Genomic DNA, 426,397 nt, shown 5'->3' with positions numbered 1-426,397 from the left:
GATGTGTATAAGAGACAGGTTGGACCCGTTGCTCCTGTTGCTCCGGTTGGACCTGTGGCACCCGTTGCTCCTGTTGCTCCGGTTGCTCCAGTAGCTCCTGTTGCTCCTGTTGCTCCTGTTGCTCCTGTTTCTCCTGTGGCTCCTGTAGCACCTGTACCTCCTGTTTCTCCTGTGGCTCCTGTAGCACCTGTACCTCCTGTAGCCCCAGTTGGCCCCGTTGGCCCTCCAGCTGGTCCAGTTGGTCCAGTCGGTCCAGGGGGTCCTGTAATATTTTGGGCAGACAATACATTCTCCAACTTGTTTTGCAGTAGTAATTCATTTTGGGCTACTGCCTTTAACGTGCTTTGTACACTTGTGTTCACATTTAAAATATCGGTGATAGTCGCTATTGGTGCAGTAACTCCAGGCAGTGTACCGAGTACAAATTGAAGCTTTTCGCCTTCTGCATTTAGTATATGGCTAAGCCCTAGTTCTTCCAGTGCAATCGAGGACAGTAATAGGGAAATAGCATCATCACGAGTCAAAGTAATACTCGGTGTAATATTAGGTAAATTCGGTTGTGACACTAACATGTCTCCTTTCATTTTATTTGTTCTATATTCTCTTTGTTTGAACAAGAGAGAAGTATCAAACAATATAATGTATGAAATCGGCTAGACAATGGTATAAACGGGAGTCTACATTTTTGAAAATTATGCTTTTGACTATAAAAGCGTCAAGACTAAAAAATTATATTTGTTCTGAACCTTTACCAATAAAAACACCTATTAAACTAAAAAAGCGATTTAAAGGGAAGCCAATCAAATGCTCTGACACATAATCAGGTATATAAACCTCTGTACCAACTCAATAACATCCTTCATGCCTATAGGGGTTTGTATCAGGATACTCAAGGTTATTAAAAGGTTTTTTAGTGCCGATTACGATAAGTATTTTCCTTTCCTGAGGTAACCACATATTTGCATTGACTGGACACTCTACTTTTACATAATAATTTGGCGGTTTCTCCATACACTCCATTACTACCTGAAACTTTTTCATCCGTGGAACATTTTCAATTACATAAACCTTGGTTGTGCAAGAACTACATGTCAGAAAAACTGCAAAAATAAACCATCACCTGTACGAGTACCATATATGTCTGCAATGTTGCTATTGCGTGTACAAGGGAAAGTTCCGATATAAATATCTGCATCCTGTTGATCTAAAACTGTAATTTTAGTTATATTTGTTTCATTTAAAGTGTGTTTAAAATTTATAAGGGTTACGCATGCTTTCTTGTCAATTTCAAACGATTCTAATGCCAGTATCGAGCATGCCTAAATCCATACTTCCGCAACTACTAAAGCAGCTTTTAGCTGTAATCAAATAGGTTCCCACCTTGAATATTTTCCTGATTGTTCAGAAAGGGATATCTAATATTTGGATGTTTAATATAACCATGGTCTTTTGTTAAATAAATTCCTATACTAGTAACATCTTATATATTGAGGTGGATAATATTGAATATATTCAAAACATCGGAAACATCGAAAACAAAGAAAACTGCTTTATCAAATGACTGGACTCTAATAACACATGAAAACTGTTCTGTATACATCAACATTGATAATCCCAATAAATTTTCTATTCATGATTGGGATGACGACGAAATGTTAATCTTAATTACAGAAGATAGTTCAGTTGAAATTCAAACTAATAGATATGATTTGAGACATAAGGTAAATCTACTAAATCGTTCAATCACTGTATTTGCTGAACCGAACGAAGAAGAATAAAATGTTGCTGAGCATCAAATTGATGCTCTTTTTGATGCCTGTAACAACGGGCATTTTGTAGAATGATAATAAAATTGTTATATTGACAATAGGGTCGTTAGAAACAAATAGAGTTATTTATAAAGGTGGGGTGAAATTGAATTTTCATTTCATCTTTCTCACTATTTTCGTAAAATAAAATCAAGAATATTTTAGGTATTCAATCATTCATTTTTGTTGAAATAAGATGAAGGAGAATATTTGAAAACATTATCATTTATCAACTAGACCTAGAATTAGTAGAAATAGCAACAGAGAAGATTACAATGCTTTACGAGGATATCGGATAACAGGAGAAATCATTTCTGAAGTACATACTGAAGCGTTATAGGACGGTATCTGTTTGTGCAGAAGCCATTGCGATTTTTCGAATGGACAAAAGAATTTCGACACAATTGTAGCGTTTAGGTATCATTATTCTGACGAAGTAAATAGAAATATTCGAGTGGTAAGTCGCGTATTACGATGAAAGAATTGGGTGAGAAGGTTTATTTGACTGGGCAAGCGGCTTCATCGAGGGTAGCAAGGCTTGATAAGATACTGTAAATCATGATAGCAATGTCCATGCATCTATGAATATTTATACTAAAAGTCCGTACCTAGAAACTTATCTGTCATTTATTAAAACACAGCAGCAATTTATTGTTAATAATTTTATAATTAATGGAGATAGTTGTTATCTTCTTAATGTAGGTTCCCGTCAAACGAAGTATAGATCAATTTTAAGTCATTTAAATCAGCATGCAAACTAAAAATAATAGTGCGATACCAGGCTCTCTCCATGGATAGCCTGGTATTTTTCAATTCCTTTCAATTTTCAACTTTTACATAAACGCTACTAAATAACTTCTCATCAATTAAGGCGTCCAGCTTCCACATACCACCATTTGGGAAAGTCATATTAGTTGGAGCATGGTTGTCTGCGCCACTGTTCGGTCCAAGTAATTTAGCATTTGAAACCAATTCCACTTCTCTACCTGTCAATTGGTGAGTTCCCTTGATGCGAAGGAAGTCTCCTGATTTAACGCTCTCTCCCCAAAAATGCCAGCCATATTTTCCTGTTTTGCTAGCGACTATTTTTTCTTCGTTACTATGAGTAAATCCTAATAACTGCGGTTTACCAATGAAGCTTAAATTTTCAGATGTAAAATACCCACTTTCTTGCCATTCATTTTCTTTTGCTTCTCCAACAAGTCTCGAACTATTACTTTGTAGAATGAGGTCGTTGGATTCTTTATGAGAGCAACCTACTAATACCAAGCCACAAATTGTAACGAAACCTATAATTCTTTTCACGTTTATTTCCCCTTTTTATTGTGGAACGATTATTTATCATTTTTTGTTACAAAATTTATCATTGTCATTTCCGTTATATTCTAAGTGTAATTGCACAATCTAAATTGTAACTAACAATAATGGAGGTTATAGCAATGAAAAAAATATTTTATATCGGAGCACTGACAGCATTCCTATTAAGTGCTTGTTCTTCTCATGATGAAGCTCCAGCTAGTGAACAAGCGGAAGCAAAAGAAAAAACTGTGAATGCAGAAACAAAAGAAAATCTTGAAAAAAGTTTTCTTTATGAATCGGAAGATCCGTTTACAAAGTGATTGAAGAAGGCAGATAACTAATTAAGGTTATCTGTTCTTTATTGTGTACTCTCCGAATACATTACATCACTGAAATTGTTCGTTTAAAAAACATTTTGAAGCCTACTAATATCAGTCCTTATCATGTGGAATTTGATCAATCATATGCGTTCTTAAGCTCATGTTTCATGACTGTTGTTAACTTTATAACTTAAAAATGCTTCATTTAAAAACAAGATTTTAATCAAACTTTATTTTCTTTAATTTAAAAACTGCACCCCCATTATTAATGGAGGTGCAGCTCAATATTTTTACTATGAATTCACGTCTAATTTACTTTGATTTTTCTTTCTTTTTAGAACAACAAACGAAATTGATGTCCCTTGGTTGAGTTTACTTTTAATTTGAAGTCCCTTACCATAATGTTGTTTTAAACGAAGATCTGTATTTAGCAATCCAATGCCAGTTGAAGTCTCCGATTTTCTTTCAAGTAAATGTTCCATTGTAACCTCATCCATTCCAATACCATCATCTGACACAGTGATCTCAATGTACGTGTCGCAATCTACAATGCGAATATGAATATTACCGCCATTTTCACGAGGTAAAATACCATGTTTCAGAGCATTTTCAATTAATGGTTGGATGGTCAGTGATGGGATCATGACATCTGTAGTAACTTCCAAATCCCACGTTGTATTGATCCGCTCCCCAAAACGTTCTTTATGAATATATAAATAGGATCGAACAAGATTTAACTCATCCTCAATTGGAACAAGCTTATCAATATTTTGGAATTTAAAAGATTCCCTTAAAAAATCACTCAGTGCTTCAAGTAGCTTACTCGTACGTTCGATGTCTATTTCACTTAATGTGATAATGGCATTTAATGTATTGAACAGAAAATGGGGCTGTATTTGTGCCTGAAGCCAGGCTGCCTCCATTCGAAGCCTTTCTTGTGCTGACTGTTTAACATCAGTTAGTGCCTTTACTCTTGACCTTAACTCTAAAGCGTCCACTGGCTTTGTGACATAATCATTGGCACCGGCTAAAAATCCATTTTTAATGTCTTGAGACTGGCTTCTTGCCGTAAGAAGTAACACAGGAAGTTCCGTTATTGAAAATTGTTGACGAACCGTTCGTACTAGTTCGTAACCAGACATTGTTGGCATCATGACGTCTGAAATGATCAAATCCCACTCTTGAGACATTATTATTTCGAGAGCTCTACTACCACTTGTAACCGTCACTATGTCGTATTTCTCTATTGAAAGGATTGTTTCGATCACTCTTAAATTAACTGGATCATCATCGACAACCAAAACTCTTGGGCGTTGTTTTACAAAAAATGAATGATCTTCAATTGTATCATTACATGTATTTGTTGAAGTAACGACCGCAGATTCTACCTTCGTACTTGAAAGCAACTCCAAATCTTCTGTGACCTCTTGTCTATCAGATATAGGTAAGGTAAAAGTAAAAACTGACCCCTGACCAACAACTGAAGTTGCCTGTAATGTTCCCCCATGCAGTTCAACCAAACGATTACTAATACTTAATCCTAGCCCAAATCCACCTTCAATCATCGCCTTACTAAGAGTACCTTGCTCATATGGTTCAAAAATACGCAAGATGGTTTCCTCATCCATACCAATACCTGTATCCGCTATCACAATTTCCGCCATACCATTTTTCACATGGCCAGAAATTTTCACTTCACCTTCGTTCGTGTATTTCACTGCATTATGAAGTAAATTGAAAACAATTTGAATAACTTTATTTTCGTCTGCCATTACTTTGGGAAAATCTTCAGGAATTTGATTCATTAGCTGAATCTGCTTACCTTCCCTCATCACGTAGAGCATATCTAATACACCTGATACAATAGTGTGAATTGAAAAAGTTTTAAGCTGTAACTTTGGAGTATTGTCTTTTAAACTCATAACATCCAGTAAATCATCTAACATAAGTGACATTCGATTACCTACAGACAGTACTGTTTTTAAATCCTTAACACTCTTGTCACTGAGTACATGTTCTTCTCTTTCCAAAACAGCTTCCGAAATGTTAAGGATCCCATGAAGTGGATTTCGCAATTCATGAGACGTATTCGCAAGGAATTCATCCTTTAACTTATCATTCTTTTGTAGCTTAATAGCTAGTTCTTTCGTATCCGAATAGACTTTAGCATATCCTTTAAACCATAAAATAGCCAAACAAGCCACTGTTATAATAAGATCAAATGGATACATGACCACTTTAATTCCTAAAATGAGAAGGAGGCCATCCCAAATAAGATTATTAACAAATGCTAAAATGGCAAGAAGTAAAAAAATATTACTTTTTATCTCTTTAATAGATTTTCGCGTTACTGTTAGGATCGTTATAACTGCTGAAATCCCAAAAATCATAATATATATGCCTTGATTAGTTACTATATAGCGAGTAGGTAGGACGATTGCCAACAATGAAGCTATACCACAGAAAATACTAAACCAATGCATATATTTTATTACATGTTGAGGCAGCCAATGTTTTATACATTGAAGCAGTGAAAAGCCTATACCGACCATTGAAAGATGAACTAATTTAAAGCCCCAGTCATAATTAATCGGAAACCAATAAGATAATAATTTGTCATCGCTCGCTAATAGGTAATAAACCATCGTGCTAAACGATAAGAGAGAAAAGTAAAGTAATCTTCTTTCTTCCCTGTTTCCTACAAAAAATAAAATGATAGAATAGATCGCGTGTATTAAAAAAACCACCGCCACCAGTTGTTGCATAGTGATCGACAATTGAGTTTCCCAAGCTAGTATATCTTCTTTTCCTAATTTAATGGAGCGCACAATTCCACCATTACGAGGATCTTTAAAGTTAGCAGCCTGAACAACGATTTCGATCTCGGTGTGGCCATTAGCTTCAAATGAGACAGTATACGGTACGTTTTTGGCAACTGTTTTTTCTGCATTTTCTCCTATCTCACCTGATTTAGCTAATTGTCTACCATTTACATATATTTCTGAGGAGCTTCGAACACTCGGAACTCGAATACTGTAGGTTATCTTGTCATCCGGATTGACGAGTAATGTTAAGCGATAAGAACCGTAGCCATAAGGCGTTATCTCTTCTTCTTGAAAGGAAGTATTCCACCCTTCTGGAACCTGTATGTATTTAGCATGATCCTTTTTAGATTCTAATTGTTTTTCTTCGCTAATCATCCATTTATAAGGATAAAACTCCCACTCACCATCAAGTGTAATAGCATGACTATCATTAAAATTCCAATTCCTTAAATCCATTTGCCCTTTAACAGCATAGGGTTGCTCCGTACCATTAAATATCTCTAGCCATAAAATTCGTGAGCCTGTCAGAAATATAAGAAACAAGCTAATGATGAGAGCAATTTTTCTTCTTTTCATTCATCATAATTGTCAAAAGGTATAGTGTGTTTTTCAAATATAAACACAGCTCCTTAGGCCAAATCACACCTCCTACGATATTTTATGCTAACAGAGTTACCGTAACATTTAAATCTAATTTTCATTTAAATCCAAAATTTCCAATTACGTAATCTAATAATTAACAAAAAAAGTACTTATTTAGATTGAAGTACATTTTTACAACCATTAAAAAAATCACCACAACCGAACTTGGTGATTTTAAATAGTAGTCAAACGCACTTTGTTTGTAGTCATTGCAAATGGCAAAAAACGTTATTAGAATGTTTAAGAGATCTTGAAAGCAACCGAATTATCCTTGTGGTAAGCTAGTTTCGATGAATAACTAATATATCTTCGGGCTTTTGTAATAAAGCTGTAGGAAACGCCCCTTCTAATTTATCTTTAGTGCCTTCTCCCCATAATGCACCAAAGCTCATGATACCAGCCGCATTAGCCGCTAAAATATCAGTGGGCTGATCGCCAATATAAAGACAATCCTTTGGTTCAATCTGTAATTCATTTACAGCTTTTAATAAAGGCTCGGGGTTGGGCTTAGGCTTTTTACAATCATCTAGCCCTACAATCACATTGAAAAATGGATAGAGTTCTGTATGTAATAATTCTTGGACAATATATTTTTTATATTTGGACGATACAATGCCCATTGTCACCTGTCTATTCTTTAATTCCGTTAATATATCATAAATGCCGTTATATTTTTTTACATGATTGTTACACATTTCATAGTGTTTAAAAAAGGTCGCCAACACTTCATCTTTTTGATCATTAAACCATTCATCAATTATTCTAGTAATTGGTTTTCCAATCAAATAACTTTTTTCTTCTTCAGTAAGTTTTCTTTTTTTAAATAGTTCTAGGCTGCCACAGCATGCTTGAATGTAACAGCTTTCACTGTCATGCAGTGTTCCATCTAGATCAAACAAAATAGTTTGCATAATTCCCTCCTAAAACTCCAATAGCTTTAACTGTTTAAGAGCATATTCTGTAGTCATTGTAATGTTTTCTGGGATCTCATTTATTGAAAACCACTGCACATCCTCCAAAGCATGGGGCTCTCTATTTTGTACTTCCCCATTCGTAATACGAGCTGTGAAAGTAGGTGCAACATAATGTACATCTTCTGATTGAATAATATGATTGGTCACACATACCAATTGTGTAATTTCAATTTCCACACCAAGCTCTTCCTTAATCTCACGCATGATCGCATTTTCTATTGTTTCCATGTAGTCCACCTTGCCACCAGGTAAGCTCCAGCAGCCAGCTTCTGGTGCTTTTTTACGTAAAACAAGTAACACTTTGTTCGCCTCATCTAGGATAACTGCCCCCACGCCAACTTTTGGCAATTTTTGTTTTTCCATATACATGTCCTCCACTTATTTGATTCCCCCTTATCAAAGCCTATTATTAGTAAAATATTTGTAAGAGTAGCTATAAGATAAGATTACTTTCTAATTTCGAGATTATTTTTTATTATAAAGGGTAAAATATTTTATTTCTCTAAGTTAGATGATTACCTTCTCTCCTTTCTACTGCTTTACGTATTATAGAATATAGAAAGGAGGGATGTAAAAATGGGCTGTTCAGGTACAGGTTACGGCACGGGGTCCGCTTTTGCCCTAATTGTAGTATTATTTATTCTTTTGATTATCGTTGGCGCTACTTTCATGAGGTACTAAAAAAATGACACCGCCAATATCTCAATTGCTCATACTTTTCCTAGGGTAATAATAAAGTATCCCTTACCTTCTAAATGAATTACGAAGGGTCGCTTTCCTCCGGCGACCCTTTTTTACTTTGAACATAAGCTGTTCACTTTCGAGGGGAAAAATAGTGCTACTCGATACAAGTTCTTCGGGTTATAATGGATTCTATCATTCGTTCCCTAAATCCATTTCCTTTATAAATTTATAAAGATACATACAAAAACATGAAAGTCCAACCGATAGAATAATTCCGCCAGCTATGAAATTCGATAAAATGTATCCTTTCATCATTACTAGGAAACTATCTGTACCCATGCTTCCATCCATTTTTATAGTTAAATAGTCATTTGCTGAATCTAGCCCATTTTCAACACCGTTTATTATTAGTAAAAATCCGATTGCGGTTAGGACAATTGTAAACACTCCAAATCCATACTTTTTAAAATACTTCATCCTGTCATCCTTTCTCCCCTTCTTAAATTACCCTATTAGAGATGGATCCAACCAATAATATTTTATGAGGTTTGACCTTTTATGAGAGAAAAAATATTCGTATCATACGGAACACCGTTTTGATGCATATAGTTTTTTAATATTCCTTCTTTTTCAAAGCCTAATTTCGTTAATAACTTGTTTGAAGCTTCATTTTCAGTAAAAACAATAGCTCCAATACGCATTAAACCCATTTCTTGAAAGCCAAAAGATATGACTCTATTTACAGCTTCCTTTGCATACCCTTTCCCCCAGCTCTCAGGAAATAGTGCATAGCTGATGTCAGCTCTTTTATGCTCAGTAGACCATTCCTGAAAACCAATCGTACCAATAATTCCTTCTTGTTCTTTTAAAGCAATTCCCCATTTAATACCGCGTTTTTCATGATAATTATTTGAAAAATTATGAATGATTTCTTTAACCTGCTCTAAACTTGTTAATGGATTCTGCCCATAATGGCGTAATACATCAGCATTAGAAAAGCAATTTAAAACATCTTGGGCGTCCAGTTCAGTAAGTTCTCTTAACACTAACCGTTCAGTTTCTAAAATAGGAAACATTTACTCCACTCCATTTCCAAATAAGGTATTATTTAATTCTATCTAATAAAAAGAGAAATGCATAACTAATTTTTTATTACTATGTTTTTCCAACAAATTCTGTAAAAATAATAACTTGCCGTGGACAATCCTACACTTAATAGCTCTTACTAGATGAATTATGAAATGGTCTCTCACAAATCAGTTTCTTATAATGCTATCTTCAACTCGTAGCGCTGAAATAATTTATTATACTTCGGCATTCATCCCACCATACATAAGGTAATTGGCCCTGAGTTTATTACTCTTTACAACATAGTATAAAGAAAAAAAGGAAGTATCATTTGTTTGTAGCTGTAATTTTAATCGCACAGCATTGTCCCTATTTGATTGCACCGTATTCTCTATTTCAGCAATAATGCAGATCGCCGCTGTAGCTTATCAGCCCTTAATTGTGGCGCTTGCTTATATGGGCCTAGAGGAAGTGGGTAATCCCATTCAAGCGTAAGTCATAATTTCAAAATAATCTAAAAGACAAACTATGTAGAAATGGACGCCGTTTTATGGGAACCAATATTTTAAAATAACAGCAGAAAGTTGCCATTAGTCCCTTCTTTCCCAGTGCCCAAAGCTGTATATTTCTTTTCTTCAAATAATCCTGCTATAAATTTTTATAAGGAGGGGATTGTTTTGAGTTATCCATCTTATGGAGTAAATTCACCAGGTTCAAATTTTGCCTTTGCTATTGTTTTATTCATTCTATTGATTATTGCTGGTCTTGGCTTGTTTTATTTATTAAGAACTTTAGTATGGACCAGTGCGTAGTGTTACCAATTATCACTAATACTCAAAATAAAGTGTGTTGGATACTACTTAAACATTTTTAAAGGCTTCTTAAAATTATGAATGGGCTAACGAACTATTGTTTGGCTCTATTCTAGGGCTTGCGTGTATGAACGGAAGTCCTTTTTCAATGCCTTTTCTTTTAAACCAAAATCATGATTGTCTTTTTTTAAATATTGAAAAATCACATAATTGGTATAGTGATATCTTAGGGTACCAGCAAATGGTGAGATATTTTTGGGTCATTTATATAGTGTCTATGAATGGAACCAGAATTGTGTTGGATAGTTGGATTTTATCAACTGTTTCATTTCAAAGACCCTGATGGGACCTTAATAGTTTGCAAATGTTAAACTTGTTACATTGAATTAGGCGTTTTGTACACTTCTTTTATCTTTTCAATTATTATTTTCCTATACATCCCTTTTAGCATGATTGGACTATCTTCTTTTACTACTATATTTTCAGGTGATATTTCTTCAAAGCTTCGGCCAATGTCAGTTCCTAATATGCTTATAATGGGTCTTAGTAGCATTTTGGGCATGGACAGTTTTTTGTATTTAGGGACAAATTTATCAAAAACAATTATTTTCCCTTCTTGTTTTAAAACCCTTGTCATCTCTTGAAAACATTTAGTTGCATCAGGTACTACCGAAAGGATTAAACTAGCTATGATATAGTCAAACGATTCATTTTCAAATTCAAGATTTTGAGCATCCATTTCTAAGAATGTTATTGTTGAATTTTCGAACTTCTTTTTTGCTATTCCGAGCATATCAGGTGAATAATCAATTGCCGTTATATTTAGGTTAGCGTGATTTATTAGCTCTAAATCAGCTCCTGTTCCTACACCGACAAACAGGATCTTTTGTTGATTATTGAATGGTATGGATTGAAATATTTGTTTTCGAGCATTTAAAAATTTCCCTGAATTAAAGAACTTATCGTAAATCGGAGAACCAATCTTATAGATAAATTTATTCCAAGAATTATTCAAACGTCTTCACTCCTACTACAATAGTTATTCCTCTAAATCCTATAATACATCCAATCATTTTCCTTTTGTAAAAAAATCACCTATTCAATAAACCTTTGACGATGAGTTAAAAAACCGATTACAATGAGTACGAGACTTTTCTTTATTTCTTGAAAACTCCTCCATTGTAGGATTAAACTTTTTCAGGACACCACTTCATGATAAGCCCAGCATGTGTTAGGCCACCACCAAACCCATAGATTAATAAAGTATCCCCACTAAAAATACATCAATTTTCATCATCTAGTTCCAGTACCTGGTACTAATCACAAGAAAAATTAAAAATTTATTACTTTAATTTCAAACTCAATCAAGTCGCTTCTTGGTAAATAAAAAAGGCATCAAGAAACCCTTGATACCTTTTTTAGTCTGTTTTTTTATCCACGACCAGCTTGGAATTCAGGATATAAGGTCATCCCGCCATCCGCAAATAGCGTAATGCCAGTTACATAACTTGCCTGTGAGGAAGCAAGCCAAACTGCGACTGCAGCAATTTCTTCTGGCTTTCCGATATATCCCATCGGAACCATGCTTTCCACATCTGCACGTTTTGCTGGATCTGCAAATTTTTCTGCATTTATAGGTGTATTGATCGCTCCAGGTCCGATGTTATTGACACGAATTCCCTTTGGAGCATATTCTAACGCTAACGTTTCAGTCATCAATTTAATGCCGCCTTTACTAGCGGCGTAATGCACGAATAATGGCCAAGGAATTTTCTCATGAACACTGGACATATTAATAACAGTACCTTTAATATCGTTCTCCACGAAGTATTTAATCGCTTCTCGACTTCCTAAAAATGCACCCGTTAAATTTGTATTGATGACTCTATTCCAGTCGCTTAACGGCATTTCATGGGATGCTACCGGATTTTCTATACCCGCATTATTAATCATTACATCGAGGGTTCCAAACTCTTTTATAGCGGTTTGAACAAGATTTATGACATCCGCTTCAACTGTAACATCACCTTTTACAGCAATGGCCTCTCCACCGGCTTTTTTAACCTCTTCAACGATAGCATTTACATCCGCTTCATTTGAACGGTAGTTAATAACTACTTTCGCTTTTTCTGCTGCAAAGCGAATGCCCATTGCTTTACCTAGTCCCGTTGCAGCACCTGTAATCACAACAACTTTTCCTTCTAAATCTGGATACATACAAGGCCCTCCCTTTTATCTTTTTGCTATTCCTAACATAATTCCAGCAGCGACTATAAAAACAATCCCTATAATAATGGCGATAAGTTGCCGCTTTGTTTTTTTCTCACCTAATATAAAAATTCCGCCTAGTGTAGCAATAACAATCCCCATTTGGGAAAGAGAAAAACTTGTTGCGACTCCTACACGTGGCTGAGAGATAAATAAAAACATATTTCCGGCTGCCCAGATTAAACCTGGGATTATATTACGAAAAGCATATTTGTTAAATGGTTTATGTTTAAATGTTAATAAAACTCCACCAATTACCATCCCGATAGCTTGCGGTAATAAAGCAGACCATCCACTTACATTAAATAAGCGTATTATGACCACATATACTAAATATCCGAAAGTTGAAACAAGTAAAATTAAAATTCCTTTTTTCAAATTGCTACCGTGTTCTTCTTTTTTCTCTTCTGGATTTGGAAGAGATGTAAGAACGATACCAACAATAATACTTATAAGTGCAAGAACTCCTAATATAACCGACATGGTTGTCGACCATTCATGGAACACAATTACACCAAATAAAGTGGTTGATACTAATTGTAGCCCTGTTGAAATAGGCATTGTTTTAGAAACACCAATTAAATCAATACTTTTCAATTGGTTTACTTGTCCTAAAGCCCAAAAGAGTCCTGATACAATGCCGACACCAAACACTATAAGAGATAACTCAGGCTTTACAAAAAAGTAAATACCTATAGAGAAAATAAGTGCACCAAACGTCGTCCCAAGTACTTGACTATAAGGTCCGCCACCTAGCTTGACGTTAAATAATACAATACTTCCCCAAAAGAGAGCTGGTAATATTGCTAAGATAATGTCCATTCTTTAAATTATTCACCTCTCTAATTGCTTTATTTGATTTAACAAAACATCTATAATACTCTTCTATGATGCGCGAAGAGGAATTTTTTATACTGTAAATTAGAACATCTTTTAAGTGGTTTAATTTGTTATGTAAAACTCTCACTTTTGTCACACAAAATAGACCAAGACGGCAATTAAGCTTCTTGGTCATAAAAAATCCCCTGTTTGCATGGTGGATTTTATAAAAATGTTTTCGTAAGGCTATCCACTATACAAAAAGTAGTTATCATCATAATAATATAATAAGCTAAATTTTAGCTTACACCGCCTTGAATTGTTACTGAGGGTCACTTTCAGACAGTGGCCCTTTATTCATTTCAATGATTTCCTAAAATTTCTAATAGCAAGGTTCTTTTTTGTTGGATAAATACCTCCTCAACTTTCTAAAATGATACATATTATAGGGATAGAAAGGAGGAATGCTTCATGGGATGGTTCAGTGGCAATTATAACAACAATTGTTGCTACGGAGGTTATAGCTATGGAGGTGGCAATAACGGTTCAGCATTTGTTCTAATTGTTGTTCTGTTCATTCTTTTAATAATTGTCGGCGCTACTTTCATAAGCTATTAAAGTCCTAAGTTTTTAAAGCTTTTCAATTCATTCAAGGTCACTTATACAGAGTGACCTTTTTTTACTCCCAAGCCTCTCTATATTCCCCAACTTTGATGGAAATTATTAATACAACAAGTATCCACTTAAATATTGTCGGCATTAGCTTCATTATGAATAAATAATACCCTTTAATAGAATCATTTCTTAAAACATTCATGAACAGTCATCACATTAGCATAACGGAAAGCACTTCATTGACTCTTATAAAGAAATTGTTCATGTATTTTTTATATTAGTAATAGCGTGGGTTCGGATTGTGCTGATGGTGGTGATGGTGGTGGTGCGGATGGCGATGATGTGTTGGATATGTTGTATGGGTTGGGTAGTAATGCATTGGGTAATAAGGATGGGTCGGGTAGTGATGGATTGGATGTGTTGTATGAGTCGGATAATAATGTGTTGGAGAAACCGGATAATATGGATGCCTTCCCCCATGTTGTCCTCCAAAAGTATCATGCCCGTAATCGTATCGCATAATTTTTCCTCCTTTCGATTTCGATATAGGTTATGCTATTTAAGGGTTAACAGTCTACGCAAATGCCTATAGGCTAGTTGAATCTCCTCCTCTTTACACCTACAAACAAAAGAACAATTACCACTCCAACTAATTTTTCTATGTACTTCCCCTTAAGCGCTGTCCACTTTTATGCGTAAAAAACTACTCATATTAGAGTAGTCTACTATTTATAGTTGTATCTTCACATTTTCCTGCATCGTATTGATTTTACGTTGAATAATCCATTCTGCAACGAATAAATTGGGTACCCAACATAACCAAGCAATTATAGCGTAACTAAGATTAAAACGTTCAAATCCAAATAGGACTGTAAACAAAGGTAGCCAAATTCTTAAAGTTACAGCTGCAAAAGTTAAAGAATAATTTCTGATCATCCACTTTTGATGATCACGAATTTTTTTATGTTTAATGTTAGCAAGAGCTTGGATTGCTGTTATCATCCATAATAGAGCTAAGAAACCAAACCCCAACTGAGACACCAATCCCCCTGTGGCGTAATAGGCTAAATAAAGCCCTGAAACACTACCTAAAAAAATACCTAGCATATAAATTTTCCCCATCATCCGATGACGATTTATATTTTTTTCCCTAAACCTTGAAAACAGTGTAAAGGGACCAATTACTAAAGCTACTATTCCAAATACGATATGCAAATAAAGCATTATGTACCAAAACGAATTCAATGTTGAATCTAACATAAGCTTCAATTGAACAAACCCCGCTTGATGTGCATCCATAAAAAAGTATTGAACTACGGAATATCCAGATATTAAAATTGCTAAACAAATAAATATAAGCCAAGTTTTTTTATGCATCATTCTATCTCCTAAAATTTTATTTGATTTTTACAATTCCCCTTCTTTTAACATGTTTAATTTACGAAAAGTTTTTCTTTCCTGTTCATACTGTAACATTTATTTTCAACACCTCCCCCTTTCACCAAATAAGTGGTAAAAATCAGTGTGTAAGAGGTATTATCTTTTAAATGAAATGTATTCACCCAAAGTAACATAGCTTTACTCAACTAATTCAACAGTAAGTGTAGTAACTGTCATTGGCGCTGTAGGTTGGACTGTCCCATCATAGCCAACCTTTACCTTATCACCAACCTTAAATGTTTCTTCTGGATTTTTCGCTATATTTACATATACAATTCCAGAAATCGCATCATTTTCAGCTTCAGTTACATACACAAAAGCCCCTCGATCGTCTATCACCTCTTCAATCACCCCAACAAAAGTTGCTTTAACTTCACTTTTACACATATACAATAAACTACAGCATATAAGAACTATAAATAGCAAAATAAATGCCTTTTTCAAAATGTTATCCCCCTAAATCTTAGAAGTGTCTTTTAGATTAATAATATCTTATTACAGGAGGATATTTCCATTCACTATTCAAATCCCATGTTTTTTCCTAGAAAAAGCCTGAGTTTTGTTAATCTTTAGCTGTCGCGGCACTAGAGGTTAACCCCGAACTTTGTCCTCACAGATAATGAAATTCCATATACAAAAAACCACCCAATTTAAACTGAGTGGCATACTGTAATAAATTTAAGTTTGTGTAATTCTGCGCGGTATTCTAAATCCTAAAGCTATAGCTGCACCTATACAGCTAGATAGACATCCTATGATCAAATAGATTGAAAGCGGTGATTCTCCAATTAGAACAGAGGCTATCCCACCAATTACCGGAAATAAAGCTACCATATATCCGCTTTTTGCAGCACCTATTCGTTCAACAAGCTTTAAATAAAATAGCCACGCTAGGAAAGATGCGATCAATGTTAAGTACAATAAAGCTGATATGTATGTTATTGATGTAGGAATGATGATCTTTTGCCCTTGTACCAAGACAATGATTGCCATTAAAATACTTCCTACAGTAAAACCAATAGCATTCGAATAAATAGGGTCAATCTTTACTCTGGCGTTTCTCGCAGAACTTACATCACCAATTGCTGTAAGTACTGTACCTAAAAGAGCTATTAAAATACCTTTTACAACAGCTAAGCTAGAAAAACTACTTAACGAAGGATAAATGAGTACACAAACACCAAATACCCCTAAAACTCCTCCAAATAACACACGAGGATGTAGTTGCTCTTTTAAGAAAATACGAAGAGCTAGCGGTGTCAAAATCACTTTTAATGAAAAGATTAATGTAACAATTGCTGCTGAGCTTAATATTGTTGCATAATATAAGCATAAATAACTTAAAGCAAAGTTACAGACACCAAACACAATGATGAAAGGCATATCTTTACGTGTTGGTATCCCTTTTGGCTTAAGAAACAATACAAGTGCAATAAATAAGATTGCAGTCATAACTAGTCGATACGTTAAGGATAATTCTAAGCTTACTGGGGTTCCTTGAATTTTCACTGCAATAAAATTCAATCCCCATACAATTAAACAAAATACATACATTAGATTTGTCACGATATTAATATACCTTCTGTCGTTCCTAAATTAACGAAACATCTAAAACAAGGAAATGATTCTCTCCTTTTGAAATTATCGCCTAATATATAGTATCATCGCATATCAACTTTGTAAAAAGGTTTTCTAATGTTATAGGTTTCAATTTTAATTCCTCTACTCCCTAACAACGCTAACAGGTCCGTTAAAAGCTTGGTAGAAAATTGAAAAATCTACTCAATACGCATCACCCTTTCCCTACCAACTAAAACTTTACTATGTTATGATTTTTTAAGATAAAATTTTCCATTTAAAAGAACAGAGATAAAGTTACATATAGGAGGGAACATGAATTATATAAAATCTTTACGCCGATATATTGGAACAAGTCCTATTACGTTCAGATACAGATGATTGGGGGCTTCCAGGCGGTGGAATGGAAATAGGAGATAGTTTTGAAGAAACTGCTCACAAAGAGTTGTATGAGGAAACAGGATTAATTGCCCAAGAATTGAAATTGGTTGGATTAGCTTCAGGGAAAAAGTTATATTACAAATTTCCACATGGAGATGAAATTTATAACGCGACGGCAATTTTTAAAGCAACAGCTGTAAAAGGCATTATTAAGCAAAATAAGGAAAGTAAAGATTTAAAATATTTCTCATTAGATCAGCTTCCAGATTTAAATTATACAACATTGAAATTACTAGAAAAGGTTGGCTATATTTCAACTGATTAGATTACGAAAAAGATTGTTAAGTTAGTCAAGTAAATTGAATAAATGCTACTACTTTAAGAATTGGAGGATCCTCTTATGAATAAAACAGTCACCTTTGCGGGTGATACTAAATATGAAGATAGAATACAAGAAACATTTACTTTTGAAGAATTAGGTATTGATGAGAATATGCACACTGAAGAAGTTAAAAAGAAAATAGATAAAATTTTTGAGGCTTGGGTTACTTCTAGACTCAATATTTCCTACAGTATCATCATACAAGGATTAAATGATACCTAATAACCTTGACCGAAATGAGTAGACAAAGGGCTGATATTGGTTCACGGCTTACGTCACATTTATGCTTCATACATATCAGAAGACCAAAAAGCTCAATCAAGTTTCCTTTTCGATGAATTATAGTAAATAAAAATGCCCATTAGGCTCTGAGGTACTCAGTCACCTAACAGGCAATTAATATAAAAATTTAAGAGTTAATCCCTTTGAAGTTTATTCCAAACTATATACTTTTGATCAGACTACTCTTGGATAGCCGCCTCTAAAGCAACAACGATCATATCGTTAAATGTAGTTTGGCGTTCTTCTGCTGATGTTACTTCACCAGTTAGAATGTGGTCACTTACTGTTAGGATAGAAAGTGCTTTACGGCCGTGTTTTGCTGCTAATGTGTAAAGTGCTGCTGATTCCATTTCTACAGCAAGTACGCCGTATTGAGCTAGTTTTTCATTTTGGTGCTCATCAGAATAGAACATATCTGCTGTGAAGATATTACCCACTTGTAAGTTTAAACCAGCTTCTTTACCTGCATTGTATGCTTTTAATAATAAATCAAAGTCAGAGATTGGCGCGAAGTCGATAGCGCTGCCCCAAATAATTTGGTTCATACGTGTATCAGATGTTGCTGCTTGCGCTAAAATTACGTCACGAACTTTTACATCTTTTTGAATTGCACCACAAGTACCTACGCGGATTAATTTTTGAACATCATATTCTTGCATTAATTCTGTAGCGTAAATCGAGATTGAAGGTACACCCATACCAGTACCTTGTACAGAAATACGTTTACCTTTATACGTACCTGTATAACCAAACATATTACGAACTTCGTTATAGCAAGTAACATCTTCTAAAAAAGTTTCAGCGATGTACTTAGCACGTAATGGATCTCCTGGAAGTAAAATTGTATCAGCGATTTCGCCTTTTTTTGCATTAATATGAATACTCATACTGCAATCCCTCTTTTCTGTCAGTTATCACTTTAAATAATACTGTGTTTCTCACATTTTCGCAATGCTAGACGTCTAGCAACTTGAAATAAATTATATTGTTTTCACTTATATCATACATGATCTACATATAATGCCCACAACTCATCAAATACGTCCGTTTTTAAGTTGTCTGTGGCATATGATTCAACATATGAAGAAAGCTCATCAAAGTCTGAGCTTTGCTTCGGAAAATTATGCTCATGGAACATTTCCTCCGCAAACCGTACCTTTGGATCTGACCAATCCCCACCTCTAAATGATAGTACATACAAATAAAAGCTCTTTTTCATACTAGGAATCCCCTCTTTACTTATCTGCTTTCCGCTAGTTTATCAAAAAATAACCTCACCGTCATAAAATTCATCTATTAATTATTCCCGTCTACTTTAAACCGAGGAACAATTTTCAAACGATGCTTGGTCCTTTATCACAAAAGAATACTATGAAATTTTTATCTAAGAAATGAAACAAATCAATTTTTATGTATACTTAAGAAACGACGACCACCATTATCTCAACTATGGTATGGAGAATTGCATTAACATTTGAATATAGTAATGCTGAAGCAAATGATTTTGTCCATGTGAATGGCATTATGCTGAACAATCCATAGTTTACGTAATCTTATTCTAGTATTTTATTATAATTCATCACTGGAGATCATAATATCTAAAGGAGAGGACAATGTACATTAATTTAAATCATTACTTTAAAAAATTAATGGTGTATATCCCTTAAGAAGAAATTCGCCCTCGAGATTTTCAGAGCGAGAAAAAATGGATTAGTTCAAACTATAAATTTGGAATGCCGGGTAAAAGGAAAAATTTAAAGGAAGTTTTTTGGCATGTTGAGATAAAGCCATTGTAAGAATATGCCTAATTTTTTATCTGTAGCTTCGTTGGACCTTCCCGTCACTTTGTTTAAATAAATACTTTAAACCGAATCATTACTCCTATACTTTGGTGATTTAAGTTTTCTTAATGAGGTGGATTACATGTTTAAATCGTTAAAAATGCAATTTATTTTGTTATCAATTGCTTCAATTCTTTTTACGATCTATACTTACCTGAATATAAATAATCCTGATTTGCAGATTAGCAAACTAAGGGTAAATCTTTATTATTTTATAACAATTTATAGTGCATTTGTCGCCGGACTTCATACACAAAAATATATTCAATCAAAAAGAGAAAAATAAAGTAAATAAAATATGAGCGTTTACGATTTTATCATATTAGTAAGAAAAACGTCCTCAAGTGATGATATTTTTGGGATTTTATACCATACCGTATAAAAACTCCTAGCAAGGTACATTCTGCTAGGAGTTTTTATTATTTAAATAATGAAAGATATTTTTCATAGCCTTCTTTTTCTAAATCCTCTTTCGGTACAAAGCGAAGGGCAGCGGAGTTAATACAATAGCGTAAGCCTCCAAGTTCACGTGGTCCATCAGGAAAGACATGTCCTAGATGAGAATCAGCTTCGTTGCTTCGAACCTCTACGCGGCGCATTCCGTGAGAAGTATCGAAATGCTCTGTTACTTCTTCCTTTTCAATCGGCTTTGCGAACGCTGGCCAGCCACAGCCGGAATCGAATTTATCGAGTGAACTAAATAACGGCTTCCCTGACACGATATCTACATAAATACCCTCTTCAAAGTGCTTATCAAATTCATTACGGAACGGTGGCTCTGTGCCATTTTCCTGTGTCACGTAATATTGCATGTCCGTTAACTCTTTTAAACGTTGTTCTTTATTCATTTTTCAGCCCCCCAGTGTTTCTCCTGAAACGCTTTGCGACCAGATCCTATAGCATAGCGCTCGTAGTGCATTGGATTTTTCTTATAATAATATTGGTGATACGTTTCTGCTGGGTAAAACAAACTTGCCGGTACAATTTTCACCGCGATAGGTTTATCAAATTTACCTGATGCTTGTAAATCTGCTTTGGAACGCTCAGCCAAACCACGTTGCTCCTCATTGTGGTAAAAAATTGCGGTTGTGTAGGACTCGCCACGATCATAAAATTGTCCTCCAGTGTCTGTTGGATCAATTAATGTCCAATATACCGCGAGTAATTGCTCATAAGAATAGTACTCGTCGTCATACACAATTTGAACCGCTTCAACATGCCCTGTTGTTTCCGAACAAACTTGTTCATATGTTGGATTGACAACATGTCCACCCGTATAACCAGAAATTACTGATTCAATGCCAGGTGTTTCGTCAAAAGGCTTCACCATACACCAAAAACAACCACCTGCAAATGTTGCAAATTGCTTTGCCATTCATCCCACTCCTTATTCTCCAGGAACAATAACTTCCAGTAAAATCTTATCCTTAGGCAAGTCTAATTCTTTTGCTTTAATCCGGGATCCTGAAGCAATGTTAATGCGGGATAAGTCAATATAAATTTCCGCCTTACTTGGATTTACTGAAATCCAAGATGGGAAATCCACTGTGTCCCGCATAATTTTCATAGTTGTCTCAGGCGGAATATTTAACAGTCCAACATTCATTCCCGTCTGTTTTAAAATAATATTCCCTTTGTCATCCACTATCGGATCGAAGTTCATTGAAATATCAATTTCAGTATAGAAAACTTTTAATGTACTTTTTAATTGAATATCATCACCAATTGTAAAATCCAACGGTAAGGGTGATCCGGCATCTTTCAAATATTTCTTCGTTATAGATTCTAATTCCTTCGTTGTTGTTTGCACAACGAGTACATTTCCTTTTACTTCACTTTCACCTTTTGAACTCTCCGCTACATTTACACCTTCTATTGGTCTAGTTACTAAAAAGACGACGAGGAGGATTGCAAAAAGCACTGTGCCCGCAAAGGCAAAAAAAGCAAATTTCCATTTATTCATTTCGTCACTCCTCGAAGCCTATTTCCTTGTTGATCTTTTGTTCCATGTTACACTTCTCCATTGCTTTTAAAATTCGATCATTCATTTTTTCATAACCTTTTGCATTTGGATGGAAGAAATCCGTATGATAAACGAGCTCTTTATTTGAATCAAACAGGTCCTCCACTGAGACATAGCACGCATTTTGGTCTTTTTTTGCTATGTCTTCAATGACTTTATTCCATTCCGTAATAATCGTATCAAATTCATTCGCTTCATTTGTCACAATTGAGAATGGATTATAAAAACCGATAAGTAATAATGGCACTGTTGGATTTTTCTCTCGTATGCCTTCAATAATTTTACTATAACGCTTTTTATATGCTTTTAATTCTTTATCAAAAGCATCCTTTTTCAAATTAAACAGATCGTGTTTGACAATCTTCATGACATCATTTCCACCCATTGTAATTGAAATGAGCTGTGCTTTTTGCAACTCTTCATCATAATGCCCTTTTTCCACTAATTTTAATAGCTGATCACTACGTCTTCCTCTTTTTCCTCGATTATCGACTTCAACATCGGAAATCGAGGGCCAAGCTATTAATGAATCTGCTAATCTTCCAACATAACCGTCTTTACTATACTCATCACCTACACCGGCTGTTAAAGAATCTCCGAGTGCTAAGTAATGTAGTTGCTTTGCGTTATTATCATCAATTTTCCGTAAATCCTCTGGTGATGGCTCAAAAAAATGTTCAAAAATTTGCGTCAATACATTCTTTGAGGTTTTTTCCTCATTTTCTGTTTGTTGCTCATCCTGTTTCATATCTTGCTCCGTCCCTGCGTGCTCCCCTTCTGGTTCTGCTTGCGGATTCGGTTCATCTATTGATATTGTACAACCACTAAGTACTAAGACGGTCAAACATGACAAAACTATCATTCGCCAAATGTTCATTTGACCACCTTCCATCATTTACTTACTTCTATTATAGAATAGTTCATGCTGCAATGAAAAGTGACTATACCTAAGTATTGAGTAAAAATATGGTTTAACATGCACTTTTCAACAATTACATGAAAAAAGCCACTACAATTATTTATGTAGTAGCTCTTATATATTATTCTGCAAAATAAATAAAACCAATTGCGCCTGGGCCAGTATGTGTCGAGATGATTGGTGAAGTAAAGGCAATTTCTACATCATTAAAACCTGTTCCTTCAATTAATTCTTTTAATGGTCCACCCATCGTTGTTAGACCCTCTGCGTGAGAAATCCCAACTGATTTTACTGTTTTTCCAGCAGTGTCTGCTTGGAATTGTTTAAATAAGTAGTTCACCACTTGTTTATGGCTGCGTACTTTAGACACAGGATTGTAAGCGCCACCTTCTAAGTTTGCAATTACTTTTATGTTTAGCAAAGATCCGATAAAACCTGTACCTTTCCCAATTCGTCCACCTTTAATAAGATTTTCAAGTGTATCAACAATCACATACAAATACGTATTTTCGCGCACTTTCTCAAGACGTTCAACAATTGCTTCAACTGTAGCACCTGCATCGCGCATTTTAATCGCTTCACGTATTTGAATAGCTAAACCGATGGCAATGAAACGTGAATCAATTACCGTAACATCAGAGTCCGTCATTTGCGCTGCCTGACGAGCTGACTCCACTGTTCCACTCATACCACCAGTCATATGAATAGAAATAATTCGATCTCCATCTTTACCTAGCTCGTCGTATAATTCTTTAAATTTCCCCGGGGCTGGCTGTGAGCTTTTTGGTAAATTATTAGCATTTTTCATTAAACCTAAAAAAGGTTGTGGTTCTAAATCAACACCATCTATATAAGTTTTATCGTCAATTTGAATCGTTAAAGGCACAATATGTATACCATGCTGCGCTACTTCTTCTTTTGTTAAATCACAAGTTGAGTCCGTTACTATATGAATTCGTCCCACTTCGACACATCCTTTTACTTCATTAAAATTTATTATATAGACTAATGAATCATTATGTAAACATGACATTTGTCATCAGATTTCGCACGTATCAGTCCATTTTGTGCGTGCTACCTTGGATACTATAGCGTTTTGTCGAATCCTTGTCTAACAATGTCCCTCAGGCATTTCAACATTTATATGACAGTTTTGATACTAAAAACATGACAAATGTAAATACCAGGATGAAAATTATTGGGGTATAGTAAAAGTATGCACGAAAGGAGTGTTCAATATGTTAGATTCTTTTGACTACAAAACATGGAAGGAAGAATTGTGGAATGCCATTACACACGGCATTGGATTTATCGCAAGTATTCCAGCATTAGTTGTTCTTATTTTAGCAGCTGTACAAACCGGAAGTGCGCTCCAAATTACAACGTTTACTATTTTTGGTGCCTCAGTGATTATCTTATTTTTAATGTCAACGCTGCTACATAGTATGCCAGAAAAATACAAGAACTTTTTCGCCATTCTTGACCATTCTTCCATTTACATTTTAATTGCAGGAACGTATACACCTTTTCTTTTAATAGCGGTAGGTGGCACACTAGGTATTACTTTATTATGTATTATTTGGTCACTTGCAATACTAGGCGTTATTTTTAAATGCTTTTTTATTAATCGATTCGAGAAGCTTTCATTAATTTTTTACATCGGTATGGGCTGGCTCATTATTTTTGCCATTAAGCCTGTCTATCTGTTCTTAGGTTTTAACGGTTTCTCCTTACTGTTAGCAGGTGGCCTTCTCTATACGATTGGAGCTATCTTTTACGCTTGGCGTTCACTTCCCTACAATCATACGATTTGGCATCTATTTGTGTTAGCTGGATGCGGTGCGATGTATGCTTGTGTTTATTTTTACTTATAAAAACTCAACAAAAAATCGCCCTACACATGCATAGGAGCGATTTTTTTGTTATAGGGTGTTACCTTTTAATTCCTCCGCTAATGCCTTTATTGCCCACATCATTTTTTGCTTATTTTCTTCATTATTCATGTTATTCCTTGCATGAAGGAGAACGGGTCTAATCGATTCTACTGAACGTCCAAATTCGTACATCCATTCATAGCGTGGCACCATCCAAGTATGAAAATGATGGGTCGTATCTTCATTATAAAAATAATAAACATACTCTATCCCCAAAACGTTCCTTTGAGCCTTTCTGATTTTTGATATAAGGTTTATATAATCCATTTTTTCCTCAGCGTTTAGCTCATCAAAACATGTAATATGGCGCTTAGAAGCCAAAATAATTAATCCTTTTATCGGATAAGCAACATCTTGATGGGCATGAAAATAATCAGTCTCAATGATTACTCCTCCATCCGCTTCAATGCGTCCACTTGTTATTGCACAGCTTAAACATTCAACTTCAACCGTTTCTCCGTTTGATAAGGTTATTTTCTCACAGATGTTCCCCTTTTTTGATTAATCTTGGAATATTGATCGCTTAATTAACGCCAAATTACTTTTGATTTTCCCGTAGCTTATTCATTCGATTGCTCCACTCATTAACTCGTTCGATAATTTGCTGACGATTAGTTTCGTTTTCATCCATCTTCTGTTTATCTAATTTATTTCGAACATTTAAAACAAGATTTGCTTTATTTTCAATGAGTTCTGTTAATTTCTTAGATGTCTCTGGCGTAATCATTTTTTCTGCACTCATAATATTGAGCGCAGAGTAGAAACGGCTTTTTTCATTTATGCTGGCATAATAAATCTTATCGGCTAATCTTGTTCGGTCTTTCATCTCATCAAAGCTTTGCTCCCACTGTTTCAACAAGGAATTAGATTTACTTGCTACCTCCATAAACGAAGGGACCCATGTTTTTTTAATGGAGTTATTTAGATCGTCGATGGTTTTGGCTGATATATATTCACCATTTCCAGCAGCAGCTATTTCTTTCAATGAATTCTCCCCAGCTTGATCAACATTAAATCCGATAATGTTCACAGATCGATTCGCGTCTTCTTTGGCAAATGCCTTTGCTTCTGCAACTGGGTTACCACCACATGTCTCAGCTCCATCGCTAATAATATAGAGTGTGACATTATCTTTAGAATCTGTCATTTTCTCACGGGCAGCTTTAATTGCATTTGCGATTGGCGTCCATCCCCTAGCCTGAACCCCCTCAATTGCTTGAGTAAATTTTTCTGGATCAAATGACTGAAGGGGGTAGACTTCATCAATAGTAGTACAAGATAATTGTTTATCTTCATTGTTTTGAGTCCCTGCATGACCATAAACAATCAAAGAAACATCATGTGTGTTGCCTATCGTATTAGCGAATCGAGTCGCAGCAATTTTGGCAACGCTCATCTTTTGTTTGCCTTCCACATTTAACAGCATGCTTGAGCTTGCATCCAGAAGGATCAAGGCTTTGCCAGGGTCAACCAAATTTTGTTTTTCCTCCATTTCGCTTGGTTCAGGCAAATAAGGCTCATACCAATCTACCGTAAATCCTTTTAGTTCGGTAATGGTACGTTCATATGCATGACTGCCAATATAATACTGAAGAGCTTGGAAAATCACAGTAGAATCTTGAGTGATCTTAGTAACCTGTCTTAATTTTTCCGTCAATTCACCTTCATAAGCCCCAAGACCAAAATTACCCCAACGTTGTTTTGTCTCCTCTTCGTAAGGAACGTCTTTTGTGAAAATTCCGCCAATTTGCTGGAGAAGTTCTTTCTCGGTCGTTGGAATAGTAAGATTTTCAATTATTTTGGATTCCTCATCAAACTCTAATTTTGCATCTACTACAGGTTCCTTTTCTACGTTGTCTTCAACCCTATTCGTTTCATTTGTTGTAATATCTTTGTTCGCATCTATTTGTTTTTCCTTTTTTTCATTGCTAGAGCAACCCCCTAGTAAAAGCAAAACAAACAGCCAGAAGAATATCCATTTCCTCATCATTTATCTACCTACCAATCTATTAGCTTTTTTTAAGTGTATCTAAAAAAAGTTGGGAAAGACGAGTTACTTAGGAAGCATTTTTAAGTGGCATTCTTGACCATCTTTCCTTTAGAAATAAACATGTTGTAAAGCCAATTTTTCCTATAAATATTCAGTCCTCAATATGTCTCTTTTACTGATTTTTGATAAAGAGTTATTTGAATCCATTAATGAACATCCTCAAAAATAAATTCTAAGATGATTGGAATATTGCCTGGCTATTCACGCTGGAGCTATCCGTTGTTTTAAATTAAACAAATATGTTTACATAATGCTTTATTAACACCAAAAAGCACGGTCCATTCATAACCGTGCTTCGTAGTACCTATTTTCTTTAGTCCTTACGTTCAAAAATCTGATATTGGAATGTGTAACCCTCTGGTGCAGTTTCTGGCTCCTCTGAGGTTACTTCTACAAAATTCTGCTCATACTCCGGGAAGTATGTATCCCCATTGAATGCATGATTGATTTTTGTAATATACAAGCGATCTGCAATATCCATGGATAAACGGAAAATTTGCTCGCCGCCAATAATCATAATTTCTGGGACATCCCCAGCAAGGGCGAGGGCTCCCTCCAAGCTTGTCACTACTTCAATCCCATCCGCATAGTAGCTTTCGTCACGAGTAATGACAATATTGCGTCGACCCGGAAGCGGTCTACCGATCGATTCGAACGTTTTACGTCCCATAATCATTGGCTTCCCCATCGTTTTATCCTTAAAATATTTTAAATCCCCAGGCAAATGCCATGGCATGCCATTTTCATAACCAATCACATTATTATTATCATGTGCCACAATTAAAGAAATCATCTTGTCCCTCCAAATACTATCGTCCATTATATTATAAACATAATTTTACTTTACAATCAGATTATTTCTGCATAGAAAATAAATTATTTTGTTTTCCGATATTAAATCCTAGTAATTTTATATGAATAGTTTATAATAGTGTGTACAAAGAAATTTAAAAGGATTGATGAACATGACAAAATTAAAAGAAGAAGCGGTCCAATATATTAAAGTTAGTCATTCTTCTAAACAATATTACGATGTAACCCCTCAAGAGGCGAGAGCTCTACGCATGGTACCGAAATGGACTTCACCAAATTGTCCACAACTTGCGGCCATTGACAATAAAATAATAACAGTTCGAGATGGAGCACAAATTAATGTGCGCATTTATAGACCTATTTTAGATAAAACGCTTCCCGTCATTGTTTATTATCATGGCGGTGGTTGGGTATTCGGTAATTTAGACTCTACGGATGCAGGCTGTCAGCTATTAGCAGAAAAATCTCAAGCCATCGTTGTATCGGTCGATTATCGCCTGGCGCCAGAATTCCCATTCCCTACTCCACTCCATGATGCCTATGACGCCTTAACGTGGGTTTCCGAAAACATCGAAAATTTTGGTGGAGATGCAGCAAACCTCACAATAGCCGGTGATAGCGCAGGCGGAAACTTAGCAACAGTTGTCGCCTACTTGGCTGCTACATTAAATGGACCAGCTATTAAAACGCAGGTACTTATTTATCCAGTAGTCAATGTTGATTTTACAACGCCTTCTTATAATGCGTACGGCGAGCACTACGGCTTAGACAAACAAGGAATGCAGTGGTTTGCAGGTCATTATACGAATAAAGAAAACTATATGAATCCACTTGTGTCTCCTCTTCAGATTGAGGATCTAAGTGTTTTACCGAAAACGATTATTATTGCTGCAGAGGCAGATGTCCTTTACGATGAAGGACTTGCATACGCACAAAAACTTACGGATGCTGGAGTGATGGTTGAACATGTAAATATGACGGGATTAATCCATAGCTATTTCAGTAAAATGACTTTTTTCGAAGAAGCAACTATTGAAACGGCTGAAAAAATTGCTAATTTCGTGAAATAAGTTTGTCTAACCACATAAAATAATGCGATAATAGAGCAAAACGTTTTTTAAAGGATGACAACATGATACAAACGATTGCTTTACAAATTAACAAGCCCTATTCAGATCAATTAAAGAAAGGCTATCCTCTTATTTCAAAAGAGGCAGTTGATGCACGCCATCTTCCCAAAGAGGAAGGCGCTCTACTAAAACTTACTGATAATCATAACCGTTATATTGGCACTGGATACTATGGCTTACAAAACAAAGGTATTGGTTGGGTGCTAACAACCGATGCTAACGAAAATATAGATAAAGCCTTTTTTATGAAGAAATTTAAGAAGGCAATTCAAAATCGTGAAGCGTTTTTCAACGATCCTCACACAACAGCCTTCCGAATCTTTAATGGTGAAGGCGATGGCATTGGCGGTTTAACAATTGACTTTTTCGATTCTTACTATATGGTGAGCTGGTATAGCGCCGGCATTTATTCATTTAAAGAAGCGGTTTATGAAGCACTTGCAGAAGTAGTTAGCTACAAAGCCATTTATGAGAAAAAACGTTTCGATACGAAAGGCCAGTATATGGAACAGGACGATTTCGTCATGGGAACACCTGGCGAATTTCCGATTATCGTAACGGAAAATAATATGAATTATGCTGTCAATTTAAACGATGGGGCCATGACAGGTATTTTCCTCGATCAACGAGAAGTGAGGCTTGCCATTCGTGAACGTTATGCAGACGGTAAAAATATGTTAAATACGTTCTCCTATACGGGGGCATTTTCTGTCGCAGCGGCACTTGGAGGAGCAGTGAAAACAACAAGTGTAGATGTAGCAAAGCGTAGTTTAGCCAAAACAATTGAGCAATTTAGCGTCAATAGCATTGACTACGAATCACAGGATATTAAAGTCATGGATGTCTTTAACTATTTTAAATATGCGCAGCGCCACAATTTAAAATTTGACCTGGTCGTTTTAGATCCACCAAGCTTTGCACGTACGAAGGAAAGAACGTTCTCAACTGCAAAAGACTACCCTAAATTACTCGTAGATACAATCGCCATTACAGAGAAAAACGGTATCATCGTTGCTTCTACGAACAATGCAAGCTTTGGGATGAAAAAGTTTAAAAGCTTTATTGACCAAGCATTTAAAGAGACTAAAACAGCCTATAAAATTGTTGAAGAATACAGTTTACCAAAGGATTTCCGTGCCCCACGTGAATATCCAGAATTCAATTACTTAAAGGTTGTTTTTATAAAAAAACTTAACTAAATCAAACCAGACAGAATCCAACTTCCAGTGATTCTGTCTTTTTGTTTTGACACACTCTTTTATGTTATTGTTCAATATTTCCATTTAATATACAATGGTATCACATTATCTCTAAAATATGGGATGATATTATTATAATATTTCTTGAATATTAGTTGATTGGAGCGGAGATTGGCGCCCTCTTGGGGATTAGCGTCACAGACCGAGCTCCTCGGACGCCCCCAGGAAGATTTGCCCTGTGCGAAAGCGAAGCGGCAGCTACTAAGCGCCAGTCGGAACGGAAGTCAACCAGACGTTTTGGCGACAAAATATTGATAAACGGAGATGATTATATGGGTTATGTTCGTGAAAAGTTTATGATTACTACTGAAAGACTCACTCTTAGATTATTTCAAACATCGGATGCTGCCACAGTTGTGAAACTTTGCAATAATTATAATATTTATAAAAGCACCCTGTACCTCCCTTATCCATATAGTTTACAAGATGCATTATCGTGGATAGAAAATCATCACGTTAATTTTATGAGAGATTTTTCGTACGAGTTTGCCATCACAAATAAGGAAAATGGCGAATTATACGGAGCAATTGCGTTATCGAACAATACAGATTTTAATCAAGGTGAAATAGCCTATTGGATTGGCGAGGAGTATTGGGGAAAAGGCTATGCCACGGAGGCAGCGCAGTCGATTGTACAATTTGCTTTTGAAGAAAAGAAAATGCATAAAGTATTTGCCCGATATTTTTCATCAAACCCCGCTTCAGGAAAAGTAATGGAGAAGATTGGCATGAAACAGGAAGGAATTTTAAAGGATCATCTCATTAAAGACGGTAAATATGAGGATTTGGTATATTATGGAATAATAAATGAATAGCTCAGTCTCAACAGACTTCATCCAGGCTGTCATTATTGACAGCTTTTTTCTTATGGAGCAAACGGTGCACAATAGCTAAATCTGTAGTCTAGAAAACATTGTGGAGAAACTACCGTTAGGAAAATACAGATTTACAACGTTAAGCCTATTTTCCTGACGGTACCCCTATTTAATTTATTCCCGTTCATCATATTTTTGAAATCTTATTCTATCCTTATTTGTTGGAATCCCATTAGTCACCTTTTCCCAAATGCCATTTTTAAATATCTCATATTGTTCAAAAGCACAAGGCAATCCTTTTGCAGTAGCTATGTCACTACTATCCATAAGTTGAAAATGCAAATGCGGAGCAAAGGAGTTTCCTGAATGACCAACTCTACCAATAATTTCACCTTTTCTTACACGCTGACCAACTGACACCTGAATGGATCCTGTTTGAAGATGGACTAATGCAGCATATACATCGTCGGCACATTCTATAATGATGTAGTTGCCAGCAACTGATTGTATGTCATCTTTCTTCGGGTCAAAATAATGGGCATTTTTATAAGCGTTCGACATATCTGAAAGCAACTTTGTTCGTGTTCGTTCTTCATAGCCATCCTCCGCTTTGACAATGACCCCCTCGCAAGGAGCATATACGTCTTGCCCCCAACCATAATATTCTTCTATCGGAACCCCAAAAAGTAGGTATTGCGCAAGACTAACACGATAGGCGGGCCAGCCCTTTCTATCCCAATCCACTTGTACAAAGTCATAAGCATATCTTGCAGCTAATTTGTTTGTGCCGTGACTCGGAATTTTTGTCCCCGGAGTGTTTGGAGAAAGCCATTCTCCTCTCAAAGGAAACTCTACAATAATCGGCTCACGCGCATCAATCATTTCATATCCCTCCTCCGTCGATACTTTTCCTTCATTATTGAAATTGACTAGTGCTTATTTGTACTTTCTTCATAATTGATCGAATTAACAAGACCAACTTTTGTATTTATTTCCAAACTGACTACTTCTCCATTATAGTGTTTTAAACACAGTTTTAAAATTATTTCCCTTGATTTTACTTGTTTCGATTTATTGTTGTTCCTTTGATTTGAACACTTTTCTCAATAACATTCCACCAACTTCAGACATTAAAATTCCACAAATGAAAGCGGAAACAAATAAATATATTTATCTGCCCCACGGCTAATAATAAAAAAACTAATAGGACCATGAAAATCTTCCAACCAATAACTAGGTAATTTTTGATTTTTATGCACCCCTATTTCTCAATAGATTTCGCCCATATGTAAAATATCGCTATATAGATGATAAATTCGTAACTACTATGATTTAACTAAAATAATAGGTGGAGGAAAGTTAAAACCCTTTATATTGGTTACAATATCGAAAAAAGAGCCATAACAATGGCTCAGAAGAGAAAAAGAATTCAACATAAAGATCATAAGAAATCAAAAAGTAGTAACACAAGATATAAGAAATTAAATACTTCTTTTTACATTAATAAATTGAATAATTGGATTGGTTAGACTAGCTATACATAGAGCGATAAACAGGGTGTAGTTGTTTCCGTTTGCAATAAAGAAGAAGTCAATTACCCATAATAGTAATAAGGTATAAAATATTATTTGGTAGCTTAAAGAATAACTCTTTTGAATAATTTGTTTACCCATTTCATCCTTCTTTACGTCTTGACGAGTACGCCAGATGAAAAATTGCCCCCAACTTCAGCCACCAGTATTTCCCTTATAGATATTTCACAAACCAATCCCTAATATATTCTAATCTATTGATTCTTAACGTTGGTTTTCCGCTCCTTGATAGTTCGTGATTGGATTCTGGGAAGCGAACAAATTTTGTTTCTTTTTTACGATGTTTTAAGGCGATAAATAATTGCTCTGCCTGTTCAATCGGACAACGATAGTCTTTTTCGCTGTGTAAAATTAACAGCGGCGTCTCCACATTGTCCACATATTTCAGTGGTGAATGATGCCATAACTTCTCTATATTGTCTAGTCCTGCTTGAATTTGCCAGTCATTGAAATAATAGCCGATGTCACTTACGCCGTAAAAGCTAATCCAGTTAGAAATGGAACGTTGCGTAACTGCTGCTTTAAAGCGATTTGTATGTCCGACAATCCAGTTTGTCATAAAGCCCCCATAGCTCCCACCAGTAACACCGAGACGCTCTTGGTCGATAAAATCATACTGCTCACATGCATAGTCAACCGCGGCCATTAGATCATTAAAATCATTACCGCCATAATCACCACGAACTGCATCCACAAATTTTTGACCATATCCATGACTTCCACGTGGATTCGTATAGAGAACCGCAAAACCTTGTGCAGCAAGGATTTGGAATTCGTTAAAATAGGAGTTTGCATACATGGCATGCGGACCACCGTGGATTTCAAGAATAAGTGGATATTTTTCCCCTTCTTCATAGCCAATCGGCTTCATCATCCAGCCGCTAACTTTCCAGCCATCTGCTCCTTCATATTCAATTGCTTCTGGAACAGATAATGCTCTCGTCTTTAAAAATTCTTCATTAACTCTAGTCAACTGTTCCTTTTCACCTGTCGTTAAATTTACGTAAAAAAGATCGCCAGGATTTGTCGTATTGCTGATGGCAGCTACCGCTTTATCATTTTTAGAATCAAGCGAAAAACCATAAACATACTGATCATCATGAATAGCTGGATATAATTCGCCAGATAAATTGCCAAAATACATTACTGTATTTCCACGATCGGTCACTTGGAAATAAAAGCTTTTATTATCCTCCAACCATTGAACAGACGGAGCAACAATCCCCTGAAGGAAATCCCCCACAACAAAATCACCAACCGGCGCGTCAAACTCACTCGTTACACATGTCTTATTGTTATTTTCCAAATCATAAATCCATAGCTTTGCATGTGTTGCATTTTCAAACTCTCTTTCACTTCCAACATAAGCTATAAAGCGGCTATTCGGAGACCATGAAGTTTGGTAGAACACCCCTGTCCCTTCTGTTAGCTTACGACCATGTTTCGTTTCTAAATCCAATAAGTAAATATCGTTTATGAATGAAAAGTCGAGATCCTCTGTTAAGTCAGCCATGTAAGAAAGATATTTACCGTTCGGTGACCAAGTACCAAGCTGCAAATTATGTTTTCCTTCCGTCACTAGCTCTAACTCACCTGTTTTAAGATGAACTATTGCAATTTGAGCAAATTGCTCCATATCCATAAAACCAGCTGCATCTGATTTATGTTTCATCTTATCTATTTCAAGTGGTTTTAGTTCTTTGTCTTCTTTTTGATCCTTTTCAGGTTGATCATTAATATTTTCACCTTTACCAAGCTTGACAGAGAAGGCTATTTTCTCTCCACAAGGAGACCAAGTAGGCGATGTCGCACCATTTTTACAATTTGTAACTTGTTTCGCTTCCCCACCTGCTTTTGAAAGAACGAAAATTTGTGGCTTGCCATTTCTCGTTGACACAAACGCGATTTTACTGCCATCAGGAGACCAAACAGGTGAATTCGTTTTATGATCTCCAAATGTCCATTGTTGTGGCTTTTTGTCATGTAAGTTTATGTAGAATAAATTAGACACGTAATCCTTTTTCTTCTCGTCAATATGCGTCTCAACATACACAACTTCTGTTCCGTCAGGTGATACTTGTGGATCTGCCACTGATTTTAATTGATATAGATCTTCTGGTTGAATCCCTTGTTTCGATGTCATATTTAAAATCCCCTTTGTGTTGAAATTTCATTACATACTAAACTATTTCGATACCCTAAGTATTATTCCTTCTTTTAAAGAGAAATTGTTTTTTTATCTAAAGTAGGGATTTAAACATCTAAAAATACCTTTGCTACTCTGCAATAATTACAAAGAGCTATGGATATATACGCAACATGCAATGCTCAACGCTTGCACCCATCCACTTTCCTAAGTATTTTCCAGTCCAATTCTGTTACAATATTGTTAAATGAATTCATAGAAACGAGGATTTTTTATGCATGTAACAATTGGAGTACTCGCTCACGTGGATGCAGGAAAAACAACATTTTCTGAGCAGTTACTATTTCATACAAACAGTATTCAAGCTCGTGGACGAGTAGATCACCAGGACACATTTCTAGATAATCATGAGCTGGAGCGTCAGCGAGGTATTACGATTTTTGCGGAGCAAGGTCGCATGACGCTTGGGGATGATACATATACGTTAATCGATACACCCGGGCACGTCGATTTCTCTCCAGAGATGGAGCGGGCCATTCGGGTTATGGATTATGCCATTATTATTGTTAGTGCGGTTGAAGGACTACAAGGTCAGACAGAAACAGTGTGGCAACTTTTACGCCAATATCACGTCCCAACCTTCTTCTTTATCAACAAAATTGACCGTGAAGGGGCAGACGTTGAAGCCGTTCTAACACAGCTTCAACAGTATTGCTCTACGGACGTACTATTCGTAGATGAACCGCTCCGTTCTGATTATGTATCAAATGCCATGATGGAGTGGCTTGCTGAACGTGATGAGCAGCTTCTCGATGCATTTCTTAATGATACATTGGAAAGCTCTAGCTGCATGGCTCATATTCAAACGTTAATTAAACAGGAAAAGGCATTTTTGTGCTTTTCTGGCTCAGCCTTAAAAGATATTGGGATAAAGGAATTTATTTCACAGCTCCCCCTACTTACAGAGACACATTTTAATAACGAGGTGCCGTTTCAAGGCGAGGTGTTTAAAATTCGCCATGATGGGCATCAACGCTTAACGTTTATCAAGGCTTTACAAGGTACGTTGCATGTGCGTGATGAGTTTTCTTTTGGTGATGTGACTGAAAAAGTGACGGAGATTCGACTATACAATGGCAGTCGTTATGAAACAGCCCAAGAGGTCAAAGCTGGAGAAATTTTTGCAGTAAAAGGGATTAGCGAAGCAAACATCGGCGATATCATTGGTCATTCAAGGAACCCACAACCCTATGAGTTAGTACCGACTTTACAGGCAAAAGTACAGTATGAAGGCGATCAGCATATAAAGGAAGTTTTAAAAATTTTCCGCACACTTGAAGCAGAAGAACCCTCGTTACGTGTGCTTTGGCATGAAAAATTCCAAGAAATTCATGTGCATATTATGGGTGTTATTCAACTCGAAGTGCTTATCGAAGTGCTTCGTGAGCGCTTCTCGCTAGACATTTCATTTAGCGAACCACAGATTTTATATTTGGAAACGATTGCTACAACCGTGACAGGCTATGGTCATTTTGAGCCATTAAAGCATTATGCGGAAGTACATTTATTAATGGAGCCAAATACACGAGGTACCGGCAACACATTTGTCAATGCCTGTCACGCGGATGATTTATCGGTTGGGCATCAACGACTCATTGAAAAACATCTATTCGAGCGCGAACATCATGGGCTGTTAACCGGATTCCCCGTGACAGATATTCGCTTTACGCTCTTAACAGGTCGCGCACATATAAAACATACTGAAGGCGGCGATTTCCGCGAGGCAACAGTTCGTGCATTACGGCAAGGTCTAGAGCAAGCAGAAAATGTATTACTAGAGCCGTATTACCGCTTCAAGCTTAAAGCCCCTAGCGATTTTATCGGTCGCATGATGACCGATATACAGCAAGCTGCCGGTAAATTTGACGCCCCAAACTTAACAGAAAATGAAGCAATTTTAACCGGTCGCGCGCCTGTCGCAACATTTATGAGCTACAGTACAACCTTTGCCGCCTACACCAATGGTAAAGGCGTCCTTTCTCTACAATTTGATGGCTATGATGTGTGCCACAATACAGAAGCCATTATTGCAAAAATTGGCTACGATAAGAATGCCGATCCTGAGTACACATCATCGAGTATTTTTTGCGCAAAAGGCAAGGGCTACGCCGTTCCATGGGATCAAGCTGAGGCCGCTATGCATTGTATTGACTAAACTCATAAAAACAGGACTTGATTCGTTAGATCAATGTCCTGTTTTCCGGGGTATCTCTTGCTTCGCGGGTATTCTCTTCCTTTTCGCGGGTATTTGCCCTGCTTCCGCGGGTATTCTACTCCCTTTCGCGGGTATTCACTTTGATTCCGCGGATATCTCTTGCTTCGCGGATATTTGCTCTGCTTCCGCGGGTATTCTACTCCCTTTCGCGGGTATTCACTCTGACTCCGCGGGTATTTCTTCCTTCGCGGATGTTCACTCTGATTCCGCGGATATCTCTTGCTTCGCGGGTATTTGCCCTGCTTTCGCGGGTATCCACTCTTATCCCGTGGGTATCTCTCCTTCGCGGATGTTCACTCTGATTCCGCGGATATCTCTTGCTTCGCGGGTATTCGCTCTGATTCCGCGGGTATTCATATTCAACCCACGAAATTATAGGAAGGCTCCACGACAGCGTAGCTATGAGGATTTGAGAAATCCATTAAAACCTTGCCAGGTCGACTTTTTAAAAGCTGTAAATTATCAATTAACTCTAGTAATTGTTGATGTCCATTACCGCGTGGGTGCCAGTTTAAATGATATTCATTTAGTTCCTTCACTGCTTCTAAGAACTGTTGATATTCGCGCTCTACAAAATGAATCAGTTGTTTGTCTTTATGAGCTACCTGTGATAAATCCCCTAAATATATTTCATAGAAGCGCATCACTATTGAGCACAATAAATCATTGACACGAGCAGCACTTAATATTGGCTTAGGGGCTTGTGAGAGTCGCTCTAAATTTGGTTTTGCACGAGTTGAATCAATGCGTGTAATTAGATGATAATGTTCACCATTTACCTCATACACAATGGGATTGGTCGGCATGTACATCATAAAACCGTTAGTTTTTGTTTTCAGCTGATCTGTATTATTCGCCTTTGCCAAAAGGTGCCCGTTAAAACTGTCATTTTGGATCCAAATAATATCTTTATTATATAAAATTTGCTCAAATAATCGTTCATTGCTTATAAGATTGCTAGCTATCAATTGATCGACAAGTGATTCTACTACCTTTCTTGTTGCCGCTTTTTTAGTAAATTCGGTGCGTGGCTGCTTACAAATTTTCATATCTAAAGATTGTGATTCCTGTGCTGTGCATACATGAATATTCGTCATCTTGGCATCCTCTTTTCGTACATATTTTCAAAACGGAATTCATCAGTAAAAAAAGGATTTCCTATTGTACGAGGAAATCCTTCATTCTATCTTTTTCGTTCATCATATACTGTCAAACAATGCCCAAATCCGGAAGAACTAGCTTGATAGCAAATCCATTTTTTGATTTGGGACGTTCGACGTACAGTGACGAACAGAGTATTCTGTTTTGTCAACATGCCACCTCCTATTCCTCGTAGGGTTATGGTGTGTACTCATAATAGGCAGGTATCCTGACTTATGGTCATCGCTACTTTTCTCCTTCCCGTCGTTAAACAGTGGTCTATGAAAAGTCGCTCACATTTACAGTTGCGGGACAGTGTCGGATTTGCACCGACTTCCCTTTTAAGTAAATTGCACGCAATTTACACCTATTACTCCACGCTATTCAGTTGTAAAAGGAATCTAGTAAATTCTACATTCCTTATTGAATATTAAATTAATTGTAAATGAGTGTATTTCCAAAGTCAAATAACACAATAAATTCCAGTTTCTTAATCTTTTTCTTCTATTTTCTGCTTTCCCATAATGCGTTTTATAAAATTGTTATTTATAGTTTTCAAGGTAATCCCCTTTTTCAAAAATTTCTTTTGAACTTAGGGCAGTCCATTCCTCTGGTGTTAAAGTTGGGTTCAAATCAAGAAAGGATTTAACCAATTTATAGCCCACACCGTAACCATATTGACTAGGAAGGCCATTACCTCCCGAAATAATTTCGTAAGATCGATTCACGTCAGACTTTTCGAGATCTAATGCAATTTTCGACCAATCATCTTTGGTGTATGTTGTATATATTGGAGCAAAATAAATGTCAGGATAAACTAACTTATCAAACATAATCGCCTTTCCTTCAAATATTAGGTTATCCAAAACTGTAACAGGTACATCTTTACGTGCGTACTTCTCAGTCCAAACACTATGATGATATTCGTGAGCTATACTAGACCTTAAATCATTTTCGGTATAATATTTATTGTAAAAGACTATTATTTTTCCTGCCCCCACAGTAACCATATTTGCATTTGCATCTGCAACAGGAAAAACACATACTGTTGTTTCATTTCCGGATGCAATAAGGTCAGAAGATTTCAAAAGAGCTTCTTTAAGAATATTTTCTGTTTTTTCCCTATCAATGTTTTCACTTAAATTTTGATTTTCTGTTAAGCTATCAGGATCTATATTTAGAACTGGATCAGCCATATGAAGATATTCACCATTCTCAAAACAATCACTATATATTGGTTTAATTACTTCTTCATTATAAATTTCCAATCGTGATTGTTTGGGATTACTTTCAACCTTATCTTCATAATTATTGTAAAGTTTATAGGCATTTACTATTTTAAACTTTTGCTTCGTTTGAGGGTGCTCGAATGATGTAACTATACTTTCAATATCTTGTTTTCATCGGGAACGATACGTTTATTTTTCGAGTTTTCTGTTTGTGTACAAGAAGCAAGTGTTAGAGATGAAATCATTAGAAAAAATACTGCAACTATTTTCAGATAATTTTTCAAGGAAAATCCACCCTTCTCAAAATGGAATTTTTTACTTTTTTACTATTAAATATATTTTATCATATTATTTTCTTATTATTTCGAAGTTCCTCGCTTGTTTTTTCCAAAAAAAAAAGTTTTGTAAGTTCCATGAAATCTTCTAAAAAATCTAGCAAACTTTAATAACACAAAAAAGATACTTTCGTTTAGATTTTAATATCCTAAGAAAGTATCAGATTGCCCAGAAAATCTTATGACAATTTCGGCGCTTTTCGTAATTTAGTTGCTTGCTCAAATGAAAATGCGAGTTTTATGAGTACATCCTCACTAAATGCAGTGCCTGCGAAAGTTATACCAAACGGTCTCCCATTTTCCATATACCCTGCTGGTACGGCAATTGACGGATATCCAGCTTTCGCGCTAATTGTCGAGCCAATATATGATGGAAAGACAATCGCATCTAAATCATATTTTTTTAATGTATAGTCGATTCCTTGTTCTTGAGAAAAATACAAATCCTCTAGCTTTGCATTTAGATAGTCAGGATCTCTTAACGTGTTCGCTAAATTCTCTTTCGATTCCAATTTATCCTGCCCATACTTTAATGACTTTTCTTCCGAGAGTTTATTAAATTGAATTAATTCAGAAATAGAATGTACAGGCATATGGGAAGGTAGATTTATAAGGAAATTATTTAAACTATGCTTGAATTCATATTGAGGTACTCCCCACTTCCAGTCCCTATGGAAAGAAGGAATATCGATGTCTTCAATAATGACGGCTCCTTGCTCTTTTAACGTTTGAATGGCCTTCTTAAAAAGGGTTTCGTCATATTCCTTTGAATCATAATAAGTTTTGGAGGCATTCGTATAAACACCGATTCTAGCACCCTTTAATCCTATATCATCTAAAAAGATTGAGTAGTCTTGATGTATCTTACTTTCACATTTATATGTAGCTACGTCGGCTTTATCTACTCCTGTTAATACGCCCAATAAAATAGCAGCATCGGTAACCGTTCTTGCCATTGGTCCTGCTGTGTCTTGAGAGTATGTAAAAGGTATAATTCCTCGTCGGCTAATTAACCCAACAGTCGGTTTTATGCCGACTACTGAATTTGTAATAGCAGGACTTAAAATCGAGGCATCTGTCTCCGTTCCAATTGATAGAACAGCAAAATTCGATGCCACTGCTACCGCCGACCCCGAGCTGGATCCTCCAACAAAAAGTTCTGAATCTCCATAAGGATTAAGCGTTTGTCCACCTCGAGAACTATAACCTGCCCACATTGTACTCGACATACCGTTTGCTAATTCAGTCATATTTGCTTTCCCTAAAATAACAGCCCCCGCTTCACGGAGCTTTTTTACTAGAAATGCATCCTGCCCAGCTACATAGTTTTCTAAAGCTATTGCTCCTGCACTAGTATGCATAAAATCTTTCGTTTCGATATTGTCTTTTAAAACAACCGGAATTCCGTGTAGAGGCCCCCTAGCCCCTTTTGACACTCTTTCCTCATCTAAAGCTTCAGCAATAAATATCGCTTCAGGATTAATTTCAAGCATTGAATTAATTTTCCGTCCACTTTGGTCATGCTTAGCAATTCTGTGTAAATAATACATCGTTAATTCCTTTGATGTGATCTCACCATGTTCCATAGCTACTTGAATATCAATTACTGACAATTCTTCTCTAAAAAAGCTATTAAACTTTATCCCCATTTAGATCTGCCCCCTCTTTCAAGATTATACCAATAAAATTAATTAATACCTAAAGCTATTTTCAGCTTTTAGTGTTTTCAAATTTCTCTGCCCCTTACATATAAATCTAAAGGCTTTATTTCCTGCATTTAACCTGGTAATTAAAATTGTCACACACCCTCCAATTAATTACCAAATAATTATCTACTGTGCTACACTCTCTTTACAGATAAAATTTTTAGTTAGTTTTGAAAGGCTGGGATAGAGATCAAATGAAGATTCTTAGGGGCATTTGGGGTGTCTTATTGTGCATATATGGCGTGTCTTTATATATCAAATATTTTCAAAAAGTCAGTGAAGGATGGAATATAACCCTTCATGTTTTATCAGGGAGTTTATGCATTATAGGAATAATATTAATTGTTCAAGCAATAAGAATACATAAATAACTTGGAGCTACTAAACCGATTTTTTCGGCTTATTATAAAGCATAGCAGCTTTAAAAAAGCTATGTTGCAGATAATCTATCCTCTGCAACATAGCTTTTTTATATTTATAACACCTTATTACCCACTAAACCTTTGTGTAAGCTTTTGTAAATTTTCAGCTTGTTGGCATAAGTCTTGTGACACCACCATGTTGACCGCTTGCATGGAAGCACTTTGCTCATCGACCGACTGAAGGACGACCTCTGTGTGATTAGACAAATTATCCATTCCATGTGCGATTGTCGATACTAATTTTGTCACCTCATTCGCGCTACTAGAAAGCTCTTCAGCTGTTGCGGAAATATCCTCGAGCTGGTTCGTCATTTTGCTAACATGCTGAGAGATCGTACCAAATGACTTTGTGGCCTCATCAATGACATAGACGCCCTGTTGAACGTTTTTCAAGTCCTCTTCGACAGAAGTAGCTACTTGTTTTGTATCGCTTTCAATACCAACTACAAGCTCGACAATTTGAATAGCCGAATGCTTGGATTGCTCTGCCAATTGTCGAACTTCTTCTGCTACTACCGCAAAGCCTTTCCCATGCTCTCCCGCACGCGCTGCTTCTATTGCTGCATTTAATGCTAGCAAATTTGTTTGATCTGTAATCGCCGTAATCATGTCTGTCATAGATTTGATATCTGTCATTTTGCCAGATAATTGCTGCATTAATTCACTAGTTTTTTCAGTAGATGTTGAAATAAACTCCATTTGATTTTTAGCTACGTGTAATATTTCCGCGCCGTTGCCTGCGATGTCATTTGCCTCTTTTGCATGATCAAATACATCTTGCGTTGCCACGGTAATACGTTCAATGCCATCAGCAGTTTCTTGCATAGCCATGGCACTATCATTTGCAGACTGCGCTGCTTTCTTAAGACCCTCCGTCGTTTTCTCCATCTGTGCATCAACTTCGTTTACTGCATCTGTAATTTCATTTGTACTTGCTGATAACTCCTCTATGCTCGCAGATAGATCTGTTGAACTACTTGCAATTTTTTGTGTCATCATATGTAATTGTTCCTTCATTTCTATAAACGCTTTAGCTAGCTCCGAAATTTCATCATTGGAATTTATCTCAATAGAAGAAGTTTGCATATCCCCCTCAGCTATAGCTTGAGCAGATGAAGCTAATTGTTTAATGGGCTTAATAATTTTATATTTTATGTAGAAAATACACGATAATGTCATTGTGATTCCTATTACTGTTAATAAAGTAGATAGCCATTCTAATGACGTTACATTTGCTAGGTCAATGATTAAAATGACACCCATGAGAACATTTAAAGTAGAAAAGCAAATGATACTTTTTTTTCGTAAACTCATACTAAATTCCCCCAACTATAATATTATTCCGACGTAGTTATTATAGTTTAAAAATCCTAAAATTCATAGAAAAAAGACCAACTTTTGTAATGATAAAGAAATGCGAAAGAACTTTTCTTTACAGAAAGTGCTTCTGTATAATTGACTTCAGTTCCAACTAGCTACTTTCTTCAAGGTGTTTGGAAAAATCGGCACTACATATTTTCAAACAAATATAAAAGCACCTTGCCTTAGACAAAGTGCTTTCATGATAAATTATTTTAATTTCATAATACTTGATCCTGCGATACCAGGATGCGTCATTTCATATGGATCTAAAATTAAATCTAATTGCTCCTTCGTAAGTACACCCTCTTCAAGGCAAAGCTCACGAATTGAACGACCAGATAGGATTGCTTCACGTGCAATTCTGGCAGCGATTTCATAACCGATATGTGGGTTTACTGCAGTTAGTACACCAACGCTTTTTTCCACATATTCTTTCATGCGGTCTTCATTTGCTTCAATATCCTTCAAGCAGTTTTGTGTAAATGCTCGGAACACGTTGTTCATAATACTAATAGATTGAATTAAGTTAAAGACAAGCACAGGCTCCATTACGTTTAATTCTAATTGTCCTGCTTCAGATGCTAAAGAAATCGTATGGTCATTACCGATTACTTGGAAGGCAACTTGGTTCAGAACCTCTGGCATAACAGGATTCACTTTCCCTGGCATAATAGAAGATCCAGGTTGGCGAGCTGGTAAAATGATTTCCCCTAATCCAGCACGTGGACCAGATGCCATTAAACGAAGGTCGTTAGCGATTTTCGACATATTAATCATACAGATTTTTAATGCACCTGAAACTTCTGTGTAGGCATCCGTATTTTGTGTTGCATCCACTAAATGTGTAGCGCCTTTAAGCGGTAACCCTGAGATTTCAGCAAGATGTATATCAACTGATTGAATATAGTCAGGGAATGCATTTAAGCCTGTACCGACAGCTGTCGCTCCCATGTTTACATCATATAAATTTGGGCGAGTTTGGCGAATGCGCGCAATATCACGAGTGATTACACGGCAATATGCTTCAAATTCTTGCCCTAATCGAATCGGCACAGCATCTTGTAAATGCGTACGACCCATTTTAATGACATGGGCAAATTGCTCCGCTTTTTGGTGGAACACTGCTTGCATGTTTTCCATTGTAAGAAGAAGTTCATCTATCAAATTCAAAACAGCAATATGAATAGCTGTTGGGAAAGCATCATTTGTTGATTGTGACATATTCACATGGCTGTTAGGGCTAATTGTTTTATAGTCCCCTTTTTCTTTGCCTAAAATCTCTAAGGCACGGTTCGCGATCACTTCGTTGGCATTCATATTAATAGATGTGCCAGCACCGCCTTGAATTGGGTCGACGATAAATTCAGCATCCCACTCGCCATCAATAACTTCTTGTGCAGCCTCGACAATTGCATCTCCGATTTCTTTTGAAAGTAGGTGTACTTCTATATTACTCATCGCAGCTGCTTTTTTAACAATCCCCATTGCTTTAATAAGAGCAGAGTGAATTGTGTACCCTGTAATCGGGAAGTTTTCAGTCGCACGAAGCGTTTGAATCCCATAATAAGCATTGCTTGGTAATGAACGTTCACCTAAAAAGTCTTTTTCTATACGTTGTGTGGACATAATTGTCGTCTCCTTTTATGTAATCCTCACACTTGATAGTAGCTAATTAATGTCGTATTGTAAACAGTCAATTGTCTGTAAAAAGAAAAATAATCAATTTTCGTCTTTGTGGAGTTGCGTTTAAGGCTTTATCTTTAAAACCGAGCGCAGTGATTACGCTCGGTTTCTTATTATTTATTAGAAGTCACTGTAAAACGGCTATTAACATGCTTTGGTTTTTCAATTTCATCTAACACTGCAATTGAATAATCCGCATAACTAACATAACTTTCGCCAGCAGCATTTACTAATAGATGATCTTCTCCAGTAGTATAGCTACCTGTACGCGGACCTTCCGGATCAAAGAAAGCAGATGGGCTTAAAAATGTCCAAGTAATGCTAGATTGTTGTAAGTCACGTAGATTCTCACCTTGGTTTTTAGCTGTCGCATAAAACATTTCTGGAAAATCTGGTGTATCCATTACACGTACAGTTTTTTCTGGGTCTACAAACAGACTTCCTGCACCACCGACAACGAATAATTTTGTGTCAATACCCGTGAAAATATCTATTAAATGACGGCCAGCTTTCACATGTAATTCCTCTTGACCAAAAGGAGCAGCAAAAGCATTCACTACTACTTCAAATCCTTTTACATCTTCTTGTGATAATGCAAAAACATCTTTTTCAATTACATCAATATTTGCTGTTACTTTTGAAGCTGAACGTACAATCGCTGTCACATCATGACCGCGCTGTAGTGCCTCCTCCACAATTTTTTGTCCCGCTTTCCCTGTTGCACCTATTACTGCGATTTTCATCCTAATATTCCTCCTATTTTTCATTTGTAACCATTTTAGTTACAGGTTAGATACAAAAGACCTACTTCGTTTATTTAACGAAGTTGATCTAACACATCCTGTAAAGTTTGTGCTTGTAGTTGTTCTTTCATTGCATACCAGACAGATGTATAAACACCCTCCAATGTATGTTGGATTTTTCGACCAACCGAACATGCTGGATTTGGCTCATCATGAATGGCAAATAGCTGCTCTGGCCCATCAATCGCATGGTAAATAGCTAATAGTGTTAAATCTTTTGGCTCCACTAAAAGGTCATAACCTGCAATACCTGATTGCGATGTAAGCAAGCCCGCTTTTTTGAGCACCCCAATCATTCGTCGCACGACTACAGGATTTGTATTAACACTCCCTGCGATGAAATCAGATGTCAGCTGGCTTTTATCAGATGTTGTTGCAATGAGCGAAAGTATATGGATCGCTACCGAAAAACGACTGTTCACCATATGTATCACCACCTGTTGTAACTATTATAGTTACAGGAATAAATAAAAGCAAACAAATTGCTCAATTTGCACCTGTATTTATTTTTTCCATTAAACAAAACATTATACTCTCTTCACGTAAATGACCAATTCTTGTCGTATTTCCCCATCTTGCTCATAAAAGTCTAAGTTATGGAATTCATACTTAAAATGACCAATTGGAAACGTCACACTTTCCCCTTGTGCCGCAGCTAATATGCCTGCCACATCATGTGACACCATTTGTAAAAGCTCCGTACCTAAAACCGAATCTACAAATATCACGTTCATTATCAAACACCTCCTCAGCTATTATAGCTTAGAAGGCGCTTACATTTACAGTCTTTCTTTATAACGTTTCAGCCGAATGTTCTCAATAACCTGCATCATTTCATTTATTTGCGCCTGTGTTAATTTTGTAGAGGTGTGTGATAGCTCATGTGATTGAATAGTTTCCTCTTTAAGTTGAGTAGTATTCGAAAGCAATTTCGTCCTCAAACGCTGCCCACTCTCTCTTCCGTCTATTTGAAACGCCCACGATCTCCTCACATCATTCACCTCTAAAATTTATTATTAGGACTTCTAAATTAATACTTATATCGGAAAAATTTTCATAAATTTAAACATTCTTCATATAAAGTGATAGAGAATTTAGCTCTATCTAAAATAAGGATCTCTTTTTTGGCGGTAGTATCCGGCGGCACTTTGACGGTTCTATCCGTCGCTTTGGACGTTCTATCCACGGGGATGGACGTTCTATCCACGATTTTGCTGGCTCTATCCACGATTTGGACGGTTCTATCCACGATTTTAGCCTTTCTATCCAGCACTCTGACTTTTTCCGTCACTTTGCCAGGTCTTCCGTCACTTCGACCCTTCTTTCCGTCGCTTTGTCGCTTCTATCCGTCACTTTGCCGGCTCTTTCCGTCACTTCGACTCTTCTTTCCATCGCTTTGACGCTTCTATCCATCATTTTGAACTTTCTATCCACGATTTGGACGGTTCTATCCACGATTTTAGCCTTTCTATCCAGCACTCTGACTTTTCCCTTCACTTTGCCAGGTCTTCCGTCACTTCGACCCTTCTTTCCGTCGCTTTGTCGCTTCTATCCGTCGCTCTGACTTTTTCCGTCACTTTGCCTCTTTCATCCGACTCTTCTATCCGTCGATCTGCCAGTTCTTTCCGTCGCTTTGCCTCTTCTATCCGTCACTTTGCCGGCTCTTTCCGTCACTCCGACTCTTCTTTCCGTCGCTCTGACTTTTTTCCGTCACTTTGCCTCTTTAATCCGTCACTTTGTCAGCCCTTTCCGTCGCTCTACCCTTCTTTCCACCGCTCCGCCTTATCCTTTGCTATAAAAAACAGCAACCAAAAATGGCTGCTGCTTTAGTTTATACCGCTATTGGTGCTTTAATTGTTGGGTGTGGATCATAGCCCTCAATTGAAATATCTTCGAGTTCAATGTCGAAAATTGACGATTTATTTGGATTTATTTTCAAGGTTGGTAGGGCCTTTGGTTCGCGTGAAAGCTGTTCTTTTACTTGCTCCACGTGATTTAAATATATATGAGCATCCCCAATACTGTGTATAAATTCGCCAACTTCTAAACCACACTCATGTGCAATTAAATGTGTCAGTAGTGCGTAAGAGGCAATATTAAATGGACAGCCTAATAATGTATCTAGACTGCGTTGCATAAGCTGGCAGCTTAATTTTCCATTTGCGACATAAAATTGGAACATTACGTGACACGGAGGTAATGCTGCTTTACTACCCTTTGCTCCGGCATTGATCACATCCTCTGGGTTCCATGCATTGACAATAATGCGTCGAGAATCTGGATTGTGCTTGATTTGCTGGATGACATCTTGCAATTGATCGATGCTTTCCCCTGTTGATGTTGTCCAATTACGCCACTGCTTACCATAAACATTTCCAAGTTCCCCGTATTTACGTGCAAACTCATCGTCTGTTATAACACGCTCACAAAATGATGCTAATTCTTTTTTATAGACTGCATTGAAAGACTCGTCTACTAAGCAACGACGACCAAAATCTGTCATGTCCGGGCCTGAATATTCATCAGATTCGACCCATTTTTTAAAAGCCCATTCATCCCAAATATGATTGTTATTTTGCAGTAGATAGCGAATATTTGTATCCCCTTTAATGAACCAAAGTAGCTCACTTGCTACAAGTTTGAATGGTACGCGTTTCGTCGTTAAAAGAGGGAAGCCTTTGCTTAAATCGAATCGCATTTGATAGCCAAATACACTGTATGTACCTGTGCCTGTACGATCTTCCCTCTTAACGCCATTCTCTAATATATGTTGTAGTAAATTTAAGTACGCGATTTCTGGATGCGCCATGTTCATCAACAGCTCCTTCAAGTATGCTGTTGACCATTATAACATCTAATATCTACATTTGGACTCCCAAAAATAAAAACAATATTTACATATACGCGCCAAAGGAATTGTCTTCCAACTCCTTTGAAATTTCCCTCTCAATCGTGACAAAAAACGTTGGTATTAGAATTACATTCACTAATATAGGAACAATAATCAGTAAAAGATCTATCCCTGGGGAAAAATAGAGACTAAAAGCAGTCAGCAACTCTGACATAACTAGAAAAACAATTTGCACGCCGATCATCAGTATCGGAATGATTTGATACATATAGTAAAGTTTTCGATACTGATGTATTTTTTCTGGATCTTCTATAACTCTGTTTTTTAAGCGTCTTGATAAAATGATACATGCGATAAGTTGGATAAAAATAAAACTTAAATAAATAGCACTATGTAAAACCAATTGCCCTTTCATAACTGTACCATTAAAATGTCCTACCCGCTGCTGCAGTAGCTCGTTGACCGCTCCTTCATAAACATATTCCTGCTCACTAAAATAAGTGAGCGGTGCCGCAAAACCGAGCCGAGCCCAGTCCTTCGAATTCGCTTCCCAGTCGATTAATTTGCTAGCCAAAATACGTAATTGGATGGGATCATTTTCACCAAACATTCCTACTAAAAAAGAATAGGGTATCGCTACCTTCATTTGCCCATCTTGCTTTTCATTAATTAAATCTTTAATGAAAAAAGTATACGCAACATTTGTCTGCTGATCTTCAAAACGAGCATCCTCAATCTTCCAATGACTTGCTAAGGAAGACTCAATGTTATTCTTCATTTCCACATACGGTGTATCATTATGTAAATTTTTAGGGATTTTGTAAACAAAACGATTGTCCTCCCCAATAATGCAAATATCGACTTCCACCGCGTCATTCACAATGTTAGTAGCGATCGTAGTCATCGGGTACGACATTATGAGAAAAAAAAGGACTAGTAGCAATCTTTTCTTTGTCATGCAACGTTCCCCCTTTTCGTCACATATGTTAGCTTTACATTATCATAGGCAACACCGAAAAAACTATTTCGTTATTCCGAAAAAGCAATAGTGGTTTTCCGAAACAACTTTTTTCGGTATTCCAAAATTACCAAAAATTATGGATAATATAATAGTACTTACGATTGAAATGGGGCAGTATTATCATGCAGTTAATGGAGAGAAAACGATGAGTAAATGGACATATAGTATTTTAATAACCTACCTACTCCTTGGTATTTATGTGCTAGTAGTGGCAATACGAATACCTTATATTGGTATTGGACTAGACACAACTAGCGAACAACCAGTCATGTCCGAGTTTTATTATCCAAAATGGGCACAGCAATCTAATATAGAAATTGGAGATGTTCTGCTGACTATTGATGGCAAGCCTACAAAAGATATTCGATCTATCCAAGTCGATTCTTATGTTTGTTGTGCAAAAGAACTAACGTTTAGGAAGCCTAATGGGGATGTTCATTCTGTCTTAGTGAAGCATAAAGATATTCCGGAAGAATTATATTTGCAAATTATTTTCCCTTTGTTTTATTTTGTCTTATCGTTTAGCGTTGCCATCTATTTATGGAAAAGAAATAAAGATAATCAACTAACTAGCCTACTTACATTATTTTTATTAACCTGTTCATTGACTTATATAAGTACAGGATCTTCAGTTCGAGGCAATCAAATTGGAGCATTAGTAATAGGTATTGGCATAATTTTATGCATCGTACTGTTTATTCACTTTTTACAATTTTATTTCCGCTACCTACGTATTGAATGGCCCTACATTAATACTAAATGGCTCTATTTAACACTACTACTGATCCCTTGCTTTGAGGTCATTGAAAATGTCAATTCCGACTTCAGTACGAAAGCATCATTAATTACCTTAGGAATGTTTGCTGTACTAGTGCTTTATGCCATCTATATTTTATTCATAAGTTATATACGAACTAAACTTGAAAAAATCCGTTTAATCACTTTTGCGTTTATTACGCCTTTCTTGCCGTTTTTATTGTGTTTCGTTATACCTATAATAGTAGGTCTGAGGCCTATTTTATATTCTGAGGTAGCCGCATTATTTTTGTTGTTTATTCCTTTTTCTTTTATTTTCATTCAAGTAAATGAGCGATTGTTCGATATTGAATATCAATTATCTCGTTTGCGTTATTATTCAACACTTGCTTTTTTTAGTGCTTTACTAGTAACTACGGTCATTTCCATATTGTTACTAGATAAATTATCGATTATTGAAATTACGAGTGTCTTAATACTTGTATTCCTCATCATCATTACAAGCTTCTATATTAAAGAACAGCTTGATTATAAGTATCGAAAGATTATTTTTTCATCCACCGGGGATTATGTACATAATTTATATGCTGCCGTTAATCGTATGGGGAAAGCAAATAATCAGCAAGAATTACTGGATCAATTAACGTATGAAATAACAGAAAAGCTTGGTACTACAGCCTTTTCGATTACAACCATAACGGAAGATGCACCCTTTACTCGCGAAGAAGACAACTTCGGGAATCACCTACTCTTACATGATACTGGTGAAGAAAAAATCATGTTAAACATTAGACATGTCCTACAGAAAGAAGAGCTACTTTGGCTTGAGTTACTTGCCCTCTATGTCTCGATGTTTATTGATAATTTGAAGCTCATTGAAGATTTAGTATATGAAATAAAGCTTATGAAGGATAACAATGATACACATCTCCCTTGGCTCGACAAATTACTATGGAATATCATTGAAAAGGAGAAAAGTATTTTAGCGCAGGAATTACATGATACGATTTTGCAAGAGCAGCTCCATTTAGCAAGAGAGCTAGATGTCATTGCCAGTTCGCCTATTATAAAAAAAGAAAAGGTCTTAGATATTCGTGAGCAATTGCTAAATGCATCGAAGGATTTACGTGAGTATTGTGAGAATCTAAGCCCTCCTTTGCTAGACACATTTGGGCTACAAATCGCCTTAAAAAAACTAATTCAAAAGGTGAAAATACGTGCAGACTTTTTGGTAAATGCTCAAATAGAACGTGTCCATTTTCAAGATGTCACTTTACATTTAGTCGTCTATCGGCTAGTACAGGAACTCTTCAATAATGCCATTAAGCACGCAGAGGCAACCGAAGTTTCACTAAGACTACAAGCGATAAATCGTGGCTTCATCCTCCAATACGATGATAATGGAATTGGCTGTGATATTGAAGACTTAATGCAATCTTCCGCTTCTATGGGTATTAACGGTATTCGAGAACGAGTCCGGGCTTTTAATGGAGACATCACGATAACCTCCAGTCTAAATGAAGGAATGCATATATTTATTCAAATACAAGAGGACGTGAATTCAGATGATTAATATTCTTATTATAGATGACCATCCTGTCGTTTTAGATGGTACAAAAACATTATTACAAGATTTACCAAACACCCATATTGATACGGAACAGGATAGTGCCGCTGTTCTGTCAAGAATGGACGTTCAATCTTTTCAATTATTTTTGATTGATATTAATATGAAGCCCATCAATGGCATCCAACTTGCTGAAATGATTAAGAAAAAGCAACCTGAAGCACTGATTTTACTGTATACAGGCTATGAGCTTTCCGATTATTACGAACTACTTATTGAGAAAAAGGTCGATGGACTTTTATCGAAGCTTGCTACGAAACAACAAGTAATTCAAACCATTGAAGCCGCGCTACGAGGCGAGATTCTACTCGCAGCTGATTTTTTAGATTTTGTACATCAGCGCACGAACCTACCGAATGTACAACAAGAGATTTTACTGAGCGACAAGGAGCAAGAGATTTTACAGCTTGTAGCGCAAGGCTGTACTAATAAAGCAATTGCTTCAGCTATTGGGGTCACACAGCGCACCGTTGAAAACTATTTATCCAAACTGTTCGTCAAACTCAACGTAGAATCACGTGCAGAGGCCGTAATTGTCGCAAAAGAAAAGGCATGGATCAACTAATTATACAGAAAAGAGATTTAATGTAAATTTTCTCTTACTAAAAGCGGAATATACTGGATAAATATCTAGGACTGTTATATAATAAGAACAATAATTACATTACTTCATCTTAGCCGTTAAAATCACGTATTCAAAAGTAATACGAGCTTTTGAATATGTGATTTATTTGCAAGCGATCGAAGCAATATGATTGTTTAATTTTTTTGGGAGGTTGTTCACATGACACAAGGTACAGTAAAATGGTTTAACGCAGAAAAAGGTTTTGGTTTTATCGAGGTAGAAGGTGGAAATGATGTATTCGTACACTTCTCTGCGATTCAATCAGATGGCTTTAAAACTCTAGAAGAAGGCCAAAAAGTAGAGTTCGGCGTTGAAGAAGGTAACCGTGGACCACAAGCAACTAATGTTGTAAAGCTTTAATTTATAGCTTTAGCATATAGAGTGCAAAATTCAAGAGACATCCAAATTGCGGATGTCTCTTTTTCGTTATGCGTAAGAATGTAACCCTGCAATGACTAAATTAACAAATACTTGATTAAACACGATAATGCCAAATCCAATTATCGCTAACCAAGCTGTCTTTTCTCCTTCCCAGCCTTTAGAAAGTCGGAAATGAAGGAAAGCGGCATAAAATAAAAATGTGATAAGTGCCCACACTTCTTTAGGGTCCCAACCCCAATACCTACTCCAAGCAATCTGCGCCCAAATCATGGCAAACAATAAGCCTCCTAGAGCAAACAATGGGAAACCTATAACAACTGCTCGATATGTAATTTCATCCATTAATGCTGGTTGTACACGGTTTGTTAATGGCTTTAATAAAACAATTAGTCGTCTTCTCGTAATGAGTACAATTACCCCATATAAAATTGTTCCAACGATAAATGACCATACAATAGTATTTAATTTCTTCGCATCTAACTTATTGGTAATCTGCAACTTACCAACTTGATCCCCACTAGATGTTACTGCACCTTTATTGACAACGATCGGCGTCATCGTATAAACCGCTGTTTCTACCTTCTCTAGCTTATTTTCAAATTGAACCTCGATTTGATCTCCAGCTACGTTAAAATAAGTACCCACACCGATAAAACCAACCACGACAATTAAACAATACATGACAAATTCCAAGGCAACTGTACTTTTCGAAAATTTAGAAACATCTAATGTTCTTAACAAATAAATAATACCTGTTGCAAATGAGATCGATAAAACAGCACTTGAAAATGCCACTGTCATAACATGAATCGTTAACCAATTACTTTGTAGTGACGGAACAAGTGGTGAAACTGTTTTTGTAAAAACGCTTCCATAACCGAGAATAATTAATGACACAGGGATCGCAAACAAGCCAACAACAATTTGTTTATATAAAAAATGAATGATCAAATAGCTACCAGTAAGCATGATGCCAAAGAACGTCATAAACTCATACATATTACTTACAGGTGCATGATCAACAGCCATCCATCTTAAAACGAAATAAACTAGCTGTAAAGCAAAAGCAATATATGTAAGTAGAAGCCCAATTTTTCCAAACATCTTGCCTTTTGATTTCACGGCAAGTCCAATCGGTATAATAGCGATCAGTAATAAAATAAATGCTACGAACAATGAATTACTACTTATACTTAATAATGTTTCTTTACTCAATGTAAAATCCTCCAAACTTTTTTCTCATACCCATAACGCGAGGCTGAGTTCTATTCCGACCGGCGCTTTGTAGCTGCCGCTTCGCTTTCGCTACAGAAAAACATTTTGTTGCTGCCGCTTCGCTTTCGCACAGAAAAACATTTTGTTGCTGTCGCTTCGCTTTCGCACAGAAAAACATTTTGTTGCTGCCGCTTCGCTTTCGCACAGAAAAACATTTTGTTGCTGCCGCTTCGCTTTCGCACAGAAAAACATTTTGTTGCTGCCGCTTCGCTTTCGCACAGAAAACATTTTGTTGTTGCCGCTTCACTTTCGCTACAGAAAACATTTTGTTGCTGCCGCTTCGCTTTCGCACAGAAAAACATTTGTAGTTGTCGCTTCGCTTTCACTACAGAAGAAATTGTTGCTGCCGCTAGCCTTCGTTCCTCTATCGCTGTAAGGAGTTGCCCCGTCTCCACTTCAATCAACTTTTATGTATCAGTATTCGTTTTAGAAAATGCCATCCCCGCCCTTTAATGATGATCTATTTTTTAGAGACTATATAGTAGCTTCCAATAAAAATAACGTTATTCGTCAAAAGAAGTGCCATCATTCTCCTATTAAATATTTATTTTCCTATAATTGTTACAATATTACGACACATAAAAACATAAAGTATAGAATAAATCTCTAAAGGAACCCCCTCATGTCAAAAAAATAAACCATCTATACAAGCAAATAGATGGCGAATTAGAAAAGTTGGCATGTCTCTACCTACATCTTACTAAAAATTGAAATAAAAGTCTATTTCTTTTCGAGTAGCTATGTGACAATAAATATGCGCAAATGTAACATAACGTTATGTAAGACAAGTGGAGGGTAACAAATGAAACAAAATATTTATGACCACCCTGAATTTTTCCATCAATATCAAAAGCTTCGTCAAGCGTCTTACAATTTCAATAATTTGCTTGAACAACCTGCATTAAAATCTTTACTTCCTAATTTAACTGATTTACAGATACTTGATATTGGCTGCGGAATGGGAGAATTCGCATATTATTGTATAGAAAATAACGCAAGGCATGTAACCGCTATTGATGTTTCAAAAAATATGTTGGCAATCGCTCAACGTGAACATGCTCATCAGAATATAGACTACTATTTGCAAGCAATAGAGGATTTTCATGTAGCTCCTAATAGCTTTGACTGTATAACAAGCTCACTTTCCTTGCATTATATACAGGATTTTCGTGCCGTCATTCGTAACATTGCGAGCATGCTTCGACCAGGTAGCTTGTTTATTTTTTCTGTAGAGCATCCAATTGTTACAGCTCGTAAAACAATGGAGGATAATTGGATTTATGATAGCAGCGGCCGTAGGAGCCATTATGCGATGGACCATTACCACGATGAGGGCATACGTGAGCGAACATGGTTTGTAGATGGTGTAGTTAAATATCATCGGAGCATGTCTACAATTATAAATACGTTAATCGCATATGACCTTACAATAGAAAAAATGCTAGAGCCGCTTCCTGATTCAGAAGCCATTCCAAAACTGCCTTCCTTAGAAAAAGAGCATCGACGCCCGTCCTTTTTATTAATAAGAGCAAGAAAATAATCTCATCATTGCAAGGCCTCCCAGTAGTACTCTACAGAGAGGCCTTTAATTTTATCTTTGGTATCTTCATCTAAGTTTTCAATTAATTTCACTGAAGTAATAACTCATCACTTTAATCTCATCCCTAAACCCTTTTACCATTCTTCCTTCATCAACAAATCCGCATTTTTTATAAAGGGACTGTGCGGCAGTATTCGGTAGATTTACCCCTAGCACAAGCTCATTGATCGTTGGAAAATGCGCCAAAACAAAGTCCGGCAAAAGCTGTAATGCCGCTTTCGCATAGCCTTTACCTTGTTCATAAAAGTCGGTCGAAAAGGCGCGGATTAAAATAGCTTGTTCATTAGAGGAATATGGCGTAACGCCCTCTTTTTCATGCAACACAAAGAATGTCACGAGCTTATCTTCATTTAATACGAGAACGGCATGGCGATTTTTATCCTGCTTCACTAGTTTAATGCTCTCTTTCGGAGACATCGTATAACGAAGCTGCTCCTCTGTAATCGTATATCGTTTAATTAAGTGATCATCTTTTTCTTCATAAAATTTTAACCTCATCAAAGCTCTCCCCATTCATCTTAAGTTGTCACTTCTCCTAGGCATAATAGTAACTTCACTATCGTTCAGATCAACAATGCTTCCGGATTTTTATATTCATTCTGCTTTATTTGATTCGTTAACGATTATAATATATTAAATAAACGGAAAATATAATATATTCTAACACGATGTAGAAATTTATTTAAGAGAGGTGTTCATATTGGAACTATTAGAGAGAGCTCAGAAGCGGAAAGAAACTGCCATTCTTATTTTGGAAGAATTGGAATTGCTAGAAAAGTGGAATACAATTGGACAAGCTTATGTTGTCGGCGCTACAGCGTATGATTTACTAGTAGATCCAGATATTGATATCGAAACATTTTGTAGTCGCCCTAATGCAGCGGAAGCTATGATGATATTATCGGATTTAACTAACAATCCGAAAGTACTAGAATTAAAGTTTCGAAATTACTTGGAAACACCATTTAAAGGGTACTATTTTAAAATACAATATGAGCATGCGCCGTCAGAAATTTGGAATATTGATATGTGGCTGTTTTCCGAAACACGGAAAGGTCCCCTATCAAGAGATTTAGTATCATTAATGAACGATTCCTTAACAATTGAAAGTCGGAGGTATATTTTAACTATTAAAGAACAATTGCTTAAAAAATCCCTAGTACTCCCCTCGATTTATGTATATGAAGCTGTGTTAGACTACGATATTACATGCACAGAGGATTTTCTATATTGGATGGAGCAACAAGATGTAGACATTCAGACAAATTGGCGCCCTTTAAAAAACAGTAAATAGATACATCACTAGAAATCAGGGATATTTTACGTTATGAAAATTTTTATTTCCACTAATCACCAAAAATGCTACGATAATGTTATCTAAACGTAAGGAGTTGTGGATATGAGTGCGAAAAGTGCAGTAGATGTTTTGTTTAAACAATAAATAATCCAAGGGGTGTAAACTCTTACTGCAGCCCTTGAACAAGGGAGAAAACAATGGAAAACTATTTTAAAGAATTTCTTACAGGTCAATCTATTACTTTACAGCAAATGACTTCCTCCGACTTAGAAGCATTTGTTTCCATCGAAAGCGAAATGAAAACGTTGCTACTTGCCAATGACGAGATTCCCTTTCCAAATACCTACGAGGATCATGCTTCATTCTTTAAAAATATTAGTGCTAAAAAAGAGGAGTTTTTCTTCGGTATATTTGAAAAGTCGACGAATGAGCTTGTCGGCTCTTGTGGTGTCTATTCAATCAACTGGCAAAATAGCACTTGCTGTGTAGGCATTTCGATTGGCGAACAATGGCAAGGTAAAGGACTTGGAACGGATGCAATGAAAACTCTTATTCATTTTATTTTTAATTATATGACGGTTAATAAAGTAAAGCTTCAGGTTTTTAGCTTTAATAAAGGAGCTATTCGTTCCTATGAAAAATGTGGCTTTACAAAGGAAGGTATTTTACGCAATGAGCTTTTCCGTTTTGGTCAATTTCATGATATCGTCTTATTTGGCCTTTTACGAGAAGAATGGAATCAAATTGGGTAAGTAATTTTTCATAAGGTTGAAATACTTCAAACGAACCAATGGGCTGCCAGTAGACAGCCCCTTCTGTTATTCTTCCCAAACTCTTCGAATGTCACATAACACGGATTGTTCGAATGTAAGTTGATAGACATCAGGCATTGAAAGTTTTTTCCAAAACGTGTAGTCATACTCCGCATCAAAATATTGCATCATTAAGACCATTATATTGCCATGTGTACCAATCACTATATTGTCATTTGGATGGCCAATTATAATTTTTTGCAAGGCCGTAATAGCCCTCGCTTTTGCGGTTTCATTTGATTCTCCACCCTCAAATACAAAAGTCGGTTGACTCCATACTTGATGCATGGCAGCGTCAAAATCAAGAATATTTTCAGTAGATAATATTCTTTCTTTCATAGAATCAATCGTCGTTATCTGTAATTTATGTTCTTGAGCGATGCCTTCCACCGTCTGCACAGCTCTTTTATATGGACTTGAATAGATAGTATGAATTTCTTTATTTGTAAATATAGACGTTACACGATCCCTATCATTGAATCCTTTATCCGAAAGTGGTCGATGATACTCGTCAGCTGTATAATAAGAATGAGCGTGTCTTACAAAATATATTACTGTCATGATAATCCCCTCTATTTTTCTTCAGATTTTGCTTTCTTTTCTTTCATATAATTGTATAAATCAACCTTCCACATACCATCCTCTTTTAGTAAAGAAAATAGCTTACGATAATGAGAGCTACCAAAAATTATATCCAACTGAACAATTGCTATACTTTCTGTACTAGTCTCTTTATCCAATGAAATATGATCGTAATATCGATACATTAAATAATCCTGTATTTGCTCATCAAATAAATAGTTTATATACTCACTAATAAAGGTTTGTTTATCGGGAAGTTCATCGTTATTGTAAGTAATTGCATATAGTTTATCGAAATTGTTCTCAAAAATTAAATTCATCATAATTAACACCATTTCCTCTGGTGTAAAAGTTTTTAAACTATTCATTTTCCCATTGCTTAAGAATTCATCATATAAATTTCTTTTTTCCTCTGCCAATTCCTCTAAATATGTAAAATCATAATCTCTATCAATGACCGGGGGTGTCGATTTAGAATCTTCCACTTGTCGAACAGTATGGTTCGTAACTGCAGTTGATCCTGAAGATTCTCCTGATTTTGTTTTCACTTCTGAACATGCGATTAACATTAAACTAGAAACGACAATAACGCTTACTATCGACAACCTTTTCTTCAACACTGGTACCTCCCCCTATCATTTAATAGATTAAAACCATTTCACCTATCATTCTATATTTTTCGAAAATTCTCAACATTTTTAACCTGAAAGAAATCTCCTCAATAACAAACAACAAAAAAGTATATTTGATAAATTGTGACAAGAAAATAAAGTCCATTAAAACTTCAGTCGATTACAGAATAAATTTTTATAGTAAAAAAGATGCGAATCTATTAAATAACACTCTATTCATTTTCTAAAATTTAGTCAAAAAAAAACACTAATATTCTATTGTATAGAGCATTGAAACATATTAATAATACAAAAAAAGTAATTTAAATAATGTAAAATACCCAATGATGATCATCTATATTTTTTTCCAACCTATAAGAATATATATTTTTTTCTATGACTAAATTACGAATTTCTCAACCGATACACAATATGACATATTTTTCATTTTAGGTGAGATACAATGAAAAAGTTGAATCGAGGTCAATGTATTTCAAGAATATGGAGAAAAAATTTTAGGGGGAAAAGATTTTGCTTAATATATCGTTTAAACATTTCTTGAAGATGGAGATTGAAATTAAAAGGAAAATTATGTATAAAAAAGCGATGGATTTAGGTTTCACCCATCCTAGCGTGGTAGATTGTAGTCAAGAATTAGATGTCCTACTAAATAAATATTCAAAAGCGATCAATAAAGCAAGCTAAAACTATTATCATAAACCTGTATTAGGTTCCGTGCTGTTGTAAAGATACGTATAAATAACATAAAAATGGGCTACCTTCTTTATGACAGGAAAAAGGAGGCCTAATTATGCAGGTATTTTTTTTATCATTGGTCGTTACAAGCTTTATATTCCAGCAACCTCAAGATTCAGTAGAAAATACAGCACCGATTCTTTGCATACCTTCTAGAACTACATCTTATAAATATCCTAATAATCAATATCAGTCATTTCTTACTGAGAATTATTTTTATCATCAATTAGATAGGGCAATCTATGAGGAGTATAACGAAGCTACCTTAAACATTCGTCAGAAAATAGCCTTTAAGGAAGTTCAAAAGGCTGAGGAAACATTTCATCTAAAAACAAATTTTATACGTGAAAAAATAGACCTCTCTCAACATACTTTTATTCATCCCAATCGACAAGTATATTTTTTAGCATCCTTTAAGCAAAATAATCAGGACACTTATTATAAATACCTGGTCATTGACGCTGAGACACAAACTATCCTTTTAGGAAGTAGTAATTATCAAAGGAATAACGACAATTAAATCTATTTCGTTAGTTGTTTAATTTATTGTATGCTTAAAAATTCAATAATAGTAGCAAAACCGAAGAAAAAACTAACATTTTTTAGAAAATTTTCAAAAAAAACATTTTCAAAACATTTATTTTAGCTTATTTTGCTCGCTACTAGGGGTAGTAACTTCCCCCTAGCAGCGAGCTAACAGATTGGTGTTACGTCTTCAGCCACTTCTTACTTCTAAAGTCTCATTGTGAGACTGCCACTGAATGCGAATATTTGGGGTAGCATCCTTTTTAAAGATTTTTGCGCTTTCTTTTTTCTTTAAGACAAACTGCTTATCCGTATTTACTCGTACATCATTAAAAGCATTTAATTCTTTAGACCCTTCAATCGTAATTTGTAAATCCCCTAATTCTTGCTCATCTCCAAGATAGAAAATTCGTAAACCATCGTCAGTATTACTATGATATACAGCCTTCCAATTTTCACTTTTCGCTATGTAATGTACCTCCTCTTGTTGATTCGTACTACAAGCAACTAACACAAACATCAATAAAATTACGAAGCATATTTTTTTCATTAGATATCGATTTTCCTTTCCTTGAAAGTGATCAACTTCAATCTATCCTTCCTAATTCCTAGAAAAGCTGTTACTCCGCTTGAATAGTTATCTTCAATCCAGTGGGCTTATCGCCAAAGGCATCGCTATGTTCTTTAAAAACAAAATCTAAACCTTTTAATTGATCAGGTAATGGGGGTGAAACGATAAAAGTGCAGCTGTCATGGCCATTAGTCCCTCCTCCGCTATCGATCCAACAGTCATATGCATCTCCTACATACAACTCAAAACTAGTATAATTTTCTCTAACATGAACAGTAGATTCTTGTCGAGGATCCCAATCCGTTAATAGCTGTACAACACTGGCATTTTCATACTGACGAACATACGTTACCGTATAGTATCGTTCATCAACTTCAACTGACTTTAAGACTGGGATATGCTTTCTAAACCCCGTCGGCTCTACACGAGGTTTATAATATTCTTCTGTTCTCATCACCCCAAATAATGATGCAAGAAAGGCTTCATAAAAACCATATTTTTTTGCCCATCGAGCAAGGGCTTCATCCGGTGGAAAACCAGGATTTTTATTTGATAGATGGTTACGCTGATTGATAAGTGCACAAATTTGCTCATCAATTGTAAACAGCTGATGATCATAATACTCTGTTGGACGGTCATACGATTCTTGATTCATGTAAATCCTCCTAAGTCATTATTGTGTAAACCAAGCAATATACTTTGCTTCAGGAAAAAATAAGAGCTGTGCCAAGAAAGTTCCTTGTAGCCTAGATCCCATCATCGATAAAAATGGAAATGTCAGGGTCAATAAATATAATTAGTCACATCGTCGCTATACCATTAATAAGCCCTGGCGACATTACAGCAGCATTCCTTTCCTCAGACTGATAGCTACAAATGTCGGTAATTGGAGAGTGCCTACTAATGTACGTCTTTCCACCTTATAAATTATACTTTATTTTCCATTCCACAACGAACTGGGATCATCCTTCCTTTTAATATTCTACGAAATTTACTGGATTAGGTTCCGTTATTTTCCTAACAAATAAAAAGCTATTCATTCGGTACTTCCCTCCTAATGAATAGCTTTTCTCAGTATTCAATGACTCACTACAAAGTCATTATTCCAACTAATTGAATCAGAAAGTTGATAGGTCACCATATTAACCGTTACAGCAAGAATCACACCTGCTCTAGATTTATTTGTAGGAACAGGGTCCTCTAATACTAATACAACATACCCCTCACCACGTCCCATATTATCTATAGCCTTTGCAGCATTTATTTCGAATGTTGAATATGTTGTTTCTTTTATAGGAAAGAGCAATCGTTCCTCCTGATAAGCTCCGTTTTCCTTTAAATTATAGCATACGGGCATCCATCCTTTTGACCAATCAATACTGCCTATTATTTCGTTTTTATGAGAGGTAAGTTTGCCAATTGAAAATGTAAAGTTAATCTTCATAATAGCTTGGTCTAATTTATTTTTCCCTTCACATACAGCTGTAACTTCTAGCTGTATATCACCCTTCGAATGCTTCCGAATAACCACTAAAGCAACAGTTGAAATGAGGATAACAAGTACTATGCTGATAGAAATCAAACCCATTTAGTCCCTCCTAACATCAGTATGATCATTACTTTTAGATTACCACGTTTTAGGTGTAATGGTATTTATACACCAAACAATCTTATAAAATGACACGGGCATAAATGATCAGACAAAAAGCGAGAACAGCTTGCTTCGTTATTTGGGATGTAAACTGGCCATAAGGTTTTCTTATTTACACTTTCTCCTTGGATTTCCCAACTTTTTAACACCAATATTTTCTACTTACTTTTGAAATAAAATTCACCTATACTTAAGTGAATTTTATTTTTAGGAGATTTATTATGAGAACATTTATACCTTGTCCAAATTGTCAAGAAGCGATAACCCTTGATGACTTTGAGGATTTTTCATCACCATTTACGATGAAATGTCCATACTGCTACGCTAAATTAAAAGAAACAAAGGTAACCCCTCTTCTTTTAATTGGTTTGATTGTAGCAATTCCGTTACTTATTTTCTTAACAAAAACATTGATATCTTATCTATCAGGCATACTCCCCGTTATTGAAAAAATACCTCCTTATCTCGTAACGCTTGTCGTGTTATATCCGTTATATGTTATTTATGAGCGTTTTAATGGACTTGTTATGTTTAATAAAGGCAATTTACAACTAAAAAACAAAAGTGATAAAACAGATTAAAACCTAAAAAGTGCGAGAAATCCATATACATTGATTTCTCGCACTTTTATAGGAAGTCTCGCTAATTATAGTTTCACTTTAGTACTAGCTTGTAACTCAGCTGTTAAAGTAAATGGCATTTTTAAATATTCGTACTTAATCGTTATTTTTTTAATAGTAGGTGCTTCAACCTTGACTGCATAATGCTGAGGTTGCTTTCCGATAGCCTGGCGATCTATGTATGGACTAGGCAAAATGTTTATTTGCCTTAACTTATGATACGTAATATTCGGATTACCAACTAGCTTCGTTTCTGCCTCAAACGGTTCAGCCTTACTCACAACCAGCTCGACTTTTTCAGGCACTTTATCATTGACGAGTATTTGCTGAAGCTTTATGTCACGCAGGCCCTTATTCTCTATTTCCACGATTCTTATAGTTGAATCATCTGTAGGATTTGTATAGCTATTCATGACAAGTGGTGGATTGCTTTTTAAATAAATGATAAAGGCCGCTCCCACTACTAGAACACTAAATAATAAAACAAATAGTAATTTTTTCATTTCTTTCCTCACTTTCTTGCTACCTATCAAGTATAGCGAGAAATCGTAAGTGATGAAACCTCGAAAATAAACAGTGGTTCTTTCCGTAGCTCGTGAGGGTCTATTCATCAATTCAGAGACTCTAACCACGTTTTGGTACGTTCATCGATCATTCTAGAAAGTCTATCCACGATTTTTGGTGTTCTATCCATCATTTCAGAGAGGCTATCCATGATTTTGGACGTTCTATCCATCTTTCCAGAGGATCTATCCACGATTTTTGGCGTTCTATCCATCATTCCGTGGTCTACCCACGATTTTGGACGTTCTATCCATCATTCCAGAGGGTCTATCCACGATTTGGGACGTTTTATCCATCATTCCGTGGTCTATCCACGATTTGGGACGTTCTATCCATCATTCCAGAGGGTCTATCCACGATTTTGGACGTTTTATCCATCTTTCCGTGGTCTATCCACGATTTGGGACGTTCTATCCATCATTCCAGAGGGTCTATCCACGATTTGGGACGTTTTATCCATCATTCCGTGGTCTATCCACGATTTTGGATGTTCTATCCATCATTCAGAAGGGTCTATCCACGATTTTTGGTGTTCTATCCATCATTTCAAAGGGTCTATCCACACTTAAGGTGTTCTATCCATCTTTCCGGAGGTTAATCCACGACTTTGGACGTTCTATCCATCTTTCCGAAGGGGCTATCCACCGCTTCAAGTTCTACTGAGGCTTTTTCTTCGCTTTGCGCTTCTCTTTAATGCAAAAAAACAACCTGACTCATGATAAGCCAGATTGCTTTGCTAATCTTATTTCATCACGTATTGGAATCCCGTCATTGCCGATTAAAGGAATTTCAGGTTTATATGTTCTTGCTTGATCGACTGCGTTTTGTATGATTTCGACTAAATGGTAACCTCGTTTTTGATAAAATTTTAACGCGTGTAAATTATCATTTGTCGTAATGAGGGAAATCATCTTACAGCTTTGTTCCAATGCATGTCGTTCAACTGCTTGTACAAGTAATGAACCAATCCCTATTCCTTCTACAATACTGTCGAGGGAAATAATTTCACATTCTTCAGGACGAATGATATACGTAACGAGACCTAATATTTTGTTCTGTTCATCCATATATGCGAAGCCATCTAATTGACTACAGTCATAAATCCCACTGGAAATAACCATTTCTGTACTTCCCCAATGCTCCTTAAAAAACTGCAACATCTCATTTTGTGGTAATTGTTGAATAGGAATTACTGTCATCTATTTTCCTCCTAAACTGAGATATGAAAAATACTAGTAATAGCTTTTTGAACACCTAGAAATACTGCCCACGAAGCAATGCCTAGTCCAATGGCAAACACGATATGGATCGATGATTTCATCGCCATATAAATAACAAATAGCATAAACATTGTAGCTGGTAGTCCAACAATTACACCAACCGTAAAGCGCTGAATATGCTCACTAGGTTCACTTTGCACAGTAAGCCAAATGATGCTTAAAATACTGACAAGTGGTAATGCTGCAATAATACCACCGTATGTAGGAAACCTTCTAGCAACCTCTGTCACGATACCAATAACGGCTGCCGAGCAAAGAATTTTTACAAATGTATACATTATTTAGCCACCTCGCTTAAAAGACGAAATGCTTGTAAAATCGATTCTTGCTCTTCTCCTGAAAGCTTGTTTAGTGCATGCTGTAGTTTTTCATCATCTAACTCTGTGTTTTTCTTTAAGATATGAAACCCTTCAGCTGTCAGATAAAGATGTACTTTGCGCTGATCTTCGATGGCCCGCTCCTTTTTCACCCAACCACTTCGCTCTAGCTTTTTTATATGTTCAGACGCCGTATTTTGAGAAATATTTAGTAACTCTGCAATATCGCGTACAGTTACATCGTCTTCCTTTTGAATCATCTGTAATATACGCACACTTTGATGCGAAATTGCCACTTCGTGCGTTGGATGTAGTTGGTAATAAATCGATGTAAAATAGTTATTTAAATCTTTTATCATAAAAATTACCCCTTTGTATATATCGTCTTTTACGATTATATCGTAATCACAGATATATTAAAAGAAATATTTTAAATTTCATACTTTCAGTAGAAAGATGAAAAGGCTGACAATTGTCAGCCCCTTTCATCGTTTTATCGAGAAATTTAAAGAATTTTCACAAACGCTCCTTGTTGAAATTTTCCTTCAGCAACTGCATTCATTTTTCTAACATCTTCAGATAATTCGCTTGCCCTTATTAATCGATTCTCAAAGTAAAGCAAAGGATCGATAAGTCTAGTTTTACCCTTTTGATGAATATCAAATTCTGTTTGGTCCACCCTCACGTTAATATGAGGATGAAGCTGTTTTAAAAGACTTTGCACTTGCCTATCATTTGAAGATTTCATCAGCGCAATTAGTTCTTCATCTTCCTTAAGAAAATCTGCAAGTGTAATAATCTTTTTATCTAATGCTACCTTTAGCGTTTGTGATAGTTTATGATAGGCATAAATATTTAATGGATCCATAAAGAAATCAAGTACTTCTTGATAATATGTTTTCACAAACCATTCTGCACTTTCGATGCTTTTAAGACACATCTTCCCTTGATGAACAATGATATCATTTAAAAAAATTTGTATTTCTTCTAGGGATGCTCGCCCATATGTGTACATATCTCTTAAAGTATAATCTACTCGATCTGCACATAAATGAGGAGCTGGTTGTTCAAGTAAATCCCAAGTCGTAGTATTAGAAAGTAAATGTTCATAATCAAAATTATACTTTTTAAGAATAAGAGGAATTTCAGAATTCATAATGACATTCATTAATATTTCTTCATGATAGTCTTCAGCTTTATTCTCAAGAACAAAATCAATGACATGTGAAAAAGCTGTATGCGAAACATCATGCAATAATCCAGCAATTTGCTCCTCTAAAGAGCCACCTAGTTGTTTAATGACCAGCATGACACCTACCGAATGCTCATAACGTGTTACATTCCACTTGCTATTTACAAGATAACTTGCCCCACCTTGATGAATACCCTTTAACCTTTGCATCGGTTTACTCAAAATAAGTTCCGTTAACACTTCATCTATCTCGTATTCACCGTATAATACATCAGAAATAATCATGTAATCATCTTCCTAAACAAGATTCGAAAGTACAAAAACTCCACCACAATGTGAGATCGGGTAAAATTCTAATTGGCATACTCCTTGTAATAAGGTGCTAATTTCCTCATGGACAAAGTAAAATTCATCATCATCCCAATAATCAATACTGTCTTGACGACATTTTTCAAGCTGCGCTCTTGTTTCAAAGGCGATGTCGCCAATAAAAATTTTGCCTGCAGGTGTGAGTTGCTGCAATAATTCCGTAATGTATTGTACTTTCATTTCATCAGTAAAATGATGCAGCGCATAGGTGCTTATAATCGCGTCATATTTTTGATGAAGGAACTCTGTTGGCAGCCCCTTTGATAAATCCCACTCTATTAAGTTTGCATCAGGCATTTTTTCTTGAGCGATTTCGATCATTTTCGAGGAGAAATCGAGGCCATTGATAAAATGGCCATTGTCATAAAGCTTTGACGTTAACACCCCTGTGCCAAATCCAATGTCTAATACAGTGGATTTCGGAATGGCCATAACCTCATTAAAAATTGTATTTAATATTGCTTTATATCCTGCAAATGGATATTGATTGCTTTCTTCACTTAGCTGAACCGTTTTATCATAACCATCAGCCCATAAATTAAATCCTTGTTGATTTAGTGACATAAAATCCTCCTATATTTTCAAACGTTTAAGCTTTTGGAATTTCTAGTTGATTAATATGTGTAGTAAAGAATTCAAGTATTTTCTCATACACGTAAATTTCATTGGCCTTTTTCGTGAATCCATGTCCCTCATCTTCTAGCACAATATATTCCACTTCTCGCCCCTTGTCCTTTAAAGCAGCAACGATTTGGTCAGATTCCTTTTGCACAACACGTGGATCGTTCGCCCCTTGAATGACTAACATAGGTTTCGTCATACCATCTAAATACGTAATTGGCGAATCCGCCGTTAATCTTTCCTTATCCTTTACAGGGTCTCCCACCCACTGCTTCATAAATGGCACCCAAAAATCCGGAACAGACTCGATAAATGAAAATAAATTACTTGGTCCAAAAATATCGACAACCGCTTTAAAATAATTTGCATGGCGACCATGTAATAGCAGTGCCATATAACCGCCATAACTGCCGCCTAAAAGCAGCATTTTATCACGATCGGCATAGCCATTCTCAATAAGCCAATCAACCCCAGTAATATTATCAAGGCGTGGACCATAACCCCAATCGCCCTCAACCATTTTCATAAAGTCTAGACCGTAGTTCGATGAGCCTCTAAAGTTTGGTGCAAAAATAGAGTATCCCTGGGTAACTAGCAATTGGAACATCGGTCGAAATGATTTGCGTTCAAGGGCTTGTGGACCACCATGGGGCCATAAAATAACATGGCCATTCGAATTTTCTTCCTTCGCCTTAAATAAGAGTGCCTCAATTTCTAAACCATCAAACGATGGATAACGTAGCACTTCGGGTTCCACCAAATCCTCGTCTCGAACACCCGGTACTCTATAGTGAGTTAACTCCAACCAAGAACTTCCCATTTCCTTTGAAACAAAAATATTATTTGGCTTCGTAGCAGATTTCCCAAGCAAATATAAATGTCCGCTTGGCATAATCATCATTTTCTCAATAATATCAACAGGTGTTTCGAGTTTTTCATTTTTTCCATCGGCAATTGTATAACGATAAAGCCGATCCTCTACTCCATAGGAACCAACAATATATAGTGCATGCTCTTCTTTCGAATAATAAATACTTGAAAAGTTTTCTTTTTCAATTTGAAGCAACTTTGTAAATTGCTTTGTTTGAATATCGAATTTTGCCAAGTAGCTAAAATCGTCATCGTAATCTGTTAAAAAATAAATTTCCGTTTCAGAAGTATACACGATATCTGAAACTGTATGCTGCTTATCCGTTAATGGTGTAAGTAATACTTCCTCACCATCAATTTGTACATACGCTAAGGAATGCGTATTCCCAAACTGTTTAATATAGACAAACGTTTTTTCCTCTAGGCTCACTGCATCGATAAAAGTTGGTGCAATACTCCCCTCTATCAGTAGCTGTTCCTCTTCACTCTCAATGTCATAAACAAAACTATTTAAATACGTGGAATTTCCAGCTGTAGTTGAGTAATAAAGATGTCTACCATCCTCAGTCAAATATGAGTAAAAATGACGTTCTCCCTCTTTATAGCGAATTGGTACTAGACTTCCTCCCTCAGGTGAAATTGCGTAAATTTGACTATTTTCATCACCGTCTTTATCAAATCCAGCTAAAATAAATTCACCTGTTTTCGAATATTTTATAAAATTTGAAGTTTGATTATTAAACGTCATTTGATATGGGAATTTTTTCTCTAAATCCATTCCCCATAAATTAAAATATCCATTAAAATTCGTACTTAATACCATCTGCTTTTCATCAGGACTAATCGCAAAATCACTCACTGTTAAACTTTGTAAAAAATGCTTTGTGTTCATCTTTTCAAACTGAATCATAGACCTTCCTCTTTTCTAAAAAATTTTCTTTGAAAAATACTTTTAATTGTATTAAAGGTGTTAATCACTTATGAAAAATTTTTTGAGGCATAATGATATCTAAATTCCAATTTCACGTCATTCGAATAACACCTAAAAAACGGTGATTCCGAATAACACTATATTTCGCACTAAATACTTCTTGTTAGTACAATCCCTTTCCAACGGAGGCTTAACAAATGATCCAGGATCGCACAGTCAAAATGGAAATCAAGCCGACGCTATAGCGAATATCCTAATATAAACAAGTATACCATTTATTTATTGTAAATATCTGAATCTTTCTAACTTTATTTAATTCCTAAAAAATGCTATAATAAGGATAGTTTTCTTTTCAAGGAGGAATCGAAATGGACGCATTCTTTTGTAATGCTTGCTCTAGACCCAACACTTTACAGGTCAAAGAGGTCTAGAAAAGTTAACGAAATAACAACATTGAAGGATCTCTATAGGCCATAAATCTTAATAAAAGCCTACTATACTGGAGTGAATTCAAATGGAAAAACAAACAATTCAGCCGTTTCTAACGGTCGCAAACTATCATTTACTTGAGCAGCAAATGAATAAAATCATACAAACACTCGCAACAACAAAAGATAAAAACGTTATCCTAGCCGTACGCGGTATTGTTGAAAGCGAAATTATGGCAAAGTTAGCGCTGTCCACTGCGGAAGCTCAGTTAATTGAACAACTTTTTAAAGTCACGGATCGCGCACAGGGTGAAGCATATTTAGAGCAATTAAAACCATATGTCATCCCGTTCAAAACAGTCACTGCAAGCACACTAAAGAGCCTGTTTAAAAAGGAAAAAAAACTCAAGCTACCAAAGCTTGAAGAAATAGATTTTCAACAGATCTGTTATTTAGCTTGGGATGACCCTGGGACACATCGAAAATATGTCGTACTGGAACAAGATGAACAGCTAAAAGCCATTAAAGGAACTTTCTCAAATAATATAATTAAAGGAATATGTGCAATTTGTAACAGGCATTCCGATGTTGGCTTTTATACAACTTCCATAAAAGGGCAAGTCGTTGGAACGTATACCAGTCATAGTAATTACATTTGCGCAGATAGCCAAACATGCAATAAGCATGTAACAGATATCGAAAAGACAAAACAGTTTTTCAATAGCATCACTCAATAAAATAAAAATCAGTGGGGTATTCTTCATTCCCACTGATTTTTATTTTTCACCAATCGTTCTTTTGTACAATTATTGAGGGATAGGAAAAGCTCTCTCTCATTTTTCATTTCATTTACAATTTCCTTCAAAATTTCATTGCGCTCTCTTTGCAGCTTCACCATTGAAAACGTAAACCAAATGACAAAAGCTATCGGCAAAATGTAAAAAAGTAATATTGGTAAAATAGCAAAACCATACATACTTGAATATTCTTTTCTTTAAATTCGAATTTGTCCACGATCCCTTTTCATAATCGACGATGCAATGATGACAAAGCCAAGCATTAAAATAAAGATTAAATCGAGGAAACCAGTATGCATAGACACTGTAAATAGTGTAATGGTAAATGCATAGGCGACAGAATGGAAACTACGAATGCCCGCCTGTTTCACTTTATTATAAATAAGCGAAATTAAAACACCGTATAAAAAGAAGCCAATTGCGACTAATAAATAGCCACCATCTAAAAATAATTGACCGATAAAGGTTGGTGTGGTTGTGCGATTTCCACGTGTAATCACTTTTCCCTTCTCCACACTCACGGAATTGACAACTTCCGTTACCCTCATACGAGGTGAAATTTGCTCACCAGGTAATATCGTACTAAAGACACCTTTATGGATTTCACCGTTTAAATAACCGTTCTCCTGTGTATATTCCATAATTGTACTTAACACAATATGTCCTGTTACACTTTCTTCATTTAGTGCACGAATCCATAACGGCGTTTGGTTTACTTTTTGTTCAGCCGTTAACAGCTTGTCTCTCGCATCTTCCGTTAGCTCTACATCAGGCTGATCTCGGTTATTGAATTCTAATGACCTATCCTCCGTTAACACACGAATAAAACTAAACATAGAGAAAGCTACACCAATAACTAACAGCGTAGTTAAAAACCATGTTAATTTCACTCGCTTTACGACGTAGTGGATAATGATAATTGCCGTAAATAGCATAATTATTAACGGCGTGCGATAGGCTACTAGCACAAATAAAGACATAACTACTGCATAAATAGCACCGTAGATGAATGCTTTTTTCCATGTCAAACGTTCTTCCAAAATCATTTTATATGATAATAGCAATAATGCGCCAAACCATAGTAATTGACTAAAGAAGTTCAACTTTGGATTTAGATTTCGACGATTGGACTCATCCGAAATGCCAAGGCCGCTTCCAAAAACCATTAGTATGTAGGCACTTAAACCAAGTAATGTGAGAAACACAATAAAATGAATCACATATTTACCTAAAAAAGAAAGGCCAAATGAAGGGATTGTCCATTTCATCTTATCTATAACGTAAACCCCTATGTAATAGCAAATAATCGCTAAAATCACTGCTGGCCAAATAGAAACACGTATATTGAACATTTCAAACCTATGCCAATCAAACATGCTCGTAAAGAAATATAGCAGTAAAATAAATGGTAAAAAGAAATACGGCGAAAACGTATCGATTTTATTTAGTTTTCTAAAAAATTGTTTCATAGCTTTTTACACCCCAAAATACTTACTCCTCCAAACTTTTAATAAATTTCCAATTTTGTAAAGCAAAAATAGTATAACATATTAATAGATTATTTAAAATATACACTTAAATTCTCTTTCAACCATAAAATTAGAAAATATCTCTGAGCTTTGCTTAATTCTTCTCCAACCACTAATATTTAGCTATTTTTGCTAGTAATACTCGTTTTTATTTTGGAAAGTTAGCTAGCGAAAATAAAGTGACAGGTGAATTAGAAAATCAGGCTCTTTTTGAAAATTAAGGCGGATTATTCAATGTATCTTGAAGATCCATCAGGGAATATTGTAAGGTTTATTTCCCGCAATGGTATAAATAAAGAACATTCAACGCCATTTCACAACCTGTATTCAGCATATTCATATTTTCAAGCTCTTAACTTGTCCTGTAGTGTTTTTTGATAAAAGATAAAATGATCATTAGGGTACCAAATGTGTAGCTGATCAGCACAGTATCCACGAAGCCACAAAACACCGTTAATTGTCTTAGGTAGAATCCTCTTGGAAACTCATCATCTTCAGTTAGTATCTCCGATGTTATTGTGATGGAGCTTGATGGAGCTTGTTGTTGCTGTAAAGAATTGCATGAATAACCCTCAAGCTGACCCAGGTACTCTAGTCTTAGGCGAGGTCCCAACTCTAGTGGGCACAATGCCAAACCAAGTTCCCTAGCTCTTTCAAAGATTCGAGCCATATTAGCTCCTTCAGGAAAGCCCAGGTCTGCAACAGTTAGTTCAACGGTCTGTAGGCTTCCTCAACCCACTATGATCATTCCAAAATGTTGTATAGACTCTAATTAGCGAATTGCTCTCGCCTCTCCTTTTTACGTAATAATCAAATTATTAATCATAGAGTATTTACAAAAACCCTATAGCATCAAACACCATAATATTTTTTATCTGCCTTACCAACAGCTTTTTCAGGTTAGGAAATAAGAAATAATTTCCCGGGTAAGCGCATGAACCGACAATTTTAGCTTTATCAGTACTGTTCAATTTCGGGAGCACTCGTTTTTCTTCTCCCTCCATTTCCGAGACAACTCTATACGTTATAAACATTGATAGTTCAATATTGTCGAACAAAAAAACACTCGTAGTTAAACGAGTGTTTTTTGACTTTTATGACAACCACTTAGGTGGCGTATTTTTTTCCCAGAGTTCAAATGATTTTATATTGTGTATTCTCCTATAGATAGATTGCTATAATATCAACGATTCATAGAGTATCTCATTTTTTACTATTTATATTATCGTATATTTTCGTATACTCTTTTGGGGTACTTCTGGGGTACTGAACAATTTTATGTACTTTCTATATAGCAATATCCATGCCCTATGCGTTTAGCTCTTTATAATTCGTTTGGCTATAATGTGAAATATCCCGATGTCCATACTTTAGTATTTGTGTTTTTAGCGAAATCTAATCTTTTTTGTACTAAACCATTACTGACAACGTTTGCCATAATTGATACAATTTGAAGTGAACATATAAAGGAGAATATTTACAAATGAAGAAAAAATTGATTTTTAGTGCAGCATTAGTATTGAGTTTAGGGTTGGCTGGTTGTGGAAGTGATTCTGCAAAGAATGAAAAGCCAAAAGAAAATGGTACTGAAGAACATCAAAAAGTTTTGGCTAAAACAATAGATGATGTACTTAAACATTTTAAAGATGATGGTCTAGAACTAGGTGATTTTTCAGATTTACCAAAAGATGAATTCGGAAACATCCGAAAAGAAGGTAAACGAATTTTAATCCCTTCTCTTGGTGATGATTCAGGCGGTCGATTATTTTTATTTGATAATGAAGAAGGTCTAAAAAAAGCAAAAGCTTATTATGATGAATTAGGAAATTCAAGCCCTATGTTTTATTCTCACACTCATCAAAGTGGCCTATTCTTAATTCAAATGAATGGTGATATGGAAGATGATGAATTTGCTAAGTATGCAGCTTCACTAGAAAAAGCAGTAACAGGTTCTACTGACATTGAAATAAAAGAAGGAAACAAAGCTAATAAAGCAGACAATTTAACAGTCGCGAATGTTGGTGATGTAGTGAAAGATGATTTTGCTGGTACATATACAATCACCGATTTATATGAAGCGCCAACTGAAAAATATAAAAGTGCTGATGTTGAGTTTTCAATTGATGGAATGAAAACAGCTAAACTGGTTGCACGTGATCCAGGAATGATTGAAACAGAAGCTGAAACAAACGTCCTTATATTGTCAATCACAGGAGAAAATTTATCTGACGATACTTTAAGTTTCCATCCAAATACAGCTAAAATGACTACAGATACAAAACGTCAAATCAATTCAATTGTTGAAATTTCTCATTTCGAATCTGAATTTATTGGCAAAGTAATTCAAAAAGGTGAAGTTATTTTTGATTTAGGAAAAGAAGGTTTAGAAGGCGTTAAAGAATTGAAATTTGTATTTGATAGCACTTCAAAAGATAACAGATTTATTGGCGATAAAGTAACAGTAGTTGTACCAGTAAATAAAAAATAGGTCACTCAAATGAGTGGCTTTTTTCATTGCATAAAAAATAGGCACCATATTAATCAGTGCCTACATTTATATGGCTAAAAAGTAGTTTCTCTACCTGTGTTTTAAGGGCTTGATTTGCATATGTCAGAACTATGTCTTCTCCGGCTGTAGTAACAATGAGATCACTAAAGTAGTCGTCTTTCTTTTCCCACTTTACCACTCTAATTTTATCTTTGGCCAACAGCCTTTAGAGTTGTAATAATCATTAGTGATTATCTTTAGTAAATTATTAAGGATTGGCAAATATACTTTACTCATTTTAATGTTTCTATCTCTTTATAATCACGTTGCAAGGATTGTATAGCCATATCATAAACCACAAATTTATGGAGTTTTCTTTGCTCCGCATTTATCATACAACCTCTCGCTCCTTGTGAAGGACTGGAACAACTACTAGTACGCTATCAATAATAAATGTACGTTTTGCCTGTTTATTAAAACAATAAGCCTGAAACGAATCACTACCAATTTTAATGATTTTGATACGTCTTTTTGACACTTGACCGTCTTTAGCCATGTACATCATATTTAGAAATTGGTTACGTTGCATCGCTTTTATTAGTTGTTCTTTCATCATTCCACTCCCCAAATAAGAACATTTGTTTGTAACCATTTTAGAACAAACGTTTGCATATTGGCAAGAAAAAATTTTGGAAATAAAAAAAGTCAGGTACTCAACTATAATGAGCTCTAACCTTTTGGTTTACTCTACTCACTTTTTAAATAAAAATAGTTCGTTGAAATTGATGATGGAATACTGTATTTCCTTCTTGAGGTACTCCGGTGTTATTAACCCCCCATGTATTAAAGATAACGGGGTCTCCAGGAGAAAAAGATGGAATGATAGGATCAGGTGGATACATCACAATTACTTCATAAATAGAGTCATTTGGTAACCAAGCATTTTGCGGAGTTGCATGAACGGTGAGAAGTTTTTTTGCTGGTATGTTAAATGTAAGAGGCTTAGGTGTTCCATTAAAAAGTGAAGGTTGGGATTCTCCACATAAAAAAGCGTCCTTCGGCATCTCAGCTTGGTCACAGCTTTGCCAATCTAATACAGATACTGTTACTGTTTGAGCTGTATCTGTTTTATTTAGAAGAGTGACAACAATCGTCTCTGTTGCTGGATTCCTCCATATTCCTCCTGTTGTAAAATTATTAGGAACTAGAAGTTGATCAGAACTAACGGTACAAACGGGACATGAAGATACTTTATTCAATCGGATTATTTTCTTATCGCAACCACAATTACAAGAAGGTTTTATCATTGCACCACTCCTTTTAAATAGACTAATAATAATAGGATATGGTAATTTATCAATAAAGTTTGGGAAATTTACTAAAGAAGAAGTTACAAAGTGGATAAACAAGAAAAGCCCAGTCTCAAAATTAATTGAGTACCTGGGCATTAGTATTACTTAATAAATTTATCGTAAAAACGTTTAAACATTGTTGCCATTTGCTGACGTGTTAGAACACCGGCCGGATTAGTGCCAGCTCCATCACCTTTGATTATTTTCTCTTTAATAGCCCAATCCCATGCGTCTTTATGCGTTGCTGCTACAGCTGATTCAGATTTTAGATTTGCTTTCTCACCTAATATTTTTTTGATTTCAGCAAGTTCTTTTTTTAGTTGATTATTTTCCTTTTTCAATTCATTATATTGGTTCACTGTTAGGCCCTCCTTTTTATTGTTGCTGTTGGTAAACCACGATAATGGTTTTGTACCATTCAATACGTTTAAATCCACGTTGCCTTTGATACCTGCAACAGAGCCACTTTCTGTATACTGCCCATAGATCACAAGCGTAGTCGGGTTTCTTTCCCATAGCACTTGTGCCACTGTAACGTGGAATCCACAAGAAATCATAATTTTTGACAGTATCCATTTTGTAAGGCTTGTAAAAATGATGCCCAGTGTATAGCCCAACTTTGACACCTTTATCTTTTAAATAATCGATAAATGCCTGTGTACCTTCCTGGATATTCTTTGAATTTGCTCCAAAAGATTCTTCAACGTCCACAACGTAAAACAATGGATTATGTCCTTTTGCTCGCTCATAGAAGTCTTTTGCTTGCGCTAGTGCTGTTGCTTTGTTGGTGAATGTCACATAGATATACACACCATATGGCACTTTGTATTTTTTACATTCAGCAATATTTCGGACGTACTTACGGTCAATAGTGCTTGTACCGTATTGCGTGCGGATGATAGCGAGATCAACTTCTTTACTAGCTTTCGACCAATCAATATCTCCTTGGTGATGTGATATATCAATGATTTTACCGATTTTGTTCACCTTCTTTACTAGAGTATTGTTTGTATAATTGATTAGTGAATACAGCTGCTCCACTTACTAGTACGCCTTGTACAATAGCTTGTATATTGATACCCATAATTCCAATTGTAAATATCACGCCAAATAGTAATAAAATATATGGAACCAACCAGTCTTGCACTTTAGGTGTGTTCTTTAAAACTTGTCCGATAACTAATAAAACAGGCACTACAATAAGCGCCTGTTCGATGATGTAATCATATAAAAATTCCATAATAAAATCCTCCTATTTTGTTTTAATAATTTAAGCTAATAAAGCTAAAATTACGGATCCAATGATGGTTGTTGAAACCCACCAAATTACTTTGTCGATTTTATCTAATCGCTTATGAGCGCTTTTCGTACTTGCTAAAGCTTCCTCTGCAATATCTTTAGCATTTTCAGCAGTTTGACGAATGTCTCTTATATCATCAATCTTTGCCTCAATCCCACCCAAACGTTCATATATATTTCTAACCAATTCATCACCCATGCCATCACCAATCCTTTGCCCTAAAATAAAAAGCCATGAGAAGCATCGAGATTCAGTAACATGTACCGTTGCCCATCTCGATTTCTCTCACAGCGCATAATAAAAGCCCTCCACACTGTGGAAGGCATAAAACAAAATGTATTATTACTAATTTTGTAGTAAATCAAAGTTATATTTTTTATTTATCTTATTTGCAATTGTTTCTAAAAACAATTCAACAGTCATGTTTTCAACTTCTCTTGTATACCATGCAAGTTTTGCACCATAATCTTTTTTATTATAATTTACTTTTAATGGCCAAAAGTTTTTGGTTGCATAAGTATAATCAAATTTCACAAATAGCTCCTTCCCATCTGGGCATTCCATAATAACGTTATACATCGGATTTTTTCTTTCTGGCTCAAACTTAACTTTTCTAATTTTGGTTAGCAATAAATCACTCCTCTATTTACTAAATTCGACAAAAGGAAAGGAATCCCTCCTAAATTAAATAAATAATAAAAATAATGCTAAGCCTTAGCTTGCGTTTTATCGCCTTACTTCACCACTAATCTGACTCAGTTCTTGTTTAATCTTTTGAATCAAGGTAGGTCTGTTATTACCAAATGTAGCTTCAACACTAAATCCACCTGTCTCATAAATCTCCTTAATATCAGTAATACGAGCATCCATTGTTATTCCCCAACTGTTATTTTGAATAGTGGTAACATCATCAAGGTTATAATCCTTTTGATACTTAAAAGGGCTATTGGTTAATATCTGACCTTCGAAGTATTCCTCTTGCATAAGTTCACCGAGCTTTTGTTGCCCACGATCAGTTAAAGCTTGAATGACTTGTTGCTCTGGTAATGGATTATCGTCATCATCCGTTTCTGAAATATCACGTGCGTCGATAAATTCCTCATGTCGATTGATACCAGTTCCAATTCCAATGCCAGCAACTTCGATTACTGTTCTTTCTACACCTTCACCCTGTCCAGCAACTATTGCTACATTTTTATAATTGAGCTCGCTTTGTACATATTGTAATGATTTAAGTGATTCAAATTGTGGACTGAAAATTACAGGTGGATTAACAGATTGACTAGCAACTAAGTTACGGCCTTCCACAATATCGAATACCCACTGTTTATTTCGTATATCAAGAGTGACTTCCCAACCTAATCCGCTAGCTAATGATATAGTTGACATTTCTTCTGCAACATTTTTAAAACGTGAAGAATAATGATCTATATGAATGCCACGCTGTTCGTCAGCTGCAATTACTAACTGTGGTATTTTACGTCTTTTGTCTACAGGATTTACTATATTTTTATTTACATAATGCTTCATAACCGTTTCGGAGCTACCTGATTTATTGTCATAAGCCGTATGCTCTGGTGGCATTGTAATACGCTGTGCAACTACAGATTTTAGGGCATAACCTTTAATGAGCCAGTTTTCTGTTATCTTGCCGTTTTCATCAAGTTCGATTTCTCGGTGCTAAAAACCTTATTCAAGTCTGTTCCGACCAAAATAAGGTTACCTTTTAACAATGTATCTGCGTATTTTTTGTAACGGTTGATTCGTAGTTCAATGCCTCCTATACCATGCCAGGAACGATTAAAAAACATGGACTGGTAGTTGTCAATTTCGCCTAGTATGTCCATGCTTAGTGATAAAATGCGAATGGCGCGGGTCGGTCGTCGGTCTGTCTTTTCCTAATATTTAGTATTTTATAAATACCAAGTGAAGAAACATTTACCTGTCCGACCTCCCCTTTAGTTTACATCGCAGCTTACCCACAATGATACGTTTGGAACATCTGGAACATTTGTAACACTTGTCACATTTGAAACATTTGAAACATTTGTCACTATTATATTTATATAACTAAAATCAATCATTCCGAATATTTTAGGTAATATATAACACATATGTTTTATGAAAGAAAAATAAGACTTCATTCACAAATATATCTATATATATATTAATTTTGTAATTGTTCACAATAATTACTAAAGTAGAGACTTTCTATGTCACAAACAAAAAAGTTATTTATGTGTTTAATCAGTTTAATTTTTTTAGTTGTTTTAGCAATACCTAGTTTAACCTCAGCAGCAATTTTAGACACTAATGAACTTTCTAAAGATGAAGTTGATGCATTGCTTTCTGATAGTGCATTTTACCAATCTGAAAAAAATGTACGTCCTGCAACAGATGCAGAATTCCGTCAAATTGCCGATAAAGTAATGGAAAAAAGAATCGAAAATCCAAATGCAAAAGTAGATGTAAAAGAAATTTTATCTGAATTAAATTTAGAGGATATTGGTTACATAGAAGAAGATAATTTTAATAATAGTGCGATAATAAGTCCAAGATTTTTGGCTGTTGGTTCAGTTGGTTTTAGTAATTATAAACGGACAACATCTAGTTTCGAAGCTCGTGCTCACGTAAATAATTCAATCCCTTTTACGACTATTGATCAAATTTGGTTATTTCAAAGGATACTCAATCCTACCAGGTGCTACAGGAAATGTACTTCAATTCAATCAATATTTAAGGTTCCTTATGGAATAACTAAAGTTACAAGTTTGAAAAGTGTACCTCATTTCGGATATCATGCAAGGATGGAAATTTCTGCAGTAGTATATGATGGGGGGAAATCAACAACTGTATCTAATCGAGCAATAAGTAACCCCGATGGTACCTTCTCTCAGTAAAACATAGTAAAATAAAAAAACATCCATATAGGATGTTTTTTTATAATTGCTCTTTAATAAATTAATATTTTGGAGGTATTATTGTGTTTTATAAAACGGATTCTAAACTAAAAGATAGCTATTTTGTTATCATTCACCCAGCAACCTATTTATTTATTACAACTTTGGGATTGATAGGTATTATTACTTTATTAAAAAATAGAAAGAATAGATCTTATAATGATCAACATGTTACATCATCAAAAATTCTTTCCCAGTCCGAAGTAGAGGCATTACTTATGGAATCTGAATAACAATAATTAATCAATTTAATAATGATTATTAATTGCTTTTCGATCTTTTCCTAAATAAATAAATGAAAGGGTGATCTATCACCCTTTCATTTATTTATCATCATATCTAAAACTCGTTCTCGCACCCTCTGTACGCTTGTATGGCTCATATTTAGCTTAGCACCAATCCAACGGAAAGGCATGCCTTCTAACAACCAGAAAAGTACTTCTTGCTCTATGTCGCCAGTTACCTTGTCAGTTAAATTTTGTATCATTAGCAATTCGTCTTTGATTTTGTTAATGCGAACCTCTCGCGAAGCTCTGATTTGGACATGTGCATGTACTGGATCACTTGTTCCTCCAACAGCTTTTGGCATTGTTGCTTCAATTCCGTATTGTGCTGTAGATGCAGCAGCCGTTAAAGAATCAAGCTCATCCTTCATTCTCATGTATTTACACATGTTGTCATGATACTTCTTGATTGCCTTATCCAACTGATAACGATTTAATTTTATTTGCTCTTGTTTGCCCATTAGGTTTGCCCTCCTAAGTTGTGGTATAATGTCTTATCTGACCAACCGTAAAAGGGCATGAACCAATTCTGAGCTGTAGCGTGTGACGACGCTGTGGCTTCTTTTATGTTACAATTTACATAAAATACATAATGAGGTAATTGTATGGAGTTATTAAAAGCTTTTGCATTTGGTGGATTAAGCGTGCTATCTATCATATTGCCAGTATTAATGTTAATGGTTGTTGTAATTGGTTGTATCGTTGTTTTCTCGTCAATTTTTGAAAAACTACTCCCAAAAATAATTTATAAACCTCTTTTAGTTTGTGTGGTTCTAGTTGGTTTTTATATCTGGGCTGTGCCCATGGATATGGGATTTCGTGAATTTTTTAGAGCGATGTTTTAATCGCTCTATTTTCGTTTAATCCTCATATTGTTCACTTACCTAATATTGCTCTCACCTTATTAGGTGTTTCTACTACAATATTATGTCTTGATATATAGGATCACATTTGTTTATAGATTTTCTTTTGATATTTTTCCCACTTAACAATCCACATTTTTCTTTTATTTGTAGATATTGATCAATTAGACTAGAGAGTGTAACCGAATACTACATACTATGAAAATATAATCTGCAGATTATTCATCTTTAGTTATGAGGAGGTGAATATTACATGCCTTTAACAACTGGCCCAATTGAAAACACAGGAAATCAACCCGCTAATGCCGCTAGCGTTCGTATCAAAGTTCTCAATCTCACTGGAGGTTTACTAACTGGAGTAGTAAGAGTATTTAGACTTAACGGTACAAGACAATTATTATCAACAACTCCTTTTGCCGCTAATGCCAATGCTTCTACTTTTGTAACTCCAAGTGTAGCTAGCTCAGCTCAGTACGAAGTTGAAATTGTTCCTAATCAAACAGGCGGATTATACAGCGTTTACGGGCGAACAGCTTCAGGTGTAATCATCGCTGCCCAACGATTTGTGAACTCAGAATTAACTCCGATTCTATAATTTTATAAACAGATTTTAACTGTTAAAATCGCGGAAGCCTTATACTCAGTTATAAGGCTTTTCGTATTTTATCAATTCCCTTTCTGCACAATATCTTTCAACTAACCACTTTCTGTTCACCTAGTAATCCACCAATCCTTTGCTTAATCCGCCCAGACATTTCTAGGACCATAGCAATCAATGCCGCGCTTACTTGGCTAGTACAAAGCCTTTGAACTATCTTATTTATTGGACAGCCAAGATTCCAAAGAGTGATGAATATTTCAATCTGTTTTGTTGTAAATTCAAACTTAACCTTGTCGTGAGCTTCTCCAGTAAACAAAATGTATTTTTTCGGCTTTCTGTTCATCATTACACCTCCAACGCTTCCAGATAATGCAGTGTATAACCATCCTTTGACTTAACCTCTATACACTCATTCTCGAATGTTTCCCAGGCAATAGATTTTCTACCGCCGTTTTAAGCACTCCGAAAGGTAAGAGATATGTTCCGCCAAACTTCTTCATACTCACCAACAGAAAGACTTATAGCGCCTTTTTTGTGCCATGATTCTAGTAGCCTGTATTGGTGATGTGATAAATTTTGCAATGGGAAACTAGTTCCTGAAGTCTCTTTAGCATCAAAAGCAATGGCTCGCCCTTTACTTTTAGTGATTTGTACTGGCGTAGGTACTTTACGAATATCTGCTACACCAGTATTTCGGTATTTAGTGTTAACCATATCGATTATACGCTCGAATGTTACTCCTCGATTGGCGTATGATCTGTTTTTAACTGCCATTTTTCCTCCTGTTATCTCTCTAAGAAGTCTGCTGATAAAACAACCTAATGCCGTTCTATCAGCAGCGTGTATTTGGTTAAATTAAGCTTCCATCAATCAACAGCAATTCTGGTTGATCACTCTGTAATTGCTCCAGGATTTCATTCAAAGGAACCAACTCACCATCCTCGCCTTTTGCTTGGCTAAACTTAACGATTGCATAATCTCTTTCGATTTCATCAAACTCTAAATCACCTTCGTCATCAGCTACCCACTCAACATACTTTTCTTTCGCTTGTTCCTCATTTTCAGCCAAAATTAATGCGATATACGGGTTGTAAAAATCAAAGAATTTCATATTATTTTTCCTCCTCTAATCTTCCAGTTTAAATAGGCTGTAATCTATTATTTACTTCACTTTTCGAACGTCTTTGATAAACACCTGACATATAGAATCGAATCGTTTCAGGCTTCACACCATGTTCTTCTGCAATATCATTCACCGTTACTATTTTCTCGCTCGCATATTAAATCAATGATGCGTTTCTATAAAGTTTATGCACACTCATTTGAAAAAGATGAAGTACACTCATCTAATCTTATGGATGAGATTATCAATCTGAGTTCATTTGAAGAATCTGAGGAAATTAGAAAATGATGAATTTGGGGTACACGTTTTTCTCTCCACTCCCCCATTAAACTAACTTCTTTAACTAACAACTAAGCTGATTACTTTAAACGTTGATATATCAATGTTTTCGAACAAAAAAACACTCGCATTATAAGCGAGTGTTTCATAATTTTTAGGATAACCATTTCGGAGGTGTGTTTTTTTCCCAATAGATATCCCCTAAATTATTGTGTGCCATAAAGTCGTCCTCAGCACTGTGGTAGTGGAAGTTGTAAAAATAACCGTCTTGTGGTCTTTTTTCTGTGCGGACATGGAAGCGAATTAAATCCATGCCTGTTTCATTGTTGGTAATATTAAAAATTTTCTCACCATAGTTACCACTTGGCTTTTCTGAAATTGTTAATGATGCTAAAGACGTATCGTCTAAACCTTCAACTGTCATTGCAATAGCTTCCTCCATTTTCGGGAAAATAATGGAGTCAAACTCATTGCTAATTTTTGGACCGATTTTTGTGCCGAATTTAATATAGGATTGCTCTTTTGCTGCATCAACAAGCAACGCACTATAGTCAACCGGTTGTATTTCAGTTTGTTCTATCGGAAGAGCATTCGCTTCTGCAGAGCTTGTCCCTGATGGCCCGATAGAAGCACGATTTGATGGATTTTGATCAAACGCTTCCCATATTTCATGTGTTGGCGTAATTAATCCAAATGTTAAAAACGCAACCATTATGACGATACTTTTTTGAACCCATTTCTTCATTAATTAACACCTTCTCTTTATGTACAAATTGGTAATTCTATTACTTATATATACGTACAAGCCTATAAAAGGTTCCATATTTCTATATTTCATTGTACAATATTTATGTATAAAGTAAAAACTTCACATCCTGTGAAAACGCTTGTATGACCATCGTCCTGTTGCCCAAGATTAATTGGGCATTTACTGGCAGTATGCGGGATAAATGTGTCGTTTTGGTAAAAGGAGGTACAAAACATGGAAATCGCAATGGGTATTGGACTTTTATTAATGTTAGGTTATTTATCATCTTTATGCTTCACGAACTAATTTTATTATTTTGCATATGTACCCTATTAAGCCCTCAAAAGCCTGTGAAATTTCAGTCTTTTGAGGTTTTTCATTTTTCTTTACAATGCATATTAACGCAAAATAATGCACAGAGTTGAGGCTGTGTTGGGGCAAATCGGGGCTAATAAAATACTAATTGGCGGTGAGATTGTGAAGAATTGTACTTATACTAACTAAACATAATAATCTAATTCAAGGAAATAAGTTAAATTCAAAATGATACCTACAGTAAAATTGCTTACTACTAATTAAGGAAAATAAACTAATATGATAAATAATCAACTCCATTTAAGGGTGGATTTATATGCCTAAAATTGACAATATACTAGCAATTCTATGGATGCTTAATTCAAATGAAAAAATTACTGCAAAACAAATTTCGGAAAAGTTAGAAATAAACATAAGGACTGTGTATCGTTATATTGATACACTTTCAACAAGTGGTGTACCTATAATTTCAGAAACAGGCCATAATGGTGGATACACTTTATTGAACAATTTTATTGAGGCTCCTCTTTTTTTTGATTTTGAGGAGCAAACTTCACTAGTTCACGCTGCTATTTTTGCAGAAGAAGCTGGATATTATGGAGGTGAAGCACTAAATAGGGCTATTTCAAAGCTAAGTAAATATTCAAATCAAGAACAGGAAACAAAGATAAACCAACGTTTAACCAATCTTGAAGTAATAAATCGATTAAGTTCCTTCTCTACAGAGCCTTACTTGAAAGACTTGGAGCAGGCAGTAGCTGACGAAAACTCTGTAAAAATTCTATATCTTAAAAATGGGGAAAAACAATCAACATATAGATTAGTTGATCCGTACAGAATTATTTATTGGAATAATAATTGGTATGTGATTGGATTTTGTCATCTTAGGAATGATATCCGTAGCTTTAGAGTAGATCGAATTAAAAGCTTAATGCTAACTGAAAATAAGTTTAACCGACCAGAAAATTTTTCAGCACATGACTTTTTTATGGACAATCTCCTTCCAACTATAGAAGATAAAGAAGAGATTATCCCTTTGGTTATTAATGGGAATACAAGGGCATTGGAGGATATTTGCCAACATTGGTTTTTTGGACATTATTTACAAGAACGGACTTCAACTCAAGCAGTATTTCTTCTTAATAATGATATGATACATACATATGTACCTCATTTACTTTTGCCGTACGGTAAATCTATTCAAATTATTGGGCCAATAAGTCTTAAGCAAAGACTTACTGAAGTTCTGTCGGAATTAATAACATTTCATCAAGTATGATAACTTCACTGACGTTAACTGTCAGGGAAGTTATCTTATAATAGGCTATATTAATTGTGATTGGAGTGTTATTGAATGCAACCAAAAAAAGTTTATCTGTATGTATTTAATACAATGTCAGACTGGGAATATGGATATTTAATTGCTGAACTAAATTCCGGAAGATATTTCAAAAAAGATTTAGAACCTTTAAAAGTAGTTACAGTAGGAGCTAATAAAGAAATGATTACTACGATGGGAGGACTGAGCATACAACCAGATATTTCCCTTGATGAATGTACACTTGAGAGTAAAGATCTCTTAATCTTACCTGGAGGGACTACTTGGAGAGAAGATATTCATCAACCTATCTTAAAAAAAATTGGCGAAGCTTTAAAGCTTGGTACTATTGTTGCTGCAATTTGCGGTGCAACCGAGGCTCTTGCGAATATGGGATACTTAGATTCTAGAAAACACACAAGCAATGACTTAGAGTATATTAAAATGGTCTGTCCTAATTATAAAGGAGAAAAATTTTATGAGATGAGATCTGCAGTATCTGGTGAGAACTTGGTTACTGCATCAGGGGTGGCACCTCTGGAATTTACGATGGAAGTACTGAAAAAATTAGATGTATTTGCACCTGATACATTACACGCATGGTATAACCTAAATAAGACTCATAACGCTGAATACTTTTTCCAGTTAATAAATTCAATAAATAGATGAGCAAAAAAAATCAACTTAGCAGTTTTATATTATAAATAATTAATTTATATTATTTTGCATATGTACCCTATTAAGCCCTCAAAAGTCTGTGAAATTTCAGTCTTTTGGGGTCTTTACAATGCATATTAACGCAAAATAATGCACAAAGCCCGATTATTGAATAAGAAAAAAATCCTGCATATCAACACAGGATTTTTAATCACTCTTTATTTAAATAATAGCTTAAATGGATCTTTTATAAGCACTCATTGTTGAAGTGTATTGGAATATTTTAGGATTAACTAGTCCCTCACGTAAATCCATCATCCCTAATCGTCCCATTCTATTCAATAAAGGAATCAACCAACTACCACTTGGAGCACCTTGTAACACTTTAATTTGATCGGATGATAATTTTGAAACTTTACTAGTATCAATCGGTTCTTTTGCATTTTCTATTGCTTCTATAAAACCTTTCAAATCAGTTTTATACATATTCTCGCCAATTTGTTCAGTAAAACCTTTATATCCATAAGCTCCTTGAAGAATAGTTAACCTTATACTCCAATCTTCCATTGAAACCATTTTTAAATACACCTCTCTTCATAGTATTCCTAAATTATAAATGTGGAATATTTATAGTTCTTTCAATGGTGTTCCAAGGGTAATTTTGTGAAGTAGATCTAAACTTATATAATGCAGATGTTCCACTTGAGATTTTTAAGTCTGAATTAAAAGTTACTGTATGATAAAACGCATCTATAATTTTGTCATTATTAAAATCAATAGCAGCTTCATTAAGTTTGTAATCTCGATTTTGATATGTAATACGCTCATCATCTAACCATTGATTTTCAGTTCCATAGCCAACTTCCATAACTGCTACAGTAACAGTGCCTGAAACTGCATGAGAAGTTTGCTGCAAGCCAATATCCTCAATTTTTTGATTGCTTGTTCCAACTTGAGATATTACTTTGTCAATATAAACATTTGTTAAAGGTGGTGCTGGACCTCTTAGAACGGAACTATTTTGACTATTTTTTAATTCTTCTTTAATTTTGGCAACCTCATCTGAAGTTACTAATGTAATAGTCCAATCAGAATGGTTTGTTTTTAAATCTTTAATTAATGGATCTACTTCAACCTTACCCATTTCTATCTCTGAAGCTTCAGCTGTATTTAGCCCCAATCCAATTGTAAAATTCCAACAGCTAGTAAATATTTCCCTATATAACAACCTCTCCTTTCACATTATTTGTAACACATTATATTCATCGGACAACGAATAGTATTTTTAACATTATTTTACAAAAAAATGATTATTTATTAAATAACTTCATAACTTTATTATATCACTTCAGAAAATGTTCATTTTAAGTAGCCGCCAGATGAACAAATCTTAATGTATTATCAATATATTAGATTATTCATTTTAAGTTATTCAGTAAATGGGATTGGAAAGTAATGATTTTTGGTTATGCGAGGGTTAGTTCTGTAGATCAAAATTTAGATCGTCAATTGAAGGAGCTTGAAGCTTTTGGTTGCGAAAGAATATATACATAGAAGAAGTCAGGGAAAGATTTTTCTAGGCGGTTTATCGTGAAATGCAATCCAAAATGCGCTTTTAGCTGAAATGCCATCAGTTTTCACGATAAATTGGACAAGGGGCAGCCTCGCTTTTGCGAAGCCACCCCTTTAGTATTTAATAGGTAACATTTTTCGTAAATTGTAAAGTCTCAACCCAATCATCTGGGGAATATTATATTGAAACATGTAGTTTCATCACCGCGGTAAAATTCCACTGTGTGCTTTCTAACTTAAGCAACGCAAACCCAACCTTCTTTTGCGTCCTTGCAGCCCCAAAGCATGCGCCAGTGTGAATAAGTATCCTTAAAAACAAAAAGCAGAATTCCAGATTACGTAAATATGCCACCTAAAATAGCACGGTTCATATTATAGCATAGAGTTTTTAAAAAGTAAACATTTCATTTCATGTTACCAAGGTATAGCAGTTGAACATTCAATTTGATACCCATGTAAAGAAGACCATTTTAGTAACGAATCCCAATAATTTTCGCAAATCGCAATAATATGTTGTGGATCAGAGAGCTTCCCAGACATCACCAATTCGCATAGATCGTCAAACCCTTCAGGTTGATCGGTTAACGACAATGCTTCAGATAATACTTGTGCAGAAGTTGAGAATAATTGTTTATTGTGTAATCCCAAAATCATTGCACCTGCAGTGGCAATTTCCATCGCCAAAATCGGTAAAAATGTTTGAGGACCTCGAACTTCGATATTCTTCATTTTACCAATATACTCGTACATTTCTTCTACTAAAGTCCGACAAATCGCTTCTTTAAATATCGAGCTATCCACTGAGCTAGCTTTTGCTCTCAATTCAGTGAAAAAATTCTTCGGGTCATAAATAGGTAGAACGTTGAAAAATTGTCCATGGGTCAGCGGCCATTCTTCGTCAACTGTAGTCGCTTCTTCGATAATATGTTCCGCACTATCAAAGTTCACTTCTGCCTTCCAATCTCCTGCTGTCCATTCATAGCTAAAGTCTTCATCTAAAGCGTTTAAAATACACTTTATTTCTATATCTGAAAATGGTCCATCTGTTTTTCTGGCTAATGAACCGTAAATTCCTATAGCTTGGACCTTTGAACCATATCTTTCTAACACTTGGTTAGCAATTGAATAAGCAATTTTCATTCTTTCTTCTCTCGTTACTTTTTTCGGACCAATCATATTTATCTCTCCTTGTGAATTATTTAAATGAGATAATAATTCGCCAGGGAGGACCACGAGCTTAACGAGGAATTTTGTCTGCTGTCATGTATATAATCCCCTTTCCTTAATTAACTTTCTGCTTTCTTTTTTCCAGCAAATCCGACATTTCGTCTATATCCATTTCAAACATAACCGAGTCATGTGATAGAGGTGCAAAATAATAGGCCACTTTTTCTTCCCCATATTCTTTCTCTAACCTCAACCATTTTTCAGTTGGTAGCAAACAAAAAGCCAACGTATCTCCGCCAAGCGAATCCATGTACCAACGGATTTGATATTTTGGAGCAATAAAATCCTGAACAGCTTTCAAAGTTGTGTCCCTATCCGTTTTTTCTTCATCATAAGGGATTGCTTTCTTTACTTCATCTTTTATCAAGAAAATATCAACACACCTTGGCTTATCATTTTCAACTAGTTCAACATTTATTTTATCTTCTTCAAGTAAAAAATCGTTAAAATATTCAACAATTGAATCGTCAAAATCTTTCCAATCCACCCAGACCAATGCTTCACTATCCCAAAAGCTTTCTTCTTCCGCAAGTGGATTTTTCAAAAACAGCTCGATTTCTTCAATTACTTGCTTCATATACATCCCCCTCAAAATTCTTTCCTCTCTGCATAAATGATATTTCTAGCCCCTCTTTTCATACTAATATTACCATATTTTAAATTTTAGATAAAAAATAGAGACCCGTTCAAATGAACAAGCCTCTAAAAAACACATAATATTTATTTCATTCAACAGTCAAAACACCATAATGAAATTTCGCAGTTGCTCTTTCAAATTGTTTAAAATGATGTTTGGCAAACCATTCTGAGCGAAAATGAGCCTTTAACACTACCCGTTTTCTTGCCACTCGTTTCGCCTCACTAACCCATTCATCTGTTAATGTCACATGTTCCCCTGCTAAGCGTAATGCTTCAAAATTATTGGCTTCTTCAATAATCTCTTCGAACATTGGATCCATATAGACGACATCAAATGAATTGTCAGGCAAAGTTTTTAAATAACTAACTGCCTCTGCTTGCACCACTTCAATTTGGCGCATACATACAGTCAAAGGAAGCTCTGTCGTATCGTAGGTTTTCATCCCCTGCTCAACAATAAATGCCACATTCGGATTTGCTTCGAGCCCAACGACTCGCCCCGCTTCACCAACTGTAAAAGCCGCCAGCATAGCATCCGCAGCAAGCCCCAATGTACAATCAAGCACCGAATCTCCTTTTTTAAGCTGTGCCGCTTCTAAAAACGGCTCCGCTTCCCCACGAGCAACACGCTTTAAACGAAACGCTGCTGAATTCGGATGAAAGAAAAACGGCTCATTGGCACCAAATGCATAATACTCAAAACGATTCTTCCCAGCAACGATCACATGCGCATGCAATTCCTGAGAAATCTTCCGAACAGAGCGCTTTTTTCTTGGCTCAAACGAAGCCCCTAATTGTTCACACGCAAAAGCAGCGAGCGCCAACGATAAATCGTCTGGTCTGCCCGCTGTCGTGATAATGGTTTTTATTTCTCGCATGTTTGCTCTAAAACACCTGTTAAATGTGTAACGATTTGCTCCACAGGGAATCCTTCAATTTGCTCACGTGGAATAAAGTATGCCAATTGCCCATCCTTTAAAATCGCCATTGATGGTGAACTTGGTGGCACATCCTCAAAAAAGCTACGCATGGCTGCAGTCGCTTCAGGATCTTGACCTGCAAAAACAGTCACAAGATGATCAGGCTTAACCGCCTCCACTGCCTCACGAGCAGCCGGACGTGCCAACCCAGCCGCACAACCACAAACCGAGTTAATCACAACTAACGAAGTCCCTTTCGTCTCCGCCATAAATTCATTCACCGCGTCAGCAGTCGTAAGCTCCGTAAAACCAGCCACCACTAACTCCTCACGCATCGGCTTCACAACCTGTTTCATATATTCATCATAAGCGTTCATGCTTTTACCCTCTTTCATATGTATTCGCAAAGGTTATTATAGCAAGGATTTTCGCGAATGTACAAAGACTTGCTTTTTACCCGATTTCATGGGTTTTATTAAAAGATAATCTATAATTCTTCTAAATAAATTGTAACTTTAATGTTTCTCGGACTGTAAGTGAAAGCTCTTTCACTCACGGTCCTGTAATTATCCTTAATATTAACTACATCACCAATGTTCGGAATCAAAGCTGATAGAGAATCATTGATCTCGTAGCTCATCATTTCATCCCCGTTTTGTTCACAAAAACTTATATGAATATTTTCTAATTTACCTCTCATCTTTTACCACCACCTTCTACACTAATCATAGACTGGACATGATAAATTTCGTGATAGGATTTTGATACATTATTAAAAGCCATACTCGTTTACATGTGACTTTTTGCGCATTTGCTAATTGTTAATATAAAACAATTATGGATAATTTGATTTTCTACAAATATATTAGTAATATTTACTTAAGGTCATTAAACCCATTTTTCGCATTCATTAACAACTACATCAATACCCTAAAACAATAAAACTATTCTAGGAGGAACATTATGAAAAAATTAGCTACTACCATAATCGCAAGTTCATTATTAATCGGTGTAACAATGAGCAACCCTACACCAATAGAGGCAGCAGCGAAATCATACAAAAATTGCGCAGAATTAAATAAGGACTACAAAGGTGGGGTTGCGAAGGATGCCAATGTGAAAAATAAAGGTGGAAAAACTAAATACAAACCTTTTGTATCAGCTGAACTATATAAAGCAAATATTACGAAAGATCGCGACAAAGATGGCATTGCCTGCGAGAGATAAAGTTTGTAATACCGTAATTAATTTACCTTAGCTGAAGATACCTTGTGCTGCGGGGAACGTTTTAAAAAAATTATTGACTTTTTCCAGTTTTTTGTTCTATATTTACATTATCCATGTGCTGTTTAACAGTTAACTGTTAGGCAGCCTCTTTATTGCCAGCATGCAATACTTACTGGTACACCCTAGCTACAATAATTTGCCCACATTTCACAAAAAACCCTTATTTTCTCGATCTTGCCATCTAATATATAGATTCACTAACATTTGTAACGATAACTATTCCTATTTTCCGCTACATATTGATTCGTCATAATCAAATTCTCTTCCAATGAATCACTAGCTATATAGCCTTACATAGCGCTTGATTACTTTCCTAACATCCATCAAAAAAAACAGCCCAATTGGTTTAACAAAGCCTCCATTCCATACATCATGGTAGCCACTGCCTGCCTTATCAGGGTTTTTGGATTTAGCATACATCCATAAACCATTTTCAAAATGGCATTTTTTAAACTTTCAATTGAGTAGTAGTTTGTTATTGATTCAGATAAAACTACCAATAAAGGAGTTGTTTTGGTGTCTTCAAAAAAAGTATCTATCGGTCTTACACAATTTACAGATTTTACTTTCAAAGGCGTTACTGGTAAAACTTCAATGGTTCGACAAATAAAATATCAGGATGAATACAATCCTGCTTTTGATTACTGGAAACCTTTACGAAATGGTATCCGAAAATTTCATGAGAACAAATTTAATAACGATTTTCTGCTTTCTCTTGCTAACAATGTTTCTCAAGCTAAACAGAAAAATTATCTTGAAGCCGTAAAAGCACATTTAAAATTCATTAAAAATAAAGAAATTGAGTGGTTTGAGCCAGGTAAATCCAATTGGTTTAGCGATTATTTAACGGTTCGTTCATCACCAGAACTCGGATTAAAAATTGACGGCGTTCCATACTTAATCAAGTTATATTTCAAAGGGAAGGACGAACGTATTGATAAAAACAAATGCCGCTCATCATTAACACTATTAAATCAATCTCATTTTACCATTGAGCATTCTCCTGATATAAAACCTGCTATTTTAAACGTTCAAAAAGGACGATTAATTTCAGATGAACCCTCTACTGAAGATCATTTAATTGCACTTGAATCTGAAGCAGCACAATTTATGGTCATCTATAATAGAATTTAATCATCAAATACTTCACCTATATTGCCTTAGTCAGTTTTCAGTCATAGAAAAAGCATTCGATTTTGGCGAATGCTATGTAGACATAAGAAAAGTTTCGAAAAAGCAAGGGATTACCATTAATTAGCTGTAATAAAACACCTTACGTTGATAGATAAGGTTCAATGCCCATTCTCCAACGAAAGGTGTTTATTTGTTTCGTTTTTGGGGTTAGCTGCAACATTGCTACACTAGGCTTCTTTCAGTTTTCTTCTATTTAACTACTTCTACGGATAAAACACTAAACATAAATCTATTTATCGACAGTTAACGATTATCTGAGTGAAGCAATTATTGCCGATTTCCTATTTGCATGATTACATACACTAACTGGCTTTGTCGCATGACCTTGGTCATCTGTACACCAAGACTGCGATTGGAAGGCTAGGAATATACCTATCCATCTATTCTCTTCTTCAAAATGAATGAGTACCCCACCATCTTGCCATATCCCGTCGTCTTGTCTAAATTCCTTACTATTTCCTTGATTCATATGAATATCGTGTACACCTCTGCCTGGAGAAAAACCGAAATATTTATCTTTTTCCTCTTCTACTTTAAATTTTTCTCCGTAAGCATAAACAGTAGCTTTTTTAGTCATAGCCTCTTGCATATATTTATTAACTTTTTCATTTAGGTCATTGTCTGGTCCATTCTTTGTGGCTGGGAGAGGAATCATTTTTGAGGAATCAAATAAGCCTCCCCGAATATAATCTAATGCAATTTCACGATTTTCATTCGTAACTTCGGTAAATCCTTCTTCGTAGTTTGGAATAATTGTTAGTTGATTCGAGTTAAAATCTTCACTAACAAAATAGAGCACTTCTGAAGGCTTTACCTTAGAGGCAACATTAATGGCAATCCTATAATTCTCCTCCCGTTTATCCTTCTTTGTTGCTCGAATATGCACTTCGTAATGAGGAGTTTTGTCATATGAATCCACAGGTCTCACGTCAACAACTTTACCTTTTAGTACTCCGTATTTGTATAATGGCATAGTCAATTACCTCCAATAAAGTTTTATAGGCAAACTCTTTTGTTCAGGATTCATTGTCTAAAATTGCAAAATCAAACTTTCTCCATTTTGTTTGTCTAGCATTTATCTCCTCCCTTTTCTTTCGATCACTCCGAATTTATAATTGAATACCACTCTAAACACTTAATACCTTCTATAAAATTCCAATAACTCCTTCTAATTCAAATCAATTAGACTAAAAATTCAAGAAAGGTATGCCAATTTTAAAGTGAAAAATGGGACGTCGCTAGGGCTCTTTATTTTTATATCTATTTCTCAGGCTATGAACTATACAAACAAAGCTATCACGACATATTAATAGTAATGTAAAGCTAATTTAGCCTTACACCTCCGAATCTTGTTACAAAGGGTCACTCCTATCCCAAGTGGCCCTTTTTATAGTTTTATCACTCATAATGTTTCAGTAAAATACTTTTCATAAACTAGTGATATAACTAATATCATGCTATAATTTATTGACAATTTTTATCGAGGTGCTTTAATTGACATTGACATCCTTCAGAAAATACATATCTTTTGCTATCTTTGTAACATTGTTTTTATCAACAACCGTTTGGGATTATTTCAGAAATGGAGATTGGCATTTACTAAAAAACTTTCTCTATTCTTTATGGGCCGGGATTTCTTTTGCCCTGGGAACACTTTTAATTAAAAATAAAAAAGATGAAACTTATTAAAACTAAAACAGAAGCTGTTAAGACTAAATTAGCTTTTTTACTGCTCATAAATCTTCTAATTAAACAACTTCCATATTATGTTATACTCAATAATAATGATCCGTATTTCAGGAGGTCATTCATTGAAAACGCATACTACAATTGGAAAATTCATTTTTGGGATAGGCTTGTTATTATCTTTAAGTGGACTTGGAACATCATTTGGTCCATTTCATTTCAATTCATTTATTCAGAATAAATCTGTGGCACTTATATTCATTTTAGTTGGAGTTACTTTTTTGATCACATCAAGTTTCTTTAAAAAACATTAAAGGCTATTCACAATGCCATCCACCACTTCAACTCAACTACTCCGTTCGTAGAATAGCAACAATCTTTTCGAAAACCAAAGAAGCATATTCAAATTTAACGAATATGCTTCTTTTTATTAATGGCGAATAATGAAAATCGTCCTCACTATTTAATTAACCTTTACTACATCAAAGAATTAGTGAACAGCTTTTTTATCGATCAGTTTAGAACTTCCAAAAGCCATTACCAGCGCAACGAAAGATATAACAAATGTCGGCATAAAGCTTGTCTTTCCAAATACCACTTGCGATTGTAAAGATGAAACCTCTTCCCATTGAATGCTAGGCGTATAAAACATCGTTAATAACATCCCTGATAGCACATGCAACACGACAAATACTAACGTAAAACTTCCTGCAAACACTAAGAATTTTTTCAAGTTATCCCTCCTCCCTATTAACTATTACGATTGGAGTTTAAATAAGTTTCGCAATATTCTATTTTTAGTACGTAGTGGTTGTCTAGAAATTATTGTGTACCCACTATTATAGTACATTTTGGTATTTTGCGGTTTCCTCAAAATAACAACTTCGCAATTCCCTCTTACATTGTACTATCCTTCAAAAATGAAATAGCAAAATCACGAAAACTGTTTACGACAAACGAATTTTTTCTCTTTTTATTCCAAGCAATCCCTACGGTTTGGAAGCAATCCGGATTTGAAATTTTTACTATCTTTACATTGTCTAAATACTGATCTAAAAATGAGTATTTGAAAATAAAAGAGATACCCTTTCCTTCATTCACCAATTGTAAAATAATCGATAAATCTTCACCTTCAAAGGCAATATTCGGCGTAAAGCCTGCTCTTTCAAATAATTGATTTTCGGTAGTTCGGAAGTTTTGCCCTGTTTCTGACAAAATAAACAGTTCATCCTTTGTCTCCATCAATGAAATACTGTCCTTAGCCGCTAATGGATGACTTTTCGGGACTACTAAAAAGACTTCTTCTGTAAATAACGGAACCCACTCTATTCGTTCATCTTCTATAGGATTGATGACAATCATTAAATCAATTTCACCGTAAATTAATTTTTGTAGCGCTAATTTATCTGGTAATAAATACTGTCGGATTTTAACATTCGGGCGTTTTTTATAAAAATCATAAAATAACTTTGGCAGAAGTTTTGAATTCATCACATTTATCGCTACACTATCTTCCCGAATATTAGCTAGTTCTTGAACCTCTGTTTTCGCCTCTTGTAAATCATCTAAAACCTTTCCGACCTTTTCATAAAAAATACGTCCATATTCATTTAAACGAATAGATTTCCCTTTTCGATCAAAAAGTGGTACGCCAATATCATCCTCTAAACGCGCTATCGTTTTGCTTAATGAAGATTGCGAAACCTCTAATTCCAATGCGGCCTGCGACATATGCTCCAAGCGGGCTACTACTATGAAATATTCTAATTGTGTTAATTGCATGATTATTCACCTTCTTATCCTTATTACTATAAAGGAATAAGCTCATGCATTCAAAAATATTGAATACGTTTTTTACTGAAAGCTATACTACACATGTAAAGAAGACTTACAACTATGGGGAGGCAATACTATGAATGTTAAAGATTTTGAAGGTCGAGTTGTTTTAATCACTGGAGCTGCTACTGGTATTGGTCGTGCTACAGCACTAGCGTTTGCACGCCGTGGGGCGAAAGTAGCAATTGGTGATGTGGATGATCGTGCACAAGAAACTGTAGCGCTAATTCAACAAGAAGGTGGAGAAGCAGTTTTCTTTAAAACTGACGTAACAAGTCCAGAACAATTGAAATTACTTGTGAAACAGACTGTAGAAAAATTTGGTGGATTACATCACGCATTCAACAATGCAGGTGTTTTAAATAAACCAGCAAAATTTGTAGATATTGAAGAAGACACATTTGATAAAGTGATGGCAGTGGACGTTAAAGGTGTATTCTTTGCAGTGAAACATGAGCTCGAATACATGATTGCCAATGGTGGCGGTACGATTGTAAACACAGCATCAGTAGCCGGTGTCATTGCCGACCCAAATATGGCACCATACGTAACAGCAAAACACGCAGTGACTGGTTTAACAAAAGCAGCTGCCATTGACCACGCTCGTGACGGTATCCGAGTGAATGCTGTAGCGCCAGGTTTAACAGAAACACCAATGACGCAAATGTGGAAAGATAATCCTGAAGTTTGGCATGAAGTGGTGTCAAACGTTCCACTAGGTCGCGCTGCTAAACCGGAAGAAATTGCTGAAGTCGTTGTATTCCTTTCTTCAGACGCAGCAAGCTTCTGTAATGGCTATGTTTATGTAGCAGATGGCGGACAAGTTGCGCACTAATTTTTATTAAAAGAAGAACGAAAATAGACCGAGACAGATTTCGGTCTATTTTTATAAACAAGTTCGTGTCCATTTAGATGGCATAACTGACCAACAACAAAAACTTATCAAGGCATAAAATAGCATGAACGGAATACATTTTCAGTAAACGTTCACGCTTCTCCCTCTTCATATGTATTTGTAAATCTTAGATGAAACTTCTTAGCTACTCCTGAACTTTCTCTATAGCATGAATGAGTTTTTATACAGTATTAAAAAATATCGTAGTAACCTAATGGGAATCTTCGTCACATTATTTTTTACTTACGTATTTTAAAATATAAACAATAATCATAAATAATGTTATATAAATACTGCCTATTGAAATAGTTAGATAAAGAGTGTCTTTAATAGTATTAATATCAAAATTAACTAAACTAAAAATTAGTGCAAAAATGAATGCACAAATTAAATGCTTAAAATACATGAATACAACATTTTATTCTTACTGTTTTTTTTCAGTTACAACTGATACTACTAGAGCTACAAGCATGACGGGTGCAGTAAATGCAGTACCATAGATTCCGTATGCAATACTGTATGTTATCCAATAAATAATGGAACGATAAATATTCCCAGATTTATTGTAATGACAAATGAGATAATTTTATTTTTCAACATAGTATTTCACAACCTCTTCTTTACTTTAAAGCTGTCCTAGCAACGACATTCAGCAATATGAATTTTCTTTGACATTAGCCTATGCCCTATAGATATTTATATTCTTCTAAATACATTCGGATAGTCTATAACCAAACCATGTTCGTCTATACATATAATTGTTTCATAATCATAAGAACGGTATCTAAAATATCTCAATTTACCATTGTTTTTTAAATATTTATAGGATTGGGGAACTTTTTTTACTTCGAGGGATGGAATGGATATGTACACCATTTCAAAATGTTCCTCTTGATTAAGGACCCAATTCATTCTATTAATAGGAAGTGAATTCGAAAATGGTGTTGCAGATATATCAATATCAATTGCCCCTTTTAGCTTATCAATTACCTGTCCATCATTTCCGAACCAGTTTCCCTTTCCATCAGACTTTAATTTTAAACTGTTGTGTTCATCAACTATTATGGTCAATTTTTTAGTAAACCATTTGGAGTCTAAATCAACTTTGTATTCTACAATATGAGCATTAGATTGATCCCCTTCTACATATATAATTGTCCCTTTCGCTGAGAAGTTTTTTTCTTCTTTAAAAATGCTTAAATGCTCACAACCAAACTGTTCTTCATTCTGCCATACTACCTTTTGATTCAAAACTTTCTCCCCTATCTTTAATAAACTCTTCATCGAAGGCTAATTCTTCCCTGAATAAAACACCTATTTTCCTTAATAGCGGAATCTAGAATAAATAAATTTAATCGAGTACCTAGTCAATATTACCGTTTCACTTTTAAACCAATCAATTCAGCAAAGCCAATTGCTTGTTCAGTGGAAATCACACAGCCGTTTAAATTTTTTAAAGTTACATTTAAACGTTCAAAAGTGCATGTACTGATATCCACATCATGTAAAGGAGTGTCGTTAAAATCAACTTCATCAATATTGCATTGTTCAAATTTCACTTTTTTAAATTGGCAGTCATAATAGCTTGCACTACGTAATGAGGATTGCTCAAAACAAATCTGTTTTAATCTCGCTACTCCAAAGTTGCACAAATTCATCATACAGCCGTCAAACGTAACATTCCCTAAATGAGCCTCTGAAAAATCAACACCTACTAGTTTACAGTTTTTAAATGTAACCCGATGTATAATTCCTTCGTTAAATTTGGAGTTGGATAAGTCACAGTTTTCAAAAATAACATCAGTCATATCAATTTTATTGAAATTTGAGTTGATCAAAGATGCTTTTTGAAACAGTACTTTAGAAACAATTAAACGTTCAATATGATCATTCTCTCTACTTATATTCGTAATCAATTGATTCGTTAGATAAGGTTCTTCATCGTAAAAAATATCTTCAAAAGTTCCTTCAGCCAAATAGTTTGGAATAAGTGGAAGTTCAATTTTAAATTTAGTAGTCATTCTGTTCCCCTCTCTTGCTTTTATGTCGCTACTTAATTTTACCTCTAAATGCTTCCTCTACAAAAGAGAAAATCAAAATACCACAACCCAAAGATTGTGGTAAGAATTTTATTTATGGTCTTCCTTTTTATTTGTTGCGTTTGGAGGAAGTGTTTTCGTTGTGTTGTTTTTCATGCTTTGCATTGTTCATTTGCTCTTTCGTTAGATCATTTTCTTCACGCACATCTAGATCGTCGGGGCTTAAATCTGCTCCAAATTCTACTTGCTCTTCTTCACTTTTATTGCGCTTGTCGTTTGTCAAAATTATCACCTCCGCTATATAAATTATCCATTTTAGCGTAAATTATACTTGTAGGAATTTAAGATAAATGTTATTTTAATTTCTTCAGTTATTAACTATTCTGGTGTCATTTAGGGAGAAGCTGTTTGTTTTGAAATAAAAGGAGAGAGATTTTATGACTAAAAAGTATGTGCATCACATTTGCATACAAACAAATACATATGCTGAATCGTTACATTTTTACACGGAAGTACTAGGGTTTGAACTAGTACAGGAATCACCGAATTTCCACAATCGACATTTTAATACTTGGTTAAAACTTGGAGATTTTTATATTGAACTCCAAACTGGAAAATATAATGAAGACCTTGATCATTACAATCCGAATGCTCATGGCATTGTACATTTCTGTTTATGGGTGGACAATCTAAGACAAGAAGTTGAACGTTTGAAGGCTATGAATGTCAATTTTATTTGTAAAAATGATGAAATTATTTATAAGGTTGAAAATGGTCAACTTTGTAAGCTAACAGCACCTGAAGGAACCATTATAGAATTTCGCGATAATAAAGGAGTTTAAAAGAGGTTTTCTTCATACCTTTTCGCTTTTTATACCAGGTCTCATAGTAATGATGAGTCCTGGTATATTTGTTTGGGATGGCTAAATGTAGCTACTCTTCGTTTTTCACCACTTATAATCCTCTAATTTTTTGTCCAAGCTATATAAAGAACCTCAACATTTCACAAGAATTTCTAAAAGTAGGGATCAAAAAATGAAAAAGTTAATGACATTAATGGTAAGTTTGACAGCTGTACTATTACTTTCCGGATGTTGGGATATTACTGAACCACAAAGAATGTACTATGTTGATGGAATTGGTATCGATTTTAAAGATGGTCAATATGAAATATATATGCAAATTATCAATTTTGCGAATGTAGCTAAATCTGAAGGGCCGACTCCTCAAGCAGCACCTTCAGAGATTGGATTTGCAAAAGGGAAAACTATGGAAGAAGCCTTTTTTAAGTTATATCGCTCCATTGACCAAAAAGTGTTCTGGGGACATATGACTTTTCTTATTTTCTCCGAAGATGCTTTAAAAAACGAGAATGCCATTCCTGTTATTGACAGTTTTTTGCGTCATCGAGAAACTAGATACCAAATATTGACATTTTGTACAAAGGACCCTATTAAAGATCTTCTATTAGTGACACCGATATTAAATAAATCACTAACCGATTCGAAGCTAAGCAATCCTATGCATACAAAAGAGCTACAAACATATGTAGAGCCCATTGATTTAAGAAAACTAATTCTCAACTTAAATGAGCCGAGTCATGAAGCAAATATTCCGTTAATGACAATCAACAAAAACTGGGAGACTACCGATGAACCAACAAAGGAAACTGCTTTAACAGGTTTTGGAGTAGTTTCAAAGGATGGATTTAAAGGCTATTTAAATGATGGAGCAGCGAGAGGCGTACAATGGATGTATACTAAAAAAACTCGTGGAGATGTAACCTTTAAATTAAACAATAAAGAAAAAGAATTCTTAACAGTAGACTTAGAAAAATTAAGTACAGAATTGAAACCAATTGTAAAAAACAACGAAGTAACATTTGAAGTGGATGTAAAACTAAATGCCACCATCAATGGTTTCAAAGGAAAAGTATCCACCGACGAAATAAGAAAAGGTATTATTCGTGCAGTTAAAAAAGATATAAAAAATTCATATGCAGAAGGCTTAAAATTAGATGTTGATGTTTTCCGTCTATCTGAGACACTTTATCGTAAAAACGTAAAGGCATGGAAAAAACTTCAGAAAGATGGCAAAATACCGTTAACAGAAGATACACTTAGTAAAATAAATATTACCGTAATCAAAGTGAATCCTGGTCGAATAACATTTGCCGAAACGATTAAAGAATAACTATTTATAACACCTTTGTATCCACCCAGCGCTATATTCGATTCACTGAAATAAATTTTCTTTCATTAGCACTATGATTTTTCATTCTATGTGGTATAATGCTGTAGATGGCTAAGCCATTTATAAGGGCAAGACCAATTCTGAGCTGTAGCGTTGTCATACGCTACAGCTTTTTTATATTGTTATGGTAAAAACATACTTGGGTGACTTCATGCGGATCAGCACTAGGGTCAGTGGCACAAAAGTTCATTTCCCTTCTTAGGAAGAAATACAACTAGTCAAATCAAATTGCTTTTTTAGTAATCCTAATAAAGATACAGTGTTTGATTAATTCGTAAGTTTGGTTTTAAATTCAAGCATTATTTGAAAAAAGGCCAATTTCTTACTGTTAATGTTAAGAAATTGGCCTTTTCTATAGAGTAAATAGAATCTAATTCAGATTAAATTTCCCCTTAATATTTTTTGGTATCTCATCTGCTTTAATGACTTCCGGCTCCCCAGTATATCCTTGTAAACTTCTAGGGACACGGAGTAGCGTTCCTTTATCATAAGCTTTTTCTGCAAAAAAACTTACAACCTGCTCATTTCCATCCTCATCAAACCCCTCTAGTGCGTATACGTAATGACCATTACTATTTGGAGTTTGTAATTCCTCGTTGATTTGAATAAAGTAATCTTTTTCTATCAATGCACCTTTTTCACCACAACCAACTAATAAAGTAGCGAATAAAATGGTCATTGCTATAAATTTCATCATCTTCATTTTGCATGTCCTCCTCTTTTCTAACGAATTCGTATCGTTACCGAAGAGTATAGATCATCTCTTCACAACCTTAATTTTCGGGACATGACAGTTAGCTTACGAAATTGTCACCTTTAAAGCAAGAACATTTGTGTCATTAGAACCTTGCTACTGTTTCCAAATTTTTTTACGTTCAGCTTCAAAATAAATAGCTTGTCCGGCTTCTGTATTACTGCATGTTTATGGCGTTGATGGAACCATTGATTTTTGGGATACAAATCGGGAACATGTCCGAACACTTCACCCCTGAAACATTTGTAATAAAACTGTAATTTAAGGCACTGAAGCCTTTTATACCAGGTGTTTACAGCGAATCGCCATTCAGCGTGGTAACAATTACCTCGAAGAAGCCCTACTTTCTCATGCTACGATTAATGCCAATGGCAAGCCAACCTAACAATTGCATCAGGAGGACATGAACAACATGAATAAACGATTTTTAACAACAACATTAGCATTTACGATAGGTTTTAGTACATTGGGAACTATACAACCAACCATTCAGCCCATCAAAGTTGAAGCAGCAACTACAAATGTTCTAAATAACGATCAGGCCGTTACAGCGAAAGCAGAACAATTAATTCAAACTGGCAAAAGCTTAATTGGTAAGGCGACATATAGTAATACTGAATACAAGACTACATATCCTTATAAATTTTCTTGCGCTTCATTTTTGATGTACATTTTCGAGAAAAATGGTGTTGACCTTGCAACTTATAATGAAGATTATATGATACAGCAAGGAACATCTGTTAACAGAGGTCAATTACAAAAAGGTGATTTACTATTCTTTAAGAGTAAAAAAACCGGGACAGACCCAGACCACGTTGGTATGTATATAGGAGACAATAAAATGATTCACATGGCTGATTCTCAGCAAAATATTGTTATTTCTGATTTAAATAGCAAGCCCTATTATACAGAAAATTATGTAGGGGCCCGTAGAGTTTTACCTACATTACTCTCCGCTAATCCTGCAACTACAGGCGATAAAATCGTTGAAAATGCTTATAACTATAAAGATAAAGTAACTATGGGCACAACGAATAGTGAACAGAGTCTTCGTTTTACAGCGCCAGGATTTATAGACTTTATCTATCGTAAGAGTGGCATTAAACTTGGGACAACCGATTTAAAGGAACAAATGAATGTTGGGACAACGGTTTCACGTACCAATTTAAAAAAAGGTGATTTGGTGTTCTTCAATAGTGTTAAAGGTTCTAAAAATCCTTCACTAGTAGCTATCTATGCAGGAGATCATCGTCTGATTATTCCAAGTTCAAATGATATTACGACAAGAGTACTATTCGTTGACTATTATAATGAACATTATATTACTGCAAAACGTGTTGTTTCAGATAACTCAAATCCAACCCCTAGCACACCTTCTACTGCTGCTGACAAAATTATTTCTACTGCCACAAATTTGAGTAGTAAAGTGAAGTTTGGCTATTCGTATGACGAAAGCTCACTTACGTTTACGAGCGCAGGATTTACGTATTATGTTTTTAAACAGCATGGGATTGATTTAAAAGATAAATTAGCAAGCAGACAAGCATTAGTTGGGACTAAGGTGGAAAAAGCTCAGTTACAAAAAGGAGATCTTATTTTCTTCTCTACTAACAATGGCGGGATAGATATTAAACAAACAGGCATCTATCTAGGTAATAATCAATTTATTAGTATGACAACAAATCATGTTGTTACACAAAGCTTGACTTCAACATGGGCAAATCAAAACTATGTAACAGCCCGTCGTGTTTTAAAATAAACATAGAAAAGGCTGGATAGAAAAAATAACGAAAAGAAAAAATAACTTTTCTATTTCACAATATGAATTTCCTTATTTAAAATCAAAAAATGTCAGACCGATTTTATCTTGGTCTGACATTTTTCTTTTTGTCCCATCTCTTTCTTTTCAAAACCTCGCTTTATAAACCAAGCGCTCTATACATAAGCGCTGTAAATTGGGCGCGTGTTAAGTTTTCATTTGGTCTAAAATTACCGTTTTCATCACCTAGCGCAATATTGTGGTCCGCAAGAGCAGCAATATAGCCACTTGCCCAGTGTGATGAATCGACATCCTTGAACTTACTCTTACCTTCTGGCGTTAAGCCAAATGCAAGGACCATTACTTTCGCCATTTGCGCACGTGTAATATAGGCATTTGGACGAAATGCTCCGTTTGCACCATCCACGATACCTGCTCCGACCTTCTAAAACACGCCCCCTCCCCTGCCCTATTTTCATCCGTCCATGGACCAACGAAATATATCAACTGTTTACGTCATAAAAAGACATATAAACAGTGTTCATAACAAAAGCCACGAAACGTTGATTTAACAACATTTGTGGCTTTTAAAGTCATTTCGAAGCTTTCATTTGTGAACGTTAATTAAGTTTGTTTTGTATATTTTATAAATCATTTTTTTATTATTAACATTGAATTAGCATTTATTTGAAATTCATATGGCACGTTTACTTCTTCAACTGTACAGCCACTGTTATTCAGATAACTTATTAATTGCTCTAAATGTTTATATCTTTTTCCTTCTAAATCAACTAAAGGGAATATACGAATTTCTTCTTTCGTAATCCTCAATAATTCATTTAGCGTATCAAGATGGAATTGATAATCTAATCTATCTGAATACATAAATAAAAAATGTGCTGAAAGAAGCATATCAAATTCTTCATTTTCAAATGGTAATGAAGGTAAAGTAACGGGGATATATCTTTCATTAAATTCCTTCATATCATTGGTACAATCATATAATGCCCTTAAACGATTGTGTTTAAGACCTTCTATATCCTTGAAATAAGCCCATTTATAATTGCTTTGAACTTTTTGCAAATGCTCCGCCGTGTGTTCAATATCTTGAAGACCTTTATTTTTTAAGTCTTCACCCGAATGGTAATAAGCAATATCACAAGCTGTTACATCAAAACCTGATTTGTTACCTATTGCAGTAAATGAACAAGCACCTGCTGGACAATCAAGTATTTTCTTTCCATGAAGTTCTTTCTCTGATAGTGAGAACATATTCAAATACTCTTCAAACGTTCTCCCAATAAAAACAATCCGTTCTAAATCTAACTTTGTACTCTGCTCGACTTCACTCATCTAAACTCACCTCATTAAAAAATTATATTTACAATATAACACAAATATTAAGTTATCCTTTTAAATACATTTAATCCAATATGTTAATTGAACAAAAAAATACACCCAAAGCGTTGTGGATCTCAAGATTCCGGACACACAAAAGTTAAGTTTTTATTGTGAGGCGCCTTCAATGGATTTCTCGCTCAAAATACAAAAAAATAGAACATGCTACACTGCATGTCCTATTACCCTTCTTATGATCCATTAATGTTTTATTTATATAATTCTTTATAAACGATTACTTTTAGTGCCATCATTTCTTCGTCTGTTAATTTACCTTCCATTTCTTGAATGACCTGTTCTTTTGTCATAGTACCATTTTGTACTTTTACTCTTATATTATTAAGCTCCGAAATACCCACTTTTTTAATGATTACTTTTGTCGCCTCTTCTTTTGTTGTAAACGGCAACTTGCTGCTATCTGCAGTTTTAGCCTCTTCCATAAAGGATTTTAATTGAGGGTCGCTTTCAATCGTATTTTTAATTTCATCCATTTGTCCACTTTCCTCTAACTCTGACGAAATTGTATCAGCGACTTTTTCAGACGCAAACTTGAAACCAAAATGATACACTCCATAACCAATAATACCGAGGACAATTACTATGATTAGAAGGAATTTAATGAATCTCATATTCTCACACTCCTTAATTCTAAACTAATAATACTATATAGTGTGGAGAGATGAGAAATGATAACCTTGCGAACAGGACATTTTACAATATCATTCCTCTTTTGACAAATCCAAAAAACGAATAAAGAAAATAATGAAAAGGATTAAGTTCGACACAACATTGAACCTAATCCTAACAAGCAGTTTAAATCTTTGTGGTTCACAAAGGTTTTTCGTATTTAATCCTCAACTATTTCTTTAAACTCTTTCCCCTTTTGAACATATGTGTCGATTGATAACTGGATTAACTCGATGTCTTTGTCTTGCAGCTGGCGCACGACTTTCCCTGGTGAGCCAACGACTAATGAACGCGGTGGGATTTTTGAGCCTTGTGTAATAAGTGTGTTTGCACCGATAATGCATTCTTCTCCAATTTCAGCATGATCTAAAATAACAGAACCCATACCAACAATCGAGCGGCGACCAATTTTGCAACCATGTAAAACTACTTGATGACCTACTGTTACTTCATCCTCTACAACAACTGGAGCTCCTTCATATAAATGAATGGTTGAATTATCTTGAATACTACAACGTTTACCAATGGTAATACTATCTTCATCACCACGTAGTACAGCGTTAAACCAAATAGACGATTGTTCACCAACCGTAACATCTCCAATAATATACGTGCCTGGGGCCTGAAATACTGATTCATGAACATTTGGCTTCTTTAAAGCGTATGTAATCTCCATAAAAATCATCCTTTCAATCATCGGAATATTTTGCTAGAATTTAGTATAACACATTTTCAACGGAGGTGCTATTTTTGAATGAATTATGTTCTGTATTAGAAATAAAATACCCTATTATCCAAGGGGGAATGGGTAATATCAGTAGTCCTAAACTTGTGGCAGCTGTATCGAATGCAGGTGGCTTAGGGACAATCGGCTGTGGGACAATGACGCCAGCAGAAGTTGAAGAACGCATTATAGCAACGAAGCAATTAACGCAAAAACCTTTTGCCCTCAATGTGCCAATCAATGTCAATCCTTATACAAAGGAATTATTGCAATTAGCTATTACACATAAAGTACCGGTCGTTTCTTTATCTGCAGGTAATCCAACTTTATATATAGAAAAATTACATGCTCACCATATTCGAGTGATTGCTGTTGTAGCCTCTGTTAAGCATGCTATTAAGGCCGAGCAAGGCGGAGCAGATGTGATTGTTGCTGAGGGTTATGAAGCTGCAGGAATTAACTCCAATTTAGAATTGACTACCTTTACGTTAATTCCTCAAGTAGCCGATGCGGTTTCTATACCTGTTGTAGCAGCAGGTGGTGTTGGCGATGGTCGCGGATTAGCCGCTGCGTTAATGCTTGGAGCAGCCGGTGTTCAGATGGGAACTCGCTTTATTGCTACACAGGAAATGCCAGTACATCAGACCTATAAACAAAGACTAATTGATGCAACTGATGTGGAAACGGTCATACTAGGACGTTCGATTGGTCAGGTTCGCCGTGTGTTATGTTCACCTTTCACCTCTTCGTTTCTTGCTGATGAAGCAAAAGGTATAACACTTGCTGAATATCAAGAACGCACATCCGAAACCTATCATATAAAAGGTGCTATGGAAGGAAATGAGCAAGGCGGTTTTATGAATAGCGGTCAAATCGCAGGGATTATTCAAGACTTACCGACCGTTACAACTCTTATCGAGACTATGATGGATGATGCTCAGCAATGCCTAAATCGGACATTACTGAATACTTTCCAAGACTCAGTTAGGGGTGTTCAATTATGACGACTATGATCGACTTAAAGCGAGTGATTGCTGGAGAAATTGAACCACCAGCATGTGATAAAACTTTAGGTATTCATGTAAAATCGGCTATTGCCGGTAAAGCCATTTGCATTTGGAACATCGATGAACGCTTTTTAAATGGGCATCAAGTCGTCATGGGAGGATTCATCACTTCTGCAGCAGATATTACGATGGCCTATTCGATGGCTTCAATATTAGAAAGTAATCAAGGATTTGCTTCGATTAATTTGCAAACAACATTTTTACGACCTCTTCACACCGGAATGGCTACGGTTGAATCATCAATTGTCAAGCAAGGCCGAAAAACATGCTATGTGGAAGCAACTGTTTCTCAAAATGGCCAGTATGCTGCCAAAATAACATCTTCTATCATGGTCCTCTAAACGCAAAAGAGCTTATCCATAATAAGTATGGACAAGCTCTTTTTTCGTATTTTAATTATCTGCATGGAATATTTCTTCAAAGAAACGGCATGATGGGCCTTCCAATAGATTGTAATATTCTTGGAATAATAGCGCAGCATGATTTCCACTCCACATAGGCGGTAATAATTCTTGTGGCAGTCCTGGATCGATAAATAAAAATTTACGATATTCATGAACAAGATTTGTACGCTCTACAAAACACTCGGCATCTGACATTTCTTGTCTTGAGATTGCACTTTGATGAATAATATATTGCTTACTATATTGATCCATAAACTTCTCATAACGTGCCTCAATCTCAGCCAACGACCAGCTTTTTTCGATTAGCGCTTCATGATCATGAGGGCCAATGTATTCAGCCGTAAAAAAGTCTACATGATTAGCAATATCATATTTTTGAATGAGGAGTTTAACCTCTTCTTCTAAATTATTAGGGGATATCCAACAGCCATTCGAAAAGGAGCCAAATCCACTCCATAACAGCTCTTTACGTAATTCATCTCGAATTTGTCGCTTATCTTCTGGAATAGAGTACATTAAAAGTCTCCATTTCCCATCCCACTGTGTTGGTTTTAATTTGAAAATACGATTTGCTGCCTCCTGCATCCGTATTTCACCGCGTTTAGTTAAAAAATAATAACTACGGTTCCCTCTCTTTTCTGATTGCAGCCATCCTTGTTTAACCATTCTAGATACAGAAACACGTACATTTTGCTCTGTGTGACCGAATTCTTTTAATAAACGAATCAAACTACCGATCCAAATTTTTGAACCGTAATGCATAATATAATCGCCATAGAGCGTAAAAATCATAGACTGTGTATTTGCGCCCATTCTCTCCCTCTACTTTCTAACTCATTTTCCTTGAAATGCAGGTTGCCGTTTCTCGCTGAACGCCTGTAAAGCTTCTAGGCGATCTTCTGTCGGAATAACTAACTCATAGGCCTTCGATTCGATCGCAAGACCCGTTTGAAGATCGGTATTCATTCCTTGTGTAATGGCATATTTTGCTTGACAAACAGCGACAGGGCCATTTTGCATAATGCGCATTGCGAGTGATTCACACTCGTCCAACAACGTCTCCCGTGGCACTGATTTTAAAATGATTCCTAGAGCTTCTGCCTCTGTAGCTGTAATTTTCGCTGCTGTTAAAATCATTTCTTTTGCTTTCATTTCGCCGATTAATCGTGGTAACCGCTGCGTACCACCTGCACCAGGAATGATTGCCCAACTTGTTTCCGTTAGGCCGAGTAATGCCTCGTTAACTGCAATCGCAAAATCACATGCTAATAACCATTCAAATCCACCGCCTAGTGCATGCCCATTCACTGCTGCAATTGTTGGTTGTGGTAAATTTGCTATACTATTAAACACGTCTCGAATTGCTCGTACGTTTCGACGTACTTCTTGCGTTGTTAATGTTTTTCGTTCTTTTAAATCTGCACCCGCACTAAATGCCTTTTCACCCGCACCTGTAAAAATGATTGCGCGGACATTCTCAGCTATATGTAATTCGTCTACTACTTGTTGCAGTTGAAATAATGTATTATAGTTGAAACAATTTAACACCTCTGGACGATTTATTGTTACATAAGCAATATAATTTTCTATTCTAAATGAAATACTTTTCATTTGCAAACTCTCCTTTTCTATTCGATTGTTTCAAAAAAACGGCACATCGATTGTGCCGTTTCATGTTGTTGAAAACTTTTATGTTAATGAGATTAAAGTGTCCTATTAAAAGAAAGTATGACTTTTTTGCAACACGAAGTGGGTGATTTCCGTTCCAGCTGGGCGCTTTGTTGCTGTCGCTTCGCTTTCGCTACAGAAAACATTTGCCGCTGACGCTTCGCTTTCGCGCAGAGCAGAGCTTCCTGGGGGCGTCCGATGAGCCGCTTGGGCCAATATGATGTTGGTCACGAAGGCGTTATCACAGGACGTGATGGTTTTAGCCTTCGTTCCCCTATTTGCTCGCTCCAGGGTCTCGGGCCAACACGAGGTTGGTCACGAAGGCGTTATCACAGGATGTGATGATTTTAGCCTTCGTTCCTATATTGCTGATCCCCAAGGAGTCGCCCAGCCTTCACTCCAATCACCCATATCACCTAACATGTATATTCTGGCATGTCATTTTAAAATTAAAACAAATATGCAGCGACAAGTGTTTTCTGAGCTAAAGTGAAGCGCCAGCAACTACAGATTTACAATCGCATCACCTTTATAATTCTATTACGCTCGATTAAGATGAGTAGCCTGGCTCGGAAATCACCTCATTTAAAGCGCCACAACAAAATTCCCTTGACCATTTAATTATTAAGCGGGTTGATTAGGAAAAAATAGTTTCATCATTGATCGATAAGATTTTTCCATTTTTCATAATATATTACTATTTTAACTGATTGTAGCGTAGGGCTACTCGACTCCCGCGGGAAAGCGAGACAGACGAGACCCTGAGGCCAACACGATGTTGGTCACGAAGGCATTGTCACAGGACGTGACGCACTTAGCCTTCGTTCCGTTAGCGGAGGAAGCGGCTCGACGCTCGCCCGCAGGAAGCTTTGCTCTGTGCGAAAGCGAAGCGACAGCAACAAAGCGAGTAGCCCGTAGCGGAAATCAGCCTCTCCGAATTAATCCGAATGTATAAAAATGGTTAATCAATACACCTGTTTAATTATGATTCAATATTTTCAATAATCGTTGCAATCCCTTGCCCTACACCAATACACATGGAAGCAAGGCCATATTGTACGTTTTGTTTTTTCATTTCGTAAAGTAATGTGGTCACTATTCGTGCACCGCTTGCACCTAGCGGATGACCGAATGCAATAGCGCCTCCGTTAACATTGACTTGTGCTGGATTTAGTTCAAGCTGCTTCATGGATTCTATTGCTTGGGAAGCAAACGCTTCATTTATTTCATATAAACCAATATCATTTGTTGTTAGTCCAGCACGTTGTAATGCCTTTTTCGAAGAATAGATAGGGCCTAAACCCATAACGGCAGGCTCTAATCCTGCAACAGCACCTGTTATATATCGTGCTAATGGTGTTATACCTAAATCTTTTGCTTTATCCGCACTCATTAATAATAATGCTGATGCACCATCATTCACACCAGAAGCATTACCCGCTGTCACAGTACCATTTTCAAAAATAGGTCGTAGTTTGGCAAGTGCCTCTAATGTTGTGTCAGGGCGTGGATGTTCATCTGTATCTACGATGATTTCATTTCCTTTCTTATCTTTCACGTATACAGGTACGATTTCTTCTGCGAAACGGTTTGTAGCAAGCGCTTTTTTCGCACGTTGTTGGCTTTCAAATGCAAATGCATCTTGTTCCTCACGACTAATATTAAAACGTTTGGCTACGTTCTCAGCAGTTTGGGGCATTGTATCCGCTCCATACATGCTTTGCAATTTTGGGTTCGTAAAACGCCAGCCGATTGTTGTATCAAACATCTTTTGATCGCCTCTCGGATAATCCACTTCAGGTTTCCCCATCACAAAAGGTGCACGCGTCATACTTTCCGTACCACCTGCGATAAAAATATCGCCTTCACCACTCTTTATAGCACGTGCTGCATAATGTATAGCATCCATGCCTGAACCACAAAGGCGATTAATAGTAGTTCCCCCGACCTCTATTGGTAGCTCAGCAAGTAATGCAGCCATACGGGCGACGTTTCGATTATCTTCTCCCGCTTGGTTGGCATTTCCGAAAATAACATCCTCAATTTGTTGGACTGGCACTTTTGGGTTACGCTCTATTAGCGCCTTTATGACCGTCGCAGCTAAATCATCTGGCCGAACGGTTTTTAATGCACCTTTATAACGACCAATTGGTGTACGAACAGCATCTACAATTACGACTTCTGTCATTTTTTCACCACCTCTTTTTGCTCGCTATAGTCATAAACCCCTTTTCCACTCTTTCGACCCAAACGCCCAGCTTGTACATATTGTTCGAGAAGTGGTGCTGGGCGATATTTTTCACCGAGCTTTTCATGTAAATATCTCAAATTATTCAGACGTACATCAAGACCTACTAAATCGACCAATTCGAACGGTCCCATTGGATAATTTAAGCCAAGTTTAATGGCTTTATCGATGTCTTCAGGACTACCTAAGCCTTCCTGTAACATATAAAACGCTTCATTTCCTACGAGTGCACTAATACGACTTGTAACAAAACCCGGGAATTCATTGATGACGACAGTTTCTTTGCCCATTTGTTTAGCAATTTCACAAATAGTTTGGACTGTTTCATCACTAGTCTCTAAACCTCTAATAATCTCCACGAGCGCCATTTTATGCACAGGATTAAAAAAGTGCATCGCAATAGTTTGTTCAGGTCGTTTTGCATAAGACGCAATTTCTGTTGGACTCATCGTTGAAGTATTTGTGGCAAATAAACAGTGCGGTGAAGCAAACCGTTCCATCTGCTCGAAGACAGCCCGTTTAATGTCCCTTTTTTCGGGTACGGCTTCAATGATTAAGTCTGCTTTATTTGCGACAGTAGCTAAATCTGTTACATAAGTCAGACGTAGCGTTGCTTCTTGTACTTGCTGCGCTGTTAATTTTCCGCGTACAACCGCTTTTTCAAAAATGGATGTAATTTCATTTTGGGCATTTTGTAACGCCTGTTCGTTAATGTCTATAATAGCTGTTTCAAAGCCACTGATTGCGCTAACGTAGGCAATGCCACGCCCCATAACCCCTGACCCGATGACAATAATTTTTTTCATGAAAACAACCTCCTTATTGTGAAAACCACATACGACGAGTAAAGATATCTCATCGCATATGGTTTTTGTGGGGTTAGACGCCAAGTGGATTTAGTGGGCGACTACCATAATATGAAATGATACTTTTCGTCTCTGTATATAAATCTAATGTTTCGATACATAGCTCACGTCCGAAACCAGATTGTTTATACCCGCCAAATGGGGTACCTGGCATTGCGGAGAATGGGCAATTGACCATTACGATTCCTGCTTGGATTTGATTTGCAACACGAGTAGCACGTGCCCCATCTTTAGACCAAACTGCTGAGCCTAAACCAAACTCTGAATCATTTGCTAGTCGAATCGCTTCTTTTTCATCGCTAAATGGCATAACAACTACTACTGGACCAAATATTTCTTCACGCACAACTTTCATGGATTGCGTTACGTCTGTAATAATAGTTGGTTCATACCAGAAACCATTTTCAAAGCCCTCTACAGCCGCCACTTTGCCACCTGTTAAAATGGTTGCTCCCTCTTCAACGGCAGATTTCACATAGCCATCGATTGTATTTAATTGGTCTTGGTCGATAATTGCCCCCATGTGAGTACCTTTATCGAATGGATCACCTAGTTTAATTGCTTTTGTTTTGGCAACAAATTTTTCTAAAAACTCATCATAAATGTCTTTGTGTACGTATAAGCGTGAACGTGCCTCGCAAGATTGCCCTGAGTTATAGAAAATGCCGTACAACGAACCATCTACCGCCGCATCAATATCAGCATCTTCAAACACTAGATTTGGTGATTTCCCACCTAGCTCTAATGTAACGCGTTTTAATGTTTGAGAAGCTTTTTCCATAATTCCTTTTCCGACTGGTGTGGAACCTGTGAAGGCCACTTTATCGACTTGCTGATGCTCCACTAAGTAATTCCCTACATCTTTACCTGAACCAGGAATGATATTCACAACCCCTGCTGGTACACCTGCTTCTAGACAAATTTCACCTAACACGATTGCTGTTAGAGGCGTTAAAGAAGCTGGTTTAACAATAACGGAACAGCCAACAGCAATGGCTGGGGCAATTTTCCAAGCAGCCATCATAAGTGGGTAATTCCAAGGAACAATTTGGGCACATACTCCGACAGGCTCTTTTTCAGTGTAATTATGAAATTGACCTGGCATATTATTTACGGCTCCACGATGGCCAACAATCGCGCCTGCGTAAAATTCGAAATCTTCTATTGCTTGGTTTACTTGGCCCTGCGCAGTGCCAAGGGATTTCCCGGTATCTAGCATCTCAAGCTCTACGATTTCATTAAAGCGAGAGCGCATAATAGTAGCAATCTTATGGAGCACCTGTGCACGACGATTAACTGGATATTGCTTCCACTTTCCGAAATCAAATGCTTGGCGAGCTGCTTGCACCGCACGCTCAGCGTCTTCCTGGGAAGCTTTTGCGACAGTCGCTACGACTTCACCTGTCGCAGGATTTATCGTTTGGAATGTCTCACCATTACTGCTCTCTACCTTTTCGCCATTAATAATTAAATGATAAAAATCGCGTTTCACTAATACTTTCTCTTGTACTTGTTGTGTCATTATCATTCACTCCTTTTTATTGTCCATTAAATTGAGGCTGTCTTTTTTCTGCAAATGCTTTCATACCTTCTTGATGATCATCTGTCGCTCCGGCAATACTTTGGCTTTGTGCTTCATAAACAAGGAAATCTTCGAACTTTAAGTGTTCTGCTGCCTTGATATTACGTTTAATAAGGCCGATTGCTTTTGTCGGTAACTGGACAATCTGTTGCGCGAATGAATGAACGTCATCTTCAAATGTTTCATTGCTATAGACAGCAGTTGTTAAACCTAATTGTTTGGCTTCCTGTGCTTTAATACGTTGACCAAGTATGGAAATTTCAAGTGCTTTAGCATCGCCAACTAATCGTTTTAAGTAGTATAGATTCCCAGAATCAGGAATCAACCCTACGTGGATAAAGGCATTCATAAAGAATGATTTTTCCGACATTACACGGAAGTCTGCAGCAAGCGCTAAACTAAAGCCAGCACCTGCAGCTGCACCATTCACAGCTGCGATAATCGGTTTTTCACAGCTATGTAACTGTTGAACCATCGGACCATAGTTATCTGTTAAAATATCACCAAGTTTCATATCTTCGCCAATAGCTGAAAGATCTTGTCCTGAACAAAATGCGCGTCCTTCACCACGAAGTACAATACAACGTACTTCATCATTTAATGATGCTTGTTTGACGGCAGTACGTATTTCATGATTCATCTGTGCAGTGAATGCATTTAATGTGTCGGGACGATTTAATGAAATATAAGCTACGGATTCTTTTAGTTCGTATTGTATAGTTTCAAACATAATTATCTCCCCTTAAAGTTCGGTTGACGTTTTTCAACAAATGCTTGCATGCCTTCTTTTTGATCTTCTGAAGAGAATAATAAATAGAAATTTTTTCGTTCAAACTGCATACCTTCATAAAGCGAGTAGTCGACAGCTTTGTTAACAGCTTCTTTAATAAGACGTAAAGCGAGAGCTGGCTTTTGTGCGAGCAGTGTCGCTGTTTTATGTGTTTCTTCTATTAATATCTCTGGTTGTACTACCTTGTTGATAATGCCATATGCGAGCGCTTCATCAGCAGTAATCCTTGCTGCGCTCCAAATCCACTCTAATGCTTTCGTTCGCCCTACTAATTTTGTTAAACGCTGTGTACCACCCGCACCCGGCATAACGCCAAGGTTTATTTCAGGGAAGCTAAATTCTGTACCCTCTGCTGCGATTAATACATCACAACAAAGGGCTAATTCAAAGCCACCTCCGAAAACGAATCCTTTCACACTACCGATAATAGGCTTTTTAATTTGCCCTATACGATCCCAATCAGCGAATTGATTTAAAAGTTCTAAACGCACCGTGTTGTCTGCGACCATTTCATCAATATCTGCACCGGATGAAAACGCTTTTCCATTTCCGGCTAAAACGATGACCTGTACGCCTTCGTCACGGTCAAACAATTCCATCGCCTGCATAATTTCCCGTACCATGGCACGATTTAATGAATTGTATTGGCGAGGACGGTTTAAGTTAATAAACCCTATCCCACTGTCAATCGTTACTTCAATAAATGTGAATGCTGTCATTATGCATCTTCACCGATGATTAATGTGACGATATCACTTGCAAAGCTCATTAAATCTTTGCCCGACGCTTTCCCTTCTGGTGACCTTAGTCCATTCTTTAAATCTTCTGGGCTATCATAGGTCATTTCACACATTAAGTAATACGGTGTTTCTGTTCCCATCGGAGTTGAATTAAATTTCGTTACTTTCATTTCACGCAAACCTGGTATTTTCGCAGTAATTGGCGTATGAACTTTTTCGTAATGCTCATCAAATGCCTCTTTATCAACAGGGTGTTTATATAACGCGATTAATTTAGCCATCTTAAAATACGCTCCTTTGTCTACATGGAAGTAGAAATTATTTTCATTGCTTCAAATGGATTTTTACAGCTTTTGCAATATAAAATACTACGACAAGCTGTTGGACCAAAAATATTTTCTAGCGTGACATAGGTAGAGCCACAGTAAGGGCAATCTACATGCCAAGAGCCGTCTTCTTTTAAAAAACGAGGTGGTGGTGCAATACCGAATTTCTTTAGTCCTTCTCGTCCCTTTTCTGTTACACGATCAGAAGTCCAAGTAGGATGATTGATAAACACGACACTCACTTCCCGAACGCCATCTAGTTGTTCGACTGCTTTTTTTATATTTTGTTGAATAATTGTCAATGCAGGACATCCTGAAAATGTTGGTAGCACTTCAATACGGATATGACCATCATTCACTTGCACACGCTCAATCATGCCAAGGTCAATAATACTCACCGTATCAATTTCAGGGTCCTTCACTGCATCGAGTACTTCATAGATGTGTGCTTCGTGCAGACCCGTAGTTGCCATCGTTATCCTCCTTTTTTGCAATAGATCGTTACCAGCTTGCCGCCAAATCTGATCGATACACCTCTGACATTGTCTCAATAGCCGAAGTTAAATCATCAGTATGTTGCCCGTCTCGACCATTAATGATCGGATCAGGTAATACAGGTATAGCGATTTCCACCGCTTCAAAAGTTGGTGTTACAATGGCTAGCCAACGCTCTTTTATAGCCACTTCTGATTCTATTAATTCACATGCTGTAATATGCTTAACTGATTTGCCAAATGACAATAAATCACCGGCATCTTTTATTACTTCTTGTAATGCTTTCATCATACGGGAACGTGATGTTTCTGTTGCTGTACATAGTTGCGTAAACCACGTTGTCCAGTGCATTTGATGATAATAAAGTTCGGTACTTATTTTCACAGCCACTTCTCTGATGGGTGCATAGCTGCTTGCTTTGAGTGCATCAATCTTCGCTTTTTTCGCCGTTGTATAGATATAATTACGCGCAACTGCGTATCCCCAATCATAATTCGGTGCTTCTTTGTAGTAACCTTCTCCATTCGGGCGTTCTACAAGTAGACTGTTACAACGCTCCTCTTTCGGTCGTAGCTGGGCTAATGAATCTGCAGAACCTTCGCCAAGCTCTTCTAAAAGCGTATAATATAATTTTGCGTGTCCCATTGTGTCTTGTGTTATGGAGGAGAATGCTACATCTTCCTCAATATGCGGCGCCAGCCCAAGCCACTCAGAGCCACGATAGGAAAATAAGTAATCGTCATCCGCTAATTGATAAAGTACTGTAAGGACTGCCTTTTTATATTCAGGCGTTATTTCATTTGTCATCTTTTTTCCCTCCCCCGCCCCAAGATAGAATTTCTTTTTCGTCTAGCATGACTTGTTCATAGTGACGCCATTTTTTCTTTAAATAGCCGTAGCCTTTTGTTGTACGGTAATCTTTATTGTCTAGTCGCTGCAGCGCTTGTTTATTGACTTGGGTTAGACCGTGTAAATGTTTACGATTGACTACCCAAATGTCTACCACAGGCTCACGACGCATAAAGTTTTCCTGTGCCATAACTAACGCCATTTCTCCATTCGGTGCTAAAAGGCTAAACTGATGTTGAAAATTTGATGTTGGTGTTCGTTTGCTAAATACTTCAAATTCTTGATAGAAAGATTGCTTTTCCACGATGATCCTCCTCTCTAAAGAGTTAATTTACTAGTGCGGTTAATGCTTCCCGTACCCAAGCGTTATTTTCATAGGATGAACGGCGAAGAGCTAAGCGTTCTTGTGAACATGGACCTTCGTTGCGTTGGATTTTTTTGAAAATTTCCCAGTTTGGCTCTTGGTATATCCATTTATTTTGTGCTTCATCAAAGTGCAAAGTTGGATCTGGCACTGTCAAGCCTATCGATTGAATACGAGGAATGTATTTAGATAAAAAGCTTTGGCGTAGCTCTTCATTCGTTTGGACACGAATTTTATATTTAATGGTTATATCTTGTTTGCTTGTACCTGTTGTGTCCTTTGAAGCTGGACCAAAGAAAAATAATAGTGATTCCCACCAGCGATTTAACGCATCTTGTACAAGTGCACGCTGCTCAGGTGTCCCCTCTACCAGAGCCATAATAATGGCTTCACCGTGTTGTGCATGGAATACTTCTTCTGCACATATACGTTGTAATGCACGCGCATAAGGTCCGTATGAAGAACCTAACATGTTGGTTTGTGAAATAATGGCCGAACCGTCAACAAGCCAGCCAATCAACCCCGCATCCCCCCATGATTTTGTTTCCATATGGAATACGTTGTGGAACTTTAGACGTCCTTCGAATAAATCAATCATTAAATCGCCGCGATTTTTACCATATGGTTTAAGCAAATCCTCTGCTACGCGTAATAATAATTGACCATGCCCCATCTCATCTTGAACCTTTGCCATAATGCCTAGCTTTCGATATAAAGTCGGTGCTTTCGGAACCCACTCTTTCTCAGGAAGAGCACCCATAATTTCACTAATACCATGCATCGAAATTAATTTGATTAGTGCCAAGCGATATTCTTCTGGCATCCAATCGTCTACTTCAATCTTTTCACCCGCAGCAATCCGCGCCTCGAATTGCTCTTGTAATTCTTGTTCAGACAATTGTGTAACGACACTCATAATAAAAGCCTCCTTATATAACCTTTTCCCGATAACCGTTACCATTATGTTATGTTGGAGGGCAAAAAAAATCACACTTCCAACAAGATTTTATTATCGTTTGCTACTTTAATTGATTCTGTTGGACAGCCTTCCATTGCATCCTCTAAATCATCATATAAATCTATCGGAACTTCTTTAGAACCTTTGTTATTGTCTAAAATAACAAAGGCTATTCCTTCGTCATTATAGTCAAAAATATCCGGAGCCGATGCGCCACATGCCCCACAAGCAATACATGTATCTTGATCTACTCTAGTGAATTTCGGCATATACTCATTCCTTTCACAAACCTATAGCGTTAAGTAATTTGTTTCTTTTTTTCCTCCATTAGACTCGTACTATGCAACGGCTGCACTTTAGATGTTGGATCAATGTATACTTTTGCGTTACTAATAGCAGTAGGCGCCTCTCCAAACCCACTAACAATTAACTTTACTTTCCCTTCATATGTGCAAATATCACCTGCCGCATAAATACCCGGAATGTTAGTTTCCATGCGTGAATTAACGACGATGGAGTTTTTGTTAATTTCTAAGCCCCAATCTTTAATGGCACCTAAAGAGGAAACAAAACCAAAATTCACGATTATATCATCGACTCCATAGATTGGTTGTTGTGTTTCATCTTTTGCATGTTTTAATTTAACTTGTGTAATGCAATCTTCCCCTATAAGTTCTTCAGGTACATAAGGTGTGATCACCTCAACCGATGATTGCATTAACTTTTCTACGCTATGCTCATGTGCACGGAATTTATCTCGTCTATGGACAATAGAGACCTTTTTAGCAATTGGTTCTAGCATCATTGCCCAATCTACTGCTGAATCACCGCCACCAAAAACCATCACGTTTCGGTCTTTAAAAGCATTGAGATCATTAATGAAGTAATGCAAATTACATTCTGCATACTTTTCTTCCCCTTCAAATTCAAGCGTACGAACTTTAAACGCACCGTTTCCGGCAGTAATCAGTATTGTACGTGAATAATGAGTACCCGTAGTCGTTTTAAGCTTAAAAATACCGTTTGCATCTTTTTCGATTGTTTGTACAGATTCATTCGTACAGACATCCACTGGGAAAATATTCATTTGTTCTTTTAAATTATTGATAAGATCTTGTGCACGAATTTTCGGAAAGCCCGCAATATCATAAATATATTTTTCTGGATAAAGAGCAGCTAACTGGCCACCCAGTTGAGGAAGGCTTTCGAGAATTTTGACGCTCATGCCTCGCATACCACCATAGAAGGCAGCAAACATACCAACGGGTCCCCCACCTATAATGGTCACATCTTTTATTAGCTCAGTATCAATCATTGAAGAACCTCCTTATGTTCCATTCTTCTATCAATGACACGAATTGCTTTTCCTTCAGAGCGTGGAATAGAACCAATATTTTCAATGACAAGACTAACAGAAATTAAACATGCATTTTTTAAATCGTGCTTGATTTCCTTCATTAACAATTGTATTAGAGGATGGCTTAGGTCACCTCCTACTTTTTCGTATAACTTCGGTGTTAACTCAACATGAAGTTCGATCGCATCCATATTTCCTTTTTTCAATAAATGGATTTGATAATGAGGTGCTAACCCTTCAATTTGCAATAACTCACGCTCAATTTCAGATGGGAAAATATTGACTCCTCGAATAATCAGCATGTCATCTGTACGTCCCTTAACACGTGCCATACGCATTGTTGTACGTCCACATTTACATTTTTCACGTGTAATCGATGTAATATCACCTGTACGATATCGAATAATTGGTAGCGCTTCCTTCGTTAAACTTGTGATAACCAATTCTCCGTCTTCTCCATCGGTTACAGGCTCTAATGTATCAGGATCGATAACTTCTACTAAAAAATGATCCTCTGCTATATGTAAACCATTTTGAGCTTCGTAGCATTCAATTGATACGCCTGGACCTAGCACTTCACTTAAACCATAAATATCCATTGCGCGAATTTTAAATTTATCCTCAATGGCACGGCGCATTTCCTCTGACCAAGGCTCTGCCCCAAAAATTCCATATTCAATCCCGTTCGCTGCTGGATCAATTCCCATTTCCTCCATCTTTTCAGCGATGGTTAAAATATAAGAAGGTGTACCCGCGATGCCTCGTGGTTTAAAATCTTCAATTAATGTAATTTGACGTTCTGTATTACCACCTGAAACCGGTACAACTGCTGCTCCTAAAGTTTCCGCTCCGTAGTGTAAACCCATCCCACCAGTAAATAGACCATAGCCATAAGCATTATGAAAAATATCTGATTTACGTCCCCCTGCGGTAACAATAGCGCGAGCTAAAAGTCCCGACCACATCTCAATATCATTTTTTGTATAACCAACAATTGTTGGTTTTCCACTAGTTCCCGAAGAACCGTGAATGCGGACTACATCATCCATCGGTACTGCAAAAAGTTTAAATGGATATTGCTCACGTAGATTTACTTTATTAGTAAATGGCAATTTGCGAATATCTTCTAAACTTTCAATATCAGCCGGTTTAACGCCAAGGTGATCAAACTGTTCCTTGTAGAATGGTGTATTGTTATAAACTTTTTCAACTGTTGCTTTTAATCGCTCTAGCTGAATTCTTGCCATTTCTCCCCTTGAAGCTGTTTCTATTTCTAGATGATACATTTTCCTAGCCCCCTTTATGCTATTACAATACATCAAATATAACAAATTAATTACGAGAGTTTTAATTTCGTCATTAATATTAAGATAAAACAAATTTGTCCGAATTGTCAATATATTTTATTTTTTCTGGTTATAGTTGATTAATTAGTCGTCTATAAACGTTTTATCTTGAATACTATTTATTCATAAACACAAAAAGCAACCTGTAAAGTTCCCCTTCTAGTCCACTATTAATAAGAGATATTTAAATAAAAATACAAAATAGACAGAAAACTCAAAATAATTAAGCAAAACTATAATAATACGTTTACTTTCCCCAAAATAGGTGTTAAATTGATTTTGCATATCACTTTTATTTCATTCGTTTTTATTTTGTATGCAGAATTTTACTTATTCATGAATGATGAACACATTTTTATTTACAAAGGGGGATTTACATTGACATTAACTGAGTCACAACAACACGAAAAATATTATGATGAAATTTTTCAAGCTTTATCAAAGGAGCCATACGCGAATTATTTAGGGATAGAATTAGTTGAATTAAAAGCTGGCTTTGCAAAAGTGACACTTTTTCCAAAACCTCATATGCTCAATACACATGGTACTGTACATGGAGGCATTATTTTTTCTTTAGCTGACTACGCATTTGCAGCGGCTAGTAATTCTTACGGTAAGACGGCTGTCGGTGTTACGAATACCATACATTACATGAGCGCAGGTTTGGCAGGACAGCAACTAACCGCTGTCGCAGAAGAGGTAAAAAAAACGCACCGTTTAGCCTGGTATCGGATTCATGTTTGGAGCAACGATGAATTATGTGCCACAATGGAAGCTATGGTTTATCGTAAAAACGAAAGTTTCATCGAATAACTGGAAGAGATGTGAGTGACCTCTAATCAAGAGGTTTCTCACATTTTTTTGACATAGTAAAATCCCTCACTTGTTACAACAAGGAGGAATCTCGATGAAGCTATTTTATACCTGCATAATATTTTTCGACGTTGTATGGGGTTTACCGAAGTACGCTTCTTGGATTTTCGGATCATTCAACAGCTCTTGTGCTGTACCTGAAATGGCCATCTTCCCATGAGCTAACACGCAGGCACGATCAGCCACCTTCAAAGCAGCTTTTACATTTTGCTCTACCAAAATAATCGTGACACCTCGTTCATCACATAATCTACGTAAAATATTCATAATGTCTTTGACGATTAAAGGAGCGAGTCCTAATGATGGCTCATCAAGCATCAAAACTTTGGGGTTGGCCATTAAACCTCGCCCAATTGCCACCATTTGCTGTTCTCCACCCGAAAGTAAACCTCCTGGGCGATTAAGCATTTGCTTTAAGCGCGGAAATAACTCCACGATTCCCTCGTAGTCTCGATGAACCGTTTTTTTATCTCTCCTATAGCGATGATAAGCACCAAGCATCAAATTGTCCTTAACAGATAATGCAGAAAAAATCTGTCTTCGCTCTGGCACTAAACATATCCCATTGACAACTGTCTTTTGTACACCGTCTTTCGTAATATCTATCCCTTTGTATTCAATTTTTCCTTCTCTCGGTGAATACACACCCGCTAATGTGCCGAGAAGTGTACTTTTCCCCGCACCATTTGATCCAACAATCGATAATAACTCTCCTTCTACTAGTTCAAAGTCAATACCATCAAGAACATGTAAATGCCCGTGATAAGTATGTAAATTTTCGACTTTAAGCATAAACCGCACCTTCTTCCGCTTCATCATCGCCTAAGTACGCTGCCACAACCTTTGGATTTTTGTAAATCTCTTCTGGCGTACCTTCTCCAATTTTGACCCCGTTATCTACAACAACTAAACGATCTGAAATAGACATAACGGTTTCCATATCATGCTCGACGAATAAAAAAGTCATTCCTTCAGCGCGCATTCTTAATATGACTTCTACTAATTGCCTTGATTCCTCAGCATTTAGGCCCGCCATTGGTTCATCTAATAAAATCAATTGAGGTTTAGAGATTGCCGCACGTGCAATTTCAAGAAGTCGTTGGCTGCCATAAGGTAATTTATCTGCCATTTCATAGGCAAACTCAGCAATACCTACATCTTTTAAACATTGTAATGCTCTTTCCATCGTATCAACTTCTTCTTTCACGACAGTTGGTAAACGTAACCCAGCCGTTAAAATATTTGTTTTCATCGCAATATGGGCACCGGTCATGACATTCTCGATAACGGTCATATTATCGAAAACTTCTAGGTTCTGAAATGTTCTTGTAACACCTGCTTGTGCTATTTGATAAGGCTTTTTGCTTGTTAACCGCTTGCCTTGGAAATAGACATTTCCTGATGAACTTGGCAAGACCCCTGTTATCATATTGAAAAGTGTTGTTTTCCCTGCACCGTTAGGACCAATAACTGCGAATATTTCACCTTTATTAATCGTGAAGGACACATTATCTACCGCAACAACTCCTCCAAATACTTTCGTTAAGTTTTCGACACTTAAGATAAGTTCTTTGTTAGTCATTTGCTTTCCCCCCTGTAGCTTGCGTATCAATTGTGAACGCAATCGATGCATGGCGTTCTTTCTTGTTAAGCTTTCTGGCAATTTTCATAAATTGAGGAACTAAGCCATTAGGCATATATATTAATGTTAAGACTAGTAATAAACCGAAGAATACGATTTCGAATTCCCCACCAATGTTAGGAAAGAAAACTGGCACAAAGTGTTTTAATAATTCTCCAAGTAAAACGTACGCAGCTGAACCGACAATGGCACCCCAAATATTACTTAACCCACCGATAATAACCATTATTAATAAATAAATGGAGGTATTGGCTGTGAATAAATTTGGGTTAATAAATGATACATAGTGTGCTAATAATGAACCTGAAATAGATGTGAAAATAGCACTTGTCACAAAAATTTGTAATTTATATTTCATTAAATTTACACCAACGGCATCTGCAGCAATCTCACTTCCCTCAATCGAACGTAGGCCACGCCCGATTCTTGAATGTATAATATTCCGTGAAAAAACAAGTGCCATAAAAACAAATAGCCAAATAAGATAAAAATAACTTTGATCTGTAACGAATTCAAAGCCGAATAAATGAATAGACGGTATCCCAAAGAAGCCATTCGAGCCACCTGTAATGGATGTTAATTCTTTAAATGCTGTGTAAACAATAATTCCAAATCCTAGAGTTGCTAATGCTAAATAATAGCCTTTCAACTTAAAGGTAGGAATTCCGATTAATAATGCAACAAGCGCAGAAATGAGCGCTCCTACCAATATTGCTAGCCAGGGAGAAAACCCTAATGTAGCTGTCATATAAGCAGACGTGTAGGCACCAATTCCATAGAAGGCCGCATGCCCTAGTGAAATTTGTCCCGCATAGCCTGTTAGCATCGTTAAACCAATACATATTAATGCATAAAAACCAATCATCGTAAAAATAGCGAGTGTATAATTTGATCCAACTAGTGGGATACAAAATAATAGTGCGAAAAAAATACTTGGTCCAACTAAGCTGTTATTATAGATAAGCTTTAAGCCTTTTTTGTTCATAGTTGTAACCTCCCTATACACGTTTTCCAGAAGCTTTCGCAAATAGGCCTTCTGGTTTTATAAACAAAATTAAAAGCAATAAAGAGAAACTCACTACATCTTTTAATCCAGATGACCATAACCCCTCTGTAAATGCTTCAATAATTCCAATTAGAAAGGCACCAGCAATTGCAGCAGGGGCATTTGTTAAACCACCAACAACTGCTGCTACAAACGCTTTTATGCCAAGCATCATCCCCATATCGTAGGAAGCACCGGAAATCGGCGCGATAACTGTACCCGCTAAAGCCCCCACACCAGCACTTACTACAACAGCAATCAATGACATTTTATTTGGGTTGATCCCCATTAGGCGTGCAGCAAATGGATTTACAACACAAGCCGTTAATGATTTCCCTGTAAATGTAAAGTTAAAGAAGTACATCATTACGATTAGAATAACGATTGATAGACCAATTGCCCATAAATTTTGCGGAAGCAATACAGCTTCTAAAAATTTTATAGGTGTATTATCCGTAAACGGCGGTAATGTTTGGGCCTGTGTTCCCCAAATTAAAATCGCAATACCTCGAAATGCAATGGATACACCAATTGTAATGATTATGAGTGTTGTCATGGATGATTTACGTGCTGTATGAATTGCTGTTCGTTCAAATACAGCGCCAATTGCCGCCACAATGACGATACTTAAAATAATAGCTAACCATAATGGTAGATTAGCTTTCACCAGTGAAATACTAATTAAAGCACCAAACATGGCAAATTCACCTTGTGCAAAATTAAGGATGCCTGTCACGTTATAAATAATGACAAATCCAACCGCAATCAATGCATAAATGGCTCCTATAGTTAAGCCTGAAAATAATAATTGCAACATTTGAGAAAATGTTTCCATATGTCGTTCACTCCATTCATTTCGGGATTACTAAGCTAATAATTTAATGAACAGTGATGGAGAGACACCACTGTTCACTAAATTTGTATTTTATTGAGGTGTGTTGATTAACCATTTATTTGTCTTCTAAAGTCCACTTTCCATCAACAATTCGTACCATAGCAAAACTATCCGGACTCAATCCCATATGATTATCCGCAGTAATGTTAAATGTACCTGTCAAGCCTATATATTCACCTAGTTCTTGCTCAATGTAATCTCGAAGTGCAGCGCTATCACTGCCTTTTGCTTCAATTGCTTTCGTAGCTATCGAGAAAGCATCTGCTGCATACGCACCAAATGTACTTGCTGGTTTATTGTATTTTGCTGTGAAAGCTTCGTTATACGCTGATAATAATTCTTTTTGTGGATTTGAATCTTCTAATTTGTCCGCAATTAATAATTTACCAGTTGGCAACACCACATCGTTTGCTGCCTCACCAGCTACTTCGATAAATTGACCCGTTGCAACACCATGACTTGCAAGAACTGGTAAATCAAGTGATAATTCACGAATATTTTTAATGACAACCGCTGACTCTTGTACGGTTCCCCATACAATTATTGCATCAGGATTTGCTTTTTTCACACGAGTTAACAGTGGTTTTGCATCTGTGACTGTCGCTTCAAATTCATCTTCAATTACTGATTTCACACCGTAATTTGCCATGTGTTTAACAAATTCTTCGTGACCACCAGTTCCAAAAGAATTCGCAACGTTTAACCAGGCAACTTTCGTTAAGTTATTATCTTTTAAATATTGTAAAATTCGCTCCACAGCTTGTTGATCATCTTGTGGCATTTTGAATACCCATTTGCGTGCTTGTCCATTTTCATTCATGTAAATTTGTTTACTGGCAGCAACAGAAATGTAAGGTACTTGATTTTGCTCTGCCAAAGGTAACATCGCTAATGAGTTACCACTTGTTGTCCCTCCGATAACAATCGATACTTTTTCTTGCGTTAATGCTTTTTTCATCGAAAGAATGGCTTCATTTTGGTCAGATTTGTCATCATATGTGACTAAATCAATTTTTCGACCGTTAATACCTCCATCCTCATTTTTTTGATCGACTAACATCTTCAACGTTTGCATTTCTGGTTCCCCTAGAGCAGCTGCCCCACCAGATGCTGAGAAGATTCCAGCAATTTTGATTGAATTAGCTGATGCTTCAGAACCTGTACTGGCGGAAGATGCATCACCTTTCCCCGAAGATGAACTACAGGCCACAAGCAATAGTGCCCCCATCAATAGGAATAGAGACAATAAAGTCTTTTTCATAAATCCTACACCCCTTAAAAATTTTTTATTCCTATAAAACCGCATCCCCTTTTAAAATGACGGTATGTATAGCCTCTCTAACGAAAATAAAAACCTTTGATGATATCTGCAATATATTATTTTGCTTAAATAATAAGATAAAATTAGATTATTGAAGCTTATCAGCTACATTAGGCAGAATTTTCAGATTTCGATTATTCAAAAGAATAACATGTATTTTAATAAATGATAAATACTAAAAATATATATAAAAAATTCATATATATACGTTTTAGGTATACTCGTACTTTTATTGTTATATAAATTACATAAAAAACACACTATTTAAAAATCCGCAAAACCCTTATTAATTCTGTGTTTTTGTGGATTATTTATCCAAAAAGTCAGAAATGTCTAACAAATATTACGAAAATACTCGAAAAAGTGTTACTATACAGATGAAGTATACAAATTGCATAAACTATTTAATTTTAAGTATAGGGGTGAGAGAGTAATGGATTTAAGACAATTAAATTATTTCATTACAATTGTTGAAGAAAAACAAATTACGAAAGCCGCCAAAAGATTGCATATGGCACAACCACCACTTAGCAATCAATTGAAATTTATGGAGAAAGAATTAAATTGTAAACTACTGGATCGAAATGGTAGAACATTAGAGCTTACTGAACCAGGAAAAATTTTATATGAAAAAGGAAAAGCATTATTAGCTAATTTTGAAGATACGATTTTGGAAATAAAAGAAGTTGGTGAAGGGCTAAAGGGGGTATTATCGATTGGCGCAGATCAAACTTGTTTATCTTACCTACCTGAAAAAATTAAGCTGATGCGCGAAAGATACCCTAATTTATGCTTCAAGATTATTGAAGGAGATACATTTTTCTTAACGAAAAGTCTTTTAAGTAAAGAAATCGATTTAGCTGTACTGCAGCAACCAATTGAAGATGAAAATTTCTCTTCGATAGATTTAGAATTTAAGGAGTTTGTACTTGCCACTCCTGCAAAATGGAATTTACCGAACCCAATTCGTATGGAAGATTTAAAAAACTTACCGTTTCTTTCTTTTTATCGTCATCGTAGTTGTAATACGTTTCGCATTATTATCGATGAATTTAAAAGTCATGGTTTTGAGCCTAATATTATTTGTGAATGTATTGATATTGCAATGGTCATTTCCTTAATAAGTGAAGGATTGGGGGTAACGATTTTACCAAAAGCAAGTCTCGAAAAATTTTCAATTAGAGATATTAGAATTATTAATTTTGCTAATTGTAATATCCAATCCAATGCGAATATTGTTTGGCCAAAAGATCGCTATTTAGCAAAGTATGCGATGAACTTTTTAGAATTATTTATGGAAGAAACTCATTTGCTATCCCGTGAAACAATCCCTCAAAGTCAATGAACTACATGAAAAATTAATCTGGCACTTAAGTGATGAACTGCCTGTTTAAATAAAATGATACGCTCCCGGTTAAAATGATTGACCGGGAGTTTTTTGATTTATTTCACATACTTCAAATACTTTTTCACAAAATCTACAATGTATAGCACTTCTTCTTCTGAAATCGTAAATAGGGTGCTCACTTTTCGTAGTTTAGCGGGTGATTTTAATTGTTCACGTACTTGATCAATTCTCATGTATTTACATTTACGAGGATTTACACAATCCCGAATCTGCTTGTAACGAAGGTAAGCATACCGAGCAAAAGCATTTAGCATTTCCCGCTCCTGCTCATCTCGTTGTAATTTCTTTGCGGCTTCATCGATCTCTTCAGAATCAAATGTCCATGTACCATCTGTTAATTGCATAGTACCACCTCTTTCGTTGCGTAAACTGGATGTCAAATATAGCAGCACCTTAATCGACTAATATTAAGAAAGCTTCCACTACTAGTTAGTAAATGCATAAAAAAAAGCCACACTTAGTTAAATGTGACTCTTTTTGTATTTTTGTTTAGTTGTAAACTAGTTTATTCGAATCACCATTCATTAAAACAGGTTTGTAATCGCCTCAACGCATTTTTCGAAACGCTTATTTCTGTCCTCCTCATCGACAATTACTAATTCGATTTCGTAATAGTCGTAAATCGTTTTAAGTAAATTATTTCGCGAATGACGTTCTTCTTTCGTTAAATGTCTACGAGTACCGTCTAACTCATGAAAGTTATGCGGTTCGATATAAATATATTTTGCAATTCCTTCAGCTTTTGCTCTAATTAATTCATCAATCACCTTGTTGTAACGCTCGTTCTCTAAGAAATGAAAGAATTGAGTGTAAGAAAGGTCTGTATCTATCAATAACAGTTTGTTAGATTTTTTACTAGCATCATTGATTAAATGACAATGCCCTACTGCAATATCTATATAATCGTTAGGGTGTGAAATGTCTTGAAAACCGTTTATTTCATCATAATAAGATCGTCCATACTCCCCAACATAATTCGTATGAAAATGCTTCGCTAGCATTTTTGTTAAATGCGACTTTCCAACGGATTCAATACCACAAATCGCTACCCGTTTTGTGTAATATTCTTGTACTGACTTCGGCAAAAAGTTCCACTTGGCATACACTCCTTCATGCCGAATTTGCGTAGCTGAAATAGGACGGTCAGTTCTACCTTCATCTAAACCTACGTGTTGAATGCCAGGAAGGTATCTCTCAAAGTAATCGTCATATTCTTTCTCACTACTAAATACAATGTCAATCTTTCCGCCGATTTTATTTAGAAGTTCCGTATACGATTGCTCAATAGAAGTGTCATTCATGTATTCATCTGATCGTCTTTCATATTGTGACAATACCCTAATATTTTTGAATTCCTTTAACTCCTTCGTAATCCAACGCTCTCGTACTCGGTGATTTACATGTTCAAATTTAGTACCTTCACAGATTTTACCGTCGTGAAGGACATCATACCCTACAACTACAAATAGAATATCTACCATAGACTGTGCTTTTAATATGCAATCTAAATGGCCGTAATGGAAAGGCAGAAACTTCCCTCCATAATAGCCTATTGTCTTTCCCTCATACTCGTTTACTTGTACGCCGTAATTCATTGCGCCTCATTCCTCTCGACTTTACTAATACGTAGCCAGTTAACATATCCGTAAATAGAATTAATTAAGAAGGCTACCCACATTGCTAATAAAGTCCAATCGTTTCCTCCGCTGCGCACTAAAATAACAATCCAAAGAGTGATGGTAATCACGTTAATGATAATCCACATTAACCATTGCTCTGCAAAACGTAACACTAGCAATAACTGTGCTACTACTGAAAGAACTACTGCTAACCCATCTAAACCAGCTAAATTTGCGCCTACTTTTGCAAGGAATGCCGAATAACCAATATATGAAACAACTACAAAAACTAAAACGTACATCCATTGTTTACGATTTAAGCGTTTTGCATAAACATCTTCCCCGTTTATTTGATTAGCATTTTTACGGTTTTTCCACCATAAATAAAAACCTATAAACTGAGATGGTAAGAAAAATAAGAGGTTTAACATCGACTCTCCATAAAGTCCATATGTATATGAAATATAGCCATAAGTTGAACATTGAATGATGCCGAACAAATAACTCGAAATCTTCCCTTTAGCTACCAATACCACACAGATGATTCCGGCAATAGATGAAATCATTCCTAGTAAAGTGTCGTTCCACAAAAATCCTAAAAATGTGATAATTGCTACTGAAATTATTAACCATGTTTTCTCAAATAACGTCCAATCTTTTAACATATTAATCCTCCCTACCCTTTATTTTTACACAATCATATGTATCCTCTCGAACTCCTTCCACCGAGAAAGAAACGGCATCGTTAAATTATACCATCTCTATTCAATCGATGTGATTACTGTTTCAGCAAAATGATTGAGGATTACAACAAAGTAACAAGTGTACATGGGATTTGTTTTTATCAAGGGAATGTTTTGTTAGTTCATTTTGACGGGAGAGGATTTAACTTTCCTGGAGGTCATATAGAAAAAGTAGAAACACCTGAAGAAGCATTTCATAGAGAGGCATTTGAGGAATGCTATGTCAAGGGTCCTATCAATTATATAGGAGACATCGAAGTCAGCCACGAAGAGAACCCTTTATACAACGCTGAAAGTAAGTACCCTTTTATCGGAAAAATGTTTTATCGCATGGACATTCAAGAGAGTCTCACATTTCTTCGAGAATATGAAACGCTTTCCCGCATTTGGGTTGAGCCGGAGCAAATTCCTTATGTAGTTAATGACCATGAGCTTATACACATAGTATTACAAGCAGCTTTAAGTATTAAGCCTTCTTATATGTAAGCTGTACTTCAGCGGAAAATTATGTTTTAGTAAATAAATATGGAAAAATAGGCTATTATGGTCTGTGATCATTGTGGATGCATTACTTTTATTTACCTGTATATTTTATTTTTTAATCTCATTCACAGGCATTTCACTATACAAACATAGCTACCAAATCATATTAATAATAGTATAAAGCTAACTTAGCTTTGTACCTCCTAGTTTGTGGTTTAGGGTCACTTTGGTTCGAGTGACCCTTATCTATGCTAAATTTTACTTTTTTCTGTTGATTTTTAAAATTATTAAGCTAACAACACTTATAAGCGCAACTCCATACATAATTGTTTTATTCGTTTCACCCCAAGTGTCCACCATTGCTATAAAAATTATGATTAATAATAAAAAATAAAGTAAGTAATTCCGCATTTGGTAAAACTCCTGTTTCTTAAGAAAAAAGAAGAAGATTCCACTTTTTGGTGATTATTAAGCGAATTTTTTTAAAGTATTTTCATTTTCCTGTTTATTATTTTCGTATAAAACTAGCTTTGGGATATTCTCTTTCATAGTTTTCAAATGGTGTCACTGTTTCACCAATCGATTTGTTAGTCATTCTATCTAGGTTAATTTATCTAAACGATACCTTCCTTTTATCTTTCCGAACAATTAAAAACATGTATAGGCTAAACATTAAAATGATAATGACTATTACTGCTAAGAAATATGTATCTTGAATCTTAAACAAGAATAAATTCAAAGAATTTAATAATCCAGCTAACATTAAGAATAACCAATAGTTATTTTTTCTTTTTGATTGATCACCGTACCTTAAATAACTAGCAGAAAGCCAGATAAAGAAAGGTAAGAAACATACAATGGAAAAAGTTAGCACAATCCATCCAATAACCGACATAGCAAAACACCTCCTAGAGCCTTCCTTATTTTTTACGATTGACATGAGTAATAGTTTCATTTTTATTATTCTATAAAAATTTCGAAGAAGCATTTTGACTTTTAAACCATGAAAGAGTAGAATTTTGGAAAAAATGCAACCTTATTTCATCCACACCTAAAGCAATGGGTTTTCTCACTCGGTAAATCTGTATTATCTAGTTGAATACCTCCCCTCCTTTCAACACCCAAGCATACTATGATTGTAGAAGGGGGGGATATTTCATGGGATACTACGGTGGAAATTATGGTAACTGCTGTTACGGAGGCTACGGTGGTGGCTATGACGGCGGTTACGGCGGCGGTTGTGGCTATGGCGGTGGTTATGGCTATGGCGGCAGAGGTACTGGTTCAGCATTCGCCTTAATTGTAGTTCTTTTCATCCTTTTAATTATTGTTGGTGCAACATTCATGTATTAAATTTTTTAATACTTTAATTTCTATTCAGGTCTTTAATGAAAAAGTTAAGGCTATTTATCATTGTCACAATTAATCTTTTCCAAAACCGCTTTTGCTAAATATCACATACCTAGTAATAGTAGGATAAAAAACCAGCCTAACATACTACAGTGAAAACAAAAAAAGGTCACTATTGTCCGAGTGACCTTTTATTTCAGATTGTTCAGCTTTTATCATGCTCTTTGTTCCATAAAATGCTTTACTTCTCCTACGGCGGCCAATTAAATATCATTTATTTAAATAATAAAATAAAACCGCCACAACAATATTTGGTATAGCAATATATAAGGAATTTAAAGTAAATTTATTGCGTTCGTCTCGATGGTCTGTTGTTTCGGTAGCAAAGTTAGCCCTCATCCTGTCCCCACTAACCATGGCTCCTGAAAAAATCATTGAAATGACAATAAAGATACAGCCAACCGTGCCTGACACTAAATAACTCTTTTCCATCCCCCACAAAATGATCGATATTAAAACACCGCAAAGTGATAAGAAAAGACCAATTAATAAATATTTCACCCAGCATCCCCCTATCCTTATTATATGTTTGATACCATATTTTGTTTCGTCTTAGCTACTGAATTTTTCGCCTCAGGAATACTATAGAAGCCATTTATGGAGAGCATTAACTTCTCTTAAAAAATCATGAGGTAGCTTTTTGTTTGAAGTTATTAAATACTTCCTAAATAGTCAACAGGTAACGCTTGCTCATTAATTTCTTGATTCAAGGAGACCTTATATGCTTTACCATTAGGTTTTGAACTGATGATTTTATGGATTTCTTGATCGATAAAATGAACGGCTACCCCGTCATCTGCGGCAATTCCAGATGAGAGTTTTTTAGCTTTCATCAAATCGTGATATGCTGGTCTGCGATGGATTTCTCCATCATAATGAGGACAGTTACTACCCGGAAGAAAACCTAAGCATTTTATCGGCTCTAAATCTTCCCCGAATGAATCTGTTATTCCTTCTTCAAACCAACAAATTGAGCCAGCACTAATGCCCGTTAACACGATTCCCTCATGCCAAGCAGTTTTAAAAATGGCATCTAAAGACCATTCTTTCCATAAAGCTAAAAGGTTTTTTGTATTGCCTCCCCCTACATAAATAATATCCTTGTCCAACACAAAACTTTCCAAATCCCGAGTAGGTGGAGAAAAAAGTGATAAGTGGGACGGAGTACATGGCTGTGAGTGAAAAAAGGAATAAAATCTTGATATATAATTTTCTGAATCTCCACTTGCCGTAGGAACAAAGCAAATTTTAGGATTCGCTTTGTTAGATTGTTGTAAAATATATGTATCTAATAACGGATTATGAGGCTCCATAGAAAAGCCTCCTCCTCCTAATGCAATAATTTGTTTCATCTTTTCCCCTCCTTTTTAGAAAATACTGTATTTTCTAATTATATTAAATTTCTAAAGGGAACGCATCCATTAGATGAAAAACTTTTCATTAGGCATACTATTTTTCGATAAAAAGTACAGCAAAGAATTTTTGCCAAATTGTCCTGCACATATTGGGTTCGCCGCAAAAAGTGTGAGTTGCGCCGCTAACTGAAGGAAGAACGCCGCTAAACCATAAAATTGCGCCGCTAACCTAGCAAGGATCGCCGCTAAACCATAAAATTGCGCCACTAGGTTTGCCAAGAGCCAACATGTTTTGGAGAACGCCGTCAAACTATAAAATTGCGCCGCTAACCTAGCAAGGATCGAATACACCAGGTTCAAATAAAAAAGCAAAGCCCAGGTTATATAAAAAAATGAGCCCTGCCTATATATTATTTATTATTTCCATCCTTTTTACTTAATTTTTGAATCTCCAGCAACTCTGAAATCGTTACAAATTTATATCCCTGGTCTTCTAGCTCTGGTAAGATTTTTTCTAATGCTTTCACTGTTTGTTCACGATTTCCACCGCCGTCATGAAATAACACAACACTTCCAGGCTTTGCACCTTTTAAAACCGTATTGATAATTTTCTTTTCTCCAGGACTTTTCCAATCAAAAGTATCTAAATGCCATGACCACATAACCACTTTATACCCTTCCTTTGCTATTGCATCAATCATCGAATCTGTGTATTGACCTTCAACTGGTCTAAATAACACAGGGGCATAACCAGTAATACCAAAAATTGTTGCATGCGTTTGTTTTATTTCTTTTATCAAATTGGAGACATTTGTTCTAAAAGGGTGCGTATATGTGTGAATGGCTAGTTCATGTCCTTCTTCGTGTATACGGTAAGCCAGCTCAGGATTTTTCTCTGCGTTTTCACCTACAATAAAGAATGTAGCCTTTGCATTATACTTGTCTAAAATATCTAAAATGTCAGGTGTGTACTTTTTATGAGGACCATCATCAAAGGTTAAGGCGATCACTTTTTCATCTGTATTAATATCCCACAAAATCTGCCCTGCTTTTTCGTAATATTTCCTACCCTTGTCTGCAAAAGATTTTTCATTTACAAAAAATAAGAGTAGCCCAAATGTGCATAATGCAATTAACAGATAAAATTTCCTCAAGTTTTCACCTCCTGCATTTCATTATTTCTACTCTTTATTATTTGAGGTTTACAGTAAAAAATGCTTTAAATTTTGCACTTTTAACTGGTATAAAACCACTAACAATCCAAAATGTAAGTAAATAACGCTGCACATTCCAATTCCATAATGTTATATTATTGGCAAGGAGTGTGATTATTTTGATAATAAATGTAAAAGAAAAGGATTTTGAGTTTAACAGCTCTAGTCTAAGTCAAAGGTGTTTCGAACCACTCATTAAGATTTATAAGGTAAGAATGTCTGAAGAAACTACTATCGGTGTGAAAGAACATTTTTATGAGGAACTTACGGAAGGCCAAAGAGCATTATTTATGTTTAATGTTTATTCTAATCATATTAGTAAATCTCTAATCGAATTTTATTGGTGGAGTGCTTATTTCTTGGCTCAGCCTAAAATTTGGGCATCGATTAAATCATGTTTTACGTATTTTCATGATGAACCTTTTCTTTTACTCCTTGAGAAAATTGAACAAGAACTAAAACGACATAATCACCCTACTACATTAGAGAATTTTGCAATCACTCGAGATGAATTAAATGATAACAATGAGCTCCATGCATCATTTGAATCGCTATATGCAATATTCGAAAATATTTATCCAACTACTATAGAAAAAATAAATACTTTCATCGAAAAGAATTTACAAGAGTTTATACAAATTGAAAAGTAAGGAGTATTTTTTATGGCAACTATAGAAGACTTTGTGAATCTTGATATTAGAATTGGTACTGTTATCCAAGCAGAAGAACTTACAAAAGCAAGAGTTCCTGCTATTAAAATGAAAATTGATTTTGGAGAAGATCTTGGCATCAAGCAATCCTCTGCACAAATTACTAAACGCTATACGCCAGAAGGAATTATAAATAAACAAGTAGTGGCGATCGTTAATTTCCCTCCTCGTCGTGTAGCAGGCTTTAAATCTGAAGTTTTAGTGATTGGCGGCGTTCCTGAAGAAGGAGATGTGATTTTATTAGCTCCTGATCAGCCTGTACCAAACGGAACGAAAATTAGTTAATGCTAGAATTTTGGGATAGTGATTGCCCAAAACTAGTTTTAATTTCTTCATAATGAAAGCCTAATTTAGCCATAATAAGGGTCACTAATGTGGCCCTTATATTTTTTGCATGGTTTCATTTAAACTTGTAGGTTAAAAAAATATAGCAAGCAAAAAAGCACTAACATGCAGTCCGTCAGTGCCTCCTAATAACAAAATGGTGCTTACTTCTTCACTTTTGAAAGTGTCATACCATCACCGATTGGAATAATAATCGACTCTAATTGGGGATGGTTTGCTACCGCTAGATTAAACTTCTTCATTAATTCCGTATAACGTTTTGGTTGGATATTTGGGTCTGCCACACTCCCATTCGCAAGAACATTATCGGAAACGATCATAGCATCGGGATTTGCAAGCTGTACACAATAATTTAAATAGTTTTCATAATTCTCTTTATCAGCATCAATAAAGAAAAAATCGAATCGTTCATTACTTTGCACCAGTTTTTCAAGGCTTTGCAATGCAGGTCCCGTTATATATGTCACTTGTTCACCAAAACCTGCCTTCGCTAAATTATTATAAGCCAGCTGCGCGTATTTTTCCTCTAATTCTAGAGAAGTTAATGTTCCATCATTGCCGAACCCTCTAGCCAGACAAATGCCACTATATCCACCGAGAGCCCCTACTTCAAGAATGTTTTTAGCGCCACTCATCGAGACAAGCATTGTTAAAAGCTTTCCAGAGGAAGCCGATACAGAAATGGCGGGCATTCCGTTTTCTTCGATAGATGTAATAACCTCCTCTAACATAGCGTCTTGCTTATAAAACACTGAATCAATGTAATGATTAATTATTTTCATTCTGATTATTCCCTTCTTCATCATGATTTAAAGATTTTTCGTCTTCTTGACTGTCGGGGGTATCCACTGTTTCACTTTCATGTATTTCAAATAATTGAATGAACTCGTTGATGACCATATCAATGGCTTTTAATTCACCGACTAATATTGGCTGAATCGATTGAAACTCTGGTTGTTCTAGTTGTTGCTTAATCGTTGCACGCTTTAAATTCATCATCTCTAAAAAAGCAATAGCTCTTCCACGTCGGAAAGTTTTAGGTCCACGTTGTGAGCCGTCTCTTCCTCTATGGCGTCCCCCACGATGATGTCCCTCTTCTCTAAATTCCTTCATTTTTTCACTTCTCATATTACCCTCCTCTATATGTATACATTTGTATACGCTTAATTACATTTTTATTGTATACAAATGTATACACTTTGTCGATATTCCTATTTTATTCATTCTACATTTACTTCTTCCATTAAACTGTAAATGCGAGATCATAACTGGTAATATTAGTAATACCAAATAAATTCTTAATATTTTTTTCGCATAAATCAAACCCATTAATTTTGATCGATTTTCCAAATTGAAAAGGTGGTATATTGATGAAAAAAACCTCTTTATTATTTGTTGCATTGTTTAGTTTATTTTTAGTCGGTTGTAATGAAACAGTCACGTACTAGTATTTTTTAAATTTAATTTGATTTGAAGACACGAAGTGAAGGATACAGCAGCTTGAACGACGGAATGTTGTGGCTATGCGACGGATATATCTGTCGATGTGACGGATAGATTGGCCGGAGCGACGGTACCGACAGGAAGGGACGGATACAATTGCCTGGACGACGGAAAGAAGTGGCATTGCGACGGATAAAGCAGTCGAAGTGACGGAAAGTTTGACCTGAGCGACGGTACCGACAGGAAGGGACGGATACAATTGCCTGAACGACGGAATGTTGTGGCTATGCGACGGATATATCTGTCGAAGGGACGGATAGATTAGCGAGAGCGACGGTACCGACAGGAAGGGACGGATACTACAGCCTGAACGACGGAAAGATTTGGCTATTCGACGGATATATCTGTCGAAGGGACGGATAAATTGTCCAGAGTGACGGTATACCCAATGTTCATTCCCTTCACACCCGGGCAAAAAGAAAAAGACATCATTTGACGCCTTTATCAGAAGAAAGCAAGTAGATTTTTTTATAGCCATCTTTCGTAAATTTCATTCATTTGCTTGATTATTTATCTCATTAATTAATTGCACAGCTTCATCGATTTTTGACACATCCAAAATTTTTACGTTGATATTATGCTCCTTTTGAATTTGTGCTGCCTCTTCTGCATTTTTAGTAGGAATAATCATGAAAGGTACACTGGATTTTTCTGCGATTAGTATTTTTTCCTTTAGTAACCCTATCGGTAATACCTCACCTGTTTCGCTTATTGCCCCAGTCACTGCAATGGGTACGTCGTTTTGTACATCGCCTCGCATAATGAGTCCTGTTAATGCAAGCCCTAAGCCAGCACTATTGCCATCCATATGATCCTGCTTAAAAAATTCGTTTATTCGTTCATCTTCTTTACCTAGATAATGATTTACGTTGTCTTTCATTTGAACTACTTCATTTTCTTGGAGATGAAGCCATTTTAATATTTGCTGATTTTTGCTCTCATAACGCACTGAATTCGTAATTTCATCTACATTTAAAAAAGGAACTTGCTGTTTATTTAATAGATTTTCCACGGATTGTGTATTCTCCATAAATTGAAACTCTATTTTATTTACCCCTATTAAATAGATGTCAGTACCTTTGGCATGTAATGGCTCTATGTATATGTATGCGACATGCGAAGTTCCTTCATAAAATATAAGAGGTATTTCGAAACTAAACACCAAGAACATGATAAAAGTAGCGAGTGTGATTTTTCTTTTATATAGCTTTTTTCTAAGCAAAATGCGAGCAATTAATAAGACGATGAACTGAACGAATAGTATTGCAACATAAGAAATTCCACCAATTATATCTTGAAGATACAACCATAGAAATACACCATAATCGAGACATACTAAAATGATAGTACCGAAATAAAGGAAACTTCTTTTACGATTTGAAATATTCTTCACTCCTTAATTTCTTTCAAACATTGCTTTTCTCCGTGTACATATTCCATAAATATCCTGAAAACCCTTCTTAATCAATCACCTTAATAAAAAGCGTTAATCATTTCGATTAACGCACTTCCACCCTTATCGGCTTTTTCAAAATTATCCGCTTCTGAAATCAGTACGCAATGCCTACACGCGATTTCACAAATTCTTTACTATGAATTTGTTTATAGACAAACTCCGCGGTATCTGCTACAGATATCTCTGTCCCACCTTCAGGTAAAAAGTCTCGTTCGATACGATAGGTACCCGTATATTCACCATCAGGTAAGTATGTAGGACAGACGATTGTCCAATCAGTGACTGATTCCTTCAATAAATGATAGACTTTATGATGCTCTTCTGCTGCGAAAGTTGATTTTCTTTTGGATTCGCTCGATTGATAACGTAAAATACTTGGTGTCAGTCGACTTTGTAGAATCCCAGCTGTTCCAACAGTTATAATTCTGTTCACACGCTCTTTTTCCATGGAGTCAAGAATTAACGGCATACTTTCAGTTAATGTACTTGTGCCATCTGTGTTTAACGCACTAATGACAACATCAACATTTGTCATAATATTTTCTATATCTTGTTTTTCTAAGACATTCCCTTGTACAATATGTAAATTTTCATCATTTATTTTTAACTTATTTGGGTGACGAACGAGAGCAGTAACGCTATGTTCATCTTGTAACGCTAAGGAAACAATGTGGCTACCCACTCGCCCCGTAGCACCTAAAACTAAAATCCTCAACATGATCACCTCTTCATTTGATTATAGCACACAAATTTTCTATCAATATTGAGGATGTTAGTGAACATCAATAAGTCTGATAGTAACGATAAACAATTGAAGATCATTCGTTTCCGCAATACTGTTGACGATATGTTGGATTTCGCTTTCCGTACTCTTTTCAATTTTATCTAAGTTATGTAATTGTATAGTAATTGCTTGATTGTTTGGAGATTCAATTAAATAGCCAATCGTACTATCTGGAAAATAGCCAGCAGCTCGTAACGCTACGATAATTTTTTTTGTAAAATTTGTATTTTGTAATTTTTCACTAATTTCTTCATTATAATTTGTATCGGGATTTTTTTGAATGGGTTTTTCAAATGAAGGTTGATTATATTTAATCAAAGCTGCAGTTATGACTATTACGGAAAATAAAATAAAAAGACCTTTTATTAGCCCTCTCATACATTCTCTCCATTTCATCTTTTTAATAGACTACGCTTATCATATTAAATAATGAATCCCACTTTCCCGGTCTCACATTGAAAACCTCAATTTCATATTTGCCAGACTTCCTGATCGACCGCCTGGCAAATTTATGGAAGTTAATGGTAAAATACACCTTAATCGTTTACGATGACTTTCACCACAGGCTCTAATTTTCCTACATAAGCATCCCCAACATACTCAACATCTATGACGATAGCTCGCGGCACGAAACGTTGAATGCTTTCTAAAATACGTGCGGTATTACGTCTTTTGACAAGCTGAAAAGGTGGAAGAGTGTCTAGTTTTAAACCAAAGTCTCTGTAAAAAGGGCAAGATATTACGAAAGTAGATAATATAAACGCTACATTTTGCAATATTTCATCAACGCCTGTAGCATTCAAATCAATATTGCTTGTGGCGGTCACTTGATGTGTCATCCTATCAACCTTTCTTCTACGATACATGGAAAGATGTCTGTAATCTTTCTTAATATGAGCTTTTCATTGAAAAAAGAGCACTTAGTTATTTATGCGAATTGCTCAAAAGTTATGAACGTAGCACACATTCATTATTGTATGTATACAATGCAATGTTTCGTTACTTTGATAGGATTTCACATATTTGTTATTTTTTATCTTATTATTGCGTAATAAATGACATACAACCAACTTAAACAACCATGTATGATTGCCCAGATGATCGAATGATTGGCACTCCAAGAAATAGTAATGGCTAATACCGAGCCAAAACTAATACCGTTCTTAATAACTGTTTTATTTTCCATTTTCTTCACCCTCTTAACTTTTCTTATGTCGGAAGTATGCCTTCTCATCTTCATTCCTCCTAATCATGTCATCCATAGATGTCCCTTTTACGGCTAATAAAAATCACAATGAACGCGCCACTCATTTAACGTTGAATTAAAAAAGAAATAGAAATTTCCGTTATCGATGATATTGAAATACGCTTTCTCATCAGAGGCAATCTGTAATACAAACGGAAAATCATCTCCATAATCATGACCACTTTGGCAAAAAGCTGGATAGCCACCTATTTTATGAATTGCGTATATTTCCTCTACGATATCATCGAAGTACTCAACATCCTCCTCGTGCTCTAACCTCAAAATTTCATCCTCCACTTCAGATGGAATCCCTCCTCCATCCCATGTCGGATAATCATTTTCAATAAGTTTTGGAATCAGAGGGAAAGCACGAATGCGATCATGCTGCCAGTCTTTCTGGATCAACCCTTCTAAGGAAGTATATGCTCTTATTTCGAAAAAACGGCTAAGATCATCTTCTATTAAATGATCAAATATTTCTTCATGAATACATAATGTTAGCAGTTCAATATGCTGCAGGGATTTGGGCACAAAAGGAAGGTCCGTTAAAAACAATGTTGCAAGTGGCTGAAATCCCTGAGTCAAATGTTCCCCTGGTAATGACCATCTTACACTGCCAATCCAGCTTTCGAGTAGATCATATGTAGGTCTAACTCCACCTGTTTCAAAGATCGTTGCTTGCCTTACTATTTGAGCTTTAATTTCATCAATTTTCATTGGCTATCCCCCCACCACGACAAAAACAATCGACAACATGATCATTCACCATCCCTGTTGCCTGCATAAATGAATAGCAAATCGTACTACCAACAAATTTAAAGCCATCTTTTTTTAATTGCTTGCTCATCCGTTCACTAATTTCTGTTGTAGCAGGTACATCTGCTATGGACGACCATTCATTAATGATCGGCTGATGATCTACAAAGCTCCAAATATATTCAGAGAAAGAACCATATTTCTTTTGTATCTCTAGAAAGGCCCTAGCATTCGTCACAACACTAGCAATTTTAAGCTTATTACGAACGATGCGTCGATCCTGACGAAGCTCCTGTAATTTGTCCTCAGAATAGAGAATAATTTTCGAAGCATCAAATTGGTCAAAAGCTGCCCGGTAGCCCTCTCTTTTTTGTAGAATTGTCCACCAGCTAAGTCCAGCCTGCGCCCCTTCTAGACAGAGCATCTCAAATAAATGCTGATCATCATAGACGGGAATCCCCCACTCCTTATCATGATAGTCAACATATAAAGGTTCATCTAGCTTGACCCATTCACATCTTGTCATTTAAACATCCTCCTTTTTCTATGTATTATTTAATGCCTGTTATGCAAAGCCAACCTTTTTGCGTGTTTTCTTTAATCGTAACGGTTTTAAACCCAGCACGTTCAAACAGCTGCTTGATTTCAGGTTTTGTTTTATATGCTTTCATATGATAATTAATTTTATAAAGTTCTGAAATGATGATAAACTTCCCATCCTCCTTCAACACCCTAAAAACTTCCTTCACATCATTTGCTAAGTCTGGCCAAAAATAATGCGTTTGGAACGCTGTAATCGTATCGAAAAACTGATCTGCATATGGAATATTTGAAACACTAGCTTGTGTCACGATTACTTTTCCATTTTCTACATCCATTTGATTTGTTTTGATGGAGTCTTTAACAGATTGCTCAGAAAAGTCTATACCATATATTTTACCACCTGGATTAATTTTCGATAAGGAATGTAGTGTTTTTCCACCCCCACATCCAATATCTAATACAATATCGCCATCATTTATTACTTCTTGTCTAATTAGCCAAGTATTCATACCACTATGTGCCTTATTCATAATTCTTAACATCAAAGATCCCACGAATCCTCTTGGCTTCTTAGCTTGCTCAATTAATCGTTGTAAAAGCGTCATATCAAAACCGCCTCTTTGTTATTTTCACTTTCAAAAATTTCCTGCTTATTTACAGTGAATTATTGCTTTCGCTCAAATTCATTCCTAATATAAAGGATAGGGACATTTGATTTTCAGCTCTTTTTATCAGGTCATTAATGTTTGCTGAAAAATATAAACCTCCCTGTATTTTTATATCTAATATTTTTACGTTTAAAAAATTCAAAAGTTTCAATTTTTACCATTTTAAAAAAGGAGACTCAATATGATTAAACAAGCCAATATAGAAGATGTTCAAACAGCAGCCTTTTTAGCACTACAACTCTGGCCAAATCATACGCTAGATGAATTTAAAGAGGAGTTGGGGCAACTCATAAATGCTGAAAACGCTACGATTTTCCTTGCCTATGTGGATGATGAAGCAGTCGGTTTTGCGCAATGTCAACTTCGAACAGATTATGTTGAAGGTACACACTCAAGCCCAGTCGGCTATTTAGAAGGACTCTTCGTAAAAGAACAATATCGACAGAAAGGCTTTGCAAAGTTTCTGATTGAGAGTTGTGAACATTGGGCTAAACATAAGGGATGTACAGAATTCGCGAGTGATTGTGAAATACAAAATCTCGAAAGTTTAGCAGTCCATCTTAAATTAGGTTTCTCCGAGGCAAATCGAATTATTTGTTTTACGAAGGAATTATAAAAAGAATTCGATTGATGATACTATAATAAATTAAGATTTTATAAGCTTGCGAGTGTATAGATATAGTTAGTATTTAAAAAAAGAAAAAAATCACAAGTGCTTTTTTACACACTTGTGATTTTTATTTTTTCGATAAATAAAGGATCTATAACAGGAACACAAATCATAAAAGTCCTTTTATTTTAGATATTAAAAGATATGTAATATTTATTAATTTAAATATGTATTGGCTGAAATGTTTCTTTCGCGCTCGTCCATTACTAGGTGGATAATAAATGCAAGTTGTTGTTCAATTCGCTCATTATTAAGATACATGATGTTCGCAATTGCTTTTTTTTGCTTTTCTTCTAATCCTACCTTCTCAAGCAATAACATAATTTCTTCTTTCGAAAGCCCAAACATATTTATTCACCTCCAATTATTATTTCATAATCATTATTCACTTTTCTCAAACAGCAAACTCATCCAACCATTCTATGGCCTATTTCCACTGATTATAGGATAACACATAGAATTTAATCAATCCAAAATCTGTTGAAATGTAATAAAATTTTAACCACTGTAAAAAATGATTGTTATTTAATAATACTTTTCAATGGGGTACCTATATTGATTTCTTGGTATTCATTAACTCTATTATAAAAACAATAAACACTTTTGTCGAATTTTAGCATTCTGTGCTACCTCCTAAAAATCACTATAAGAAACCGTTTACAAAACTGCTATGAGCAATGACAGTAAATGTCTTTATTTGTAGTCATCTTCATTATACACCCTTTCGTATGACAGCGCTTATCCCATTAAAAAAGTAATTTCAAAATAAAATTGAAACTACTTATCCTAGTCTTTTATTCGGTTCCAACACTGTTTTTATTAATATGATTCCTCGTAATACTTTGTTAAGTTTTTGTAAATTCCATACTGATAATTCATTCGAATTTTGGATTTAAGCATCTAATTCTTTTAAAATGACGCCTTTTGTCTTGTCACTAGTATTGACTGACAAATGAACTATTCTCGACGTTGCATCCTTCTTCCATTTTGTCTTGTTAGTATAGCCCACGATGAATAACTGACTCTTCCCCTGAACAATCGCCGGTGTTTTTACAACCGTTAAATCTGTGTGCACCATCTCAAGTAACGATTGATTGGACATTGCTAAAAATGGACGTTCTGCTTGATCAATTGTACAATGCTCAATGCGCCCCATTGACTTATCAGACCAGACTATTGCATAAGGGCCTTCATAACAATTGTTAAATTTACTATTCGCTACTTCAAAAATAGCATCAATACAAGTAATCGCATTCCCGCTAATATGTTCAAAATCACAATTGTCAGTAAAGAGTCGCGCCTTATTGATATAAATATGATGACTTTTGAGCTCTCGAATGGTTGTATTGTGAATTGTAATCTTGGCGTGATCATTGCCATAAATACCACCCGCCTGCCCAAACTGAATGATACACTGATTGAGCTTTAGTCCACTTGAGTCGACAATAAAGTGAAATTGAGGGTGTTCTTGAAGATTACATTCTGTCATCGATACATCGGCTTCGTTGACAATTGTAAGTCCTGTCGCCTTCCCATCATCTATCCTACAAGTACGAAATTCCGCTTTACTATTATCAATTAAAAATTGCGACTTCGCATGTCGATGAATTTGACAATCGTACAACATCGCCTTAGAGCTCTCTCCAAGATAAAGGCCGTTCCCTGCTCCTTCAGAAAAGATAGCATCCGTCACCCACAACTCACTTTGATGAACAACCAATTGCGTATCTTGATGTTGCTTGATTTCACAGCCATCTATCGTTAGTTTCGAGCGATCGAAAACTTGTATCCCTACATCTTGCCCTTGATGAATAAGTGTATTAGTCATAGCAATCGTGCTGGAGGCTGCAACAATTTGTGCTTGTTGATGCCCATGAATTTCACAATCCACAAGTTCCATTTTGACATCCTGTCGTGCATAAATTCCATTCTTGCGCCCTTCCAACAACATACAATTAGTCAATGCAATTTCACTATTTCTAACATTAATTTGGGCCTTTACATGATGCTGGATCGTCGTATCCACTAATATAACGCTTGAACCATTATCAATATTTATGCCAAAGTGATTAACAGGGCTCGCCAAAATATCAACATTTTTCATCATGAGACTTCCGAAGCTAACGGTCACTTGTGTTTGCACCATTTGCTGCTCAATAACACAGTTTTCTAGCTGTAAATCTCCCTTTACATAAATACCCTGTCCTTGTGTAAAACGTAGATTTCGCATACTCGCAAGTGTCTGATAGCGAATAAATACGCCACCTTTAATCGTCACATTCCCCACTCCATAAAGCGTCAGCCTTTTGGCAATTTCAAAGCTTTCTTCATAAATCCCATCCCGAATTTCAATAAAATCTCCCGGCTCTGCCTCTTCAATCGCCTGCCCGATACTTTGGTAACGGTGCATAATACTTCTCTTTACAACAAGTGTCGCCATCTCCACACTCCTTAACAAAGCTATTTCATAAAATTCATGAAATCATTTGTCGGTTTTATTTTATTTATATCCCCATTGAACTTCCTGTTATTCAATTTTGTATAAATTATTTATACCGCAAAACGTTTTGCTAAGAAGTTAAAGCTGTTTTTTTCTAAACTCCAAAATAAAACCAGCAATCACGATTTCCTCGTCAATTGCTGGTTTAACCGTTTTTATTCTCTTGTAACTACTACAAACAGTACTAGTTAATAATTTTAATTACAATTTAAACTTTCCAACAAGGTCGTTTAGATTTTCTGCCATGCTAGCTAAATTGGCTGAACTATGTTTGATTTCGTCCATAGAGCTTGCTGCTTGTTCGATCGTTGCTGAAGTTTCTTGTATGCCTGCAGCGGATTGTTCTGATACAGCAGCAATTTCGTCCACAGACTTATTAATCGTAACCGTATTTTGTACTACCTCTTCTAGCTTTGCCGTCATGCTATCAATATTCGTTGACATGGAGTAAACAGCCTCTGCAATCTGGTTGAACGTTTCATTTGTAGATGCGATTTGAGCCGTACCTTTTTCAACCTCTTGATAGCCAGTTTCTAGTGAGGTTGTCACCGTGTCAGAATCATGATGAATTTTATGGACAATTCCTGTTATATCGTCTACTGAGACAGCTACTTGTTCGGCGAGTTTACGTACTTCATCTGCGACGACCGCAAATCCTTTACCCTGCTCCCCTGCGCGAGCCGCTTCAATGGCTGCATTCAGTGCTAGTAAATTCGTTTGTGCAGCAATGTCCTGAATCACAGCTACGATTTTTGAAATTTCTTGTGTTTGTTTACTTAGTTCATCTACCTTATCAACAGCATCCTTCACAATATGATGAATGGATGTCATTTGTGCAGTAGATGCGTCCATTAAACCTTGGCCCTCTTTCGTTAAAGCCATGACATTTTGGGAATATTGCTGAACATCCGTACTACTATTACTAACATCCGTCATTTTAGTGGTAAATTCTGTCATCGTTGTAGCTACATCTGATGCATTACTTGCCTGTACTTCTGTACCACTCGCGATTTCAGTAACTGTGTCGACAATTTGTTCCGTACCAGTTTTCACCTCTGTCGCTGATTGCATAAGTTCTTCACTATGCGCAGCTACGTCATTGGATACTGTTTGAATTTGCTTTAATAAACGATTTAAAATATCGGACATCGTATTAGTCGCTTCTGTCAGTTGTCCTACCTCATCTTTTGATTTCACAACAAGTGCAGGTTCACTTAAATCACCTTCAGTAATTCGTTGCATACGATTTGTCACAGCGATAATTGGTCTTGAGATTAATCTAGCACTTAACAATGCAATGATAATGGCAACAATAACAATTACAACACCGACGATGATGCCTGTTAGCTGCTTCGTCTCGCCTGCACTAATAATGTCTGCACCAGTTGCATTAATCGATTGCTTACGATGCTCTGCTAACCCCTCAAAGCCTTCACGTATTTCCGTCGCCTCATCACTCATAGTTGCTAAATTTTTTGTTGCTTGGTCAATCTGGCCTTGATCATAAACAGTAAATACTTCTTTTTCTACAAAACTACTCCATTCTTTAGCCATTTCCGCAAATTTGCTGAAATCACCCGACTCTGATACCGCTGAACGTAGTTTCTCATTCTCTTCAGCAAGCTTAACATTATCTTCAAAAATTTTCTTATACTTTTCATCACCAGAAAGTATATATCCTCTAGCTGCCGCAATTCTTAGCCCTATCGTCTGGGCTTCCTCATAATCTGAAATGAGTAATTGCAATTCTTCATCAATTATTTGTTCCGTTGCGCTGTTACTTTGCTTGACTGCATAAAAATTATAACCAATGTATAAAACCACTACTGCTACAACAATACTGAAGGAAAAAACAATTCTTTTACTAATGGACTTAAAATTCATTTCAAATTCTCCTTATTTTCCAATACAAACCTAAATTTGCTTTGTCATAATTTGAATACCATTAGTAATCTACCATTTTGATGAAGAACTTGGATGTATCAGGAATTTTTTCTACATTAAATGAAATAACTAGCTAATTTTTATGTAATTTATAGCAGATTATACACTACGGAAAATAAAACAGATGAACTACCCAAAAAATCAACATAGTGCTTTTATCACACATAAAAAAGGAACAGTCATAAAAAATATGCTGTTCCTTCTATTTAAATATTAATCCCAATAATTAAACATAACCTCTCCGATTGTTTTACTGTTAAAGCGTGAAATATATTTCCACTCCACCTCGGATAAACTGTGTAGCTCCTTATCCTGCGTCAACAATGTGTTTAGGGTATCGGCTGTAAGGCATTTACGCATCGGAAAATATTTGTGTAAGTGAGCTTTCGTAATAAATTGAAAGCTTAGCTCTTCATCGAACTTAGCAAACGCAATATAAGGCATTAGCCTATGATGAATAATCGTCAAACGTTCATCCCCCAGTTGAATCACTGCTTGCATATAAACAACATGAGGCTGGTCAATAAATTGTATAGCTTTTGCTCGTTGTTCACTTGTCACTAAATGATAAACCATCGACTGGAAAGATCGCATATCCTGTTCAATGAGATGGTCTGCATCAAAACCTGAAATCCCTTTCGTTAATCGCAACGAATCCCCCCTTTATTTTTGTGTCTATATGACCTTCTATTAAAGGTAGGTGGATTCCTTCACTATTTTTTTATTTTTTTCTAAAAGGAGACCTAAAATACGAACCTTATGTACAGCAGTTTGTTTCATCTTGTACTTTATTCTAAAAGGCGTCTAGTATTTTTAGTTATTCCTTCTAAACCTAATCACTTCCACCAATCAATGGTATTATAGCAACAAATCATTTTTAAGCAGAAATTGTATTTCACCTGTTAAATTGTAACAACAGCATAAAGTAGGGTTGATTTCCCTCACGACAGAGCGCTTCCTGTAGGCGTCTGATGAGTCGCTCAATTGGAATGAAGATCAACTTTCAATGTTTAGCTTTAGCAAATGTAATCTCCTGTTTTTGGTGATGCCCCACTAATTTTCCATAAAATAAAAAAAGTTGAATCGAAATGATAGTTTGCCAAGTCTAATAGTCGGAAGGAGGCGATTTTCATTACTACAAAGCAAGAATCATTCATACGGTTAGCACAAAACGGAGATGAGCAAGCCTTTTACCAGCTTATTGAGCAGGAGCAAGATAAGTTATATCGAATGGCTTATGTTTATGTCCAAAATGAAAATGACGCCGTAGAAGTTTTTCAACAAACCATTATCCGTGCTTATGAGGGCTTACCTAAATTAAACGAGCCTCAATATTTTTCTACTTGGTTAACACGCATTATGATAAATTGCTGTAAAACCTATCTTGCCAAGAAAAACTCGGTACAGCTTGTAGAGCCACATACATTAGAGGATCTCAATAGTACATCACCTACATATATCGAAGAAGAACTTGATTTATGGCATTCTCTCTGCGAGCTAGAGGAAAAATACAAAACGGTTTTACTATTACGTTTTTATCAAGACTACTCGGTAAAAGATATTGCAATGATTTTACAATGTCCTGAGGGTACTGTGAAAACGCATATTCGCAGAGGCTTACAAGCTTTACGACAACAATTAAAGGGGGCATATATAGATGAATGGGTTCAATCCGTTGAAAGGAGTTATTAATGCGATTCCAATTCCCGGAGGACGATTAACAGAAGTGTTACGCATCGAAGGGATGTCAAAAATCTTTCAACAAAAGCATCATACGGTCAATGCATTGAAAAATATCCATTGTACAATTTATCAAGGTGAAATGGTGGCCATTATGGGGACGAGCGGTTCTGGTAAAAGCACACTACTCAATATGATTAGCGCCATCGATGAACCGACTGAAGGGGCGTTATTCTTATTTGGAAAGGAAGCGCATGATATTTATCAAGAGCCAAAAGCATCGAAATTCCGCAAAGAGAATATCGGCTTTATCTTTCAATCCTTCCATTTGTTAAAGGATTTATCAGTTGAAGATAATATTGCGCTCCCCCTTATCCTCAATGATGTGCCAAGTAAAGAGATCAAAGAGCGTGTGCAGCAAATGATGGAAAAGCTAAATATTGCCGCCTGGGCAAAACATCGACCAAATGAACTTTCTGGTGGTCAAAAGCAACGAGTGGCTATAGCTCGCGCCATCATTGCAAATCCACCAATATTGCTGGCTGATGAGCCGACGGGTGCATTAGATGTGAATACGACAGATGAAATTTTAGAGCTGTTAGTAGTGTTGCAAAAAAATATGAATCAAACCATGTTACTCGTGACACATGATCCTTATGTGGCTACTTATGCAAATCGCGTATTATTCTTCCACGATGGTGCCATTGTGGATTCCTATCAAAATACGCAAACAGCTGAGGATCTAGATTGTATTTTAGCGAAGTTCAAGCTGATTACTAGAGGTGATGTGTAATGTTTAAGATGCGTACCATTGCGCTGAAGCTATTTCGTGCAGCATGGGCCAATGTCTTAACGAGTATTAGTATTATCACCATTTCCATTTGTCTTGTCATGACAATGAGTGTTTACATATGGAATGCCCATAGTCAAATGAAAGAAGAAATACAAGCATTATATGGCGATATGGATTTAATGGTCGGCTATAATCCCGAGCAACATAGGCTATTAACTACGGAGCAAATCAAAAATTTCGAGGAAATGCCTGGTGTTACAAACGTTTCGAGTGTGTCACTAGCTCAAACAACTGTTGAAAATGAGAAAAATACATCATTTTATACTGTTGGTGTTGAAAACGATGACTTAGTGAAAAGCCGCTATCATTTTAATATCGATCTTGGCCCGAACGAAGTTGTGATTGCTGAAAATGTGGCACGTCTTTTCCACAAAGAGGTCGGCGATACGCTAAACGTTACTTTCAATAAAACGGTTGGAGACTCTGTTGAAGCAAATACAGGTAGCTTTACAATACAAGAAATCCTTCCACCCCTTAAAGGTACAGATAGTCCTAATTTTATCCTTATGCAAAATAATGAGTTGAAAACTTGGATGGATAATAGTGATGCACAAACAGCCGGTATGTTTGCACTCATTAAAACAGAAGATAATCTGGCTTCAGCTGTTGGTTCAGATTTGAAACAACTTGATGAAACATTACGTGTAGATGTTATGAGTGACTATGATGAAATTAAGAGAAATTTACAAGCATTAATAATTTTTATAATTGTATTGTCATTCTTTATCTTACTTATTTCTAGTGTCTTACTTCTATCAACGTTCCAGCTATTATTTTACAAAATTAAAGAACAGCTTATGGTATTACGTGCACTTGGCGCATCCACTAAGCAAGTAAAACGCATAGTACAATTGCAATTATCTTTAATCATCAGCTTCGGTGTATTGCTAGGGACAGCAGTCAGTTTATTGGTGATAAAAAGTTGGCTACCTCAACTCATTAGCCTGATGAAAATGCCCGATGCAAAAACTGATTTACCGATGATCTTTGTATTGGTGATTGCTATTGGAAGCTTTTTATTGCTCCAGCTAATCACGCAGTGGCAAGTCCATAAAAGCTCTAGTCTATTACCTTTACAAATCGCAACTGAGAATGAAAATTTAAGTTTACGATGGGCAAAATGGAAAACGATTGTTGTGAGTGGGGTTGCAGTTATATCCCTATTTTTGTTTTTGAATGCTTATAAAGTCGGAAAGAATAGTGGGGAAGGTGCACTCATGATTTTAATCGGCACATTGCTTGTCAGTGGAATTTTCCTTTATATAATGCCATACCTCTTTACGGCACTATTCAAAATTTCATTGAAGCCCATTCGTACTGTACTCGGCAAAGAAGCATACTTAGCCTGTCAGCAGCTCATGCCACAGGTACGAAGAAATATGCCGATTATACTAAGCATTATCGGGTTAATGGTCATTTTAATATTCGGTAGCTCTTTATTTAAATCAGTTCAGGAAGGCACAAATAAGTATATTAATTTTCAATATGAAGCATCGATTAAAATTGAAAATGAATTAAATGATCCAACTATTACACCTGCTCTAGTTAAAGAAATTGAGACATTGCCGAGTGTGGACTATGCCTATGCACGAAGTAATGCACCTTGGATAACGCTTGCAGGCGAAAATGACTGGGACGGTAGTAACTTTGAGGCCATTGATGTCGAAAAATACGTCCAGTTAAAAAAGCTTGATGCTGTTAAAGGAGATTTAAAAAATGGAGTAATCATTACAGAAAGATTTGCTAAAAAACATCAATTAGCAGTTGGTGATCACATAACGGCAGGGATATTTAACGAAAGTCTTCAACAAAATGTGCCGATTGGTGAATTGCTCGTAATTGATATAGCTCTTGATTCTTATAAAGAATATATAGATTTATTTGTGGATTGGTCCTCTTTTACAGTATCTTCCGATTCAACTATCATTACTGACATCATGGTGGAAGCAGATGATACAGAGCAGGCATTGGCTGATCTCACATACTTACAAGAGCGGTGGCCAGCTTTAAAAATTACTGATAAAGAGACATTTATCAAGCAAAACGATGAAATGACCTTCCAACGCTGGAGCCTTTTTGTTGGTGTCTTTGTTATTTTAATTTCTGCTACTTGTCTCGGCGTATTACAAACACTGCTTCATTCCATTTACTCAAAACGTGCTGATTATGCGATTCAGCGGCTTATTGGTCTTTCACCGCGAGGATTAATCAAGCTGATTTTGACGCAAGTGTTATCCTTTGTACTTTATGGACTGGCTGTTGGGACATTTCTTGGACTTCTAGTAACAAAATTAATGTTCACGATTGACGAAGGATCTTATGACTTCGTAACATTAGGAGTTACGTGTATCGTATTTTTAGCCGCGACACTCATTGTCTTTACACTCCAAGGATACTGGATTAGCCGTAAGAAATTAGCGAATGAAATGATTGATATTTAAACATGAAAGCAGACCATCTTAAGTAGCAGAGGGTCTGCTTTTATTTTATCGAGTTATATTTTTGTTTTATCGCTCAACTTTTTCAGTTTATCGCCTAACTTTTTAGATTTATCGTCCAACTTTTTGGATTTATCACCCAACTTTCTCCGTTTATCGGATAGTTTTTCAGATTTATCGAAATCTACGCTCCTACAAACAAAACTGCTTGTCCGATCGCAATAAAAAAGGCTTCATGTTGTATTGGGCTGTTTTCCTCAATTTGTAGCGTAATCTCAAAATGTGTCTCACGAAAAATAGCCTGCCAGCGTGCAATCGGTTGATCATCTAGCGTAAATACAGACCAGTCTTCCATTTCTTTATTTAGTTTTATTTGTTGGACGCCATCCGTGATGATTAAGTCAGGGATCATAATTTGCCAGCCATCATAGGCAATCATATAGTCTTTTCCTGTGACGAAATCCTTCCCTTTAAAATGCACTCGCCCACGACGCGACATCTTCTTACATGTGAAAAGCGGCTGACCAACGCCATCACTGACATCAAAACGTACAAAATAGCGATAGTCCATCGTGCGGTCAAACGCCTTTTTCAATCCATTCGAATAAACACGCTGAACAGTAGATGATACTTCCCCTGCTTCATTTAAAATGGCGACTGACTCTGTTGACTCAATGGCCGCTGGTTGTTTGTATGTATAAATCTTCAATCCGTTCGCTCCTTCATTCAATCCTTCCTATAAACTAACATAAAATAAGCGCCAAATACAAAGGTTGTATTTGACGCTTGAATATTTATTTAGTTTGCTTAGGTACATCCACTGTGAATGGTTGGAACTTCACTTCTTTCACAGTTGGTTTCTTAAATGGAATTTTTGTTTCTACGCCGTTTGTATCAACTTGTACACCGCCTCCACCTGTTGGAATCACTAAATACGGTGTAATCATTAATTTTTGAACATCGTCTGAAATCGGGTCAAAGGATTTGGTACTACTAAAGTTCCAAACACCATTGTCGAAATGACCTTCTCCCCCACCAGAATGCGAAGTAATCTCCTTGCCATTCTGATCGGTCATACGGAACTCTATAAAGGATGCACCTACTTTCGGATTATCAATCGTCCCCTTTTCAGTAGCTTTATAATCAAGTGCAATACCTGATGGGCTTAACGAAATTTTGGATACATCCAGTTGAATGCCCTCTGCTTGTTGGTGATGATGTACAGGAACATCTATAATATTCGTAATCTTTTTAACAGGAACTGAAAATGCCCATTTTTCCCCTTCTTTCCCTTCTAACGTTAAGCCCACTTCAAAGGAGTCCGGCATGTCCTCCTTCACTTCAAATCTTGCGATGCCTGTACGGACCGTTGGACTTAAATCTTTTTCACCGTAGCCACCAGAGCTCACTTTAGGGTTTTTACCATTAATAGTAAAGTTCGGTCCTGCCCCGAAGTAATAATCACTTAATTTCTTTTCAGATTCAAATGTCAGTCCTACCGTTATAATAGACGCGTCATAAAGGACTTCATCTACTGTTACGGAAATACCGTTAATTGTATGCTTTTCTCCAATAGTGCTTGTTAACCCTTGTTCACTTGCCTGTTTTAAGCCAGGTAATTCCGAATTACTGAATACCGAACCAACGATTGGTAGTTGTGATAATGTGCTTGCGAATGTTGGCGACACATAGGCAGCGGAACCAATCATTATACTGAATGCGGCCGCGGCACTCGCTACATATAATAATGGTTTACGCTTGCTTTTTCTTTTCATTTGAATAGGGGCTTGCGTCATATTTATTTGCTCCTCTGCTTGTTGGATTCCTTTGGAAATTGCTGCTCTTACCTCATCTTTCGGGAATTCCGGAAGAGTACCTTTTACATTAAATGGCTTTTTCATTGAACGTTGCACTCCTTTCTAATTCTCGCTTTAATTGTTTTTTCCCACGATGCAAATACGTTTTAATCGTGCTAACTGGCTTTTCCATTACTTCTGATATTTCTTTAATCGGCAAATCTCGATAATAAAATAAAATGATAGCCATTTGCTGTGAATGATTCAAATTCTGAATAGCATCCGATAAATCAATTGGATTCGCCACAACATTTTCTTGCTCCTGTAAACGATTTAATAATTCACTTTCTTCATAAGGAATGATTTTCTGCCCCTTTTTTAGTAAACGGTAGCACTCATGTATTAAAATACGAAACAGCCATGTAGAAAAAAATTCAGGATGCTTTAGCTGATGAACGGTTAAATATGCTTTACACGCTGCTTCTTGAATTGCATCTAATGCATCCTCTTTTTGGCCAACATAAGAAAGCGCGGTATAAAATAATTTTTCTTCTTCTAGAATGAGCAGCTGCTCAAACGCTTCTTTACTCCCTGCAATTGCCTGTTTAACGATCGATAAGTCATGTTCCATGCCGTTCCTCCTTTCAATACTTAGAGTCAATAACTCTATCAAAAGGTTTCATTTTGATAAATTTTTTTAAACAAAGTTTTCTGGAGACAGTCAATCCGTCACTTCGGCTCTTCTATCGTGCATATTATTCGGTCTATCCACGAAATTAATTGTTCTATCCACAGTTTTGCATATTCTGTCCACGATTTTAATCGTCCTATCCACGACTTTGACCGATCTATCCGACTTCTATGTTTCTACTAAAAAAAAATGTAGACTACTCATCTCAAGTAGCCTACTAAATTTCCCTTTATTTATCCAATTTGAAGGTAATGTCGCCTACTCCGATTTCTGAGTTGACCTCTATTTTTACATCTGCTTTGTCATACGCTTCGTTTACATAAACCCCTTTGCCTTTAGAAATGAGGCCTTCTATATTGGATGAGCCGATACCTTTTTCTGTCGTAAGCTTTACCCCTACCTCTGATGGTAAAATGACCGTAGTTTGCCCGACACCTGTTTCAATATTCGTTTCGAAGCTTTTTTTCCAATCTCCACCTAAATTCACTTTAAGATCGCCAACACCCGTGTTAATATCTAAATTTTCTAGCTGCAAACCTTGTAAGTCTAACTCTGCATCCGAAGCGCCCGTTTCGATGGAGAGATCCATTGGAATATCTTCATTTAGTTTAATATCCCATATATTTTTTATTTTCCCCAAACGCACGCTAGTTGAGCCTTTATGGTCAATCGATACTTTACCTGTCTTGCCGCGTAAGTCATATTTTAATTTTGGAGCAAGTTTTTCAATATTATATTGAGCTGTACCTTCCACCCAATCCTTGGCACCTTTTTCTACTGTTATTTGTCCAATGCCAAGATTTAATTCAACATCTAACTTTTCTGCTTTATCCTTTTCGACTAGGATCGTTTCATCTTTGGTTTTACCTGGTATGACTGAGTTGCACCCCGATAGCGCAATTAATGAGGCACCTATAACCAAACCAAGTCCGATAAATTTTTTCAATGTAATTCCTCCCACTATATAATATTCCAATAAATTCATTATATAGGAATTTTCATTTATAAAAACGACCCTCCGCTTTAAATCCGTCTAAGACCTAAGACTTAGTGAGAACTCCTTCCATGGAAATGTCAAAAATGAACCCGTATGAAAACATCATATTCATACGGGGTAGCTGTTAATAGGTGAAAATACGTGACTCATTATAGAGAATAGAAGTCTTTCCTTCATGATCCATTGCATGTATCAGCATTTGAGAAGTAGCTATTTCTGATTTTAGAGGCACTGCTATTAATTGCGCATCATTCGAATCAACTGCTTTCTCAATACGCTCGGCCCCAGTGTCTATTATTAATTTTTCAATGTTATGATTTTCAACTAATGGTATAACAATATGGTGGATGTCTTTCAAATAAATTGCATTCATGGTATCTAATTTGCTCTGTATAAATTGATCCATTACATAGCCTTTTCCATCATGCTTAAAGATTAAAATGCCTCGAAAAGAATCCTTTGAAAAATAACCAATTCTATACTGACGAATCGTCATTGTATCATTCATTTTTACATCATCAGGGAATGGTATCCACTTTATAACATTTTGAATTTCTGCTTCATTTTGTACATAAACGCGATAGCCGATTCGTTCAGACATATTCCCTAAAATAGCAATTATAATGACAATACATAGTAGTACGCGCCAAAACCAATTTTTCAAAAATGCTACTATCGCAAAAATAAATAAGAACAGAGAACTCACTAATCCTGCTACCATCCATGGTCGTGTTAAGTTGCTATAGTCTTTCACCCTTCCCGACTTTTCTGGATAGAAATTTGAATCGATAACCGTCGATGTTGTTGATTGGATATCATGTTGGAAAAGCATCATCTTTAAGCCAATGATCAGACAAGCTGATACAACTACTGTTAAGATAACTGGCACTATTGGCGTTTGCTTCTTCGTTTTTTGATTGATTTTTTGAAATGTTATTACATGATTTTCATGAGAGAATTTGCCTTCCTTATACATTTCGTTGATGGCATTACGAATCTGATCCATATTCGAACCCCTCCTCCAATAGCGTGATGCCGACCATTTGACGCGCTCGTCTTAAACGTGTTTTCACCGTATTTGTTGGCAGCTTTAGCACTTCTGCAACGTCCTTTAAGGAAAACTCTGCAAAATGAAATAGCAATAGTACATCTTTATATTTCGTTGGAAGTTTTTCAATTGCTGCCACTAGCAATGCATCCGTCTCTCCCATCAATACTTCCTCTTCAGGATTATCGGATAGGCTCTTTAATTTGCTCCAATAGTCAATCACTTGTATTTTTTTATAGCGCCAGCTTGAAAGATAACTATGGCATTTATTGATCGCAATTCGATATAAATAAGTTTTGACGGATGCTTCTTCACGAAATTGCTCCATTTTTTCATAGTATTTAACAAATGTGTCTTGGACCAGATCCTCAGCCACTGTCCAATCTTGTACATATGTATAGCAAACTCGTAATAAATAATCTCCATACATTGTCATAACACTAGATAAGTGAGCGTCTTTCTGTTCTTTTAACATTTTGCTCGCCCCCACTAAAGCATTTACAGTTAGACTGATGAACAACGAAAAAGTTTCATGAAAAAATCAATTTCTTCATGAAACTTATATATTAAAGGATATCACTCTCCACTAAAGCTTTTAAGTTAGCGAGAGAAGCCTCGTAGCCGCTCGAATTAAATGTAACCACGGTGCCATTTTGTTCTTCCTCTAAGACAATAGCGATGAGTGTTTCTTCAATACCTAAGTAAAACGAAAACTCTCGATTCGGCGTTACATTTTTTATCGTTAACACCATCGGCAATTTTTCTACAAGCTGATTATGATCATTCGGTAGTAACGTGAAAATGACCTCCGCTCCTGCCTCTAATTTTGGAATTTCCCAAGTTGAATCAAGGGCGTACCATTGCATCAGCAGCTGTTCCTCGGTGACAGCTCGCCAAACTGTCGCAATACTTGCATCAATCCAAACCGAACTTTTTTCTTGATCCATCATCGCATTCCTCCGTTTGCTGAAATCATACATCCCAAACGATTTTATCCTAATTTAGGAAATAAAACAAAATTTACCTTTTGTAAACTTATATAGATTTATTGCACCCAGCGCTACAAAGGCTGCCACAATGTCCATCGCCAATTGATAGCTTGAAAATGCCGTTACCATAAGTCCAAATAACGAAGGGGCAATGACGATAAATAGTTGATTCAACGTCAAGGCAGCACTCACAGTTAGACCGATATAATTTGGGTTCGATTGCTCTGTTACACAGGCGATAAACAATGAATACCAGCCAAGTGCTACAAAGCCTAATAAGAAACAACATAACAGCATTAACATTTTTGCTTGTAGCATAAATGGTACTAGGACAGTCAGAACTACTGCGCAAACCATGACGATTATTAATAAAAATTCTCGCTTGTGCGCAAAAAATTGATCACTCATCCAAGCAATGGCTACCCTGCCAATCATCCCACCGATTAATACAAGGCTTAAATACTGCCCTGCCTGTGTTAAAGAATATCCCCCTTCTTCATGTAAATAACTCATGAAATGGGCAACGAGTATCATTTGTAAGGACATCATAACGATTCCTACAATATAGATTGGATATAAATCCTTATTATTTTTAATTGCTACTAGCTTCTCTTTAAAAGTAACGGAGGTTGCAGATACTTTTCCGCGAATTCTAGGCTCCCGATACATAAGTAAGAAAAGCAATCCGCCAGCAATAGCTACGATGCCCTGCATAAAATGCACCGATGCTAGGCTGTAATGATGATACATATATGTGAGAATTACTGATGCTAGTGCCCCACCAATGGGGATCCCTGTTTGTCGAATGCCAATCGCCAACCCGCGATGTTTGTCCGGAAACCATTTCACAATTGCGGTGCTTCCACCCGTTTGTGCACTTCCGTACCATACACCGACGATGAATAATAAAAATAACAATACTGCATAATTATTTACTAACATGAGGAGTAAAGCGGAGAGTCCCAGCAAAATGGAGCCCCATCCGATAATTTGCTTTTCCCCTTTTTTATCCATTAAATAGCCGAACAGTATCATCGAGAATATGGGTCCAATATTAACGGCCGAAACGATAAACCCTGTTTGTAACGGTGATAAATTCCATTCAATTTGATAAAATGTAGCAATGGGTCCCATGCCGTACGTCACGAAAGTTGCCGCGGTTTGAGACAGTGTAGCTACTAATACGATGATCCATTTATAATATGTATTCATAAACATTCCTCCAATGTTCTTACACATTCCTATTACGTATTTGAGTTTACGCTTGCTTTATGACTGCGTAAAATGGAGGAAAATGATAGTAGCTATCAAAAATTTTTATAGGTGTGTGAAAAACAACATGAACATAGAAGAAATAACATTAAAAATCGAAATTTTGGAGAGGCAAAACCTTAGTAAATCCGCTGAAATGACGAATTATACGCAATCTGCCTTAACTTCTAAAGTGAAAAAAATGGAGGCTGAAATTGGTCAGGAAGTGTTTAAACGTACACCGCAAGGCTTAAAGATCACAGATGTTGGGACTCGCTATTTAAAATTTTTAAAGCTCATTACACAAGAGTATGATGAATTTTTACAAGAAATTGGTCTAGCACAAACGAATAAAAAAATTAACTTCGGCTCTTCCCATACAACAATTAAAATTTATGGCGCATCCATTATGAATGCCTTACAGACAAATAATATACCATTAGATGTAGATTTCACGGTGGAATCCAGCACTTCCTTAAATGAAAAAGTACATAATGCTGCAATGGATTGTGCTCTGACAAGTAATCCTATTAAACACTACCCTGATTTAAATTATGACATGATTACAACCGAAACATTTGAAGTGATATCGAATAATTCACATATTATTAATTTCAACGAATGTTCACCTATTACACTACTTGTGTTAAGTAGAGGCTGTATGTATACTCGGGCGATGGCGGAGTGGTTAAAAAAGAATCAAGTGCCCTTTACGATGAAGGAAATAAAATCGGTAAGTAGTATCCTTGATTTTCTACAAATAGACAACACGATAGCTGTGTTAAATACGAAACTAATTGATCTTTATAACTATGCCAACATTTACTATTATGATTTGCAGCAGCTAAATAAAGAAATAGAAACTGTATATATTTATAAGAAAAGCGAAAGTCAACAATCTCCTATTGTTCAATTAAAACAAGTAATTGAATCATTGCTGGAAGACCCTATCGATCAAAGCTAGTTTGATTGATAGGGTCTAGATTAATTTATCGGAACAATTTCGAGATTTATCGGAACAATTTTAGAATTTGTCGCCCTAATTTTTAATTTTATCGCCTAACTTTTTTAATTTATCACCCAACTTTTTAGATTTATCGACCAACTTTTTTAATTTATCACCTAACTTTTTAGATTTATCGACCAACTTTAATTTATCACCTAACTTTTTAAATTTATCGACCAACTTTTTTAATTTATCACCTAACTTTTTAAATTTATCGACCAACTTTTTTAATTTATCACCTAACTAGCTTATTTAAAGAAAAATTAACTTTAGTTCCTTCTTCATTTGAATGGAGGGAATAGTTTACTTGAAGAATTCTAGCGATATCCTCAATTATCTTCAACCCCAGACCTTGTCCGCTGAGATTTGGTTTAAAGCCAGTACCATCGTCAGTCATGAAAACCTTATTATCTTTAATCGTGATCTCAAGCTTTGTAGCTTTTGAATGTTTCAAGGTGTTCTGGAATACATTATCGAACATTCGTTGTAGCCATAGTTCATTACTTGTCCACGTTACAGGACTATCCTCCTGATGATAGATTAATTCAATGTTTTGCATTCGATATAGATAGCTCCACTTTTTGATCATCATTTCAAATAATATCGTGAGTTGCACTTCTTCCTGTACAATATAAGAATTCTCCAACGTATCTAAGGATTGCCAATTCAATTCATTCGTTAAGCTAGCGATGTATTGAATTTGCTCATTCAAGGACTCTACCAATTTTGGTTGATCCTTAAAGCTATCTTCTAAATAAAATAATTGTAAACGCATCGCTGTTAATGGAGTATTAATGTCGTGCCTTAGCTTTTGTAGTAGTTCTTTTTGCAGCTTCTGCTGTTGTTGAAGCTCTAATTCCCGATAAGTAGTTCGCTCAATTAGTAAATTCACCGACTGAATTAACTGCCCAATTTCATCTTCACTGCCGACCTCTAATGTACTCGGTGTACTTTCATTACTCGCTAAGTCACGAATTGTTTTGTTGAGCATATTTATTTTCGTCAGTAATGAATTGATCGATTTCGAAAATAAATATGCTAGCAAACATAAGGAAAGGAAGAATACAATCAGCATCGTTGGATAGGCGAAAGATTCATGGAATGGAGTGCCTTTATTTCTAGTTTTAAAAGCGAATTCGTACACAATAGACATCGACACACTGATCCCTAACAGGACAATTGGAACACTGATGATGGCCGTAAATAATAATAATCGATATTTTGTTTTTAAAGTCATTTCTTTATGTAGGTATTTAATCGATACCCTTCTCCGTAAATATTTTGTAGGATAGTACCCGATGGATCATTGATTTTCGTTCGGATCTTTTTGATGTGAACATTGATGATATTTTGATTGCGATCTTCAAGTGGCCATAAATAGTCAAAAAAATGATCTTTCGATAAGACCCTATCCTTGTTGTCAAATAAATAAAAGAAGATTTTACGTTCGATCGCAGTTAATGCTATTTCATCATGTATATTATTTTTAAATAATTTACGATGCTCTGCATCAATCAATAGATGCTGAATTTGCGTGAATGTTCCATATTGCTGCTCGAGCATTTTCTTTATTCTTAGAAGAAGCTCTCTTGGATCAAATGGTTTTGTCATATAGTCCTCCCCAACTGTTAACCCTTGCAGCTTGCTCTCAATATCAGCGCGAGCAGATAAAAAAATAATGGGAATATTTAAGCCTAGACTTTTAATGTTCTTTGTCAGCTGATAGCCATCTTCCCCTGGGAGCATAATGTCCATTATAACTAAATCGATTTGATGGACGATTGTCATCATGTCTCGTCCATCTGTTTTCCATACAACGTCATAGCCTTCGCGTTGTAGTATTTTTTGCATCAAATCACCAATCATTGGGTCGTCTTCTACTATTAAAATCGTAAATCCTTTCATTCCCTCGACCTTTCCTTGTTGTCAACTTTAGTCTTCATAAAATCTATAGCAAGCCTATAAATCTCCTCTGGTTTATATAAATAGATACTATGCGTACCACTTAACTCTTTCACATCCGCAATGTTAATTTGTTCGGCAAATTCCGCATATTTCTGGCTATGATACTTCGTAAATTTCGAATCTTTATTTTGTTCAGCAATAGCATCTATTAATAAAATAGGTGTGTCTTTTGGTTTTGGAAGCTCTTCTGATTTTATACTATTTTCGTACACTTGTAGTAGCTCATTTTTCATATCATCATTAAAAATTTGTTTATAGGATAATGCTTTATAAATTTCTTTTTCTTTCTCAGATAAAAATGATTGTTTGATTACTTGTTGATTGTACACTTCCGAAGGGGCTAAGCGATGTATGCCCAATTTTGTTAGCAAATTCATTCCTTTAACAGTCCATAAATCGACTGCTCCCATTTTATGTTCCGCATATTGACTGGGCAAACCTATATCAAGCGCAATTATCCCCTTAATTTCTTTAGGATATTTTTGTGCCCAATAAATCGCTTCAACACCTGAAATAGAGTGTGGTACTAATATATAAGGAGGTTTATTGCCACTTTTCAGGAGCGCCTCTCTCGTCTGTGCTAATACTGTATCCATATCTCGTTCGTCTTTTGAAACATCGCTATAGCCATACCCCGCTCTTTCAACAACAGCAATCTTATGTCCTTGAGAAAATTGACTATACAACCCTTTCATTTCATAAATGGGGGCCGCAACCCCTGAGCCTGCCATAAACACATAAGTATCCTGACCATCCCCCTCCGTGTAAACATTGATTTTTTGATGATCGACCTCAACAAGTGTTCCATTAGTATCTAAAAGTTTGGATTCCTTACTAAGCTGATATCGATGATAGCTGAATATCGCCACTAGTCCAATAAGTATAACTGCAATAAAGTAGATAACTATTTTCTTAAATATTTTTTTCATAAAATTCCCCTCTCAGTTGATAATGAAAACGATAAACAATAAAAATAAATTTCTAATTAATTTTTTGTAGAAAAAAAACTGCCTAATAAGTATTTAAAATACTTACTAGACAGCCTTCTATATGTTATTCCGCTTGTTCCAGCAAAAGTTTTTGCTGCAGGTTACTATAAATGCCTTGTTTTTGCATGAGCTGCTGGTGATTTCCTTGCTCCACAATTTTACCTTGTTGAATCACAAGAATTTGGTCAGCGTTTTCGATTGTTTTTAGACGATGTGCAATAACAAAGCTTGTGCGCCCATGCATTAAATGCTGGAGCCCCTTTTGAATATCAACTTCTGTTTGCGTATCTACACTCGATGTAGCTTCGTCTAAAATTAAAATGTCTGAATTTTCAAGAATTTCCCGGGCAATTGCCAGCAATTGTCGCTGACCTTGACTTAAGTTTGCCCCACCTACCTGCACAGGTGTATCATATTGCGCTGGTAAATGTTTAATAAAATTATGAGCATTCGCGATTTTCGCCGCTTCTTCCACCTCTTCATCTGTAGCATCAAGTTTGCCGAAACGAATATTTTCACGAATCGTCCCAGAGAATAAATACGTATCTTGTAAGACGACACCCACTCTTTGACGAATTGTGGCCATTTTATAATCCTCGATAGGATGACCATCAATCAAAATTTCTCCAGCATCAACATCATAAAAACGAGTTAACAAATTGATAATCGTTGTTTTCCCTGATCCCGTTGGACCAACAAGAGCAATGGTTTCACCCTTCTTGGCTTGGAAACTAATATTTTTCAATACTGGCTTCTCTGGCAAATAGCTAAAGGAAACATTTTTAAATGTCACATCCCCTTTCAGACGTTGGCAATCAATGGCATGCTTTTTATCAGCTGATTCCGATGGTTCATCTAATATTTCAAAGACTCGTTCTGCACCTGCAATCGCCGACTGGAAGGTATTCAAAAGATTTGATAGTTGATTCAATGGACGGAAAAATTGACGAGTATACGTGACAAATGCGGCAATAACCCCTACTGACACGATCCCTTTTACCGCCAAAAACGCCCCTGTGCCAATGACAACAGTTAAACCTAAGTTATTCATAAAATTATTAATGGGACCTAGAAGACCTGAGGTAATTTCTGCTCGTTGTGCCGAGTTTCGAAGATTTTCGTTGTGCTTATGGAACGTCTCAATCGTTTGCTGTTCTGTCCCAAAAAGCGTCACAACCTCTGCTCCCGTAATCATTTCCTCAATATAACCGTTCAGCTTTCCTAAATCCCGTTGACGGGCCGCATAGTTTTTACTACTACGCTTAACAATTTGCTTCGTCGTAAAAACAATTAATGGAATAATGATTAGCGTCACGATTGCTAGCTGCCAACTTAGTGAGAACATAGCAATACTCACACCGATTACCGTTAAAATTGACGATACAATTTGTGTCACACTTTGTGCAAGTGCCGTATTTAAATTATCGATATCATTTGTTACACGGCTCATTAAATCACCGAGTGCTCGCTGATCGAAAAATTTCAGCCTTAACATTTGTAGCTTCTTAAAAAGTTCAAGTCGTAATGTGCGAATTGTTTTCATCGCTACATGAATCATGACATATGTTTGTAGCCATGTAAAAATAGATGCTGCTGTATAGATAACCCCTAAAACAATTCCTAGCCGAATTGTACCAGCAACGTCCTTTTTCATAATGTATTCATCAACGATATGTCCGATTAAGTACGGTCCTGCTAAGCTTAAAAATGTAGAAGCTATGACAAAGACTATAGAGAAATATAGCCCTGTTTTTTGTTGTTTCACATATTGCCAAACACGATTGATCGTGGCTTTTTGATTTCTAGCCTTTTCAGCTGGCCCAGCCATACGTGGTCCGCGTCCAAAATTCATTTGCTTTGGTTGACTTTGACTCATTGGTGTACACCAGCCTTTTGCTGTGAAGCGTAAATTGCTTGGTAGAATTCATTATTCTGTAATAATTGTTGATGTGTGCCTTGTCCAACAATTTCGCCGTCACCCAATACTAGAATCAGGTCTGCCTGTTGAATAGAAGCGATTTTAGACGCTACGATAAATGTCGTTGTGTCATTATATTGATGACTAATTGCTTGTTGGACATGTTTTTCAGAGGCGCTATCCAGAGCTGATGTTGTGTCATCCAGCACTAAAATGGCAGGCTGTCTTACGAGTGCACGTGTTAATGCTAGTCGCTGCTTTTGACCGCCCGAAAGATTGGTTGCCCCCTGCGAAAGTTCATGCGCTAAACCTTTATCCAGTCGGCCCACAAATTCAGTGGCACATGCTGCCTCAAGAGCTTGCTGTAATTCTACAGACGTTGCATCCTCCTTACCAAGACGGATATTTTGGTCAATTGCGCCCGAGAACAGTAATGCTTTTTGTGATGTATAACCAATATGTTTGCGTAAAGTGGATAATGCATAATCCTTTAGAGGCTTGCCATCTATGTAGATTTCTCCACATGTTGGATCAAATAAACGTGGTAATAGCTTCACTAGCGTTGATTTCCCACTACCTGTTTTTCCGATCAGACCTACCGTTTGCCCCGGTTTCACGGAAAACGTAATGTTTTTCAGCACATCCTCTGCCGATTCGTAATAACGATAGCTCACATTTTGAAAGTCAATCGCTCCTTGTATTGGTGCGGTAAGTGCATTTTCCGCTTCCTTGACCGCTACTTCTTTATTTAAGACATCTACGATACGCTCCCCTGAAGGAATAGCACGCGCAATTTGCATCAGCACCATACTAGAAGTCATCAATCCATTTAGGATAATCGTTAAATAGTTAATAAAAGCGAGAATGACCCCAACCTTTAATGTACCAGCTTCTACTTTAATGGCGCCTAGCCAAAGAGCTGCTACAATCCCTAGATTGACAACAAACATCGTAAACGGCACAAGCACACCAACAATTTGCTCGGCTGTAATAAAACGCTTCGTCAACGTATCATTAAGCCCACTAAATTGTTCAATCTGTTGCGTTTCACGACGGAACGCCTTCACAACACGAATCCCTGCTAAATTTTCCTGAAGCTTCGTATTCACACCATCAATTGCTTCCTGCACTCGTCGATACAATACACCAGAATACTTTGTGAAAAAGTACATCGCAATAATCAATAGCGGTACAATAATAAGAAGTATAGAAAATAGCTCACGTGCTGTCACAAAAACAATAATTACGGCCCCAATAAATAATAAAGGACCACGTACAAAAATACGCAATGTCATCATAAACGCGCGCTGAACACTTTCCACATCACTCGTTAAAATCGTAATAAGCTTCCCTGTTGTAAAAGCGTCACGTTCCTTTGCAGAATAAGTCATCATTTTTTCATAAAGTGACTGACGCACATCCGATGCAAAATGAATGGCTGCCTTTGAACTATAATAGGAACAGCCTATCCCACCAACAAGTCCGAATACCGCACTCATTAGCATCCAGACGAACATTTTCAGCACATACGGATTGTCACCATTCGCAATCCCCGTATCGATCATATGCTGCATAATAGTCGGCTGTAGTAAATCCATCGTCACCTCGAGTACCATTAATAGTGGTGCTATCAAGGTAAAAAATTTATAGGGTCCTAAATACCCTCCTAACTGTTTAATTGCCTGCATTCTTTCGTCTCCGTTCTTTTCGTTCACATCTTAATTATAACTGAAAATCATTCTCAAGTGGTAATTAATTTTTCGCGTCTCGTAATATTCGGGAAACGTTTAATTATGTAAATGAACTTCTGGCTAAAAAAGGGTTTTTTAAACCCTTTTTCCAGTATAATGATTATAGGTAATAATTAGCTCATCATAACTTGAGATTGTATACCATTCCGACTGAGCATTTCCTAAGGGCTGTCCAACCCTTAAATTAAAGCAGAGACGAGGATGATTCATGGAAAACACTATACATAGTGCATTACATCTACGAAGACAAGGGAAACTACAAGAATCGAAAGAAATGTTTTTGACATTATTATCAATTGATCCACTCAATCCTTCTCTCCACTATCAATGTGCACGAAGCTTTGATATTTTAGCTGAAGAAACAAAGGCAATGCCATTTTATGAGCAAGCGATTGAATTGGGCTTAACTGATTGCGAACTAGAGGATGCATTCATCAAATTAGGAAGCATTTATCGAACGCACGAACGCTTTTTAGAGGCGAAAAAGCTATACCAAGAAGCAATGCGTAAATTTCCTAAAAAAGAACAAATGAAAATATTTTACGCGATGGCATTATATAACTTAGGAGACCATGCTGATGCAATGGGTTTCTTAATTGGCAACCTCGCTTTTACGACAACTAATCAAGATATATTAAAGCACTATCGAACAATTACTTATTTAGGTAGTCGATTAGATTCTAGTAGCGATGAAATTATCACAATTGATAAAAATCAGCCATTACAGCCTACTACAAAATCTATCGTAGAAAAAGTAACAGAGGGTCTTAAAGGTTTTGGTATTGGAGGTTTTTATACTAGTAGTGGTTTTGAGTATGATGAATATTATCGCTTTTTTAATGATCGAGATTTAGAAACACGGAGATGTGCTCTTGCAGCTTTTACAGTAATGCTCGGTGCATGGCATGCTCTTAGTGGCTTTACTTTTATTCCACAGCACGACCGAAAATATTTACGTGGATATAATCCAAATGAACCATTTCATGAATTGAATAATTACATCGAAGCCATCGTTACTCATCATCAACAAATAAAACAAGATTTCCCTGTGATGTTTGAATATATTATTGATTTTTTAATTTCTATTGAAGTAGAAAGAAAAGTACCTTACGAAAAATGGTTTCCCGAATTAGATGCTCAACTCGTTCAACGATTAAGAGATGAAGTATTACTTCCCAATAAATCACTTTTAGACAACCCTACTGAATACAAATACTTTTTAAGGGAAGCTGGTATTCCACCATTTTTCGAAGACGATTTTTTTGAATAACTAGAGAAAAGCCATGTTAGCATGAATCACGCTAACATGGCTGTTTTGACTCTAAAGTTTGTTACAAATCATCAAACCCGTTATCTTCTACATTGACCTTCACATATTGGCGAGAACGTTGCTCGAAGAAATCTGTTTTTCCTAAGTCAACATCCTCATACGCTTTCACCCATTTCAATGGATTTTTGCGATAGCCTTCAAACGGGCGCTCCACGCCAAGCTGATTACAGCGTACGTTCGCATAGAAATGTACATAATCATGCACATCTTCCACATCGAGGCCATCAACTTTATCGCCAATCACTTCATTGGCCCAATCGACTTCTAGCTGAACGGCTTCACGGAAAATCTCTTGTACACGAGCTGCTCGTTCAGGTGTATCGTATTGAGGATATTCCTCTAATAGCTCCTGATAAATCTTCACAAATAAATCCACATGTAGCTGCTCATCGCGATTAATATAATTTATCATCGTTGACGTTGCGACCATTTTTTGATTGCGTGCTAAATGATAGAAGAACGCGAAGCCCGAATAGAAGAATAGACCTTCCAAAATAACATCATAAACAATCGCTTCTAACATATTTTCAACAGTTGGTTCCTCTGAAAATGCGCGGTAGCCTTTAATTACGAAGTCATTACGTCGCTCTAACACTGGCTCTGTACGCCAAAAGTCAAACGTACGATCCTGCTCATCTTTGTTCACAATACTTGATAACACATAAGAATAAGAGTGATTATGAATAACCTCTTGTTGCGCTAAAATAATCATTAATGCATTTAGGCTTGAATCTGTTAAATAATCCGCTACTTTCCCTGCAAAATCGGTTTGCACACTGTCCAATAATGCTAATAAGCCAATGATTTTTAAAAAGGATTCCTGTTCATCTGGCGATAGCCCAGAGAACTGCTTCACGTCATTGCTCATATTAATTTCAAATGGTGTCCAGAAGTTGCCCAGCATTTTTTTATACTTAGGATAAGCCCAGCTAAAACGTACATCATCCCAGTTTAAAATGTTAGAAGAGCGCCCGTTCACAATGCCTGTTGAACGGTTTGGCGCTTCCTTATCCATAATTTGTCGTTTTGTAATTGTTGTCATTGTTATTTCCTCCTAGCTAGCGCAAGACTCACATTCTAGCAATTCTACAGATGTTGAGCGTACATAATACGTCGTTTTCACACCGCTCGCCCATGCATTCATATGCAATGCCAGTAAATCTTTCGCCTTAATCGTATTTTGAACGTATAAATTAAGTGAAATGCCCTGGTCGATATGACGTGCTCGTGCAGCATTTTGCTTGATAGTCCAATTTTGATCGATGAAATAAGCAGATTTATAATACCAAGTCGTTACTGGTGATAAATCTGGTACTGTTACTGGAATTTTGTAATCCTTCTTCTCCTCTGAATAACTCTTTTGGAAGATAGGATCAATCGTAGCCGTACTGCCCGCTAAAATTGATGTTGATGAGTTCGGTGCAACTGCCATAACATAGCCGTTACGCATTCCTTTATCTGCAACCGCAGCGCGTAGCTCATTCCATTCCTGACTGTCATAGCCTCGTTTGTCAAAATACGCACCAGTATGCCAATCCGAGCCTTCAAATAATGGGTAAGCCCCTTTTTCACATGCCAGATTGTTAGAAGCACGAATCGTTAAATACGCAATTTCCTCATATAGCTTGTCCGCAAATTCTACAGCGTCCTCAGACTCCCATTGAATTTCTTTCAACGCTAATAAATGGTGCCAGCCAAATGTGCCAAGTCCAATTCCACGATAGCGTAAGTTCGTACGCTCTGCTTGTTTGACCGGAATTGTATTGAGTGCAATCACGTTATCTAACATACGTACTTGAATCGGGATCAATCGTTCTAAAACACCAGCTGGTACAGCTCTGCCTAAATTGATTGATGATAAGTTACATACAACGAAATCACCAGGTTTGCGACGTGTTACGATGACATCATCTTCAAGGGTAATAGACTCGAATTCTGTAGCTGACATATTTTGAAAAATTTCTGTGCACAGGTTCGAGCTGTAAACCATCCCTTCATGCTTATTCGGATTCATGCGGTTTACTTCATCTCGATAGAACATAAACGGCACACCTGTTTCAAGCTGTGAGCGCATAATACGCTTCATAATATCAATGGCTGGTACAACTTCACGACTTAACAATGGATTCGCGATACATTCTGCGTATTTTGTACGGAAAGAACCATCACCCTTTTTCTCATCATAGAAATCCTCTAGTGAATAGCCCATCACTTCTCGTACTTCATGTGGGTCAAATAAATGCCATTCCCCGCGCGCTTCAACCGTTTCCATAAATAAATCTGGTAAGCACAGCCCTGTGAAAATATCATGGGCACGCAAACGCTCATCCCCATTGTTTAAACGTAAATCTAAAAACGTAAAGACGTCTTTATGCCAAACATCTAAATAAACTGCAATAGCTCCTTGTCGTTGACCTAGCTGATCCACTGAAACCGCCGTATTGTTAAGCTGTTTAATCCATGGTAAAACGCCACTAGATGCACCTTTAAAGCCTTTAATAGATGAGCCTCGGCTACGAATTTTGCCCATATAAACACCTATACCACCGCCGTACTTAGATAGAGTTGCGACATCAGTATTCGTGTCATAAATACTTTGTAAACTATCATCTACTGTATCGATAAAGCAACTTGATAGCTGTCCATGTGTTTTACCTGCATTCGATAATGTCGGTGTGGCAACAGTCATATATAGATTACTCATCGCCCAATAAGACTCTCGTACTTTTTCTAAACGATTTTCTGTTTCATCCTGCATAAGTGTCATCGCAATGACCATCCATCGTTCTTGTGGTAGTTCCACTGGAGTTTTCGTATAATCACGGACTACATAGCGGTCCATTAATGTTTTTAAACCAATATACGTAAACAATTCATCTCGACTTGATTCTAAATAAGCAGCAAGTTCCTGAAGCTCCTGCTCACTATATTTTGTTGTTAAACTTTCATGATACAAACCAGCTTCTGTATAGTGTGCTAAATGTTGCGGAAAAACCTTATAAACATCCTTTACTGAAACGCCGCGGCGCATTGCAAATTGGTCATATAATTTTTCTAAATAAATTTGAGCAGCGACAAATGTCCAGTATGGCTCCTCCTCATCAATTAGGCTAAGCGTTTGTAAAATCATCGCATCTGCCCATGCTTCAAACGTGGCATTGTCGTTTTTTCGTAGCCATCGATCCGATAATCTTACAAAACTTTCGAGTTCATCCTCCGTGTAACTTTTCTTGAGCTTAGCTAATTGCTGTTCGATTTGAATTGTCATGTATACATTCTCTCCCTTTCTTTCTCCAGCAACACAAAAAGCGATCACGCAACATCTATCGGTTACGTGATCGCTGTAAAATCGGAAATGGAAATGAAGGACATGCACACAAAGAAGTGAACAAATCTCTCGCCTCCACTTCTCAATCCCCGAAGAATGTGTTGCTGTCTTGAACGACTCGGCAGGTCTCCTGGCTCGTGCTTCTTCCAAATGATGGCCTTCCCATTGTTCACAGTGGCCTATTCATCATTTGTCAGCACTTACAGTTGCGGGGACAGCTTCGGCTTAAGAGCTGACTCTTTTTCCGAATTCCCATTTAAACCATATTGGTACCGCTCGTCCAAAATACTATATATTGTGTTTTAATTCCTAAACAAATCTAACATATTGTGTTTGTTGTTGCAATAGGTGTTTTGCCCCTTGCGACTTATAAAGTGCTACTTTTTCTCGAAGCAAGCCCAATTACAATGCAGTTTTACGTAGTTTTTCAAAATTTCTAGAAAAATATTTTTGTGCCAGCTGCTCTTTTTCTGGATCAATTCCTAGCAAAACTACTGCACATGGACCAGCCGATTTCTCAACATTTAATGAACTTTTGACCTGTTGCTTACCAAAAAGTCGAGTAAATTCTGCTTGTAGACCTTTTGATCCAACTGGCCATATTTGCTGCACGATTTCTTCTTTCCACGCTTGAAAAATAGGTTGGAGCTGTGCGACATCTTCAGGCTGTGCGAGGACTTCATCGCCTACAAGCGGCAGGCCATAAGTGTACCAAATAAGCTGTTCATGTTTCAATGTTGCGCGTTTCCGCAGCTCACCAAGCATCGATATAGACAAACCCGATTGAAGAGTCGGCATATTGGACTCTGTACTACCATCTATTGGCGGACAACTAAAACCTGCCTCATTAAATACCTGCTGAATACCTGCAATATAACGAGACCATGCTGCATCCCCTGAAAAGTTAGCTAGTAGGATATGTTTGGGTAAAGCATTTGCAGCGAGCTGCTCTAAAAAAGTAACACGTGCCGTTAAGTATGCAGTTAGTTGATCTGGCGCAGACACAACATCTTGTGGCTTTTCACCAATTGCTGCTGCATTATCAGTGGTAGCAATTAATTCACCAATTTTTATAGCATTTCTCAATGGACTCGACCTTCCTTACGCACAAACACTTTCGAGAGAATTGGCATCGCGACCGCAACGATCACTAGATTTACGAGTGTTGCCAATGGAAGACTAGTAAGTGACGTCCAGTAAAACGCAGGACTAATGATTAAGTAAAATGGTAATGGTGCCACCACGCCATTTAAAACAAGTGCTACAGGCCATTTCCAGAAATGCATTCCTTTTTTATGCATAACCCCAAAGATCCATACAACAATAAACATTTCCATTGCGATGATAATATGTAATGGTCCTAAAGGAAAGCCCATCGTTAAGGCTGAAATAAAATGCCCAATGACTCCCGCAATCCCAGCTAATACTGGAGATAAAAACACAACGCTCAAAAATGCGGGTGCTGCGTCAAGGGCAGCAGTTGAAATAAATGTAGGAATTTTAATGACTGCACCTACTGCACAAATTGCCGCTACCATCGCAGTAAGTGTCAATTTCATCAATCTTTGTCGATCCATCCCATTTCCTCTTTCTTTTATATTTTTTTATTATAGCGCGGGGTTGATTTCCGTTCCGGTTGTGCGCTTTGTTGCTGTCGCTTCGCTTTCGCACAGATAAAACATTTGTTGCTGTCGCTTTGCTTTCGCACAGATAAAACATTTGTTGCTGTCGCTTTGCTTTCGCTACAGAAAACATTTGCCGCTGACGCTTCGCTTTCGCGCAGAGCAGAGCTTCCTGGGGGCGTCCGATGAGCCGCTTTTGTTGCTGCCGCTGCGTTAGCACTACGCTTTCGCACAGAAAACATCCGCTACGCTGCAGGGTCTCGGGCCAACAGATGTCTTTTGCGCGAAAGCGTAGTGCTCACGAAGCGTCAGCAGCACCGATGTTGGTCACGAAGGCGTTATCACAGGATGTGATGCTTTTAGCCTTCGTTCCCCTATCGCTAATCCCCAAGGAGTCGCCCAACCTCCACTCCAATCAACTTATTTACAAAGCATACGTCCTAGAAAACTTATCCCCAAAATGAAAAGCCTAAAATAAATTTTTTTAAACTATATCATTTGATTTGTTCCCCAATACCGTACCAAATACGGACGACTTGTTCGGCTTCAGCAAATAACGCCTGGTACAAACGCCCGCATGTATCACGAAGTAAGCGCGCCTGTTTTTCCATCGGCACAACTCCTCTTCCCATATCGGTCACTATTATGTACAGGGCACAATTTTCTTCAAGTATCTTTAGTTTTGTCAAAATCATTTTGACAAGGGGTTCATCATCCTCAAGATTTTGTGTCACAAGCCATTTCTCTAAATTTTTAATCACTAGTACATCACAAGATGGAGCGCCATCAGGTAGGGTTCCTTCTACTAATTTGATTTTTTGGCCTGCAAGCAAATTCATGACATAGTCGGTTTTTCCACTATAGGCTCCTCCGATAAAGACATGCATCTCGCTCCCTCCTCCCAAGCCTTTCTTGTAAACGTTAAAGAAAACATTTTATCATGTGGCGTTTGATACGACCAAAAAGGTTGCTCAGTTGGTGCAAAAGCTACGAGAATTGCTCGAATAACTCCACCATGCACAACGAGATGATAAACATCTTCACCTTTTGGTAATTCATTGAACCCTTCTATGACACGTGCACAAAAAGCATCAAAGCCTTCCCCTTTTGGAGGCGGTGAATGTACGGGATCATCTAACCATGCACAATAACGGCTATCTAATTTCAAGTCCTCATATGTACGCCCTTCAAACACACCGAAGTTCGACTCTCGAAATCTCCTATTAGACTCGTATGTTGCATTCGGGAAATAACGGGCAGCTGTTTCCCGACAGCGCAGTAAATCACTGCCATACACCTTCGTGACATCTTTATCTACAATCGTTAGTAAAGATGGATTCACTAGTGAAGAATCTGTCCAACCAATATAACGCTTTTCTAAATTTTCCTTAGTTGGTGCATGTCTCATTAAGTGCACAATAACAACGTCACCCACAATACAACCTCCATTCCTTCAATTGATGCCCCTAGTAAATCTCCAGAAACGCCACCAAAGTTGCGCACAGTAAATTGCCGAAAGACTAAAAAAGCAATCGCTACTACAGCCATCAACACAAAAGGTACAATTGAGAAACCAATTACAACTAATAAAGTGATATTCGCAACAACTACTGTTAGAAGCATAAAGCAGATCAGTAATCCCGGCTTAATATGTGTTTTAAAAAAGTAGGCAAGTCCCTTTTCTTTTGAGCACTTGAGCGACATAAAATAAAAGCTCATGCCTACTCGTGTACATAACGGAATAAACACAAGCATCCACAGTGCTAACTTGTGCTGTACGAATAACTCATGCAGTACGACAAATTTACCAAGCACTAAAAATAGCACGGAAAGCACACCGAATGCACCAACACGGGGATCATCTAAAATCTCAAGCCGCTTTTCCCGATCCCGATAGGAAAAATAAGCATCCCCCATATCAATAAAACCGTCCAAATGTAAACCACCCGTAAATAAGGCAAATAATCCGATAATCACAAAGGAAAGCAAGACCTCACTGCTAGCCGTCCATTCCGTTAAACCATAAACCACCGCTGCCACTGTGGTACCCATAAGGGCCCCTATCCACGGCAAAAAGGCGAACATCCCTGTAATTGTTGCTTTCGTTAATGGAATTTCTTTATGAACCGGCAAAACTGTAAAAAATTGAAATGCAAGTTGCATACTATGCCAGAAATTTTTCATCGTCTTGCCTACCTTCTTTTTATTTTTAAAGCGTCTGTCGTTATTTCCATTTCTTTACCACACCATAATTTATTTCATATGCCTCATCCGCTATAGACACGAACCATTGATGCAATTTCCCAAGCATTTGTCGATATAACTCTACTTCTTCGCTAGCATATGGCGGCTCGTCGAATAATTCGTTGGAGACGATAAAAAACGTCACCCTTTTCTCAAGTAACGTCTTTACCGCCTTTTTTAAACCTTCAATTTTCTCCTGTAAACAGCCTGGTTGTTCTACACAGGGAGTACCCCTGTCAAAACCCTCATAAAAAGCATTGCTCAACCATGTCGTAACACAGTCCCATAACACGACATCTCCATCGCTCAGATTATACAACGTATTGGCGATGTCATAAGGTGCTTCTATCGTCAACCATTCAATATTTTGTGCACGTCTATCTGCCTGATGACGCACTATTCGCTTTTCCATCTCATGGTCCAGTGCTACGCCTGAAGCAATATAAATAAGGCGTTGTGCTTGCATAAACTCTGTTTGGTAGTGAGTAACAGCCGCTTTTTCAGCAAAGTGGGATTTACCACTGCGCACTCCCCCTGTAATGAATATCAGTGGCAATCGTTACGCCTCCTATTGTAAATGTTGAATGTTGCCGATATCTTGAACGAGCCATTGTTGCTCTTGTTTTTCAATAATCGTTACACTTGTCCCATTAATAAATGGCTCTGCCCACAACTTATCAATGCCTCGCCCCAAAACAGCATTAATGATACATTTAATCGTCACAGCATGGGACACGATTAAAACATTGTTGTCGGGATATTTTTCTGCAATTTTCTTTAGTGTAAACATCGCTCGTTCTGTTACCATCCCAAAGCTTTCCGTATGGGTTGCGACGAATTGTCCAGGATAATTGGTATACAATTCATAATCGGGATGAGAAGTCATAATGTCCTCGACTGTTTTTCCTTGCCAATCTCCTAAAAAAATCTCCCGTAAATCATCCTCATAATAGATTGGAAGCTGTTGATCAGCTAGAAGTATATGCAAAGTTTCCTTAGCACGTCCGCTTGAACTAGTAAATGCGGCAGTAAAAGAGATACTTTTCAAATGATCTCGTAGCTTTTCAGCATGTAAACTACCAATCTCGGATAATGGCGAATCTAACCATCCCTGTAGCCGATGTTCTTTATTCCACATCGTTTCACCATGTCGTACTAAATAAAAAGTTGTCAACTTTCTCACCCCAAATTTTCGTTAAACCACGCCTGCAAACAATTATGTAAATACGTCATAGCCGTTATATCTTTAATTCCTATACGGAACCATTCGCCATTTAAGCCCTTAAAGTTTTTTGTATGGCGCAGAACAACGCCCTTTGATAAACAATAAGTAAAAAATGTATCTGCATGCTGATTTTTCGGCAATGCAAAACATACATAATTCGTTACACTATTAGTTACCCGACAACCATGCTCATGTAAATAGTTTTGTAGCGATTCACGTTGATTTTTAGCATAGGCAATGGCTTGCTCACAATATAGGTGTTCATCTAAACAGCCTGTACCTATAATAAGGGCAAATGCATTCAAATTCCAATGCGGTAGGTTCAACTTTAGCTCAGTAACAACTACCGGGCTTGCTACTAAATAGCCAAGGCGCAAACCTGGGATGGCATACATTTTTGTCATCGAACGGACGACAATCATATGAGGATTTTCAGCTACATACTGGATCAATGAATAGTCTTCATCCACCCAGTCAATAAATGCTTCATCAATGACGAGCTCACAATTGACCTTTGCGCCATGAGAGATTAATTTGAGAAGTTCCTCTTTCTTCGGTAGCACCCCGGTCGGATTGTTCGGTGTGCAAATATATAACGCATCTGCGTTCACCATTTCACGCTCCAGGTCTTCCATTGGCAATGTATAGTGAACAATATCCTCTACAATAATAGGCACAATTTCAGCGCCTGCTGCTGTTAATGTTCGTTCATATTCTGAAAAAGTTGGATGTACGATAATAACACGCTTATTGGCGTAGCGTCTAACTAGAACACTAAAGAGCTCAGATGCTCCGTTACCTAGTAATATAGATTCTTTTTGAACTTGATGAAAAGCTGCCACCTTTGATAAAAACGGCTCACCGTCTGGATCTGGATAACGTTGAATGAGCGGATAAAATGTCCGCCAACGCGCCTCGACAAACGGGGGTGGCCCTGCCGAATTAACATTTTCGCTGAAATCATACACCTCTTCGGGCATAGCAAGCCCTAGCTGATAATAAACATTTTGCGGATTTGCTCCGTGATTAGGTAATTGCAAAAATAAACACCTCCACTGCTAACATAACTAAAGTAAAGAGCAAGGTCGCAATGCGCATATGAATTACAGACGTTGCGATATGCTCCTTCGTTAATGGAACTAATTTCTCGCCCATCACTGCTCGATAAGAAACGACACCCTGATATGTATTTTTTCCACCAAGCTGTACACCTAATTGAACAGCTGTAGCTGCTTCTAAATAACCACTATTAGGACTTGGATGCTTTTTCGCATCCTGTGCCCAACGTTTTAAGCGCTTACCGAGAGATACGTTTGATTCATTTTTCGTCCCTAGCACCATCAGTAGACCTGTTAATCGACTAGGAATAAAATTCAATACATCATCTAGCTTTGCCGCAAACATACCAAAATCTTTATATTTCTCGTTTTTATACCCAATCATAGAGTCTAACGTATTGACGGCTTTATAGCCCCATAACCCTATCGCGCCAAATAAAAAGGCATAAAATAACGGTGCGGTTACCCCATCACTCGTATTTTCTGATACCGTTTCCACAACACCTCGAACAATCTCATCCTCGTCAAGTTTCTCCGTATCACGTCCAACAATCCAAGACAATTTCACGCGAGCTTCAGCAAAATCGCCTTTTACGAGTGGTTCATAGACAGCCATCGCCGCTTCCTTCAAGCTACGCTGTGCTAATCCAATCCCAATAAGTAAGCCCTCAACCAAAATGCCACATAGCAGGTTTACCTGATAGCTTAGTAGCATAATAGCCGTGACAACAAACATCGTTGTACCAACTACAGCGAGCGTCATCACCATGCCACGAAATTTTCTCATGCTTCCCTTATTCCATAATTCTGTTTGAGATTGAATGAGCTTTCCAATCCAGCGCACTGGATGAGGCATTTTAGGAGGGTCCCCCACTATTACATCAAAAACAAGCCCAATGATACAAGCAATCGCTAGTGCCATCATAAAGGATTCTCCTCTTTATCTTTCTTATATTTTTGAATGGCCTCACGCATTGTTTCATAAACACCATGGCCAATGACTTTACCTAGCATTGTAATAGGCCCTGCATACTGATGGTAAGCACCTTCCTCTGTCGAGGCAATCAACAAGCTATCCGTTGAAGTACCTGTCGCTTGTGTACCCGTTGTTGGATCTGTTATGTCCTCATCAAACAGTGCCTTGACCTTGGCCTCTGTCGTAGAAATCATGGCCTGAAATAATGCTTCATCCGACAATTTCCCGTTTATTAATACCCACGTATTAATAGTCCCAGCATGATACTGTTCCTGACGATGAAAGGCACGCGTAATATCGACCGCATTGCCAAGACCAGCCGTAATCATAATGACAAGATGAATTCCTTCATATGTAAACTCACGAATTGTTGCATACCTAGCATAGACGGCCGTCATCATCGCAACTGTATTATCAATCGGAAAGCCCTCAGACTGTAGAAACCGTTGTAATTCTTTCTGTGGTTTACGTTCATCATACGTATAAGGCACGGAACGATTCATCAAATGTGTATAAAAGCCAAAGCCCGGATTATGTACCGCTGACGATACGACCTTCATTGGTGAGTCTGTTTGAATGGCAACATAATGGTCAGAAATATGAATATCTTCCTTGCGTAATATCGGCATTATCTCGCCTCCTTTTCAATATGTTGGGCAAGCGATAACAAAAATAAAAAAACAAATTCTTACAAAGAAGAATTTGTACTGTTTATTTTTAATTTAATAATTTATTGCAAATATAAACCTTTGAATGATCGTACAGCATCACAACTTCAACATTTTCAAATTATTTATTTTTTTGAAATTGTATCACAAATTCACGAGTTATCACAATTCAATTTCGATATATTCGTTTATTGCCTTTGCTTTAAGGTTTTAAAACGAATAATGGAACCCGCAATGATAAATACCCAGCCAATACCGATATAGACAATTTTCATTGTTTTTGTCGAGGACGGTAAAATATCCACAATAGTTAAACAAACAAATAGTATGCCAATCATTGAAAGAAGCATACCAATTGATAATTTTTTCAAAATAACAACCTCCAATCAATGTACGCCCTCGATTTTACCGTATTCCAGCCAAAAAGAAAACACCAATCCAGTTTAAGGATTAGCGTTTACACCACATTAACGAGCAGTAATTTTTACCTATCCCGAAAACAAAGCCCTTAAAGCTCGATGGAAGAACACTATTAATCAGTGAGGATAAAGAATCCCCACTGATTTATGTTTCACATTATTTCCCTACACTCTTGCATGCGCAAAAAATTCTCCATAAAGTGCTTGTAAAATTTGGTTTTCATATTCTTGTAGCACACCAAATACTAAACTAACCTCAGATGAACCTTGATTTATCATCTCTATATTTGCACCTGTTTTTGAAATCGCAGTAGCAGCACGTGCCGCTAAACCTGTGTTATTACGCATACCTTCGCCTACTATAACAATCATCGAAAACCCATGACGCATTTGCACATCATCTGCATTTAACTCACTTTTCACACGAGAAAGAATTCGTTCTTCATTTTCTAGTGTTATTTGATTTGAACGCATAATGACAGAAATATCGTCTAATCCAGACGGTGTGTGTTCATATGAAATATTTTCATCTTCTAAAATTTGTAGAAGCTTGCGTCCAAAGCCTACTTCCCTATTCATCAAATATTTTGACACATATAAAGTTGAAAAGCCACTGTCTGCCGAGATCCCTGTAACCGGACGTCCTGTTGTAGAACGTCTTGGAACGATACGAGTTCCCGGGGCTGATGGATTATTTGTATTTTTTATGTTAACTGGCACCCCAATCTTATAGACAGGCATTAACGCTTCATCGTGGAAAACTGAAAAGCCTGCATAGGATAATTCGCGCATTTCGCGATACGTAATTTCTTTAATTTCCACTGGATCATTTACAACTTTAGGATTCGCGGAGAACACACAATCCACGTCCGTAAAGTTTTCATAAAGCTCCGCTTCAACAGCAGCTGCTAAAATAGAGCCTGTAATATCAGAGCCTCCGCGGTCAAATGTACGTAGTATGCCCGCTTTAGTGTAACCGAAGAAACCAGGGAATACAATAATTTCCTTGGTATATTTTAGATGCGCTAAATTAGCATAAGCCTCTGGTAAAGCATACGTACGTTCAGGTAAATCATTGACGACCAAACCTTCTTTTGGACTTACGTAACGTGCCGGCATACCGATTGAATTAAAATAAGTAGCGATTAGCTTCGCATTATTGTCTTCTCCTGCCGCTTTGATGCTATCGATAAATAATTCCTCATTCGATTTATCACCTTGGACACGTTCACGTAAATCTTCAGCTATCACATCACAAATTGTATGATCTAACCCCAAATCATCCGCAATCGCCATAAAACGATTGACAACGATTTGTAATTCTTTTTCTATTTCTTCATTTTTTAATGCTGCCGTTGCTAAGTTAATTAATAAGTCCGTTACCTTTATATCGTCACCAGAGCGCTTCCCTGGTGCAGAAACGGCTACGATTTTACGTGCCGGATTAGATTTTACAATGTTTGCTACTTTTTGAATTTGTTCTGCACTTGCTACAGATGTTCCACCAAATTTACATACGATCATAACCATCAAATCCTAACTTTTTAAATTGAATGTATTCCTCCAAAAAACAATTGAATGTACACAGTGTACAAATTATCGTTCCCCACGTCAATACAATTTAAAAAATTCACGCAATTAATCGATAGAAAATGGACAATTTTCACACTGTTTGATTTATTATACGGATTTCGTATGAAATAGTTAAGGTTTTTACAAATTTTTTTCGTAGAATTCCTATAATCGTACAAATATTTGTCTGAACTAGCTGAAATCATCAAATTTACAGAAATTTTCAATCCTAGATCTGTCGTGGTAAAACAAACCACGTCTTTAGCAATCTAAATGTGGCGATTCATATGAACTATTTTGTTTGTATAACGTAGTTTCTCTAAAAGAACCCTTTTGTGCATACTTAAATTATTTAGTGTTTTTCAGCATACTTAATAAAATTGTAGTGCCTTTCTTCTATATTAATTGAAGAAAACGCTTTCTCCATTATGATATGCAGAACTAATTGTGATGTTTGTGCTATTTATGGATGATGTCAAGCTATTCTTTTTTTTGAATTTTTTATCTGTTTTAGGCGGGTATTGCTTTGATTTGCGTAGGTTTCTTTTTTCTGTGGAGGGGCTGTATTCGTAGGGACCAGAGCGATTCTTGAAGTGATCCGATTGGTGTTCTCTTTACCTGTGCAGTTTTTAGGGGGAGCCGATCACTTTTCTCTTGGACCTGAGCAGTTTCTTGAGGAACCCGATCACTTTTCTCTTGGACCTGAGCAGTTTTTTGCAGGACCTGATCACTTTCCTCTTGGACCTGAGCAGTTTACTTTGTTAAAGTATACGAATGGCAAAACGGTTAACTTTATAGCGAAAAGGCCCTAACATAACGATATGCTAGGGCCTTTTATATTTAGATCAATCCAATTACATTTAAAAATACGATAATAATGGCAAGTGGTGCTATATAGCGAAGTAAGAATAACCATATTACAAATAATTTATAGCCCTTATTTTTACTTACGCCCAGTTCATTCATTAAGACATCTTTCTTCATTTTAAACGGTACGAAAATCGCAACTAATAATACACCGAGCGGCATAAGAATATTACTGACTGTATAGTCTGCTAAATCAAATACCGTTTTCCCAAACAATGTCACATCACTTAAGACGCCATATGATAAAGCCGATGGAATCCCAACAACAAAGATTAGTAATCCGACAATCAATGCCATTTTTTCGCGCTTCCCATTCCCTTTTGCCGTTATAGAGGCCACGCTAATTTCCAACATGGAAATGGCTGATGTAATCGTTGCAAAGAAAAATAGTAACAAGAAAATAATGAAGAACACTTTTCCGAATGCCATTTTACTGAAAATAGCTGGCAAGACAATAAATAATAGACCAGGTCCTTGCGATGGTTCCATTCCAAATGCGAATACTACTGGGAAAATAGCAAGCCCTGCAAGCAATGTAATGACAAGCGTTAAACCGACAATAGAAAATGCAGAACGTGGTAAACTTTCTTCTTTCGGTAAGTATGAGCTATAGGTTACCATTACGCCCACACCGACAGATAATGAGAAGAACGATTGCCCCATCGCATATAAAATAATTTCAGATGTAACATTTGAGAAATCTGGCTGTAAGAAGAAACGAACCCCTTCCACTGCCCCATCTAATGTAAGAGCACGAATAATCAATACAAAGAATAAGACAAATAGGGCTGGCATGAAATATTTATTCACTTTTTCAACACCATTTTGTACACCTTTACTTACGATAAAAATAGTCATCAGAATAAATAATAATTGTGATCCAACCGCTAAAAATGGATTAGAAATGATGTCACCAAAGGTTGCTTCGTACGAGCCATTTCCTTCCCACAGTCTACCTGTAATGGCATTCCATAAATATAATAAAATCCATCCTCCAACAACACTGTAGAATGACAGCAATATGAAACAAGTCACAATCCCTAATTTACCAACCCACGGCCACCTCGACTTTGGAGCAATAGTTCTATATGCTTCAACAGCCTCTTTTTGTGCGCTTCTTCCGATGACAAATTCCGCCAATAATAACGGTAAACCAATTAATAAGGTAAAACCGATGAAAATTAAGAAGAATGCACCGCCACCTCCAATACCGGCCATATACGGGAACTTCCAAATCGCACCTAGACCTATTGCCGAGCCTGCTGCGGCTAAAATGAAACCTAATTTCGATGTCCATTGCTGTGATTCCATCTCTTTAACTCCTCTCTTCTACTATTTCTTTGTTTATGACAATTCGGTCTTTGTTCATTTTGGCCTATCATGACCCCTTTCACATACAACCACTGCCTTCAAACCTAGGGAAGATAAAAATACCGCGGTACCTTCCTGGTTGCGTAAATACCATCAAACTATTCACAAAAAATGCCCCTACGCAAATACGTAGGGACGATATAATATCGCGGTACCACCCTAGTTATGAAGCTACAACAAGAATAAAACCTTAATCCATTATGCCTCAGCATAATTGCGTCCGAAATCGGCTTTGTACCTACACAAAGAAATCCTCTCCGATTCCGTGACACCCGCCGAAGGCTTTAACTTCTTTTAGCGGGTGTTTGGATACCCACTAAAAGAAGTTAAAAATCGTCCCTACGCATATACGTAGGGACGACTAAATATCGCGGTACCACCCTAGTTATGAAAAAATAACAAGAGTATTAGCCTTAATAAAAAACGCCCCTACGCAAATACGTAGGGACGATTAAATATCGCGGTACCACCCTAGTTATGAAAATACAACAAGAATTAAACCTTAATAAAAAAACGCCCCTACGTAAACACGTAGGGACGATATATATCGCGGTACCACCCTAGTTGTGAAAAATCTTCACCACTTTATTTGATAACGGTAATCACTACCGTCTTCCACTTCCTCACAACATGTGATTTATGAAAGATGCTCCAGGTCGAAATTCATGATCATCTATATACTGATTCGCACCAACCATCAGCTCTCTGAAATAGGGAGATTTTCACTACTTAATCCTATCATTGCCCAAATATTCATTTTCCGAATTGATACTATCATTTTTATCACACATTTAATACTAGAGTCAATTAATTTTTTGAATTTTTATGTATTTCCCTCTTATTTTTCGTACTTTCGCATACATTTTTATACATCACAATAAAACTAGGCTCACATTGTTGGTGAAACCTAGTTTTTTATCTCAATCAAACTATATCGCGAATTTTCAGTCTCTTGTATTCAATAAGACCCAAATCCTAGAAAGTTTTCAGAAAAGGTGATCCATGAAAATATTAAGGGTTCTTACTGTTTTTATTTAAGGGCAGACTTTCTAAACGGTCAATAAGTTGTTGCAGGCTTTTTTCGTCTGTGGCGTACTGTCTGACATCCTCTCCAACTAATTTGTCTACCTGTTCTCTAGTAAACGTAAAGCTATTAACTATATCATCGCTTTGACCCGAGCTGTCCACAATCGAATAGGTTATACTATCGATGTTATCAATCAGGCTTAAGAGGACTATGGCATTACGATGAAAAGCTTCGCCATTTATGTTCCTCTCTTCTTTCCTACTTATAGAATCCTTCATTCTATAATTGATCGTCACTCCATAAGGCTGAACCTTCGTTTGAAGTGCCATGTTCCATTGATAATCTGTTGGATTGGGCATTCCACCGATGAGCCCGCCTACTTTAGTAGCATTACCTACATAAAGTGTTTTGTTCTCTATTAGCTGATCAATATTATATCCTGATGGTCCCTGTGACGTTTGCTGCAAAGGCTTTGGATTGGCAGTACATCCTACAACTAAAGCCATAATAACAATCATATATGCTGCAATTGTTCTCTTAGAAGCTTGACGGTAAGTAAGAATATTTTTAATTCTTGCTTTCACATTGCTCTCTCCAAAAGCAAGCGGACTTCCGGTTGGAAACCTTTTATTGCTGATGGAAAGAGTAAGCAATGAGGTTGAGTAGCTTCTTTTTATCTGGTTGCCCATCTTATTAACGACACTCTCATCGCAGGACATCTCCATATCCTTACTCATCAACGCGTAAGATAACCACATGAGCGGATTAAACCAGTGAATGATCAGCATGATAAATGCCAAAGGTTTTATGAGATAATCACGCCTCATAATATGAATCTGCTCATGAAGTAAAATGTAAGACAGCTCATGATCACTCATGCCGATTGGGATGTATATTTTCGGATTCAGAAAACCAAGAACAAAGGGTGTTGCAATCTGGTCAGTCTCATAAATATTATCTTTGACAAGTGTTGCAGTTCGAACTCTAACTACTATTTTGAAGTACGATATAATGCTGTAAAGTAGCAGTATAACTACACCTGCTATCCAAATTATACTTGCAATCCAGATAATGATTTGCATAGGGTTTGTACTTGCCATCGGAGTAGCCACTGGAAGAGATGAATTTATAAAATGACTTACTTCTTTAATGCCACCATCTACAACAGGCGTTTTCTGCATACCAATTTCCGCTGGCACAAATTCCAGGAAACCCGTGCCTGTTTTATCCTGAGGTTTCACGAAACGTAATATACTAAAGCTTGAAGCGAAACTAACGGGAATAATCAGTCTGATTGCTACGGCCACCCATAGAATATAAGAGAATATTTTAGGAGCGCGCTTCAATAGGAATCTCGCCATGATCACAGCTAGTGCGACAAAACTTGCAGTAATGCTCATATTAAGGATTATAAGAAACAGGTTCATTCTTTCGTTGCCTCCTCAATAATCCGCTTCAACTCTTCCGCTTCCTCATTCGAAAGTCCCTTTTCACCTAGAAAAGCAGTTAAAAACTGTGGCAAGGAACCATTGAAGGATTTTTCAACAACCATTTGGCTTTCGTATTTCAGTGCGTCCTCTTTTTTAACGACGGCTGTGACCGTTGCCTTCTCATTTCTAAGGATTCCACGCTTACATAATTTTCTTAAAACAGTATAGGTCGTGGACTTTTTCCAGCCAAGCTCTGTTTCGCACAGCTTAACAAGATCAGTAGAATTAATGGGCTCATGATCCCAAATCAGACATGCAAATTTGTATTCAGCATCGAACAATTTATACGGTTCCATTCTAATCGTCCTCCTAAGTTTATCGTAGTAAACCTCTTGTTTGTGAGTTTATTGGAATAAACCTCTTTTGTCAACAATTAGATTTTATTTTTCGAATACTGTTCCAGAAATTCAACGACTATATATCGCTGTTTCTGCTCAGTACGATTTGTTGAAATCATTTTGCTTGTAATTGTTGCTACCTATGCTTCAATCCATTGCCCAAAAGAAATGACCACATAACTGCATTATTTATTTTTAACAAAATATGTTACTCTAACATTATAAGGGAGGGATATTTTGTTAAATTCCTTTAGCAAATATACAAAATATGTAGTGCTACTCATTTTTATAGTTAAAATAATTTCTTTTGGTATTCCTGAATATGTAAAGCCTATTTTTATTTATGAATATTTTATATTTTTCGGATTTAGTTATTTATTTGCTATTCTTCAAGATTTTTTTAATCCAAGTGAAAAAACAGATATTTACCTACGTGTAGCCATCATCATCAGTTCTATCGTCATGTTGTTTACTTCAATCTACTATAAAGCCACGTTCTCGTTTACTTTTTCTGTAATAATATTCATTTCGTTTAGTTACTCATTATATTTAGCAATCAAGCAAAACAAAGTGTACAAGCAACAGGATTAATACCTTTGCTTGTTTGGTTTGTTGACATAAAAACAACAATTAGGAAGCAATCTTTAGGAATAGACCTCATCCCTACTTAAATACTATCTAATCCCAGATGTTCCCCTCTTTCAAATCTATATATTGATATCCAGTGGCTTGATAGAGTCACCTATGATACGATTACCAAATAAACAACTTCATTTGTTTTTTATGAGCGTTAGTGAAATCAAGTGAACAACAACTTAAAAGGATGATAATCAATTGAGTAACGAACAAAATAACAGTAAATTTATATACACTTATGTCCATCATGTTGACGAATATGATCTATGTAGAATGGAGATGCGTTCATTTTTTAGTCTGGATACCCCATCAAACTTTATAATAAGCGATATTAAAATTGATCCAAGCCGCAGTCCTTTTATACAAGATAGACTGGAAGTGCTATATGAAGATAATAGTTTAGAGAACATCAAGTCATTGGTGAAGGCGATAAAAAATGAAGCCACTTTTAAAGTAGTTTGTTTAAATAGTATGGATATTGGTGAAGAGAAGAAAATTCATCTGCCAGAGCGTCGATTGATAGAACGTGAGGTAGGATTGTGCATAGAGGGCGAACCAGAACTAAATGATCCTGCAATTGTATATGGTCTAATTATAATCGATGGCATATGGTATTTTGGAAAGCATATGAAGAGTGTATCCATTTGGCGTAAACATTTACACAAGCCACACAGTTATTCCACGGCACTTAGTACTAGAGTAGCTCGTACGGTTGCGAATATCGCGGTTCCGCAGCCTCAAAATATTCGTGCAATCGACCCTTGTTGTGGTATAGGGACAGTCGTAATTGAAGCCCTATCCATGGGGATTAATATTGAAGGTCGAGATATTAATTACAATGTCTGTCATGGTTCCAGAAAGAACATCACTTATTTTGGGTTGACAGGCAACATTACATTAGGTCCAATCTCCGAAGTGAAGGAACATTATGATGTCGCTATCATTGATTTACCCTATAATTTATTTACGCATACCTCCACCGAAGATCAATTCAATATTTTAAAACATGCTCGACGCATTGCAGATAAGGTAGTTGTCGTTACTATTGAAACAATTGATGACATGGTAGAAGATGCCGGTTTTGTTATAGCTGATCGATGTGTTGCTAAAAAGCAATCGTTTTTACGACAAATTCTATTATGTGAATAAAGACACGTACTATCTATCCAAATACGGTCACTGAGCTACGCCCTTTCCGTTCTTTCACGTAAAAGTCTTCTGGCAGGAAATGATTGAATCGCTTCAAAGGCGATTTGCAATGAGAAAAAAAGTAAACCAACTAACAGCTTGCAAAACCGAGGCAGGTTTACTTTTTTGTGTAAAAGTATATGACAGTGTTATTGCTTTTTAACTCTATAAAAAAAACAAGATTTGAAATTGATGATAAGGTAATTACCAAGCCTTATTCAATCTATCGTGTACCTTTAGAATCATTATTGATTAAAAAATATATTTTTTTAATCGCTAATATAAAAAACTCCATTTTGAAAAATCATTGATCTTTATCTTTTTAACTTAGTATGAGATTTTTAAAAAAAGTTTGATTATTTTTATTCAACTAAACCCCCTGTTTAAAAACAACAGCAAAGCTTATTAAACAATCGCGCCTTATTGTTATTAATCACAAAATATAAAAAAGTGCAGACTGTATACATACGTTGTAATGAAGTAAACTATATTATAAAAAGTACAAAATGATTTTGTACCTTAGTTTAACTTTTCAATAGGAGTTGGAGAATTGCTGAATATAAGGTAGGAATTATTAAGAAAAGAAGGAGAGATACAATGTTCGATCAAGCTGCGTTTTTTATTTTTAGAGTCCTGGTAATTCTAACGGTTTTGGTTGTTGTGTTTGGAATCCCTCTTGGGGATACACTGCTTAGAAGAAAATAAGACTGCATCCAAATGGATGTAGTTTTTTGATTTTACATCTTGCTTCGTTTCTGATTTCGTTTGTTTGTAGGGGCATCTGAACCAGGAAACCGACGTCGGAAGCATTCCAAAACGCTTAATTACGCTACTTATTCCATGACTAATAGCTTCTCCTGTACATTTCGCAATAATCCATTATGCTATTTTCCTTATAGTTATTTTCTGAAACACAGGCTCCCCGTCCTCCTTTTATTTCTTCATCCGTATGATTTTTAATCTGACGCTTCTTTTTATTGAATATACCATTAATTTTGTACTTCATTGATTCTGCCTCCCTTCAAACTCACCCGGATCAAATCATTAATTTATTTTTTTAAAACTGTCCTAAGCAAAACGCTCAATCATTATTAAATCATACTAATTTTCACACCCTGTTATTGTATGCTATCTTTGATCTAGTGACTGGACTGTTCCCTAGAAGTATTAAAGGTAATTTGAAAACGTTTCATACAAGTCGGGGAAAGTTGTTTTACACCCTCACACTTGGTTAACCATTACTTCTATCTTCGTAATTCTTGTAATTTGTAAGCTATATCAATAATTTTGATACTATTAAAATCAGATATAAATGAGGAGGTTTTAAAAAATCAAGTTAAATCGATTCAAGATATTAGAGACAAAAAAGATGACACTCAAAGTATTAACTTTCGGTTTCTTGGTCTTATTATCATACTTAATTTACTGGGGCTATTTTGAAGAAAATCTCTTAATTGAAAAGAAGTCCACTTCTGGAGATAAAAAAGTAATAATTAATGAATATGGAAATGATATTATCATAGGTTCACCAGCAGTTAAGATCTACTTTGAAAAAGATGGAAAGACATAGAAAACTAAAAAAATTGACGTTGATAATTTAAAGGAGTCTAACTTTTTATAACATAAGAAAGTACTTCCTTGTTAGGCACAAAAAAACCAATTACCGATTAAGGGTCGGCAACTGGTTTATAATTGGGACCAGGTGTAGATAATTATATAAATTAAATGCTTTTCATTCGTACCAAAGTACTTGCTGGACACCTCTTATTCCCGAAAAAATTCTAATAAAAAGAGCCCGCTTCAATTATCAAATTTAGCTTTAAATCCTGTACCCCAATAACTTCAACAAAAAAAGCGTCAACCCTTCTTGGATCAACGCCTTATTTTCTATTAAATACTTTTTATTCCTGATCAAACCATAGTAGCTCTTTATCGTCAACGTCGCCATTATAATTGATTAGAATTTCATCTCCAGCTTTAATATCTGTGTAAGCAAAGAAGTCAAATGTTTGATTTTTAAAATTAATTTCATAAATTGCATTTGGTTCATAAGAATGGTTAAACAACATTCCATAACCAAGAAGGATTGCAGATCGACCTATCCCATACTCAAAAGCGTAATCACCGAGTAGGGTTTGTTCGATGTATTGATGCTGTTCGTTTGGATAAGAAATGACAGGTGCTTCATGAAAAAGCTGTCCTTTTTTAATATCACATGTAGCAAATATCCCTCTATTGAATTCTCCATCACTTATTGGAGATGTTTTTACTTCGATCATGTTTGTTCTCCTACTCACTTTTAAAATATTCTTTGTAGCTGTAAACATTGAACTTTTTTTATTAGCTAGTTCATTTAAATACTTTGTTTATCATTGATTAGCGTGATTCTTTTGGGGGTTGACAGACGTCGCATTTACGTTGGTGTTTATTTTTAAACTTTGTAAATGTTTTTTCAAATTTATTACCACATGCACATTTCAATAATAACTTTTGAGAAAAACCATGATATTCCGTCGTTAGTAACTTACTTTCCGAATTAGTCTCAACAAATTCTTTAATTTTATCAATCGTCCATTTTTTATTCAATCTCTTACACCTCTATATTTTATCTCTATGCGGAGGCTTTTTGGCATCCGTTCAGTTATAAGGAACGTCTTAATACCCTTAAGTTATTCATTATAACATGAACTGGTATATATTTAAACAGCTTCAAGATATCGTTATCGAATCTCTCTATTGTAACAGCGCTTTCTATTATCCAACGTTATGAATGGCGACAATCTTGAAATTTGGATATTCTACTGATCTAGACATCAAATCCCAATCATATGCTTCAGTTCTTCATATGGCACATATCCAATAATTGGTTCTCGTAGTTTATTATGAATAATCAATCGAGAATGAGGAATGCCCATTACCTTATATTCCGCTGCAATATCTGGGCTTTTTTCAACATTCACCCTTATAATTTTCACCTTACCACTGAATTCTTCATTAAGTTCTTTAAGCACCCCTTTGAACATTTTACATGGGCCACACCACTCTGCCCAAAAATTTATTAACACAATCTTTTTAGTTTTTAGGTGTTCTCGTAATTCTTCCTTTGTTGTTACCTGTACAATTGACATCATTCTTTTCCTCCTTTTGAAAATAAAAATCTTGAAGTTATAATATGCTATTAATTATTATTAGACCCTACTCTCTCCTTTTTATTACACATTAAAGACCTTTAATATCTATAAATAAGCACTTTAGATCCTTCAGCAACAGTGGCTTTTAATGAAAACTGCCCTACATTGACAGCCACACCCATTGATAAATATTTTTTTAAAGAAAATCTCCTGGTAGTTGAAGTATGTCTAAATCACGGAATTCTTTCCATGATTTACGTTTGTCTCTTTCTTTCCATAAAGTACATTCTTTGGATTGATCATGATGACTAAAACCGCTAAAACAAAATAAAAAATGGCATTATACATGAGTAAATCAATTAATTTTCCATTTATTAAGCCCAGAAAAAAATTAAAGAATTGGTGGATGATGATTGGGACGATTAAATTTTGATTTAAATTATGAAATGCTGTCATGACGATCTTAGTTGACATGATTGCAATCATAAAGAGTAGAATATATTTGATTAAATCAATGCCCACAAGCCCTGTAGTAAACCATATAGGTAGATGCCACATCCCCCACCAAAACCCTATAATGATTGAAGCTTTTAATGGCGAATGCTTCTTTTGGAGCTCCATTTGAGCGAAACCTCTCCACCCTATTTCTTCTCCTAGAGGCCCAGAAAGGAGATGATTAAAAAAGTAATAAATTAGCATTCCCCATGAAGAAACAGTTAAAATTGAGTCTACTTCACTAGTATTAGATACAATAAACAAAATCATCAAAAATATGAAAGCTTGAATCATCATTGCCATAAAAATGACAGAAAACTTAAGTTTATTCTTGAATTGATCTTTTACAAATTGTATAAAACTTTGCCTAGGATAGATTTTTTTAAATAATATCGCAAAAGCAAATGTTGAGGACCAAGCTGATACACAGAGCATGACATCAAAAATCCATTTAGGAAGACCCACCATGCTGATGAGTCCTACAAGACAAAAAAGTGGTAAAAAAATGATATTGGTTAGTACTATAAAACTTGCTACTGGTTTTTTTAGTTTCTTTTCGTTATTCATACATATGCCCCCGCTTCAAACTCGTAAATATATTTAACAATATCTTTAGCTTAAACCTGGGGGTTGCTCACAGGTCAATACTTTTACCATCTCAAAATCCCACGAAAAAAATACCCTTCAAAGACATTGAAGGGTAAAAAATATATTCTTTCTATTCATCGAAATATGTAGTTTTAATTTTTTTCTCGTCCAAAAATTTTTCGATTTTTAGTTGCTGCCTGCCGTTCGCTTTAGAAAAATGCTCTGAAGCAAAATCTGTTATTTCTGTCAAACTACCATTTTCAACTGCTCCAACAATTTCCTCATCAAATTGTGTTAAAGTTGCCCGAATTGATGAAACAAATTCATAAATTGTCTTTGAAGGTTCTTTATAATCATCTGGGATACTATTATTACTTATAAAATCATTAAAATTCGTATCATTCTTTTTCCCTTCATCTATTAATTTATTTAATGTTTCCCGATCCGATTCAGTAGCATCCTCATATTCATAAACAATTGTCTCCATTTCTTTATCGATGACATGACTATAATCCATATACTTTTTTATACTTGCTTTCATTTCATCTTCAGTAATAGTTTCGTTCTTTTTAGTAGAAACGAATAGATCATCTGGAATTTTAGCAGATACATTGCTTACGGCATTTCCCTTACTTTCTTTATTGCTTGCTTCATCGCTTGCTTCATTAGACAATGTATCGTTTGAACAAGCACACATCAATACAATCGTGAATGCCATTAATACATAAAAAGTAAATCTTTTCATTGTAGTCTCCTTTTCAACTAGCCGTTTTTTTTATATTGCTAAAGCTATTGGTTCCTTTTTAATGTTTACAGAACCACTCCCTACCTTAAATCGATATTCAATTGTTGAATTAAAATGCTTACCACCAATAGTAAACTTCGCAGTTGAACAATTAGTTGTATGCTCATCATACTTAAAATACATATTCATCCATTGTCAGCATCCTTATTCATAACATATCAAATGGTTTCTACATGCTCACGCCATAGTGTACTAGCTAAATAGTACACTATGACTATTAAGTTTTCAAGCATTAAATTCAAAAAAAAGGAAGAGCTATTTAATAATTGGCTCTTCCTTCATTAAATCATGTTGAATAACGTATGCATAGGTAGCAACAATAATATTCACTCGATAGGTGCATAAATCTCTAAAAATACACGTTCAAGACCATCTTCATAAGTGGTCAGTAATAGATTTATATAAACTTTTCCCAGTAGTGCATACCCTTTTTCTATTGCAAATTTTCTTAAATTCGCTTCCACACGTTGATCAATATTCTCTCCACCAGTTGACCATCTTCCATCTTCAATAATTGTATATAGACATTTTGGATGTGATAGAATTTCACCTTCTATTGCTCCATCAAAATCCTCCACTTTTCTTACAATAATAAACTTATCCCCTATAATACCTTCTTCATTGAAGCTGATGACTCTTCTTAAAGATGTGAGTGTAACTGCTTTTTTTAAGCTGTCTGCATTCTTTTTTAAAGTGTCGTATTCATCATATGCTGTAAAATGTTCTATTTCTCCCTTTATTGCTAAAGGTTTCATTTCCTTCACTATGAATTTTCCTAAGAATTGTTTGATTTGCTTACAATCTTCTTTTACTATTTGAATCTTTTTCAATAGCATTTTTTTATATTCGATTTCCAGTAAAACCTCTTGTTCTTTTTCTTCTAATAATGATTGAATGCCATCAATACTCTTACTCTTTCTTAATTCCTGGATTTTTTTAATTTCAATATCAATTTCTCTGTAGAAATTTACTGTTGTAATATCATAGATATCAAAATGATTATATTTTCTATACCCATTCTCAATATTTTGCTTTGGCTTTACTAATTCCTTTTCCTCATAAAATTTTAAGGTATCTCTAGATACACCTAAAAAATTAGCTACTTGCCCAATTGTGTACATGATACTCTCCTTTATAAAATCTCCTTATTGATGAATTTTTGATTCTTCTATTCAATCATTGTAGTTGTAGTTTTTATTTTACATTTACATCAAAAACAAAAGTCTCTTTTCCTTTATTCCATGTTACCTTAAGTTCATAAATATAATATCCTTCTTTAGATGGCATTGTTATTTTATTATCATTCATTTCAACATTATCAGTTGTACCATCTTCATTCTGTTTAGTTATTGTTATAAAAGAAGGATTTTTTTCAATTTCAAATTTTAATATATCTTTTTTATCGACATCTATTGTTTCAAAATCATCGGCTAATTCATTTAGATCACGCGAACGCAATTCTGTTATTTTTACATCCCCATCATCCCATTCGAAATTACTTGGAATCATTGTATATGGTTCTCCGTTCACAATAACTTTGCCTTCAGGCTGACTAAACGTATCGTTTTGAAAACCGTTACAACCACTCAAAAGAGTAACCATCAAAATGGATAAAATTATTTTTTTCATTTCAACACCCCTATAAATAAATTTATAGACTCAATCATCGTAAATGTGTTCTTCAGTATCCTTTTAAAAACACGAAAATGTAATTGTCTACCCTAGCTGGTTTGCTGACCACCACACCATAAGTTGTTATGGGAAATGGAGTAATAGATGAAATCCTATACAGTATTAATGGATATCTTGCCTCTTTTCTAAGCTTAAAATGTCAATATAGACCATTCATCTATAATGATACATGAACAAACTTGCTAAAGGAACTCATTGTGCATTAACATAGTTAAGCAATGATATGTGACTGTATCCATTACTCTTACACAATCTTGAAATTATTTTTACTAAAGGAGTGGTAGAATTGGCACGTGTTTTATTTATAAATGCTGGATCAGAAGGACATATCAATCCAACGATTGGAGTTGTGCAGGAGCTAATTTCACGTGGAGAAGAGGTCGTGTTCTTTACGATAGAAGCTTTTCGCGAGCGTATAGAGAAGACAGGAGCAACAGTACGCACAATAGATGGTCAAAAATTTATAAAAGCTTTTATCTCAGGCGGAAGAAATCATTTATTAGAAAGAGTCAACGGTCTTTTACTTACTGCAGATATCGTCATACCTAGTGTTCTTGAACAAATTAAAGGAGAGCATTTTGATTACATCATCCATGATTCTATGTTTGGTTGTGGCCGTATACTTGCCCAAATCCTGAAGCTTCCGGCAATCAGTTCATGTACCTCTTTTGCTGAGACAAAAGAATCTTTCGAAAAAACTTTAGAACATCTTTCACAAAATGTCCCAAATGAAGATTTAACAAGGATCCATAATGATTTTTTAAAACTAACGACAATAATCAAAGAAAAATATGGTGTTGAAATCCATTCTCCATATGAAGTATTTTGTAATCCCGCACCGCTTACAATCGTTTATACAACTAGAGAATTTCAACCTTTTGGAGAAGCATTTGACCCATCCTTTAAATTTATAGGTCCATCCATTTCCTCACGGTTAACACAAGCAAACTTCGACCTTTCTGCGATCAAGGGAAAACACCCTATTTATATTTCACTCGGTACGGTCTTAAATCAAGCCATTGATTTCTATAAGTTGTGTATGAAGGCATTCGGGAATACTGAGCATACCGTTGTCATGTCGATTGGGGAACAAACATCACTTGAAGCATTAGGAGAGATTCCTGAAAATTTCATAGTGAAAAATTATGTTCCACAAACCGAATTGCTACAATACACTAAATTATTTATCACACATGGCGGCATGAATAGCACCAATGAAGCTCTCTATAACGGGGTTCCGCTAATCGTGATCCCACTAAGTGCGGATCAGCCGATCATTGCTAAACAAGTTATCAACATCAGAGCAGGTATTCAATTACAAATGGAAAGTTTGACAGCCAATAAACTATATGAAGCTGCCAATCATGTGTTAAACACCCCTTCCATCCAGAATGCTGTTGTAAGCATTAAAGAATCCTACCAACATTCTGGTGGGTATCATAAAGCTGTTGACGAGATTTTCAAGTTTAAAAGCCAATACGATATTTAAAAGCTGCCATTATTGGTGGCTTTTTAAATAATGAAATAAAATTTCTGGGTAAAGATAAAGTGTACCCTTTGTAAAGGGCATTTTGAAAAAAAGCTAGGCAACCTCTTGAAGCTGCTGTCTGTATTTTGCAGGCGGCAGCTTTTTCAAGTTCCATTGCCCTCGATAACGGTTGTAATATATCATATAACTTTTCACTTCTCGTTTTACTTCTTCTAATGTTTCGCACGTTTTCAGATTAGTTTCATCTTTAAAATGACCGAAGAATAATTCTTGAGGGACGTTATCCCAACAGTTTCCTCGACGTGACATGATTGCCCTAGTCCCATTTTCTTGACAAGTTTCTGGAATTTTGGATTCGTATAATGGAATCCTTGATCGGAATGAATAAATGCATCTTTCGTTAAATGGTGGTGATTTCGTTTTAATTTACGAAGAGTATCGAGCGCGATATCCATACTTAATGAAGCAGATACTTCATACGCTAAAATTTCGTTTGTCTCAGCGTCCTTAATTGTTGATAAATAACTCTAAATAAATGCTGTTGCTTGGACGAAGAAAAGGAGAAAAACGAAATGCTTTTCTCTTACTTTAATCCGTCTATGCTTTATCATCAAAAGCCATTAACCAATTCACAATTTCTTAAAGCTGAATTTTAGCCGCCTAGATTTATCATATGTTTTTAATTTAAATTATTTTCCAATCGTCCAATTTACTCTTATCCTGTAGCTTCACTTTCGCACAATAAACACTTGCTATTTCCCCACATCAACCTTAACGTTGAAGCTAGTTCGTCTCATTCCAAAAACACAACGAATATCAAAACCGCTTTTCATTCTTCACTATAATTAAAAACAGGAGTGATACATGATGAACAATATGATTCAAGATATGATTGATTGGATTGAAGAGCACCTGTTTGAGGGGTTTTCCCTGATGAAATTAAGCGAAGCAATGGGCTACTCTTCTTATTACTGTTCCTTTAAATTTCATCAAATAACAGGCATTAGCATTAAACGCTATATGACCCTACGAAAAACTTATCTGTCTTCAATCTCCCTTAGTGAAACAGATGCTAGGATCATTGAGATAGCAATAATGCATGGCTATTCATCGCAAGAAGCATTTTCTCGTGCTTTCAAGGAAATATTCGGCGTTACCCCTAATGCCTTTCGTTTAAGTCCTGAACCATTGCAATCTTATGTAAAGCTCACTATGAATGAAGCGAGGAGTTACTATATGGATATTTCTAAAAAATTAATAATTGAAGATTTACAAAAGCATGTGGATGAACATTTTGATCATGAAGTATTGAACATTTTAAATGGACAACATATGTATGAACAATTCAGTTCTCAACAATTAATGGGAAAAAGCGATTACGCACCATTTAATGAAGCGATGTGTGTACATGACACCGTTAAAACCATTTTTAGCGACTCATTCAAACAGGTTCGAGCGGCAGGACATGAAGTCTCATTAGCAGAATATGAGGCCATTACAGTTGCACCTCTTAAAAAGACCTTATTTTCAAAAGAATATCAATGCATCGTTCTTTGGTTTGGTGAAGATATGTTTTGTCAGATGAATTTAATAACCGTGTTAGCTTATTTAGAACAACTATCATTCAAAGGAACGATTTACTATCATGCGGTGAGAGAGCAAACATATGATGTGCAAGAAACTGACATAACATTAGGTAACTATTTTGATATATATAAAGCAGTATTAATAGACCACCGTATGCCAGATGTAGAATTAATGCCAGTTATGTATCAAGGAATCAAATTGTATTTAGAACTATTGAACAACGACAACGAAATCACAAAATATATTCAAACACATCAACATCTACCTCAAAATGAAATCGTACGAAACCTGCTACATCTCTTCCCTCAGTACGGTTTAGGGGATTCTCAATATTTAGCATTAATTAAAGCGACGAAAAAATAATGATTGAGCGCTGCTTACCTCACTCCCCTATAGGGCGATGAAGAATTGCTATCAAGCTCTTCATCGCTCATTTCAACACCAGGAAAAGTGCTTTGTAGAGAAAATTAAAATATTCTTTGTTTTCAAACAGCAACATTGACATTGCATCAGATTTCTATAATCTGTAATAATCCATGAAATTTGTAAAGTAACATGAAAACGAACAATGGAGTGAATTGAATGAGGATTATTAAAGTTGTAGATTATAACCACAATTGGAGCAGCCTCTATCAGAAAGAAGAACGTTCTATTAGGGCTATCCTTCAAGAAGAATGGGTGAATAGTTTTCATATTGGAAGTACATCCGTTCCAGGTTTAAAAGCAAAACCAATTATCGATATTTTACTAGTAGTCAATGATATTCATAAATTGGATTCATTTTCTAAGCAATTTCAAGAGCTTGGATACGAAATTAAGGGTGAATTCAGGATAACTGGAAGAAGATATTTCCGTAAAGGTGGCGATCATCGCACACACCAAATTCACGCTTTTCAATATAACAACATGGAAGAAATAGAAAGACATTTAGCATTTAGAGATTATCTTCGAGAGCATCCCGAAATTTGCAGGCAGTATGGGGAAATAAAGAGCCGACTTGCCGAGCAGTATCCAAATGATATTGATGGCTACTGCAACGGAAAAGACGCTTTTGTCAAAAGTGTTGAAAAAGATGCTATTAAATGGCACTGGACTGTCCGTTAATAGTAATGTTCATTAGGCGTGTTGATTAGGAAAAATATAGCTTTATTATTGACCTTAAAATTTTTTTGAAAATGTATGCCCATTTTTAACTGATTGTAGCGGAGGGCTACTCGACTCTCGCGGGAAAGGAGTAGCCCGTAGCGGAAATCAGCCTCTTCGAATTAATCTGTCATTTTTCTCATAATCCATTCGATGGGCCCTCTTTTAAATTTATTTCTCCATAAGACAGAAAAGAAAATACTCACTACGAAAAATAATATTGTAAATACTAATGAAAATGCTAACGTTTGGTTTTCTAACCGATTGAATAATGCCAATAGGCCAACACCATTGAATACATGACTTACATAATGCGTTAATGTTAATTGTCCTGTTTGAATAAGTGATTTTATCAACCATTGCCCAGCAAACTTTTCTACAATATATATAGAAGCAACAATAACAATAATCGCAGAAGCGGAATTTGATAAGATATATAAAATGTTTGGTGGAATTGGTCCAGTTTGAAACAAAAATTCTGCACTGTTACCATCTAATACCGACAGAGATAGTCGCATCAATACTTTTGAAAGTACCTCTATCGTTATAAGTGTAAATAAAGAAATGTATAACATTTTGTTTCTTACAGCTTTCTTCGATAAATCAAGTCTGCCAAGAATCATTCCAAGCAAAAAGAAGCATATCCAAGGGAATACTGGATGATACCCATTAAACAATAGATTTCTGATAAAACCTTCTATTGTCCAAAAATCAAGATATTCCATAAATAGTTGTTCTGGATGCCATCCTTTCAAATAATTCATTGTCACTTGTAAGATTTGCGAGGTAATTAAAAAAAGACTAGATAGGATGATCATGCGCTTTGTAGAAGCTACGATAAGAAACGATGCAATCAGCATATAAACACCATAATAATGGAGGATATCTCCAGTCCAATCTGCAACATATAAAAGTAAACCTAGAGTAAAAAGAAATGCGGAACGTTTCCATAATTTCACCCTATTTTCTTTAATAATAGAAAGTTCAGCGCCATCTCTAGCTTTTCTTGTCATTAAGGCGACTCCGATACCGGCCAACGTAACAAAAGTGGCTGACGCTCTGCCTTCAAAAAGTCCAGTAAACCATATAAGCCAATCTGGCCCGTTTCCTGCTGCTCCCATAATAATTTTAAAGTTAACGATAAGCATCCCAAACATAGCTAATGCTCGAGCGAAATCTAACCCTTCAATCCGCTTAAATTGTATCTGTTTGGCCATAAATGTTCCCCCTTCTTTAATTGCGCCCTTCTTCATACATCATCACTTTAAACTATAGGGTTGACCTAATGTCAAACCAACTTTGTTTGTGTTCAACTCTCCATTCATTTGCCCAATTATTCATGGGTAGAATGATGCTAAAACCCATACGTCGACAACTAAATTCTTATTATCACTTAAGTTTATTGTTTGACATTAGGCTAGCCCTAGAGTTTATATTTATCTAGAGAAGAGGGATATTATGGATGAAACAATTACAATAAATCAATTGGCTAAAATATTTAATATTAGCCATCATCAAATACGATATTACGAAGAAAAGGGGCTGTTATTTCCATCCTACACAGATCATAATAGATATCGAAAATATTCTCTTAAGGAAATTTATCAACTTGCTCAAATATTAATGTTGAGGCACTTAAATCTTTCAATCGCACAAATTAAAGAAGTTGTAACTTCGTATGAAAAAAATGATTATTTGAGTTTATTAGGAGATAAATCAAAAGAACTTTCAGAGGAAATAAACAAATTACAAAAGATTAAACAGGCCATTGATCACCATTATGTTACTATTACAAACAAAAAAGTAAATTCAACAAAATACTTAGAAGAGAGTCATTTAGAAAGACTAATCACTTTAAAAACGAATGAAACTTTATCAGCCAAAGATTTTTTAAAATTACAATTATCAACGCAATTTTTTTATAATGATATTATTTATGTTTTTGAAGAAGATGAATATCATATGTGTATAAAAACAGAACATCCAGCTGATTTCATCATGAATGAAGGTAACTATAGTTCTATATTTATTATGGGTGAAAATGATGATGAAATTGAGGAACAAATAGTATCCATTATCGACAAGAAAAATGGTCCTATCTATGTAATGGAGCTCTCAAGCGGCATTTTTACTAATAGTAATATTCTTGAATTAGAAGTTCTAATTCAAGAAAAAAGTGATAACTAATCGGGTAAAAATTTTGTTCATTGGGAAAATGATATGGGAAAAACCCAAAGAAAATAATTGTGAAATAAGCACTATTTTAAACGGCTCACATATTGAACAGAATCGTTCAACATACGAGCCGTTTTTTTACTATTATACATTCATGTCAGTAATAGCAGGAATATTGATCTCCTTCACACATGAAACTGGTGATAAATTAATCATACATTGGACAATGGCTACAATATCTTGTACAGGAATACGTGTACCTTCATACAACTTAATTGCTTTTTCAGCCCTTTCTTCAAAAGGTACTTCAGCAGCAAGTTCTCCTGGATTTATACACGTTACAGCGATCTTATCTTTTCTCACATGCTCGCGTAAAGCATTCGTAATGCCTCGTAAGCCAAATTTAGATGTCACAAATGAAACTTGCGCATTATTCGAATGATCTAAACCTGCTGTCGATCCTATTAAAATTATTTTCCCATTTTCCGCTTGTCTTAAATTAGGTAGTAGTGCCTGAATATATTTAATTGTGGAAGTTACATTAATATTTATTAAGTTTGCAATATCCCCAACTTCATCTTTATCAAACGTATAGTCATCTTCAAAACCATGCTTTTCCCATACTCCAACATTGTAAATACATACATCTATAGCAACGCCTTGTAAAGCTTCTTTTAAAGCTGGAATATGTTGTTGACTAGATAAATCAATAGTCAGCCATTTACGATTAACGCCATCATCTAGATCTAAACTACTTGGTCGTGTTCGAGAAACCACCCATACTGTATCTCCTTTAGTTGGTAACCCCTTTACAAATGCATCACCTAATCCTTGGCTTGCTCCAAATATAATATAGTTCTTGCTCATCCAATCACCCCTTCTATATAACTACAACTTAAGTATAGTTAATATAAAAAATAGTGATAACTAATGTGATTTATGGAAACATTTAGGTGTTTAAAAATACGTATGCTTTTTCATGTTAAACTTATTTCACCCAATACGTTGTACAATCGTCATTTCGATCTAGGAAACCATATTCAATTAAGTACCTTCTTATAGATACATAATCACTATAAATAGGCTTTAAAATCTCATTTACTTCTTTTTCGCTATATTTACGCCCTACCTCAAACTTCGTGACAATGTATTGCAGTAAAATAATTTTTCGTTTTTCTTTACTTGGAAAACTTTCAATAGGACCATCTAAGCCATGTTTAAAATACGTCGCTAGTACTTTTTCTTTCTCATCTACTGTAATCGCAAAACGCTCATCCACCTGTGTTGCCCCCTTATGAATTGGCTCGTATACTTTTGTTGTTTCTAAAGCCTGCATAATTGCGAGAAAAACTTTTGCCTGTTTTTCTTTTTCTTTCAATTTAAATCGATGCTGTCGAATTGTTGAAATACTATTTGCGGAAGTGCTATTAATAATTTCCTTATCTGGCGCCCCTGTTGCAAATAACTTCAGCAATTCGGTTTGGATATCTGATAGCCCAGTATCCTTCTTATTTAATTGAAGTAACGCTTCAAACACAGAGATATGTTCTTTCTCAATATGGAGATGAATAGCTTTTTTAGCTGTAAAGAAACGACCCTCTATGTTGAATACTTCTTGGCCATCAAAAATTTCTTTACAAAATATACATTCATATGCTTCCCCTGTGTCTACATACCCCCTCGATAATTCATCAATAGTCAAATCAGTTAAACTCATAAACAAAACCTCTCTTTGTTCATCATTTAATAAACAATATATAATAAGTTTATTTATTTGTAAACAATAATAACGTTTGTTTATCAAAAAAGAAAAATCTATTTTGATAATAATTAATCAAAACAGATTCCTCCAGTGTTTAAATTTATCTAATCGTTTTTTTCACTTTGCAGATAGATGAAAATACTGCTAATTATGCTAAGCCCACCAAATAACAAAATCCATATATTCTTAAATAAAAGCCCATAGATCGTCATTACACTACCAATAATTCCACTTGAAAAAGCACTGGATACTATGGACTTTTTTGTTGGTTTAGGGAATTGAATAGAGGTTCCCATATTTTTATTTCCCCATTTACAAGCCGCATCCATGATACTCTGTAGTTTGTCTAACATCTTTTTATCCTCCTATTTTTAGAATACGAAAAAGGAAAAGAATGCATTGGACAGAGCACCCAAAAAAGCCAACATTGAAAATGATAAACAAACCATTCCGCCAATCATTTTCGACCTCTGTTCTCTATTCTTTTTGGATATTAAAACTAACCCGAAGATTAGTAGGAAGATTGCTAAAATAATATTCAGCGCGATAAAATACGGTGCTGTTTCTTTTAGAAAGTCTATAATACTCCAAAATAAACTCATTGATATCTCCTCCAATTGTATAGTTGATATTTAGCCTCTACTCAAAGATGCTTGCGACCAATTGCTTTGTCATAAATTGAAAGGCGGCTAAGTGATCACAGTTCTTCGAAATTCCTTCTTTACTGGCAACGCTTGAAAGAAGAACTGAGAAGGTAGAAAAAGCTAAATTTTCAGAGACTTTTAATTTAAGATTTGCTCGTTTGATTGCTGTGCGAAAAAGTTCACTACTATCAAATATTAGTTTTTCTTTCATTTCCTCCGAAAGTTTACTATAAAACGCTGTGAAATCAACCGTTTTCACGTCATAAAGAAATGGTTTGCTTTCGTATTCATAGTAAAGCTGTATTATGGCTGTTTCAAAGCCGGACTTTTCAGGGCATTGTTCAATTCGCTCAATGAAATTTTCATAAATCGTATCTTGAATATCATACAGAACTTCAAAAAAAAGTTCTTCCTTGCTGGCATAAAAGTTATAAAAAGTACCTGTCGATATTTCTGCCTTTTTACACAATGCCCCAATACTTGTTTCTTTGTAACCCGGAGAAACCCAAAATGCCATACACTCATCTTTCAATTTACTTTTAATCAGAATTTTATCTTCTTCTGAAAAAACTTTCTTTCCTCTTGCCATAGATAAGCACCCCCTCATTTATGAATATTTTATATGAATATTCATATGTTATATTCACATGATAGCATTAACTCCAATTTTTAACAAGGGATTAAATAACAAATCATTTTTTAGCACTTTAGAAGGAAATAGACATGATCATAAATAAAAATCTGAGTTCCAAAATTATGAACTCAGATTTTTAAAATTCTATTTTCCGCTAGACTATATACTTTTCAGCTTTACTAATTTCTTCTGCAATTGTACGCTTTACCTCGACTGGACAAACAGGTGGTTGCACGATAAGTTTTTGAGCTGCCTTCATAGTTTGTTCATCTGCTCCTATATATAAAGCGATATTATTAAACTCATTAAACATTTGCTTAGCGATTTCATTTGCATACATAATTGTATATTGTTCTTTAAGCGGTGTTCTATATCGTTCTGTACGAAGAATGGCACTTTGTAATAAATAGATTGCTGAAGCAATGTTAGCAATTACGGTCGCTACTTCCTGTTCAACAGATGCATTTGTATAACCTTTTGCACTTGCTAAGCGATGTACATGCCCAAGAAGTACTTTTAGCGTATGCAAAACTTGTTGTTCATAAGTTGTTGCTACCTCCTCTATTACATGTAAATTCATTTTTAGAATAGATGTAGCAATAATAATACGATTTATTTCATTTGTACCTTCAAAAATTCGGCTAATACGGGCGTCGCGGAACAATGTCTCAATTTCATACTCTTCCATGTAGCCATAGCCACCATGAATTTGTAATCCTTCATCAACAACAAAATCTTGATATTCTGTGGATGTCACTTTATTAATAGAACTTTCAAGCGCAAACTGCGCAATGATCCTACTATAATCAATGTCTTCTTGCACAAAAGCTTCTTCCATTGCACCGGCTGTACGATAAATTGCACTTTCATTTACATATATATACATAGCCATTTGCGCTAACTTTTGTTGAATTAATCCAAATTGGGAAATACTTTGTTTAAATTGCTTTCGCGTATTAGCATATTGTGAACTTATCTCCAAAACACGTTTCATCGTTCCTAGTGATGAAGAAGCAATTTTTTGTCTCCCAATATTTAAGACATTAAATGCAATAATATGCCCTTTACCAACCTCACCGAGTACATTTTCAATGGGAACTTTTACTTGATCCAAAATGACCGAACATGTAGAAGATCCATGTAACCCCATTTTCTTTTCTTCGGTCCCTATCTTTACACCTTCATATTGGCGTTCTACAATGAAACAAGTAAAGTGCTGGCGATTCACTTTACCATAAACAATAAAGTAATCAGCAAATCCTGCATTGGAAATCCATTGTTTTTCACCATTCAAAATATAATGTTTACTATCTTCACTAAGTGTAGCTGTTGTCAAGGCTCCTAGTGCATCTGTGCCTGAGGCTGGCTCTGTTAAAGCATATGCCGTAATTTTTTCACCACTTAAAATACTAGGTAAATATTTATTCTTTTGTTTTTCATTTCCGAAATATGCGATTGGCAGTGCCCCAATGCCTGTTTGACCACCAAATGTTATGGAAAATGATCGTGTATCAGCCATCCTCTCAGCAATTATAGCTGCACTTACTTTCCCTAATTCTAGTCCTCCATCTTTTTCTGAAATATCAGCTGCAATCAACCCTAAATCAGCAGCTTCTTTTATAAACGCTTTTGAGTAGTCAAATTGTTTGGATTCTATATTTTCTAATTTTGGTCGAATAGATTGATAAACAAATTTGCGTACCATCTCATCTAACATTTTTTGTTCATCGGAAAACTGTTCAGGAGTAAATACTTCCTGGGGCTGTATTGAACTTATTAAAAAATTCACTTTAGTTGTTTGTTGCATATCTATCCTCCTCGTTTTATAACGCATACATAATTTCTTTAAGATGTTCCGGCAGGGGTGTTGCCTTTAATTTTTCTCCAAATGATGTCCAAGCTCGTGTTTCTTTACCAGTAGCAATAAGCTCCCCATTACGTGTAAATAAATGTTCCAACGTAAAAACTTTATTTCCAACATTTACAACATCGCTTGTAACAATCACTTCATCCTCAAAATAAAGTGGGGTTTTGAATTCACATGTTGTCTGTAATAACGGAATTATAATGTTGTCCTGAGTAATCCATTCAGAAGATTTCTTCCCCAAATGCAACATAAATTCATGTGTTGCTTCATCCATCCATTTAAAAAAGTTAGGATAAAACACGATACCTGCTGCATCTGTATCACCCCAACGAACTTTAATTTCATATGTGACACTCATATTTAACTCCCCCTTATAATGCTTCCCAAATTGCTGCTATTCCTTGCCCTCCGCCAATACAAACAGCACTAACACCATATTTCTTCCCTCGACGGCGGAGCTCATTAATTAATGATAAAGTGATACGCGTTCCACTTGCTGCAAGAGGATGTCCAATTGCAATAGCACCACCATTTACATTGCCTTTTTCAAGTGAAAAACCTAATAACTTTTGACAGGCTAAATATTGGGCAGAAAATGCTTCATTAATCTCAACTAAATCTATATCGCCCATCGTTAAATTTGCTTTTGCTAATGCTTGTTGAATTGCTGGAACTGGACCAATCCCCATATATTTCGGCTCTACCCCTGTAACAGCTGAGGTAACTAAACGAGCTATTGGCTTACAATTATGCTCTTTTACAAATGTTTCTGAAGCTAATATAGCTGATGCTGCACCATCAACCATCCCACTTGCATTACCTGGTGTTACAACTCCATCTTTGACAAATCGAGCTGTTAATTTTCCAAGTTGTTCTAAGCTAGTGTCTCGAATATGCTCATCTTCTACAATAACTTGTTCGCCTTTACGTGTTTGAATTGTAACCGGGACAATTTCTTCTTCTAGATACCCTTCTTGACGTGCCTTTTTCGCAAGTTCATGACTTAAAAACGCATGCTCATCAATTTCCTCACGCGTAATCTGATATTTTTTCGCTACATTTTCAGCTGTTTCTGCCATTGAACATTGTCCATATGTGTCATATAAACCATCCCACAGCCAATCTTCAATAGCAGGGGCGCCAAGCTTAACACCATCACGCATACCACGAATAACGTGTGGGACTTGTGACATATTTTCAGTACCTCCCGCTAAAACAACATGTGCTTCTCCAACTTTAATATAACGAGCCCCTGTGATCAGTACCTCTAAACCCGTACCACATAAACGATTAATGCCAATTGCGGGCGTTTCTATAGGTACTCCTGCTTTCAGTCCAATATGACGAGCCAAAAAATGTGCATCTTTAGTAGAATGCTGGACATTTCCAAAGACGACATGATCGATTTGATCAGTTTTAATATTGGCACGCTTAATAGCCCCTTTTGCGGCTATAGCACCTAAATCAGTAGCTGTTACATCCTTGAAAGACTGTAAAATTTCTGCAAATGCAGTGCGTGCACCTTGAATAATATATACTTCTTCCATAAAAAAACCCCCTATAATGTAAGCTTAATAATTTTGTTGTTAAGCTACATTATAAAGAGGTAAGTTCCTTGTATATACCTACACTGTGTATGAAGAATATTTGAAAGTTCCGTACTCATTAACAATTTTTTAAGTAATACATCTTTAAAGCTAATAATAAATCAAAACGTGTTTCCGCATTAGATAAATCTATATCTAAAACTTGTTGAATTTTTTGAAGACGATATTGTAATGTACTGCGATGAATATACAGTTGTTCAGACGTTTCTTTTAGATTTCCATTATTCAATAAATAGTAATTTAAAGTCGTAAGTAAATCTTTATTATTTTTTAAAGATAATAATGACCCTAAATACTGATGAATGTACATCTTTGTTGAAATATTTTTTTCTAATTCATGTAATACTAAATAGGAACCTAGATTTTCAAAAAATATAGGTTCTTTTTGCTTTGTTTCCGCAATTTTCACTGCTTGTTTAGCTTCCATATAACATTTATAATAGCTTTCTAGGTTCTCATTAGTGAAATTACTGATCCCCAAATACATTTCATTATTTTTATCTTTCATACTAACAATACTGGACATATAATTGTAAAACTTTTCCCAAAAATCTGATACTTTTAACTCTTCGTCTGCTTTTATAATAAGTACAAGCGTTTGCTCATATGAACTGTAAATAAAATTTTTATTATAAGCTTTTAACCGGGATTTAATTAAATCTTCAATAGCAGTTCTTGCTGTTTCATTTTCAATGATTGTGCCCTTTGCATTTCTAGCACATTTTATTTTCACAATTGCCATTCGATGTGGCTCGTATACATTCCAATTAAAGACATTTGCATATGTCATCATATCGTTTTCATCTGAAAAGTTTTCAGATAATAGGCGATTAATCATTCCATCTTTTACTTGCTCTTTAGCACGGAAAATTAATTTTTGTTTCATAAATTGAATCGATAAAATATTTAAGCAGATGTCTATCCCCAACTGTGTATATTCATCAATTTGAACGATATGGCCAATCATCAAGTAACCTACTAAGCCGTCATTATCAAGAATTTCGTACGTTCGAATATATTGCATGTCGTCCTTCGTATAAATTGATAACCAATGCGATTGTGTAGATGGTTGTGTAATAAAATACATGGCCTTTTCAAGTAATTGCTGGTAGCCCAATTGGTCATCTGCAAATGAATGAGCTAAGGTTTTTAAAAAACGATTACAAATAATAATCGGACTTTGTAAATATTCACTAATCAACTGTGCAATTTCTGTAAATTTATCATGTTGTATCGTTTCATTTACAAGTTTTTGCTGAAGTTGAAGTAACTTTTGTAGCTTTCGCTGTGTTTGTTTTTCATTTTCATATAAATATATATTCCCAATCATTGCAGCTCCATGTTGAGCGATAAATTGCATTAATTGCAAATCTTCAGTTGAAAATTGTTCATTTGGATACTCTTTTTTCGCAATTAATACACCTATTACATTATAGTTAACTATGAGTGGGACTGACATAAAATCACCACCAACTTCCTCTAAATAAGGGAAATAATCAGAAAACACATTTCCTTCGTTTACTATAATTTCCTCTGCAAATACGTACTTACCAAGGCTTTGTCCTTTTCGATAAAAAGCACTCTCTTGCTCAGAAAAAATATAAAAAGCTCCATCTTTCACATGAAGACTATGTGCCATTAACGAAAGCATTCTAACAACAATTTCTTCCAACGAAGTATTTATTGCTATACCTTTCGATAACCATTCATTCATAATATGATTTCGGTTTTGTTGGGTATTTTTTTCCCGTGCTATTTGCAAGGCAAAGGCTAAATCCTCCCCAAACTCCGTAATCGTTTGACGTAAGTCTTCATATAGTTTGATCTCCTTATAATAGCCAATGATGCATAGCCCATATAATCTTTCATGATCTCTAATGACAATTGTATACCAAGTTTTAAAGCCTTGTTGTTCCATAAGTTGTTGAATAGCACAATCTGTTTTTGGTGTCTCATTCGTAAACATGGCACTATCTTTAAATAAATCCGGATTACATTCCGTGATGAATAGCGAAAATTTTTCTATAAATTCATCCTCAACTCCATAATGCACATTAGCAGATAATTGAAATTGTCTTTTTTCCAATACAATAAACGCATCACATTTTTGTTCCTCAATATAAATGCTTGCTAAGTTTTTTAGTAGCTCTTTTTCACTATCAAAACGAATAAGTTTTTTTGACAAAGCACGTAAATATGCATTCAAATAATCAACAAACTTCTGTCGCTTTGTATTCTGCATAATATCCCCCCATTAAAAAAAGACTTATCATAGCAATACTATGATAAGTCTTTTTTGTTGTTATTTTCCAGCGAAAACAGGTTTACGTTTTTCTATAAATGCTGCAAGTCCTTCAATACGATCTTGCGCAGCAAATGCTGTATTAAAACATGTAGTTTCTATCACCAAACCAGATTCAGTATCTGTATTTACGCTTGCTTGAACAGCAACTTTTAATGCTTGAAGCCCAATTGGGGGCTTTTTAACTAATCTACCTGCCCATTCCTGTGCTTCTTCTAAGACGTTTTCTTGTGGCACTACTTTATTAACAATGTGATACGAATAGGCTTGTTCAGCAGTAATTGTATCACCAAAGTAAAGTAACTCTTTTGCAATAGCTAAACCTGTAATCTTAGATAACCGTTGTGTACCACCCCCACCTGGAATAATACCCAAGTTTAATTCTGGAAAGGCAAATTTAGCTTTATCCGCCGCTATACGGAAGTCGCAACACAAAGCTAACTCAAATCCCCCACCTAAAGCTAAACCATTAATGGCAGCTATAACTGGCTTTGTTGAATGCTCAATCGTTGTAAAGGTTTTACGTGATACCTTGTTCATTTTCGTTACACCAACTAGATCCAACTCATTCATTTCATTAATATCAGCACCAGCAACAAACGCTTTTTCACCGCTACCAGTTATAATAATTGCCCGTACACGATCATCTCGGTCTAATACATCTATAATTTCATTTAATTCTTCAAATACCTCAGAGTTTAATGGATTTACAGGAGGACGGCTTATTGTAATAGTGGCCACATAATCTACAACATTTACCAATAAGTGCTTAAAATTCATTTTAAAACACCTTCCTTCGTTTGTTTTTGAGAATAATCGTAGAATCCTGCACCAACTTTTTTACCGAAACGTCCTGCTCGCATCATTTGCTTTAATAATAACGGTGGTGCATATTGAGCGTCATTAAATTCCTTACTAAAATACTCCATTACATGATAGCCTATATCTATGCCTGCAAAATCTTGTAATTCAAATGGTCCCATCGGGTGATTTAGTCCTAATTTTATGGCTTTATCTATATCTTCGGCTGTCGCAATTCCTTCTTCTAAAACTCGAATAGCTTCTATAAATTGCGGAATCATTATACGATTCACAACAAAACCAGGGGCATCAATTTTTACTTCAATCGATTCTTTTCCTAATGCCGTCACTAACTCACGGAGATGTGCCACTGTTACATCACTTGTCTCATAACCTCTTACAATTTCTACAAGTTTCATAATTTGTGCCGGGTTAAAGAAATGTAATCCTGCCACTTGATTTGGACGATTTGTTTCTGCAGCAATTTCTGTAATAGAAAATGATGATGTATTAGATACTAAGATTGTATTTGGGCTCGTAATGCGATCTAAATTTGCAAAAACGTCCTTCTTAATCTCAATATCTTCAATCACAGCTTCTATGGCAACATCTACCACATTAAATTGTTCTAAAGCAGTAGTTGTTTTAATACGACCTAATGTTTGCTGTTTTTGCTCCTCTGTTAATTTTCCACGTTGCACACTTTTAGACATAAACGTCTCAATACGCTGCAAAGCACCTTCTAAAAAACGCTCCTCAATATCTTGTAAAATAACTTGAAAGCCTTGTAATGCAGCTAAATTTGCAATACCTGCCCCCATTGCGCCTGCGCCGATAACCCCAATAGTTTGAATTGTCATACTTTATTTCCTCCCTTAATTTTTTATATTGAAACCTATTATTCTAGATCCATTTCAGTTATTATTGCTTGTCAACGTAATTCAGTCTGTAATTGTTTTCGCAATTTTTTCTGTAATTCTACCTTTTGAATTTTGCCACTTGCAGTCACAGGGAATTCATCTAAAATAACAATTTTGGTTGGGCATTTATAGGTTGCTACGTTTTCTTGGACAAAATTCAGAAGTTCTTCCTCTTGAACTGTTGCTTTATCCTTTACTAAAATTGCTGCACACACTACTTCACCTAATACTGTGTCTGGTAAACCAACTACAGCAACTTCTAAAACAGCTGGGTGCTGGTAAAATATCTCTTCGATCTCTCGTGGATAGATGTTATACCCTCCTCGAATGATCATTTCTTTTTTTCTACCAATAATCCGCACATACCCTTCTTCATCCAAAGTTGCTAAATCTCCTGTGTAAAACCATCCATCTTCAGTCAATACTTCTTTCGTTCGCTGTAAATCATTGAAATATCCCTTCATAACTCCTGGCCCTTTAACCGCTATTTCACCTACATTATTTCGCGGCAACTCATTTCGCTTGTCATCAACAATTCGTAATTCCGTGCCTTTAATAACTAAACCAACTGTTTCTGACCGTTGAATGTCACTATCTTCCCAATCACTAACTGTTACAGCTGGCGAAGTCTCACTTAAACCATAAGCTACCAAAATATTGCAATGCATTTTATAAAGAATTTGCTGAATAATTTCAACAGGACACGGTGCAGCAGCAATAATACCTGTTCGTAAACTTGTTAAATTATAGTTGACGAAATTCGGATGGTTCAATTCCAAAATAAACATTGTTGGCACTCCGTGATGAATTGTTACAAGCTCTGTTTCAATTAAATGTAAAGCCTCTTGTGCGTTATACTTTTCCATTAATACAATTCGGGCACTTGCAATAAGTGTTACTAAGCTTCCGGCCACTATTCCAAATACGTGAAAAAGCGGGACCGGTATTAACACAACATCCAGTGACGTTACCCTCAAGGCATTTTTCATCGCGACAGCATTGTACAATACATTTGAATGTGTTAACATTGCCCCCTTTGGAGCTCCTGTTGTACCTGACGTATATAAAATAATGGCAACATCATCCTCTGATGGTTCAATATTTGGCTTTATAAATGACAATTCTTGGTGTAGTAATTTTTCTAATGTTAGCTTTTCTTGATCCGTTTCACGTACTAGCACAATATGCTCTAATGTTTGGAAACTTTGCTTAACACTTTCAAGCTTACGAGCATTTTCAGCTGTTGTAAAAAAAGCTTTGGCACGGGAATTTTGTAAAATGTAATGAATCTCGTCTATTTTATAGGCAGTATTAAACGGGACAATTGTTGCACCAGATTTAACAATTGCTAAGAAAACAATATAAAACTCATACCAATTTGGTAAACTTACAGCAATGTGATCTCCCTTTTGTACACCCATAGCTTGTAGCGCACCTGCTAATCGCTCAACATCTTCAAATAATTCTGCATATGTTTTCCTATTTGAACCATCAAAGCATACTTCTTTATCCAACATCTTTTCATTTGCCTTATAGATTGCCTCATATATTGTGCAATTACTCATATAACGCCCCCCTTTGTCAACAAGTTAGTATCATTGTATGAAAACCCCGCTTCGCCTTCTATGTGCACCATATAGTAAATTCCATAAAAAAATCATATACAATACAGGAAAAATTTCTCGATTCACTAGCGTATATCGAGAAATTGATACGCGGTGCAATCGGGTGAAACTATTCAGCTACAGTTGAACTTTCAAGATCATCATGCCAAACGTTTGATTTCACTGTATATAAAAAGCCAATGTTTTGAATAATGTTTCTTCAAAACGTTGGCTTTTCTTTCATTTCTAAAATCCTGTTTTTATATTTCCCCCACTTATTCTACTAATTCACTATTTGTTAGAGGGAAGATACTTCCCCCATTTTTCCCAATCCTCTTCAGTCGATTTAGTTAACTAAGCTAATAAGTTCGCTATCTTTTTCAACAATTCTTCTCATCAATAAGAAAAGCTGCCTTTGACTTTGGCAGCTTGATCTTATTTTTTAGTAGCTATGAACCCTTGGCGAGCCATGAAAACCCCAGCATATTGTAGGATTCTGCTCCATTGTGGTACATAACTCAGCCTTTTTCTCTTGCCCTCTGTGTATCTCTTATATTCTTTTGAACTGTTATAGCTGCAAATAAACTAAGAACAAACGCCATACCATAAAATCCTTTTTCACTTAAAACAATGCTTCCTGCATTGTATAAACCGATGGCCATTAATGCAATCGATACAATAAGCGCGAACCAACTAATACCATAATAAATATGAGTAACTGCTACTCCCTCATCTTTATCTCTAACTGCTTTTTGTAAAGATATCGCTGAATAGAGTCCGAACACTAAAACTGCAAAGTAAAATCCCTTTTCATTCAATTGCATCGTTGCGTTAAACAAACCTATAAGATAAGATGCAACACCTACTAATAGCGCTGCCCACGAAGCCCCTTTAAAGGCCGGAGTCGGTTCTCCTTCTTTCCTTTCTTCCTTCACTTTTAAATCATTTCGTTTCTCTTTATCTATTAAGACTTCATTATCATCTTTCAAATTTCCGCCTCCATCATTTAGTCTAATAAAAATGGAGCACCCGAGACACTGAAGTGCACCCATAGCCCTGCAAAATGTACCCGCCATAAAGTTAAACAAGAAAAAACGGTCTTCGCTATTAAAGTATATGCACATTAGCATGAAGACTTCACAATCTTTAAGTTTTCGCGATTCGCCATAATGGGGATCGAAATTGGCTTTGTGCTTGGCCAGGCACAAGAACGACTGCTCTTAAGAACATTCCCACTCCGTAAATTTAATAAGAAACTTCTTTAATTTATCGTTGTCAACAGTATTCAATGAAAAAATCACCTCTTAGAAAATAACGAGGTGATTTTTATCAATGCCTTATTATGAATTTTTCAAAGCTACACGCTTCCCAAGTAGCCGTTAGCGAGTCTATCGGCACTCAAATTCAAGAAGCATCTTCAAACTGACTATTATAAAGATCCGCATAGAATCCTTTTTCCGCAAGTAACTCTTCATGATTACCGCTTTCGATAATATCTCCATCTTTCATCACTAAAATCAAGTCGGCGTTTTTAATGGTTGAAAGTCTATGGGCAATCACAAATGATGTTTTTCCTACCATCAGTTTATCCATCGCTTGTTGAATAAGTGCTTCCGTACGCGTATCAACGGAACTAGTTGCTTCATCTAAGATAAGCAACGGAGCCTTTTTAACCATTGCCCTTGCAATCGTTATCAGCTGTTTTTGTCCGACAGATAAACTTGTATTATCATTTAAAACTGTGTCATAACCTTTCGGCAAGGTTTTAATAAAGTGGTCCAGACCTACTGCTTTACAAGCTGCAGTCACTTCTGCATCGGTTACATCATCTTTATTATAAATGATATTTTCCTTAACGGACCCTTCGAAAAGCCAAGTATCTTGCAGCACCATACAAAATAAATCGTGAACATTTTTTCGAGTAATCGACTTATTTGGTACGCCCTCAATCATGATTTCTCCACTATCGACTTCATAGAAACGCATGAGAAGATTAACAAGCGTTGTTTTTCCGGCTCCAGTCGGTCCGACAATGGCAACTTTTTGACCTGCTTTAATTTGAGCAGAGAAATCTTTAATAATCAGTTTCTCTTTCGTATAGCCAAACTTAACATTTTTAAATTCCACATTACCTTCGACATCTTTAGCTTCTAAAATCGTTTTCTTTTCACTTTCGTCTTCTAGTTCCGCTTCATTTAAGAATTCAAATACACGTTCGCTTGCTGCAGCAGTTGACTGTAAGCTTGTAGCTGCCTGTGCTAACTGAGACAACGGCTGTGTAAATAGGCGGATATACACCATAAAGGAAACGATCACACCAAATGTAATGGAACCCTTCATTGTTAATGCGGCCCCTACGACACAAACAACAACATATCCTAAATTTCCGATAAAGATCATGAGAGGCATCATCATGCCCGACATAAACTGTGCGCGCCAAGCACTATTAAAAAGACTTTCATTGATTGCATTAAATTCTTGCTTCGCTGCTTGTTCACCGTTATAGACCTTCATAACATCATGCCCTGAATAGATTTCTTCGATATGGCCGTTCATTCTACCAAGGTCTTGCTGCTGGCGTATAAAGTATTTTCGGGATTTGGATATGATAAAGGACATTAATACAAATCCAATGAAAGTTGCAGCAATTGCAGAAAGTGCCATCGTTACATTTATATAGAACATCATTATTAAGGATCCGAAGAACATTACAACCGCTGTTACGAGCGAACCAATACTTTGGTTTAAAGACTGTCCAATCATATCTACATCATTCGTGACACGGCTTAGCACATCTCCATGAGTTGTAGAGTCAAAATATTTCAATGGTAATCGATCAATTTTGTTCGAAATGTCTGTGCGTAAACTTTTGGAAACACGCTGTGTAATCGTAGCCATAATAAACGACTGCGTATAATTAAAAATAAAACTCAACCCATACAAAATAGCAAGGAACAGGCCAATTTTTCCTATAGCTGTAATATCAATCTCACCACTAATGCCTGCCATTATTTTATCAGTGATCTCACTAAGCTTATTCGGTCCAATAATCGTGAAAACTGTTCCGACAACTGCCAATACAAGGGCTAAGAGAATCGCTGGCAAATAAGGCTTACAATAGGCAATCAACTTTCCCCAAGGCTTTTTAAAGCTCTTTGGCTTTTCTCCAGGAGCTACCATATGACCTGGGCCACCGGGACCTTTTCGGGGCTTATTTGTTTGTGTATTACGCATTTTCCAACTCCTCCTTTGAAAGCTGCGAATAGGCGATCTCCTGATAGGTCTTACAAGTTTTCAATAATTCACTATGTTTCCCCATACCAACGATTTTACCTTCATCAAGAACAATGATTTTATCAGCATCTTTAATCGTTCCTATTCGCTGTGCCACAATCAAAGAGGTTGCACCTTTCGTTTCTTTTTTCAAGGTAGAACGAAGTTGACGGTCTGTTTTATAATCTAAAGCAGAGAACGAATCATCAAAAATAAAGATTTCCGGATTTCGATTCACTGCTCTGGCGATAGAAAGACGTTGTTTTTGTCCCCCTGAAAGATTTGTACCGCCCTGCGCAATCGCTGCATCATATTCGTCATCCATTTTCTCTACAAATTCTTTCCCTTGCGCAATTTCCACCGCTTTTTTGATCTCCTCATCTGTCGAGGGAGCCTGACTGTTGCCACCATAAGCAACATTCGATTTTACCGTACCCGAAAATAATACGACTTTTTGAGAAACGTAACCAATCTTGTTATGAAGCGCTTCCTGTGCATATTCTTTCACATTCATGCCGTCGACGAATACTTCACCTTTAGTAGTATCGTAAAACCTTGGGAGTAAATTAATTAGCGTACTCTTACCACTACCTGTAGAACCGATTAAAGCGACCGTTTCGCCTTTATGTGCAGTAAAGCTAATATTTTCTAAAACATAGTCCTCTGCATTCGGATATTTAAAGCTAACATTTCTGAATTCAATCTCACCTTCGATTCCCTTAGGTGACGATTTCTTTTCTCCATCAATAATGGTCTGAGGTGTATTTAACACTTCATTAATACGTGCTGCAGATACTGCAGCTCTCGGAAGCAAAATGAACGTCATTGATAACAGCATAAATGCCATAACCACTTGCATTGCATAAGATGAAAATACGACCATATCACTGAACAAACCGATTCTATTCATACCTTCTGCATTATTAATTAAATGCGCTCCAATCCAGTAGATAGAAAGAGTTAATCCTGACATAATCAGACCCATCCCCGGCTGCATAAGGGCCATAAGTCGGGTCACGAAAAGATTTGTATCCGTTAAATCCTTATTTACTTTGTCAAATTTTTCTTCCTGATATTGTTGTGCGTTATAAGCATGAACAACACGAATACCCGTTAAACTTTCTCTCGTTACGCGGTTAAGATTATCTGTCATTTTTTGAACGACTTTAAATTTCGGTAACACAAAGATGATCAGGTTGCCGATCAAAATAAGTAAAACAATGACAGCTACTCCGGTTGCCACTGACCACTCCCAGCTTTTCCCCGTAATCTTAAAAATAGCCCATACGGCAAGGATAGGCGCCTTAATCATTACTTGAAGACCCATCGCAACCGTTTGCTGTATTTGTGTTATATCATTTGTAGAACGAGTAATTAGACTTGCGATTGAAAAACCATTAATCTCCTCCATAGAGAAAGAGAGCGTTTTATCAAATACGCCTTTTCGTAATTCCTTTGAAAGCGACGTTGCTACCTTTGCCGCAAAATAGCCCACAATGACTGCCAATATCATACTGCCAAGGGCACATAACAGCATCTTCCCTCCAGTTGTCCATATTTCGCTCGTTTTACTACCTTCCGTTTGTACAAGGGTTGTAATTTTAGACATATAATCTGGCAACTTTAAATCCAACCAAACTTGCCCTACTATGAACACAATACTAGCTAAAATAAGCGTCCATTCTTTTGGTTTTAGATATTTAAATAATTTCAACACGTTTGCATTCCTCCTCATATAGTTAGCATGCTAACTATATACAAATAAAAACTTTAAAAATAGCATCTTCCTCAAGATTCTATATTTTCTTTCATAGCATCCATTACTTCAAAAAACACGTCAAGTTTCTCTTCTGGGATACCTGTGAGTAATTTTCGTTCAAGAATCGCCCTACGAGTCATGATATTGTCATGTATTTTCAGTGCCTCTTCTGTTAAAACAATTTTTTTAAGTCTTGAATCGTAGGGAACAGATTGCCTTGTAATTAACCCATTACTTTCCATAGATTTTAGGATTCTAGACGCTGTTGATTTACGAATAGAAAAATCTCGTTCAAAATCCTTTTGAAAGACATCTTTATCTTGGTTTTTGTAAAGATAACTAATGGTCCAACCATGCATGGCAGTAAGGTTATCTTTTTCCGGTATTGTCGTACATGTGGTTTGATCCAATTGCCTTCTCATTAGGAGCGATAATGTGCGCAATTCTAATCCAACCGATCTCCTTTTGCTCAATTTTACAACCTCCAATATTTCTACGCCCTAACTATCGTATTTAAAAACTAGTTTAGTAGCATTTCTGCATCTCCATAATAAAAATACTCATGTCCTTAGGTACCGAAAGTGATCAGTAGGCCCCGAAAGTGACAGGTATCCCTGTAAAGTGATCAGGTAGGCCCCGAATGTGATCAGGTATCCCTGTAAAGTTGATCGGGTAGGACCCGAATGTGATCAGGTATCCTTGAAAAGTGATCGGGTAGGACCCGAATGTGATCAGGTATCCTTGAAAAGTGATCGGGTAGGGCCCGAGTACCGATAAATCATGTTAAGATATATCTTCGTATTCAGTTTGCCATATTGTCTTTAAATAATCCAACAATAAAGTATGTTTATAAATGTCAAAATAACAATGATATTGTGCTTGGTTGCATAAATAAATTTCTATAAAGAACGAATGACATAAAAATTGTTAGAGAAAAAGATTTACCTACAATGAATCATGGAATCTCGGGATTTGTTTTTTTATTTTACATATCTAATTTATAATAGGAAATAATACAAAGTGGTCAATATAATTTTCAATTTTAAGGAGGATCAGTATGTCTACATTTAAATTGCGTGATAAAGTACCTAATTTCACTCTTCCAGCAGTGAATGGAGAGGAATTCTCTTTTGCATCTCATCAAAACCAGCATAAAAGCTGGCATCTCATTATCTTTTTCAGAGGATCATGGTGTCCTGTTTGTCTTCATGACTTAAAAGAGCTCGAAGAAAGTAAAAGTTATTTTGAAGGCAAGAATGTTCATCTAATTACTATTTCAACGGATAAGTTGGTCAACTTAAAGAATATGGTCGATGAGCATAACCTTTCTTTTACCGTCTTAGCCGATGAAGAGTTAAATACATTAAAAGCATATGATGTTTTTTATCACGGAGAAGATGCGCCTTACGAGGATCATGGTACGCATGGAGAGCCAGCTTATTTCCTTGTTGATGAGAAGGGACAACTGCTATATCAACAAAGACAAACAAGTCCATTTGGACGCCCATCATCAACTGAACTTCGCAAGATTGTCCAATATATCGGAAAAAATTTAAAGTCAAATCAATAAACAAACGTAAGTATATTTTAAAAGCAAAATAAAAAAATTCACATCAGAAAAGCGCGAAAAATCAACATCTCTAAAAATTGATTGCTCGCGCTTTTTAAGATTTTCTTATTGAACTGTGGCTAAAAAACAAAACTAATTTCATTTCCATTTCTGACAGCTTATAATTTCTATTCATTCTACTTTTGGCAAAAAAGCGTTAGGTTACTGCATTGGACTTACATAAAAGCGTTACTATATTCTCTGAAGTTGAACACTTCGAAGCATTATCAGGTTTTGAGATATTTATTGCATTTTGTTCACCGTTAGCAAACAATACCCCTAACCAACAAGAATTCCAAAACGTTCTCATTAACTATTGAATCTTAAAGTTTTTTTGTGTAATAGTACCGCTTACCCGTTAGTGGATAATCATTGAGTACAAATTCTTCTTTATAGCCTAGCTTCACGTAAAAATCAGGTGCTTGAAAACTAAACGTATTTAAGGCGGCAAACTTGCATCCTCTATTAATAGCAATCTTCTCAGCTTTACGCATCAATTCCGTACCAATATGCTGTCCACGAAGTTTTTCACTTACCCATAAATACTCTACTTCTAACCAATTTCCATGTGTATCACCAATCAACCCCGCAACTCTTTTTCCTTGTTCATCTTCTACAAAAAGACCAATATCTTTTACTATCTTATCTTCAATATTATCAAGATTGTATTTTAATAACTCTTGAATAATATGTTCTTTTTCTTCTTCAGTGACCTTTTCAGATTCAATATATTTCATTTCTTCGACCCCTTTATTTAAAATTCTACTCATAATAAAATGCATAACATAGTGTGATTCAAGCCTTTTTTATTTAACTGTTTAAAGAAGAAGCAGCTTTTTTAAAATATCCCTGCCGTTTACCACCTGATACAGCTTTTAATGCCACTAACCCTAAAAAGAAGAAGGCAAATGAACCCATTAACCCCACAGGACGGATCGAAGTTAATTCAGCAGCTAAACCTATTAAAACCGTTAAAGCAACAATGAAACCTGCTTCAATGACACTAAAGATGCTTCCGAATCTTCCCATCATCTTCACAGGAACATGATTTTGGTAGAACGTCAAATACCCTGTATTTGCAAACGTTACAGCAAACCCGATTAAAAACACACCAGGAACTGCACTAAAAAAGCCACTCGAACTATAAAGTACTAAATATCCTATTGAGGTAAAAATGGTACCAATACCTATTAAAAGATTAACAGCAAGTTGCTTTGAAAATAACGAATTAATAATGGATCCTATTATTATTCCAGCTCCAAAGACACTTAATAAAAACCCATAATTGGTGTCAGATATTGAAAGTACGCCTTTAGCAAATGCTGCCTCGAGAGAATCTATTGCGGTCATGAATATAGTAGTACCACTAAATAATAAATATATTTTTGTGATATAGGTAACGTCCTTACTGAAATTAAAAACAACTAAAAAATCAGTTTTTATCATATCCCATGTAAATCTTTGCCCCTCAGTCTCTTTGAGTCCTGAATCAACATTTGGTAGCATCAAGATAATCAGTGCTGAAAAAAATAAAGCCACTGCATTAATATGAATGGCAGTATAAGGGGTACCCATCCAAAATAAAATCCCAGCAATAGCAGGACCTATTAGTGAACCACAAGAGTTGATAAAGCTACGAAGTGCATTAAATCGTTGCCGATCTTTTTCTGGTATAAGTTTAGTCATATAAACCATAGATGTAGGTTGAAAAATAGCACTTCCCATATTAATGATAAACGCTAGTACATAAACATAAATAAGTGAAGGTAAAAATGGAATTAATGCAATACATATTGCTCTGAAAACATCTAATCCCATCATAAGTCGCCGTGTATTTACCCGATCAATTAAACTACCTGACCAAGCATTAGAACATATAGTTGCAATTGGACCAAGTATATATAAAAAAGCAATTGCAAATGGGGAACCTGTTTCATTCAAAATAATTAAATTTAGTGCGATTAGGTAAACCCATGCACCCACATTTGAAATACCTATTCCCCCTAATAGTATTAAAGGATACTTCCATCTGGACATAACACCACTCCTATTTTATTTTTTGAAAAACAAAATAAAAAAACTCACCCCCAAGATAGTTATCTTGGGGGCGAGTCATATCGCGGTGCCACCCCAGTTCATTTCTACATTGCTGCAGAAGCCTTATCGAGTACAGCTTTGGAAATAAATCCTGCGATACTCTATCTCTTTAACGTGAGAATACGTTGCACCATCATTGTTCCAACAAACAAATCCAATGCACAGCTCAAAGGCTTGTTTCAACATATTTCCTATCCCTCTTTTTCAGCTACCAGAGGTCTCTGTAGATAGTCCGTATGTTTACTCTTCTTTTCATAGCTTTTCATATGCAATTTTGTAAAATTTTATACTATTTAAAACTAAAATTCAATACAAAAAAACGAAGACCACTAATTATTTCTATGACAAATATGGAATGATTCGCATTTGGTGTTACAGAAACTTCATGCATACTACAATTATTGTTATTCAACTAATCCGTTCATTTAGTAGCATAACATTACACCATTCAATCAGTTTAAAAAGGAACTGATCAAATGGTACTCTTTTTCTTTTCTTAATGCTTCCGCTTTTACTTTTCATTAAACTCAAATTCAATCTTTCCTTCTACCAAACGGAGTGACGCGCTAAATTGTTTACCATTCTTTGATTTAAACCCTTTAATCACAGCAGTCTTCCCACTCTTACATAAATCATTAATGTTCTTTTCAGTCAGTTTTTTTCCTAATAGCCTTCCTGGGAACGTTTGCTTACAACCATTTTTATAATTCGAGCAACCGTAAAAACTTTTACGCAAACCTATTTTTCCTACTTTACATGTCGGACATGTCACAATATCTTTCGCAGCAGCTGGTTTAAATTGCTCAGCTTCAATTGTAAGTGACTCTAACTGTTGCGGTACCTCCCCGATTAATTGATTAACAAACTTGCCTATACTTTCAATAAAATGTTTTGCAGAGCCTTCCCCACGACCAATTTTATTTAAGTAAATTTCCCATTTTGCCGTCATAGAAGGGCTTGAAAGTAGTGTTCCTTCAATTGATCGACATAAAAGCTCCCCTTTAGGCGTGATGCTCACTATGTTTTTTCGTACTTCAATAAATCCATGCTTTTTAATCGTCTCTATAATGCCACTCCGAGTTGCCTCTGTACCAATACCTTCAATCGATTTCAGCACCTCGATTTCTTCTTCATCCTCAACTGATTTACCACATGTTTTCATCATCGTAATGAGTTGCCCTTCTGTATAAGGCTTAGGAGGAGTTGTCGTGCCTTCTAAAATAGAAATCTTACTTTGTACCATCTCATCTTTGGAAACGATAGGTAACGACTTTTCACGCTCCTTTAACTCTTTTTCACTTGAAAACAATTCTTTCCAACCTTTTATAAGTTCTGTTTTCCCTACCGTTTTAAACTCTAAATTTTTGACATTTGTTATAATCGTTTTTTCATCGTATTCATAATCTTGGTGAAACATAGCGAGTGTCGTATTGACTATCTCAAAATAAATATTTCGCTCATCCGCATTCATAGATTGTAACGCTTTTTCGGTCGGCACTTTTTTCGTTGGAATAATAGCATAGTGCTCCCCAACGTTGGCACTGTCGACGTAGCGTTTGTTATTTCCTCGATTAATCACATTAAATGACTTTCCTACGAGCTGCTGATATTTTGGCAAGGATTCATTTAAATAGGCAAACTCATTATGTGTAATGAGCTGTGAATCGGTACGTGGGTAAGAAACGAGTTTTTTCTCATAAAGGGATTGCGTCAGTTTTAACACATGCGACGGACTGTATTTCCAGCGTTTATTGGCGGCAGCTTGTAATGTTGATAATGCATGTAGTTTGGGTGGTGCTATACGCTTCGTTTTGTTCGTTACACTCGTAATCAGACCTGTATCCTTCGGTTCGACCCCATGTTGTTGCAATAATTGCACTGCCTCTGCACGCTCTTTTGTTTTTAACTTTGCCTTTCCTTTATATAAGCCATTTTGTGCTTTAAAAACCCCTTCAATTTCATAAAAATTTTCAGGTTTGAAATGTTCGATTTCCTGTTGCCTTTTATAAATTAAATATACGGTTGGTGATTGCACACGTCCGATGGAAATACTACCCTTAAAGCCTTTCTTTTGTAAAAGTAGCGTATATAGGCGACTGCAGTTCATACCTACTAACCAATCGCTAATTTGACGTGTTTTTGCTTCTTGGTACATGAGCAAATCACGTTCATTACTTTGCATATTATTAAACCCTTTTCGAATTTCCTCAACTTCTAATGAATTGATCCATAATCGTTTTACAGGCTTATTTACTTTCGTCATTTTTAATAGTGAGTAGAAGATATTTGAACCCTCACGTTCACTATCGCAGCAATTATAAATCATTGTTACTTGCGGATCACTTAAAATTTTTTTGACTGCATTAAATTGTGTATACATTTTAGAGACAACTTTATCTTCAAATTTTTGTGGAATGATAGGTAAAGATCCAAGCGACCATTTCTCCCATTCCTTTTGATATTCTTTTGGCTCCTTTAACTCAACAAGATGACCAACTGCCCAAGTAATTACTGCGCCCATAGGAAAAGTAGAACAAGGTTCCAATTCAATAAACGTTTTCTCTTTTTGTTTAATTTTAAATGCGTCTGCATAAGCTCTTGCTTGAGATGGTTTCTCTGCCAAAATGGCGATTTTCCCCATTAATCATCACATCTTCTTTAAAATATTTTAGTAGCTTTATATATAAACATTAAACTCAACTAATCAGATTAGTTGAGTTTATTATGGCATATCTTACTACTATTTTACTTTAAACAATTTAAAATATCACTTACTAAAATCTTTGTACCTAGAGCACCCTTCCATCTTAAATCACATGAAGTTATTTGCGGCACTACCATCTACATCAAATTTTGAAACGGATTTTTCAAGTTCTTCTGCCATTTTGTTCAGTTCTAAAACAGAATACAGGATATCTTTATTGTAGCTTTCTTGCTCTATCGTACGCTCTACAACACTTTCTGTTGCCTTTGCAGCCTTATTAGCAAGCATTGTTGTTTCCATTACTCCTGCTGTAATCTCCTCGGAAAATGCGGACATTTCTTCTTTTAATGCTTTTCCTAATCATGAAAAACTTAATCTCGAATTTAACTATGGAATATTTGAATATCGATAATAGAATCTACTCAATCTAATTATTTTATTAAAATTTTTCACCGCAACTATTAGATCCCTTCTAAAACTAAAACAAAAAGTTTGGAAGATTGGAAATACCAATAAATAGCAATGCATTTACATGATATTCATAAAAAGGCAGTAGCAACAAGGATTTGTTCCTTGTTGCTACTGCCTTTCTGTTATATGTAGAAAACTTTTTATGGACATGGATCGATTACAAATTAAAAAATTTTAGAATTTTATAAAGGTAATTGTAAACTTTGTATAAGCATTTTTCTCACTTTCAACTTTAATCAACGCTTGATGCGCTTCAATAATCGCTTTTGTTAAAGCCAAGCCAATCCCTGTAGAATCATGTTTTTTAGAAGTGCTTGCTTTGTAGAATCGATTAAAGATATGTGGTAAGTCTTCAGCAGCAATCCCTTCTCCAAAATCTTGAATTATGAGCTCTGTATAAATCGGTGTATCATTAACTTGAATTGTGATTTTATCACTATGTTTGGAATGCTCAATCGCATTTTTTAGCAAGTTCATCAAAGCTTCTTGCATCCATAATTTATCGTGCATAACCATTACTTCCTTCGGCCCGTCCCAGTCAATTGACAAATCCCTTTCATTGATTATATTTTCCAAACGATTCAAAACTTCATTAATGGTATTCACCAAGTTTAAAGGTTCTTTATCAAATGAAATTGCTTTGGCATCAATTTTTGCTACTTTTAACAAGTTTTGAATTAAGACATTCATTCTGGAAATTTGAACTTCATTATTTTGCAATAATTGAACTTGTTGCTGACGGGGCAATTCTTCATTCAATAACATTTCATTATAGATGGAAATAGTTGAAAGTGGCGTTTTTAATTGATGGGATATGTCTTGTAACATTTGTCCTAAAAATTCCTTCTCTACAAGTAAATCCTTCATATTTTTCCTAATTATGTCTTTCATAGAGCGGAATGAAACAGCTAATTTGGCGATTTCTCCTTCTTTATTTTCATTTATTGTAACTGAGTAATCTCCATCAATTATTTTCTTAGCAGTTGAAGTAAGTTGCTTGATTTTATTGAAAATAATCTTGTATTGTATATAGTTTGCCAAAAAAAGCATTAATCCGAAACCAATCAATCCCCATAATATTGTTTGATTAAAGCTAGAAATATGGTTATTTAAAAGTGGAAAAAGTTTTGTCTCCAAATCTTCGTATAATCCATACTGCCTAAAGATTTCTCTCCCTTTCTCCTGATACTCACTTGAATCAGAAGAATTACTTGTTAAGACCTTCATAATTTCTGTTTCATTCTCAGGATTTTGTTCAATCAATTTAGCGGTAATTTCTCCCCAGGCTGTAATAGAATCCGTTTTTAAATGATTGTAAAATATTTGATGTGAAATTAACTGACAAACCACAAATAGAGAAAATAAAACCACCAGTATTATCATATAACCTTTCAATTCGGTATTTTTCATCATCTATTCTCGGTTCACATCCTTGTCCCAATGATATCCTAATCCTCTTTTAGTTATGATAAACTGTGGATTTTTGGGGTCATCTTCAATTTTTTCTCTTAAACGCATTATGTATACAGATAACGTATTTTCTCCAAAAAAAACATCTTCTTCTTCTGTTATTTTCAGTAAGATTTCATCCCTTTCTAATATTTTGTGAGGGTTTTTCATAAAAGTTAACAAAAGCTTATATTCTAAGGTTGTTAATGGAACAATACCTTGATTTTTATATACCTTTACTTGGTTCATATCCACCTTTATATTTTCAGATATTATAATCATTGAAACTTCTTCCAATCTAGCTTGTTTGCGTAATTGTACTTTTACTCTCGACATAAGTTCTCTCACTCGAAAAGGTTTTGTTATATAATCATCTCCGCCAATATCTAATCCCATTACCACATTTGCTTCTTCATCCAGAGCTGTTAAGAAAATAATAGCTGTTGCATTATTTTGTTTTTTGAAGTGCAAACATAAGTCATACCCATTTCCATCTGGAAGGTTGATATCTAATATAGCCAAGCCAAAAGTATTATCATTAAATTGACTTTTCGCTTCTTTTACACTAGTGGCTCTAGTCACCTCATAACCTTCATTTCTTAATGAAAATTCAATGGCTAGACCGAGTGCTTCATCGTCTTCTACAAGTAATATTTTATTCAAGTATATCTTCTCCTTCCTCTCACTCTATATTAGCAGTTACCACCAAATCAGAATAGCCTGACTATACGTAGCCAGGCCTTTGGTATTATTCTTCTCTTATCGTATCTATAATATTATCCTGTTGGATTCTTCTCAGCGGTAGCAGAACAGATAAATAACTGATTAACAAAGCTGCAGCAAACGTAATGAAACAAGCGTTATAGGGAATCGACCATTCAACATTAAAGAGACCGGATGCAGCCGTGTACAAAATATATGAAAGTATACAACCATAAAAAATGCCTTGCAAGCTTCCAGAAAAACCGTAAATCAGTGCTTCATAAATAATCATTTTTTTCAAATCCCTTTGGGACATGCCTATGGATTTTAGTGCAGCCAATTCTTTTCGTCTAATCATGATACTTATAGTAATCGTATTAAGGATATTTAAACTGCCAATTAAAGAAATGACCACAATAAAAGCATATACAAGAACTTTGATAACGAGAGCTGACTCATTTTTGGCTTTATTCTCTTCAAAGTTATTGACCACTGTAATGGAGTGTTTTTTTCCAATGGTCTTCTGGATGTCTTCAACAGTTGCGATAGATTGATTTGTATCCTTCAATTCAATTTTAATACTTAAGTCTTGTTCATAAACCTCGGATACATTTTTAATCAACTTTATTTGTTCTAAAATTTCCAGATTCTCAGAAGAAACATTATTTTCAATTGTAAGATCCGACTTGGACGGATCGTTCACAAGTTTGGATGAAAATGCGATGTCCATCAATGATGAAAAAGTAATAAACAATACACTACTTATAATGATTGATAAAATAGTAACGACATAACGATTTTTATTTCTTTTTACATTTTTAATGGCCATACTTAATGGAAATGAAAAAGGTTTTCTTAGCACCTTATTATTTTGTTTTTTGATTCTCTCTTTTTTTATTGACAATCTACTGCTAATTGCCAACAAAGGAGATATTCTTCCTGCGAAAAAAGCAGGAAAATAACTGGATACTAATACAGCTATCAGAGTAAGAATCGAACTAGCCAAGATTATCTTCCAATCTATATAGAAAAAAGAAACATCTGAACCTTTGTCTACTAAAATCACGAAAAAGGCTTGGAGAATAGCAAGCGCCAATAAGCTGCATACAACCCCAATTGGTATGGCTATGAAAGCTAGCACGGCTGCTTCTTTCATTACAATTTGTCGAATTTGTTTTCGTGTAGCACCGATGCTTCTCAGCAAGCCAAACTGCTTCATTCGCTCTACGACGCTGATTTGAAAAGCGTTGTAAATAACAATAATTGTAGAAATTACAACAATACTGACAACGATAACTAGCATAATCAGAAGCGATTGATTCGTTTCCGGTTTCAAAGCTTGAATCAAATGCGTATTAATAACAATGTTATTATCCTCAGTAATTGAGTTAAGTTCGTCTAAAACCTCATTAAAGTTTGCCTTCTCGTTAATTTCAATTAATATCCTTCCCTCTCCAATAGCAAACTCACTTTTATATGTTAATAATCTCCCCTCTTTATTTTTTTGTGTAAACCCGCTATTATTCAGTAAACCGACCAGTTGATATGTTTTTCCATCCAGTTCAAATGAGTCACCTAATCGAAGATCTTTTTTTATAAAAGGAATTAACCAGGAATCGATAGCTGCTTCATGAGCATTGGACGGTAATTTTCCATCCAATAGGCTGTAAGTTAGAAAGTTTAAGGCTTGATGATCCGCGAAATTTATACGCACAGAAACCTCTTCAACCGGAACAGTGTCACCCTGGGACATTAGACCAAACGATTCAATTTGGGGATTAAATCTGATTTTATTTAAAATCGCCTCATCGTAGTTTGATATTCCAACGTGAAAAGAAATGCCGTTTATCTTCTTGGCGTTCTCAATTTGAGAGATTTGTGAACCTTTCATAAACAGTCCAATAGTTGAAATTAACGCTACAGAGAGCACGATTCCAACCAAGGTCAAAATTGTTCGTTTCATATTCGCTTTTAAATACTTAGTACCTAGTTGCTTATAACTATTGATCAAAATCATTCCCTCCGGTCAGTGACTCTTTCGCAGTCAGTCGTTGGTCCGAAATGATTTCACCGTCTTGTATTGTGATAATCCGATCTGAAGCTGACGCTATCGTTAAATCGTGAGTAATCATTACAATGGTTTGATTATATTTTTTTGCCGTGAATCTTAATAAATCCATAACTTCTTTCGTATTTCGAGTATCCAGATTACCTGTTGGCTCATCAGCAAGTATCAAATGCGGACGATTAATAAGCGCCCTGCCAATTGAAACCCGTTGCTGTTGCCCGCCAGATAGTTCTGAAGGCAAGTGATTCTTACGTTCTTGAAGCCCTAGGATATTAATAATTTCATTTAAATACTCCATATCTATAGATTCACTATCCAATAACGTAGGTAAAGCAATATTTTCTTGGACATTTAATACAGGTATCAAATTAAAGAATTGAAAAATGAACCCAACTTTTCTTCTTCTGAATACTGAAAGCTCATTGTCTGAATATTTATATATGTCATTATCCCCTATGAATACCTTTCCAGAACTAGGGCGATCTAACCCACCTAAAATATGTAGCAGCGTACTTTTTCCAGAACCAGAAGCACCGACGATTGAGACAAACTCGCCTTGCTGAATAGAAAGATCAATTCCTTTTAATGCATCTACCCTGTTATTGCCTTCTCCATAACTTTTCGTTATATTCTCTAAACGTACAACTTCCATATAACTCATCCTCTCATCATTAAAACTCAATCTTGTATGTCTACAAAATTTACTTTGCGTTGGCTATCTGGATAGACGTTCTCAATTGTTTTGAAAACTTGTTCTACTTCTTCTTTATCTTCTTTATAATCAAATTTATAATCCTTTAAGTGAATCAGTGTCATAACGGAATCTGGGTCAGCTAACTCATCATAAGTTTTGTCATTTAAAATAACAATATCCATATGCAAATATCCGATCCATATTTGATTCTTAATATAACTTACAGGTATCATTTGTCCATTCAAATCTATCTGGTGATCTACCAAATCATAATCACTTATAGAATAGAACAAATTTAGTGAACCAGGTAATTCTTTTATTTCTTTAACAGGTTCTGAAATGGTAGATACACTGCCTGGTTCTTTTCTTGCTCTAATAACTCTTTTCTTAACTAATTGTTTAGCAGTAGTTTTGTTAATAACCAAATACTCACTTTCTGATTCACCATTTTTTTGTTACGATGAACTTCGCTTTGTAATCATAAGTTTGTTCAGTTTTATTTTTATATTCCTGCTTAACTTTCTTTACATCTTGTTCTGTGCCGATAACTACTATTCCATTAGCTGGTTGTGGTGGGCCTTGAATATAACGTTTTACTCCGTATCCTATACCTAAAAAAATGGCGATAACTAAAACTAAACTTATAATTTTTTTCATTTTCTTTCTCCTTTTTACTGATGTCTAAATTATAGACTAGATATTCTTTATATTTGAATAACTGTTGTCTAACTATTTATGCTCTATTCTTACTCAATTGTAAGAATAGATACTTTTTCATGTGTTAGGAAATGGCATTTGAAACAATTTAATATATCACTTACAAAAATCTTTGTACCGTAGCCCTTTTAAAAATTTTAATCTCTAATCGCAAATCAATTAATTCCGTCTAATTTTTTTGAAGTATAATAAATAGAAAATATTGTAACAGAGGGGATTGAATGAAGGTGAAAAAATATTTACATGTAGGAATTTTGTTAACTACATTCGTATTCATGGGGTGCAATGAAAAGTTAGAAACAGAAGAACAAGGTAAGAAAGAGGAGATTAAGATTTCACCTGTTAATCAAGCAACAGTAGATAATGCTGTATCTGATATAAATGAAGAAAGACCAAAAACTCCTTTAAAATTATCTCAAGAACAAAAGAAAGAATATCATAATCAATATGTAAAAATCATAGATAAAGTAAATCAACAGAAGTTAGGAATGCAACTGGGAGTTTCCCCAATAGATGAATTTAAAGCAGCAGATTGGGTAGAACCGGAAGTTTTTGCAAATAGGATTCAGAAACAAGTAGATGCTTTTTTGGAAGAGGAACGTAAAGCGTTAGCTGCTATGACAAAGAATAAAAATCAAGATGCTACCGAAGTAAGTGGTGGTTGGGCATTAGAAAAATATATTTATGTTGCAGGTATAGTAACTCGACTTGAGATTATAGTGGATTTTGAAACACAATACAGCGAATCTAGAAATGGTCAAGTATTTGCAGGAATAAACAAGATATCAACGCAAGTAGCAAAAGGTTCGGAAGGAACGTGGGAGCAAACGTCTTACAAAGCCTCTTTGCTGGATGACCAAACGTATAGCATTCGTATTGAAGGTATTCACCATAATAATAATTTATCAACTGATAAATTATTTACTATAGAAATTAGCTGTGATAAGTTCGGAAAAATACATTAATATATAGAAACATTTTTGGTGAAAAATTTACTTAATAAACGGGGCGATTGGTCAATTTGATCTCTTCGTATGCTAACAAGGTACTTTAGTTACATAAAAACAGAATTGGTTCTAACTATGTTTTTATGTTTTAACAGCAACAATCTTTTTGAAAACAGCCTATAATAAAAACTACATTGTGGTAGAGAAAATCTTGTTTATTGTAACATCCCACAATGATTTCTATAAAGAAGGAGAGATTTTGCTTGTATATTCCTAAGTATTACAAAGTAACTGATTTAGAGGAAATCAAAGAGTTTATTAAAGACAATTCCTTTGCCACAATTATTTCAATAAGAAAAGGAAAACCAATAGCATCCCATGTACCATTATTATTGAATAAAATTAAGGATGAATATTACCTAACAGGTCACCTTGCATATGGAAATCCTCTTTGGAAGACTTTTGAGGATATAGATGAAATATTAGTTATATTTAATGGTCCACATGCGTATATTTCTTCTTCTTGGTATGAAAAGGAAAATGTACCAACCTGGAATTATCAATCAGTTCATGTTTATGGAAAAGCAAGTCTCATAGAAGGAAGTGAGTTAGAACAGGATTTAACTCTTTTACTTGAAAAATATGAGAAATTCCGTGAAAATCCTGTATTGTGGGATAAACTTTCTCCTGAAATGTTACAACAAGAGATAAAAGGAATAAAAGGATTTAGAATTAACATAAAGGAAGTTCAAGCTGCCTATAAATTAAGTCAAAATCGTAATGCTACTGATTACGCAAATATTATAAGCAAGCTTTCTAAAGAAGAGGATCCTAATGCTGCTGCAGTAGCAGAAGCCATGAAGAAAAATAGAAAATGACTAAAACAGAAGGCAGAAATGTTGTTATCTCAACGTTTCTGCCATGAATATTTTATATATGTGTTTTTGTCATGATAATATCAATTTGTTCTTCATCACCCATATAAAAAGAGTGACCTCCCGTTTGGATAAAACCTATTTTCTTATAAAAACCTATGGGCATTATCATTCTTTTCCCAAACACCTAACCAGATGCTTTTTTTGTTTTGTGCTACGGCTCTTTCCATCGCTTTGTTGATTAAATGTTTGCCAAGCCCTTTTCCTTGATAGTTGTTTCTAATATAAATTCTTTCAATTTCGAGTGAGTCATCCCCCATAGCTTCAGATTGAGCCTCATTAACATTTACCTTTAAATAGCCCGCAGTTTCGTCGTCGTAATAGATGAAATAAAATTCCGAATTTGGATTGGACAATTCTTTCTCCAGCTGTAAAGTATTAAATGCTTTCTCCAAATAAGTTTTCATATTATCAGGTGAATTTTGATCTTTAAATGTGTCATTAAATGTTTCGATACTGATTTCTTGTAGTTTTATTAAATCTTCTATTGTACTCTTCCCTAACTTTACTGTCATTGATTACACTCCTTTATTATTAACTCTCTATAAATATTCATATTGTAAGTGCAACATAAAAGGCATGTATTCAATTTAACTTATTTTTGTTGTATTTGCAACAAAAATAACTATAGGAAGTCTTAATTTTGTCACCCTTCACCCTTTAACATTTTTCTTATTCCATAAACGCGCTCGATTGTGGGAGATACTAAATTATAGGATATATTAGTAGGTATTTATTTTTTCTTTATCAGTATTTTGTTCAATTATATCTGAAATAAATGTATAAATATTCGATGGATATTCAGCAATACGATGAACTAAATATAAATACCACTCACTACCATATGTTACATAAACTTTAGCCTGGATATTATCCTCCTTTAAAGATCTTAATAAATCAGGTCGAACCCCATCTAGCATCTCTACCTCAACATTCGGACTATAAAGAAATCCTTTTGCTTTTAGGTCCATCAATAAATTTTCATCATGTGTAGCAACAGATAGTGGCTGATTACTATCTATACACATAGATACAAATTCTATATACCGTTTATTTAACTCTTCGGATCTTGCAATATACAGATCTTCAGACTCTTGATAAGCCCCCTTTACTAAACGTATTTTACCCGAGGTTTTCAATAGATCATTTAAGTCCATAGAAGAACGATTCAAATGAACTTGTAATGTTATCCCAACATTTGAAAATGACTTAGATATCCTTTTATATAGTGATAAAATTTTATCTGTTTTTTGTGATTCTTCCATACTTATCATAAGTTGAATATTATGCTTTTGTGCTTCTTTTGCTAATTCTTCTAAATTAGTAAATGCTACTGCATCAGAAATCATCATTCCAATATGAGAAAGATCAAATGATACGGTAGCCTTCATTTGATTATTCCCGAGATCTTTTATTAATTCTTTGAATTCGTTTTTGGCAAGCATACAGTCTTCTTCGGATGTTGTATTTTCGCCGATAAATTCCAATGAAATCTGATAACCTTTGTTATATAGATATATAACGCGTTCTATCCCTTCCGTACGTGTTTCTCCGGCCACAAATCGGTTAGCACCTTTAATAAAAATCGGGAAAAGTTCTTTAGAATTTTGAAAATAGGCTTTTAGTACTTGATCTCTAGCAATCGATTTGAGTGCTTTGGAAAAGCGTCTTTCTTCATTAAACATGAAATGATCACACCCTTATTTTTTATCTTATTTAGGATTACATTTTTCCGATGATTGATTTTTACCCACAAAAATCAAACTCCTGCATTTGGATTGAACCTCAAATTAAATGGTAATAAATTTAAAGCAGATCATTTAAAAATATCCCTGTATTGCCCGGGGGTTAATCCAATAAATTCTACAAAGAAATTACTTAAATGACTTTGATCTACAAAACCTGTCTCTATTGCCGCATCAAGTGGTTTTACACCCTGTTCCAATCGTTTCTTTGCTTCATTAATACGTACCGTTTGTAAGTAACGATACGGGGTAATCCCCTTCATTCGTGTAAATGAGCGTAGCAGGGAATATTTGTTCATATTAGCTATCTTCGCTAAATCATCTAAAGCAATATGTTCTGCATAATGTTCTTCTAGGTAGTGACAGACATTTTCAACATCTTGATTAATAGCTCTCGGTTCTGTATCTTTGATGGCTTCGGTATATTCTTCGATAAGCTGTTGAATGAGAATATAAAAAGTTTCTTCTTTCTCTAAATCTGATATTTCATCCATAATCATCTGGTGAAGTTTTTGCAACAAATGAGCTTTTTCACTACTATAGGCAACAGGTGAAGCAAAGGATGGAAGATAATCTTGCCCTGTAATCTCTTTTGTAACTTTTCGCATGATTTCAGGCTTGATATTCAAGCAGCGATAGTCTAATTTTTCGTTATCAATTGATTCACAGGCGTGATTGTCCATGGGGTTAAAAAATATAATATCACCGGTACCTATTACATATTCTTTGTTCTTAGAAAATAATCGTCTTTGTCCACTCTCTATAAACCCAATCACATAATATTCATGGAAATGGTTCGGAAACTTTTGCATGATACCTTCAAAACGATAAGCTTCTATTTGTAGATCATAATCAAAACATACCGTTCTTTCTTCTCGTCCCATACGAACAGCCTCCTTTTGATTTCTGATAATTAATGTAACACATTTAGTTAATGCACTCTTGTAAGATATTGACTAAAAAAATGGTGTGACAGTTTAAAAACTGGCACACTAAAGGTTTCATTAATATTAAATCTACAACAATTAAAAGTCCTGATGACACCTTAATTTTTTTACTTTTTTTATCGGGAAAAATAAATTGAGGTTTTATCTTCATTCAGCAGGTGTTTAGACCCGCTGAATAGGAATTACAATCACTTTCATCTCACCATCTTTTAAGATGAGAGTATGTTAAATTTTTCAAAATTTTTCAATTGATAAATCTGAATTAATTGTTATTGCTACTTGAATTCCCGTTGCTTCTGAAAGAACAATTTCCGTTGGTGCAGGTTGAGCAGCATCACCGGCAGCATATACATTTTTTTCCGATGTTCTTCCGAAGTGATCAACAATGATTAACCCTTGTTCATCTAAATCACAGGAAAATCCTTGACCAATGGTATTTGTTGTATAAATGGATGGGGTAATAAAACCTGCTTCCCGTTCAATTTCTAACCCATCTTCAAAAATAACACTATTCAATGTCCCATTAGATCCTTTCATTTCTTTAATCTTATTGGTAATCACATTTATCCCTTTATTCTCAAGCTCTTTCTTTTCATTTTCCTTTATTTCATGACCGTTTGTTGCCACGACTAAATTATTTGATAAGTTATAAATTATTTTAGCAGTTCGTGCAACATCGCCTGTTTCATTTATATAAATCAATTTTTTATCCTTTAATTCCCAACCATAGCCGTATGGCGAAGTAAAAATACTTTTATTATAATATTGCTGAATATTTGGGATATCAGTCTGTATTTTTGTACCATCTGTCAAAAGGATTTTTTCAGCAAGGAAACTCTCGCCATCTTCTGTATAAATTTTAAAAAGCTTATTGTCTGATTGTTTAATAGCCCTAACGCTTTGACTAACAATGGAATGTATAGTAGGGTATTGATTTAATTTTTCTTTTGCTACTTGCATGAATTCAATAGCTGCATTGCCATTTCTTGAAATACTCTCTTGAAGCTCGAATGCAAGATGGTCATTATTTGTATCAAACAATGCTACTATTCGATTCGCTCTACCTAACAATAATGCTGCATTTAATCCTGCTGGTCCTCCACCAATAATTGCACAATCAAAAATTTTCATCTATTTCCCTCCTGTATTTATGACGAATCAAACGCCAATAATTTGTTTTAGATTTTCAAAAGGAATGTATCCAACAATTGGTTCATGTAATTTATTATGAATAATTAAACGGGAATGAGGAATCCCAAGTACCTGGTATTCCGCTGCAAGCTCTGGGCTTTTGTCAACATTCACCCTTAAAATTTTCACCTTATCACTACATTCATCGTTAAGTTGATTAAGAACCATTCCGAACATTTTACATGGGCTACACCACTCCGCCCAAAAATTTATTAACACCATTTTTTCAGTTTCTAAGTGTTCTCTTAATTCTTGCTTTGTTGTTACATGTGCAATTGCCATAATTTTTCCTCCTTCATGGAAATATAAAATTTAAAGATAAAATATGCTTTACGTGTTAATTACCTGAACCTACAATCCCCCCTTTCAATAAATACTAAAGAGACCTTTAATATCCGTAATTAAAGTGAAGTTTTAAATTGTACTATCAAAAACAACTGCCATCGCGCTTTTATATCCTTCAGCAGCAGCAACTATTAATGAAGACTGACCCAATTTAGCTGTCTCCCCCGCTGCATAAACATTTTCCTGTGACGTTCGCCCTGCCTCATCTGTCACAATGCTACCATTTTCATTTAATTGACAACTAAGCTGCTCAGCAAATTGATTGGGACGTACAAAAATAGGGACTATAAATCCTCCAGCTCTTTCAATTTCAAGTCCAGAGCTAAACACTACTTTGTTTAAATATCCGTCCTCACCATTTAGATTCTGAATAGGTTCAGTAATAACTGTTATATCTTTTCTTTGTAGTTCATTCAATGTCGGAGTAGAAAGTTCCTGACCATTTGTCGCTATTACTAAATCCTTTGACCAGTTATAAATAAGCTTTCCTTTAAAAAGAGTATGTTCTTCATTTTCTGAAATAATAATTAGGGGTTGATCTCTTAATTCCCATCCATCACAAGTTGGGCAGCTAAATAAACTTTTTCCATAATACTTTTTAATGTCCGAAACCGATGGGAATTCCTCTTGTACACCTGTTGCTAATATAATTCTCTCTGCAACAATCTCTACATCTTCTAACGTTTCAATTTTAAACAATCCGTTTGATTGCTTTGTTATATTCATAACCGTGTTTTTATAAAAATGAACTGATGGGTATTTTTTTACATCATTTATAGCTATTTCTTTAAACTCTGCTGGTTTAATCCCATCACGTGTTAGAAACCCATGTGATTCCTGAGTCACTCGATTCCGATTTGTCCCATTATCAAATAACGCGACTTTTTTACGGGACCTTCCTAAAATCAAACTTGCATTTAAACCAGCGGCACCTGCACCTATAACTGCACAATCAAAAAATTCCATGTAACTTTCCTCCATTAATTGTTTAGAGTACATGTTGTACAACATGCATTTTAGTCCAAAATTAAAGTTTAAACAGCATAATCTAAGCTATAACCATTTGATATTTTTAAAAATAAGCACCAAGAAAAATTCCAGAGTGTAAAAATTCTAAGATCGCCCGTTAACTTTTTAAAGACTTAAAAGACTCATTATATCCGCAATTGTTCAAAAAATAATAGTGGACTAAATCCACGACTATTTTTTCACAAGATCCGATATTTTTCTATTTCTTAGCTCATTCTCCAGTTTTTCTTCCGCAGATAACATTACTTCTTTTATTACACACTTAGGATCATTGTATAAACAACAATCAAACAACGAAGATTTGCCTTCAACTGCATGTATAATATCTAAAAATGAAATATCTTCCCAATCGTGACGAAGTGTATATCCACCATTAGCACCCGAAACGGAGTTGATCATTCCCTCTTTTACTAACTTAGTTAGTATTTTAGATAAATAAGTGGGAGAGACATTTTGCATCTCAGCTAATTGTTGGACACCCATTGGTTTATTTGGTATTTGTTTTGCAAGAAAAAGCATTGTGTGTAGTGCATAATTGGTAGCCTTAGAATATTTCATTACTGTTATTCACCCCAATAAAAGACTTTATATATCCATAATAGCACTGAATATTAGCTATTTCAATATTTATGCCTTCATGTTGAAAAAAGATGTACTGTTCGCAAGTTTCCTGATTACATTTATCTCCAAAAAAATAAATGTTCCATCATAAATGCCTAGCTTTATGTTCTAATTATTTTGATGGCTCATCCTTCGCAATTTGTATAAGGACATTCCTATCCCCTTTTATAAATTACTATCCACATTTTGAGCAAAATTCACAGATTAGCGAGAAATACTAAAATTTGCATATTTACTATATCTATTATATAGTTGAAGTACTATTTTATTAAAGGGTGAACTTTTTGTTACTGTAGAATTCTAATCTAAATCAACGTTATAGCTTAATTTTGTTGAACAATACCACCTTTTATGGGTGTTATTTGTTGTGCAAAAAATAGCAGGATTAGAATTAGTGAGCTTAGTATAAACTTTAGCGCGACTAATTTTAGTCGCGCTTTTTCTATTCGTTGATTTAGACAATTTTAATTTTGTACTTATTAAAATTGAGAGGACGATTCTACAATGCAAAAACAATTACAACAAATTACAGCTGATATGCAGCTTGAAGAACATTATCATACATTAGAAAAAGCTCTACTTTCTTTATATTTCTATAAAAATTGTACAACTAAATCTTTAGCTTATATGACAGACTTACCAATACCCATCGTTTCAGCAATGAAGAAAGAATTTGCCAAACAAGGTTGGGGGAAACATAGCTTAACGAAAAAAGGCAAGCTAGCCGTTTCGCAATATTTTCAACTCTCAGGTGCCAATGCTGAACTCTACCTTCAATTAACGACAGATGAAGCATTTCGGACAGAATGGATTAATCAACATATAAGCGAATTAAGCACTATTTATGATGCTAGACCTACAGCTGACGTGGCAATTGATCAAGCAAAATGTACAGTTGAGACAGCCTTAAAACGTGCATTGCTTGCACTGGATTATTCGATGCTACTCAATAAGCGTATTTTGTGTTTAGGCGATGATGATTTTATCAGTATTGCACTAGCGTTTTTACTAAAGAAAATCGCTCCACATTCTGCAACTAAAATTGTTGTGTTAGATATTGATAGACGCGTTTTAAGGACTATTGACAAAATAGCTAAAGACTATGAGATTCCGATTAAAGCAGATTATTATAACGTTCAGAAGCCACTACCAAATCGATACGCTCAACAGTTTGATTGCGTATACACAGATACACCATATACCTTGATTGGCGCACAGCTCTTTTTATCTCGTGCAATTGATGCACTAAAGCCAGAAGCAATGCGGCATGTGTTTTTTTCCTACGCCAAACGTAGCTATCAAAAACAGTGGGAGCTACAGCAAAGCTTACATGCTATGGGCTTTGTAATTAATAGTATTAAATACGACATAAATACTTATGAAGGTGCGCAGATTTTAGGCGCTACAAGCCAGTTATTTGTTTTACAAACAACCGATCAAATGATTCCCTACATTCCTAATCAGCGTAAATTTACGCGATCAATTTACACAGGAGAGGTTGAGCGGAAATCTGTTGTTTATCAGTGTAATCATTGTAAGAACTCACTTACAGTAGGTGCTGGCAACGAATATACTACGATTACTCAACTTCATTCCAGCGGTTGTGCGTATTGCAAAAACAACAAGTTTTCACAAATTAAGAGAACAGTAGAAAAATCACAATCCCAGCAAGCATTAGGGCATCATATTTTATTAGAGTTGCACGATTGCAATGTTGCCTTGCTCAATGACGTACAACAAATTAAAAAGATTATGTGTCAAGCTGCCCATAAAGCAAAGGCAACAATTGTGACCGAACATTTCCACCATTTTTCACCTTATGGAGTTAGCGGTGTAGTCATTATTCAAGAATCACATTTGACTATTCATACGTGGCCAGAATTCGGTTATGCCGCAATAGATGTTTTCACTTGTAACAGTAAATTAGCGCTACAACAGGCTGTCCAATATATTACTGAGCAATTTAATGCAGGAAATGCCACACAGCATTATGTACATCGGGGTAAATAAAAATAGGTAGTATAAGCCCTTAAATCAAAAGGAAGAAAAACAAGTTGTTTTTCTTCCTTTTGCATTTTTGCTGGATTGAAACGAAGGAAATTCAGGAACAGCATTGAAGTTACTTACTAATCATAGGAGATTACGTGATTGCTGAATGCATAAAGTTTTTAAATCATGAAAACCAGCTTTGAACTTAACATAGTTTTCTCCCACTAAAGCCATTGTTACTAGCTTTGCCTTCCTCTTTAATCGATAGAAAGTAAATGTTCTGAATTAATACTGGAATGATGTTTTCGTACGTATTTGTTTATTTATAAAGTGTAAAGAGTAACCAATTACCATTCCCTACCTTGATTGGTTTTCCAGTCATACGGCAAAATCTCTTTCAATAAAACAAACGTATCATTTTCAACCTCTACAACTGCTTCTAAATTTCCTTTTGAAAGCTGGCTGATCAACTCACGGCAACGCCCACATGGTGGAACAACATTACCTTCTGAGTCTACTGCTACAAAAGCTTTTATTTGATATTCTCCATTCTTCAACATGTCAGCAACCGCTGCATGCTCTGCACAAAAACCCATGGAACAAGCTGTATCTATACTAATCCCTGTATAGATATTACCATCTACAGTTTCAATGGCTGCCCCAACACTTCCGTACTGAACAAAATCATTTAATTCTGTAGGTGAAGTAACTGCAGTTGCGATCTTTTTTAATTCTTTATGATTCATAAGTGTGATTCTCCTTTTCTAGAAACATGAAATCGATTGTGTAAAAATAATTAAGATTCTCTATTCACCAATAAGTTAAAAAATACAAATACAATGCAATATAGGAGAATTGCTACCTGCATTTATCGGATAGTGACTCTACACAGCATGGTTTTCCGAATAAATCTCTAACTAAAGAGTTATAGCCTCCCCATATAATACCATTCCTTTTCATCAAATAAAAAATGCCAGAGGAAACTATTTTCTTGTAAATAAGTATGGAATGATAATTTCTCGTATAAAAACTTGGCCCTTGGATTTTTACCCGAAACGTGTAAACTTAGCCTATCAATATTTGGCTTTGCTTAAGCAAAATCCTGTGCCCACTGCATTAGCTGCTTTCCTACTCCTTTGCTTCGATGGCCAAATGCCTCTCTCTCTTGCAAAGCAACCATTCTTTGGCTTGCTGGATCAGTGGGCGTATGCTCAAAAAGCTTTTCGAAAAAAGGAGCTAGATCGTCATTATTCATTTTCGTTAAAGTTTGAAATTTCCCTCGAAACCCATGAACATATTTGCTGCATAGGTTCAATTGTTATATCATGATAGCTGTTCACCTATCCATTTAATCTAACTGGTTGTTGTTGTGTTACACAATGAATCATACCACCATGCTGATAAAGCGACCTAACATCAATACCTACTACTTTACGCTCAGGATAGAGTTTTTGGATAATATCATTTGCTATCTCATCATTAGGGTCATTATAGTTAGGAACCAACACGACTTTATTCCCTATATAGAAATTTACATACGAACCTTTTTCTTTTAAAACTTCCTCATTTTCTAACGCGACATTATGTTTACTAAGCGGCAAATATACATATTCATAGGGCTCACCTAAAGCATTTTTAGCATTCAACAATATTTTAATATCCTTAGTTGATAGACCCCATTCGACCAAATCATTTTCCGAAAATGTAATAATTGTTTTTTGATCGTAAAACTTAGCAAATCCATCAATATGAAAATCAGTTATATCTGCGCCAGGGACTCCATCGAGCCAAATAAAATTTGTCACATTAAGGCTACTGAGATAGTTTTCAATTTCCGCTTCGGATAAGTTAGGATTTCTGTTTTTGTTGACGACAGAGCTTCTCGTTGATAAAAAGGTCCCCTTGCCGTCCAGCTCCATCGCTCCGCCTTCAATAACAAATTCGTTCATATCAATTCTTTCTATGGTTAACTCCCGACTGATACGTTCGCTTATCAAAGCATCCTCTTCAAAAGGAGTTTTCTCTCCCCATCCATTAAATTTTGGACTCCAAATTTTCAAATTTTTATGTTGATCATACACAAAAATTGGACCATTATCTCTTGACCATACATCATCATTAGGAGCAATAAAGAAATCAATCATTTTCATATTGATATTTTGGCTCTTTAAAATATTTATAATTTTTTCTTGTTCAGTCTGGTTGTATGCAACAATATGAACTTTTTCACCTTCGCTTAATGCGGCTGCCATCTCAATCCAAACATGTTCTATTTCTTTTCTATAGTCTTCACCATAAGTGTATGCATGAGGCCATTGTAACCAAGTTCCTTCATGTTCATTTTTTTCATCTGGAAATGTATATTTTTCCACATTTTCTACCTCCTTACCATTGTTGATATCTTTCTCCTGAGCACATCCGCTAATAATTACAATGCTTATAGCACCTCTTTAAATCTATATATCACATTTAAAAAATTCATTCTTACTCTGCTCCCACTCCTTTCGATACTATCCCGCTAGCAACCGATCTTAATAGTGTATGGCCACATTATAGTGCCTCACACTGTGTGAATCTCAAGCGATCAAATCAATCAAGTAATTAATATTAATATAACTTCAGTGGCGTTCAGGCTCACTTTTAGCGGAGTATTTACCCTACATCAATATAAAAACACCTCCAAGAATTGCTCTATATTTAACAATATAGAAGCATTCTCTTAAAGGTGTTAAGGTATTTCAATTTTTCTCACTGGACCTCTAGTATGAACTTGAAAGTATAATTGAAAACCACGATTTATCAAAAATATCTTCCTGAAAACTCTTATACGAACTTCCCATTTGAATGATTAGTAAGATGCAAGTAATTAAAATAACTAAGTTCGATTTTTTTTAATAAAAAAATGGCCGGTTTATTTTTGAATTAAAATTTTAAACGTTATTCCGCAAACCTATTCAGACCCACCGATTGTACAGTCAGGGGAAATCACATTCCACTTTCCAAACAGCGTTAAACCAGCTGCTTTAGCTAAAAATGTAGAAGCCTCGTTATCGAGCTGGCATCTATACTGTGGTTCGTAACCATGCTCATAGGCGTATTTGCAGATTGAACGCACCACTTTACGAGCATGACCTTTTCCTCTAAAAGATGACAGAGTCAATACGCCGAGATCCGCTATTTGTACATCATCTTCCCAAGGATACATGCTAGCAGCACAGACCAAGCGATTTCGTTCAAAAGAGCCAAATACTGCCCAATGGTCCAACTCTACATAAGCGTCATCCAAATCTTGTTCAGAAGCGGAGGATTCAAACTCTGAGAAAATCGCATCATCCTGTTCTGTTAATTGGCGCAATGTCTCTTCCTGGTTTTCTTGCAGCAAGACGTTTTTTTCTGCTTCCGAAAAATAAAAAAGATAATCTGCACCATGCAGGATGACTCCTCCTTCATTCAATTTATGACAGAAGTCTAGCTCAGATAGTTCTTGTCCTTTAGAAAGGTCTAACTTCTCGGCCATTTCAGGCGTCAAGACTGCCAAAACCCGGCCATCAGAAGTTTCCAGCACCATGACTCGACTATCTTCGTTCAGGTCATGGTTGATGGTGACAGTAAAGGATTCATCGTTGTAGATAACATCTCCATTAAAAAATTGCGACTCCCAAAAGTCAGTTATCGTTTGTGAAAACAAAGGCATATTTATTCCCCCCATAGTTTATATTCTGTTTATGTTCTCGACTAACTCCCATCTCTTGAAATTTTATCGGCTAAGCATTTTCAGGAATTTAACCTTGAAATACTTTTCACCAATTAAAAGTATTATAAAGTTTTACACATTGTGAAGCTCAAGTATTTTTATAAAAAGCACTTAAAAAACAACCTTTTATTACGGGCATCGGGTCGCTTCCTCTGCTATAGCACTATGCTTTCTTACAGAAAACATCCACTTCGTGTAGGGTCTCGTCGTCTCACTTTCCCGCTGGAAGCTTTGCTCAGCGACGAAAGTGATGCGACAGAAGCACTTGTAGCCCTTCACTACAATCAGAATAGACACATAACAAAAAACTCTATTTATCGCTCAATCCAATTCCCCTCTAATTTACACACCTGTCAATAACAAAGAAAAATCTTGCTACCTTCTATGTAACAAGATTTTTAAAATGATTTAATTAACTATTGCCCTTATTTTTCACCCAATTCTCAGTAATCTCCGTGAACTTTTTAACTGCAGGTGAAATAGGCGTTCTGATCGCTAATCCAATCGTTCGTGTTTGCTCTAATTCAAGTGGGATAACCTTTATGGAATTTAATCCTTTTGGGATAATCATTTCCGGTAAAATACTAATACCTAAATTATTCTCAACCATCGAAAAAATAGAATTTTCGTTCATATTTTCGAATCGAATATTTGGCTCAATGTTATTTTCTTTAAAAAATAATTGTATATCGTCAAAGCATTGATAAGTAGGCATAATGAAGGGAGCATTTTCTATTTCTTCAAAAGATAGATGCTTATTGCTTCGTAAAGGTGATTGCTCTGAAACTACACATAAAAGTGGCTCAGACTTTAATTTTACAATTTCAAATGATTGCAATGACGTAGTATTATTATTAATAAAACCACAATCTACCTCACTATCTAGCAACCATTTCTCTATCTCAGCATAATTTCCTTCAATTAGTTGAATTTCTATATTAGGATAGTTCTTCTCCATTTCCTTAATAATATAAGGAATCCAGTTTGTAGATACGCTACTAAATACCCCTACCTTTACCGTTCCTTTATTTAATCCGTTAATAGCGTTTATTTCCTGCTTTAATATATCATTATAATTTAAAATCTTTCGAATAGTAATTAATAAATCCTTCCCATTCTGAGTTAGCTTAATTGCCGAGTTGTTACGAATAAATAAAGGAAAGTTAAACTCTTTTTCTAAACTAGTAATGGCATGGCTTACAGCAGATTGTGTTAATCCTAATTCTTCCGCTGTTTTTGTAAAGCTATTTAATTCTGCTGCTTTACTAAAAATTTCATACTTAACTAAGCTCATCGTTGACACCCCAAGAATTTTTTTCATGTCCTTCATTATAATTATTCGCTGTACTAATGGCAAACATGTACTTATACTCAGATTTAACTTTAACAAAAAGGAGCTGTATTTATGGAGCAAAAAATTTTAATTACAGGAGCCGCTGGAAAGATCGGCCAACATATAACCAAAACTTTAATGGAACAAACAAACTATCCATTAAAATTGGCAGATATAAATTTATTGCCTTTAGAAAAATTTAAGAAATTGTCAGGTCATGAAGTTACTTATCTAGATATATCAAGTTTAGAAGAATGTCAGGAAGCTTGTAAAAACATAAATATTGTTATTCATTTAGCAGGAGATCCTTCTCCGAATGCAGATTTTTATAGTTCTTTATTAGAGAATACTATTAAAGGTTCATATAATATTTTTAAAGCTGCATCGGATAACGGGGTAACTAGAGTCATAGCTGCTTCCAGTGCTCAAACAGTTGAAGGATATCCGTTAGACTTTCAAGTTACCGATTCTTCACCTGTTAGACCAAAGAATATGTATGGGGTTAGTAAATGTTTTGTGGAAGCACTAGCATCATACTTCGCTTATGAGAAACACTTACAAAGTATCGTTATTCGTATTGGTGCTTATGACGATTACAAGCCTGAGGGTCAGCCACTTTCAGCTCGAGACATGAGTGCATATATAAGCCCAGAGGATTTTAGTGATCTTCTCCTTAAAACGATTACTGCTAAAAATCTACCCCACTTCTCAATATTACATGGTTTATCTGATAATCGTTTTAAACGTTTAAATATTGAAGAAACAAAAAGATTAGTAGGATATACTCCAAATTCAGATGCGTTTAAATTGAGCGGCATTCATTTTATTGACCGTTAGACATTTGCATACCATATTTATAAGGAGATTTTTCTATGAAGAGCCTAACAAAAAACGTCAAAAAGAAAAAGATTATTCATTTAACTAAAAGGAAAAAAACTTTTAAAGACTACTGGAATGAAATTATAAAAGCTCTTATTGCTACTAAGTAAATAAAATGCTCATTGAATCAATGTGTCTAGATTTTAATCGTAAAGCTAAAAAAGAGTAAAAAACCTGAATTATAAATCCGAATTTTCTGATTACCACCTGTGCTCTTTCTAGAAAAAAAGGTCTATTCAGATTTTTAATACCTCTGAATTAGACCTTTTCTTGTTCGGCTTAAATATAACTATTTTGATGAGACATTTAAGTAGTTTATTTCCATTTCTCTTGATGCCACAGTATTTGAGTGGAAAAATGTATTTCAGATAAATCTCAAGGTAAAAGTAACTCTTCCCTAAGCGACATTTCAGGAGTAAGACAAAACCGAGTCCAACCATTGTACATTGTGTAATGGCCTCTACACTATTAATACTAGTTCGGTCAAGCTGACAGCCCCTTTTATCAATAACGTGCGATAGAAGAAAGTTTGGTAAGAGCAACCCTCACCTAATAGTATATCTTTTGATACAATATTAATGTAGAACATGTAGTTAATGGGTAGTTGGGGAAACCCTCCCACAGAATCTTTTTCAAATTGTGACCTTAACGAGGGCCTAACAAAAGACGAACGTGCGGATATCGTTCGCAAAAAAGCCGGAGCAGTGCAAGTAACCGGTATGTACAGAGCATTTATGCCTTGGAATAATTACGTGAGAAAACTTTAACTTCTATCAGAGGCAGTTTGGACTTCCTATGAAAAGAAACTTAATCTCGCATTCATCTCACCACCTATAAAAGTAGGAGACTAAATTTTTATAATGGCTAATACATCTTCACCCTCTGAATCCATACCTGCTTCAACGAAACCGAAGCTTCCGTAAAAGTCTTTCGCTACAGGATTATTTGGATTGTAGCAGATTTCAATCTCTTCTAATCCATCTATTATTTCGTCAAGGGCTAGTTGCAAAGCTTTACGTCCGATTCCATTGTTTTGATAGTTTTGGTCTACCATAAATCTCCAAATCGATATTCTCTTTGGTGTTTCAGGCACCCACATGAAAAATCCAACAGGTTTCCCGTCTAAACAAATTGCTCGTGTTTGAAAAGAGGCGTTGAATTTTGACTCAACGAGTGACCACATATTTTCTGCTACATAATCATACTGATCTTCAGCTACAGATAGGTCACATATCTTCATAATTATTTTTGTCCACATCAGTAAGCGTTATATTCATTTATTGTAATCTCCTATATAATTAGTTTTAGCAACAGAGATTTTTACTAGGAGTCTCTGTATTTATTTCGTTGCATTTTTCCCAAAAATAATTTCTGCAATTTTTATAGCATATTCTTCATTATCAAAATCCTCATAATTACTTAATACTGCAATCGTTAAACGTTCTTCAAGAAAGCGCATAAAGTGAGAATGATAGCCTGCCCAGAGTCCTGAATGCTCCAAGTAGGAACTATCAAAATTTTTATTTTTAGACAAGCCAAAAGCATAGGCTTCATTATCTATAATTAGCTCACCAGTTGAAGAAGTTTTTGGTCCTACCTCACCCATTCTTTTAACAAGCTCTTTCCCACCAACAACGCCTGTAGCGAAGTTTTGTCCCCATTTGACTAAATCTTCAACATTTGTATGAACCGCTCCATCCCCAGTATGTTCCCAAGGACTTTCATAAATTTCAAATTCACCTTGCTCATTCTTTGTGTACCCACGAGCAATCGGAATATTAGTTGGATAGATATCCACGATTGTTGTATCATTCATATTTAAAGGGCCAAAAATACGTTCCTTCGAAAATTCACGAAGAGATTTTCCACTAGCTATTTCAACTACTAAAGACAATAAAAAATATCCTGTGTTACTATATTCAAATTTTGTTCCAGCCGGAAAATCTGCAATTTGATGACTAGCAAGATGTTCTAGAGATTGTTCAGCAGTTAATTTCTCTTTATCCGAAATCCCTGATTTTTCAGCCAATTCCATATAATCTACCAATCCACCAGTATGATGAATTAAGTGTCTTAGCGTAACAGATTCAGCATATCCCCCCAGAGTAGGTATATACTTTAAAATTGAATCGTCTAAACGCAGTTTCCCCTCCTGCTCTAATAACAAAATGGAGAATGCTGTGAAATGTTTTGAGACGGATGCGAGATTGAAAACAGTTTTTGTTGTTATGGGTAATTTCTTTTCTATTGAATCTAAACCAATTGCCCCCTTATAAGTTACACCATCATCAAAACTTGCAATATATGCACAGCCCGGTTCGTCTGGTGAAAGGTTGTTAAATAATTGTTGAATTGCTGCATCTATCGTTTGATTACATAAACTTTTCATATAAATTCACCTCTTAAAATTAAATTTTTGTTTACCATAAGGTTATGGCCCTATTGTAAAGCCTCACATAGTGATAAACTCAAGTTTCTCATACATAAAGAAGAACCTTTGCAAAACGGTCGTGATGTTTGCTCCAACAAAATTTTCATCGCGTCCATCCTTAGCAAAGGCTTCTCTTCGAATTAGTGTTTTTTTATAGCAATACTAACTTCTGTGACGTATTCATCTCTATCTAATGTAATCAATTCATCTGTATAATATCTTTCAATAAAAGGGCCCTCTAAATGATATCCATTTAAATGAGCCCAATCATATAAGGCACTATAGGCATAACTTATACTGTCATAATTACCTATATGTATAGTATAGATATAATTTGCTTCCTCAAAAAATTTTATTCTACTATCCTTTACTTCCTCTTCAACTATTATTGGTTGGCATACTTCTACATCATACTGTGAAAAATCCCCTTCCTCCATAGAATGAAAAATCGCCAAATGTTTGCCCTTCAAAATTAGATCCGTTTTATTCACGGATATAAGAAGTTGATCTATTAACAACTCCAAGCCATTTTCATCGACAACTTTTCTTAAGCATATAGCATGAAATGGTTTCCTTACTCCCCTAAACACGTCATAGCTGTTAACCCTTGTTATTTTGTTCTTCGGTTCAACATAAGTTTTCATTTCCTCTATAAGTTGATAATATTCAATAGTTTTTTCATACAATTCAGCAATCTTCTGTTCATATTTGTCTTTCATTGTTGTGGCATCCATTTCCAAAGCATTTTTTATTTCATCAATGGAAAAATGGTATCTACGTAATAATTTTATTTTATTTGCTTTAGCAATATCGTCGTTCGTAAAATATCGATATCCATTCGTTTCATCTTTTTTTGGCTTTAATAAACCTTTCTCATCGTAATATCTTAGCATTCTTTTAGATATTTTATTAATCATCGAAAATTCCCCTATTTTATACAAGGCGAAACACCTCCTTTGTTAGCACCATTTAGCTTATTGTTAGTCCTTAATCTTATATACATTTCTATAAAGATTTTCTTTATAAAAAACAAATTCTTCACCCGTTAAAAGTTGAGGATAACTCATGATTTTAAGCGGTAAATCATCCTGCCCCTTTTGAAGAGGAGGCTGTACATACTCGAAAGGATTAAGGTGAAAACCTAATCGCTCATAAAAGCCTATTCTTCGTTGCGCCAATTCCGTGTCAGGATGCTCAACCTCCAATAAAATAGGTTTTATTGATTCTTTCATATACTTGGTGATCATTTTTCCACCTACTCCACTTCCTCGCATAATTGGATCAACAGCAATATGTTCTACAAATCGGAACATAGGAAATTCCCATGTAGCTAAAAAAGCAAAAATTTGGTTGTTGTTATTCGTTTCCGTAATAAGACGGTAATGTTGATCGGACAGTAGCTCCTTTTGCCCCATATATGTTCTTCTCTCACTTTCCGGAAATGATACTTCCATAAGTGCGAAAATTTTATCAAAATCTCTTTCGTTCATCATCACAATTCTCCTTTATCTACTATACTTAATTACATTTATTTCAAATTCAAGAATTTTTTCAATTTTCAATCCAATTTTCCCTTATTGATAGTCTAAAATATATACTTATACTATTATCTCTTACATTAATTTCCCCTTAGCGTCATTCGTTTTGTAGCGAAACTCTAATCAGTGGTGGTTTTTTCCCCACTGATTATATTATTTTTTCACTAATTGGGCTTTTACGGGCAGCCCCACCTACTTCCACTGTTTTCGTTGAATTTTGAAGGTGGAAGTCTTACTGCCATTCAGATATTATAAAGCTTCACACAGTGTCAAACTCAAGACTTTTCAATCCTGATCGCCTTTATCTTGCACCCGAGCAGTTTTTAGTGGTGTACCCAATCACTTTTCTCTTAGACTCGAACAGTACAGTTCTTCATCATAGTTTTCTAATTTAGTAAACTTGCCGATAAAGAAATAATCTAAGCTTATCTAAAAGCACCTCTTCGATTCATCTTAAAATTTTTGTTCAATTCTTTTATTCAATAGTGCTTGCTTTTTCTAAGAAGTCTAATGATATAATAGGTGGAAAACAATGGAAAGTAGAGGTGTCCAAAATTAAACTTCTCATTATTGGAGGAACTAATTTTATCGGGCCATACGTAATTCACCATCTTCATGCCATGGGTTATCATGATATTACTTTATTCCATCGTGGCAAGACCGAAGTCGACTTGCCTCCCACTGTAAAGCACATATATGGGGACAAAATGCATTTAGATCAACACAAGGCAGCATTTAAATTATTGTCTCCCGACGTTGTAGTAGATATGATTGCTTATACAGAAGCAGATATCGAGCCCGTATTGCATACATTCCGTGACATTACGAAAAGGCTTGTGATGATCAGCAGCCAGGATGTTTATCGTGCTTATGCTGTAGTCCGACAGGCTGACAAAGGGCCATTAGAACCAATGCCGATTTCAGAGATTTCTACAGTTAGAAATAATCGTTACCCATACAAAGACCCAGCTAAGGATCCAGACGATTGGTGCAATCGTTATGACAAAATTCCTCTAGAAGAGATGGTCATGAACGACCCTTACTTATCAGCAACTGTTGTCCGCCTACCCGCAGTTTATGGGCCAAATGATCCGCAGCATAGACTATATCATTATTTCAAACTAAAACCACTGCATGATGAACGACCGTATATTTTACTGGATGAAGGTTATGCAAATTGGCTTTGGTCACACGGATACGTTGAGGATGTCGCTTATGGCATTGCCTTAGCAATTACGAATGAACGTGCAGCAGGACGACTCTATAACATCGCAGAGCTTCAGACAAGAACGATGCTCGAATTCATTCAGGCCATTGGTAATCAGCTAAATTGGCAAGGTAAATTCATTCAAGTCCCATCTGGTCACCTTCCAGACGAGCTAGGTATTCCCTTGCGTACGGAACAAAATATTATCGTCGAATCCAAGCGAATTCGAGAGGAACTAGGTTATCGAGAAATTTTCTCTTTTAAGGAAGGGCTGAAAAAAACGCTTGAATGGGAATTGGCTCACCAGCCAGAGGGAAATAATCATGTTGTTGAAAAAGATGATGAGTTGCTTAGTGAATTACGCAAAGCCGGAATAATTGGTGCAGATCAAAATTCATAAAAAATACACTGTGAGCTTTTGAAGTCAAGAGTCCGGAATCAGCAATCTCCGATCCATTATCAAGTTTGCTACTTTTCACCGACTCAATCCATTATTTACGATAAGCAATAAATAAGCTGGGTATTGATTACTCCTATACCCAGCATTTCCCACCTCTAAAAGCTGCTTAAAAGAGCTTAAATAATAGTTTGTTAATCAAGTTATTTTCAAACAGGTATCTCCATCTAACTTTTAGGCTATGGCCCTCTTACTGCCCAACCATTTGTTAATGTAATCTATCGTCAAACATTAATTGAATTTGAATACCAAAAGGATCTTCAATTATACCGTATGCTTTGCTAAAAACATTATTAGACAATGGAACAATTATTTTTACTCTTTCATCTGCCGTCAAGCTTTTATAAAAATGTTCAATTTCTTCTAAGTCCGCACTTTGAATACACAGTGAAGTGTTGTTTCCCACTACATATTTTTCTGTAACATCCAATATTTCTTCTGCTAGCATTACCTTTGTTTTTCCGATAGATAAGACGGAATGGGAAATATAATTTTTATTTTCTTCCGTAAGGTGCAATGAGCTATCGCGTTTTGCCATGTCTTCATAGGTAACGAGTAACAATTCCTCTGCATGAAAATGCTTTTTGTAAAATTCAACCGCTTCTTCAGCTTTTCCGTTCATAGATAAAAAAATGGCTACTTCTAGTGTTGTACTCATAGTATCAATCTCCCTGTAAATAATGATTTTAGGTAATTATCTTATCAATTGATATTACCTTGACCTTATTTTAAGATGTAAAGATATCAAAACACGACACCTTTAAGGAGTTTTAATAATGAAGAAGTCAGAAAGATTAAATGACATGATTAGATACTTGAACAACCGGGAGTACTTTAATTTAAATGATCTAATGTCTAAATACAATATTTCCAAAAGTACGGCTCTGCGTGATATTAGTTCATTAGAACAATTAGGTATGCCTATTTTTTCTGAACATGGCAGGCATGGTCGTTACGGTCTCTTAAAAAATAGACTATTATCCCCCATTATCTTTACGATAGATGAAGTATATGCTCTGTACTTTGCAATGCTAACGTTAGAATCTTATCAATCAACACCATTCCATTTAAGTGTTACTAAACTAAATGAAAAATTTGAAAACTGTCTGTCTAAAAATCAAATAAAGCACATCCACCAAATGAAAAAAGTACTGCAATTTGAAGTAAATCAACATAATAATATTAGTCAGTTTTTAGATAAAATTTTAAAAAGCATTCTAAATGAAAGCACTTGTAAGATTCAATATTTGAAAAATAACGAGCAACAAAGTTACCATATTCAATTTTTCAAAATTTCTGCCAGGTTCGGTCAATGGTATGCTACAGGAATAGAGTTCAAAACGAATAAGTATAGAGTTTTTAGATGTGATAAATTAACTTCTATAGAAGAACAAAATATAGACTCTCACTTTTCAATAGATGACCTTATTAGTCGTTCATTAGAAATTTATCAATCGGAGAAGAGCATTGACTTTGAAGTTGAAATTTTAACACAGGCAAAGGATATTTTTTATAAAGAACATTACCCTTCTATGAATATAGAAGTTGGTAGTAGAACAGTCATTAAGGGATTTTATAACCCTGGTGAAGAGGAATTTATCGCTAACTATTTTCTGAAATACAGTCATAATGTTAAAAATGTTAAGCCTGATTCATTAAAACAAATTATCCAAGTTAAAATACAAAACCTTTTGAAACACTACGAAAAATTATAACTTGAAAGGTAAAAAGAGAAAAAAGAGAAAAACTAAATCGTTTTTCTCCTATTTTTTATGCCTCACCATTATCTTTCGTCAACCAATTCACGATTCCTACTACAGGGAATGTAATTAATGCTGTAACAACTACTATTATAGTTGCTATACTAATTGTTTTTGCTATATAAATAAGATACATAATTGGCTCGAGTAATAGAATACTAGATACTATCCATCCTGCAACTGCTACATAATGATAGACACCTTTGGCCCATTTTGCTTTTACTATGATTGGTAAAATCAACAGTAAACTAATGATTACTGGAATAGTAAATGCGTAGCTAATACCTTTGAAAGTAAGACTCGACATTACAGCTAATACAATCCATAAAACTAGCGTACTTATGGCAAAATTCACAGTTTCAAACTTTTTTGAAATCCTCTCTGCCAAAAAGAACGAAAGCACAATAGCTAATATCACCAACAATGTAAGGATCAACGGATCATAAGTACCAAACATAACTATCCCATCTTCATCTATTGCAACATTGAATACAATTGTTAATAGACGAATTAGAAGGAAATAGAAAATGAAAATAGAGACGAGGCTACCAATCGTCGCTATAAAACTAAAAACAAATCCTTTAATCTGTGTCACTTGCTTTTTAAAGCTGAAGAACAATATTGCGACTGTTAAGATAAGTAAAATAACCATTAATGGAAGTACAAACTTTTCTGAGTACACAACTAATACTTTTTTCATTAATGGGAAGTAAATGGCATCACCTTTACTATCTTCTAAAGCTTGGAACTCTTTTGCGTCCATCATCATAAACTTTTTTACTAAAGGAAGAACATAGTCACCAAAGTGACGAATCGTTTTCTCATCACTATTCTCTATACGATCTATCTCTGCATGATATGCCTCTAAACCACCCATATTTGCAAAGTTATACCCTAATTTTTTTGTTACTTTTAATTCCGAAAAATCTGTATCATTCGGCATCTTTTTATACATTTCAGAAGCAAAGGAGTATGCTACAGGGTATGGAACAGTCTCCTTAAAAAATTGCGCCAACTTTAAATCATTTGCATTTGTTTCAAACATAATTGGTACCCCTGTATTACCTCTTGCCTCGAAGTTGAGCATAACACGTACTTTGTCTAAAATATCCGTTCGATCTTGTAAAGCACTCGCTCCGAGTAAACCTTGCTCTTCACCGTCTGTTAGAACAAAATAAATTGTATTTTTAGGTGCCGGCATTTGTTTTAAAGCTCTTGCTGTCTCCATAATTGCGACAACGCCATAACCATCATCTGATGCTCCAGGAGTTTCTATTTCAGAATCATAATGAGCTGTTAATAAAATCGCATTATCATTACCGGATGTCCCTTGGATTTTTGCAATTATATTTTCAACGTTCTCTGCACCTATTTCTATAGCAAACTCCCCACCATTTATATCCTTCACTGGCTTTGATTGAATTTCAACAGGAATATCTATATTTTGAAAATGTTTAACAATATAATCTCTTACCTTTTTATTCGCAGAAGAACCTATTGGGTGCGGTTCCTTTGCTACTTCTTTTAAATAATTAATGGCTCGATCCGATGAAAAATCCTTTTCTGTTTCCCCTACTTCTTTTTGAGAAGGACTTAAAAATTGACTAAAACTTATAAAAGACGTTAACAATGCAAGTAATATCGCAAAAATAAGTAATTTTCTTTTTTTCATCTATTTCTCTCCTTATCTTTTAAACAAATTTTTAATAAACAAATTGTCTTCATCCAAAACCTAACCGAACGGTCAATTAAATTGTACCCAAAACTAACCAATCGGTCAAATAAATTGTTTGTGATATAATGAATAAAAATGTGACAACCATTCTGTTAGGAGGTACTTTAATGATAGATGGTAGGAAAAAAAAGGGAAATAAAACAAAAGAGGCGATACTAAATGCTACTATTTCGTTAATTGCAGAAAATGGTATAGAGGAGTTAAGTGCTAGTAGCATTGCAAAAAAGGCAAATGTCAGTAAAGCAAGTGTATTTCATCACTTCGGTTCTATGGAAACTATTCAACAAGAGGCTTTTATTTTATCTGATATACTCATGAATGAAGCTTTAGAACAAATTTATATTGAATCTAAATTAACAGATTCTTTTTCAGATATTATGTTAAAATATTTTCTTTTTTTTATTGACGAAAAAAATAAAGAATACTTAAATCTGATTAATGTTCAATTACAGTTCGTAGTGAAATCTTCGTACGATAAAGAGTTTGATGACCTTATCTTCAATCAAGACAGAGATAAGACACCTTTTGATTTATTTGAGGTTTTATTAAATGACTTTTATGGTGATCAATTAACCCCTTCTGACATTGAACTAATAAACGATTTAATAGTTACTTATTTAAATGGATTTGCGACTTTTCTAATATCATTAGAAGACAGGGAATGGATTATTTCATTGTGGAAAGAACAAATTAAAATGACCGAAATCTATATTCAGTCACTTATCGACAAGAAATAAAAGGTAATTTACAAAACACGTGATGGTATGATAAAAAATTCACTCTTTCTGATTAATTTGAATAGTTAGGATTGATTTCAACACTCCTGATGTAAAGCTTCATTGACAACCAATTCAATTTTTTATATTCTGTAAAAACGCATAAAATTTGCTAAATTGGAGAATGGGGTGTATTGAAATGATTATTAAAGTTGTAGATTATAATCTGAATTGGAGTAGTGATTATCAACAAGAAGAACATTCTATTAAGAACATCCTTCAAGAAGAATTGGTGAAAAGTTTTCATATTGGAAGCACATCAGTTCCAGGTCTAAAAGCAAAACCAATTATCGATATTTTACTAGTAGTCAATGATATTCATAAGTTGGATTCTTTTTCTAAACAATTTCAAGAGATAGGCTACGAGGTCATGGGGGAATTCGGGATAACTGGAAGGAGATATTTCCGTAAAGGTGGCGATCATCGCACACACCAAATTCACGCTTTTCCATATAACAACATTGAAGAAATAGAAAGACATTTAGCATTTAGAGATTACCTTCGAGTGCATCCCGAAGTGTGTAGGCAATATGGGGAACTAAAGAGCCAACTTGCCGAAGCATATCCAAATGATATAGAGGGTTATGGTGACGGGAAAGATCATTTTGTGAAAAGCGTTGAAAAAGATGCTATAAAATGGTTTTGGACTGTCCGCTAAAGTTAAAGTAATCCACCACACTGTTTGTGATGGTTATTATAAAAGCTTATTGACGAGTTAGTTTTGCGGTTAGAGTTAATAGATTGAGCTTTTTCCGCTATATCTACTATAAAAGCGTACCTGCTTATTACAGGTACGCTTTTTATAATCTCAGATAGAAACAAAAATTTCTACTACTAAAATATTAAGTTGTAATTTTTCTCTTTACCAATCTCTATCTTTATATTTTAATGGTTTTCTAAACCCCATTTGCCCAACAAAACAAGTTAATTTTATCATCAAATGCAGATGGGGAAGTATTTAAAATTATCCTATTTTCATAAAGCGTCCTTTTATTAACTAAGAAAGTTAAATTGGTTGAAAAGTTAATAGTTAGAAATCTCTATTAAATTACCATCTGGATCCCTTATATAAATAGAGGTTATCGATCCTAATGCTCCTGTTCTTTTTACTGGACCTTCTTCAATATGAGCTCCGTAACTATCTAAATGGTCTATCACATCTAATATAGGAACATCTGTGATAAAACATAAATCAGCAGTACCGGACATGGGTGTTTTTGCTTTTGGTTCGAATTCTTTGCCTACTTCATGTAGATTTATTTTTTGCTCTCCAAAGTGTAGTGCCTTTCTTCCTTCTCCAAATGTAATAACTTCCATTCCTAAAACTTGACTATAAAATTCACATGTTTTATTAATATTTTTTACAGTCAAAACCAAATGATCTAATTTAGAGATTTTCATTGAATCACCCCTTTTTATTCTTTAAAACAAATAATTCGATTTATTATTCGGCAATCCAGCTTTTAGTTTAAGCTCAAACCCCCATAATACTACTATATTTTAACAAAATACTAAATTTTCTTTTATAGTTGTTTAACAATATGGCAAATAAGTTTCTGAACAACTTTATCAATTCACTTGAAAATCAACTTCCGGATATTTGGCTGCCAGCTTGCTCAGGGTCGAACCGTCGTCGATTTGTTTTACATACCGGTCAAAAAAGGCGAGGCTAAATTCGTTGATGATACGATGAACTTGTCGTGGATTTTCGCCATTGCTCCGCAACAGAGGGGAGAACAAAGAAAAATCAGTAAAGCTCATATGGTTCGTATGGGGGATGACCATCGACATGCCACCGCCGGCAAGCGCTCGTTTATCGCGAGCCTCCACTTCTTGAGAATCTTCATCGAAATCTTCATTGGAATCCTCATCAGATTCTTCACTATTATCAGCACTCATGAGCAGAAACGGCTTGCCAATTCCGGAATCAGGAAAAACAGAGCCGTACAACGTACCATCCATATTAATGGCTGCCTTAATACGTGAGTCTTCTGCTAACATCTGCGCAGCAGTAGCCCCACCGTAAGAATGCCCGAACATTCCGATACGGGAGGTGTCGATCCTCCCTGTAAAGAGATCAGCCTCGTCGCTTTGATTTAGCTTCTCCACTTGATCAAGAACAAACGCGACATCTTTCTTCCATAATTCGATGTGACGATCTGATTTGGCAAAATCGTTCAAATCGATAGACTGTAAGTACGCAATTCTTCCGTCCGGATAGACGGTAGCGGCAGCGTCAAATGAATGATCAATACCTAGAACGATATAACCTTGACTGGCCAACGACTCAACTTCAAACGTGTTTTGATTTCGAAACCCGCTAAAACCATGGGAGAAGAGCAATACAGGATAACGACTCTCTGAATTTGACAGTCGAGCTTCCTCGTACGCATGCGATTTCACCAAACCTAGTTGGCTGAATGCAAAAGCAGGAATAGACAACGCTTTTTCTAGCCCTTCAGCAATCTCATTTATGTTCCGAATATAAGGTGCGCGCTTCCCCTCGCCTGTTTCCTCAGCTGGATACCAAATCTGCACCATTAGCTCTCGTCGATCATTCGGATCTTTAGTATTAGGTTCATCCCGCTTTTGGTCGACCCAATGATATAGTGTCGTGCCAACGGTAAAGGGACCTGTCGGTTTTTCAAATGAAATCACCGGCAAGAGTGAGGGCAGAGCAACTGCTACAGACAAATAAATGATCAGCATCATTGTCTTAAATGAAATCGAAATCCAGCTTTTGCTACTCTTTTTTCGACCTGCAAATTGATAGTACATTATCAAAATAACTGGAGACAGATAGGCTGGGACCATCTGCCAGCGGAAGCCTACTGCAATAAGCTGCACAATAACCAAACTAAAGGCAATCACCGATGCGAAAGCGGCCCATCGTTTTGTTTTTCCATTTACTAACATCACTCTGCTCAGAATTCCAAAATTAACAACTATCAAAACAATATCCCAAAAATTCATTTGCTTTTCCCCTTTGACTGCATTTTTATCATCATGGGCTCTCCAACTAAGTTAAAGAAAAAAATCATATGTACTGCCATTACGTCAATCTCCTTTTTCTATTTTTTTGTAAAATACGGCACTTTAAAAACATAATGATTCAAAAAGAAAGGATTATTATTTTTATGTAGTTTTTCTGGTACCGAGGAAGAAACAAACATTTCTCAACATATAATTTATTCCAAAATAATTGTCTCGCAACACAAAACTAACCGAACGGTCAAATAAATAATATCAAAAACTAATCAATCGGTCAAATATATTCTTTGTAAGTTGTCTACCCACCCTACTAACATTACTGCACATTCCAAGCCCACATTTTATACAAAAATAAAAGAATCCGTTTTGAATAAAATTTAATCAAAATGGATTCTTTCTTTGTTGCGTATTGTTCAATTTTTATAAAAAGGTTTCCACATTAATGCTTTTCCAAGGTCTCGCTAAAACAAGTTTCTATAGAATTTTTCATATTATTAACGAGTGCTGTCACCTCGGAATCTAGTCCTTCCCACTTATCAACATAATCTCCTCGATAAGCTTTTCTGGCTAAGTCGAGTAAAGTCGAATATTGTTTGGGTAACCGAGGTATAGCCCATTTTGCAGCCACATCTTTTGGAGAAATTTCACCGATAGACACTGTCTGCCACATTCGCGCTAGGGTTAAAATCACATTACGCTCATCACCTTTGATACCCTCAATCAACCCTGGCAAAGAATCCTTTATCGCTCTTCGAATATCTATCATCGGAACGGGGTCAAGCACATCTGAAGCTACAGGACCAAATAGAGAAATGCTATTTTTTCTCACTTGTGCTAAAACAATAGCTAAATCAGGATCATAGGTTGGTTCCTGGATTTTTCCTTTCTCATACTCACTCCTGAGCCACTCACCATAGATAAATTCATTTCTTGGTGGATATCGCCAAGGTACAACATCGCCATGTTTTATAACCGTGACTTCAAGTGGTCTCATAGAATCTGTATTACCTATCTTTCCAGATATAAACATTAGTCTGTCTGTTAGTTTTTTTCGAATACCTTCAGATAAACTATGATTCACGACCACTAGAACATCTACATCACTGTTAATGCGTAAACCACCATTTACTGCAGAACCAAATAGATATACTCCAACTATTGAATTTCCAAGCAAATCCTCTACGATTTTTAATGCTTGCCAAGCTTGCTTTGGTATTTTTTCATTTCTTAAATCGCTCATCAAAAACAAACTCCTTTAATTATATTTAGAATGTACATTTATATTGGTTTCATTGGTATTCAATCAAATGACCGATTACTAAACAAAAGAATAACATATGAATTTTATTTAATTGGGCAATTTATTAGTAGTTTCATTAACTCATCATATTTCTCTTCATTCATACTGGAGTTGTCAGTGTTTATAAAAGTTATTATACCTACATTGTTTGAATTTACATACATCGATGTATCTACTCCGGGATCACTGCCAGTATGTCCCCAAACCTTTTCGCCGCTATAACTCCAGAATAATCCTATATTTTCATTAGTTTCTTTGCATTCCGGAGGAACATTATTGTCGTTAAATTGTTCTTGCAACATTAAATCAATGCTTTTCGCGGTAATAAATGTATCTTGTCTTTTCATTACAGCTTGCAAATATTTCGATAGATCATTTACCGTTGTCATAACACCTCCGTCGGGATATGTAATTAATTCATAAGCAGGCATTGGTTCAAGGGTGGCACCCATGGATTCTGTATGATTGGTAAAATCAATCCTCAGTTTAGAATAATTTAAAGCTATATTTGCTAGTTTGAATTCGCTCCTGTTCCAACCGCTGTTGTTCATAGATAGCTTTTCAAATATATTTTTCCTCACATAATCGGCATATGTCATTTTGCTTCTTGCTTCGATGCAGTATCCTGCAAGTGCAGACCCGATATTACTGTAAGAAAAGCTTGTTCCTGGTTTTTTGTTTGAGAAATTGTCCCTTGAATACCATTTACCCTCAGGATTCAGATAGCTATATAAGAAATCTTTCAAGGTCATATTCTTTGCGCCATAAGCACTGTATGAATAGATATATTTAGTTTCGTCGTCCTCAATTCCAGATGTATGTGAAGCAAGATTTTTTAACGTAATTTTCTCATTTGGGAAATATGGGTTTACAACTTTAAAAGGAAGTATGTCATTGATATCTTCATCCAGAATAAGCAAGCCATCTTCCTGAGCTTTTGCCAATGCCCCCCCAATAAAGGTTTTACTTATAGAAGCAATATTGGTAACTGTGTCCAACGTGTAAGGAATTTTCTTTTCAATATTGGCATATCCGATCTCTTTCTTGTATAATACTTTATCCTTAGTAAATACAAGTACAGCTACGCCAGGAACTTTAAGCGAATCAAAAAGTGATGTCAGCTGGTTGTCGAATTGCTGCACTTCTTTAGATATAGTAGTAGATGTTTTTATAATTTTTGACATAATACCACTTCTCCTACTGCAATTTCCCCTGTTTTTTCAAACCCAATTTTTTCATATAAATAAATGGCTGCGCTATTTTCGGGTGCCGTTCCTATTCGGATCTCAATATTTCCATATTTTTTTCTGAAAAAGTCGAGAAACATTTTAAGTGACTCCTTACCATAACCTTTATTTTGATAAGCCTTATCAATCATAAAACGTTCTATCCACCATGAATCCAATGAGTAATCCTCATCAGCAGGGTAAAAAACATACTTAATAAATCCAACCATGTTTTCTCCTTGATAAATAGCCATAGGATAAGCTTCAACATCTTCATAGTGCACTTGAAGAAGAGATAAATAATTTGGTGAAATGAAATTTTGTTGTTCTTCTTTTACATTTAACTCCACACATTCTCCATAATTACTGCTATCAATTTCTTTAAAATTTATTTCCATAACCTAATCTCCCTATTCAGTTTAGTACAATCAATTGTGTTGCAACAATCTGGATAACATCAGCAATTTCTTTTTTTCGTTATCAGTTGAATTCATAGCGTATTCTGATCCCGTACCAGACAGTTGAGACACACGAAAAACCTCCGTTTATTATTGTTATTGTTACTTTAAAGATACTTCGACTAGTTTCACTCTTCCACTTTAGAGCACTACCGCTAATAATTGATATGCATAGGAATCTATGCTCAACCATTTTTCACATGTCATATCCTCTTTTTTTAATTATTAATTAACATACCTTCGCTCCTTGCAAAAAGTACTTACTACTTGCTCTCATAGTTGATGTATGCTAACACTCAAGCCTTACCTAAGTTGTTCTTTTCGTAATACTAAAGACTTATAGATTCCTTTTTATTAACAAGAAGATTAAAAAACAAAATAATGACAAGGGAATTTTTTGCTATGTCCTTCAATATAATTTAAAGTGAATCATCTTTTTTACTACTTGCGTATAAAATAAATTTTGTATTAGCATACTTAAACTGTAAGATTCCAAAACCGCTACATATGCTCATTGACTAAACTAGATTCACATAACTTCGAGCATTTATAGCGGTTCTTTTTCTTCTACAATTTCAAACAGTCATGGTACTAACTCTTCAAACGCAATATATTGAAATAATATACTTTTTGTTATTTTCTTTAAAATGCTTACTCATAAGCTTCAATATTTGGTGTATCTATATTGAAAGGATGTAGGGTGTCTTCTACCATTAATATAATCGTTTCTAAACCTTCCAAAAATGGTGTCGGTAGAATACTACTATATAAATAATGGCCATTCACTATTAGATACACTCACTTTGCGAGTAAAATTGCATTATCAGATACTTTGAATCCATTTTTAATATAAAATTTTTCTGATGGAAACCCCTTGGAAGTAGTTAACACAATAGTATTTATATCTTTCTTTTTAATGTCAGATTCAATAAGTTCTAAAAACTTACTACCTACTCCTTTTTTTTGAAATTTTTCACTTACACAAAATTGATCAATGAAATATTCCATTCCTTTTAGACATGGCTTTTTTGCTCCTAGGCTCAAGCCAACAAGTTCATCACCTATTTTAAGAACGTAACCAATAAAATAATCGTTTTTCATATAATTCTCAAAAAAATCTACAACTTGTTTTCTTGACTCATAAACATCATTCCAAGGTTCTTTTGAAAAAATGTCCATAAATAAGTCAACACAATTATCAAGCATGTCGCTTTTCATCGAATATAGATTCAACTCTAAACTCATATATATCTACCTCCATTAAATCTAACAGTTAAAGTTAAATATGTTTAAACTATTCAAGCCAATGTAAAAAGAAGGGTGTTTTTTCACTTCTGTCCCAGGTAGTTTAGAAGAGAAAAGTTGTTTTGCGAAGATCGGTGTTCGTTTCATATACAATAAACAGGCAAGAGGCAACCAGCTTCATTACACCGAATGAATTTTTCATTAGTTTAAGGTTGCAACAAACTTTTTTTCCATCCATCTCCAAAAGTTGAGTATAATTCTCTTATATGTAGACGACTTTCTTTAAAAGTTAAAAATTCAATAGACTCAGGTTTAACGATAAAGCCTCCCCAATTTTCAGGTTTCGGTATTTGCATTTCTCCTATGTTCCTTTTAGCTTCCTCAAACTGTTTATTTAAATCTTGTTCTGATAAAAGAGGCTGACTCTGTTTACAACTTAATGTAGTTATTTGTGCATCTCTAGGCCTCATCTCCCAGTATTTTTCTGAAATAGATGATGGAATTTGTGTTGCAATTCCATTAACCCTTACTTGATAACCAATTGCTTCCCACCAGAAAGTTAACCCGACCTTTGGATTTCGTTGGATATCCCTCCCTTTTTGAGAATCAAGGTTGGTACAAAAAATAAATCCACTGTCATCAACAGCTTTTAAATCTACAAAGCAACCAGATGGAAAGCCATGCTCGTCAATCGTAGTAACACATACTGCACTTGGATGCTTTAGTGTCGAATTGCTTTTTGCTTTATCCCAACATGCTTTAAACTTAATAATTGGATTACTCATCTTTTCACTTCTAATGTCATTTAAATAAAAGTTTTACTAAAGATATTTATTCTATAACTTGTTGCATCCCACTTTTCTTATCTATTAGTGATGAATCATTTAGTGGATAAAACCTAGATATTCTACAACTTTCCAAGTCTTTCAACTGCATATTATCCACAATCTCCTTTGCAACCAATCGACTAATAATAGGCGATAGCGTGATTGCTGAATGCATAACTGCTAAATAAAGTCCCTTTACCTGATCATGAAAACCGACAATGGGGTAACCGTCTTTAGGCATCGGCCTCATTCCTACTTTGATGCTTTCTAATTCTAAATGTTCCCCTTCTTTCAAATCGTGGCAAAGGGTATCAAATGCTCTTCTTCCAACCGCTTCTGGTCCGTTTTCTCCATGGTCATCCAAATAATCTTCAGCAGCAATTAAAGTAGTATCAGATAGTTGTCTTGCCTCAAATCTTGAATTAGAAATTAATGTGTGAATAAGCTTTTTTGGAGATTTCATACGAATAATAATAGAGGGTGATGACTCAACAGGAACATCTATACTAAGAGGCTTACAAAGCTCAGGTAAAGCTGTACCAGTTGCCAATACAACGACATCTGATTCTATAAAGCCTTTTGAGGTATGTATGCCAACAACTTTAGCATCCTCAGTTTTAATTCCTGTTACTTTTGTGTCGAACAATATTTTTCCCCCATTACCTTGCGCTTTCTTTACTAAGAGATTCGTTAGAATGGTAGGGTCTACCGCACCTTCTTTATAGGCATAGAGTGCTTCATTTGGATATTCTTTTAAAGAAGGTTCCAAGTCCGATACTTGTTGGCGAGTTATTTTTTCAACATAAGATTTATGGCTGTTTACAGGAATTCCCCATGAAAGAGAGCCGTTCCAATCTACCTTTAATTCTGGGATCTCTTTTTCCAATACATGATATTCTGCTAATGACCTCTCATACAAATGTTGAATGTTCTCTTGAACACGCCCTGAAGGATTAATCCAAGCAAAGGAGTTTAATGTTACACCACACCCTGCTTTTGAGTGGCTCTCAACTAAAGTGACATCTTGATTTTCCTTCGATAGATTATAAGCAATAGATGCACCAATAATCCCTGCACCAACAACTATAATCTTTTGCTTTTTAGTCATTGCTTTCCCCCCTTGTACTATTTAAATAATTTATACTAAACGTTTAATCAACCCTTTTACCCTATTAATAAAATTATAAATGCTATGATTGTTTAGAGAGATGTGGGAGATTGTTAATTAATTATTGAATCGTTGCATCTTATTAAAAGTAGAAATTTAAGTTAACAGCAAGACACCTCTTCTTAAATACAAAGGGATCCTGTTCCACTGACTCACTCGTAGTCAAGCGCTAGTGTAGTGAGAGAAATAGCTGCTAGATAAAGTGAAGTTTTAATCAGTGTTTTTTTATCCCCACTGATACGTTCAGTCCCCCCAGATTCTCTGAATTTTGAGATAAGCATAATTAAGTCAATTATAAAGCTTTACATTATGTGAAGCTCAAGTTTTCATTTTAAATAATGAAAAGAGAATAACCCCGAGACTTTGTAGTTCCGGCAATCAGCCCCACTGAATTTGTCATATTCTTTATTGTTCGCGGTTTACCTATTGGTACTTTCCAGGCGTAATTGATTAAAAATCTGTTGTCATTGGAATAATTATATTTCGACATCCCCTACGCAAACTAAACCTTATGTTTCCTCTTAGTCTGATTGATGAAAATTACTTGACGTATTAGAAGAAATTGTTATAATGACGATTGTATATGAATATATGATTAAATGTTCATATATTGATTTAAGAATAGAAAGCGAGATGAAAAAAATGTTAGATATTATTGTGATTGGTGCTGGGCAAGCTGGATTAAGTATGGGGTATTATTTGCAGCAAGGAGGCTATAATTTTGTCATACTTGATGGGGAAAAAAGAATTGGAGATACATGGAGAAATAGGTATGATTCTTTAATCCTATTTACACCTAAATCCTATAGTTCACTGCCTGGAATGAGATTGGAAGGAGATAAAAACGCATTCCCTACAAAGGATGAAATTGCGGATTATCTTGAAGCATATGCTAAACGTTTTTTATTACCGGTGAAAATGGAGACAACTGTACATAAAGTACAAAAAATAAAAAATACATTTACAGTCTCTACTGATAACGGGATATTTCATTCTAAACATGTAATCATCGCGTCTGGAGCTTTTCAGAAACCGTTTATTCCTTCAATATCCCAAAGTCTTTCAAGAGAGGTGTTTCAAATTCATTCTTCCCAATATCAATCACCAGAGATGATTCCAGATGGTCCTGTACTTGTGATTGGAGGAGGAAATTCTGGTACACAAATTGCTACTGAACTTGCAGAAAATCGTGAAGTAACCATTGCTATTAGCCATCCATTTAAATTTTTACCACTTAGTATTATAGGCAAAAGTTTTTTACTGGTTAGAAAAGATTGGTCTATTATATGCAGGAACGGATACAAGGCGCGGTTCATGGTTCCGAAAACAAAGTGATCCTATTTTTGGACTTGAGTTAAAGCATTTGATTCGTAAAGAGAAAATTACTATTAAACCAAGAGTCATAGAAACACAAGGTAGAGAAATTATCTTTAATGATCATAGTAAAAAAAACCTGCAAAATATTATTTGGTCAACTGGATTTGTTCCTGACTACAAATGGATAAACATAGAGGGAATTTTAGATGCAAAAGGTTTTCCTCTTCATAAAAGAGGTGTGAGTCCAATACAAGGGTTATATTATATTGGACTACCGTGGCAACATCAAAGAGGATCGGCACTTATTTGTGGGGTTGGAAAAGATGCTGAGTTTTTATACTCAATTCTGAAAAAGAAGATTTAAGTTTTTCAATTTCGCCTTGGTGTAATTGATAATTGTTTTCCCCCTTTATCCATATTAGTTCATTAATAATCACTTCTTACACTATTGTTAAGTACCCATATTATATCAGCCTAGATTATTCATTAACACATACAAAGCCCAAGGAAAAGACGACCATAGTTTTTCCTTGGGCTACTCTTATTCACTTAAAACACGAAAAAAATCTATTTCTATTAAGGTTATTGCGAATAAACAACACCACCAAATTACATTGAAGAAAGATCATATTTAGCGAGAATTTAGTATGAGTATACGGAAAAGAAATATCATTGGATTTACTATTTTAATCGCTCACATGATTGCAATTTTAATCCCAGATTTTGCAAATATAACATCATTCGAATGGCTATCTACTTTTTTAAATCATATTCACTATATCCTAAATCTATTGTATCAAAATACTCAAATTTTTATGGAAATTACTATGCATTTTTTGTTTTTCAATGCCCGATAAGTTTCTGCTTTAATATTTACATGTGAAGGAGCTATTTAAACTAATGAAGGGGTCAGGACGAATAAAATATGATTAGGTTCATCATTTTTGTTCAAAAATCGGTGTTTAACATTTGGTGGAATGCGTACGACATCTCCTTCATCTAAAAAATATTCGGTGCCTTCCAGTTCAACATAGGTTTGACCTTTCATAACAACAGCAATCTCTTCTTTGTCGTCATGCGAGTAATGACTCTCTGTAGTAGTAGAATGTGCATTCAAATCCATCATTAAGAGTTCAATATGTGCCTTCATAAAGTCTGGTGTTAATACATCATAGACAATATGGTCACTATTTTCACGATATACTTTCTTTCGATCTTGCTTTCTGGAAATGAGAGAATCTGTATCAATTTCATTAACAAACAGAGTAAAAAGTGGCACGTTTAGTGCTTGTGCAATTAACTCTAGTACATTTAACGACGGATTCCCTTGTCCTCTTTCAATCTGGCTAATAAGTGATGTACTAATTCCTGCATAATCAGCAAACTCACGAATTGTCATACCATTTTTCTTACGATAGTTTAATACTGTTTGTCCTAAGCGATGATTTTTCATAGCAAATGCCCCTTTTAAAATAATGTATATTTAATGCCTTTTGTGCTGACATACTAAACATCGAGAAATAATGCTTTTTTCAATAACAAAAATATTTCATACTTACATTTGTACATTATAATGTATTAATTTTATTATAGTAAACAAACTACGAGGGGGAACATTATTGAAATCACCACTTATTTCTTACACAATCTTATTTTTGGGCGTATTTGCATTATCTACTTCAGCAATCTTTGTGAAATTAGCAGATGCACCTGTAACAATTACAGCATTTTATCGGATGCTTTTTGCAGCAGTAATACTTTTACCATTTTTATTCGTAAATAAAAAGAACCGTAAAGAATTAAGTTCGTTGTCAAAAAAACAATGGGGACTTGGAGTACTCTCAGGTTTATTTCTGGCAGCACACTATTTATTGTGGTTTGAATCATTAAATTACACATCAGTAGCAAGTTCGACTGTCATCGTTACATTACAGCCACTTTTTTCGATGATTGGTGGTTATTTTGTATTTAAAGAGCGCTTCAGTAAAGGTGCTATAATGGGCTGTTTTGTAGCGATTGCGGGAAGTATTGTCATTGGATGGCAGGATTTTCAAATTAGTGGACAGGCATTATTTGGCGATATACTTGCATTTATTGCAGCAGGTGTTATTACGGCCTACTTCTTCATTGGTCAGTATATTCGTAAAAGCCTATCTCTTATCCCTTATTCAATCATCGGTTATATCAGTAGTGCACTATTTTTAAGTATTTTTGTTTTCAGCCAGCAAACTTCTTTCGTTAATTATTCCACACAAACATGGTTGTCCTTTATTGGATTAGCGTTTATTGCAACGATATTAGGGCAAACTATTTTTAATTGGTTGTTGAAATGGCTTAGTACCTCAGTTATTTCAATGAGCATATTAGGAGAAACGATTGGAACTTGCATACTCGCTTATTTCATTTTGGATGAGGTCATTTCTTTACAACAAGGTATAGGAATCGCACTCATCTTAATTGGTTTAGCATTATTTTTACTACAGCAAATAAATAGTAAATAAATAGTAGAGAACTATATATGGAAATAATCAGAATACAATAATAGCTTTTTAAGAACAATTATTATAGGAATATCTTTTAAAATTTCTTTGTTCAACAAAAGAGGGCTCTAATTAAAGATTGTATCTTATAAAGACCAAACTAGATAAATAAAGAACCAACTGTTTTGATCAAACTTTGTTTCAAAACAGTTGGTTTCTTTATGTAGAAAATCAGCGTTTGCAACTTACTTTTAATCGAAATTTATTCAAAAGCTACATTTCCTCAACATCAAAAATATTCCCATTCACTAATGTATGAAAATATTCATCTAGTTGCTCTACGCTTACTCGATTCGAATTTTTACGCACCCATTCGCTTAAAGCAACCATTGTAGCCACATGGAATTCAGCTAACAAATCATGCGGAATATCGATGGTTTTGGAATTTTGGATAAATTTTAATGAGTCCTTTTTCAATAATCGCATAGAGTAAGTTGTCATACAGTCAAAGAAAAGTTCATCACCTCGTTGTGCATGAACTAGTTTATCGGATTTGGAGTCTTCAAAGAACTCACTGGACCAAAAAAATGGCTGTAGTATTCTTTTTTCCAGTGGAGTATCCCAATAGCCCTCCATAATTTCATTTAATCCGTACTCTAGCAATCTAAATTTGTCATCGAAGTGTTTATAAAATGTAGAACGATGAACCATCGCTTTCTCGCAGATTTGATCGACTGTTAATTTAGAAAATAATATCTTCTTTTCTGTCATGAGGTCATACATTGCTTTCCATAACAATTGCATGGAGCGACGTTTTCTTAAATCCATCCGCATTCACCTTCTTTGTAATCAATTTCTCCAACATTTATTCAATTTTGTCTCCTAACTACCCAAAGTAGAAAAATTGAATATATTTCACTATGAAATATACTTCTATAATTGAAAACGCAACAACAACATTTGGGTATGAAAGGAAGGAACACTACATGAAGTTAGATTTGCAAAATATAAAACGGACACCCATCATGGTTGCTCTAATGACGGGCGCATTTGTAGCAACATTAAACGAAACATTACTAGGAAACGCCTTGCCAGTTCTAATGAATGAATTCCAGGTCGGTGCAACTACAATACAATGGCTAACTGCGGCTTACCTGCTCGTTGTTGGCGCACTTATTCCTGTAACAGCTTTAATTCAACAATGGTTTACTACGAGACAACTATTTATTATGTCCATGGTTACTTTCTTGATTGGTACGATTATCGCCGCATTGGCACCTACCTTTATGCTGTTATTAGTTGCCCGAGTGGTTCAAGCCATTGGGACGGGATTAATCATCCCCCTACTGATGAATACATTGTTAATGATTTACCCTGCTGAAAAACGGGGTACTGTTATGGGAATGCTCTTTTTAATATTTACATTTGCCCCTGCTATCGGACCTACTCTTTCAGGCTTCATTATTGAAGCATTGGATTGGCGCTGGCTATTCTTTATCGTAATTCCAATATCACTGCTTTCCATTTTTATTGGCTATTACTATCTTGTCAATGTAACGGAGCTCACAAAACCCAAAGTTGATATTCTTTCCATTATTTTATCAACATTTGGCTTTGGCGGTGTGGTGTATGGTTTTAGTGCTTCAGGCAATGGTGGTTGGTCAGATCCACAAGTTTATTGGCCAATTCTTATTGGCAGTCTGGCTTTAATTATATTCGTAGTTCGCCAACTGCGTATTTCAAACCCCATTTTGGAATTACGTACATTCAAATTTCCAATGTTCTCACTCTCGATTATTCTCTTAATCGTTGTGATGATGTCGATGTTCGCAACGACTACCTTACTGCCAATGTTTATGCAAAGCGTGTTGCTAGTAACAGCTTTTCAGTCCGGTCTCACTATGTTACCTGGGAGTGTTGTCAACGGATTAATGTCGCCTATTACAGGAAAACTATTTGATAGATTTGGTGCTAGAATTATTATTATTCCAGGTCTATTAATCGTTAGTATTGCGATGTATCTATTTACTAGATTCACACTTGAATCAACAACCTTGCAAATCACCTTAACTCATTGCTTGTTAATGCTAGGTGTCGCGCTCGTTCTTGTACCCGTTCAAACATATGGTCTGAATCAAATTACATCGGAATACTATCCGCATGGATCTGCGATTTTTAGTACGTTGCAGCAAGTCGCCGGAGCAATTGGTACATCCTTGTTTATCGCTACGATGTCTGCACGCTCCCGTAGTCATTTAGAGCAGTCTGCTGATCAAAATGATGCAACCCAACAATTAATAGCAGCTGTTGCAGGATATAGCGACACGTTCATGTTAGGCTTTGTCATATCTATCATTGCAGTAGTACTGTCTCTGTTTATTAGAAAAAATAAAAAAGAAAAACAAGTGAATTGAACTCTAAATTTCAAGGACTGCTTTGAGAATTCATCAAGGCAGTCTTTAAAAATAGAGTTTAGCTCTATTCCTTATTTCTTCACATCTTTATTGTTGAGATCGCTTTTTACAAGCAGCTATCCACTATCAATTATTACACTGCAGCTCTTTTCTATTTTAAATAACTGGTTTTTGTAAAAAAGATGGATTATTTTAAATCTTTATCTTCCACTAAAGCCCTCGTTTGTTCTAGTGGTATGATTCACAAATCATTCAAAAAGAAATAACTCTCTAGGTTACAAAAAAGCAGTCAATCCTTATAGATTAACTGCTCTTTAAACATTTATAAAAGCTTCTGATAAAGTTCAAATTTATCTAAACCATATTCACTATATCCTAAATCTATTGTATCAATATACTCAAAACCATATTTTCTATATAGTTTTATAGCTGGTTTATTTTTTTCATATACATCCAAACGAATAGCTTTTATATTCATTTCTTCGCTATATTGGATAATAAAATCCATAAGTCTTTTTCCAATTCCCTTTTTAAGATATTTAGGATGTACAGCGAAAGTATAAATAACCAATATATCTTCATCATCTAAATTGATTTTCCAATTAGCTTTAGAATAACCTAATTCTTGCTCATGTCGTAATATAACAGTGCCAACAATACGATTACTATCTCTAATCACATATAAATTACCTTCCTGTATGCCATTTATTGCAGTTTCTTTTACAGGATAAATTCCTTTCTTCCATCCAGGGTAATTTATATGAGCATCAAGATAATCATTTAAATCATTATATAAAGATTCAATTTCCTCAATATTATAGTTTGTTCCTTTTTCAATCTTCATAATTTATCGCCTTCATATTTAGTTTGTTTACGAATTTCATCCACAAGCAAAGTTGTCCTAATTAGTGTTGTAATACGACACAACCAAATGCTATTTCTTATCCTGCTTCACTTTATAATGCATCTGTACAAACTGACCATACCGTTTTGTATCTATTAAAATTAAATCGATTTGTGGATTTTTTTCTTTAAACAACGGAATACCAGAGCCAAGGATATGAGGTGTAACCGTAATAATATACTCGTCAATTAAGTTTTCTTTTATAAAAGCATCAAGTATACCCGCTCCACCGACCATCCATATTTTGGAACCCTCTTGTTCCTTTAACTTTCTCGTAAACTCTACAACGTCTTCATTGACATATTCTACGTACTCATCTGAACCTTTTTCCGATTTGCTGAAGACGTAGCATTTTTTACCAGGGTATGGAAATGATTCTGAGTTTTCCATTACATAATCATAAGTCTTTTTCCCCATGATCGTTGTATCGATAGATTGATACATTTCTTCATACCCTGCATCACCCTCACCTTCAGTCTCAGTTAACCATTGTAAATCATTATCTTCCTTTGCAATAAAGCCATCTAGACTTGCAGCAATGTATAAAACTACATCACGTGCCATATGATCATCTCTCCTTTTATGTTATATACTTTCCTTTATCAAGGAACATTAACTATTTTAGCTATAAAACATGACAAGTACTGGCATGTTTTAATAAAAAAAGAAAAGAATTTTTTTAAAAACTGAATTTTATCAATCTTTTTTTATTAAAATTTAAAACCGGTGAAATTTTACTGATCGTAGAATTTCACCGGCTTTTTAGTTTAGAGATGGGTTTTGCCTCAGCCTCTTCATCTTTGCTTTATTAATTTCCTTGACTTAAATCTTTAGGTCCGAATTTCGCTAAAAAAGGGATGCGTTTCGTTAGTTTGTTATAAATACTGAATAGAACTTGTACCACTGGCTCCAATATGTTGGAGAATTTGATAATGACAAAACCTGCCCCCAGTGACAAAAGGGCTCCGCCAATTACGTCCGCTGGATAATGAACCCCTACGAAGATTCGCGAAATACCTACTAAGATAGCCCATATTAACACAGGATACTTCCACGAGTCTTTTCGTAAAAGTAACGTCCATGCTAGAGCGAATACTAAGACTGAATGATCACTGACAAACGAAGAATCATCAGCATGTGGTACTAACTGATGAACATCATATGTAATGAATGGTCGCGCATGATAGTAAAATAAGTGAATGAGTGCGTTTAGACCCAATCCAAGTATAACTGTAAAGACAATATAAAAAGCAGTATATTGTTTTTCTGTCCTTTTTTCTTTGTTTGCTGTAAACCATAAAAATAACATGAATACGATGACGACATACGGAACGCTATCTGTAATGAAAATCATTCCTTTATCAAGTAAAGGAAAGCGACCAGCTAAATCATTAATCCATTGAAAAATTCCATAATTCATTTTGTAAATCTCCTTGCATTTAATTTCTTAGTAAATATAGTTCCTCATATTAAATAAGTAAGGATCGTTTTCCCGTAAGTTTGAATCTATCGTTGGTCAAAGTGATATATACCGATTAATTCCAGTTGAATTCCTTGCTTACTTTCATAAATGACGTCATGGTAAGCAGTATAGTTTCCTCATTTTAAAAATACCCTTTCATAAAAACAAGGAACGATGGAACTCCCGTAGTCATCCCCTACAATATTTAAACCTAATTTAGAAAATATTATAGTAAGCTAGCAAAAATCAGCATAAAGATGATAAAATATTTTAATAAAGGGGGGCTTTAAATATGGGGAAATTAAGCAAAAGGAATATACTGTGGATTGTGCCAATCGCGATTTTAGGGGTATTTTGGTATTTTTACGGTCCACAAAAGGATATAACCGATAATGAATATATTACATATGTTAAAAACTATTCATTTGAAAATAGTCATAAAACTTTAGAGTCTGGCCTTGCAAACGCTTGTGAAAATCCTTATTGGGTGTATTTTGAAACACAAAAAGGACAGAACGTTGTTGAATTTAAAGGAGACTGTCCTGTCAATAATAAAATCGAAAAAGTGAATGTTCAATTTTTAGTTGATCGAGATATGACAAATGTGAGATATGGCGCAATGCTGGTCGATAATAAAATGCAAGAAGAAGCAGATCGCGATCAATACCTAGTCGCTATAGTTGGTAAATAAATAGAAAAATGCTCTCGTTTGTACAGTGAACGCGAGCATTTTTCTATTCATTAAAATGATTGATAGTAGGGCCCAACGAATGGACAAAAAGATCCCCTATTTTTCATTTCACTGCTTTCCAAATCGTCCATCTGTCCTTCTCTACTATAGCACCCTCAGTTGATATGGTTTTATCCATAAAACCCATGCAATTTTAATTACTTTTTGCATGAGTTATTTTTATTTATTTTGAATCTACGGATTGGATAATGTTTAGCTCAAGTATTCGAATTTCCTTATTTAGCTTTGCAATGGCTGCTTCAATTTGTTCAAAGCAATCCTTTTGTCTTTTACTGACACTGTGCGTGGATATCGCTTCTTTTAATGCTGCTTGCCCTGCATAAAGAATTTCAAGTAAATCCAACTTTTCAAAATAAGCTGTACTATATTGTATTCCCATTTCACAAAGCCCCTTACTTTTACTTTTTCATCACTCATAATAATCCTAGCCATTACTAGCACTATATCCGAAATAAGCAAGCACAAAACTATGTCATAGTTATCATTTTTTATCAAACAATAAATGATTTTACGTAGGTTAAGAGACTTTTTACTTAAAAGAAAGTTTTTCTTATCTGTTTTTTAAAATAGAATAGATAAATGTATCGTGTGACTGACCATTTTGATATATATAATCTCTTAGCGTTCCTTCCTTTTCAAAGCCTACCTTAGTTAGCAGCTTATTCGAGGCTTCATTTTCTAAAAATACTACAGCGCCTATACGTGTTAGCCCCATATGCTCAAACCCATACGATACAATTTTGGAAACCGCTTCTTGCGTATATCCTTTTCTCCAATAATCAGGATGAATTTCATAACCGATTTCTGCTCGTCTATGAGTAGGCGACCATACATTAAAACCAATTGTCCCGATTATATCCTTTGGTCCCTTTCTTTCAATTCCCCATCTAATGCCTCTTTTTTCAGCAAAGTTCTTTGAAAATAATTTCACTAAATTTTCTGCCTGCCGCATCTCTATAAATGGCTCTTGCCCATAATAGCGTGTGACATCTTCATTTGAAAAACACTTAAAAACACTTTGTGCATCATCCTGCGTCAGCTCTCTTAAAATCAGTCTTTCTGTCTCTAAAATAGGAAACATTGAAACTCCCTCCTTCTCTACTATCCTCTATTCTCCACACTCAATTCATAATCCTTTAACAACAAAAAAGCACACCCGATAAAAAGTGTACTTACTTTGTTTAATTGATTTTCTAAATTTGAGCGGCTATTGCATCTTTTAGGGGTGGCTGCTTCTTTACTGAAAATAATAATTGACTACTTCCTCAGCCGAATGAAAAATGATATTGCTTTGCGTTTTATAAATAAACTTTGGTGATGTACAAGCTTTTTCTAGACTTTTCGCATACTTTAATGTATCTGTCATTTGCTCGATAATATCAGAATACCCATCAAGATTATTGGAGATTTTCGGCATCATTGTATCAGAAACGTCTAAAACAATGGAAACTTGATCTTCCGCAAAACTATTTAAATTAATGAAAAAGCACTCCTCCAAATCTTTCGAATGCTTATCAACATTTATAACAGCTTCACTATACTTTGCAATCAGTCCAGTCGATGTCTCCGTAATCGTAAAGCCCTGTTCCGTAAGTTTTTTATTAATGGCATTAAAAAAAGCATTGACTTCTGCATCCATTTTAGGTGTGACAGTCGTCTGCATTAAATGATCACAATTTTGATGAATGGTATCAATTTCTGCCTGCTTATCAACTAGTAATTTGAAGTTTGATATCGAGTACACACTAAATCTCCCCTTTTTTATAAGTTTGACATTAGGGTGTTTTTTTAGTCATCTTTCAACCATATATTTTTTTGAATAATGCTCTAATTTAGAAGAGAGAGGATTGTAAGTCTGAAGTAGGTAGTAGAAACTCGAAGAAAATAGTTGTCCAGTTAATATTGAACATTCATGGATATAACCAAAGGCTGTCTCAAAGAGTTAATCAGACAGCCTTTCTAACAATCAATTATGCCTCAGCATGAATCGGCTTTGTGCTCAGGCCTGCAAATGTTAATTGTGCGAAAGCGTAGCGACGTTTGGACACCTGCTGGAAGACGTTAATCTAGATGTTTTACCATCGTATAATAGCTGCTTCCAGGTGGATAATCTTTTATTTCTCCTACCACTTGATAGCCTCTTGCTTCATAAAACGTACGTGCTTGAAAATCATAAGTCGTTAACAATGCTTTCGTAGCACCCATTTGCTTTGCCGTTTCTTCAGCTTTTGCTAGTAGCTGTCCTCCAATACCTTTTCCACGGAATTCTTTACTAAACCAAAACTTGTTGATTTCTACCCATCCCCAATAAACCTCCGCAGTGATGCCGCCGATCCATTGCTGTTGATGATCAGATACGATTAAATTTAACGGACGAACAGAACCCTTTTCTCTACTTTTTTTATGGTACGATGAATGTTCATCGTTGTATTCCCGAATCTTTGCATTTAAAAATGTAGTAAAGTCATCATGATTTTCTGCTAAAATCTCAACTTGATAATCCAAATGAATCCCCTTTCCATATGTATTTTTATGCTTTGTAACGCTCCATTAGTTTTTCTTGATGCGCTGAAAAAATTTCTTCTAGTGAAATATCATATTTATTCGCTATTACGATGATATTCCCTAATACATCCCCAAGCTCTTCTACTAATTCTTGCTTATTTTCCTCGTAAGATTGAATCTTTTCATCTGGTCTATCTCTACCAATTTCCAACGCTCGTATAGCTCTTGCTACTTCCCCTGTTTCTTCAGCTAGGAAGCCAATGCGTGTGAAAATACTTAAATCAGACCAACCGCGTGTATCATAGTAATCCTTCAGCCATTTTTGAAACTCATTTAATTCCATTTTTTCTTCCTCCATTTCTTTCCTCTTAAAATTAAATTATACTATAAAAGTGAAACTTGCATCAGAGTGGATTGATCATCTCCTATGGTTAGAAGTTCACTATAATGCGGAAAGAAACTTATCTGATATGGAGGATTAATTATGGATAGTATTGCAGTATTTTGCGGATCAAGCATCGGTGCTTCTGAGGCATATAAAGAAGGAGCTATTCTTCTAGGAAAAGAATTAGCAAGACGTAATATTACCTTAATCTATGGCGGAGCGAGTGTAGGCGTGATGGGGGCAGTTGCAGATACAGTTCTTCGTGAAGGCGGCCAGGTAATTGGGGTTATTCCGACGCTATTAGAGGAACGCGAAATTTCTCATAAGCATTTAACTGAGCTAATTGTCGTCAATTCTATGCATGAACGCAAAAGTAAAATGATGGAACTAGCTGACGGTTTTATTGCTTTACCTGGAGGACCTGGTACGTTAGAAGAATTATTTGAAGTATTCACTTGGAATCAAATCGGCCTTCTACAAAAGCCTTGTGGTATTTTAAATATCAATCATTATTACGATTTACTCATTGGGTTATTTGACCATATGCAAAACGAACAGTTTTTACAAGCTCAATATCGAAATGCACTACTTGTTGATGAAGATGTTGCGGGACTATTAGATAAATGTGCAGCCTATGTTCCTCCTACAGTTAAAACATATCAAACGAATAAATGACGTTATGGATGAAAGCAACTTATTTTAGGATAGTAAAATCCTTTACTATTTCCATACCAAAAACAGCTGAAATATATGAATTCAGCTGTTTTTTCACTTTCTTTTCTTTAATAAAATGAGCAAAATCCTGTGACACAAAGGCAGTCTATTAACACCCAGAAGTTAAAAAATAAATGATTAGAAAAAGGATTGAAAAAGGATATTTCGTAGTCAAAATATGGATTGATGTCATTTTGAAATGATACGATTCGGTAAATCATTATGCTCAAAATCAGCACAAGCACCCCTGAATAGCAGGCTTGAAATAGTTTCCTTTTCGCTAAAAAACGTTCATGTACCTTTTCAAAAAACAAAGAAAAAATAAAGAATAATTAACATCGGAAATACAACAAACATTAAGCCCAGATTTCCATTTCCTCCTACAAAATTATCACCTGCGGGGTTGAATGAAATGGTAGCCATTCTTTTGAAATCTTCATGTTACGACGTTTTCATCTTTTATACTAAGCACAACCACAGAATGTTTTGAACCATTTAACTTTTTGTAAAAATAACGAACCTTTTTATTTGGTAATTCGTCTAAATATTGGAAACGCAAGGTTCCAAAGTAAAAAGGGGGAAATGATAATGAAAGTACCGATTAAAAAGTCTTGGATAATTGCTTCAGCACTAACTATAGGAATGGCTGTTCTTACGCCACTACAAGCAGGTGCTACTTCAGTAGAACCAACAAATGGTGTTTCTGTACAAATCGAACAGCAAATTACAGGAAAGATTAAATCTATTAGCGGAGATGGGATTGAATTAAAAGGTAGGGACGGTAAAAACTACTATATCGGTTTCTTTAAATTTTCTGAAGAACAACTAGAGAAAATGAACTTAGTAGAAGGACAGGAAATCACAGTTGAAGGTAGTGTAGCAGAGGATTATTTAGACTTCTACACATTCGAAGCATATAAAAAGTATTTGCCTAAAGAGGTATCAAAAGATGACTTAACTAAGTTAGAGAAAATGTTTAATGAAGTAAAAAAGCTGGAAAAAGAAGCTTCAAAAGCATATGAAAATAATGCGATGGAAGAAGCAGAACAGAAATATGAGGAATTGGGTAAAATTTATGTAGAGATGAGAAAAATTACTAGACCATATTATTTAGCTAATTGGCAGCCCCAAACATTTGAAGAGTATTTGGGGGATTATGAATTTAGTGAAAACAATATAGTTATTTCAGAAAATGATAAAAAACAGCTTCAAGCTATTTATGAAGAATGGGTAAAGCTTGAAAAAGATGGCCAAGAAGAAAAAGCTAATGAAAAAATGAACGAATTTCATAAAATCCTAAAACCATATTTCGAAGAGCTTTATCCACCTTTACCATTTGAGAAATATATGGAAGACTTTGAGTTAGTAGATATCCCTGCTGAAACTTTAGCAAAACTAAAAAATATTTATGAGGATGCCCGAAAAGCAGAAAAAGATGATAATCCTGAATTGTATGACAAACTATTTGGGGAATTCTATGACATCATTCATCAGTTCTTAAAACCTCAAACATTTGAAGAATACATGACTGACTTTGATTTTGAAGTTAGTGAAGCGGATCTTAAACAATTAAAACAGCTTTATGAAGAAATCTTAAAGCTAGATAAGAAAGAAGAACAAACAAAAATTGAAGAGAAATGGGAAGCATTCCACACTATTTTAGAGCCATATTTTAAAGCAAATAAAGAAATTTTAATTTCAGCTTCTAAAGTAACCATTAATGGCGAAGAATATCTTCCGCAATAAGTAAAAGATTTGGGGTGTCTCACAATCATTGAAATGACTGTTGAGATTCCCCTTTTTTTATCTAAAGTCAACTTTGGTCCTCCATCAATCCGAAAAATTATTTGAATAATTTAATTTATCTGGTAATCTTTTAGTGAATGAAAATGATATGGGGTGATAAATTGACATTTCATCTATTCAAAACAATTGCTCGTTAGGGGACGAATGCCGAAGTCAGTGAATATAGGAGAACACCTACTAGTGGAAGATGGAGCGGTCCGTCTTACAGTGGTTGACACAAAAATACAAAAACAATCGTGGTCCGGATCAAAGGATGAAATAAGTCTTTGTGAAGTAGGAACTAGAAGTAATCGTTTTGAAGAGCAAGACGGTGAATTGGTTAATTCCCTATAAAAGCCTGATACTACTATTGTAGAAAAAGAAAACGGAACCCTTTCTCCAATGTTGAAATAACATTTTGGAGGAAGAGCAATTGAGTAGAAAAAATGAAAATACAGCATTTCAATGTGAAAATTGCGGTACAATGGTTGAACCATTAACCAACGGCAGTTTCCGAAATCATTGTCCAAATTGTTTATTTTCGAAGCATATGGATAATGTTCCTGGAGATCGAGCAAGTTCTTGTAGAGGCATGATGAGACCCATTGGAATCGATTACACTGGAAAAAAAGGCTTTCAGCTTATTCATCAATGTACAAAATGTCAAAAGATTAATCGTAATAAAGTGGCTGTTGATTCCATTCAAGAGGATCAACTTATCCCCTTTATGCAATCCGTTTAGGTAAAGTATTCTTCGAAAGACACATTGGAAAGTAACTTCAATGTGTCTTTAATTAATCATTTTACTTCTATAGAAAAAATATAAGAACCATTTCCTTTGTCCCATCTAGCGAAAATACTATAAATATATGTCCCCTTCTCTTTTGGGACAGAGAACACATTACCATCTACCTTCACTTGTTCAACCTCATTGCTACGTAGCCATTTTTCTACTTCTATTCCATCAATCGGTTGTTTCTTAAAATTGATTTTAATTTCACTTTGGGGAGAAATAGAAAACGGAGTAATTTTATTATTAGCGATAATTTCAGGTGGTGAGATTTTATCCACACATTCATTACTCAACAAATTTTGCCAACAATATGTACCTTGAACGGTTGGTACCTTTTTGCCTTCCGACAAGACAACAGGCTTTGGTGGTCCAGCATTCAGTAGCATAATTATCCATATAAAAGCGATAATAAATAAAATACAAATTATTTTTAGCTTTAGACTTCCCATATAAAATCACTCCTAACCTGGAAAATACATTTCACGCCATTTAAAATTTAATTATGTATAACAAAAAAATGAATTAAGTGCATAAATAGCAATCCTATATGACACATTACATATAGGAGGTGGAAGAAAAATGACTAAAATAATTGGTGTAGAACAAACATTAACAAACGTTGAAGACGCTTTAAAGGCAAAAGGTTATGAAGTTATTCAACTTCGTACTGAAGAAGATGCAAAAAAATGTGATGCCTGTGTTATCACAGGGCAAGACAGAGATATGATGGGAATTAGCGATCCAGTCATGGCAGGACCTGTGATTGACGCTGATGGACTTTCTGCTGATGAAGTACTTCAACGTGTCGACAAATATTTCCACTAAATATGACTTAGGTGCTGCCCCTATAGACTTGTTGACTATAGAGCAGCACCTTTTACTATTTATGTCGAACAAAACAACATTAATAAATTCGCCAATTCGGGTCTTTTATATTTTCTTTGTTTGGTTGTCTTACAAATTTTACGTACTCTTTTTCACAAGCTCCAAATGATAGAAAATTTCGTTGTGCTTGTTTTAAGGATACTTCATTTGCACCGCCACTATAATCAAGATTACGAAATTGGACCCCGTCATTTTCCCAGAAGCAAATCTTACAAATTTCATATGTATCTGGCGGTTCCTCATCTAAGATATCCACAACATGGACAAGTATATTTCAAGTTTTCACCTCGAAAATCTGTTCAAGAAAACATCTTTTACAGTACCATTTCTTAAAGGATTGCTCAAACTTTCTTTCGAAACAGCCTTTACTTATGTAGACCTTGGTGAAAAAACGCTTTTCATCGCACCAACTATTCCAGGCACTAGAAATACAATGCCAAAAAAGATAGTTAGTAAATTGAAATGCTTTGTTTCATAAAAAGTAAACCACTCTCTAAAAAACGAAGAGTCAGTAATTCTTCCAAATAATGTTCCACTAACATCTCGGTAATTAGGGATCCATCCCGTTGCTTCTAGTGTAATGAAAATGATCTGTGACAATACAAATACACCAATAGAAGATACCCACGGACGTTTCAAAAATGGAATATGTTTTTGTTTGTAAGCCAATTCATATCCCCCTTCCATTAAATACCATTCATATACATTTGCATATGCATGACAAAGGTTATATACCAAAATGAAACATACTATCTGCTCCTGAAATGTGAATCTCCCGCAGACGATGATCATTACTTTTCAAGTTATTTTCTCCCTTAGCTCTATAACTTTAGCTAATATTTCTCTGACAACCCATCCCTAAAAAATTCTAGTATTTCTTGACCAAAAAACGACACAGACAATAGAATAAATACAAGGAAAATAACTAAACCACCAAAAATAAATGAGAACACTATCCCCATTTTTTTATCATTCATTAAACACCCTCCCTACAAAGCGGTACCGTTACTATAATAATACCTCAAATTAGATTCATTTGGATAAAAATTCCCCTTTATTTAAAATATAGTCATTAAAGAACAGAGATAAGAATCAAATGATCATTTTGTTGAATAATAGATCTCTTTTTGAGCATCTATCCCATTACGGTTGTTGTCTTATTCTGTGAAGGAAAAAATGTTTGAATGCACACTGGTATATTTCGTGCGCTTTATGACAGAATTGATTCTACAAGCGTTTGTCGATTAACCCTGTCTCTTTGCCTTTAGAGTATATTCCATCCTTTCAAAGCATAATAATAAAAGCCACACCTTGTTTAGAAAGATGTGACTTCGTACATTTGACTAATCAAATTCCAAAATATTTTTTTCTACTTCTACCTTGTAAACATCGATAGTACTAATTAAAATTGTTTTAAAATTTTCTGTCTCAGTAAATGAATACCAAGGCTTCTCATTGAATTCATTAGAAATTTCTTCTGTAAATGTTTCTTGTTCGATATTATTTTTGATTTTATATTCTTCTTCACGATCCTCATTAAAGTAAAACTTCACTGTATATTCGTACTCCATAAGAAAACACCTCCTATCTACATATATAATGGATTGTTAGAACAAAAAATATGATACAAAATAAAAAGCCACACCTTGATAGGTATGACATTTTCTATAATTTCTCTCCTTTTCGTGTCCCGTTCCTTTTCTTGCTTAACTCTGTACACATAATTCTTTAAAATTACACCCTTTACAGTGCCATTTTTCCAGAGTTTGTTCAAATTCTTCCAAGTCCACTGGTTCATTGGAGAAAATATCCGCCTGATATTTTTTCATTTCCAGCACACTTCGCTGAAACGTATGTAAAATATTGTCCATATCAAATGCTGTAAAGGCGTATTTTTTTCGTTTACCAGTCAATAAATATTCATTATAGACATCAATCTGGTCAAGAGATACACGATATTTCTGCTGTATATAGTAGGCATAGAGCGCCAACTGCTGACGATCGTCATCGGACTCTCCGCCTGTTTTCCAGTCGATAATTATCCACTTGTCTGCTATCTCATCATAATAATGCAAATCCATTACGACGAAAACTTGTATCCCCTCCATTTTCATGGAACGAAATTGTTCAGGCTCACCGATTCGTAAGGAACCTTTTTGAGCGGTAATTTGCCGGAACGTTTCACTGTTAAGAAAGTTTTCAAACACAGCTGTCATTCGCTCTTTATAGTCCTGTACGAGATCAGCATTTAATGTCCCTTCGTAATAAATTTCCTGCATCATATAAAATTTATTAGGCTTATGTCTCCATAAATCTACATACCGTGTAGAATCGATAAAAGCAGCATTAAGTTGGCCACGTGCACGATTTACTAGTTCGGCAACAGACGGCGCCTTGCCGGTTTGCAAATACTCATTAATCGATTGCTCTATTAAATGATGGACGATTTGTCCAAATAAAATCGGCATGGATTGAAGCTTTTTCAAGCGATAAACATGCTGATGATAGGGCTCCACATTGTAACTTAACCAACCATTATGAGAAAAATAATATTCATAGCCATATTTTCGTGCGCAGCTTGTCAACGTTTTATGACGTGACAGTGACCACGAAAAAGATGGATACGGTGTAATTTCAAACATGACTATCGCCTCCCTAAATCTGTTTGATAAAATCATATCCGAGCTGTAATATTAGCACAATTGTCACAATACGTAGCAATAGCTTTACTTGATTTGCCTTAACCTTACTTGCAAGAATAATGCCAATTTGAGCACCAATGACCGAACCAACCATTAAAACGATGGTTAATGGCCAGTCAATTTTACCTGTGGCAATATACGTAATTGCGGCTCCAAAGCACATCGCAAAAACGCCTACACGTGACAGACCTACTGCTTTCATATAAGAAATCTTCTCATGTGCATATGTATAAAGTGCCAACGTACTGCTACCAGGACCGAACATCCCATCATAAAAACCAACCCCAAGTAGTATCGGTCCGTTTTTTCGATTCATCGTAAAGCTTTCTTTATCCCCAAACTCGGCCCCACCTACAAAGGACATAATAAGAGCAAAACCTAATAAAATAATCGCGATCAGCGTTAATGCTTGACTGCTCATAAACGATGCAAACAGCCCCCCAAGCGTACCACCGACTAGGGAAACAAGTAATACGGAACGCATTTCTGACCATAACAATTCTTTTCTTTTATAAATCGTGTAGAAGCTTGAAAAGGCACTGACCATATTAGACACTTTATTCGCACCTATTGCTGAATGGACTGGTACGCCCATTAACATCATGGTCGGTAAGGTAATTAGCCCTCCTCCTCCAACTAACGTGCCAACGATGTTGCCAACAATGCCTATTAGTAAAAATAACAAGTATTCCATCTAATCCACCTTTCTGTGACACACATGATGGTATTCATATGATACAGTATAACAGACTACTATTTTATAAGATAAACTATGAGGTGAACGAATGCTTGAACAACAAAAAACACCTACACCGCGTTTTTGTAAGTCGCTAACGCTTATTGTCGCGACTATTTTTTTAGCTGGCATTACGGCAACGCTTATCCAATACAGTAAGCTCCCCGCATCTATCCCAGTTTTGCAAAGCTTTAAGGGTGAACATGCCCAATTTGGCCCGAAAATCGCCATTTTTTATTTACCCTTTATTGCCTTCTTGTTATTTTTACTTTTACAATACTTAGAGATTAGAGCAGCTTATCCTATCTTTCGTAAAAATAAGCCTACCCTATCTCATTCAGAGCGACAAAATGGAATCATAACCTTTTGCCTCATTAAAAATAGTATACTCTTATACTTTACATATTCACTTTTCAATGACCTAACTGTTGGTTTAGGCCATACACGTATTTTACAGCAGTGGCATGCTTATTTATTTCTATTTGTCCTGTGCATTATATTTATAATGGGAGTCGTTCGTGGGATTTTATTGAGTAAGAAGAAATAATGGATACCTCCCTGCAATACTGCGTTGTTGGGTAATTAAAACCACCTATACCTTTGCAATTGTCTCATACGCAAAAGGTACAGGTGGCTTTATTGTTACAACTATTAATAAAGTATAATAATTAAAACAAGTGTTGCACTAATAATACTTATTTTTATTGTTTCTACTTTATAGACGGAATATGTCTGTACTTCTCGCTTTATATGATGCCAAATAATGAAACCATATAAAAACGCACACATAATCATTAATGGTTTATACAATGGACCGACCCAGGCTGCCCAAGCAAAAACACTGGATAGCATCGCAACTACAAGTACTATCAGCCCCCACATACGCCTCGACGGTTTAATTCCTTGTAGATTATGACGTTTATAATAGGACATAGAGAATATATTTATAGGGACCATAATCAGTGGGAAGATAAACATCCAAGGTAATATTTTTACAGAGTATAATGCTTCAAATACTTCATCGTATACGTCAGAATTCCCAACAAAAAATTGACCAGAATCAATATTTAACATACCCGTATCTGAGATCTGATAGTGTTCCTCTTGACCATCCCTGACAACGACTACATCAGTTATATGGTTCCCTAACTTTCCATCTACCTCTTCGACATACTGTGTTAAGTCTTCAAAAAAGCTAAAAACTGTTGGATCTTGGACCTTTTTCACAGACATATACAAACTCGAACTTCGCGCAAAGAATTGCCCTTCTTCTCCTCCGAAATGCATGTAAATCGCTTGAATAGGGTGACTAGCTGTCTGAGGTGATGAAGAACTTTGTGGTAGCATGATAAAAAATAGAGTAATCATGGCAATCGTAAAAAGTAAGGCACCTTCCTTCCAAATCGGTAAACCTTTTTTCTCCTTGCGGTGAATCCGTTCGTAAATGCGATTCTTTATGTACTGATCCTCTGGTAATTTATTGAGTTCCTTCAGTCGATTGTTTAAATCCAAAGTCATCACCTCCTAGTTTTTTCTCTAAAGCTTTCATAGCACTTCGCTGGGTATTTGCAATTTTCACTGTAGACCATCCTAATATTTCACTAGTTTCGGCTAAAGATAACTCTTCGATTTTTCTATAAATTAGAACCTCTCGATATTCAGGCTTTAATAACTGAATTGCCTCATACAATAGCCGACGTTCTTCAGACTGCATGATCCAATCATGTGGCACATATTGTGTCTCCCGTTTTTCATGTTTTCTTTGAAATGGAAGCCATTTAATAAGTGCTTTTTTTCGATAGGTGTCATAAACAAGATTTCGTGCAATTCTCCTTATATAAGTGTCCATAGCAGCCTCATTTCTAAACTGTCCTTTATAAACTCGAATGAATGTTTCCTGCGTTAAATCCTCCGCTAAACTTGGATCCGAAACCATATAGTAAATAAATTGATAAATGCGTTGAAAATATTGTTCATAAAGCTCATCAAACTCCATCTTTTCACCTCTCTTACTATATTAGACGAATGAGTAAACAAGATTTGTATGTTAAGTGTAAATTTCTTAAATTAAAAAATAGGCAACCTGACACCCAAAAGCATCAAGTAGCCTATTTTTCACAGATCCGTTTTCATTTTTTCAAATGTATGTATTAACACATATTTTTGTACACCGCGAGCCAATTCAATGCTTTCTTGCATATAAAGATGAAGGTCTGCTTCATTCTTCACTTCGTACGCATAAACCGCTTCAATTGCTGGCTGCATCCATGGCTGTGTAAGCTGATCGCTTCGCATGTCAGTTGTTCGTCCTTCAAGTGCAGCGATATAGCATTTTGCATAGCTAGTTAATGGCTCTTTATTGATTTTATTAGCGGCATCCTTTGCTTCCTCTAAATTTTCTTCCAGTATTGCCTTTATAAATTTATAGTTATACTTTATAGCTGGCTGCTTATATTTTTCAATAGCTATGTCTAGGGAATGAATCAAGTCCACTCTTGTCCCATAAGCAACTGCATAAGGGTAAGCAAAAAAAGGATGCTTCTTGCGTCCTTTGACTAACTTATCCACCCATTTCATATTATTAGTCCAGAATAAAATATGTATATGTCTATAAATCATTGCAATGGCAATTAAGATAAAAATGCCAAGTGAAATTTTTACGTTAACCCCCGCTAGTGATAGTACTAGTGCCAACATAAAAATGATTAAATAAAATATAACTAGTTTTGTAATTTTCATAATTCCTCCTATTGTAGTTTCCTTCGCATTTTCCGAGAAAAAATAAAGCCTGCTCCAAGAAAGAATACAAGCGCCATAAATTTCATGAGAGGAATAATAAATAACTTGCTAATCACCAAAACAACAAAGATATAATAGACCACCATTGCCAGTAAAAATAATGATAGTTTATTCACTATGCTCCCTACTTTCATTCAGCGCCGTTTCAAGGGCTGCTAGCGCTTTCGGTCCCATCCCGTGTAATTTTTTTAACGTTGATAAATCAACCTTTTCCAATTGCTCTAATTGTGTATACCCTGCCGCATTCAATGCTCGTATAGCAGGCTTTGATACTCCCTTTGGCCATTCCGACATTTATGCTCGTCCCTTCCTTTTTCGTCTATTAAGTATTTCTGTTTCAATAATACCTATTAATAGTATAGCTAATGAGGCGACGTGATAATCAACGAAAAAAGGCGTAAATGCTATATTATAATAACGGCATATCGCAGTGATCATACGCCCTCCCAATCAATTATGCCTCAGCAAAATTGCGCCCGGAATCGGCTTAGTGCAAAGGCAAGACGATGTTTTTGCGCGAAAGCGTAGCGGCAGCACTGACACAGGTCAGTTAGCCGTTATCGCATGGCCGCGATAATCTTTAGGCTAACATCCTCTAAGAACTTCTTTTCATTCCATGACATCCGCCGGAGCCTTTAATTTCTTTCAGCTACTAAAAGAAGTTAATACAAAAAAATTGAATTTCTATCACGCCTCTGCTTTATTATGCAATCGAAAATGACGAAATGCAAATGAGCTTAGCCTTTAGAACATATTAAACATTGCCGTTAAGGAGGCAAACAAATTGGCAAAGCCATGTATACCCCAGCTTGTTAGAATAGAGCCATTGGATTTTCGTTCATTTACCCACCCCATTAAATACCCTACAAACGCGGTTGCCAACACAACTAACACGACAACTCCAAAAGGTATAAATGAAAACATCATCAATCCATGTAAAATACCAAATAGTAAACTTTGTACGATATTTCCAATTTGAAAGCCAAACTTATGCATGAATCTTTTCAGTAAAAAACCCCTGAAAAACAGCTCCTCCGACAATCCTGTTTGTACAATTGCATAGAAAAAGGCTGGTATGAGCCCAGAAATACCAATCCCTGTAAAACGATTGGACGCTAAGATTGAACTGTCTAAGTAGAAATAAGTAATTGAATAAAGCGGCACATGAAATAAAACAATAATGAATAATAACAATACAAAATAATTCCTTTTATTTTCAATGACCGGCTTTTTGAGGCCTAGCCATCTTAAAAATGTTTGTTCTTTTCTTGCTGAGAAAAACCACCAAATAAACGGTATAACTGAAAATAACATGACTTGAATCATTGCACTTATTATACTTTCCAAAACCATCATTTTTCCCCCTGTTCAAAATGTTTTACATGAAGAATGACAAATGATCATAAGAAGTTTTTCAGGAATCGTTGGTTGATGTTTGAAGTTCGATGGTAACATCTGCTTTTCCGCCGCTTAATGTGCAAGTTGCGCCGCTAACTCCTGTTTTCCGCCGCTTCATGTGCAAGTTGCGCCGCTAACTCCTGTTTTCCGCCACTTAATGTGCAAGTTGCGCCACTAACTCCTGTTTTTCCGCCGCTTAATGTGCAAATTCCGCCGCTAACTCCCTCTTTTCCGCCGCTTAATATGCAAATTCCGCCGCTAACTCCCGCTTTTCCGCGGCTTCATGCGGAAATCATCGTCTGTGCTCTATATTGCGTCCTTCTTCATATAAAGCATATTAAATGGCAGTGTTGAAATCAAGATAAAATTAATGATAATCGTTAAATAATTATCTTTTATGAATAAATATTGAATGTTAATCATTATATAAATATTTAAAAAGCGACTAGAAAAACTCTAGTCGCTTTCACTCTTTATTTGGATTTTGCTCAATAAATTATTCACTACACCTTTACAATGCTTTTCGAAAAGAATAGCACCATTTTTCATAACCTAATCGATCTTCATAAAAGCGATGTGCACTCCCCCTTTGAATACCAGACTCTAAAGCAATATAGTGTGCGCCATTTTCTTTGCCCCATTGGTGAAGATAATGCAATAATTTTTCACCATATCCTCTTGAACAATTAGCCTCATCCGTTACTAAATCATAGACAAAAATATGGCGTTCACTGTAAAAATTGACTCTCCAACATAATCCGGCGACAGCCACAATGTTCTTATTTTCGTATAAAGCAAATAACATATAGCCATCTTGAGTCATTTCCTTTAATAATTGGAGGTATTTTTCCACTGTTAATTCCGTACGAAGCTGCACCATAACGCAATATGCTTCCATCCACTCCTGCTGAGTTGTTAAGTGTTTGATTGTTATAGTCATTTTTCGAAACTCCTCTTACCAATATTTAATATAATGAAATACGCCATCGTCTATATTCATTCCGAGCTTCTCGTATAATTTTTGAGCACGAACGTTGTCTGTCGCTGTTTCTAAAGCTATATAACGTGCATCCTTCTGTAAACAGTAAGAATAACATTGTTCAATTAGGCTCTGTGCTACACCTTGTTTCCTAGCATGCTCTGCCACAAATAAATCGTTTAAAATATACGACTGTTTCAATGCCACAGATGAAAAAATAGGATAGAGCTGGGCAAAACCAACTGGCTGCGCATCTAGATAAGCAAGAAACATAACTGACTCCCTCTTATTTAAACGCTCCATCAGAAACTGCTCAGCCTTTTCTAAATCTGATGGTTGACCGTAAAATTCTCGATAAGCGTTAAATAATGGCACTACATCTCCAACTGTTGCTAAGGTTACTTTACAAATCTCCATTCTCGATTCTCCCCATTTCTTTTAATATGTAATTCTAGTATTATGATAAAAAACAAACTGACATTTAAAAAGAAACAGTTCTCTACATTCCAGCATGTCAAGGAGGGACTTTATGGAGGATTTTATTTTCTTATTTACAGACGAAGAGGCAAAATATAAACAAATTTATCAGCAAATCAAATGGTTAATCGAACAAGGAAGATTGAAAACTAATGATTCCCTTCCTTCTATTCGAAGAATCGCCGAAACTTTACATGTCAGTCGGAATACAACTTTAACTGCCTATGAGCAGCTCGTCGCGGAAGGATACATACGTGGTGAGGGACGAAAGGGTTATTTCGTGAATGAGTTTGAAAAAGTATTCCTTCAGGAGGAACAGCCGAGCCTTACTCAAGAAATGAAAACGAACAGTCGAGATGTCCTCATTGACTTTCGAGCTGGAGCAGTCGATCAACAACATTTCCCTTTAAAAATATGGCGGCAAATGGCTAATCAAGTGTTACCTTTACAAAGATGCTATGAATATGGCGACCCTTTCGGTGAGCCATTTCTAAAAGAGCAGCTTGTACATTATTTGCTTCAAGCTCGTGGCGTTCATGTAAATGAAGAGGACATTATTATCGGTAGTAGCACGCAACAAATGTTAATTTATCTATGCTTTTTATTAAAGCAGGATTTCCCAAGTGTTATTTTAGAAGACCCTGGCTACAACGGTGCACGAGAAGCATTCAAGCTGCATGACTTTCAGATTGAAACTTTACCTGTGTCGGAAAACGGTGCAAGGCTTGAGCATTTAAAGCACCTACATTCGCGCTTAATCTATGTCACACCTTCTCATCATTTTCCATACGGCGTTTCCATGAGCATTCAGCAACGGCAAGCCTTAATTCAGTGGGCTAAAAAAGTTGGTGGCTTTATACTTGAGGATGATTATGATGGTGAATTTCGTTATACGCAACAGCCATTTCCTGCTCTCGCCTCACTCGACAAGTCACGTGTGATTTATCTGGGGACATTTTCAAAATCGTTTTTACCAGCTATTCGTTTAAGCTATATGGTGCTACCAAGGACACTTGTACAGCCATATAAAGAACGCTTTGCTCATTTCGAACATAATGCCTCGTCCTTACATCAATTAACAATGGCGAAATTCATGGAACAAGGTGAATGGACTCGACATATTAAAAGAATGCGTATCACCTATAAACATAAAATAAATGCGCTTGTAGCGGAGCTTGACAAACAGTTCGGAGAAAAAATTACGATACTTGGAGAACAATCCGGACTTTATCTATTAGTGAAGGTGCAAACTCAATGTTCAGAAGAGCAGCTCATTCAAAATGCTCAACACTACGGAGTCAAGGTCTATCCTACAAGCCCATATTTTCTTCAACAGCCAAGTTCTGTGCCAATTATTCAATTAGGCTTTAGTAAATTAAAAATGGAGGAAATTACTCTCGGTGTACAACTGCTAAGAAAAGCTTGGATCACAGAAAAATAAGCCATAACTGCTATGGTTATGGCTACTCATTATCTCGATCATCATATGTTTCATCAGGCACATTCAATGTCACACCGTTAATACTTACTGTATCATCGTCGCTCCAGTAAATGTTAGCTTCACTTTCTCGATATTGCCAATATATTTTTTTAGGCTTTCTTTTCTCATGGTTGAAAACTAACTCTCCAAACACCGTATAAGAAGTCGTCGCACCAGCATCTGAAACATAAGCCTTCACTGTATAAGTTCCTTGTGGAGATGTAGATTCAGCAATCAGCTCTTGTTTAAATCTAGCACAATCAAAAAACAGCCAATAAATACCGTACCCAATAATACCAGCAAAAAACAATATCCAAATAAATAGCACTAGAAGAGTTTTTTTGTATACTTTCTCCTTTTCTAACTTCTCGGCATCGTTCATCTGTAGCCCCCAATCTGTTAAGATAGAGACGATTTCAGCGGAATAGATGTTTCCTAAATAAGGAGAAACTTTCCACCCTCGCATATTTAGTGACTGAGCAGTTCTTGTGGTTACCCGAGCAGTTTTCTCTTGAACCCGAGCAGTTCTTGCGCTGACCTGATCAGTTTTCCGTTGAACCCGAGCAGTTCTTGCGCTGACCTGATCAGTTTTCCGTTGAACCCGAGCAGTTCTTGCGCTGAGCTGATCAGTTTTCCGTTGAACCCGAGCAGTTCTTGCGCTGAGCTGATCAATTTTTTCTTGAAGCAATAAGAAAGGGATCTGTACATCCTCCGCACAAATCCCCATTATTTTTAAAAATAATCAATAAACGTTGGAATGCCTATTGGTAGCACCGTCTCTAGTAATGCAATTTCTATGGCATTGCCATGTAAACGCTCGATTTTCTCTAAATAGCTCGGTCGTTTATAGCCTAGTAGCATCGTGGCAAGTGTTTGGACCGTTAGCTGAATAGCATTTTCGGATTGTGTCTCACTCACCTTTTCAACGGTAACATTTCCATTGTGCTTCGTGATAACAAATGTGCCATTATTCCATGCCACAATGCGATCACTAACAGCGAGTCTAAGCTGAAAATCATTTCCCGAAAATGGATAGCGTAGTAGAAATTCTTTTACGTCTACAATTCGTGCCATAAAATAAGGAGATACCTTCTGAATAATTTCACTATCCTCCAACAGAAAGGCAACGGCTTCATTGCCAGTTGTTTTACCGTAAACATTGTAAATCATTGAGTTATGCGCTGAGACAAAATTCCATAAACCTTTACGTGCTTCTTCCTGCAAATAGACCATTTCATCGATGTAATAATTTTCCTCCATAATACGGTAAAACATATAACCCTGTGGTATATCATCCTCATCATAATAAACCGCTGCCTGGAGGTTTACATCACTATCAATAAATTTTTCCTCCCAAAAATCTTCCTGAAACTTTTCATTCCAAGCGATACTATTACGAACCATGACACCGTGCGTCTTCTTTGAATAATGCGCATAAATCGTCACAACGTCTTCATGTTTCGGATCGACACGACGGATTTTTCCATTTAGACCACCATAGCGAGGAAGCTGCGTATCTTTGATTTGAAATTCCACAATATCACTCATAATTTCCCAGCCCCTTTTTCGGTAATATGGGATAGAATATGGAAATAAATAGGATATAAATTGTCCTTCATTTCGCATCCGCTCCAAGCTATCAATGATAAGGCTCTCCATCAAACCATGCCCTGAATATTCAGGGTACGTTCCGACCGCAGTAATGCCTCCCATTTCATAAATCCTACCATGAACATTTACCTCAAAAGGTAGGCTTAAAATTTGAGATACAAGATGTGAGCCATCGAACCAACCAATGGCATGACCTTCGTTAAATTGCTTACTTTTAGCATTCACAAAGCGGCGGTCCTTATGAATAGACATGGACATTTGAAAAACATAATTAAGCAAATCGATTGATTGTGCCATTTCATCTAATCGAATTTCTCGCATGACTAAGCCTTTACGTTGATTCATGATTCTCTCTCCTCATCAAATAACTCTGAAAAAATGGTTTCCGGTGCATTTAAAAAGCGCTTCGTAACAATGTAATGTATAGTATCCTCATAACGAATAGATTCAATCTCCTCATTATCAAAACTATAGATGGTCGCATTTGGATAGCCAAGCAATATAGGTGAATGTGTAGCGATAATAAATTGTGCCTCATGCTCTAAATCTTTCATAATTTTGAGTAGGCTCAGCTGTCTCGTTGGTGATAATGCGGCTTCAGGCTCATCCAATAAATAAATGGCCTTGCCTTTAAAACGATGCATAAATAGCGATAAAAAGGACTCACCATGTGATTGATGATGTAACGACTTACCTCCAAAAGCGGCATACTTATTTGGATGACCATCTAACAAATCAATATGACTCGCAAATTGATAAAACGTTTCCGAACGTAGGAAAAAGCCATTTGAAACTTTTGGCCACCAGGATAAACGAATAAATTCCCCAAGTGCAGATTCCGCTTTATGTACTTCATATAAATTTTGACGACCACCACCCGCAGTATTAAAATCACAGCGATCAGCTATAGCCTCTAGCAGTGTTGATTTACCAGAGCCATTTTCCCCAACAAAGAAGGTTACATTTGTAGGAAACTCTAGCTCCTGTAAATCCTGCAAACTAGGTATATTAAAGGGATATTGGTCTTTATCTACGATCTCTCTCTGTAATACCTTACATGATTTCAAATACATTATGTTCCCTCCCTTACTATTATTATAACGCGCTTACGTTACTCTGAAACCGTCCGTTTTTCTAAATACAAGCTACACACGCCCAAAATAAACAATAGACTGATTCCTATCAGGGAAACGGGCGACCATGATAGCCTCGCATCAAATAGTTGAAAGAAAAATGCGAATATTGGAACAAAGCATAAACTCATCATAACTATTAGCGGCGAACAATACTGAATGCCTATCTGCAATAAATACATTGGAAGCATGACACCCATTGCTGTCACAGCGATTATCCACGAAATATTTCCCTGGAAATATTTAAAAAATATGTCGAAAGTCGCGAAAAAAGATAATAAAATTATGCCATAATAACGATTCGCTAAAATCATGGAAGTAGTCCAACCAGCCTCACTTAACCTCTTAGAATAAATCGTACAAAGTACAGCTCCAATTCCACAGCCAACACTCGCGATTAATGCTAAAACCACTTGCAAGTTTATCTCCATTTGAATAGCTGATTTCCCACTTACAACCGCAAATATTAATATAGTACAAGCGATAAACGTTCCTGTGGCAATTACCCATTGTGCTTTCGGAATTGATTCCTTAGCAAAAACGGCCAATACCAAGACAAAAAGCGGTCCAATGCCCATCTCTAACGCACTCACAATCGCTGACTCTACATATTTTAAAGCGAAATAAAAGCCCATAAATGCTAACACGGACGCGACATTCAACTTCACAACATAATGAATATTTCCCCGCCACATATTAGCTTGTTTATGTTTGCGTGCGAAGAATGAGAAATAAATAGCTGTCATGAAAAAACTAATACCTGTAAATAAAAATGTTGGTACCTCTTGCACCTGCTTTGCATAGAAAACCTGACTCATTGCTGTTAAAAGTGCTGATAATACAAGCGCTACTAATCCAACTGTTGTTGCACGTTTTTTTGTGATCTCCATACATTTCCCCCTTATGTTTTTACATAAAAACCAAGTATTTTGTCGAAGAAGCAAAGATATTTGCTAGTTGCGATTCGTCGTTTTCAATTTCCTAAATAAAAAAACTTCCTCTCTAATAAATATAGAGACGAAGTTATCCGCGGTACCACTCTGATTAGCTAAAAAGCTCACTTTACTATAACGGTAGCAGCCGTTTACGCTTACTGCATTCAGCATAAAAACTCCTGGACGAGTTCATAAATGGTTTGCAATGATTTCCACCAGCCATCATCTCTCTAAAGCAAACTACATTCATTACTACTTCCAATCATTGTTAATTTATTTCGATATATCATAATGGTTTTTTACTTTTTCGTCAAGGTCCAAAGTAGAAATCCCGGCAATATAACGAATGTTCTATATGATTGGTTCTTATCATACATTGAGTAAAAACCTTCCCCTGCTAATTACTTTTTTTACATTACATACGGGCAATAAAGGAAGGGCTTTTTTCTAGGTTCAAATAAAAAAAGTAATAAGGAGAAAAAATATGTTTGTAACTCATTTTTATGAAAACAAGACATCCGTTTTAAGTCAGCTGCTCGTAAATTTACCAACTGTCGAAGAGAACATTAAAATTAAAGGACGTAAAGCAAAAGTTGTTCAAATTGTGCAAATAGACGATAACAACTATCAGGTAAGTATCATCTTTGAAAAAATACCTAAAAAACAACTATTAAAAGAAATTGGGAAGAAAAAGCGATAGCTCTTCCCTAAAATGATCAATCGACGCTATCGTTTGGTAGCGTTTTTTACACTTAGAAGAACTCTAAGGAAAATTCATTGCAAATTAATTCAAAATGAGATTTTTTAAAGCAAAGCATTTGACTTTCTAATTGATAACAATTATCATTATCAATAGATTATTTCTTTACTCTGAAATGCTTAATTCAGAATCCCCCCTATTTTTTGAAATAAGCATGTATCAAACGGATATTCTTACATCAGACTAAGAATATCCGTTTTTTAACTTCTTTTTAGCAGATGTTTGGTACCCGTTGAAAGAAGTTAAATTCTCCGTCGGATGTAATCGGAGAGATTTACATAAATAAAGGAGCTGTTTAACATGGATTATCGTATTGAAAAAGACACTATGGGTGAAATTCAAGTACCTGCAGATAAGATTTGGGGTGCTCAAACACAGCGCAGTAAAGAGAATTTCCAAATCGGTACAGAACAAATGCCTATTGAGCTAGTTCAAGCAATGGCCATTTTAAAGAAAAGTGCTGCAATAGCAAACATTAAATTAGGAAAGCTTTCAGCTATAAAAGCAAATGCGATTGTGCAAGCAGCAGACGAAATTTTAAAGGGTCAATGGGACGACCAATTTCCTCTTGTCGTTTGGCAGACTGGTAGTGGTACACAGTCAAATATGAACGTCAATGAGGTAATTGCGCACCGAGCAAACCAACTTTTACAAAATGCTGGCGAGGCTGAACGCATCCATCCAAACGATGATGTCAACAAATCTCAAAGTTCAAACGATACTTTCCCGACGGCTTTGCATATTGCAGCAGTGTTAAAAGTTGAAGATTATTTACTACCACGACTACGCTTGCTAAAAGCAACACTTGATGACAAAGCTGAGCAATTTAAAGAAATTATTAAAATTGGCCGTACCCATTTACAAGACGCGACACCACTTACATTAGGTCAAGAAATTAGTGGCTGGGCAGCAATGCTTGCTAAATCTGAGCAAATGATTGTCCAAAATATTGAATATATGAAAGAACTAGCGATTGGCGGAACAGCAGTTGGTACAGGTATTAACGCACATCCGGAATTTGGTGAGCGTGTAGCAGCGGAAATTAGTGAATTGACAGGTAAACATTTTACTTCAGCCACAAATAAATTCCATGCACTGACGAGTCATGATGAAGCTGTTGTGGCACATGGCGCATTGAAGGCTCTTGCAGCTGACTTGATGAAAATTGCCAATGATGTTCGCTGGTTAGCCAGTGGTCCGCGTTCAGGTATCGGAGAAATTACTATTCCAGAAAACGAACCAGGCTCATCTATTATGCCGGGTAAAGTAAATCCAACCCAAAGTGAAGCGATGACGATGGTTGTGACACAAGTCGTTGGCAATGATGCAACAATTGCCTTTGCCGCTTCCCAAGGTAATTTCGAGCTAAATGTCTTCAAGCCCGTCATTATTTATAACTTCTTACAATCCACTCGCCTACTAGCAGACACGATGAAATCATTTAATGATCATTGTGCTGTCGGAATCGAGCCAAATAAAGAAGTACTTGACCATAATTTACAAAACTCATTAATGCTTGTAACAGCACTAAACCCTTATATCGGTTATGAAAATGCAGCAAAAATCGCGAAGAAAGCCCATAAAGAAGGCACAACATTAAAAGAAGCAGCCATAGCATCTGGCTTACTAACAGAGGAACAATTCGATGAATATGTAGACCCTGCAACAATGATTTATCCAAATGTTAAGTGACAGGAATGAAAGTCCATCAAATAGCACCTTCAAAATATTGATATATCAATGTTTTCTAAAATGGGGCTAATTAATAATGCAGAATAAGAAGAAACTAGATTGGGGCTAATAAGCTTCAATCTTTTTTCGTTATTACCCGTACGTTTTAAAGAACCCCTTTTAAGCATTTTAGTCTTTAGTTATTTGCCGTTTCCTATAAACAATCAGACCAATAATCGCAAGAATTAAAGCTAAAGTACTAGAAGTCAAAAAGAATAAAGATAAAGTTCTCTTTTCTCCCCAGTTGTTAAACGCTTGCGAAAAACCGATAAAAATCATAAAAAAAGATAGTACCAATTGAAGTTTTGAAATATCTTTAAACAACAGAATACCTCCTTTCTTGTTTTGATTTTGAATTTATTTTTACTTTAGTTTAATTTAGATTACTTTGATTAGCACCATATACGAACGTTTACACTGCAAAAATCTAATCTTATCCTAATTTAGAATATGCCTTTATATTTACTTATTCCAGTTCTTTTAGTCGGAGCTGATTTGGGGCTTTTAAAAACTAGACACTGATCGGCCCATCAAATTGTGCAAATTACCCAAAATAAAAATGGAGCAACCATTGAAAAGTAAAGTGATTAGACTTCTTTAAAGACATTTTTGCAAATTATAAATAGTATGTAGCCTATAATACAACTTATTTGGTTTAGTATAATGTCATCTATATCGAAACTCCCTAAAAAGAAACTTAATTGGAGGATCTCTATACTACATATCAAAAATAAACATAAAATCATGGTTTTTATTATTTTTCTTTGAGAAGGAAAAGCCATAGGTATTAAAAATCCCAAAGGTATAAATGGAATGATATTTCCTAGGATATTTATAAAAGCTACGCCAAAGCTCATATCACTTATATAAGTTTCAATTGTCCTAAAAGGAACTAAATTTATACCTGGTCCTCGTTCATAATTAGTTTGTATTGTATCGACGAGTTGGTTTATATTTCCGTGGAACTTAATCACTACAAAATTAAGCAACAATAATATGTATAATATAAATAGATATTTCCAAATTGCTTTATTGAACAAAATTAAAAACCCCCAAAACTACTTTTATAACTGTAATTTCATCTTTACAGTTCTTGAACTAAATCCCATTTTTCCATATAGTTTAATCGCATTATTCCCTCCGTAAGCATTAAAGCCTCTTCCTGGATTATTTGTCTTATGTCAACTCAGAAAAAAACGAACCAAAAATGCCCCTTAATAATTATTTATTAAGAGAGCTTTATAAAATTCCTAATCTATCACTTATCTCCAACTGGTTTTAATACATTCACTGAAAGCTAACCAAGATATCTGACCTCTCCCTCGAATCTTACTAATAGATAACCGTTAATTTCAATACTATTGAAAAAATGCTTCCCTTTTCAAACGTTATTTCAGGTTTAGCTTTTCTTAATGGAGTGTGTTTCGCTTCTGCATTTTCTGTTAGCTCATAACGAACGTCTGCTTTTCTCAAAGATTTTAAGATCTGTACCAGGGTACTTATCACATAATTTGTAATTATATTTACCATCACGATTAATATCAATATAAGTTGGTTTTTTATAGAAAGATGCACAAATTTTTATTGGAATTTCTGTAAAATGTTTTGACATTATATTTCTCAATATCATACGTAGTTATTTCGTTTTACCATCAACGAATCAAATGTACCATCTGGATTTCTCTTGTATACCTTTAAAGGTCATTTTTCCTGTTTGCTCTTTTACAACCTCGGCTCCATCATACATCACTTTCGCTTCTGATTTTGTTGGATTTACTAATGCGAATACTAATGCTCCTAGTAGCATAATAAAAAACTTTTTCTTCTTTTTTCCCTATTCAGTTATAGTTTAGAAAACACAATATTTATTCAATATTCTACTAACAGAAGTATAATAATATAAAGAAATCAACAAGAGTATAAAAAAAGGTTAGAGACGCTCTCTATGATTTGTGTACTCTACTCGCAATTTTTTTGAGATGATCGATTTTAGTTCCCTATTTTTAGCTAGACATGACACTAATGATTGTTTTATTATAAAACGATTAGAGAATTGCTATCAGCTATTTAAAAAAATGTAGAGGGGTATTCCTTGATGACAACTAGTAAAATGAATCCAAAGGTTGATGGATTTTTAAGTAAAGCTAAAAAGTGGCAGGAAGAATATTCAGCGTTGAGAAATATCGTTCTTGACTGTGAACTGACAGAAGAATTTAAATGGATGCATCCTTGTTACACGCTTGAGAAAAAAAACATCGTGTTAATTCATGGTTTTAAAGATTATTGTGCCCTTCTGTTTCACAAAGGTGCTTTGTTAAAGGACACTCACGGGGTTCTGATTCAACAAACGGAAAATGTACAGGCCGCGCGCCAAATTCGTTTCACTAGCGTTCAAGAAATAGTTGGAATGGAAAGCATCATAAAAGATTATATACTTGAAGCCATTGAAGTAGAAAAAGCTGGTTTAGAAGTGCCCATGAAAGAGCATAAGGAATACATCATTCCTGAAGAACTTCACAATAAATTTAATGAAATGCCTGCCTTGAAAACTGCCTTTGAAGAATTGACGCCAGGACGACAAAGGGCATATATTTTACATTTTTCTCAGCCAAAACAATCCAAGACACGCGTGTCAAGGATTGAAAAATACACACAGCACATTCTTGATGGTAAAGGATTAAATGATTAAATTTCCTTTAATAAAATAATCAAATTGCTCGATCTAGCTGAGCATATATAAAGGGTTGGAGCAAATTGCTTCAACCCTTTTATTTGGTTTGGCAGCTCTTCCACGATTTTGGTGGTTCTATCCACGACTTTGGCTAGTCTATCCATCGCTCAGCCTCTTCCTTCCGTTGCTCTGCCTTCCTTCCGTCGCTTTGGCTGCTCTATCCTCGACTTTGGCCGCTCTATCCACGACTTTGACGGTTCTATCCACGACTTTGGCTAGTCTATCCGTCGCTTCGACTCTTCTTTCCGTCGCTCTGGCTCTTCTTTCCGTCGCTCTGCCTCTTCCTCCCGTCGCTTCGACTCTTCTTCCCGTCGCTCTGCCTCTTCCTTCCGTCGCTTCGGCTCTTCCTTCCGTCGTTCCGGCTCTTCCTTCCGTCGCTTTGCCTTCTTCCGTCGTTCTGCCTCTTCCTTCCGTCGCTTTGCCTTCTTACGTCGTTCTGGCTCTTCTTTCCGTCACTCTGCCTCTTTCTTCCATCGCTTTGCCTGTTCTATCCACGACTTTGGCGGCTCTATCCACGATTTTGACGGTTCTATTCACAACTTTAGCTGCTCTATCCACGATTTTGGTGGTTCTATCCACGACTTGGGCTAGTCTTTCCGTCGCTTTGCCTTCTTCCGTCGTTCTGGCTCTTTTTTCCGTCGCTCTTCCTCTTCCTTCCGTCGCTTCGCCTTCTTCCGTCACTTCGGCTCTTCCTTCCGTCGCTCTGCCTCCTCTTTCCGTCATTCTGCCTCTTCCTTCCGTCGCTTTGCCTTCTTCCGTCGTTCTGGCTCTTTTTTCCGTCACTTCGGCTTTTCCTACCGTCGCTCTTCCTCTTCCTTCCATCGCTTTCCTTCTTCCGTCGCTCTGCCTCTTCTTTCCGTCGCTTCGGCTCTTCTTTCCTCGCTCTGCCTTTCTTACAGATGATGATCTAACACAATAAAAAAAAACCACTCATGTAGAGTGGTCATGTGTAACATCTTTATCAAGTCTTTAAACTTTCGATATATCAGTTAAAGTTGAGATCAATATGCTTGATCGGCCAACAGATGATACTTGTTGTACCCATTATTTTTTCTTTAGGGATAAAGCCTACTTTAGGATTTCTACTATCATTACTTATACGACGATTATCACCTAATACAAAGTAATGTCCTTCAGGTACCGTTGTTTCACCTAAAAGTTGGTCTAGCGTAAAATTATAAGTGAGTGATCCCTTGTCTTTTAATTCCTTCTTGAATTGGTCTAAATAAGGTTCACTGAACTTCTCTCCGTTTATGTATAATTGATCATCCTTATACTCGATTTTATCTCCTGGTAGACCAATGATACGTTTAATAATATTTTCTTCTTCATTTTTGTTAAGAAGAACATTTTCAACAACAACAACGTCAAATCGGTCAATCGAACTAATTTTCGGACCGATTCTATTAACAATAACACGGTCTTTGTCTTCCAGTGTCGGCATCATAGAAGCACCTTTTACGAGTATTGGCGTAAATAAAAACTGTTTGATGACAAACGCCACTAATAAAGCGAATACAATCGCCTTTATCCATTCGACTAACTCATTCTTTTGTTTTCCCTGAACTTTTTCTTCCAAAATTTTCACCTCCTAGTGTTCTCTTATTTAATACGTTTATCAATGGAAAAAGTTTCAATTCCCTATTCATATAATTAAATATTTATAAACAAACGTCAAGAAATCATTTTATGCGATTGATATCGCTCGATTATACGACCTGAGCCTTTAATACCGGGCCCAAGCCGCTTTTATTATTCCCTTGATCTGGCACAATTCAGTATTCTAAATCTTTCTAATTTCATTGGTCGTAGCAATAGAGCTTAAAATACTTATTGTCCCGAGAACTAATAACGATTTCGATGGACCAACAATTCCTAATGTTAATCCTCCTACACCTACAACAGTTGTAAAATACCTACTATATTTCAGTCTAGATTTTGTTACTTTCGGCGTTTTCACATTTACCCCGACCTTCTTATTCACCTTATTCAAAGCAGCATCTAATTGTTTAATCATTTTAGTTTACCTCCGTTAGAATTATTTGAGTAAAAAATCAATAGCTGGATTTACTAATAGCAAGAAACTGGAAGCCAATACATATATGCCGTATTTTTTCTTTTTTAAAATACAAATCAAGCCAATAATAAATACCACTAGTGCAAGTCCAATTGATATGTAGCTTAATATTCCTATAGTGCTATTTTGTTGCAAGATATCTACTATTAAATTTCTCAAAGTAAATTCCCCCAATTTTAATGTTTGTTTCTGTTAGTTTACACAATGTAAGTAGAAGGATTTTTGTTTGCTAAAGAAGTCGAATTTCCAAAAATTTGATACATTGAACTATCGAGTAGAAAATTGAATATTTCGCATTTGTTATAAATTAAATCTTTTTTCATCGCTGCGGTATATAAAAGTGTGCTAAAGATTCCATATGCTTTTTCTTTTGAAATTTTAACTTCCAGATTTGAACGCTCTAAAACTTCAAAAAAAATATTCTTATCATTTTCTCTTAGATTTTCAATTTTTTCTTTAGGTAGCTTTTTTAAAAACAAATGATAGTCTGGATTGTTGAAATTATATAATGTAGGATGCTTTGCATACTCTTCAAAAAGCCAGTTCATAGCCTTTTTAAACCCTTCCATACCTGAGTCATTCTGTATCATAGAGTACCATTGTTCTTTCAATTGATGTTGAATCATTGACAGTACTTCTAGAAAAAGCTCTTCTTTTGTTGTATATAGCCTGTAAAAAAATTCAGTTGATATGCCAACTTCAATAGTAAGTGTATCAATGCTAGTTAATTTGTAACCTTTCGTTTTCCAACTCTGAGCACAACATTCACGTAACTTTTGTTTAAAGAATGGAATATCTTCTTCAGTAAAATTTTTAGCCATTCGATCGGTTCCTCTAATTAGTATCATTTAGATCAACCCCTTTCATTTGGTACTTTAATTGTACGAATCGATTGTCTCTTTTTTCTTACTCATTTCTTACAAGTTTATTAATTTTAGAAAACGAAAGGTGAAGCAAATGAAAAAAGCCCTCCACATAAGATTGTGGAAGGCAATAGAATTTTTTAATGCGAAACTTGTCCTTCTAAATATTTAAAGGGAGACAAGCTTGCCTCCCACTTATCAAAATTTAATATAAGGCACTTTTTCAAAACCCCTGCCTCTTGCCAATACTTCTACCGCCGTCATTTTCCCAACGATCAATGTCCCAAACAACATCTTCCCAGCTGTCATGTATCTCTTCGCAAGGAAGGGTACCAGTTCTTACTATAGAAATCATACATCATCCTTTTTAATCATATTTCATGCTTCTATAATATGTATTGGTATTTGTTTTGTTCAGTATTTTGGAGCTAATAATCCAAAAGCCGCAGTACACAGCACTATTTCTATGGTTGCATACTCTTTACTACCGATAATATGCACTCTCATAAAGATAAGTTTGCGAATCGTAAATGCAGTTAAATGAATTTATATTTTTTTGGAAGAAAGAAAATTGTTCATAAATAAAAAAACATACTATCATTAGTATGTTTTTTATAAGAAAGAGTGAAAATTTTGAGGGGCTAATAAGATAGAAACTTTCGTTTTATATTTTTCCAACCTAAACATTCTTTTATATATTCAGCAGGTGTTATGACAAGTAAGCTTTTAAAGTCTTTGTAATAATGTGAAGGATCGTAGTAACCATATTGGTCGATGTTTACAGGTGTCTCTTCAAAAGAAAAATGTTGAAGCAAAAGTTGAATACGTATGAATTTACTTAGTTTTTTTGGTCCAAAACCTGTTTTTTTGTAGAAAAGTTCTCGAATATATCGCTCAGAATAACCTGTTTTATGCTGAATGACATCTGGTAAGAACAGCCCATTATTGTCAATAATGGAATCAAAACAAGTTGCGAAAATTTCATCACCTAAGCTTTTTTCCTTTTTTTGAGAACCAAAATACTCATTACAAATCTGCACTCTTTGTTCGAAATTTGCCGCTTCAAAAATAGCTTGTATAAATTTAGCGTCCAGTGTGCAGCCTACTTCAATATTCACAAACGGTTGTTGAACAATTTGTTTTAATGCGCAATTGTATTGAATAACTGTTTGTTTTGGATTTAGACGAATCCCAAAATATTTACCTTTTGGGGTAAATGAATAAATTTCACGTGTAGTCGGGGTATTCCCTAAGACAACCTTTTGATCTTTGCCCATATAAAACATTAAATCCTGGCAAGCATCAGGAATAACATGAATATCACTATTTATGCCTATTGGTTCAAACTCATAATAAAATAGGATATCCTGGCTTAATTGGTTGTTCGGAGTCAGTTCTCTATAAGAATACGTTTTTTGAACCAATTCAGGTTGGATTGGATAATAGCTACTCAATAAGCCGCCCCCTCACTTCACTCTTAGGTTAAATTAAAAGAATCCTTGCGCCTGTTCATTGTAACTAGCTAAGACACATTTAGTTGATTGATATGATTCTAAAGATTTTAAATGATTTTCTCGACCAACGCCTGACTTTTTGTAACCGCCAAATGCTGCACCAGCAGGGTATTGGTGATACGTATTAATCCAAACACGTCCTGCTTGGATCTCTCGACTTGCTTTATAGGTAACGTTTGTATTACGTGACCATACAGCTGCCCCTAATCCGTACATCGTATCATTTGCAATTTCAATCGCTTCCTCGAAGGTTTTAAACGTAGTCACAGTCAATACAGGACCGAAAATTTCTTCTTGGAATATTCGCATTTTGTTATTGCCTTTAAAAATAGTTGGTTTAATAAAATAACCATCTAAATGATCCAGGTGATTTTCGGCGCCACCGATTAAACATTCTGCGCCATCTTGTTTGGCAATTTCAAAATAAGATAGAATTCTTTTATGTTGTTCTTCTGAAACCTGTGCACCCATCATTGTTTCAAGTTCGAATGGATTACCAACTTTAATTTGCTTTACTCGTTCAATGGCTTTTTCCATGAAACGATCATAAATAGACTCATGGATCAAGGCTCTAGATGGACAAGTACAAACTTCACCTTGATTTAAAGCAAACATAACTAATCCTTCAATCGCCTTATCTAGATATCCGTCATCAGCATCCATGACATCTTCAAAGAAGATATTAGGTGATTTGCCACCTAACTCAAGTGTAACAGGAATTAGATTGTCAGATGCATATTTCATAATCAGTTTGCCGACATCTGTAGAACCCGTAAAGGCCACTTTGGCAATACGTGGGCTTGAAGCTAACTCTTTTCCTGCCTCTTCACCAAAACCATTAATGACGTTTAATACACCTTTTGGTAATAGGTCTTGAATAAGTTCAGCTACGAATAAGAATGATACCGGCGTCTGTTCTGCTAATTTTAATACAACACTATTTCCTGCAGCAAGTGCTGGCGCCAATTTCCAAGCTGCCAATAAAATAGGAAAGTTCCATGCAATGATTTGACCAACTACACCAATAGGTTCTTGGTAATGATAAGCTACTGTATCCTCATCAAAAGGTGTCACTTGCCCTTGCTGTGCTCGAATGGCACTTGCAAAATAGCGGAAATGATCAATTGCCAATGGAATATCAGCATACATCGTTTCACGAATCGGTTTGCCATTATCCCACGTTTCTACCCTTGCAATTTTTTCAAGGTTTTCTTCCATTCGATCAGCAATGGCTAGTAAGATACGTGCCCGTTCTGCTATAGGTGTTCTCCCCCAAGTTTTTTGGGCTTCATGAGCGGCATCTAATGCTAGTTCTACATCTTCTTTTGTTGAACGAGCTACACGTGTAAATACTTCTTTCGTGATAGGCGTACTATTTTCGAAATACTCTCCTTTTACGGGTGCTACCCATTCACCACCAATAAAATTGTCATATTTCTTTTTAAACTGAATGCCAAATTCTTCAATATTCGGTTTAACATTTACCTTTACCATATTATCGACCCCTTTAATGATGATTGTGATGCTGTTGTACTTCTTTTACAGGTACCTCATGTTGAATCTCAAAACTACTTAAAACTAGTACACAAATCATTAAACCAGCCACAATGTAAATATGCTTTGGAATGGCTTTTAGAAAGATAGGAAACATCTCACGATTCCATACACCGATAGAAATGATAGCACTTACAATAAACATCATTGTAAAAAAGATAATGCTTAACGTTAAAAATTGAGTGGTCATTAATGTGAGCATCACGCCCATCATTGCTCCCATAAAACTAGATCCTACACTTTCCATGAATAGGTACATTGGTAAGCCAGTTGACAATAAATAGCCTAATGCAATAGAGATAATAATAGATACTATTGCACCTAGTACCATATCGGAAATCCAGGTAGCCATATTTATCCCAACAGCAGTACTCATTGTCATAGAAATCAGCATTATACAGCACTTGGTCATGCCATGATTAGCAAAACGCTGTTTTAATAAACGGTTAGTGATGACCGTAAAGGTTACAATCACCAGCATGCTTAGGAATGGTAGCATATAATCACTCCTCTAAGAGTTTTATTGCTTATGACAAGACGAAGTTGTGTGACACTTTTTGTCCGGTCTAGGAACGTCTATCGCTGGGTTTCGATCAAAGAATCCAACGGGTTTCAATTGGAAATTGATGTATGCAGTTGGCATGACAGGCCAATCTTCAGGACGCGGGATATGATGATGGCCCATTGTGTACCAAACGACGATATCTTCATCATCAATGGAACGGTTATTCTCAACGTATTTCGGAAGCCCATCTCCGCCAGCATGTTGATTTGGATACATACCTGTTGCATATTTTTCATTTTCATCAAATTGCGTAACGTGTAAATGGTGTTTAAGGAATCCAGCACGTTTCATAACGCTTGCTTCATCATGAGCAAATGGGAAGCAATTTTCGCCAGGCAAAATTTTATATCCAACAGATTGATTCACTCGGTTAAGTGAGTTTTTATTAATAATTTTCCAAGTACGCTGCGTTTTTAAATCTAAATTACGTAGAGCTTCCTTCTCCGTTTTAAAGATACGTGAAACAGGATAGAAAGCATTGCTATTAGGATTGTGTTCTCCCAATGTTTCTGATACGGTTTCTGTTTCAACGACTGAGTTATTTTCACCATCTAACATCGTATCAAGTCGGAAATTAAAGAAGTGTTGATGATGTGATGCGTTTAATCCTGGAGAAATCTCTGATCCATATTTTGTTTGGATACCATCTTCACATGTACCAGTGTTTAAAATACCTGTTAGTTTGACTTCCGCTTCAATCGTACCGTCTTGGTAGAAACTCCAATAGAAGCCGTAATCATAATTTCCAACAGTACAGAAGAATGAAATCACTAGTCGACGTGAGCGCCGTACTTCTACATGGCCAGTACGCCAATCTGTATGTTTCCAACCAATCCCGTAATCTTCTTCGTGTAAGCAAATCGCATTTTTGATTGTCCGCGCATTTCCTTTAACATCAGCTACAACACCATCAAAGTAATGAATTTCGCCTAAGCAGTCGCAACCTAGTTCTAACGAATTGGCTAATTGACCCATTCCATATTCACCAGCATCAAAAGCATTTTGTGTGTTATGCGAAAATGTTGGTTCACCATAAGGGACTACCATCTCCGATAATGCTGCACGATAAAGAATTGGACGATCCTTACCTTTGTCATGATAATTAATTGTGTATAATACAAGGCCTTCACGTGGTGTAAATCCATAGCGGAAACTCCACTTTTGCCATTTGATCAAATTACCTTCAATTGTAAAGCTTGGACCTTCAGGTTGTATGATTTCCAATGGTTTCAAGTCATTTCTAAACACAATGGATTCATCAACTTCAGGATGGTAATTACCTGATGTTGTTGGAATTGGACGTACCCCGTGATCTTCTACTTTGTAAACTTCCATTTTGTTTAAGTCTACATACGTTACAATGCCTGTTAAAGGGTAAGCATAGCCGTTATCTTCTAGTGATTGTTTTTGCCAGCAAATCGCACGAAGTAAACGTTTACCTTCATGTTCCTGAACGCCAAAATTTCCTGCTGACCAAGGATCCACCATGATTAAATCAGGATTGTCAATGCCACGTTTCTGTAAAGCTGCTACAAAATCAGGGTGGCCTTTTACCAACTCTTCACATTGCTCAAATTCCTCTAAAGCTACATTTGGTTGTACGCCAGGAATATATTCGTAGGAATCAACTTTTTCTGCAGTTAAATTGACAACTGCTTCAAACGTTTTCAATTCTTTATCATCTAAAATCACTAAAAAAACTTGGCGATCTACAGTATGACCAGGTTTGTAATTTAGTACTTCTGATTTTTTAGGTTCATGTAACATCACCGACATAAATCGTACATGTTCAGACAACTGTTGCTGTTCCTTGACTATTTGAACAGCTTTTTCAATTTCTACTTCAGATAATGGTGATAATGGGTGGCTTAGCTCAACGTTTGGATTAACCTTTACTGACATTCTATCAACCCCTTATAATTAGTTCCCCTTCATTGTAATCTGAAAATTCAGTGAAGTGATTGTAAATAACGGCATTTTTACAGATAAGTCATTTTTAGCTAAAAACAAACATTTTTTTCTGTTTTGAGTTCATTTTTTAATAATTCTCGATATAAGTATCGCAAACTCTATGTAATTTCGTTAATTTCAAATATGCAATACATATTTGCAAAGGATCATTGTATGTACAGGTCATTTTTTCGTAGCCAATTTGAAAAAAACAGCTAAGCATTTGCTTAGCTGAGTTTATGTTTGAATTATGCCTTAATTCTTCCCATGACAATCGTGTGATAATAGTTGCCATCTGAAAGGAGTTTATCATTTTTTAAAATGCCTTCAATTTCAAAGCCGAGCTTTTTATAGAGCAAAATTGCTTTGTCATTTGTCTCTACAACAGTTAATGCCATTTTTTTTATGTCATTCGTGTCTGCCCACTCTATCGATGTTTTTAATAAATTTTTGCCTATTCCAAAGCGCCAAAACTCCATTAATACACCTACACCGAAATCTACTTTATGCGCAAATCTTTTTAATGAAGACCCCGCACATCTAGAGAAACCAACGATGCGATTATCAACCACCGCTACTAAACACAAATTCCTTGGATTTTCTGTGTCTTCCTGAATGATCTTTTCAAATCCTTGCGTATCGATATAGCCTTCTCCTGGTTCTCTATCGAAGTTTTCCGTTTCTCCATCAAGCTGTAACCTTACATCTGATAACGCTTGAGCATCTTTGATATTGGCAGATCTAATTGTATAATGAAGTTCATTAACTTTAAATTCTTGGCTGTTTATGATCATGATTGTAACTCTTCTTTAGTTAGTTTGAAAAAAGTTGGTGGCTGAATGTTCACGAATCGATTGTGCCAAACAGACTCGTGGTGCTTTATTATTTGCTGTGCATTTAATACATGACTATCTAGGGTGGTATGCGCACCTTCAATTAAGATATTATGATGGTATCCACGGCTATAGGCATTGCGAATGGTCGTATCGAGGCAAAACTCTGTTTGAGCACCCGCGAAAATAAGCTGCTCAATTTGTTTTTCCTGTAAATATTGCGCTAATTCAGTTTGATAAAAAGCATCCCACGTTGTTTTTTCAATCACTTTATCCCCTGGTTGTCGTAGAAGTCCGTGATATAGATCCCAGCCTGGCTTGCCAAACGCAAAATCATCGTCTTTATTTGAATCCGTATGCTGGATAAAAATAATCGGAACATCACTATTTCGTGCCGAAGTTATTAACATATTAATATTATGTAACACTTTCTCAACATCAAATAAGTAATTCTCACTATCCAAAAAGAATGCTTCCTGCATATCCACAATAATTAAAGCTTGCTTCATATAGTTCTCCTTTAGAATCTGAATTTAATTATTTTATTGTACAGAAATCTATTTGCTATTTAAAGAGAATTATGGAAATGGATCCATTTCAAAAGTGATGCAACCTGATTTCTATGAAATTTTATTATGTATTAACCATCTAATATTTCTTCAAATTAGATGGCGATTCATGATCATTTAATATATTATAATGTTCAACAATATTTAGAAACTCGGGAAATTTCCCCTAATACTAATTCAGTAATTTTGGCTATTAACTGCTTGTCCATATGTTCATTCCTTTTTTACAAACATCGTTACTAATGATTCATCATAGGATTCAATAATTTTTGTTGCATCTGGTAAATAATCTTTCGGGAATATTTCCTTTGGGATAATGCCTATAGAAAATTGCATGCCTGCATTTTTCGCAAAGAGCATATCGGCATTGGAATCACCAATCATTACTGTCCGTTCGAGTGGAATATGGTATTTTTCCTTCGCCACATTTGCCAAATCTGGAGAAGGCTTGCTATGAGTGGCTTGATCACTTCCAATTACAAATTCAAATAATGATAAAATATCTAGTTGCCTTAAATGTGTCTCAGCACGAGCAGTCAGATCCGCAGTGATAACACCCATTTTTATGCCGTTATCTTTTATGGCCATTAATAACTGTCGAATACCCGGTATTTCTTTTACAATTACATGCTCTTGCTGAGTATTTGCTAAGCTTGTCGCAGCTCTCGCTAATGTCACGCCCTTACTCCAAGCTATATTTTGTTGATAGAGTAAATACGCTACAATTGTTTCAGCTTCTTGTATACTTCCAATAGCTAATGGACTTGTCGGATCAATGGAGGTACCATTATTTTTTACACCTATACTTTTTAAAAACTCCTGCAATGTAAATTCAATTTCGAAATCTGAATTTACAGTTAAATTTAGATATACATTTTTTGCCCATGATATCCATAAAGAATCCATTTCAATAATAGTTCCATCCTTGTCAAAAATAATCCATTCTACTTGATTCATGAAAATAACCATCCTTTTTTCTATTCTCTAATGACTTCCATAGGTGTAGCAGAGACTTTTCCACCTTCCTATACGTCACTTGCTATTAATAGCTCTACTTTTTTTTGAGCTAATCTTTCTTGCCATTGTGTAGAACTTTTTTCGTCTGTTATGATCATGGAGACGTCTTCCAAATGACAAATATGTGCAAAAGTAGAGAGCCCAAATTTTGTGTGATCCGCTAATATAATTGTATTTTCAGCACGTTCAATTAATTTTTTAGAAATGGCCGCCCCAGTAATATCAAAATCTGTAATTCCATCATTTAATGATATTCCACCAGCAGCTACAAATGCTTTATTCGCCTTTAATTGATTGAAAAATAAATCAGCTAATGGACCACCCATAAATTTTTGTTGATGTTCATACTCACCTCCCGCAAAAAGGACCTTGCCCTGAAAACATTCTGCCGCTAGTGATAAAACAGGAAGAGAGTTCGTCACCACTATTACATTTGGTTTATCACGTAAAAAACGAACAATTTCACAGGTTGTAGTACCATGACCAATAAAAATAACGTCTCCGTCTTCCACAATACTAGCTGCAGTCTTACATATCATTCTTTTCTCAAGGTTGTTAAGTGACGTTTTCTGCTCGAATGTCCGCTCATACTTTTCTTTAGCCTTCACGGCACCCCCATAGACTTTGTGTAGAAGCCCTTCCTTCTCTAAACGATCCATATCTCGACGTATTGTCTCGCCTGAAACGTTTAATATTTGTTCCGCATCGCTTACTTTGACTTTTCCTTCTAAATCTAAAATATCCAAAATTACTTTTTTACGTTCCTCAAACGAAAGGGACATTCACAATCACTCCAAACACTAGTAAAATCCTACACAATCCACAAATCCAACTAAATATTCTTGTTTTCTTGTGGATTTGTTTGAATTTTAAATAACCATTCAACAAAAGTCAATAGTTAAATAACCAAATTCGTCTAAGTTATTAATAATACTTTCTACTTTAAACGATTTTTTTCTACCTAGTTATTTTAGAATAACTAGGTATATCTCCAAATACACATAATCAGATCAATTCAAAGTAAACATAAAATCCCCCTCACAGCTCGACGCCATGAAGGGGTGTAAACATTCTATTTCATTAATTCCTCAACAAATTCAACTGGTACATATGTTTTTGTTGGTTCTAATAAAGCTGGTGCAACTTTAAAATAACGAAGTGCTTTATTATAGCCATATTGTTTTTGATCACGTGTAATTGTATAAGATAATGCGCCTTTAGAGATAATAGCGCCTTTTCCTGTTGATTCTACTTTAAAGCCTAACTCTTCGGCAATTAAACGTAGTGGTACCATTTTAGTACCGTCCACCTCATAAAAGTCATTGTTCATAATTTCCTGTACAGCAGCTATAGACGGATCCGTTTCACCAGGATCAACTTCACCTGGTACCTGTTCAATCGAATCTAAAACAACGACTTTTGTCGGAGGTGTTTGTGCTGGGATACTCATTGTTGTGATTGTGTAGAACACTAGTAAATGTTGTTCTGCTAAATCTTCAGCCTTTACTTTCTTACCAGATTGGCTAAGTAATTCTGTTTCTTTTCCAACATTTAGTTTTAAATTGTTATCAGTATTTACTAATTCCTTATTGAAGAAGTCTACTTCAACAGATCCCATTTCTTTTGTTTCAACAATAATTACCTCTGGGGTATATTGCGGTGGATAGATCGTAATCATTGGCTTATTTGCATATGAGTAAGCCATTACTTTATCACCTTTTTGTAGTTTAACTTCTTTTCCAGTATTATCGAAAACTAGTGTATCGTCATTTACGACAAAAACATTTGTGTTTTCATCTTGTTTAACAGTGTAATAAGTTGCATCCTCACGTTTTTCAACATTGTCAATTGTTCCAGCTATTTTAACAAAAATAGGTTGAACTTGTGGATTTTGCTCATTATTATCAGTAGAGTTCGTCACAACCGTTTCTCCTTCGCTTGCGAATGCAGTTGGAGCCACAACAGCGCCCCCGATTAATAATGCTGACATAGCAAATGGTACGACTTTCGTCATTTTCATAAAAAAGCATCTCCTTCATTTCACGAATTCATAGTAGTAGTCGAATTGAAAAGAAAAAGGTTACAACATTGCCAATATTTTTTTATCATGTCACTAAAAAGCCGTGATTCTTACTCCTAAAAGAATCACGGCTTTGAGTATGTTGTTCATTCTCACTAATCGCGGGTATTTGTTTCTCTTCCGCGGGTATTCCACCATTCGTGGGTATTTGCCTTTCTTCCGCGGGTATTCCACCATTCGCGGGTATTTGCCTTTCTTCCTCGGGTATTCCACTCTCATTCGCGGGTATTCGCCTCTCTTCCGCGGGTATTCCACTCTCATTCGCGGGTATTTACCTCTCTTCCGCGGGTATTCCACGCTCATTCGTGGGTATTTGCCTCTCTTCCGCGGGTATTCCACTCTCATTCGCGGGTATTTGCCTCTCTTCCGCGGGTATTCCACTCTCTTCCGCGGGTATTGAGCTTAGTCAGTTGTTAATTTTAATCCAGACATATATTTTTAGAACATGAATTGAAGTAGATGAAGTATACGCTGTAAAAAGTATTCATGCTCATTTTGTTTTTTTCGTATAACCAAAGCTTTATCAGGGAGATCCGTAATGACTCCATTGACATTTTTCCTAATAAATTCGTGTAACGATCGTTCTTTATTTAATGTCCAGACAAACAAATCAATTTTTTGTTGCTTCAGTTCTGAGATTAGCTGATCAGTTACCCAAGCTTCCTCAAGAGAAATAAAATCTACTGTTTCATCCATCGGCCCAATATTTAAAGCATAGACAATTCCAACACGTAAATTCGGTGCCAATTTTTTTAATTGCGACATCATTTGTGGATCTGCAGATTGCACATAATACCTATCGAGAACTTTATAAGCCTTAAGTTTTTTTACTAATTTAGGTAATACATCTTCCGTCTCTTTACCATGAACTTTCAATTCAATTAGTAAGGAAACATTTAGGGCTTTTGCTATTTCAATAAAATCATCTAAAGATGAAATTTTGTCGTTAAAGCCATTTGCATGAATCGTTAACGTTTTTAATTCACCGAGTGTCATGTTGGCGATAACACCATTTTTACCTGTAAGTCTTCTTAACGATCGATCATGAAATACAACGAATTGTCCATCTACCGTTTGCTGAATATCTACCTCGATTAAGTCTGCACCAGCACTTGCTGCGCTTACAAGACCACTTATCGTATTTTCCACATTCCCCTCCGTATAGCCACGATGAGCAATAATTTTAGTATCTGGTGCATAGACACTTTTCTCTAACGAAATAACATTCATCACACTTAAGACGATGAAAACAACCAAAACGATGAAAGACAACGGTTTATAACGCCTTCTTTTATATTTAGGTGTCAACCAAGACTTACCTAAAACAGGTGTATTAAAAGTAAAAGTTACCATAACTTGTGCAAACATTGCTTGCAGTAAACTAAATAATATGATGAAGACCAGTTCTAAAAAAGCGAGAGTAATCCCCGCTGTGACAAGTGCTGTACTCGGCATCAAACGCTCCAAAATATATAATGGCAGAGTACCTATAAAGCTAATTCCAAGCATTACAAGTAAATGAACCGTAACAAGCAAAGCTAATATTCCGATGAGTTCCAGCAAGCCTCGAGATGAAAAACGCCAACTCTTTATTAATGAACGCACGAATGATATTTTGGGCTGGGTTGTAAAGATCGGAAATACCAAAATGCTACGTACCCCCACTATTATTAATATAACGACAACAACAGCATATAATAAACGTCCCGAGCGACTGCTCATTATTTCATCTGTCAAAAAATGTGGAATGGACATTACTTGAGTTACCGTTAGTGGAAATAAAACTAAAAATAAAGGCAATAAGAGTGCAAGATAAATAAAGAAAATAATAACCTGAAAACTAAAAAAAGAAAAAACCTTACGATTAAGTTGCTGCCAAATGTGTAGAAATCGATAACGAATTCCCCGTTGTTGATAAAAGGCCATTAAAAAAAGAAAGCCCATTTCATAATAAACAAATAGCAATATGAGCATCATCAAAAGAATGATCATCGAGATAACAAAGGGATGCACCATAAAACTTTGAATATTCTCCTCGGTAATATGTGTGTAACCCGTTATACGTAGCATTAGTTTAAATACGATAGCTGTCAAAGGAACAATTAATAAAAACTGAAATAACTTAATCATTGCGAAAACCTGTAAATAATCGGCGCGATACATATAAATATTGTAGACGGCTCTTCGCATTACTTGTCCCGCTTTGTGCATATACTCACCCCAGTCATACCTATCGTATCCCCTATCTTAAGCAACTTTACGATTTTTATAAGCACTTTTATACCATATGTTAAACCATTTATTTCAAATTATTTTCCGCTCTATAAATACAATTTGTTCCATATAATATGCATGGAAAAATGATAAGATTTCTGTATTTATAGTGTCTATAAACATTTTCTTGAAACTTTTTTATACGTAACACAGTAAATAATAAAATCAATACAATTTAAGGAGGCAAATAATTATGAGACAAACAATGTTTAACCTTGGAGATATTATTAGCACAACCGTCATTCTTATAATTTTCTTCTCCGTTTTTTTCGTGATGATTAATATGATCAAAAAAATGAAATCGACCGCTCCAATGCCTCCTCAAGGAACTCTACAGCAAAAGGTAGATCATTTAACAACACTGGAGCATCAAGTGAAAAATTTATCCGATAGACAGTAACTCCTAATAAGGGAATAGTATCTTTTGGCTTCATAAGAGCTAATTCCTTGCTATTTTGTTGAACTCAAAAACGCTGTAAAGGTTTATTCTTTACAGCGTTTTTCATAAACAATACGGCCATCCACAACCGTATTTGCGACTTTTACTTGTGGTATATTTTCAATATTTATCGTAAAAAGATCTTCTTCTAGAATAGTGAAGTCTGCTGTATAGCCCTTCTCGATCTTCCCTCGAACATGGTCTTGAGCTATTATTTGTGCAGCTCCTATAGTATAGAGTTGTACTGCCTCAAAGCGGGAAATTTTCTCCTCTGGACCGTACCCACGATGAGATTCTCCAAAGTTCCGTCTTGTTACTGCAGCATAAATACCAAATAAAGGATTTGGCACTTCAATCGGAGCATCACTGCCACCTGCAACAACTAATCCACGATCTAGCAACGATTTTAATGGATGCAAGCCTTTTGCTCGTTCCTCCCCTAGCCTAGCTAGTTCTGCTGCATACTCTCCCTGCACAAATTGCGGTTGCATATCCACCGCGACAGGCAATGCAGCAAGCTTTTCTAAAATACCGCTATCGACCAGGCTACAATGAATTACACGATCTAATTGACCTTCGCAAGGCGGATAGGCGGCAAATACGTCTAAAATTGTTTCTATGGCTAAATCACCAATGGCATGCACTGCCACTGTGTGTCCATATTTACGTGCTAGTTGAACATATTCCTCTAATTGATTTGTTGAGTGTACAAGCATTCCATAATTACCTGGCTCATCATAGTACGGTTCACGTAGGGCAGCAGTACGTCCTCCAAAGGCACCATCGATAAAGATCTTCATTGCACCAAACTCTAAATAGGAAGAAGATGTTTCTTCCATCTTAGCAACTTCCTCAAATACTGCGTGGTGTTGTAATAAATGAACTTTAAACGATTGCTTGGACTCGACGATCTTTCGAAAAGCATTTATTGGTTGAGATGGTAGTCCATAATAGCTTAAATCCTCAGAATGACCACCTACTAAGCCATATGATTGTAAGGATCTTACTGCTTTCTCAAGAGCATCCTCGATATACTCAGGTGTAATATGAGGCATATGGTTAACAATCATATATAATGCTGCATCCTTTAAAACCCCTGTTAGTTGTCCATCCACCTTATCAATTACGCCACCGTCGGGTGATGGTGTGTCCTTTGTAATTCCCGCAAATGCAAGTGCTTTGGAATTAGCCAAGATTAAATGATGACAGCTACGCTTAATAACTAAATGAGCTTCTCCTAAAGTATCAATCTCCGCTAAAGTTGGGAAAATAGGATCTTTAAATTGTGTCTCATTAAGACCTATCGCAATCACCCATTCAGCAGGAGAAACTTCTAACATCCGTTCACCGATAATGGCTAGTAGTTCATCTTTACTTTTGACGTTCGATACATCAATATGCTTTAATTTCTCCCCATAGCCAATAATATGTAAATGACTATCAACAAACCCTGGATACATCACATTTCCTTGTAAGTATTGAATAGAAGTAGCTTGTGGCGACAAGCTCTCTACCGAGCCTGTCGCCACAATTTTACCATCTTCTACAAGAACTGCTTCAACTGTTTCGTCAACTTGTGCCATCGTGTAGATTTTTCCACCTGTCCATAACGTCGCCAAAACAATCCCTCCTATGCCATCGCTTCTAATCAATTATGCCTCGACATAATTGCGTCCGGAATCAGCCTTGTGCTTAGGCCTGACGGATGCAGGTCAGTTAGCCATTATCGCATGGATACGATGATTTTAGGCTAACATCCTCTGTGAACTCCTTACGACTTCGTGACATCCGCCGGAGGCATTAGACCAACGTAATGTTGGTCCCTCAGTCGTGTGTTGTTGCTGTCGCTTCGCTTTCGCACAGTTAAAACCGTGTTGCTGTCGCTTCGCTTTCGCACAGATAAATTGCCACAGGACGTGGCGTTCTTAGACTGAGTTCCTCTGTTCAGCGGGTGTTTGGATCCCGCTGAAAGAAATTAAATGAGCTCGCTCTAGTCGGCGACGAACAATTACACCAAACCATGCTGCCAGAACAGCTTTCACAATACCTGCAACAATAAATGGCGCCACTCCACCCATAAATGCGGCTGTCCAAGATAAATCTCCGACGATTTTTAACCAAGTCGCCCCAAATGCCAACGTTACAACCATCCCAATAATATTAGCAATAATTGCGTGGACAAACGTAATACCAAATTTATCTAAGTATAGCCCCATAATAATTGCTGTGAAAAGGAAGCCAACGATATAGCCACCTGTTGGACCAATTAAAATAGCAATACCACCCGACATACCTGTAAATACCGGGATGCTTGCAGCACCAAGTAAAATATAAAGCAGTACCGATAAAGTACCAACTCTTGTCCCTAAAATTGTTACGACTAAGCCAACTGCTAATGTTTGTCCTGTAATTGGAATAAGTGGAAGCGGAATATTTACTTGTGCAAGAACAGCAATAATCGCTGCACCAAATGCCGCTAACACATAATTATAGGTACTACTCTTTTTCAAACTAAACTGCCTCCCCTTGTACGTTAACTCATGTTGTAAATAAGTTAACACAAAGATAAAGCAAATGAAAACTGTTGTCAATCTATTTCGAAAAATTACTATAGTGAACTAGCAATCCCCTTCAACAAATTACCAAAGCGGATCGTTGATAGGATCATCCTCTTGTAAATCGAAAACATATGGTGCTAATAGACGATAATAAATAATAATACTAGGTAAATAGAAAATGATTCCGATCGTAATATTCGAAAAAACAAATTGCATGAAAACCATAAATGGAAACGGAAACGTTAAAATACCACTCATTTGCATCGATTTTTTAGTGCGATATTGTTTTTTCCCACAATAAGGACATTCGAGCTGTCCATTTTTCCGGTACATTTTTCGAGCATGCTTTCCTGACCAAGTTTCCCCACACTCAATGCACACTGGTAGGCCATATCCTTTTTTTATTAACACCCATTTAATAAAAAAAGCAATCCCCACCATAAAGCTAAAAACTAATATACCTCTTACTAAGTCATATTGTAAAAATGTCCATATACTCCATGTATCTGTTTCTTGCTGTAAGCTTGTTGCCTGATGTCTTCCTGAATTTTTATTCTGTGATAATAAATAACTAAAACCAATGACAAAAAGCGTAAACGTTGCTAGCACCACGCGATATTGCCACGGACTACTTCTTCTTTGTTTCGTTTTACTACGAGCTTTCTGGGCAATCATTCGTTTTTTTTCATCTGTAAGCTTTACGTCTTGAAGTTCTTGTAGCACATCTTCTTTAAATTGATTCATGGCGTAACACCTCCCAATCATAATCTCCGATTGCTGTTGCAAGCTGCTTTCTTGCACGTTGTAATCTTGTACGTATGGTCGCTTCTGGACAACATACAAGCTGTGCAATTTCTACTGTCGTCATATCTTCAAAATAATAGAGAATCAATACTTCCCTATAGGCCACAGATAATGTAAACAGAGCTTCCACTAGCTCTCGTTTTGTGGACTTAGCAAGAAATTCTTTTTCAGGCGTGACTGTCGTTGTACGCCCTGTTATTTTTTCAAAGAGTGTCAGTCGTTTACTTTTCCAGCTCCGCAAATAATCATGGCTTCGATTGACCGTCATTTTTACTAAATATGTACGTAATGATGATTCTTGACGAAATTGCTCTTGCTTTTGATAAAAGGCGATAAACACATCCTGCACAATGTCCTCAGCTGTTGCTTCATTTTTCACATATAAATAAGCAACCTTTAGTAAATAATCACCGTGCTCTGCAATAATTTTTTCTATTTCCATTGTTGTCCTCACCTTCTTTCTAAACTACTGACGGACGCCGCTTCATTTCCGATTCACTTTTATTTAAAATTTTTCAAAAGAAAAGAATCTGCAAAACTCCAACGATTATTCGTTGAATGTAGCAGATCCTTAATCAATTATGCCTCGTCAGTAACATGAGGGCCGACAAGACGTCGGTCATTTCGGTCGGAGTTCCACTATTTCAACGGGAGTTTGGACATCCGCATTCATCTCACAAGATTAAATCAATCATTAGCCATCATGTGATTTGTTAAGTTACGATTTCCGCATCACTGTAATGATCAAAAACAGTAATTTGGTTACGACCATTGCGCTTGGACGTATAAAGTGCTGTATCCGCATTTTGGATCAGCTCCTCGACAGTGGCAATCTGGCCTTGTTTATTCGTACTTACGCCAATACTAAATTCCAACTGAACGGTCTCATCATTGATTGTTAAGGACAGAGAGTTTAATGATTGATAAAGATCTTCCGTCATCGTTTGAAGAGATTCGCCTTTCTGTAATTGACAAAGCACAATAAACTCATCCCCGCCAAAACGGCCAACGATTGACTCAAATGACTGGAAATAGTCTTTTAATGTCGTGGCAGTAATCGTTAAAGCATCATCACCAAATAAATGACCATTTGTATCATTAATTTCTTTAAAATGATCTAAATCAATCATCAGTAATGCTAATTGCTGATTTTCTTCTGCAGCTTTCTCCAGCATCTTTTCTGCATTCTCATCAAAATAACGTCGATTATAAATATTCGTTAATGGATCAATGTAAGAAGTTTTTTCAAGTTGTTTCTTCTGGTCATTGTACTCCATCTCAAATAATAAATGTGTATAATTTTCCCTTTGAATTTCTAGTAAAATGTCAATATATTCCTTTTGTATCGCGCACAATACAATTTTATTACCTTGCTTTTCTATTAGCTGTACTAAAGAATTATAAATCGTTTGAAGCATTGATAAATCATTATTTTGTAAGGCATAATATTTTGACTTTTGATACAAATCGATGGCCTCACCAATGCGTCCCTGCTTTTCACACAGTAATGCATAGGCATTCATAACCTCTAATTGTAACTTGGAATAAGGTGGTTTCTGAATCATCGCCAGCAGTTCTTGCAATAATTCATCCGCTTCTTCAAACTCCTCCAACCAAATTTGAGCGACAGCTAAGTTTATTTTTGAATACATAATCCCTGTATACGGATTTTCATGTTTGGTCTCAAAAAAATTAGCATAGTACAAGCTCTTTAATGCAAAATCCTTCGCTATTTGGTAATTTCCAAAAGAGTTTTCTAAGTCGCTTAAATTATTATAAATTTTCCCTATACTTTCTATATGTTGAACACGTTCGGCAATCTTTAGGCCCTTGACCAAAAATTCTTTTGATTTTTTTAAATGGCCAAATGTCCCCCAATAGACTGCCGCTAAAATATAATGATGGATTAAATCGATATCATCGCCATATTGAAAGGTTAATTCACGATATTGTTCAAGCACACTAATGGAAACCTGTAAATCACCTGTTTGAAAATAGCTTGCACAACGAAAACGTAATAAACGGATTGCTTTTTTATGCATACCAAGCGTAATAGCGCTTTCAATTGCGGCGCTACTTAATTCAATATATTCTATAAAGCGATTCGCTTCATACAATTCATTTAGAGTAATCCATAATTCTTCAAACTCCTGTGTGTTCATACCGCCCCTCCTTATGTTAACCCCTACTTCTTTAATACTATCTTTATGTGCATTATATTACAATTCCTCAGACTCATTTATTTTCAATTTTATGAGTAAATTTAACCTCAAAATTCCATTTCATGATTCATTTCTCCTAAAAAAAATGTAATCCCTCTGTCATAATGACACTTTTTATATGGAGAAATGTAGGACAGTATAAAAACTATAATTTCCTGACATATAAAAAACAAGCCCCTTCTTTAGAGAGACTTGAAGAATGTTAGAAAAACTATAATCTATGTAGATCATCACCATAACGTTGTTTGGTTTCTGTCCCTACTGTCGCTTCGCTATCGCGTAAAGCAAAGCTTCCTGTGCGCGTCCAGGCTTCCCTTCAATGAGATACTTTCCAATATTAAATAACTGGATGAAGGCGCTTTTTCACTTTCTATCTGATTCAATCAACACCTGCGATAAGCAAGTGGAAGTACCAACTCCTACAAATAGCAACACTTTTGTTATTGGGTAACTTACTATTGGAACTGATGAAATTGCTAAAACAAACAATAGTTATATACATACTATACAGCTTTTTACATACAAGAAAAAGCGTTTATTTTGAAGATTTTTCAATACCTATTATCCTCTTTAACAATAATGTGTGATACCACTATTTTTTTATTAATTGTCATATTCCCGCTTTAGAAAAATATTTTGCTCATAGCTATTTAAGTAGGCGAGACGCAAAAAATGCGCTGCATGTTTCATCCATCATTTTTTCAAGTTTGCTGCACATTTCCCTTTACACTACCGTATTGACATTGGATCATCCTCCAATGTTAGGATGAATTCAGGAGGTGCTCACATGCATATCAAACAATTTGCAGCTAAGTATAATTTATCTACTGATACTTTACGCTACTATGAAAAAGAAGGATTACTAAATCCAAGTAAACAGGATAACGGCTATCGCGTGTATGATGTCACTTGTGAACAGACAATAAAATTTATTTTAGTATTAAAACAGGTTGGCTTTACATTACAAGAAATCAAACAGCTTCTGTTACTAGAGCAAAAGCCTACTTCAGATTCCTGCAATCAAGAGACCGTGCAGCTATTCTCAGCAAAGATCGCACATATTGAACAGCAGCTATTTTTTTATCAGCAGGCACTACAATCCATACAGCTCACTCAAACATTAATGGCCGAAGGAAAATATGCTGAAAATAAGTTGGTCATCGGCTCTCTGATCGAGGATATGTATAATAAATTACAAGAAGGAAGTGTTCATCATGAAACTACGTAAAATTATTTCATTGGAATATTTAATAGCATTTTTAGTAACTGTATTTTTTTATTGGCATTTTGAATTTTCGTTCCTTTATTTTGTACTACTTTTATTACTACCTGATATAACGATGTTAGGCTACATAATTTACACTAAAGTCGGCGCAATTTTTTACAATATTGGCCATAGTTTAGTCCTGCCAGCCATTCTCTTGATGATAGGCTTTGTCACTGTATCATCACCACTACTAATGGCCTCGATAATTTGGCTAGCTCATATATTTTTAGATCGTACACTGGGCTATGGTTTAAAATATGATGTTGCCTTTACTAAAACTCATTTGCAACAAATAGCTTAAGATCGTATCGGCGGCAAACGGCGTTCGTGTTTTATCAGCGATGTCAATGTTCTTCTGGCGTTCCGGCTCTTTTATCAGCGATGTTCACTGTTTTATCAGCGGTTCTGACTCTTTTATCAGCGATGAGCGTCTCTAGCGGTCATAGCCCTGTATGCTACAGGAAAAACGCAATTAGCTATTATATTTGCCCTACTCATCATCATTAATCAGATTTTATTGTCTGTTTTTCATCAACGTTAAAAAATCCACTTTTCTTCAAAGTGGATTTTCCTCATTTTAAATAAGTCGCTTAATCTTCGTTTCATATAACGCAACAATTAGTATGCCACCTAGTATAGGGGTTAATGAGCTAAAGTTGAAATAAAAACCTCCATCATTGTATTGTCCGAAGAAATGAAATTGTAGCCATGGAACACCGTATGTTTCACCTACACCGTATAAAAAAACTGTGCTAAATAAAAACAATGCGAGACATTTGATAAATTCATTTCTTTTCATTACAATTCACCTCATTTAACGATGGTCATTTGTTTTGCGTATGCTAATAGGTCTTCTTTTGTGAGTTTAGGATTTTCGCTTAGAATATTATATTGATTTCCATTTTCTTGCCAACTAATAGTTAGGATATCACCCAACTTCATAAATGTACCTTTTTGATTTCGCACTTCAATAGGCTCTTCACCTGGAATATCACCCATTTCTGTATCATCCTCAACCGCTTTCAAGAGAGATACTGAAAATGCTGGTTGTTGATCTTGTGAATATTCGAATGCAAACTCTGAGCGATCTTTTATCTTCATTTCTTGTATATTCGATATTTCTAAACCATTTTCTTCAGGAACCATTAAAAATTCACCAAACTGTTCTTTTACTCCATCCAGTGTTACTGACTCAGGTTCAGCCCCACTCACTTCCTCCACCTTTACATCTTTTGGTATATCGAGAATGAATTGTGCATCGTCAATTTTTGCGCTTTCATCCATTTTCGTATATTCAGTCGTTGTTTTGTTGCCTGCATTGTTCGTTGTCATTTTTAATGTCAGCCACGTTTTTTTATCTACCCATACCTCCATATCGCCAAACAATGTATTATCTTTTTTGGCTTTGGCGACAAGTTTGTACGTATCTCTCCCTGCAATTTTCTCCTCGCCTGACATCGAAACATCGTGGGTATCTTTTACCAAATCAAACATCTTTTCTGCCTGTTCTCTAGGGGACGGAAAAGATTCCAAACCATCCTCAGAGATATCTATTTTAAAAGCGCTTTTTGCTTTTACATTGTAAGAAATGATTTCCGAGCCATTGTTGACCGAAATAATATGCTCCCCTTTATCACTTGTAACCTCAACACGACGTTTCCCATCTTTTGTCCACTCTTTGACTTGAGCTTTTCCACCAACCTCGCCCATATCCATTGTGTATTCAGCGTAATAAGCAAGTGATTCTTGCGTTTCCTGTAAAGCATGATCAATAATTTCTTGCGGTGAATATGCTCCTTCTGTATTACAACCTACTAAGCTAAATGTTAATGCGGCAACTAACCCTGCTGCACGTAATGATTTTTTCCAATTCATTATAAATTCTCTCCTTTAAATGGTGGCAACCAGCAAAGTACAGCTGTTCCAGAGCCTTCTTGCGATACCAGCTCGACTGTCCCACCATGCTTTTCTATTATTTGTTTGGCAATATTTAATCCTAGTCCAGAACCACGCTCGCCAACTTTTGTTCGCGCTGAATCTGCTTGGTACATGGGCTCGAATAACTTCTCAATATCCTCTTTCTTTACACCTTGCCCGCTATTTTGCAAGATGATATACATACCTTCTTGCTTTTTCAGAGCTGGCGGTACAAATTCAAAGCACCATAGCGGACACTCTCCAGCATTCACAGCTGCTAAACCAATCGTTGTCCCTACTGCTCCGTAGCGCCAAGCATTACTCATTAAATTGTCGATCACCCGTTGAAGCTGCTTCGGATGCACAGCATACACGCCTTCTATGTCACAAGTGACTTCAAGCATAAATCCTCGATCCTTGCATAATTGCTCATAATCAGATAGAGCCATTTCAAAAAACTCAGCCCCATCTACTACAACAAGTTCTAAATGATAGCTTGTAGATTGCAATAAAGTGAACATTAGTAAATCCTCTAACATATGCTTCATCGTTTCAGACTTTGTTAAAATAATTTGTCGGTACTCGTCTTGCTGTTCCTCTGATAACGCCTTGCTTTGTAAAGACTCGGCATATGCTTGAATCGCTGTAAGAGGCGTTTTCAAATCATGGGAAATACTTGCAATCATTAGCTCCTTTTGCTGTTGTTCAACTTTTAAATGAACACGCGCAGTTTCAATTTCGTCCTGCATAGCAAGAAAAGTGTGAGCAAGTTCTCCAATTTCATCTTTTCTCTCCACTAAATTCGATTCAACATGCTCCCCCTTTGCAAAAGCACGCATTTGGCGCATCAGTTCTTGTAACGGTCGATTTAATTTACGATTAAGCAGCATCAAAACGGCACAATAAATAAGGAGGAATAATAATATAGAGCTAGCTATCACAAGCCAAGAACGACTTTCTACACCTTTTACCCAATCTGTCCTAACTAATTGAATTTCATAAACACCAAGCAATTCCCCATCTTCATAAACAGGTTCTTTATAAGTAAAGGCATTGTAGTTTTGCTTTAGTTCATATAAACCTTTAAATATATTATTTTTAGATTCAAACCCCGAATTCAATGGATTGGAGGAATATAAAACAAGACCTGATTTCGAGTAAAGTGTAATGGCCAGCTGATCATTCGATAGTGCTTCAATTTCTTGTATAGCTGCACTTTTTTTATAATGCACAGGATTATCAAGAACTGATTTCACCTGATTAAGCTCCGTCGTTTTTTCGAAATATTCAGCAACGCTTTTATCTTGATAATAGGCATTAATCCACACATAAAGGCTATATGCACCTGTGATCGGTAACACCATCACGATAAAAAAAGTGATAAGTAACCATGTTTTAATTTTCATAGCGGTTCACCAATAAAGCGATAGCCCTTGCCCCAAACCGTCTGTATAAAATACGGGGTTTTGACAGGGTCTTTTAACTTTTCTCGTAGCGCCTTTATATGTACTGTGACTGTATGTGTTTCATCTACGCTCATCTGTTGCCAAATATGCTGGTAGAGCTCTTCTTTCGAAAAAGTTTGACTTGGATTTTTCGCAAGTAGTTTTAATAGAGCGAATTCCTTTTGTGTTAAGGCAAGTTCTTCATCATAAAGACGCACTGTTTCCTTTTGCCAATCAATGTTTAATCCTTGTACAAAGGATGTTACATCTTCAGCGATTTCTTTTTTCGTATAACGTTTCCAGCGACGCAAGTGTGAGGCTACACGTGCCTTTAACTCCTCTAAGCTAAACGGTTTCGCAATATAATCATCAGCGCCCTGCAAGCCCTCAACCTTATCTGCCTCTTCCTTACGCGCACTCATCATTAAAATAGGAACATCACTTTCCCAACGAATATTCTGGCAAACTGTAAGTCCATCCATCTCCGGTAACATCCAATCGACTAACACTAAATCGAATGTATCTGCCTGAAAATCAGCTAGCCCTTCTAGTCCCGTTGTTGCCCAAGTAATTTGGTAACCCTCTTGCTCAAGCGTATCCTTCACAATACGTCCAATCGCCGTATCATCCTCTATCAGTAATAGCTTTTCTTTCATCTATTTTCCTCCTGCACTAACCTTACTATGTAAAAAGACATTTTTTCTGAACTTTATACTTTCTTTATAATTACCATAGATCTGGCTATTCGTCACTTTTCGATTTTTTTCTGACGTTAAGTGTGAACAAACCGTCTGCTGCATTTCTTTCCGTCGTTTTGCCTGGTATATCCGTCACTTGGGCCATTTCTATTCGTCGCTCTACCTATCCGATCAATCAAATAAAAAAAGGAATGCACGCAATTTGTGCATTCCCTCATTATGTTAGAAAAATAAACTTAATATAAAGTAAATAGCTGCAGCCATGACTGCGGAAATTGGCATTGTGATTACCCATGTTGTCACAATTTTTCGTGCCATGCCCCATTTAACACCTTTTACACGGTGCGCTGTTCCAACACCCATGATGGATGAAGAAATAACATGAGTTGTAGATACAGGTAGATGAATTAATGTCGCACCGAAAATGATAGAAGCAGAGGCAAGGTCAGCTGCAACGCCATTGACTGGACGGATTTTCATAATTTTGCCGCCAACTGTTTTGATGATTTTATAACCACCTACAGATGTACCAAGACCCATCGCACATGCTGCAGCAAAACGTACCCAGAAAGGAATATCATCTGTATGATGCAAGCCTCCTGCGATTAAAGCGAGTGTAATGATCCCCATCGCCTTTTGTGCATCGTTTGTACCGTGCGTAAACGATTGTAAAGCTGCTGTACCAATTTGCATTGTCCGGAAGCCTTTATTCGTTCGATATAAATTCATATCCTTAAATAATAATTTAAATAGAGACATCATTAAGAAACCAGCTGCGAACGCAAGTAATGGTGAGAAAATAAGCGCCTGAATGATTTTTATAAAACCGCTATAGTTCAATATATTAAAGCCCGCCGCAGCAATTGCAGCACCTGCCACAGAGCCGATTAAAGTATGCGATGAACTTGACGGAATACCAAAGTACCAAGTGATCAAATTCCATGTGATTGCTGATAATAATGCCGCTAAAATAACGACAGAACCTGTAGTATCTCCATTAAAAGCATTTAAGCTGAACGGGTCAACAATATCTTTTGTTAATGCTTTCGCTACCCCAACGAATGTAATAGCTCCGATGAAGTTCATAAGTGCAGCCATGTATATTGCTGTACGTGGCTTTAATGCCCTTGTTGATACAGAAGTTGCTATCGCATTGGCCGTATCATGGAAGCCGTTAATAAAATCGAATACAAGTGCAAATATAACGACTAATATTGTTATCAGTAATATCGTATCCATTTCGTACACTCCATCTTACGCGTTACGCATAATTATTGTTTCAATTGTATTTGCTACTGTTTGACAGTAGTCTGCAATATCTTCAAATTGTTCATATATACTCTTGAACACGATGAGGCGCATTGGATCTTTTTCTTGAATAAATAATTGCTTCATAGACGAGCGGAAAATTTCATCACATTCACGCTCATAATCCTTAATTTGAATAGCATGTTTTCGCATTTCAACAAGCTTTTTACTATTTAACAGCTCCATTGCTTGAACCATTTCATCTGTACTTTTTGCAATATATGTTAAGAATTGGCGCATTGGGTCTGTCACTTCTGTTAAATTGTACATATCAAAATGTGCAATACAACCTTCCATACCATCAATAACATCATCTAATTTATTGGCAAGTGATAAAATATCTTCACGCTCGATCGGAGTCATAAATGATTTATTGAGCATAACGATCAGCTCATGAATTAATTTATCACCACTTGTCTCATATCGCTTCATTGTGTCTGCGATTTCTTTTAATGAATCTATATTTTCAATACGTGCGTTATGAGCGTAATAAATACCTTCTTTAACGTTTTTAGAAATGTTTAATAATGCTTTAAAAAATGGATCTTGCTTGTTTGAGTTGAACATCATGTTCCTCCTGTTGAATGAATATTGTCGATTTCTGCAATCATCATAACAAAACTTTCACATAATTCTACAACTTTTTAAACATAAACGAGTTGAATTTACAAAAATGTAATATAAAATTTGCCACAATTATTTTAAGGTGCTTTTCCAAGTTGAAAACGTTGGAAACTCGATAACAAAAATTATCGATATTTCTTCAAATATTACCGTTATTTCTTTTATTTTTATAAAAATACTTGAAAAAACTTTTTTTCTTGCAATTTTTTCATCGTTATCAATGTTAAGGAATTGTAAACGCTATTTACATTCTATTAAACCTTTGCTGTCGCTACGCTTTCGCCTAGAAAATGACCTCAGGACGTGGTGTTCTTAGACTGAATTCCTCTATTTCAGTGGATATCCAAGCACTCCGGTGAAAGAAGTTAAAAAAGTAAAACTGCATTGTCAATTATGACAATTCACAGTATGGTTATAAGAATAGAGTAACTTACACAATATGCGTTATAGAAGGGTGTGCGTATTATACATATGGACATTGATTTACTTTCGCTTGCAATACTTTTAGTACTTGGCTTTATCGCATCTTTTTTAAATGCGATTGTCGGTGGCGGAGGATTAATTTCGTTACCTGCGCTTATGGCTGTTGGTTTACCCCCAAGTACAGCGATTGCCACAAACAAACTCGCTAATACAATTAGCAATGGGACTAGCATGTTAACTTTTTTACGAGCTGGCAAAGTTGATGTAAAAAAGAATGGGAAAATAATACCTTTCATTTTTATTGGTTCATTCATTGGCGCATATACTGTGCATCTCGTATCACCATCTATTTTAAAGCCTCTAATGCTTGTTATGCTCGTCCTTGTTACAGCTTATACAGTTTTCAAAAAAGATTGGGGGCAGCAACCAGAAGAGCGATCATTAAGTACTGTGAAGAAAATAGCTTTTGTTGGTGCTTTTACTGCTGTAGGCTTTTACGATGGTTTCTTCGGTCCTGGCACTGGCTCTTTTTTTATTTTCATTTTATTAATGATGGGAAATGATTTTTTGCAGGCTGCAGGAAATGCAAAAGCCTTTAATTTCACATCAAATTTAGCTGCACTTGCTATGTTTTTACTATTAGGAAAAGTTAACTTTTTATACGGTCTACCGATGGGCTTTGTCATGATTTTTGGAGCGATTATGGGTTCAAAATTTGCGCTGAAACGTGGAACAAAAATGATGCGGATTATTTTTATCATTATGACTTGTACATTAATTGTCAAAAATGCATGGGATTTTTTTAGTATTCATTAAAATGGGTCACATTATTACATGTGGTTGATTTCCGTTCCGACTGGGCACTTTGTTGTCGCTGCCGCTTCGCTTTCGCACAGAAAAACAATTGTTGCTGTCGCTCCGCTTTCGCACAGAAAAACAATTGTTGCTGCCGCTTCGCTTTCGCACAGAATACATTTGTCGCTGCCGCTTCGCTTTCGAAAACATTCGTCGCTAATGTTGATCAAGAAGGCTTATCATGGGATGAAATGAGCCATTATGTTCAGTTTTAAAAAATCACTTAAGGAAAATACGATTGATTTCATTGACAACATTTATCAGTCAATTGACAAAATTTATTTGCGTGCTATAATACTTTTGGGCTTCACCGCATTGAAGCGGAGAAGTCCTACTAGGAATACTAGGAGGATTAGCATGTTTCGAATTGAAGCAAAGAGTAACCCTCGATTTATCGAGGCAAGCTTTATCATACTTTTAATTATCGCCATGATGGCATTAAGTATTTGGTATTTAAAGGCGACACCCCATATACCTATTTTTCTAATTATTTCACTTTTGCTTGCTTATGGATTACTAAAAAAAGTTCCGTTTCGTGAGCTAGAAGCTGGTATGATCGCTGGTGCAAGTGCTGGACTTGGAGCCGTTTTTATTTTCTTCTTTATTGGTATTTTAATTTCGAGTTGGATTATGGGTGGTACAATTCCAACACTTATCTACTATGGCTTTTTAACAGTTTCTCCAAGCTTTTTCTTTGCAATCGTATTTTTGATTTGCAGTATCGTTGGTGTTTCAGTTGGTAGTTCTTTAACTACTGTTGCGACAGTGGGCGTTGCGTTTATGGGGATCGCTGGTGCAATGGATATTTCTTTAGCTATAACCGCTGGTGCGATTGTTTCCGGAGCTTTCTTTGGTGATAAAATGTCTCCCCTATCAGATACAACAAATCTGGCATCTGGTACAGTTGGTGTAGATCTGTTCGAGCATATTAAAAATATGGGTTGGACAACAATTCCAGCTTTCGTTATCTCATTCGTTCTTTATGCAATTATTTCGCCAACAGAAGCAAATACTTCATTTGAAACTGTTGAGCAATTTAAAGAGGGATTACTGTCAACTGGACTTATTCATTGGTATACATTATTGCCAATTGTTGTTCTTGTTATTATGACTTTTTATAAAGCACCTGCACTTATCACACTCGCAGTAGTCTCAGTTATTGGCGTTGGTCTTGCCTACATACAAGAACCAATTGCTCTATCGAATGTCTTTAAAATTCTTTTTGAAGGCTATGTATCTAGTACTGGATTTAAAGACATAGATGCATTACTGACTCGTGGTGGTATGAACAATATGTTCTTTACCATTGCTTTAGTCTTATTAGCCTTAACAATGGGCGGTCTATTATTTACACTCGGCATTATTCAAAGTATTTTAGGGAAAGTTGAGAGCTTCTTTAAGAGCGCTGGCTCAGTTATTACAGGAGCCGCTATTACAGGAATTGGTATCAACACATTAATTGGGGAGCAATATTTATCCATCTTATTAACTGGTGAAGCATTTAAAGCACAATTTGCTAAGGTTGGACTTGCCCCCAAAAATCTATCCCGTGTGATGGAGGATGCAGGTACTGTAGTCAATCCTCTTGTTCCGTGGAGTGTGTGTGGTATGTTCATTGCTAGTGTGCTAGATATCCCGACAACGTCTTACCTGCCATTTACCTTCTTCTGTCTTCTCGGACCCATTTTGACAATCATCTTTGGTTGGAGTGGTAAAACATTAACAAAGCTTGAAAAATAAAATTAGTAGCTGATGAATATATCAGCTACCTTTTTTTGTGACGTTGATGAGCCAGCGTTGCTTTGAAAATAACTTACCATTATCAGGAGACTATGTATCAATGCAAAATAATAAAAAGAGTATGTTTTGAAGGAATGGTTCAAAACATACTCTAATTTTATCCTGTCTTCTTACGTAAAACTTAATCTGTTTTAGTCATTTTCCTTTGCGGATAAAAACTCTTCTATCGCCTGTTTGTTCTTATCTAAGTCAATATCCAAGACTTCCCCAACGTCCACGCGTTTATCTTCATAAGAATCTGCGGTAGGAATTCGTAAAGTGTCCATACTGTTAGATTTTCCATTGACAATCCCTTTTCCAATTGTAAGGATTGTTTTATTATCAACGTTTGTATCCACATAGGAATCTACAACGCCCAGTATTTTCGGCAAATTCATGAAGCTTGAAACACCGATTTGTTCTTTCACCTTAGTCAAAACCTCTTGCTGGCGTTCCACTCGCCCAAAATCACTTAAACGATCGTGGCGGAAACGTACATAGCCTAATAACTCATTTCCGTGTAAAGTTTGTTCTCCGGGATGTAATGTCATACCAATTCCATGTGACATTTCATAAGGAATATCAACCTCTATCCCATCTGGTGCTAAAAGATCTATAATTTTAGGGAATCCTTTAAAATCCACTAGAGCATAGTAATTAACATCGATATCGAAATTTTGCTTAATTGTTTTCCTTACAAGTTCAGGACCTCCAATAGCAAATGCAGCATTTATTTTATCCATTCCATGATCCGGGATGTCGACATACGTATCCCTCATAATAGAAATCAGTTTTACCTTATTTGTCGTTTGATCGTAGTGCGCAATCATTAAAGTATCTGATCGACCATCCTCGTCTCTAGCGTCACTTCCCATTAACAGTACATTAATCTGACCAAATTGCACATCCGCACCTTCAAATGGGTCAAATGCATTCTCGCTATCTTTCAAGTGACTATCTTCTGCCATAGCCAATCCGCTATTGTATTGATACACCGAATAAATAATCCCTGCTACGAGTATTATTGCAAATGCTAAGAACAAATTTCTTAGCCATTTACGGCTCTTTTTGCTTCTTCTCATAAATAAATCCACCTATCACTTAAGTTTAAGTTAATTTTTTAATAATGCCTTTGAAGTTAGTTGTACAGCTATTGCATCGTCTAAATAACCAATAGGAAATAAATAATCCGGTATTACATCTACTGGGATAATAAAATATAATAATGCGCTTCCGATTATTGTTAGTTCAAAAAGTGTCCCTTTCCCAGAGGCAAATTTAGCATACAACTCTTTTAATTTGCTTATAAATGGACCAATGCTACCTACACTCTTAATTTTTTCATCAAAATCCTTTAGTATCGAATTTTTACCTTCCTCTGTTTGCGCATAGAGTCCATAGCTTTCTAGTTTCTGTTCAACATTTGCCACTGAAAATTCATCATCATAAACTTTCGAAGACTTGAGAAAAGCTTGTATTGCATCAACAGACGTATGGATATCTGAATCTGACTCTTCTTGTCTCTGTTCAATTTGGTATCCTGCTGCTTCAAAAAGATTGATTAAAGGAACCTCAAGACAGTCGGCAAATTTTTCTAAATGTTGTGGTGTCGCTTTTCTCTTTCCATTAATGATGCGTGAGATCGTAGCTGTGTCGATTCCAGTTTGTTCACTAAACTTCCGCATAGATAATGAACGCTCTTTCAATAACTCCCTCAGCAATGAACCAAGAGTATTACTATTTATCTGTTCAGCCATTTTCGATTCTCCCTTCTTTCCGTGAATAACGTGACGTAACGCAATTGTCTAATATGAAATTACCATTCTCAAAAAGTGTATAATTCCGTTGACATTTTGTCAACAACTAAGTCAGAAGAATGCGCCAAAAGCGACTATTAACAAAATAACTCCGCTAATAATTGTTCCAAATTGTCCTAGAGTAAATGAACCGATTCGGACATCTGCTACTTTACTTCCTAACAGAACCCCTAACCAAACAGTAATAAAACTCCCAATTGCAGCAGATATTGAGATGACAAGCGGGGAAAGACCGAGTAAACCTGCACCTACCCCATTCGTAAGTGCATTCGCTGATAAAGCGATGCCAAGTAGTACAGCTTCTCCCCATCCAATTTCTCCAGACTTATTAAACTGAGCTTCCTCAGGATTTCTTAAAATATCCTGAACAGTATTTGACTGAATCTCATAGTTACTCTCCTCTGTTGAAATTTCTTGTTTCCGAGGTTTAGCCAAAAGGATAATCCGAATTCCGATGATAAATAATAATAACGCTCCAATTATCACAGGAAGCATACCTGGAAGAATTTTAGAGAGCCAAACGCCAAATGAGATGCCTCCCATACTCATTAGAAAACAAATAATCGAGATTAATATATTTTTATCAAATCGAACATTTATCTTCCGAATCCCGTAAGACAGTCCGACACCCAAATTATCAATGCTAGATGAAAAAGTAAAAGCAACGATCATCAACCAATTCATTCAACCACTTCCCTTATTTTTTCTATAGCATATTATTTATGTTGACAAATGGTGCCTAATTGTCTAAAAAATGTTGACAAAAAATCAACACTGCTTAGTAACACCATGAAATACTGCTCGGTCAAAGTCTTGAATAGACAGTCGAGATGAATGGATAGACCGCTCTAAATCGTGGATAGATAGTCAATATTCATGGATAGAACACTCAAATTCGTGGATAGAAGTCAAAGTCGATGGATTAACCGCTCTAATTCTTTGGATAGTAAGTCAATATTCATGGATAAAACGCTCTATTTCGTGGTTAGATAGTCAATATTCATGGATAGAACACTCAAATTCGTGGATAGAAGTCAAAGTCGATGGATTGACCGCTCTAATTCTTTGGATAGAAAGTCATTATTCATGGATAAAACGCTCTATTTCGTGGTTAGATAGTCAATATTCATGGATAGCCCTCTATTTCGTGGTTAGAAAGTCAATATTCATGGATAAAACGCTCTATTTCGTGGTTAGATAGTCAATATTCATGGATAGAACACTCAAATTCGTGGATTGAAGTCAAAGTCGATGGATTGACCGCTCTATTTCGTGGATAGATAGTCAATATTCATGGATAGATCCCCCTAATTCGTGGAAAGAAAGTTAAAAGACTAATCAAAATGTGAATTAAATCAACAATTTAATTAGTCTTTTAATAAATCTTATTAACTTATACTATAATACCCATCTCTTTTCCAATTTTTTTAATTTTATATATGACTGTATTGAGCTGTTCTATTGTATGTGTGGCCATCACTGTTATCCGCAATCGGCTTGACCCTTTTGGCACGGTTGGTGGCCGAATTGCTGGTATAAAGACTCCTTCTTCCATTAGTTTCTCAGAAAACTGCATAGCTTCATGGGAATCACCAATATGAAGAGAAATAATTGGCGTTTCTCCTTTCCTAACTACAAAACCGGATTCCTCCAATTTCAAACGTAAATACATTGCATTATTTAATAATTGTTCCCTTCGTTCGGGTTCATTTTGAATAATGGAAAGCCCTTCTCGTGCTGCTTCAATCGCGCTTGGAGATAAACCAGTTTGGAAAATAAATGATCTAGCGTTATTCAGTAAATAGTTTTTCGCTATTGAAGACGTCGCCACAAAGCCTCCCTCTGCACCAATCGCTTTACTCAATGTGCCTACTGTAAAATCGATCTCCTCTTTCAATCCAAAATAATCAGCAGTACCACGACCATCACTTCCTAAGACACCTGTCACATGCGCATCATCAATCATGATGTAAGCATTGTATTTCTTTGCTAACGCAACTATTTCGGGTAGTGGAGCAATATCACCATCCATACTAAAGACGCCATCCGTCACAATTAACTTCTTTCCATCTCCACGTGATTGCCTCAATTTATACTCTAAATCCACCATATCCGCATGTTCATACACAATTGTTTTTGCTCGACTAAGTCGACAACCATCGATAATACTCGCATGATTCCAGGCATCAGAAAATATAAAATCCCCTGCCTTCATCACACTCGAAATCACTCCAATGTTCGCTAAATAACCACTGCTAAAAACAATAGCAGCTTCCGTTTTTTTAAAATCCGCAATTTCAGCTTCAAGTTGTTCATGAATGTCAAAATTTCCGGTAGTTAATCTCGAACCACCAGCTCCTGTACCGTATTTATTAATACCTTCAGCTGCTTTTTTTCTCAACCGAAAATCTGTTGCAAGGCCTAAATAGTTATTAGATGAAAAAAGCAGGAATTTCTCACCATTTACGATGACCTCACACTCATTTCCATTTGAAAACGAACGTAACTTCCTGGTCAATCCTTTCTCTTCTATTAATTGTAGTTCCCGTTGAAACCAATGATCCATTTTTAATCCCTCCTAATAAGAACCGGTACACTTTCTAAATAGTCTATAAAAGATTCTAGTTCAACTTCATCTGACACAAAATAAATCCGTCCACCGCTTTCACAGCCTTCCCTTTTTAACGGTGTAATTCTGACATAACCAATGTCACGATTACTTACATATCCAGTCACGTAATCAGGATCGTCAGACCAACATAATTCAGCAATTGTATAGGGGGAATTTGCCACTTTCGACGCCAGAGCCAATGCCTCACGAACACGCTCATTAAGTTCCTCATTAGCGTCTCGCCAATCGATTCGTGATACACGAACACCCTTTTGTCCCCGATCGTCAAGACGTAAGCCCGTTTTACTATTTAGGATAATGGCCCCACGGAGATTTTGATGACTACTAAGTTGATGAAAAGCAACATTCAGTGCATGTTCCGAAACACCTAATGATGTTAGTATCTTTCTTGCTTCATGATGGGCCATTTCGATTGAAGCCGCCTCAACTGACGTAATTTCTAAGGGTGGTATATACTCAATCTGATCACGCGCAATTTTTTCAACGGTAATTTGAATAAAGTCTGCATCTCCACGTGAATGATTACTTGCTTTGTTCAGTAACTGTTTTACAATTGGCTCTATTTGTGATTTGCTACCTATCCTTTCACCTCCAGAGATATGCTTTTCTCCTAGTTCATGGCATCTTTCAGCCGCACGCATTCGAATGCTATAACACGCTTTTAACATGATTATTACCTGCTACTTTCCTATTAATTGTATGTAATATTTTCGTTATGGGATAAACACTAACAGCTGTGATTACCATGCCTGGAATAGCCAAAATTAATAACGGCAAAAATGGAGTCCCTAACGTAAAAGCCAAACCAAATCTAGCAATCGTTGTTCCAATTGGGCCTGCCAAAACAAGTACTGGAATGGACGTCCCCAATAAAACAATGAGTAGACCTACAGTCAATCGAAAAATTAATGAGATTTCCACATTTAAGATTGAGTGTATACCTAGTAAAAATAACATTAAACTTGCAATGATCCCGGCAAGGAAATATCGCTTAAATCCGAAAACTGCTGCAATCGCAACTGCAATGGGTGCTGATAATTGAAATTCAGACCCAGGAATACCTATTGGAATTTTAAACATGCCAGAAACGATAATCAGACAAGCTAGCAATGAGATCTGGGCAAGATCATAAGTAGAAAACTTACGAATCATTTTCTTCCTCCTATTTTTCTGCACTTGTGTTAACTTTAATTAATTATAAGTTAACACAAATACAGATTCGAAAGTAGATAAAATGGTAGGATTTTTTACTATTTATGAAAATACAGCAACAACCTTTGACCTTTAACAGAAAAACTTTTGTGTTGCTTGGCACATTCATCAAATTTTATATCTAGCCTACTATCGCATGCTTTCTTCATTTCCGTATCGCCACGAACACCTTTGCACTTGCTAGGAAAAGATTACATCCATGCTGGGCGCACGAAAAAAGTATAGGCCAAATTAGCCTATACTTTCATACCGCCCAAAGTTATGAGCATATTCTTTGTTTGTAATGGCACACTATACTCCTCTTTTATTCCCCCAAACAAGAGCATGCAGCTGAGGAAGTACTTTGACATCTCTTAATTCTTCATCTTTTATCACTCTATCAATCAGCGCATGATACTTATCTAATAAATGTACGATTAATCGTGAATTGTCAGTCGTTGTGACATCATCATTACCGACTTGGAGATACAAAGGTATCATTGGATATCGATGGTGAATTTGTTTAGCATAATCGTAATCCTCTTGATTAAAAACGACTATTTTGAGGGACATATGGTGATTACTGTTTCGATTTATAAGTTTTTCGATGATATCAGAGAGTACCGAAAAGTCTGTGGCCATTCCAGAACTAGGTGGCTTTGGTGAAATTGTTAGTTCATCAATGTCATACATCCATTTTTGCCATCTGCTTCCCTGGGTTTCCATCGCGATCTTTATATCGTTTTCTTTTAAAATTGCAATGAGCTCTTCCAAATTTCGAATGAGTGCAGGATTCCCACCTGAAATCGTGACAAATGAAAAGCCATTGCCTCCTAGACGTTTTAACTCAGACCAAATCTCTTCCGCTGTCATTTGGACAATAAGATGCTTCCCGCTGCCATCCCACGTAAACGACGAATCACACCAAGAACACGAATAATCACAGCCGGCAGTTCTCACAAACATTGTCTTTTGGCCAACTACCATGCCCTCACCCTGAATCGTTGGTCCAAAAATCTCGATAACAGGGATCTTACTCAACTTCCATCCACTCCCGTCTCGCTTCTGCATAGCTTGTGGGCGTTTCATATAGCCTAATAAACTCTACACGCGCACCGTTATATGTTTGTGTATCAAGCAAGGCCTCCGCCAACTTTTCGTAAATCCAAACAACAATATTCTCTGCCGTCGTATTCATCGGTGGAAGCGTTTCATTCAAATAACGGTGATCCAAATGAATCTCAATTTTTTCTTTCCATATTTCTTTTATATCGCCAAAATCAATCATTAAACCGCGTTCATCTGTGTATCCACTCAGTCCTAAAACTACGCGATACGTATGACCGTGCAGGTTTTTACATTTCCCCTCATAATGATGTAAATGATGAGCAGCATCGAAGGTAAATTCTTTACTTACGAGAACTCGCTTTGCATGATAGTTCAATTGATTTCTTTGAATATCTTCATCTATTTTTTGGAGCTTCTCGACGATTACGAAATCTGACATATTTTAAGACTCCTTCCTGTAACTCAAATATTCATCAAGCCCTCTTTTTCGCAGTTTACATGCTGGGCATTCCCCACAGCCATCTGCTATTACACCGTTATAGCAAGTCAACGTTCTTTCCCGAACAAATTCAAGTGCCCCAAACTGATCAGCAAGCTCCCATGTTTGTGCCTTATTCAGCCACATCAACGGTGTATCAATCACAAAGGAATCATCCATTGATAAATTTAACGTTACATTCAAGGATTTAATAAAAACATCTCGGCAATCCGGATATCCGCTAAAATCCGTTTCACAAACACCCGTTACAATATGCTTAGCTCCTACTTGGCTCGCTAAAACGCCAGCAAATGAAAGAAAGAGAAGATTTCGACCAGGTACAAACGTCGATGGAAGCTCACCATTTTCTCCGTCTTCTACCTTTATATCTTGTCGTGTTAATGCATTTGGAGCAAGCTGATTCAGTAGTGACATATCAAGAATGTGATGCTTAACACCGAGCTCCGCTGCTATTTCTTTTGCACATTCAATTTCAAGACGATGCCTTTGACCATAATTAAACGTAACTGCCTCAACCTCTTTAAAATGTTCTTTTGCCCAAAACAAACAGGTTGTACTGTCCTGACCTCCACTAAATACAACAATTGCTTTTTCCTGCTTCATCACGTAAAAAAACCTCCTTGTAAAATGTTTCCCAACACTTTTCAAGAGAGGCATCACCAATTTCTATTAAAACATAAGTAAAAACATATAAAAAAGCCACGTCCGATATGGACATGGCCTATTGTCATGTTTCCATAGTTTTTTATAGAGGGTATCAGCTATGAACCTCTCCCGTTCGAGTCCGGGCATTCTATTCTTCAATATAATATAAAAGAATAGTACAAAATGTCAAATTGATTTTTTATAAAAACTCCCCATATATGTGTCTCTGAAAAAGACACTGTTATTTAGAAACAACTTCTACGACCGTTGATTCAATTTTGTGTCCAACCTTGTCTTTAGCCTCAACAGTTAAGCTTGTGCCTGCTTTTTGAGCTTTAATCTTCACAGTGAACTTCCCCTTTGAATTTGCTTTTCCTTCCCCTAATAATGTTTTCTCTTTATAAACTTGTACCGTAGCATTTTTTTCAGCTGTACCTGTAACTGACTTAGATTTTGCTGTTACTTTATCTACTTTAAGACCATCAGATGTAGTGAAATCTGGCATATTTGTTAAAGAAGGCAGGCCAGAAATATAACCAATGCCACCTGTTTTATTTATACCAATTTGTTCGTCAACAGCCTTAAGTAATTCATCTTTATTAACAGCTGTAATTGCCTTAGCCTCTACTTCATCACCAGGATGCTGGAAATTACTGAAAATGTAGGGGAATCCATTGCGGTCATCAGCAGCAAATAAACCAGTTGCTTCCGCTCCTGCTGGAACAGATAAGACACGATCTAATTTTTTCGTATCAACATTATATGCCCAAACGTAGTTATTTGTGTGAGCTCCACTATCTTCACCAATAAAGAGTGTTCTCATTGATTCAGAGTAACTTAAGTTATCCGGATTGGCTACTTTTTCTACATTTGCAGTGTTTCCAAATGCATCAGCTTCTTTTAAATCTTCCCCAACAACTAATCCAGACATTAATAGGGCTACATAAGAGCTATTAATAATCTTTCCTTCGCTATCCTTTTGACCATCTTGTAAATCTAATTGATAAGTTACACCAGCTTTAATTTTTGGTAATTGTATATGGTCGGCTGGATCTTTTCCCGTTGAATCTTTTTCCATAGCCTTACTTTGATCGGAAATTGCGATATATACTTTTTTATCCTTTTCGTTTAGTGCTAAACCTTCCATTTTGTTAAATTCAGTAGTCGCACCGAGAATAGCAGCATAACGACGAGTTTCTAGGAAGGCTGCCGCTTTTTCTTTGCCAGGTTTAAGTTTTAAATACTCAACTTTGCCTTCATTTGAGTATGTTTTAATTGCTGTAAAACCTTCTTTAGGCTCATCTGAAGTTTCAAAAATATCGTTGAAGGTAATACCGCTATCAATAATACTTTTCACTTCTTTATCAGTTGCATGTCCTAAATTAATCCATTGTAAATTCCCTGAACCACCGTTTTCCGTACCAGTTTGTTTAAATTTGGCTGCATATAATGTACCTGATGATAAATCTTTTTCTTTGTCGGCCACATACATAAACATCCCTGTATTACTGCCATCATCCCCATAAAAAACAGTTTTGTTATCAGGCATGACTTTCGCTAACTCATGAGAGAAGCGTCCTGTACTATAATGCTTGACAACTGATGTTTTCCCGTTCTTTTCTATTGTAATTTCAGGAGTGTACCCATAGAAATAAGGATTAGCCTTTGCTTTATCTCCAAAATAGAATTGAGAGAATGTTTCAACTTGACTTCTTACATTTGAAATTGGATCTAAGAAAAGTCGTGCATCTGGTTCATACTCTTCAGACCCTAAATGTGTATTCCAAGGAGATAATGATCCGTTACATGGAATCCAAAGTCCATTCACTGCTGAAAAATCAATTTTTTCTACTTTTACAGGTTTCAATTCACCTGTTTTTTTGTCTTGTTTCAACTCCGTTAAAGACATAGAGGCAGGAACTACTCCGTATGCTGAATTACCGGCAGCATCTATGGTTTGATATTCATAATGTGTAACCAAATAAAGCTTTCCATTAATCGGGAGCATTAGGCTGTTTGAATCCGGAGCATCAGAAACAAAGTATTTTCCATCTGTACTGCTTGGATCCTTAATTGGATTTCCTTTTACATCAATAGGTGTACCTGCAGGGATTTTTTCACCTTTAACAGTTGCTACTTTATCTTCCGATTTAAACAAGTAGTTGTATGACAACGGAAATGATTTTACTTTTCCATTGTTATATTTCACATCAACTGTTGCGGTTGTATACGTTTTTACCATTTCTTCAATAGTAGATGGTGCTTTCATTCCATTGAATTTAACAGCTTCTATTGTTATATTTTCCTGAGCATTCACCGCTGTCAGTGATAATTCTGGAACTGCAATAGCTAGAGCAAGTGCTACAGTAGCGCCTTTTTTCACAAGTGTGTTTTTTATCATCTAATAACCCCCCTAGTAGATTCCTTTTGTACAGTTCTATTAAACTATGTGAATGTTAATTTACTGTTGATTTTATGTTTATAATTTATAAACATTGATATACCAAACAGCTTTTTTACATTTCATAATAGAATAACCAGATAATGAAGAAAGGCGGAATGAAACTGAGTATTGTTCAAATTTATAATATCGCCTGCCAAAAACAGCACCATCCACACGTAATGGGATGGTGCTGTTTTTCGAGAAAATACCTCATTTATTTATGATATGATTCACCGTTATGGTTGTAAGTGAGGTTTGCAAAGATTGTTCTTGAAAGTCGATATCAAGATTCAAATGCTCCATTTTGAAGCTCATTGAAGGTTTTATTTAACCATTCAGTAAATTTCTCTTTCTCTTCGAACTGCGGATAATGAGCTGATTCTTCAAATATTATAAACTCTTTTATAGGTGCTTCCAGTTTATCAAAATAATTTTTTGCAGCATTAACAGACGTCATATAGTCAAATTTCCCCATTACAAAATAAACTGGTAGATCCACCTTCTTTACAATATCCGGAATATTATGTTGTGCCTCTTCGTTCAATAAATTTTCTTGTGTAATATTAATCCCTCTTAGATAACGAATGACATCCAGCCCGTTATATTCAGTATTTAAAAGAAATCCTCTTTGATAATCCCTATTATCATTAATAAGTCTCGTCGCACCTCCATATTTACGTACAAGATTTCTCGGTGTATGTTCTTCTCCCTGTTCTATCGATCGTTGAAGAAGCTTTAATCTTTCCACATCATCCAAATTTCCTTCTAGTTTGGCCTGTTCCATTATAAATTCTAAACTATCCAACTCACTTTGAACCGTATTGGCTACTTGCCCAATACCTATATATGCATAATATTTCTCGGGTGCTTCAGCGACAGCTCGCATTCCAATATAAGTACCAAATGAATGCCCGATTAATAAAACCTTTTCTTGGTTAAACTTCTCCGAAATATAATCAGTTAATGCCAGCAAATCCTCAACCAACAAGTCAGTGGTTAGGTTTGAATAGTCTTCAAAAAAGTGATAGGATTTTCCACTGCCACGCTGATCATAATGTACAATGGTAAATTGCTTTTCAAGGTCTTTTTGATATTTCCTTACGTAGGGAATTTCGGAGCAAGCTGGGCCACCATGAACAAAAATTAGTATTGGATTGCTTGCATCTACTCCTCGAATCATAATTTCATGTTCTGCTCCATTAATTTCAACTTGTTCCATCGTACTTATGCTATGCTCCCCCTTAATGTGTGGTGTCCATGTAGGGAAAAACACCCAAAGTAAAACAATAAACAAAGCAATTATCAAACTAAACTTGATTATTTTAGGTATACTCCTTTGCATTCTATTCCTCTCCTCACGGCATAGTCATATAATCTAATTATGACTAAACTAAAAAACCTACGTTCACCAAAACAAATGTTAAACGGACACCCCACCATATATTCCAATTCGGAATCAAAACTGATCATTTTACGCATTTCTGTTCGATTAAACTCTCTGTTATGCTCAAACAAAGGAGATGAGGGACAATGACAACAAAATGGAATGCCCAATTATATGATCAAAAGCATGACTTTGTTTCAAAATTTGGAGGCAGCTTAGTGGATTTGCTTGCACCACAAAAAAATGAAGGGATTTTAGATGTAGGCTGTGGCACTGGTGATTTAGCTCATGAAATTGCTGCTCATGGTACCCATGTTCAAGGGATTGATGCTTCCCATGATATGATTATCACTGCACAGCAAAAATACCCAAACATTACATTTCAAACAATGGACGCAACAGCGCTTCATATGACAAATCAATTCGATGCAGTCTTTTCAAACGCAGCGTTACATTGGATGAAACAGCCTGATGAAGTCATTCAAAATATTTACAACGCACTTAAGCAAGGTGGCCGATTCGTCGCTGAAATGGGTGGACACGGTAATATTGCTTCTATTGTTTGGGCCCTTCAAAAAAGTATGGAGGCATATAAACTACCTTATATTGAAGACTATTTCCCGTGGTATTTTCCAACTTTAGAAGAATATCAGTCGAAGTTGGAAAGCGCTGGATTTACAGTTGAAATGATTACACTCTATGAGCGCCCAACACCGCTTCAGGGTGAGGATGGACTAAGGAATTGGTTAGAGATGTTCAGTCATAATATGCTTCAACATTTATCAGAATCTGAAAAAGAACAAATTTATGTAAAATGTGAAGAATTATTAAAACCAAAATTATATCAAAATCATCAATGGGTTGCGGATTATTGTAGACTACGTTTTGTTGCTTTAAAAAAATGACAATCATCATGAAAAAATTTTTTGGACAGAAAAACGCTTGGAAATTAGCCAAGCGTTTTTCATTCTATTTATTTGTTTGAAATTCCAGACTGCATTGCGTAATTTCTGACGAGCATGCCGTTAGATTTTATCATCCCAAATTCCTCATAATAAGGAACTATGTCATCGTCACAACACAAATCAACCATGTAAATATCATCAAGCTCTTGTAATATTTGTTTGACTAATTCCTTGCCGATTCCTTTATTTTTATACGCTGGCAATACTTCAAGAAACGGAATGTAGGCAGATAGAACTCCGTCGCTAATCGCTGTTATAAATCCAACTACTTGCTTCGTATGATCATCTAAAGCAATGACCACTTTACTGCTGTTAGTTAGCAGTTTTAAGTGAGTTTGCGGATTTGGTGGATTCGGCCAATCAACAAAAAAGCCATTCAACATATCAGAAGTAATTCCATCAAGCGTATTTTTGTATCTCATCATCTATCAGCTCCTAAATTATCTATTCAATTTTAGGTAGATGATAGATATCAACAATAAAGTAGCAAAATGATGACCTCCAAACATTTTTAGCCTATCTATAGCTATTCGCTTCAATTTCTAAAAGTCCTTCATCTTTGTAATTGTTCCTCTTCAACTAAAGTTCTTGTTAGGATTTTTCCTACTACTGTTTTAGGGAGCTCTTTTTTAAATTCAACTTTTCTCCCACTCATGAACGAGGTAATAGAATCACCATAACACCAATCAAACAAATGCATGCGCCAACCCAATCCAAGACGTCTGGCTTTTCTCCGTCAATTCCCCAGCCCCACAAAATAGAAAGGACAATAAAGACCCCTCCATAGGCAGCGTAGACTCTTCCGAAGGTTGGGAAGGATTGAAAAGTAGCGACAACTCCATACAAAGCCAACGCAATCCCACCCATTATTCCCCAATAAAAGGGTTTACCATCTCTTAACCAAAGCCAAATTAAATAGCCGCCTCCAATTTCGCCAATACCTGCGAGGATAAATAATAATATTGCACCAATCATTTTTTTCACTCTTTCTATATATGTTTAAAAGAAATGTCACTCTATTATACCTAAAAGGATGTTATCATTATTGAAATCAAAAAATTTCGCTTTTCTCCTTTGTAACCATATAAAAGAGGTGGTTACTGTAAACGAAGAAATGAGAAATATTAAAAGTAAATATCACTATTATATATTTTATTACACTACCTTTTTTAGGTATGTTTTCGTTTTAGTTAGTTTCAAAGGCGTTCCTTCCTATTTAATACAATCCCCAGTATGTAATCGTATCCGATATGCCGATAAAAATTAGAATAACACCCGCTACGTTTTGAATTACTCTCCCCATTCTCATGCTTGTGCGCATAATGAATCTTTTTGCGCCAAATAAATGAATAAGCCCTAGCATCACTAGAAGTGGCCCGGAAGTAGCTATACCAAAAATGGCTGGCAAAATTAGTCCATACGAAGAAGTTGCAACTGTTGGCATTAACCAGACGAAAAATAGTACAAACATCGTAGGGCAAAAGGCAATGGAAAAACTAGCACCCATCAGAAAGGAACCCAATTTCCCCTCATTTATAACTGACGGAATATAGGTAGGTATTCGATTCAGAAATTTTAATTTTAAAACGCCAATTAGTACGAGTCCTGTTACGAGCATAATCGGGCCAATCGCTTTGCGAAACATAGGAAAATACTTTGTCATTCCAGTTTCAAAGGACTGACCGAATACCCACGCGAATATACCTATTACACTAAATACAACGACTTTCCCTAGCATAAAAAACACAATTTCTTGCCAATTGTTTTTCATTTGCAATGTTCGACTTCCATAAAAAGTGATCGCACTCATATTCCCTGTTAATTGACAAGGTGCTAAAGCGCCTATTAATCCAAGTAAAATCGCAATTATGAATGGGGAATGTTCATAGGAATTTAGAAAAATGGTAATCGGTTCACTAATGATTTGGCTTATTTTCGACATTAAACTATACATTATAAACACCTTCTATTTTTTAATAAAGTAATTAAAACACCTCAATATCCGCTCGTAAAAAAATAGCTAATCACTATAATCAATCACAATAACATAAAAGAAAAATCCTGTATTAAAAATTAATACAGGATTTTAAAAATCTTTAATTGCAATAAAGCATTAATCCACCTTAATTTGACCCATCATTCCATTATCCTCATGCTCCAGAATATGACAATGGAACATGTAGACGCCCTTATGCTTAAATTGTACAGCTATTTTTACTGTCTCACCTGGTTTTACGGAGATACTGTCCTTCCATCCTTGTTCATTTTCAGGTGGCTTTTTCTCATCACGAGAGAGTACTTTAAATTGTGCTCCATGAATATGGAAAGGATGTATCATGCCGCCCATCATATCCGGTTTATTATAAATTTCCCATACCTCGGTAACCCCTTGTTTTTGTGTAAAATCAATTCTTTCCGGATCAAATTTCTTTCCGTTTATCGTTACCATGTCCATCATTCCAAAGAGTTCTACTTTTTTTGTAACAGGTAGATCCATTTCTTTACCTTCTAATGTTAGATCATTAAATTTTTTAGGGAGCTTACTGGTCTTTCCACTTTGATCAGTAACTACAAATGGTAAAAGGACTGAACCATCCTCATTGATTAAAGCTAGATCATTAACGTCCTTCATTTTTGAAAAGTCAACTACGATTTCTGCCCTTTCGGAGGGCGTTAGTGTAATCTCTTTTAAAGAAACGGGTTCATTCAAGAAACCACCATCTGTGGCGATTTGAAGAAAGGAATCCCCAGTACTCAATCTAAAGGTATAATTTCTCGCATTTGATCCATTTAATAAACGAAGACGCACTTTCTCTTTGTTTACAGTCAATTTAGGATTGAGCGTTCCATTAATTAACAATGTATCTCCAATCGTTCCGTCTGTGTTCATTGCAGCGCTATAATTCAATTGTTTCTTATCATCAAATGTTCTATCTTGGAAAATCAAGGGGACATCGTTCTTCCCATAATCATTTGGCAATCCTAGACTTTTTGAATGATTATCTTCAATATAAACCAAGCCTGCAAGCCCATTATATACCTGTTCTGCCGCTTTTCCATGTGGATGAGGATGGAACCATAGCGTCGCCGCTTCCTGATTCACTTTAAACTCGAGGATTTTTTCTTCGCCTGGTTTAAGAATGCTTTGTGGACCACCATCTTTTTCCCCCGGCACCTCTAGTCCATGCCAATGAAAAGTTGTATCCTCATCAAGTTCATTTTTAGTTTTAATCTTTACGGTTTCACCTTTTTCTAGACGAATCATCGGGCCGAGAAACGATCCGTTATACCCATACGTATTTGTTTGAACACCATCAAATATTTCTGTTTTTCCTTTTTGTGCCTTAACTGTGTATACAACTTCATCCTTATTATTACGTTTAAGTTCAGCAGGGACTTTTACTTCATTTACACCTGTCGAATTGTTTAAACTTACCGAATTGCTATGGCTCTCATGACCCTTCATCTTGCCATGATCCATGTCTCTCATATCTTTCGAAGAGTGATCCATTTCTCCCATCTTCATAGAAGAATGATCCATATCCTTCATATCGTTACTATTTCCTTGGCTACAAGCCCCAAATATGCCCATACTGGCGATAATACTTGCAGCTAATGCTATTTTCCTCATATCAACCATTCCTTTCACCTTAAGCATATAGAACAGTTGTGTAGGAATTATGTAGAAAACGGCATTTGTATATAAAATGTAGTTCCTATATTTTTCTCACTGTTGACGGAAATTGTACCGTTATGTGCTTCCACAAGTTTTTTGGTAATTGTCATACCAATACCATTGCCAGTATATCGATTTTCCACTCGATAATTTCGCTCAAAGATTTTTTCACTTGTTTCTTCATCCATACCGACTCCATTATCATGTACAAGAATTATATAATCGCTATTTTCTTTAAATAATTTGATTAATATCTTGCCATCTTTTTGAACATGGTACATAGCATTTTTTATAATATTGTGTAGAATTTGATTCAATCTCAAAGCATCTACCTGTGCATTGATTGTTTTGTCTAAATCCAATTCTACCTGTATTTCTTTTTCAAGTAATTCACTTGCCAACGCAATCACAGACTTTTCGATGACATTAGCAACCTGTTGCTCTTTCATCATGACCTTAAATGTAGGATTATTAATATCATTTAATGTATCTAATTCTCCAACAAGGAGAATTAGCCTATCAATTTCCTCAACACATGCTTTCAAACGATCAGGAGTAGCTGTCCAAATCCCATCTTCAAAGGCACTTAAATAGCTTTTTATTGAGGCTAATGGATTACGAATTTCATGTGCAAGATCCTGTGTCATTTCTTTACGACGGAGTTCATAAGCGTTTAATGTTTTATCTAGTTTCATCAGTGATTTACCTAATTGACCAATTTGATCATTCACCGTATAGCGTATATTTAAATGACGGTCTCCACGTACTAGTCTTAACGCAAAGTGATTCAGTTCTTGGATAGGTTTCGTTAATGTTTTTGCAATTAACAAACTAGAAATTAGTATAAAAATAAGCAAAAGGCCTAATGACCACATTGCTGTTTCCCTTAATGCCATATCAAAATGGTGAATTAATTCCTTAGAATCTGTAATATGGAGCATCATCAAATGTTCATGACCTTTATAAAGTAATATCCCTGTGATGAATAAGAGTATGCTTGTAGAAAAGATAGCGACAATTAAGGCAATTTTTATATGAAATTTCATTGATTTATAACCTTTTCATTTATTTTGTATCCTAAACCAAAGACAGTTTGGATGTACTCTTCCTTAACTTTTTTACGGATATTTTTAATATGTTGATCTACAATACGAGGATTCATGTTCAAATCAAAACTATATATTTTTTGAATAATATCATCCCTGCTAAAAACCTTTTTAGGATTTTCGGCTAGTAACAGTAAAATGCTAAATTCATGTGGCGTGAGCTGAATACTTTGATGATTTACTAATACTTTTCTTTCATCTTTATGGAGTTCCAACTGTCCTAAAATAATAATTTGATTTTTATGTGAACTGGGTAACAACCTCTCTGCTCTTATTAATATTTCTTTAGGATGAAAAGGTTTAACGACATAGTCATCTGCACCCATTTCAAATCCAATTACTTTATCATCAATAGAGATTTTTGCTGTAAGCATAATCACAGGAATATCGTAATTTGATTTTACATATTGGCAAATATCTTCTCCGGCTATATCAGGCAACATTAAATCTAAAATAATCATATCAAGAGGTACTTGATCTATCATTTGGATTGCGGATTCTCCTGTATGTGCAACATATGTATAATCTCCGTTTTTTTCAAAATAAGATGCCAATACTTCTGTAATCTTTTCTTCATCATCTACGATTAACACTTTCATTTTCTAATTACACCAACTTTATATAAGAATTCAAGAATATTATAAATAATAAAAAACAGTAAAAGCGTTTCATTCATACTTTTAAACAACCTTTTAATGAAAGAACGATTATTTTGGACCTGAACTTTTAGTTGGAGAATTTTCTTCTTCCAACACTTTAATTCTTGCTCTATATTAATCATTAACTACATCTGTGTAAATCAGATGACAAACTGCTAGAAACGCCTCAATATCCGCTGTTACATATTTCGTTAAAAAATAGGTATTCGAAACAATATGCGCAAATTCCTTTAACGAATAGCTATGAAGCAATTGTTGATGAGATTCAACCTCGATCACACTCTTTGGTAAAAAGGCAATCTCTAATTCTTGTTTGACAAAGTTTTTTATCACCTCGGTTTGATTAATATTCATACTTTTGTAGTTTGGAAATTGTTGTAGTACTTGCTGGATGTCCTGCCAGTAAGGTGCATATTCATGTGTTAGGATCGTTTCCTGCTGTAAAAGAGTCCGTGCATCTGTCGCCTTTTTTGACATCGGGGCAATCAATTGAAGTGGTTCCTGAGCGAGAAGGACTGTGTGAATGTCACGTGTCGATGTCAATTTTGATAAACCGATGTCTACCTTGCCTGCATGTACAGCTTCCCCGATTTCGTTGGACTTTAATAGTTCGATCGTTATGTGAATTGCAGGGTTTTGCTGCTGAAACGTATGAATAATTCCTGGTAAAGTAGAATTAGCAATTTGCGGTGCAACTCCAATAGTTAATTGCGACGTATAACCATTCAAGTAGGATACTGTTTTTTGTAATCCTTCATCAATCGTTCCCAACATGTTATCTGCATGTTGAAGAAAGTGAGCACCGATATGATTTAATTTCACATGTTTCCCCTGTCGTTCAAAAAGTGTTGTTTGTAGTTCTTTTTCTAAGTGTTGAATATGCTTCGATACAGTTGATTGTGTAATAAAACGTTGTTCTGCCGTCTCACGAAAATTCTCTGTGTTCGCAGCAACAATAAAAGTTCGCAACCATTCTGTTTCCATCTATATGCCCCTCTTTTTTTCATTCATTATATCGATTCTATTTACGTCTTGGAACCTTTTCTAGCAAAATCTATTTGTTCTCTTCAACTTGTTCCACTATTATTCTATCAGAAAAAAATGCACGCCAATTGTCAGTTATACATCTAACAATTGGCGTGCAGTTCATGAAACGGCATACACCTTTTTTATGCGGTTACGTCACGTTTCATAAAGGACATATAGCTGATTACAAGGAAAACAACAGCATAAATCGCAAGAATTGTGAGTGAGAATGGCATTGTAATGCCATCTAGTATTGAACTTGCATGTTCATATTGTGTTAAATCTGAATGAGTTAACCAAATATATTTAACGATTTTAAATTTGCTTAAGAACATGACAACCATTCCACCTGAAAAGGATAGGAAAATTGTTAAGCCAATCGCTAAAGAGCTTGAACGGAAAACGGAGCCCACTAAAAAAGCAAACAATATGGACATGACAAAGTCTCCGCCAGAAAGTAAATAGTGGTATGCTAAATCATTCCATACCGCTTTTTCTACAACCTGACCGTTGACTACTTCTAACTCAGCACCAGTAGAACCACCAAATAGTATCAGTCCCACTAGAGCACTTACTCCTACATTGACAACAATCAATAATAGCCCAAAAATGAAAGTTGTAAGTAATTTTGAGGTTAATATTTTTGCTCGCGAAACCGGACGCGTTAATAGCATTTTAATCGTCCCAGTAGAGAATTCATTAGATACAATACTTGCGGCAACAATAACTGTAAATAATGTTACTAATGTCAACATGCCACCTGTTAATGACATAAAGCCTGCAAAGTCTTGAGACGGCACATCGTTTGCTAATCGATACTCAGAAATAGCTATTTGATCTTCAAAGTGATTTTTATCCTCTGCCGATAAATTGTCATCTTTCAATATCTCTTTATAATTATCAATGGACTGCTGTTCAAGTTGCTGCCACGTTTTATCCTCTTTTGTTTCATAGTATTTCAACATAATACCAGGACCAATAATAAAGAGGACTAATAGCGCGACCATTGTCCAAGTTCCTTTTTTATGCCATAATTTCATCCATTCATTTTGCATTAGCTTCAGCAATTTGGCCACCTCCTGTCATTTCTAAGAATTGATCCTCTAACGTTTTTTGATGCGGTTGTACTGCAAATAATTGAATTCCTTCTTGAACAAATTGCGCAATGAGGTTCGGTATATCCTCTTTCTTTATTTCCAATACGTAACCATTATTCTCCGCCACAAAGTTGTAATCGAGTTTCTGTAGAAGAGCTGCTGCCTGATCATTCGGTGTAGCTTCAATATAATAAAACGAAGATGTTTCAACGTTGATATCACGAATATCGATAAGTTTTCCATTTTGTATAACAGCTACTCGATCACACATTAACTCAATTTCGGATAATAAATGACTGGAAACAAATACTGATACGCCATCCTCCTCCGCAATTTTACGCAAATACATACGGAACTCACGGATACCTGCTGGGTCTAGACCATTCGTTGGTTCATCTAAAATTAAAAATTTTGGTCGATGAAGTAGCGCCTGTGCAAGTCCTAAACGCTGACGCATCCCTAACGAATACGTCGAAACCTTTTCATGAATACGATTTTCAAGACCGACCTGTCTAACTACCTCTTGAATACGCTCTTTTGTAACGTTTTTATGCATACGCGCAAAGTGCAGTAGGTTTTTATAGCCCGTCATAAATTTATACATTTCCGGGTTTTCTACAATTACACCGACCTTACTAATAGCTTCCTCATATTTGTCCTGTAAGGAAACCCCATCAATAATGACCTTTCCTTCAGTTGGATTCATAAGTCCCGTCATCATACGAATTGTCGTCGTTTTCCCTGCGCCATTCGGTCCTAAAAATCCAGTGATTTGCCCTGGATATAAATCGATATTTAATTGCTGAATCAATTGCTTACCACCAATAGTTTTTGATAAATTTTGCAATTGAACAATTGGTTGTGTTGTCATTCATTTCACCCTTTCTTATAATAAGCCTTCATCCATTGCACAGCATCCTTATTCGAAACATCTCGAATGGTCTCAACTTCCTCATGTGCAATGATCGAACCATTTTGCAATAAAATGATTTGATCTAGAATAGGCTCTACCTCATATAATTCATGCGTTGATAACAATATTGTTTGGTGTTCAATATCTGTAAATTGAATTAACCCTTTAATCAGCTGTTCGCGGACAATTGGATCCAGACCAGAAAATGGCTCATCCATTAAATAATAGGGTACTTCTCGCCCAAGCGTTGCGGCCATTTTCATCCGACCACGGTTCCCCTTTGATAATTGTCGTAGCTTCACATTTTTATCAACTTGTAAAAACTCTGCAACGATACAAGCCTTATCATACGAAAAATCTTCGAATTGAGAGGCATAGTGTTGAAAAAGCTGCTCACCTGTGTAGAAATCAAAAAATAAATCAATATCTGGTAAATAAGCAATTTTATCAGCGCTTCTGCGTGTAACAGGTGTTCCATTTAGCAATACTTCACCATTTGATGGACGTAATAAGCCTGCCAACACTTTTAATAGTGTCGACTTGCCACTGCCATTTTCTCCAACAAGCCCAATGATTTGTCCAATAGGGATGGTAAAAGATACATCTTGAAGAATAGACTTTTTCATATAACGAAAAGAAACGTTAGATAGCTGTAGCATATATATCACCTCACGATTTATTCTGTAAAACAACGAGCATCTCTTCCTTTGAAAATCCAAGCGCTTCAATGGAAGTTAAAAAATGCTCTGCCAGTTGGTTTTTCATATCTTCCCGTAAAAGAACAATTCGTTCTTCATCGGTTGTTATAAATGTACCTTGACCTCGTTTGGTTTCCGTTATATTCATCGCTTCTAACTCCTTATACACCCGTTGCACAGTATTTACATTGACACCTGTTTCCACTGCATACTCTCGAACCGAAGGAAGTCGATCTCCAAGCACTAACTTCCCTTTCAAAATGTCCCCACAAATCCGATCTACAAGCTGACTATAAATGGGCTTATCACGTGAAAAGTCGATTGTCATCGTAAAACCACCTTTTCAAGCCACTTTGTCGCTATGATAAATAGGAAGACGATCATAATGGTACCTGCTACCTCTTCAACAACATACAGTGAACCCAATTCTAACTTCATTGTTAGTAACTTCGGGAAAAATTGTTCCAGACCCGTTAATGAAATCTCTACATGATGGAAAATATTATCATATAATTTACTCCCTGTAAATTTCACCCATTCATTCATACTAATGAAAAAGGCCACCATCGTAATTACAATGGAAAAACTTCCAATAAAGTGTTTCATTTGGAGATTTAATGCTAAAAATAGTAGCATTATCACAAATATCATTAATTGAAGAATAACAATAATGGCTACAAAAAATAAAAGTAATAAAAGTATTTGGGCGAAGTTGCCTATAATAATTTCATCTTTGACTTTGTAAATAGCTATACTTATAAAGATAAAATTGAAGATAGCGTATCCTATTATGGAAAATACAATTTTCGCACCTACAAGCTGTGCAATGGAACTAGTTGAATGCAGCCATATCTCTTTGTTCTTTAAGTCATGACGCATACTAGCCAGAAATTGTAATATCGAAAAAAATCCACCTAAGACTAGTACTAGTATCGAAAAGGCAACTGTCATCTGGTTTTCCATCGTAAATTCATCATTTAACCGCCTTATCAAATATGGAACTACCACTGACAGCATGACCCCAATAAAAATTCCACCAAATAGCCATACTCTATAGAGCACCCATTCCTTTTTCAAGAGCCCTGCAAATTGTTTCAAATTAAAACACCTCGTGTCATAGTGTACTAGCTAAATAGTACACTATGACTTTTAACATTGCAAGCATTAATTAAAAAAAAAGGAAAAACCACTAAATAAATGGCTCTTCCTTCATGTTGTAATGAAATTAAGTTAAATAAAGTATAGATCTCTTCAGCAATTTGAGGGTGATTTTGACGTTGTAACAATATGTCACCCAAACTTTTAGTTTTATCACCCAACTTTTGCGTTTTATCACCTAACTTCTGAATTTTATCTACATCCATGACTGGTCGCAGTCAAGTCCTTAATATTGTGTAAAATTCTATACAAAGTTTTTCAACTCTGGTTTTAGTTTTGTCAAATTGTCCTGCTTATGTTGGAATTCGCCGCTAAAAGTGTGAGTTGCGCCGCTAACCAAAGGAGGAACGCCGCTAAAACCCGAAATTCCGCCGCTAACAATCAAGCAACAGTCCGATGAGCTGCTTAGGCCGACACGATGTTGAACACGAAGGCGTTTTCATAGGATGTGATCATCTCTGATGCACGCTCTAGCGTTAGTTGATACAACAACTCATATCCCGATTTCCCACATTTTCTCCGTTACTTGCCCTACTCTGCCATCAATATTCGTTCCATCAAACTTTGGAAGCTTTAACTCACTGACAATTTTTCCATCGCACATAAACAACACACGCTCTGTTCGCGCTGCTACCTTGGCATCGTGAGTGACAAGCATAATCGCAGTACCGCCCGCGTTAATTTCAGAAAATATGTCCATGATCTCTTGTGCTGATGTTGAGTTAAGTGCACCCGTAGGCTCATCACCGAAGATAATTTTCGGGCTGTTCAAAAGCGCACGACATATTCCTGCTCGCTGAAGCTGTCCTCCTGAAACTTGCGTAACGTCGCGCGTTTCAAGCTCCGCAATGCCTACTCTCTTCATAAGCGCTTTTGCCTTCTCTGACATTTTCGCAACGTTTTTTCTGTTATCACGGATGGATGGAAGAATAATATTATCGAGAATATTTAGATTTTTAAGCATCGTTGGCTGCTGAAATACAAAGCCCATTTTTGTTCTACGTAAATCTGAAAGTTCAATCTCGCCGACTGACGATAAATCACTGCCATCAAAGTTTACCCTTCCACCATCAATGCTGTCCATGCCGCTTAATGCAAACATGAGCGTCGATTTTCCCGAGCCAGAGGGTCCCATAATTGCAACAAACTCACCCTCGTTTATGTCAACGGATGCTCCGTCGAGAACATTGCGCTTTTCATCACCCTCGCCGAAAGATTTTACAATGTCTTCACCGATTATAATTTTCTTCATAAGCTACTCCTTTATATTGTCGGATATTTTTATTTTCCCCACATTCCATGTGCCAATGATAGTTGTGATCAGGACTGAGCAAATCATCAATAACGGAGAAAGCACGTACGCCGAAAGTGGATTGATTGAAAAGCTAAACGATGACGCCCCGAACGAGGTGATAACCGCGCCTGCAAGTACCTCTCCAAGAGTGTTTGCCAGAAGGGTGCCCAGGACAATCCCGATAATGGATACAAATACCGCTCGCGAACCGTACTGTACCGTCATATCAGAGTTTGTAAAACCTAATGCTTTCATGACAGCAATCGAATATCTATCCTTTGCGACAAGCATTTTCATAAACAATAGTGTCACTAGGACCGTTATTATAATCGCTATAGCAATTGCAGCGATGGAAGCCTTTTCAACTGATTTTATGGTCGAACCGAATGTTTGTTTTACAAATTCATCAATATTGGAGATTTTAGCAAAAGTAAATCGGTCCGCATACTTTGAGATTTTCTCATCGGCAAGGGTTTTATCTGAAAGCTTTGCACAAATAACGCTCCACATTATATTTTCCGAACTGTCGGTAAAAATAGCCTTTGCCGTTTTTCCGCCGTTCGTAATGTCGGAATAAATGCCACTTACCGTGAGCTTACTCTCCTTCCCCTTTATAATGATCGTAATGGTATCGCCGACTTTTTTGCTCATCTCTTCAGCGTTCAAAGCCGAAAGTGCAATTTCCTTTTCTACAGCGGGTGCTCTTCCCTCTGCGTATTCGATAGGGAATATCGAGTGGTCGCCAAGTTCGATTTTTATATTTTCCTCCGAACCATCTTCTATTTTTGTTTTGAATGTCTTTGTTGTAAGGATAGTATAGGTTGAAATAGAATTGTCGCTGTTCATATATTCTAAAATTTCCGAAGCTTTTTCAGAGATTTGATCCGTCTGCTGAATATCCATTCGAATATCGTAGTTTCCAATACCCATATATTTAATGAAGCTTGTTGAGGAAATCGTGTTGTAAAGGTTTTGTGGAACAATAATGATAGATGCCGAAATGACAAGTACTGCAAGCATTGTGCCGTAAAGTCTTTTCCTTGCGAGAACATCTTTGATACCTAGGAAAATATTTGTGTTCAACAGCTTATTTTTATTTAGGCAAAAACGCTTTGCAGCTGTGTTTTTTTCCTGTGAAGTACCATAGCGTATTGCTTCTGCAGCAGATATTTTTCGAAAGCGTCTCAGCACTCCATTTACATAGGCTACTATGGCGAAGAATACAAGTAGAATGCCGATGATCCCTAAAGACGTAGCAAAAGAAGAATTTTCACTTTCCCCCATATGAAGCCGGATGTTTTCAAGAAGCATGTTTTTGAACATCAACGAAAGTGCGTACCCGAGAATACTCCCCCCTGCAGCAATTGCAGCATACTTCGCAAGATAAATTTTCTTAATGTCGGAAAGGCGCAGCCCTATTGCCTTCATAACACCAATTTCACGGTAATCGTCTTCGATTTTCGCAAGGAGTGTAAAGCGGATACACATAAACGCGATCGCAACAACAAGTACGCTTATAAGAAGTATAACGGCTATCATAATCCCGTCGGACAGCGCGTTAAGTGTTTTGAAAAGTGGATATGTAATGGTTGGTCCGTTTGCTTCAAGTCCTGCGGAGGCATAAGTAGTTTCAAATTCACCAAGTGCCGATAAATCCTTCAATCTAAACTCGATCAAATACTCCATAGTTCCAAGACCTTTTATTTCAGCGTAATCTTTTTCACTAACGAGAAATCTTTTTGAAGAAGACAGCATAGAATTCATCTGTGAATCCCGGAGGAATCCCGCTACGGTAAATTCCTTTCCGCCTATTACAGCTTTATCACCGACCTTCGCCGTGGTGTCCTTCATATAGTTTATTGGAACGTAAAGCTCGCCATCGGATACGTTAATAATCTTTCCATCAAGATCAAGAAGATAATCAAATTTTTCACTTTGTATGCTAAAACCATTGTCTTGAACATTATTCGCAAGTGAACGATCACCTAAAATAATTTGACTGTTATCCACGTTGAGAAACTCAAGCACTTGATATTCATCAACATTACTGTTTTTCTCCGCGAAATTTGCAAGCCGGACAGTATCGATATCCCCAGAGTGCATTTGCAAAAAGTGCGGCGTTTTCGCCTGATTCATAAGTGAATCGATAGCACCAGAAAGATTTACGATAAGAATCGCCGATAAAGAAACGAGCATAGCCGCAGCAGCCACAAATAGCATCGTTGTCAGCGTAATCAGTTTGCTTTTAACCATATCATTACGAATTAATCTGAAATACATACGTCACCTCTGTTTTCAAGCTTTTTAACTGACTTCAGGTTGAACAGAATGACCACTGTCGTTTCCATTTCTTCCAACCTAATCTCCATTGCCAAACATCTTCATCATGTACATAAGGCTTCCACTTTCGACACCGAGCAGTCTTTCTACGTTGAAGACAAAAGCTGGTATTCGTGCAGCGCGTTCTTCATCGGTTATATCAACCATATCATCATCAAAAACGGTATTTGTATAGGCCACAATCATTTCCATACATTCATACGGATACGGCGTGTTAAATAGTCCTTGCTCAATGCCCTCACGGATTATTTCCGTCAGTATTGGGGGAAGACCATTTATAATGACCTTTTGTATTTTCTGATGCATAAGCGCATTCTGAGGCTTATGTATATGATCCATAATTTCCTTGCCGTTTCCATCACTTATGTTTAGTGACATTACAACCCTGATAATACGCTCGTTCACGGGTATGCTCTTATTTGCCGCAATTTCCTTTGCAGTCCCTAAAATTTGAGCATTATACCGCTCGATTAGCGCGTCCATAATGTCTTCCTTTGACTTGAAGTGATAATATAGTGTTCCTCTTGCTATCCCAACCTTTTCGAGAATATCGTTAGTACTTGTGCCATCAAAGCCCTTCTGACCAAAAAGCTCATCTGCCACATCAAGTATTTCGTTTCTGCGCTCCATCGCTTCTTTTCTCATTTTCACTCCTCCAATATAGACCGACTGTCTGTCGATAAAAATTATAGCATTTTACAATAAATTGTCAATGGGATATCCTAGTTTTGTAAAAAACTAGACAGTTCAACGAGAAACATTTTAAAGGGAATACCATTGTATGCAAAATTATTCCACACAAATATATCCTTTTATTTGTAAAAAGTGATAAAATTATCAGTAAGAAGTCTATGCGTTAAGCGAGGAATATAATGATGTCTAAAGTAAAAAAAATAGATGATTCAATGGGAAAAAAGATACGTGAAAGCTTACAGGCTGATTGCCAAAGCTGTTTTGGTCTATGCTGTACGGCTTTAAATATTACTGCTTCTAGCGACTTTGCTATTCATAAAGCAGCCGGAACACCTTGCCCTAATCTACAATCTGATTTCAGCTGTCAAATTCATAGCAAACTTAGAGACCAAGGGTTTAAAGGCTGTACAGTTTATGACTGTTTAGGAGCTGGACAAAAGGTTTCGCAAACAACCTTCCATGGACAAGACTGGCGGCGATTCCCTGAAGTTTCCGAAAAAATGTTTCGTGTCTTTCCTATTATGGAACAGCTTTATGAAATGATTGCTTACGTAGCAGAGGCTTTATCATATAAGGTAGATTCATCTTTATTTAATAAGCTACATATACAACTAGAACAGCTACAGCGTGCAACAGAGCTAGAAGCTGATGCATTACTAGCAATAGATATTCCTACTTTCCGACTGCCAGTGAATGGATTACTGTTAGAAACAAGTGAGCAAATTCGCCAAAGTCTTATCACAAAGATTGGGAAAAAACCTCGAAAGTATGATAATCGTGGCGTTGATTGGATAGGAAAAAATTTAAAGGGCAAGGATTTAAGAGCAACAGATCTAAGAGGCTCTTATTTAATTGCAGCCAATCTACAAAATGCTGATTTAAGAGGCGTTGATTTTATTGGAGCCGATTTACGTGATGCAAATTTACACGGCGCAGACCTATCAACAAGTATGTTTTTAACCCAGATGCAAATTAATTCGGCACAAGGCAATCTACAAACAAAATTACCCTCCCACTTGAAACGTCCTTCTCATTGGGCTGATTAAAATGAAAAAGGGCAGATGAAAGAATTTATTCATCTACCCTTCTATTTATTTGCGCATCACCATTGCTATTATTAATAGACTCATAACCTCTAGCACTATTCGCCATCTAGCACATACAGGTGAACCACAAGATTGTAAAGGTTTACTTACACTACTAATCCTCTGATAAACCCTTCTAACCTGATAAAGGCCCATCCTCCTCTTTTATTTAGGCTGTTTTCTAAAAGATTGTTGCTGTTAAAACATAAAAACAGAGTTAATCTACAAAATGTGTAGAATCAACTCTGTTTTTATGTTTGATATTTCGTAAATCGAATATTTAACTAAAGCACCCGTTCGTATTATAAGGTCAGCCAGAGTAAATCTGGTTGACTATTTTTTATTCAATTTATAGATTGATAGTAGCCGGGTCGAACGGAAGCACCCGTGGGACTAGACCCCGACAACTAAACTGTTCGCCCTCTACTTGTTAACACATGATTAGGCTGGTTGGGACATTACGATCTCGTATAACAAGCGAAGATATGAATAACAAGCTAGATAGAGGTTACCGGTCAATACACTACCTTAGGAGGAGATAAACTATGAATCCAGTAGTTGGTCTGAATGTCGTAAAAGGTGAAAGTCAGGTTCAAATGTTCTTGGATAAAAAAATGCCCTATAAAAGCAGCGTGAAAGTTGATCATACGGTGGATGGATTGGAAGAGTTACACTCTTATTTATTAGATTTAGAGCGTCAAACAGGAATGAAGCCACCTGTTGTTTTGGAATCAACGGGTCACTATCATGCCCCAGTTGTACAGTTTTTAGAAGCAAGAGAATACATTGTTATTATCGTAAATCCACTGGTATCTTACCGAGCAAAAAGTTCTAGCTTGCGAAAAACCAAAACTGATGCCATTGATGCTTATCACTTAGGCGAACTGTATTACAAAGAGGATTTAGCGCCTCAGAAAAAGCGTGGTATACAGTTATTAAACCTTCGGCATCTAACAAGGCAACATGAAAATATGACGGGAATTATGATTCAAACAAAGCTTCAATTTCAAGCCGTATTAGATCAAATATTCCCTGAGTACAAAGGAGTGTTTGGCGATTTATACGCTGAGATTTCCTTAAAAACTTTACAAGCTTACCCTACTTCTGAATCAGTTAAAGAAGCAGGTGTAGAAGATATCGCACAATTCATTGATACACATTGCAAAGCAAGTTCGTTTAATTGGGCGCTTGAAAGATCGGAAAAATTAATCGGAGCTGCAGAACGCAATCCATTTCAATCAACTCTTTATCAAAGTCTTCTAGTCAGCTTGAATATGTATATTGATTTACTTCAAGTGTACCACCAACAACTTTCTACGTTGGAGCGTGAGATTGATGAGTTAGCGGCACAACTTGAAGAATATGAATTACTCCAATCAATTCCTGGTATTGGTGAAAAAATCGCTGCAACGATTATTTCAGAAATCGGAGAAATTGATCGGTTTAATCATCCGAAAAAGTTAGTAGCCTTTGCAGGACTAGATCCCAGTGTGTTTGAATCAGGTCGCTTTAAAGGCACGAAAAATCACATTACTAAACGCGGCTCGGCTAGGCTTCGCCACATGCTTTATACAGCTGTTCGTTGTTCTATTCGAGATAGTCGGAAAAAGAAAACAACACCTGAAACTATCGCACGAAATAAGCGATTACGAGCCTTCTACGATTTAAAACGTGAGGAAGGAAAGCCATATAAAGTAGCCATTATTGCTTGCGCAAATAAGCTTTTACATTGGATTTATGCGATTTTAAAAACGAAAACACCATTCCAAGAAACCACGTAGTGACAGAATTTCCAAATACCACAAAAACCTTCCAAATTGAATTCGGAGGGTTATTTGGGTTGCGCTTTTTAGTATAGCATGAAGTGTTTATTAATTTAAAAGATTTTTATTGACAATCTATTAGCTGGTTTAGTTCATTAAGACGAAATTAAAAATGTCCGTTTCTATGGTCCATTTTAAACGTCTTATCCATTCCTCCTGTACTTCTTGTGGTGCTTTTTTGACCTTATGTAATACTTTCCATACCTTATATACACAGTAAGACCTTAATACTTCAGGAGATAAGTGTATTGGATTATTAATTTTATATTCTTTAATAAATAAGAGATTTAATGAGTCCGCATATTCAGGGTAATGAAGTTTTGTAAACCAGCAGACCCATCCTATATCGGTTAAAGGATTTGCCCATTCAGACCATTCCCAATCTAAGACTGTAAGAGTATTAGTATCTGTGTATAAAACATTGTGAATCCCATAGTCACCGTGCGTTAAAACCCATTCCTCCTCATTATCGTTTATGTTTTGTAATATCTCCATAGAATTTGCAATAAGAAATTCAGGTACAAAATCTAAACTTAAGTAAAATTCATTAAAAGTACATTCTCTAATTCCACTTGAAGTATAGTTATATTTTATTGAATGAATTCTTTTAGCAAGAGATGCTCCTAAGTTTTTATATAATTCCTTTGTTCTTTCTAATTCATTGTTATCTAAAATGGATTGTCCATTTATTCCTTTTCTGTACTCCATTACAATTATTTGAAGGGCATCTGTTTCTATTAACTCATAAATTTTTGGTGTTACTCCTGTTTCTTGAATTAAATTTAAACAATTTATTTCATTTTCAATGTCTTCGTTAAATTTATTTGTAACTTTAACAACTAACGGAGGAAGTGTACCATTTAACAAAAAAGTGTCATTTGTGTACCCTCCAGTTAATCGAACAAGTGAAAAATCACCGTATTTTTCTTTCAAATGTTTTTTTAATACTTTTTCAGTCAAAGTTATCCATCCAATCATTCTTTTGTATCTATTAATTTTACTATAAAGCAATAACAGATCCCTTTAAACCATTCAATATATATTATTTCTTATTCAACTAACCTGCTATTATGTTTTAATTCATCTATATTATTATTTATATAAAAATGGACATAACTAAGATACTTGGCCCTCCAAGTTGAATTCAATGGGTTTTTCTTTTATCTTATTACGGTTCTTATTTGCCCCCTTCATTTCACACTACAGTAATACTAAAAAAGTGACCTTTCTTGTGCTACGAGTTGAACTTAAAAGCTCTAGGCTAGACATGCTCTCTTGAAAATGAAAAAGCTCTTTACATATTTTCAAACTAAAATAAAACAACTATAATGGTGTTTAAATGGCAGGAATTCTAAACACTACCATTTATCTTTGTTCACACCAATCTACTATAGAGGAGCGCGAATATGAAAAAGAAATTTTTATCCTTACTCATGACCATCATAATGGTCCTATCACTTAGCGTATCGGTGTATGCAGATGAAACGTCGCCACCAGCAACAAGGGGAGAGATTGTAAAAACCTTGTTAATGGCAGCGGACGCTTATCAACCAGGAATTAGTAAAGAATACATTATGCAGGGCTCTAAAAACAAAAATTTAAGAGCGCCAGCTAAGAAGGTCGAAGCTTTAGTTATGTTGAGTAGGGCATTTGGCGAGTTGCCAGAGCCTGTCGGAAATGATCTGCGCATTGGAACATTTGACGTCGAGTTCACCGATGTACCCGATTGGGCTAAGAAAGACATCGATAAATTGGTAAAAGCCGGCGTATTGACGGGCAACCCTGACGGCACATTAGGCGCAAATGACAATATTACGATCGAAGAATTTCAAAACATTATCGCCAGAATATGGACGCTTAAAGGCTCTCATTTAAATGACGATTTTTATGAAGCAATTAATAAAGAATGGTTAAATCAATCGACAATTCCGGCAGGAGAAATCATGGGCGGCGGCTTTTCCGAGCTGCAAAAACAAAATGACGAGAAATTGGAAAAAATAATAGATGACCTCGTTGGCAAACAATTCGAAAAAGGAACGAAAGAACAGAAAATTGCTGACTACTATTCGACTGCGTTGGATAAAAAAAATAGAAATAAACAAGGAATTGAACCTATTCAAAAATATGTAAAAGCAATTGACGGAGCTAAAACGCTTAATGAACTCGTTCAAGCAGATCTTAGCCTGGAGAAAGAATTGGGTTTGAGCTCATTATTTAACTTTGCAATTATGAACGATGCAAAGAACAGCAGTGAAAATGCTTTGTATTACACAGGATTAGCTATTGGTCTGGATAAGAACAGCTTTGTTACGGAAGATGAGAAAGCGAAAAAAGCCTATATTCAATATATGACCAAACTTCTTGTGGCATCGGGCGAGGAAAAGTCCGATGCGAAAGCACTTGCCGAGAAAGTTTATGACATGGAGAAAAGCTTAGCTTCCGTATCGCTTGAACCTTATGAACAAAGCGATGTCAATAAATACTATAACCCATATACAATCGAACAATTCGATGACATGTTCAAAACAGTAGATATGAAACAAGTCTTGAAATCGATGAAAATCGACAGTACTGATAAAGTGATCGTCAACGATGTGAAGCTTGCGCAAAAAGGCGCAGAACTCTTGACTGATACTAATCTTAACGTGTTGAAAACTTACTCCAAATTGCAACTACTTATAGCAACAGGCAGTTTATTGTCAGATGAAATCGGAGATGCTGCTAAGGAGTTTGCCGCAACGTTCTACGGCATTACAGGAGAAAAAACAGATAAAGAAAACGCAGTAGACTTGACAACTGGCACAATGAGCAGTTATTTGGAGCAAATGTTTGCCGAGAAACATTTTTCACCAGAAGCTAAAAAAGATGTTGAACAGATGGTAGAGAAGTTAATTGCTACGTATGAGGAAAGAATCAAATCGCTTGATTGGATGTCCGAAACAACAAAAACTAAAGCGATTAAAAAGCTGGAAACGATGATTGTTAAGATCGGATATCCAGAGAAGTGGGATACGACTTTAGACAAAGTAGCGATCAAGACATATGACGAAGGTGGTTCGCTGTTATCTAATACTTTCGCAGTAACCAAAGCATACATTGATCACTCGAAAGCCGAGCTTGGAAAACCAGTGGATAGAACCAAATGGGTAACGAGTGTTTATACCGTAAATGCTTTCTACTATCCGCTTAATAACGAAATTACGTTCCCTGCTGGTATTCTGCAAGCACCCTTCTATGACATAAAAGCTAAACCTGAAGAAAACTATGGGGCAATTGGCATGGTCATTGGTCATGAGATCAGCCATGCATTTGATAACAACGGATCGGCATATGACGAAAATGGAAATGCAAATAACTGGTGGACAGAGGAAGACTTTAAGAAATTCAAAGAGAAAAACCAGAAACTGATTGAGTTCTATAATAACATTGAGATTATTCCGGGTGTGTTGAACGACGGTCAGCTTACACTGAGCGAGAATGTCGCTGATTTGGGCGGAATGGCCGCTTCACTGCAAGTTGTATCCAATATGAGTAATCCAGATTATAAAGCATATTTCGAAAGCAATGCAGAAATGTGGAAATTCACAACTACAAAAGAGCTTGCAGCATATCTAAGCAAAAACGATGTACATTCAGCCAATAAAATTCGGGTAAACCGCACGATTGTAAACTTCCCGCAATTCTATGATACCTTTGGAATTAAGGTTGGAGATGGCATGTATGTAGCTCCAGAGGATCGAGTTTCCATCTGGTAGAGGCTACCAAGGAAGCCATTTTAGAGTAAGACTGTTTTAAACAAACAGGCAGATTTAATCTACAAAAAGTGTAGATTAAATTCTGTCTGTTTTTTCTATTAAATCTAGGACCTCGTTCGTTTTCGCTCTTTTATTCTCGCAACTAGGAACAGGTCGGATAAATTTTTTACAACAGTTAGTTTATTTTCAATTATCGTCTCAGTCTCTTCAGCATATTCATGATCTAATAAATAGACAGGAGGATTATTTCCTTCGTGTATATTTATTGCGTAAGCATCACCAATAGCTATTTCTACTCCGATACAAATATAACCACTCTCAAATACTGCACATCCAGGAACAGCATCTAAACATTGATCAATAATACACTTTGGATTCAAGAATTCGATTCGTAATTGGGGATTTTCTTCATCTTCTTCATCTTCCGCATCAAAAGGAACCACCAATTCACTATTACACACTTCTACCGTAGTCATTAAATCGATCAACCATTCTGGAAGTTTAGAATCTAGTTTTTCTTTTAGGTCATTTATTTCCCCAACTGTCGCTATCCTAGTGGATGTTCCAGACCTTTGAATCATATTTTTAGCATTTGTAATTACTTCATTAACCAACGTGACTCCTCCATACAATTAGAAATATATTTCTTTAATTATGATTAAACTTCTTTTACATGATCCTTTTACTAAAAAGTACGTCAAAAACAGTCTGACTTTTAGCTATTGCGTTAGTAAAATTTTCTTTCCATTTTCATTTAAAATATCCATGTGAAAAATGTATAAACTCCAACTAATGCAAAAATAAATAGTAAAATTATTATTGAAAGACAACCAAAAATAACCCAGTTATGTTCACCTTCTATAGGTGCATCTGGTTCTTCTACTAATTTTTCTTTTACTTTATTGATAGATAAAAGTGCTAGGTCCAATTCCAGTCCTTTTAAAAGTTCAATATCACCTTTATACTTTAAAGCTCTCGCTATATTATCAATGTCTTTTCCCATAGAGTTTTCAAATTCAATACACGCATTTATCATTTCTGGCGTCTTATTCTTTTCTAAATACCAGTATCGACCAGCCATTGCAGGATATTTTAACTCGAAATAAATATCTCCCAATTTTTTACGGAGTTCTAATTCATTAGGAAAAGTTGTTATTAATCCGTGTAGTCTATCCCTTGCTTTCCCCAAATCATCATTTTTAATATCCTCTTCTATTCGTTTTAAAGTCTTGGAAAACTTCCCCTCCAATAAAAAACACCCGCTTTTATCTTGATAGTACCACGCTAATTTCTTTTCATAGAATACTTTACCTATCAAATCTTAACAATGTATTGCTTTATTTTATATATGTAATTTTTTCCTCATTCAACTTCTTATGTTTCACCAATAAGGATTTCAACGCCCCTGTTAGTGAATTAAGTTTAGGGATACTTTGTTTTAGCTTTTCTTTTTCTATCTCAAATTCTCTTTCATCTGCAATCAAAATGGTGGGGATCGTAGACATATTGTGAGGCAATGCCCTGTCATTGTACATGATTTGTTTTGCAAACCGCCCTACTATTATTCCTAACCAGCTCCTTGGTGGAAAAGATTGCCCCATTGCAATATCTTAGAAAGCTGAACAATGCGCTAGCATTTGGGCGACATTCATTTTTCCCCACTGCGGCTGTGAATTCGGATTTAATTTGTGGACGCTTTAAAATTTTTGCTGTATGCATTTGATTAAAAATAGTTTTCATCCGTGCCTATTTTTTTATAATGAGTCAACCATCTTAACTTATTTGGCCCGATTGTGGAATAAGAAAAAAACTACTTTGATACAGGATTTATAGCCCTCTATTGAAGTAAAGCACTTCGTTCGTTTAAATGTAAAGCTTCACATTCTTCTGTTGTAAACACTTATTTCTTCCATCCTACTGCTATATCGTTGGAGGAGAATTCGATAACCAAATTAATTTGAGGTGAATAAATATACCTGTCCCAATTTCTAACTTCTTCAACACTGTGTAAAATTCTAATCAGTTTTGTTTTAATGACATATTGAGAATTAAGGTCAATAATATAGCATATTTCATTACTTACTTTATGATTTTTAATTACTAGTTCTGCTAATGCACCTTCATAGTCAACAAAGTTAGAAAATATAGTTTTGTAAAACATATGTGTCCACTCAATTCCGCTACTACAAAACGGAAATTTTTTAAATAATTCATCAGTAATTTTTTTTGAATCTTCTTTTGATAATATTTCTACTTCCTCTTCAGAATCAGTATTTGGAAATAACTCATTAACTTCCTCTAAAACCGTTTCGTATACATTTTTCTCCTCCTCTTTTATTCTTTTTTGTTTTTGCTTATCTAGCAACTCTTTTAAACGTTCCTTTTTATCCTTCAACATATTCACCCTAGCTATTTTGTTTGTTACATTAGATCGTATACCAATTCCATCTTTCACTAACCCGTTAAAGCAGGATCCTTCATTTCTTAATATTTGTAGTAAGTAGTGAAATACCTTATTTTATATTGTTTATTAGTTTATTTTAGGTGTTATGCTGCTACCGTTTTTTTATTTTTAAATTTATTTCACAGGCAATTCACTATACATATATAGCTATCACGACATATTAATAATAAGGTAAAGCTAATTTAGCCTTACACCTCCGAATCTTGTTACTAAGGGTCACTCCATCCCAAGTGGCCCTTTTTTATGGTCTTATCTCACAAAAGTATATTTTTTAATGCCTATAGCTGAATGGTTTAACAACCACACTCCTTCTCTGCAGTCAACATATTATATATTATAGAAAGGAGGTGTGTCTTATGGGATACTATGGTGGAAATGTTGGTGGCATTAATAGTGGCTGCTACTCCGGTGGCGGTTATGGAAATGGTTCACAATTCGCCTTAATTGTTGTTCTATTTATTCTTTTAATTATTATCGGCGCTACTTTCATGAATACAGGGTATTAACATTTCCGATTAAAGGGTCGCCCTCCTAGCCTGGTGACCCTTTTGTAGTTTCTTTACTCATAAATCGTTCAATAGTTTACTGTAGCGTGTTACGATGCTACAGCTTTTTTATTTTTAATATTTATTTCACAGGCAATTCACTATACATATATAGCTATCACGACATATTAATAGTAATGTAAAGCTAATTTAGCCTTACCTCGCAAATGTTGTTACTAAGGGTCACTTCTATCTCAAGTGACCCTTTAATAGTTCCTTTACTCAAAAGTACCCTATAGGATTGACTTCGGTCTAGAAACAACATGGCTAATTATAAGTATTGAAAAATAATTTTTACTATATCTTCACTCCACCTTCTTAATTGTCCAAACATCTGTTTTCGATATGAATAAAATATTTATTAGAAAAGGAGGTGAAAATAAAATGGCATCATTTGAAATTGGAGCTAGAAGTCTTTTCAACTTTCGAAACGAACGCTTTTTCCTATTAGTTGAAGATGAAATTACCATTCCACAGAAAGGTGTGGAGATTGATCCAGTTAATATCTATGAGATTGACCAACAAACTTTCAATTTTATCAGAGATGAAGGAGATACACCTGTAGTTGTACCACGTTTTAATCTTCCTCCTGTACCACCTGGATTTAAATTAGAAAGAAAATGTATTTTTATGGTCGATAATTCATACTTTGCAATCTATGATTTAGAAAATGGTACTGATAACAATGTTTTATTAAGAATCAGTGCAGCTTTGTTTAACTCATTAAGAAATTCTGGTGTTCGTGAATGTGTTCCACAAGACTTCATTAATTAATAAAAAGTCCAACATTCAGAACATTATTATCATCATATTTAAAGTAATGTTCAGCAAGATTTTTCCTTTCTTGCTGAGCATTTTCTTTCAGATATTCACGCTTGATTAGCGTTACAGATGACACCTTAATTTCATGCATTTAGATAACTAAAGAAAGGCAGATGAAAGTAAATTCATCTACCCTCCTATTTATTTCTGCTTCTTTTTATAAATGATCGTTGCGACAACAAGTAAAAGTAAAATCGCTTGTCCAATCATCGTTTCTACCGTTGGATAGAAACCAATGATGGTGACAACTGGCAAGCCATCTATAATTGTTGTTGAAACTGCATCCCTCAGCTGCAATGTATGCAGACTGACACCAATAATTTTAAATGCCAATACATAGATTAACACCGTTGCCACTGCGAAAAATTTATGAACTGGAATTTTTCCACTTGCTTTCAATAACACAAATGCAAAAATAGCTAATACTACAAGTGCTACTACAATACCTAGCACAAATTGAGATGTTTCCATTTTAGGTGCAATTCCTGCATAAAAGACAAGTGTTTCTGCCCCTTCACGGAAAACGGATAAGAAGCTAATTGCAGCCATCGTAAACACCGATCCAGTTGAAATAGCATTACCCATTCGTTTGGAAATATAGCGATTCCAGCTTACTACACTCGATTTACTATGGAGCCAAATACCAACGCCAATCATCATCGCAGCAGCTAATAACCCAATATAACCTTCCATCAGCTCTCGACTTGTATCAACTGTCGCAGATTGGAAAATTGTCGACATTAAAATAGCCGCTACCGCTGAAAGTAAGATCCCTACAAATGAACCGATATATATCCATTTACGCATAGTTTTTTGTCCAGATTTCTCTAGGAACGATGCTAAGGCCATAATAATGAGTAGTGCCTCTAAGCCTTCTCGCAGTAAGATTAATGCTGCATCCCATAGCGTATAATCTGAGTCACCTTGAATCAGTTCAATTTCGGTACGGAAATTATTCAGCTTACTTTTTATGGTTTTAACATCGACGTTAGACTTCAATAAGTCACTAACGAGGATTGGCATTTCACTTTCAATTTTTGTATAAAGGTTGCCGTTACGTGTTGAAATATCTATTTCTACGCTCGGCCATATTTTAATGAACTCTCGAATTTTATCAGATGCAGCCTTGTAGTCACCTGCATCAATCAAATCATTCGCCTCATCAATATAAGCAATCAATGTTGCTAGAGAATACTCTCCTTCTACGACTTTCGCCGTATCATTTCCAGCTACAAAATCCTCAATTGTTTGTTTTAATTCTGCATATTGAGATTGCATTAAAGCTACATCAGGCTTTTCAGAAGCAAGTGAGATTCGTATAAAGGCCATCTGTGTTTCAATTTGGCCATACATCGCTATGCTTTGCTCACGTACAGGGCGTTCAATTTTCTTCCATTTCGCATTGAAATCCTTATACGCTGCATCGATTGTTGTTAAATCACCATTTGCTAAGGCATCTTCAAATGCTTTCATGATAGGTTTAAACTTCGTGCCAAATTCTGCTCGCTGCGCCGCTTCATCTACCGGATTCTCAAGCTTTTCTAATGCACGTAAGGCATTTGATAAATCAGATAGTGCTTTTAAACGTTCATCTTTAGAAGTAGCTTTAACTGCTAGGGCAAGAATGCTATCAACTTTTTCTTTTGCTTCCTTTTGATCAGATGCAATCGACGCCCAGTCTGTCGCAAACTGTTCAAGGGCTTGTTTTGCCTCAGTTTCCTTGTCCTGCTTCGTATTCATCAATGCATCACTAATAGCAATGTACAAGTGACTATATGACTGCGCTGCCTGCACTGGTACAGCAAGTGCCAATAACAAGCAAAGTACTAAACTACAGCGCGTTAAAAAGTGCTTCACCTATATAACTCCCCTTTTGTATACCTGGGAAGCAAGCGAACACTGCGCTGCCTCGATGTGTAGTATACTCATTCATTTTATCCATTCGTCCTAAGCTATTTTGAACTGTTATAAATTGAGCTGGGTCTTTTTGAAAAGAAATAAACATAAGTCCCGCATCATGCGCACCTGTATTGGTCATAACACCAGATGCATAAGAGTATGAGCGACGTAAAATACGTGCACCTGATTTACGAGCCAAATGCACATGTGACGTATCTGGCATAATATACTCACCGTTGCTATCTTTCGCCTCTACATTGAAATCATCGAACTCTTTCTTTTTACCAAAAGGTGCACCACTATCGCGATAACGACCAAATGTTGCTTCTTGATCTTTCAGAGATGTACGATCCCATGTTTCAAGATGCATTTGAACTTTACGTGCGACTAAATAAGAACCGCCTTTTAGCCAGCCTTTATCGACCCATACAACTTTATTTAAATCTTTGTCATCGGCAGTCGATGGATTTCCTGTGCCATCCTTGAATGCAAATAAATTTCTCGGTGTTCCTCCACCAGCTGGAAATGAGTTAAAGCCAGATTGAGACCATTTAATTTCTACCTTACCAGATGCTGCACGAACTAAATTACGTACTGCATGGAATGCCACCTGTGGGTCATCTGCACATGCCTGAATACAAAGATCTCCACCTGTAAATTCTTTTTGAAGCTGATCCTTTGGGAAATGTGGTAAATCTTTTAATTCTGCCGGCTTCAAATGTTGGATACCAAGCTTATCAAACAAAGATGGCCCAACGCCGATTGTGATCGATAAATTTGAAGCGTCTAAACCTTCTGCTTCACCTGTGTCGCCTGTAGGAACTCTAGTATTTGTTGTTAAATCTACCATTAATTCACCATTCATTAAACGTACAACAAGAGGTGTCCATTGTTTGAACAACTCTTGTAGGTCTTTCTTTGATGTAAATAAAACATCTAAAGAAGCAAAATAAATATTCGTCTGAACAGGTGTAATAATGCCAGATTGATGTTTTCCATAAAAATCAACTTTATTACGTGCTGTCGTGCTGTCAGCAACAGGCTCGAACACATCGTAGCCCATTACTTTCATAACACCACCTAAGCCAGAAGCACCGATAGCTATACCAGCTGCTCCGATACCTGTTAGCTTTAACATGTCACGTCTTGAAATTTTTTTATTGATCCATTTTTCATCATTTGACGCTGTCATTTATTATCACTCCAAAAATTACTCCAAAATAATACCCATTTGACTTAATGGTTCTCCAAGTTGATTAACTGCTACTGCAAGTGCTTTTGTGTTTTCTTCCGTTAACTTTTCATAAGAAACATAACCGCCATCAGCTGTCGCATGTTTCGCCAATAAATCATCTACTGCTTTGAATTTTTCATCTAATGTTGCTACTAAGTCTTTGTCTTTCGCTTCTAATTTTGGACGTAGGATTTCAAAGATTTTTTCTGCGCCTTCGATGTTTGCTTTAAAGTCATAAAGGTCTGTATGAGAATAGATTTCTTCTTCACCAGTGATTTTAGATGTTGATACTTCATTTAATAAATCAACTGCACCTGTAATCATTAAATCTGGTGTTACTTCTACAGTTTGAACTAATGCGTGTAATTCTTTTGCGTCTGCTAGTAATTGATCTGCAATTGCCTCATAGCCTGCAGTTTTATGTTCTACCCAAAGCGCATGCTCCAGCTTATGATAGCCCGACCATTCTTCTTCGCCTTTACCTTCTTCTTGGATATCCGCTAAACGACCGTCAATACGTGGATCAAGGTCACCAAAGCTTTCAGCGATTGGCTCTGAACGTTCAAAATACATACGTGCTGGTGCATAAGCTGCTTTTGCTTTTTCAATGTCACCAGCTTTAAATAACTTCACAAAGTCTTCTGTTTTTATTAAGAATTGATCCATTTGCTCTAAAGCAAATTTCTGATAGGCTGCTAGCTCAGCAGATAGATCAACCTTTGTAGCTTGTTCTGCTTGTTCTGTTGCTGGCTTATCTTCTTTTTTAGCTTCATCTGTATTACCACAGCCAGTCATTAGAATGCCTCCCGCAACTAATACTGACAATAATGATGTTTTTTTCATGCTATGAACCTACTTCCGAAATAGTTTATATTGAGAATGATAATGATTATCATCTTCGATTGCAAGAAGTATTTTCATTTTAAGAAAAAAACGTCATTTCCTAGTTGATACATTTAGACAACTAGAAATTGACGTTTTCCTATATGAAGTTACTAAGAAATTTCTGCTTGTTTTCTATTTTCATATTTTCCATATAAAAAATAATAAAGGACAATAGAAACTAAAATAACGAATACCATCGCAAAGAAAATAGCACTGTACCCTGACGTCGGCACGAAAAATCCTAAGAAATAAGGACCAACCCCTAAACCTAAATCATATAAAATAAAATATGTCGACGTCGCAAGGCCTAAACGCTCATTTGGTGTAACCTTAATAGCTATTGCTTGCGCTACTGAATTGAAATTACCATAACCAATCCCTATGCAAGCTGCGGCTAGTAAAAATGCAACACTGCTCGTCGCCGAACTAAAGGCATACATACCAATGGCAAAAATAACTAGACATGGGTAGACAACAATGTTAGCACCTCTTGTATCTAGTAATTTCCCTGTAAATGGACGTGTCGCTAAAATGACAATTGCATAAACGATAAAGAAATAACTTCCGGCTGATACCAAATCAAGCTCTTTCGCGTAAAACGTCATAAATGACATAACTCCTGAATAGGCAAAACCAATAACGAGTGCCACAAAAGCAATTGGCACAGCACGCATCTCGATAAAATTAGTGAGTTTAATGCCTGTTTTCCCTGCCATTTCTTTAGCCTTCTTCGGTGCGTCTGGAACGGTTACGATAAAATACATCAAAAAGCAGATTATTGCTAATACGGAATCGACTGCAAAAATCATCCGGAAATCTTCAAACGACTGTGTTAAAAGAATGCCTACAAACGGTCCGATAGCAGTGGCCAAAATAGCACTTAAGCTATAATAACCAATCCCTTCCCCCCGTCGATCAGGCGGCAAAATTTGTGCAATAATTGTTCCAGTCGCCGTACTAGCCATCCCAAGGGCAATCCCTTGTACTAAACGATTTAACATTAAAAGTGGCAAATTCGTCGCGATAAAATAAGACATCGTAGATAGCATAAACAACAATAATCCATAAAATAATGTTTTTTTGCTACCCCAATCCCCAATGATACGCCCTGTCCCAAGACGACCAAATAAAGTACCAATAATAAAAATACTCGATACAAGCCCTGCCGTACTAGTTGAAGCCCCAAAATGCTCAACCGCATAGCCTGCAATCGTTACCATCAATAAAAAAAATATTAATGTAATGGTAAAATTAATAAGTGAGACGATTAAAAAGTCCTTCGTCCAAAGTTTATGTCTAGTTGCTTCCACTTTTTCTCTCTCCTACCTATTGATATTTGCACAAATGTTCGCTAAAACTTTTGTGGCAATTTCAATATCCCTCTCTGAAACGCCAGCGAGTGCCTGTTCAAAAAATGGTTTTAATTGTGATTTAATTTCCTGCACAATCTCTTCCCCATTTGCCGTCAATTGTATAAGCTTCTCACGCTTATCCCTACCCGCAACCGTCTCTACATAACCAAGCTCCACAAGCTTTTGCACAAGCCTTGTCACACTCGGCTTTTCAATAAACATGAAATTCGCAATGTCCACAAATGTATGTGGCCCTTTATCCATCAATAACCGAAGAAGCGCCCATTGGGAGCTAAACAACTGATATTTCTCAAGCTGCACATTCACTAGATTGATAAAAGGTCTATACATTAAGCGGTACTGATTAAAAAATTCTTGTTCGATCGTCAAAAATACCACTCCTTTTAAATTAGTTAGCCTAGCTAACTATATACTTTTAATTTTTATTTGTCTAGTAGGAGATTAGCGAGAAGGTTGGCATTTTGAACGTCTTTATGTCGGTGTCGATTTTCTATCCACGATTTTGGGTGGGCTATCCAGCTTTCTCGCCTTTCTATCCACGATTTTGAGCGCTCTATCCAGCTTTCTCAGCTCTCTAACCACAGCTTCGATCGCTATCCATCATTCTCGGCCTTCTATCCACGACTTTGAACGCTCTATCCAGCTTTCTCGCCTTTCTATCCACGATTTTGAGCGCTCTATCCATTCTCGGCTCTATCCACGATTTTGAACGCTCTATTCAATCAAAAAAAACAACTGAACAGCCGAAGCCATTCAGTCGTTTTTTCGTAGTAAATATAAAAAATAAGGTGCACCGATACATGCAACGACAATACCTGCTGGTACAGTCGCACTTGAAATAGCAACGCGGCCAATTGTATCCGCTAGCATAAGTAAACTTGCACCGATCAACAATGTGAGCGGTAAAAAGAACTGGAAGCGAGGTCCGACAAGCTGCTTTGCAATATGTGGGGCCATCAGACCGATAAAGGCAATGCCTCCTGTAATCGATACAGCTGCTGCAGCTAATGCTACAGCTACAACGATTAATTGCAAACGCTCTCGAGCGATAGTTACGCCTAAGCCAACTGCCGTTTGTTCGGTCATCGCAAGTACATTTAACACATTTGCTTTATAAAAAATAAATGGAATGCCTAGCACTAGCCAAGGCAATAAAGCCCAGAGAAACGGCCAATCTGTTCCCCAAACATTGCCCGCAAGCCATTGTGCGATAAATTGCACATCGCTACGTTCAGCTGAGGAAATTAAAATCATCATTACTCCCGATAAAGCAGATGCTACGCCTACTCCGACTAAAATAAGTTGGACTGGCTGCACACCTTCATTGCGCTTATACGAGAAAAAGTAAATGCAGATTGCCGTTAATAAAGCGCCACAAAATCCTACAAGTGGTAGCACATACGCAAAATGAGGCAGATCCCCATCGACAAGGAGATAAAAAAGTGTAACCCCTACACCTGCTCCCGCATTTACCCCAATAATACCAGGGTCAGCCAAATCATTACGCGTCACCCCCTGCAAAACAGCACCTGCTAATGCTAACGCCATCCCTGCTGCTGCCAGCACAAACAATCTCGGCAAGCGAACAGAGAACAAGACGAATGATTCTTTGAAGCTACCGTCTCCCATTAAGATCGGTATGATCCGATTCATCGAAACGGAGGCGGCTCCCATTGAAATTCCTAAAACAAAAATAACCACTGTTAATAGTATCCAAACCAATACCCATTTACGTTGTTTTTTTCGCCCGACATTAAACAATTCGACGACCTCCCTTTCGAACTAGAAGTAAGAAGAATGGAAGGCCGATCATTGAGATAATGGCAACTACCGGTGTTTCATATGGAGCATTAATCATTCTACCTGCAAAATCTGCAATCACCATCAACCATCCACCAACGATGGCACTCATCGGTAAAACAAATCGATAGTCTGTTCCAACAATTGCACGAACAATATGTGGAACCATTAATCCAACAAATGCTAGATTACCTACAAGCGCTACTGCGGAGCCTGCAAGAATGACCACTATAAACATCATAATACCCTTGATGACTGTTGTATTTTGTCCTAATCCGACAGCTAATTCTTCATTTAAACTTAAAATGGTTAGCTGCCGACTAAACACAAATGCAATTATTAAACCTGTTAAAATAACTGGAGCAATGATTAATGCTTGCCAAGTAGTACCGATTAAACCACCACTGGTCCACATCGAAACATCTTTTGAAATTTGAAATAATATGCCCGTACCATCTGCTATTGCTTGTAATAGAGCAGAAACAGCCGCCCCCGCCAGGACTAGCTTTAATGGTGAAAAGCCATTTTTTGTTGAAGCACCAATACCATAGACAACAATCATCCCTAGGCCCGCACCTACGAAACATGCAAAAATTAGCATATAATACGAGGTATTTGGGATAAATGCCATCGTCAATGCAAGTGCCGCATTTGCACCTGCTGTCAAGCCAAGGAGCCCTGGGTCTGCTAATGGATTTCTAGTAACCCCTTGCATAATCGCCCCAGCAACTGCAAGTGCACTCCCTACAAAAATAGCAGCGATAATACGAGGAAATCGAATTTCACGTAATATAGAATAGTGCTTGCCACCGCCTTGTCCGACAATTGCTTGATAAACATCTTGTATACTCGTATTTGCCGCGCCGATACATAGTGAAATCGTAACTGTTACTGCTAATAAAATCAGTGCAAGCAATACTTGAAGCCAAAATGGGAAATATCGAAACTTTATCATTTGCCTTCGCTACTCTCTACTGAAATTATTGTAAAAATTTCTTTTCAAAGAAATCTAGTTGATATTCTAAAGTTTTTGGATCATTAAAGTAAAATGCATTGCCATTCACTGCAAATAAATGACCATTCTTCACCGCTTCTAAATCCTTAAACCAAGCAGCATTTTGAATGGCGCTATCCTCACCTTTAAACGTACTAAAAATCACATAGTCACCTGCATACTCATTTAATACCTCTGTAGAAATTGCGAAATAACCTGGTTTTAAAGCATCTTCTTTTACTTTTCCAGGCATTTTCAAGCCCATTTCTTGATATAAAAGTTCTGTTCCACGACCCCAATTATCTCCATATACATACATTTGTTTATTAAACATTTCTGCGACAGTAACCGTTGCATCTTCGCCAATTTTTTCTTTTATTTTTGTACCCGTTTCTGCGGCACGTTCTTTAAAATCTTTTACCCAATCAGTTGCTTCTTTTTCTTTATTTACAACTTTACCGATTTCGATAAATTGCTGTAAATAATCAACTTTTCCATATGTGAACAACACAGTTGGTGCGATTTCGGCTAATTTATCTGCATTTTCAATACCATTTAAACCAATAATTAAATCTGGCTCAAGTTCGATCATTTTTTCGATGTCTGTATTCTCAACGACTACTGCATTTTTAAGATCATCTTGGAAGTTTGGATTGTCTTTAGCCCATGAATCAACACCCACAACATTAACACCAAGCTGTAGTAAGTCCCCAGCAAATGAAGATAAAACAACTACACGTTTTGGATGTGCTGGCACTTTAATAGGACCAGATTCTGCTTGATACGTAATCGTTTCTGCTGATGCTTTATCTTTAGAGTCCTCATCCGCCTTTTCATCTTTATTGCCGCACGCTGCAAGCACTAGTACGACCATCATAAACATTGGTAATAACCACTTCTTCATCAATAAATCTCCTTTTACACTGTTTGTAGTAAGTTATATGTAATGCACATTGGCTTATCTGTCCTTGGATCTTTACCAATGACTGCATCAATATTAAACACTTTTTCTAATACTTCAGGCACTATAATTTCTTCCGCAGTACCAAATTTCACAAGCTCCCCTTTTGATAGCGCAACAATATAATCTGAAAAACGTGCTGCCTGATTTAAATCATGTAGCACCATCACAATTGTGCGTCCTTCTTCTTCGTTAAGCTTATAAAGTAATTCTAGTACCTCTAACTGATGGGCCATATCTAAATAGGTTGTTGGCTCATCCAAAAAAATGATATCGGTCTCTTGGGCTAATGCCATCGCAATCCACACTCGTTGACGTTGTCCACCTGATAGGGCATCAACTGTGTTTAGTCGAAAGTCATTTGTTTTAGTGACCTTTAAGGCCCAGTCAATCATTTCTTTATCCTTTTGCGATAAATTACCGAAGCCCTTTTGATATGGAAATCGACCGTAGGATACAAGCTCTTCCACTGTTAAGCCATGAGCACTTTCCGGACTTTGTGGCAATATAGCCAGTTCCTTCGCTAGCTCTTTTGTGTTCATCTCGGAAATATTTTGACCGTCTAATATGACTTGCCCACTCTTATGCTTCAAGATCCTTGTAATGGCCTTTAAAAGTGTGGATTTACCACAGCCATTTGAACCAATGATGGTCGTTATTTTACCGTCTGGTATTTGAAACGATAAATCATGGACAATCGTTTTGTCCTCATAGCCGATACGAATCGATTCAACTTGTAAACGCACACCGTTAACCTCTCTTTCCTTTTTGTTTTTTCCATGCTATGATAACAACTAACCGATAATGATAATCATTATCACTAAAGTTAGTCTAGTTTTCTACTACAGTTTTGTCAAACACTTTTTAAGGATGTGGCGATATACATGCAACAAATATACGATGTAACAATTATTGGCGGTGGCCCTGCAGGTCTATATAGTTCCTTTTATAGCGGTCTTCGAGGACTGAAAACAAAATTAATAGAGTGTCAACAACAGCTTGGTGGTAAAATTTTGCTTTATCCCGAAAAACTAATTTGGGATATCGGTGGTCACCCCCCTGTGTTAGGCGAACAATTTGTGAAACAGTTAATTGCACAAGCAAAAACGTTTGATCCAACCGTTTTAACAGGTACAAAAATAGATTTTATCGAGCGCCAAGATGACCTATTTATTCTTCATACTGCGCAAGGGGATAAACATTACTCAAAAACCGTTCTTTTAGCAGTTGGTGGTGGTATTATAAACCCTCAAAAGCTTTCACTAGAAGGTGCGGAAAAATATGAAATGACTAATTTACACTATACAGTGCAGTCTTATCGACATTTTGTGGACAAGGAAATTATGATTTCCGGAGGTGGAAATGCAGCAATTGACTGGGCCGTTGAATTAAGTCCTATCGCTAAAAACGTAACTGTTGTTTATCGTAAAGATAAGTTATCTGCCCATGAAGCAACCATTCAGGGGGCTTTAGATGCTGGCGTAAAAATTGAATGCAATACAACTATTACAAAATTGACTGCTAATACTGACAAAACAGCCATCCAATTAGTGACATGTGAAAACTCAAAAACAAAACAACGCTATACGCGTCAAATTGATGAAGTAATTGTAAGTCATGGCTATAATCGAGAAGCCTCATTAGAATTAGATCCGAACATCACCATTCCTAAAAAAAATGATTACTATTTCGAAGGGAAAGCAACTGGAGAAACAGCACAGCCTGGTATTTTTGCAGCGGGTGACATTTTAACGTTTGAAGGAAAAATCAATCTCCTTCTTGGTACCTTCCAGGATGCAGCCAATGCGGTCAACTCTATTAAAACGTATTTAGAGCCTACCGCCTTTCGCCATGGGGTCGTATCATCACATAATGACGTATTTAAAGCGAAAAACCGCTCTATTATTGAAAAGCATTTTAAACAAGTAAAATAAGTTCAAAGACTTGGTATTTTGAATAGTGGTCATTCGTTGTTAAGCCAACTTTACGTATTCTTTTCTTTGACTATTTTTCAGTCCCTATTTTCGCTAAACTTATAATGTGGATAAATGTTCAATAAAATAAAGTTAACTATTTTAAGGTACATGAATAAATTTTTGATGCAACGAAATTTATGTTAAAATATCCCACATAATATTAGCACCTATTGGGGGAGTGGTGATTTGAAGAAAAAAGTTATAATTAGTGTTTCTTTGTTGGTTGTCATTATATTGTTGCATTCAACACCAAGTATGGCATTAAGAACTCATGTGTTTTTTTAGGTTATCCAATAGCCGCAATTTCTTCAGGAATTATTGAAGATAAAGAACATAATAAAGTAGATAAAGATAAATTTGCTGAATTAAATGCCAAAGCATACACCCTAACAAATCCTCCAATAGAAAAGGCTACTCAGACCAAATTAAGAAACTTTCTTGTGAGGAAATTTGGATTTTTACATTTTGCAGAATACTACGGTGAATCTTAATCCCCTTCGTCAGTCGAACTGGGGTTCAATTAGGTGAATAAATTATTACAAAAAACGCTCAAAAATCTGAGCGTTTTTTTCTACGTAATATAAGTGTCAATTATTATTACACCATCTTTGATCCATGTAATCTATCTAAAGAAATTTAAAAATGCTCCCATTTGTCTTAACATACCAACTCCATTTGTTATTGTTCCGGCATGGCCCATAATAGTGTTTATATGTTGTGGCAATCTTCCAAATCTAGACGTTTGGGGTTGTTGATTAGGATGAAAAAAAGGTTGTCTTCTTCCTTGCATAGGAGGACCAAAACCTTGTCTATAGCCTGGTGGGAATGGTCTCATTCTAGAATTAGGCGGATAAAATGGCATCAATTCACCCCCTATCAAATATCTTTTCACTAGTATACGTCTGTATTTTTTTATTGTTTAGACTATCGGATAAGTTGCTCAAAAATAATATACATAGGCATTGTAAAATATCGGTGCCTACTAAATTATTATTCTCCTCCTACTTTCGGAAAAGGTTCTTCATGATAGCTACGTCTCTTACAGGAACCATACTATTTTTAATTTCATATTATACAAAAATACAAATAAAGAAGGGATTCCGATTCAAAATTCAAAATATCTAGAATTTCTGTCCAAGTTTGGTGTTGGGGGTGCGCATCCTGGTGGCATTAATCTAACAAAGGAAATATTCAAGGCAGAAAGCATTGGCAAAAATACCCGTATTTTGGATGTAGGTTGTGGTACAGGCCAAACCGCTGCCTATTTGGGGGAGGAATATGAAGCAAAAGTAACTGGAATTGATATTAATCCTGAAATGGTCGCAAAGGCTAAAAGGAGAATGAAAAAAAATCGCTTACCCGTAAAAATAATGCAATGCTCTATAGAACAAGTACCTTTACGTGATGATACCTTTGATTTTATTATTTCTGAATCTGTGCTTTCATTTGTCAATAAACCTAATGCCCTTAAAGAAATCTTTCGTTTATTAAAAAATGGCGGTCGATTAATTGCCATCGAATTTACGATTCATCAACCACTTGATGAAAACATTGAAAAGGAAATCTTACAGTTTTACGGATTTGATTCTTGTTTCATGAAAAAGGATTGGGTAGCTTTGTTTAAGCAGGCTGGTTTTAATAATATTCGTATACAAAAGAATAAATCAATCTTCTCAATTCCTGAACTCCATTACTCTAAGGATATTGCACCTGAACTTTATGAGATAATGGATAAACATTTTGCTATGAACTTACAGTATGAAGGGATTTTAGACTATAGAATTTATTCATGTACGAAATAGTTTGAGGTTGTTCAAACGAGGGCTCATTCAACGTCAAATTTCCTTGTGGTACTGTTCCATGACATATAGCGGGAAATTAGTCCTCTGTGACATTTCCCGCTTTTTCTTATTCCCCTGCCTCATTCATTTGCATGTATTTATCTTCATTATCCATAACTGCATGAATGCCTTCAATAAAGGTATTAATTAAGATTGAAAAGCTTTTATTAATATCAAGTGGCATCCCGAATCCGCCGATCTGCTCAATTGAAGAGAATCCATGTAGAATACTTCGTAATCCTCTGACCATATGAATCGCAATTTCTTCCTGTAAATGATAAGCATCTAACACTTGAAGTACAAGTTGCACGACAGATTCTTGGGCTTGCTGTAGCTCTTGATCATTTGCATCTGGAAAGCGAGTGCTGGCATCATACAACCCCGGATGCTCTCTAACAAGTTGAAGATATGCTTTACTAATTGCACGAATAGCGTCATCACTCGAACGTCCTACTGCAGCCTGCAACATATATTCATGTAGTTTTTTTACACCTTGAATAGCTAATTTCTGCTTCAACTCTTGTAAACCATCAAGATGGTTATACAAGGACGGTGGCCGTACTTCCAATTTTTCCGCTAATAGCCCAATTGAAAGCTGATCCAATCCTTGTTCATCAGCTATCTCTGTTGCCTTTTGTAAAATAATAGATAAATCTAACTTCATTCGACGGGACATTTTTTTTCACTTCCTATTTTGATTGTTAAAAGCTTTTTCTGCTTCTGCTATAGCCATGTTCAAAAGTTCCTGCGGTTGTTTTACCATCTTCCCATGCCCCACAGCAAGTAAACTTGGATTCAGCTCACTTAATTTTTTTGCACTTTTAAGAGCTGTCTCTTTATCCCATGTAGCAAGAGCAGGAAACGGAAACAACGGATTCATCATGCCCGATACTGCTAACTTTCCCCTAGTTACCAGGGCATCACCAGCAATTAAACTTCTATTGCGCGTATCGAAAAGAGTGATGGAACCAGGTGTATGGCCTGGTGTTGCAATTACTTCTAATGAACCTACACGATCACCTTCCTCAAGTAATACATCCGGTTTCGTTTTAATATTTTTCGGAATGCCTCCCCGAATAGGTGTGTTTTTTTCATTTGGAAGTAATGCGCTATTGCCTTCTAATAGCAACGCATCTCTGGAAGAAATGTAAACCTGACAGTCTGGCAACAATTCTTTTAACGTATCAAGCGCTCCTATATGATCACTATGTGCGTGAGTAATGATGATTCTTGTTATCGGTTTTCCAATATTTTCAGCAGCTTTTATTATACTTTTTGCACTATATGGTAGTGCTGCGTCGATCAGGGTCAGCTCGTTTTCTTCTTCTACAACATAACAATTAACAGGAAATATTCTTGGCATAAATGACAATTGAAATACTGTACCCATGTTTTCGATTTTCATGTTAAAAATCCCCTTTGTAAACTAATTATATTTACATATTAACTAATATGATTAGTTTACGCAATATTTAAATTAAATTTTTTAGAATGAAAAAGCATTACTAATTCTTGAAACACCATAAAAATGACACCTGTCATATAGAAACTTTGACTGGTGTGAATATGTTTTTTTCATTCGCTTTCTTATCATTATTGTAGGCTGTTTTTTTGAAACATAAAATAAGCGTGTGTTTTTATACTTTTAAATTTTTATTGTAAGTAAGAATGTGGGGGATGGATCGAAGCTCTATATTTTTTGAAACACTAAAAGTATGGTCTTTAGTACTAGGAGTTGATTTTACCATATCTATTTCTTATTTCATTTGGCCACGAGGAAAATAGAACGCTTAAGCTAACGAAGCATAGTAACAGCCTTATTGTAAAAAAACAAAGAAAGAGTGATTTCATGATGAAAGTTCAACAAAGATTACCTCTAATTGATATGTTACGGGGTTTTGCTGTATTAGGGACACTTGGCACGAATATTTGGATTTTCGCTTATCTTGGAGATTTATCGTATATCACTACGAGTAATTATTCTGGTTGGTGGTCATTAAACGACTTTTTACGCATGGTCGTCTTATTTTTCGTAAACGGTAAACTCCTTGGGTTATTAACAATCATGTTTGGTGTAGGTCTAGAATTAAAATATCAGCAAGCCTTGCGAAAAGGACATGCATGGCCAGGAATCTATCTTTGGACAATTGTATTTTTGTTTATGGAGGGATTAATCCACTTCACCCTAGTTATGGAATATGATATTTTAATGAGCTATGCTGTGACGGCCATCATTGTTGCCTTTATTGTTAGGTTTGGTGATAAAGCCATTCAACTCGCTTTATACGTTTTCGGTAGTTTCCATGCACTAATGATTCTGCTAATTTTAGTTAGCGCATTGCTGGGTGCCAATGCTTCCTTTGCTAGTTTCGATCCTGTTGTGAATCTTTATGAAAATGGCACCTGGTTTGAGCAAATACAATATCGTGTAACAAATTTTCTTTATTATAGAACGGAAGCTATTTTTATTATCCCAATGAATATCTTTTTATTTTTACTTGGTGTTAAGCTAATGAGAAATGGTGTATTTTCGCAAGATGACAAAGGACGTCAGGCTCGTCAAAAGCTATTTAAACTCGGTATTTTTATTGGCGTACCTTTAAACCTCCTCATCTTTATTCCAGGCGGAGTATTTGATTTACCCGTTCGTTATTTATTCGCGCCAATTCTATCAATTGGCTATATTGGTATTTTAGGTAAAATGATAGAATATAAAAAGCTTGATTGGTTATGGAAGAGGTTTGGCGAGATTGGGAAAATGTCCTTAAGTTGCTATGTACTACAAAATGTTATTTCATCTATTATTTTCTACGGCTGGGGCTTAGGTTTAGGTGGCAAATTGAATAGTATTGAAGTGATCGGTATTTGGCTAACTCTCTCCCTTCTACAACTTTTCATTGCACATATTTGTATCAAGCATTTTCATGTTGGACCAATGGAATGGATTCGGAAACAGGCCATTCAAAGTGTCACACAGAAATAATCGAAAAGGGATGGTGTGAACTATAAAGATTTATCCAAGAGATCAGGCAATACACTATTTAATTATCGATGTTGTATCGCTCGTTTTTTTATTTACCATGGTATTAAGTTCAAATTCACAGTTACCTTTAATGGCTAAAATTATTATCCTTATGTTATTTTTAGTAGCCTTCTATATTGCTTTATGGTCTAGAGATTGGCGTTTACTGTTAGCCTCTTTACTTGGCTTTACACTTATTATCATACTAGGGATTTATGAAGGTTCTGCTATGTTACTTTTTGGATTCACATTTGCCGATTTAATTGGGCGAGCGAAAAAGAAGTGGCATATTGCTTTAGGGATGATAGCCATTGCCCTAATGTTTCTGATCGTTATTTGGTTTGAATCAGGAGCATCTTTCAAATTACAATCCCAAGTATTACTACCTATTATGATTATTCAACTACTATTTCCAATGTTAATTTACTATGTAGAAAAATCAAAAAAACTACAATCGGAATTAACAGTGGTCAATACCCAGCTTGTTCAGCAAGAAGAAAGACAACGTATTGCCAGAGACCTCCACGATACGCTTGGTCATACATTAACAATGATTAAAATAAAAACCGAACTAACAACAAAATTAGTCGATAAAGATACAATGCGTGTGAAAGATGAGCTAAATGATATTTTAGCAACAACACGGACAGCGCTAAAGCAAGTACGAGAATTAGTATCCGATATGAATTTTATTTCGTTGGAAAGTGAACTTATTCATTGTAAACAACATTTACAAACAGCAGATATCTCCATAAAAATCAATAATAACTGTCCAAAGCTCCTACTAGCAAGTGTGGAAGAAACAATGCTGGCTTTATGTCTTCGGGAAGCAACTACGAATATTATGAAACATAGTCAAGCAAAAAAATGCAAAATAGATATCAACTATATAAATGGCATTTTAAAAATAAACATAGTTGACGATGGTGTCGGCTTACATAATCAAGGGCATGGGAACGGATTATCCTCGATGAAAGAAAGAATGAATGCCCTTCTCGGAAATGCTTCAATTGACACTTTACCGACAGGCGGAACGATTGTGACCTTTACACTACCTATCCAACACTATAGAAAGGAGCCAACTACATGATACGAGTATTATTAGCGGAAGATCAACAAATGTTACGTGGCGCTTTAACTTCCTTGTTGTCATTTGAGCCTGATATTAAAGTGATCGCAGAAGTTTCAGATGGTCAAACAGCGTGGGAATGTATTCAACAGGAGCTACCCGATGTTTGTGTATTGGACATCGAAATGCCCCATCTTTCTGGGCTTGAGCTAGCAGAAAAAATTAAACAAGAAAATTTACCGTGCAAGGTGATGATTGTCACTACTTTCGCAAGACCTGGTTATTTACAAAAAGCGATGGATTGTGAGGTACATGGTTATTTATTAAAAGATGAACCAATCGACTATTTAATTGAAACAATTAGAACAGTGATGAATGGTGAAAAGGTCGTCAGCAGAGATTTAGCCGCTACATTGTTTATGAAAGAACAGAATCCGCTAAATGAACGGGAAATTGCTGTTCTACAGCTTGTAAAAGTAGGACTGACAACGAATGAGATTAGTAAAAAACTATTTTTAACGAAAGGTACTATTCGAAACTATTTATCAACTTCTATTCAAAAACTCCATGTTGAGTCTAGGCAACAAGCTGCTCAAGTCGCCAGTGATAAAGGCTGGCTTTAGAACAAGAAAAGCGATACTGTAGTCCTCATTTATAAAGGATGCAGTATCGCTTACTATTTTAATGGACTTCTTTTTTATTTTTAGACACCAAATTGATGACAAACTCTACAAGTAAGACAGCAATTAAAGAAAAGCCAAATAGCGGCATCAGTATTCCTAAAAGAATCATGAAAATGATAAATGGAATGGATACCTTTTGAGAGATTTTAGGTGGTGCCGATAGTATACCTTGTTTCTTTCGCAGTAGCCATGTTCTGAATCCCCAAACAATAACTACTAAAAATGCTAGACATACTAGTAAATTGATTAATTTATTTGGCCAACCAAACAAATGACCTTCATGCAAAGGAATACCCCATGTGAACCATTTGGCAAGAATGCCGTAGTCCTCATAGCCAACTTTGTCAATAAATTTCCCGCTATATTGATCAAAATACATGGTCGTTTCATCATCCGGGCTAACATCAAGACCTGTGACACCTGTGTTACTAGATTTTGCTACTGTATAGACGCCGTCTTCACTAGTAGGATAAATGATTGCGTAAGGTTTTGAAATATTCATTGCATCAATTTCATGTTGTAGCTTTTCCACACTTAGTTGGTTAGGGTTGGCAACATAGCCCATATCTGCTCCCATACCGTGATGAGCTGCATGTCCTGAATCTGACGTTGGAGGAGTTTCTTGACGAGTAGCCCAAGGAATCTCACTTACATCAGATGTAGGTGGCTGTTGCTGCAATAATGGCGTACCGAAAGAAGGATGATCTTGTGAAGCTTGGTAAATATATTTCCCCATAAACGCAGACCATGGTAAGCCTGTGAAAATAATAACAAGCATTGGAATCGTAATCATTGTCCCTACAAGGGCATGAAACTTCCTACTCTTTTGACGTTTGTTTGTCTGCTTTGTTTTCTTTAGTAGTTTTGCTCTAAACGTCATGTAAATGCCTGAAAGCATTAAAAAAATAGCCCAGCAAGCCGCTAATTCAACTAAATAATTAACAAATGTCCCACCAATAAATAAGGAACTATGAGTGTTTCTCATAATATTTGCAAATGTGTAACCAGCATCCTGACCACCAATTATTTGGTTATGATCATCTAAGAACACATATTTCTCTTTGCCATCTGCATTTTTCATTGATAAACGTGTATTATATGGCTCTTCTAACTCAATAATTTTGTTTGTTTTATAGCCCGCATATGATTCTTCTGCAAGTTTTACAGCATCATCAATAGATTGTACCTCGGTTTTTCCACTATCACCAAAAAAGTATTTATCATATAACTGATTTTCAACATTGGTATAAAATAAAAAACCGATACCACTTAATGTTAGCGAAATAAGCAGTGGCGTAATAAATAATGCGGCATAAAAGTGCATTCGCCAAAAGCTTTGATAAAGCGTGTTCTTCATGTTGTATTCTCCAATCTACTATAATCAATTTCGCCTTGGCGTAATTGTAGCTGTCGCTTTTGCTTTCGCTACAGAAAACATTTGTTGCTGTCGCTACAAATAAACAATGCGTCCGGATTTTGAATTGTGCCTGCACAATTCATTCCTTCCAAAATCCGTGACATCCGCCGGAGGCATCATCTTCATTCAGTAGGTGTTTGCTGAATGAAGATAAGCGCAAAATTATTATATAGATAAAAAGTGAAATAAGAATGAAGTCCTAGAGGTTTTTTTATGACAAATATATGTATTCCTATTAAAATAATAAGTTTATTTAAAATAAAAGAGTAGCCAAACACAATCATTTCTAGTTTGCTACTCAATTTTTTCCTATCCTATTTACAAATTTATATTCACGCTATAGCAATGAAGTTATATGGGATTAAACTGCCGTATACGCCCGATTTATCCTATAAGTTCTTTCATTACATTCTTATAAGCTGTTAAAATATCATTTTTATGATTAGCATCCTGTCCTACATACTGTTCAATTAGCTCCCCTAATGTTTGAAAAGTACCTGTATACTGCATTTCCATAATTTCAATTTTTAACAGACTTTCATAATACTCGATTACTTGTAGATTCATGTGTAACACTCCTTCAAATTTTAAGCATAAAAAAACATCTTTCCTTCTGTCGAAAGATGTTTACTATGACAAAAACACGACATAATACGGTGATTGCCATGGCGAATAAAGCTTTCTATTAGAAATAGAAGCTACCTTTTTAGCAAACATCGTACTATGAGCATGCAGGAGAATTTCTCTAGTCACACTCAACACCCCCTATCCTCGTAGGTTTTTTTGGCTGTACTAGATAAAGGCAGGTCTCCTGGCTTATGTTCATCACACCTTTCACCTTCCCATTACAATGTGGTAACAGTGGTCTTTTGAAACGTGCTCCCATTTACAGTTGCGGGACAGCGCCGGATTTGCACCGATCTTCCCTTTTAAACAAATCGAAATTCCGATTTGTACCTCTATCTTATTATTCCGTTTTTATTATTATACCATAGTATCTAGTATAGTTGAGAGCTTCAATCAATTATCCATCATTGCCAAAAACACACTTGTAAATTAAGGAATATTCTGTTATTTTTAAGTTAGTTATCCAACTAACTAATAAGGATGGAGGGAAATTGAATGGCAAAACCAACTGGTATTGAAAAGTCAGATTTATTAACGGCTGCCAAGCAAAGTTTAGTCGAAAAAGGGATTGAAAAGTTCACCTTAAAAGCTGTTGCTGAGCAAGCGGGTGTGACACAAGGCACTATTTATTATCATTTCAAATCAAAAGAGCAAATCATTCTCGAAATTGTCCAAGACATCTGTGAAAATTCTTGGAATGAGCTTTTGTTGACGGATCAAGAAATAATTCAAACTGCACTTCTCTCGGCAAAAAGTCGATATGAAAATGATGCTTTTTATCATAAATTATTTTTCACCTTAATCGTCTTTGGCTTTACTAACCCGATTATAAGACAGCAAATTGGCCAAATTTTAGCAGCTGAAAATGAACATTTATGTAATGTTTTAGGAAAATTATGGCATACTTCTCCCATCGATGGTGTGTCAATGGAAACTTGGAGTATTTTTTTCAATGCCCTTATGGATGGGTTAGCGTTACAAGTAATGATGCGGGACGATTTCGATGTAGATTTATTTTATCAGCAATTAGAAATAATCATTCAGACACTACACCGTCTAGGAAAAAATTAAGGAGGGATAACTATGCCATTCTTTTTATGCTGGGGTTTTGGGATTTGGCTTGCAGCTAGTGCTGTATTTCGATTAGTAGGACATTATTTTTTCACCCTTGAACATCCTTTCCTCATGATAAGTGCTTACATTGTAACTATTCCACTCATTTGGGTAGCTACAATACCTATTTATTCCTTGAAAAAGATAAAGGGTACAGAGCGATTTCTAGCTTCTATCTGTATCGCGTTACCCGGCATGCTCATCGATGCAGTCGTATTATTAATTTTCGACAAAGCTTTTCCGAATTTATCAGCGGATGTAGATCGTTATTTCGCCTCATGGCTTCTATGGGCCTATTCTCTAATACTTCTTACCGGTTTTTTAAAGACTTCATTTTTGAAGAACAATTCTATTTATTCCTCAAATTAAAGGGTTTGGAATGATTATCCTAGAAGTATATATTGAAGATACATTAAGGAGGAGAGAAAATGGTTATAGGTTTACATCACGTTCAAATAACGATTCCAAAAGGTGAAGAGGAAAAAGGAAGACATTTTTACTGTCAAGTATTAGGACTAAAAGAACTAGAAAAGCCTGATTCGCTTAAAGGACGAGGTGGATTTTGGTTACAGGTCGGCAATAAAGAAGTACATGTCGGAACAGAAGATGGTTTTGATAGATTAACGACAAAAGGTCATATTGCCTATCAAGTTGAAAATATAGAACGGTGGAAAAAGATATTAGCCGAACATCATATAGAAATTTTCGATTCCGTTCCTATTCCTCATTTTGAGCGCTTTGAATTTAGAGATCCATTCGGCAATAGAGTGGAGATGATTCAGGAAATTTAAAAGATCATTTAACGAACAGTTGAATAGAAGTTACTGTCTATTCAACTGGTATGTTGTTAAAAAATATAGTGATTGGCGCATAAGACAGACGTTTTATCGCCCAACTTTATTAGAGGTGCTTGACCTTTATTTCCACAAACACTTCACCCAACTGAAACATTTGTAATAAAACTGTAAATTAAAGCGATGAAGCCCTTTATATCAGTTGTTTACAGCGAATCAGCATTCACCGTGGTAACAATTACCTCAAAGAAGCCCTACTTTTTCATGCTACGATTAATTCCAATGGAAAGCCAAAACAGGATTAATCTTAACAATTAGCTTCAGGAGGAACTTTACAACATGAATAAACGATTTTTAACCACAACATTAGCATTGACGATAGGTTTTAGTACAGTGGGAATGGTACAACCAACAATTCAGCCAATAGAAGTAGAAGCTGCAACAACTAATGCTCAAAATAACGCACAAGCTGTTTCTACGAAAGCAGATCAATTAATTCAAACTGGAAAAAGCTTAATTGGTAAGGCGACATACAGTAATACAACATACAAGGCTACATATCCATATAAATTTTCTTGTGCCTCATTTATTATGTATATTTTCGAGAAAAATGGTGTTGACCTTGCGACATATAATGAAAATTATATGATACAACAAGGGACATATGTGGCAAGAAATCAATTACAAAAAGGCGATTTACTTTTCTTTAAGAGTAAAAAAACAGGAACAGATCCTGACCATGTAGGAATGTATATTGGAAACAATCAAATGATACACATGGCTGATTCTAAGCAAAATATTATTATTTCTGATTTAAATAGCAAGCCCTATTATACCAATAATTATGTAGGTGCCCGTAGAGTATTACCTACTTTACTTTCTGCAAATCCTGCAACAAAAGGCGATAAAATTGTTGAAAACGCCTTTAATTATAAAAATAAAGTAACGATTGGTTCTACAAACAATGAAGCAAGTCTTCGCTTTACTGCGTCAGGTTTTGTAGACTTTATCTATCGTAAGAATGGCATTAAACTTGGTACAACCAATTTAAAGGAACAAATGAATGTTGGAACAACGGTTTCTCGTACCAATTTAAAAAAGGGTGATTTAGTATTCTTTAATAGTGTTAAAGGCTCTAAAACGCCTTCACAAGTAGCTATCTATGCAGGAGATCAACGTCTTATCATTCCAAATTCAAATGGTGTTATGACAAGAGTACTACTACTTGACTATTATAAAGAGCATTATATTACAGCTAAACGTGTTTTTTAAGAAAGTTTACTAGAAGCTTCATTTTGAGATGCTCAACAGAATTAATGTTTTAAAAAAAGAAGCTTTCCTTAAGGAAGCTTCTTTTTCTATTATTTATTTTTTAACTGATTGGCAAATTCTATCATAGATTTGCTAGACATTGGACCTTTAATAAGAACAATGGTTTCACTATCGAGCTTATGCTTTAGTACATCTAAAACGCCTATAACATCTTTAAACATATGAACATCTGCCTTAGTGCCTTCCTTCAAAGCTTGGTTCGCAATATTTTCTGCTCTATTGCCAATAGTAATAAGCGTATCAATATTTCTCTTCGCGACCAATGTGCCTATCTCTCGATGGTATTTTTCTTCGAAATTTCCTAATCTCTTAATATCACCTAAAATAAGAATTACTTTCTTCCCTTTTCCTATCGTATCTAAAACCTTTAGTGCCGCTTCAACAGAAGTCGGGTTATTTGTCCAAGTATCATCTACTATAGTACATTCACCGATGCCCGTAGAAAATTCTAAGTGTCTTGCCATCGTTTTGAACGTTTTTAATTGCGAAATTGCAACAGCAATGGAAAGTCCCATTTCCTTCACTGCAGCTATAGCCGCTAATGCATTATATACTTGGTGTTCTCCGTATCCTGGAACAAATAAATTGTATTTGTTATTTGACACTTTTAGTACAAATTTCATGCCGCCTTTTGTGAATTGTATATTCGTAGCTTGATAATCTGCCTTTTCGCTGACGCCAAAGGTAATAATCTTTCCTTTAAATTTGTTTAGGGGGATTTTTTTTATGTTTTCATCATCACCATTAATGATTAACGTGCCATCTTTTCTTATTCCTTCTACAATTTCAGCCTTTGCCTTGATATAACCATCAAGATTATTGCATCCATCTAAATGATGGACACCAATATTCGTAATAATACCAATCGTAGGCTGATAGATCATACATTGGTGTTTAATATTCCCGATATTACCCAACCCTAATTCAAAGATAGCTGCTTTTGTATTCTGATCGATTCCAGTCAAGTACGGTAAGGATTGTCGTGGCTCATTTTTACTGCTAACAGATGCTTGAACATTCCATTCCTTACTAGCTATGTGTTTAATCATTTCTTTCGTTGTCGTTTTACCACATGTTCCGGTCAAAGCAACGACTGGTATTTGAAATAAATTTCTGTAATGCCCCATGAATTTCCAATAGGCATGTAAAATACTCTTGACGCGTATAACGGTCGTATTCTTCAGCGCATTTTTCAATTCCTCTGATGATTTATCAGAAATGACTAGAGATGGTCCCTTTCGATCTATTTCTTGCCAGTTAATTTGATCACTTTTACTAACAAACATAAGTGTATGATGTTGAGTCAGTTCATGTCGGTTATAATAAATTGCATGTTTAACAGACCAGTGTTCAGAACCACTTAATAATTCTCCTTGTAATAATTTTCTTATATCGCTCACACTTATATGTTGCAAGTTGACTACGCCCCCTTTCTATAAAGTATATTTCTGAATAAATGAGTATCATAGTTTTTGCATTTTCTAGCAGTTGACTATAGATATGCTCATTCTAGTAAATGAAGAAAAAAAACATTTATTTAGGTGAAATCTATTCAGAAGAAGATGATTTTTTTATTTTTAAATCATCTGCCAACTTAGAAACTTCTTTACTATACATATCTCCTTTAATGAAAAGAACCGTATTTTCATCTACGATGTCTTCTAACAATTTATAGACGCGCGTACTATTTTTAAAAATATACACTGGTGAACTCATTCCCGCCTCAATGGCATGAAGCGCCATAATGCTTGCATGTTCCCCTATCGTAATAAGCACATCGACCCCAATTTCACTAATTAATTCTCCCGCTTGTTCGTGAATGATATATCCCCAAGACCCTAAATCTGTTATCGTTCCAATAATGGCAATCGTTTTCTTGCCTTCTCCGAGCGCTTTCAAAACCTTTAATCCTGCCTCTAAAGAAGTAGTCGTAATATTCCATGTATCATCTAGTAATATGGAATTATTAATGCCCTTAAAAACCTGAAGCTGCTTATTCAATTTTCGGAATGATGGCAGTTTTTCAGCAGCTAAAGAAATCGGCAAACCCATTTCACAAATAGCTGCAATCGCAGTAAGTGCATTATATACTTGATGCTCACCAAAACCTGGTACATAGATTTCATAGAGTTTCTTCTTGTGATGAACATTGAACAGCATCCCATTTTTGTGGTAGTGAATATTACTTGCTTGAAAATCACAGGATTCATGCTTACCTACTTTAATAATGCGTCCTTGAAACTTCGATAAATCTATTTTACTTGTGTTGATATCATCAGCATTAAGGATTAAGGAACCTGTGGGACTAATAATATCCAGCATTTCACCCTTTGCTCGGATATATCCCTCTAAAGTTTTACAATAATTTAAATGATGCGCTCCTATATTTGTAATAATCCCAATAGTCGGCTTGAAATATTCCCCAGCAAGTTTGATATCCCCCGGTGAACCAACAGCAGTTTCAAAAACGGCTGCGTCGGTATGATCATCAATATTCAGTAAATATTGTAAAGAAGCAGTTCTAGAATTACTACTAAGTGGCGTCGATGCTACATTTTTTTCTGCAGAAAGTATATGTTTGATCATTTCCTTCGTCGTCGATTTACCAGAAGTACCAGTAATGGCTACAACAGGGATATTAAATTGATTGCGATAAAAATTTACAAACTTCCAATATGCCTCATCTGAATCTTTTACTTTAATGATGATTATTTGCTCAGGTAATTCGTTTTGACTGTATAGTCTATCGGTTACAAGCACTATAGGATAAAGTGACTCATAATCTTTCCAGTTCACAATACGCTTATTTGTAAAAAGGGCGGTATTTGGTTTTTTCACTTGCTTTAGTCGATAAGCGCCGTGTTGAATTAACACTTCCCCCGACCCTTGCACTAAATGACCTGCAGTAATGACTGTTAAATTCTGCACCGTAAGAGGCTTCATATTATTTTTCCCTCCTTTCCACTCTAGTATATGTAACTTCTTAAAAGTTGCTTGGATGTATACGAGATACTTAACTAGAGGAAATCTATTTCTTCGCATATATATATAGTTGATTAAGTATCTAAGGAACAATAGAAGGAGTGATATACCTGAAAACAATAATATTTATTGGCACAAACAAATCCGGGTCAAGTCGTGATGCAACAAAAGCAGCAGAAAAATTAGGTTATTATACTGTCCTTTTTACAAACAATAAAAAGCAGTTACAACAGAGAAAAGCCTACCCAGATATTCATAAAATGATTCTTATTGATACTTCGAATATAGAAGACATGAAAGATGAAATTTATAATTTAACTAAAACTGGGTTAGAAATAAAATCTATTGTTAGTTTTGTCGATCCTTTTGTCCATATAGCCTCCATTTTATGTGATGAATTTTGTGACAACTATACATCTTCAACAGCTATTGAAATGATGGAGGATAAAGAAAAAACTAGAAACTTTTTAAAGAATCAGCCTTATTCTCCTAAGTTTTTTCTTCTTAAACCAAATGAGTCCTTCTCTAATAATCCGGAGTTTCCACTTATTGTTAAATCTCCAAAATCAACAGGCTCCAAAGATGTATTGTTAGCAAACAACTCAGACCAATTAAAGAAACACCTGAGCTATCTGAGAAGCAAAAATCCTCGAGAAACAATAATGATTGAAGAATATATCGAAGGTCCACAATATTTAGTAGAAGCACTTATCTATAAACGGCAAGCTAATATCATCGGTATTATTGAACAAGAAATTACTCAAGGTAAACGTTTTATCATTACTGGATATGGTGTTCTCGTTAAAGTTCCAAAAGAAATTCAAGCTGGTCTTGAGGAAGTTCTCAAATCTATTGTTAAAGCGTTTAATATCGAAAATGGTGCGCTGCATTTAGAACTTCGTTTAACAAAGAATGGCTGGAAGCTTATTGAGATTAATCCACGAATCTCAGGGGGAGCAATGAATACTATGCTTCACGCCGCCTTTGGATTTAATCTAGTGGAAGAAACACTTAAATTATTTTTAGGTGAGCGCCCCGATATTAATCCAAAGCATAGAAAGTTTGTCTATACAAAATACGTCATTGTTGAAACTAAAGGGATTTTAGAAAAAGTTATTGGAAGAAATAAAGCAGCTAATTCACCAGGAGTTGTGGATGTATATGTGAAGCCGAAAAGAGGGACATTGCTGACCCCTCCTTTATCGATGGGACATCGTTATGCATATGTAATTGCGGAAGGTGCGACATTAGCTGAAGCTAAAAATAAAGCGATAAATGCCGCGAAAGAAATAAAGTTCATCCTAAAAGTATCCTAGATTTAAAATATAAATGCTGTCCTACAAAAAATATCCCGAATAATTGTCTCCTTTTATAAGGTCAATTACTCGGGCTTTTTTATTTACTCTTTAAAACGTTGATCTAAAAATTTAACCGTTTCAAACATATTCGTTTTACTAGCACCCTTTACTAAAATGGTGTCGTGCGGTTTTATGACTTTCTCTAAGAGAGCATGCAATTTTTCCTTATCGAGGAAATGATAAATTTTAGAAGGATCCATCCCTTTTGCCTTCGCTGCCGCTCCTATTTCCTCCGTTCTGAAACCATAGGTGATGAATAGATCAATGTCTTGCTCATAAATGTATTCACCCAGTTTACGATATTCCTCTTCTCTCAAATTCCCTAATTCTCGCATTTGACCAATAATTGCCACTTTACGTTGCTTCGCAATATTAGTAAGAACATCGATCGCAGCACGTACGCCCTGAGGATGAGAGTGAACGGTATCATCAATGACCGTAATGTCATCACGGCAGTTATAAATGGTTAATCTTCTAGGTGGTTTTTTGAAATTTAACCCCGCTTTAATATCTGTTGGACTAAATCCTAAAAAATCTGCCACCGCAACGGCATTCAGCGCATTGTAAACATGATGTTCTCCCAAAATTGGGATATACATGGCCATTTCCTGGCCTTGTAGCTTAATTTTAAACGTCATACCGATGTCTTTATATTGAATATCATATGCTTTATAGTCTGCTGCGGAATGAATACCTACTGTTATGATTTTTCCTTTAAACTGCTGTGTCTCTAAATATTTTGAATTCTCATCATCCTTATTTAGGATTAATAAACCGTTTTGGTCCATTCCATGGATTAATTCCGATTTTGCCTTGGCAACCCCTTTAATATCTCCGTCAAAGTTGCCCACATGAGCTAAACCGATATTTGTAATAATACTAATATTCGGTTGGATAATGCTACAGTGATTTGTTATGATACCTGGATAAGCCATTCCGTACTCAAGCACAACAGCCTCGTGTGAAGCATTAATTTCTTCTTTATGTTTTTTCGTATGTTCTGTTGTATTCCAATAATCTTTTGACTCAAAGATATTCCATTTTTCTGATAAAACGGAAGCAAGAAAAGCTTTGGATGTCGTTTTTCCAGCGCTACCGGTAATGGCGATAATCGGTAAAGGCTTTTCTTCGACTGTATCCTTATTTACCTGCTGTGGCATAATTTCTCTTTTAATTTCAGTTTTATCCTCGTTGTCCTCTTGCTGTGTAATTTCGCTTTTCACTTCACTTATACCTTTATTTTTCTTTAGTTGCCTAATTTCCCTTTTAATTTGTTTCTGGTTGTTAGCAAGGTACATTGCATACCTGATCGTATTGATCACCACATCTAATTCTAAATAAAAAGCAGGAGGGCAACCTGGTCGCCAGTTTACTTCATACATCCAAATTTTCCTTTGATCATCTAAACCGATATCAATGCCAATTTCATCAATAACTTCTCCAAATTGCAGCATCTGAATTTCATCTAAATGTCGTGCTAGTGACAAGGAAAAATGCTCTAACATCCGACGAATATCATAAGCTTCTTCTTTAAATTCCTGCTCTAAAAAAGGATCTAAATAATTCGTAAAACCACCATTGTTAATATTCGGTATAATCGAGCCATTTGGTGCAATTCGTGGATAAATCGTCGTGATCACCCATTCACCCTCACCATTTTTTTGAACATGAAGACGAAAATCATATATTTGACCTGATTTTGTTTTGGATTGGATATAAGGCTGCACGATATAAGTACCTGTTGAAAGTTGCCCTTTAATTAATTCATCTAACTGTGACTTTGAATAAACAGTAGTTTCCCTATCCTTCTTTACCTCAAAGTTAGTTCTACCTGATTTCGAAATAAAATAAATCCCTTTTCCCTTCCGTCCATCTATCGGTTTAAATACGACTTTTTTATAATAAGCCATAAAATTATGGAGTAAATCAACATTTTCCACAACTTCAGAGGGAATTAAATACTTCTCAAATTCCTTTGCTTCTTTCAGTCTCCTCATAACGTTCCATTTATTCCCTATAGAATACGTTGTAAAAGGTATTTCCTTCTTCAACTTCTCAATAATGTCCTTTGATACCGATAATTTTTCTGGACTCCCTGCATTATATATAACATCTGGGAATGGCATCATTTTTTCATGCCAATCTCCATTTTCATATACCTTACCTCTTATGGAACGTTTATCAAAATCAACGCTTCTTGGTGTAAAGTAAAAAAACTGAGCCCCCTCTGCTTTTGCAACGGCCGCATATGCATATGACTTAATAACTGTTCGAGGATCTAGACGATGATGTAACATTCCGATAATTGTCATTCATTAATCTCTTCCTTTCATAGGATTCTCTCTCTAATAAATTCAATGAAAACAACTTGCACCTAGACAGATGCTCTAATTTTTTTGTTATTTTAGTAGGTTACTATTGCATCACCATTTAGGTTCAATGATAAATTTCCCTTTTAACATGTCAGGCTTTAATAACTGAATCGCAGATATCCCACTTAATTCAATGGATTTTTCTGAGGATGTTCGCTCTAATCGGACAACCTCTGCTATCAAATTCGTATCATGTCCTTCATAATCATAGGCTCGCAAAAGCGACACAGTTCCTCGACAACTTTCTCTATCAATGGCCTCTATGCGAAAAAACTCTGTTTCAAACTGCTTTACAGTATCCATTAACCTTAAATGTGTACCGTTGTGTGTTATTAAAAAAAAGGGAATTGTATCACTTCCCGCTATTTTCACAAGCAGCTGACCAAAATATTTAGAATGAAAATCCTTTATCATATCCTGGAGTGCTTTTATATCATAGAGCGCTTCACATAGAAAATGGTTTTTTTTATGTTCCTTATTCATTTCCCCAGCCCTCCTCATTGAGCGATCCATAAACACAAGTACAAAAGTATTTAACACCTTCTCGCTATAATATGTAGCCATTAGGAATATGACGACTTTTTTCGAAAAGAATCACTATAAAATTGGTTTTTAAATGAATGGGGAGACTAAGTAAAGAGCTATTTCAATTACAGGATTTAAAAAAGCAAACGTCCAAAAATGAACGTTTGCCTATGTAGTCGCATCATGTTGATCTCCCTGATTTAGAAGAATAACACCACCAATAATTAGTGTAATTCCGATTGCTGAATATAGATTAAACATATCTCCCCAGACAACGATTCCAACAATGACCGTTAATGCTGTACCTATACCTGACCAAACGGCGTAAGCAAGACTTAATGGTAGCGTTTTTAAGCATAGGGATAATGAGTAAAACGAAATGCCATATCCGAATGCGACAGCTATCGAGGGGCCAAGTATTGTAAATGCTTCTGAAAACTTAAGCATCGTTGTTGCAAATACTTCACTGACAATGGATAACGCTAAAAATAAATAACCCTTCATTGACAAATTCCTCCTTAATGTCCGCTACCAGCAAGGTTTAATATAATGACACCGACAATAATAAATAAAATACCCATCAGCTTTTTTAGATTGAATAATTCCTTATAAAAGACCACACCAACGATCGCAGTCAGTGCCGTCCCAACTCCTGCCCATATTGCATAGGCTGTACCAATTGCGAGAGATTGCAATGTTAAGGATAGAAAATAAAAAGCTGTTCCATATCCAAGCACTACACCCATTGACGGTAGTATTCGTTTAAAGCCATTTGTAAGTTTTAGCATCGAGCTAGCAAAAACCTCTGAAATAATGGAAATGAATAAAAAACCAAAAGCACTCATGTAGGTTAGTCCTTCCTTGTCATATGCATTAATTGTTCAAAGACACCTTCTGTTTCCTTAGCGGAAATCGGTGCGATATTTAGCAGTTTTGAATAATACAATCCATCAATCGTTAAGCGAATTAGATGAACAACGGAAACGTCCAAGCCATCCTGAAACAATTCCTCTAGTAAACATTCATAAACGGCCGAGATGGATGAGTGGTCATTTTGCAATAGTTGAACCGCAATATTTAAGGATCCCCCATTTGCTAGATCTTTTTGGGAAGCTAAAATAAACGCTCTCGTTAATCTACCTTTCCCTTGCTCAAGACTTGCTTGATGCTCATAAAATTGTACAACATCGTTTAAAATCGTTTCAGCGATTGCTGATTGAAGTGCATCCTTCGTTTTAAAATGATACAATAAACCACCTTTACTAATGTTCGCCCTATCAGCAACTTTATCTAAGGTTAACGTGCTTAAATCATTGTCTTTTAAATACTGAATCGCCGCTTCAATAATATGTAATCGTTTTAAATCTGCTTTTGATGACACACAATTGCCTCCTTACACAATAAAAAAACCGTCCGGACGGTCTTTTTATTGTATAGGTCTTCATTGATAGCGTCAATTATATTAAATATATAAGGCAATCGTTATTTATTTTATCTTTATATATAGCAGACTAAATTCAGTATAATAATATTAGCCCATCACCAATAACTTTGAAAGGAAGGCTATACAATTGGATTCTTTACCTACATACAGAGCGATCTTGCAAATGGACCAGAAAGGAATCTCTCAAACTTCAATTGATTTTTTAGTAAAAAATATTGGAGATGACTTTGAAAAGTTTCGTAAGAAATATAAATTTTTATCGATAACAAAAGGTTTTTTGAGAAGTTATTACTCACTTTTAGAAACGAAATTAAAAGCAGAAATATCATATTTAGAACAAGCTGGTGAGGAGGAACCTTTAAAGAAACTTGAAAGCGATTGGTACTATGCAGATATTATCAATAAACTACCGAATTATTTACTGTTTGAGGATTTCTATCTGTTGAAAGAGCATACCGATCATGAATATTTTGCACTCAGTAACACTAGTGATGAAATTTTTTTAATTGACTATAGCCATTTTGAAAACTTAGAAAGCATCTATGTAAATTCATCAATAGAGGCTTTTTGTCATTCATTGGAGGTCTATAAACGTTTCGTCAATAAAATTGTGAAATACTATAATAATTTTCGAGATAAAGAGGAAATGAAGTTTAGTGATGAAATACTAGCCATCCCTCATCAATTAAGGACTAAATTGCGAAAAATTGACCCTACTATCCTTCCTTTCCATTATTGGGAGAAGAAATGTACTGAATGGGAGGAAAAACTCGTGATGCTAGAATCGTCCCATCGCAAAGGATTAGGGCTAAAAGGATGGTAAATTAAATTAAGCCCTCTCAAATTGTGAGAGGGCTCCTGCCATTTATTTAGGTAAAGTAAACGTTTCTTTTTTACCTTTTGAAGTATCCTTTACATCTTTATCTCGAATAGGACCTAATTCAACTTCAAAGCTTTTATCTTTCCATATTTTCTCATATTGTTCTTGATCTAAAGCAAATACTTGTAATAGCTCGCCAGTTTCGCCAGCTTTAATGACGTCATTATACTTGTAATTTAATAGCATACCCTCGCTTAATGAATATTGCATTCCATCGTTAACTGATAACTTCGAAGTCATCGCAGATAAGCCAATTTCACTTGTCGCTTTATTTTCTAGCTTAAATTTCACTGTTAATAAAGTGACACCGTTCGTGAAATTAGAGAAACGAGGAGCTTCCACCTCATTAGGTGTGAATTGTGTAAACTGGTACCCTTCTAGAATAGCATTTACATCTCCTATTTTCTTACTTTCATTGATGTCGCTTTTTTCTTTCAACATCTTCTTTTCACCCATATTGTCCAATGTTACTTTATCTTGATAAAATGACGAATCACTTGCTACTTTTTTCGAACCATCCTTATTTAAAGCAAGATTAAATCTTCCATCTGAACCGAGCGTAGAGCTATAATTTTCTTTTTCAGTATACGGTTTTGGAACCTCTACCGTTACTGTTCCTAATTCATTGATTTTTGCTAAATCTGTTTCACCGAATGGATAAGCGATATACCCCGTTATCTCTTCACCTGCTTTTAACAAATAATCAGTCTTGTAGCCTAGTTTTGTTGGTAATTGACTTTCTTCCGGAATTAAATCCTTGTCATTCGTATAAATTTTATTTGCACCTGTAAATGTAAGATCTAAACTAGGCATATAATAAACATCTTTATCCATATCATTCTTCACTGTATATTTAGCTAAAATAACACCGCCGTTAGTTTGTTCTCCAAATGGAATATTAAAATCTGTGTGGAAATCCTTTAATTCTACAACGGAATAGGCATCAAGCGAAATTGAGACCTTCTCCATTTTATGTACTTGCGATTCATTATTTTCAAAAAGGACTTTCGTTTTCCCTTGAGTTTCCTTTTCCATATATGAAATTAAAGAAGCAAAGTCTGCTGAACCTTTAATGGATTCTTGATCTTTTTTAGATTCTTCCTTTTCGACTTTATCTTTATCTTTCGCCTGTCCTTTTTCCTCCTGTGTTTTCTTCGGTTCATCGTCTTTTTTTGTTTCATCCGCGCTTTTACCACATCCTCCAAGAATAATTGAAGTTGATAAAATTAGCGAAGACATTAAAAATAAACTCTTTTTCATATTTTCCTCCAAGGTGTATCTTAAAAATTTTTAGCTCAACTCTAAAATCAGAATATAAAGGCAATTTTTTCGAGCTGATATCCATTTTAATCCACATTTAGCTCCGAAACAACTTACCCTGGAAGAAATTGTACTATTGAAGTAATGACCATCCAAATATTGTTTATTGAATAATTCAATCTTATTTTTCAATTTCCATTATTTTTCATTTCCAATCTTTGTTAAGTTATTTTCATAGAATAATAATTAAAATTGAACTAAAAAAAATGTACAGCTATTCGTTGTCAGAAAATAAGTAACATATACCTATGAAAATAGTCGTATGTTAATCTCGTATTTTCACCTTGACGATTTGTAGCTGCGTCACGCGTTCACGGATAAACATAGCGCTATCACATCACCACCCGTTTCAAAATCTGTGATAAAAACGTAACAAAAAAGCTAGATAAAAGATATTCATCTCTTTTCTAGCTATTTGTATCATATTATTTTCGTCTTACAACAATTCTGCCTTTATTAAATATTCGCGTGCCACGTCCTCTATATTTTGACCTTTAACATTTACTTGATAATTCATTTCACGCATCTCATCATCTGTTATTTGATTTGCCAGCTTATTTAAGGCAGTTTTAACCTCAGGATATTTCTCTAATGTCTCTTTTCTTAGTAAAGGAGCGCCTTGATACGGCGGAAATAGTTGCTGATCATCCTCCAAAACTTGTAGATGATATTGTCGGATTTCACTATCTGTTGAATAAGCGTCTAATACATCAATATTTCCTGATTCGATCGCCTGATATCTAAGCTTTGGCTCCATCGTTGATATGTTGGAAAGTATAATACCATAACGCTTTTGAATTCCTAAATAACCATCTTCTCGATCATTAAATTCCAATGTGAAACCGGCTTTGATCGTTTCTTGAATAGGTTTAATGTCAGAGATTGTTTTCAAATGGTAGGTTTCAGCCATTTGCTTTGATACTGCCAGTGCATACGTATTGTTATATTTCATCGGACTAAGCATCACCATGCCAAACTTTTTCTTCATTCCTTCTTTTGCCTGATTATAAACATCTTCCTGATTATTATTGATGGCTTCCTCTTTTAAAAACTCTGAAATTGCCGTTCCAGTAAATTCTGGATATATATCGATGCTACCAGATTTAAGTGCATTGAATACGAATGAGGTCTTACCAAGCCCAGGTTTTAATTGCACCTTTAAGTCTGTTTCATTTTCAATAAGCAATTTATACATATTGATTAGAATTTCAGGCTCAGCGCCAAGCTTCCCTGCAATGACAATTTCTTCTTTCTCTTTGAAGTTTAGTAGCGGGAAGATAATCATTAATACGGCCACAACACTTAGCATACTCAATGCCGTAAACGTGCTTTTAAAGGAAAGTGATTCTAGCTTTTTCAGTAAGAAGTCGAACACCAATGCTAAAAACGCTGCAGGAACAGCACCTAAAATTATAAGAGCTGTATTATTTCGATCAATACCAAGTAAAATGATATCCCCTAATCCTCCCGCCCCGATTAATGCTGCTAAAGTTGCCGTTCCAACGATTAATACCATGGCTGTTCTAATTCCCGCCATAATAACAGGCATAGCAAGAGGCAATTCTACTTTCACTAATCGCTTTCGCGTATTCATCCCCATAGCCATCGCTGCCTCTTTTAAAGACGGATCTACTTCATTTATCCCAGTAAATGTATTACGTAAAATCGGGAGGAGTGCATAAACAACTAAGGCAATAATTGCAGGTACTTTGCCGATGCCAAACAACGGAATCAACAACCCTAATAATGCTAATGAAGGGATTGTTTGTAAAATCGCACTAATACCAATGATACTTTCTGCTATTTTCTTTTTATTTGTTAAATAGATGCCTAGAGGAATAGCAATGACTACTGCAAGGAATAGTGCAATAAAGGAAATTTGAATATGCTCTAATAAAGATGCCAACAGTTGGCCTTTTCGTTCACTAAACACTTCAATAAAATTAGCCATTTTGATTACCTCTTTCTAGGGAATCTTGCGCTAAATACAGAAGCATAGATGCTCTTGTGACAACACCAATTATTTTCCCTTTATCTTCCACAACTAAAAATTCATAAAGAGCTAATTTTTGTAGAATGGTTTGTAAAGAATCTTTGTAAGAAATAGTGTTCTCTTGATTGCTCTGAATAGCCTCATCAGCAATTGGTTCAATTACCGTTTGGATATGGAAATTATTTATCTCATACTCCTTTATCCCAACAAATTCGCGAACAAAAGCATTAACGGGATTTTGTAGGATTTCATGTGGAGTACCAATCTGTACAATCTCTCCATCCTTCATTACACATATTCTATCACCTAATTTTATGGCCTCCTGCATATCGTGCGAAACAAAAACGATTGTTTTTTGTATCGTTTGCTGAAGCTCAAGAAGATCATCTTGTAATTTTGTACGGCTAATCGGATCTAAAGCACTAAAAGGCTCATCCATTAAAATGATTTCGGGATCAGCCGCTAAAGCACGAACAACACCTACCCTTTGTTGCTCACCACCAGAAAGCTCTTTGGGCTTGCGCTGACTATATTTATCCGGTTCAAGTCCAACCATATCTAATAGTTCACGAACTCTTTGCTGGATTTGAGGTTTACCCCATTTCTTCAATTCAGGAACAACAGCTATATTTTCTTCAATCGTCATATGGGGAAAAAGTGCAATTTGTTGAAGAACATAGCCGATATTCCATCGCAACTCATGAATGTTGTAATCGCTAATTCTTTTACCATTAATTCGGATGGTTCCTTCTGTTAAAGGAATTAAACGATTAATCATCTTTAATAATGTTGTTTTTCCACAGCCGCTAGGTCCAATAAGAACAAAAAATTCTCCTTTGTTGATCTCTAAATTAATAGATTTCACTGCGACTTGTTCATTTACATATTTTTTTGTGACATGGTCAAATGCTATCATTGTATAAGCTCCTTTTTTAGAGAGACATCGTATTACTATCATTATTCACCGACTAAATGGTTCTTCGGCAAATCGAGTGGTTGATTTCCGATCCCACTGGGCGCTTTGTTGCTGTCGCTTCGCTTTCGCTACAGAAAACATTTGTTGCTGTCGCTTCGCTTTCGCGCAGATAAAACAGTGTTGCTGTCGCTTCGCTTTCGAACAGAGCAAAGCTTTTCCTACACTACAATCAACTAAACCCTTTACCCGCATTTCTTGATTTTTTGAGAACGTACTATGTATATTAACTTAATGTTTGAATATAGAAATAAACTACTATTTTAACCCTCTTCATTTCATATACGTTAAACATTGTAGGTCTAGAACTATCTCTTTTTTTAGATTCACTATGTTCCTTTTTATTTTTCACTAACTAAAGTCATTTCAAACTTATTTTTTTGTTCTACATCATAACTTTGGTCCTCTTGACGCTCTACTCTATTTGCCTCATAATTTCCATAGAAAATCGTATTCCTTTATTGAATAATAAAACTATTATTCAATAAAGGTCCCTTCAAAATGTATAGCCTCATCAATGTTAATATCTCATTTTTTTGTTTTTTTGAGTAGCTATTGCTATTTTAATGACCTTTTATTTCTAAAAGGTGCTGGTAATTAAGGAACTAAATAAAGGATTTTTCGTTCTATTTATGATGTACTCTATAAAAGTAAACTGACTTTTTTTCTATATAAAACTCTTAATATGAACTTCGTTATGGAAATAAGAAAGGAGGAAGATGTTGTTATACCCAACATCAATCAACAATGAAATACATCATTAATTTTTTTAAAGGCCTTATGATTGCTGTTATTGTTATCTGTATTTCGTTTTTTATGGTGACGCAACTATTCAATACGAATGAGAATGTAGAGCCTGAGAATGTTGTTGAAAATCCTAGTGTAGAAGAGTTCATTGGCTCTATCGCTGAAATTGCTCGGAAGCAAGGTGCCGAAAATGATTTGTACGCATCAATTATCATTGCGCAAGCCGTTTTAGAAAGTGAACATGGACAAAGTGGTCTTGGATCTGCTCCAAATAATAATTTATTTGGTATGAAAGGTAGTTACCAAAATAACTCCGTTACATTGGAAACATCTGAAGATGATGGTTCGGGTAACATGACAAGGGTAATGGCTGAATTTCGCAAATATCCTTCCTATGAAGCTTCCATTCAAGATTATGTGAAATTAATGCGTAATGGGGTTTCATGGAACAAAAATTTCTATGCAGGCGTTTTTAAAAGCAATACGAAGTCCTATACAGATGCTACGAAGTTTTTAACAGGCTCCTATGCAACAGATTCACAATACAACGAAAAACTTAATGCAGTAATAGCAAAGTATGATTTACAACAGTATGACAGCCCCGTCAAAGATAAAAAGACAATTACCGTAGCTGATGGTGACTCTCTTATGCATATTGCAGAGGCTCATAATGTTAAAGTTACGTCCATTAAACAATGGAATCAGCTTCGATCTGATAGAATTGAAGCCGGTCAACAATTAAATATTTATAAATATTAATGAAAAAAATCTCCATGTGCAATTTTGGACATGGAGATTTTATCTTATAAAAGAATAAATTTAAATTAATGTGTATACCTACAGAATAAACTGCCCACAGCGGTAATGGTGGTTGCCAAATCTTTTCGGTATTGCTCATGCTGTTCGTCCAGACTATTAATAGTCACCTCGTTCCCACCAAGCGAAGAATGTACATAAAGGTGATCCCCTATATATAAGGCAATATGTCCTGGGAAGTATAATAAGTCCCCCTTTTGTATGTGCTCTAAAGATATTTCCTTGATTGGAAATCCATCTACGATTTTTGCATCCCGATAAATAGTTACCCCATTTAGCATATAGGCCATTGAACATAAACCCGAGCAATCAATACCTAGCGGCGATTTTCCTCCCCAGCGATAGGGTGTTGCTAAATAGCTAAGCGCTGTTTGGACAACATTTTCTCGTAATTGTTGCTCGGATAAGCTGTTTTCTGGAATCTTTTCTTGTAGCCATTTCTTACGTACATAACCAATCTCCCCCGACACTAATTGCACTGCTGCCCATTCGGGATCTAGCTCGTCAATAGTGATTGAACAGATGATGGAGCCTTTAACGAGCGTCATCATTTTCGCACTCTGAATTCGAGGTTGCTGCAAAACATCAGCGAAGCTTTGGATAATAAAATGATTTGCTTCTTGTCGCCAAGTATCTGTTTTTGTTTTATCAACGATGAAGTTATCTTTTTGACAAAAACCTTCATAGTGATAGGCGGTTTGGATGCGTACCCAGCGCTCATCTATGTCTTCCATGATTTGAACCGTCATTCCGTATAGTACTTCATCCACTAATTCGGAGGCTTCATCCGGCTTTGCATGTAAATTGGCAATCATTGATTTCACAATAGCATTCATTCTATCAACTCCTTCCGCTTCACCAAGCTCTCGTAAACAGTTTTGGAAATACGACCAATTAGCTGCCTTGCAAGATCATTATTCGTAACCTCTGTTACGAAAACGCCAATAAGATAATCCCCCGAGCTGCTGTATACAATCCCTGCATCATGATCTACTGTTTCAAGACCACCTGTTTTATGAGCAATCTTCACATCATCTACTAAATAACGCGTTAATGATTCGTGAATACGTTGACGCCTTAAAATATCTATCGTTAGCTCACTAAATGTTGGTGATAATAAGTCCCTGCGATAAATTCGAGTAAATAGCTGTGCCATATCACTTGCAGTCGTTGTATTATCAAAGCCTTGTGCAAGCCTTTCAACATCCATCATCTTACGTTGAATGGTTGTTTGCACAAGCCCAATTTGACGAAAGTATTGATTGAGTGCATCCATTCCTAGAAAATCGATTAGTACATTTGCTGCTGTATTATCACTCGTAATAATCATCCATACTAAAAGCTCATAGATGGTGCTTTGCTCTAAACGCTGCTCACTAATAATGCTAAAATCAACCCATTCTTCCGGTGCTATGTTAACCTCTTGCTCTAAAGATTGGTTGGTACTTTCTAAATAGTTCAAAACAGCAAGCAATATAGGCACCTTGATTAAGCTAGCACTAGAAAACGTTTCTTCTAGTTTCTCACGAATGAAAAATTGTTCCGTTTTACAATCTTTCACATACATACGCACATGATAGGGAGCTTTTTGAAGAAGCTGTGTGATTGTTTGCCTCATATTTCACCTACTCTATAACTTTTATCGTCTGATTCTCTGTGTCCATCGTTATAGTTCGACCTAGTGGCAGTGACATCGTTGGTAAACAGTGACCACAAGCTATGTCCTTGATGATAGGTTTATGGAGTGGACCTAAAATTTCTTGAAAAATAGTTTGTAGGGATAGGCTATGCTCTGGATGTTTTGGACTTTCAGGGCCGCAATTTGTCCATGCTCCTAATAAAATACCTGCCACATCATCTAGTTTGCCTGCTAATTTTAGCTGCGTAAGCATTCGATCAACGCGTTGCTCACTCTCGTCTACATCTTCTAAAAATAATATTTTGCCCTTTGTTTCAATTTCATAAGGTGTCCCAAGAGATGCGGTCACTAGTGTTAAGTTCCCACCAATAAGTTGCCCTGTCGCTTTTCCATCTACAAGCGTTGTCATTGTCCGTCCTGGTGGATTTTCAAGGCCGTAGTCTAAACGTTCTGTTGCCGTTACACTTTTAATAAAGGAATTCCAAGTATATGGATCCATCTCTGATCGAATAAATTCTGTAGAGGGCATTGGTGTATGATATGTGACAAAGCCACATTTTTGATTAAAAGCGATATGTAATGCCGTCACATCGCTATAGCCAGCAAATACTTTTGGGTTTGCCTTGATCATATCGAAATCCAGAAGCGGCAATATTTTCGTCGCTCCATAACCTCCACGTATACAGAAGATGCCGTCAATATTAGTGTCCCTAAACATTTGATTCACATCAGCGGCTCTTAGTTCATCAGAGCCTGCTAAGTAGCCATGTCTTGCCCTGCAAGTTTCCCCCGTAACAACCTTAAAACCTAGCTTTTCAATGCTTTTAACTGCTGGGAGAAATTTTTCAGGTGGTGTTGCACCCGAAGCACTAATAAGACCAATTGTGTCACCTTTTTTCAATGCCTTTGGAGAAATCATTTACGCACCTCCGTTTTTAGTGAAGTTCGGTATCTTTCCAATTCCTCTTCATTTGCCAATACAAAATGACCTTCCTCTATTTCGTAAAATGACGGTGGTTGAATATCATAGCGGTGCTGTGAAGGATCATAGATTTCTACGACTTTATCACGCTCCTTATAAGGATTCGGCTCAGGTACTGCCGACAATAATGCCCTTGTATAGGGGTGAACAGGATGAGCAAACAGCTTTTCTGTTTCCGCTAGCTCTACGATTTTACCTTTATAAATAACAGCCGTTCTGTCCGTAATAAATCGGACGACTGATAAGTCATGCGCAATGAATAAATACGTTAAATCATTTTGCTGCTGTAGCTTTGCTAATAAATTTAATACTTGTGCACGAATGGATACGTCTAATGCGGAAATTGGTTCATCCGCAATAATAAATTCTGGCTCCATTACTAGAGCACGTGCAATGCCGATACGCTGACGTTGCCCTCCTGAAAATTCATGTGGGAAGCGACTAGAAAACTCCGGTAGTAATCCTACATTTAATAGTGCATTTCGTACCTTTTGCTGACGCTCAGCCTCATTTTCAAAGTTTTTTGTATTAATAAGACCCTCTGAAATAATATAGTCTACTTTAGCGCGTTCATTTAATGATGCCATAGGATCTTGAAAAATCATTTGGATTTTCTGAGTGATTTCTCGATCCCACTCTCTCGATATTTTGCCATTTAGTTTCTTACCGTGATACAGAATTTGCCCTTCGGTCACTTCATTGATGCGCATAATCGCTCGACCAATTGTTGTTTTCCCAGAACCTGATTCACCTACTAAACCAAATGTTTCGCCTTTAAAAATATCGAAGCTAACATCATCAATAGCTGTAAATTTATGTTTGCCTTTACCAAAAACAACCTTTAAATTTTTAACTTCTACTAATACATCTCTATGATTCATGCGCGAATCGTCTCCCTTCCGCAAAAAAAGCTTGTAGTGCTTCAGGAGGCTCTACTTTTGGAGCGAGTGGATCTAATAGCCATGTACGAGCATAATGTGTGTCACTCACCTTAAAAAATGGAGGACGCTCGACAAAATCAATCTTTAACGCATATTGATTGCGAGGTGCAAAAGCATCTCCTTTAATCTCTTGAAAAAGATTTGGTGGAGTACCTTTGATAGAAAAAAGCTGCTCCCCTTTTGACCCTAGTTGCGGCAATGATGAAATAAGTGCCCAAGTGTAGGGATGCTTGCCATTAAAGAATATTTCATGTGTCTTACCCACTTCGATGACATCACCTGCATACATGACTGCAATACGATCGGCAACCTTCGCTACAACGCCTAAATCATGCGTTATATAAACGGTTGTGAGTCCATATTTTTGTTGAAGATTTTTTAAAAGCTGTAAAATTTGTGCTTGAATTGTTACATCTAATGCAGTTGTTGGTTCATCACAAATTAAAATTTGGGGCTTACATGCTAGCGCAATTGCGATGACGATTCGTTGACGCATGCCTCCGGAAAATTCGTGAGGGTATTGCTTATAGCGTTTTTCCACATCGTGAATACCTACATCTTTTAACAATTTTAAGGTTTCTTCGTATGCAGCTTTCCCCTTTAAACGTTGATGTAAATTCACGCATTCCTCAATTTGCTTACCAATCGTTTTAAGTGGATTTAATGATGTCATTGGATCTTGCGTAACCATGGCTATTTCTTTTCCTCGGATGCTTAGCCACTCCCGTTCGGTTTTAAACTGTGCTATATTGTGATGATTATAGATAATCTGTCCCTGATCAATGTAGCCATTTTTATCGAGCAAGCCCATGATTGACTTCATTAGAACGGATTTTCCTGAACCAGATTCGCCAACAATCGCCAGACTTTCACCTTTATATAAATCAAGAGAAATATTTCGAATAGCCGTTAGCACTCTACCACGAAGAGTAAATTTGATGACAAGGTTATGGATGGTTAAAATAGGCGATTTCGTTTGTGTCATTTCCATCAGGCCCCTTTATACGTGATTTTTCGGATCTGCTGCATCTGCGAATGAATTTCCTATTATATAAAATGCAATCGTTATGATGCTTAATACAATACTTGGAAAAATGAGCTGATATCTTAATTCTGGAGACATCATTAGAACGCGTCCTTCATTGATTAAATTCCCTAAAGACGGCTCACTAATCGGTAGTCCTAATCCAATGTATGTTAAAAAGACTTCTGAGCCTATTGCAAATGGGATAGCTAGACTCATTCGTAACATAATGACGGAAATGAGATAGGGTAATAGATTTTTCACTATAATTCGGTAATCAGGTGTTCCTAAACATTTTGAGGCTAAATTATATTCACGATCGCGTAAAATCACAATTTGATTGCGTATAAATCTCGCCATTTCTACCCAGCCCGTAATACACATGGCAATAATAATAGTTGAAATACTTGGCCGCAAAATATAGGACATTAAAATAAGCACGATTGTTGTCGGTATGTTATCAACGACGTTGTATAGCTGAGTGATGGGTACCTCTAATTTACGCGAAAACCCCCATATTGTACCGATTGTAATACCAACGATCGCCTCTACTATAGCAACGACACAGCCAATAAATAACGAAGTCCTTGTCCCTGCCCAAATACGTGACCATAAATCCTGCCCGATGGAATTTGTCCCAAACCAAAATTCAGCGTTTGGAGCAATATTACGTGCTTGAAGCCCTGTTTGCTCATCTAAATATATTTCAGTCGGTGATTTTTGCGCTGGTAAATACGGCTGTAAAATGGTGAAACCTATGATCATAAGCACACCCACTAATAAAAAGACCGCTATCCGATTTTTCAAAAAGGATTTCCATGTGGAACGCCAATAGGAATAATTAGAGTAGGCTGTTTCTTCAGCTTGGCGCTCATCTACTTCTGCAAACTCGAACAATGTTTCACGTGATCTGTCTGACATATTGTTTATTTCTTCTGAATACATTCCCATTAACGTACACTCTCCCCTTTCCCCAATTTAATGCGCGGATCGACCATGGCCATTGCAATATCACCTAAAATAAGTCCGATAATTCCAAGTGAAGAGAAAATAAGCACTAAGCCTTGTACAATCGCATTATCCTGCCGTTGGATAGCATCTACAAGCAAGCCTCCCATCCCAGGAATAGAATATAAGGATTCAATATAAATGGAGCCTATAATGGTATATAAAATGGTTGCAGGTAAATATTGCGCCATCGGAATAAAGGCATTTCGTAGTACATGTTTAAACATTAAAGTACGCTCTTTAACGCCTTTTGCTCTTGCTAGTTTGATATAATCCTTATTTAATTCATCTACCATATAACGGCGCATCCACATAGCATAGGAAGCAGTCGGCGCTAGCGCCATTGATATAAGTGGTAGAATCCAAGTAACAGGCCTATACTCATCAAAGAGCATTGGTAAATGGAAAATTTCCGTAATATACATTTGAATCACTAAATAATAAACAGCGGCTGGTACTGCAACTACAATGACAATATAGCCAGTTCCTAAACGGTCCAGCCAGCGCCCCTTCATCTGTGCCATCAATATTCCGAGTGGAACCCCTAGTAAAAGAGATAACGCAACTGCCCCTAAGCCAAATAGCAAAGAATACATGATTTTATCTGCAATAATCGTGACGACTGGTACATCTGTTCGATATGTAACGGATTTACCTAAATCACCTTGAAACAGATTCGCGTAAAAATTTCCTAATTGAACAAGTAACGGGTCACGTAAACCTAAATTCGTTAAATATATCTCCTGTTGAGCAGGTGACATCTTATCTGCAGCTGCTCCTAAATAACCCTCTTCAGGCATTAACCGTAGTAATGAAAAAACAATCGTAATAATAATAAACAGCGTTAAAACTGATTGTAATAAACGTTTACCTATATACCCCAGCATCACATCATCCTCCTTCTTCAGAAAGACTGAAGGAGATGCCGACTATTATTCGGTATCTCCTCGAATCAATTCAAGCCTTGGCGTAATTACGTTCGGATTTTAATTGTACTCAGGTCTGCACGAGAGCCGACACGATGTCGGTCATTTCGGTAATGCCATAGGACGTGGCGTTTTTACCGATGCATGTCAGTTAGCCGTTTTCGCAGAATACTTTTCAAAATCCATGACATCCGCCGGAGGTTTTATCTTCATTCAGTTGGTGAAATAGAAACCACACCTTAGAGTCTTCTGTATGAAGATAAATACTCAGCGCTTTTAGTTTTTTTATTTTGCTGCTTTAGCTAACGCATCGGCACGTTCTTGCTCCCACTTCGCTAAAGCTTCTTTAAACTCATCGTTACTCATTGGTTTATCTAAAACTCGCTGACCTTTAAATTTCTCTGCAGTCACACCAAATGGAGAGTATTGAGCTTCAAATGGATTTAATTTAGAGGCAACATAGCCGCTACCCCCTACCGAATAAGGAATGACAAATGCCTCATCAATTAAGAACGCTTCCGCTTTAGCAAACAGCTCGTAACGTTTTGCTGTATCGATCGTCGCTTTTGCTTCATCCACTAAGTTTTGATATTTTGATTTTCCATTTGCTTCTGTATAACCTTCAGCTAGCTCTGGTTTATTATAAGTACCGTCTGCAGTGAATGGATCCGTATATGTTGATGGATCAGCATAGTCTGGACCCCAGTTTGCTTCCATCAATGCAAATTTACCAGGTTTACGAACCTCTGATAAAAAGCCAGTAGATGGTCCTGCTTCTATGATAATGTCAACAAAATCAGTACCTAATAATTTTTCAAGCTGTTGTTCAACCACTTGTGAACGATTTGCCCAATCTGGCATACCAGAGTTATAAGGCATTAACACTTTTACTGGGAAAGTAACTTTTCCATCTAGCGCTTTTTTTGCTTTTTCCTTATATTCCAATGCCTTCTCCTTATTGAAGGAGTCGTTTTTTGAAAGATCAGCTAATGGTGCTAACTGTGTATAGTCAACCCCTTTAACATTGACAAAGTTTTTAGGTGTAATGGTGTTGCTCAGCAAATCTTTTGGGTTATAAGGTTCTAAAGTTACCATTGCAGATACCCGGTCGAGCGCATGGAACAATGATTTTCGGAAATCTTTATTATTAACCGCTTTCTTCCAATTGTCAGGCTCATATTCTGCATCAAATTGCGGGTTAAAGTTTAATGCATAGAAATACGTATAGAAGTTATTTTGTGTTTGACGTATTTGTGATTTTTTCTTGTCGTCTTTAAACCACTCATCGATAACAGAGGTCGGAATACTGGCTGTATCGACTTCTCCTCGTAAAAATAATTCTGGTTCTACGGTAGCCGCTTCTTTATTGTATTTATAACGAATACGATCAATTAGTACTTGGTCTTTATCCCAATACTTATCGTTTTTCACAAGTACACGCTCATTTTGCGGTTCAAATTTATCTAAAACAAAAGAACCGTTATAAAGGATATTTTCATGAGTTGTACCGAAACTATCACCTTTTTCCGCTAAAAACTTACCATTAACCGGGAAGAAGCAGACATAATTCAACATTGAAAGGAAATAAGGTGTTGGTGCTTCTAAAGTGTATTCTACTGTATGTTTATCGATTGCCTTTATACCAACCTTCGAAAAATCTGTCATATCTCCGTTATAGAATGCTTCCCCATTTTTTACGACCGTAGCAATCCACGCTGTTGAAGATTCATTTTTTGCATCAAGCACATAATGTAAGCCATCTACAAAGTCTTGAGCCTCAACATCCGCATACTCTTTCCCGTCATTTGTAACCCATTTTGCATCGTCACGCAGCTTGAACGTCCACACTGTGGCATCGTTATTTGACGACCAATCTTTAGCTAAGCTTGGTTGTACAACACCATACTTATCATACTCAATTAATCCATCAATTAAGTTCGCCGCTACAGCAAACTCATTGGTTTCAGAAGTCTTTAAATAATTTAGCGTTTTTATTTCTCCTGAATAGACAACGCGATACTCTGATTTTTTTTCACCTGAAGAGTCATCGCTGCAGGCTGCACAAAGCATTACAACAAGACACACGAAAAGCATCCAATACTTCTTCATAATTTGCATCCCCCTAGTAATCTTATTTACCTACATAAAGTGACAGTAAATATCCCGTTTTAAAAAATATAAGCGGGAAAATAACTGTCTAAAAAGCCCGAATGTTATTGTCAGTCATTAACCCCCTCAACTTGAAAATCCTATCCCAACTGCCTCCGTCATCCTAATTCGATCATTTTCAAATAACGGACCACCAGCAATAGGATCTTTCAAACATAAACTTGGTCCGTCCAAATCTACCATCGTGATATTTTTCTGCGATGCGGCAAAATGTGCGGCGGCACTTACACTAATTTTAGTCTCAAGCATACAACCAATCATGCATGGGATGTCATTTGCCTCCGCAATGTGGCAAATTTTTTGAGCTTGATAAATGCCTCCAGTTTTCATGAGCTTAATATTAATCATATCTGCAGCTCTTTTCTCGATAATTTCATAGGCATCTTTAACAGAGAAAACACTTTCATCCGCCAAAATATTTGTCAATGTATTAGCCGTCACGAATTGCATTCCTACTACATCATGGCAATGAACTGGTTGCTCAACCAATTCAACATTTGCACCTGCATCTTCAAGCGCGCCAATTATTTGTACTGCCTGTTTCGGTGTCCAGCCCTGATTCGCGTCAACTCGTAATGTTATGGCGTGTCCAACCGCATTACGAATAGCAACTACTCGCTCTACATCACCTACTGGATCTTTCCCCACCTTGATTTTTAAAATTTGAAAACCTCTTTGTACGGCAGCTAGACTATCCTTCACCATTTCTTCAGCATCATTTACACTTATCGTAATATCTGTTATTAATTCTTTCCGATAGCCCCCTAATAATTTATAGAGTGGTGTTTGATAGTGTTTCGCAAATAAATCATAAATCGCCATATCTACCGCAGCTTTAGCACTTGTATTTTGATAAATACTGCTGTCGATTCGCTCCATGATTTCTGTCAATTCTTCAATATCCATCCCGATAATGGCAGGCTTGATATACTCTTCTATTGCGCACGAAATAGATCCTAGAGTTTCGCCCGTAATGGCTGCAGTCGGTGCCGCTTCACCGATCCCTATTTGCCCATCATCCGTGTGAACATAAACGACAATATTGTGAATGCTATGCACGGTTCTCAGTGCTGTTTTAAACGGTGTTAGTAGCGGTGCCTTTACCTTCCCTACGACAATATTTTTAATTTTCATCCATTCACCTACCTTTACACTACTTATGTTAAGAACTGTAATATTCGAAGCACCTCATAAAAATCATCCGTTACGAATTCCACAGTATTATGTGGTTTAAACGTCGCATTCGGATAAAAAGAATTTCGATATGCTCGTGTATGATCCCGATAAATGATTTCCATTTCAAAGCTCTCAGGTAATGTCACTTGTAAATCTTCACGTGACACCTTCATCGAATCCTCGACAAGTCGTTTCGTTTCTTGAATCGTCAGCTGTGGACTTACACTAATGGTCGCATTTCCGATTCCTTCTTTTGTGGCAAATGTGATGATATTCTCATTGACCGATTGAATGTCCTCTGTTAACCCCACATCTCCACTGACAAACGAAACCGGAACACCATGTAAAGCAGCCGCGTACGTATTAATTAAAAATTCACTCGCGTACTCTCCATTAATTTTCACATCCGCAAAAACACAAAGCGTATGGGCTAAAGGATTACGCGCACTTCCTCCTTTACTGTGATAGCCAATAAAAATCGCTCTATCAAAACTATTATCAAGTCCCGCAACCATGCACATCGGGTCATACGTCCAACCACGAATGACCTTGCAATTGACCGGTAAATTAGAAATATCAAGATTACGTGCGGAATCATGAGCATCCTTCAATAAAATTTCTGTCGCTCCTCCAAGAATAGCCCCCTCTATAGCGGCTTCTACTTCCTTTGTCATTTGCTTTTGGAAAAACTGATAATCTGGCGAGTTTAGCTCCGTCTCACTCCAAGCGGTTGTGCCAGTAATCCCTTCAATATCTGCACTAATATAGACCTTCATAGAAATCGAAACTCCTTTACTTCATTGTTTTTTATCTTACCTTCCACAGCTCCATAGGTAGCTTCTTGTGCACCTACACGTCTTGCCCATGAAACATTATTAAAATCGTAATGCCACCATTCCTCTGCATAATTCGTAAACCCAGCTATCGTCATACAGTTATATAAAAGACGTCGATGCTCACATGCCTCCCTATTTTCCTCTGGATGCTGTTCAAAATAGCGTGTCGCAGATTTTTCACTTATTTCATCAAAGCCGGTACCAAGATCTAATGCATGACCGTTTACATCACCTAGTGTCATATCAATCGCTCCACCTGTTAAATGTGGTGCAAGATGAGCATGATCAATGCTTGGAAACGCAACATACTTGCGCGTTTCTTTGTCAATCTCTTGTTCGGTAAAATGAGGGAATCGTTGCTTCATTTGTATTGAAAAATGACTAAACAAGTACTGCTGCACCTGAAATGGTCTATAGCCATCATATAAAATAAAGCTATAATTATTAGGCAACAACAATAGTGCTTGTGTGAGTCGCTCATATGCACCCTCACGTAAATAAATTGCGCGTAAACTATTAGGAATTTTTTGCCGATAATAAATGGGCTCAATAAATATTCTAGGGTGATCTTCTCTGATTTGAATGAATGGCTCCCCATTTTCACGAACGGCTGGCGTTGACTCCTTCATCGAACGATTGTCTGGTTCAATGGGTTGAAAAACGGCGTACTGTATTGTCCACAACCCATTTCTAGGTTTCTGAAAAATATTTTTAGATAATTCAGTTTTTTAAGTGAATGTTAGCATACCTTAAAATCATTGACTAGATAAAAAAGGTAACATGACAAAATAACAGTTATTCTCTTCCGTTTAAACAAAATCAGTCAATTGTATTCCCCAAAAGTCGAAAAACCATGTTTTTTCACTTATTTAGGAATTTTATTCAAAGCTGCACTAGAAGATTACTAAATAAAACAAAAAACGACGAAAGGAATAAAAAAAACCTCCATTTTGAATAAACATTGCTCAAAATGGAGGTTAATTGTGACTGAAATTGAATTACCATCAGCCAATTTCCAACTAAATAATATTTTTTTATTATTTCACGCACTAAAATGATGATGTATCATTTACAGAGGAACGGATATGACATTGTATCATTAAGGCTAAACTAATAGTAATGTATGGTGACCCTAATAGATTCTGCTGGCAAATTGGAAATCACGAAGCCCCAGCTCCCTCAGTTGCTTCTTTATCAACTGTGCAATATGCTCGCTCTGTACTGTAACGATTACGAATATACCGTCCCGGAATTCTGGCGACATTCGTTCTAGTGTACTAGGCAAACTTACAGGAAGTCCATTGATGACACAGCCGACTTTTTGCTCGCTGTTATCCAAAAAACCTTTTACATTGTACCCCGCGTTCTGCAAGATTCTAGCTGTGCCTTCGCCGCTATATCCTGTAGGAAATACATAAATCATCTCTTTGTCCTCTTGACCGTACAACAATTCCAATGTCGTTTCTACAACCAGTGTACGGTACATACATAATCCGGTAAAAGGGCCATACACATCGATCAATTCAAATAAATAATAATTCCGCGGCAATTTTCCGACCAGTGAAAAAATGTCCATATTCTTTTCAATGATGTCAGCTAATTCATGTAACTCCCTTCTACAAAAGGTATCGCAACGCGTTGCGAATAAGCCAAGTAGAAAGTCAACACGCGAATAAATGAGATCGCGCCGGGCATCTTCATAATTCTTTTCATGAAGAAACCTCAGTAAATGCAAAGTTACGATGAGATGAGACTTGCTGTTTAAATATTCTTTCGTTGCCGTTACCGATCCGCTTGCTCTCGGTCGATAACAATAAAAAGGCTCATGCAGCAAAGCGAATGTATTGGCACAACATATTACTTTCGGAAACCATTCCTCATCCTCCGAATGGCATCCTTCGGGAAACGTAATGCGGTTAGCCAATAATATTTCTCTTTTTACAATCAATTTCCAAGAGGTGCATAACAGGTTAGGCAAACTGAGAAGGTATTCTGCCATTGAACTTGAACAACACCATTTAAAAACGTCTGGATCGGGAGCGACGTCGTTCGTAATGTACGCCCCTTTTTCCGGTACACAAACAAACCGCCCCATAAGCACATCAGGACTAGAACACTGTAATAAATCTTTGATTTGTAAAAATATCCCATGCACATAATAATCGTCGCTATCACAAAAATGGACATAGTTGCCTGTTGCTATCCGTAAACCTGCATTCCGCGCCCCCGCAGGAAGGCTATTCACATCCAGGTGAATTGTTTTGATATGTTGGTAACGTGCTGCATAGGCATCACAGATACGGCCACTATGATCCGTTGATGCATTATCGACTAATATAACTTCATAATCGATATCAACCTGATTTAAGATGCTTTGAAGGCATTCGTCCAAATACGATTCAACATTATATACAGGGATGATAACACTTAGAATCGGCATATATCCCTCTCCTTATGTGACAGCATAACATACAGTTTCACAAAATCCATCGCTGTAATGCCTCATAAATAGTTTATATTCTGGTACTAGCTGCTTTAAATACAAAGGTATTTGTACGATATCCAACGGTTTATGATACACGCATATAGCAAGTTTTGGTTTATATTCTCTTATCGTCCGCTCTGCCCCCTTGAGCGCTTCTAACTCTGCACCTTCTATGTCCATTTTGATAAACGTAACGGGCTCCCCCTTGAGCGCTTCATCAACAGATATAACAGGAATCTCAATATTCCCGTTGGCGCTTAACCCGCTGGCTACACTCCCCTGCGCATTGAAGAGGAGCTGATCTTTTTGACTCCACAGGCCGCACGGTATAAGCTCAATATTTTCCAATTGTGCAAACTTGTCAAGAAACTGTTTATGTTTAAGTTCCTCCGGTTCAAAAGCATAGATTCGCTTATACTTTCCTCCCGTTTGCTCAAGAAATATTTCTAGGGTGTCGCCGGTAAAAGCCCCTCCGTCAACAAAAACTTCTTCCTCAGACAATGCGATTATATCGGATTCGAAATACTGAGGAGCCTCGCTTTTCAAAGGAATCAGATGTTCGCGGTTCCCAGTAATACAATAATTGATTCGTTCATAAAAAACATGCTTGGACTGTTCATCTGCAAGCATGTTGTAAACGGTGTTAAAATCAGTGCTATTCATACTCACTACCGCAAAGTAATTCCGGAATATTAAATAAAAAGCAATGTCTGATGCGACAATATGTTCAATCAGGTTGTGGTGCAATTCATTTTCTTTTAATTGAACAGATATTTCTTCACTGTATTGATATGATGTAATAAGAATAAAACTATCACTATACTTTGTCTTTAGATCATCAAAGCTTATGACAGGAACCCCCTCTATTTGAGTTCCCCGCTTTCTTGAATCATTATCGCAAAAGAGAAGCCTGTCGGTTATATGACGAGCCCTGAAATATTTCAGGTATTCAACCCCGATCTCGCCAGCACCAAATAAAACAATAGAAATACTTTCGGATTTTTTTAGAAGTTCAGCGCATTTATCGATAATCAGCTCTAAGTAATTAGGTTTATTTTTAAGCAAATCCAACGAAATTTCGTTTACCATTCACATCTCCAATTCCCCTTCGATAATATCCAGTTTATTCAAATCAAAAAGAAAATATTCTAAAAGCGCTTAGTCCAACTAGGGTTCGTTGTTGTTTCTGCCACGTTTCATCGACTACCGTATTCTTCAAGTACCGCTGGAAATTTGGAGGCTTAATTCCTCTTCGTTTATTTGTATCAGAACCAAACGCTGTACCATTAAACATCGCAATAATTTCATTGAACAAGATCATCGACATGTAATACATCGATTTTTGGAGTAAGCAAGGGTTCAAACTATTCGTCATTGTTTCATGTACGAAAAAAGGATTGAAACGATTCATACCTTATATAAACAAAGCTAAAATCTGAGCTCAGATTTTAGCTTGTCGACATACGACGAATTGCACATTATATTCTAAATCGTATAAATTTTCATAAAGATAATTTAAGGATATTTAAACTTTCCACCAGAACCTCATACCAGCATATTTATCGACATATTGTATTTAATATCGGAAAAAGAGGAGGTAATCAGATAATCTGTATACTTTAAAACTCTCCCTTTTCTAATAT

At 35.9% G+C, this 426,397-nt stretch carries 446 protein-coding genes, 9 pseudogenes, 4 riboswitches and 3 other annotated features; of the genes and pseudogenes, 108 read left to right on the top strand and 347 right to left on the bottom strand.

Annotated elements, in window-relative coordinates; all coding sequences use genetic code 11:
- Positions 1-566: alpha-helical endospore appendage domain-containing protein (locus MWJ95_RS04660; protein ID WP_481817340.1), on the bottom strand; the 566-nt coding region annotated here is incomplete at its 3' end.
- Between the two features lie 525 nt (positions 567-1,091).
- Complete coding sequence (locus tag MWJ95_RS04655; protein ID WP_249072558.1) at positions 1,092-1,259, bottom strand: hypothetical protein; 168 nt, start codon at positions 1,257-1,259, stop codon at positions 1,092-1,094.
- A 243-nt stretch (positions 1,260-1,502) separates the two neighbouring features.
- On the opposite strand from MWJ95_RS04655, the gene MWJ95_RS04650 reads away from it, so the two are divergent.
- Positions 1,503-1,778: a hypothetical protein gene (locus MWJ95_RS04650; protein WP_249104506.1), complete on the top strand. Its 276-nt coding sequence runs from the start codon at positions 1,503-1,505 to the stop codon at positions 1,776-1,778.
- Between the two features lie 504 nt (positions 1,779-2,282).
- A pseudogene (locus MWJ95_RS04645) lies at positions 2,283-2,569 on the top strand (Lrp/AsnC family transcriptional regulator).
- A 58-nt stretch (positions 2,570-2,627) separates the two neighbouring features.
- Here the strand turns inward: MWJ95_RS04645 and MWJ95_RS04640 are convergent.
- The gene (locus MWJ95_RS04640; protein ID WP_249072544.1) at positions 2,628-3,113 is read right to left on the bottom strand and encodes a hypothetical protein; all 486 of its coding nucleotides are present in this window, start codon (positions 3,111-3,113) and stop codon (positions 2,628-2,630) included.
- Between the two features lie 134 nt (positions 3,114-3,247).
- Between MWJ95_RS04640 and MWJ95_RS04635 the strand changes: the two genes are divergently transcribed.
- The gene (locus MWJ95_RS04635) at positions 3,248-3,427 is read left to right on the top strand and encodes a hypothetical protein (protein WP_249072543.1); all 180 of its coding nucleotides are present in this window, start codon (positions 3,248-3,250) and stop codon (positions 3,425-3,427) included.
- 293 nt (positions 3,428-3,720) lie between these two features.
- On the opposite strand, the gene MWJ95_RS04630 is transcribed toward MWJ95_RS04635, so the two are convergent.
- The 3 genes from MWJ95_RS04630 to MWJ95_RS04620 all read right to left on the bottom strand — a co-directional run bounded on the left by MWJ95_RS04630 (position 3,721) and on the right by MWJ95_RS04620 (position 8,231).
- Positions 3,721-6,828, bottom strand: coding sequence for a hybrid sensor histidine kinase/response regulator (locus MWJ95_RS04630; RefSeq protein WP_249072542.1), 3,108 nt, complete (start codon positions 6,826-6,828; stop codon positions 3,721-3,723).
- A gap of 347 nt (positions 6,829-7,175) precedes the next feature.
- Entirely contained in the window at positions 7,176-7,805 is a 630-nt protein-coding gene (locus MWJ95_RS04625) for an HAD family hydrolase (protein WP_249104504.1), read from the bottom strand.
- A 9-nt stretch (positions 7,806-7,814) separates the two neighbouring features.
- Positions 7,815-8,231, bottom strand: coding sequence for an NUDIX domain-containing protein (locus MWJ95_RS04620; RefSeq protein WP_249072540.1), 417 nt, complete (start codon positions 8,229-8,231; stop codon positions 7,815-7,817).
- A 213-nt stretch (positions 8,232-8,444) separates the two neighbouring features.
- On the opposite strand from MWJ95_RS04620, the gene MWJ95_RS04615 reads away from it, so the two are divergent.
- Positions 8,445-8,549 (top strand): YjcZ family sporulation protein, encoded by a 105-nt coding sequence (locus tag MWJ95_RS04615; RefSeq protein ID WP_249072539.1) that lies wholly within the window; start codon positions 8,445-8,447, stop codon positions 8,547-8,549.
- 195 nt (positions 8,550-8,744) lie between these two features.
- Here the strand turns inward: MWJ95_RS04615 and MWJ95_RS04610 are convergent, their stop codons facing one another.
- Positions 8,745-9,029 carry a hypothetical protein gene (locus tag MWJ95_RS04610; protein WP_249072538.1) on the bottom strand — a complete coding sequence of 95 codons (285 nt, stop codon included), beginning with the start codon at positions 9,027-9,029 and terminating at the stop codon, positions 8,745-8,747.
- Between the two features lie 62 nt (positions 9,030-9,091).
- Positions 9,092-9,628: a GNAT family N-acetyltransferase gene (locus MWJ95_RS04605; RefSeq protein ID WP_249072537.1), complete on the bottom strand. Its 537-nt coding sequence runs from the start codon at positions 9,626-9,628 to the stop codon at positions 9,092-9,094.
- 669 nt (positions 9,629-10,297) lie between these two features.
- Between MWJ95_RS04605 and MWJ95_RS04600 the strand changes: the two genes are divergently transcribed.
- The gene (locus MWJ95_RS04600) at positions 10,298-10,432 is read left to right on the top strand and encodes a YjcZ family sporulation protein (protein ID WP_249072536.1); all 135 of its coding nucleotides are present in this window, start codon (positions 10,298-10,300) and stop codon (positions 10,430-10,432) included.
- Between the two features lie 376 nt (positions 10,433-10,808).
- On the opposite strand, the gene MWJ95_RS04595 is transcribed toward MWJ95_RS04600, so the two are convergent.
- From MWJ95_RS04595 to MWJ95_RS04585, 3 genes are all read right to left on the bottom strand, one after another.
- Positions 10,809-11,447: a class I SAM-dependent methyltransferase gene (locus MWJ95_RS04595; RefSeq protein ID WP_249072535.1), complete on the bottom strand. Its 639-nt coding sequence runs from the start codon at positions 11,445-11,447 to the stop codon at positions 10,809-10,811.
- 416 nt (positions 11,448-11,863) lie between these two features.
- Complete coding sequence (gdh, locus tag MWJ95_RS04590; RefSeq protein ID WP_249072534.1) at positions 11,864-12,649, bottom strand: glucose 1-dehydrogenase; 786 nt, start codon at positions 12,647-12,649, stop codon at positions 11,864-11,866.
- A 15-nt stretch (positions 12,650-12,664) separates the two neighbouring features.
- Positions 12,665-13,522 carry a RhaT/GlcU family sugar-proton symporter gene (locus MWJ95_RS04585; RefSeq protein ID WP_249072533.1) on the bottom strand — a complete coding sequence of 286 codons (858 nt, stop codon included), beginning with the start codon at positions 13,520-13,522 and terminating at the stop codon, positions 12,665-12,667.
- 468 nt (positions 13,523-13,990) lie between these two features.
- Between MWJ95_RS04585 and MWJ95_RS04580 the strand changes: the two genes are divergently transcribed.
- Both MWJ95_RS04580 and MWJ95_RS04575 read left to right on the top strand, forming a co-directional pair.
- Entirely contained in the window at positions 13,991-14,137 is a 147-nt protein-coding gene (locus tag MWJ95_RS04580) for a YjcZ family sporulation protein (RefSeq protein ID WP_249072532.1), read from the top strand.
- Between the two features lie 348 nt (positions 14,138-14,485).
- Positions 14,486-14,656, top strand: a complete 171-nt coding sequence (locus MWJ95_RS04575) for a hypothetical protein (RefSeq protein ID WP_249104502.1) — start codon at positions 14,486-14,488, stop codon at positions 14,654-14,656.
- 207 nt (positions 14,657-14,863) lie between these two features.
- On the opposite strand, the gene MWJ95_RS04570 is transcribed toward MWJ95_RS04575, so the two are convergent.
- The 3 genes from MWJ95_RS04570 to MWJ95_RS04560 form a co-directional block, all read right to left on the bottom strand.
- Entirely contained in the window at positions 14,864-15,511 is a 648-nt protein-coding gene (locus MWJ95_RS04570; RefSeq protein ID WP_249104536.1) for a DUF2306 domain-containing protein, read from the bottom strand.
- Positions 15,512-15,712: 201 nt separating this feature from the next.
- On the bottom strand, positions 15,713-16,018 hold the full coding sequence (locus MWJ95_RS04565) for a DUF4131 domain-containing protein (protein WP_249072529.1): 306 nt from the start codon (positions 16,016-16,018) through the stop codon (positions 15,713-15,715).
- A 234-nt stretch (positions 16,019-16,252) separates the two neighbouring features.
- Positions 16,253-17,140, bottom strand: coding sequence for a DMT family transporter (locus tag MWJ95_RS04560; protein WP_249104500.1), 888 nt, complete (start codon positions 17,138-17,140; stop codon positions 16,253-16,255).
- Between the two features lie 415 nt (positions 17,141-17,555).
- Between MWJ95_RS04560 and MWJ95_RS04555 the strand changes: the two genes are divergently transcribed.
- Positions 17,556-17,858 carry an NUDIX domain-containing protein gene (locus MWJ95_RS04555; RefSeq protein WP_249104499.1) on the top strand — a complete coding sequence of 101 codons (303 nt, stop codon included), beginning with the start codon at positions 17,556-17,558 and terminating at the stop codon, positions 17,856-17,858.
- Between the two features lie 75 nt (positions 17,859-17,933).
- Positions 17,934-18,137 carry a hypothetical protein gene (locus MWJ95_RS04550; RefSeq protein WP_249104497.1) on the top strand — a complete coding sequence of 68 codons (204 nt, stop codon included), beginning with the start codon at positions 17,934-17,936 and terminating at the stop codon, positions 18,135-18,137.
- Positions 18,138-18,376: 239 nt separating this feature from the next.
- Here the strand turns inward: MWJ95_RS04550 and deoD are convergent, their stop codons facing one another.
- The 7 genes from deoD to MWJ95_RS04515 form a co-directional block, all read right to left on the bottom strand.
- Positions 18,377-19,084, bottom strand: a complete 708-nt coding sequence (gene deoD, locus MWJ95_RS04545; protein WP_132357991.1) for a purine-nucleoside phosphorylase — start codon at positions 19,082-19,084, stop codon at positions 18,377-18,379.
- A 113-nt stretch (positions 19,085-19,197) separates the two neighbouring features.
- Positions 19,198-19,416, bottom strand: coding sequence for a YozE family protein (locus MWJ95_RS04540; protein WP_249104495.1), 219 nt, complete (start codon positions 19,414-19,416; stop codon positions 19,198-19,200).
- Positions 19,417-20,457: 1,041 nt separating this feature from the next.
- Complete coding sequence (gene msrB, locus MWJ95_RS04535) at positions 20,458-20,886, bottom strand: peptide-methionine (R)-S-oxide reductase MsrB (protein ID WP_249072526.1); 429 nt, start codon at positions 20,884-20,886, stop codon at positions 20,458-20,460.
- Complete coding sequence (gene msrA / locus MWJ95_RS04530; RefSeq protein WP_249072525.1) at positions 20,883-21,413, bottom strand: peptide-methionine (S)-S-oxide reductase MsrA; 531 nt, start codon at positions 21,411-21,413, stop codon at positions 20,883-20,885. The genes msrB and msrA overlap by 4 nt, the downstream gene beginning before the upstream one ends.
- Before the next feature lie 12 nt (positions 21,414-21,425).
- Entirely contained in the window at positions 21,426-22,001 is a 576-nt protein-coding gene (locus tag MWJ95_RS04525; RefSeq protein WP_249072524.1) for a YpmS family protein, read from the bottom strand.
- A 4-nt stretch (positions 22,002-22,005) separates the two neighbouring features.
- Positions 22,006-22,938 (bottom strand): GDSL-type esterase/lipase family protein, encoded by a 933-nt coding sequence (locus tag MWJ95_RS04520; RefSeq protein WP_249104494.1) that lies wholly within the window; start codon positions 22,936-22,938, stop codon positions 22,006-22,008.
- 163 nt (positions 22,939-23,101) lie between these two features.
- Entirely contained in the window at positions 23,102-23,944 is an 843-nt protein-coding gene (locus tag MWJ95_RS04515) for a DegV family protein (RefSeq protein ID WP_249104493.1), read from the bottom strand.
- Between the two features lie 274 nt (positions 23,945-24,218).
- Between MWJ95_RS04515 and trhA the strand changes: the two genes are divergently transcribed.
- On the top strand, positions 24,219-24,854 hold the full coding sequence (gene trhA, locus MWJ95_RS04510; protein WP_249104491.1) for a PAQR family membrane homeostasis protein TrhA: 636 nt from the start codon (positions 24,219-24,221) through the stop codon (positions 24,852-24,854).
- 48 nt (positions 24,855-24,902) lie between these two features.
- Here trhA and MWJ95_RS04505 read toward each other — a convergent pair whose 3' ends face one another.
- The 3 genes from MWJ95_RS04505 to MWJ95_RS04495 form a co-directional block, all read right to left on the bottom strand.
- Positions 24,903-25,400, bottom strand: coding sequence for an HIT family protein (locus MWJ95_RS04505; RefSeq protein ID WP_249104534.1), 498 nt, complete (start codon positions 25,398-25,400; stop codon positions 24,903-24,905).
- A gap of 52 nt (positions 25,401-25,452) precedes the next feature.
- The gene (locus MWJ95_RS04500; protein WP_249104489.1) at positions 25,453-26,904 is read right to left on the bottom strand and encodes a vWA domain-containing protein; all 1,452 of its coding nucleotides are present in this window, start codon (positions 26,902-26,904) and stop codon (positions 25,453-25,455) included.
- A gap of 373 nt (positions 26,905-27,277) precedes the next feature.
- Positions 27,278-27,757, bottom strand: coding sequence for a dihydrofolate reductase (locus MWJ95_RS04495; protein WP_249072518.1), 480 nt, complete (start codon positions 27,755-27,757; stop codon positions 27,278-27,280).
- Positions 27,758-27,929: 172 nt separating this feature from the next.
- Between MWJ95_RS04495 and MWJ95_RS04490 the strand changes: the two genes are divergently transcribed.
- The 3 genes from MWJ95_RS04490 (at position 27,930) to MWJ95_RS04480 (ending at position 30,981) form a co-directional block, all read left to right on the top strand.
- Complete coding sequence (locus MWJ95_RS04490; RefSeq protein ID WP_249072517.1) at positions 27,930-28,847, top strand: alpha/beta hydrolase; 918 nt, start codon at positions 27,930-27,932, stop codon at positions 28,845-28,847.
- Between the two features lie 62 nt (positions 28,848-28,909).
- Positions 28,910-30,106, top strand: a complete 1,197-nt coding sequence (locus MWJ95_RS04485; protein ID WP_249104486.1) for a class I SAM-dependent rRNA methyltransferase — start codon at positions 28,910-28,912, stop codon at positions 30,104-30,106.
- Between the two features lie 332 nt (positions 30,107-30,438).
- Complete coding sequence (locus MWJ95_RS04480) at positions 30,439-30,981, top strand: GNAT family N-acetyltransferase (protein WP_249104532.1); 543 nt, start codon at positions 30,439-30,441, stop codon at positions 30,979-30,981.
- Between the two features lie 174 nt (positions 30,982-31,155).
- Here MWJ95_RS04480 and MWJ95_RS04475 read toward each other — a convergent pair whose 3' ends face one another.
- Both MWJ95_RS04475 and MWJ95_RS04470 read right to left on the bottom strand, forming a co-directional pair.
- Complete coding sequence (locus MWJ95_RS04475) at positions 31,156-31,863, bottom strand: M23 family metallopeptidase (protein WP_283175704.1); 708 nt, start codon at positions 31,861-31,863, stop codon at positions 31,156-31,158.
- 864 nt (positions 31,864-32,727) lie between these two features.
- Entirely contained in the window at positions 32,728-34,716 is a 1,989-nt protein-coding gene (locus MWJ95_RS04470; protein ID WP_249104484.1) for a S9 family peptidase, read from the bottom strand.
- A gap of 277 nt (positions 34,717-34,993) precedes the next feature.
- Here MWJ95_RS04470 and MWJ95_RS04465 point away from each other — a divergent pair, with 277 nt between their 5' ends.
- The gene (locus MWJ95_RS04465; RefSeq protein WP_249104482.1) at positions 34,994-36,934 is read left to right on the top strand and encodes an elongation factor G; all 1,941 of its coding nucleotides are present in this window, start codon (positions 34,994-34,996) and stop codon (positions 36,932-36,934) included.
- A gap of 419 nt (positions 36,935-37,353) precedes the next feature.
- Here MWJ95_RS04465 and MWJ95_RS04460 read toward each other — a convergent pair whose 3' ends face one another.
- The 10 genes and pseudogenes from MWJ95_RS04460 to MWJ95_RS04415 form a co-directional block, all read right to left on the bottom strand.
- Positions 37,354-38,091 (bottom strand): hypothetical protein, encoded by a 738-nt coding sequence (locus MWJ95_RS04460; RefSeq protein ID WP_249104480.1) that lies wholly within the window; start codon positions 38,089-38,091, stop codon positions 37,354-37,356.
- A gap of 245 nt (positions 38,092-38,336) precedes the next feature.
- Positions 38,337-38,520: riboswitch (cobalamin riboswitch) on the bottom strand.
- Positions 38,521-38,676: 156 nt separating this feature from the next.
- Positions 38,677-39,647: pseudogene (locus MWJ95_RS04455) on the bottom strand (DUF2268 domain-containing putative Zn-dependent protease).
- A gap of 230 nt (positions 39,648-39,877) precedes the next feature.
- A complete protein-coding gene (locus MWJ95_RS04450; protein ID WP_249104476.1) occupies positions 39,878-41,347 on the bottom strand; it encodes an amidase family protein in 1,470 nt (489 codons plus the stop codon).
- Between the two features lie 545 nt (positions 41,348-41,892).
- Positions 41,893-43,140, bottom strand: a complete 1,248-nt coding sequence (locus tag MWJ95_RS04445) for a methyl-accepting chemotaxis protein (protein WP_249104473.1) — start codon at positions 43,138-43,140, stop codon at positions 41,893-41,895.
- A gap of 255 nt (positions 43,141-43,395) precedes the next feature.
- Positions 43,396-44,814 (bottom strand): aspartate ammonia-lyase, encoded by a 1,419-nt coding sequence (gene aspA / locus MWJ95_RS04440; RefSeq protein WP_249072505.1) that lies wholly within the window; start codon positions 44,812-44,814, stop codon positions 43,396-43,398.
- 170 nt (positions 44,815-44,984) lie between these two features.
- On the bottom strand, positions 44,985-45,614 hold the full coding sequence (locus MWJ95_RS04435) for an NAD(P)-dependent oxidoreductase (protein WP_249072504.1): 630 nt from the start codon (positions 45,612-45,614) through the stop codon (positions 44,985-44,987).
- A 74-nt stretch (positions 45,615-45,688) separates the two neighbouring features.
- Positions 45,689-46,099: an Rrf2 family transcriptional regulator gene (locus tag MWJ95_RS04430; RefSeq protein ID WP_249072503.1), complete on the bottom strand. Its 411-nt coding sequence runs from the start codon at positions 46,097-46,099 to the stop codon at positions 45,689-45,691.
- Between the two features lie 102 nt (positions 46,100-46,201).
- Positions 46,202-46,408 carry a thymidylate synthase gene (locus MWJ95_RS04425; RefSeq protein WP_249072502.1) on the bottom strand — a complete coding sequence of 69 codons (207 nt, stop codon included), beginning with the start codon at positions 46,406-46,408 and terminating at the stop codon, positions 46,202-46,204.
- Between the two features lie 1,097 nt (positions 46,409-47,505).
- Positions 47,506-48,483: a thymidylate synthase gene (locus MWJ95_RS04420; RefSeq protein ID WP_249072557.1), complete on the bottom strand. Its 978-nt coding sequence runs from the start codon at positions 48,481-48,483 to the stop codon at positions 47,506-47,508.
- A gap of 85 nt (positions 48,484-48,568) precedes the next feature.
- The gene (locus MWJ95_RS04415; protein WP_249072500.1) at positions 48,569-49,483 is read right to left on the bottom strand and encodes a hypothetical protein; all 915 of its coding nucleotides are present in this window, start codon (positions 49,481-49,483) and stop codon (positions 48,569-48,571) included.
- Between the two features lie 208 nt (positions 49,484-49,691).
- On the opposite strand from MWJ95_RS04415, the gene MWJ95_RS04410 reads away from it, so the two are divergent.
- The 3 genes from MWJ95_RS04410 to MWJ95_RS04400 all read left to right on the top strand — a co-directional run bounded on the left by MWJ95_RS04410 (position 49,692) and on the right by MWJ95_RS04400 (position 52,914).
- Complete coding sequence (locus tag MWJ95_RS04410; RefSeq protein ID WP_249104471.1) at positions 49,692-51,875, top strand: sensor histidine kinase; 2,184 nt, start codon at positions 49,692-49,694, stop codon at positions 51,873-51,875.
- Positions 51,868-52,494 (top strand): response regulator transcription factor, encoded by a 627-nt coding sequence (locus tag MWJ95_RS04405; protein ID WP_249072498.1) that lies wholly within the window; start codon positions 51,868-51,870, stop codon positions 52,492-52,494. Before MWJ95_RS04410 ends, MWJ95_RS04405 begins: the two co-directional genes overlap by 8 nt.
- A gap of 219 nt (positions 52,495-52,713) precedes the next feature.
- On the top strand, positions 52,714-52,914 hold the full coding sequence (locus MWJ95_RS04400; protein ID WP_053592785.1) for a cold-shock protein: 201 nt from the start codon (positions 52,714-52,716) through the stop codon (positions 52,912-52,914).
- Between the two features lie 66 nt (positions 52,915-52,980).
- Here the strand turns inward: MWJ95_RS04400 and ccsB are convergent, their stop codons facing one another.
- Complete coding sequence (ccsB, locus tag MWJ95_RS04395; protein WP_249072497.1) at positions 52,981-54,150, bottom strand: c-type cytochrome biogenesis protein CcsB; 1,170 nt, start codon at positions 54,148-54,150, stop codon at positions 52,981-52,983.
- Positions 54,151-54,200: 50 nt separating this feature from the next.
- Positions 54,201-54,605, bottom strand: coding sequence for a hypothetical protein (locus tag MWJ95_RS04390; RefSeq protein WP_249104469.1), 405 nt, complete (start codon positions 54,603-54,605; stop codon positions 54,201-54,203).
- A gap of 407 nt (positions 54,606-55,012) precedes the next feature.
- Here MWJ95_RS04390 and MWJ95_RS04385 point away from each other — a divergent pair, with 407 nt between their 5' ends.
- On the top strand, positions 55,013-55,750 hold the full coding sequence (locus MWJ95_RS04385) for a class I SAM-dependent methyltransferase (RefSeq protein WP_249104467.1): 738 nt from the start codon (positions 55,013-55,015) through the stop codon (positions 55,748-55,750).
- A 78-nt stretch (positions 55,751-55,828) separates the two neighbouring features.
- Here the strand turns inward: MWJ95_RS04385 and MWJ95_RS04380 are convergent, their stop codons facing one another.
- Positions 55,829-56,308, bottom strand: a complete 480-nt coding sequence (locus tag MWJ95_RS04380; RefSeq protein ID WP_249104466.1) for a GNAT family N-acetyltransferase — start codon at positions 56,306-56,308, stop codon at positions 55,829-55,831.
- Positions 56,309-56,510: 202 nt separating this feature from the next.
- Here MWJ95_RS04380 and MWJ95_RS04375 point away from each other — a divergent pair, with 202 nt between their 5' ends.
- A complete protein-coding gene (locus tag MWJ95_RS04375) occupies positions 56,511-57,104 on the top strand; it encodes a hypothetical protein (RefSeq protein WP_249072493.1) in 594 nt (197 codons plus the stop codon).
- A gap of 200 nt (positions 57,105-57,304) precedes the next feature.
- A complete protein-coding gene (locus tag MWJ95_RS04370) occupies positions 57,305-57,859 on the top strand; it encodes a GNAT family N-acetyltransferase (RefSeq protein WP_249072492.1) in 555 nt (184 codons plus the stop codon).
- Positions 57,860-57,925: 66 nt separating this feature from the next.
- Here the strand turns inward: MWJ95_RS04370 and MWJ95_RS04365 are convergent, their stop codons facing one another.
- Positions 57,926-58,480 (bottom strand): histidine phosphatase family protein, encoded by a 555-nt coding sequence (locus MWJ95_RS04365; protein WP_249104464.1) that lies wholly within the window; start codon positions 58,478-58,480, stop codon positions 57,926-57,928.
- An 11-nt stretch (positions 58,481-58,491) separates the two neighbouring features.
- A complete protein-coding gene (locus tag MWJ95_RS04360; protein ID WP_249104463.1) occupies positions 58,492-59,121 on the bottom strand; it encodes a hypothetical protein in 630 nt (209 codons plus the stop codon).
- A 555-nt stretch (positions 59,122-59,676) separates the two neighbouring features.
- On the opposite strand from MWJ95_RS04360, the gene MWJ95_RS04355 reads away from it, so the two are divergent.
- Positions 59,677-59,817 carry a Spo0E family sporulation regulatory protein-aspartic acid phosphatase gene (locus tag MWJ95_RS04355; RefSeq protein WP_374110096.1) on the top strand — a complete coding sequence of 47 codons (141 nt, stop codon included), beginning with the start codon at positions 59,677-59,679 and terminating at the stop codon, positions 59,815-59,817.
- Between the two features lie 106 nt (positions 59,818-59,923).
- Positions 59,924-60,388 carry a hypothetical protein gene (locus MWJ95_RS04350; protein WP_249104461.1) on the top strand — a complete coding sequence of 155 codons (465 nt, stop codon included), beginning with the start codon at positions 59,924-59,926 and terminating at the stop codon, positions 60,386-60,388.
- 195 nt (positions 60,389-60,583) lie between these two features.
- On the opposite strand, the gene MWJ95_RS04345 is transcribed toward MWJ95_RS04350, so the two are convergent.
- The 4 genes from MWJ95_RS04345 to MWJ95_RS04330 all read right to left on the bottom strand — a co-directional run bounded on the left by MWJ95_RS04345 (position 60,584) and on the right by MWJ95_RS04330 (position 62,552).
- Positions 60,584-60,943, bottom strand: a complete 360-nt coding sequence (locus MWJ95_RS04345; RefSeq protein WP_249072487.1) for a hypothetical protein — start codon at positions 60,941-60,943, stop codon at positions 60,584-60,586.
- 70 nt (positions 60,944-61,013) lie between these two features.
- The gene (locus MWJ95_RS04340) at positions 61,014-61,619 is read right to left on the bottom strand and encodes a hypothetical protein (RefSeq protein WP_249072486.1); all 606 of its coding nucleotides are present in this window, start codon (positions 61,617-61,619) and stop codon (positions 61,014-61,016) included.
- Between the two features lie 18 nt (positions 61,620-61,637).
- Entirely contained in the window at positions 61,638-61,721 is an 84-nt protein-coding gene (locus tag MWJ95_RS24685) for a lipid II flippase family protein (RefSeq protein WP_374110095.1), read from the bottom strand.
- Positions 61,722-62,042: 321 nt separating this feature from the next.
- Positions 62,043-62,552, bottom strand: a complete 510-nt coding sequence (locus MWJ95_RS04330) for a hypothetical protein (protein WP_249072485.1) — start codon at positions 62,550-62,552, stop codon at positions 62,043-62,045.
- Positions 62,553-62,836: 284 nt separating this feature from the next.
- Here MWJ95_RS04330 and MWJ95_RS04325 point away from each other — a divergent pair, with 284 nt between their 5' ends.
- A complete protein-coding gene (locus MWJ95_RS04325; RefSeq protein ID WP_249072484.1) occupies positions 62,837-63,196 on the top strand; it encodes a hypothetical protein in 360 nt (119 codons plus the stop codon).
- Positions 63,197-63,261: 65 nt separating this feature from the next.
- Here the strand turns inward: MWJ95_RS04325 and MWJ95_RS04320 are convergent, their stop codons facing one another.
- On the bottom strand, positions 63,262-63,738 hold the full coding sequence (locus tag MWJ95_RS04320) for a hypothetical protein (RefSeq protein WP_249072483.1): 477 nt from the start codon (positions 63,736-63,738) through the stop codon (positions 63,262-63,264).
- 216 nt (positions 63,739-63,954) lie between these two features.
- On the opposite strand from MWJ95_RS04320, the gene MWJ95_RS04315 reads away from it, so the two are divergent.
- Positions 63,955-64,368: a hypothetical protein gene (locus tag MWJ95_RS04315; RefSeq protein WP_249104458.1), complete on the top strand. Its 414-nt coding sequence runs from the start codon at positions 63,955-63,957 to the stop codon at positions 64,366-64,368.
- Between the two features lie 144 nt (positions 64,369-64,512).
- Here the strand turns inward: MWJ95_RS04315 and MWJ95_RS04310 are convergent, their stop codons facing one another.
- The 6 genes from MWJ95_RS04310 to MWJ95_RS04285 all read right to left on the bottom strand — a co-directional run bounded on the left by MWJ95_RS04310 (position 64,513) and on the right by MWJ95_RS04285 (position 69,358).
- Positions 64,513-64,998: a GNAT family N-acetyltransferase gene (locus MWJ95_RS04310; protein ID WP_249104457.1), complete on the bottom strand. Its 486-nt coding sequence runs from the start codon at positions 64,996-64,998 to the stop codon at positions 64,513-64,515.
- 11 nt (positions 64,999-65,009) lie between these two features.
- Entirely contained in the window at positions 65,010-65,357 is a 348-nt protein-coding gene (locus MWJ95_RS04305) for a DUF3147 family protein (protein WP_249072480.1), read from the bottom strand.
- Positions 65,357-65,755 (bottom strand): MarR family winged helix-turn-helix transcriptional regulator, encoded by a 399-nt coding sequence (locus MWJ95_RS04300; protein WP_249104454.1) that lies wholly within the window; start codon positions 65,753-65,755, stop codon positions 65,357-65,359. The genes MWJ95_RS04305 and MWJ95_RS04300 overlap by 1 nt, the downstream gene beginning before the upstream one ends.
- 146 nt (positions 65,756-65,901) lie before the next feature.
- A complete protein-coding gene (locus MWJ95_RS04295) occupies positions 65,902-66,873 on the bottom strand; it encodes an HD domain-containing protein (RefSeq protein ID WP_249104452.1) in 972 nt (323 codons plus the stop codon).
- A gap of 12 nt (positions 66,874-66,885) precedes the next feature.
- The gene (locus MWJ95_RS04290; protein ID WP_249104451.1) at positions 66,886-67,521 is read right to left on the bottom strand and encodes a class I SAM-dependent methyltransferase; all 636 of its coding nucleotides are present in this window, start codon (positions 67,519-67,521) and stop codon (positions 66,886-66,888) included.
- Positions 67,522-67,546: 25 nt separating this feature from the next.
- On the bottom strand, positions 67,547-69,358 hold the full coding sequence (locus MWJ95_RS04285) for a S9 family peptidase (protein ID WP_249104449.1): 1,812 nt from the start codon (positions 69,356-69,358) through the stop codon (positions 67,547-67,549).
- Between the two features lie 535 nt (positions 69,359-69,893).
- Here MWJ95_RS04285 and MWJ95_RS04280 point away from each other — a divergent pair.
- Positions 69,894-70,544, top strand: coding sequence for a FusB/FusC family EF-G-binding protein (locus tag MWJ95_RS04280; protein ID WP_249072475.1), 651 nt, complete (start codon positions 69,894-69,896; stop codon positions 70,542-70,544).
- Between the two features lie 257 nt (positions 70,545-70,801).
- Here the strand turns inward: MWJ95_RS04280 and MWJ95_RS04275 are convergent, their stop codons facing one another.
- Entirely contained in the window at positions 70,802-72,073 is a 1,272-nt protein-coding gene (locus tag MWJ95_RS04275) for an oligosaccharide repeat unit polymerase family protein (RefSeq protein ID WP_249072474.1), read from the bottom strand.
- Positions 72,074-72,477: 404 nt separating this feature from the next.
- A pseudogene (locus tag MWJ95_RS04270) lies at positions 72,478-72,860 on the bottom strand (helicase); the annotation flags it as partial.
- Between the two features lie 756 nt (positions 72,861-73,616).
- Here MWJ95_RS04270 and MWJ95_RS24605 point away from each other — a divergent pair.
- On the top strand, positions 73,617-74,621 hold the full coding sequence (locus MWJ95_RS24605; protein ID WP_308221854.1) for a hypothetical protein: 1,005 nt from the start codon (positions 73,617-73,619) through the stop codon (positions 74,619-74,621).
- Positions 74,622-75,012: 391 nt separating this feature from the next.
- On the opposite strand, the gene MWJ95_RS04255 is transcribed toward MWJ95_RS24605, so the two are convergent.
- The 8 genes from MWJ95_RS04255 to MWJ95_RS04220 form a co-directional block, all read right to left on the bottom strand.
- Positions 75,013-75,234: a transcriptional regulator gene (locus MWJ95_RS04255; RefSeq protein ID WP_249104530.1), complete on the bottom strand. Its 222-nt coding sequence runs from the start codon at positions 75,232-75,234 to the stop codon at positions 75,013-75,015.
- Between the two features lie 145 nt (positions 75,235-75,379).
- Positions 75,380-75,928, bottom strand: a complete 549-nt coding sequence (locus MWJ95_RS04250) for a hypothetical protein (RefSeq protein ID WP_249072471.1) — start codon at positions 75,926-75,928, stop codon at positions 75,380-75,382.
- A 146-nt stretch (positions 75,929-76,074) separates the two neighbouring features.
- The gene (locus MWJ95_RS04245) at positions 76,075-76,332 is read right to left on the bottom strand and encodes a hypothetical protein (protein ID WP_249104447.1); all 258 of its coding nucleotides are present in this window, start codon (positions 76,330-76,332) and stop codon (positions 76,075-76,077) included.
- A gap of 16 nt (positions 76,333-76,348) precedes the next feature.
- A complete protein-coding gene (locus MWJ95_RS04240; RefSeq protein WP_249104445.1) occupies positions 76,349-77,014 on the bottom strand; it encodes a GH25 family lysozyme in 666 nt (221 codons plus the stop codon).
- A complete protein-coding gene (locus MWJ95_RS04235) occupies positions 76,944-77,213 on the bottom strand; it encodes a phage holin family protein (protein WP_249072469.1) in 270 nt (89 codons plus the stop codon). The genes MWJ95_RS04240 and MWJ95_RS04235 overlap by 71 nt, the downstream gene beginning before the upstream one ends.
- Positions 77,214-77,243: 30 nt before the next feature.
- Positions 77,244-77,471 carry a hemolysin XhlA family protein gene (locus MWJ95_RS04230; protein ID WP_249072468.1) on the bottom strand — a complete coding sequence of 76 codons (228 nt, stop codon included), beginning with the start codon at positions 77,469-77,471 and terminating at the stop codon, positions 77,244-77,246.
- A gap of 147 nt (positions 77,472-77,618) precedes the next feature.
- On the bottom strand, positions 77,619-77,903 hold the full coding sequence (locus MWJ95_RS04225) for a hypothetical protein (RefSeq protein ID WP_249072467.1): 285 nt from the start codon (positions 77,901-77,903) through the stop codon (positions 77,619-77,621).
- Positions 77,904-77,999: 96 nt separating this feature from the next.
- The gene (locus tag MWJ95_RS04220; RefSeq protein WP_349294135.1) at positions 78,000-78,902 is read right to left on the bottom strand and encodes a siphovirus ReqiPepy6 Gp37-like family protein; all 903 of its coding nucleotides are present in this window, start codon (positions 78,900-78,902) and stop codon (positions 78,000-78,002) included.
- Positions 78,903-79,486: 584 nt separating this feature from the next.
- On the opposite strand from MWJ95_RS04220, the gene MWJ95_RS04215 reads away from it, so the two are divergent.
- The gene (locus MWJ95_RS04215; RefSeq protein WP_249104442.1) at positions 79,487-80,173 is read left to right on the top strand and encodes a hypothetical protein; all 687 of its coding nucleotides are present in this window, start codon (positions 79,487-79,489) and stop codon (positions 80,171-80,173) included.
- Between the two features lie 83 nt (positions 80,174-80,256).
- Positions 80,257-80,466 (top strand): hypothetical protein, encoded by a 210-nt coding sequence (locus tag MWJ95_RS04210; RefSeq protein WP_249072464.1) that lies wholly within the window; start codon positions 80,257-80,259, stop codon positions 80,464-80,466.
- 86 nt (positions 80,467-80,552) lie between these two features.
- Here the strand turns inward: MWJ95_RS04210 and MWJ95_RS04205 are convergent, their stop codons facing one another.
- On the bottom strand, positions 80,553-80,978 hold the full coding sequence (locus tag MWJ95_RS04205) for a hypothetical protein (protein WP_249072463.1): 426 nt from the start codon (positions 80,976-80,978) through the stop codon (positions 80,553-80,555).
- A 144-nt stretch (positions 80,979-81,122) separates the two neighbouring features.
- Between MWJ95_RS04205 and MWJ95_RS04200 the strand changes: the two genes are divergently transcribed.
- Both MWJ95_RS04200 and MWJ95_RS04195 read left to right on the top strand, forming a co-directional pair.
- Positions 81,123-81,362, top strand: a complete 240-nt coding sequence (locus MWJ95_RS04200) for a hypothetical protein (RefSeq protein ID WP_249072462.1) — start codon at positions 81,123-81,125, stop codon at positions 81,360-81,362.
- Between the two features lie 271 nt (positions 81,363-81,633).
- Complete coding sequence (locus MWJ95_RS04195) at positions 81,634-81,975, top strand: ATPase (RefSeq protein ID WP_249072461.1); 342 nt, start codon at positions 81,634-81,636, stop codon at positions 81,973-81,975.
- Between the two features lie 97 nt (positions 81,976-82,072).
- Here MWJ95_RS04195 and MWJ95_RS04190 read toward each other — a convergent pair whose 3' ends face one another.
- The 4 genes from MWJ95_RS04190 to MWJ95_RS04175 all read right to left on the bottom strand — a co-directional run bounded on the left by MWJ95_RS04190 (position 82,073) and on the right by MWJ95_RS04175 (position 84,128).
- The gene (locus tag MWJ95_RS04190; RefSeq protein WP_249104440.1) at positions 82,073-82,327 is read right to left on the bottom strand and encodes a hypothetical protein; all 255 of its coding nucleotides are present in this window, start codon (positions 82,325-82,327) and stop codon (positions 82,073-82,075) included.
- A gap of 107 nt (positions 82,328-82,434) precedes the next feature.
- Positions 82,435-82,755, bottom strand: coding sequence for a Holliday junction resolvase RecU (locus MWJ95_RS04185; RefSeq protein WP_249072459.1), 321 nt, complete (start codon positions 82,753-82,755; stop codon positions 82,435-82,437).
- A gap of 76 nt (positions 82,756-82,831) precedes the next feature.
- Complete coding sequence (locus MWJ95_RS04180; RefSeq protein ID WP_249072458.1) at positions 82,832-83,092, bottom strand: hypothetical protein; 261 nt, start codon at positions 83,090-83,092, stop codon at positions 82,832-82,834.
- Between the two features lie 445 nt (positions 83,093-83,537).
- On the bottom strand, positions 83,538-84,128 hold the full coding sequence (locus MWJ95_RS04175; protein ID WP_249072457.1) for a YpjP family protein: 591 nt from the start codon (positions 84,126-84,128) through the stop codon (positions 83,538-83,540).
- A 634-nt stretch (positions 84,129-84,762) separates the two neighbouring features.
- Here MWJ95_RS04175 and MWJ95_RS04170 point away from each other — a divergent pair.
- Positions 84,763-85,725 carry a helix-turn-helix transcriptional regulator gene (locus MWJ95_RS04170; protein ID WP_249072456.1) on the top strand — a complete coding sequence of 321 codons (963 nt, stop codon included), beginning with the start codon at positions 84,763-84,765 and terminating at the stop codon, positions 85,723-85,725.
- 75 nt (positions 85,726-85,800) lie between these two features.
- Positions 85,801-86,433, top strand: a complete 633-nt coding sequence (locus MWJ95_RS04165; RefSeq protein WP_249072455.1) for a type 1 glutamine amidotransferase family protein — start codon at positions 85,801-85,803, stop codon at positions 86,431-86,433.
- Positions 86,434-86,655: 222 nt separating this feature from the next.
- On the opposite strand, the gene MWJ95_RS04160 is transcribed toward MWJ95_RS04165, so the two are convergent.
- Entirely contained in the window at positions 86,656-86,997 is a 342-nt protein-coding gene (locus MWJ95_RS04160; protein ID WP_249072454.1) for a hypothetical protein, read from the bottom strand.
- 34 nt (positions 86,998-87,031) lie between these two features.
- On the bottom strand, positions 87,032-87,649 hold the full coding sequence (locus MWJ95_RS04155) for a DUF4879 domain-containing protein (protein WP_249104438.1): 618 nt from the start codon (positions 87,647-87,649) through the stop codon (positions 87,032-87,034).
- Positions 87,650-87,876: 227 nt separating this feature from the next.
- Between MWJ95_RS04155 and MWJ95_RS04150 the strand changes: the two are divergent.
- Positions 87,877-87,972 (top strand): annotated as a pseudogene (locus tag MWJ95_RS04150) (recombinase family protein); the annotation flags it as partial.
- Positions 87,973-88,407: 435 nt separating this feature from the next.
- Here MWJ95_RS04150 and MWJ95_RS04145 read toward each other — a convergent pair.
- From MWJ95_RS04145 to MWJ95_RS04125, 5 genes are all read right to left on the bottom strand, one after another.
- The gene (locus MWJ95_RS04145) at positions 88,408-89,175 is read right to left on the bottom strand and encodes an ANT(4')-I family aminoglycoside nucleotidyltransferase (protein ID WP_374110094.1); all 768 of its coding nucleotides are present in this window, start codon (positions 89,173-89,175) and stop codon (positions 88,408-88,410) included.
- Positions 89,176-89,275: 100 nt separating this feature from the next.
- Positions 89,276-89,797, bottom strand: coding sequence for a hypothetical protein (locus MWJ95_RS04140; protein ID WP_249072451.1), 522 nt, complete (start codon positions 89,795-89,797; stop codon positions 89,276-89,278).
- A gap of 148 nt (positions 89,798-89,945) precedes the next feature.
- Positions 89,946-90,737: a class I SAM-dependent methyltransferase gene (locus MWJ95_RS04135; protein WP_249072450.1), complete on the bottom strand. Its 792-nt coding sequence runs from the start codon at positions 90,735-90,737 to the stop codon at positions 89,946-89,948.
- Positions 90,725-91,156 carry a BrxA/BrxB family bacilliredoxin gene (locus MWJ95_RS04130; RefSeq protein ID WP_249072449.1) on the bottom strand — a complete coding sequence of 144 codons (432 nt, stop codon included), beginning with the start codon at positions 91,154-91,156 and terminating at the stop codon, positions 90,725-90,727. Before MWJ95_RS04130 ends, MWJ95_RS04135 begins: the two co-directional genes overlap by 13 nt.
- Positions 91,157-91,266: 110 nt before the next feature.
- Positions 91,267-91,479: a hypothetical protein gene (locus tag MWJ95_RS04125; protein ID WP_249072448.1), complete on the bottom strand. Its 213-nt coding sequence runs from the start codon at positions 91,477-91,479 to the stop codon at positions 91,267-91,269.
- Positions 91,480-91,796: 317 nt separating this feature from the next.
- On the opposite strand from MWJ95_RS04125, the gene MWJ95_RS04120 reads away from it, so the two are divergent.
- Both MWJ95_RS04120 and MWJ95_RS04115 read left to right on the top strand, forming a co-directional pair.
- Complete coding sequence (locus MWJ95_RS04120; RefSeq protein ID WP_374110093.1) at positions 91,797-92,006, top strand: excalibur calcium-binding domain-containing protein; 210 nt, start codon at positions 91,797-91,799, stop codon at positions 92,004-92,006.
- Positions 92,007-92,579: 573 nt separating this feature from the next.
- Entirely contained in the window at positions 92,580-93,200 is a 621-nt protein-coding gene (locus tag MWJ95_RS04115) for a hypothetical protein (RefSeq protein ID WP_249072446.1), read from the top strand.
- Positions 93,201-93,510: 310 nt separating this feature from the next.
- Here the strand turns inward: MWJ95_RS04115 and MWJ95_RS04110 are convergent, their stop codons facing one another.
- Positions 93,511-94,233: a YukJ family protein gene (locus tag MWJ95_RS04110; RefSeq protein WP_249072445.1), complete on the bottom strand. Its 723-nt coding sequence runs from the start codon at positions 94,231-94,233 to the stop codon at positions 93,511-93,513.
- An 838-nt stretch (positions 94,234-95,071) separates the two neighbouring features.
- On the opposite strand from MWJ95_RS04110, the gene MWJ95_RS04105 reads away from it, so the two are divergent.
- Entirely contained in the window at positions 95,072-95,260 is a 189-nt protein-coding gene (locus tag MWJ95_RS04105) for a hypothetical protein (RefSeq protein ID WP_249072444.1), read from the top strand.
- A 176-nt stretch (positions 95,261-95,436) separates the two neighbouring features.
- On the opposite strand, the gene MWJ95_RS04100 is transcribed toward MWJ95_RS04105, so the two are convergent.
- The gene (locus tag MWJ95_RS04100) at positions 95,437-95,679 is read right to left on the bottom strand and encodes a hypothetical protein (protein ID WP_249072443.1); all 243 of its coding nucleotides are present in this window, start codon (positions 95,677-95,679) and stop codon (positions 95,437-95,439) included.
- A 164-nt stretch (positions 95,680-95,843) separates the two neighbouring features.
- The gene (locus MWJ95_RS04095; RefSeq protein ID WP_249072442.1) at positions 95,844-96,728 is read right to left on the bottom strand and encodes a LysR family transcriptional regulator; all 885 of its coding nucleotides are present in this window, start codon (positions 96,726-96,728) and stop codon (positions 95,844-95,846) included.
- Positions 96,729-96,858: 130 nt separating this feature from the next.
- On the opposite strand from MWJ95_RS04095, the gene MWJ95_RS04090 reads away from it, so the two are divergent.
- Complete coding sequence (locus MWJ95_RS04090) at positions 96,859-97,617, top strand: SDR family NAD(P)-dependent oxidoreductase (protein ID WP_249072441.1); 759 nt, start codon at positions 96,859-96,861, stop codon at positions 97,615-97,617.
- 756 nt (positions 97,618-98,373) lie between these two features.
- Here the strand turns inward: MWJ95_RS04090 and MWJ95_RS04085 are convergent.
- From MWJ95_RS04085 to MWJ95_RS04075, 3 genes are all read right to left on the bottom strand, one after another.
- Entirely contained in the window at positions 98,374-98,928 is a 555-nt protein-coding gene (locus MWJ95_RS04085) for a putative glycolipid-binding domain-containing protein (protein WP_249072440.1), read from the bottom strand.
- A gap of 122 nt (positions 98,929-99,050) precedes the next feature.
- Positions 99,051-99,698, bottom strand: a complete 648-nt coding sequence (locus tag MWJ95_RS04080; protein ID WP_249072439.1) for a pentapeptide repeat-containing protein — start codon at positions 99,696-99,698, stop codon at positions 99,051-99,053.
- A gap of 127 nt (positions 99,699-99,825) precedes the next feature.
- Positions 99,826-100,008 (bottom strand): hypothetical protein, encoded by a 183-nt coding sequence (locus MWJ95_RS04075; RefSeq protein WP_249072438.1) that lies wholly within the window; start codon positions 100,006-100,008, stop codon positions 99,826-99,828.
- Positions 100,009-100,153: 145 nt separating this feature from the next.
- On the opposite strand from MWJ95_RS04075, the gene MWJ95_RS04070 reads away from it, so the two are divergent.
- On the top strand, positions 100,154-100,558 hold the full coding sequence (locus MWJ95_RS04070; RefSeq protein WP_249072437.1) for a VOC family protein: 405 nt from the start codon (positions 100,154-100,156) through the stop codon (positions 100,556-100,558).
- 193 nt (positions 100,559-100,751) lie between these two features.
- The gene (locus MWJ95_RS04065; RefSeq protein ID WP_249072436.1) at positions 100,752-101,909 is read left to right on the top strand and encodes a Ger(x)C family spore germination protein; all 1,158 of its coding nucleotides are present in this window, start codon (positions 100,752-100,754) and stop codon (positions 101,907-101,909) included.
- A gap of 430 nt (positions 101,910-102,339) precedes the next feature.
- On the opposite strand, the gene MWJ95_RS04060 is transcribed toward MWJ95_RS04065, so the two are convergent.
- Positions 102,340-102,672, bottom strand: a complete 333-nt coding sequence (locus MWJ95_RS04060; RefSeq protein ID WP_249072435.1) for a DUF1093 domain-containing protein — start codon at positions 102,670-102,672, stop codon at positions 102,340-102,342.
- A gap of 463 nt (positions 102,673-103,135) precedes the next feature.
- Between MWJ95_RS04060 and MWJ95_RS04055 the strand changes: the two genes are divergently transcribed.
- Positions 103,136-104,482 (top strand): C40 family peptidase, encoded by a 1,347-nt coding sequence (locus MWJ95_RS04055; RefSeq protein WP_249072434.1) that lies wholly within the window; start codon positions 103,136-103,138, stop codon positions 104,480-104,482.
- Between the two features lie 160 nt (positions 104,483-104,642).
- On the opposite strand, the gene MWJ95_RS04050 is transcribed toward MWJ95_RS04055, so the two are convergent.
- The 4 genes from MWJ95_RS04050 to MWJ95_RS04035 all read right to left on the bottom strand — a co-directional run bounded on the left by MWJ95_RS04050 (position 104,643) and on the right by MWJ95_RS04035 (position 107,243).
- Complete coding sequence (locus tag MWJ95_RS04050) at positions 104,643-104,912, bottom strand: S-layer homology domain-containing protein (RefSeq protein WP_308221860.1); 270 nt, start codon at positions 104,910-104,912, stop codon at positions 104,643-104,645.
- A gap of 221 nt (positions 104,913-105,133) precedes the next feature.
- The gene (locus MWJ95_RS04045) at positions 105,134-105,835 is read right to left on the bottom strand and encodes an SAM-dependent methyltransferase (protein ID WP_249104435.1); all 702 of its coding nucleotides are present in this window, start codon (positions 105,833-105,835) and stop codon (positions 105,134-105,136) included.
- A 254-nt stretch (positions 105,836-106,089) separates the two neighbouring features.
- On the bottom strand, positions 106,090-106,509 hold the full coding sequence (locus MWJ95_RS04040; protein WP_249104433.1) for a hypothetical protein: 420 nt from the start codon (positions 106,507-106,509) through the stop codon (positions 106,090-106,092).
- A 218-nt stretch (positions 106,510-106,727) separates the two neighbouring features.
- Positions 106,728-107,243, bottom strand: a complete 516-nt coding sequence (locus MWJ95_RS04035) for a gamma carbonic anhydrase family protein (protein ID WP_249104431.1) — start codon at positions 107,241-107,243, stop codon at positions 106,728-106,730.
- Positions 107,244-107,317: 74 nt separating this feature from the next.
- Between MWJ95_RS04035 and MWJ95_RS04030 the strand changes: the two genes are divergently transcribed.
- Both MWJ95_RS04030 and MWJ95_RS04025 read left to right on the top strand, forming a co-directional pair.
- On the top strand, positions 107,318-108,295 hold the full coding sequence (locus MWJ95_RS04030; RefSeq protein WP_249104429.1) for an NAD(P)H-dependent flavin oxidoreductase: 978 nt from the start codon (positions 107,318-107,320) through the stop codon (positions 108,293-108,295).
- The gene (locus MWJ95_RS04025; RefSeq protein ID WP_249072428.1) at positions 108,292-108,699 is read left to right on the top strand and encodes a PaaI family thioesterase; all 408 of its coding nucleotides are present in this window, start codon (positions 108,292-108,294) and stop codon (positions 108,697-108,699) included. Before MWJ95_RS04030 ends, MWJ95_RS04025 begins: the two co-directional genes overlap by 4 nt.
- 51 nt (positions 108,700-108,750) lie before the next feature.
- Here the strand turns inward: MWJ95_RS04025 and paaX are convergent, their stop codons facing one another.
- Together paaX and MWJ95_RS04015 are read right to left on the bottom strand one after the other, a co-directional pair.
- A complete protein-coding gene (gene paaX, locus MWJ95_RS04020) occupies positions 108,751-109,575 on the bottom strand; it encodes a phenylacetic acid degradation operon negative regulatory protein PaaX (protein ID WP_249072427.1) in 825 nt (274 codons plus the stop codon).
- A gap of 21 nt (positions 109,576-109,596) precedes the next feature.
- On the bottom strand, positions 109,597-110,373 hold the full coding sequence (locus MWJ95_RS04015; protein ID WP_249104427.1) for an enoyl-CoA hydratase-related protein: 777 nt from the start codon (positions 110,371-110,373) through the stop codon (positions 109,597-109,599).
- An 832-nt stretch (positions 110,374-111,205) separates the two neighbouring features.
- On the opposite strand from MWJ95_RS04015, the gene MWJ95_RS04010 reads away from it, so the two are divergent.
- Positions 111,206-111,385, top strand: coding sequence for a hypothetical protein (locus MWJ95_RS04010; RefSeq protein ID WP_249072425.1), 180 nt, complete (start codon positions 111,206-111,208; stop codon positions 111,383-111,385).
- A 27-nt stretch (positions 111,386-111,412) separates the two neighbouring features.
- Here MWJ95_RS04010 and MWJ95_RS04005 read toward each other — a convergent pair whose 3' ends face one another.
- The 13 genes from MWJ95_RS04005 to MWJ95_RS03945 all read right to left on the bottom strand — a co-directional run bounded on the left by MWJ95_RS04005 (position 111,413) and on the right by MWJ95_RS03945 (position 122,291).
- The gene (locus MWJ95_RS04005) at positions 111,413-112,618 is read right to left on the bottom strand and encodes an acetyl-CoA C-acyltransferase (RefSeq protein ID WP_249072424.1); all 1,206 of its coding nucleotides are present in this window, start codon (positions 112,616-112,618) and stop codon (positions 111,413-111,415) included.
- Positions 112,615-113,484: a 3-hydroxyacyl-CoA dehydrogenase gene (locus MWJ95_RS04000; protein WP_249104425.1), complete on the bottom strand. Its 870-nt coding sequence runs from the start codon at positions 113,482-113,484 to the stop codon at positions 112,615-112,617. The genes MWJ95_RS04005 and MWJ95_RS04000 overlap by 4 nt, the downstream gene beginning before the upstream one ends.
- A 73-nt stretch (positions 113,485-113,557) precedes the next feature.
- Positions 113,558-115,066, bottom strand: a complete 1,509-nt coding sequence (locus MWJ95_RS03995) for an aldehyde dehydrogenase family protein (protein ID WP_481817339.1) — start codon at positions 115,064-115,066, stop codon at positions 113,558-113,560.
- A 16-nt stretch (positions 115,067-115,082) separates the two neighbouring features.
- Positions 115,083-115,856, bottom strand: coding sequence for an enoyl-CoA hydratase/isomerase family protein (locus MWJ95_RS03990; protein WP_249104420.1), 774 nt, complete (start codon positions 115,854-115,856; stop codon positions 115,083-115,085).
- A gap of 2 nt (positions 115,857-115,858) precedes the next feature.
- Positions 115,859-116,635 (bottom strand): enoyl-CoA hydratase/isomerase family protein, encoded by a 777-nt coding sequence (locus MWJ95_RS03985; protein ID WP_249072420.1) that lies wholly within the window; start codon positions 116,633-116,635, stop codon positions 115,859-115,861.
- A complete protein-coding gene (locus MWJ95_RS03980; RefSeq protein ID WP_249072419.1) occupies positions 116,635-116,937 on the bottom strand; it encodes an EthD family reductase in 303 nt (100 codons plus the stop codon). The genes MWJ95_RS03985 and MWJ95_RS03980 overlap by 1 nt, the downstream gene beginning before the upstream one ends.
- Positions 116,938-116,957: 20 nt before the next feature.
- The gene (gene paaD / locus MWJ95_RS03975; protein ID WP_249072418.1) at positions 116,958-117,455 is read right to left on the bottom strand and encodes a 1,2-phenylacetyl-CoA epoxidase subunit PaaD; all 498 of its coding nucleotides are present in this window, start codon (positions 117,453-117,455) and stop codon (positions 116,958-116,960) included.
- 28 nt (positions 117,456-117,483) lie between these two features.
- Positions 117,484-118,284 (bottom strand): 1,2-phenylacetyl-CoA epoxidase subunit PaaC, encoded by an 801-nt coding sequence (gene paaC, locus MWJ95_RS03970; protein ID WP_249104418.1) that lies wholly within the window; start codon positions 118,282-118,284, stop codon positions 117,484-117,486.
- Positions 118,274-118,630 carry a 1,2-phenylacetyl-CoA epoxidase subunit PaaB gene (gene paaB, locus MWJ95_RS03965; RefSeq protein WP_249072416.1) on the bottom strand — a complete coding sequence of 119 codons (357 nt, stop codon included), beginning with the start codon at positions 118,628-118,630 and terminating at the stop codon, positions 118,274-118,276. Before paaB ends, paaC begins: the two co-directional genes overlap by 11 nt.
- 22 nt (positions 118,631-118,652) lie before the next feature.
- Positions 118,653-119,606 (bottom strand): 1,2-phenylacetyl-CoA epoxidase subunit PaaA, encoded by a 954-nt coding sequence (paaA, locus tag MWJ95_RS03960; protein ID WP_249072415.1) that lies wholly within the window; start codon positions 119,604-119,606, stop codon positions 118,653-118,655.
- A gap of 71 nt (positions 119,607-119,677) precedes the next feature.
- Entirely contained in the window at positions 119,678-119,917 is a 240-nt protein-coding gene (locus MWJ95_RS03955) for a ferredoxin (protein ID WP_249072414.1), read from the bottom strand.
- A 29-nt stretch (positions 119,918-119,946) separates the two neighbouring features.
- A complete protein-coding gene (locus tag MWJ95_RS03950; protein WP_249072413.1) occupies positions 119,947-120,963 on the bottom strand; it encodes an NAD(P)/FAD-dependent oxidoreductase in 1,017 nt (338 codons plus the stop codon).
- Complete coding sequence (locus MWJ95_RS03945) at positions 120,960-122,291, bottom strand: phenylacetate--CoA ligase family protein (RefSeq protein ID WP_249104416.1); 1,332 nt, start codon at positions 122,289-122,291, stop codon at positions 120,960-120,962. The genes MWJ95_RS03950 and MWJ95_RS03945 overlap by 4 nt, the downstream gene beginning before the upstream one ends.
- Positions 122,292-122,729: 438 nt before the next feature.
- Here MWJ95_RS03945 and MWJ95_RS03940 point away from each other — a divergent pair, with 438 nt between their 5' ends.
- Positions 122,730-123,164, top strand: a complete 435-nt coding sequence (locus tag MWJ95_RS03940) for a PaaI family thioesterase (RefSeq protein WP_249072411.1) — start codon at positions 122,730-122,732, stop codon at positions 123,162-123,164.
- Between the two features lie 105 nt (positions 123,165-123,269).
- On the opposite strand, the gene MWJ95_RS03935 is transcribed toward MWJ95_RS03940, so the two are convergent.
- The 5 genes from MWJ95_RS03935 to MWJ95_RS03915 all read right to left on the bottom strand — a co-directional run bounded on the left by MWJ95_RS03935 (position 123,270) and on the right by MWJ95_RS03915 (position 128,067).
- Positions 123,270-124,016, bottom strand: a complete 747-nt coding sequence (locus MWJ95_RS03935) for an ABC transporter ATP-binding protein (RefSeq protein ID WP_249104414.1) — start codon at positions 124,014-124,016, stop codon at positions 123,270-123,272.
- Positions 124,009-124,806, bottom strand: a complete 798-nt coding sequence (locus MWJ95_RS03930; RefSeq protein ID WP_249072409.1) for an ABC transporter ATP-binding protein — start codon at positions 124,804-124,806, stop codon at positions 124,009-124,011. The genes MWJ95_RS03935 and MWJ95_RS03930 overlap by 8 nt, the downstream gene beginning before the upstream one ends.
- The gene (locus MWJ95_RS03925) at positions 124,799-125,851 is read right to left on the bottom strand and encodes a branched-chain amino acid ABC transporter permease (RefSeq protein WP_249104412.1); all 1,053 of its coding nucleotides are present in this window, start codon (positions 125,849-125,851) and stop codon (positions 124,799-124,801) included. Before MWJ95_RS03925 ends, MWJ95_RS03930 begins: the two co-directional genes overlap by 8 nt.
- A 13-nt stretch (positions 125,852-125,864) precedes the next feature.
- Positions 125,865-126,746 (bottom strand): branched-chain amino acid ABC transporter permease, encoded by an 882-nt coding sequence (locus MWJ95_RS03920; protein ID WP_249104410.1) that lies wholly within the window; start codon positions 126,744-126,746, stop codon positions 125,865-125,867.
- Positions 126,747-126,861: 115 nt separating this feature from the next.
- The gene (locus MWJ95_RS03915; protein WP_249104409.1) at positions 126,862-128,067 is read right to left on the bottom strand and encodes an ABC transporter substrate-binding protein; all 1,206 of its coding nucleotides are present in this window, start codon (positions 128,065-128,067) and stop codon (positions 126,862-126,864) included.
- Positions 128,068-128,560: 493 nt separating this feature from the next.
- Here MWJ95_RS03915 and MWJ95_RS03910 point away from each other — a divergent pair, with 493 nt between their 5' ends.
- Positions 128,561-129,472 (top strand): LysR family transcriptional regulator, encoded by a 912-nt coding sequence (locus MWJ95_RS03910; RefSeq protein WP_249072405.1) that lies wholly within the window; start codon positions 128,561-128,563, stop codon positions 129,470-129,472.
- Between the two features lie 98 nt (positions 129,473-129,570).
- Here the strand turns inward: MWJ95_RS03910 and MWJ95_RS03905 are convergent, their stop codons facing one another.
- From MWJ95_RS03905 to pnuC, 3 genes are all read right to left on the bottom strand, one after another.
- The gene (locus MWJ95_RS03905; protein WP_249072404.1) at positions 129,571-129,879 is read right to left on the bottom strand and encodes a hypothetical protein; all 309 of its coding nucleotides are present in this window, start codon (positions 129,877-129,879) and stop codon (positions 129,571-129,573) included.
- A 180-nt stretch (positions 129,880-130,059) separates the two neighbouring features.
- On the bottom strand, positions 130,060-131,130 hold the full coding sequence (gene nadR / locus MWJ95_RS03900) for a multifunctional transcriptional regulator/nicotinamide-nucleotide adenylyltransferase/ribosylnicotinamide kinase NadR (protein ID WP_249104407.1): 1,071 nt from the start codon (positions 131,128-131,130) through the stop codon (positions 130,060-130,062).
- The gene (gene pnuC / locus MWJ95_RS03895; protein WP_249104404.1) at positions 131,127-131,819 is read right to left on the bottom strand and encodes a nicotinamide riboside transporter PnuC; all 693 of its coding nucleotides are present in this window, start codon (positions 131,817-131,819) and stop codon (positions 131,127-131,129) included. The genes nadR and pnuC overlap by 4 nt, the downstream gene beginning before the upstream one ends.
- Before the next feature lie 129 nt (positions 131,820-131,948).
- Here pnuC and MWJ95_RS03890 point away from each other — a divergent pair, with 129 nt between their 5' ends.
- Positions 131,949-132,383 (top strand): NUDIX hydrolase, encoded by a 435-nt coding sequence (locus MWJ95_RS03890; RefSeq protein ID WP_283175703.1) that lies wholly within the window; start codon positions 131,949-131,951, stop codon positions 132,381-132,383.
- 1,155 nt (positions 132,384-133,538) lie between these two features.
- Entirely contained in the window at positions 133,539-133,733 is a 195-nt protein-coding gene (locus MWJ95_RS03885; protein WP_249104399.1) for a YjcZ family sporulation protein, read from the top strand.
- 267 nt (positions 133,734-134,000) lie between these two features.
- On the opposite strand, the gene MWJ95_RS03880 is transcribed toward MWJ95_RS03885, so the two are convergent.
- From MWJ95_RS03880 to MWJ95_RS03870, 3 genes are all read right to left on the bottom strand, one after another.
- Positions 134,001-134,291 carry a DUF5316 domain-containing protein gene (locus MWJ95_RS03880; protein ID WP_249104396.1) on the bottom strand — a complete coding sequence of 97 codons (291 nt, stop codon included), beginning with the start codon at positions 134,289-134,291 and terminating at the stop codon, positions 134,001-134,003.
- A 152-nt stretch (positions 134,292-134,443) separates the two neighbouring features.
- Positions 134,444-135,142: a Type 1 glutamine amidotransferase-like domain-containing protein gene (locus MWJ95_RS03875; RefSeq protein ID WP_249072397.1), complete on the bottom strand. Its 699-nt coding sequence runs from the start codon at positions 135,140-135,142 to the stop codon at positions 134,444-134,446.
- A gap of 413 nt (positions 135,143-135,555) precedes the next feature.
- Positions 135,556-136,299, bottom strand: a complete 744-nt coding sequence (locus MWJ95_RS03870) for a polysaccharide deacetylase family protein (RefSeq protein ID WP_249104395.1) — start codon at positions 136,297-136,299, stop codon at positions 135,556-135,558.
- 179 nt (positions 136,300-136,478) lie between these two features.
- Here MWJ95_RS03870 and MWJ95_RS03865 point away from each other — a divergent pair, with 179 nt between their 5' ends.
- Both MWJ95_RS03865 and csaA read left to right on the top strand, forming a co-directional pair.
- Positions 136,479-137,009 carry a hypothetical protein gene (locus MWJ95_RS03865; RefSeq protein WP_249104394.1) on the top strand — a complete coding sequence of 177 codons (531 nt, stop codon included), beginning with the start codon at positions 136,479-136,481 and terminating at the stop codon, positions 137,007-137,009.
- 12 nt (positions 137,010-137,021) lie between these two features.
- On the top strand, positions 137,022-137,354 hold the full coding sequence (gene csaA / locus MWJ95_RS03860; protein WP_249104392.1) for a chaperone CsaA: 333 nt from the start codon (positions 137,022-137,024) through the stop codon (positions 137,352-137,354).
- 203 nt (positions 137,355-137,557) lie between these two features.
- Here csaA and MWJ95_RS03855 read toward each other — a convergent pair whose 3' ends face one another.
- From MWJ95_RS03855 to MWJ95_RS03810, 10 genes are all read right to left on the bottom strand, one after another.
- Positions 137,558-138,196 (bottom strand): O-methyltransferase, encoded by a 639-nt coding sequence (locus MWJ95_RS03855; protein ID WP_249104391.1) that lies wholly within the window; start codon positions 138,194-138,196, stop codon positions 137,558-137,560.
- Positions 138,183-138,542, bottom strand: coding sequence for a hypothetical protein (locus MWJ95_RS03850; RefSeq protein ID WP_249104389.1), 360 nt, complete (start codon positions 138,540-138,542; stop codon positions 138,183-138,185). Before MWJ95_RS03850 ends, MWJ95_RS03855 begins: the two co-directional genes overlap by 14 nt.
- A gap of 865 nt (positions 138,543-139,407) precedes the next feature.
- The gene (locus tag MWJ95_RS24600; protein WP_249104386.1) at positions 139,408-140,310 is read right to left on the bottom strand and encodes a S16 family serine protease; all 903 of its coding nucleotides are present in this window, start codon (positions 140,308-140,310) and stop codon (positions 139,408-139,410) included.
- A gap of 157 nt (positions 140,311-140,467) precedes the next feature.
- Positions 140,468-141,088 carry an NAD(P)-dependent oxidoreductase gene (locus MWJ95_RS03840; protein WP_249072387.1) on the bottom strand — a complete coding sequence of 207 codons (621 nt, stop codon included), beginning with the start codon at positions 141,086-141,088 and terminating at the stop codon, positions 140,468-140,470.
- A 57-nt stretch (positions 141,089-141,145) separates the two neighbouring features.
- On the bottom strand, positions 141,146-141,535 hold the full coding sequence (locus MWJ95_RS03835) for a hypothetical protein (RefSeq protein WP_249104384.1): 390 nt from the start codon (positions 141,533-141,535) through the stop codon (positions 141,146-141,148).
- Between the two features lie 158 nt (positions 141,536-141,693).
- Positions 141,694-141,996 (bottom strand): hypothetical protein, encoded by a 303-nt coding sequence (locus tag MWJ95_RS03830; RefSeq protein WP_249072385.1) that lies wholly within the window; start codon positions 141,994-141,996, stop codon positions 141,694-141,696.
- 194 nt (positions 141,997-142,190) lie between these two features.
- On the bottom strand, positions 142,191-142,391 hold the full coding sequence (locus tag MWJ95_RS03825; RefSeq protein ID WP_249072384.1) for a hypothetical protein: 201 nt from the start codon (positions 142,389-142,391) through the stop codon (positions 142,191-142,193).
- Positions 142,392-142,436: 45 nt separating this feature from the next.
- A complete protein-coding gene (locus tag MWJ95_RS03820; RefSeq protein WP_249104382.1) occupies positions 142,437-143,120 on the bottom strand; it encodes a DUF1963 domain-containing protein in 684 nt (227 codons plus the stop codon).
- Positions 143,110-143,685, bottom strand: coding sequence for a DNA-3-methyladenine glycosylase I (locus MWJ95_RS03815; RefSeq protein ID WP_249104380.1), 576 nt, complete (start codon positions 143,683-143,685; stop codon positions 143,110-143,112). Before MWJ95_RS03815 ends, MWJ95_RS03820 begins: the two co-directional genes overlap by 11 nt.
- Positions 143,686-143,710: 25 nt before the next feature.
- On the bottom strand, positions 143,711-144,307 hold the full coding sequence (locus tag MWJ95_RS03810) for a class I SAM-dependent methyltransferase (RefSeq protein ID WP_249072381.1): 597 nt from the start codon (positions 144,305-144,307) through the stop codon (positions 143,711-143,713).
- Between the two features lie 244 nt (positions 144,308-144,551).
- Between MWJ95_RS03810 and aac(6') the strand changes: the two genes are divergently transcribed.
- Positions 144,552-144,986: an aminoglycoside 6'-N-acetyltransferase gene (aac(6'), locus tag MWJ95_RS03805; protein ID WP_249104378.1), complete on the top strand. Its 435-nt coding sequence runs from the start codon at positions 144,552-144,554 to the stop codon at positions 144,984-144,986.
- A 210-nt stretch (positions 144,987-145,196) separates the two neighbouring features.
- On the opposite strand, the gene MWJ95_RS03800 is transcribed toward aac(6'), so the two are convergent.
- From MWJ95_RS03800 to MWJ95_RS03785, 4 genes are all read right to left on the bottom strand, one after another.
- A complete protein-coding gene (locus MWJ95_RS03800) occupies positions 145,197-145,388 on the bottom strand; it encodes a hypothetical protein (protein WP_132358405.1) in 192 nt (63 codons plus the stop codon).
- Between the two features lie 544 nt (positions 145,389-145,932).
- On the bottom strand, positions 145,933-147,480 hold the full coding sequence (locus MWJ95_RS03795) for a right-handed parallel beta-helix repeat-containing protein (protein WP_249104375.1): 1,548 nt from the start codon (positions 147,478-147,480) through the stop codon (positions 145,933-145,935).
- A gap of 261 nt (positions 147,481-147,741) precedes the next feature.
- A complete protein-coding gene (locus tag MWJ95_RS03790) occupies positions 147,742-149,424 on the bottom strand; it encodes a methyl-accepting chemotaxis protein (RefSeq protein WP_249104373.1) in 1,683 nt (560 codons plus the stop codon).
- A 273-nt stretch (positions 149,425-149,697) separates the two neighbouring features.
- The gene (locus MWJ95_RS03785; protein ID WP_249104371.1) at positions 149,698-150,135 is read right to left on the bottom strand and encodes a hypothetical protein; all 438 of its coding nucleotides are present in this window, start codon (positions 150,133-150,135) and stop codon (positions 149,698-149,700) included.
- Positions 150,136-150,714: 579 nt separating this feature from the next.
- Between MWJ95_RS03785 and MWJ95_RS03780 the strand changes: the two genes are divergently transcribed.
- From MWJ95_RS03780 to MWJ95_RS03770, 3 genes are read left to right on the top strand one after another with little or no spacing between them, the layout of a single operon-like run.
- Positions 150,715-151,176 (top strand): sigma-70 family RNA polymerase sigma factor, encoded by a 462-nt coding sequence (locus MWJ95_RS03780; RefSeq protein WP_283175702.1) that lies wholly within the window; start codon positions 150,715-150,717, stop codon positions 151,174-151,176.
- 52 nt (positions 151,177-151,228) lie between these two features.
- Positions 151,229-151,957, top strand: a complete 729-nt coding sequence (locus MWJ95_RS03775; protein ID WP_481817342.1) for an ABC transporter ATP-binding protein — start codon at positions 151,229-151,231, stop codon at positions 151,955-151,957.
- Positions 151,957-154,458, top strand: coding sequence for an ABC transporter permease (locus MWJ95_RS03770; protein WP_249104368.1), 2,502 nt, complete (start codon positions 151,957-151,959; stop codon positions 154,456-154,458). Before MWJ95_RS03775 ends, MWJ95_RS03770 begins: the two co-directional genes overlap by 1 nt.
- Positions 154,459-154,639: 181 nt before the next feature.
- Here MWJ95_RS03770 and MWJ95_RS03765 read toward each other — a convergent pair whose 3' ends face one another.
- The 8 genes from MWJ95_RS03765 to MWJ95_RS03730 all read right to left on the bottom strand — a co-directional run bounded on the left by MWJ95_RS03765 (position 154,640) and on the right by MWJ95_RS03730 (position 161,188).
- Positions 154,640-155,164 (bottom strand): tubby C-terminal domain-like protein, encoded by a 525-nt coding sequence (locus tag MWJ95_RS03765; protein WP_249072371.1) that lies wholly within the window; start codon positions 155,162-155,164, stop codon positions 154,640-154,642.
- Positions 155,165-155,249: 85 nt separating this feature from the next.
- Positions 155,250-156,356, bottom strand: coding sequence for a DUF4179 domain-containing protein (locus MWJ95_RS03760; RefSeq protein ID WP_249104367.1), 1,107 nt, complete (start codon positions 156,354-156,356; stop codon positions 155,250-155,252).
- The gene (locus MWJ95_RS03755) at positions 156,340-156,882 is read right to left on the bottom strand and encodes a sigma-70 family RNA polymerase sigma factor (RefSeq protein ID WP_249104365.1); all 543 of its coding nucleotides are present in this window, start codon (positions 156,880-156,882) and stop codon (positions 156,340-156,342) included. Before MWJ95_RS03755 ends, MWJ95_RS03760 begins: the two co-directional genes overlap by 17 nt.
- A 289-nt stretch (positions 156,883-157,171) precedes the next feature.
- Positions 157,172-157,888, bottom strand: coding sequence for a toast rack family protein (locus MWJ95_RS03750; protein WP_249104361.1), 717 nt, complete (start codon positions 157,886-157,888; stop codon positions 157,172-157,174).
- Between the two features lie 175 nt (positions 157,889-158,063).
- Positions 158,064-158,945 carry a hypothetical protein gene (locus MWJ95_RS03745; protein WP_249072367.1) on the bottom strand — a complete coding sequence of 294 codons (882 nt, stop codon included), beginning with the start codon at positions 158,943-158,945 and terminating at the stop codon, positions 158,064-158,066.
- The gene (locus MWJ95_RS03740) at positions 158,929-159,462 is read right to left on the bottom strand and encodes a sigma-70 family RNA polymerase sigma factor (RefSeq protein ID WP_249104359.1); all 534 of its coding nucleotides are present in this window, start codon (positions 159,460-159,462) and stop codon (positions 158,929-158,931) included. Before MWJ95_RS03740 ends, MWJ95_RS03745 begins: the two co-directional genes overlap by 17 nt.
- A gap of 91 nt (positions 159,463-159,553) precedes the next feature.
- A complete protein-coding gene (locus MWJ95_RS03735; RefSeq protein WP_249072365.1) occupies positions 159,554-159,937 on the bottom strand; it encodes an SRPBCC family protein in 384 nt (127 codons plus the stop codon).
- 51 nt (positions 159,938-159,988) lie between these two features.
- Positions 159,989-161,188 carry an MFS transporter gene (locus tag MWJ95_RS03730; RefSeq protein WP_249104357.1) on the bottom strand — a complete coding sequence of 400 codons (1,200 nt, stop codon included), beginning with the start codon at positions 161,186-161,188 and terminating at the stop codon, positions 159,989-159,991.
- Positions 161,189-161,315: 127 nt separating this feature from the next.
- Here MWJ95_RS03730 and MWJ95_RS03725 point away from each other — a divergent pair, with 127 nt between their 5' ends.
- On the top strand, positions 161,316-162,191 hold the full coding sequence (locus MWJ95_RS03725; RefSeq protein ID WP_249104356.1) for a LysR family transcriptional regulator: 876 nt from the start codon (positions 161,316-161,318) through the stop codon (positions 162,189-162,191).
- Between the two features lie 75 nt (positions 162,192-162,266).
- Here MWJ95_RS03725 and MWJ95_RS03720 read toward each other — a convergent pair whose 3' ends face one another.
- The 6 genes from MWJ95_RS03720 to MWJ95_RS03695 form a co-directional block, all read right to left on the bottom strand.
- Positions 162,267-162,455, bottom strand: a complete 189-nt coding sequence (locus MWJ95_RS03720; protein WP_249104354.1) for a hypothetical protein — start codon at positions 162,453-162,455, stop codon at positions 162,267-162,269.
- A 13-nt stretch (positions 162,456-162,468) separates the two neighbouring features.
- Entirely contained in the window at positions 162,469-163,470 is a 1,002-nt protein-coding gene (locus MWJ95_RS03715) for a sensor histidine kinase (protein ID WP_249104352.1), read from the bottom strand.
- Positions 163,467-164,138: a response regulator transcription factor gene (locus tag MWJ95_RS03710; protein WP_249104351.1), complete on the bottom strand. Its 672-nt coding sequence runs from the start codon at positions 164,136-164,138 to the stop codon at positions 163,467-163,469. The genes MWJ95_RS03715 and MWJ95_RS03710 overlap by 4 nt, the downstream gene beginning before the upstream one ends.
- The gene (locus MWJ95_RS03705; protein WP_249104348.1) at positions 164,135-165,127 is read right to left on the bottom strand and encodes an alpha/beta fold hydrolase; all 993 of its coding nucleotides are present in this window, start codon (positions 165,125-165,127) and stop codon (positions 164,135-164,137) included. Before MWJ95_RS03705 ends, MWJ95_RS03710 begins: the two co-directional genes overlap by 4 nt.
- A gap of 124 nt (positions 165,128-165,251) precedes the next feature.
- Positions 165,252-167,063 carry an ABC transporter ATP-binding protein gene (locus tag MWJ95_RS03700; RefSeq protein ID WP_249104346.1) on the bottom strand — a complete coding sequence of 604 codons (1,812 nt, stop codon included), beginning with the start codon at positions 167,061-167,063 and terminating at the stop codon, positions 165,252-165,254.
- Positions 167,060-168,793, bottom strand: a complete 1,734-nt coding sequence (locus MWJ95_RS03695; RefSeq protein ID WP_249104345.1) for an ABC transporter ATP-binding protein — start codon at positions 168,791-168,793, stop codon at positions 167,060-167,062. Before MWJ95_RS03695 ends, MWJ95_RS03700 begins: the two co-directional genes overlap by 4 nt.
- Positions 168,794-169,064: 271 nt before the next feature.
- Here MWJ95_RS03695 and MWJ95_RS03690 point away from each other — a divergent pair, with 271 nt between their 5' ends.
- Positions 169,065-170,126, top strand: a complete 1,062-nt coding sequence (locus MWJ95_RS03690; RefSeq protein ID WP_249104343.1) for a tetratricopeptide repeat protein — start codon at positions 169,065-169,067, stop codon at positions 170,124-170,126.
- A 61-nt stretch (positions 170,127-170,187) separates the two neighbouring features.
- Here MWJ95_RS03690 and MWJ95_RS03685 read toward each other — a convergent pair whose 3' ends face one another.
- The 15 genes from MWJ95_RS03685 to MWJ95_RS03615 all read right to left on the bottom strand — a co-directional run bounded on the left by MWJ95_RS03685 (position 170,188) and on the right by MWJ95_RS03615 (position 183,250).
- On the bottom strand, positions 170,188-171,228 hold the full coding sequence (locus tag MWJ95_RS03685; protein WP_249072355.1) for a ribonucleotide-diphosphate reductase subunit beta: 1,041 nt from the start codon (positions 171,226-171,228) through the stop codon (positions 170,188-170,190).
- Positions 171,229-171,240: 12 nt separating this feature from the next.
- Positions 171,241-173,454 carry a ribonucleoside-diphosphate reductase subunit alpha gene (locus MWJ95_RS03680; RefSeq protein WP_249072354.1) on the bottom strand — a complete coding sequence of 738 codons (2,214 nt, stop codon included), beginning with the start codon at positions 173,452-173,454 and terminating at the stop codon, positions 171,241-171,243.
- A 162-nt stretch (positions 173,455-173,616) separates the two neighbouring features.
- Positions 173,617-173,806: riboswitch (cobalamin riboswitch) on the bottom strand.
- A 110-nt stretch (positions 173,807-173,916) separates the two neighbouring features.
- Complete coding sequence (locus MWJ95_RS03675; RefSeq protein WP_249072353.1) at positions 173,917-174,600, bottom strand: hypothetical protein; 684 nt, start codon at positions 174,598-174,600, stop codon at positions 173,917-173,919.
- A complete protein-coding gene (locus MWJ95_RS03670; protein WP_249104341.1) occupies positions 174,597-175,091 on the bottom strand; it encodes an ECF transporter S component in 495 nt (164 codons plus the stop codon). The genes MWJ95_RS03675 and MWJ95_RS03670 overlap by 4 nt, the downstream gene beginning before the upstream one ends.
- A 17-nt stretch (positions 175,092-175,108) precedes the next feature.
- Positions 175,109-175,369: a hypothetical protein gene (locus tag MWJ95_RS03665; protein WP_249104339.1), complete on the bottom strand. Its 261-nt coding sequence runs from the start codon at positions 175,367-175,369 to the stop codon at positions 175,109-175,111.
- Positions 175,370-175,630: 261 nt separating this feature from the next.
- Complete coding sequence (locus MWJ95_RS03660) at positions 175,631-176,023, bottom strand: bifunctional adenosylcobinamide kinase/adenosylcobinamide-phosphate guanylyltransferase (RefSeq protein WP_249072350.1); 393 nt, start codon at positions 176,021-176,023, stop codon at positions 175,631-175,633.
- Entirely contained in the window at positions 175,972-176,571 is a 600-nt protein-coding gene (locus tag MWJ95_RS03655) for a histidine phosphatase family protein (RefSeq protein ID WP_249104337.1), read from the bottom strand. Before MWJ95_RS03655 ends, MWJ95_RS03660 begins: the two co-directional genes overlap by 52 nt.
- A complete protein-coding gene (gene cobS, locus MWJ95_RS03650) occupies positions 176,544-177,320 on the bottom strand; it encodes an adenosylcobinamide-GDP ribazoletransferase (protein WP_249072348.1) in 777 nt (258 codons plus the stop codon). Before cobS ends, MWJ95_RS03655 begins: the two co-directional genes overlap by 28 nt.
- 40 nt (positions 177,321-177,360) lie before the next feature.
- Complete coding sequence (locus MWJ95_RS03645; protein WP_249104335.1) at positions 177,361-177,936, bottom strand: bifunctional adenosylcobinamide kinase/adenosylcobinamide-phosphate guanylyltransferase; 576 nt, start codon at positions 177,934-177,936, stop codon at positions 177,361-177,363.
- 12 nt (positions 177,937-177,948) lie between these two features.
- Positions 177,949-178,563 carry a histidine phosphatase family protein gene (locus tag MWJ95_RS03640; protein ID WP_249104333.1) on the bottom strand — a complete coding sequence of 205 codons (615 nt, stop codon included), beginning with the start codon at positions 178,561-178,563 and terminating at the stop codon, positions 177,949-177,951.
- Positions 178,560-179,645: a pyridoxal phosphate-dependent aminotransferase gene (locus MWJ95_RS03635; protein WP_249072345.1), complete on the bottom strand. Its 1,086-nt coding sequence runs from the start codon at positions 179,643-179,645 to the stop codon at positions 178,560-178,562. The genes MWJ95_RS03640 and MWJ95_RS03635 overlap by 4 nt, the downstream gene beginning before the upstream one ends.
- Positions 179,632-180,588, bottom strand: a complete 957-nt coding sequence (gene cbiB / locus MWJ95_RS03630; RefSeq protein ID WP_249104330.1) for an adenosylcobinamide-phosphate synthase CbiB — start codon at positions 180,586-180,588, stop codon at positions 179,632-179,634. Before cbiB ends, MWJ95_RS03635 begins: the two co-directional genes overlap by 14 nt.
- Complete coding sequence (locus tag MWJ95_RS03625) at positions 180,585-181,268, bottom strand: adenosylcobinamide amidohydrolase (RefSeq protein ID WP_249072343.1); 684 nt, start codon at positions 181,266-181,268, stop codon at positions 180,585-180,587. Before MWJ95_RS03625 ends, cbiB begins: the two co-directional genes overlap by 4 nt.
- Positions 181,269-181,495: 227 nt before the next feature.
- Entirely contained in the window at positions 181,496-181,678 is a 183-nt protein-coding gene (locus MWJ95_RS03620) for a hypothetical protein (protein ID WP_249072342.1), read from the bottom strand.
- A 213-nt stretch (positions 181,679-181,891) separates the two neighbouring features.
- On the bottom strand, positions 181,892-183,250 hold the full coding sequence (locus MWJ95_RS03615) for an aspartate kinase (protein ID WP_249072341.1): 1,359 nt from the start codon (positions 183,248-183,250) through the stop codon (positions 181,892-181,894).
- Positions 183,251-183,891: 641 nt separating this feature from the next.
- Between MWJ95_RS03615 and MWJ95_RS03610 the strand changes: the two genes are divergently transcribed.
- Complete coding sequence (locus tag MWJ95_RS03610) at positions 183,892-184,110, top strand: hypothetical protein (RefSeq protein WP_249104328.1); 219 nt, start codon at positions 183,892-183,894, stop codon at positions 184,108-184,110.
- Between the two features lie 28 nt (positions 184,111-184,138).
- Here the strand turns inward: MWJ95_RS03610 and MWJ95_RS03605 are convergent, their stop codons facing one another.
- From MWJ95_RS03605 to MWJ95_RS03595, 3 genes are all read right to left on the bottom strand, one after another.
- A complete protein-coding gene (locus MWJ95_RS03605) occupies positions 184,139-185,476 on the bottom strand; it encodes a sodium-dependent transporter (protein ID WP_249072339.1) in 1,338 nt (445 codons plus the stop codon).
- A gap of 590 nt (positions 185,477-186,066) precedes the next feature.
- Positions 186,067-186,287 (bottom strand) — a binding site (T-box leader).
- A gap of 260 nt (positions 186,288-186,547) precedes the next feature.
- On the bottom strand, positions 186,548-187,990 hold the full coding sequence (locus MWJ95_RS03600) for a M56 family metallopeptidase (RefSeq protein WP_249072338.1): 1,443 nt from the start codon (positions 187,988-187,990) through the stop codon (positions 186,548-186,550).
- A complete protein-coding gene (locus tag MWJ95_RS03595) occupies positions 187,987-188,349 on the bottom strand; it encodes a BlaI/MecI/CopY family transcriptional regulator (protein ID WP_249072337.1) in 363 nt (120 codons plus the stop codon). The genes MWJ95_RS03600 and MWJ95_RS03595 overlap by 4 nt, the downstream gene beginning before the upstream one ends.
- 876 nt (positions 188,350-189,225) lie before the next feature.
- On the opposite strand from MWJ95_RS03595, the gene MWJ95_RS03590 reads away from it, so the two are divergent.
- Positions 189,226-190,176, top strand: coding sequence for a TRM11 family SAM-dependent methyltransferase (locus MWJ95_RS03590; protein WP_249072336.1), 951 nt, complete (start codon positions 189,226-189,228; stop codon positions 190,174-190,176).
- A gap of 883 nt (positions 190,177-191,059) precedes the next feature.
- On the opposite strand, the gene MWJ95_RS03585 is transcribed toward MWJ95_RS03590, so the two are convergent.
- Complete coding sequence (locus tag MWJ95_RS03585) at positions 191,060-191,221, bottom strand: hypothetical protein (RefSeq protein ID WP_249104327.1); 162 nt, start codon at positions 191,219-191,221, stop codon at positions 191,060-191,062.
- Between the two features lie 363 nt (positions 191,222-191,584).
- On the opposite strand from MWJ95_RS03585, the gene MWJ95_RS03580 reads away from it, so the two are divergent.
- Positions 191,585-191,785: a hypothetical protein gene (locus MWJ95_RS03580; protein ID WP_249104323.1), complete on the top strand. Its 201-nt coding sequence runs from the start codon at positions 191,585-191,587 to the stop codon at positions 191,783-191,785.
- Between the two features lie 331 nt (positions 191,786-192,116).
- Here MWJ95_RS03580 and MWJ95_RS03575 read toward each other — a convergent pair whose 3' ends face one another.
- From MWJ95_RS03575 to MWJ95_RS03540, 8 genes are all read right to left on the bottom strand, one after another.
- Entirely contained in the window at positions 192,117-192,494 is a 378-nt protein-coding gene (locus MWJ95_RS03575; RefSeq protein ID WP_249072333.1) for an SET domain-containing protein, read from the bottom strand.
- Between the two features lie 97 nt (positions 192,495-192,591).
- Positions 192,592-192,801 carry a hypothetical protein gene (locus MWJ95_RS03570; protein WP_249072332.1) on the bottom strand — a complete coding sequence of 70 codons (210 nt, stop codon included), beginning with the start codon at positions 192,799-192,801 and terminating at the stop codon, positions 192,592-192,594.
- A 227-nt stretch (positions 192,802-193,028) separates the two neighbouring features.
- Entirely contained in the window at positions 193,029-193,346 is a 318-nt protein-coding gene (locus MWJ95_RS03565) for a thioredoxin family protein (protein ID WP_249072331.1), read from the bottom strand.
- Between the two features lie 228 nt (positions 193,347-193,574).
- Positions 193,575-194,408 carry a CPBP family intramembrane glutamic endopeptidase gene (locus MWJ95_RS03560; protein ID WP_249104320.1) on the bottom strand — a complete coding sequence of 278 codons (834 nt, stop codon included), beginning with the start codon at positions 194,406-194,408 and terminating at the stop codon, positions 193,575-193,577.
- 151 nt (positions 194,409-194,559) lie between these two features.
- A complete protein-coding gene (locus tag MWJ95_RS03555; RefSeq protein ID WP_249104317.1) occupies positions 194,560-195,174 on the bottom strand; it encodes an NDxxF motif lipoprotein in 615 nt (204 codons plus the stop codon).
- A 30-nt stretch (positions 195,175-195,204) separates the two neighbouring features.
- Positions 195,205-195,363 (bottom strand): hypothetical protein, encoded by a 159-nt coding sequence (locus MWJ95_RS03550; protein WP_249072326.1) that lies wholly within the window; start codon positions 195,361-195,363, stop codon positions 195,205-195,207.
- Positions 195,364-195,560: 197 nt separating this feature from the next.
- Positions 195,561-196,355 carry a MerR family transcriptional regulator gene (locus MWJ95_RS03545; protein ID WP_249104314.1) on the bottom strand — a complete coding sequence of 265 codons (795 nt, stop codon included), beginning with the start codon at positions 196,353-196,355 and terminating at the stop codon, positions 195,561-195,563.
- Between the two features lie 73 nt (positions 196,356-196,428).
- Positions 196,429-196,863 carry a membrane lipoprotein lipid attachment site-containing protein gene (locus tag MWJ95_RS03540; protein WP_249072324.1) on the bottom strand — a complete coding sequence of 145 codons (435 nt, stop codon included), beginning with the start codon at positions 196,861-196,863 and terminating at the stop codon, positions 196,429-196,431.
- Positions 196,864-197,212: 349 nt separating this feature from the next.
- Between MWJ95_RS03540 and MWJ95_RS03535 the strand changes: the two genes are divergently transcribed.
- Entirely contained in the window at positions 197,213-198,415 is a 1,203-nt protein-coding gene (locus tag MWJ95_RS03535) for a macrolide family glycosyltransferase (RefSeq protein WP_249104312.1), read from the top strand.
- Between the two features lie 93 nt (positions 198,416-198,508).
- Here the strand turns inward: MWJ95_RS03535 and MWJ95_RS03530 are convergent.
- Positions 198,509-198,942: pseudogene (locus MWJ95_RS03530) on the bottom strand (DDE-type integrase/transposase/recombinase); the annotation flags it as partial.
- 340 nt (positions 198,943-199,282) lie between these two features.
- On the opposite strand from MWJ95_RS03530, the gene MWJ95_RS03525 reads away from it, so the two are divergent.
- Complete coding sequence (locus MWJ95_RS03525) at positions 199,283-200,365, top strand: helix-turn-helix transcriptional regulator (protein ID WP_249072322.1); 1,083 nt, start codon at positions 199,283-199,285, stop codon at positions 200,363-200,365.
- Positions 200,366-200,584: 219 nt separating this feature from the next.
- A complete protein-coding gene (locus tag MWJ95_RS03520) occupies positions 200,585-201,106 on the top strand; it encodes a GrpB family protein (RefSeq protein ID WP_249104309.1) in 522 nt (173 codons plus the stop codon).
- Between the two features lie 161 nt (positions 201,107-201,267).
- On the opposite strand, the gene MWJ95_RS03515 is transcribed toward MWJ95_RS03520, so the two are convergent.
- Entirely contained in the window at positions 201,268-202,362 is a 1,095-nt protein-coding gene (locus MWJ95_RS03515) for a DUF418 domain-containing protein (protein ID WP_249104306.1), read from the bottom strand.
- 241 nt (positions 202,363-202,603) lie between these two features.
- Between MWJ95_RS03515 and MWJ95_RS03510 the strand changes: the two genes are divergently transcribed.
- Positions 202,604-203,332, top strand: a complete 729-nt coding sequence (locus tag MWJ95_RS03510) for a helix-turn-helix domain-containing protein (protein WP_249072319.1) — start codon at positions 202,604-202,606, stop codon at positions 203,330-203,332.
- A 132-nt stretch (positions 203,333-203,464) separates the two neighbouring features.
- Here MWJ95_RS03510 and MWJ95_RS03505 read toward each other — a convergent pair whose 3' ends face one another.
- The 16 genes from MWJ95_RS03505 to MWJ95_RS03430 form a co-directional block, all read right to left on the bottom strand.
- Complete coding sequence (locus tag MWJ95_RS03505) at positions 203,465-204,187, bottom strand: SDR family NAD(P)-dependent oxidoreductase (protein WP_249104304.1); 723 nt, start codon at positions 204,185-204,187, stop codon at positions 203,465-203,467.
- A gap of 121 nt (positions 204,188-204,308) precedes the next feature.
- Positions 204,309-205,037, bottom strand: a complete 729-nt coding sequence (locus tag MWJ95_RS03500; protein ID WP_249072317.1) for a DUF2087 domain-containing protein — start codon at positions 205,035-205,037, stop codon at positions 204,309-204,311.
- A gap of 149 nt (positions 205,038-205,186) precedes the next feature.
- Positions 205,187-205,435 (bottom strand): hypothetical protein, encoded by a 249-nt coding sequence (locus MWJ95_RS03495; protein ID WP_249104302.1) that lies wholly within the window; start codon positions 205,433-205,435, stop codon positions 205,187-205,189.
- Between the two features lie 18 nt (positions 205,436-205,453).
- A complete protein-coding gene (locus MWJ95_RS03490; RefSeq protein ID WP_249072311.1) occupies positions 205,454-205,684 on the bottom strand; it encodes a hypothetical protein in 231 nt (76 codons plus the stop codon).
- A 37-nt stretch (positions 205,685-205,721) separates the two neighbouring features.
- Positions 205,722-206,315: a TetR/AcrR family transcriptional regulator gene (locus MWJ95_RS03485; protein ID WP_249104300.1), complete on the bottom strand. Its 594-nt coding sequence runs from the start codon at positions 206,313-206,315 to the stop codon at positions 205,722-205,724.
- Between the two features lie 199 nt (positions 206,316-206,514).
- The gene (locus MWJ95_RS03480) at positions 206,515-208,167 is read right to left on the bottom strand and encodes an acyl-CoA dehydrogenase family protein (RefSeq protein WP_249104297.1); all 1,653 of its coding nucleotides are present in this window, start codon (positions 208,165-208,167) and stop codon (positions 206,515-206,517) included.
- A gap of 16 nt (positions 208,168-208,183) precedes the next feature.
- Entirely contained in the window at positions 208,184-208,585 is a 402-nt protein-coding gene (locus MWJ95_RS03475; protein WP_249104295.1) for an acyl-CoA thioesterase, read from the bottom strand.
- Positions 208,586-208,598: 13 nt separating this feature from the next.
- On the bottom strand, positions 208,599-209,774 hold the full coding sequence (locus MWJ95_RS03470) for an acetyl-CoA C-acetyltransferase (protein WP_249104293.1): 1,176 nt from the start codon (positions 209,772-209,774) through the stop codon (positions 208,599-208,601).
- A gap of 118 nt (positions 209,775-209,892) precedes the next feature.
- Positions 209,893-212,076, bottom strand: a complete 2,184-nt coding sequence (locus tag MWJ95_RS03465) for a helix-turn-helix domain-containing protein (RefSeq protein ID WP_249104291.1) — start codon at positions 212,074-212,076, stop codon at positions 209,893-209,895.
- Between the two features lie 60 nt (positions 212,077-212,136).
- A complete protein-coding gene (locus MWJ95_RS03460; RefSeq protein WP_249104290.1) occupies positions 212,137-212,916 on the bottom strand; it encodes an enoyl-CoA hydratase/isomerase family protein in 780 nt (259 codons plus the stop codon).
- Positions 212,913-213,797 carry a 3-hydroxyacyl-CoA dehydrogenase family protein gene (locus MWJ95_RS03455; protein WP_249104287.1) on the bottom strand — a complete coding sequence of 295 codons (885 nt, stop codon included), beginning with the start codon at positions 213,795-213,797 and terminating at the stop codon, positions 212,913-212,915. Before MWJ95_RS03455 ends, MWJ95_RS03460 begins: the two co-directional genes overlap by 4 nt.
- A 71-nt stretch (positions 213,798-213,868) precedes the next feature.
- Entirely contained in the window at positions 213,869-215,422 is a 1,554-nt protein-coding gene (locus MWJ95_RS03450) for a class I adenylate-forming enzyme family protein (RefSeq protein WP_249104285.1), read from the bottom strand.
- A gap of 557 nt (positions 215,423-215,979) precedes the next feature.
- Positions 215,980-216,450, bottom strand: a complete 471-nt coding sequence (gene yiaA / locus MWJ95_RS03445; protein ID WP_249072309.1) for an inner membrane protein YiaA — start codon at positions 216,448-216,450, stop codon at positions 215,980-215,982.
- A gap of 415 nt (positions 216,451-216,865) precedes the next feature.
- A complete protein-coding gene (locus MWJ95_RS03440; RefSeq protein ID WP_249104282.1) occupies positions 216,866-218,695 on the bottom strand; it encodes an ABC transporter ATP-binding protein in 1,830 nt (609 codons plus the stop codon).
- On the bottom strand, positions 218,688-220,451 hold the full coding sequence (locus MWJ95_RS03435; RefSeq protein ID WP_249072307.1) for an ABC transporter ATP-binding protein: 1,764 nt from the start codon (positions 220,449-220,451) through the stop codon (positions 218,688-218,690). The genes MWJ95_RS03440 and MWJ95_RS03435 overlap by 8 nt, the downstream gene beginning before the upstream one ends.
- Positions 220,452-220,522: 71 nt before the next feature.
- The gene (locus MWJ95_RS03430) at positions 220,523-220,981 is read right to left on the bottom strand and encodes a MarR family winged helix-turn-helix transcriptional regulator (protein ID WP_249104279.1); all 459 of its coding nucleotides are present in this window, start codon (positions 220,979-220,981) and stop codon (positions 220,523-220,525) included.
- 569 nt (positions 220,982-221,550) lie between these two features.
- On the opposite strand from MWJ95_RS03430, the gene MWJ95_RS03425 reads away from it, so the two are divergent.
- A complete protein-coding gene (locus MWJ95_RS03425; protein WP_249104274.1) occupies positions 221,551-222,063 on the top strand; it encodes a peroxiredoxin family protein in 513 nt (170 codons plus the stop codon).
- Between the two features lie 362 nt (positions 222,064-222,425).
- On the opposite strand, the gene MWJ95_RS03420 is transcribed toward MWJ95_RS03425, so the two are convergent.
- The 10 genes from MWJ95_RS03420 to MWJ95_RS03375 all read right to left on the bottom strand — a co-directional run bounded on the left by MWJ95_RS03420 (position 222,426) and on the right by MWJ95_RS03375 (position 232,944).
- A complete protein-coding gene (locus MWJ95_RS03420) occupies positions 222,426-222,839 on the bottom strand; it encodes a GNAT family N-acetyltransferase (protein WP_249072304.1) in 414 nt (137 codons plus the stop codon).
- A gap of 73 nt (positions 222,840-222,912) precedes the next feature.
- Positions 222,913-224,139, bottom strand: coding sequence for an MFS transporter (locus MWJ95_RS03415; RefSeq protein ID WP_249104270.1), 1,227 nt, complete (start codon positions 224,137-224,139; stop codon positions 222,913-222,915).
- Positions 224,140-224,202: 63 nt separating this feature from the next.
- Positions 224,203-224,464, bottom strand: a binding site (T-box leader).
- Between the two features lie 246 nt (positions 224,465-224,710).
- Positions 224,711-226,840 (bottom strand): type IA DNA topoisomerase, encoded by a 2,130-nt coding sequence (locus MWJ95_RS03410; protein ID WP_249072302.1) that lies wholly within the window; start codon positions 226,838-226,840, stop codon positions 224,711-224,713.
- A 171-nt stretch (positions 226,841-227,011) separates the two neighbouring features.
- Positions 227,012-227,203 carry a hypothetical protein gene (locus MWJ95_RS03405; RefSeq protein WP_249072301.1) on the bottom strand — a complete coding sequence of 64 codons (192 nt, stop codon included), beginning with the start codon at positions 227,201-227,203 and terminating at the stop codon, positions 227,012-227,014.
- 345 nt (positions 227,204-227,548) lie between these two features.
- A complete protein-coding gene (locus MWJ95_RS03400) occupies positions 227,549-228,784 on the bottom strand; it encodes a HAMP domain-containing sensor histidine kinase (RefSeq protein ID WP_249104526.1) in 1,236 nt (411 codons plus the stop codon).
- A gap of 3 nt (positions 228,785-228,787) precedes the next feature.
- Positions 228,788-229,486, bottom strand: coding sequence for a response regulator transcription factor (locus MWJ95_RS03395; protein ID WP_249104267.1), 699 nt, complete (start codon positions 229,484-229,486; stop codon positions 228,788-228,790).
- 85 nt (positions 229,487-229,571) lie between these two features.
- Positions 229,572-231,536 (bottom strand): ABC transporter permease, encoded by a 1,965-nt coding sequence (locus MWJ95_RS03390; protein ID WP_249104264.1) that lies wholly within the window; start codon positions 231,534-231,536, stop codon positions 229,572-229,574.
- Entirely contained in the window at positions 231,526-232,245 is a 720-nt protein-coding gene (locus MWJ95_RS03385) for an ABC transporter ATP-binding protein (RefSeq protein WP_249104263.1), read from the bottom strand. The genes MWJ95_RS03390 and MWJ95_RS03385 overlap by 11 nt, the downstream gene beginning before the upstream one ends.
- A gap of 26 nt (positions 232,246-232,271) precedes the next feature.
- Entirely contained in the window at positions 232,272-232,712 is a 441-nt protein-coding gene (locus MWJ95_RS03380; protein ID WP_249104260.1) for a lipoprotein BA_5634 family protein, read from the bottom strand.
- A 16-nt stretch (positions 232,713-232,728) separates the two neighbouring features.
- Complete coding sequence (locus MWJ95_RS03375) at positions 232,729-232,944, bottom strand: hypothetical protein (RefSeq protein WP_249104257.1); 216 nt, start codon at positions 232,942-232,944, stop codon at positions 232,729-232,731.
- A gap of 287 nt (positions 232,945-233,231) precedes the next feature.
- On the opposite strand from MWJ95_RS03375, the gene MWJ95_RS03370 reads away from it, so the two are divergent.
- Both MWJ95_RS03370 and MWJ95_RS03365 read left to right on the top strand, forming a co-directional pair.
- A complete protein-coding gene (locus MWJ95_RS03370) occupies positions 233,232-233,969 on the top strand; it encodes a hypothetical protein (protein ID WP_249104256.1) in 738 nt (245 codons plus the stop codon).
- A gap of 245 nt (positions 233,970-234,214) precedes the next feature.
- On the top strand, positions 234,215-234,829 hold the full coding sequence (locus tag MWJ95_RS03365) for an FMN-binding negative transcriptional regulator (protein WP_249104254.1): 615 nt from the start codon (positions 234,215-234,217) through the stop codon (positions 234,827-234,829).
- Positions 234,830-234,881: 52 nt separating this feature from the next.
- On the opposite strand, the pseudogene paiA reads toward MWJ95_RS03365, so the two are convergent.
- From paiA to MWJ95_RS03330, 7 genes and pseudogenes are all read right to left on the bottom strand, one after another.
- Positions 234,882-235,401, bottom strand: a pseudogene (gene paiA / locus MWJ95_RS03360) (spermidine/spermine N(1)-acetyltransferase).
- 207 nt (positions 235,402-235,608) lie between these two features.
- On the bottom strand, positions 235,609-236,571 hold the full coding sequence (locus MWJ95_RS03355) for a proline dehydrogenase family protein (RefSeq protein WP_249104252.1): 963 nt from the start codon (positions 236,569-236,571) through the stop codon (positions 235,609-235,611).
- A 131-nt stretch (positions 236,572-236,702) separates the two neighbouring features.
- A complete protein-coding gene (locus tag MWJ95_RS03350; protein WP_249104249.1) occupies positions 236,703-237,515 on the bottom strand; it encodes an AraC family ligand binding domain-containing protein in 813 nt (270 codons plus the stop codon).
- A 297-nt stretch (positions 237,516-237,812) separates the two neighbouring features.
- On the bottom strand, positions 237,813-238,709 hold the full coding sequence (locus MWJ95_RS03345) for an NAD(P)/FAD-dependent oxidoreductase (protein WP_249104246.1): 897 nt from the start codon (positions 238,707-238,709) through the stop codon (positions 237,813-237,815).
- A gap of 27 nt (positions 238,710-238,736) precedes the next feature.
- Positions 238,737-239,051: a thioredoxin family protein gene (locus tag MWJ95_RS03340; RefSeq protein ID WP_249072290.1), complete on the bottom strand. Its 315-nt coding sequence runs from the start codon at positions 239,049-239,051 to the stop codon at positions 238,737-238,739.
- 132 nt (positions 239,052-239,183) lie between these two features.
- The gene (locus MWJ95_RS03335; RefSeq protein WP_249104245.1) at positions 239,184-240,080 is read right to left on the bottom strand and encodes an NAD(P)/FAD-dependent oxidoreductase; all 897 of its coding nucleotides are present in this window, start codon (positions 240,078-240,080) and stop codon (positions 239,184-239,186) included.
- Positions 240,081-240,314: 234 nt separating this feature from the next.
- On the bottom strand, positions 240,315-240,701 hold the full coding sequence (locus tag MWJ95_RS03330; protein ID WP_249072288.1) for an Rrf2 family transcriptional regulator: 387 nt from the start codon (positions 240,699-240,701) through the stop codon (positions 240,315-240,317).
- A 567-nt stretch (positions 240,702-241,268) separates the two neighbouring features.
- Here MWJ95_RS03330 and speD point away from each other — a divergent pair.
- The gene (speD, locus tag MWJ95_RS03325) at positions 241,269-242,774 is read left to right on the top strand and encodes an adenosylmethionine decarboxylase (RefSeq protein WP_249072287.1); all 1,506 of its coding nucleotides are present in this window, start codon (positions 241,269-241,271) and stop codon (positions 242,772-242,774) included.
- A 326-nt stretch (positions 242,775-243,100) separates the two neighbouring features.
- Here the strand turns inward: speD and MWJ95_RS03320 are convergent, their stop codons facing one another.
- The 4 genes from MWJ95_RS03320 to MWJ95_RS03305 form a co-directional block, all read right to left on the bottom strand.
- The gene (locus MWJ95_RS03320) at positions 243,101-243,499 is read right to left on the bottom strand and encodes a cytidine deaminase family protein (protein WP_249104242.1); all 399 of its coding nucleotides are present in this window, start codon (positions 243,497-243,499) and stop codon (positions 243,101-243,103) included.
- A gap of 594 nt (positions 243,500-244,093) precedes the next feature.
- A complete protein-coding gene (locus MWJ95_RS03315; RefSeq protein ID WP_249104524.1) occupies positions 244,094-245,194 on the bottom strand; it encodes an agmatine deiminase family protein in 1,101 nt (366 codons plus the stop codon).
- A gap of 509 nt (positions 245,195-245,703) precedes the next feature.
- Positions 245,704-246,447: a GNAT family N-acetyltransferase gene (locus MWJ95_RS03310; RefSeq protein WP_249104240.1), complete on the bottom strand. Its 744-nt coding sequence runs from the start codon at positions 246,445-246,447 to the stop codon at positions 245,704-245,706.
- A 472-nt stretch (positions 246,448-246,919) separates the two neighbouring features.
- On the bottom strand, positions 246,920-247,801 hold the full coding sequence (locus MWJ95_RS03305; protein WP_249104238.1) for a LysR family transcriptional regulator: 882 nt from the start codon (positions 247,799-247,801) through the stop codon (positions 246,920-246,922).
- Positions 247,802-247,912: 111 nt separating this feature from the next.
- Here MWJ95_RS03305 and MWJ95_RS03300 point away from each other — a divergent pair, with 111 nt between their 5' ends.
- Positions 247,913-248,677 carry an NAD-dependent epimerase/dehydratase family protein gene (locus tag MWJ95_RS03300; protein ID WP_249104234.1) on the top strand — a complete coding sequence of 255 codons (765 nt, stop codon included), beginning with the start codon at positions 247,913-247,915 and terminating at the stop codon, positions 248,675-248,677.
- An 889-nt stretch (positions 248,678-249,566) separates the two neighbouring features.
- Here the strand turns inward: MWJ95_RS03300 and MWJ95_RS03295 are convergent.
- From MWJ95_RS03295 to MWJ95_RS03280, 4 genes are all read right to left on the bottom strand, one after another.
- On the bottom strand, positions 249,567-249,959 hold the full coding sequence (locus tag MWJ95_RS03295; RefSeq protein WP_249104231.1) for a GNAT family N-acetyltransferase: 393 nt from the start codon (positions 249,957-249,959) through the stop codon (positions 249,567-249,569).
- A gap of 99 nt (positions 249,960-250,058) precedes the next feature.
- Positions 250,059-251,108 carry a serine hydrolase domain-containing protein gene (locus MWJ95_RS03290; protein ID WP_249104229.1) on the bottom strand — a complete coding sequence of 350 codons (1,050 nt, stop codon included), beginning with the start codon at positions 251,106-251,108 and terminating at the stop codon, positions 250,059-250,061.
- Between the two features lie 182 nt (positions 251,109-251,290).
- Positions 251,291-252,091 carry a MerR family transcriptional regulator gene (locus tag MWJ95_RS03285; RefSeq protein WP_283175700.1) on the bottom strand — a complete coding sequence of 267 codons (801 nt, stop codon included), beginning with the start codon at positions 252,089-252,091 and terminating at the stop codon, positions 251,291-251,293.
- A 39-nt stretch (positions 252,092-252,130) separates the two neighbouring features.
- On the bottom strand, positions 252,131-252,643 hold the full coding sequence (locus MWJ95_RS03280; RefSeq protein WP_349294130.1) for a GNAT family N-acetyltransferase: 513 nt from the start codon (positions 252,641-252,643) through the stop codon (positions 252,131-252,133).
- Between the two features lie 590 nt (positions 252,644-253,233).
- On the opposite strand from MWJ95_RS03280, the gene MWJ95_RS03275 reads away from it, so the two are divergent.
- Positions 253,234-254,295, top strand: a complete 1,062-nt coding sequence (locus MWJ95_RS03275; protein ID WP_249104224.1) for an NAD-dependent epimerase/dehydratase family protein — start codon at positions 253,234-253,236, stop codon at positions 254,293-254,295.
- Between the two features lie 265 nt (positions 254,296-254,560).
- Here MWJ95_RS03275 and MWJ95_RS03270 read toward each other — a convergent pair whose 3' ends face one another.
- Positions 254,561-255,010, bottom strand: coding sequence for a VOC family protein (locus MWJ95_RS03270; protein ID WP_249104221.1), 450 nt, complete (start codon positions 255,008-255,010; stop codon positions 254,561-254,563).
- 118 nt (positions 255,011-255,128) lie between these two features.
- On the opposite strand from MWJ95_RS03270, the gene MWJ95_RS03265 reads away from it, so the two are divergent.
- A complete protein-coding gene (locus MWJ95_RS03265) occupies positions 255,129-256,067 on the top strand; it encodes a helix-turn-helix transcriptional regulator (RefSeq protein WP_249104219.1) in 939 nt (312 codons plus the stop codon).
- Between the two features lie 55 nt (positions 256,068-256,122).
- Here the strand turns inward: MWJ95_RS03265 and MWJ95_RS03260 are convergent, their stop codons facing one another.
- The gene (locus MWJ95_RS03260) at positions 256,123-257,784 is read right to left on the bottom strand and encodes a M28 family peptidase (RefSeq protein WP_249104216.1); all 1,662 of its coding nucleotides are present in this window, start codon (positions 257,782-257,784) and stop codon (positions 256,123-256,125) included.
- Positions 257,785-257,954: 170 nt separating this feature from the next.
- On the opposite strand from MWJ95_RS03260, the gene MWJ95_RS03255 reads away from it, so the two are divergent.
- On the top strand, positions 257,955-258,584 hold the full coding sequence (locus MWJ95_RS03255) for a TetR/AcrR family transcriptional regulator (RefSeq protein ID WP_249104213.1): 630 nt from the start codon (positions 257,955-257,957) through the stop codon (positions 258,582-258,584).
- A 178-nt stretch (positions 258,585-258,762) separates the two neighbouring features.
- Positions 258,763-259,281 (top strand): GrpB family protein, encoded by a 519-nt coding sequence (locus MWJ95_RS03250; RefSeq protein WP_249104212.1) that lies wholly within the window; start codon positions 258,763-258,765, stop codon positions 259,279-259,281.
- 365 nt (positions 259,282-259,646) lie between these two features.
- On the opposite strand, the gene MWJ95_RS03245 is transcribed toward MWJ95_RS03250, so the two are convergent.
- From MWJ95_RS03245 to MWJ95_RS03210, 8 genes are all read right to left on the bottom strand, one after another.
- A complete protein-coding gene (locus tag MWJ95_RS03245) occupies positions 259,647-260,024 on the bottom strand; it encodes a VOC family protein (protein ID WP_249104209.1) in 378 nt (125 codons plus the stop codon).
- Positions 260,025-260,192: 168 nt separating this feature from the next.
- Positions 260,193-261,596 (bottom strand): alpha/beta hydrolase family protein, encoded by a 1,404-nt coding sequence (locus tag MWJ95_RS03240; RefSeq protein WP_249104207.1) that lies wholly within the window; start codon positions 261,594-261,596, stop codon positions 260,193-260,195.
- 457 nt (positions 261,597-262,053) lie between these two features.
- On the bottom strand, positions 262,054-262,854 hold the full coding sequence (ant(9), locus tag MWJ95_RS03235; protein ID WP_249104203.1) for an aminoglycoside nucleotidyltransferase ANT(9): 801 nt from the start codon (positions 262,852-262,854) through the stop codon (positions 262,054-262,056).
- A gap of 104 nt (positions 262,855-262,958) precedes the next feature.
- Complete coding sequence (locus tag MWJ95_RS03230; protein WP_249104200.1) at positions 262,959-264,098, bottom strand: serine hydrolase domain-containing protein; 1,140 nt, start codon at positions 264,096-264,098, stop codon at positions 262,959-262,961.
- Positions 264,083-264,538 (bottom strand): GNAT family N-acetyltransferase, encoded by a 456-nt coding sequence (locus MWJ95_RS03225; protein WP_249104197.1) that lies wholly within the window; start codon positions 264,536-264,538, stop codon positions 264,083-264,085. The genes MWJ95_RS03230 and MWJ95_RS03225 overlap by 16 nt, the downstream gene beginning before the upstream one ends.
- Before the next feature lie 858 nt (positions 264,539-265,396).
- Positions 265,397-265,843 carry a GNAT family N-acetyltransferase gene (locus tag MWJ95_RS03220; RefSeq protein WP_249104195.1) on the bottom strand — a complete coding sequence of 149 codons (447 nt, stop codon included), beginning with the start codon at positions 265,841-265,843 and terminating at the stop codon, positions 265,397-265,399.
- Between the two features lie 206 nt (positions 265,844-266,049).
- Positions 266,050-266,628, bottom strand: coding sequence for a pyridoxine/pyridoxamine 5'-phosphate oxidase (locus MWJ95_RS03215; protein ID WP_249104192.1), 579 nt, complete (start codon positions 266,626-266,628; stop codon positions 266,050-266,052).
- Between the two features lie 46 nt (positions 266,629-266,674).
- On the bottom strand, positions 266,675-267,778 hold the full coding sequence (locus MWJ95_RS03210; RefSeq protein WP_249104190.1) for an NAD(P)/FAD-dependent oxidoreductase: 1,104 nt from the start codon (positions 267,776-267,778) through the stop codon (positions 266,675-266,677).
- A 702-nt stretch (positions 267,779-268,480) separates the two neighbouring features.
- Here MWJ95_RS03210 and MWJ95_RS03205 point away from each other — a divergent pair.
- A pseudogene (locus MWJ95_RS03205) lies at positions 268,481-269,519 on the top strand (flavin-containing monooxygenase).
- A 528-nt stretch (positions 269,520-270,047) separates the two neighbouring features.
- Here the strand turns inward: MWJ95_RS03205 and MWJ95_RS03200 are convergent.
- On the bottom strand, positions 270,048-270,608 hold the full coding sequence (locus tag MWJ95_RS03200) for a helix-turn-helix domain-containing protein (protein WP_481817338.1): 561 nt from the start codon (positions 270,606-270,608) through the stop codon (positions 270,048-270,050).
- Positions 270,609-270,774: 166 nt separating this feature from the next.
- On the opposite strand from MWJ95_RS03200, the gene MWJ95_RS03195 reads away from it, so the two are divergent.
- Positions 270,775-271,656: a DMT family transporter gene (locus MWJ95_RS03195; protein ID WP_249104187.1), complete on the top strand. Its 882-nt coding sequence runs from the start codon at positions 270,775-270,777 to the stop codon at positions 271,654-271,656.
- A 252-nt stretch (positions 271,657-271,908) separates the two neighbouring features.
- Here MWJ95_RS03195 and MWJ95_RS03190 read toward each other — a convergent pair whose 3' ends face one another.
- On the bottom strand, positions 271,909-272,463 hold the full coding sequence (locus MWJ95_RS03190; protein ID WP_249104183.1) for a TetR/AcrR family transcriptional regulator: 555 nt from the start codon (positions 272,461-272,463) through the stop codon (positions 271,909-271,911).
- 158 nt (positions 272,464-272,621) lie between these two features.
- Here MWJ95_RS03190 and MWJ95_RS03185 point away from each other — a divergent pair, with 158 nt between their 5' ends.
- A complete protein-coding gene (locus tag MWJ95_RS03185; RefSeq protein WP_249104180.1) occupies positions 272,622-274,049 on the top strand; it encodes an MDR family MFS transporter in 1,428 nt (475 codons plus the stop codon).
- A 322-nt stretch (positions 274,050-274,371) separates the two neighbouring features.
- On the opposite strand, the gene MWJ95_RS03180 is transcribed toward MWJ95_RS03185, so the two are convergent.
- The 3 genes from MWJ95_RS03180 to MWJ95_RS03170 form a co-directional block, all read right to left on the bottom strand.
- Positions 274,372-274,893 carry a GNAT family N-acetyltransferase gene (locus tag MWJ95_RS03180; RefSeq protein WP_249104177.1) on the bottom strand — a complete coding sequence of 174 codons (522 nt, stop codon included), beginning with the start codon at positions 274,891-274,893 and terminating at the stop codon, positions 274,372-274,374.
- 90 nt (positions 274,894-274,983) lie between these two features.
- Positions 274,984-275,517: a dihydrofolate reductase family protein gene (locus tag MWJ95_RS03175; protein ID WP_249104174.1), complete on the bottom strand. Its 534-nt coding sequence runs from the start codon at positions 275,515-275,517 to the stop codon at positions 274,984-274,986.
- A 244-nt stretch (positions 275,518-275,761) separates the two neighbouring features.
- Positions 275,762-276,373 carry an undecaprenyl-diphosphatase gene (locus tag MWJ95_RS03170; RefSeq protein ID WP_249104172.1) on the bottom strand — a complete coding sequence of 204 codons (612 nt, stop codon included), beginning with the start codon at positions 276,371-276,373 and terminating at the stop codon, positions 275,762-275,764.
- Positions 276,374-276,707: 334 nt separating this feature from the next.
- Between MWJ95_RS03170 and MWJ95_RS03165 the strand changes: the two genes are divergently transcribed.
- Positions 276,708-277,106, top strand: coding sequence for a glucosamine 6-phosphate synthetase (locus MWJ95_RS03165; protein ID WP_249104170.1), 399 nt, complete (start codon positions 276,708-276,710; stop codon positions 277,104-277,106).
- A gap of 223 nt (positions 277,107-277,329) precedes the next feature.
- Here MWJ95_RS03165 and MWJ95_RS03160 read toward each other — a convergent pair whose 3' ends face one another.
- From MWJ95_RS03160 to MWJ95_RS03140, 5 genes are all read right to left on the bottom strand, one after another.
- On the bottom strand, positions 277,330-277,545 hold the full coding sequence (locus MWJ95_RS03160; RefSeq protein WP_249072281.1) for a hypothetical protein: 216 nt from the start codon (positions 277,543-277,545) through the stop codon (positions 277,330-277,332).
- A gap of 171 nt (positions 277,546-277,716) precedes the next feature.
- Positions 277,717-278,247: a GNAT family N-acetyltransferase gene (locus MWJ95_RS03155; protein ID WP_249104167.1), complete on the bottom strand. Its 531-nt coding sequence runs from the start codon at positions 278,245-278,247 to the stop codon at positions 277,717-277,719.
- A gap of 156 nt (positions 278,248-278,403) precedes the next feature.
- On the bottom strand, positions 278,404-278,910 hold the full coding sequence (locus MWJ95_RS03150) for a hypothetical protein (protein ID WP_249104165.1): 507 nt from the start codon (positions 278,908-278,910) through the stop codon (positions 278,404-278,406).
- Between the two features lie 317 nt (positions 278,911-279,227).
- A complete protein-coding gene (locus MWJ95_RS03145; RefSeq protein ID WP_249104163.1) occupies positions 279,228-279,671 on the bottom strand; it encodes a GNAT family N-acetyltransferase in 444 nt (147 codons plus the stop codon).
- A gap of 25 nt (positions 279,672-279,696) precedes the next feature.
- Positions 279,697-280,014 carry a MazG nucleotide pyrophosphohydrolase domain-containing protein gene (locus MWJ95_RS03140; protein WP_053482762.1) on the bottom strand — a complete coding sequence of 106 codons (318 nt, stop codon included), beginning with the start codon at positions 280,012-280,014 and terminating at the stop codon, positions 279,697-279,699.
- A gap of 141 nt (positions 280,015-280,155) precedes the next feature.
- Between MWJ95_RS03140 and MWJ95_RS03135 the strand changes: the two genes are divergently transcribed.
- The 4 genes from MWJ95_RS03135 to MWJ95_RS03120 all read left to right on the top strand — a co-directional run bounded on the left by MWJ95_RS03135 (position 280,156) and on the right by MWJ95_RS03120 (position 283,297).
- The gene (locus MWJ95_RS03135) at positions 280,156-280,731 is read left to right on the top strand and encodes an LOG family protein (RefSeq protein WP_249104160.1); all 576 of its coding nucleotides are present in this window, start codon (positions 280,156-280,158) and stop codon (positions 280,729-280,731) included.
- A 627-nt stretch (positions 280,732-281,358) separates the two neighbouring features.
- Positions 281,359-282,516 (top strand): hypothetical protein, encoded by a 1,158-nt coding sequence (locus tag MWJ95_RS03130; RefSeq protein WP_249104159.1) that lies wholly within the window; start codon positions 281,359-281,361, stop codon positions 282,514-282,516.
- Positions 282,517-282,720: 204 nt separating this feature from the next.
- Positions 282,721-282,909: a hypothetical protein gene (locus tag MWJ95_RS03125; protein ID WP_249104156.1), complete on the top strand. Its 189-nt coding sequence runs from the start codon at positions 282,721-282,723 to the stop codon at positions 282,907-282,909.
- A gap of 79 nt (positions 282,910-282,988) precedes the next feature.
- Positions 282,989-283,297, top strand: a complete 309-nt coding sequence (locus tag MWJ95_RS03120) for an RNHCP domain-containing protein (protein ID WP_249072275.1) — start codon at positions 282,989-282,991, stop codon at positions 283,295-283,297.
- Positions 283,298-283,353: 56 nt separating this feature from the next.
- Here the strand turns inward: MWJ95_RS03120 and MWJ95_RS03115 are convergent, their stop codons facing one another.
- A complete protein-coding gene (locus tag MWJ95_RS03115; RefSeq protein ID WP_249072274.1) occupies positions 283,354-283,797 on the bottom strand; it encodes a hypothetical protein in 444 nt (147 codons plus the stop codon).
- Between the two features lie 130 nt (positions 283,798-283,927).
- Here MWJ95_RS03115 and MWJ95_RS03110 point away from each other — a divergent pair, with 130 nt between their 5' ends.
- A complete protein-coding gene (locus MWJ95_RS03110; protein ID WP_249072273.1) occupies positions 283,928-284,173 on the top strand; it encodes a YkuS family protein in 246 nt (81 codons plus the stop codon).
- A gap of 79 nt (positions 284,174-284,252) precedes the next feature.
- On the opposite strand, the pseudogene MWJ95_RS03105 reads toward MWJ95_RS03110, so the two are convergent.
- The 6 genes and pseudogenes from MWJ95_RS03105 to MWJ95_RS03080 all read right to left on the bottom strand — a co-directional run bounded on the left by MWJ95_RS03105 (position 284,253) and on the right by MWJ95_RS03080 (position 287,629).
- Positions 284,253-284,511: pseudogene (locus tag MWJ95_RS03105) on the bottom strand (CPCC family cysteine-rich protein).
- A gap of 91 nt (positions 284,512-284,602) precedes the next feature.
- Positions 284,603-284,902: a YfzA family protein gene (locus tag MWJ95_RS03100; protein WP_249072272.1), complete on the bottom strand. Its 300-nt coding sequence runs from the start codon at positions 284,900-284,902 to the stop codon at positions 284,603-284,605.
- A 164-nt stretch (positions 284,903-285,066) separates the two neighbouring features.
- A complete protein-coding gene (locus tag MWJ95_RS03095; protein WP_249072271.1) occupies positions 285,067-285,210 on the bottom strand; it encodes a hypothetical protein in 144 nt (47 codons plus the stop codon).
- A 366-nt stretch (positions 285,211-285,576) separates the two neighbouring features.
- Positions 285,577-285,804 carry a hypothetical protein gene (locus MWJ95_RS03090; protein WP_249072270.1) on the bottom strand — a complete coding sequence of 76 codons (228 nt, stop codon included), beginning with the start codon at positions 285,802-285,804 and terminating at the stop codon, positions 285,577-285,579.
- 135 nt (positions 285,805-285,939) lie between these two features.
- Entirely contained in the window at positions 285,940-286,875 is a 936-nt protein-coding gene (locus tag MWJ95_RS03085; protein WP_249072268.1) for a PD-(D/E)XK nuclease family protein, read from the bottom strand.
- Positions 286,876-286,888: 13 nt separating this feature from the next.
- Positions 286,889-287,629, bottom strand: coding sequence for a sulfite exporter TauE/SafE family protein (locus tag MWJ95_RS03080; protein WP_249072266.1), 741 nt, complete (start codon positions 287,627-287,629; stop codon positions 286,889-286,891).
- 91 nt (positions 287,630-287,720) lie between these two features.
- Here MWJ95_RS03080 and MWJ95_RS03075 point away from each other — a divergent pair, with 91 nt between their 5' ends.
- Entirely contained in the window at positions 287,721-288,218 is a 498-nt protein-coding gene (locus MWJ95_RS03075; RefSeq protein WP_249104154.1) for a DUF1648 domain-containing protein, read from the top strand.
- Between the two features lie 104 nt (positions 288,219-288,322).
- Here MWJ95_RS03075 and MWJ95_RS03070 read toward each other — a convergent pair whose 3' ends face one another.
- The 7 genes from MWJ95_RS03070 to MWJ95_RS03040 all read right to left on the bottom strand — a co-directional run bounded on the left by MWJ95_RS03070 (position 288,323) and on the right by MWJ95_RS03040 (position 293,264).
- The gene (locus MWJ95_RS03070) at positions 288,323-289,183 is read right to left on the bottom strand and encodes a hypothetical protein (protein WP_249072260.1); all 861 of its coding nucleotides are present in this window, start codon (positions 289,181-289,183) and stop codon (positions 288,323-288,325) included.
- Positions 289,149-289,667, bottom strand: coding sequence for an RNA polymerase sigma factor (locus tag MWJ95_RS03065; protein WP_249072259.1), 519 nt, complete (start codon positions 289,665-289,667; stop codon positions 289,149-289,151). The genes MWJ95_RS03070 and MWJ95_RS03065 overlap by 35 nt, the downstream gene beginning before the upstream one ends.
- A 119-nt stretch (positions 289,668-289,786) precedes the next feature.
- Positions 289,787-290,410, bottom strand: coding sequence for a hypothetical protein (locus MWJ95_RS03060; RefSeq protein ID WP_249072256.1), 624 nt, complete (start codon positions 290,408-290,410; stop codon positions 289,787-289,789).
- A 168-nt stretch (positions 290,411-290,578) separates the two neighbouring features.
- Positions 290,579-290,764: a helix-hairpin-helix domain-containing protein gene (locus tag MWJ95_RS03055; protein WP_249072254.1), complete on the bottom strand. Its 186-nt coding sequence runs from the start codon at positions 290,762-290,764 to the stop codon at positions 290,579-290,581.
- Positions 290,765-291,214: 450 nt separating this feature from the next.
- The gene (locus MWJ95_RS03050) at positions 291,215-291,826 is read right to left on the bottom strand and encodes a CPBP family intramembrane glutamic endopeptidase (RefSeq protein ID WP_249104151.1); all 612 of its coding nucleotides are present in this window, start codon (positions 291,824-291,826) and stop codon (positions 291,215-291,217) included.
- A 553-nt stretch (positions 291,827-292,379) separates the two neighbouring features.
- Complete coding sequence (locus MWJ95_RS03045; protein WP_249104148.1) at positions 292,380-292,808, bottom strand: GNAT family N-acetyltransferase; 429 nt, start codon at positions 292,806-292,808, stop codon at positions 292,380-292,382.
- 15 nt (positions 292,809-292,823) lie between these two features.
- On the bottom strand, positions 292,824-293,264 hold the full coding sequence (locus MWJ95_RS03040; RefSeq protein WP_249104146.1) for a GNAT family N-acetyltransferase: 441 nt from the start codon (positions 293,262-293,264) through the stop codon (positions 292,824-292,826).
- 112 nt (positions 293,265-293,376) lie between these two features.
- Here MWJ95_RS03040 and pdxR point away from each other — a divergent pair, with 112 nt between their 5' ends.
- Positions 293,377-294,765 (top strand): MocR-like pyridoxine biosynthesis transcription factor PdxR, encoded by a 1,389-nt coding sequence (gene pdxR / locus MWJ95_RS03035; protein ID WP_249104144.1) that lies wholly within the window; start codon positions 293,377-293,379, stop codon positions 294,763-294,765.
- A 22-nt stretch (positions 294,766-294,787) separates the two neighbouring features.
- Here the strand turns inward: pdxR and MWJ95_RS03030 are convergent, their stop codons facing one another.
- The 4 genes from MWJ95_RS03030 to MWJ95_RS03015 form a co-directional block, all read right to left on the bottom strand.
- The gene (locus MWJ95_RS03030) at positions 294,788-295,186 is read right to left on the bottom strand and encodes a DUF5412 domain-containing protein (protein WP_249072241.1); all 399 of its coding nucleotides are present in this window, start codon (positions 295,184-295,186) and stop codon (positions 294,788-294,790) included.
- Between the two features lie 350 nt (positions 295,187-295,536).
- Positions 295,537-296,760 carry a GNAT family N-acetyltransferase gene (locus tag MWJ95_RS03025; RefSeq protein WP_249072239.1) on the bottom strand — a complete coding sequence of 408 codons (1,224 nt, stop codon included), beginning with the start codon at positions 296,758-296,760 and terminating at the stop codon, positions 295,537-295,539.
- On the bottom strand, positions 296,757-297,488 hold the full coding sequence (locus tag MWJ95_RS03020; protein ID WP_249072237.1) for an AAA family ATPase: 732 nt from the start codon (positions 297,486-297,488) through the stop codon (positions 296,757-296,759). Before MWJ95_RS03020 ends, MWJ95_RS03025 begins: the two co-directional genes overlap by 4 nt.
- 38 nt (positions 297,489-297,526) lie before the next feature.
- A complete protein-coding gene (locus MWJ95_RS03015) occupies positions 297,527-298,438 on the bottom strand; it encodes a DMT family transporter (protein ID WP_249104141.1) in 912 nt (303 codons plus the stop codon).
- A 120-nt stretch (positions 298,439-298,558) separates the two neighbouring features.
- Positions 298,559-298,758: a binding site (T-box leader), on the bottom strand.
- A 209-nt stretch (positions 298,759-298,967) separates the two neighbouring features.
- On the opposite strand from MWJ95_RS03015, the gene MWJ95_RS03010 reads away from it, so the two are divergent.
- The gene (locus tag MWJ95_RS03010) at positions 298,968-299,183 is read left to right on the top strand and encodes a hypothetical protein (protein WP_249072235.1); all 216 of its coding nucleotides are present in this window, start codon (positions 298,968-298,970) and stop codon (positions 299,181-299,183) included.
- A gap of 360 nt (positions 299,184-299,543) precedes the next feature.
- The gene (gene fumC / locus MWJ95_RS03005; RefSeq protein WP_249104139.1) at positions 299,544-300,935 is read left to right on the top strand and encodes a class II fumarate hydratase; all 1,392 of its coding nucleotides are present in this window, start codon (positions 299,544-299,546) and stop codon (positions 300,933-300,935) included.
- Positions 300,936-301,103: 168 nt separating this feature from the next.
- On the opposite strand, the gene MWJ95_RS03000 is transcribed toward fumC, so the two are convergent.
- The 3 genes from MWJ95_RS03000 to MWJ95_RS02995 form a co-directional block, all read right to left on the bottom strand.
- Positions 301,104-301,298 (bottom strand): hypothetical protein, encoded by a 195-nt coding sequence (locus MWJ95_RS03000; RefSeq protein ID WP_249104136.1) that lies wholly within the window; start codon positions 301,296-301,298, stop codon positions 301,104-301,106.
- Positions 301,299-301,561: 263 nt separating this feature from the next.
- Positions 301,562-302,014, bottom strand: coding sequence for a VanZ family protein (locus MWJ95_RS24680; protein WP_249072232.1), 453 nt, complete (start codon positions 302,012-302,014; stop codon positions 301,562-301,564).
- Between the two features lie 620 nt (positions 302,015-302,634).
- Positions 302,635-302,781: a hypothetical protein gene (locus MWJ95_RS02995; RefSeq protein WP_249072231.1), complete on the bottom strand. Its 147-nt coding sequence runs from the start codon at positions 302,779-302,781 to the stop codon at positions 302,635-302,637.
- 288 nt (positions 302,782-303,069) lie between these two features.
- On the opposite strand from MWJ95_RS02995, the gene MWJ95_RS02990 reads away from it, so the two are divergent.
- Entirely contained in the window at positions 303,070-303,663 is a 594-nt protein-coding gene (locus MWJ95_RS02990; protein WP_249104134.1) for a YdeI/OmpD-associated family protein, read from the top strand.
- A gap of 468 nt (positions 303,664-304,131) precedes the next feature.
- Here the strand turns inward: MWJ95_RS02990 and MWJ95_RS02985 are convergent, their stop codons facing one another.
- From MWJ95_RS02985 to MWJ95_RS02915, 15 genes are all read right to left on the bottom strand, one after another.
- The gene (locus MWJ95_RS02985; protein WP_249104131.1) at positions 304,132-304,527 is read right to left on the bottom strand and encodes a hypothetical protein; all 396 of its coding nucleotides are present in this window, start codon (positions 304,525-304,527) and stop codon (positions 304,132-304,134) included.
- A 163-nt stretch (positions 304,528-304,690) separates the two neighbouring features.
- A complete protein-coding gene (gene lepB / locus MWJ95_RS02980) occupies positions 304,691-305,284 on the bottom strand; it encodes a signal peptidase I (protein ID WP_249072228.1) in 594 nt (197 codons plus the stop codon).
- A 204-nt stretch (positions 305,285-305,488) separates the two neighbouring features.
- Complete coding sequence (locus tag MWJ95_RS02975; protein ID WP_249072227.1) at positions 305,489-305,722, bottom strand: hypothetical protein; 234 nt, start codon at positions 305,720-305,722, stop codon at positions 305,489-305,491.
- A gap of 21 nt (positions 305,723-305,743) precedes the next feature.
- Positions 305,744-305,941 (bottom strand): hypothetical protein, encoded by a 198-nt coding sequence (locus tag MWJ95_RS02970; RefSeq protein WP_249072225.1) that lies wholly within the window; start codon positions 305,939-305,941, stop codon positions 305,744-305,746.
- 38 nt (positions 305,942-305,979) lie between these two features.
- On the bottom strand, positions 305,980-306,630 hold the full coding sequence (locus tag MWJ95_RS02965) for a TetR/AcrR family transcriptional regulator (protein ID WP_249072223.1): 651 nt from the start codon (positions 306,628-306,630) through the stop codon (positions 305,980-305,982).
- A 656-nt stretch (positions 306,631-307,286) separates the two neighbouring features.
- Positions 307,287-308,099: a helix-turn-helix domain-containing protein gene (locus tag MWJ95_RS02960; RefSeq protein WP_249072221.1), complete on the bottom strand. Its 813-nt coding sequence runs from the start codon at positions 308,097-308,099 to the stop codon at positions 307,287-307,289.
- Positions 308,100-308,132: 33 nt separating this feature from the next.
- Complete coding sequence (locus MWJ95_RS02955) at positions 308,133-309,653, bottom strand: aldehyde dehydrogenase family protein (RefSeq protein WP_249104128.1); 1,521 nt, start codon at positions 309,651-309,653, stop codon at positions 308,133-308,135.
- A 13-nt stretch (positions 309,654-309,666) separates the two neighbouring features.
- The gene (locus MWJ95_RS02950) at positions 309,667-310,212 is read right to left on the bottom strand and encodes a hypothetical protein (protein WP_249072215.1); all 546 of its coding nucleotides are present in this window, start codon (positions 310,210-310,212) and stop codon (positions 309,667-309,669) included.
- A gap of 21 nt (positions 310,213-310,233) precedes the next feature.
- Complete coding sequence (locus tag MWJ95_RS02945) at positions 310,234-312,180, bottom strand: primary-amine oxidase (RefSeq protein WP_249104125.1); 1,947 nt, start codon at positions 312,178-312,180, stop codon at positions 310,234-310,236.
- A 296-nt stretch (positions 312,181-312,476) separates the two neighbouring features.
- A complete protein-coding gene (locus tag MWJ95_RS02940; protein ID WP_249104122.1) occupies positions 312,477-313,022 on the bottom strand; it encodes a GNAT family N-acetyltransferase in 546 nt (181 codons plus the stop codon).
- Positions 313,019-313,570 (bottom strand): cysteine hydrolase family protein, encoded by a 552-nt coding sequence (locus MWJ95_RS02935; protein WP_249104120.1) that lies wholly within the window; start codon positions 313,568-313,570, stop codon positions 313,019-313,021. Before MWJ95_RS02935 ends, MWJ95_RS02940 begins: the two co-directional genes overlap by 4 nt.
- 273 nt (positions 313,571-313,843) lie before the next feature.
- Complete coding sequence (locus MWJ95_RS02930; RefSeq protein WP_249104117.1) at positions 313,844-314,587, bottom strand: HAD family hydrolase; 744 nt, start codon at positions 314,585-314,587, stop codon at positions 313,844-313,846.
- A gap of 68 nt (positions 314,588-314,655) precedes the next feature.
- Positions 314,656-315,429, bottom strand: a complete 774-nt coding sequence (locus MWJ95_RS02925; RefSeq protein WP_249104114.1) for a DeoR/GlpR family DNA-binding transcription regulator — start codon at positions 315,427-315,429, stop codon at positions 314,656-314,658.
- Positions 315,430-315,719: 290 nt separating this feature from the next.
- Positions 315,720-316,667 (bottom strand): stalk domain-containing protein, encoded by a 948-nt coding sequence (locus MWJ95_RS02920; RefSeq protein WP_249072204.1) that lies wholly within the window; start codon positions 316,665-316,667, stop codon positions 315,720-315,722.
- Positions 316,668-317,165: 498 nt separating this feature from the next.
- Positions 317,166-318,938 carry a glycerophosphoryl diester phosphodiesterase membrane domain-containing protein gene (locus MWJ95_RS02915; protein ID WP_249104111.1) on the bottom strand — a complete coding sequence of 591 codons (1,773 nt, stop codon included), beginning with the start codon at positions 318,936-318,938 and terminating at the stop codon, positions 317,166-317,168.
- 256 nt (positions 318,939-319,194) lie between these two features.
- On the opposite strand from MWJ95_RS02915, the gene MWJ95_RS02910 reads away from it, so the two are divergent.
- Positions 319,195-319,401 carry a FeoB-associated Cys-rich membrane protein gene (locus tag MWJ95_RS02910; protein ID WP_249072200.1) on the top strand — a complete coding sequence of 69 codons (207 nt, stop codon included), beginning with the start codon at positions 319,195-319,197 and terminating at the stop codon, positions 319,399-319,401.
- 83 nt (positions 319,402-319,484) lie between these two features.
- Here the strand turns inward: MWJ95_RS02910 and MWJ95_RS02905 are convergent, their stop codons facing one another.
- The 5 genes from MWJ95_RS02905 to MWJ95_RS02885 all read right to left on the bottom strand — a co-directional run bounded on the left by MWJ95_RS02905 (position 319,485) and on the right by MWJ95_RS02885 (position 324,964).
- A complete protein-coding gene (locus tag MWJ95_RS02905) occupies positions 319,485-321,059 on the bottom strand; it encodes an amidohydrolase (protein WP_249104108.1) in 1,575 nt (524 codons plus the stop codon).
- A gap of 306 nt (positions 321,060-321,365) precedes the next feature.
- The gene (locus MWJ95_RS02900) at positions 321,366-321,950 is read right to left on the bottom strand and encodes a biotin transporter BioY (RefSeq protein ID WP_249072196.1); all 585 of its coding nucleotides are present in this window, start codon (positions 321,948-321,950) and stop codon (positions 321,366-321,368) included.
- A gap of 129 nt (positions 321,951-322,079) precedes the next feature.
- Positions 322,080-322,742 (bottom strand): TIGR04104 family putative zinc finger protein, encoded by a 663-nt coding sequence (locus MWJ95_RS02895; RefSeq protein WP_249104105.1) that lies wholly within the window; start codon positions 322,740-322,742, stop codon positions 322,080-322,082.
- Positions 322,729-323,244 (bottom strand): sigma-70 family RNA polymerase sigma factor, encoded by a 516-nt coding sequence (locus MWJ95_RS02890; protein ID WP_134021435.1) that lies wholly within the window; start codon positions 323,242-323,244, stop codon positions 322,729-322,731. The genes MWJ95_RS02895 and MWJ95_RS02890 overlap by 14 nt, the downstream gene beginning before the upstream one ends.
- A gap of 271 nt (positions 323,245-323,515) precedes the next feature.
- The gene (locus MWJ95_RS02885) at positions 323,516-324,964 is read right to left on the bottom strand and encodes a tetratricopeptide repeat-containing diguanylate cyclase (RefSeq protein ID WP_249072191.1); all 1,449 of its coding nucleotides are present in this window, start codon (positions 324,962-324,964) and stop codon (positions 323,516-323,518) included.
- An 847-nt stretch (positions 324,965-325,811) separates the two neighbouring features.
- On the opposite strand from MWJ95_RS02885, the gene MWJ95_RS02880 reads away from it, so the two are divergent.
- Together MWJ95_RS02880 and MWJ95_RS02875 are read left to right on the top strand one after the other, a co-directional pair.
- Positions 325,812-326,252, top strand: a complete 441-nt coding sequence (locus tag MWJ95_RS02880) for a MerR family transcriptional regulator (RefSeq protein WP_249104102.1) — start codon at positions 325,812-325,814, stop codon at positions 326,250-326,252.
- Positions 326,239-326,592, top strand: coding sequence for a DUF4260 domain-containing protein (locus MWJ95_RS02875; RefSeq protein ID WP_249104099.1), 354 nt, complete (start codon positions 326,239-326,241; stop codon positions 326,590-326,592). Before MWJ95_RS02880 ends, MWJ95_RS02875 begins: the two co-directional genes overlap by 14 nt.
- Before the next feature lie 276 nt (positions 326,593-326,868).
- Here the strand turns inward: MWJ95_RS02875 and MWJ95_RS02870 are convergent, their stop codons facing one another.
- The 6 genes from MWJ95_RS02870 to MWJ95_RS02845 all read right to left on the bottom strand — a co-directional run bounded on the left by MWJ95_RS02870 (position 326,869) and on the right by MWJ95_RS02845 (position 332,226).
- Positions 326,869-327,090 (bottom strand): hypothetical protein, encoded by a 222-nt coding sequence (locus MWJ95_RS02870; protein WP_249072187.1) that lies wholly within the window; start codon positions 327,088-327,090, stop codon positions 326,869-326,871.
- Between the two features lie 11 nt (positions 327,091-327,101).
- Entirely contained in the window at positions 327,102-328,166 is a 1,065-nt protein-coding gene (locus tag MWJ95_RS02865) for a LolA family protein (protein WP_249104097.1), read from the bottom strand.
- Complete coding sequence (locus MWJ95_RS02860; RefSeq protein WP_249104095.1) at positions 328,166-329,614, bottom strand: HAMP domain-containing sensor histidine kinase; 1,449 nt, start codon at positions 329,612-329,614, stop codon at positions 328,166-328,168. Before MWJ95_RS02860 ends, MWJ95_RS02865 begins: the two co-directional genes overlap by 1 nt.
- Entirely contained in the window at positions 329,611-330,309 is a 699-nt protein-coding gene (locus tag MWJ95_RS02855) for a response regulator transcription factor (protein ID WP_249072180.1), read from the bottom strand. Before MWJ95_RS02855 ends, MWJ95_RS02860 begins: the two co-directional genes overlap by 4 nt.
- A gap of 264 nt (positions 330,310-330,573) precedes the next feature.
- Positions 330,574-331,590 carry an inorganic phosphate transporter gene (locus MWJ95_RS02850; protein WP_249072179.1) on the bottom strand — a complete coding sequence of 339 codons (1,017 nt, stop codon included), beginning with the start codon at positions 331,588-331,590 and terminating at the stop codon, positions 330,574-330,576.
- Positions 331,591-331,605: 15 nt separating this feature from the next.
- Positions 331,606-332,226: a DUF47 domain-containing protein gene (locus MWJ95_RS02845; RefSeq protein ID WP_249072177.1), complete on the bottom strand. Its 621-nt coding sequence runs from the start codon at positions 332,224-332,226 to the stop codon at positions 331,606-331,608.
- A 528-nt stretch (positions 332,227-332,754) separates the two neighbouring features.
- Between MWJ95_RS02845 and MWJ95_RS02840 the strand changes: the two genes are divergently transcribed.
- Positions 332,755-333,522, top strand: coding sequence for a sulfite exporter TauE/SafE family protein (locus MWJ95_RS02840; protein ID WP_249104520.1), 768 nt, complete (start codon positions 332,755-332,757; stop codon positions 333,520-333,522).
- Positions 333,523-333,536: 14 nt separating this feature from the next.
- Here MWJ95_RS02840 and MWJ95_RS02835 read toward each other — a convergent pair whose 3' ends face one another.
- Entirely contained in the window at positions 333,537-333,731 is a 195-nt protein-coding gene (locus MWJ95_RS02835) for a hypothetical protein (protein WP_249104093.1), read from the bottom strand.
- Positions 333,732-333,918: 187 nt separating this feature from the next.
- Between MWJ95_RS02835 and nhaC the strand changes: the two genes are divergently transcribed.
- The gene (gene nhaC / locus MWJ95_RS02830) at positions 333,919-335,301 is read left to right on the top strand and encodes a Na+/H+ antiporter NhaC (protein ID WP_249104091.1); all 1,383 of its coding nucleotides are present in this window, start codon (positions 333,919-333,921) and stop codon (positions 335,299-335,301) included.
- Between the two features lie 191 nt (positions 335,302-335,492).
- Here nhaC and MWJ95_RS02825 read toward each other — a convergent pair whose 3' ends face one another.
- The 11 genes from MWJ95_RS02825 to MWJ95_RS02775 all read right to left on the bottom strand — a co-directional run bounded on the left by MWJ95_RS02825 (position 335,493) and on the right by MWJ95_RS02775 (position 346,977).
- Positions 335,493-336,422, bottom strand: a complete 930-nt coding sequence (locus MWJ95_RS02825) for an LCP family protein (RefSeq protein WP_249072169.1) — start codon at positions 336,420-336,422, stop codon at positions 335,493-335,495.
- Between the two features lie 30 nt (positions 336,423-336,452).
- Positions 336,453-337,097 carry a helix-turn-helix domain-containing protein gene (locus tag MWJ95_RS02820; protein ID WP_249104088.1) on the bottom strand — a complete coding sequence of 215 codons (645 nt, stop codon included), beginning with the start codon at positions 337,095-337,097 and terminating at the stop codon, positions 336,453-336,455.
- 111 nt (positions 337,098-337,208) lie between these two features.
- Positions 337,209-337,841, bottom strand: coding sequence for a sporulation membrane protein YtaF (ytaF, locus tag MWJ95_RS02815; RefSeq protein ID WP_249104087.1), 633 nt, complete (start codon positions 337,839-337,841; stop codon positions 337,209-337,211).
- Positions 337,842-338,550: 709 nt separating this feature from the next.
- Positions 338,551-339,723 carry an 8-amino-7-oxononanoate synthase gene (gene bioF / locus MWJ95_RS02810; RefSeq protein WP_249104084.1) on the bottom strand — a complete coding sequence of 391 codons (1,173 nt, stop codon included), beginning with the start codon at positions 339,721-339,723 and terminating at the stop codon, positions 338,551-338,553.
- A 2-nt stretch (positions 339,724-339,725) separates the two neighbouring features.
- A complete protein-coding gene (bioW, locus tag MWJ95_RS02805; protein ID WP_249072161.1) occupies positions 339,726-340,457 on the bottom strand; it encodes a 6-carboxyhexanoate--CoA ligase in 732 nt (243 codons plus the stop codon).
- Positions 340,438-340,941, bottom strand: a complete 504-nt coding sequence (locus MWJ95_RS02800; protein WP_249072159.1) for a hypothetical protein — start codon at positions 340,939-340,941, stop codon at positions 340,438-340,440. The genes bioW and MWJ95_RS02800 overlap by 20 nt, the downstream gene beginning before the upstream one ends.
- Before the next feature lie 351 nt (positions 340,942-341,292).
- Positions 341,293-342,021, bottom strand: a complete 729-nt coding sequence (queE, locus tag MWJ95_RS02795) for a 7-carboxy-7-deazaguanine synthase QueE (protein ID WP_249104081.1) — start codon at positions 342,019-342,021, stop codon at positions 341,293-341,295.
- Positions 342,014-342,487 carry a 6-carboxytetrahydropterin synthase QueD gene (gene queD, locus MWJ95_RS02790; protein ID WP_249072154.1) on the bottom strand — a complete coding sequence of 158 codons (474 nt, stop codon included), beginning with the start codon at positions 342,485-342,487 and terminating at the stop codon, positions 342,014-342,016. The genes queE and queD overlap by 8 nt, the downstream gene beginning before the upstream one ends.
- Before the next feature lie 3 nt (positions 342,488-342,490).
- Positions 342,491-343,150 (bottom strand): 7-cyano-7-deazaguanine synthase QueC, encoded by a 660-nt coding sequence (gene queC, locus MWJ95_RS02785; protein ID WP_249072553.1) that lies wholly within the window; start codon positions 343,148-343,150, stop codon positions 342,491-342,493.
- Positions 343,151-343,278: 128 nt separating this feature from the next.
- Positions 343,279-343,325: riboswitch (PreQ1 riboswitch) on the bottom strand.
- A 108-nt stretch (positions 343,326-343,433) separates the two neighbouring features.
- Entirely contained in the window at positions 343,434-345,593 is a 2,160-nt protein-coding gene (locus MWJ95_RS02780; RefSeq protein WP_249104079.1) for an alkaline phosphatase PhoX, read from the bottom strand.
- Between the two features lie 325 nt (positions 345,594-345,918).
- The gene (locus MWJ95_RS02775; protein ID WP_249104075.1) at positions 345,919-346,977 is read right to left on the bottom strand and encodes an alpha/beta fold hydrolase; all 1,059 of its coding nucleotides are present in this window, start codon (positions 346,975-346,977) and stop codon (positions 345,919-345,921) included.
- Between the two features lie 188 nt (positions 346,978-347,165).
- On the opposite strand from MWJ95_RS02775, the gene MWJ95_RS02770 reads away from it, so the two are divergent.
- Complete coding sequence (locus MWJ95_RS02770) at positions 347,166-347,924, top strand: class I SAM-dependent methyltransferase (protein WP_249072148.1); 759 nt, start codon at positions 347,166-347,168, stop codon at positions 347,922-347,924.
- A gap of 68 nt (positions 347,925-347,992) precedes the next feature.
- On the opposite strand, the gene MWJ95_RS02765 is transcribed toward MWJ95_RS02770, so the two are convergent.
- The 16 genes from MWJ95_RS02765 to MWJ95_RS02690 all read right to left on the bottom strand — a co-directional run bounded on the left by MWJ95_RS02765 (position 347,993) and on the right by MWJ95_RS02690 (position 362,596).
- Positions 347,993-348,406: a GNAT family N-acetyltransferase gene (locus MWJ95_RS02765; RefSeq protein WP_249104518.1), complete on the bottom strand. Its 414-nt coding sequence runs from the start codon at positions 348,404-348,406 to the stop codon at positions 347,993-347,995.
- A 229-nt stretch (positions 348,407-348,635) separates the two neighbouring features.
- On the bottom strand, positions 348,636-348,959 hold the full coding sequence (locus MWJ95_RS02760) for a YnfA family protein (protein WP_249072145.1): 324 nt from the start codon (positions 348,957-348,959) through the stop codon (positions 348,636-348,638).
- Between the two features lie 241 nt (positions 348,960-349,200).
- Positions 349,201-349,938 carry an urease accessory protein UreH domain-containing protein gene (locus tag MWJ95_RS02755; protein WP_249104072.1) on the bottom strand — a complete coding sequence of 246 codons (738 nt, stop codon included), beginning with the start codon at positions 349,936-349,938 and terminating at the stop codon, positions 349,201-349,203.
- A gap of 159 nt (positions 349,939-350,097) precedes the next feature.
- On the bottom strand, positions 350,098-351,615 hold the full coding sequence (locus MWJ95_RS02750; protein WP_249104069.1) for a multicopper oxidase family protein: 1,518 nt from the start codon (positions 351,613-351,615) through the stop codon (positions 350,098-350,100).
- Positions 351,616-351,662: 47 nt separating this feature from the next.
- Positions 351,663-352,706 (bottom strand): sensor histidine kinase, encoded by a 1,044-nt coding sequence (locus MWJ95_RS02745; protein WP_249104067.1) that lies wholly within the window; start codon positions 352,704-352,706, stop codon positions 351,663-351,665.
- Positions 352,703-353,365, bottom strand: a complete 663-nt coding sequence (locus MWJ95_RS02740) for a response regulator transcription factor (protein WP_249072137.1) — start codon at positions 353,363-353,365, stop codon at positions 352,703-352,705. Before MWJ95_RS02740 ends, MWJ95_RS02745 begins: the two co-directional genes overlap by 4 nt.
- 174 nt (positions 353,366-353,539) lie before the next feature.
- Positions 353,540-354,409, bottom strand: coding sequence for a LysR family transcriptional regulator (locus MWJ95_RS02735; RefSeq protein ID WP_249104064.1), 870 nt, complete (start codon positions 354,407-354,409; stop codon positions 353,540-353,542).
- Positions 354,410-354,594: 185 nt separating this feature from the next.
- Positions 354,595-355,527: an ABC transporter permease gene (locus tag MWJ95_RS02730; protein WP_249104060.1), complete on the bottom strand. Its 933-nt coding sequence runs from the start codon at positions 355,525-355,527 to the stop codon at positions 354,595-354,597.
- On the bottom strand, positions 355,496-356,419 hold the full coding sequence (locus MWJ95_RS02725; RefSeq protein WP_249072131.1) for an ABC transporter ATP-binding protein: 924 nt from the start codon (positions 356,417-356,419) through the stop codon (positions 355,496-355,498). Before MWJ95_RS02725 ends, MWJ95_RS02730 begins: the two co-directional genes overlap by 32 nt.
- 5 nt (positions 356,420-356,424) lie before the next feature.
- Positions 356,425-357,120, bottom strand: coding sequence for an ABC transporter ATP-binding protein (locus MWJ95_RS02720; RefSeq protein ID WP_249072130.1), 696 nt, complete (start codon positions 357,118-357,120; stop codon positions 356,425-356,427).
- Positions 357,121-357,130: 10 nt separating this feature from the next.
- The gene (locus MWJ95_RS02715) at positions 357,131-357,487 is read right to left on the bottom strand and encodes a GntR family transcriptional regulator (protein ID WP_249072128.1); all 357 of its coding nucleotides are present in this window, start codon (positions 357,485-357,487) and stop codon (positions 357,131-357,133) included.
- Positions 357,484-358,257, bottom strand: coding sequence for a hypothetical protein (locus tag MWJ95_RS02710; protein ID WP_249104057.1), 774 nt, complete (start codon positions 358,255-358,257; stop codon positions 357,484-357,486). The genes MWJ95_RS02715 and MWJ95_RS02710 overlap by 4 nt, the downstream gene beginning before the upstream one ends.
- 26 nt (positions 358,258-358,283) lie before the next feature.
- Positions 358,284-358,523 carry a hypothetical protein gene (locus MWJ95_RS02705; protein WP_249104054.1) on the bottom strand — a complete coding sequence of 80 codons (240 nt, stop codon included), beginning with the start codon at positions 358,521-358,523 and terminating at the stop codon, positions 358,284-358,286.
- 287 nt (positions 358,524-358,810) lie between these two features.
- Positions 358,811-359,569, bottom strand: coding sequence for an ABC transporter ATP-binding protein (locus MWJ95_RS02700; RefSeq protein WP_249072124.1), 759 nt, complete (start codon positions 359,567-359,569; stop codon positions 358,811-358,813).
- Positions 359,570-359,572: 3 nt separating this feature from the next.
- The gene (locus MWJ95_RS02695; RefSeq protein ID WP_249104052.1) at positions 359,573-361,891 is read right to left on the bottom strand and encodes an ABC transporter permease; all 2,319 of its coding nucleotides are present in this window, start codon (positions 361,889-361,891) and stop codon (positions 359,573-359,575) included.
- Positions 361,892-361,969: 78 nt separating this feature from the next.
- Complete coding sequence (locus MWJ95_RS02690; RefSeq protein ID WP_283164566.1) at positions 361,970-362,596, bottom strand: TetR/AcrR family transcriptional regulator; 627 nt, start codon at positions 362,594-362,596, stop codon at positions 361,970-361,972.
- 230 nt (positions 362,597-362,826) lie between these two features.
- Between MWJ95_RS02690 and MWJ95_RS02685 the strand changes: the two genes are divergently transcribed.
- Positions 362,827-363,690: a pentapeptide repeat-containing protein gene (locus tag MWJ95_RS02685; RefSeq protein WP_249104516.1), complete on the top strand. Its 864-nt coding sequence runs from the start codon at positions 362,827-362,829 to the stop codon at positions 363,688-363,690.
- A gap of 584 nt (positions 363,691-364,274) precedes the next feature.
- A complete protein-coding gene (locus tag MWJ95_RS02680; RefSeq protein ID WP_249104048.1) occupies positions 364,275-365,510 on the top strand; it encodes an IS110 family RNA-guided transposase in 1,236 nt (411 codons plus the stop codon).
- Positions 365,511-365,639: 129 nt separating this feature from the next.
- On the opposite strand, the gene MWJ95_RS02675 is transcribed toward MWJ95_RS02680, so the two are convergent.
- Positions 365,640-366,512: a phosphotransferase family protein gene (locus MWJ95_RS02675; RefSeq protein ID WP_249104046.1), complete on the bottom strand. Its 873-nt coding sequence runs from the start codon at positions 366,510-366,512 to the stop codon at positions 365,640-365,642.
- Positions 366,513-366,958: 446 nt separating this feature from the next.
- Here MWJ95_RS02675 and MWJ95_RS02670 point away from each other — a divergent pair, with 446 nt between their 5' ends.
- Complete coding sequence (locus MWJ95_RS02670; protein ID WP_249104043.1) at positions 366,959-369,307, top strand: M13-type metalloendopeptidase; 2,349 nt, start codon at positions 366,959-366,961, stop codon at positions 369,305-369,307.
- A 104-nt stretch (positions 369,308-369,411) separates the two neighbouring features.
- Here MWJ95_RS02670 and MWJ95_RS02665 read toward each other — a convergent pair whose 3' ends face one another.
- The 4 genes and pseudogenes from MWJ95_RS02665 to MWJ95_RS02650 form a co-directional block, all read right to left on the bottom strand.
- Positions 369,412-369,921, bottom strand: a complete 510-nt coding sequence (locus MWJ95_RS02665; protein ID WP_249104040.1) for an SMI1/KNR4 family protein — start codon at positions 369,919-369,921, stop codon at positions 369,412-369,414.
- 140 nt (positions 369,922-370,061) lie between these two features.
- Complete coding sequence (locus MWJ95_RS02660; RefSeq protein WP_249072107.1) at positions 370,062-370,556, bottom strand: DUF6584 family protein; 495 nt, start codon at positions 370,554-370,556, stop codon at positions 370,062-370,064.
- A gap of 178 nt (positions 370,557-370,734) precedes the next feature.
- Positions 370,735-371,047, bottom strand: a pseudogene (locus MWJ95_RS02655) (DUF1569 domain-containing protein); the annotation flags it as partial.
- Positions 371,048-371,207: 160 nt separating this feature from the next.
- On the bottom strand, positions 371,208-371,705 hold the full coding sequence (locus tag MWJ95_RS02650) for a CDI toxin immunity protein (protein WP_249104038.1): 498 nt from the start codon (positions 371,703-371,705) through the stop codon (positions 371,208-371,210).
- A gap of 422 nt (positions 371,706-372,127) precedes the next feature.
- Between MWJ95_RS02650 and MWJ95_RS02645 the strand changes: the two genes are divergently transcribed.
- Together MWJ95_RS02645 and MWJ95_RS02640 are read left to right on the top strand one after the other, a co-directional pair.
- Positions 372,128-372,277, top strand: a complete 150-nt coding sequence (locus MWJ95_RS02645) for a YjcZ family sporulation protein (protein WP_249072104.1) — start codon at positions 372,128-372,130, stop codon at positions 372,275-372,277.
- 423 nt (positions 372,278-372,700) lie between these two features.
- Positions 372,701-373,090 carry a spore coat protein gene (locus MWJ95_RS02640; protein ID WP_249072102.1) on the top strand — a complete coding sequence of 130 codons (390 nt, stop codon included), beginning with the start codon at positions 372,701-372,703 and terminating at the stop codon, positions 373,088-373,090.
- Between the two features lie 189 nt (positions 373,091-373,279).
- Here MWJ95_RS02640 and MWJ95_RS02635 read toward each other — a convergent pair whose 3' ends face one another.
- The 9 genes from MWJ95_RS02635 to MWJ95_RS02595 all read right to left on the bottom strand — a co-directional run bounded on the left by MWJ95_RS02635 (position 373,280) and on the right by MWJ95_RS02595 (position 383,030).
- Positions 373,280-374,995, bottom strand: a complete 1,716-nt coding sequence (locus tag MWJ95_RS02635; protein ID WP_249104034.1) for an FTR1 family iron permease — start codon at positions 374,993-374,995, stop codon at positions 373,280-373,282.
- The gene (gene efeB, locus MWJ95_RS02630) at positions 374,970-376,229 is read right to left on the bottom strand and encodes an iron uptake transporter deferrochelatase/peroxidase subunit (protein ID WP_249104032.1); all 1,260 of its coding nucleotides are present in this window, start codon (positions 376,227-376,229) and stop codon (positions 374,970-374,972) included. Before efeB ends, MWJ95_RS02635 begins: the two co-directional genes overlap by 26 nt.
- Before the next feature lie 18 nt (positions 376,230-376,247).
- Positions 376,248-377,114, bottom strand: coding sequence for an iron uptake system protein EfeO (gene efeO / locus MWJ95_RS02625; protein ID WP_249104029.1), 867 nt, complete (start codon positions 377,112-377,114; stop codon positions 376,248-376,250).
- Positions 377,115-377,266: 152 nt separating this feature from the next.
- Positions 377,267-378,466, bottom strand: coding sequence for an MFS transporter (locus tag MWJ95_RS02620; RefSeq protein ID WP_249104026.1), 1,200 nt, complete (start codon positions 378,464-378,466; stop codon positions 377,267-377,269).
- Between the two features lie 12 nt (positions 378,467-378,478).
- The gene (locus MWJ95_RS02615; RefSeq protein WP_249104024.1) at positions 378,479-378,907 is read right to left on the bottom strand and encodes a MarR family winged helix-turn-helix transcriptional regulator; all 429 of its coding nucleotides are present in this window, start codon (positions 378,905-378,907) and stop codon (positions 378,479-378,481) included.
- Between the two features lie 375 nt (positions 378,908-379,282).
- Positions 379,283-380,290 (bottom strand): FecCD family ABC transporter permease, encoded by a 1,008-nt coding sequence (locus MWJ95_RS02610; protein WP_249072088.1) that lies wholly within the window; start codon positions 380,288-380,290, stop codon positions 379,283-379,285.
- Positions 380,283-381,284, bottom strand: coding sequence for a FecCD family ABC transporter permease (locus MWJ95_RS02605; RefSeq protein ID WP_249072085.1), 1,002 nt, complete (start codon positions 381,282-381,284; stop codon positions 380,283-380,285). Before MWJ95_RS02605 ends, MWJ95_RS02610 begins: the two co-directional genes overlap by 8 nt.
- A 25-nt stretch (positions 381,285-381,309) precedes the next feature.
- Positions 381,310-382,227, bottom strand: a complete 918-nt coding sequence (locus MWJ95_RS02600) for an iron-hydroxamate ABC transporter substrate-binding protein (protein ID WP_249072083.1) — start codon at positions 382,225-382,227, stop codon at positions 381,310-381,312.
- Positions 382,228-382,241: 14 nt separating this feature from the next.
- Complete coding sequence (locus tag MWJ95_RS02595) at positions 382,242-383,030, bottom strand: ABC transporter ATP-binding protein (RefSeq protein ID WP_249072081.1); 789 nt, start codon at positions 383,028-383,030, stop codon at positions 382,242-382,244.
- Between the two features lie 138 nt (positions 383,031-383,168).
- On the opposite strand from MWJ95_RS02595, the gene MWJ95_RS02590 reads away from it, so the two are divergent.
- Positions 383,169-384,218 (top strand): NAD(P)/FAD-dependent oxidoreductase, encoded by a 1,050-nt coding sequence (locus MWJ95_RS02590; RefSeq protein WP_249104021.1) that lies wholly within the window; start codon positions 383,169-383,171, stop codon positions 384,216-384,218.
- 664 nt (positions 384,219-384,882) lie between these two features.
- On the opposite strand, the gene MWJ95_RS02585 is transcribed toward MWJ95_RS02590, so the two are convergent.
- Positions 384,883-385,122 carry a hypothetical protein gene (locus tag MWJ95_RS02585; protein WP_249104018.1) on the bottom strand — a complete coding sequence of 80 codons (240 nt, stop codon included), beginning with the start codon at positions 385,120-385,122 and terminating at the stop codon, positions 384,883-384,885.
- 193 nt (positions 385,123-385,315) lie between these two features.
- On the opposite strand from MWJ95_RS02585, the gene MWJ95_RS02580 reads away from it, so the two are divergent.
- Positions 385,316-386,062: a class I SAM-dependent methyltransferase gene (locus MWJ95_RS02580; RefSeq protein ID WP_349294134.1), complete on the top strand. Its 747-nt coding sequence runs from the start codon at positions 385,316-385,318 to the stop codon at positions 386,060-386,062.
- Positions 386,063-386,168: 106 nt separating this feature from the next.
- On the opposite strand, the gene MWJ95_RS02575 is transcribed toward MWJ95_RS02580, so the two are convergent.
- The gene (locus tag MWJ95_RS02575; RefSeq protein ID WP_249104013.1) at positions 386,169-386,777 is read right to left on the bottom strand and encodes a TetR/AcrR family transcriptional regulator; all 609 of its coding nucleotides are present in this window, start codon (positions 386,775-386,777) and stop codon (positions 386,169-386,171) included.
- Between the two features lie 6 nt (positions 386,778-386,783).
- Positions 386,784-387,506 carry an MBL fold metallo-hydrolase gene (locus tag MWJ95_RS02570; protein WP_249104010.1) on the bottom strand — a complete coding sequence of 241 codons (723 nt, stop codon included), beginning with the start codon at positions 387,504-387,506 and terminating at the stop codon, positions 386,784-386,786.
- 447 nt (positions 387,507-387,953) lie between these two features.
- Here MWJ95_RS02570 and MWJ95_RS02565 point away from each other — a divergent pair, with 447 nt between their 5' ends.
- From MWJ95_RS02565 to MWJ95_RS02555, 3 genes are all read left to right on the top strand, one after another.
- Positions 387,954-389,084, top strand: coding sequence for a DUF418 domain-containing protein (locus MWJ95_RS02565; protein ID WP_249072552.1), 1,131 nt, complete (start codon positions 387,954-387,956; stop codon positions 389,082-389,084).
- Between the two features lie 130 nt (positions 389,085-389,214).
- Positions 389,215-390,213, top strand: a complete 999-nt coding sequence (locus tag MWJ95_RS02560) for a sensor histidine kinase (protein WP_249072070.1) — start codon at positions 389,215-389,217, stop codon at positions 390,211-390,213.
- The gene (locus MWJ95_RS02555; RefSeq protein WP_249072068.1) at positions 390,210-390,815 is read left to right on the top strand and encodes a response regulator transcription factor; all 606 of its coding nucleotides are present in this window, start codon (positions 390,210-390,212) and stop codon (positions 390,813-390,815) included. The genes MWJ95_RS02560 and MWJ95_RS02555 overlap by 4 nt, the downstream gene beginning before the upstream one ends.
- A gap of 58 nt (positions 390,816-390,873) precedes the next feature.
- On the opposite strand, the gene MWJ95_RS02550 is transcribed toward MWJ95_RS02555, so the two are convergent.
- From MWJ95_RS02550 to MWJ95_RS24405, 3 genes are all read right to left on the bottom strand, one after another.
- The gene (locus tag MWJ95_RS02550; protein ID WP_249072066.1) at positions 390,874-392,232 is read right to left on the bottom strand and encodes a PepSY-associated TM helix domain-containing protein; all 1,359 of its coding nucleotides are present in this window, start codon (positions 392,230-392,232) and stop codon (positions 390,874-390,876) included.
- Between the two features lie 444 nt (positions 392,233-392,676).
- Positions 392,677-392,859, bottom strand: coding sequence for a hypothetical protein (locus tag MWJ95_RS02545; RefSeq protein ID WP_249072064.1), 183 nt, complete (start codon positions 392,857-392,859; stop codon positions 392,677-392,679).
- 63 nt (positions 392,860-392,922) lie between these two features.
- Positions 392,923-393,045, bottom strand: a complete 123-nt coding sequence (locus MWJ95_RS24405; RefSeq protein ID WP_283164562.1) for a hypothetical protein — start codon at positions 393,043-393,045, stop codon at positions 392,923-392,925.
- Positions 393,046-393,076: 31 nt separating this feature from the next.
- Positions 393,077-393,268, bottom strand: a riboswitch (cobalamin riboswitch).
- A gap of 146 nt (positions 393,269-393,414) precedes the next feature.
- On the opposite strand from MWJ95_RS24405, the gene MWJ95_RS02540 reads away from it, so the two are divergent.
- The 4 genes from MWJ95_RS02540 (at position 393,415) to MWJ95_RS02525 (ending at position 396,098) form a co-directional block, all read left to right on the top strand.
- Positions 393,415-393,990, top strand: coding sequence for a TetR/AcrR family transcriptional regulator (locus MWJ95_RS02540; RefSeq protein WP_249072063.1), 576 nt, complete (start codon positions 393,415-393,417; stop codon positions 393,988-393,990).
- 12 nt (positions 393,991-394,002) lie between these two features.
- A complete protein-coding gene (locus MWJ95_RS02535; protein ID WP_249072061.1) occupies positions 394,003-394,401 on the top strand; it encodes a DUF5367 domain-containing protein in 399 nt (132 codons plus the stop codon).
- Between the two features lie 59 nt (positions 394,402-394,460).
- Positions 394,461-394,823 (top strand): VOC family protein, encoded by a 363-nt coding sequence (locus MWJ95_RS02530; protein WP_249072059.1) that lies wholly within the window; start codon positions 394,461-394,463, stop codon positions 394,821-394,823.
- A 342-nt stretch (positions 394,824-395,165) separates the two neighbouring features.
- A complete protein-coding gene (locus MWJ95_RS02525; protein WP_249072058.1) occupies positions 395,166-396,098 on the top strand; it encodes a C40 family peptidase in 933 nt (310 codons plus the stop codon).
- A gap of 89 nt (positions 396,099-396,187) precedes the next feature.
- Here MWJ95_RS02525 and MWJ95_RS02520 read toward each other — a convergent pair whose 3' ends face one another.
- Both MWJ95_RS02520 and MWJ95_RS02515 read right to left on the bottom strand, forming a co-directional pair.
- The gene (locus MWJ95_RS02520; RefSeq protein ID WP_249104007.1) at positions 396,188-397,573 is read right to left on the bottom strand and encodes a UDP-N-acetylmuramoyl-tripeptide--D-alanyl-D-alanine ligase; all 1,386 of its coding nucleotides are present in this window, start codon (positions 397,571-397,573) and stop codon (positions 396,188-396,190) included.
- Positions 397,574-397,706: 133 nt separating this feature from the next.
- Positions 397,707-399,101 carry a UDP-N-acetylmuramoyl-tripeptide--D-alanyl-D-alanine ligase gene (locus MWJ95_RS02515; RefSeq protein ID WP_249072054.1) on the bottom strand — a complete coding sequence of 465 codons (1,395 nt, stop codon included), beginning with the start codon at positions 399,099-399,101 and terminating at the stop codon, positions 397,707-397,709.
- 149 nt (positions 399,102-399,250) lie between these two features.
- Between MWJ95_RS02515 and MWJ95_RS02510 the strand changes: the two genes are divergently transcribed.
- Positions 399,251-400,456: an ATP-grasp domain-containing protein gene (locus MWJ95_RS02510; protein WP_249104514.1), complete on the top strand. Its 1,206-nt coding sequence runs from the start codon at positions 399,251-399,253 to the stop codon at positions 400,454-400,456.
- A gap of 83 nt (positions 400,457-400,539) precedes the next feature.
- Here MWJ95_RS02510 and MWJ95_RS02505 read toward each other — a convergent pair whose 3' ends face one another.
- The 5 genes from MWJ95_RS02505 to MWJ95_RS02485 all read right to left on the bottom strand — a co-directional run bounded on the left by MWJ95_RS02505 (position 400,540) and on the right by MWJ95_RS02485 (position 404,776).
- The gene (locus MWJ95_RS02505) at positions 400,540-402,810 is read right to left on the bottom strand and encodes a YheC/YheD family protein (protein WP_249104004.1); all 2,271 of its coding nucleotides are present in this window, start codon (positions 402,808-402,810) and stop codon (positions 400,540-400,542) included.
- 111 nt (positions 402,811-402,921) lie between these two features.
- Positions 402,922-403,353: a CotY/CotZ family spore coat protein gene (locus MWJ95_RS02500; RefSeq protein WP_249072051.1), complete on the bottom strand. Its 432-nt coding sequence runs from the start codon at positions 403,351-403,353 to the stop codon at positions 402,922-402,924.
- Between the two features lie 210 nt (positions 403,354-403,563).
- The gene (locus MWJ95_RS02495) at positions 403,564-403,899 is read right to left on the bottom strand and encodes a DMT family transporter (protein ID WP_249072048.1); all 336 of its coding nucleotides are present in this window, start codon (positions 403,897-403,899) and stop codon (positions 403,564-403,566) included.
- A 14-nt stretch (positions 403,900-403,913) separates the two neighbouring features.
- Entirely contained in the window at positions 403,914-404,240 is a 327-nt protein-coding gene (locus MWJ95_RS02490) for a DMT family transporter (RefSeq protein ID WP_249104001.1), read from the bottom strand.
- 5 nt (positions 404,241-404,245) lie between these two features.
- Positions 404,246-404,776 (bottom strand): TetR/AcrR family transcriptional regulator, encoded by a 531-nt coding sequence (locus MWJ95_RS02485; protein ID WP_249072044.1) that lies wholly within the window; start codon positions 404,774-404,776, stop codon positions 404,246-404,248.
- Positions 404,777-404,966: 190 nt separating this feature from the next.
- Here MWJ95_RS02485 and MWJ95_RS02480 point away from each other — a divergent pair, with 190 nt between their 5' ends.
- The gene (locus MWJ95_RS02480; protein ID WP_249072042.1) at positions 404,967-405,662 is read left to right on the top strand and encodes an SUKH-4 family immunity protein; all 696 of its coding nucleotides are present in this window, start codon (positions 404,967-404,969) and stop codon (positions 405,660-405,662) included.
- A 42-nt stretch (positions 405,663-405,704) separates the two neighbouring features.
- Here the strand turns inward: MWJ95_RS02480 and MWJ95_RS02475 are convergent, their stop codons facing one another.
- The 3 genes from MWJ95_RS02475 to MWJ95_RS02465 form a co-directional block, all read right to left on the bottom strand.
- Positions 405,705-406,979: a DUF5068 domain-containing protein gene (locus MWJ95_RS02475; protein WP_249104000.1), complete on the bottom strand. Its 1,275-nt coding sequence runs from the start codon at positions 406,977-406,979 to the stop codon at positions 405,705-405,707.
- A 496-nt stretch (positions 406,980-407,475) separates the two neighbouring features.
- Positions 407,476-408,990 (bottom strand): ABC transporter permease/substrate-binding protein, encoded by a 1,515-nt coding sequence (locus MWJ95_RS02470; protein WP_249103997.1) that lies wholly within the window; start codon positions 408,988-408,990, stop codon positions 407,476-407,478.
- Positions 408,983-409,948: an ABC transporter ATP-binding protein gene (locus MWJ95_RS02465; RefSeq protein WP_249103994.1), complete on the bottom strand. Its 966-nt coding sequence runs from the start codon at positions 409,946-409,948 to the stop codon at positions 408,983-408,985. Before MWJ95_RS02465 ends, MWJ95_RS02470 begins: the two co-directional genes overlap by 8 nt.
- A gap of 837 nt (positions 409,949-410,785) precedes the next feature.
- On the opposite strand from MWJ95_RS02465, the gene MWJ95_RS02460 reads away from it, so the two are divergent.
- Positions 410,786-411,511: a glucosaminidase domain-containing protein gene (locus tag MWJ95_RS02460; protein ID WP_249072030.1), complete on the top strand. Its 726-nt coding sequence runs from the start codon at positions 410,786-410,788 to the stop codon at positions 411,509-411,511.
- 65 nt (positions 411,512-411,576) lie between these two features.
- Here the strand turns inward: MWJ95_RS02460 and MWJ95_RS02455 are convergent, their stop codons facing one another.
- From MWJ95_RS02455 to MWJ95_RS02395, 13 genes are all read right to left on the bottom strand, one after another.
- Positions 411,577-412,404, bottom strand: a complete 828-nt coding sequence (locus MWJ95_RS02455) for a C40 family peptidase (RefSeq protein WP_249103992.1) — start codon at positions 412,402-412,404, stop codon at positions 411,577-411,579.
- Positions 412,401-413,186, bottom strand: coding sequence for a serine hydrolase (locus MWJ95_RS02450; RefSeq protein ID WP_249072027.1), 786 nt, complete (start codon positions 413,184-413,186; stop codon positions 412,401-412,403). Before MWJ95_RS02450 ends, MWJ95_RS02455 begins: the two co-directional genes overlap by 4 nt.
- Positions 413,187-413,193: 7 nt before the next feature.
- Positions 413,194-414,126, bottom strand: coding sequence for a S66 peptidase family protein (locus tag MWJ95_RS02445; RefSeq protein WP_249072026.1), 933 nt, complete (start codon positions 414,124-414,126; stop codon positions 413,194-413,196).
- On the bottom strand, positions 414,123-415,070 hold the full coding sequence (locus MWJ95_RS02440) for an ATP-binding cassette domain-containing protein (RefSeq protein WP_249072024.1): 948 nt from the start codon (positions 415,068-415,070) through the stop codon (positions 414,123-414,125). The genes MWJ95_RS02445 and MWJ95_RS02440 overlap by 4 nt, the downstream gene beginning before the upstream one ends.
- A complete protein-coding gene (locus tag MWJ95_RS02435; RefSeq protein WP_249072021.1) occupies positions 415,060-416,115 on the bottom strand; it encodes an ABC transporter ATP-binding protein in 1,056 nt (351 codons plus the stop codon). Before MWJ95_RS02435 ends, MWJ95_RS02440 begins: the two co-directional genes overlap by 11 nt.
- Before the next feature lie 15 nt (positions 416,116-416,130).
- Positions 416,131-417,105, bottom strand: a complete 975-nt coding sequence (locus MWJ95_RS02430) for an ABC transporter permease (protein WP_249103991.1) — start codon at positions 417,103-417,105, stop codon at positions 416,131-416,133.
- Positions 417,105-418,049, bottom strand: coding sequence for an ABC transporter permease (locus MWJ95_RS02425; protein ID WP_249103989.1), 945 nt, complete (start codon positions 418,047-418,049; stop codon positions 417,105-417,107). The genes MWJ95_RS02430 and MWJ95_RS02425 overlap by 1 nt, the downstream gene beginning before the upstream one ends.
- A gap of 324 nt (positions 418,050-418,373) precedes the next feature.
- On the bottom strand, positions 418,374-420,197 hold the full coding sequence (locus MWJ95_RS02420) for a peptide ABC transporter substrate-binding protein (RefSeq protein WP_249103987.1): 1,824 nt from the start codon (positions 420,195-420,197) through the stop codon (positions 418,374-418,376).
- Between the two features lie 126 nt (positions 420,198-420,323).
- Complete coding sequence (locus MWJ95_RS02415; RefSeq protein ID WP_249103985.1) at positions 420,324-421,391, bottom strand: dipeptide epimerase; 1,068 nt, start codon at positions 421,389-421,391, stop codon at positions 420,324-420,326.
- Between the two features lie 23 nt (positions 421,392-421,414).
- Positions 421,415-422,209, bottom strand: a complete 795-nt coding sequence (locus MWJ95_RS02410; protein WP_249103982.1) for a M55 family metallopeptidase — start codon at positions 422,207-422,209, stop codon at positions 421,415-421,417.
- The gene (locus MWJ95_RS02405; protein WP_249072010.1) at positions 422,206-422,952 is read right to left on the bottom strand and encodes a M15 family metallopeptidase; all 747 of its coding nucleotides are present in this window, start codon (positions 422,950-422,952) and stop codon (positions 422,206-422,208) included. The genes MWJ95_RS02410 and MWJ95_RS02405 overlap by 4 nt, the downstream gene beginning before the upstream one ends.
- 449 nt (positions 422,953-423,401) lie before the next feature.
- The gene (locus tag MWJ95_RS02400; RefSeq protein WP_249103981.1) at positions 423,402-424,709 is read right to left on the bottom strand and encodes a glycosyltransferase family 2 protein; all 1,308 of its coding nucleotides are present in this window, start codon (positions 424,707-424,709) and stop codon (positions 423,402-423,404) included.
- Positions 424,710-424,721: 12 nt separating this feature from the next.
- Positions 424,722-425,843: an FkbM family methyltransferase gene (locus tag MWJ95_RS02395; protein ID WP_249072006.1), complete on the bottom strand. Its 1,122-nt coding sequence runs from the start codon at positions 425,841-425,843 to the stop codon at positions 424,722-424,724.
- Between the last annotated feature and the right edge of the window lie 554 nt (positions 425,844-426,397).

The organism is Lysinibacillus sp. Bpr_S20 (assembly GCF_023337835.1).
Lineage (GTDB): Bacteria > Bacillota > Bacilli > Bacillales_A > Planococcaceae > Lysinibacillus.
The sequence above is the reverse complement of the archived record's forward strand: the minus strand, read 5'-3'. Positions and strand labels throughout refer to the sequence as shown.

Excerpts from the sequence above, each read along its gene's own strand:
- MWJ95_RS02605 (WP_249072085.1), bottom strand. The coding sequence starts at position 381,284 with ATGATAAAGTTTCGATATTTCCCATTTTGGCTTCAAGTATTGCTTGCA.
- MWJ95_RS02855 (WP_249072180.1), bottom strand. The coding sequence starts at position 330,309 with ATGAAAGAAAAGCTATTACTGATAGAGGATGATACGGCGATTGGACGT.
- MWJ95_RS03990 (WP_249104420.1), bottom strand. The coding sequence starts at position 115,856 with ATGTTTGAAACTATACAATACGAACTAAAAGAATCCGTAGCTTATATT.
- gdh (WP_249072534.1), bottom strand. The coding sequence starts at position 12,649 with ATGTATCCAGATTTAGAAGGAAAAGTTGTTGTGATTACAGGTGCTGCA.
- MWJ95_RS03335 (WP_249104245.1), bottom strand. The coding sequence starts at position 240,080 with ATGGAATTTTTTGATTGTGCAGTTATAGGTGCAGGTGCCGCTGGTTTA.
- paaC (WP_249104418.1), bottom strand. The coding sequence starts at position 118,284 with ATGACAAATGAAATAACGCCTGAATATAAAAAGGCAGTCCTTACAGTA.
- MWJ95_RS04495 (WP_249072518.1), bottom strand. The coding sequence starts at position 27,757 with ATGATTTCTTTAATTGTGGCACATGATAATAATAATGTGATTGGTTAT.
- MWJ95_RS04550 (WP_249104497.1), top strand. The coding sequence starts at position 17,934 with ATGAATAAAACAGTCACCTTTGCGGGTGATACTAAATATGAAGATAGA.
- MWJ95_RS04190 (WP_249104440.1), bottom strand. The coding sequence starts at position 82,327 with ATGATGAACAGAAAGCCGAAAAAATACATTTTGTTTACTGGAGAAGCT.
- MWJ95_RS02555 (WP_249072068.1), top strand. The coding sequence starts at position 390,210 with ATGATACGAGTATTATTAGCGGAAGATCAACAAATGTTACGTGGCGCT.
- MWJ95_RS24685 (WP_374110095.1), bottom strand. The coding sequence starts at position 61,721 with ATGGGATCTAGGCTACAAGGAACTTTCTTGGCACAGCTCTTATTTTTT.
- MWJ95_RS02715 (WP_249072128.1), bottom strand. The coding sequence starts at position 357,487 with ATGACAATCGACTTTTCACGTGATAAGCCCATTTATAGTCAGCTTGTA.
- MWJ95_RS03930 (WP_249072409.1), bottom strand. The coding sequence starts at position 124,806 with ATGACTAACAAAGAACTTATCTTAAGTGTCGAAAACTTAACGAAAGTA.
- MWJ95_RS03345 (WP_249104246.1), bottom strand. The coding sequence starts at position 238,709 with ATGAAAATTTTTGATTGTGCAATTATTGGTGGAGGACCAGCAGGATTA.
- MWJ95_RS03115 (WP_249072274.1), bottom strand. The coding sequence starts at position 283,797 with ATGGGAAGTCTAAAGCTAAAAATAATTTGTATTTTATTTATTATCGCT.
- MWJ95_RS02575 (WP_249104013.1), bottom strand. The coding sequence starts at position 386,777 with ATGTCCCGTCGAATGAAGTTAGATTTATCTATTATTTTACAAAAGGCA.
- MWJ95_RS04140 (WP_249072451.1), bottom strand. The coding sequence starts at position 89,797 with ATGAAGCAAGTAATTGAAGAAATCGAGCTGTTTTTGAAAAATCCACTT.
- MWJ95_RS04090 (WP_249072441.1), top strand. The coding sequence starts at position 96,859 with ATGAATGTTAAAGATTTTGAAGGTCGAGTTGTTTTAATCACTGGAGCT.
- MWJ95_RS03760 (WP_249104367.1), bottom strand. The coding sequence starts at position 156,356 with ATGAAAAAGCCATTTAATGTAAAAGGTACTCTTCCGGAATTCCCGAAA.
- MWJ95_RS04345 (WP_249072487.1), bottom strand. The coding sequence starts at position 60,943 with ATGAAAAAAATATGCTTCGTAATTTTATTGATGTTTGTGTTAGTTGCT.
- MWJ95_RS04405 (WP_249072498.1), top strand. The coding sequence starts at position 51,868 with ATGATTAATATTCTTATTATAGATGACCATCCTGTCGTTTTAGATGGT.
- MWJ95_RS03475 (WP_249104295.1), bottom strand. The coding sequence starts at position 208,585 with ATGAGTGTCACATATGAAATTAAAGTTCGTTGGGGTGATACAGATGCA.
- MWJ95_RS04180 (WP_249072458.1), bottom strand. The coding sequence starts at position 83,092 with ATGAAATTCTTTGATTTTTACAACCCGTATATCGCATTAATTTTGGCT.
- MWJ95_RS04275 (WP_249072474.1), bottom strand. The coding sequence starts at position 72,073 with ATGAAACAATTTTTTAGAAAACTAAATAAAATCGATACGTTTTCGCCG.
- MWJ95_RS02430 (WP_249103991.1), bottom strand. The coding sequence starts at position 417,105 with ATGGGAATGTATTCAGAAGAAATAAACAATATGTCAGACAGATCACGT.
- MWJ95_RS03290 (WP_249104229.1), bottom strand. The coding sequence starts at position 251,108 with ATGAAAAGTTTATGTAATCAAACGATAGATGCAGCAATTCAACAATTA.
- MWJ95_RS02685 (WP_249104516.1), top strand. The coding sequence starts at position 362,827 with ATGTCTAAAGTAAAAAAAATAGATGATTCAATGGGAAAAAAGATACGT.
- MWJ95_RS03020 (WP_249072237.1), bottom strand. The coding sequence starts at position 297,488 with ATGTATTTGAAATCATGTAAGGTATTACAGAGAGAGATCGTAGATAAA.
- MWJ95_RS03495 (WP_249104302.1), bottom strand. The coding sequence starts at position 205,435 with ATGTTAGACAAACTACAGAGTATCATGGATGCGGCTTGTAAATGGGGA.
- MWJ95_RS03200 (WP_481817338.1), bottom strand. The coding sequence starts at position 270,608 with ATGAAAAATCATCGCTTAGGACAAACAGTATTAAACTATCGTAAGAAA.
- MWJ95_RS03480 (WP_249104297.1), bottom strand. The coding sequence starts at position 208,167 with ATGCAACAAACAACTAAAGTGAATTTTTTAATAAGTTCAATACAGCCC.
- MWJ95_RS03405 (WP_249072301.1), bottom strand. The coding sequence starts at position 227,203 with ATGGAAACAACAATGCTTGCTAATAAGGCTGCAAAGGCAACAGAAAGT.
- MWJ95_RS04350 (WP_249104461.1), top strand. The coding sequence starts at position 59,924 with ATGCAGGTATTTTTTTTATCATTGGTCGTTACAAGCTTTATATTCCAG.
- MWJ95_RS04525 (WP_249072524.1), bottom strand. The coding sequence starts at position 22,001 with ATGAATAAATGGAAATTTGCTTTTTTTGCCTTTGCGGGCACAGTGCTT.
- MWJ95_RS02775 (WP_249104075.1), bottom strand. The coding sequence starts at position 346,977 with ATGCAAAGGAGTATACCTAAAATAATCAAGTTTAGTTTGATAATTGCT.
- MWJ95_RS04325 (WP_249072484.1), top strand. The coding sequence starts at position 62,837 with ATGAGAACATTTATACCTTGTCCAAATTGTCAAGAAGCGATAACCCTT.
- MWJ95_RS03540 (WP_249072324.1), bottom strand. The coding sequence starts at position 196,863 with ATGAAAAAAATAATTTTATCCATTTTGATGGTTACTCTTTTGAGTGGT.
- MWJ95_RS02435 (WP_249072021.1), bottom strand. The coding sequence starts at position 416,115 with ATGACACAAACGAAATCGCCTATTTTAACCATCCATAACCTTGTCATC.
- MWJ95_RS04635 (WP_249072543.1), top strand. The coding sequence starts at position 3,248 with ATGAAAAAAATATTTTATATCGGAGCACTGACAGCATTCCTATTAAGT.
- MWJ95_RS02455 (WP_249103992.1), bottom strand. The coding sequence starts at position 412,404 with ATGAATGCTATTGTGAAATCAATGATTGCCAATTTACATGCAAAGCCG.
- MWJ95_RS02890 (WP_134021435.1), bottom strand. The coding sequence starts at position 323,244 with ATGGAAATAGAAAAAATTATTGCAGAGCACGGTGATTATTTACTAAAG.
- MWJ95_RS02525 (WP_249072058.1), top strand. The coding sequence starts at position 395,166 with ATGAATAAACGATTTTTAACCACAACATTAGCATTGACGATAGGTTTT.
- MWJ95_RS02840 (WP_249104520.1), top strand. The coding sequence starts at position 332,755 with ATGGACATTGATTTACTTTCGCTTGCAATACTTTTAGTACTTGGCTTT.
- MWJ95_RS03190 (WP_249104183.1), bottom strand. The coding sequence starts at position 272,463 with ATGGATTTAAGAAAACGTCGCTCCATGCAATTGTTATGGAAAGCAATG.
- MWJ95_RS04340 (WP_249072486.1), bottom strand. The coding sequence starts at position 61,619 with ATGAATCAAGAATCGTATGACCGTCCAACAGAGTATTATGATCATCAG.
- MWJ95_RS04165 (WP_249072455.1), top strand. The coding sequence starts at position 85,801 with ATGCAACCAAAAAAAGTTTATCTGTATGTATTTAATACAATGTCAGAC.
- efeO (WP_249104029.1), bottom strand. The coding sequence starts at position 377,114 with ATGAAAAAAACATCATTATTGTCAGTATTAGTTGCGGGAGGCATTCTA.
- MWJ95_RS03250 (WP_249104212.1), top strand. The coding sequence starts at position 258,763 with ATGATTATTAAAGTTGTAGATTATAATCTGAATTGGAGTAGTGATTAT.
- MWJ95_RS03710 (WP_249104351.1), bottom strand. The coding sequence starts at position 164,138 with ATGAAAGGATTTACGATTTTAATAGTAGAAGACGACCCAATGATTGGT.
- MWJ95_RS03510 (WP_249072319.1), top strand. The coding sequence starts at position 202,604 with ATGGATGAAACAATTACAATAAATCAATTGGCTAAAATATTTAATATT.
- MWJ95_RS03500 (WP_249072317.1), bottom strand. The coding sequence starts at position 205,037 with ATGAGTTTAACTGATTTGACTATTGATGAATTATCGAGGGGGTATGTA.
- MWJ95_RS02880 (WP_249104102.1), top strand. The coding sequence starts at position 325,812 with ATGCATATCAAACAATTTGCAGCTAAGTATAATTTATCTACTGATACT.
- MWJ95_RS04130 (WP_249072449.1), bottom strand. The coding sequence starts at position 91,156 with ATGAACGCTTATGATGAATATATGAAACAGGTTGTGAAGCCGATGCGT.
- MWJ95_RS03525 (WP_249072322.1), top strand. The coding sequence starts at position 199,283 with ATGAACAATATGATTCAAGATATGATTGATTGGATTGAAGAGCACCTG.
- MWJ95_RS02995 (WP_249072231.1), bottom strand. The coding sequence starts at position 302,781 with ATGCTACTAGGAGCATTAGTATTCGCATTAGTAAATCCAACAAAATCA.
- paaD (WP_249072418.1), bottom strand. The coding sequence starts at position 117,455 with ATGGCAACTACGGGTCTGCACGAAGCACACATCTATGAAGTACTCGAT.
- MWJ95_RS04305 (WP_249072480.1), bottom strand. The coding sequence starts at position 65,357 with ATGTATACATTTGTAAAAATTCTTTGCTCGGCAGCCGTTATTGGTATC.
- nadR (WP_249104407.1), bottom strand. The coding sequence starts at position 131,130 with ATGAATTACGGCGTACAAGTAAACGAGTATGAGGGAAAGACAATAGGC.
- MWJ95_RS02570 (WP_249104010.1), bottom strand. The coding sequence starts at position 387,506 with ATGAAAATCGAAAACATGGGTACAGTATTTCAATTGTCATTTATGCCA.
- MWJ95_RS03515 (WP_249104306.1), bottom strand. The coding sequence starts at position 202,362 with ATGGCCAAACAGATACAATTTAAGCGGATTGAAGGGTTAGATTTCGCT.
- msrB (WP_249072526.1), bottom strand. The coding sequence starts at position 20,886 with ATGAATAAAGAACAACGTTTAAAAGAGTTAACGGACATGCAATATTAC.
- MWJ95_RS04450 (WP_249104476.1), bottom strand. The coding sequence starts at position 41,347 with ATGGGGATAAAGTTTAATAGCTTTTTTAGAGAAGAATTGTCAGTAATT.
- MWJ95_RS03715 (WP_249104352.1), bottom strand. The coding sequence starts at position 163,470 with ATGACTTTAAAAACAAAATATCGATTATTATTATTTACGGCCATCATC.
- MWJ95_RS04420 (WP_249072557.1), bottom strand. The coding sequence starts at position 48,483 with ATGGCGCATCCAGAAATCGCGTACTTAAATTTACTACAACATATATTA.
- MWJ95_RS03905 (WP_249072404.1), bottom strand. The coding sequence starts at position 129,879 with ATGCAATTAACAGATGGTACATGGACATTTGATTCTGAAGAGATCGAT.
- MWJ95_RS02420 (WP_249103987.1), bottom strand. The coding sequence starts at position 420,197 with ATGAAGAAGTATTGGATGCTTTTCGTGTGTCTTGTTGTAATGCTTTGT.
- MWJ95_RS02565 (WP_249072552.1), top strand. The coding sequence starts at position 387,954 with ATGAAAGTTCAACAAAGATTACCTCTAATTGATATGTTACGGGGTTTT.
- MWJ95_RS02475 (WP_249104000.1), bottom strand. The coding sequence starts at position 406,979 with ATGAAAAAGAGTTTATTTTTAATGTCTTCGCTAATTTTATCAACTTCA.
- MWJ95_RS03680 (WP_249072354.1), bottom strand. The coding sequence starts at position 173,454 with ATGACAATTCAAATCGAACAGCAATTAGCTAAGCTCAAGAAAAGTTAC.
- MWJ95_RS03075 (WP_249104154.1), top strand. The coding sequence starts at position 287,721 with ATGCTTGAACAACAAAAAACACCTACACCGCGTTTTTGTAAGTCGCTA.
- MWJ95_RS02910 (WP_249072200.1), top strand. The coding sequence starts at position 319,195 with ATGAGACAAACAATGTTTAACCTTGGAGATATTATTAGCACAACCGTC.
- MWJ95_RS03545 (WP_249104314.1), bottom strand. The coding sequence starts at position 196,355 with ATGTACACAATTGGGCAAGTAGCTAATTTTTTAGGTGTATCTAGAGAT.
- MWJ95_RS03415 (WP_249104270.1), bottom strand. The coding sequence starts at position 224,139 with ATGTCCAGATGGAAGTATCCTTTAATACTATTAGGGGGAATAGGTATT.
- MWJ95_RS03185 (WP_249104180.1), top strand. The coding sequence starts at position 272,622 with ATGAAGTTAGATTTGCAAAATATAAAACGGACACCCATCATGGTTGCT.
- MWJ95_RS03615 (WP_249072341.1), bottom strand. The coding sequence starts at position 183,250 with ATGATCGTATGTAAATTTGGTGGAACATCTGTAGCAAGTGCAGAACAA.
- MWJ95_RS02600 (WP_249072083.1), bottom strand. The coding sequence starts at position 382,227 with ATGAAGAAGTGGTTATTACCAATGTTTATGATGGTCGTACTAGTGCTT.
- MWJ95_RS03885 (WP_249104399.1), top strand. The coding sequence starts at position 133,539 with ATGGGATACTACGGTGGAAATTATGGTAACTGCTGTTACGGAGGCTAC.
- pnuC (WP_249104404.1), bottom strand. The coding sequence starts at position 131,819 with ATGTTAAAAGATTGGACGTTATTTGAGAAAACATGGTTAATAATTTCA.
- MWJ95_RS04470 (WP_249104484.1), bottom strand. The coding sequence starts at position 34,716 with ATGACATCGAAACAAGGGATTCAACCAGAAGATCTATATCAATTAAAA.
- MWJ95_RS04355 (WP_374110096.1), top strand. The coding sequence starts at position 59,677 with ATGGAGATTGAAATTAAAAGGAAAATTATGTATAAAAAAGCGATGGAT.
- MWJ95_RS02825 (WP_249072169.1), bottom strand. The coding sequence starts at position 336,422 with ATGAGAAGAAGCAAAAAGAGCCGTAAATGGCTAAGAAATTTGTTCTTA.
- MWJ95_RS03915 (WP_249104409.1), bottom strand. The coding sequence starts at position 128,067 with ATGAAAAAGACTTTATTGTCTCTATTCCTATTGATGGGGGCACTATTG.
- MWJ95_RS03225 (WP_249104197.1), bottom strand. The coding sequence starts at position 264,538 with ATGGAAATAAATTTTAAAGAAATTGATAGCAGTAATTATGGAGAATGT.
- pdxR (WP_249104144.1), top strand. The coding sequence starts at position 293,377 with ATGGAGGATTTTATTTTCTTATTTACAGACGAAGAGGCAAAATATAAA.
- MWJ95_RS03595 (WP_249072337.1), bottom strand. The coding sequence starts at position 188,349 with ATGGAACCGTATAAATTGTTCGATGCTGAATACAAATTTGCATGTCTG.
- MWJ95_RS03925 (WP_249104412.1), bottom strand. The coding sequence starts at position 125,851 with ATGAACAAAAAAGGCTTAAAGCTTATCTATAATAACAGCTTAGTTGGA.
- MWJ95_RS03085 (WP_249072268.1), bottom strand. The coding sequence starts at position 286,875 with ATGTTTGAAATTACACCGTATCCATCTTTTTCGTGGTCACTGTCACGT.
- MWJ95_RS02770 (WP_249072148.1), top strand. The coding sequence starts at position 347,166 with ATGACAACAAAATGGAATGCCCAATTATATGATCAAAAGCATGACTTT.
- MWJ95_RS03815 (WP_249104380.1), bottom strand. The coding sequence starts at position 143,685 with ATGACAAGATGTGAATGGGTCAAGCTAGATGAACCTTTATATGTTGAC.
- MWJ95_RS04580 (WP_249072532.1), top strand. The coding sequence starts at position 13,991 with ATGGGATGGTTCAGTGGCAATTATAACAACAATTGTTGCTACGGAGGT.
- MWJ95_RS02965 (WP_249072223.1), bottom strand. The coding sequence starts at position 306,630 with ATGATACTAATTAGAGGAACCGATCGAATGGCTAAAAATTTTACTGAA.
- MWJ95_RS02925 (WP_249104114.1), bottom strand. The coding sequence starts at position 315,429 with ATGTCCCTTTCGTTTGAGGAACGTAAAAAAGTAATTTTGGATATTTTA.
- bioW (WP_249072161.1), bottom strand. The coding sequence starts at position 340,457 with ATGTTAAAAGCGTGTTATAGCATTCGAATGCGTGCGGCTGAAAGATGC.
- MWJ95_RS03255 (WP_249104213.1), top strand. The coding sequence starts at position 257,955 with ATGATAGATGGTAGGAAAAAAAAGGGAAATAAAACAAAAGAGGCGATA.
- MWJ95_RS02945 (WP_249104125.1), bottom strand. The coding sequence starts at position 312,180 with ATGTCAGTAAAGGTTAATCCAAACGTTGAGCTAAGCCACCCATTATCA.
- MWJ95_RS04480 (WP_249104532.1), top strand. The coding sequence starts at position 30,439 with ATGGGTTATGTTCGTGAAAAGTTTATGATTACTACTGAAAGACTCACT.
- MWJ95_RS03955 (WP_249072414.1), bottom strand. The coding sequence starts at position 119,917 with ATGCCGAAATTCACTAGAGTAGATCAAGATACATGTATTGCTTGTGGG.
- MWJ95_RS02590 (WP_249104021.1), top strand. The coding sequence starts at position 383,169 with ATGCAACAAATATACGATGTAACAATTATTGGCGGTGGCCCTGCAGGT.
- MWJ95_RS04095 (WP_249072442.1), bottom strand. The coding sequence starts at position 96,728 with ATGCAATTAACACAATTAGAATATTTCATAGTAGTAGCCCGCTTGGAG.
- MWJ95_RS04625 (WP_249104504.1), bottom strand. The coding sequence starts at position 7,805 with ATGCAAACTATTTTGTTTGATCTAGATGGAACACTGCATGACAGTGAA.
- aspA (WP_249072505.1), bottom strand. The coding sequence starts at position 44,814 with ATGTCCACACAACGTATAGAAAAAGACTTTTTAGGTGAACGTTCATTA.
- MWJ95_RS02940 (WP_249104122.1), bottom strand. The coding sequence starts at position 313,022 with ATGATCATAAACAGCCAAGAATTTAAAGTTAATGAACTTCATTATACA.
- MWJ95_RS04000 (WP_249104425.1), bottom strand. The coding sequence starts at position 113,484 with ATGAAAAAAATTATTGTCATCGGGTCAGGGGTTATGGGGCGTGGCATT.
- MWJ95_RS03025 (WP_249072239.1), bottom strand. The coding sequence starts at position 296,760 with ATGAATCAACGTAAAGGCTTAGTCATGCGAGAAATTCGATTAGATGAA.
- MWJ95_RS02400 (WP_249103981.1), bottom strand. The coding sequence starts at position 424,709 with ATGCCGATTCTAAGTGTTATCATCCCTGTATATAATGTTGAATCGTAT.
- MWJ95_RS03320 (WP_249104242.1), bottom strand. The coding sequence starts at position 243,499 with ATGAATCATAAAGAATTAAAAAAGATCGCAACTGCAGTTACTTCACCT.
- MWJ95_RS04065 (WP_249072436.1), top strand. The coding sequence starts at position 100,752 with ATGAAAAAGTTAATGACATTAATGGTAAGTTTGACAGCTGTACTATTA.
- MWJ95_RS03265 (WP_249104219.1), top strand. The coding sequence starts at position 255,129 with ATGAAGAAGTCAGAAAGATTAAATGACATGATTAGATACTTGAACAAC.
- MWJ95_RS04280 (WP_249072475.1), top strand. The coding sequence starts at position 69,894 with ATGGAAAAACAAACAATTCAGCCGTTTCTAACGGTCGCAAACTATCAT.
- MWJ95_RS02860 (WP_249104095.1), bottom strand. The coding sequence starts at position 329,614 with ATGAAAATTAAAACATGGTTACTTATCACTTTTTTTATCGTGATGGTG.
- MWJ95_RS04010 (WP_249072425.1), top strand. The coding sequence starts at position 111,206 with ATGTTGGTCACGAAGGCATTGTCACAGGACGTGACGCACTTAGCCTTC.
- MWJ95_RS03295 (WP_249104231.1), bottom strand. The coding sequence starts at position 249,959 with ATGAAGATATGTGACCTATCTGTAGCTGAAGATCAGTATGATTATGTA.
- MWJ95_RS03350 (WP_249104249.1), bottom strand. The coding sequence starts at position 237,515 with ATGGGACGAGAAGAAAGAACGGTATGTTTTGATTATGATCTACAAATA.
- cbiB (WP_249104330.1), bottom strand. The coding sequence starts at position 180,588 with ATGATGGCACTAGCGATTGCTTGTATCATTGGGCTTGTTTTTGATGTA.
- MWJ95_RS04200 (WP_249072462.1), top strand. The coding sequence starts at position 81,123 with ATGGAGTTATTAAAAGCTTTTGCATTTGGTGGATTAAGCGTGCTATCT.
- MWJ95_RS02975 (WP_249072227.1), bottom strand. The coding sequence starts at position 305,722 with ATGATTAAACAATTAGATGCTGCTTTGAATAAGGTGAATAAGAAGGTC.
- MWJ95_RS04060 (WP_249072435.1), bottom strand. The coding sequence starts at position 102,672 with ATGAAGATGATGAAATTTATAGCAATGACCATTTTATTCGCTACTTTA.
- MWJ95_RS04610 (WP_249072538.1), bottom strand. The coding sequence starts at position 9,029 with ATGAAGTATTTTAAAAAGTATGGATTTGGAGTGTTTACAATTGTCCTA.
- MWJ95_RS04620 (WP_249072540.1), bottom strand. The coding sequence starts at position 8,231 with ATGGAAAAACAAAAATTGCCAAAAGTTGGCGTGGGGGCAGTTATCCTA.
- MWJ95_RS03125 (WP_249104156.1), top strand. The coding sequence starts at position 282,721 with ATGCCGAAGTCAGTGAATATAGGAGAACACCTACTAGTGGAAGATGGA.
- csaA (WP_249104392.1), top strand. The coding sequence starts at position 137,022 with ATGGCAACTATAGAAGACTTTGTGAATCTTGATATTAGAATTGGTACT.
- MWJ95_RS03230 (WP_249104200.1), bottom strand. The coding sequence starts at position 264,098 with ATGTCAAAAATTATAAAAACATCTACTACTATATCTAAAGAAGTGCAG.
- MWJ95_RS03280 (WP_349294130.1), bottom strand. The coding sequence starts at position 252,643 with ATGATGAACGAAAGAGATTTTGATAAAATTTTCGCACTTATGGAAGTA.
- MWJ95_RS02920 (WP_249072204.1), bottom strand. The coding sequence starts at position 316,667 with ATGAAAATGACGAAAGTCGTACCATTTGCTATGTCAGCATTATTAATC.
- MWJ95_RS04435 (WP_249072504.1), bottom strand. The coding sequence starts at position 45,614 with ATGAAAATCGCAGTAATAGGTGCAACAGGGAAAGCGGGACAAAAAATT.
- MWJ95_RS02875 (WP_249104099.1), top strand. The coding sequence starts at position 326,239 with ATGAAACTACGTAAAATTATTTCATTGGAATATTTAATAGCATTTTTA.
- trhA (WP_249104491.1), top strand. The coding sequence starts at position 24,219 with ATGTTAGATTCTTTTGACTACAAAACATGGAAGGAAGAATTGTGGAAT.
- MWJ95_RS04295 (WP_249104452.1), bottom strand. The coding sequence starts at position 66,873 with ATGATTATTTCTGATGTATTATACGGTGAATACGAGATAGATGAAGTG.
- MWJ95_RS02760 (WP_249072145.1), bottom strand. The coding sequence starts at position 348,959 with ATGATTGGTGCAATATTATTATTTATCCTCGCAGGTATTGGCGAAATT.
- MWJ95_RS04520 (WP_249104494.1), bottom strand. The coding sequence starts at position 22,938 with ATGAACATTTGGCGAATGATAGTTTTGTCATGTTTGACCGTCTTAGTA.
- MWJ95_RS04035 (WP_249104431.1), bottom strand. The coding sequence starts at position 107,243 with ATGGAGATTACATACGCTTTAAAGAAGCCAAATGTTCATGAATCAGTA.
- MWJ95_RS03165 (WP_249104170.1), top strand. The coding sequence starts at position 276,708 with ATGGGGAAATTAAGCAAAAGGAATATACTGTGGATTGTGCCAATCGCG.
- MWJ95_RS03015 (WP_249104141.1), bottom strand. The coding sequence starts at position 298,438 with ATGGAGATCACAAAAAAACGTGCAACAACAGTTGGATTAGTAGCGCTT.
- MWJ95_RS03420 (WP_249072304.1), bottom strand. The coding sequence starts at position 222,839 with ATGAAATATATTGAATCTGAAAAGGTCACTGAAGAAGAAAAAGAACAT.
- MWJ95_RS02410 (WP_249103982.1), bottom strand. The coding sequence starts at position 422,209 with ATGAAGGTCTATATTAGTGCAGATATTGAAGGGATTACTGGCACAACC.
- MWJ95_RS02765 (WP_249104518.1), bottom strand. The coding sequence starts at position 348,406 with ATGAGATACAAAAATACGCTTGATGGAATTACTTCTGATATGTTGAAT.
- MWJ95_RS03340 (WP_249072290.1), bottom strand. The coding sequence starts at position 239,051 with ATGGCAATTGCACATGTAACAACAAAGCAAGAATTAAGAGAACACTTA.
- MWJ95_RS04415 (WP_249072500.1), bottom strand. The coding sequence starts at position 49,483 with ATGACAAAGAAAAGATTGCTACTAGTCCTTTTTTTTCTCATAATGTCG.
- MWJ95_RS04385 (WP_249104467.1), top strand. The coding sequence starts at position 55,013 with ATGAAACAAAATATTTATGACCACCCTGAATTTTTCCATCAATATCAA.
- MWJ95_RS03585 (WP_249104327.1), bottom strand. The coding sequence starts at position 191,221 with ATGAAGTACAAAATTAATGGTATATTCAATAAAAAGAAGCGTCAGATT.
- MWJ95_RS04175 (WP_249072457.1), bottom strand. The coding sequence starts at position 84,128 with ATGAAGAAATGGGTTCAAAAAAGTATCGTCATAATGGTTGCGTTTTTA.
- fumC (WP_249104139.1), top strand. The coding sequence starts at position 299,544 with ATGGATTATCGTATTGAAAAAGACACTATGGGTGAAATTCAAGTACCT.
- MWJ95_RS03135 (WP_249104160.1), top strand. The coding sequence starts at position 280,156 with ATGGATAGTATTGCAGTATTTTGCGGATCAAGCATCGGTGCTTCTGAG.
- MWJ95_RS02780 (WP_249104079.1), bottom strand. The coding sequence starts at position 345,593 with ATGATAAAAAACACACTTGTGAAAAAAGGCGCTACTGTAGCACTTGCT.
- MWJ95_RS03260 (WP_249104216.1), bottom strand. The coding sequence starts at position 257,784 with ATGAAAAAAAGAAAATTACTTATTTTTGCGATATTACTTGCATTGTTA.
- MWJ95_RS03270 (WP_249104221.1), bottom strand. The coding sequence starts at position 255,010 with ATGAGTACAACACTAGAAGTAGCCATTTTTTTATCTATGAACGGAAAA.
- MWJ95_RS02415 (WP_249103985.1), bottom strand. The coding sequence starts at position 421,391 with ATGAAAATTAAAAATATTGTCGTAGGGAAGGTAAAGGCACCGCTACTA.
- MWJ95_RS04540 (WP_249104495.1), bottom strand. The coding sequence starts at position 19,416 with ATGAAAAAGAGCTTTTATTTGTATGTACTATCATTTAGAGGTGGGGAT.
- MWJ95_RS24605 (WP_308221854.1), top strand. The coding sequence starts at position 73,617 with ATGAAGAAAAAATTGATTTTTAGTGCAGCATTAGTATTGAGTTTAGGG.
- MWJ95_RS04465 (WP_249104482.1), top strand. The coding sequence starts at position 34,994 with ATGCATGTAACAATTGGAGTACTCGCTCACGTGGATGCAGGAAAAACA.
- MWJ95_RS02885 (WP_249072191.1), bottom strand. The coding sequence starts at position 324,964 with ATGAACACACAGGAGTTTGAAGAATTATGGATTACTCTAAATGAATTG.
- MWJ95_RS03040 (WP_249104146.1), bottom strand. The coding sequence starts at position 293,264 with ATGGAGATTTGTAAAGTAACCTTAGCAACAGTTGGAGATGTAGTGCCA.
- MWJ95_RS03170 (WP_249104172.1), bottom strand. The coding sequence starts at position 276,373 with ATGAATTATGGAATTTTTCAATGGATTAATGATTTAGCTGGTCGCTTT.
- MWJ95_RS04585 (WP_249072533.1), bottom strand. The coding sequence starts at position 13,522 with ATGGACATTATCTTAGCAATATTACCAGCTCTCTTTTGGGGAAGTATT.
- MWJ95_RS02460 (WP_249072030.1), top strand. The coding sequence starts at position 410,786 with ATGATTGCTGTTATTGTTATCTGTATTTCGTTTTTTATGGTGACGCAA.
- MWJ95_RS03220 (WP_249104195.1), bottom strand. The coding sequence starts at position 265,843 with ATGAGTTTAGAGTTGAATCTATATTCGATGAAAAGCGACATGCTTGAT.
- MWJ95_RS02745 (WP_249104067.1), bottom strand. The coding sequence starts at position 352,706 with ATGAAATTTCATATAAAAATTGCCTTAATTGTCGCTATCTTTTCTACA.
- MWJ95_RS04235 (WP_249072469.1), bottom strand. The coding sequence starts at position 77,213 with ATGGAATTTTTATATGATTACATCATCGAACAGGCGCTTATTGTAGTG.
- paaX (WP_249072427.1), bottom strand. The coding sequence starts at position 109,575 with ATGGGCGCAAATACACAGTCTATGATTTTTACGCTCTATGGCGATTAT.
- MWJ95_RS02690 (WP_283164566.1), bottom strand. The coding sequence starts at position 362,596 with ATGAGAAAAGAAGCGATGGAGCGCAGAAACGAAATACTTGATGTGGCA.
- MWJ95_RS04500 (WP_249104489.1), bottom strand. The coding sequence starts at position 26,904 with ATGATGAGGAAATGGATATTCTTCTGGCTGTTTGTTTTGCTTTTACTA.
- paaA (WP_249072415.1), bottom strand. The coding sequence starts at position 119,606 with ATGAGTGTCGTTACACAATTGTCTGAACAAGAATTACAAGAGCAATTC.
- MWJ95_RS04605 (WP_249072537.1), bottom strand. The coding sequence starts at position 9,628 with ATGTTTCCTATTTTAGAAACTGAACGGTTAGTGTTAAGAGAACTTACT.
- MWJ95_RS04250 (WP_249072471.1), bottom strand. The coding sequence starts at position 75,928 with ATGATAAAACCTTCTTGTAATTGTGGTTGCGATAAGAAAATAATCCGA.
- MWJ95_RS03690 (WP_249104343.1), top strand. The coding sequence starts at position 169,065 with ATGGAAAACACTATACATAGTGCATTACATCTACGAAGACAAGGGAAA.
- MWJ95_RS02505 (WP_249104004.1), bottom strand. The coding sequence starts at position 402,810 with ATGACAATTATCGGAATGTTACATCATCGTCTAGATCCTCGAACAGTT.
- MWJ95_RS03935 (WP_249104414.1), bottom strand. The coding sequence starts at position 124,016 with ATGCTTAAAGTCGAAAATTTACATACTTATCACGGGCATTTACATGTT.
- MWJ95_RS03400 (WP_249104526.1), bottom strand. The coding sequence starts at position 228,784 with ATGAAAAATACCGAATTGAAAGGTTATATGATAATACTGGTGGTTTTA.
- MWJ95_RS02645 (WP_249072104.1), top strand. The coding sequence starts at position 372,128 with ATGGGATACTATGGTGGAAATGTTGGTGGCATTAATAGTGGCTGCTAC.
- MWJ95_RS04040 (WP_249104433.1), bottom strand. The coding sequence starts at position 106,509 with ATGAGATTCATTAAATTCCTTCTAATCATAGTAATTGTCCTCGGTATT.
- MWJ95_RS03010 (WP_249072235.1), top strand. The coding sequence starts at position 298,968 with ATGTTTGTAACTCATTTTTATGAAAACAAGACATCCGTTTTAAGTCAG.
- MWJ95_RS03995 (WP_481817339.1), bottom strand. The coding sequence starts at position 115,066 with ATGACACAACAAGTACAAGAGAAAGTATTAGTGAAACGCGATTTTTAT.
- MWJ95_RS03660 (WP_249072350.1), bottom strand. The coding sequence starts at position 176,023 with ATGCATGTCTTTATCGGAGGAGCCTATAGTGGAAAAACCGACTATGTC.
- MWJ95_RS03110 (WP_249072273.1), top strand. The coding sequence starts at position 283,928 with ATGACTAAAATAATTGGTGTAGAACAAACATTAACAAACGTTGAAGAC.
- MWJ95_RS02985 (WP_249104131.1), bottom strand. The coding sequence starts at position 304,527 with ATGGAAGGAAGAGGAAGAGCGACGGTAGGAAAAGCCGAAGTGACGGAA.
- MWJ95_RS03735 (WP_249072365.1), bottom strand. The coding sequence starts at position 159,937 with ATGATGGATCAAGAAAAAAGTTCGGTTTGGATTGATGCAAGTATTGCG.
- MWJ95_RS03470 (WP_249104293.1), bottom strand. The coding sequence starts at position 209,774 with ATGGAAGAAGTATATATTATTCAAGGTGCACGCACTGCATTTGCAGAA.
- MWJ95_RS03485 (WP_249104300.1), bottom strand. The coding sequence starts at position 206,315 with ATGGCAAGAGGAAAGAAAGTTTTTTCAGAAGAAGATAAAATTCTGATT.
- MWJ95_RS03155 (WP_249104167.1), bottom strand. The coding sequence starts at position 278,247 with ATGTTTCCTATTTTAGAGACAGAAAGACTGATTTTAAGAGAGCTGACG.
- MWJ95_RS02545 (WP_249072064.1), bottom strand. The coding sequence starts at position 392,859 with ATGAATCTACAAGTAATCGAGTATTATGAAAGTCTGTTAAAAATTGAA.
- MWJ95_RS02680 (WP_249104048.1), top strand. The coding sequence starts at position 364,275 with ATGAATCCAGTAGTTGGTCTGAATGTCGTAAAAGGTGAAAGTCAGGTT.
- MWJ95_RS03055 (WP_249072254.1), bottom strand. The coding sequence starts at position 290,764 with ATGTCGGAATGGCCAAAGGGAGTATCAAAGCCTGCTATACGAGCATTG.
- speD (WP_249072287.1), top strand. The coding sequence starts at position 241,269 with ATGCAAAAACAATTACAACAAATTACAGCTGATATGCAGCTTGAAGAA.
- MWJ95_RS02670 (WP_249104043.1), top strand. The coding sequence starts at position 366,959 with ATGAAAAAGAAATTTTTATCCTTACTCATGACCATCATAATGGTCCTA.
- MWJ95_RS02425 (WP_249103989.1), bottom strand. The coding sequence starts at position 418,049 with ATGCTGGGGTATATAGGTAAACGTTTATTACAATCAGTTTTAACGCTG.
- MWJ95_RS03550 (WP_249072326.1), bottom strand. The coding sequence starts at position 195,363 with ATGAATATGTATTTTAAGTATGATGAGCATACAACTAATTGTTCAACT.
- MWJ95_RS03820 (WP_249104382.1), bottom strand. The coding sequence starts at position 143,120 with ATGAAAATTGATGAAATTAAAGCTCAAATAGTAAGGCAAGCAACGATC.
- MWJ95_RS03455 (WP_249104287.1), bottom strand. The coding sequence starts at position 213,797 with ATGACAATTCAAACTATTGGGGTTATCGGCGCAGGCGCAATGGGGGCA.
- MWJ95_RS03625 (WP_249072343.1), bottom strand. The coding sequence starts at position 181,268 with ATGCCGATATTACGCAAGGAAGATATTCATATTTCTGACCATTATGTT.
- MWJ95_RS02935 (WP_249104120.1), bottom strand. The coding sequence starts at position 313,570 with ATGAAGCAAGCTTTAATTATTGTGGATATGCAGGAAGCATTCTTTTTG.
- MWJ95_RS04025 (WP_249072428.1), top strand. The coding sequence starts at position 108,292 with ATGACGACTATGATCGACTTAAAGCGAGTGATTGCTGGAGAAATTGAA.
- MWJ95_RS03050 (WP_249104151.1), bottom strand. The coding sequence starts at position 291,826 with ATGATGGTTTTGGAAAGTATAATAAGTGCAATGATTCAAGTCATGTTA.
- MWJ95_RS02820 (WP_249104088.1), bottom strand. The coding sequence starts at position 337,097 with ATGGCTGAACAGATAAATAGTAATACTCTTGGTTCATTGCTGAGGGAG.
- MWJ95_RS03835 (WP_249104384.1), bottom strand. The coding sequence starts at position 141,535 with ATGAGAGGGCTAATAAAAGGTCTTTTTATTTTATTTTCCGTAATAGTC.
- cobS (WP_249072348.1), bottom strand. The coding sequence starts at position 177,320 with ATGAAAAATTTCTGGCATAGTATGCAACTTGCATTTCAATTTTTTACA.
- MWJ95_RS02915 (WP_249104111.1), bottom strand. The coding sequence starts at position 318,938 with ATGCACAAAGCGGGACAAGTAATGCGAAGAGCCGTCTACAATATTTAT.
- MWJ95_RS04630 (WP_249072542.1), bottom strand. The coding sequence starts at position 6,828 with ATGAAAAGAAGAAAAATTGCTCTCATCATTAGCTTGTTTCTTATATTT.
- MWJ95_RS02870 (WP_249072187.1), bottom strand. The coding sequence starts at position 327,090 with ATGAAAAGAAATGAATTTATCAAATGTCTCGCATTGTTTTTATTTAGC.
- MWJ95_RS03700 (WP_249104346.1), bottom strand. The coding sequence starts at position 167,063 with ATGAGTCAAAGTCAACCAAAGCAAATGAATTTTGGACGCGGACCACGT.
- MWJ95_RS03355 (WP_249104252.1), bottom strand. The coding sequence starts at position 236,571 with ATGTTTAATGAAGAAAGACGCTTTTCCAAAGCACTCAAATCGATTGCT.
- MWJ95_RS03130 (WP_249104159.1), top strand. The coding sequence starts at position 281,359 with ATGAAAGTACCGATTAAAAAGTCTTGGATAATTGCTTCAGCACTAACT.
- MWJ95_RS02440 (WP_249072024.1), bottom strand. The coding sequence starts at position 415,070 with ATGAATCATAGAGATGTATTAGTAGAAGTTAAAAATTTAAAGGTTGTT.
- MWJ95_RS03330 (WP_249072288.1), bottom strand. The coding sequence starts at position 240,701 with ATGAAATATTCTAAGGCTACCAATTATGCACTACACACAATGCTTTTT.
- MWJ95_RS03580 (WP_249104323.1), top strand. The coding sequence starts at position 191,585 with ATGACACTCAAAGTATTAACTTTCGGTTTCTTGGTCTTATTATCATAC.
- MWJ95_RS03060 (WP_249072256.1), bottom strand. The coding sequence starts at position 290,410 with ATGAAAATTACAAAACTAGTTATATTTTATTTAATCATTTTTATGTTG.
- MWJ95_RS04135 (WP_249072450.1), bottom strand. The coding sequence starts at position 90,737 with ATGCGAGAAATAAAAACCATTATCACGACAGCGGGCAGACCAGACGAT.
- MWJ95_RS03175 (WP_249104174.1), bottom strand. The coding sequence starts at position 275,517 with ATGGCACGTGATGTAGTTTTATACATTGCTGCAAGTCTAGATGGCTTT.
- MWJ95_RS03245 (WP_249104209.1), bottom strand. The coding sequence starts at position 260,024 with ATGAAAATCTCTAAATTAGATCATTTGGTTTTGACTGTAAAAAATATT.
- MWJ95_RS04285 (WP_249104449.1), bottom strand. The coding sequence starts at position 69,358 with ATGATTCAGTTTGAAAAGATGAACACAAAGCATTTTTTACAAAGTTTA.
- MWJ95_RS04400 (WP_053592785.1), top strand. The coding sequence starts at position 52,714 with ATGACACAAGGTACAGTAAAATGGTTTAACGCAGAAAAAGGTTTTGGT.
- queD (WP_249072154.1), bottom strand. The coding sequence starts at position 342,487 with ATGTCAGATTTCGTAATCGTCGAGAAGCTCCAAAAAATAGATGAAGAT.
- MWJ95_RS03850 (WP_249104389.1), bottom strand. The coding sequence starts at position 138,542 with ATGAGAAGTGAAAAAATGAAGGAATTTAGAGAAGAGGGACATCATCGT.
- MWJ95_RS03945 (WP_249104416.1), bottom strand. The coding sequence starts at position 122,291 with ATGTATCATCTAGAAATAGAAACAGCTTCAAGGGGAGAAATGGCAAGA.
- MWJ95_RS03745 (WP_249072367.1), bottom strand. The coding sequence starts at position 158,945 with ATGGATCAGATTCGTAATGCCATCAACGAAATGTATAAGGAAGGCAAA.
- MWJ95_RS03810 (WP_249072381.1), bottom strand. The coding sequence starts at position 144,307 with ATGACGCTTTTACAACGATTAATTGAGCAAGCTAAGAAGCCAAGAGGA.
- MWJ95_RS04485 (WP_249104486.1), top strand. The coding sequence starts at position 28,910 with ATGATACAAACGATTGCTTTACAAATTAACAAGCCCTATTCAGATCAA.
- MWJ95_RS04055 (WP_249072434.1), top strand. The coding sequence starts at position 103,136 with ATGAATAAACGATTTTTAACAACAACATTAGCATTTACGATAGGTTTT.
- MWJ95_RS04205 (WP_249072463.1), bottom strand. The coding sequence starts at position 80,978 with ATGGGCAAACAAGAGCAAATAAAATTAAATCGTTATCAGTTGGATAAG.
- MWJ95_RS02740 (WP_249072137.1), bottom strand. The coding sequence starts at position 353,365 with ATGAAAGTGTTAATCGTAGATGATGAAGAAAAGATTACAGAAGTATTG.
- MWJ95_RS03780 (WP_283175702.1), top strand. The coding sequence starts at position 150,715 with ATGGCTTATGTTTATGTCCAAAATGAAAATGACGCCGTAGAAGTTTTT.
- MWJ95_RS03210 (WP_249104190.1), bottom strand. The coding sequence starts at position 267,778 with ATGACTAAAAAGCAAAAGATTATAGTTGTTGGTGCAGGGATTATTGGT.
- MWJ95_RS04570 (WP_249104536.1), bottom strand. The coding sequence starts at position 15,511 with ATGCATAAAAAAACTTGGCTTATATTTATTTGTTTAGCAATTTTAATA.
- MWJ95_RS03240 (WP_249104207.1), bottom strand. The coding sequence starts at position 261,596 with ATGAATTTTTGGGATATTGTTTTGATAGTTGTTAATTTTGGAATTCTG.
- MWJ95_RS02845 (WP_249072177.1), bottom strand. The coding sequence starts at position 332,226 with ATGTTCAACTCAAACAAGCAAGATCCATTTTTTAAAGCATTATTAAAC.
- MWJ95_RS02515 (WP_249072054.1), bottom strand. The coding sequence starts at position 399,101 with ATGAAGCCTCTTACGGTGCAGAATTTAACAGTCATTACTGCAGGTCAT.
- ytaF (WP_249104087.1), bottom strand. The coding sequence starts at position 337,841 with ATGAATTGGTTGATGATCGTTGCTTTTACTTTTTCATCTAGCATTGAT.
- MWJ95_RS04045 (WP_249104435.1), bottom strand. The coding sequence starts at position 105,835 with ATGAGTGAAGTCGAGCAGAGTACAAAGTTAGATTTAGAACGGATTGTT.
- MWJ95_RS04615 (WP_249072539.1), top strand. The coding sequence starts at position 8,445 with ATGGGCTGTTCAGGTACAGGTTACGGCACGGGGTCCGCTTTTGCCCTA.
- MWJ95_RS04370 (WP_249072492.1), top strand. The coding sequence starts at position 57,305 with ATGGAAAACTATTTTAAAGAATTTCTTACAGGTCAATCTATTACTTTA.
- MWJ95_RS03830 (WP_249072385.1), bottom strand. The coding sequence starts at position 141,996 with ATGACACATCAAGTGACCGCCACAAGCAATATTGATTTGAATGCTACA.
- MWJ95_RS02895 (WP_249104105.1), bottom strand. The coding sequence starts at position 322,742 with ATGAATCAATTTAAAGAAGATGTGCTACAAGAACTTCAAGACGTAAAG.
- MWJ95_RS02930 (WP_249104117.1), bottom strand. The coding sequence starts at position 314,587 with ATGAATCAAGTAGAATGGATTATTTTTGACAAGGATGGAACTATTATT.
- MWJ95_RS03600 (WP_249072338.1), bottom strand. The coding sequence starts at position 187,990 with ATGAACCTGTTTCTTATAATCCTTAATATGAGCATTACTGCAAGTTTT.
- MWJ95_RS02530 (WP_249072059.1), top strand. The coding sequence starts at position 394,461 with ATGGTTATAGGTTTACATCACGTTCAAATAACGATTCCAAAAGGTGAA.
- MWJ95_RS02725 (WP_249072131.1), bottom strand. The coding sequence starts at position 356,419 with ATGACAACACAACCAATTGTTCAATTGCAAAATTTATCAAAAACTATT.
- MWJ95_RS03460 (WP_249104290.1), bottom strand. The coding sequence starts at position 212,916 with ATGAATTTTAAGCACTTATTGGTAAATGTTGTAGATTATGTGGCCACT.
- MWJ95_RS02585 (WP_249104018.1), bottom strand. The coding sequence starts at position 385,122 with ATGCCATTTTATCCGCCTAATTCTAGAATGAGACCATTCCCACCAGGC.
- MWJ95_RS03305 (WP_249104238.1), bottom strand. The coding sequence starts at position 247,801 with ATGAGCTTAGTTAAGTATGAAATTTTTAGTAAAGCAGCAGAATTAAAT.
- MWJ95_RS02705 (WP_249104054.1), bottom strand. The coding sequence starts at position 358,523 with ATGGATGTAGATAAAATTCAGAAGTTAGGTGATAAAACGCAAAAGTTG.
- MWJ95_RS03450 (WP_249104285.1), bottom strand. The coding sequence starts at position 215,422 with ATGAGTAATTGCACAATATATGAGGCAATCTATAAGGCAAATGAAAAG.
- MWJ95_RS03080 (WP_249072266.1), bottom strand. The coding sequence starts at position 287,629 with ATGGAATACTTGTTATTTTTACTAATAGGCATTGTTGGCAACATCGTT.
- MWJ95_RS03875 (WP_249072397.1), bottom strand. The coding sequence starts at position 135,142 with ATGAAACAAATTATTGCATTAGGAGGAGGAGGCTTTTCTATGGAGCCT.
- msrA (WP_249072525.1), bottom strand. The coding sequence starts at position 21,413 with ATGGCAAAGCAATTTGCAACATTTGCAGGTGGTTGTTTTTGGTGTATG.
- MWJ95_RS04160 (WP_249072454.1), bottom strand. The coding sequence starts at position 86,997 with ATGGTTTCAATGGAAGATTGGAGTATAAGGTTAACTATTCTTCAAGGA.
- MWJ95_RS02650 (WP_249104038.1), bottom strand. The coding sequence starts at position 371,705 with ATGTTGAAGGATAAAAAGGAACGTTTAAAAGAGTTGCTAGATAAGCAA.
- MWJ95_RS04120 (WP_374110093.1), top strand. The coding sequence starts at position 91,797 with ATGAGCAACCCTACACCAATAGAGGCAGCAGCGAAATCATACAAAAAT.
- MWJ95_RS04320 (WP_249072483.1), bottom strand. The coding sequence starts at position 63,738 with ATGAAAAAATTACTATTTGTTTTATTATTTAGTGTTCTAGTAGTGGGA.
- MWJ95_RS02755 (WP_249104072.1), bottom strand. The coding sequence starts at position 349,938 with ATGTATAGTTTAATGTCGAAAATAAGCCAAATCATTAGTGAACCGATT.
- MWJ95_RS03795 (WP_249104375.1), bottom strand. The coding sequence starts at position 147,480 with ATGGCGACACTTGTTGTAAAGAGAAGTATTATGCACCGTTACCAAAGT.
- MWJ95_RS03605 (WP_249072339.1), bottom strand. The coding sequence starts at position 185,476 with ATGGAATCACAGCAATGGACATCGAAATTAGGTTTCATTTTAGCCGCA.
- MWJ95_RS02540 (WP_249072063.1), top strand. The coding sequence starts at position 393,415 with ATGGCAAAACCAACTGGTATTGAAAAGTCAGATTTATTAACGGCTGCC.
- MWJ95_RS03890 (WP_283175703.1), top strand. The coding sequence starts at position 131,949 with ATGATTGAGGATTACAACAAAGTAACAAGTGTACATGGGATTTGTTTT.
- MWJ95_RS02720 (WP_249072130.1), bottom strand. The coding sequence starts at position 357,120 with ATGCTACAGCTATCTAACGTTTCTTTTCGTTATATGAAAAAGTCTATT.
- MWJ95_RS03065 (WP_249072259.1), bottom strand. The coding sequence starts at position 289,667 with ATGGAGTTTGATGAGCTTTATGAACAATATTTTCAACGCATTTATCAA.
- MWJ95_RS03980 (WP_249072419.1), bottom strand. The coding sequence starts at position 116,937 with ATGGCTAAATTAATCGCGTTATATAAACACCCTGTTGATAAAGAGGCA.
- MWJ95_RS04330 (WP_249072485.1), bottom strand. The coding sequence starts at position 62,552 with ATGGGTTTGATTTCTATCAGCATAGTACTTGTTATCCTCATTTCAACT.
- MWJ95_RS04070 (WP_249072437.1), top strand. The coding sequence starts at position 100,154 with ATGACTAAAAAGTATGTGCATCACATTTGCATACAAACAAATACATAT.
- MWJ95_RS02735 (WP_249104064.1), bottom strand. The coding sequence starts at position 354,409 with ATGGAAACAGAATGGTTGCGAACTTTTATTGTTGCTGCGAACACAGAG.
- MWJ95_RS04005 (WP_249072424.1), bottom strand. The coding sequence starts at position 112,618 with ATGACAGAAGTCGTAATTGTAGATGCTGTTCGTACACCAATTGGTCGT.
- MWJ95_RS04170 (WP_249072456.1), top strand. The coding sequence starts at position 84,763 with ATGCCTAAAATTGACAATATACTAGCAATTCTATGGATGCTTAATTCA.
- MWJ95_RS03725 (WP_249104356.1), top strand. The coding sequence starts at position 161,316 with ATGAACATAGAAGAAATAACATTAAAAATCGAAATTTTGGAGAGGCAA.
- MWJ95_RS02750 (WP_249104069.1), bottom strand. The coding sequence starts at position 351,615 with ATGAGGAAAATAGCATTAGCTGCAAGTATTATCGCCAGTATGGGCATA.
- MWJ95_RS04125 (WP_249072448.1), bottom strand. The coding sequence starts at position 91,479 with ATGAGAGGTAAATTAGAAAATATTCATATAAGTTTTTGTGAACAAAAC.
- MWJ95_RS03505 (WP_249104304.1), bottom strand. The coding sequence starts at position 204,187 with ATGAGCAAGAACTATATTATATTTGGAGCAAGCCAAGGATTAGGTGAT.
- MWJ95_RS04445 (WP_249104473.1), bottom strand. The coding sequence starts at position 43,140 with ATGAGTTTACGAAAAAAAAGTATCATTTGCTTTTCTACTTTAAATGTT.
- MWJ95_RS02950 (WP_249072215.1), bottom strand. The coding sequence starts at position 310,212 with ATGCTACCATTCCTAAGCATGCTGGTGATTGTAACCTTTACGGTCATC.
- MWJ95_RS02850 (WP_249072179.1), bottom strand. The coding sequence starts at position 331,590 with ATGGATACGATATTACTGATAACAATATTAGTCGTTATATTTGCACTT.
- MWJ95_RS03045 (WP_249104148.1), bottom strand. The coding sequence starts at position 292,808 with ATGACTATAACAATCAAACACTTAACAACTCAGCAGGAGTGGATGGAA.
- MWJ95_RS02470 (WP_249103997.1), bottom strand. The coding sequence starts at position 408,990 with ATGGCTAATTTTATTGAAGTGTTTAGTGAACGAAAAGGCCAACTGTTG.
- MWJ95_RS04430 (WP_249072503.1), bottom strand. The coding sequence starts at position 46,099 with ATGGTGAACAGTCGTTTTTCGGTAGCGATCCATATACTTTCGCTCATT.
- MWJ95_RS04365 (WP_249104464.1), bottom strand. The coding sequence starts at position 58,480 with ATGACAGTAATATATTTTGTAAGACACGCTCATTCTTATTATACAGCT.
- MWJ95_RS03215 (WP_249104192.1), bottom strand. The coding sequence starts at position 266,628 with ATGAGTAATCCAATTATTAAGTTTAAAGCATGTTGGGATAAAGCAAAA.
- MWJ95_RS04310 (WP_249104457.1), bottom strand. The coding sequence starts at position 64,998 with ATGACAGTAATTCCTATTCAACAATTACCACAAAATGAGATGTTGCAG.
- MWJ95_RS03695 (WP_249104345.1), bottom strand. The coding sequence starts at position 168,793 with ATGCAGGCAATTAAACAGTTAGGAGGGTATTTAGGACCCTATAAATTT.
- MWJ95_RS03685 (WP_249072355.1), bottom strand. The coding sequence starts at position 171,228 with ATGACAACAATTACAAAACGACAAATTATGGATAAGGAAGCGCCAAAC.
- MWJ95_RS04575 (WP_249104502.1), top strand. The coding sequence starts at position 14,486 with ATGTTGTATGGGTTGGGTAGTAATGCATTGGGTAATAAGGATGGGTCG.
- MWJ95_RS04460 (WP_249104480.1), bottom strand. The coding sequence starts at position 38,091 with ATGACGAATATTCATGTATGCACAGCACAGGAATCACAATCTTTAGAT.
- MWJ95_RS03575 (WP_249072333.1), bottom strand. The coding sequence starts at position 192,494 with ATGATCGAAGTAAAAACATCTCCAATAAGTGATGGAGAATTCAATAGA.
- MWJ95_RS02465 (WP_249103994.1), bottom strand. The coding sequence starts at position 409,948 with ATGATAGCATTTGACCATGTCACAAAAAAATATGTAAATGAACAAGTC.
- MWJ95_RS02490 (WP_249104001.1), bottom strand. The coding sequence starts at position 404,240 with ATGAGTGCTTTTGGTTTTTTATTCATTTCCATTATTTCAGAGGTTTTT.
- MWJ95_RS04195 (WP_249072461.1), top strand. The coding sequence starts at position 81,634 with ATGCCTTTAACAACTGGCCCAATTGAAAACACAGGAAATCAACCCGCT.
- efeB (WP_249104032.1), bottom strand. The coding sequence starts at position 376,229 with ATGACAGCGTCAAATGATGAAAAATGGATCAATAAAAAAATTTCAAGA.
- MWJ95_RS03740 (WP_249104359.1), bottom strand. The coding sequence starts at position 159,462 with ATGTTAAAAGAACAGAAAGACGCTCACTTATCTAGTGTTATGACAATG.
- MWJ95_RS03440 (WP_249104282.1), bottom strand. The coding sequence starts at position 218,695 with ATGCGTAATACACAAACAAATAAGCCCCGAAAAGGTCCCGGTGGCCCA.
- MWJ95_RS04380 (WP_249104466.1), bottom strand. The coding sequence starts at position 56,308 with ATGAGGTTAAAATTTTATGAAGAAAAAGATGATCACTTAATTAAACGA.
- MWJ95_RS04230 (WP_249072468.1), bottom strand. The coding sequence starts at position 77,471 with ATGGGTGATGAATTGGTTAGAAATATATATGAACGTTTGGGTGGGATT.
- MWJ95_RS03490 (WP_249072311.1), bottom strand. The coding sequence starts at position 205,684 with ATGAGTTTATTTTGGAGTATTATAGACTTTCTAAAAGAAACAGCACCG.
- MWJ95_RS03920 (WP_249104410.1), bottom strand. The coding sequence starts at position 126,746 with ATGGAAACATTTTCTCAAATGTTGCAATTATTATTTTCAGGCTTAACT.
- MWJ95_RS03775 (WP_481817342.1), top strand. The coding sequence starts at position 151,229 with ATGTCAAAAATCTTTCAACAAAAGCATCATACGGTCAATGCATTGAAA.
- MWJ95_RS02695 (WP_249104052.1), bottom strand. The coding sequence starts at position 361,891 with ATGTATTTCAGATTAATTCGTAATGATATGGTTAAAAGCAAACTGATT.
- MWJ95_RS03910 (WP_249072405.1), top strand. The coding sequence starts at position 128,561 with ATGGATTTAAGACAATTAAATTATTTCATTACAATTGTTGAAGAAAAA.
- MWJ95_RS04255 (WP_249104530.1), bottom strand. The coding sequence starts at position 75,234 with ATGAAAGAACAACTAATAAAAGCGATGCAACGTAACCAATTTCTAAAT.
- deoD (WP_132357991.1), bottom strand. The coding sequence starts at position 19,084 with ATGAGTATTCATATTAATGCAAAAAAAGGCGAAATCGCTGATACAATT.
- MWJ95_RS03555 (WP_249104317.1), bottom strand. The coding sequence starts at position 195,174 with ATGAAAAGATTTACTTTTTATGTATTAATGGCATTCACGATTGTATTG.
- MWJ95_RS04475 (WP_283175704.1), bottom strand. The coding sequence starts at position 31,863 with ATGATTGATGCGCGTGAGCCGATTATTGTAGAGTTTCCTTTGAGAGGA.
- MWJ95_RS02500 (WP_249072051.1), bottom strand. The coding sequence starts at position 403,353 with ATGAATAAGGAACATAAAAAAAACCATTTTCTATGTGAAGCGCTCTAT.
- MWJ95_RS02450 (WP_249072027.1), bottom strand. The coding sequence starts at position 413,186 with ATGAGGCAAACAATCACACAGCTTCTTCAAAAAGCTCCCTATCATGTG.
- MWJ95_RS02640 (WP_249072102.1), top strand. The coding sequence starts at position 372,701 with ATGGCATCATTTGAAATTGGAGCTAGAAGTCTTTTCAACTTTCGAAAC.
- nhaC (WP_249104091.1), top strand. The coding sequence starts at position 333,919 with ATGTTTCGAATTGAAGCAAAGAGTAACCCTCGATTTATCGAGGCAAGC.
- MWJ95_RS03385 (WP_249104263.1), bottom strand. The coding sequence starts at position 232,245 with ATGGAAGTTGTACGTTTAGAGAATATAACGAAAAGTTATGGAGAAGGC.
- MWJ95_RS04410 (WP_249104471.1), top strand. The coding sequence starts at position 49,692 with ATGAGTAAATGGACATATAGTATTTTAATAACCTACCTACTCCTTGGT.
- MWJ95_RS03770 (WP_249104368.1), top strand. The coding sequence starts at position 151,957 with ATGTTTAAGATGCGTACCATTGCGCTGAAGCTATTTCGTGCAGCATGG.
- MWJ95_RS04490 (WP_249072517.1), top strand. The coding sequence starts at position 27,930 with ATGACAAAATTAAAAGAAGAAGCGGTCCAATATATTAAAGTTAGTCAT.
- MWJ95_RS02955 (WP_249104128.1), bottom strand. The coding sequence starts at position 309,653 with ATGGTAAAGGTAAATGTTAAACCGAATATTGAAGAATTTGGCATTCAG.
- MWJ95_RS02535 (WP_249072061.1), top strand. The coding sequence starts at position 394,003 with ATGCCATTCTTTTTATGCTGGGGTTTTGGGATTTGGCTTGCAGCTAGT.
- MWJ95_RS03160 (WP_249072281.1), bottom strand. The coding sequence starts at position 277,545 with ATGGGAATACAATATAGTACAGCTTATTTTGAAAAGTTGGATTTACTT.
- MWJ95_RS04300 (WP_249104454.1), bottom strand. The coding sequence starts at position 65,755 with ATGATAAAAGATTTAAATAACTATTTTACATCGATTTATTACCAACTA.
- MWJ95_RS02495 (WP_249072048.1), bottom strand. The coding sequence starts at position 403,899 with ATGAAGGGTTATTTATTTTTAGCGTTATCCATTGTCAGTGAAGTATTT.
- MWJ95_RS03560 (WP_249104320.1), bottom strand. The coding sequence starts at position 194,408 with ATGAATAACGAAAAGAAACTAAAAAAACCAGTAGCAAGTTTTATAGTA.
- MWJ95_RS03670 (WP_249104341.1), bottom strand. The coding sequence starts at position 175,091 with ATGGATCGACAAAGATTGATGAAATTGACACTTACTGCGATGGTAGCG.
- MWJ95_RS03705 (WP_249104348.1), bottom strand. The coding sequence starts at position 165,127 with ATGAAAAAAATATTTAAGAAAATAGTTATCTACTTTATTGCAGTTATA.
- MWJ95_RS03790 (WP_249104373.1), bottom strand. The coding sequence starts at position 149,424 with ATGAATTTTAAGTCCATTAGTAAAAGAATTGTTTTTTCCTTCAGTATT.
- MWJ95_RS04555 (WP_249104499.1), top strand. The coding sequence starts at position 17,556 with ATGGAAATAGGAGATAGTTTTGAAGAAACTGCTCACAAAGAGTTGTAT.
- MWJ95_RS03855 (WP_249104391.1), bottom strand. The coding sequence starts at position 138,196 with ATGAAAATAATTAATCATTACATTGATTCAGTGTTTTATAAGCAAGAC.
- MWJ95_RS02800 (WP_249072159.1), bottom strand. The coding sequence starts at position 340,941 with ATGATTCGTAAGTTTTCTACTTATGATCTTGCCCAGATCTCATTGCTA.
- MWJ95_RS03090 (WP_249072270.1), bottom strand. The coding sequence starts at position 285,804 with ATGGAGTACGAATATACAGTGAAGTTTTACTTTAATGAGGATCGTGAA.
- MWJ95_RS03030 (WP_249072241.1), bottom strand. The coding sequence starts at position 295,186 with ATGAACGATGCCGAGAAGTTAGAAAAGGAGAAAGTATACAAAAAAACT.
- MWJ95_RS04110 (WP_249072445.1), bottom strand. The coding sequence starts at position 94,233 with ATGCCATTATACAAATACGGAGTACTAAAAGGTAAAGTTGTTGACGTG.
- MWJ95_RS02445 (WP_249072026.1), bottom strand. The coding sequence starts at position 414,126 with ATGATTTCTCCAAAGGCATTGAAAAAAGGTGACACAATTGGTCTTATT.
- MWJ95_RS03755 (WP_249104365.1), bottom strand. The coding sequence starts at position 156,882 with ATGGAACATGACTTATCGATCGTTAAACAGGCAATTGCAGGGAGTAAA.
- MWJ95_RS02395 (WP_249072006.1), bottom strand. The coding sequence starts at position 425,843 with ATGGTAAACGAAATTTCGTTGGATTTGCTTAAAAATAAACCTAATTAC.
- MWJ95_RS04290 (WP_249104451.1), bottom strand. The coding sequence starts at position 67,521 with ATGTCACTAAATCAACAAGGATTTAATTTATGGGCTGATGGTTATGAT.
- MWJ95_RS03095 (WP_249072271.1), bottom strand. The coding sequence starts at position 285,210 with ATGAATGATAAAAAAATGGGGATAGTGTTCTCATTTATTTTTGGTGGT.
- MWJ95_RS03825 (WP_249072384.1), bottom strand. The coding sequence starts at position 142,391 with ATGAGAAGGCATACTTCCGACATAAGAAAAGTTAAGAGGGTGAAGAAA.
- MWJ95_RS02700 (WP_249072124.1), bottom strand. The coding sequence starts at position 359,569 with ATGAAGAAAATTATAATCGGTGAAGACATTGTAAAATCTTTCGGCGAG.
- MWJ95_RS03180 (WP_249104177.1), bottom strand. The coding sequence starts at position 274,893 with ATGAAGATTGAAAAAGGAACAAACTATAATATTGAGGAAATTGAATCT.
- MWJ95_RS04185 (WP_249072459.1), bottom strand. The coding sequence starts at position 82,755 with ATGGCAGTTAAAAACAGATCATACGCCAATCGAGGAGTAACATTCGAG.
- MWJ95_RS03985 (WP_249072420.1), bottom strand. The coding sequence starts at position 116,635 with ATGACAGCATTCACATTTATTGAAGTAACGATTGACAGTGGGATAGGG.
- queC (WP_249072553.1), bottom strand. The coding sequence starts at position 343,150 with ATGAAGCAGGAAAAAGCAATTGTTGTATTTAGTGGAGGTCAGGACAGT.
- MWJ95_RS03140 (WP_053482762.1), bottom strand. The coding sequence starts at position 280,014 with ATGGAATTAAATGAGTTTCAAAAATGGCTGAAGGATTACTATGATACA.
- MWJ95_RS03310 (WP_249104240.1), bottom strand. The coding sequence starts at position 246,447 with ATGCCTTTGTTTTCACAAACGATAACTGACTTTTGGGAGTCGCAATTT.
- MWJ95_RS02550 (WP_249072066.1), bottom strand. The coding sequence starts at position 392,232 with ATGAAGAACACGCTTTATCAAAGCTTTTGGCGAATGCACTTTTATGCC.
- MWJ95_RS03465 (WP_249104291.1), bottom strand. The coding sequence starts at position 212,076 with ATGCAGAATACAAAGCGACAGAAGTTTGTTGATTATTTGAATGCATAT.
- MWJ95_RS03410 (WP_249072302.1), bottom strand. The coding sequence starts at position 226,840 with ATGGGGAAAATCGCCATTTTGGCAGAGAAACCATCTCAAGCAAGAGCT.
- MWJ95_RS02560 (WP_249072070.1), top strand. The coding sequence starts at position 389,215 with ATGGCTAAAATTATTATCCTTATGTTATTTTTAGTAGCCTTCTATATT.
- MWJ95_RS04425 (WP_249072502.1), bottom strand. The coding sequence starts at position 46,408 with ATGAACGTGATATTTGTAGATTCGGTTTTAGGTACGGAGCTTTTACAA.
- MWJ95_RS02990 (WP_249104134.1), top strand. The coding sequence starts at position 303,070 with ATGACAACTAGTAAAATGAATCCAAAGGTTGATGGATTTTTAAGTAAA.
- MWJ95_RS03950 (WP_249072413.1), bottom strand. The coding sequence starts at position 120,963 with ATGATTGATACTGAGCTAATAAAAGATGTGACCATTATAGGTGGGGGA.
- MWJ95_RS03375 (WP_249104257.1), bottom strand. The coding sequence starts at position 232,944 with ATGAAAAAAATTATAAGTTTAGTTTTAGTTATCGCCATTTTTTTAGGT.
- MWJ95_RS04015 (WP_249104427.1), bottom strand. The coding sequence starts at position 110,373 with ATGAAAAGTATTTCATTTAGAATAGAAAATTATATTGCTTATGTAACA.
- MWJ95_RS03520 (WP_249104309.1), top strand. The coding sequence starts at position 200,585 with ATGAGGATTATTAAAGTTGTAGATTATAACCACAATTGGAGCAGCCTC.
- bioF (WP_249104084.1), bottom strand. The coding sequence starts at position 339,723 with ATGGATCATTGGTTTCAACGGGAACTACAATTAATAGAAGAGAAAGGA.
- MWJ95_RS03800 (WP_132358405.1), bottom strand. The coding sequence starts at position 145,388 with ATGTTTGGGCTTTCGAAAGAAGAAATTATGTTATTGCTTGAGAAGGTA.
- MWJ95_RS03565 (WP_249072331.1), bottom strand. The coding sequence starts at position 193,346 with ATGATGTCAATTGTACAGGTAACAACAAAGGAAGAATTACGAGAACAC.
- MWJ95_RS04215 (WP_249104442.1), top strand. The coding sequence starts at position 79,487 with ATGTCACAAACAAAAAAGTTATTTATGTGTTTAATCAGTTTAATTTTT.
- MWJ95_RS03425 (WP_249104274.1), top strand. The coding sequence starts at position 221,551 with ATGTCTACATTTAAATTGCGTGATAAAGTACCTAATTTCACTCTTCCA.
- MWJ95_RS02865 (WP_249104097.1), bottom strand. The coding sequence starts at position 328,166 with ATGAATTGGAAAAAATCATTACGTGCAGCAGGGTTAGTTGCCGCATTA.
- MWJ95_RS03300 (WP_249104234.1), top strand. The coding sequence starts at position 247,913 with ATGGAGCAAAAAATTTTAATTACAGGAGCCGCTGGAAAGATCGGCCAA.
- MWJ95_RS03730 (WP_249104357.1), bottom strand. The coding sequence starts at position 161,188 with ATGAATACATATTATAAATGGATCATCGTATTAGTAGCTACACTGTCT.
- MWJ95_RS04080 (WP_249072439.1), bottom strand. The coding sequence starts at position 99,698 with ATGACTACTAAATTTAAAATTGAACTTCCACTTATTCCAAACTATTTG.